The 461,373-nt window shown below is 61.4% G+C and carries 377 protein-coding genes, 5 tRNA genes, 4 rRNA genes and 3 pseudogenes (1 of these 389 only partly in view); 173 read left to right on the top strand and 216 right to left on the bottom strand.

Features of this window, described 5'->3' with window-relative positions:
- Positions 1-1,041, top strand: the 3' portion of a protein-coding gene (locus ACSSVH_RS01945; RefSeq protein ID WP_492634005.1) for a beta-ketoacyl-ACP synthase. The gene continues 186 nt to the left of window position 1, outside the view; 1,041 of the gene's 1,227 nt are visible here — the last part of the coding sequence; the start codon falls outside the window, past its left edge; the stop codon is at positions 1,039-1,041.
- A gap of 27 nt (positions 1,042-1,068) precedes the next feature.
- Positions 1,069-1,518 carry a hypothetical protein gene (locus tag ACSSVH_RS01940; protein ID WP_169952365.1) on the top strand — a complete coding sequence of 150 codons (450 nt, stop codon included), beginning with the start codon at positions 1,069-1,071 and terminating at the stop codon, positions 1,516-1,518.
- Positions 1,519-1,786: 268 nt separating this feature from the next.
- Here the strand turns inward: ACSSVH_RS01940 and ACSSVH_RS01935 are convergent, their stop codons facing one another.
- Complete coding sequence (locus ACSSVH_RS01935; RefSeq protein ID WP_169952367.1) at positions 1,787-2,680, bottom strand: LysR family transcriptional regulator; 894 nt, start codon at positions 2,678-2,680, stop codon at positions 1,787-1,789.
- Between the two features lie 172 nt (positions 2,681-2,852).
- Here ACSSVH_RS01935 and ACSSVH_RS01930 point away from each other — a divergent pair, with 172 nt between their 5' ends.
- Positions 2,853-4,070, top strand: a complete 1,218-nt coding sequence (locus ACSSVH_RS01930; RefSeq protein ID WP_262376990.1) for an MFS transporter — start codon at positions 2,853-2,855, stop codon at positions 4,068-4,070.
- 133 nt (positions 4,071-4,203) lie between these two features.
- On the opposite strand, the gene hemE is transcribed toward ACSSVH_RS01930, so the two are convergent.
- The 12 genes and pseudogenes from hemE to ACSSVH_RS01870 all read right to left on the bottom strand — a co-directional run bounded on the left by hemE (position 4,204) and on the right by ACSSVH_RS01870 (position 19,036).
- Positions 4,204-5,271, bottom strand: coding sequence for a uroporphyrinogen decarboxylase (gene hemE, locus ACSSVH_RS01925; protein ID WP_057437235.1), 1,068 nt, complete (start codon positions 5,269-5,271; stop codon positions 4,204-4,206).
- A 253-nt stretch (positions 5,272-5,524) separates the two neighbouring features.
- Positions 5,525-6,943, bottom strand: a complete 1,419-nt coding sequence (locus ACSSVH_RS01920; protein ID WP_010213750.1) for an FAD-dependent oxidoreductase — start codon at positions 6,941-6,943, stop codon at positions 5,525-5,527.
- Positions 6,944-6,975: 32 nt separating this feature from the next.
- Complete coding sequence (gltB, locus tag ACSSVH_RS01915) at positions 6,976-11,421, bottom strand: glutamate synthase large subunit (protein WP_169952374.1); 4,446 nt, start codon at positions 11,419-11,421, stop codon at positions 6,976-6,978.
- A gap of 349 nt (positions 11,422-11,770) precedes the next feature.
- Positions 11,771-13,345 carry an SPOR domain-containing protein gene (locus tag ACSSVH_RS01910; protein ID WP_169952376.1) on the bottom strand — a complete coding sequence of 525 codons (1,575 nt, stop codon included), beginning with the start codon at positions 13,343-13,345 and terminating at the stop codon, positions 11,771-11,773.
- Between the two features lie 10 nt (positions 13,346-13,355).
- Entirely contained in the window at positions 13,356-14,456 is a 1,101-nt protein-coding gene (gene aroB / locus ACSSVH_RS01905) for a 3-dehydroquinate synthase (protein WP_492634004.1), read from the bottom strand.
- A gap of 147 nt (positions 14,457-14,603) precedes the next feature.
- Entirely contained in the window at positions 14,604-15,122 is a 519-nt protein-coding gene (aroK, locus tag ACSSVH_RS01900; RefSeq protein ID WP_169952380.1) for a shikimate kinase AroK, read from the bottom strand.
- A 4-nt stretch (positions 15,123-15,126) separates the two neighbouring features.
- A complete protein-coding gene (locus tag ACSSVH_RS01895; RefSeq protein ID WP_492634690.1) occupies positions 15,127-16,458 on the bottom strand; it encodes a type IV pilus secretin PilQ in 1,332 nt (443 codons plus the stop codon).
- Between the two features lie 69 nt (positions 16,459-16,527).
- Positions 16,528-16,929, bottom strand: a pseudogene (locus tag ACSSVH_RS01890) (pilus assembly protein PilP); the annotation flags it as partial.
- 116 nt (positions 16,930-17,045) lie between these two features.
- Complete coding sequence (locus ACSSVH_RS01885; protein ID WP_169952385.1) at positions 17,046-17,666, bottom strand: type 4a pilus biogenesis protein PilO; 621 nt, start codon at positions 17,664-17,666, stop codon at positions 17,046-17,048.
- Positions 17,663-18,214 carry a PilN domain-containing protein gene (locus tag ACSSVH_RS01880; RefSeq protein ID WP_169952387.1) on the bottom strand — a complete coding sequence of 184 codons (552 nt, stop codon included), beginning with the start codon at positions 18,212-18,214 and terminating at the stop codon, positions 17,663-17,665. The genes ACSSVH_RS01885 and ACSSVH_RS01880 overlap by 4 nt, the downstream gene beginning before the upstream one ends.
- Positions 18,214-18,867, bottom strand: a complete 654-nt coding sequence (gene pilM, locus ACSSVH_RS01875) for a type IV pilus biogenesis protein PilM (RefSeq protein ID WP_169952390.1) — start codon at positions 18,865-18,867, stop codon at positions 18,214-18,216. The genes ACSSVH_RS01880 and pilM overlap by 1 nt, the downstream gene beginning before the upstream one ends.
- A gap of 25 nt (positions 18,868-18,892) precedes the next feature.
- Positions 18,893-19,036, bottom strand: a complete 144-nt coding sequence (locus ACSSVH_RS01870) for a hypothetical protein (protein WP_169952392.1) — start codon at positions 19,034-19,036, stop codon at positions 18,893-18,895.
- A 51-nt stretch (positions 19,037-19,087) separates the two neighbouring features.
- Here ACSSVH_RS01870 and ACSSVH_RS01865 point away from each other — a divergent pair, with 51 nt between their 5' ends.
- A complete protein-coding gene (locus ACSSVH_RS01865; RefSeq protein WP_407073411.1) occupies positions 19,088-21,529 on the top strand; it encodes a penicillin-binding protein 1A in 2,442 nt (813 codons plus the stop codon).
- A 131-nt stretch (positions 21,530-21,660) separates the two neighbouring features.
- On the opposite strand, the gene ACSSVH_RS01860 is transcribed toward ACSSVH_RS01865, so the two are convergent.
- The 3 genes from ACSSVH_RS01860 to rpmE all read right to left on the bottom strand — a co-directional run bounded on the left by ACSSVH_RS01860 (position 21,661) and on the right by rpmE (position 24,164).
- On the bottom strand, positions 21,661-22,929 hold the full coding sequence (locus tag ACSSVH_RS01860; RefSeq protein ID WP_057958076.1) for a malic enzyme-like NAD(P)-binding protein: 1,269 nt from the start codon (positions 22,927-22,929) through the stop codon (positions 21,661-21,663).
- Positions 22,930-23,112: 183 nt separating this feature from the next.
- Positions 23,113-23,919 (bottom strand): thermonuclease family protein, encoded by an 807-nt coding sequence (locus ACSSVH_RS01855; RefSeq protein WP_492634003.1) that lies wholly within the window; start codon positions 23,917-23,919, stop codon positions 23,113-23,115.
- A gap of 14 nt (positions 23,920-23,933) precedes the next feature.
- A complete protein-coding gene (gene rpmE, locus ACSSVH_RS01850) occupies positions 23,934-24,164 on the bottom strand; it encodes a 50S ribosomal protein L31 (RefSeq protein WP_029296053.1) in 231 nt (76 codons plus the stop codon).
- A gap of 202 nt (positions 24,165-24,366) precedes the next feature.
- Between rpmE and ACSSVH_RS01845 the strand changes: the two genes are divergently transcribed.
- The 10 genes from ACSSVH_RS01845 to ACSSVH_RS01800 all read left to right on the top strand — a co-directional run bounded on the left by ACSSVH_RS01845 (position 24,367) and on the right by ACSSVH_RS01800 (position 37,347).
- Positions 24,367-26,586, top strand: a complete 2,220-nt coding sequence (locus ACSSVH_RS01845) for a primosomal protein N' (RefSeq protein WP_169952397.1) — start codon at positions 24,367-24,369, stop codon at positions 26,584-26,586.
- 204 nt (positions 26,587-26,790) lie between these two features.
- Positions 26,791-28,527, top strand: coding sequence for an arginine--tRNA ligase (argS, locus tag ACSSVH_RS01840; protein ID WP_169952399.1), 1,737 nt, complete (start codon positions 26,791-26,793; stop codon positions 28,525-28,527).
- 1 nt (position 28,528) lies between these two features.
- Positions 28,529-29,230: an SPOR domain-containing protein gene (locus tag ACSSVH_RS01835; protein WP_029296044.1), complete on the top strand. Its 702-nt coding sequence runs from the start codon at positions 28,529-28,531 to the stop codon at positions 29,228-29,230.
- A gap of 255 nt (positions 29,231-29,485) precedes the next feature.
- A complete protein-coding gene (hslV, locus tag ACSSVH_RS01830; RefSeq protein WP_017738857.1) occupies positions 29,486-30,016 on the top strand; it encodes an ATP-dependent protease subunit HslV in 531 nt (176 codons plus the stop codon).
- Between the two features lie 38 nt (positions 30,017-30,054).
- Positions 30,055-31,392, top strand: coding sequence for an ATP-dependent protease ATPase subunit HslU (gene hslU, locus ACSSVH_RS01825; RefSeq protein ID WP_492634002.1), 1,338 nt, complete (start codon positions 30,055-30,057; stop codon positions 31,390-31,392).
- A gap of 162 nt (positions 31,393-31,554) precedes the next feature.
- Positions 31,555-31,932, top strand: a complete 378-nt coding sequence (locus ACSSVH_RS01820) for a gamma-butyrobetaine hydroxylase family protein (RefSeq protein WP_169952404.1) — start codon at positions 31,555-31,557, stop codon at positions 31,930-31,932.
- 250 nt (positions 31,933-32,182) lie between these two features.
- Positions 32,183-33,862 (top strand): class II poly(R)-hydroxyalkanoic acid synthase, encoded by a 1,680-nt coding sequence (gene phaC / locus ACSSVH_RS01815; protein WP_169952406.1) that lies wholly within the window; start codon positions 32,183-32,185, stop codon positions 33,860-33,862.
- A 194-nt stretch (positions 33,863-34,056) separates the two neighbouring features.
- The gene (gene phaZ / locus ACSSVH_RS01810) at positions 34,057-34,914 is read left to right on the top strand and encodes a poly(3-hydroxyalkanoate) depolymerase (RefSeq protein ID WP_029296035.1); all 858 of its coding nucleotides are present in this window, start codon (positions 34,057-34,059) and stop codon (positions 34,912-34,914) included.
- Between the two features lie 102 nt (positions 34,915-35,016).
- On the top strand, positions 35,017-36,699 hold the full coding sequence (phaC, locus tag ACSSVH_RS01805; RefSeq protein ID WP_169952408.1) for a class II poly(R)-hydroxyalkanoic acid synthase: 1,683 nt from the start codon (positions 35,017-35,019) through the stop codon (positions 36,697-36,699).
- A gap of 27 nt (positions 36,700-36,726) precedes the next feature.
- On the top strand, positions 36,727-37,347 hold the full coding sequence (locus ACSSVH_RS01800; RefSeq protein WP_432754928.1) for a TetR/AcrR family transcriptional regulator: 621 nt from the start codon (positions 36,727-36,729) through the stop codon (positions 37,345-37,347).
- Between the two features lie 82 nt (positions 37,348-37,429).
- Here ACSSVH_RS01800 and ACSSVH_RS01795 read toward each other — a convergent pair whose 3' ends face one another.
- The 3 genes from ACSSVH_RS01795 to ACSSVH_RS01785 all read right to left on the bottom strand — a co-directional run bounded on the left by ACSSVH_RS01795 (position 37,430) and on the right by ACSSVH_RS01785 (position 39,252).
- Positions 37,430-38,404 (bottom strand): phasin family protein, encoded by a 975-nt coding sequence (locus ACSSVH_RS01795; protein ID WP_492634001.1) that lies wholly within the window; start codon positions 38,402-38,404, stop codon positions 37,430-37,432.
- Between the two features lie 11 nt (positions 38,405-38,415).
- Entirely contained in the window at positions 38,416-38,838 is a 423-nt protein-coding gene (locus ACSSVH_RS01790) for a phasin family protein (protein WP_076961706.1), read from the bottom strand.
- 138 nt (positions 38,839-38,976) lie between these two features.
- Positions 38,977-39,252 carry a polyhydroxyalkanoic acid system family protein gene (locus tag ACSSVH_RS01785; protein WP_032862236.1) on the bottom strand — a complete coding sequence of 92 codons (276 nt, stop codon included), beginning with the start codon at positions 39,250-39,252 and terminating at the stop codon, positions 38,977-38,979.
- Positions 39,253-39,407: 155 nt separating this feature from the next.
- On the opposite strand from ACSSVH_RS01785, the gene ubiE reads away from it, so the two are divergent.
- From ubiE to ACSSVH_RS01725, 12 genes and pseudogenes are all read left to right on the top strand, one after another.
- Positions 39,408-40,178, top strand: coding sequence for a bifunctional demethylmenaquinone methyltransferase/2-methoxy-6-polyprenyl-1,4-benzoquinol methylase UbiE (ubiE, locus tag ACSSVH_RS01780; protein ID WP_003209306.1), 771 nt, complete (start codon positions 39,408-39,410; stop codon positions 40,176-40,178).
- Entirely contained in the window at positions 40,178-40,801 is a 624-nt protein-coding gene (locus ACSSVH_RS01775; RefSeq protein ID WP_492634000.1) for a ubiquinone biosynthesis accessory factor UbiJ, read from the top strand. The genes ubiE and ACSSVH_RS01775 overlap by 1 nt, the downstream gene beginning before the upstream one ends.
- A complete protein-coding gene (gene ubiB / locus ACSSVH_RS01770; RefSeq protein WP_169952416.1) occupies positions 40,798-42,402 on the top strand; it encodes a ubiquinone biosynthesis regulatory protein kinase UbiB in 1,605 nt (534 codons plus the stop codon). Before ACSSVH_RS01775 ends, ubiB begins: the two co-directional genes overlap by 4 nt.
- A 64-nt stretch (positions 42,403-42,466) precedes the next feature.
- Positions 42,467-42,859: a phosphoribosyl-AMP cyclohydrolase gene (gene hisI, locus ACSSVH_RS01765; protein WP_169952418.1), complete on the top strand. Its 393-nt coding sequence runs from the start codon at positions 42,467-42,469 to the stop codon at positions 42,857-42,859.
- Between the two features lie 2 nt (positions 42,860-42,861).
- Complete coding sequence (locus ACSSVH_RS01760) at positions 42,862-43,194, top strand: phosphoribosyl-ATP diphosphatase (RefSeq protein ID WP_029295998.1); 333 nt, start codon at positions 42,862-42,864, stop codon at positions 43,192-43,194.
- Between the two features lie 27 nt (positions 43,195-43,221).
- Positions 43,222-43,500: a twin-arginine translocase TatA/TatE family subunit gene (locus ACSSVH_RS01755; protein ID WP_170042383.1), complete on the top strand. Its 279-nt coding sequence runs from the start codon at positions 43,222-43,224 to the stop codon at positions 43,498-43,500.
- Between the two features lie 10 nt (positions 43,501-43,510).
- Positions 43,511-43,918, top strand: a complete 408-nt coding sequence (gene tatB, locus ACSSVH_RS01750) for a Sec-independent protein translocase protein TatB (RefSeq protein ID WP_492633999.1) — start codon at positions 43,511-43,513, stop codon at positions 43,916-43,918.
- Complete coding sequence (gene tatC / locus ACSSVH_RS01745; RefSeq protein ID WP_170058129.1) at positions 43,915-44,706, top strand: twin-arginine translocase subunit TatC; 792 nt, start codon at positions 43,915-43,917, stop codon at positions 44,704-44,706. The genes tatB and tatC overlap by 4 nt, the downstream gene beginning before the upstream one ends.
- The gene (locus ACSSVH_RS01740) at positions 44,703-45,410 is read left to right on the top strand and encodes a 16S rRNA (uracil(1498)-N(3))-methyltransferase (RefSeq protein ID WP_492633998.1); all 708 of its coding nucleotides are present in this window, start codon (positions 44,703-44,705) and stop codon (positions 45,408-45,410) included. The genes tatC and ACSSVH_RS01740 overlap by 4 nt, the downstream gene beginning before the upstream one ends.
- A gap of 104 nt (positions 45,411-45,514) precedes the next feature.
- Positions 45,515-46,528 (top strand): annotated as a pseudogene (locus ACSSVH_RS01735) (methyl-accepting chemotaxis protein); the annotation flags it as partial.
- Between the two features lie 30 nt (positions 46,529-46,558).
- The gene (locus tag ACSSVH_RS01730; RefSeq protein WP_492634689.1) at positions 46,559-47,431 is read left to right on the top strand and encodes a methyl-accepting chemotaxis protein; all 873 of its coding nucleotides are present in this window, start codon (positions 46,559-46,561) and stop codon (positions 47,429-47,431) included.
- Between the two features lie 187 nt (positions 47,432-47,618).
- Positions 47,619-49,526, top strand: a complete 1,908-nt coding sequence (locus tag ACSSVH_RS01725; protein WP_492633997.1) for a methyl-accepting chemotaxis protein — start codon at positions 47,619-47,621, stop codon at positions 49,524-49,526.
- A gap of 15 nt (positions 49,527-49,541) precedes the next feature.
- Here the strand turns inward: ACSSVH_RS01725 and ACSSVH_RS01720 are convergent, their stop codons facing one another.
- From ACSSVH_RS01720 to hutC, 20 genes and pseudogenes are all read right to left on the bottom strand, one after another.
- Positions 49,542-50,276, bottom strand: a complete 735-nt coding sequence (locus ACSSVH_RS01720; RefSeq protein ID WP_492633996.1) for an amino acid ABC transporter ATP-binding protein — start codon at positions 50,274-50,276, stop codon at positions 49,542-49,544.
- Complete coding sequence (locus ACSSVH_RS01715; protein ID WP_170058134.1) at positions 50,269-51,228, bottom strand: amino acid ABC transporter permease; 960 nt, start codon at positions 51,226-51,228, stop codon at positions 50,269-50,271. Before ACSSVH_RS01715 ends, ACSSVH_RS01720 begins: the two co-directional genes overlap by 8 nt.
- A 123-nt stretch (positions 51,229-51,351) precedes the next feature.
- On the bottom strand, positions 51,352-52,149 hold the full coding sequence (locus tag ACSSVH_RS01710; protein WP_492633995.1) for a transporter substrate-binding domain-containing protein: 798 nt from the start codon (positions 52,147-52,149) through the stop codon (positions 51,352-51,354).
- Between the two features lie 222 nt (positions 52,150-52,371).
- Entirely contained in the window at positions 52,372-53,169 is a 798-nt protein-coding gene (locus ACSSVH_RS01705) for a transporter substrate-binding domain-containing protein (protein ID WP_169955673.1), read from the bottom strand.
- A gap of 155 nt (positions 53,170-53,324) precedes the next feature.
- A pseudogene (gene mdoH / locus ACSSVH_RS01700) lies at positions 53,325-55,969 on the bottom strand (glucans biosynthesis glucosyltransferase MdoH).
- The gene (locus tag ACSSVH_RS01695) at positions 55,962-57,698 is read right to left on the bottom strand and encodes a glucan biosynthesis protein G (RefSeq protein ID WP_346266507.1); all 1,737 of its coding nucleotides are present in this window, start codon (positions 57,696-57,698) and stop codon (positions 55,962-55,964) included. Before ACSSVH_RS01695 ends, mdoH begins: the two are co-directional and overlap by 8 nt.
- 267 nt (positions 57,699-57,965) lie before the next feature.
- Positions 57,966-58,403 carry a D-aminoacyl-tRNA deacylase gene (gene dtd / locus ACSSVH_RS01690; RefSeq protein WP_170058138.1) on the bottom strand — a complete coding sequence of 146 codons (438 nt, stop codon included), beginning with the start codon at positions 58,401-58,403 and terminating at the stop codon, positions 57,966-57,968.
- Positions 58,400-59,371: a prolyl aminopeptidase gene (gene pip / locus ACSSVH_RS01685; RefSeq protein ID WP_159906186.1), complete on the bottom strand. Its 972-nt coding sequence runs from the start codon at positions 59,369-59,371 to the stop codon at positions 58,400-58,402. The genes dtd and pip overlap by 4 nt, the downstream gene beginning before the upstream one ends.
- Before the next feature lie 255 nt (positions 59,372-59,626).
- Entirely contained in the window at positions 59,627-60,427 is an 801-nt protein-coding gene (gene hutG, locus ACSSVH_RS01680) for an N-formylglutamate deformylase (protein ID WP_492633994.1), read from the bottom strand.
- A 29-nt stretch (positions 60,428-60,456) separates the two neighbouring features.
- A complete protein-coding gene (gene hutI, locus ACSSVH_RS01675; protein ID WP_492633993.1) occupies positions 60,457-61,662 on the bottom strand; it encodes an imidazolonepropionase in 1,206 nt (401 codons plus the stop codon).
- 15 nt (positions 61,663-61,677) lie between these two features.
- Positions 61,678-63,087 (bottom strand): amino acid permease, encoded by a 1,410-nt coding sequence (locus ACSSVH_RS01670; protein WP_169955666.1) that lies wholly within the window; start codon positions 63,085-63,087, stop codon positions 61,678-61,680.
- A gap of 181 nt (positions 63,088-63,268) precedes the next feature.
- Positions 63,269-64,807 carry a histidine ammonia-lyase gene (hutH, locus tag ACSSVH_RS01665; protein ID WP_170042374.1) on the bottom strand — a complete coding sequence of 513 codons (1,539 nt, stop codon included), beginning with the start codon at positions 64,805-64,807 and terminating at the stop codon, positions 63,269-63,271.
- 19 nt (positions 64,808-64,826) lie between these two features.
- The gene (locus ACSSVH_RS01660) at positions 64,827-66,350 is read right to left on the bottom strand and encodes an HAL/PAL/TAL family ammonia-lyase (protein WP_169955664.1); all 1,524 of its coding nucleotides are present in this window, start codon (positions 66,348-66,350) and stop codon (positions 64,827-64,829) included.
- A 142-nt stretch (positions 66,351-66,492) separates the two neighbouring features.
- On the bottom strand, positions 66,493-67,317 hold the full coding sequence (locus ACSSVH_RS01655; RefSeq protein ID WP_169955663.1) for a quaternary amine ABC transporter ATP-binding protein: 825 nt from the start codon (positions 67,315-67,317) through the stop codon (positions 66,493-66,495).
- Positions 67,314-68,165, bottom strand: a complete 852-nt coding sequence (locus ACSSVH_RS01650) for an ABC transporter permease (protein WP_076961686.1) — start codon at positions 68,163-68,165, stop codon at positions 67,314-67,316. Before ACSSVH_RS01650 ends, ACSSVH_RS01655 begins: the two co-directional genes overlap by 4 nt.
- 72 nt (positions 68,166-68,237) lie before the next feature.
- The gene (locus ACSSVH_RS01645) at positions 68,238-69,206 is read right to left on the bottom strand and encodes an ABC transporter substrate-binding protein (protein WP_492633992.1); all 969 of its coding nucleotides are present in this window, start codon (positions 69,204-69,206) and stop codon (positions 68,238-68,240) included.
- Between the two features lie 68 nt (positions 69,207-69,274).
- Positions 69,275-70,744, bottom strand: coding sequence for a purine-cytosine permease family protein (locus ACSSVH_RS01640; RefSeq protein ID WP_492633991.1), 1,470 nt, complete (start codon positions 70,742-70,744; stop codon positions 69,275-69,277).
- 164 nt (positions 70,745-70,908) lie between these two features.
- Complete coding sequence (hutU, locus tag ACSSVH_RS01635; RefSeq protein WP_492633990.1) at positions 70,909-72,594, bottom strand: urocanate hydratase; 1,686 nt, start codon at positions 72,592-72,594, stop codon at positions 70,909-70,911.
- A gap of 392 nt (positions 72,595-72,986) precedes the next feature.
- A complete protein-coding gene (locus tag ACSSVH_RS01630) occupies positions 72,987-73,547 on the bottom strand; it encodes a HutD/Ves family protein (RefSeq protein ID WP_432754919.1) in 561 nt (186 codons plus the stop codon).
- Complete coding sequence (gene hutC / locus ACSSVH_RS01625; RefSeq protein WP_169955658.1) at positions 73,544-74,323, bottom strand: histidine utilization transcriptional repressor HutC; 780 nt, start codon at positions 74,321-74,323, stop codon at positions 73,544-73,546. Before hutC ends, ACSSVH_RS01630 begins: the two co-directional genes overlap by 4 nt.
- A gap of 78 nt (positions 74,324-74,401) precedes the next feature.
- Between hutC and ACSSVH_RS01620 the strand changes: the two genes are divergently transcribed.
- On the top strand, positions 74,402-75,766 hold the full coding sequence (locus ACSSVH_RS01620) for a formimidoylglutamate deiminase (protein ID WP_492633989.1): 1,365 nt from the start codon (positions 74,402-74,404) through the stop codon (positions 75,764-75,766).
- Between the two features lie 206 nt (positions 75,767-75,972).
- On the opposite strand, the gene ACSSVH_RS01615 is transcribed toward ACSSVH_RS01620, so the two are convergent.
- The 6 genes from ACSSVH_RS01615 to ACSSVH_RS01590 form a co-directional block, all read right to left on the bottom strand.
- On the bottom strand, positions 75,973-76,542 hold the full coding sequence (locus tag ACSSVH_RS01615) for a lipocalin family protein (RefSeq protein WP_032862264.1): 570 nt from the start codon (positions 76,540-76,542) through the stop codon (positions 75,973-75,975).
- Positions 76,543-76,572: 30 nt separating this feature from the next.
- Positions 76,573-76,827, bottom strand: coding sequence for a lipoprotein (locus tag ACSSVH_RS01610; RefSeq protein WP_038445326.1), 255 nt, complete (start codon positions 76,825-76,827; stop codon positions 76,573-76,575).
- A gap of 239 nt (positions 76,828-77,066) precedes the next feature.
- Positions 77,067-78,080 carry a class 1 fructose-bisphosphatase gene (locus ACSSVH_RS01605; protein ID WP_032862268.1) on the bottom strand — a complete coding sequence of 338 codons (1,014 nt, stop codon included), beginning with the start codon at positions 78,078-78,080 and terminating at the stop codon, positions 77,067-77,069.
- Positions 78,081-78,192: 112 nt separating this feature from the next.
- The gene (locus ACSSVH_RS01600) at positions 78,193-79,530 is read right to left on the bottom strand and encodes a DUF3999 domain-containing protein (protein ID WP_492634688.1); all 1,338 of its coding nucleotides are present in this window, start codon (positions 79,528-79,530) and stop codon (positions 78,193-78,195) included.
- The gene (locus tag ACSSVH_RS01595) at positions 79,530-82,601 is read right to left on the bottom strand and encodes a DUF2339 domain-containing protein (protein ID WP_492633988.1); all 3,072 of its coding nucleotides are present in this window, start codon (positions 82,599-82,601) and stop codon (positions 79,530-79,532) included. The genes ACSSVH_RS01600 and ACSSVH_RS01595 overlap by 1 nt, the downstream gene beginning before the upstream one ends.
- A gap of 156 nt (positions 82,602-82,757) precedes the next feature.
- Positions 82,758-85,208, bottom strand: a complete 2,451-nt coding sequence (locus ACSSVH_RS01590; RefSeq protein ID WP_169955653.1) for a glycogen/starch/alpha-glucan phosphorylase — start codon at positions 85,206-85,208, stop codon at positions 82,758-82,760.
- Between the two features lie 240 nt (positions 85,209-85,448).
- Here ACSSVH_RS01590 and ACSSVH_RS01585 point away from each other — a divergent pair, with 240 nt between their 5' ends.
- Positions 85,449-85,883 (top strand): YkgJ family cysteine cluster protein, encoded by a 435-nt coding sequence (locus ACSSVH_RS01585; RefSeq protein ID WP_032862271.1) that lies wholly within the window; start codon positions 85,449-85,451, stop codon positions 85,881-85,883.
- Positions 85,884-86,082: 199 nt separating this feature from the next.
- Here the strand turns inward: ACSSVH_RS01585 and typA are convergent, their stop codons facing one another.
- Both typA and thiI read right to left on the bottom strand, forming a co-directional pair.
- Complete coding sequence (typA, locus tag ACSSVH_RS01580; RefSeq protein ID WP_053140412.1) at positions 86,083-87,903, bottom strand: translational GTPase TypA; 1,821 nt, start codon at positions 87,901-87,903, stop codon at positions 86,083-86,085.
- 139 nt (positions 87,904-88,042) lie between these two features.
- Positions 88,043-89,497, bottom strand: a complete 1,455-nt coding sequence (thiI, locus tag ACSSVH_RS01575) for a tRNA uracil 4-sulfurtransferase ThiI (protein ID WP_169955652.1) — start codon at positions 89,495-89,497, stop codon at positions 88,043-88,045.
- A 333-nt stretch (positions 89,498-89,830) separates the two neighbouring features.
- Here thiI and glnA point away from each other — a divergent pair, with 333 nt between their 5' ends.
- The 3 genes from glnA to ntrC all read left to right on the top strand — a co-directional run bounded on the left by glnA (position 89,831) and on the right by ntrC (position 94,216).
- Entirely contained in the window at positions 89,831-91,237 is a 1,407-nt protein-coding gene (gene glnA, locus ACSSVH_RS01570) for a glutamate--ammonia ligase (protein WP_029295916.1), read from the top strand.
- Between the two features lie 460 nt (positions 91,238-91,697).
- Complete coding sequence (glnL, locus tag ACSSVH_RS01565; protein WP_003218001.1) at positions 91,698-92,783, top strand: nitrogen regulation protein NR(II); 1,086 nt, start codon at positions 91,698-91,700, stop codon at positions 92,781-92,783.
- On the top strand, positions 92,780-94,216 hold the full coding sequence (ntrC, locus tag ACSSVH_RS01560; protein WP_169955651.1) for a nitrogen regulation protein NR(I): 1,437 nt from the start codon (positions 92,780-92,782) through the stop codon (positions 94,214-94,216). Before glnL ends, ntrC begins: the two co-directional genes overlap by 4 nt.
- A gap of 409 nt (positions 94,217-94,625) precedes the next feature.
- Here the strand turns inward: ntrC and ACSSVH_RS01555 are convergent, their stop codons facing one another.
- Positions 94,626-95,066 (bottom strand): hypothetical protein, encoded by a 441-nt coding sequence (locus ACSSVH_RS01555; RefSeq protein ID WP_170058147.1) that lies wholly within the window; start codon positions 95,064-95,066, stop codon positions 94,626-94,628.
- Between ACSSVH_RS01555 and ACSSVH_RS01550 the strand changes: the two genes are divergently transcribed.
- Positions 95,065-95,520 (top strand): tRNA (cytidine(34)-2'-O)-methyltransferase, encoded by a 456-nt coding sequence (locus ACSSVH_RS01550; protein ID WP_492633987.1) that lies wholly within the window; start codon positions 95,065-95,067, stop codon positions 95,518-95,520. The genes ACSSVH_RS01555 and ACSSVH_RS01550 overlap by 2 nt on opposite strands.
- Positions 95,521-95,677: 157 nt before the next feature.
- On the opposite strand, the gene secB is transcribed toward ACSSVH_RS01550, so the two are convergent.
- Genes secB through ACSSVH_RS01535 form a run of 3 tightly spaced genes read right to left on the bottom strand, consistent with a single transcriptional unit; the run spans position 95,678 to position 96,877 of the window.
- Positions 95,678-96,163, bottom strand: a complete 486-nt coding sequence (secB, locus tag ACSSVH_RS01545; protein WP_057437139.1) for a protein-export chaperone SecB — start codon at positions 96,161-96,163, stop codon at positions 95,678-95,680.
- A gap of 44 nt (positions 96,164-96,207) precedes the next feature.
- On the bottom strand, positions 96,208-96,462 hold the full coding sequence (gene grxC, locus ACSSVH_RS01540) for a glutaredoxin 3 (RefSeq protein ID WP_170042367.1): 255 nt from the start codon (positions 96,460-96,462) through the stop codon (positions 96,208-96,210).
- Position 96,463: 1 nt separating this feature from the next.
- Positions 96,464-96,877, bottom strand: coding sequence for a rhodanese-like domain-containing protein (locus ACSSVH_RS01535; protein WP_029295907.1), 414 nt, complete (start codon positions 96,875-96,877; stop codon positions 96,464-96,466).
- Positions 96,878-97,028: 151 nt separating this feature from the next.
- Here ACSSVH_RS01535 and gpmI point away from each other — a divergent pair, with 151 nt between their 5' ends.
- The 6 genes from gpmI (at position 97,029) to ACSSVH_RS01505 (ending at position 104,211) form a co-directional block, all read left to right on the top strand.
- Complete coding sequence (gene gpmI, locus ACSSVH_RS01530) at positions 97,029-98,555, top strand: 2,3-bisphosphoglycerate-independent phosphoglycerate mutase (RefSeq protein ID WP_169955648.1); 1,527 nt, start codon at positions 97,029-97,031, stop codon at positions 98,553-98,555.
- A gap of 232 nt (positions 98,556-98,787) precedes the next feature.
- A complete protein-coding gene (locus ACSSVH_RS01525; protein WP_432754913.1) occupies positions 98,788-100,074 on the top strand; it encodes a murein hydrolase activator EnvC family protein in 1,287 nt (428 codons plus the stop codon).
- Between the two features lie 29 nt (positions 100,075-100,103).
- Positions 100,104-101,411 (top strand): S41 family peptidase, encoded by a 1,308-nt coding sequence (locus tag ACSSVH_RS01520; protein ID WP_169955646.1) that lies wholly within the window; start codon positions 100,104-100,106, stop codon positions 101,409-101,411.
- A 1-nt stretch (position 101,412) separates the two neighbouring features.
- Positions 101,413-102,186: a divergent polysaccharide deacetylase family protein gene (locus tag ACSSVH_RS01515; protein WP_172312488.1), complete on the top strand. Its 774-nt coding sequence runs from the start codon at positions 101,413-101,415 to the stop codon at positions 102,184-102,186.
- Between the two features lie 63 nt (positions 102,187-102,249).
- Positions 102,250-102,798, top strand: a complete 549-nt coding sequence (locus ACSSVH_RS01510; protein WP_492633986.1) for a hypothetical protein — start codon at positions 102,250-102,252, stop codon at positions 102,796-102,798.
- Between the two features lie 153 nt (positions 102,799-102,951).
- Positions 102,952-104,211, top strand: a complete 1,260-nt coding sequence (locus ACSSVH_RS01505) for a Vps62-related protein (RefSeq protein ID WP_492633985.1) — start codon at positions 102,952-102,954, stop codon at positions 104,209-104,211.
- 4 nt (positions 104,212-104,215) lie between these two features.
- Here the strand turns inward: ACSSVH_RS01505 and ACSSVH_RS01500 are convergent, their stop codons facing one another.
- The 7 genes from ACSSVH_RS01500 to ACSSVH_RS01470 all read right to left on the bottom strand — a co-directional run bounded on the left by ACSSVH_RS01500 (position 104,216) and on the right by ACSSVH_RS01470 (position 109,983).
- Positions 104,216-104,971 carry a substrate-binding periplasmic protein gene (locus ACSSVH_RS01500; RefSeq protein WP_169955643.1) on the bottom strand — a complete coding sequence of 252 codons (756 nt, stop codon included), beginning with the start codon at positions 104,969-104,971 and terminating at the stop codon, positions 104,216-104,218.
- 66 nt (positions 104,972-105,037) lie between these two features.
- Positions 105,038-105,808 carry an imidazole glycerol phosphate synthase subunit HisF gene (gene hisF, locus ACSSVH_RS01495; RefSeq protein ID WP_003171107.1) on the bottom strand — a complete coding sequence of 257 codons (771 nt, stop codon included), beginning with the start codon at positions 105,806-105,808 and terminating at the stop codon, positions 105,038-105,040.
- A 9-nt stretch (positions 105,809-105,817) separates the two neighbouring features.
- On the bottom strand, positions 105,818-106,555 hold the full coding sequence (gene hisA, locus ACSSVH_RS01490) for a 1-(5-phosphoribosyl)-5-[(5-phosphoribosylamino)methylideneamino]imidazole-4-carboxamide isomerase (protein ID WP_038445290.1): 738 nt from the start codon (positions 106,553-106,555) through the stop codon (positions 105,818-105,820).
- A gap of 39 nt (positions 106,556-106,594) precedes the next feature.
- Positions 106,595-106,852, bottom strand: coding sequence for a DUF2164 domain-containing protein (locus tag ACSSVH_RS01485; protein ID WP_169955642.1), 258 nt, complete (start codon positions 106,850-106,852; stop codon positions 106,595-106,597).
- On the bottom strand, positions 106,852-107,490 hold the full coding sequence (hisH, locus tag ACSSVH_RS01480) for an imidazole glycerol phosphate synthase subunit HisH (RefSeq protein WP_492633984.1): 639 nt from the start codon (positions 107,488-107,490) through the stop codon (positions 106,852-106,854). The genes ACSSVH_RS01485 and hisH overlap by 1 nt, the downstream gene beginning before the upstream one ends.
- The gene (hisB, locus tag ACSSVH_RS01475) at positions 107,490-108,083 is read right to left on the bottom strand and encodes an imidazoleglycerol-phosphate dehydratase HisB (protein ID WP_003218037.1); all 594 of its coding nucleotides are present in this window, start codon (positions 108,081-108,083) and stop codon (positions 107,490-107,492) included. Before hisB ends, hisH begins: the two co-directional genes overlap by 1 nt.
- Positions 108,084-108,321: 238 nt before the next feature.
- Positions 108,322-109,983 (bottom strand): OFA family MFS transporter, encoded by a 1,662-nt coding sequence (locus ACSSVH_RS01470; RefSeq protein WP_169955640.1) that lies wholly within the window; start codon positions 109,981-109,983, stop codon positions 108,322-108,324.
- Positions 109,984-110,279: 296 nt separating this feature from the next.
- Between ACSSVH_RS01470 and ACSSVH_RS01465 the strand changes: the two genes are divergently transcribed.
- The 6 genes from ACSSVH_RS01465 to ACSSVH_RS01440 all read left to right on the top strand — a co-directional run bounded on the left by ACSSVH_RS01465 (position 110,280) and on the right by ACSSVH_RS01440 (position 117,269).
- Positions 110,280-112,499, top strand: coding sequence for an AsmA family protein (locus ACSSVH_RS01465; RefSeq protein WP_170042365.1), 2,220 nt, complete (start codon positions 110,280-110,282; stop codon positions 112,497-112,499).
- Complete coding sequence (mutY, locus tag ACSSVH_RS01460; RefSeq protein ID WP_492633983.1) at positions 112,496-113,563, top strand: A/G-specific adenine glycosylase; 1,068 nt, start codon at positions 112,496-112,498, stop codon at positions 113,561-113,563. Before ACSSVH_RS01465 ends, mutY begins: the two co-directional genes overlap by 4 nt.
- A complete protein-coding gene (locus ACSSVH_RS01455) occupies positions 113,560-113,832 on the top strand; it encodes an oxidative damage protection protein (RefSeq protein ID WP_038445278.1) in 273 nt (90 codons plus the stop codon). Before mutY ends, ACSSVH_RS01455 begins: the two co-directional genes overlap by 4 nt.
- A gap of 103 nt (positions 113,833-113,935) precedes the next feature.
- A tRNA-Phe gene (locus tag ACSSVH_RS01450) sits at positions 113,936-114,011 on the top strand.
- 206 nt (positions 114,012-114,217) lie between these two features.
- On the top strand, positions 114,218-114,886 hold the full coding sequence (locus ACSSVH_RS01445; protein WP_169955637.1) for a YajG family lipoprotein: 669 nt from the start codon (positions 114,218-114,220) through the stop codon (positions 114,884-114,886).
- Between the two features lie 307 nt (positions 114,887-115,193).
- On the top strand, positions 115,194-117,269 hold the full coding sequence (locus ACSSVH_RS01440) for a TonB-dependent siderophore receptor (protein ID WP_432754909.1): 2,076 nt from the start codon (positions 115,194-115,196) through the stop codon (positions 117,267-117,269).
- Between the two features lie 34 nt (positions 117,270-117,303).
- On the opposite strand, the gene ACSSVH_RS01435 is transcribed toward ACSSVH_RS01440, so the two are convergent.
- Positions 117,304-118,944 carry an ArnT family glycosyltransferase gene (locus ACSSVH_RS01435; protein ID WP_172312480.1) on the bottom strand — a complete coding sequence of 547 codons (1,641 nt, stop codon included), beginning with the start codon at positions 118,942-118,944 and terminating at the stop codon, positions 117,304-117,306.
- A 200-nt stretch (positions 118,945-119,144) separates the two neighbouring features.
- Here ACSSVH_RS01435 and ACSSVH_RS01430 point away from each other — a divergent pair, with 200 nt between their 5' ends.
- Together ACSSVH_RS01430 and ACSSVH_RS01425 are read left to right on the top strand one after the other, a co-directional pair.
- Positions 119,145-120,053: an alpha/beta hydrolase family protein gene (locus ACSSVH_RS01430; protein WP_169955634.1), complete on the top strand. Its 909-nt coding sequence runs from the start codon at positions 119,145-119,147 to the stop codon at positions 120,051-120,053.
- A 71-nt stretch (positions 120,054-120,124) separates the two neighbouring features.
- Positions 120,125-120,538, top strand: a complete 414-nt coding sequence (locus ACSSVH_RS01425; protein ID WP_170042360.1) for a hypothetical protein — start codon at positions 120,125-120,127, stop codon at positions 120,536-120,538.
- Positions 120,539-120,738: 200 nt separating this feature from the next.
- Here ACSSVH_RS01425 and gabP read toward each other — a convergent pair whose 3' ends face one another.
- On the bottom strand, positions 120,739-122,130 hold the full coding sequence (gene gabP, locus ACSSVH_RS01420; RefSeq protein WP_492633982.1) for a GABA permease: 1,392 nt from the start codon (positions 122,128-122,130) through the stop codon (positions 120,739-120,741).
- A 553-nt stretch (positions 122,131-122,683) separates the two neighbouring features.
- On the opposite strand from gabP, the gene ACSSVH_RS01415 reads away from it, so the two are divergent.
- The 5 genes from ACSSVH_RS01415 to ACSSVH_RS01395 all read left to right on the top strand — a co-directional run bounded on the left by ACSSVH_RS01415 (position 122,684) and on the right by ACSSVH_RS01395 (position 126,970).
- Positions 122,684-123,457 carry an ABC transporter ATP-binding protein gene (locus ACSSVH_RS01415; RefSeq protein WP_057437115.1) on the top strand — a complete coding sequence of 258 codons (774 nt, stop codon included), beginning with the start codon at positions 122,684-122,686 and terminating at the stop codon, positions 123,455-123,457.
- 13 nt (positions 123,458-123,470) lie between these two features.
- Entirely contained in the window at positions 123,471-124,223 is a 753-nt protein-coding gene (locus ACSSVH_RS01410; protein WP_057437113.1) for an ABC transporter substrate-binding protein, read from the top strand.
- A 74-nt stretch (positions 124,224-124,297) separates the two neighbouring features.
- Entirely contained in the window at positions 124,298-124,993 is a 696-nt protein-coding gene (locus ACSSVH_RS01405; RefSeq protein ID WP_076961640.1) for an ABC transporter permease, read from the top strand.
- A 38-nt stretch (positions 124,994-125,031) separates the two neighbouring features.
- A complete protein-coding gene (locus ACSSVH_RS01400; protein WP_029295855.1) occupies positions 125,032-125,721 on the top strand; it encodes an ABC transporter permease in 690 nt (229 codons plus the stop codon).
- Complete coding sequence (locus ACSSVH_RS01395; protein ID WP_492633981.1) at positions 125,702-126,970, top strand: methyltransferase; 1,269 nt, start codon at positions 125,702-125,704, stop codon at positions 126,968-126,970. The genes ACSSVH_RS01400 and ACSSVH_RS01395 overlap by 20 nt, the downstream gene beginning before the upstream one ends.
- A gap of 185 nt (positions 126,971-127,155) precedes the next feature.
- Here ACSSVH_RS01395 and bcsQ read toward each other — a convergent pair whose 3' ends face one another.
- Together bcsQ and ACSSVH_RS01385 are read right to left on the bottom strand one after the other, a co-directional pair.
- Entirely contained in the window at positions 127,156-128,061 is a 906-nt protein-coding gene (gene bcsQ / locus ACSSVH_RS01390; RefSeq protein ID WP_492633980.1) for a cellulose biosynthesis protein BcsQ, read from the bottom strand.
- A gap of 140 nt (positions 128,062-128,201) precedes the next feature.
- Positions 128,202-129,050: an SDR family NAD(P)-dependent oxidoreductase gene (locus ACSSVH_RS01385; protein ID WP_492633979.1), complete on the bottom strand. Its 849-nt coding sequence runs from the start codon at positions 129,048-129,050 to the stop codon at positions 128,202-128,204.
- 242 nt (positions 129,051-129,292) lie between these two features.
- Between ACSSVH_RS01385 and ACSSVH_RS01380 the strand changes: the two genes are divergently transcribed.
- The 4 genes from ACSSVH_RS01380 (at position 129,293) to ACSSVH_RS01365 (ending at position 133,513) form a co-directional block, all read left to right on the top strand.
- Positions 129,293-129,368 (top strand) — tRNA-Thr (locus tag ACSSVH_RS01380).
- Positions 129,369-129,544: 176 nt separating this feature from the next.
- Positions 129,545-130,045, top strand: a complete 501-nt coding sequence (locus tag ACSSVH_RS01375; RefSeq protein WP_169953863.1) for a sigma-70 family RNA polymerase sigma factor — start codon at positions 129,545-129,547, stop codon at positions 130,043-130,045.
- Positions 130,045-130,992, top strand: coding sequence for a FecR domain-containing protein (locus tag ACSSVH_RS01370; protein ID WP_262381090.1), 948 nt, complete (start codon positions 130,045-130,047; stop codon positions 130,990-130,992). Before ACSSVH_RS01375 ends, ACSSVH_RS01370 begins: the two co-directional genes overlap by 1 nt.
- A 112-nt stretch (positions 130,993-131,104) precedes the next feature.
- On the top strand, positions 131,105-133,513 hold the full coding sequence (locus ACSSVH_RS01365) for a TonB-dependent siderophore receptor (protein ID WP_492633978.1): 2,409 nt from the start codon (positions 131,105-131,107) through the stop codon (positions 133,511-133,513).
- A gap of 69 nt (positions 133,514-133,582) precedes the next feature.
- Here the strand turns inward: ACSSVH_RS01365 and ACSSVH_RS01360 are convergent, their stop codons facing one another.
- Positions 133,583-134,365, bottom strand: a complete 783-nt coding sequence (locus ACSSVH_RS01360) for an AraC family transcriptional regulator (RefSeq protein ID WP_492633977.1) — start codon at positions 134,363-134,365, stop codon at positions 133,583-133,585.
- A 100-nt stretch (positions 134,366-134,465) separates the two neighbouring features.
- On the opposite strand from ACSSVH_RS01360, the gene ACSSVH_RS01355 reads away from it, so the two are divergent.
- The 4 genes from ACSSVH_RS01355 to ACSSVH_RS01340 all read left to right on the top strand — a co-directional run bounded on the left by ACSSVH_RS01355 (position 134,466) and on the right by ACSSVH_RS01340 (position 138,810).
- Complete coding sequence (locus ACSSVH_RS01355; protein ID WP_170042354.1) at positions 134,466-135,344, top strand: EamA family transporter; 879 nt, start codon at positions 134,466-134,468, stop codon at positions 135,342-135,344.
- A gap of 137 nt (positions 135,345-135,481) precedes the next feature.
- Positions 135,482-136,828, top strand: a complete 1,347-nt coding sequence (locus tag ACSSVH_RS01350; RefSeq protein ID WP_492633976.1) for a CHASE2 domain-containing protein — start codon at positions 135,482-135,484, stop codon at positions 136,826-136,828.
- 38 nt (positions 136,829-136,866) lie between these two features.
- Positions 136,867-137,232: a hypothetical protein gene (locus tag ACSSVH_RS01345; RefSeq protein WP_029299836.1), complete on the top strand. Its 366-nt coding sequence runs from the start codon at positions 136,867-136,869 to the stop codon at positions 137,230-137,232.
- A gap of 12 nt (positions 137,233-137,244) precedes the next feature.
- Positions 137,245-138,810, top strand: a complete 1,566-nt coding sequence (locus ACSSVH_RS01340; RefSeq protein WP_169953868.1) for a M48 family metalloprotease — start codon at positions 137,245-137,247, stop codon at positions 138,808-138,810.
- Between the two features lie 74 nt (positions 138,811-138,884).
- Here the strand turns inward: ACSSVH_RS01340 and ACSSVH_RS01335 are convergent, their stop codons facing one another.
- Positions 138,885-140,180: an OprD family porin gene (locus ACSSVH_RS01335; RefSeq protein WP_169863984.1), complete on the bottom strand. Its 1,296-nt coding sequence runs from the start codon at positions 140,178-140,180 to the stop codon at positions 138,885-138,887.
- 460 nt (positions 140,181-140,640) lie between these two features.
- Here ACSSVH_RS01335 and ACSSVH_RS01330 point away from each other — a divergent pair, with 460 nt between their 5' ends.
- Positions 140,641-142,713 (top strand): TonB-dependent receptor, encoded by a 2,073-nt coding sequence (locus tag ACSSVH_RS01330; RefSeq protein ID WP_492633975.1) that lies wholly within the window; start codon positions 140,641-140,643, stop codon positions 142,711-142,713.
- 122 nt (positions 142,714-142,835) lie between these two features.
- Here the strand turns inward: ACSSVH_RS01330 and ACSSVH_RS01325 are convergent, their stop codons facing one another.
- From ACSSVH_RS01325 to ACSSVH_RS01310, 4 genes are all read right to left on the bottom strand, one after another.
- The gene (locus ACSSVH_RS01325) at positions 142,836-143,048 is read right to left on the bottom strand and encodes a hypothetical protein (RefSeq protein WP_432754892.1); all 213 of its coding nucleotides are present in this window, start codon (positions 143,046-143,048) and stop codon (positions 142,836-142,838) included.
- A gap of 243 nt (positions 143,049-143,291) precedes the next feature.
- Positions 143,292-144,398, bottom strand: coding sequence for an agmatine deiminase (gene aguA, locus ACSSVH_RS01320; RefSeq protein ID WP_170042352.1), 1,107 nt, complete (start codon positions 144,396-144,398; stop codon positions 143,292-143,294).
- A 5-nt stretch (positions 144,399-144,403) separates the two neighbouring features.
- The gene (gene aguB / locus ACSSVH_RS01315; protein WP_170042351.1) at positions 144,404-145,282 is read right to left on the bottom strand and encodes an N-carbamoylputrescine amidase; all 879 of its coding nucleotides are present in this window, start codon (positions 145,280-145,282) and stop codon (positions 144,404-144,406) included.
- 304 nt (positions 145,283-145,586) lie between these two features.
- Complete coding sequence (locus ACSSVH_RS01310) at positions 145,587-148,496, bottom strand: aminotransferase (protein WP_492633974.1); 2,910 nt, start codon at positions 148,494-148,496, stop codon at positions 145,587-145,589.
- 199 nt (positions 148,497-148,695) lie between these two features.
- On the opposite strand from ACSSVH_RS01310, the gene rfbB reads away from it, so the two are divergent.
- Genes rfbB through ACSSVH_RS01280 form a run of 6 tightly spaced genes read left to right on the top strand, consistent with a single transcriptional unit; the run spans position 148,696 to position 155,242 of the window.
- Complete coding sequence (rfbB, locus tag ACSSVH_RS01305; RefSeq protein WP_169953874.1) at positions 148,696-149,778, top strand: dTDP-glucose 4,6-dehydratase; 1,083 nt, start codon at positions 148,696-148,698, stop codon at positions 149,776-149,778.
- The gene (gene rfbA / locus ACSSVH_RS01300) at positions 149,775-150,650 is read left to right on the top strand and encodes a glucose-1-phosphate thymidylyltransferase RfbA (RefSeq protein WP_169953875.1); all 876 of its coding nucleotides are present in this window, start codon (positions 149,775-149,777) and stop codon (positions 150,648-150,650) included. Before rfbB ends, rfbA begins: the two co-directional genes overlap by 4 nt.
- Entirely contained in the window at positions 150,647-151,537 is an 891-nt protein-coding gene (gene rfbD, locus ACSSVH_RS01295) for a dTDP-4-dehydrorhamnose reductase (RefSeq protein ID WP_169953876.1), read from the top strand. Before rfbA ends, rfbD begins: the two co-directional genes overlap by 4 nt.
- A gap of 35 nt (positions 151,538-151,572) precedes the next feature.
- Complete coding sequence (locus tag ACSSVH_RS01290; protein ID WP_169953877.1) at positions 151,573-153,381, top strand: sensor histidine kinase; 1,809 nt, start codon at positions 151,573-151,575, stop codon at positions 153,379-153,381.
- Positions 153,378-154,760, top strand: a complete 1,383-nt coding sequence (locus ACSSVH_RS01285) for a sigma-54-dependent transcriptional regulator (RefSeq protein WP_169953878.1) — start codon at positions 153,378-153,380, stop codon at positions 154,758-154,760. The genes ACSSVH_RS01290 and ACSSVH_RS01285 overlap by 4 nt, the downstream gene beginning before the upstream one ends.
- A 26-nt stretch (positions 154,761-154,786) precedes the next feature.
- The gene (locus ACSSVH_RS01280) at positions 154,787-155,242 is read left to right on the top strand and encodes a thioesterase domain-containing protein (RefSeq protein ID WP_169953879.1); all 456 of its coding nucleotides are present in this window, start codon (positions 154,787-154,789) and stop codon (positions 155,240-155,242) included.
- A 143-nt stretch (positions 155,243-155,385) separates the two neighbouring features.
- Here the strand turns inward: ACSSVH_RS01280 and cysQ are convergent, their stop codons facing one another.
- Together cysQ and nudE are read right to left on the bottom strand one after the other, a co-directional pair.
- The gene (gene cysQ, locus ACSSVH_RS01275; RefSeq protein WP_170042348.1) at positions 155,386-156,222 is read right to left on the bottom strand and encodes a 3'(2'),5'-bisphosphate nucleotidase CysQ; all 837 of its coding nucleotides are present in this window, start codon (positions 156,220-156,222) and stop codon (positions 155,386-155,388) included.
- Positions 156,219-156,785 carry an ADP compounds hydrolase NudE gene (nudE, locus tag ACSSVH_RS01270; RefSeq protein ID WP_169953881.1) on the bottom strand — a complete coding sequence of 189 codons (567 nt, stop codon included), beginning with the start codon at positions 156,783-156,785 and terminating at the stop codon, positions 156,219-156,221. The genes cysQ and nudE overlap by 4 nt, the downstream gene beginning before the upstream one ends.
- Positions 156,786-156,876: 91 nt before the next feature.
- Between nudE and yrfG the strand changes: the two genes are divergently transcribed.
- On the top strand, positions 156,877-157,539 hold the full coding sequence (gene yrfG, locus ACSSVH_RS01265; RefSeq protein ID WP_170042346.1) for a GMP/IMP nucleotidase: 663 nt from the start codon (positions 156,877-156,879) through the stop codon (positions 157,537-157,539).
- Between the two features lie 127 nt (positions 157,540-157,666).
- Here yrfG and lysM read toward each other — a convergent pair whose 3' ends face one another.
- Positions 157,667-158,107, bottom strand: a complete 441-nt coding sequence (lysM, locus tag ACSSVH_RS01260) for a peptidoglycan-binding protein LysM (protein ID WP_170042345.1) — start codon at positions 158,105-158,107, stop codon at positions 157,667-157,669.
- 134 nt (positions 158,108-158,241) lie between these two features.
- Here lysM and ACSSVH_RS01255 point away from each other — a divergent pair, with 134 nt between their 5' ends.
- The 4 genes from ACSSVH_RS01255 (at position 158,242) to ACSSVH_RS01240 (ending at position 163,114) form a co-directional block, all read left to right on the top strand.
- The gene (locus tag ACSSVH_RS01255; RefSeq protein WP_169953884.1) at positions 158,242-159,111 is read left to right on the top strand and encodes a LysR family transcriptional regulator; all 870 of its coding nucleotides are present in this window, start codon (positions 158,242-158,244) and stop codon (positions 159,109-159,111) included.
- Between the two features lie 115 nt (positions 159,112-159,226).
- On the top strand, positions 159,227-160,066 hold the full coding sequence (fdhD, locus tag ACSSVH_RS01250) for a formate dehydrogenase accessory sulfurtransferase FdhD (RefSeq protein WP_169953885.1): 840 nt from the start codon (positions 159,227-159,229) through the stop codon (positions 160,064-160,066).
- Complete coding sequence (locus ACSSVH_RS01245; protein WP_169953886.1) at positions 160,063-162,411, top strand: FdhF/YdeP family oxidoreductase; 2,349 nt, start codon at positions 160,063-160,065, stop codon at positions 162,409-162,411. The genes fdhD and ACSSVH_RS01245 overlap by 4 nt, the downstream gene beginning before the upstream one ends.
- A 223-nt stretch (positions 162,412-162,634) precedes the next feature.
- Positions 162,635-163,114 carry a glycine zipper domain-containing protein gene (locus tag ACSSVH_RS01240; RefSeq protein ID WP_169953887.1) on the top strand — a complete coding sequence of 160 codons (480 nt, stop codon included), beginning with the start codon at positions 162,635-162,637 and terminating at the stop codon, positions 163,112-163,114.
- Between the two features lie 134 nt (positions 163,115-163,248).
- On the opposite strand, the gene ACSSVH_RS01235 is transcribed toward ACSSVH_RS01240, so the two are convergent.
- The 3 genes from ACSSVH_RS01235 to ACSSVH_RS01225 all read right to left on the bottom strand — a co-directional run bounded on the left by ACSSVH_RS01235 (position 163,249) and on the right by ACSSVH_RS01225 (position 167,079).
- On the bottom strand, positions 163,249-163,680 hold the full coding sequence (locus ACSSVH_RS01235) for an acyl-CoA thioesterase (protein WP_170058168.1): 432 nt from the start codon (positions 163,678-163,680) through the stop codon (positions 163,249-163,251).
- Positions 163,681-163,703: 23 nt separating this feature from the next.
- Positions 163,704-165,641 (bottom strand): RecQ family ATP-dependent DNA helicase, encoded by a 1,938-nt coding sequence (locus tag ACSSVH_RS01230; RefSeq protein WP_492633973.1) that lies wholly within the window; start codon positions 165,639-165,641, stop codon positions 163,704-163,706.
- 262 nt (positions 165,642-165,903) lie between these two features.
- A complete protein-coding gene (locus tag ACSSVH_RS01225) occupies positions 165,904-167,079 on the bottom strand; it encodes a tetratricopeptide repeat protein (RefSeq protein WP_169953890.1) in 1,176 nt (391 codons plus the stop codon).
- Positions 167,080-167,557: 478 nt separating this feature from the next.
- On the opposite strand from ACSSVH_RS01225, the gene ACSSVH_RS01220 reads away from it, so the two are divergent.
- A complete protein-coding gene (locus ACSSVH_RS01220; protein WP_169954007.1) occupies positions 167,558-167,914 on the top strand; it encodes a DUF1493 family protein in 357 nt (118 codons plus the stop codon).
- A 141-nt stretch (positions 167,915-168,055) separates the two neighbouring features.
- Here the strand turns inward: ACSSVH_RS01220 and ACSSVH_RS01215 are convergent, their stop codons facing one another.
- Together ACSSVH_RS01215 and hslO are read right to left on the bottom strand one after the other, a co-directional pair.
- The gene (locus ACSSVH_RS01215; RefSeq protein ID WP_057437065.1) at positions 168,056-169,597 is read right to left on the bottom strand and encodes a phosphoenolpyruvate carboxykinase; all 1,542 of its coding nucleotides are present in this window, start codon (positions 169,595-169,597) and stop codon (positions 168,056-168,058) included.
- 179 nt (positions 169,598-169,776) lie between these two features.
- The gene (hslO, locus tag ACSSVH_RS01210) at positions 169,777-170,679 is read right to left on the bottom strand and encodes an Hsp33 family molecular chaperone HslO (RefSeq protein ID WP_492633972.1); all 903 of its coding nucleotides are present in this window, start codon (positions 170,677-170,679) and stop codon (positions 169,777-169,779) included.
- 126 nt (positions 170,680-170,805) lie between these two features.
- Here hslO and ACSSVH_RS01205 point away from each other — a divergent pair, with 126 nt between their 5' ends.
- Positions 170,806-171,606 (top strand): phosphatase PAP2 family protein, encoded by an 801-nt coding sequence (locus tag ACSSVH_RS01205; RefSeq protein WP_170042340.1) that lies wholly within the window; start codon positions 170,806-170,808, stop codon positions 171,604-171,606.
- A gap of 101 nt (positions 171,607-171,707) precedes the next feature.
- On the opposite strand, the gene ACSSVH_RS01200 is transcribed toward ACSSVH_RS01205, so the two are convergent.
- Positions 171,708-172,115: a S4 domain-containing protein gene (locus ACSSVH_RS01200; protein WP_169953893.1), complete on the bottom strand. Its 408-nt coding sequence runs from the start codon at positions 172,113-172,115 to the stop codon at positions 171,708-171,710.
- 282 nt (positions 172,116-172,397) lie between these two features.
- Between ACSSVH_RS01200 and rimB the strand changes: the two genes are divergently transcribed.
- Together rimB and rimK are read left to right on the top strand one after the other, a co-directional pair.
- Positions 172,398-172,880, top strand: coding sequence for a retropepsin-like aspartic endopeptidase RimB (gene rimB / locus ACSSVH_RS01195; protein WP_492633971.1), 483 nt, complete (start codon positions 172,398-172,400; stop codon positions 172,878-172,880).
- The gene (rimK, locus tag ACSSVH_RS01190) at positions 172,877-173,782 is read left to right on the top strand and encodes a 30S ribosomal protein S6--L-glutamate ligase (protein ID WP_038445187.1); all 906 of its coding nucleotides are present in this window, start codon (positions 172,877-172,879) and stop codon (positions 173,780-173,782) included. The genes rimB and rimK overlap by 4 nt, the downstream gene beginning before the upstream one ends.
- 137 nt (positions 173,783-173,919) lie before the next feature.
- Here the strand turns inward: rimK and ACSSVH_RS01185 are convergent, their stop codons facing one another.
- The gene (locus ACSSVH_RS01185; RefSeq protein ID WP_169953894.1) at positions 173,920-175,233 is read right to left on the bottom strand and encodes an ATP-binding protein; all 1,314 of its coding nucleotides are present in this window, start codon (positions 175,231-175,233) and stop codon (positions 173,920-173,922) included.
- A gap of 116 nt (positions 175,234-175,349) precedes the next feature.
- On the bottom strand, positions 175,350-176,090 hold the full coding sequence (ompR, locus tag ACSSVH_RS01180; RefSeq protein ID WP_032856582.1) for an osmolarity response regulator transcription factor OmpR: 741 nt from the start codon (positions 176,088-176,090) through the stop codon (positions 175,350-175,352).
- 335 nt (positions 176,091-176,425) lie between these two features.
- On the opposite strand from ompR, the gene ACSSVH_RS01175 reads away from it, so the two are divergent.
- The 7 genes from ACSSVH_RS01175 to tauD all read left to right on the top strand — a co-directional run bounded on the left by ACSSVH_RS01175 (position 176,426) and on the right by tauD (position 184,594).
- A complete protein-coding gene (locus ACSSVH_RS01175) occupies positions 176,426-178,762 on the top strand; it encodes a Tex family protein (RefSeq protein ID WP_492633970.1) in 2,337 nt (778 codons plus the stop codon).
- Positions 178,762-179,145: a PaaI family thioesterase gene (locus ACSSVH_RS01170; RefSeq protein ID WP_169953896.1), complete on the top strand. Its 384-nt coding sequence runs from the start codon at positions 178,762-178,764 to the stop codon at positions 179,143-179,145. The genes ACSSVH_RS01175 and ACSSVH_RS01170 overlap by 1 nt, the downstream gene beginning before the upstream one ends.
- Before the next feature lie 215 nt (positions 179,146-179,360).
- Positions 179,361-180,944: a glutamate--cysteine ligase gene (gene gshA / locus ACSSVH_RS01165; protein WP_492633969.1), complete on the top strand. Its 1,584-nt coding sequence runs from the start codon at positions 179,361-179,363 to the stop codon at positions 180,942-180,944.
- Positions 180,945-181,147: 203 nt separating this feature from the next.
- A complete protein-coding gene (gene tauA, locus ACSSVH_RS01160) occupies positions 181,148-182,125 on the top strand; it encodes a taurine ABC transporter substrate-binding protein (RefSeq protein WP_170042337.1) in 978 nt (325 codons plus the stop codon).
- 16 nt (positions 182,126-182,141) lie between these two features.
- Positions 182,142-182,921, top strand: a complete 780-nt coding sequence (gene tauB, locus ACSSVH_RS01155) for a taurine ABC transporter ATP-binding subunit (protein WP_432754878.1) — start codon at positions 182,142-182,144, stop codon at positions 182,919-182,921.
- A complete protein-coding gene (tauC, locus tag ACSSVH_RS01150) occupies positions 182,918-183,745 on the top strand; it encodes a taurine ABC transporter permease TauC (RefSeq protein ID WP_169953900.1) in 828 nt (275 codons plus the stop codon). Before tauB ends, tauC begins: the two co-directional genes overlap by 4 nt.
- Before the next feature lie 12 nt (positions 183,746-183,757).
- Positions 183,758-184,594 carry a taurine dioxygenase gene (tauD, locus tag ACSSVH_RS01145; RefSeq protein WP_170042335.1) on the top strand — a complete coding sequence of 279 codons (837 nt, stop codon included), beginning with the start codon at positions 183,758-183,760 and terminating at the stop codon, positions 184,592-184,594.
- A 114-nt stretch (positions 184,595-184,708) separates the two neighbouring features.
- On the opposite strand, the gene betT is transcribed toward tauD, so the two are convergent.
- Both betT and epsC read right to left on the bottom strand, forming a co-directional pair.
- Positions 184,709-186,670 (bottom strand): choline transporter BetT, encoded by a 1,962-nt coding sequence (gene betT, locus ACSSVH_RS01140; protein ID WP_170042557.1) that lies wholly within the window; start codon positions 186,668-186,670, stop codon positions 184,709-184,711.
- Between the two features lie 392 nt (positions 186,671-187,062).
- The gene (epsC, locus tag ACSSVH_RS01135; protein ID WP_170042334.1) at positions 187,063-187,989 is read right to left on the bottom strand and encodes a serine O-acetyltransferase EpsC; all 927 of its coding nucleotides are present in this window, start codon (positions 187,987-187,989) and stop codon (positions 187,063-187,065) included.
- A 167-nt stretch (positions 187,990-188,156) separates the two neighbouring features.
- Here epsC and ACSSVH_RS01130 point away from each other — a divergent pair, with 167 nt between their 5' ends.
- The 12 genes from ACSSVH_RS01130 to ACSSVH_RS01075 all read left to right on the top strand — a co-directional run bounded on the left by ACSSVH_RS01130 (position 188,157) and on the right by ACSSVH_RS01075 (position 199,995).
- Positions 188,157-189,149, top strand: a complete 993-nt coding sequence (locus ACSSVH_RS01130; protein ID WP_492633968.1) for a D-cysteine desulfhydrase — start codon at positions 188,157-188,159, stop codon at positions 189,147-189,149.
- A gap of 177 nt (positions 189,150-189,326) precedes the next feature.
- The gene (tcyJ, locus tag ACSSVH_RS01125; protein WP_169953904.1) at positions 189,327-190,121 is read left to right on the top strand and encodes a cystine ABC transporter substrate-binding protein; all 795 of its coding nucleotides are present in this window, start codon (positions 189,327-189,329) and stop codon (positions 190,119-190,121) included.
- A complete protein-coding gene (tcyL, locus tag ACSSVH_RS01120) occupies positions 190,121-190,786 on the top strand; it encodes a cystine ABC transporter permease (protein WP_169953905.1) in 666 nt (221 codons plus the stop codon). Before tcyJ ends, tcyL begins: the two co-directional genes overlap by 1 nt.
- Positions 190,787-190,789: 3 nt before the next feature.
- Entirely contained in the window at positions 190,790-191,536 is a 747-nt protein-coding gene (tcyN, locus tag ACSSVH_RS01115; protein WP_169953906.1) for an L-cystine ABC transporter ATP-binding protein TcyN, read from the top strand.
- Between the two features lie 304 nt (positions 191,537-191,840).
- The gene (locus ACSSVH_RS01110; protein ID WP_169953907.1) at positions 191,841-192,617 is read left to right on the top strand and encodes a hypothetical protein; all 777 of its coding nucleotides are present in this window, start codon (positions 191,841-191,843) and stop codon (positions 192,615-192,617) included.
- A 185-nt stretch (positions 192,618-192,802) separates the two neighbouring features.
- Positions 192,803-194,044: an SfnB family sulfur acquisition oxidoreductase gene (locus tag ACSSVH_RS01105; RefSeq protein WP_492633967.1), complete on the top strand. Its 1,242-nt coding sequence runs from the start codon at positions 192,803-192,805 to the stop codon at positions 194,042-194,044.
- A gap of 23 nt (positions 194,045-194,067) precedes the next feature.
- Positions 194,068-195,261 carry an SfnB family sulfur acquisition oxidoreductase gene (locus ACSSVH_RS01100; protein ID WP_169953909.1) on the top strand — a complete coding sequence of 398 codons (1,194 nt, stop codon included), beginning with the start codon at positions 194,068-194,070 and terminating at the stop codon, positions 195,259-195,261.
- On the top strand, positions 195,261-196,613 hold the full coding sequence (locus ACSSVH_RS01095) for an LLM class flavin-dependent oxidoreductase (RefSeq protein WP_492633966.1): 1,353 nt from the start codon (positions 195,261-195,263) through the stop codon (positions 196,611-196,613). The genes ACSSVH_RS01100 and ACSSVH_RS01095 overlap by 1 nt, the downstream gene beginning before the upstream one ends.
- Positions 196,614-196,757: 144 nt before the next feature.
- Entirely contained in the window at positions 196,758-197,567 is an 810-nt protein-coding gene (locus ACSSVH_RS01090; protein ID WP_169953911.1) for a MetQ/NlpA family ABC transporter substrate-binding protein, read from the top strand.
- Between the two features lie 2 nt (positions 197,568-197,569).
- Entirely contained in the window at positions 197,570-198,685 is a 1,116-nt protein-coding gene (locus tag ACSSVH_RS01085) for a methionine ABC transporter ATP-binding protein (RefSeq protein ID WP_169953912.1), read from the top strand.
- On the top strand, positions 198,675-199,319 hold the full coding sequence (locus ACSSVH_RS01080; RefSeq protein WP_169953913.1) for a methionine ABC transporter permease: 645 nt from the start codon (positions 198,675-198,677) through the stop codon (positions 199,317-199,319). The genes ACSSVH_RS01085 and ACSSVH_RS01080 overlap by 11 nt, the downstream gene beginning before the upstream one ends.
- Positions 199,320-199,359: 40 nt before the next feature.
- Positions 199,360-199,995, top strand: a complete 636-nt coding sequence (locus ACSSVH_RS01075) for a class I SAM-dependent methyltransferase (protein ID WP_492633965.1) — start codon at positions 199,360-199,362, stop codon at positions 199,993-199,995.
- Positions 199,996-200,527: 532 nt separating this feature from the next.
- Here the strand turns inward: ACSSVH_RS01075 and ACSSVH_RS01070 are convergent.
- The 4 genes from ACSSVH_RS01070 to ACSSVH_RS01055 form a co-directional block, all read right to left on the bottom strand.
- Positions 200,528-202,765, bottom strand: a complete 2,238-nt coding sequence (locus ACSSVH_RS01070; RefSeq protein WP_492633964.1) for a glycoside hydrolase — start codon at positions 202,763-202,765, stop codon at positions 200,528-200,530.
- Between the two features lie 127 nt (positions 202,766-202,892).
- Positions 202,893-205,934, bottom strand: a complete 3,042-nt coding sequence (locus ACSSVH_RS01065; RefSeq protein WP_169953916.1) for an efflux RND transporter permease subunit — start codon at positions 205,932-205,934, stop codon at positions 202,893-202,895.
- Positions 205,931-207,001, bottom strand: a complete 1,071-nt coding sequence (locus ACSSVH_RS01060) for an efflux RND transporter periplasmic adaptor subunit (RefSeq protein ID WP_169953917.1) — start codon at positions 206,999-207,001, stop codon at positions 205,931-205,933. The genes ACSSVH_RS01065 and ACSSVH_RS01060 overlap by 4 nt, the downstream gene beginning before the upstream one ends.
- Positions 206,998-208,101 carry an efflux RND transporter periplasmic adaptor subunit gene (locus tag ACSSVH_RS01055; RefSeq protein ID WP_170058180.1) on the bottom strand — a complete coding sequence of 368 codons (1,104 nt, stop codon included), beginning with the start codon at positions 208,099-208,101 and terminating at the stop codon, positions 206,998-207,000. The genes ACSSVH_RS01060 and ACSSVH_RS01055 overlap by 4 nt, the downstream gene beginning before the upstream one ends.
- Positions 208,102-208,265: 164 nt before the next feature.
- On the opposite strand from ACSSVH_RS01055, the gene ACSSVH_RS01050 reads away from it, so the two are divergent.
- From ACSSVH_RS01050 to ACSSVH_RS01035, 4 genes are all read left to right on the top strand, one after another.
- Positions 208,266-209,426, top strand: coding sequence for an AAA family ATPase (locus ACSSVH_RS01050; RefSeq protein ID WP_492633963.1), 1,161 nt, complete (start codon positions 208,266-208,268; stop codon positions 209,424-209,426).
- Between the two features lie 277 nt (positions 209,427-209,703).
- Positions 209,704-210,183, top strand: coding sequence for a hypothetical protein (locus ACSSVH_RS01045; protein WP_169953920.1), 480 nt, complete (start codon positions 209,704-209,706; stop codon positions 210,181-210,183).
- A 128-nt stretch (positions 210,184-210,311) separates the two neighbouring features.
- Positions 210,312-211,727: a PAAR domain-containing protein gene (locus tag ACSSVH_RS01040; protein ID WP_432754868.1), complete on the top strand. Its 1,416-nt coding sequence runs from the start codon at positions 210,312-210,314 to the stop codon at positions 211,725-211,727.
- On the top strand, positions 211,724-212,113 hold the full coding sequence (locus ACSSVH_RS01035; RefSeq protein ID WP_172312426.1) for a hypothetical protein: 390 nt from the start codon (positions 211,724-211,726) through the stop codon (positions 212,111-212,113). Before ACSSVH_RS01040 ends, ACSSVH_RS01035 begins: the two co-directional genes overlap by 4 nt.
- A gap of 35 nt (positions 212,114-212,148) precedes the next feature.
- Here ACSSVH_RS01035 and ACSSVH_RS01030 read toward each other — a convergent pair whose 3' ends face one another.
- The 11 genes from ACSSVH_RS01030 to ACSSVH_RS00980 all read right to left on the bottom strand — a co-directional run bounded on the left by ACSSVH_RS01030 (position 212,149) and on the right by ACSSVH_RS00980 (position 221,428).
- On the bottom strand, positions 212,149-213,015 hold the full coding sequence (locus ACSSVH_RS01030; RefSeq protein WP_169953925.1) for a transporter substrate-binding domain-containing protein: 867 nt from the start codon (positions 213,013-213,015) through the stop codon (positions 212,149-212,151).
- Positions 213,012-213,788, bottom strand: a complete 777-nt coding sequence (locus tag ACSSVH_RS01025) for an amino acid ABC transporter ATP-binding protein (RefSeq protein WP_169953926.1) — start codon at positions 213,786-213,788, stop codon at positions 213,012-213,014. Before ACSSVH_RS01025 ends, ACSSVH_RS01030 begins: the two co-directional genes overlap by 4 nt.
- Positions 213,785-214,444, bottom strand: a complete 660-nt coding sequence (locus ACSSVH_RS01020; RefSeq protein WP_076962043.1) for an amino acid ABC transporter permease — start codon at positions 214,442-214,444, stop codon at positions 213,785-213,787. The genes ACSSVH_RS01025 and ACSSVH_RS01020 overlap by 4 nt, the downstream gene beginning before the upstream one ends.
- On the bottom strand, positions 214,425-215,090 hold the full coding sequence (locus ACSSVH_RS01015; RefSeq protein WP_169953927.1) for an amino acid ABC transporter permease: 666 nt from the start codon (positions 215,088-215,090) through the stop codon (positions 214,425-214,427). Before ACSSVH_RS01015 ends, ACSSVH_RS01020 begins: the two co-directional genes overlap by 20 nt.
- Before the next feature lie 473 nt (positions 215,091-215,563).
- Complete coding sequence (locus ACSSVH_RS01010; RefSeq protein ID WP_492633962.1) at positions 215,564-216,346, bottom strand: MetQ/NlpA family ABC transporter substrate-binding protein; 783 nt, start codon at positions 216,344-216,346, stop codon at positions 215,564-215,566.
- Positions 216,347-216,495: 149 nt separating this feature from the next.
- The gene (locus ACSSVH_RS01005) at positions 216,496-217,422 is read right to left on the bottom strand and encodes a sigma 54-interacting transcriptional regulator (RefSeq protein ID WP_492633961.1); all 927 of its coding nucleotides are present in this window, start codon (positions 217,420-217,422) and stop codon (positions 216,496-216,498) included.
- Between the two features lie 49 nt (positions 217,423-217,471).
- On the bottom strand, positions 217,472-218,053 hold the full coding sequence (locus ACSSVH_RS01000) for an alpha/beta hydrolase (protein WP_032856553.1): 582 nt from the start codon (positions 218,051-218,053) through the stop codon (positions 217,472-217,474).
- A gap of 298 nt (positions 218,054-218,351) precedes the next feature.
- Positions 218,352-218,753 (bottom strand): ExbD/TolR family protein, encoded by a 402-nt coding sequence (locus ACSSVH_RS00995; RefSeq protein ID WP_029299521.1) that lies wholly within the window; start codon positions 218,751-218,753, stop codon positions 218,352-218,354.
- A gap of 1 nt (position 218,754) precedes the next feature.
- Entirely contained in the window at positions 218,755-219,480 is a 726-nt protein-coding gene (locus ACSSVH_RS00990) for a MotA/TolQ/ExbB proton channel family protein (RefSeq protein WP_169953930.1), read from the bottom strand.
- A gap of 42 nt (positions 219,481-219,522) precedes the next feature.
- Entirely contained in the window at positions 219,523-220,338 is an 816-nt protein-coding gene (locus ACSSVH_RS00985) for an energy transducer TonB (protein WP_492633960.1), read from the bottom strand.
- Positions 220,339-220,576: 238 nt separating this feature from the next.
- Positions 220,577-221,428, bottom strand: a complete 852-nt coding sequence (locus tag ACSSVH_RS00980; RefSeq protein WP_057437668.1) for a LysR family transcriptional regulator — start codon at positions 221,426-221,428, stop codon at positions 220,577-220,579.
- Positions 221,429-221,532: 104 nt separating this feature from the next.
- Between ACSSVH_RS00980 and ACSSVH_RS00975 the strand changes: the two genes are divergently transcribed.
- Both ACSSVH_RS00975 and ACSSVH_RS00970 read left to right on the top strand, forming a co-directional pair.
- Positions 221,533-221,994, top strand: a complete 462-nt coding sequence (locus tag ACSSVH_RS00975) for a nucleoside deaminase (RefSeq protein ID WP_170058187.1) — start codon at positions 221,533-221,535, stop codon at positions 221,992-221,994.
- Entirely contained in the window at positions 221,981-223,165 is a 1,185-nt protein-coding gene (locus tag ACSSVH_RS00970; protein WP_172312424.1) for a CynX/NimT family MFS transporter, read from the top strand. Before ACSSVH_RS00975 ends, ACSSVH_RS00970 begins: the two co-directional genes overlap by 14 nt.
- A 93-nt stretch (positions 223,166-223,258) precedes the next feature.
- On the opposite strand, the gene ACSSVH_RS00965 is transcribed toward ACSSVH_RS00970, so the two are convergent.
- Positions 223,259-225,607: a TonB-dependent receptor gene (locus tag ACSSVH_RS00965; RefSeq protein ID WP_492633959.1), complete on the bottom strand. Its 2,349-nt coding sequence runs from the start codon at positions 225,605-225,607 to the stop codon at positions 223,259-223,261.
- A gap of 155 nt (positions 225,608-225,762) precedes the next feature.
- On the opposite strand from ACSSVH_RS00965, the gene ACSSVH_RS00960 reads away from it, so the two are divergent.
- Positions 225,763-226,707 carry a LysR family transcriptional regulator gene (locus tag ACSSVH_RS00960; RefSeq protein ID WP_492633958.1) on the top strand — a complete coding sequence of 315 codons (945 nt, stop codon included), beginning with the start codon at positions 225,763-225,765 and terminating at the stop codon, positions 226,705-226,707.
- Positions 226,708-226,866: 159 nt separating this feature from the next.
- Positions 226,867-228,471, top strand: coding sequence for an alkaline phosphatase family protein (locus ACSSVH_RS00955; RefSeq protein WP_169953936.1), 1,605 nt, complete (start codon positions 226,867-226,869; stop codon positions 228,469-228,471).
- 137 nt (positions 228,472-228,608) lie between these two features.
- Here ACSSVH_RS00955 and ACSSVH_RS00950 read toward each other — a convergent pair whose 3' ends face one another.
- Positions 228,609-229,514, bottom strand: a complete 906-nt coding sequence (locus ACSSVH_RS00950; RefSeq protein ID WP_170042315.1) for a TauD/TfdA dioxygenase family protein — start codon at positions 229,512-229,514, stop codon at positions 228,609-228,611.
- Positions 229,515-229,695: 181 nt separating this feature from the next.
- Between ACSSVH_RS00950 and ACSSVH_RS00945 the strand changes: the two genes are divergently transcribed.
- Positions 229,696-230,616: a LysR family transcriptional regulator gene (locus tag ACSSVH_RS00945; RefSeq protein ID WP_169953938.1), complete on the top strand. Its 921-nt coding sequence runs from the start codon at positions 229,696-229,698 to the stop codon at positions 230,614-230,616.
- A gap of 198 nt (positions 230,617-230,814) precedes the next feature.
- Here ACSSVH_RS00945 and ACSSVH_RS00940 read toward each other — a convergent pair whose 3' ends face one another.
- On the bottom strand, positions 230,815-231,816 hold the full coding sequence (locus tag ACSSVH_RS00940) for an ABC transporter substrate-binding protein (RefSeq protein WP_170042314.1): 1,002 nt from the start codon (positions 231,814-231,816) through the stop codon (positions 230,815-230,817).
- A gap of 286 nt (positions 231,817-232,102) precedes the next feature.
- Between ACSSVH_RS00940 and ACSSVH_RS00935 the strand changes: the two genes are divergently transcribed.
- From ACSSVH_RS00935 to ACSSVH_RS00925, 3 genes are read left to right on the top strand one after another with little or no spacing between them, the layout of a single operon-like run.
- Positions 232,103-233,701, top strand: a complete 1,599-nt coding sequence (locus ACSSVH_RS00935; RefSeq protein WP_492633957.1) for an ABC transporter permease — start codon at positions 232,103-232,105, stop codon at positions 233,699-233,701.
- Positions 233,698-234,513, top strand: coding sequence for an ABC transporter ATP-binding protein (locus ACSSVH_RS00930; protein WP_169953941.1), 816 nt, complete (start codon positions 233,698-233,700; stop codon positions 234,511-234,513). Before ACSSVH_RS00935 ends, ACSSVH_RS00930 begins: the two co-directional genes overlap by 4 nt.
- A gap of 15 nt (positions 234,514-234,528) precedes the next feature.
- The gene (locus ACSSVH_RS00925) at positions 234,529-236,139 is read left to right on the top strand and encodes an arylsulfatase (protein WP_172312420.1); all 1,611 of its coding nucleotides are present in this window, start codon (positions 234,529-234,531) and stop codon (positions 236,137-236,139) included.
- A 121-nt stretch (positions 236,140-236,260) separates the two neighbouring features.
- On the opposite strand, the gene ACSSVH_RS00920 is transcribed toward ACSSVH_RS00925, so the two are convergent.
- The gene (locus ACSSVH_RS00920; protein WP_170058191.1) at positions 236,261-236,947 is read right to left on the bottom strand and encodes a Crp/Fnr family transcriptional regulator; all 687 of its coding nucleotides are present in this window, start codon (positions 236,945-236,947) and stop codon (positions 236,261-236,263) included.
- A gap of 83 nt (positions 236,948-237,030) precedes the next feature.
- Here ACSSVH_RS00920 and ACSSVH_RS00915 point away from each other — a divergent pair, with 83 nt between their 5' ends.
- A complete protein-coding gene (locus tag ACSSVH_RS00915) occupies positions 237,031-237,555 on the top strand; it encodes an Mpo1 family 2-hydroxy fatty acid dioxygenase (RefSeq protein ID WP_169953944.1) in 525 nt (174 codons plus the stop codon).
- Positions 237,556-237,660: 105 nt separating this feature from the next.
- On the opposite strand, the gene ACSSVH_RS00910 is transcribed toward ACSSVH_RS00915, so the two are convergent.
- From ACSSVH_RS00910 to dibA, 6 genes are all read right to left on the bottom strand, one after another.
- The gene (locus tag ACSSVH_RS00910) at positions 237,661-238,641 is read right to left on the bottom strand and encodes a sulfate/molybdate ABC transporter ATP-binding protein (protein ID WP_169953945.1); all 981 of its coding nucleotides are present in this window, start codon (positions 238,639-238,641) and stop codon (positions 237,661-237,663) included.
- Between the two features lie 3 nt (positions 238,642-238,644).
- Entirely contained in the window at positions 238,645-239,517 is an 873-nt protein-coding gene (cysW, locus tag ACSSVH_RS00905; RefSeq protein ID WP_029299486.1) for a sulfate ABC transporter permease subunit CysW, read from the bottom strand.
- Positions 239,518-239,530: 13 nt separating this feature from the next.
- On the bottom strand, positions 239,531-240,349 hold the full coding sequence (cysT, locus tag ACSSVH_RS00900; protein WP_029299485.1) for a sulfate ABC transporter permease subunit CysT: 819 nt from the start codon (positions 240,347-240,349) through the stop codon (positions 239,531-239,533).
- A 163-nt stretch (positions 240,350-240,512) separates the two neighbouring features.
- Positions 240,513-241,523: a sulfate ABC transporter substrate-binding protein gene (locus tag ACSSVH_RS00895; RefSeq protein WP_170058192.1), complete on the bottom strand. Its 1,011-nt coding sequence runs from the start codon at positions 241,521-241,523 to the stop codon at positions 240,513-240,515.
- Between the two features lie 75 nt (positions 241,524-241,598).
- Entirely contained in the window at positions 241,599-241,781 is a 183-nt protein-coding gene (gene oscA, locus ACSSVH_RS00890; protein ID WP_029299482.1) for a sulfur starvation response protein OscA, read from the bottom strand.
- 284 nt (positions 241,782-242,065) lie between these two features.
- Positions 242,066-243,976, bottom strand: coding sequence for a phosphodiesterase DibA (gene dibA, locus ACSSVH_RS00885; protein ID WP_492633956.1), 1,911 nt, complete (start codon positions 243,974-243,976; stop codon positions 242,066-242,068).
- A 165-nt stretch (positions 243,977-244,141) separates the two neighbouring features.
- Between dibA and desA the strand changes: the two genes are divergently transcribed.
- Both desA and ACSSVH_RS00875 read left to right on the top strand, forming a co-directional pair.
- Positions 244,142-245,323, top strand: a complete 1,182-nt coding sequence (desA, locus tag ACSSVH_RS00880; RefSeq protein WP_492633955.1) for a delta-9 fatty acid desaturase DesA — start codon at positions 244,142-244,144, stop codon at positions 245,321-245,323.
- A gap of 267 nt (positions 245,324-245,590) precedes the next feature.
- A complete protein-coding gene (locus tag ACSSVH_RS00875; protein ID WP_169953949.1) occupies positions 245,591-246,598 on the top strand; it encodes a sensor domain-containing diguanylate cyclase in 1,008 nt (335 codons plus the stop codon).
- Positions 246,599-246,836: 238 nt separating this feature from the next.
- On the opposite strand, the gene ACSSVH_RS00870 is transcribed toward ACSSVH_RS00875, so the two are convergent.
- The 3 genes from ACSSVH_RS00870 to gabD all read right to left on the bottom strand — a co-directional run bounded on the left by ACSSVH_RS00870 (position 246,837) and on the right by gabD (position 251,090).
- A complete protein-coding gene (locus ACSSVH_RS00870; RefSeq protein ID WP_492633954.1) occupies positions 246,837-248,048 on the bottom strand; it encodes an HDOD domain-containing protein in 1,212 nt (403 codons plus the stop codon).
- A gap of 138 nt (positions 248,049-248,186) precedes the next feature.
- Positions 248,187-249,467, bottom strand: a complete 1,281-nt coding sequence (gabT, locus tag ACSSVH_RS00865; RefSeq protein ID WP_169953951.1) for a 4-aminobutyrate--2-oxoglutarate transaminase — start codon at positions 249,465-249,467, stop codon at positions 248,187-248,189.
- A gap of 180 nt (positions 249,468-249,647) precedes the next feature.
- On the bottom strand, positions 249,648-251,090 hold the full coding sequence (gabD, locus tag ACSSVH_RS00860; protein ID WP_099170293.1) for an NADP-dependent succinate-semialdehyde dehydrogenase: 1,443 nt from the start codon (positions 251,088-251,090) through the stop codon (positions 249,648-249,650).
- 369 nt (positions 251,091-251,459) lie between these two features.
- Here gabD and ACSSVH_RS00855 point away from each other — a divergent pair.
- Positions 251,460-251,536: transfer RNA gene (locus ACSSVH_RS00855), tRNA-Arg, on the top strand.
- 53 nt (positions 251,537-251,589) lie between these two features.
- Here the strand turns inward: ACSSVH_RS00855 and ACSSVH_RS00850 are convergent.
- The 25 genes from ACSSVH_RS00850 to ACSSVH_RS00730 all read right to left on the bottom strand — a co-directional run bounded on the left by ACSSVH_RS00850 (position 251,590) and on the right by ACSSVH_RS00730 (position 287,508).
- Complete coding sequence (locus tag ACSSVH_RS00850; protein WP_492633953.1) at positions 251,590-252,210, bottom strand: hypothetical protein; 621 nt, start codon at positions 252,208-252,210, stop codon at positions 251,590-251,592.
- Positions 252,207-252,779, bottom strand: a complete 573-nt coding sequence (locus tag ACSSVH_RS00845; RefSeq protein ID WP_432754859.1) for an RNA polymerase sigma factor — start codon at positions 252,777-252,779, stop codon at positions 252,207-252,209. The genes ACSSVH_RS00850 and ACSSVH_RS00845 overlap by 4 nt, the downstream gene beginning before the upstream one ends.
- A 155-nt stretch (positions 252,780-252,934) precedes the next feature.
- A complete protein-coding gene (locus ACSSVH_RS00840; protein WP_170058195.1) occupies positions 252,935-254,566 on the bottom strand; it encodes a VWA domain-containing protein in 1,632 nt (543 codons plus the stop codon).
- Positions 254,567-254,768: 202 nt separating this feature from the next.
- Positions 254,769-255,419: a DUF799 domain-containing protein gene (locus ACSSVH_RS00835; protein WP_169953968.1), complete on the bottom strand. Its 651-nt coding sequence runs from the start codon at positions 255,417-255,419 to the stop codon at positions 254,769-254,771.
- Positions 255,416-255,778 (bottom strand): DUF4810 domain-containing protein, encoded by a 363-nt coding sequence (locus ACSSVH_RS00830; protein WP_169953969.1) that lies wholly within the window; start codon positions 255,776-255,778, stop codon positions 255,416-255,418. Before ACSSVH_RS00830 ends, ACSSVH_RS00835 begins: the two co-directional genes overlap by 4 nt.
- 29 nt (positions 255,779-255,807) lie before the next feature.
- Positions 255,808-256,491, bottom strand: a complete 684-nt coding sequence (locus tag ACSSVH_RS00825; protein ID WP_169953970.1) for a CsgG/HfaB family protein — start codon at positions 256,489-256,491, stop codon at positions 255,808-255,810.
- 30 nt (positions 256,492-256,521) lie between these two features.
- Positions 256,522-257,103: a hypothetical protein gene (locus tag ACSSVH_RS00820; protein WP_169953971.1), complete on the bottom strand. Its 582-nt coding sequence runs from the start codon at positions 257,101-257,103 to the stop codon at positions 256,522-256,524.
- A gap of 216 nt (positions 257,104-257,319) precedes the next feature.
- Positions 257,320-259,890 (bottom strand): autotransporter family protein, encoded by a 2,571-nt coding sequence (locus tag ACSSVH_RS00815; protein ID WP_492633952.1) that lies wholly within the window; start codon positions 259,888-259,890, stop codon positions 257,320-257,322.
- 61 nt (positions 259,891-259,951) lie between these two features.
- On the bottom strand, positions 259,952-260,518 hold the full coding sequence (locus ACSSVH_RS00810; RefSeq protein ID WP_492633951.1) for a hypothetical protein: 567 nt from the start codon (positions 260,516-260,518) through the stop codon (positions 259,952-259,954).
- Between the two features lie 46 nt (positions 260,519-260,564).
- The gene (locus ACSSVH_RS00805; protein ID WP_492633950.1) at positions 260,565-260,846 is read right to left on the bottom strand and encodes a hypothetical protein; all 282 of its coding nucleotides are present in this window, start codon (positions 260,844-260,846) and stop codon (positions 260,565-260,567) included.
- Positions 260,843-261,709: a PoNi-like cognate immunity protein gene (locus ACSSVH_RS00800; RefSeq protein WP_492633949.1), complete on the bottom strand. Its 867-nt coding sequence runs from the start codon at positions 261,707-261,709 to the stop codon at positions 260,843-260,845. The genes ACSSVH_RS00805 and ACSSVH_RS00800 overlap by 4 nt, the downstream gene beginning before the upstream one ends.
- Positions 261,706-270,738 carry a hemagglutinin repeat-containing protein gene (locus tag ACSSVH_RS00795; RefSeq protein WP_492633948.1) on the bottom strand — a complete coding sequence of 3,011 codons (9,033 nt, stop codon included), beginning with the start codon at positions 270,736-270,738 and terminating at the stop codon, positions 261,706-261,708. Before ACSSVH_RS00795 ends, ACSSVH_RS00800 begins: the two co-directional genes overlap by 4 nt.
- Before the next feature lie 30 nt (positions 270,739-270,768).
- On the bottom strand, positions 270,769-272,487 hold the full coding sequence (locus ACSSVH_RS00790) for a ShlB/FhaC/HecB family hemolysin secretion/activation protein (RefSeq protein ID WP_492633947.1): 1,719 nt from the start codon (positions 272,485-272,487) through the stop codon (positions 270,769-270,771).
- A 432-nt stretch (positions 272,488-272,919) separates the two neighbouring features.
- Positions 272,920-273,369 carry a poly-beta-1,6-N-acetyl-D-glucosamine biosynthesis protein PgaD gene (pgaD, locus tag ACSSVH_RS00785; protein WP_169953978.1) on the bottom strand — a complete coding sequence of 150 codons (450 nt, stop codon included), beginning with the start codon at positions 273,367-273,369 and terminating at the stop codon, positions 272,920-272,922.
- Positions 273,366-274,712 (bottom strand): poly-beta-1,6-N-acetyl-D-glucosamine synthase, encoded by a 1,347-nt coding sequence (gene pgaC / locus ACSSVH_RS00780; RefSeq protein WP_169953979.1) that lies wholly within the window; start codon positions 274,710-274,712, stop codon positions 273,366-273,368. The genes pgaD and pgaC overlap by 4 nt, the downstream gene beginning before the upstream one ends.
- 3 nt (positions 274,713-274,715) lie before the next feature.
- Positions 274,716-276,716 (bottom strand): poly-beta-1,6-N-acetyl-D-glucosamine N-deacetylase PgaB, encoded by a 2,001-nt coding sequence (gene pgaB / locus ACSSVH_RS00775; protein WP_170042295.1) that lies wholly within the window; start codon positions 276,714-276,716, stop codon positions 274,716-274,718.
- A gap of 12 nt (positions 276,717-276,728) precedes the next feature.
- Positions 276,729-279,179, bottom strand: coding sequence for a poly-beta-1,6 N-acetyl-D-glucosamine export porin PgaA (gene pgaA / locus ACSSVH_RS00770; protein WP_492633946.1), 2,451 nt, complete (start codon positions 279,177-279,179; stop codon positions 276,729-276,731).
- A 311-nt stretch (positions 279,180-279,490) separates the two neighbouring features.
- The gene (locus ACSSVH_RS00765) at positions 279,491-280,987 is read right to left on the bottom strand and encodes a YdgA family protein (RefSeq protein WP_169953981.1); all 1,497 of its coding nucleotides are present in this window, start codon (positions 280,985-280,987) and stop codon (positions 279,491-279,493) included.
- Between the two features lie 231 nt (positions 280,988-281,218).
- Complete coding sequence (locus tag ACSSVH_RS00760) at positions 281,219-281,851, bottom strand: NADH:ubiquinone oxidoreductase subunit N (protein WP_169953982.1); 633 nt, start codon at positions 281,849-281,851, stop codon at positions 281,219-281,221.
- An 81-nt stretch (positions 281,852-281,932) separates the two neighbouring features.
- Complete coding sequence (locus tag ACSSVH_RS00755) at positions 281,933-283,381, bottom strand: efflux transporter outer membrane subunit (RefSeq protein WP_170058204.1); 1,449 nt, start codon at positions 283,379-283,381, stop codon at positions 281,933-281,935.
- Entirely contained in the window at positions 283,378-284,268 is an 891-nt protein-coding gene (locus ACSSVH_RS00750; protein ID WP_169953984.1) for an efflux RND transporter periplasmic adaptor subunit, read from the bottom strand. Before ACSSVH_RS00750 ends, ACSSVH_RS00755 begins: the two co-directional genes overlap by 4 nt.
- Complete coding sequence (locus ACSSVH_RS00745) at positions 284,265-284,474, bottom strand: DUF1656 domain-containing protein (RefSeq protein WP_029298814.1); 210 nt, start codon at positions 284,472-284,474, stop codon at positions 284,265-284,267. The genes ACSSVH_RS00750 and ACSSVH_RS00745 overlap by 4 nt, the downstream gene beginning before the upstream one ends.
- Positions 284,471-286,549: an FUSC family protein gene (locus ACSSVH_RS00740; protein ID WP_170042292.1), complete on the bottom strand. Its 2,079-nt coding sequence runs from the start codon at positions 286,547-286,549 to the stop codon at positions 284,471-284,473. Before ACSSVH_RS00740 ends, ACSSVH_RS00745 begins: the two co-directional genes overlap by 4 nt.
- Positions 286,546-286,977: a MarR family winged helix-turn-helix transcriptional regulator gene (locus tag ACSSVH_RS00735; RefSeq protein ID WP_492633945.1), complete on the bottom strand. Its 432-nt coding sequence runs from the start codon at positions 286,975-286,977 to the stop codon at positions 286,546-286,548. Before ACSSVH_RS00735 ends, ACSSVH_RS00740 begins: the two co-directional genes overlap by 4 nt.
- A gap of 288 nt (positions 286,978-287,265) precedes the next feature.
- Complete coding sequence (locus tag ACSSVH_RS00730; RefSeq protein WP_172312408.1) at positions 287,266-287,508, bottom strand: DUF2789 domain-containing protein; 243 nt, start codon at positions 287,506-287,508, stop codon at positions 287,266-287,268.
- Between the two features lie 149 nt (positions 287,509-287,657).
- Here ACSSVH_RS00730 and ACSSVH_RS00725 point away from each other — a divergent pair, with 149 nt between their 5' ends.
- Positions 287,658-289,814, top strand: coding sequence for a PA5441 family protein (locus ACSSVH_RS00725; protein ID WP_492633944.1), 2,157 nt, complete (start codon positions 287,658-287,660; stop codon positions 289,812-289,814).
- A 4-nt stretch (positions 289,815-289,818) separates the two neighbouring features.
- Positions 289,819-290,526 carry a DUF3142 domain-containing protein gene (locus tag ACSSVH_RS00720; protein ID WP_170058208.1) on the top strand — a complete coding sequence of 236 codons (708 nt, stop codon included), beginning with the start codon at positions 289,819-289,821 and terminating at the stop codon, positions 290,524-290,526.
- A gap of 44 nt (positions 290,527-290,570) precedes the next feature.
- Here the strand turns inward: ACSSVH_RS00720 and ACSSVH_RS00715 are convergent, their stop codons facing one another.
- The 15 genes from ACSSVH_RS00715 to ACSSVH_RS00645 form a co-directional block, all read right to left on the bottom strand.
- Entirely contained in the window at positions 290,571-293,024 is a 2,454-nt protein-coding gene (locus ACSSVH_RS00715) for a TonB-dependent siderophore receptor (RefSeq protein WP_492633943.1), read from the bottom strand.
- 226 nt (positions 293,025-293,250) lie between these two features.
- Positions 293,251-294,207: a FecR domain-containing protein gene (locus ACSSVH_RS00710; RefSeq protein WP_492633942.1), complete on the bottom strand. Its 957-nt coding sequence runs from the start codon at positions 294,205-294,207 to the stop codon at positions 293,251-293,253.
- Positions 294,204-294,713 carry a sigma-70 family RNA polymerase sigma factor gene (locus ACSSVH_RS00705; protein WP_170042286.1) on the bottom strand — a complete coding sequence of 170 codons (510 nt, stop codon included), beginning with the start codon at positions 294,711-294,713 and terminating at the stop codon, positions 294,204-294,206. The genes ACSSVH_RS00710 and ACSSVH_RS00705 overlap by 4 nt, the downstream gene beginning before the upstream one ends.
- 73 nt (positions 294,714-294,786) lie before the next feature.
- The gene (locus ACSSVH_RS00700; RefSeq protein WP_172312398.1) at positions 294,787-296,232 is read right to left on the bottom strand and encodes an efflux transporter outer membrane subunit; all 1,446 of its coding nucleotides are present in this window, start codon (positions 296,230-296,232) and stop codon (positions 294,787-294,789) included.
- Complete coding sequence (locus ACSSVH_RS00695; RefSeq protein WP_169953994.1) at positions 296,229-297,287, bottom strand: HlyD family secretion protein; 1,059 nt, start codon at positions 297,285-297,287, stop codon at positions 296,229-296,231. The genes ACSSVH_RS00700 and ACSSVH_RS00695 overlap by 4 nt, the downstream gene beginning before the upstream one ends.
- A gap of 25 nt (positions 297,288-297,312) precedes the next feature.
- Positions 297,313-298,848 carry an MFS transporter gene (locus ACSSVH_RS00690; RefSeq protein WP_492633941.1) on the bottom strand — a complete coding sequence of 512 codons (1,536 nt, stop codon included), beginning with the start codon at positions 298,846-298,848 and terminating at the stop codon, positions 297,313-297,315.
- Between the two features lie 209 nt (positions 298,849-299,057).
- Complete coding sequence (locus ACSSVH_RS00685; RefSeq protein ID WP_169953996.1) at positions 299,058-299,978, bottom strand: LysR family transcriptional regulator; 921 nt, start codon at positions 299,976-299,978, stop codon at positions 299,058-299,060.
- A gap of 52 nt (positions 299,979-300,030) precedes the next feature.
- Positions 300,031-300,657 carry an energy transducer TonB gene (locus tag ACSSVH_RS00680; RefSeq protein WP_169953997.1) on the bottom strand — a complete coding sequence of 209 codons (627 nt, stop codon included), beginning with the start codon at positions 300,655-300,657 and terminating at the stop codon, positions 300,031-300,033.
- Between the two features lie 99 nt (positions 300,658-300,756).
- Positions 300,757-301,605 carry an ABC transporter permease gene (locus ACSSVH_RS00675; protein ID WP_057438937.1) on the bottom strand — a complete coding sequence of 283 codons (849 nt, stop codon included), beginning with the start codon at positions 301,603-301,605 and terminating at the stop codon, positions 300,757-300,759.
- Between the two features lie 12 nt (positions 301,606-301,617).
- A complete protein-coding gene (locus ACSSVH_RS00670; RefSeq protein WP_169953998.1) occupies positions 301,618-302,469 on the bottom strand; it encodes an ABC transporter ATP-binding protein in 852 nt (283 codons plus the stop codon).
- A gap of 1 nt (position 302,470) precedes the next feature.
- Positions 302,471-303,496, bottom strand: a complete 1,026-nt coding sequence (locus ACSSVH_RS00665) for an ABC transporter substrate-binding protein (protein ID WP_169953999.1) — start codon at positions 303,494-303,496, stop codon at positions 302,471-302,473.
- Positions 303,497-303,510: 14 nt separating this feature from the next.
- Positions 303,511-304,395, bottom strand: coding sequence for a TauD/TfdA dioxygenase family protein (locus ACSSVH_RS00660; protein WP_432754846.1), 885 nt, complete (start codon positions 304,393-304,395; stop codon positions 303,511-303,513).
- A gap of 234 nt (positions 304,396-304,629) precedes the next feature.
- The gene (locus ACSSVH_RS00655) at positions 304,630-305,991 is read right to left on the bottom strand and encodes an HlyD family type I secretion periplasmic adaptor subunit (protein WP_029298775.1); all 1,362 of its coding nucleotides are present in this window, start codon (positions 305,989-305,991) and stop codon (positions 304,630-304,632) included.
- The gene (locus ACSSVH_RS00650; protein WP_170042281.1) at positions 305,981-308,137 is read right to left on the bottom strand and encodes a type I secretion system permease/ATPase; all 2,157 of its coding nucleotides are present in this window, start codon (positions 308,135-308,137) and stop codon (positions 305,981-305,983) included. The genes ACSSVH_RS00655 and ACSSVH_RS00650 overlap by 11 nt, the downstream gene beginning before the upstream one ends.
- A gap of 41 nt (positions 308,138-308,178) precedes the next feature.
- The gene (locus ACSSVH_RS00645) at positions 308,179-309,525 is read right to left on the bottom strand and encodes a TolC family outer membrane protein (protein ID WP_029298771.1); all 1,347 of its coding nucleotides are present in this window, start codon (positions 309,523-309,525) and stop codon (positions 308,179-308,181) included.
- A gap of 340 nt (positions 309,526-309,865) precedes the next feature.
- Between ACSSVH_RS00645 and ACSSVH_RS00640 the strand changes: the two genes are divergently transcribed.
- Together ACSSVH_RS00640 and ACSSVH_RS00635 are read left to right on the top strand one after the other, a co-directional pair.
- On the top strand, positions 309,866-325,705 hold the full coding sequence (locus tag ACSSVH_RS00640) for a LapA family giant adhesin (RefSeq protein WP_492633940.1): 15,840 nt from the start codon (positions 309,866-309,868) through the stop codon (positions 325,703-325,705).
- A 160-nt stretch (positions 325,706-325,865) separates the two neighbouring features.
- Entirely contained in the window at positions 325,866-326,204 is a 339-nt protein-coding gene (locus tag ACSSVH_RS00635) for a hypothetical protein (RefSeq protein WP_029300706.1), read from the top strand.
- A 14-nt stretch (positions 326,205-326,218) separates the two neighbouring features.
- On the opposite strand, the gene lapD is transcribed toward ACSSVH_RS00635, so the two are convergent.
- Positions 326,219-328,165 carry a cyclic di-GMP receptor LapD gene (gene lapD / locus ACSSVH_RS00630; protein ID WP_169957168.1) on the bottom strand — a complete coding sequence of 649 codons (1,947 nt, stop codon included), beginning with the start codon at positions 328,163-328,165 and terminating at the stop codon, positions 326,219-326,221.
- A 14-nt stretch (positions 328,166-328,179) separates the two neighbouring features.
- Positions 328,180-328,872: a cysteine protease LapG gene (gene lapG / locus ACSSVH_RS00625; protein WP_169957166.1), complete on the bottom strand. Its 693-nt coding sequence runs from the start codon at positions 328,870-328,872 to the stop codon at positions 328,180-328,182.
- A 266-nt stretch (positions 328,873-329,138) separates the two neighbouring features.
- Here lapG and ACSSVH_RS00620 point away from each other — a divergent pair, with 266 nt between their 5' ends.
- The 5 genes from ACSSVH_RS00620 (at position 329,139) to ACSSVH_RS00600 (ending at position 335,978) form a co-directional block, all read left to right on the top strand.
- A complete protein-coding gene (locus ACSSVH_RS00620) occupies positions 329,139-329,849 on the top strand; it encodes a GntR family transcriptional regulator (RefSeq protein WP_492633939.1) in 711 nt (236 codons plus the stop codon).
- 544 nt (positions 329,850-330,393) lie between these two features.
- Positions 330,394-331,164: a DUF3050 domain-containing protein gene (locus ACSSVH_RS00615; protein WP_492633938.1), complete on the top strand. Its 771-nt coding sequence runs from the start codon at positions 330,394-330,396 to the stop codon at positions 331,162-331,164.
- The gene (locus ACSSVH_RS00610) at positions 331,161-332,108 is read left to right on the top strand and encodes a diiron oxygenase (protein WP_492633937.1); all 948 of its coding nucleotides are present in this window, start codon (positions 331,161-331,163) and stop codon (positions 332,106-332,108) included. Before ACSSVH_RS00615 ends, ACSSVH_RS00610 begins: the two co-directional genes overlap by 4 nt.
- Positions 332,105-335,494 (top strand): amino acid adenylation domain-containing protein, encoded by a 3,390-nt coding sequence (locus ACSSVH_RS00605; RefSeq protein WP_492633936.1) that lies wholly within the window; start codon positions 332,105-332,107, stop codon positions 335,492-335,494. Before ACSSVH_RS00610 ends, ACSSVH_RS00605 begins: the two co-directional genes overlap by 4 nt.
- 22 nt (positions 335,495-335,516) lie before the next feature.
- On the top strand, positions 335,517-335,978 hold the full coding sequence (locus tag ACSSVH_RS00600; protein ID WP_432754842.1) for an SRPBCC family protein: 462 nt from the start codon (positions 335,517-335,519) through the stop codon (positions 335,976-335,978).
- Between the two features lie 52 nt (positions 335,979-336,030).
- On the opposite strand, the gene ACSSVH_RS00595 is transcribed toward ACSSVH_RS00600, so the two are convergent.
- From ACSSVH_RS00595 to ACSSVH_RS00555, 9 genes are all read right to left on the bottom strand, one after another.
- Entirely contained in the window at positions 336,031-337,911 is a 1,881-nt protein-coding gene (locus ACSSVH_RS00595; RefSeq protein ID WP_169957157.1) for a methyl-accepting chemotaxis protein, read from the bottom strand.
- A 263-nt stretch (positions 337,912-338,174) separates the two neighbouring features.
- Positions 338,175-338,290 (bottom strand): 5S ribosomal RNA (rrf, locus tag ACSSVH_RS00590).
- Positions 338,291-338,399: 109 nt separating this feature from the next.
- Positions 338,400-338,515: ribosomal RNA gene (gene rrf, locus ACSSVH_RS00585) — 5S ribosomal RNA — on the bottom strand.
- Between the two features lie 154 nt (positions 338,516-338,669).
- Positions 338,670-341,563: ribosomal RNA gene (locus ACSSVH_RS00580) — 23S ribosomal RNA — on the bottom strand.
- Between the two features lie 248 nt (positions 341,564-341,811).
- A tRNA-Ala gene (locus ACSSVH_RS00575) sits at positions 341,812-341,887 on the bottom strand.
- Between the two features lie 30 nt (positions 341,888-341,917).
- Positions 341,918-341,994: transfer RNA gene (locus ACSSVH_RS00570), tRNA-Ile, on the bottom strand.
- 82 nt (positions 341,995-342,076) lie between these two features.
- Positions 342,077-343,613 (bottom strand): 16S ribosomal RNA (locus ACSSVH_RS00565).
- Together the 16S, 23S and 5S rRNA genes with 2 tRNA genes alongside form the textbook arrangement of a ribosomal RNA operon.
- A gap of 573 nt (positions 343,614-344,186) precedes the next feature.
- Positions 344,187-345,407 carry a CaiB/BaiF CoA transferase family protein gene (locus ACSSVH_RS00560; protein ID WP_169954147.1) on the bottom strand — a complete coding sequence of 407 codons (1,221 nt, stop codon included), beginning with the start codon at positions 345,405-345,407 and terminating at the stop codon, positions 344,187-344,189.
- Between the two features lie 13 nt (positions 345,408-345,420).
- Positions 345,421-346,602 carry an acyl-CoA dehydrogenase gene (locus ACSSVH_RS00555; protein ID WP_029290432.1) on the bottom strand — a complete coding sequence of 394 codons (1,182 nt, stop codon included), beginning with the start codon at positions 346,600-346,602 and terminating at the stop codon, positions 345,421-345,423.
- Between the two features lie 157 nt (positions 346,603-346,759).
- Between ACSSVH_RS00555 and ACSSVH_RS00550 the strand changes: the two genes are divergently transcribed.
- From ACSSVH_RS00550 to ACSSVH_RS00460, 19 genes are all read left to right on the top strand, one after another.
- Positions 346,760-347,659, top strand: a complete 900-nt coding sequence (locus ACSSVH_RS00550; RefSeq protein ID WP_432754840.1) for a LysR family transcriptional regulator — start codon at positions 346,760-346,762, stop codon at positions 347,657-347,659.
- Positions 347,660-348,108: 449 nt separating this feature from the next.
- Positions 348,109-349,230 carry a Re/Si-specific NAD(P)(+) transhydrogenase subunit alpha gene (locus ACSSVH_RS00545; RefSeq protein WP_065942441.1) on the top strand — a complete coding sequence of 374 codons (1,122 nt, stop codon included), beginning with the start codon at positions 348,109-348,111 and terminating at the stop codon, positions 349,228-349,230.
- 15 nt (positions 349,231-349,245) lie between these two features.
- Entirely contained in the window at positions 349,246-349,566 is a 321-nt protein-coding gene (locus ACSSVH_RS00540) for an NAD(P) transhydrogenase subunit alpha part 2 (protein ID WP_003233786.1), read from the top strand.
- Positions 349,566-351,002, top strand: coding sequence for an NAD(P)(+) transhydrogenase (Re/Si-specific) subunit beta (locus ACSSVH_RS00535; RefSeq protein ID WP_038444899.1), 1,437 nt, complete (start codon positions 349,566-349,568; stop codon positions 351,000-351,002). Before ACSSVH_RS00540 ends, ACSSVH_RS00535 begins: the two co-directional genes overlap by 1 nt.
- A 180-nt stretch (positions 351,003-351,182) precedes the next feature.
- Positions 351,183-352,676: a succinyl-CoA:acetate CoA-transferase ScpC gene (gene scpC, locus ACSSVH_RS00530; protein WP_170041964.1), complete on the top strand. Its 1,494-nt coding sequence runs from the start codon at positions 351,183-351,185 to the stop codon at positions 352,674-352,676.
- A 317-nt stretch (positions 352,677-352,993) separates the two neighbouring features.
- Positions 352,994-353,209: a DUF1127 domain-containing protein gene (locus ACSSVH_RS00525; RefSeq protein WP_007911656.1), complete on the top strand. Its 216-nt coding sequence runs from the start codon at positions 352,994-352,996 to the stop codon at positions 353,207-353,209.
- Between the two features lie 316 nt (positions 353,210-353,525).
- Positions 353,526-353,846, top strand: a complete 321-nt coding sequence (locus ACSSVH_RS00520; protein WP_057442142.1) for a DUF2388 domain-containing protein — start codon at positions 353,526-353,528, stop codon at positions 353,844-353,846.
- A gap of 113 nt (positions 353,847-353,959) precedes the next feature.
- Complete coding sequence (locus ACSSVH_RS00515) at positions 353,960-354,268, top strand: DUF2388 domain-containing protein (RefSeq protein ID WP_169954141.1); 309 nt, start codon at positions 353,960-353,962, stop codon at positions 354,266-354,268.
- A 26-nt stretch (positions 354,269-354,294) separates the two neighbouring features.
- The gene (locus ACSSVH_RS00510; RefSeq protein WP_029290409.1) at positions 354,295-354,615 is read left to right on the top strand and encodes a DUF2388 domain-containing protein; all 321 of its coding nucleotides are present in this window, start codon (positions 354,295-354,297) and stop codon (positions 354,613-354,615) included.
- Positions 354,612-356,573, top strand: a complete 1,962-nt coding sequence (locus ACSSVH_RS00505) for a DUF7844 domain-containing protein (protein WP_169954140.1) — start codon at positions 354,612-354,614, stop codon at positions 356,571-356,573. The genes ACSSVH_RS00510 and ACSSVH_RS00505 overlap by 4 nt, the downstream gene beginning before the upstream one ends.
- 459 nt (positions 356,574-357,032) lie before the next feature.
- Positions 357,033-358,340 (top strand): CitMHS family transporter, encoded by a 1,308-nt coding sequence (locus ACSSVH_RS00500; RefSeq protein WP_492633935.1) that lies wholly within the window; start codon positions 357,033-357,035, stop codon positions 358,338-358,340.
- 64 nt (positions 358,341-358,404) lie between these two features.
- The gene (locus ACSSVH_RS00495) at positions 358,405-359,172 is read left to right on the top strand and encodes a TerC family protein (RefSeq protein ID WP_492633934.1); all 768 of its coding nucleotides are present in this window, start codon (positions 358,405-358,407) and stop codon (positions 359,170-359,172) included.
- A 208-nt stretch (positions 359,173-359,380) separates the two neighbouring features.
- Positions 359,381-361,039, top strand: coding sequence for a Na/Pi cotransporter family protein (locus ACSSVH_RS00490; RefSeq protein ID WP_492633933.1), 1,659 nt, complete (start codon positions 359,381-359,383; stop codon positions 361,037-361,039).
- A 145-nt stretch (positions 361,040-361,184) separates the two neighbouring features.
- Complete coding sequence (locus tag ACSSVH_RS00485; protein ID WP_492633932.1) at positions 361,185-362,567, top strand: M16 family metallopeptidase; 1,383 nt, start codon at positions 361,185-361,187, stop codon at positions 362,565-362,567.
- A gap of 72 nt (positions 362,568-362,639) precedes the next feature.
- Complete coding sequence (locus ACSSVH_RS00480) at positions 362,640-363,671, top strand: DUF5924 family protein (RefSeq protein WP_169954135.1); 1,032 nt, start codon at positions 362,640-362,642, stop codon at positions 363,669-363,671.
- Positions 363,672-363,726: 55 nt separating this feature from the next.
- Positions 363,727-364,875 carry an ABC transporter permease gene (locus ACSSVH_RS00475; protein WP_169954134.1) on the top strand — a complete coding sequence of 383 codons (1,149 nt, stop codon included), beginning with the start codon at positions 363,727-363,729 and terminating at the stop codon, positions 364,873-364,875.
- On the top strand, positions 364,872-365,675 hold the full coding sequence (locus ACSSVH_RS00470; protein WP_169954133.1) for an ATP-binding cassette domain-containing protein: 804 nt from the start codon (positions 364,872-364,874) through the stop codon (positions 365,673-365,675). Before ACSSVH_RS00475 ends, ACSSVH_RS00470 begins: the two co-directional genes overlap by 4 nt.
- A gap of 1 nt (position 365,676) precedes the next feature.
- A complete protein-coding gene (locus ACSSVH_RS00465) occupies positions 365,677-366,615 on the top strand; it encodes an MlaD family protein (protein ID WP_170041969.1) in 939 nt (312 codons plus the stop codon).
- On the top strand, positions 366,612-367,229 hold the full coding sequence (locus ACSSVH_RS00460; protein ID WP_170057441.1) for an ABC-type transport auxiliary lipoprotein family protein: 618 nt from the start codon (positions 366,612-366,614) through the stop codon (positions 367,227-367,229). Before ACSSVH_RS00465 ends, ACSSVH_RS00460 begins: the two co-directional genes overlap by 4 nt.
- 92 nt (positions 367,230-367,321) lie before the next feature.
- On the opposite strand, the gene ACSSVH_RS00455 is transcribed toward ACSSVH_RS00460, so the two are convergent.
- The 5 genes from ACSSVH_RS00455 to ACSSVH_RS00435 all read right to left on the bottom strand — a co-directional run bounded on the left by ACSSVH_RS00455 (position 367,322) and on the right by ACSSVH_RS00435 (position 371,683).
- Positions 367,322-368,551: a nucleoside recognition domain-containing protein gene (locus ACSSVH_RS00455; RefSeq protein WP_170057442.1), complete on the bottom strand. Its 1,230-nt coding sequence runs from the start codon at positions 368,549-368,551 to the stop codon at positions 367,322-367,324.
- A gap of 95 nt (positions 368,552-368,646) precedes the next feature.
- Positions 368,647-369,978: a glutamate/aspartate:proton symporter GltP gene (gene gltP / locus ACSSVH_RS00450; protein ID WP_057444842.1), complete on the bottom strand. Its 1,332-nt coding sequence runs from the start codon at positions 369,976-369,978 to the stop codon at positions 368,647-368,649.
- A gap of 706 nt (positions 369,979-370,684) precedes the next feature.
- A complete protein-coding gene (locus ACSSVH_RS00445) occupies positions 370,685-371,152 on the bottom strand; it encodes an inhibitor of vertebrate lysozyme family protein (protein WP_169954129.1) in 468 nt (155 codons plus the stop codon).
- Positions 371,153-371,154: 2 nt separating this feature from the next.
- A complete protein-coding gene (locus ACSSVH_RS00440; RefSeq protein ID WP_003170804.1) occupies positions 371,155-371,319 on the bottom strand; it encodes a DUF1328 domain-containing protein in 165 nt (54 codons plus the stop codon).
- Positions 371,320-371,398: 79 nt separating this feature from the next.
- A complete protein-coding gene (locus tag ACSSVH_RS00435) occupies positions 371,399-371,683 on the bottom strand; it encodes a hypothetical protein (protein WP_492633931.1) in 285 nt (94 codons plus the stop codon).
- 396 nt (positions 371,684-372,079) lie between these two features.
- Here ACSSVH_RS00435 and algB point away from each other — a divergent pair, with 396 nt between their 5' ends.
- Both algB and ACSSVH_RS00425 read left to right on the top strand, forming a co-directional pair.
- A complete protein-coding gene (algB, locus tag ACSSVH_RS00430; protein WP_169954127.1) occupies positions 372,080-373,426 on the top strand; it encodes a sigma-54-dependent response regulator transcription factor AlgB in 1,347 nt (448 codons plus the stop codon).
- A gap of 10 nt (positions 373,427-373,436) precedes the next feature.
- Positions 373,437-375,224 (top strand): KinB sensor domain-containing domain, encoded by a 1,788-nt coding sequence (locus ACSSVH_RS00425; protein WP_169954126.1) that lies wholly within the window; start codon positions 373,437-373,439, stop codon positions 375,222-375,224.
- A 101-nt stretch (positions 375,225-375,325) separates the two neighbouring features.
- On the opposite strand, the gene ACSSVH_RS00420 is transcribed toward ACSSVH_RS00425, so the two are convergent.
- The 6 genes from ACSSVH_RS00420 to ACSSVH_RS00395 all read right to left on the bottom strand — a co-directional run bounded on the left by ACSSVH_RS00420 (position 375,326) and on the right by ACSSVH_RS00395 (position 380,939).
- On the bottom strand, positions 375,326-376,102 hold the full coding sequence (locus ACSSVH_RS00420; protein WP_492633930.1) for an N-acetylmuramoyl-L-alanine amidase: 777 nt from the start codon (positions 376,100-376,102) through the stop codon (positions 375,326-375,328).
- A 90-nt stretch (positions 376,103-376,192) separates the two neighbouring features.
- Positions 376,193-378,277, bottom strand: coding sequence for a GGDEF domain-containing protein (locus tag ACSSVH_RS00415; protein WP_492633929.1), 2,085 nt, complete (start codon positions 378,275-378,277; stop codon positions 376,193-376,195).
- On the bottom strand, positions 378,274-379,152 hold the full coding sequence (locus ACSSVH_RS00410) for an endonuclease/exonuclease/phosphatase family protein (RefSeq protein ID WP_169954123.1): 879 nt from the start codon (positions 379,150-379,152) through the stop codon (positions 378,274-378,276). Before ACSSVH_RS00410 ends, ACSSVH_RS00415 begins: the two co-directional genes overlap by 4 nt.
- 10 nt (positions 379,153-379,162) lie before the next feature.
- Entirely contained in the window at positions 379,163-379,798 is a 636-nt protein-coding gene (dsbA, locus tag ACSSVH_RS00405) for a thiol:disulfide interchange protein DsbA (protein ID WP_170041976.1), read from the bottom strand.
- Positions 379,799-379,987: 189 nt separating this feature from the next.
- A complete protein-coding gene (locus ACSSVH_RS00400) occupies positions 379,988-380,602 on the bottom strand; it encodes a c-type cytochrome (RefSeq protein WP_169954121.1) in 615 nt (204 codons plus the stop codon).
- A 46-nt stretch (positions 380,603-380,648) separates the two neighbouring features.
- The gene (locus ACSSVH_RS00395; RefSeq protein ID WP_169954120.1) at positions 380,649-380,939 is read right to left on the bottom strand and encodes a c-type cytochrome; all 291 of its coding nucleotides are present in this window, start codon (positions 380,937-380,939) and stop codon (positions 380,649-380,651) included.
- 192 nt (positions 380,940-381,131) lie between these two features.
- Here ACSSVH_RS00395 and yihA point away from each other — a divergent pair, with 192 nt between their 5' ends.
- On the top strand, positions 381,132-381,773 hold the full coding sequence (gene yihA, locus ACSSVH_RS00390) for a ribosome biogenesis GTP-binding protein YihA/YsxC (RefSeq protein ID WP_076963373.1): 642 nt from the start codon (positions 381,132-381,134) through the stop codon (positions 381,771-381,773).
- A gap of 268 nt (positions 381,774-382,041) precedes the next feature.
- Here yihA and polA read toward each other — a convergent pair whose 3' ends face one another.
- A complete protein-coding gene (polA, locus tag ACSSVH_RS00385; RefSeq protein WP_169954119.1) occupies positions 382,042-384,837 on the bottom strand; it encodes a DNA polymerase I in 2,796 nt (931 codons plus the stop codon).
- Positions 384,838-384,911: 74 nt separating this feature from the next.
- On the opposite strand from polA, the gene ACSSVH_RS00380 reads away from it, so the two are divergent.
- Positions 384,912-385,202 (top strand): DUF2782 domain-containing protein, encoded by a 291-nt coding sequence (locus ACSSVH_RS00380; RefSeq protein WP_104911281.1) that lies wholly within the window; start codon positions 384,912-384,914, stop codon positions 385,200-385,202.
- Positions 385,203-385,258: 56 nt separating this feature from the next.
- Positions 385,259-386,212, top strand: a complete 954-nt coding sequence (locus ACSSVH_RS00375; protein WP_169954118.1) for a homoserine kinase — start codon at positions 385,259-385,261, stop codon at positions 386,210-386,212.
- A 108-nt stretch (positions 386,213-386,320) separates the two neighbouring features.
- Here ACSSVH_RS00375 and ACSSVH_RS00370 read toward each other — a convergent pair whose 3' ends face one another.
- Positions 386,321-387,250: a metal ABC transporter solute-binding protein, Zn/Mn family gene (locus tag ACSSVH_RS00370; protein WP_169954117.1), complete on the bottom strand. Its 930-nt coding sequence runs from the start codon at positions 387,248-387,250 to the stop codon at positions 386,321-386,323.
- A 58-nt stretch (positions 387,251-387,308) separates the two neighbouring features.
- Between ACSSVH_RS00370 and zur the strand changes: the two genes are divergently transcribed.
- Genes zur through ACSSVH_RS00350 form a run of 4 tightly spaced genes read left to right on the top strand, consistent with a single transcriptional unit; the run spans position 387,309 to position 390,114 of the window.
- Complete coding sequence (zur, locus tag ACSSVH_RS00365; RefSeq protein WP_029290345.1) at positions 387,309-387,791, top strand: zinc uptake transcriptional repressor Zur; 483 nt, start codon at positions 387,309-387,311, stop codon at positions 387,789-387,791.
- Positions 387,791-388,576 (top strand): zinc ABC transporter ATP-binding protein ZnuC, encoded by a 786-nt coding sequence (gene znuC, locus ACSSVH_RS00360; protein WP_169954116.1) that lies wholly within the window; start codon positions 387,791-387,793, stop codon positions 388,574-388,576. Before zur ends, znuC begins: the two co-directional genes overlap by 1 nt.
- Complete coding sequence (gene znuB / locus ACSSVH_RS00355; RefSeq protein WP_029290341.1) at positions 388,569-389,357, top strand: zinc ABC transporter permease subunit ZnuB; 789 nt, start codon at positions 388,569-388,571, stop codon at positions 389,355-389,357. The genes znuC and znuB overlap by 8 nt, the downstream gene beginning before the upstream one ends.
- A 37-nt stretch (positions 389,358-389,394) precedes the next feature.
- Positions 389,395-390,114, top strand: coding sequence for a PA5502 family lipoprotein (locus ACSSVH_RS00350; RefSeq protein WP_172313877.1), 720 nt, complete (start codon positions 389,395-389,397; stop codon positions 390,112-390,114).
- Positions 390,115-390,208: 94 nt separating this feature from the next.
- Here ACSSVH_RS00350 and katE read toward each other — a convergent pair whose 3' ends face one another.
- Entirely contained in the window at positions 390,209-392,380 is a 2,172-nt protein-coding gene (gene katE / locus ACSSVH_RS00345) for a catalase HPII (protein ID WP_492634738.1), read from the bottom strand.
- 235 nt (positions 392,381-392,615) lie between these two features.
- Between katE and ACSSVH_RS00340 the strand changes: the two genes are divergently transcribed.
- Genes ACSSVH_RS00340 through ACSSVH_RS00330 form a run of 3 tightly spaced genes read left to right on the top strand, consistent with a single transcriptional unit; the run spans position 392,616 to position 395,119 of the window.
- Complete coding sequence (locus tag ACSSVH_RS00340; RefSeq protein ID WP_169954114.1) at positions 392,616-393,623, top strand: ATP-binding cassette domain-containing protein; 1,008 nt, start codon at positions 392,616-392,618, stop codon at positions 393,621-393,623.
- Entirely contained in the window at positions 393,623-394,297 is a 675-nt protein-coding gene (locus ACSSVH_RS00335) for a methionine ABC transporter permease (RefSeq protein WP_492633928.1), read from the top strand. Before ACSSVH_RS00340 ends, ACSSVH_RS00335 begins: the two co-directional genes overlap by 1 nt.
- 48 nt (positions 394,298-394,345) lie before the next feature.
- Positions 394,346-395,119, top strand: a complete 774-nt coding sequence (locus tag ACSSVH_RS00330) for a MetQ/NlpA family ABC transporter substrate-binding protein (protein ID WP_492633927.1) — start codon at positions 394,346-394,348, stop codon at positions 395,117-395,119.
- Between the two features lie 144 nt (positions 395,120-395,263).
- Here the strand turns inward: ACSSVH_RS00330 and ACSSVH_RS00325 are convergent, their stop codons facing one another.
- From ACSSVH_RS00325 to ACSSVH_RS00305, 5 genes are read right to left on the bottom strand one after another with little or no spacing between them, the layout of a single operon-like run.
- The gene (locus ACSSVH_RS00325; protein ID WP_492633926.1) at positions 395,264-395,899 is read right to left on the bottom strand and encodes an SCO family protein; all 636 of its coding nucleotides are present in this window, start codon (positions 395,897-395,899) and stop codon (positions 395,264-395,266) included.
- Positions 395,896-396,795 carry a heme o synthase gene (cyoE, locus tag ACSSVH_RS00320; RefSeq protein ID WP_169954110.1) on the bottom strand — a complete coding sequence of 300 codons (900 nt, stop codon included), beginning with the start codon at positions 396,793-396,795 and terminating at the stop codon, positions 395,896-395,898. The genes ACSSVH_RS00325 and cyoE overlap by 4 nt, the downstream gene beginning before the upstream one ends.
- On the bottom strand, positions 396,783-397,862 hold the full coding sequence (locus tag ACSSVH_RS00315) for a COX15/CtaA family protein (RefSeq protein WP_172313875.1): 1,080 nt from the start codon (positions 397,860-397,862) through the stop codon (positions 396,783-396,785). The genes cyoE and ACSSVH_RS00315 overlap by 13 nt, the downstream gene beginning before the upstream one ends.
- 10 nt (positions 397,863-397,872) lie before the next feature.
- Complete coding sequence (locus tag ACSSVH_RS00310; RefSeq protein WP_169954108.1) at positions 397,873-398,466, bottom strand: PA_0111/PP_0108 family redox-active disulfide protein; 594 nt, start codon at positions 398,464-398,466, stop codon at positions 397,873-397,875.
- The gene (locus ACSSVH_RS00305) at positions 398,432-399,172 is read right to left on the bottom strand and encodes an SURF1 family protein (protein ID WP_170057446.1); all 741 of its coding nucleotides are present in this window, start codon (positions 399,170-399,172) and stop codon (positions 398,432-398,434) included. The genes ACSSVH_RS00310 and ACSSVH_RS00305 overlap by 35 nt, the downstream gene beginning before the upstream one ends.
- 84 nt (positions 399,173-399,256) lie before the next feature.
- Here ACSSVH_RS00305 and ACSSVH_RS00300 point away from each other — a divergent pair, with 84 nt between their 5' ends.
- A complete protein-coding gene (locus ACSSVH_RS00300) occupies positions 399,257-399,460 on the top strand; it encodes a twin transmembrane helix small protein (RefSeq protein WP_017528731.1) in 204 nt (67 codons plus the stop codon).
- 4 nt (positions 399,461-399,464) lie between these two features.
- Here ACSSVH_RS00300 and ACSSVH_RS00295 read toward each other — a convergent pair whose 3' ends face one another.
- The 4 genes from ACSSVH_RS00295 to coxB form a co-directional block, all read right to left on the bottom strand.
- Positions 399,465-400,352 carry a cytochrome c oxidase subunit 3 gene (locus ACSSVH_RS00295; protein WP_169954106.1) on the bottom strand — a complete coding sequence of 296 codons (888 nt, stop codon included), beginning with the start codon at positions 400,350-400,352 and terminating at the stop codon, positions 399,465-399,467.
- Positions 400,353-400,386: 34 nt separating this feature from the next.
- Positions 400,387-400,938, bottom strand: coding sequence for a cytochrome c oxidase assembly protein (locus ACSSVH_RS00290; RefSeq protein WP_057439257.1), 552 nt, complete (start codon positions 400,936-400,938; stop codon positions 400,387-400,389).
- Positions 400,939-401,058: 120 nt separating this feature from the next.
- Positions 401,059-402,648 (bottom strand): cytochrome c oxidase subunit I, encoded by a 1,590-nt coding sequence (ctaD, locus tag ACSSVH_RS00285; protein ID WP_038444815.1) that lies wholly within the window; start codon positions 402,646-402,648, stop codon positions 401,059-401,061.
- A 58-nt stretch (positions 402,649-402,706) separates the two neighbouring features.
- On the bottom strand, positions 402,707-403,834 hold the full coding sequence (gene coxB, locus ACSSVH_RS00280; RefSeq protein ID WP_169954105.1) for a cytochrome c oxidase subunit II: 1,128 nt from the start codon (positions 403,832-403,834) through the stop codon (positions 402,707-402,709).
- A 367-nt stretch (positions 403,835-404,201) separates the two neighbouring features.
- On the opposite strand from coxB, the gene ACSSVH_RS00275 reads away from it, so the two are divergent.
- Positions 404,202-404,849 carry a hypothetical protein gene (locus ACSSVH_RS00275; RefSeq protein ID WP_169954104.1) on the top strand — a complete coding sequence of 216 codons (648 nt, stop codon included), beginning with the start codon at positions 404,202-404,204 and terminating at the stop codon, positions 404,847-404,849.
- Between the two features lie 86 nt (positions 404,850-404,935).
- Here the strand turns inward: ACSSVH_RS00275 and ACSSVH_RS00270 are convergent, their stop codons facing one another.
- The 8 genes from ACSSVH_RS00270 to prlC form a co-directional block, all read right to left on the bottom strand.
- Positions 404,936-406,483: a SulP family inorganic anion transporter gene (locus ACSSVH_RS00270; RefSeq protein ID WP_492633925.1), complete on the bottom strand. Its 1,548-nt coding sequence runs from the start codon at positions 406,481-406,483 to the stop codon at positions 404,936-404,938.
- 86 nt (positions 406,484-406,569) lie between these two features.
- On the bottom strand, positions 406,570-407,301 hold the full coding sequence (locus tag ACSSVH_RS00265) for a carbonic anhydrase (RefSeq protein WP_492633924.1): 732 nt from the start codon (positions 407,299-407,301) through the stop codon (positions 406,570-406,572).
- A gap of 231 nt (positions 407,302-407,532) precedes the next feature.
- The gene (locus tag ACSSVH_RS00260; protein ID WP_169954102.1) at positions 407,533-408,591 is read right to left on the bottom strand and encodes a PA0069 family radical SAM protein; all 1,059 of its coding nucleotides are present in this window, start codon (positions 408,589-408,591) and stop codon (positions 407,533-407,535) included.
- A gap of 81 nt (positions 408,592-408,672) precedes the next feature.
- On the bottom strand, positions 408,673-409,968 hold the full coding sequence (locus ACSSVH_RS00255; RefSeq protein WP_169954101.1) for a c-type cytochrome: 1,296 nt from the start codon (positions 409,966-409,968) through the stop codon (positions 408,673-408,675).
- 12 nt (positions 409,969-409,980) lie between these two features.
- The gene (locus ACSSVH_RS00250) at positions 409,981-411,765 is read right to left on the bottom strand and encodes a GMC oxidoreductase (RefSeq protein WP_169954100.1); all 1,785 of its coding nucleotides are present in this window, start codon (positions 411,763-411,765) and stop codon (positions 409,981-409,983) included.
- Positions 411,766-411,767: 2 nt separating this feature from the next.
- Positions 411,768-412,520, bottom strand: coding sequence for a gluconate 2-dehydrogenase subunit 3 family protein (locus tag ACSSVH_RS00245; protein ID WP_169954099.1), 753 nt, complete (start codon positions 412,518-412,520; stop codon positions 411,768-411,770).
- Positions 412,521-412,810: 290 nt separating this feature from the next.
- Positions 412,811-413,086, bottom strand: a complete 276-nt coding sequence (locus tag ACSSVH_RS00240; RefSeq protein WP_029290288.1) for a YheV family putative zinc ribbon protein — start codon at positions 413,084-413,086, stop codon at positions 412,811-412,813.
- Entirely contained in the window at positions 413,083-415,134 is a 2,052-nt protein-coding gene (gene prlC / locus ACSSVH_RS00235; RefSeq protein ID WP_492633923.1) for an oligopeptidase A, read from the bottom strand. The genes ACSSVH_RS00240 and prlC overlap by 4 nt, the downstream gene beginning before the upstream one ends.
- Before the next feature lie 101 nt (positions 415,135-415,235).
- Here prlC and ACSSVH_RS00230 point away from each other — a divergent pair, with 101 nt between their 5' ends.
- On the top strand, positions 415,236-415,778 hold the full coding sequence (locus ACSSVH_RS00230; protein ID WP_492633922.1) for a gamma carbonic anhydrase family protein: 543 nt from the start codon (positions 415,236-415,238) through the stop codon (positions 415,776-415,778).
- Positions 415,775-416,434 carry an HAD family hydrolase gene (locus ACSSVH_RS00225; RefSeq protein WP_492633921.1) on the top strand — a complete coding sequence of 220 codons (660 nt, stop codon included), beginning with the start codon at positions 415,775-415,777 and terminating at the stop codon, positions 416,432-416,434. Before ACSSVH_RS00230 ends, ACSSVH_RS00225 begins: the two co-directional genes overlap by 4 nt.
- Before the next feature lie 85 nt (positions 416,435-416,519).
- Here ACSSVH_RS00225 and ACSSVH_RS00220 read toward each other — a convergent pair whose 3' ends face one another.
- Complete coding sequence (locus ACSSVH_RS00220; RefSeq protein WP_169954095.1) at positions 416,520-417,563, bottom strand: aminopeptidase; 1,044 nt, start codon at positions 417,561-417,563, stop codon at positions 416,520-416,522.
- 87 nt (positions 417,564-417,650) lie between these two features.
- On the opposite strand from ACSSVH_RS00220, the gene ACSSVH_RS00215 reads away from it, so the two are divergent.
- The gene (locus ACSSVH_RS00215) at positions 417,651-418,079 is read left to right on the top strand and encodes a PA0061/PA0062 family lipoprotein (protein WP_172313867.1); all 429 of its coding nucleotides are present in this window, start codon (positions 417,651-417,653) and stop codon (positions 418,077-418,079) included.
- On the opposite strand, the gene ACSSVH_RS00210 is transcribed toward ACSSVH_RS00215, so the two are convergent.
- Both ACSSVH_RS00210 and ACSSVH_RS00205 read right to left on the bottom strand, forming a co-directional pair.
- Positions 418,080-418,319, bottom strand: coding sequence for a DUF1161 domain-containing protein (locus ACSSVH_RS00210; protein WP_057439267.1), 240 nt, complete (start codon positions 418,317-418,319; stop codon positions 418,080-418,082).
- A 147-nt stretch (positions 418,320-418,466) separates the two neighbouring features.
- On the bottom strand, positions 418,467-418,898 hold the full coding sequence (locus tag ACSSVH_RS00205) for an OsmC family protein (RefSeq protein ID WP_003170750.1): 432 nt from the start codon (positions 418,896-418,898) through the stop codon (positions 418,467-418,469).
- 212 nt (positions 418,899-419,110) lie between these two features.
- Here ACSSVH_RS00205 and ACSSVH_RS00200 point away from each other — a divergent pair, with 212 nt between their 5' ends.
- On the top strand, positions 419,111-420,112 hold the full coding sequence (locus tag ACSSVH_RS00200) for an LLM class flavin-dependent oxidoreductase (protein WP_029290274.1): 1,002 nt from the start codon (positions 419,111-419,113) through the stop codon (positions 420,110-420,112).
- A gap of 58 nt (positions 420,113-420,170) precedes the next feature.
- Here the strand turns inward: ACSSVH_RS00200 and ACSSVH_RS00195 are convergent, their stop codons facing one another.
- Positions 420,171-420,395, bottom strand: coding sequence for a DUF1161 domain-containing protein (locus ACSSVH_RS00195; protein WP_169954092.1), 225 nt, complete (start codon positions 420,393-420,395; stop codon positions 420,171-420,173).
- Positions 420,396-420,510: 115 nt separating this feature from the next.
- A complete protein-coding gene (locus tag ACSSVH_RS00190; protein WP_029290270.1) occupies positions 420,511-420,726 on the bottom strand; it encodes a dodecin in 216 nt (71 codons plus the stop codon).
- Between the two features lie 155 nt (positions 420,727-420,881).
- Between ACSSVH_RS00190 and ACSSVH_RS00185 the strand changes: the two genes are divergently transcribed.
- Positions 420,882-421,208, top strand: a complete 327-nt coding sequence (locus ACSSVH_RS00185) for an ElaB/YgaM/YqjD family protein (protein WP_016969656.1) — start codon at positions 420,882-420,884, stop codon at positions 421,206-421,208.
- On the opposite strand, the gene ACSSVH_RS00180 is transcribed toward ACSSVH_RS00185, so the two are convergent.
- Complete coding sequence (locus ACSSVH_RS00180) at positions 421,205-422,101, bottom strand: LysR family transcriptional regulator (protein ID WP_492633920.1); 897 nt, start codon at positions 422,099-422,101, stop codon at positions 421,205-421,207. The genes ACSSVH_RS00185 and ACSSVH_RS00180 overlap by 4 nt on opposite strands.
- Positions 422,102-422,209: 108 nt before the next feature.
- Between ACSSVH_RS00180 and trpB the strand changes: the two genes are divergently transcribed.
- Together trpB and trpA are read left to right on the top strand one after the other, a co-directional pair.
- Positions 422,210-423,436, top strand: coding sequence for a tryptophan synthase subunit beta (trpB, locus tag ACSSVH_RS00175; RefSeq protein WP_169954090.1), 1,227 nt, complete (start codon positions 422,210-422,212; stop codon positions 423,434-423,436).
- Positions 423,437-424,246 carry a tryptophan synthase subunit alpha gene (gene trpA / locus ACSSVH_RS00170; RefSeq protein WP_172313863.1) on the top strand — a complete coding sequence of 270 codons (810 nt, stop codon included), beginning with the start codon at positions 423,437-423,439 and terminating at the stop codon, positions 424,244-424,246.
- Positions 424,247-424,291: 45 nt separating this feature from the next.
- Here the strand turns inward: trpA and ACSSVH_RS00165 are convergent, their stop codons facing one another.
- The 6 genes from ACSSVH_RS00165 to ACSSVH_RS00140 form a co-directional block, all read right to left on the bottom strand.
- Positions 424,292-425,608, bottom strand: coding sequence for an MFS transporter (locus ACSSVH_RS00165; RefSeq protein WP_492633919.1), 1,317 nt, complete (start codon positions 425,606-425,608; stop codon positions 424,292-424,294).
- 151 nt (positions 425,609-425,759) lie between these two features.
- Positions 425,760-426,908 (bottom strand): galactonate dehydratase, encoded by a 1,149-nt coding sequence (dgoD, locus tag ACSSVH_RS00160; protein WP_032857121.1) that lies wholly within the window; start codon positions 426,906-426,908, stop codon positions 425,760-425,762.
- A gap of 47 nt (positions 426,909-426,955) precedes the next feature.
- Positions 426,956-427,576: a 2-dehydro-3-deoxy-6-phosphogalactonate aldolase gene (locus tag ACSSVH_RS00155; protein WP_169954088.1), complete on the bottom strand. Its 621-nt coding sequence runs from the start codon at positions 427,574-427,576 to the stop codon at positions 426,956-426,958.
- Between the two features lies 1 nt (position 427,577).
- On the bottom strand, positions 427,578-428,543 hold the full coding sequence (locus ACSSVH_RS00150) for a 2-dehydro-3-deoxygalactonokinase (RefSeq protein ID WP_492633918.1): 966 nt from the start codon (positions 428,541-428,543) through the stop codon (positions 427,578-427,580).
- A 163-nt stretch (positions 428,544-428,706) separates the two neighbouring features.
- Positions 428,707-429,033, bottom strand: coding sequence for a DOPA 4,5-dioxygenase family protein (locus tag ACSSVH_RS00145; RefSeq protein WP_169954086.1), 327 nt, complete (start codon positions 429,031-429,033; stop codon positions 428,707-428,709).
- Positions 429,034-429,064: 31 nt separating this feature from the next.
- Positions 429,065-430,012, bottom strand: coding sequence for a choline sulfate utilization transcriptional regulator (locus ACSSVH_RS00140; protein ID WP_170057457.1), 948 nt, complete (start codon positions 430,010-430,012; stop codon positions 429,065-429,067).
- 103 nt (positions 430,013-430,115) lie between these two features.
- Here ACSSVH_RS00140 and betC point away from each other — a divergent pair, with 103 nt between their 5' ends.
- The 3 genes from betC (at position 430,116) to ACSSVH_RS00125 (ending at position 434,281) form a co-directional block, all read left to right on the top strand.
- Entirely contained in the window at positions 430,116-431,630 is a 1,515-nt protein-coding gene (gene betC, locus ACSSVH_RS00135) for a choline-sulfatase (protein WP_172313857.1), read from the top strand.
- 18 nt (positions 431,631-431,648) lie between these two features.
- On the top strand, positions 431,649-432,566 hold the full coding sequence (gene choX, locus ACSSVH_RS00130; protein WP_432754819.1) for a choline ABC transporter substrate-binding protein: 918 nt from the start codon (positions 431,649-431,651) through the stop codon (positions 432,564-432,566).
- A 152-nt stretch (positions 432,567-432,718) separates the two neighbouring features.
- Positions 432,719-434,281, top strand: coding sequence for a SulP family inorganic anion transporter (locus ACSSVH_RS00125; RefSeq protein WP_492633917.1), 1,563 nt, complete (start codon positions 432,719-432,721; stop codon positions 434,279-434,281).
- 109 nt (positions 434,282-434,390) lie between these two features.
- Here ACSSVH_RS00125 and aroE read toward each other — a convergent pair whose 3' ends face one another.
- Together aroE and hemF are read right to left on the bottom strand one after the other, a co-directional pair.
- A complete protein-coding gene (aroE, locus tag ACSSVH_RS00120; protein WP_169954081.1) occupies positions 434,391-435,215 on the bottom strand; it encodes a shikimate dehydrogenase in 825 nt (274 codons plus the stop codon).
- Positions 435,215-436,147 (bottom strand): oxygen-dependent coproporphyrinogen oxidase, encoded by a 933-nt coding sequence (gene hemF / locus ACSSVH_RS00115; RefSeq protein ID WP_170042002.1) that lies wholly within the window; start codon positions 436,145-436,147, stop codon positions 435,215-435,217. The genes aroE and hemF overlap by 1 nt, the downstream gene beginning before the upstream one ends.
- Before the next feature lie 160 nt (positions 436,148-436,307).
- Here hemF and ACSSVH_RS00110 point away from each other — a divergent pair, with 160 nt between their 5' ends.
- On the top strand, positions 436,308-437,285 hold the full coding sequence (locus ACSSVH_RS00110; RefSeq protein ID WP_492633916.1) for an NADPH:quinone reductase: 978 nt from the start codon (positions 436,308-436,310) through the stop codon (positions 437,283-437,285).
- 122 nt (positions 437,286-437,407) lie between these two features.
- Here the strand turns inward: ACSSVH_RS00110 and tsaC are convergent, their stop codons facing one another.
- Together tsaC and dprA are read right to left on the bottom strand one after the other, a co-directional pair.
- Complete coding sequence (tsaC, locus tag ACSSVH_RS00105) at positions 437,408-437,965, bottom strand: L-threonylcarbamoyladenylate synthase type 1 TsaC (RefSeq protein ID WP_169954078.1); 558 nt, start codon at positions 437,963-437,965, stop codon at positions 437,408-437,410.
- Positions 437,966-438,019: 54 nt separating this feature from the next.
- Positions 438,020-439,114, bottom strand: coding sequence for a DNA-processing protein DprA (gene dprA / locus ACSSVH_RS00100; protein WP_492633915.1), 1,095 nt, complete (start codon positions 439,112-439,114; stop codon positions 438,020-438,022).
- 265 nt (positions 439,115-439,379) lie between these two features.
- Between dprA and def the strand changes: the two genes are divergently transcribed.
- Genes def through ACSSVH_RS00075 form a run of 5 tightly spaced genes read left to right on the top strand, consistent with a single transcriptional unit; the run spans position 439,380 to position 443,931 of the window.
- Positions 439,380-439,886 carry a peptide deformylase gene (def, locus tag ACSSVH_RS00095; protein WP_029290229.1) on the top strand — a complete coding sequence of 169 codons (507 nt, stop codon included), beginning with the start codon at positions 439,380-439,382 and terminating at the stop codon, positions 439,884-439,886.
- 57 nt (positions 439,887-439,943) lie between these two features.
- A complete protein-coding gene (fmt, locus tag ACSSVH_RS00090; protein ID WP_170042004.1) occupies positions 439,944-440,894 on the top strand; it encodes a methionyl-tRNA formyltransferase in 951 nt (316 codons plus the stop codon).
- Positions 440,894-442,204 (top strand): 16S rRNA (cytosine(967)-C(5))-methyltransferase RsmB, encoded by a 1,311-nt coding sequence (gene rsmB, locus ACSSVH_RS00085; RefSeq protein WP_169954075.1) that lies wholly within the window; start codon positions 440,894-440,896, stop codon positions 442,202-442,204. Before fmt ends, rsmB begins: the two co-directional genes overlap by 1 nt.
- A 23-nt stretch (positions 442,205-442,227) precedes the next feature.
- Positions 442,228-443,601 carry a Trk system potassium transporter TrkA gene (trkA, locus tag ACSSVH_RS00080; RefSeq protein ID WP_057957876.1) on the top strand — a complete coding sequence of 458 codons (1,374 nt, stop codon included), beginning with the start codon at positions 442,228-442,230 and terminating at the stop codon, positions 443,599-443,601.
- An 18-nt stretch (positions 443,602-443,619) separates the two neighbouring features.
- A complete protein-coding gene (locus tag ACSSVH_RS00075) occupies positions 443,620-443,931 on the top strand; it encodes a tetratricopeptide repeat protein (RefSeq protein WP_492633914.1) in 312 nt (103 codons plus the stop codon).
- 127 nt (positions 443,932-444,058) lie between these two features.
- Here the strand turns inward: ACSSVH_RS00075 and ACSSVH_RS00070 are convergent, their stop codons facing one another.
- Together ACSSVH_RS00070 and ACSSVH_RS00065 are read right to left on the bottom strand one after the other, a co-directional pair.
- On the bottom strand, positions 444,059-444,946 hold the full coding sequence (locus tag ACSSVH_RS00070; protein ID WP_057439284.1) for a lysophospholipid acyltransferase: 888 nt from the start codon (positions 444,944-444,946) through the stop codon (positions 444,059-444,061).
- Positions 444,947-444,986: 40 nt separating this feature from the next.
- Entirely contained in the window at positions 444,987-445,544 is a 558-nt protein-coding gene (locus ACSSVH_RS00065; RefSeq protein ID WP_169954072.1) for a DNA-3-methyladenine glycosylase I, read from the bottom strand.
- An 81-nt stretch (positions 445,545-445,625) separates the two neighbouring features.
- On the opposite strand from ACSSVH_RS00065, the gene glyQ reads away from it, so the two are divergent.
- The 4 genes from glyQ (at position 445,626) to ACSSVH_RS00045 (ending at position 450,022) form a co-directional block, all read left to right on the top strand.
- Complete coding sequence (glyQ, locus tag ACSSVH_RS00060; RefSeq protein ID WP_003213601.1) at positions 445,626-446,579, top strand: glycine--tRNA ligase subunit alpha; 954 nt, start codon at positions 445,626-445,628, stop codon at positions 446,577-446,579.
- Positions 446,576-448,630, top strand: coding sequence for a glycine--tRNA ligase subunit beta (glyS, locus tag ACSSVH_RS00055; protein WP_170042006.1), 2,055 nt, complete (start codon positions 446,576-446,578; stop codon positions 448,628-448,630). Before glyQ ends, glyS begins: the two co-directional genes overlap by 4 nt.
- Positions 448,630-449,169: a D-glycero-beta-D-manno-heptose 1,7-bisphosphate 7-phosphatase gene (gmhB, locus tag ACSSVH_RS00050; RefSeq protein ID WP_169954151.1), complete on the top strand. Its 540-nt coding sequence runs from the start codon at positions 448,630-448,632 to the stop codon at positions 449,167-449,169. Before glyS ends, gmhB begins: the two co-directional genes overlap by 1 nt.
- 82 nt (positions 449,170-449,251) lie before the next feature.
- Positions 449,252-450,022, top strand: coding sequence for a lysophospholipid acyltransferase family protein (locus tag ACSSVH_RS00045; RefSeq protein WP_170057467.1), 771 nt, complete (start codon positions 449,252-449,254; stop codon positions 450,020-450,022).
- 169 nt (positions 450,023-450,191) lie between these two features.
- Here ACSSVH_RS00045 and ACSSVH_RS00040 read toward each other — a convergent pair whose 3' ends face one another.
- The 3 genes from ACSSVH_RS00040 to ACSSVH_RS00030 all read right to left on the bottom strand — a co-directional run bounded on the left by ACSSVH_RS00040 (position 450,192) and on the right by ACSSVH_RS00030 (position 454,145).
- Positions 450,192-452,495 carry a CHASE2 domain-containing protein gene (locus tag ACSSVH_RS00040; RefSeq protein ID WP_492633913.1) on the bottom strand — a complete coding sequence of 768 codons (2,304 nt, stop codon included), beginning with the start codon at positions 452,493-452,495 and terminating at the stop codon, positions 450,192-450,194.
- Between the two features lie 18 nt (positions 452,496-452,513).
- Positions 452,514-453,503 carry a FecR family protein gene (locus ACSSVH_RS00035; protein WP_169954068.1) on the bottom strand — a complete coding sequence of 330 codons (990 nt, stop codon included), beginning with the start codon at positions 453,501-453,503 and terminating at the stop codon, positions 452,514-452,516.
- A 369-nt stretch (positions 453,504-453,872) separates the two neighbouring features.
- Positions 453,873-454,145, bottom strand: coding sequence for a hypothetical protein (locus tag ACSSVH_RS00030; RefSeq protein ID WP_170042009.1), 273 nt, complete (start codon positions 454,143-454,145; stop codon positions 453,873-453,875).
- A 199-nt stretch (positions 454,146-454,344) separates the two neighbouring features.
- Between ACSSVH_RS00030 and ACSSVH_RS00025 the strand changes: the two genes are divergently transcribed.
- A complete protein-coding gene (locus tag ACSSVH_RS00025) occupies positions 454,345-455,064 on the top strand; it encodes a response regulator transcription factor (protein ID WP_170057470.1) in 720 nt (239 codons plus the stop codon).
- 99 nt (positions 455,065-455,163) lie between these two features.
- On the opposite strand, the gene gyrB is transcribed toward ACSSVH_RS00025, so the two are convergent.
- Genes gyrB through dnaA form a run of 4 tightly spaced genes read right to left on the bottom strand, consistent with a single transcriptional unit; the run spans position 455,164 to position 461,373 of the window.
- Positions 455,164-457,581, bottom strand: coding sequence for a DNA topoisomerase (ATP-hydrolyzing) subunit B (gene gyrB, locus ACSSVH_RS00020; RefSeq protein WP_032857164.1), 2,418 nt, complete (start codon positions 457,579-457,581; stop codon positions 455,164-455,166).
- A gap of 4 nt (positions 457,582-457,585) precedes the next feature.
- Complete coding sequence (gene recF, locus ACSSVH_RS00015; protein ID WP_492633912.1) at positions 457,586-458,689, bottom strand: DNA replication/repair protein RecF; 1,104 nt, start codon at positions 458,687-458,689, stop codon at positions 457,586-457,588.
- Positions 458,690-458,709: 20 nt separating this feature from the next.
- Positions 458,710-459,813 carry a DNA polymerase III subunit beta gene (gene dnaN / locus ACSSVH_RS00010; protein ID WP_057439291.1) on the bottom strand — a complete coding sequence of 368 codons (1,104 nt, stop codon included), beginning with the start codon at positions 459,811-459,813 and terminating at the stop codon, positions 458,710-458,712.
- A gap of 39 nt (positions 459,814-459,852) precedes the next feature.
- Entirely contained in the window at positions 459,853-461,373 is a 1,521-nt protein-coding gene (gene dnaA / locus ACSSVH_RS00005; RefSeq protein WP_169954065.1) for a chromosomal replication initiator protein DnaA, read from the bottom strand.

Raw genomic sequence — 461,373 nt, 5'->3', positions numbered from 1 at the left:
ACCCGCAAGCAACTGCGCAGCATGGGCCGGGTTTCGCGCCTGGCGGTGTGGGCTGCCGAACAGGCGTTGCACGACGCCGGCCTGCTGGGCGATGCGTCGATCAAGGATGGACGCATGGGTGTGGCCTGCGGCTCATCCACCGGCAGCACCGATGAGATCAAGGCGTTCGGCAATATGCTGCTCAACTCGGTGGCCGAGGGCCTGAACGCCAACTCCTATGTGCGCATGATGCCGCACACCACGGCGGCCAATATCAGCATCTTCTTTGGCCTCACCGGGCGCCTGATCCCCACGTCCAGCGCGTGCACCAGCGGCAGCCAGGGCATCGGCTACGCCTATGAAGCGATCAAGTTCGGCCGCCTGCCGCTGATGCTCGCCGGCGGCGCCGAAGAGCTATGCCCCACCGAAGCCATGGTGTTTGACGCGCTCTACGCCACCAGCCTGAAAAACGACGCCCCGCAGACCAGCCCACGGCCCTACGACAGCGGTCGCGACGGCCTGGTGATTGGTGAGGGCGGCGGCATGCTGGTGCTTGAGGAGCTGGAGCATGCCCTGGCCCGTGGCGCGCATATCCATGCCGAGATCGTCGGTTTTGGCAGCAACGCCGACGGCCAGCACACCACGCGCCCCGAGCAGGCCACCATGCGCCGGGCCATGGAGCTGGCCCTGGAAGATGCCGGCCTGGCGCCGGATGCCATCGGCTATGTCAACGGCCACGGCACGGCCACCGAACAAGGCGACATTGCCGAAACCCTGGCCACCAGCAGCCTGTTCGGCAGCCGCATGCCCATCAGCTCGCAAAAGAGTTTCCTGGGCCATACCCTGGGCGCCTGCGGGGCGCTGGAGTCGTGGTTCAGCATCGAGATGATGAACCGCGACCAATACGTGCCGACGTTCAACCTCGATCAAGTCGACCCACGCTGCGGCCAACTGGATTACCTGCGCGGCGAGTTCCGCCAGATGCACAACGATTACGTGATGAACAACAACTTTGCCTTTGGCGGCGTCAACACGTCGCTGATCTTTCGCCGCTGGCAGTAAGCCTTTTATCTGATTGGAGAGAACGCAATGTCTTCGTTGCTACGCGCCACCCTTATCGCCCTGACCCTGCTGACCGCTGCCGGCTGTACCAGCAAGCCGGTGCTCAACACCCAGCACGCACTCGCCGCCAACGAGCAGGTCAGCGAAGCGAAAATGAAACAGAGCATCCTCACCGCGCTGGACAAGCGCAACTGGACCGTACAACGCGCCGACCCACGCCTGATCCAGGCCCAGATCAACGTGCGCAACCGCTACTACGCCGAAATCGACATCCGCTACACCGGCACCAGCTACGCCATCACCTACCGCGACAGCCAGGAACTGGGCTACAAGGACGGCAAGATCCATCGCAACTACAACCGCTGGGTGAGCATGCTCGACCGCGACATCATGGCCGGGCTGCGCTCCAATGGCGCAGCTGAAGCGGGCACGGCGGCGCAGTTGTTCAAGGAGACGGGGACGTCGAAGCAGAACTGATCGGCGCCCGAAAAACCGGCACCTACCTAGCACCAGAAACGACAAAGGGCGCCTTTCGGCGCCCTCTTCACAAGCAGGCTGGCTTGTCATCGCCTTGACAGCCAAAAACTGCTCACTGGAAAGTTCAGCGATTTTGTCAAATCAACACGCTGCCTTCTTTGGGCTGATAGAGAAGTGTCATCCATGTCACTCAGCGAAAAAGAAACGATTCTGCGCAACGCCAAGGTAAATCACTAAATCGGTTCCGTTACCTGATATGTGACCGCGGTTACACCAACGCCTTACGCGTCAGCAGCTCGACAAACGCCTTGGCCATGGGTGACTGCTGGTCCTTGCGCTGCACCAGCCACACCGCCGTTACCGCCTCCGGGTCGAGCAAGGTGCGGTAGACCACGCCATCGATGCGGATGCGCTGGTACGACGCCGGCAACACCGACACTCCCAACCCCGCCGCCACCAGGCCGATGATGGTCATGGCCTCGCCGGCCTCCTGGGCGAAGTGCGGGCTGAAGCCGGCGTCGCGGGCCAGGCTGAGTAACTGGGCGTACAAACCGCTGCCATAGGCCCGTGGGAAAAACACAAAAGGTTCGTCGGCCAACTGCGTCAGATGCAAACCCCGCTCACTACCCTGCGCCAACGGATGGCCGGCACTGAGCACCGCCACCAGGGGCTCACGCATCAACTCCACGACACTCAGTGAGTCCGGCAACGGCAACGGGCGCATCAAGCCGACCTGGATCGACTCATCCACCAGCGCACCCGCCACTTCGGTACTGCTCATTTCCTGCAGGTTCAGGTGCACCGCCGGGAAGGCCTGGCGAAAAGCAAAAATCGCTTGTGGGATGCTGGAGTTGAACGGCGCCGAAGAGGTGAAGCCAATCTTCAGTTCACCCAGTTCCCCCAACTGCGCACGGCGCGCCACATCCGCAGCCTTGTCGACCTGCGCCAGCACCAGGCGGGCTTCCACGAGGAACAGGCGCCCAGCCTCGCTCAGCTCGACCCGACGATTGGTGCGCTCGAACAGCCGCGCGCCGACCTGCTGTTCCAGCGCCTGGATCTGCTGGCTCAAGGGCGGCTGGGAGATCCCCAAAACCTGGGCGGCCCGGCCGAAATGCAGCTCTTCAGCCACGGCGATGAAGTAGCGCAAGTGGCGCAATTCCATGAAAACCTCATTAGGTCGTAAAAGCTATCAAACAGGTCGAACAATATATTGGAAAGAATCATTAGCCAGCTATATTCTTTTTTGCATGGCCAGTCCTGGCTGCCTTTGCTTGCCGAGGTCCCGCGTGAAAGCTGCTGTCGCTCCACTTGTCCAAGAACGTCCGCCCACTGCCCTGGATGAGGTGGTGGCGCAGCTCAACGACGTGTACATCGAAAAAGGTACGCCGATGTTTATGCGTACAGTGCTGGCGCTGTTTTCCGGCGGTTTTGCCACCTTTGCCCTGCTGTATTGCGTACAACCGATGATGCCGGCGCTGTCCCACGAGTTTTCCATCAATGCCGCGCAGAGCAGCCTGATCCTTTCTGTCTCCACCGCGATGCTCGCCTTTGGCCTACTGATCACCGGGCCAGTTTCCGATCGCCTGGGGCGCAAGCCGGTGATGGTCACCTCGCTGTTCTGCGCTGCGGTGTGCACCATCGCCAGCGGCCTGATGCCGACCTGGGAAGGGATCCTGTGGATGCGCGCGCTGCTGGGCCTGTCCCTCAGTGGCCTGGCTGCCGTGGCCATGACCTACCTCAGCGAAGAGATCCACCCGCAGCACATCGGCCTGGCCATGGGCCTGTATATCGGCGGCAATGCGATTGGGGGCATGAGCGGGCGCCTGATCACTGGCGTGTTGATCGACTTTGTCAGCTGGCATACCGCAATGCTGGTCATCGGCGCGCTGGCGCTGATTGCGGCGACGGTGTTCTGGAAAATCCTGCCGCCCTCGCGCAACTTCCGCGCCAGCAGCCTCAAGCCGCGCAATTTGCTCAATGGTTTCGTCATGCACTTCAAGGATGCCGGCCTGCCCTGGTTGTTCCTCGAAGCCTTCTTGCTGATGGGCGCCTTTGTCACGCTGTTCAACTACATCGGCTACCGCTTGCTGGCCGATCCCTATGACCTGAGCCAGGCGGTGGTGGGCTTGCTGTCGGTGGTGTACCTGTCGGGCATCTACAGCTCGGCGAAGATTGGCTCGCTGGCCGACCGCCTGGGCCGCCGCCGCGTGCTGTGGGCCACCATCGTGCTGATGCTCGCCGGCATCACCCTGACCTTGTTCGGCCCGCTGGCACTGATCATCATCGGCATGCTGATCTTCACCTTCGGCTTCTTCGGCGCCCACTCGGTGGCCAGCAGCTGGATTGGCCGCCGCGCAGTCAAAGCCAAGGGCCAGGCTTCGTCGCTGTACCTGTTCAGCTATTACGCGGGGTCGAGCATTGCCGGGACGGCCGGTGGGTTTTTCTGGCACTACGCCGGCTGGAACGGGATTGGCGGGTTTATCGTCGCGCTGCTGATCGTTGCGCTGCTGGTGGCGTTGAAGCTGGCCAAGTTGCCACCGCTCAAACTGTAGGAGCTGGCTTGCCAGCGATGTGGCCCGAAGAATCACCGCAGGGCTCAAGCATGTCATCGCCGGCAAGCCGGCTCCTACAACAATCGTCAGCTAATAAAAAACCGGCCTGAGCCGGTTTTTTATTAGCTGATGCTTACTCGTGATACTGCGCCGACAACTCATGCACCGCCCGCAGGAACGCGCCCGCATGCTCCGGGTTCACTTCCGGGGTGATGCCGTGGCCGAGGTTGAACACGTGGCCGCTGCCCTTGCCGTAGCTGGCGAGGATGCGGCCCACTTCGGCGCGGATCGCTTCCGGCTTGGCGTATAGCACGGTCGGGTCCATGTTGCCTTGCAGGGCCACCTGGTTGCCGACGCGGCGACGGGCTTCGCCCAGGTCGCAGGTCCAGTCCAGGCCCAGTGCATCGGCGCCCGCATCGGCGATGCTTTCCAGCCACAGGCCGCCGCCCTTGGTGAACAGGATCACCGGCACTTTGCGGCCTTCGTGTTCGCGGATCAGGCCGCTGACGATTTTGCGCATGTAGGCCAGGGAGAACTCCTGGTACGCCGCCGCCGACAGGTTGCCACCCCAGGTGTCGAAGATCTGCACCGCTTGCGCGCCGGCCATGATCTGGCCGTTGAGGTAGGACACGACCGACTGCGCCAACTTGTCCAGCAGCAAGTGCATGGCTTGTGGGTTGTCGTAGAGCATGGCCTTGGTCTTGCGAAAGTCTTTCGACGAGCCGCCTTCGACCATGTAGGTGGCCAGGGTCCACGGGCTGCCGGAGAAGCCGATCAGCGGTACGCGGCCGTTGAGTTCGCGGCGGATGGTGCTGACGGCGTCCATCACGTAGCCGAGGTCTTTGTGCGGATCGGGGATCGGCAGGGCTTCGATATCGGCCAGGGTGCTGATCACTTTCTTGAAACGTGGACCTTCGCCGGTTTCAAAGTACAGGCCTTGGCCCATGGCATCGGGGATGGTCAGGATATCGGAGAAGAGGATGGCCGCATCCAACTGTGGATAGCGGTCCAGCGGCTGCATCGTGACTTCACAGGCGAACTCCGGGTTCATGCACAGGCTCATGAAATCGCCCGCGTTGGCGCGGCTGGCGCGGTATTCCGGCAGGTAGCGACCGGCTTGACGCATCATCCACACGGGGGTGACGTCTACGGGTTGCTTGAGCAGGGCACGAAGGAAACGGTCGTTCTTGAGGGCAGTCATGTCGGCATCCGCAAAAAAAGTGCGGGCATTTTCTCAGAGCCGGACGCAAAAGGCACGGTTACAGGTCAGCCTTTTGTCTATCGGGTCAATTTGTCGCAATGGCTGGCAGCACAAACCTCAATAGGCAATGGGGTTTGTGTAGGAGCTGGCTTGCCTGCGATGGCATCAACTGGGTCTGGCTGACAGACCGAGTTGCCTGCATCGCAGGCAAGCCAGCTCCCACATTTTGATCCCGTTTCAACTCGGGACCAGATCAGACCTGCAAGTAGTCCAGGATGCCTTCGGCGGCGTTGCGGCCTTCGAAGATCGCCGTCACCACCAGGTCAGAGCCGCGCACCATATCGCCACCGGCGAAGATTTTCGGGTTGCTGGTCTGGTGCTTGTACTGGCCCTGTTCCGGGGCCACGACGCGGCCCTGGCTGTCAGTCTGGATCTGGAACTGCTCGAACCACGGCGCCGGGCTTGGGCGGAAGCCGAAAGCGATGACCACGGCGTCGGCCGGGATGATCTCTTCGGAACCCGGGATCGGCTCGGGGCTGCGGCGGCCACGGGCGTCCGGTTCGCCGAGACGGGTCTCGACTACCTTCACGCCTTCGACACGGTCTTCACCGACGATAGCGATCGGCTGGCGGTTGTAGAGGAACTTCACGCCTTCTTCCTTGGCGTTCTTCACCTCTTTGCGCGAGCCGGGCATGTTGGCTTCGTCGCGGCGATAGGCACAGGTCACCGACTTGGCACCCTGGCGAATCGAGGTGCGGTTGCAGTCCATCGCGGTGTCACCACCGCCGAGCACCACGACCTTCTTGCCTTTCATGTCGACGAAATCTTCCGGCGACTTTTCAAAGCCCAGGTTGCGGTTGACGTTGGCGATCAGGAAGTCGAGCGCGTCGTACACGCCCGGCAGATCCTCACCGGCAAAGCCGCCCTTCATGTAGGTGTAGGTGCCCATGCCCATGAATACCGCATCGTATTCTTCGAGCAGTTGCTCCATGGTCACGTCTTTGCCGATCTCGGTGTTCAGGCGAAACTCGATGCCCATGCCGGTGAAGACTTCGCGGCGATTGCTCAGCACGGTCTTTTCCAGCTTGAACTCGGGGATGCCGAAGGTCAGCAGGCCCCCGATTTCCGGGTTCTTGTCGAACACCACCGGGGTCACGCCGCCACGTACCAGCACGTCAGCACAACCCAGGCCCGCCGGGCCCGCGCCGATAATCGCGACGCGCTTGCCGGTGGGCTTGACCTTGGACATGTCCGGGCGCCAGCCCATGGCGAATGCGGTGTCGGTGATGTACTTCTCCACCGAACCGATGGTCACCGCGCCGAAACCGTCGTTGAGGGTGCACGCACCCTCGCACAGACGGTCCTGGGGACAAACCCTGCCGCAGACTTCCGGCAGGGTGTTGGTCTGGTGCGACAGTTCGGCGGCGGCGAGGATGTTGCCCTCGGCCACCAGCTTGAGCCAGTTGGGAATGAAGTTGTGCACCGGGCACTTCCATTCGCAATACGGGTTACCGCACCCCAGGCAGCGGTGGGCCTGGTCGGCCGAGTGCTGGGGTTTGAAGGGCTCGTAGATTTCCACGAACTCTTTCTTGCGTTGACGCAACAGTTTCTTCTTCGGATCTTTGCGCCCGACATCGATGAACTGGAAGTCGTTATTCAGACGTTCAGCCATGTTAAAACCTCATCAAACTCTTCAGGCGCATATCACTGCGGGTTGGCACGGATGCTGGAAAGCAACGATTTCAAGTTGGCAGCCTTGGGCTTGACCAGCCAGAAACGACGCAGGTAATCATCGAGGTTCTCGGCGAGGTTACGGCCCCATTCGCTGCCGGTTTCCTCGACGTACTCGTCCAGCACGTGCTGCAAGTGGTTCCGGTAGGACTCCATGGCTTCGCCGCTGATCCGCTGGATCTCGACCAACTCGTGGTTGACCTTGTCGACGAAGGTGTTGTCCTGGTCCAGCACGTAGGCGAAACCGCCAGTCATGCCCGAACCAAAGTTGTAACCGGTCTTGCCCAACACGCAGACAAAACCACCGGTCATGTACTCGCAGCAGTGATCGCCAGTGCCTTCGACCACGGTGTGGGCACCGGAGTTACGCACGGCGAAACGCTCACCGGCGGTCCCTGCGGCGAACAGCTTGCCACCGGTGGCGCCGTACAAGCAGGTGTTGCCGATGATGGCACTGTCCTGGGTCTTGTAGATGCTACCCACGGGCGGGACGATCACCAGCTTGCCGCCGGTCATGCCCTTGCCCACGTAGTCGTTGGCGTCGCCTTCAAGGTACATGTGCAGGCCGCCGGCGTTCCACACGCCAAAGCTCTGGCCCGCGGTGCCCTTGAAGCGGAAGGTGATCGGCGCCTTGGCCATGCCCTGGTTGCCGTGCTTGCGCGCGATTTCGCCGGAGATCCGCGCGCCGATGGAGCGGTCGCAGTTGCAGATATCCAGGGTGAATTCGCCACCGCTGGCGTCGTTGATCGAGGAGCCGGCCATGTCGACCATTTTCTCGGCCAACAGGCCTTTGTCGAACGGTGGGTTGCGGTCGACCTGGCAGAATTGTGGCTTGTCTGCCGGGATGTGATCGCTGCCCAACAGCGGCGTCAGGTCCAGATGGTGCTGCTTGGCGGTCTGGCCCTGGAGGATGTCCAGCAGATCGGTACGCCCGATCAGCTCTTGCAGGGAGCGCACGCCCAGCTTGGCCAGCCACTCACGGGTTTCTTCGGCGACGTAGGTGAAGAAATTCACCACCATGTCGACGGTGCCGATGTAGTGATCCTTGCGCAGCTTCTCGTTCTGCGTGGCCACGCCGGTGGCGCAGTTGTTCAGGTGGCAGATGCGCAGGTATTTGCAGCCCAGGGCAATCATCGGCGCGGTGCCGAAGCCGAAGCTTTCGGCGCCGAGTATCGCGGCCTTGATCACGTCGAGGCCGGTTTTCAGGCCGCCGTCGGTCTGCACCCGGACCTTGCCGCGCAGGTCGTTGCCGCGCAGGGTCTGGTGGGTCTCGGCCAGGCCCAGCTCCCACGGTGCGCCGGCGTACTTGATCGAGGTCAGCGGCGAAGCGCCGGTGCCGCCGTCGTAGCCGGAGATGGTGATCAGGTCGGCATAGGCCTTGGCCACGCCAGCGGCGATGGTGCCGACGCCGGCTTCAGCAACCAGTTTCACCGAGACCAGGGCCTGCGGGTTGACTTGCTTGAGGTCGAAAATCAGCTGCGACAAGTCTTCAATCGAGTAGATGTCGTGGTGCGGCGGTGGCGAGATCAGGGTCACGCCCGGCACGGCATAACGCAGCTTGGCGATCAGGCCGTTGACCTTGCCGCCCGGCAGTTGCCCGCCTTCACCGGGCTTGGCGCCCTGGGCCACCTTGATCTGCAGCACTTCGGCGTTGACCAGGTATTCCGGGGTCACCCCGAAACGGCCAGTAGCCACCTGCTTGATTTTCGAGCTCTTGATGGTGCCGTAGCGCGCCGGATCTTCGCCGCCTTCGCCGGAGTTGGAACGCGCACCCAGGCGGTTCATGGCTTCGGCCAGGGCTTCGTGGGCCTCGGGCGACAAGGCGCCCAGGGAGATACCGGCGGAGTCGAAGCGCTTGAGGATCGACTCCAGCGGTTCGATTTCGCTGATAGCCAACGGCGTGTCCAGGGTTTTCACCTGGAACAGGTCGCGGATCATCGACACCGGGCGGTTATCCACCAGCGCGGTGTATTCCTTGAACTTGGCGTAGTCGCCCTGCTGCACAGCGGCTTGCAGGGTGCTGACCACATCCGGGTTGTAGGCGTGGTATTCGCCACCGTGCACGAACTTGAGCAGGCCACCTTGCTGGATCGGCTTGCGCGCGCTCCAGGCCTCCAAAGCCAGGGCTTTCTGTTCGGCTTCGATATCGACGAAACGCGCGCCCTTGATGCGGCTTGGCACACCACGGAAGCTCAGCTCGCAGACTTCTTCCGACAGGCCGATAGCCTCGAACAACTGCGCACCACGGTACGAGGTGACGGTGGAGATGCCCATCTTCGACAGGATCTTCAACAGGCCCTTGGTGATGCCTTTGCGGTAGTTCTTGAACACTTCGTACAGGTCGCCCAGCACTTCGCCGGTGCGGATCAGGTCGCCCAGCACTTCGTAGGCCAGGAACGGATACACCGCCGAAGCGCCAAAGCCGATCAGCACCGCAAAGTGGTGCGGGTCGCGGGCGGTGGCGGTTTCGACGAGGATGTTGGAGTCGCAGCGCAGGCCTTTTTCGGTCAGGCGGTGGTGGACCGCGCCGGTGGCCAGCGAAGCGTGGATCGGCAGCTTGCCAGGGGCGATATGGCGGTCGGTCAGCACGATCTGGGTACGACCGGCGCGCACGGCTTCCTCAGCCTGATCGGCGACGTTGCGCACAGCAGCTTCCAGGCCGAGGCTCTCGTCGTAGTTCAGGTCGATGATCTGCCGCTCGAAGCCTGGACGCTCCAGGGTCATCAACGAGCGCCACTTGGCCGGCGAAATCACCGGCGAGCTGAGGATCACGCGCGAAGCGTGCTCTGGCGATTCCTGGAAGATGTTGCGCTCGGCACCGAGGCACACTTCCAGGGACATGACGATGGCTTCACGCAGCGGGTCGATCGGTGGGTTGGTCACCTGGGCGAACTGCTGGCGGAAATAGTCGTACGGCGTGCGCACGCGCTGGGACAGCACGGCCATCGGCGTGTCATCGCCCATGGAGCCGACGGCCTCGTAGCCTTGCTCGCCGAGTGGGCGCAGCACCTGGTCGCGCTCCTCGAACGTGACCTGGTACATCTTCATGTACTGCTTGAGCTGGTCGACGTCATAGAAAGCCGAACCGTGGTCGTTGTCTTCCATGGTCGCCTGGATGCGCAGGGCGTTCTTGCGCAGCCATTGCTTGTACGGGTGACGCGACTTCAAGCGGTTATCGATGGCATCGGTGTCGAGGATCTGCCCGGTTTCGGTGTCCACGGCAAGGATCTGGCCAGGGCCGACGCGGCCTTTGGCAATCACGTCCTGCGGCTGGTAGTTCCACACGCCGACTTCCGACGCCAGGGTGATGAAGCCGTTGGTGGTGGTCACCCAACGCGCCGGGCGCAGGCCGTTACGGTCGAGCAGGCACACCGCGTAGCGACCATCGGTCATGACCACGCCGGCCGGGCCGTCCCACGGTTCCATGTGCATCGAGTTGTACTCATAGAACGCCCGCAGATCGGGGTCCATGGTCTCGACGTTCTGCCACGCTGGCGGAATGATCATGCGCACGCCACGGAACAGGTCGATGCCGCCGGTGACCATCAGTTCCAGCATGTTGTCCATGCTCGAGGAGTCGGAACCCACGCGGTTGACCAGCGGGCCGAGCTCTTCGAGGTCCATCAGGTCGTTGGCGAACTTGGTGCGACGGGCCACGGCCCAGTTGCGGTTGCCGGTGATGGTGTTGATCTCGCCGTTGTGGGCGAGGAAGCGGAATGGCTGGGCCAGCGGCCATTTCGGCAGGGTGTTGGTGGAGAAGCGCTGGTGGAACACGCAGATCGCGGTTTGCAGGCGCTCATCGCTCAGGTCTGGATAGAAGGCGGTCAAATCCGCCGGCATCATCAGGCCTTTATAAATGATGGTCTTGTGGGAAAAGCTGCAGATGTAGTGGTCGGTGTCCAGGGCGTTGGCCACGGACGAGCGGCGACGCGAGGTGAACAGCTTGATCGCCATGTCCTGGTCGCTCAGGCCGTCGCCTGCGATAAACACTTGTTCGATCTGCGGCAGGCGCTCATGGGCCAGGCGGCCGAGCACGCTGGTGTCGATCGGCACTTTGCGCCAGCCGACGAGTTGCAGGCCGGCGGCGAGGATCTCGCGGTTCATGTTCTCGCGAGCGGCCTGGGCTTTGACCGGGTCCTGATTGAAGAACACCATGCCCACCGCGTATTGCTTGGGCAAATCGGCGCCGAAGGTTTCCTTGGCGACAGCGCGCAGGAACAGGTCGGGCTTTTGAATCAGCAAGCCACAACCGTCACCGGTCTTGCCGTCGGCGTTGATCCCACCGCGGTGGGTCATGCAGGTCAGGGCCTCGATGGCCGTTTGCAGAAGGGTATGACTGGGTTCGCCCTGCATATGGGCTATCAGGCCGAAACCACAGTTATCCTTGAATTCATCGGGTTGGTACAGACCTGCTTTCATAGACACTTTCTCACCAGGCTACCTCTTATTTCGAGGCAAATTTCTTTTCAATTCAACCGGTTACCTTCCACGCCGAACGTACGCCGGCTTAGCGGGGGCAAAAGGGAGGTCATTGTACACACCGACACAGACGCCCACAAATTTGGCGACGAACTGTCGCAAATCTATGTCGCATTTATGAAAGGTTTAAAGCGATATGCTGTGCTAGTCAAAACTTTTTTAATTCTGACTGCTACTACTCAAAAGCTACTGTGAGGCAGACACCACAAAGCGCGCGGCCTTCAGGGCTGCACGCTTTGTTGTTTTTTTTGAGGTGCTGGGAGGGCGACCTGGGTAAGGTCGCCGGACTTCAGCGAGTTGTTGCGAGTTCTTGTTGAACGCTGGCAACAGTGCGAGGCCAAGGTTTACCAGCCTGAACCTTCGCTGGCAAGGCCTTGATCGCGGAATCGGCTGCCGCGCGGCTCGGGAAACTGCCGTAGGTGATCACGTAGAGAGGCTTGCCGTTGAGCACTTTCTTGAAATAACGGTACTCGCCGCCCTGCTCTTTGACGAACGCCTGGGCGTTGGCTTCGGAGCTGGTGCCGAGGATCTGCACCACGTAGTTCTTCGCCGGTTGGCTGCCGTACCAGCCGCTGCCGGCAGCGGCCTTGGCCACGGTCACCGGTTTTTCAGCAGGCTTGGCGACGGGTGCAGGCTTGGCCGCCGGGGCTGGCGTCGGCTTGACCACGGGTGCCGGGGTTGGCTTGGCGGTGGCAACCTGGGTCGGCGCAGGCGTCGGCTTGGCCGCAGGCACCGGTGCCGGGCTGGCTGTCGCGCCAGGCGGCGGAGCCACGGTGGTGACGGTCGGTGGCGTGGCACTGGAGCCTTCTACCGGCACGCCGTCGTCGCCTTCGGAAATGGCACCGGCCTCTTCTGCCAACGGGCCACGCATGACCGGCTGGCCGACCATCGGCAGGTTGGTAGGCTGGCCAGAGCCGGCAAACTCAACGGCTGGTGCGCCATTGGTAGTGGGCTTGCCCAGTGGCAGCTGCGCCTGCTCGGTCGGTGCACCTGGAGCAGTCGGGGCCTTGCTACGGCCGGGAATCAGCCAGGCGGCGGCAACGGCAACCACGACAACAGCAGAAATCGCCAGTACGTGTTTCTTCGGCATGGTGAACCCCATCTTTGGACGCTTAACCGCAGAGCGGCTGGCAATCATTGCTTCGATCATCGCATCCCGGGCCACCTGGTTGATGGTGCCAGGCCAGCCGTCGGAGCTTTCGTGAATATCAGAGATCTGCTGGGCAGAGAAAAGTTCGATGCCCTGGCCGGCACCTTCAAGGCGCTGGGCCAGGTACTCGCGGGTTTCTTCTTCTTCGTAGGGCTGCAATTCGATGACGTGAAACAGCTCTTGCTCGCCACTGAGCTGCTCCAGGTCGGCAATCAGCGAAGCCTCACCGAACAGGAATACATGCGGGCGCCCTTCCGGCGTACCCGCCGCCAGGGCGAGCAACGCTTCCAGGGCGGACTCGTCGAGCTGCTCGGCATCGTCCACCAGCAGGTAGACTTCCTGGCCGGTCAGGCCCAGTTGCACCACTTGCTTGAGAATTGCAGTCGGCTCGGCATTGGCCACGTCCAGCGCCTGGGCGACCTGGCGCAACACGCCTGCCGCATCGCCGGCACCACGGGCGGAAACCACCACGCTCTGCACCGATTGCTTGTTGGTGCTGGCCACCAGGGCCTGGCGCAGCAGGGTCTTGCCGCTGCCCAAGGGGCCAGTGACCACCAACAGCAACTGGCTGTAGCGAGCCAGGTGGTGCAACTGCCCCAGCACCGGCTTGCGCTGTGCAGGGAAAAACTTGAAACCGGGGACCCGTGGCGCAAAAGGGTCATGGCTCAACTGGTAATGGCCGAGGAAAGCCTCGTCGGCATGCAAACTAGTCATCGGGATCTGGTTAACCTTTCAGCTGGGCCAGGGCGCGGTAATCCGCTCCCAGCGTGGCCTGTAGAATCTCTTTCGGATAATCGTCGGTCACTACCGCTTCGCCCATTCGGCGCAACAGCACCAGACGCAAACGACCATCGATCACTTTCTTGTCTATCGCCATATGTTCAAGGAAATCGGCTTCAGTCATCTCCTCGGGAGGAATGACCGGCAACCCGGCGCGCTGGAACAGGCGGATACCACGATCACGCTCTTGGACACTGATCCAGCCCAGGCGTTGCGACATCTCCAACGCCATCACTGTGCCAGCCGCCACGGCCTCACCATGCAGCCAGACACCATAGCCCATGTGGGTTTCAATCGCATGGCCGAAGGTGTGGCCCAGGTTCAGGGTGGCGCGCACGCCAGACTCACGCTCGTCGGCATTGACCACCAGCGCCTTGGCCGCACAGGAGCGGGAGATAGCCTCGGTCAGCGCCACCTGGTCCAGGTTGCGCAAGGCATCGACGTGCTCTTCAAGCCAGGTCAGGAAAGGCTCATCGCAGATCAACCCGTACTTGATGACTTCCGCCAGCCCCGCCGACAGCTCGCGGTGCGGCAGGGTATTGAGGGTGGCGGTGTCGATCAGCACGGCATTGGGCTGGTAGAACGCGCCGACCATGTTCTTGCCCAGGGGATGGTTGATCCCGGTCTTGCCGCCCACCGACGAATCGACCTGGGACAGCAGGGTGGTCGGCACCTGGATAAAGTCCACGCCACGCTGGTAACAGGCCGCGGCAAAACCGGCCATGTCGCCGATCACGCCGCCGCCAAGGGCCACCACCGTGGTACGCCGGTCATGGCGCGCGGTGAGCAGCCCGTCAAAGATCAATTGCAGGGTTTCCCAGTTCTTGAAGGCTTCGCCGTCGGGCAGAATCACCGAGATCACCGAATACGCCGCAAGGCTGCGACTCAGACGCTCAAGGTAGAGCGGCGCGACGGTCTCGTTGGAGATGATTGCCACTTGTCGCCCGGCAATATGCGGCGCGAGCAACTCGGGCTGGTCCAACAAGCCTTCGCCAATATGGATCGGGTAGCTACGCTCGCCAAGATCGACCTTAAGTGTCTGCATGTGTCCCCGCGCTGAAGATGGAAGCAGGCGTCCTGCCCTGTATTAACGTTGTCGGCACCGTCGAGATCGGACGCTGCCTGATGGCTCTACGCCACACCTCGGACGGTTGCAACGCGCTGCCGAGGATAGCGCATTTCGGCCCTGGCTTTAACGGGGTGGCAACTGCTGCAAGCGTTCGAGAATGTCGATTACGACCATGCGCGGTGGCCGTTCATCGGTTTCCACCACCAGATCGGCGATTTCCCGATAAAGCGGATCGCGTAGGGTCAGCAAGTCCCGCAGGGTTTTCTCGGGGTTGGCGGTACGCAACAATGGCCGGTTGCGATCACGTGCGGTGCGCCCTACCTGCTGCTCGACCGACGCATGCAAATAGACCACCCGACCGCCATCCCGCAGCGCCCGTCGGTTTTCCTCGCGCATCACCGCACCGCCGCCGGTGGCCAATACCACGCCATCGCAGCCGCACAACTCGGCAATCATCGCCTGTTCGCGGTCACGAAAGCCCAGTTCGCCTTCCTTATCGAAGATCCACGGGATATTGGCGCCCGTGCGCAATTCAATTTCCTTATCGGAGTCTTTGAATGGCAGGCGCAGCTCTTTGGCCAGCAAACGGCCGATGGTGCTTTTTCCAGCCCCCATCGGCCCTACAAGAATCAAATTTCGCACAGAATCAACGACTCACAGCAATCGCCTGGTTATTCATAATACGCGGAGTCAGGAATACCAGCAGCTCGGATTTTCTTTGGGCAACGACATCACGCCGGAAAAGGCGGCCAAGATACGGCACATCGCCCAAAAATGGCACTTTATCTACCACCTTGCTCTGGTTTTTGGAGAAAACCCCGCCAAGGACGATGGTCTCGCCGTCCCTGACCAGCACCTTGGCGTTGACCTCGTTCTTCTTGATCGGCGGCACATCGTTGAGTTTGTTCAGGTAGTCCGGTTCATCCTTGGTCACCCGAACCTCCATGATTACCTGGTCGTCCGGAGTGATTTGCGGCGTCACCTCCAAAGAAAGCGAGGCTTCCTTGAACGAGACCGAGGTCGCCCCCTCGGACGTAGCTTCCTGGTAAGGAATCTCGGTACCCTTGAGAATCCGTGCGGTTTCCTTGTTGGACGTGACCACCTTGGGCTGGGAAATCACCTCGCCATTGCCGCCCTTCTCCATGGCGGTGAGCTCCAGGTCCAGCAGCACGTTATCGGTGATAAACGCGATGCCAAGGCCGGAGCTTGCATTGACGACGCCCAAGTCCACGAAGGGCGAGCTATCGGGAGACTCGCCATCCCCTGTCGGGCTTTTATCCACCCCGCCACCACTCCAATTACCTTTGTTACGCAGCAACCCGCCCCAGCGCACCCCCACACTTTTGTCATAATCGACATTGGCTTCGACTATCCGCGCCTCGATCATCACCTGGCGCACCGGGATATCCAATTGATTGACGATGCGCCGCAGCTCCTCCAGACGCTCTCCCGTCTGGTAGGCAATGATGTTGTTGGTGCGATCGTCTACCGTCACCGAGCCACGCTCATCGGCCACCCCCTCAGGCCCGCTTACCGACTGGAACAGCTTGGCCAGCTCAGACGCCTTGGCGTAATTGACTTGCAGCAGCTCCCGGCGCAGGGGCGCCAGCTCGGTCATCAATTTGCGCGATTCCAGGGCCAGTAGCTCGCGGGCAGCCAGCTCTTCGGCCGGCGCCACCAGCAGCACATTGGCCGTCACACGCTTGTCGAGGCCCTTGGCTTGCAGCACCAGGTCCAGGGCCTGATCCCACGGCACGTCCTTGAGGCGCAGGGTAATCGAGCCGTGCACATCATCACCGGCCACCAGGTTAAGCCCGGCCACGTCGGCAATCTGCTGCAGTACTGCGCGGACCTCGATATCCTGGAAGTTGAGGGAGAGCTTGTCGCCGCTAAACGGGCGACGCCCGCTACCCTGGGGCGAAGCACCGGGTGGTGGCAGGTGAATCAGGTCGATCCGATTGGGCACAGCCTCAGTCATCGGTGCCGTGAATGCTATCCATAGCGCCACACCGAAGGACGAAATAATCCTTTTCATTTTTTGCTTCCGTTATGAGTTCACGTTCAACACCAAGGTGCGCGGGCGCTCAAGCCAAGCGCCCTCGCCATCGGGGAAAAGTTCGACCAGCTCCAACTGACCTTCATGGATCTTCACGACGCGCCCATGATCGGCACCCAGGTAATCCCCCACCGCCAGGCGATGAACCCCTGCTGCGCCGCGCAGCAGGGCAAAAGTCTGCGCGCCCAGGGACAAGGTGCCGACCATCTGGAAGTGGTCCACGGCAAACCCTTCGAGAAACTGCCGGGGGCGGTCTAGGTCCGGGGCAGGCCCAGGCTTGCCGGTGGGACGACTGGCGGGTTGGTCCGGTGGCTGGAAAGGGTCACGCAAGGGAGTCGGGCTGGAGACAAAGCGTAGTCCCGCCAGTGTTGCAGGCGTTTCGTCAGCCAGCGGCACTGCCTGCTGGCGAATAGCTTGCAACTCGGCGTTCAGCGCCTGCAATTGCGGATCACTGTCGCATCCAGCAAGCAAGACCAGGCTAAGGCCCAGGCCCGCAACCTTGAAGCGGCTCATGGTAATGCTCCCTGGTTGCCGTACCGGTAGGTCTTGGCGAGCATCGTCAGGCTCAGCAATGCGCCAGCCTGGGAATCCACAGGGCGAATGACAAAGTCATGCAGGGTCACGATCTGCGGCAACCCGGCCACGCCACTGATGAAGGCCAGCAGGTCGTGATAGGTGCCCACCAGCTTGAGCTGCATCGGCCGCTCGACGAACACCGGTTGCACCTGTTCGTCCAGCACACTGAGCTGTTCGACCAGCACCCCGCTGACCTGACCCAGCCGGGCGAAGTCTTCCAGTAGGCCGGGCATTTGCGTAAGTGTCGGCATTTGGCGCAACTGCTCGGCAAAGGCAGTGCGCAGGGTTTCAAGCTCACGTACCACGCCCTCATGCTCGGCGGCTTGCCGGGCTTTGGCAGCAAACTGCTGGCGCAGCGTTATTTCTCCCGCCTCCTGGCGCTGCAAGACCTCACGGGCACCGCCCAGGTAGATAGCATCCCCCGCCGCCAGCACTAGCAAGGCAAGTACCGCGCCCAGCAGAATCCTGCCAGCCAAGGGCCAGTGGGCGATGTTGCGGTACAGCGTGGACAGTTGCAGGAGTGCCAGCCCTGACGGGCTGGACACAAGGCTCACCGCTGCGTCTCCTGGTGCTCCCCATGGTCCACCATCAACTGGAAGGCACTGCCGGCTGCGCCCTCCTCGGCCCTCACATGACGCAGATTGGGCGCCCGCAGGCTGTTGGAAGCCTCAAGGCTACGCATCAACCGCGCGACATCATCGTTGGACACCGCCGTGCCGGTGACTTGCACCGATGTGCCGCTGACGCTGACCTCGCTCAGTTGGATACCATCGGGCATCGCGCGGGCCAACTGCTCGAACAATTCCTGGCCCGATGCACGATGACCCTGGAGATCTTCGACCACCTTCATCCGCTCCATCAGTTGCTGGCGCTGTTCGCGCAGCTCGTCGATGGTCTTGATGCGCGAGTCCAACACCGTGACTTGCTTGCTCAAGTGGTTGTTGCGGGCCACTTGTCGATCAATCGCCCGGTCAATGACCCGGTCGGCCAGCCATACGGCGGCCAATGCAATAGTGGTGATCACCAACAGGAAAATCAGGAAAAACTTGCGACGGCGCTCAGCGCGTTCTTCACGCCAGGGTAAAAGGTTGATTCTTGTCATCAATCGAAACTCCTGAGGGCCAAACCGCAGGCGACCCGCAATCCCTGGGCATCGGCAGCCCATTGTGCACTATTGATCCCACTCCCCGGCGCTATCCGGGCAACCACCTGGTCGGTCATCCGCGCCAGGGCAAACGCCTCTACATCCACCACTCGCGCAACCAGGCCGGCCAGGGCCAACACTGCTTCGCGCGCCTCCACCTGCTCCTTGAGGCACGCCACAAGCAGTACATCAACATAACCGGGTTCACGACCCGATGGGCCCTGGACCTGAAAATCAATTGCAACCTCATCTAACGGATAAGGAATGTACTGGTCGGCTTCACAGCGCAGGCGCTGCTCCATCTCGTCGGCCTCAAGCCCCGCCTCCAGCGCCACCACCCGGCTGATCACCGATGGCCCCGCCACGGCAACTGCCGCATGGGTGACCTGGGTCCGGGCCCGGAACAATGCCTTGGAAAGGGTCTGCGCGACAACCTCCAGATCAACGATATTACTGTCGAGCACCGCATGGCCAGGCAGAGGCTGGCTCGCATACGCGCGCACCGCATAGCCATCGCCGGCGCGGGCCAGCTCCAATATCTTCACGTTGCTGTCCTGGATGTCCACGCCCAGTACGGTATCGGCTTTTCGCTTGAAAAATCCCTTTTTCATAAAACTCCCTAAAGCTTTGCCTGTCTCAGGGCTGGTCAGTTCCGGGTTTGATGCATTCGGTCGGCTCGGTTGAGCGGCGCCCATGACGCTCCGAGGCGAAAAATGCTTTAATGCCCAGCGTTTTTTCCCGCTTTTTATCTGCAGGTCGGGTCGATACATCTTTAGTCATGCCTATCCCGACACCTAACTCATTCTTTTCTCTGGAAATCCAAAAGCCTTGATTCGTCTGCTGAAGTTTTTCGGGTACTCCTTCGTCGCTATCGTTTGCGGGCTGCTGCTCGTGTTCAGCGGCGCCTATCTCTACCTTAGTCCGGGATTGCCCTCGGTAGAGGCCCTGAGAAGTATCCAGTTGCAGATTCCTTTGCGGGTCTACAGCAGCGATGAAAAACTGATCGCGGAGTTCGGCGAAATGCGCCGCACCCCGATCCGTTTCGCCGACATTCCACCCAATTTCATCAATGCCCTGCTGTCGGCTGAAGACGATAATTTTGCCAACCACTATGGCGTGGACCCCAGCAGCCTGGTGCGCGCAGCCACGCAGCTGGTAAAAAGCGGACACATTCAATCGGGCGGCAGCACCATCACCATGCAGGTGGCGAAGAACTTCTTCCTCACCAGCGAGCGCAGCTTCTCGCGCAAGGCCACGGAAATCCTCCTGGCGCTGCAGATCGAACGCCAACTGACCAAGGACGAAATCCTTGAGCTGTACGTCAACAAGATCTACCTGGGCAACCGCGCCTATGGGATCGAAGCGGCGTCCCAGGTGTACTACGGCAAGTCGATTCGCGACGCCAGCCTGGCACAAATGGCCATGATTGCCGGCCTACCCAAGGCCCCGTCGCGCTTCAACCCGCTGGCCAACCCGGCCCGCAGCAAGGAGCGTCGCGACTGGATCCTGGGGCGCATGTACAAGCTGGGCAAGATCGACCAGAACGCCTATGAGACGGCGGTGGCCGAGCCGCTGAACGCCAGCTACCACGTGCCGACGCCAGAAGTCAGCGCACCGTACATCGCCGAGATGGCCCGCGCCGAAATGGTTGGCCGCTATGGCAGCGATGCCTACACCGAAGGTTTCCGCGTTACCACGACCATTCCGAGCAACTTGCAGGAAATCGCCAACCACGCGGTGCATGAAGGCCTGATCACCTATGACCAGCGCCACGGCTACCGTGGACCGGAATCGCGCCTGCCGGGCAAGACCCTGAGCGCCTGGACCGTCGAACTGGGCAAGCAGCGCTCCATCAGCGGCCTGGATCCAGCCATCGTCACCCAGGTAAAAAAGGATGGCGTGCAGGTCCTGACCCGCAGCGGCGAAGAACATGTGGCGTGGGACAGCATGAAGTGGGCGCGCCCCTTCCTGAACACCAACAGCATGGGGCCGATGCCCAAGCAGCCATCTGATGTGGCCCAGGTCGGTGACCTGATCCGCGTGCAGCGCCAGAAGGACGACAGCCTGAAATTCAGCCAAGTCCCGGTCGCCCAGGGCGCACTGGTCTCCCTGGACCCGCAGAACGGTGCAATCCGCGCCCTGGTCGGGGGCTTCGCCTTCGAGCAGAGCAACTACAACCGCGCCACCCAGGCCAAGCGCCAGCCGGGCTCCAGTTTCAAGCCATTTGTCTACAGTGCCGCGCTGGATAACGGCTACACCGCCGCCAGCCTGGTCAACGACGCGCCTATCGTGTTTGTCGACGAGTACCTGGACAAGGTCTGGCGCCCGAAGAACGACACCAACACTTTCCTCGGCCCGATCCGCGTGCGCGAGGCGCTGTACAAGTCGCGCAACCTGGTATCGATCCGCCTGCTGCAAGCGATGGGCGTGGGCAAGACCATCGACTACATGACCCGCTTCGGCTTCAACAAGCAGGACCTGCCGCCCAACCTGTCCCTGGCCCTGGGCACTGCGACCCTCACGCCAATGGAGATCGCCACCGGCTGGAGCGTATTCGCCAACGGCGGCTACAAGGTCACGCCGTACCTGATCGACAAGATCGAAAGCCGCAACGGCGACACGCTGTTTGTCGCCAACCCGCCGAGCGTGCCCAACGGCGTTGCCGCCAGCGATGGCCTGGCCGCGCCCGCCAATGGTGGCATCACCGTCGAGCCTGCGCCTGGCACGGCACCTACCGATGCCGCTTCTGCCCCGCAGGCACCGGCGGTGGCAGAGCGCGTGGTTGATGGGCGGACCACCTACATTCTTACCAGCATGCTGCAGGACGTGATCAAGCGCGGCACCGGCCGTCGCGCCCTGGCCCTCGGCCGCACGGACCTGGCAGGCAAGACCGGTACCACCAACGAATCCAAGGATGCGTGGTTCTCCGGCTACAACGCCGATTACATCACCACCGTCTGGACGGGTTACGACCAGCCAGAAAGCCTCGGTCGCCGCGAATACGGCGGCACCGTCGCCTTGCCGATCTGGATGAGCTACATGGGCGCCGCCCTCAAGGACAAGCCGGCTCACACCCAGGCCGAGCCGGAAGGCATCCTCAGCCTGCGCATCGACCCGATCAGCGGCCGCGCTGCAGCACCGGGCACGCCGAATGCGTACTTTGAACTGTTCAAGAGCGAAGACACGCCGCCGTCGATGAATGAACTGGGCAATGGCGTGGCACCGGGCAGCCCGCTGCCAGCGGATGAGTCGGCGCCAATCGATCTGTTCTGACAAACACAGATCCAATTGTGGCAGCGGGCCCGCTCCCACATTTGACGGTGTACCCTCCCACCGTTTTGCACAGCCACAAAAAAGCCCCGACTCGCAAGAGCCGGGGCTTTTTGTTGGTGCGCTACAACGGCTTAGCCGTTGAACACATCATCCACGCTTTGCAGCGGGTAGTTCTTCGGATACGGCAGGGTTGCCACACCTGTCTCGATGGCGGCCTTGGCCACGGCATCGGAGATCACGGTGATCAGGCGTTTGTCCATTGGCTTGGGAATGATGTACTCACGGCCAAATTCCAGCTTGGCGCCACCGTAGGCGTCGCATACGTCCTGAGGTACCGGCAGTTTGGCCAGTTCACGCAGGGCGTTGGCGGCAGCTACTTTCATCTCTTCGTTGATGCGCTTGGCGCGAACGTCCAGGGCGCCACGGAAGATGAACGGGAAGCCCAGTACGTTGTTGACCTGGTTCGGGTAGTCCGAACGGCCAGTGGCCATGATCACGTCGTTACGGGTGGCGTGCGCCAGTTCCGGGGCAATTTCCGGATCAGGGTTCGAGCAGGCGAACACGATCGGGTTGGCCGCCATGGACTTCAGGCCTTCGGCGCTCAGCAGGTTCGGGCCGGACAGGCCGACGAACACGTCAGCACCATCCAGTGCGTCAGCCAGGGTGCGCTTGGAGGACGGGTGGGCAAACATCGCCTTGTACTGGTTCAGGTCGGTACGCTCGGACTGGATCACGCCCTTGCTGTCGACCATGTAGATGTTTTCAAGGCGGGCACCCATGCTCACGATCAGCTTCATGCACGAGATGGCCGCGGCACCGGCGCCCAGGCAGACGATTTTCGCGTCGGACAGGGTTTTGCCAGCGATTTCCAGGGCGTTGATCATGCCGGCCGCAGTAACGATCGCGGTGCCGTGCTGGTCATCGTGGAATACCGGGATGTCGCACTGTTCGATCAGGGCCTTTTCGATCTCGAAGCACTCAGGTGCCTTGATGTCTTCCAGGTTGATGCCACCGAAGGTGATGGAGATGCGCTTGACGGTGTCGATGAAGGCTTGCGGGCTTTCGGAGTCGACTTCGATGTCGAATACGTCGATGCCGGCAAAGCGCTTGAACAGCACGCCCTTGCCTTCCATCACTGGCTTGGAAGCCAATGGGCCGAGGTTACCCAGGCCGAGAATCGCGGTGCCATCAGAAATCACTGCAACCAGATTGCCCTTGCCGGTGTATTTGTAGGCCAGTTCAGGATCTCGGGCGATTTCACGCACGGGCTCGGCTACACCGGGGCTGTACGCCAGCGACAGGTCGCGTGCGGTAGCAGTGGCTTTGGTGAGCTCGACACTCAGCTTTCCTGGACGAGGATGGGCATGATATTCGAGAGCGGCAGTTTTCAAATCAGACATATCGGCATTCCGCTTTTTACTGTTGGACGACGGACCGCCGAGGATACTCGTGTCGCAAAGTCCCTACAAGACTGGGCAGTCACCGGTGTCAAGGGCCCTGCCCTACGACTTTCGGCCAAGAGCCACGGGATACAAGGCCTACAACTGTTCACAATCGACTGAAAAAATGTCTACAATTTTTTCTTATTGTGCCAATTGCAGCATGCCGGGATCGGTCAAGGGGAGCAGCCAGCGTGCCTGGCCACTTTTCAGGCCACCACGTCGGGAACGGTCCAGCACCCAGCCACGAGCCTCGACCTCCTGGCCTTGCAGGCGCTTGAGCAGGGCGTTATCAAATTGCCCGACCAGATTGGGTGCAACCCGTAATACCAGTGAGTCCTGCAATTCGATCCAGATCCCGCCGCGATTGCGTTCGACCTTGCTCACGCGCCCGCTGACCACGGCGAAGCCCGACTGCTGGATTTGCCCGGCTTTCTGCACAGGCGACTGGCGCCACAGACCCAACCTGGCCGCCCGCGCACTGCGCTCGGCGGCTTGCTGGCAGGCGACCAGATCGACATTGGGCGCCACCGCCACCAGGAACCCGAGGCCCTCGGCGAGCAGTTGCGCCTCCAGATTCGCACCGCTGGCCCCATAAAGGTGCGCCAGGGTTCGCCCATAACGGTCCTTGCCCTCACGACCCGACACCAAGCCGACCCGGCCACCACTGGCATCCACCAGCCCTTGCAGGCGTTGGCGCGCGGCCACGGCGAATGGCTCGTCCGGGCGGCCTTTCTTGCCGGTCTCCGGGGCGTTGACGCCGATCATGCGCACACTGCGCCCGTCCTTGAGACGGACGGTGTCGCCATCCACCACGCGCTGCACCTCGACGGCGCTGACCGAGGCCGGCGCTGGGCAAAACACCTCGGCCTGGGCGGCCGACAGCCAAATCGCGGGCACAAAAAAGGCGCCCACAAGGGACGCCTTCTTCATAAGCAGGTAAAAGCCCATCAGGCTTTCGAACCTTACTCTGCAGCAGCTGGAGCTTTCTTGCCGAAAGCACCGAAACGGTCGGCGAAGCGCTGTACACGGCCGCCAGTATCCAGAGTCTTCTGCTTACCGGTGTAGAACGGGTGGCACTCGTTGCATACGTCAGTACCCAGTGGCTTGCACAGGTTCGAACGAGTTTCGAACTTGTTGCCGCAGCTGCAAGTAACTTGGATGGTTTCGTACGCTGGATGGATATCGGCTTTCATGGTGTCTTCCTCAGGCTAGCGTGCCGCCACTCGACACTATTGTCGAATACCGCACGTAATTAGGCCGCGGATTCTACCAGAGCTTTTTAATCACGCAAGCGCCGCCATGCCCCCTTTCATCAGAAACTGTGGCAGGACACTCCCCTGCGGGTCTGCTAGGCTCGCGCCCTTCTTCACCGTCTGCCATATGAGAACCTCCCGCGTGCCCGACGCCATTTTGCGCCTCGCCCTGCCCTCGCCCCTGCGCCGCCTCTTCGATTATCGGGCGCCTGCGGGTGTCGTAAGGTCGCAGTTGCAGCCGGGGATGCGCGTGCGCGTACCGTTTGGCCGGCGGGAGATGATCGGGATTCTGATCGAAGTGGCGGACCACAGCGAAGTGCCGGCAGAAAAGCTCAAGCCGGCCCTGGCCATCCTGGACGCCACGCCGCCACTGCCGGCGTCGCTGTTCAAGCTGTGCCTGTGGACTTCCCAGTATTACCAGCACAGCCTGGGCGACACCTTGAGCTGGGCGTTGCCAGTGCTGTTGCGCCAGGGCGAGCTGGCCGAGACCCGCCAGGAGCGCTTCTGGTCGATAACGCCCGGCGCGCGCCTGGACGACCCGCGCATCGCCCGCGCCCCGCGCCAGCGCGAGGCCCTGGCCACCCTGGCGCAGCATCCACATGGCGTGGCGCACCAATTGCTGAGCAAACTGATGCTGAGCAAGGACAGCCTCGACCTGTTGCTGGCCAAGGACCTGGTGCAGGTGGAAATCCGCCGCCACGCCCCCGGCGAGCGCCACGAGCACTGGCTGGCACAACCGGAACTGCCACTGAACCCGGAACAACGCGCCGCGTTTGAGGCCATCAGCGCCGGCGCCGACAGCTTCCACGCGTTCCTGCTGGCCGGCGTCACCGGCAGCGGCAAGACCGAAGTCTATTTGCAACTGATCCGCGAAACCCTGGAGGCCGGCAAGCAGGCCCTGGTGCTGATCCCCGAGATCAACCTCGGCCCCCAGACCCTGGCGCGCTTCGAGCAGCGTTTCAATGCGCGGATCGCCCTGGTGCACTCGGCCGTCAACGACCGCGAACGCCTGGAATCCTGGCTGGCCGCCCGGGACGGAGAGGCCGACATTATTATCGGCACCCGTTCGGCGCTGTTCACGCCGATGAAAAATCCCGGCCTGATCATCATCGACGAAGAACACGACGGCTCTTATAAACAGCAGGAAGGCCTGCGCTACCACGCCCGCGACCTGGCCCTGGTGCGCGCCCGCCAGGAAAACATCCCGATTGTGCTCGGCTCGGCCACGCCCTCCCTGGAGAGCCTGCACAACGCCTACACCGGGCGCTACGGCCTGCTGCGCCTCAACGAGCGCGCGGGCGGCGCCAAGCAACCGCGCTTCCTGCGCCTGGATGTGAAAAGCCGGCCACTGGACAGCGGCATCTCCGGGCCGATGCAGCAAGCCATCGGCCAGACCCTGGCGGCCGGCCAGCAAGTGCTGGTGTTCCTCAATCGCCGGGGCTTTGCGCCGACCCTGCTGTGCCACGACTGCGGCTGGATGTCCGAGTGCAACCGCTGCGATGCGCGCATGACCGTGCACCAGCGCTCCGGCGAGCTGCGCTGCCATCACTGCGGCCATGTGGAGCGGGTCCCGCGCCACTGCCCGCAATGCGGAAAAGTCGACCTGCGGCCCGTGGGCGCAGGCACCGAGCGCGCCGAGGAACGCCTGGGGATTCTGTTTCCGGACTTCCCGGTACTGCGGGTGGACCGCGACAGTACGTCGCGCAAGGATGCGATGAACCAGCTGTTCGCCACCATCCAGAAAGGCCAGCCGTGCATCCTGGTCGGCACGCAGATGCTTGCTAAAGGCCATCACTTCCCACGGGTGACCCTGGTCTCGATCCTGGATGCCGACGGCGGGCTGTTCTCCGGGGACTTCCGCGCCAGCGAACGCATGGCGCAACTGATCGTGCAGGTCGCAGGCCGCGCCGGGCGCGCCGAAGAGCCTGGCAAAGTGATCATCCAGACCCACCTGGCCGACCACCCCCTGCTGATTCAACTGACAGAACAAGGCTATTTCGCCTTCGCCGAGCAGGCGTTGAGCGAGCGTCGCTCCGCCGGCTTGCCGCCCTTTGCGCACCTTGCGCTGTTGCGCGCCGAGGCCCATAAACCGGGGCAGGCCGAAGGTTTCCTGGACGAGGCATGCAGCGCCGCTGAACGTTTGCTCGGTGAGCTGGGTCTGAGCGGCATCGAGTTGCTGGGCCCTGTGCCAGCACCGATGGAGCGCCGCGCCGGACGTTATCGCGCCCAGCTCCTGTTGCAAGCCACCGCCCGCGCACCGCTGCATCGGCTATTAAGTAGCTGGTTACTTGCGCTGGAGCAAATGCCCAGCGGGCGACAGGTGCGATGGTCGTTGGATGTCGATCCGGTGGATTTGTACTGATAGATAAATTGCTATCGCAGGCAGGCCAGCTCCCACATTTGACGGTATTCACACATCAAAAGGTGGGAACGGGCTTGCCCGCGATGAGGCCCGCAGGTCCAGTAACGGACCTTGAAGGTTGGCAAGCCCGCCCGCGCACCGGATAATGTCCAGTTTTTCCACCTGCGCATCGCGCACCGCCGCTTGCGGTCGAAAGAGAACACCATGAAAGACACAATTCGCCAGTTGATCCAACAAGCCCTCACCCAACTCGTCAACGAAGGTGTGTTGCCTGAAGGCCTGACGCCGGCGATCCAGGTGGAAAACTCTCGAGACAAGACCCACGGCGACTTCGCCAGCAACATCGCAATGATGCTGGCCAAGCCTGCGGGCATGAAACCGCGCGACCTCGCGGAAAAAATCATTGCCGCACTGCCGGCCGACCCACAGGTCAGCAAGGCCGAAATCGCCGGCCCAGGCTTTATCAATATTTTCCAGAACACCCAGGCCCTGGCTTCACGCCTGGACGCCGCCCTGGCCGACGCCAAGATCGGCGTGCGCAAGGCCGGCCCCCTGCAGCGCGTGGCCATCGACCTGTCGGCCCCCAACCTGGCCAAGGAAATGCACGTCGGCCACCTGCGTTCGACCATCATTGGCGACGGCGTGGCGCGGGTCCTGGAGTTTCTTGGCGACACCGTGATCCGCCAGAACCACGTGGGCGACTGGGGCACCCAGTTCGGCATGCTGATGGCGTACCTGCAAGAGAACCCCATCACCAGCAACGAGCTGTCGGACCTGGAAAACTTCTACCGCGCCGCCAAGAAGCGCTTTGACGAATCCGAAGAGTTCGCCAACCGCGCCCGTGGCCTGGTGGTCAAGCTGCAGGCCGGCGACCCGGAATGCCTGGAGCTGTGGGCACGTTTCCGCGATATTTCCCTGTCCCACTGCCAGAAAATCTACGAACTGCTGAACGTCAAGCTGACCATGGCCGACGTGATGGGCGAAAGTGCCTACAACGACGACCTGATCAATGTGGTCAACGACCTCAAGGCCAAGGGCCTGCTGGTCGAGAGCAACGGCGCCCAATGTGTGTTCCTCGACGAATTCAAGACCGCCGACGGCGAGCCGCTGCCGGTGATCATCGTCAAGGCCGACGGCGGCTATCTGTACGCCACCACCGACCTGGCGGCCGTGCGCTACCGCAGCGGTGTGCTCAAGGCCGACCGTGCGCTGTATTTCGTCGACCAGCGCCAGGCCCTGCACTTCCAGCAAGTGTTCGAAGTGGCGCGCCGCGCCGGTTTCGTCACCCACCCGATGCACATGGAACACATGGGCTTTGGCACCATGAACGGCGCCGATGGCCGCCCGTTCAAGACCCGCGACGGCGGCACCGTGAAGCTGATCGACCTGCTGAACGAAGCCCAGGAGCGTGCCTACAACCTGGTGAAGGAAAAGAACCCGGAACTGGCGGAAGCCGAGCTGCGCAATATCGCGCGGGTAGTGGGTATCGGCGCGGTGAAATACGCCGACCTGTCCAAGCATCGCACCAGCGACTACAGCTTCAACTTCGAGCTGATGCTCAACTTCGAAGGCAACACCGCGCCGTACCTGCTGTATGCCTACACCCGTGTGGCGGGCGTGTTCCGCAAGCTGGGCAAGGATTTCAGCGAAGTCGACGGCCAGATCATCCTGCAAGCGCCGCAAGAGCACGACCTGGCCGCCAAGCTGGCGCAGTTCGGCGAAGTGCTCAACAGCGTGGGCGAGAAAGGTACGCCGCACATTTTGTGCACCTACCTGTATGAAGTCGCCGGGTTGTTCTCCAGCTTCTACGAGAACTGCCCGATCCTGAGCGCCGACGACGAAACGCAAAAGCAAAGCCGCCTGCGCCTCGCCGCACTGGCTGGACGGACCCTCAAGCAAGGCCTGGAACTGTTGGGCCTGGAAACTCTGGAGCGTATGTAAGTTGGCAGCCAAGAAAAAACCTGCACCCAAGCGCGGCGCCAGCCGCTACCAGGCACCGGCCAAACAACCGATCCCGGGCTGGATGTGGCTGGCCATCGGCCTGTCGGTCGGTGCGTTTATCGTGTTCCTGATGAAACTGGAGCCGGGCCAGGGCGAAGACGTCAAGCGGGTCAAGCAGGAGCAGCAGAAGGCCAGCAAGATCGCCGAAGCGAACAAGACACCGCCGAGCCCAACCGCGCCTGTGAAGCCGAAATACGACTTCTATACGCTGCTGCCGGAATCGGAAGTGATCGTGCCGCAAGACGCCGTGCCGGAGAAAACCCTGCCGACGCCGCAAGTGCCGACCACCCCGGTAACCCCGGCGGAAGCAGCCAAGATCGACACCGCACGAGCCCAGGCGGCGTTAGCCGGGATTACCCCGCCGCCGGCACCACCGGTTGCCACTACCAAGGCGGCGCCGGTCACCAAGTTCTTCCTGCAGGCGGGCTCGTTCCCCAAGCAGGCGGATGCGGACCGGGTGCGGGCGCAGATTATCCTGCTCGGGCAGACGGTGACGGTGGAATCCGGGACGGTCAAGGAAGCGACCTGGTATCGCGTGCTGGTGGGGCCGTTCAGCAATCGTGAACAGCTGACCGTGGCCCAGAAGCAGCTGGCGGGTGCGGGCTTTAGCAACCTGTTGTTACAACAACGCCAGAGCCGTTGAGCCACAGGCAACACGGATCAGATGTGGGAGCTGGCTTGCCTGCGATGACGGTGTATCAGTCAATATTTTCAGTGACGGGTGCACCGCGATCGCAGGCAAGCCAGCTCCCACATTGGTTTTATAGTGCTCTTGAGCTTGTGCCGGCCCGCTAGACACCACTCGTCCGCGCACCCTTCCTACGGTTGAAATCTCCCCCGCCACCCCCATATGAGTTCCATCAGGGCATTTTCGCCCCGCAGCGTGGAGACTCTCCCCTTGACCACCATCGTTTCAGTTCGTCGCCACGGCAAAGTCGTCATGGGCGGCGACGGCCAGGTTTCCCTTGGTAATACCGTGATGAAAGGCAACGCCAAAAAAGTGCGCCGCCTGTACCACGGCCAGGTCCTCGCCGGTTTTGCAGGTGCCACCGCTGACGCCTTTACCTTATTCGAACGCTTTGAAGGCCAACTGGAAAAACACCAGGGCCATCTGGTGCGTGCCGCCGTCGAACTGGCCAAGGAGTGGCGCACCGATCGTTCCCTCAGCCGCCTCGAAGCCATGCTCGCCGTCGCCAACAAAGACGCCTCCTTGATCATCACCGGCAACGGTGACGTGGTGGAGCCCGAGAACGGCCTGATCGCCATGGGTTCCGGCGGTGGCTATGCCCAGGCCGCAGCCAGCGCCCTGCTGAAAAAAACCGACCTGTCGGCCCGGGAAATCGTCGAGACCGCCCTCGGTATCGCCGGCGATATCTGCGTGTTCACCAACCACAACCTGACCATTGAGGAGCAGGACCTCGCGGAATAAGCCGTCGGCTTGTTCCTGCTTGAGGACCACACACCACTATGTCCATGACTCCCCGCGAAATCGTCCACGAACTCAATCGCCATATCATCGGCCAGGACGATGCCAAGCGCGCCGTTGCCATCGCCCTGCGTAACCGCTGGCGCCGGATGCAACTGCCCGAAGAATTGCGCGTTGAAGTAACCCCCAAGAACATCCTGATGATCGGCCCGACCGGTGTCGGCAAGACCGAGATCGCCCGGCGCCTGTCCAAGCTGGCCAACGCACCGTTCATCAAGGTCGAAGCGACCAAGTTCACCGAAGTCGGCTATGTGGGCCGCGACGTCGAGTCGATCATCCGTGACCTGGCCGACGCCGCCCTGAAACTTTTGCGCGAACAGGAAATGACCAAGGTCAGCCACCGCGCCGAAGACGCCGCCGAAGAACGCATCCTCGACGCCCTGCTGCCACCGGCACGCACGGGCTTCAATGAAGACGCCGCCCCCGCCTCGGATTCCAACACGCGCCAGCTGTTCCGCAAGCGCCTGCGTGAAGGCCAGTTGGACGACAAGGAAATCGAGATCGAAGTCGCCGAAAGCGCCGGCGTCGACATCTCTGCACCGCCCGGCATGGAAGAAATGACCAGCCAGCTGCAAAACCTGTTCGCCAACATGGGCAAGGGCAAGAAGAAAAACCGCAAGCTCAAGGTCAAGGACGCGCTCAAGCTGGTGCGTGACGAAGAAGCCGGGCGCCTGGTCAACGAGGAAGAGCTCAAGGCCAAGGCCCTGGAAGCGGTCGAGCAGCACGGCATCGTGTTTATCGACGAGATCGACAAGGTGGCCAAGCGCGGCAATTCCGGTGGCGTCGATGTATCCCGCGAAGGCGTGCAGCGCGACCTGCTGCCGCTGATCGAAGGCTGCACGGTCAATACCAAGCTGGGCATGGTCAAGACTGACCACATCCTGTTTATCGCTTCCGGTGCGTTCCACCTGAGCAAGCCCAGCGACCTGGTGCCCGAGCTGCAAGGCCGCCTGCCGATTCGCGTGGAGCTCAAGGCCCTGACGCCGGGCGACTTCGAACGCATCCTCAGCGAACCGCATGCTTCGCTGACCGAGCAATACCGCGAGCTGCTCAAAACCGAAGGCCTGGGGATCGAGTTCCTGCCGGATGGCATCAAGCGCCTGGCGGAAATTGCCTGGCAGGTCAACGAGAAGACCGAGAACATCGGTGCCCGTCGCCTGCACACCCTGCTTGAGCGCCTGCTTGAGGAAGTGTCCTTCAGCGCCGGCGACATGGCGGGCGCGCAGAATGGCGTAGCAATCAGGATCGACGCCGACTACGTCAACAGCCACCTGGGCGAATTGGCGCAGAACGAAGACCTGTCTCGTTATATCCTGTAAGCCTTACGCAGGAACCGCTCTGCTTTAAAGTGGGAGCGGGCTTGCTCGCGAATGCAGTGGGTCAGTTTATGCAACGGTGACTGACCCACCGCATTCGCGAGCAAGCCCGCTCCCACATTTTAAAGCCGGTTCCTTCAGGATCATCTCTGAGCGGTTCCCCAAATGACCAAACTGCCTACCGCCATCAACCTGCACAAAGCCTCCAAGACCCTCTCGCTGACCTACGGCCCCGACGAGGTCTATCACCTGAGCGCCGAACTGCTGCGGGTCCACTCGCCTTCCGCCGAGGTCCAGGGCCACGGCAAACCGATCCTGCAATTTGGCAAGCTGAATGTCGGCCTGACCAAGATCGAACCTGCCGGGCAGTACGCACTGAAATTGACCTTCGACGACGGCCATGACAGCGGACTGTTCACTTGGGACTACCTCTACCAACTCGCCGTACGTCAGGACGAGCTGTGGGCCGATTATCTTGCCGAGCTCAAGGCGGCCGGAAAAACCCGCGACCCGAGCCAGTCCGTCGTCAAGCTGATGCTCTAACTCAAGCCTCTTGCTCATTAGTGGGCATTTTCTAATTTCATCTGCTTGAATGCCCCTCCGTGTGGCCAAAGATTGGCCCGCTTGCGAAAAAAATTAAACTCGGGTAACCAATGGAATTGGCAAGTTCCCTGCATTTGACGATGCGGTATTTACGGTCACCCGAGCAGCAGTACCAGGCTTGTGTTGTGCCTCGATAATTGGGAGCACAGCGGTACCCGGTACTCGTCTTTCGGACAATGGAGCGTCGTAGATGAGTAACAAGAATAACGATGACTTGAAACGCCAGGCCTCGGAAAACACCCTGGGGCTCAACCCGATCATCGCATTACGGAAAAAGGATTTACTGGCTTCTGCGCGCATGGTGCTGACCCAGGCCATCAAGCAACCGCTGCACAGCGTCAAGCACGTCGCCCACTTTGGCGTCGAATTGAAGAATGTGGTGTTCGGCAAGTCCGAGCTTGCCCCCGAGAGCGATGACCGTCGCTTCAATGACCCGGCGTGGAGCCAGAACCCGCTCTACAAACGCTACCTGCAAACCTATCTGGCGTGGCGCAAGGAGCTGCACGACTGGATCGGCGACAGCAACCTGTCGGAGCAGGACATCAGCCGCGGCCACTTCGTCATCAACCTGATGACCGAGGCCATGGCACCGACCAACAGCGCCGCTAACCCGGCCGCCGTCAAACGCTTCTTTGAAACCGGTGGCAAGAGCCTGCTCGATGGCCTCTCGCACCTGGCCAAGGACCTGGTGCACAACGGCGGCATGCCGAGCCAGGTGAACATGGGCGCCTTTGAAGTGGGCAAGAGCCTGGGCACCAGCGAAGGCGCGGTGGTGTTTCGCAATGACGTGCTGGAGCTGATCCAGTACAAGCCGATCACCGAACAGGTGTACGAGCGCCCGCTGCTGGTGGTGCCGCCGCAGATCAACAAGTTTTATGTGTTCGACCTGAGCCCGGACAAGAGCCTGGCGCGTTTCTGCCTGCGCAATAACCAGCAAACCTTTATCGTCAGTTGGCGCAATCCCACCAAGGCCCAGCGCGAATGGGGCCTGTCGACCTATATCGAAGCGCTGAAAGAGGCGGTCGATGTGGTCACGGCGATTACCGGCAGCAAGGACATCAACATGCTCGGCGCCTGTTCGGGTGGCATCACCTGCACCGCGCTGCTGGGCCACTACGCGGCGCTGGGCGAGAAGAAGGTCAACGCCCTGACCTTGCTGGTGAGCGTGCTGGACACCACCCTCGACACCCAGGTGGCCCTGTTCGTCGACGAACAGACCCTGGAAGCGGCCAAGCGCCATTCGTATCAGGCCGGCGTGCTGGAAGGCCGGGACATGGCCAAGGTATTTGCCTGGATGCGCCCCAATGACCTGATCTGGAACTACTGGGTCAACAACTACCTGCTGGGCAATGAGCCGCCGGTGTTCGACATCCTGTTCTGGAACAACGACACCACGCGCCTGCCGGCAGCCTTCCACGGCGACCTGATCGAACTGTTCAAAAACAACCCGCTGGTGCGGGCCAACGCCCTGGAAGTGTGCGGCACCCCGATTGACCTCAAGCAGGTGACAGCCGACATCTACTCGCTGGCGGGCACCAACGACCACATCACGCCGTGGCAGTCCTGCTACAAGTCGGCGCAGTTGTTTGGCGGCAAGGTCGAGTTCGTGCTGTCCAGCAGCGGGCATATCCAGAGCATCCTCAACCCGCCCGGCAACCCCAAGGCGCGCTACCAGACCAGCGAGAGCATGGGCGAGAAGGCATTGGACTGGCAGGAAAATGCCACCAAGCATACCGACTCGTGGTGGCTGCACTGGCAGGGCTGGGTGGGTGAGCGTTCAGGCAAGCTCAAGAAGTCCCCTACGATTTTGGGTAACAAGACCTACGCAGCAGCAGAGGCTGCGCCAGGCACATACGTTCACGAGCGCTAAGGCCACACTTTTGTGTGATTGCAATGAGATCAAATGTGGGAACTCGGTCAGGGTGGGAGCGGGCTTGCTCGCGATGCAGGCAACACGGTGTATCTGTCAGGCCGAGTTGATGCCATCGCGGGCAAGCCCGCTCCCACACACACCTGCTCCCGCATGGGCCGCATTCCAGCAGTAACACTTCACAGGGCTTGAGCATGCCGCAACCGTTCATCTTCCGTACCATCGACCTGGATGGCCAGACCATCCGCACGGCGGTACGACCGGGCAAGTCTCACTTGACGCCATTGCTGATTTTCAACGGCATCGGCGCCAACCTTGAGCTGGTGTTTCCGTTCGTCCAGGCTCTTGACCCGGACCTGGAAGTGATTGCCTTCGACGTACCCGGCGTCGGCGGGTCGTCGACACCCAGCCGCCCCTATCGTTTTCCCGGCCTGGCCAAACTCACCGCGCGCATGCTCGATTACCTGGACTATGGCCAGGTCAATGCCGTGGGGGTTTCCTGGGGCGGCGCCCTCGCGCAGCAGTTTGCCTACGACTACCCGGAACGCTGCAAAAAGCTGATCCTCGCCGCCACCGCCGCCGGCGCCTTTATGGTACCCGGCAAGCCGAAAGTGCTATGGCTGATGGCCAGCCCGCGGCGCTACATCCAACCGTCCCATGTGGTGCGTATCGCACCGATGATTTATGGCGGCTCGTTCCGCCGCGACTCGAAACTGGCCGCCGAACACGCGAGCAAGGTGCGCTCGGCCGGCAAGCTGGGCTACTACTGGCAACTGTTTGCGGGCCTGGGCTGGACCAGCATTCACTGGCTGCACAAGATCAAGCAACCGACCCTGGTACTGGCCGGCGACGACGACCCGCTGATCCCGCTGGTCAACATGCGCATGCTGGCCTGGCGCATTCCCAATGCCCAACTGCACATCATCGACGATGGCCATCTGTTCCTGATCACCCGGGCCGAAGCCGTGGCACCGATCATCATGAAGTTTCTCCAGGAGGAACGCCTGCGTGCGGTGATCCATCCGCAGCCGGCGCCTTATAGCAACACCTGAGCGGTATCGGGTCAGGACGACCCCTACGCGCAACTTGGCCAGAACCGACTATGGTTCTGAATTGGCGTGCTTGTTGGCGAATTGACGAAGGAGTGTTGACCCATGCGTGACCGACCCGTAAACGTCCCGGCGCCTACACCCGCCGCGTTCATCAATGCACAAAGTGCGATCACCGGGCTGCGCGGCCGGGATCTGCTGTCGACCCTGCGCAGTGTCGCCGCCCATGGCTTGCGCAACCCGCTGCACAGCGCGCGGCATGCGTTGGCATTGGGTGGGCAATTGGGCCGGGTACTACTGGGTGAAACCGTGCACGAACCCAACCCCCACGACAGCCGCTTCGCCGACCCCACCTGGACCCTCAACCCCCTGTACCGGCGCAGCCTGCAAGCTTATTTGAGCTGGCAGAAACAGACCCGGCATTGGATCGACGACAGCAGCCTGAGCGAAGACGACCGCGCGCGGGCGCATTTTGCCTTCTCGTTGCTCAACGATGCGGTGTCGCCGTCCAACACCCTGCTCAACCCGCTGGCGATCAAGGAGTTGCTCAACTCCGGCGGCAACAGCGTGGTGCGTGGCATGAGCAACCTGTTCGATGACTTGCTGCACAACAACGGCCTGCCGCGCCAGGTCACCAAGCAGGCTTTCGAGGTCGGCAAGACGGTGGCCACCACGCCTGGCTCGGTGGTGTTTCGCAATGAACTGCTGGAGCTGATCCAGTACAAGCCCATGAGCGAAAAACAGTACGCCAAGCCGCTGCTGGTGGTGCCGCCGCAAATCAACAAGTACTACATTTTCGATTTGAGCCCAGCCAACAGCTTCGTGCAGTACGCCCTGAAAAACGGCCTGCAGGTGTTTATGGTCAGTTGGCGCAACCCGGACGTGCGCCATCGCGAGTGGGGCCTGTCGACCTACGTGGCTGCCCTGGAAGAAGCCCTGAACATCTGCCGGGCGATCAGCGGCGCCCGTGAAGTGAACCTGATGGGCGCCTGCGCCGGGGGCCTGACCATCGCCGCCCTGCAAGGCCATCTGCAAGCCAAGCGCCAACAACGGCGGGTCGCCAGTGCCACCTACCTGGTAAGCCTGCTGGACAGCCAGATCGACAGCCCCGCCATGCTGTTTGCCGACGAACAGACCCTGGAAGCGGCCAAGCGCCGCTCCTATCAACAGGGCGTGCTGGATGGCCGCGACATGGCCAAGGTCTTCGCCTGGATGCGCCCCAACGATCTGATTTGGAATTACTGGATCAACAACTACCTGCTCGGCAAGGAGCCACCGGCGTTCGACATCCTGTACTGGAACAACGACAACACCCGCCTGCCGGCAGCCTTGCACGGCGATCTGCTGGATTTTTTCAAGCACAACCCACTGAGCCACCCCGGTGGCCTGGAAGTCTGCGGCACGCCCATCGACTTGCAGAAAGTCACGGTGGACAGCTTTAGCGTGGCAGGGATCAACGATCACATCACGCCCTGGGACGCGGTCTACCGCTCGACCTTGCTGCTGGGCGGCGACAAGCGCTTCGTGCTCTCCAACAGCGGGCATATCCAGAGCATCCTCAACCCGCCGGGCAATCCCAAGGCGAATTTTGTCGAGAACCTCAAGCTGAGCAGCGACCCCCGCGCCTGGTACTACGACGCCAGCCACATCGAGGGCAGTTGGTGGCCGCAGTGGCTTGAGTGGATCCAGCAACGCTCCGGGGTGCAGCGCGAAACCCTGACGGCCCTGGGCAACCAGAACTACCCACCGATGGAAGCGGCGCCGGGCACTTATGTGCGAGTGCGCTGAGCTCAACGATCAGATTAAGAAGACTGGATGAAAACCCGCGACCGGATCCTGGAATGTGCCCTGCAGTTGTTCAACCATAAGGGCGAGCCAAATGTGTCAACCATGGAGGTGGCCAATGAAATGGGGATCAGCCCCGGCAACCTCTATTACCACTTCCATGGCAAGGAGCCCCTGGTACTGGGGCTGTTCGAGCGTTTTCAGGGGGAGTTGGCGCCGCTGCTCGACCCGCCGGCCGATGTGCAGCTGGCACCGGAGGATTACTGGCTGTTCCTGCACTTGATCGTCGAGCGCATGGCGCACTATCGGTTCCTGTTCCAGGACCTGTCGAACCTGGCCGGACGCTTGCCGAAGCTAGCCAAGGGCATTCGCAACCTGCTGACCGCGCTCAAGCGCACCCTGGCTTCGCTGCTGGCGCGGCTCAAGGCCGAGGGGCAGTTGGTCAGCGATACCCAGGCACTGGGGCAGTTGGTGGAGCAGATCACCATGACCCTGCTGTTTTCCCTGGATTACCAACGCATCCTCGATCGCGAGGCCGAGGTGCGGGTGGCGGTGTATCAAGTGATGATGCTGGTGGCGCCGCATCTGTTGATGCCGGCGCGGTTGGCTACCGAGCGTTTTGCACTCAAATACCTGGATGACACCGATTAACAATGTGGGGTGTGCTGTTGCAAGCGCCCAGTAAAAACGCCCGACCTTTGCAGGCCGGGCGCTTTTATTTGTCCCGTGTAAATCAGGACTGACTGGATGGCGTCGGGGTGGCCGGCGTTACAGTCGGGGTCGCTGCGGCGGGCGTCGGCGCGGTGGCCGAGTTGGTCGCAGGTGCCGGGGTTGCAGGCTTGGCCGCTACAGCAGGCTTGGGCGTTGCAGGTTTCTTGGCTACGGCCGGCTTTTTCGCTGCTGGCTTTGCCGCAGGTTTTGCCGCTGCTGGCTTGGCTGCAGGCTTCGCGGCGGCCGGTTTGGCAGCGGGTTTTGCTGCCACTGGCTTGGCAGCCGGCTTGGCCGCAGCCGGCTTGGCCGCAGCCGTTTTTGCCACAGGCTTGGCAGCAGGTTTCGCTGCCGGCTTGGCCGCTGGTTTTGCAGCAGCTTTAGCCGCTACTGGCTTCTTGGCAGCAGGCTTGGCGGCAGGTTTGGCTGCTGCCGTTTTCGCCGCTGGCTTGGCTGCAGGTTTAGCGGCTGGCTTGGCCGCGGCCTTGACCAGTGGCTTGGCCGCGGTTTTCGCCGCAGGTTTGGCCGCAGCCGTTTTCGCGGCCGGCTTGGCAGCAGGCTTGGCCGCTGCTTTGACGGGAGCGACTTTAGCACCGGTCAGCTTTTCGATTTGCTTGGTCAGGGTATCGACCTTGCTGTGCAGCGCCTTCACTTCATTGCGGCTCGGCACGCCCAGGCGCGAAATAGCACTGTTCAGGCGCTTGTCGAGTGCACCTTCAAGTTCGCCCCAAGTACCCAGTACCTGCTTTTTCGCATCACTGATACGGGACTTGGCCGAACTCGCGCTCGCCTTGGCCGCATCTACTTGTTTACCGACTGTGCTCTTGGTCAACTTCTCGGCCTTCTCGCCGTCTTTAACCAAAGTCTCGAAGAGTTTGCTGCCGTCACTGTCGATCTTCGAGTACACGCCTAAACCAGCCAGCCAGATCTTGCGGGAGTATTCTTCAACTTTCCCGACCCAAGAGCTGCCTTCTTTCTGAGTAGTCTTTTTAACAGCCATCCGATGTCTCCTTAGTGTTTACGCGCGACACGTTCGAGCAATGCCGTTAGCTCATCGAGCTTAGCAGAGAGTGTCTCCACGTCATGTTTAGACGCAATGCCGATTCGATTCAAGGCACTTGCAACACGCGCGTCAAAAGCCTTCTCGACTTTATCCAGTTGCACTTCCACGCGACCTTTGACGCTGGAGACATTGCTCTTAACGTAATCAATCTGACTGTTGGCAGCATCAAGTTGTTCATTCACAACTTTTTTGCCTTTGCTTTCAACATGTTGACCGGTCTTAACGAGCTCCTTGAAGTACTCGCTGCCTTCGCTGCCGACCTTCGCGTAAGCCCCCAAACCCGCCAGCCAGATCTTGCGAGCATAGGTTTTAACGTCGCTCAGAGCGCTGATTTGGGTGTCGATTTTTTTCTTCAAAATAACTTTGGCCATGGTGCACCTCACGCATAAAAGGGTGGAGGAACTGCCCACAGGAGTTGAGGGCTGAGTACAAAGTAGGGAGAAAAATTAGAATCGGCACCCTAAGAACAGCACAATGAGCCTCCAGCCAATGCGGCGCGCAGTCGCAGATCAGGCCAGGGCTTTATCCAGGGCCTTCTCGATTTCGGACTTGATGGTGCCACTCATGGCCGACATCAACAGGCCCAGTTCCACTTCAATCCTTAACGAATCCTCGGCCACTTTCAGCGTGCCTTTGACGCCGGAACGCTTGAGGTTCAACGTGTCGCCAGACCAAGATGGCTCCAGGCCATATTGTTCCTTGAGTTTATGCGCCAACTTCTCGGCTTTCGCCCTGGCAGCTTCCTTACCCAGTGCGTGGGCACGTTCAATCTGTATGCGGGCCATTTGAATGACTCCTCGTTATAAAGACGTATTGAGCACCCTGCTCACCCGCCATGCGGCAAAAGGTCTCGGCGGCCACCTATCTTACCTTCAGCCTTGCCAAGACAAAGCATGCCTTGGGGATTAGAATGCCCCCATTCTCTTTTGGTGACAGCGATATGACTGATCAGCGCAAAGGCAGCGATGCCGAACCCACCACTCACTTCGGCTTCAAGAACGTCCCGGAAAGCCAGAAAGCGGAAAAAGTCGCTGAAGTGTTCCACTCCGTGGCCGCCAAGTACGACCTGATGAACGACGTGCTGTCGGGCGGCATGCACCGCCTGTGGAAACGTTTCACCATCGAGTTGTCCGGCGTGCGCACCGGCAACCGCGTGCTGGACATCGCCGGTGGCACCGGCGACCTGGCCGCCAAGTTCTCCAAGCTCGTTGGCCCCACCGGCCAGGTGGTATTGGCCGACATCAACGGCTCGATGCTCAAGGTGGGCCGCGATCGCCTACTGGACAAGGGCGTGGCCGGCAATATCGAGTTCGTCCAGGCCGACGCTGAAAAGCTGCCGTTCCCCGACAACCATTTCGACTGCGTGACCATCGCCTTCGGCCTGCGCAACGTGACCCACAAGGAAGACGCCCTGCGCTCGATGCTGCGGGTGCTCAAGCCCGGTGGTCGCCTGCTGGTGCTGGAGTTCTCCAAGCCGACCAACGCGCTGATGTCCAAGGTCTACGACACCTACTCGTTCGCCTTCATGCCGTTGATGGGCAAGCTGATCACCAATGATGCCGAGAGCTATCGCTACCTGGCCGAGTCGATCCGCATGCACCCCAACCAGGAAACCCTGAAGTCGATGATGGTCGAGGCCGGCTTCGACCGCGTGACCTATCACAACATGACCTCCGGTATCGTCGCCCTGCATCGCGGCATCAAGCCCTGATGTTGTTCACGGGCCTTCTCGCCAGTGTCGAACACGGCCTCAACCGTGTCCTACGCCTGGACAGCACCGCCCTGGCACGGCTGGCGCACCTGAACGGCAAGATCATTGCCGTCGATTGCACCAGCCCGGCCTTGCAGCTGTTTATCCTGCCCAGCGATGAAGGCCTGATGCTCGCCGCGCACTGGGCCGCCGATGCCGACTGCACCCTGCGTGCACCGGCGGCGAGCCTGCTGCGCCTGGCCTTGAGCCGTGACAAGACCGCGATCCTGCACGGCCCCGAGGTGACCCTTGAAGGCGACAGCGCGGTGCTGATGGACCTCGCCGCCGTGCTGCAAGACCTGGAGCTGGACTGGGAATACGAGCTGTCGCGCTGGCTCGGCCCGGTGGCCACCCAGTTGATCAGCGGGCACCTGCGCAGCCGTTCGCGCTGGTACCAGCAGGGTTTCGCCAGTCTCAATCAGAACCTCGCCGAATACCTGAGCGAAGAATCGCGCACCCTCGTCGGACAACGGGAAGCCGAAGCGCGCTTTCGTGAACTCGACCAGGCCAAACTCGACCTGGAACGGCTTGAGGCGCGCTTCGAGCGCCTGAGCCGCTCCCTTGATCCAAGCGATAACGCATGAAGCTGCTCGCCGTCCGCCGTCTGTTCCGAATCCAACGCGTCGTCATTCGCTACCGCCTCGATGACCTGCTGTTCGCCCTGCCGCTGCCGTGGTTGTTGCTGGCAGTGCGCTACGTGCTGCCGTGGCGCTGGTTCCCGCGCAAGACCCTGGACCTGAGCCGTGGCGCACGCCTGCGCCTGGCCTTGCAGGACCTGGGGCCGATCTTCATCAAGTTCGGGCAGATCCTGTCGACCCGTCGCGACCTGCTGCCCGAGGATATCGCCGACGAGCTGATGCTGTTGCAGGACCGCGTGCCGCCGTTCGACTCACAGCAGTCGATGAAGCTGATCGAAGAACAGCTGGGCAAGAAAATCAGCGAAGTGTTCAGCCGTTTCGACGTCGAGCCCCTGGCCTCGGCCTCGGTTGCCCAGGTGCACGCCGCGCAGCTTAAAACCGGCGAAGAGGTGGTGGTCAAGGTGATCCGCCCCGGCCTCAAGCCGATCATCGGCCAGGACCTGGCGTGGCTGTTCATTCTGGCCCGCGCCGCCGAGCGCTTCTCTGCCGATGCGCGCCTGCTGCACCCGGTGGATGTGGTCGCCGACTACGAAAAAACCATCTACGACGAACTCGACCTGTTGCGTGAAGCAGCCAACGCCAGCCAGCTCAAGCGCAACTTCGAAGGCTCGCCACTGCTGTACGTGCCGCAGGTCTATTGGGACTGGTGCCGGCCAAAGGTGCTGGTGATGGAGCGCATCTACGGCGTGCAGGTCACGGACCTGGCGACCCTGGCCGACCAGCGCACCGACATGAAGATGCTCGCCGAGCGTGGTGTGGAGATTTTCTTCACCCAGGTGTTTCGCGACAGCTTCTTCCACGCCGACATGCACCCCGGCAATATCTTCGTCAGCACGGTAAATCCATGGAGCCCGCAGTACATCGCGATCGACTGCGGCATCGTCGGCAGCCTCACCCCCGAGGACCAGGACTACCTGGCGCGCAACCTGTTTGCCTTCTTCAAGCGTGACTACCGGCGCGTGGCGCAATTGCACATCGATTCGGGCTGGGTGCCGGCCGAAACCAAGCTCAATGAGTTCGAGGCAGCAATCCGCACCGTGTGCGAGCCGATCTTCGAAAAACCGTTAAAAGATATTTCATTCGGCCAGGTACTGATGCGCCTGTTCCAGACCGCGCGACGCTTCAATATGGAAGTGCAGCCGCAACTGGTGCTGCTGCAAAAGACCCTGCTCAATATCGAAGGCCTGGGCCGCCAGCTGTACCCGGACCTGGACCTGTGGAACACCGCGCAACCGTTCCTCGAACGCTGGATGCGCGAGCGCGTCAGCCCGAAAACCCTGCTGGGCAACCTGCAAAGCCAGGTCGAGCAGCTACCGCACTTGGCCAACATGACCCGCGACCTGCTCGAGCGCATGTCCCAGCCCCACGCCAAGGACCCGGCGCCGCCGTGGCACCAGCGCAAGGACGACTGGTTCCTGCGCCTGCTGGGCGCGGCGCACCTGGGCGGTGGCGCGGTGCTCGCAGCCGGTGGGCCGTTGAACGAGCTGGGCCATTGGCCGGCCGGGATCATGGTCGCCGTGGGCCTTTATCTGGTCGTGCGTCGATAGGCCGACCGGTTATACACTGTTGCACATTGCCGGGGCGGGTCGCGCACGGCTGTCGGAGTCGAAGATGAAAGACTGGCTGGACGAGATCAAATGGGACAGTGACGGCCTGGTGCCAGCCATTGCCCAGGACCACAAGACCGGGCGCATCCTGATGATGGCCTGGATGAACCGCGAGGCCCTGAGCCTGACTGCCGCCGAGCAGCGTGCCATCTACTGGTCACGTTCCCGTGGCAAACTGTGGCGCAAGGGCGAAGAGTCCGGGCATGTACAAAAGCTGCACGAAATGCGCCTGGACTGCGACGCCGACGTGATCGTGCTGATGGTCGAGCAAGTCGGCGACATCGCCTGTCATACCGGCCGCCACAGCTGCTTCTACCGAGTGTTCGAGAACGGCGCGTGGAAAACCGTCGAGCCGGTGCTCAAAGACCCGCACGCCATTTACTCGGCAGGACATTGAACATGAGCGATACCCTGAACCGTGTGGCCCAGGTGCTGGAGGACCGCAAAGGTGCGGACGCCGACAGCTCCTATGTCGCCAGCCTGTACCACAAGGGCCTGAACAAGATTCTGGAAAAACTCGGCGAAGAATCCGTCGAGACCATCATCGCCGCCAAGGATGCCGAAATCAGCGGCGATTACAGCGATGTCATCTATGAGACCGCTGACTTGTGGTTCCATAGCCTGGTCATGCTCGCCCAACTGGGGCAGCACCCACAGGCCGTGCTGGATGAACTGGACCGTCGCTTCGGCTTGTCCGGGCACGCCGAAAAGGCCTCGCGCCCGTCCGCCTGAATAACTTTCTGACTGAGGAATTGCAGCATGGGCATTTTTGACTGGAAACACTGGATCGTCATTCTCGTAGTGGTCGTCCTGGTGTTCGGTACCAAGAAACTGAAGAACCTGGGCACTGATGTCGGCGAATCCATCAAGGGCTTTCGCAAGGCCATGAACGACGACGAAAAACCGGCCGATACCGGCGCCACCCCGGTTCCACCGGCGCAACCTGTACACCCCCAGGCGGCACAGCCGATCACCGAGCGTCGCACCTTCGACGTACAGGCCGAGAAAGTCGAAGAGCCGTCCCGCAAAGACTCGTGAGCACTGACTAATGTTTGGTATCAGCTTCTCTGAACTGCTGCTCGTCGGCCTCGTTGCCCTGCTGGTGCTGGGGCCTGAACGCCTGCCCGGCGCCGCGCGCACGGCCGGCCTGTGGGTCGGGCGCCTGAAACGCAGTTTCAACGCCATCAAACAGGAAGTTGAACGGGAAATCGGCGCCGACGAGATTCGCCGGCAACTGCACAACGAACACATTCTGTCCCTGGAGCAGGAAGCGCGCAAAATCCTCGCGCCCCAGCAACAGGCGCCGACACCGGTTGAGCCGGTGCCCGAGCAGAGCATTGCGCCGGTGGCCGAGACGCCCCCGATCGCCACGCCCGCTCCCCCAGCAGAGCCTGCGCCGACGCCCGCCGCGTCGCCCGCTCCCCACGACCCTACATTGCCGCCGCGAGCCCCATGAGCGCTGATAAACCGGAAAACGACCAGCATATGCCGCTGGTCTCGCACCTCACCGAGTTGCGCACCCGCCTGCTGCGGTGTGTCGCGGCGATCTTCGTGATCTTTGCCGGGCTGTTTGCCTTTACCCAGCAGATCTACACCTTCGTCTCCACGCCGCTGCGCGAGTACCTGCCGGTGGGCGCGACGATGATCGCCACCGACGTGTCCTCGCCGTTCCTCACGCCGCTCAAGTTGACGATGATGGTGTCGCTGTTCTTGGCGATCCCGGTGATCCTGCACCAGATCTGGGGCTTTATCGCACCGGGCCTGTACAAGCATGAAAAACGCATCGCGGTGCCGCTGTTGGTGTCGAGCATCATGCTGTTCTACACCGGCATGGCGTTCGCCTACTTCCTGGTGTTCCCACTGATCTTCAAGTTCTTCGCCGCCGCCACCCCGGCCGGTGTGGAAATGATGACCGACATCACCAGTTACCTCGACTTCGTGATGACGCTGTTCTTCGCCTTCGGCGTGGCCTTCGAGATCCCGGTGGCGGTGGTGCTGCTGGTGTGGATCGGCGTGGTCGACGTGAAGTACCTGCGCAAGATCCGCCCGTACGTGATCATCGGCTGCTTCGTGGTCGGCATGATCCTGACCCCACCGGATATCTTCTCGCAAACCTTGCTGGCCGTGCCGATGTGGATGCTGTTTGAAATCGGCATCTTGTTTGGCAGCCTGATAAGCAAGCGCGGCGAACACCCGGATGACCAACCCGCCGATGACGACCAGCCGCCAGCGACCCAACCGTGAACCTGCTGCTGCTTGAAGAGGCCGACTTTATCGCGGCCGACCGGGTCGTGCTGCGTGACCGGCGCCTGGTGCACATGCAAGAAGTGCATCGCGCCGCGGTCGGCGACAGCCTGCGCGTGGGGCGCATTGGCGGCTTGATGGGCAATGCACAGTTGCTGCGCCTGGAAGCGGGCGAGGCCGAGCTGCAAATCAGCCTCGACCAGCCGCCACCGGCCAAGTTGCCACTGACCCTGCTGCTGGCCCTGCCACGCCCGAAAATGCTCCGTCGGGTGTTGCAGACCGTAGCGTCCATGGGTGTGCCACGGGTGGTGCTGGTCAACAGTTATCGGGTCGAGAAAAGTTTCTGGCAGACCCCGTTCCTGGAGCCCGAAGCCATCCGCGAGCAACTGATCCTCGGCCTGGAACAGGCGCGGGATACGGTGCTGCCCGAGATCGTCATCGAAAAACGTTTCAAGCCCTTCGTTGAAGACCGCCTGCCGACCCTGGCCCAGGACACCCTAGGCCTGGTCGGGCATCCCGGCGATTACCCGGCCTGCCCACGCGGCCTGGATGAACCGGTGACCCTGGCCATCGGCCCCGAAGGTGGCTGGATTCCCTATGAAGTGGACTTGCTGGCCAAGGCCGGCTTGCAGCCGGTGCAACTGGGCGCGCGGATCCTGCGCGTAGAAACTGCCGTGACCGCCCTGCTCGCCCGCCTCTTCTAACCCCGCCCCTCCAAACACCACGGGGCTTTGTGCCGCTACAGAATCCCGCTCGCATGCCGATACCCTCAGGATAAGTCCAAGCCTTGTTCAGGGGAGTTCACCGCATGTACCGTTGGCTAGCTGAAAAACTGGGGAATGTGAGCGTCAATCGCAAGCTGAGCGTGGGCTTTGGCCTGGTCTTGGTCCTCACGCTGCTGATCACCTTCACCGGCTGGACGGGCCTGAGTGGCGTGATCAGCCGTGGCGATAAACTGGGTTTTATTTCCAGCCTCAACGAACTCACCAAAGACCTGCGCCAGGCCCGGCTGGACTATGAAATGCGCCGTGGCGAACAAGGCCCGGGGCTGGTCAACGAGCTGATGGATAAACTCGACAGCGGCCTGAAGACCGCGCGCAGCCAGATCGAGCAACCGGCCGATGTCGCCATCATCGATGAGCAGTTGGCCGCCGTCGCCAAGTATCGACAGGCCTTTGGCGCCATGGTCCAGGCCGGTGCCCACCGCGAAGATGCACGCAGCAAGCTTGGCGCTACCGCCGACAACGCCGTCGGGCGCGTCGCGGAAATCGAAAAAGTCCTGCTGCAAGGTGACAGCGTCCCCCAGTTCAACAGCGCGGTCGAACTGAGCAAGTTGATCCAGCAGGCGCGTTTCCAGGTGCGCGGCTATACCTACAGCGCCAAGGTCGAAGCTGAGCAACCGGCGCTGGATGCCATTGCCAACGCCCTGAAGAGCGCCGACAGCCTGCGCAGCCAACTGCCGGATCAATACAGCGCCAACCTGCAGGAGGCCAGCGACTCCCTCAAGGCCTACCTCGCCGCCGTCAGTCAGTTCCGCGACTCCCAGGTGGCCAGCGCCGCGGCCCTCAAGGCCATGGCCGAGCAAGGTGACCTGCTGTTCGAGCGCAGCAAAAAACTCACCGCCTCCCAAACCATCATCCGCGACGCCGACGCCGCACAGGCCAAGTTCCTGTTGATGCTGGCCACCGCCCTGGCGCTGGTCTTTGGCATGGTGGCGGCCTGGGCGATTACCCGGCAAATCGTGATTCCACTGAGCCAGACCCTCAAGGTCGCCGAGCGCGTCGCCGCCGGTGACCTGACCCATGATCTGGTTTCGCAACGCCAGGACGAACTGGGCCAACTGCAACGCGCCATGCAAAGCATGACCATGGGCCTGCGCGACCTGATCGGCGGGATCAGCGACGGCGTGACGCAAATTGCCAGCGCCGCCGAAGAGTTGTCGGCGGTTACCGAGCAGACCAGCGCCGGGGTCAACAGCCAGAAGGTGGACACCGACCAGGTCGCCACCGCGATGAACGAAATGGCCGCCACCGTGCAGGAAGTGGCGCGCAATGCCGAGGAGGCCTCGGAAGCCGCCGTCGCCGCCGACCAACAAGCCCGCGAAGGCGACAGGGTGGTCGGCGAAGCCATCGCCCAGATCGAGCGCCTGGCCGGCGAAGTCGGCAATTCCACCGAGGCCATGGGCCATCTCAAGCGCGAAAGCGACAAGATCGGCAGCGTGCTGGACGTGATCAAGTCCGTGGCCCAGCAAACCAACCTGCTGGCACTCAACGCCGCCATTGAAGCGGCACGCGCCGGGGAAGCCGGCCGTGGCTTCGCGGTGGTGGCCGATGAGGTGCGCAGCCTGGCGCAGCGCACGCAAAAATCCACCGAAGAGATCGAAGAGCTGATCGTTGGCCTGCAAAGCGGCACCCAGCAGGTGGCGACCATCATGGACAACAGCCGTGGCCTCACCGACAGCAGCGTCGAGCTGACCCGTCGCGCCGGCAATGCCCTGGGGAACATCACCCGCACGGTCTCGGCCATCCAGGCGATGAACCAGCAGATCGCCACCGCCGCCGAGCAACAGAGCGCCGTGGCCGAAGAGATCAACCGCAGCGTGCTGAACGTACGCGATGTGTCCGAGCAGACCGCAGCAGCCAGCGAAGAGACTGCCGCCTCCAGTACCGAACTGGCGCGCCTGGGCACCCATCTGCAATCACTGGTCGGCCGCTTCCGGGTCTGACCCCTGCCCTTCGCGGCGATCCGTCCGGGTCGCCGCTCGTAGCTTGTGAAATTTCCTACACGTTTTTCAGGCCATGATCGGTACACCTGGCTCCTACGCCGACTAGCGTTCAAATGGATTCAATGTGTCCGCGCCCGTCGGCGCCCCGGCACGTTGAACGCCTTTGTTCACTTGCCGGAGGTTGGCCATGCTTCGTCGAATGACTCAACTGCTGGGTAACACCAGCGTCACTCTCAAACTGGTCCTGGGTTTTGCCTTGGTGCTGGCCCTGAGCCTTGTAATCGCCCTGACTGGCTGGCAGTCCCTCGCCGCCTCGCTCTACCGCTCACAAACCCTGACCGTGCTGGCGCAACTGGCAGTGACCGGTGAACAAGTGCGGGCCGACCGCATCGTGTACCGCACCCTGGACGACGCAACCAGCCTCAATAAATTGAGCGTCTCCATCGACAAGGTCGACGGGTACATGAGCGAGCTGTCAAACCGTCTCAAGGCGCCAAAAGCCCTGCAATACCTGCAGAGCATGGCCAGTATTTCAGGCAAGTTCAAAACCACGCTCAAGGATGTGCCCTCACTGGTCAAGCAGCGGGAAACTGCCCGCGAACAGCTGAAACAGAGCTCCATCCGTACCAGCGACAGCCTGGCGCAACTGGCCAGCGACCTGCCCGACCAGGACGACGAAAAAGCCCTCGATGCCATCGAAAGCCTGCGCCTGGCCATTGAACAAGCCGAAGACCGCGCCCTGAGCCCGGCCTGGGCGGCCAGCAGCCTGGATACCTATGCCCAGGCCGTCAGCGACGCCGAGCGCAGCCTCGAACTCGCCCAGGCGGCCGTGGAGAAACTGCCCGTGGACAACAGCGCATTGAAAAATGCCGTGCTCAGCCTGCGCACCCATCTGGCACGCCTGCGCGATACCCAGCTCACCACCGAAACGGCGCAAAACGAGTTGGAGCAGCAGCTGGATCAACTGCTGGTGCAGAGTGACCTGTTGAGCCAGGACCAGACCCAGCGCCGCAATCGGGAAGCCGAACAGGCCCGCACCCAGACGCTCGCCATTACCGCTGCGGCTGTGCTCTTTGGCGCCCTGGCCGCCTGGATAATCGCCGGGCAGATCGTCAAGCCACTGCGCAGGGCCCTGGCCGTGGCCAATCGCATTGCCGACGGCGACCTCAGCCACGATGTGCAGACCCGGCGCCGCGATGAGCTGGGCCAGTTGCAATGCAGCATGGCGCAAATGACCCTGAACCTGCGGGGGCTGATTGGCAGCATCAGCGACAATGCCCGGCAGATCGCCAGCGCCGCCGAGGAGTTGTCGGCCGTCACCGAGCAAACCCGGGCGGGCGTGAATAATCAGCGTGACGAAACCGAGCAGGTGGCGACCGCCATGAACCAGATGCTCGCCACCGCCCAGGAAGTCGCGCGGCATGCCGAACAGGCCTCGATTGCCGCCAGCCAGGCCAACCAGCAGACCGAACTGGGCGACCAGGTGGTGACGGACGCGGTGGCGCACATTGAACACCTGGCCCACGAGATGGCGCGCTCCAGCCAGGCGATGCTGGGCCTGCAACGGGAAAGCCAGAAGATCGGCAGCGTGCTGGAGGTGATCAAGTCGGTGTCCCAGCAGACCAACCTGCTGGCGCTCAATGCGGCGATCGAGGCCGCACGCGCAGGTGAAGCCGGCCAGGGATTTGCCGTGGTGGCCGACGAAGTCCGCAGCCTTGCCCAGCGCACCCAACAGTCCGCCGAGGAAATCGAAGAACTGATCGGCGGGTTGCACAGCGGCACGCAACAGGTCGCCGACATCATGGACAACAGCCGCGCCCTGACCGACCGCAGCGTCGGCCTGACGCGCAATGCCGGCGACGCCCTGACGGAAATCGCGCGCACCGTGCTGGTCATCCAGGAAATGAACCCACAGATCGCCGCCGCCGCCGAACAGCAAAGTGCGGTGGCCGAGGAGATCAATCGCAGCGTGTTGAAGGTCAGGGATGTGTCGGAGCAAACCGCCGCTGCCAGCGAACAGACGGCGGCGGCGAGTATTGAATTGGCACGGCTGGGCACGAATCTTCAGCAGTGCGTAGGCAAGTTCAAGGTATGAACCTGCCCCCGTGGGTTACAGAACCTGGCGCAGGAACGCCTGTGCCCGTGGGTCCTTCGGTGCATCGAAGAACTGCGCGGGTGCAGAGTCTTCCAACAGTTTGCCGTGATCGAAGAACAGCACCCGGTCTGCCACTTCACGGGCAAAGCCCATTTCGTGGGTCACGCAGACCATGGTCATGCCTTCCAGGGCCAGGGTCTTCATGACGTCCAGCACTTCGCCGACCATTTCCGGGTCCAGTGCCGAGGTGGGCTCGTCAAACAACATGACCTTGGGTTCCATGGCCAGCGCCCGGGCAATCGCCACGCGCTGTTGCTGGCCACCCGAGAGCCGCGAGGGGAACTCGTTGGCTTTTTGGGCGATGCCGACCTTTTCCAGCAATGCCAGGGCCTTGGCCTCGCGCTCCTTCTTGCCGCGCTTGCGCACGACTTTCTGCGCCAGGCACAGGTTTTCCAGCACGGTCATGTGCGGGAACAGGTTGAAATGCTGGAACACCATGCCGACTTCCCGGCGATAGGCGTTCACGTCGGTCTTGGGGTCGGCCAGTTGCAGGCCATCAATGCTCACCGAGCCCGAATCGAACTCTTCCAGGCCGTTGAGGCAGCGCAGGAACGTCGATTTGCCGGAGCCGGACGGGCCGATCACCACCAGCACCTCGCCCTTGGCTACCTGGGTGGTGACGTGATCCACCGCGCGCACCACGTGCCCACGGGTGTCGAAGACTTTTACCAGATCGCGCACTTCAATCACTTTGGGCGAGCCTCCGCTCAAGCCGGCTGGCCATTTTCGACAGCGGCAGGTTGATCAGCAGGTACAGGCCTGCGACACAGAACAGGATTTCAAACGGCGAGAACGAGGTGGTGATGACCTCGCGACCGCTCTTGAGCAGCTCGGTAATGGCGATCACCGACACCAACGAGGTGTCCTTGACCAGACTGATAAATTGCCCGGCCAACGGCGGCAGCACGCGCTTGAAGGCCTGCGGCAGCACCACATGGCGCATCGACTGGCTGGCGCTCAAGCCCAGGGAGCGGGCAGCTTCGCCTTGGCCACGGGCAATCGACTGCACGCCGGCACGCACGATTTCGGCCACGTAGGCGCCGGTAAACAGCGACAGCGCGGCGATGCCGGCGAACTCGCGCGACAGGTTCAGCACCGTGCCGATGAAGAAGTAGAAAATGAAGATCTGTACCAATAGCGGCGTACCGCGTACCAGTTCGACATAGATCGTCGACAGATCGCGCAAGGTCGGATTATTCGACAAACGACACAGGCCGGTTGCCAGGCCGATGAACAAGCCCAATACCCCCGAGACCAGCGACAGCCACAGGGTGGTCCACAACCCCCACATCAACGGCCCCAGCGCCCAGTGCCGGGTCACGCCGATCACGTCGCCCTCGGCCACATCGTCGCCACGGGCCACTTGCAGGCTGTTTTCGGCCACCGTCAGGTGCTGTTCGGCGCCGGCGTCGTTGCGCAGGGTGACTTGCGCCACGTCGCCCTTGCGCACCAACTCGACCACCGTGGAAATATCCGCCGCCCGCTTGGACTCTTCAGCCTGGTAGGCGAAGTATTGCGGCACGCGGTTCCAGCGCCATTCGTAGGACATCAGCGAGGTGGCGTAGTACAACGCGCCGGCCATGCCGACCAGCACCAGCACGGTCAGCAGGTGCCAGGGCCATTGGGCTTTTTTCTGTTTCATTGCGGGTTCCGGGATGTGTATCGGCTGTCAGGCCGCCATCGCGGGCAAGCCCGCTCCCACACTGGAATGCATTCCAAATGTGGGAGCGGGCTTGCCCGCGATGGGCGCGACGCGGTTTCTAGCTTATTCCATGTCCTTGAGCCACTCGGAGCTCTTGAACCACTTGTCATGGATGCGATCGTAGGTGCCGTCGTTGCGGATCTGGTGCAGGAAGTTATTGATGAAGTTGATGCTGTCGTAGTCGCCCTTCTTCAAACCGAATGCCAACGGCTCGTAGGTGAAGGGTTCTTCGAGGTACACCAGCTTGCCATTGCCGACTTTTTTCTCGGCAACCACGTTGTACGGCGCGTCGTAGACAAAGGCGTCGGCCTTGCCGTTGACCACGTCGAGCACACCTTCCTGCTCGTTGTCGTAGCCGTGGTACTTGGCCTTGGAGATCAGCTTCTTGGCCACCATCTCACCCGTAGTGCCGAGTTTGGAGGTCAGCCGGTACTTCTCGTCATTCAGGTCTTTGTAGGACCTGATGGTGCCTTCCAGTTCCTTGCGGATCAGCAGGGTCTGGCCAACCACGATGAAGGGTTCGCTGAAGTTCAGGCGCAGGTTGCGTTCCTGGGTCAGGGTCATGCCGCTGCCGATCATGTCGAACTTGCCGGTGAGGAAGGCTGGGATGATGCCGTCGTAACCGGTGGAGACCAGTTCCAGCTTGACCCCCATGGACTTGGCCATCGCCTTGAGCAGGTCGACTTCAAAACCAATGATTTCGCCACGCTTGTTGGTCATCTCAAACGGCATGTAGGTCGGATCCATGCCGACTTTCAAGGTGCCGCGCTTGACCGCTTCGTCAATCGCACCGGCCTGGGCCGTATTGACTGCCAGCAGGGCCGTAACGCCGAGCATCAGCATCGAAAGATACTTTTTCATCACCAAGTCCCCTGACTCATTTTATTTTGATGCAGGCCTTCACAGGGCTGCACTATTTCTTCGGGGAGCGATGCTAACCCACTCGCCCACCGGCACAAAGGTCTAGCCGGGATTTGTTGGCGGATATGACAGAAAAACCCCACAAAACCCCGGAGAAAAGCGCAGTTAGACGGCTTGACCTGACGGGTAAGCCCCCAGGAGTTATGTAAGCAGTTGTGACCATCATTCGATCTCCGACAACCAGTCCGTGTCCCGAAACCACTTGTCATGCAGCCGATCGTAGGTGCCGTCCTGGGCTATCTGATTAAGGAAGTGATTGATCCAGTTCAGGCTATCGTAATCGCCCTTTGGCAATCCAAACGCCAGGGGTTCGTAGGTGAAGGGCTGCTCCAGGGCCAGCAGTTCGCGGTTTTGCGGCTTGGCCAGGGCAATCAGGTTATAGGGCGCATCATGGATAAAGGCATCAACCCTCCCGTCGACCAACTGGCGCACGCCTTCCTCCGCCGTGGCAAAGCTGCGCAGTTGCGCAGCCCCCAGGAAGCGCCGCGCCGCCGCTTCGCCGGTGGTGCCGTCTGCGGCAGCAATCCGATAGCCGGCTTCGTTCAGGTCTTCAATGCTGCTGACTTTGCCGGCCAGGCGCGGGTGCAGCAGTACGGTCTGGCCAACGATGATGAACGAGTCGCTGAAGTTGAGCTTGAGGTTGCGCTCCTGGGTTACGGTCATACCGCTGCCGATCATGTCGAAGCGGCCGCCCAGCAGGCCCGGGATCAGCTCGGTATAGGCCACCGGCACCCATTCCAGCGCCACCCCCAGGGCATTGCTCATTTCTTCGAGCAGGTCAGCTTCAAAGCCGATAACACGCCCCTGTTTGTCGGTCATTTCAAAGGGCACGTAGTTGGGGTCGGTCCCCACTTTCAAGACCCCGCGCCGCACGGCCTCATCAATAGCGCCCGCGTGCGCCATCTGTACCTGTAGCAACGCGACAATACCCAGCAGTATCGACCAGTAACCCTTGATCATGAAAAGCCCCTTTTTCATTAAGCAGCCGCGTACCGTGCGTTGCGGGTCTAGCGCAAGCCACAGGCGGTCGAGTCAGATTTGGGGGGCGATCCTAACCCACTGGCAGGCACGGCAATACGCCTTGAACCAGGGTCTTTTGTATCGAAGTTAGAAGGCTAAGGCAGAAGCGAAAAACGCTGTAGGAAGGGCGTTTCAAGCGCCCCCGAGACGAATCCCGGGGGCGTCTGAATCAGGCTGGCTGAGCCTGGGATGACAGCGGCTTGAGCGGTAGCAACGGCGCATGCGGGTCGGCCTTGACCGATTCGCGCCAGGCGCCAAGCCATTCGGCATGCCCCTCGCTCCAGACTTGCTCATGCAGGCGCCCCAGGGCCACCGGGTCGCTGAGCAAGGCCACGCGTTCGTTGTTGTTCAGGCCCGCGGGGCCGACTTTCAGGGCATGTCGCACGCGATCGGCGCGCAGCCACTCAATCGGCTCCGCATGGCCATGGCGGGAGGTCGCCAGGGCACAGGCCAGGGCGTTCTGCTGCGGATCGACCACTGCCCGGATAAAACCGTCATTCAGTGCATGCCAACGGTTTTCGTGGGTGTAGCGGTCGGTCGACAGCAGCGCCTGCGGCGGATTGTATTCCTCGGGGATCAGGAACAGGCTTTCGTCGCGCGACTTGAGGCCCAGCTTGACCCGGCTGGAGATCACCGAGACCGGGATCGACAACATCAGCGAACCGACAATCGGCACCAGCCACCACAGGAAGCTTGGGTTCAACCACACCACCAGCAGCGCCCAGAAGAAGCCCAGCAAGGTCTGCGGGCCGTGGCGCTTGACTGCCTCGCTCCATGGCGTGGAGTCATCGTCACGTTGCGGCGAGTTCCAGGTCGCAGCCCAGCCGAGGAACGCGGCGAGCACGAAGCGGGTGTGGAAAATCATCCGCACCGGCGCCAGCAGCATGGAGAACAGCATCTCCAGCAGCATCGACAAGGTCACCTTGAACTTGCCACCGAACTCTTTCGCACCCTTGGCCCAGATCAGGATGATGCTCAGCAATTTAGGCAGGAACAGCAGCACGATGGTGGTGGAGAACAGGGCCACCGCCTTGTCCGGATGCCATTGCGGCCACAGCGGGTACAACTGGCGCGGTGCCATGAAGTACTGCGGCTCCATCAGGGTGTTGACCGCCAGCAGGGCCGTGGACAGCACCAGGAACAGGAACCACAACGGCGCCGACAGGTACGACATCACGCCAGTGAGGAACACCGCACGGTGTACCGGGTGCATGCCCTTGACCAGGAACAGGCGGAAGTTCATCAGGTTACCGTGGCACCAGCGACGGTCACGCTTGAGTTCATCCAGCAGGTTGGGCGGCAGTTCTTCGTAGCTGCCCGGCAAGTCGTAGGCAATCCACACGCCCCAGCCGGCACGGCGCATCAGCGCAGCTTCAACGAAGTCGTGGGAAAGAATCGAGCCGGCAAACGCACCTTTGCCGGGCAACGGCGCCAGGGCGCAGTGCTCGATAAACGGCTTCATGCGGATGATCGCGTTGTGGCCCCAGTAGTGGGATTCGCCCAACTGCCAGAAGTGCAGGCCCGCGGTGAACAGCGGGCCGTAGACGCGGGTGGCGAACTGCTGCATGCGCGCATACAGGGTGTCCATGCCCGAGGCACGTGGCGCGGTCTGGATGATCCCGGCGTCCGGCGTGGCTTCCATCAGGCGCACCAGGCTGGTCAGGCATTCGCCGCTCATCACGCTGTCGGCGTCGAGGACCACCATGTACTTGTAGTCACCGCCCCAGCGACGGCAGAAGTCGTCAAGGTTGCCGCTCTTGCGTTTGACGCGACGACGACGGCGGCGATAGAAAATCTTGCCAAAGCCACCGGCCTCGCGGCAGACGTCGAGCCAGGCTTGCTGTTCGGCAATGCAGATGTCGGCGTCGTTACTGTCGCTGAGCACGAAGAAGTCGAAACGATCCAGATCGCCAGTGGCAGCGACCGACTCGAAGGTCGCGCGCAGGCCGGCAAACACCCGGGGCACGTCTTCGTTGCAGATCGGCATGACCAGCGCGGTACGGGCCTCCTTCGGGATTGGCTCGTCGCCGGCGCTTTTCCCGGAGATCCGGTACTTGTCGTGACCGGTAAGCAACTCAAGGAAGCCCATCAGCGCAGTCCAGAAACCCGCCGAAACCCAGCAGAACAGAATGCCGAACATGATCAGGATGCTGGTTTGCAGGGCGTAGGGCAGGACCTGGGTGGCAGTTTGCAGCAGGGTCTGGTTGCGCACCTCGTCAAAGTCGACGAAGGACCAGCCCTGGTACGGCATGATGCCTTTCATGTACCAGCCGGCCACGATCGTCTGGCCGAGCATCAGCACCAGCAGGATATAGCGGCGGATCGAACCCACGGTGCGCCAACGCGCAGCCGGCAGCACGCGCTCGTCTTTGGGCGGCGCAGGCGGGTTGCTACGGCCGGTCAGCCGGCGCCAGCCACGCACCAGGATATTGGTGCGCCAAGGCTCGGGCACCACTTTGGTACGCCGGATCGGCGGCGTGGCCTTGAGGCAAACCCGACCGCTGGCGTCGAGCACCAGCATTTCGGCTTCCTCTAGCTCCTCGGCCGTGTTGAGGGTCAGCCTTCGGCCAACCGAGGCCTGCGCCGCGTCCACCGGGGCGTCAAAGGTCGACGACGACAGGCGCTCATGCAGTTCGGAGAAGGACTTGCAGCCCGCCAGTTCGGCGCGCTGCTCGTCGGTCATCGGAAGATGCGCCAGGTACTCGGCAAGAGTCTCTGGCTGGACTTGGGAGTTACTCATCGGCAGGCAACTGATTGCTCCAGGTTTCGGTCAGGACTTGTTCTGTCTTGACTGGCTCCGGGGTGGCTGGGGCAGCTTCTGGCTGCTTGTCTTGCTTGTCCTTGGCGTCTTTCTTGGCGTGTTTCTCGTGTTGCTTGGCCAGGACTTTGTCAGCCTTCAGGACTTGGGTGGAAACCTGCTCTGGCTCAGGCTTGACGATGTCCTGGACCAGGGCCGCACGCATTTCGGTCGGTTTGCCCGCATCCTTGATCTTCAAGCGCAGGGTCAGGCGCCAGCCTTTGGTGTGCGGGTTGTAGCGCACGCTGTTTTCCACGACTTCGCCGTTTTCACCGACGCTGACCTGGCTGCGCACTGCCGCATCTGGCTTCAGGGCCTTGAGGGACGGGCCCTCGAAGTCCACCAGATAGGCCACGCTGCCGTCTGGCTGGCGGATCAGGTTGGACTGTTTCACATCACCAGTAGAACGCAGGGTCTGCTTGACCCAGGCACTGTCCGGCGAGTGGAACGGTGCATCGTTGAGAGTCCAGTGCAGGCGGTAGGCGATATCCAGCGGTTCGCCGGGCTTGGGCAGTTCGGCCGGGCTCCAGAAGGCAACGATGTTGTCGTTGGTCTCATCGGCGGTCGGAATCTCTACCAGATCCACGGAACCCTTGCCCCAGTCGCCTTCAGGCTCGATCCAGGCGCTTGGGCGCTTGTCGTAGTTGTCGTCGAGGTCTTCGTACTGGCTGAAGTTGCGACCACGCTGCAACAGGCCGAAACCACGCGGGTTTTCTACCGAGAAGTTGCTGACCGACAGGTGTTTTGGGTTGTTCAGCGGGCGCCAGATCCACTCGCCGTTGCCGGCATGGATCGACAGGCCGCTGGAGTCGTGCAGTTCGCGACGGTAGTTGAGCACTTTGGACGGCTGGTTGGCGCCGAACAGGAACATGCTGGTCAACGGGGCAACGCCCAGCTTGCTGACCTTGTCGCGCAGGAACATCTGCGACTTGACGTCGACAATGGTGTCGGTGCCCGGGCGCAGGATCAGGCGATAGGCGCCGGTGGCCCGTGGCGAGTCCAACAGGGCAAAGATCACCAGGTGCTTGTCACCCGGCTTTGGACGCTCGATCCAGAATTCGGTGAACCGCGGGAACTCTTCGCCGGACGGCAGCGCGGTATCAATCGCCATGCCACGGGCGGACAGGCCGTAGACCTGGTCCTTGCCCACGACGCGGAAATAGCTGGCGCCGAGCATGGTCATGATTTCGTCTTGCTTGTCGTCCTTGTTGATCGGGTACAGCACGCGAAAGCCGGCATAACCCAGCTGGTCGGTGGCTTTTGGATCAAACTTGACGTCGCCGAAATCGAAACGAGTCGGGTCGTACTTGATTTCCTGGACGTCGGTCGCGGTGATTTCGTTGATCTTCACCGGCGTGTCGAAGTGCATGCCCTGGTGATAGAAGGACAACTTGAACGGGGTTTTCTGATCGGCCCACTCGGCTTTTTCATTGCGGAAACGAATTTTCTGGTAGTCAGCGAACTTCATTTCGCGGAATTCGTTCGGCAGATTGCTGCGCGGGGCTTCGTATTTCTGCCCGGCCAGCTCTTTTGCCTTGGCCGACACATCGTCCAGACTGAATGCCCACAGTTGACCCGCGCCGAACAGGCAAAACAGGGCAGAGCCCGTCACCAGTGCGTTTCGTAACCGTTTGGCAGACAATTTTGGTGCATTACAGGGACTAACAATCACGAGCAACCCTCGCCGAAAACAGATCAAAAAACCAACGGCCAGCTATCTATATGCCAGGTTGGCGAGCATTGTTCCGACTCCGATGGGGCTAAATGATTCCCCACGGGCGAGCGGACAAGTCTCTACCTAAGTCAAAAATGGATCAATTTACGCTGATCCCCGTAGCGCGCGATTATCTAGTAGCCGGTGAGATAACGCAGCAGGGGCAGCGAAGTATTTGTAGCGAAAACTTGCGTTTTTGCGCATTAAAAGTCGTTTTTCATACAATCAGGTCTGTAAAAGGAAGGTGACCGGCCCGTCATTGACCAAATGCACCTGCATATCCGCGCCAAAACGCCCCGACGCCACAGTGCCATGCAATTGTTGCGCTTGTAGCAACAAGTGCTCGAAAAGTGCCTCGCCCACTTCCGGAGGCGCCGCTGTGGAGAAGCTGGGCCGCAGGCCGCTCTTGGTATCGGCCGCCAGCGTGAACTGCGACACCAGCAGCAAACCGCCGCCAACGTCCTTCAACGACAGGTTCATCTTGCCCTCGTCGTCACTGAACACCCGATAGTTAAGCAGCTTATGCAACAGCTTGTCGGCACTGGCCGCTGTATCTGAAGGCTCGACGGCCACCAGTACCAGCAAACCCTGGTCTATCGCCCCCACCACTTCGCCTGCCACTTCGACCCGGGCGCCGCGCACCCGTTGTAAAAGCCCCTTCATGCTTCTTCTGGCGGCAGATCAAGCAGGCGCCGTGCCATCTCGTTCGTGGCTCGCACCAGCGCATCGGTGATTCCAGGCTCGGCGGCAGAATGACCCGCCTCGCGGATCACCTGCAATTCGCTGTTCGGCCAGGCTTGATGCAATTCCCAGGCATTGTCCAGCGGGCAGATCATATCGTAGCGGCCATGCACGATGACGCCCGGCAGATGAGCGATCTTGTGCATGTCGCGAATCAGCTGGTCGGGCTCCAGGAAGGAGTTATGGGTGAAGTAGTGGCACTCGATACGCGCAATCGACAAGGCGCGCTGGGGCTCGGAAAAACGCTCGATCAACTGCGGGTTGGGGCACAGGCCCAACATGCGGCCTTCCCAGGTGGACCAGGCCTTGGCGGCATGCATCTGGGCGATCTGGTCGTTGCCGGTCAGGCGCTTGTGGTAGGCGCTGATCATGTCGTGGCGTTCTTCCACAGGGATTGGCGCAATGTAGTCCTGCCAGTAATCGGGGAACAGACGGCTCGCGCCGGCCTGGTAGAACCACTGGATATCCTGGGGGCGGGCCAGGAAGATGCCGCGCACGATCAGGCCAAGCACACGCTCGGGGTGGGTTTGCGCATAGGCCAGGGCCAGGGTCGAGCCCCAGGAGCCGCCGAACAGCACCCACTTTTCAATGCCCAGGTGCTCGCGAATGCGCTCAAGGTCAGCGACCAGATCCCAGGTGGTGTTGTTTTCCAGGTTGGCCCGTGGCGTGGAGCGCCCGCAACCACGCTGGTCAAAGGTGACGATGCGGTACAGGTTGGGATCGAAATAGCAGCGGCTGTTGGCATCACAACCGGCGCCGGGGCCACCGTGGATGAAGACCACGGGCAAACCTTGCGGGGAACCACTTTCGTCGACATACAGCGTGTGGGTTTCATCGACGGCCAGATCGTGCCGGGCGTAGGGTTTGATCTGCGGGTACAAAGTCTGCATTGCGCACTCCGTAAGGGGTCGGTTCCATCCCTGGGGGGACGTCTATTATTTTGCCGTCTGGCATCATAAACCCGAATTGTGCAATGAGCATGTCCTTGAAGGCCTGGACCTGGGTCAGCGATCAGCCAGGAAGGTTCACGCAACCACGTGTGGGAGCGGGCTTGCTCGCGATAGCGGCGTATCAGTCGACATATTCGTGAACTGACAGACCGCCGTCGCGCGCAAGCCCGCTCCCACCGTTTGATCTTCGTTGCCTCAGGTGTAGTGCTTCTGGCCCCAGGCCAATAGCCCTTGCAGCAACTGCCTCAACACCACCCGCGTCGGTTCGGCCAGATCCTGCCGATACCTGAACGGCTCAAACTCCTCCATATACGTGCACTGCCCCAACTCCAGCTGCACCGCATGAATATCCTGCGCCGGGTTGCCGTAGTGCCGGGTGATATGCCCGCCCTTGAAGCGTCCGTTCAGCACATGGCTGTACTGCGGATGCGCCGCACAGATGGCTTGCAGCTGGCTGGCCAACTCGGGGTCGCAGGCGGCGCCATTGAAGGTGCCGAGGTTGAAGTCCGGCAACTTGCCGTCGAACAGGTGGGGGATCACCGAGCGGATCGAGTGGGCGTCGAACAGCAACGCGTAGCCAAATTCAGCCTTGAGCCGTGCCAGTTCCTGTTGCAGGGTCTGGTGATAAGGCGTCCAGATCTGCTCCAGGTAGGTCGCCCGCTCCGCCTTCGACGGCTCCTTGCCTTCGATAAACAACGGCATGCCATCAAACAGCGTCGCGGGAAACAGGCCGGTGGTCGCGCCGACATACAACGGCTTATCGTCAGACGGCCGGTTCAGGTCGATGACAAACCGCGAATACTCGGCCGCCAGGGTGCTGGCCCCCAGTTCCTGGGCAAAGTCGTACAGCGTGGGGATATGCCAGTCGGTATCCGGCAGGCTTTGCGCCTCGGGGATCAGGCCCGCGGCAACCGCAGGCGTCAGGCGCAGGCCGGCATGGGGCATGCTGATCAGCAGCGGCACACGGCCTTGTTTGAAGTTCAGAACCTTATCCACAGCAGTACTCCTTACTCACAAAGGCAGCCTTACACATCGACGTCGACGCCATGGCGCACGACGCGTTTATCCAGCTCGCCGCCCAGCCAGTAGGCCAGGTCGGCGGGGCGATCGATCTGCCAGGCGACAAAATCCGCGACCTTGCCCACTTCCAGCGAGCCGTGGGTGTCGCCCATGCCCAGTGCCGTGGCGGCATGTCGGGTGGCGCCGGCCAGGGCTTCTTCCGGGGTCATACGAAACAGGGTGCAGGCCATGTTCAGCATCAGCCGCACGGACAAGGCCGGCGAGGTGCCGGGGTTGAGGTCGCTGGCGATGGCGATCTTCACCCCGTGCTTGCGCAAGGCATCCATCGGCGGCAACTGGGTTTCGCGCAAAAAGTAGAACGCCCCCGGCAGCAACACGGCGACGGTGCCGGCAGCGGCCATGGCGATGGCGTCTTCTTCGGTCATGAACTCCAGGTGGTCCGCCGACAGCGCCTGATACCGCGCCGCCAGGCTGGAGCCGTGCAGCGACGACAGTTGCTCGGCATGCAGTTTTACCGGCAAGCCCAAGCGCTGCGCGACTTTGAACACGCGCTCTACCTGCTCGGTGGAAAACGCCAGGTATTCACAGAACGCATCCACCGCATCCACCAACCCTTCTGCCGCCAGGGCCGGCAGCATCTCGTTGCAGATGTGCTCGATGTAGTCGTCGGCGCGATCCTTGTACTCCGGCGGCAACGCATGGGCCGCCAGGCACGTGGCGCGTACGCTGACCGGCAACTCCTGCCCCAGGCGCCGGGCCACCCGCAGCATCTTGCGCTCGTTGGCCAGGTCCAGGCCGTAGCCGGACTTGATCTCTACCGTGGTCACGCCGTCACGCAGCAAACTGCGCAGGCGCTTGCGGCTGCTGTCGAACAGCTCGTCTTCCGTCGCCGCACGCGTGGCGCGCACGGTGCTGGCGATACCGCCGCCGGCCGCCGCGATCTCGGCGTAGCTCACGCCTTGCAGGCGCTGCTCGAATTCGCCGCTGCGGTTGCCGCCAAATACCGTGTGGGTATGGCAGTCGATCAGCCCTGGCGTGACCCACGCCCCTTGCAAGTCATGGGTCTGCCCGTAGTCGCCAGGCGGCAGCTCGGCACGGGGGCCGATCCACTCGATCAGCGAACCGGCCGTGACCATGGCGCCATCCTCGATGATCGAGTACTCGCCCCGAGCCATGGTTGCGATGTGGCAGTGTTGCCAAAGCGTTTTCATCAACGCCTCCCTAAGTTATCGGTGAGACAAAGCCGGGTCGTAATTGACCTTGGCCGCTTGCCCGGCTGCGGGCTTGACCCACAGCAGGTAGGCGAGGACCAGCAACACGATCCATACGGCGCCTACCAGCAGCGCGGCCTGGGTGTCCGGGAAGTAGCCCAGCACGCCAAAAATAAACAGCATGAACACAATGGCCGCCGCCGGCGCATAGGGCCAGAACGGTACCGGGAATTTCAGTTCGGCGATCTGCTCCCGGGTCATCGAGCGGCGCATTGCCACCTGCGTGACCAGGATCATCAGCCATACCCACACGGTAGCGAAGGTGGCAATAGAGGCAATCACCAGGAACACGTTTTCCGGGATCAGGTAGTTCAACACCACACCGCCCAGCAGCGCCGCGCCCATCACCACCACGGTCATCCATGGCACACCGTGGCGCGACAGTTGCGCAAAGCCCTTGGGCGCCTGCCCTTGCTGGGCCAGGCCGTACATCATGCGGCCGGCGCCGAAGATGTCACTGTTGATGGCCGAGACGGCCGCCGAGATCACCACGATATTGAGGATGGTCGCCGCCGAGCCAATCCCCAGGTTGCTGAAGATCTGCACGAATGGGCTGCCCTGGCTGCCGATCTGCGGCCATGGGTAGATGGCCATCAGCACAAACAGGGTCAGCACGTAGAACAGCAGGATGCGCAGCGGCACCGCGTTGATCGCCTTGGGGATCACCCGCTGCGGGTCCTTGGCTTCACCGGCAGTGATGCCGATGATTTCGATGCCGCCAAAGGCAAACATCACCACCGCAAACGAGGCGATCAGCCCGCCCACGCCATTGGGCATGAAGCCACCATGGGCCCAGAGGTTGCTCAACCCGGTGGCCGGGGCTTCGCCGGCCGAATGCACGCCGAACAGCATGATGCCGAACCCGCCGAGGATCATTGCGACAATCGCGCCGACCTTGAGCAGTGACAGCCAGAACTCCATTTCGCCAAATACCTTGACGTTGCACAGGTTCAGCCCGCCGATCAGCAGGACGATGCCGAGCACCCAGACCCAGCGTGCGACTTCGGGAAACCAGAAGCCCATGTAGATGCCAAAGGCGGTGACGTCTGCCAGGCAGACGATGATCATCTCGAAGGCGTAGGTCCAGCCGAGGATAAAACCGGCCATCGGGCCCAGGTAAGTGCTGGCGTATTGGCCGAACGAGCCGGACACCGGATTGTGCACGGCCATTTCCCCGAGGGCGCGCATCACCATGAACACGGCAGCGCCACCGATCAGGTAGGCCAGCAACACCGCCGGGCCAGCCATCTGGATGGCCGAGGCAGAGCCGTAGAACAGCCCGGTGCCGATCGCCGACCCCAGTGCCATGAAGCGAATATGGCGGGCGGTCAGCCCGCGTTTGAGACCTTGTGCTTGCTGGTGCATTTCTCGTCCCTAATTATTGTTATCCAGAGAGAATCCGAACCTATGGGCGATCACCTGTGAGAGCTGTCGAGCCTTGGCGAGGCTGCGATGGCGGCGGCACCGGCAACATTTATGTTGCCTGGCCCACCGCTATCGCAGCCTCGCGGGGCGAGACAGCTCCCACACGGGATCGGGGTGGTGCTTAGAGACTTGGCAGCAGCTTGGCCGGCACCAATTCGTTCAGGCAGCGGCTGGCCAACAGCTCGCTGGCAGCGTTGATGTCCGGGGCGAAGAAGCGGTCCTTGTCGTAGAAGCCCACTTTGGCGCGCAGGATCCCACGGGCCTTTTCCAGCTTGGGCGAGGTTTTCAGGCCATCGCGCAGGTCCAGGCCCTGGCAGGCGGCCAGCCATTCCACTGCGAGAACCCCACGGGTGTTTTCGGCCATTTCCCACAGGCGCTTGCCGGCAGCCGGCGCCATCGACACGTGGTCCTCCTGGTTGGCCGACGTCGGCAGGCTGTCGACGCTATGGGGATGGGACAACGCCTTGTTCTCGCTGGCCAACGCCGCCGCCGTCACCTGAGCGATCATGAAGCCGGAGTTGACCCCGCCATTGCCCACCAGGAACGGCGGCAATTGCGACATGTGCTTGTCCATCATCAACGAGATGCGGCGCTCGCTCAGGGAGCCGATTTCAGCGATGGCCAGGGCCATGTTGTCGGCGGCCATCGCCACCGGTTCGGCGTGGAAGTTACCGCCGGAGATCACATCGCCTTCGGCGGCGAACACCAGCGGGTTATCGGATACGGCGTTGGCTTCGACCACCAACACCTCTGCCGCCTGGCGGAACTGGGTCAGGCAGGCGCCCATGACTTGCGGCTGGCAACGCAGGGAGTACGGGTCTTGCACCTTGTCGCAATTCTGGTGGGACTGGGACACCTGGCTGCTGTCGCCGAGCAGGTCGCGATAAGCGGCGGCCGAGTCAATCTGCCCACGCTGGCCACGGGCCGCATGAATGCGCGCGTCGAACGGCGAGCGCGAGCCCAGCACCGCTTCCACGGTCAGGCCGCCACAGGCGATAGCGGCGGCGAACAGGTCTTCGCCTTCAAACAAACCGCGCAAGGCGTAAGCGGTGGAGACCTGGGTGCCGTTGAGCAGCGCCAGGCCTTCCTTGGCGGCCAGGGTCAGGGGCGCAAGGCCGGCGACTTTCAGCGCTTCGGTCGCCTCCAGCCACTCACCTTTGTAACGGGCCTTGCCTTCGCCCAGCAGCACCAGGGACATATGGGCCAGCGGCGCCAAGTCTCCGGAAGCACCGACCGAGCCCTTGAGCGGGATATGGGGGTAGACCTCGGCGTTGATCAGGGCGATCAGCGCATCGATTACCTGGCGGCGAATCCCGGAAAAACCCCGGCTCAGGCTGTTGACCTTGAGCACCATCACCAAACGCACCAGCGCATCGCTGATCGGCTCGCCAACGCCGGCCGCGTGGGACAACACCAGGGAACGCTGGAGGTTTTCCAGGTCTTCGCTGGCGATACGGGTCGAGGCCAGCAGGCCGAAACCGGTGTTGATGCCATAGGCGGTGCGGTTCTCGGCGAGAATCTGCTCGACACAGGCCACACTGGCTTCGATCTGCGCCGAGGCGCTGTCATCCAGGCTGAGGGTTACCGGCTGCTGGTAGATGGCCCGCAGTTGGGCAAGGGTCAGTTGGCCTGGAATCAGATTTAGCGCAGTCACATTCATGCTCCTTTTGAAATAGGGTTCAGTGCAAATTCGGTAAAACGTGGTTCAGCAAATCAGGGGTGTTGAGCAGCTTTGCGGTGGTCGCGATATCCGGTGCCAACCAGCGGTCCTGCTCATAGGCCGGGACGTGCTCGCGCAGCAGGCGCCAAGCCACGTGGGTGCCGGCGCCGAAGCCTTGGTGTTTGAGGAACTCAAAGGCCTGGGCCGCCAGCAGGTATTCGATGGCGAGGATCTGGGTGACGTTTGCCAGCACCGAATGCAGCTTGAGCGCAGCGTTGGTGCCCATGCTCAGGTGGTCTTCCTGCAGGCCCGAGGTGACGAAATTGTCGAGCACCGCCGGCTGCGCCAGTTGACGATTCTGCCCACAGAGGGAAGCGGCGACGTACTGCACGATCATCATCCCCGAGTTGACCCCAGGGTTGCTCACCAGGAACGCCGGCAAGCCGCTGACGTGAGGGTTGATCAGGCGGTCCAGGCGGCGCTCGGCGATGGAACCGATCTCGGCCATGGCGATAGCCAGCATATCCGCCGCCAGTGCCACGGACTGCCCGTGGGGGTTGGCCTGGGACACCACGCGGTAGTTGTCTGGCGTGCCGAGCAGTAACGGGTTGTCGGTGGCGCCGTTGAGTTCGGTTTCAATCTGGCGGGTGGCGTGCTCCAGTTGATCGCGGGCGGCGCCGTGGACCTGGGGGATCGAACGGATGCTCAGCGCGTCCTGGGTACGAATGCCCCGGCTGGCGGCAATCACCTCGCTGCCCGCGAGCAAAGCCCGCAGGTTGCTGCCGACCTGCTGCATGCCAGGGTGTGGCTTGAGGGCAATGATCTGCTCGTCGAACGCATCGATCTGCCCGCGCTGTGCTTCAAAGCTCATGGCGCCGATCACATCGGCCCATTGCAGCAAATGGTGGGCATCGGCCAGGGCCAGGCAGCTCAGGCCGCTCATGCACGGCGTGCCATTGACCAGGCACAGGCCGTCCTTGGCACCGAGCACCACCGGCTGCAGGCCTTCGGCGGCCAAGGCGGCCTGGGCGGTAACGATCTGGCCGCGATAGCTGACATTTCCCACACCCAGCAAGGCAATGCCGATATGGGCCATGTGTGTCAGGTAGCCCACCGAACCCTGGGACGGTACCTGCGGGGTAATGCCATGGTTGAGCAGCGCCAGCAACGAATGCACCACCTGCGGATGCAGGCCGGACTTGCCCTGGCTGTAGTTGAGGATAGCGGCGCAGATGATGGCGCGAGTCTGCTCATCGGTAAGCGGCGCACCGACACCGCAGGCGTGGCTGAGCAAAGTATTGCGCGACAGCTGGCTCAGTTGCTCGCCCTTGAGCGACACATTGCACAACGCGCCCAGGCCGGTGTTGACACCATAGGCGCGCTCGCCGCCGGTGACGATGCGTTGCACGATGGACTGGGCATTGTCGATGCGCGCCCAGGCCTGGCCCGACAGCGCAAGCTCGGCGCCGAAGCGCGCGACGGCGACCACGTCCTGCCAGTGCAGGGGGGTGTCGGCGATGACGATTTTTTTAGCCTGGGACATCTTCATACCTTCTTCAAATTTTTGCGGCCTTGCCGGCCTCTTCGCGAGCAAGCCCGCTCCCACATTTTGATTTGTGAATGCATTCAAATGTGGGAGCTGGCTTGCCTGCGATGAGGCCGGCCAATTCACCACAAGGCTCGGTTCAGACCACCGCCGCCCGCCGCTGAACAAACCGGTCCACGTACTCATCGGCCGGCGAATGCAAGATCTCCCGCGGCGTGCCGACCTGGATCAGCTTGCCGTCCTTGAGGATCGCGATGCGATTGCCGATGCGCACGGCCTCGTCCAGGTCGTGGGTGATAAACACGATGGTCTTGTGCAGGGTCTTTTGCAGTTCCAGCAACTGGTCCTGCATCTCGGCACGGATCAGCGGGTCGAGGGCACTGAACGCTTCGTCCATCAGGATGATGTCGGTGTCAGCCGCCAGGGCCCGGGCCAGGCCCACCCGTTGGCGCATGCCGCCCGACAACTGGTGCGGGTATTTGTTTTCATACCCCTTCAAACCCACGGTTGCGATCCAGTGCAAGGCACGCTCGGTGCACACTTGCTTGGTTTCGCCGCGCACTTTCAGGCCATAGGCCACGTTGTCCAGCACGCTCTTGTGCGGCAGCAGGCCGAAGCTCTGGAACACCATGCTGATCTTGTGCCGACGGAACTGGCGCAAGGCGTCCATATCCAGTTGCAGAATGTCTTCGCCGTCCACCAGGATCGCGCCGCTGGTGGGGTCGATCAGGCGGTTGAAGTGGCGCACCAGGGTGGACTTACCGGAACCCGACAGGCCCATGATCACAAAGATCTCGCCGGTGCCGATGCTCAGGGACAGGTCATTGACCCCCACCACGCAACCGGTCTGCGCCAGCACCTGGTCCTTGGTCTGGCCCTGGCCAATCAGCGCCAGGGCTTCCTTGTCACGGGCGCCGAAAATCTTGAATACGTTTTTAACTTCGATCTTGCTGACAATAGTCATTTGCTCGCCTCATGCCGTGGACGACCATAGGCCTGGGTAATGCGGTCGATGACCACTGCGAGAATCACAATCGCCAGGCCAGCCTCCAGGCCGCGCCCGACGTTAAGGGTCTGGATGCCCACCAGCACGTCTTCACCCAGGCCACGGGCGCCGATCATCGAGGCGATCACCACCATCGACAGGGCCATCATGGTGGTCTGGTTGATCCCGGCCATGATGCTCGGCAGGGCCAGCGGCAGTTGCACGCCAAACAGCTGCTGCCAGCGGTTGGCGCCAAAGGCATTGATGGCTTCCATCACTTCCCGATCCACCTGGCGAATGCCCAGGTCGGTCAGGCGAATCAATGGCGGCGCGGCGTAGATCACCGTGGCGAAAATCGCCGGCACCTTGCCCAGGCCAAACAGCATCAATACCGGGATCAGGTACACGAAGCTGGGCATGGTCTGCATGATATCCAGCAGCGGCATCAGCACCGAGCGCAGGCGATTGCTGCGCGCCGAGAGGATGCCCAGGGGAATGCCGATCAGCACCGAGATCACCGTGGCCACCATCATCAGCGCCAGGGTTTGCATCAGCTTGTCCCACAGGCCGACCGCGCCCACCAGGAACAGCAGGCCGACGATCACCGCCGTGGTCAGCACCTTGCGGGTGGCGTGCCAGGCAACGCCGCCGACTATCGCCAGCATCAGCCACCAGGGCGCCGCGCGCAGCAGGCCTTCCAGGTTGACGATGGCCCACAGCAAGGTGTCGGAAATCTGCCGGAACACATCGCCGTAGTTGGTCACCAACCCATCGACCCAACCGTTGACCCAGTCGGCGATGGAAAACGTAAAACTCTCAGGAAACATAACGTGCTCTCGATCCAGTGGAGTGTGGCCGGGTGTCCGGCTGCCTGTTCAGGGTAGCCGGGAGCACTGTGCCTACAAGGCCGCGTCTATTTTCTTGGCTGCGTCTTCACTGACCCAGGCGTGCCAGACCTCTGGATGCTCCTTGAGGAAAATCTTCGCCAGCTTCGACGAATCAATCCGCTCTTTGCTCATGCGCGCCAGGTTCTGGTTGAGCAGGTCGATCGGCAGGTTGACCTTCTCCAGCACCGCCACCAGTTCCGGGGCCTGCTCGTGGAACGTTTTGGACAGGCCGACCTTGATGGTCACGCTTTTATCCACGCCGGGTTTTTCGTCGAGCTTGACCAGGTCCACCTGGCCCATCAGTGGCGTCGGCGACCAGTAGTAGAACAGGATCGGTTCGCCACGCTTGTAGCTCGACAGCACCGCTGCATCCAGCGCCGGGCCGGTGCCTGGGCGGAAGTTTGTGTAGGAATTTTCCAGGCCGTAGCTCTTGAGCATTTCGCTGTTGTCCAGCTCGCAGGTCCAGCCGGCCGGGCAGTTGTAGAAACGGCCTTTGGCGGGCTCTTCCTGGTCCTTGAACACTGCGGAATACTTGGCCAGGTCGGCGATGCTTTTCAGGTCCGGGGCCTTGGCTTCGAGCTTGCGGTTGGCGTCGCCTTCGATCACGTAGCGCGGCACGTACCAGCCTTCAACCGCGCCGACCACGGGCGCACCGACACCCACGACCTTGCCGGCCTTCTCGGCCTTTTTCCACACTTCACTGCGGCCAACCCACTCTTCGGCGAAGATCTGGATATCGTTACTGCCCAGGGCGTTTTCCATGGTGATGGAATTGCCCGGCAGGCTATCGGTTTTACAGTCGTAGCCTTTTTCCAGGACCACTTGCAGGACGTCAGTCAGCAACATGCCGCTTTCCCAGTTCAGGCCGGCGAACTTCACCGGCTTGCCCGACTCGCACCAGCCGGCCGCCTGGGTGGCGCCAGCGCTGGCCAGCAGGCCGGCGGCGAGCAATGGGGTCAGCAGGGTCTTATGCATTCTCATTATGTGACGCTCCCAATCATGAAATGGATTACGGCAGTCAAAAGGCATCCTGCCTTGTCCACGTCCCATCAGGCTTGTGCACTCAGCCCGTTGTTTTTAGGGGTAACTTGGGGTGCAGCGCCCTGCTCTACCGGCAGGATCAGCCGCTTAGGAATCGCACCGTGCCATTTTTTCGCACACAGGTAATACAGGGCGGCGGGCAGTACCAGGCCGATGATCCAGGAAATATCCACCCCCCCCAGGCTGGCCACCAGGGGACCGGTGTAGAACTTGGTGGCGATGAACGGCAACTGCACCAGCACCCCGAACACATAGACGCTGATCCCCAGCGGGTTCCAGCGGCCGTAGCGGCCATTTGGATCGGCCAGCGCCGGCACGTCATAGCGATCGCGGGTGATGCAGTAGTAGTCCACCAGGTTGATCGCGCTCCAGGGCGTAAAGAACGCCAGCAAAAACAGGATGAAGGACTTGAACGCACTGAGGAACGAGTGCTGCCCGAGCAACGCGATCAGAGTCGCCGCGCCGACGATGGCCAGCACGAAAACCAGGCGCTGCATGCGCGAAACCTCCATGCGCCCGCGAAAACCGCTGACGATGGTCGCAATGCACATGAAGCTGCCGTAGGAGTTCAGCGTGGAAATGGTGACCTTGCCGAACGCGATGCTGAAATACAGCAGTGCCGCCGTAGCCCCCGTGCCGCCCAGGCCCACGATGTAGGCCACTTCGTTACCGGCAAATTTGCCGTTGGACATCGCAGCGGCAAACACACCGAGGATCATCGCCACCTGGGCGCCAATGACCGAGCCTGCGCCTGCGGCCAGGAAGGTTTTCACCGAGGACGTGTTGCGCGGCAGGTAGCGGGAATAGTCCGCCACATAGGGCCCGAAGGCGATCTGCCAGGAGGCCGCGAGCGATACCGCGAGTAGGAAGCTGCTCCAGCTGAAGTGACGGATTTGCAGGAGTGCGCCAACGTCGGTCTGGCTCATCAGGCGGCTGAACAGGTAGACAAAGGCAATCACGCCAATGACGCTGGCGACACGGCCGATGAAATGGATCACCCGGTAACCGAGCACCGTGACCAGCACGATGACACTGGCGAAAATCAGAATGCCAACACTGTCGCTGACCCCAAACAACTGGCCCAGCGCCTGGCCGGACAGCACGGTCCCGGTGGCGGTGAAACCGAGGTACATCAAGCACACCAGCACAATCGGGATGGCTGCGCCATACACACCGAACTGCACCCGGCTGGAAATCATCTGCGGCAGGCCAAGCCTGGGCCCTTGCGCCGCATGCAACGCCATCACGCCGCCGCCCAGCAGTTGACCGACCAACAGACCGATCAACGACCAGAACACATCACCGCCCAGCACCACGGCCAGGGCCCCGGTGACAATCGCGGTGATTTGCAGGTTGGCACCCATCCACAGGGTGAACTGGCTCAATAGACGACCGTGTCTTTCCGCTTCCGGGATGTAGTCGATCGAACGCCTTTCGATCAACGGGGTGGAGCTTGCACGCGCGTCTTTTGCAGCCATGGGTATTCAACCTCTAATGGATTGTTTTCGGTGGTGCGGCTCAAACATGTTTCAAATACACAGCAGGTCAAATGTGGGAGCTGGCTTGCCTGCGATGCGGGCGACTGGGTCTGTCAGGCAGACCGGGCTGATGCCATCGCAGGCAAGCCAGCTCCCACAAGGCGTTACTTGATCATTGGCAGGTTCAGGCCCTGCTCCTTGGCGCAATCGATAGCGATCTGGTAACCCGCATCGGCATGACGCATCACCCCGGTGGCCGGGTCGTTATGCAGCACGCGGGCAATGCGCTCGGCGGCTTCGTCGGTACCGTCGCAGACGATGACCATGCCGGAGTGCTGGGAGAAGCCCATGCCCACGCCACCGCCGTGGTGCAGCGAAACCCAGGTCGCACCGCTGGCGGTGTTGAGCAGGGCGTTGAGCAGTGGCCAGTCGGACACGGCGTCGGAACCGTCCTGCATGGATTCGGTTTCGCGGTTGGGGCTTGATACCGAGCCGGAGTCCAGGTGGTCACGGCCGATCACCACCGGTGCCGACAGTTCGCCGCTGCGCACCATTTCGTTGAATGCCAGGCCGAGCTTGGCGCGCTGGCCCAGGCCAACCCAGCAGATGCGCGCCGGCAGGCCCTGGAAGCTGATGCGCTCGCGCGCCATGTCCAGCCAGTTGTGCAGGTGGGCGTCGTCGGGGATCAGTTCTTTGACTTTGGCGTCGGTTTTGTAGATGTCCTGCGGGTCGCCCGACAGTGCCGCCCAACGGAACGGGCCGATGCCACGGCAGAACAGCGGGCGGATGTAGGCCGGTACAAAGCCTGGGAAGTCGAATGCGTTTTCCACGCCTTCTTCCTGCGCCATCTGACGAATGTTGTTGCCGTAGTCGAAGGTCGGTACGCCCATTTTCTGGAAGTCCAGCATCGCCTTGACGTGTACGGCCATCGACTGCTTGGCGGCCTTGATCACGGCGGCCGGTTCGGTCTTGGCGCGGGCGCGGTATTGGTCCCAGGTCCAACCGGCGGGCAGGTAGCCATTGAGTGGGTCGTGGGCGCTGGTCTGGTCAGTGACCATGTCTGGGCGCACGCCGCGCTTGACCAGTTCAGGGAGGATTTCGGCAGCGTTGCCCAGCAGGGCGATGGAGATGGCCTTGCCTTCCTTGGTGTACTTGGCGATGCGCGCCAGGGCGTCGTCGAGGTCGCTGGCTTGTTCGTCGACATAACGGCTGTTCAAGCGGAAGTCGATACTGACCTGCTGGCATTCAATGTTCAGCGAGCACGCGCCGGCCAGGGTCGCGGCCAGAGGCTGGGCGCCGCCCATGCCGCCGAGGCCGGCAGTGAGCACCCAACGGCCCTTGAGGTTTGAATCGTAATGCTGGCGACCGGCCTCGACGAAGGTTTCGTAGGTGCCCTGAACGATGCCCTGGCTGCCGATGTAGATCCAGCTGCCGGCGGTCATCTGGCCGTACATGGCCAGGCCCTTGGCATCCAGTTCGTTGAAATGCTCCCAACTGGCCCAGTGCGGCACCAGGTTGGAGTTGGCGATCAACACACGCGGGGCATTGCTGTGGGTCTTGAACACGCCGACCGGCTTGCCCGATTGCACCAGCAGGGTTTCGTCGTCGTTCAGGTTGGTCAGGCTTTCGACGATCTGGTCGTAGCACTCCCAGTTACGCGCCGCACGGCCGATACCGCCGTACACCACCAACTCTTTAGGGTTCTCGGCCACTTGCGGGTCGAGGTTGTTCATCAGCATGCGCAGCGGCGCTTCAGTCAGCCAGCTTTTGGCGGTGAGCGTGTTGCCACGGGCGGCGCGGATTTCAACGTCGCGGTACTTGGTAGGCTTGTTCTGGGAAAAGTCAGTCACAAAAAACTCCTCAGCAATCGATGCGCGAACACGATGGTGCGAAGAGGATGTTTAGCGACTCTTATGCACACACCTTTACTTGTACATACAAGCATATGCAATCGAGCGGCCAACTTGATGAGAGAGAGCTTAAGATTTTTTTGTGGTGGGCGTGCAGGCCTCGGAAATCAAGGCTTCGAGGCTTGATGAAATTTCTTAAAGCACTGGTTTGGACAGTTGGGGAGTTGTTACAAAAGCAGGGTATTGCGCCATGCTGGGGCATTCGGTAACAACTTGGTGCGGGACTGGAAACAGATTGTGCAGCCTATACATAACCCATGTGGGAGCTGGACTGCCTGCGATAGCCATTTGTCTGACACACCGCAATCGCAGGCAAGCCAGCTCCCACAGGTTTAATCGCGTGCGGTCAGTTCGATCAGGCAGCAGCGACCTGTCACGCCGATATCCAGCAAGTCACTGTTACCGTCCACCTGCAAACAATCATGATGGCCCAGCACTTCGCCCAGCACCTTCACCTCATCGGCCACACTGAACACCAGCACGGTGTGAGCGGTACTGAAAAACTGCTGCACCCCGTCCACCCATTGCAAACGTGCGTGGTAACGCTGGGGCGAATAGATCAGGTTGAAGTCGCGAATCGGCCCGGTGATCAGGCGGCACGCCACCTGGCTTTCACCCTTGAAGGCAAACGGCTGCAGAGGCAGCAGGCCGCGCTGCTCTTCGCCGTCCACCGTCAGCACCATGCCGGCACCCTGGATCACGGTGATGATCCGCTGATACCCGGCAAACGTGGAAAAACCACCCGACTCGCCGATGTCGGCAATCGACAGGCGCCAGCCAAAACCGTCGAGGCCAAAGCCTGCATCACGGGTGATTTCTTCGGTGCTGCCACCGCCGTTTTTCCACGGCATGCGGACGTAATCGGCGGCGCGCCAGACCTTGACTGCACTCATTTGCTGAAGCGTCCTTCGAGGCTATGCCGCGAACCTGGGTGGATCAGCCGCGCAGCGGTCACCGGCTGGCGCCCGGACCAGGTGCGCCGGCGAATCAGCAGGCACGGCTCGCCCGCCTCGATCTGCAGCAGCTTGCATTCCTGTGGGTCGGCCAGGATCGCTTCCACCACATGCTCACCCTCGGTCAGCGGCGCCACCTGGTTGAGATAGGCGTAGGGGGTTTGCTGGGTGAAATCCTGTTGCAGGTACTGGGGGGCGACCAGGGCGTTGACGAAACGGTCTTCGATTTGCACCGGGATATCGTTTTCGTAGTGCACGATCAGCGAGTGGAACACCCGCCCGCCTTCACGCATTTCCAGGGCCACGGCGCGCTCGGAACCAGCAGCCTCCTCGCCCAGGGTAATCACCTTGCAGGTGTGGCGATGGCCGCGGGAGGCGATCTCATCGGCGATGTTATGCACCTCGAACAGCGCCGACTGGCTCTTGGGCTCGGCAACGAAGGTGCCGACGCCTTGCATGCGCACCAGCAGACCTTCGGCGGTCAGCTCCCGCAGGGCGCGGTTGATGGTCATGCGGCTGAAGCCCAACTGGTTGACCAACTCGCTTTCCGACGGCACACGATAGTGCGGCGGCCAGTTGCCGTTGAGAATCTGCTGGCTGATCATCTGCTTGACGCGGGCATACAAGGGCGCCGGACTTTCGTCCATGTGGGCAGCCAGCGGGGACTTGGCGGGCGGAGTCGGCACGGGGAATCCTTGCAGGAGGAAAAGATGCATAGATTGCCGGAGTTTACCGAGCAGGCAAACGTCTGTATATGTATATACAAATAAACACACGACCGGGGTGCCTTGATCATGTCCGCTTTCTTTGCCGAACGCGCGCTGCTGCCTAATGGATGGGCCACTGATGTACGCCTTGAAGTCAGCGCCGATGGCCTGCTGACCAACGTGACGGCCAATGCCAGCGCAGACGGCGCCGAACGACTGAGAGGCCCAGTGTTGCCGGGCATGCCGAACCTGCACTCCCATGCGTTCCAACGGGCCATGGCGGGGCTAGCGGAAGTCGCCGGCAACCCCAATGACAGCTTCTGGACCTGGCGTGACCTGATGTACCGCATGGTCGGCCAGATCAGCCCCGAGCAATTGCAGGTCATCGCGCGCCAGCTGTATATCGAGATGCTCAAGGCTGGCTACACCTCGGTCGCCGAGTTCCACTATGTGCACCACGATATCAGCGGCCAGCCTTACAGCGACCCCACCGAACTGTCGCGCCAGATCAGCCTGGCCGCGGCCAGCAGCGGGATCGGCCTGACCTTGCTGCCAGTGCTCTACAGCCACTCGGGCTTTGGCGGCCAGGCGCCGAACGACGGCCAGCGCCGCTTTATCAACAGCACCGATAACTACCTGGAGCTGCAAGCGCGCCTGCAACCGATCCTGGCGGCACAACCGGCCCAGCAACTGGGCCTGTGTTTCCACTCATTGCGCGCGGTAACGCCGCAACAGATCAGCGCAGTGCTGGCCGCCAGCGACCAGGCCTGCCCGGTGCATATCCACATCGCCGAACAGCAAAAGGAAGTCGATGACTGCCTGGCCTGGAGCGGCAAGCGCCCGCTGCAATGGCTGTATGACAATGTGCACGTCGACCAGCGCTGGTGCCTGGTGCACGCCACCCACGCCAACCCCGACGAAGTGACATTGATGGCCAACAGCCGGGCGATCGCCGGGCTGTGCCTGACCACCGAGGCCAACCTGGGCGACGGGATCTTCCCGGCGGTGGACTTCCTGGCCCAGGGTGGGCGCATGGGGATTGGGTCGGACAGCCATGTGTCCTTGAGCGTGGTCGAAGAACTGCGCTGGCTGGAATACGGCCAGCGCCTGCGCGACCAGCGGCGAAACCGGCTGTATCGCAGCGATCAACCGATGGTCGGCCGCACCCTGTATGACGCAGCCCTGGACGGCGGCGCGCAGGCGCTGGGGCAACCGATTGGCCGCCTGGAAGTCGGCAAGCGTGCGGACTGGCTGGTGCTCGATGGCAATGATCCGTACCTGGCGACGGCCCATGAGGATGGCATTCTTAATCGCTGGTTGTTTGCTGGAGGGGACCGGCAGGTGCGCGATGTGCTGGTCAACGGCCAGTGGGTGGTGCGCGATGGGCATCATGCGGGCGAGGAAGAGAGCAGCCGGGCCTTCACGCAAGTCCTCAAAGACCTACTGTCTTAAGAACAACACATAACCCCTGTGGGAGCGGGCTTGCCCGCGATAGCCGTGTTTCAGTCGAAATCGTCATCGACTGGCCCGCCGCCATCGCAGGCAAGCCAGCTCCCACATTGGGTAATGTGATGCCCTTCTGGTTTTGCAAAAAACCAGCAAAAAAAAGAGCGGGCTTTATGGCATGCCCGCCCTTCTTTACTCGACCTTGTTTCGGGTTACTGCGAGGTCTTGGCCATCTGTTTGTCCGACGTACGCCAGATCAACCGTGTGGTGTCGTAACCCTGCTGGCGCGCCCGGCTCAGCAGGTCTTCACGGGTGTCGGCGCTGACGGTCGGCGTGCGTGACAGCAGCCACATATAACGCCGGCTCGGGCTGCCGACGATCGCGGTCTTGTAGTCATCGCTGACATACAACACCCAGTAATCGCCCTTGGCCACGCCCGGTAGCAACGCGGTGAACCAGTTATTGAATTCGACCCACAGCTTGTCGGTCTTGCCCGGTACCTGCGGCGTGGCCGTGCCCTTGGCTTCTTCCCACTTCCACTCGGTGGTCAGGCAACGGTTGAACACTGACATGTCGCCATCGGGCAACAGGGAGTAGCGGGCCTCGGATTGCGCGCAGTTGCGCTGGAAATACATGGGCAAGCGGGCCAGTTCGTACCAGGTGCCCTGGTAACGCTTGAGGTTGACGCTGCCGACAGTCTTGGGTTGCAGATCATCGCCAGAATGGCTGGCGCAGCCTGCCAAAAACAGGCTGGCGCAAAGGTATAAAACGAAACGCATCATTCTTCTTCTCCCGCAGGCTTGCGCCCCGGTTTACTTCAGGCCTTGCCCGGAAAACATCAGAACTTTGTCACCGGCGTACTGCACGCTGATAAAGCTGTTTTTATCGCCCCAGGTGCAACTGGACATGCCCAGTGCGCCAGAACAATCGGTGGGCTTGCCCAGCAACGACTCCACTTCAGCCTTGGCCATGCCAGCCGAGAGCTTCTGGTAATTTTCCTGGGTGACCTTGCTGCAAGCGGCCAACAGCACGCAAAAGCACAAGAGGGCGAGACGGCGTAACGACATGGTAGAGCTCCTGGAGGGACACGCAGCAGTGGGGGTCTGCCAGAAGCTTAGAAGGGAAAAGGGGGGTCTGGTTCCCGCAAGGCAAAAACAAAAAAAGCCCCGAATCGCTGAAACGTTTCGGGGCTTGATCTGACGTGCAAGGTTCACTGTAGGAGCGAGCTTGCTCGCGAAAAAGGTACAGCCAACGCAGCAATGCGCCTGGAATACTTTCGCGAGCAAGCTCGCTCCTACAGAAGGCGTTAAGCCTTCTTGTGGTAACCGGTCACACGCGCCACTTCTTCCTTGGACCCCAGGAACACCGCCACACGCTGGTGCAGGCCTTCAGGCTGGATGTCGAGGATGCGCTGGTGGCCGTCAGTCGAGGCACCGCCCGCCTGCTCAACCAGGAACGACATCGGGTTGGCTTCGTACATCAGGCGCAGTTTGCCCGGCTTGGACGGCTCGCGGCTGTCGCGTGGGTACATGAACAGGCCACCACGGGTCAGGATGCGGTGTACGTCGGCAACCATCGCGGCCACCCAGCGCATGTTGAAGTTTTTCTTCAGCGGGCCTTCTTCGCCTTCCATCAGCTCGTTGACGTAGCGCTTGACCGGTTCTTCCCAGTGGCGCTGGTTGGACATGTTGATCGCGAATTCCTGGGTCGAGGCAGGAATGGAGATGTCTTCGTGAGTCAGCACAAAGCTGCCCATTTCGCGGTCCAGGGTGAAGCCCTTGACGCCATCACCCAGGGTCAGCACCAGCATGGTCTGCGGGCCGTAGATCGCGTAGCCAGCGGCAACCTGTTCGGTGCCTGGCTGCAGGAAGGCCTTTTCGTTCAGCGCTTCGTTCTGGCTCAGGTATTCGTTAGGGCAACGCAGCACCGAGAAGATGGTGCCGACTGGCGCGTTGATGTCGATGTTCGACGAGCCGTCCAGTGGGTCGAATACCAGCAGGTACGCGCCTTTAGGGTATTTGCCCGGGATCTGGTAGGCATTGTCCATTTCTTCGGACGCCATGCCGGCCAGGTGACCGCCCCATTCGTTGGCTTCGAGCAGGATTTCGTTGGAAATCACGTCGAGTTTCTTCTGCACTTCGCCTTGCACGTTTTCAGTGCCCATGCTGCCCAGGACACCGCCCAGCGCGCCCTTGGACACGGCGTGGCTGATTTCCTTGCAAGCACGCGCCACCACTTCGATCAGGAAGCGCAGATCGGCAGGGGTGTTGTTGCTGCGGGTCTGCTCAATCAAATAGCGACTCAGGGTAACGCGGGACATGGACGGCTCCGGAGAATGGGGGGGCTAAAAACCCGCGCAGTTTAGCGCGAGTCGGGGCGCATTTCCTCCTATCAGACGAGATAAGCCTGACAGAGTTCATGTAAGCCCCGGCTCAGGGCCTGGCCGGCGGCTTGCGCAGCAGACTGTAGGCCATCGCCCCAAGTGCCGCGACGCCCAGTAACAGCACGGCCCACAGGCCGATTGTCTTCCAGTGGGTACCTGCGGCATTTGGCGCAGGCGGTGTACTGGCGCGCCACGCGCCATCGACCCGGGCCTGGCCCAGATTCGCGAGGCGCTGCGGGGTGTAGCCGGGAATCAAGGTGGTCAGTGCCAGGTTCGCGGCCTTGGCCGACGGGTTGCCCAGCGCCAGGGTAAATGGTGGTTCGCCCCGCGCCAGGAACACCACTTGCGTGGCCCGCACGGCAAAACTCAACGCCGGCGCCTGCGCCCCCAGGCCACCGCCCCGTTCGTCCACCTCCAGCTTGAGCTGCCGCACCGGATAGCCCGGCAGTTGCAGTTGATCCTGGGTGACTTCTTGCCCGCCTTGCGCCAAGCGATAGAGCAAACCACGGCTCAACGGCTGCCATGCCTGCTTGCTGTCCTGACGCCCTTGCAGCCCCACCGGCGCCAGGCTGTTGGGCTGGCGCAACTCAACGCGCACCCGCTCGATATTCAACACCCCAGGCAGCTGCCAGCTGTACTGCCCAGGCTCCAGGGTGCTGCCGGCCAAAGGCTCGGACCACACCAGCGACAGCGGCAGGCTGCTGGTGCTTTGCACTTCAATGGAGGTCAACTCGGGCGCGGCCTGGCCTTGCCATAGCAGGCGCAGGTAGCGCGCCGACTGCCCTGGCAAGGCGACTTCACGCTGCTCCACCCGATCCTCGGCAAATGCCAGGCGCGCCACCTGCCCGTCGCCCCAGGAGCGCCACTGCTGCAAATCGTCACTGGCTTCGATGCTGAAACGCTGGAAACCCTCGTGCTCGGCGGGCCAGTCGAGGATCAGCTTTTGCAACGGCGCCTTGACTGCACTGGCATCGAGCAACCAGCCACGGCGCACCTGCGCACCGGTCGGCACCTCGCTGGACGGCTGCACCTGCACCAGGGTGCCCGTGGCGCTGGATTGCACGCGCACGCTGGGCACACTGTCGCTGGCATTGTCGGCGGCATAGAGCGGGAAGCCCTTCAGCCGGGCCCGGTTGTTTGCGCTTGCGGCCGACTGCCGCACTAATGCATATGCCTGGGGTTCGCCCGCCGCGTTGAACACCCGCAGGTCACCGAGATCCGCCTGGCTGGCGCTCAATTGCACCGCCAGCGGCAACTCCAGGCGATACCAGGGGCCGTCGCCGCTGACGGTCAGCGGCACTTGGGTGGTGAAGTCGGCGAGGCCTTCTGCGGCCGACGCCGATAACGCGGCGCACAGGCCCACCAGTGCAATACTCAGTTTGCCGATCAAGAGGACGCTCCTTGGGTTTGAACCTCGGGTTCACTGCGTTTGGGCGGCAGCGGAGCAAAATAGCCCACCACCAGCAACAGCCCGCCCACGCCGATAAACGACACGATCCGCTCCAGCCCGCCACGGTTGCTCAGCTCCACGAGGAACAACTTGGCGACCACTACGCCGATCAGCACCGCGCCGACCAGCCACACTTCCCGGCGATTGCGCAGGTGCCCGCCGATCATCAGGCCCAGGGCAATCAGGGTCCAGACAATCGACAGGCCGGCCTGGACCAACATTGAGTCGAGCAACGCATCCAGATGAAACGGCACGCCGCCCCAATGGTGCGCCGCGCGCATCACCAATGCGGTGAAAAAGGCGAACAGCGAGACCCCGGCAACGCCCTGGGCAATCCACGGGGTGCGGCTGCCCAGTTGCGGCGCCGCGCTGCGCGCCCACAGGTACACGCCCAGCAGCGCAAACAGCAGGCCCAGGTCCAAGGGGTTGAGCAACGGCACATAGGGCAATGGCCTGGCCGTGCCGTCGCTGAAAATATTGGCCAGCCAGAACCACACCAGCATCAGCGCGGCCAGCGGCAGCGCGGCCAGCAGGCGGTATTCACGCGCATAAGCAGATATCGGCCATGGCCACTGACGCGGCGTAGCGACGGCTATCAGGTACAGGCTGGGGAAAACCGCCCAGCCCAGCCAGCGCCAGGCGTTGTAGTGCACCGAAAGCACCAACAGGCCATAGCGCAGCTCCAGGGCGAGCATGCCGATCAGCATCCAGCAGCCCAGCACATGGGCGACGCTCAGGGCCTTTGCCGCCGCCAGGTCGGCCAAATAACGCAGCGCGATGAAATGCACGGCGAACACCGCCAGCCAGGCCAACCAGCCCAATTCGGCCGCCGGGTGGTAATAGCGATGCAACGACACCAGCACCACCAGCGCCGCCGCTGGCATCAGCAACAGGCAGAGGGTACCCAGCGCGGCCCAGCGCAGGCGCAACGCCAGCAACATCCACAACGCCGCGCTGGCCGAAGCCGCCGCCAACAGGAACGCGGCTTGCAACTCTGGCGGGGTGAAGCGCAGCACTTCATGGTTCAGCGCCAATACCCACCACGCCGCGCCCCAGGCCAGCAGGCCGTTGGAAAGATGGGGCAACTTGAGCCGTCGATCACTGCCCTGCAAGCGCCAGGCGCCGACAAATGCGGCCAACCCCACCAGCATCGGCGCCCAGAAACCGATATGCCGGAACGCCGGCAGTTCTTCGCCGCCCCATGACGTGAGCATGAGCAACGCCCCCGCCAGCACTTGCACGCCAAGCGCGCAGAACAGGAAGGTGCGCGAAGCGATCTGCCAGCCGACAAACACCGTCACCAGCCCGGCCAGCGCCCAACTGATCGCGGTGCCCTGCTCGGCCACCAGCAACGGTGCCAATAGATACACAAAGCCCAGGCCAAGGCCGGCCAGGACCGGCAAGCCCTGACGCTCCCACTTCGAGGTCTGCTCCAGCGCGGCCGTGCGCAGTTGCTGGAAGCTGAACAGCAACGCCACGCCGAGCAACAAGGCGCCCAGCGCCGCGCCGTCCAGCAGCGTGTGTTCGCCCACGTCCAGTTCGCTGAGAAACGCCAGCGCCGAGCCCAGTTGCAACAGCAAGCCGAACCCGCGCGCCAACGCTCGCTGCTGACGCAGGCCAAGCCAGAGGATGCCAGCGCCTTCCACCGCCCAGGCTGCGGCGGTCCAGCGCGCATCCAGGCCCAGGGGGATCGCCAGGCTGGCGAAGATCACGCCCAGGGCCAGGCAGGTTTCTGCCAGCAACACGGTGCGCCCACCGCTGAGCACACGCGCCAGGACCATATAGATGATCCCCAACGCCAGTGCGCTGAATGCCGGAGCGAAGGCCAGGTGTTGCACCAAGGTGAACTGCAAACCAAACGCCACCAGCGGCGGGCCGAACAGCAGGCCGCCATCCACATAATCACCCTTGGCCGCCGACCAGCGCAGCAGCGCGCCACGGCTGTCATCGGCCGGGGCGTCGGGGGTTTCCAGGAGTTTGCGCCGCGCAAACAGCAGGCCGATGGCCAGGTACATCAGGAAGAACAGGATCAGGAACGGCTCGGTACTCCACAGCAGTTCCGGGGTGTAGGAACGAATCCCCCAGGCGAAGCCAATGCCGAAGGTGCCGGCAAAGCCAATCACATTGAGCAGGCGCCAGGCCTTGAACCAGGCGATGGCGAGGATCCCGGCGTTGAGCAGGGCGAAGTAACTGAACAGCGCCACATGGCTGCCTTCGCCAGTGGACGCCAGGATCGGCGCGGCAAACCCGCCGAGGGCTGCGGCGCAGGCCAGGCCGATGGCGTCCTGGGTAATCGCCAGGATCGCCGAAAACACCGTTACCGCCACCAGCAGGCCCAGCGCCGCACCCGGATCGAGCAGCGGGTGCAGGCGCATGGCGGCGAACACCGTCAGGTACAACACGGCAATGCCCGTGCCTTGCAGGATCAGCGCGTAACTGCCCCGGCGCAGGCGCAGCCACCAACCCAAGCCCAGCAAGCCCAGGGCGCAGGCGGCGACACCGGCGTAGCGCATCTCGATCGGCACCACCATGCCTTCGGTGGCATAACGCAGCAAAAATGCCAGGCCCAAGAACAGCAACACCACGCCGACCCGCAGCACGGTATTGCCACCCAGCAGCCAGTTGCGCGCGGCGCCGATGGCACGTTCGATCAGGTTGGGGCTACGGGGGATTTCGGGTTCAGCTTCGCGGGCAACGGCGGCCGGTTTCCACAGGTCGTCCGGCAGCGGTTGGCTCGGTTCGGGAGCAGGGGTGGATTGCAGTTCGGCGGGCAGCTCCCAGACCAGCTCTGGGGCGGGCGCGGGTTCGGCCCTGGACGGTTCGACCTGAGGCGGCTTTTCCAGCACCGCGAGGCGTTGTTCCAGCGCCTTTACGGCACTGCCCAGGTTCGACAGGCGAATGGCCTGGCCAACCCCCAAACCCAGTAGTGCACCGAAGCCTGCATCACTAAACGATTCATCCAGCGCCCAGCCGAGCACCAGGCCAATGAGCATGAACATCCATTGCATGGTCCAAATCCCTAAGCAAACCGAGGCCCAGTATATAGACGCATAACCAATGTGGGAGCGGGCTTGCTCGCGATAGCGGTGCATCAGTCACCTATTTGCTAACTGACGCAGCGCTATCGCGAGCAAGCCCGCTCCCACATTTTGCTCCTGCGGCGTTTAGTCCAGGGCTTTCCAGATTTCGGTCGCATACTCGCGGATGGTACGGTCCGACGAGAACCACCCGGTACGCGCGGTGTTGAGCACCGCTGAACGCCACCATTCCTTGGAGTCATGCCAATGGGCCTCGACCCGCGCCTGGGCGTCCCAGTAGGCATCAAAATCGGCACACACCAGGAAGCGATCATAGGCGATCAACGAGTCGATCAACCCCACATAGCGCCCCGGATCGTCCGGCGAGAACACCCCGCCACGAATCGCCTGCAGCACGTCGTTCAAGCGATGGGAGGCCGCGATATCCGGGCCGGCATTGAATTCACCCGCCTGTTTGCGCGCTTCAACCTGCTCGGCGCTGAGGCCGAAGATAAACATGTGCTCGCCGCCGATGCGCTCGTGCATCTCGACATTGGCGCCATCCATGGTGCCGATGGTCAGCGCGCCATTGAGGCCGAACTTCATGTTGCTGGTGCCCGAGGCCTCGAACCCGGCGGTGGAGATCTGCTCTGACAGGTCCGCCGCCGGAATGATGTTTTCCGCCAGGCTGACGTTGTAGTTGGGCAGGAACACCACCTTGAGCAGGCCGCGCACGGTCGGGTCGTTATTGACCGTACGCGCGATGTCGTTGGTCAGCTTGATGATCAGCTTGGCCTGGTGATAACTGGCCGCCGCCTTGCCGGCGAAGATTTTCACCCGCGGCACCCAATCCACCTCAGGCTCGGCACGAATCGCCTGGTACAAGGCGACGGTGTGCAGCAGGTTCAGCAACTGGCGCTTGTACTCGTGGATGCGCTTGACCTGCACATCGAACATCGCCGCCGGGTTGACCGAGATCCCCAGGCGCTCATGGATGATATCGGCCAGTACGCGCTTGCTGTGCAGGCGCTGCTCGGCGAAGGCCTTGCGGAACGCCTGCTTCTCGGCAAAGGTTTCCAGCTCCACCAGGCGCTGTTCCATGTTGTCGAGAATGTCCGGGCCCAGGGCTTCTACCAGCATCGCGGTGAGCTTGGGGTTGGCCTGGAACAGCCAGCGGCGGAAGGTGATGCCGTTGGTCTTGTTGTTGATACGGTCGGGGTAGAGCTTGTGCAGTTCGGAAAACACCGTGCTGCGCATCAACTGGGTGTGCAGCCCGGACACGCCGTTGACGCTGTGGGAGCCAAGGAACGCCAGGTTGCCCATGCGCACGCGGCGACCGTTGTCTTCTTCGATCAGCGACACTGCGCGCAGCACGTCGAAATCGTGGATGCCCTTGGCCCGCAGCGAATCGATGTGCTGGGCGTTGATCAGGTAGATGATCTGCATATGCCGGGGCAGCATGCGTTCCATCAGGCCTACGGGCCAGGTTTCCAGAGCCTCGGGAAGCAGCGTGTGGTTGGTGTAGGAAAGCGTCTCCACCGTAACCTGCCAGGCCGCATCCCAGGCGATGTCGTGCAGGTCGACCAATTGGCGCATCAACTCGGCCACGGCGATGGACGGGTGGGTGTCGTTGAGCTGGATGGCCGCGTGTTCGCCCAGGCTCAGCACCGAGCCGTGCATGTTTTTGTGGCGCCGCAGCAGGTCTTGCAGGGAAGCCGAGACGAAGAAGTATTCCTGGCGCAGGCGCAATTCCTGCCCTGCTTCGGTGCTGTCGGCCGGGTAAAGCACCCTGGAGATGCTTTCGGCACGGGCCACTTCGGCAACGGCGCCCAAATGGTCACCGGCGTTGAAGCGCTCCAGGTGCAGGTCTTCGACAGCTCGCGCACGCCACAGGCGCAAGGTGTTCACACTGGCACCGCGCCAGCCGACTACCGGGGTGTCGTAGGCCACCGCGCGCACGGTTTCATTGGGCGACCAGACCTGGATCGACTTGCCGGACGCATCCAGCACGGTCTCGACGCTGCCGCCGAAGCCGATCGGGTAGATCACTTCGGCGCGCTCGAACTCCCAGGGGTTGCCGAAATCCAGCCAGCGCTCGGTCTGCTCCTGCTGCCAGCCATCGACAATCGCTTGGCGAAACAGCCCGTGTTCATAACGAATGCCATAGCCATGGCCGGCAATGCCCAGGGTCGACATGCTTTCCATAAAGCACGCGGCCAGGCGGCCCAGGCCACCGTTGCCCAGGGCCGCATCGGGCTCCAGCAGGCGGATGCGCTCCAGGTCCACACCCAGCTCGCCGAGGGCTTCGCGCGCCACCTCCAGCAGGCCGAGGTTGCTCAGGCTGTCAAACAGCAAACGGCCGATCAAGAACTCCAGGGACAGGTAATACACCCGCTTCTGCCCACGCCGGTAGATGTGCCGGGTGTGGTCCATCCAGTGGTCGACCATGTGGTCGCGCGCCGCCAGGGCAATGGCTTCGAACCAGTCATGGTCGAAGGCGTGATCGGGATCCTTGCCCACCGCATAAGTGAGTTTGGTCAAGACAGCATCGCGAAACGCGGCTACCTCTGCTTCTCGTACAAGCGGTTCCTGAGACATCGGTGCGACCTCGGGCGAGATAGAAGAAGGGAAATCCTAGAGCCTAGACGGTCTGACCCATGGCATGGCTGACGGTTCGGCAGTTTTTTCACTCATTCACGCATGCAGGTTTTAGATGCAGGGGCCGTGCCCGTTTACGCCACCAAGCAGCCTTTGAGCCGAAACCCGCAAAATATTGTTCAAAAAATCACCAATCCCGGTATGATCGCGCGCCCGGACAAAGCCCCTCTTGGAAACCTGATGAAGCCTCAACTGATCGCCGCCGCGGAACTCGACCGTCTCGAAACGTGGCAGAAATACTCCAGCCACATGTGCGGCGGCTGCACGTCCAACTGCTGCACCCTGCCGGTTGAGGTGAAGATCAAGGATTTGATCCGTATTGGCATCGTCGATGAATTCGAGCGTGGCGACCCGCCAAAGAACATCGCCAAGCGCTTGCAGAAGGAAGGCATCGTCGAGCGCTTCAACTCCAAGTCCGAGATCTTTACCCTGCAGCGCATGAGCAACAACGATTGCCTGTACCTGGATCGTAAGACGCGCTTCTGCACTATTTATGACAAGCGCCCGGATACCTGCCGCAATCACCCCAAGATCGGGCCGCGCCCAGGGTATTGCGCGTACAAGCCCAAGGAAGTGGTGCGCGAGACCAAGTTGCGCACGCTCGACAAGTTCTAAATGTTGGTTACCTGACAGATCGCCATCGCAGGCAAGCCAGCTCCCACAGTTGATCGCGTTCATCCTCAATAAACTCGGTCAATGTGGGAGCCGGGCTTGCCCGCGATGAGGCCAGGCCAGACACCACACAATCTGCAGGCATAAAAAAACGCCCCCGGCCAACAGGCCGGGGGCGTTTTTATTCAGCTGGAACTAAGTATCAGTTCTTAGCCTTTTTGGCAGCGCGGGTACGCTCGCCTTCGTCCAGGATCTTCTTACGAAGACGGATGGACTTAGGCGTCACTTCGCACAGCTCGTCGTCCTGGATGAATTCCAGGGCCTGTTCCAGGGTGAAGCGAACAGGTGGAACCAGGGCGATGGTTTCGTCTTTACCCGAAGCACGCATGTTGTCGAGCTTCTTGCCTTTGGTTGGGTTGACGCCCATGTCGTTGTCACGGCTGTTCAAGCCAACGATCTGACCGTTGTAGATCTCTTGACCGTGTTCAACGAACAGCTTGCCACGCGCCTGGAGAGTTTCCAGGGAGTAGGTCAGCGCCTTGCCGGTTTCTACCGATACCAGAACACCGTTCTGACGGCCGGACATGTCGCCGGACTTCATGGTGTCGTAGCGATCGAAGATCGAGGTCAGGATGCCAGCACCGTTGGTCAGGGTCAGGAACTGGTTACGGAAACCGATCAGACCACGAGCAGGGATGTTGTATTCCAGACGCACACGGCCTTTGCCATCCGGCACCATGTTGGTCAGGTCGCCCTTACGCAGGCCCATCTCTTCCATGACCTTGCCCTGGGATTCTTCAGGGGTGTCGATGGTGACGTTTTCGAACGGTTCCTGCTTCACGCCGTCAACGGTACGGATGATCACTTCCGGACGACCAACGCCCATTTCGAAGCCTTCGCGACGCATGGTTTCGATCAGTACCGAGAGGTGCAGCTCACCACGGCCGGAAACCTTGAACTTGTCAGCCGAGTCGCCTTCTTCAACGCGCAGTGCAACGTTGTACAGCAGCTCTTTGTCCAGACGTTCCTTGATGTTACGGGAAGTCACGAACTTGCCTTCTTTACCGCAGAAAGGCGAGTCGTTTACCTGGAAGGTCATGGAAACGGTTGGCTCGTCGACGGTCAGAGGCTTCATCGCCTCGACAGTGTCCGGCTGGCACAGGGTGTCGGAGATGAACAGCGAGTCCATACCGCTCACGCACACGATGTCGCCGGCGAAAGCTTCTTCAACGTCGATGCGGTGCAGGCCGTGGTGACCCATCAGCTTGAGGATACGACCGTTGCGCTTCTTGCCGTCGGCGCCGATAGCCACAACCGGGGTGTTCGGCTTGACGCTACCGCGAGCGATACGGCCAACACCGATAACACCCAGGAAGCTGTTGTAGTCCAGTGCCGAGATTTGCATCTGGAACGGGCCTTCACGGTCAACCTTCGGCGGTGGAACGTGGTCAACGATCGCCTGGTACAGCGGGGTCATGTCTTCCGCCATGGCGGTGTGTTCCAGACCGGCAATACCGTTCAGGGCAGAGGCGTAGATCACTTGGAAATCAAGTTGCTCTTCGGTAGCACCCAGGTTGTCGAACAGGTCGAAGATCTGGTCCAGAACCCAGTCCGGACGCGCGCCTGGACGGTCAACCTTGTTGATGCACACGATCGGACGCAGGCCGGCTTCGAAAGCCTTCTTGGTCACGAAACGGGTTTGCGGCATAGGGCCGTCTTGAGCGTCAACCAGCAGCAGAACGGAGTCAACCATCGACATTACGCGTTCTACTTCGCCGCCGAAGTCGGCGTGGCCCGGGGTGTCCACGATGTTGATGTGGTATCCGTTCCAGTTGATGGCGGTGTTTTTCGCCAGGATGGTAATACCGCGCTCTTTTTCCTGGTCGTTGGAGTCCATCACGCGCTCGTCGTTGAGCTCGTTGCGCTCCAGGGTGCCGGATTGACGCAGGAGTTTGTCTACCAGGGTGGTTTTACCATGGTCAACGTGGGCAATGATGGCGATGTTACGTAGATTTTCGATCACTTGTGTATCTCGATCAGAGGATTCGGTGTGCTGACAGGTCGTGGCAGCGATTAACAGTAGAGTCAGGCCTTGCCGTTACAGCTTGACGGCAGAGTCGGGGGGCCGGTGACGCAGGCCACAGGCAAACAGCCCCGGGCTCTTAGCTCGGTCGATAAACGCGCACATTGGCATGCCCCTCACTGAGCAAATGGTGGGCATGCAGGCGACTCATCACGCCTTTGTCGCAATACAGCAGGTACTGACGGCTGTTATCCAGTTCCTTGAAACGCGCGTTCAGTGCATAGAACGGCAGCGTTTGCACGTCGATGCCAGCGACTTCCAGCGGCTCGTCGCAAGCGGCATCCGGGTGACGGATGTCGATGACGATCTGGCCGGCCAGTGCTTCGCTGACTTCTTCGATCTGCACATCCTGGCCCAGTTCGTCGATTACCCGATCGATCGGCACCAGTTTGGCGTTCTCGAGCGCTCGCTCCAGAATCGCCATGTCGAATTCTTTCTCTTCATGCTCCACGCGGTAGCGCTTGGCATGGGTCTTGGGGTTCACCGAAATGACCCCGCAATACTCTGGCATGTGCTTGGCGAAATCAGCGGTGCCGATTTCGTTGGCCAGGTCGATGATGTCTTGCTTGTGGCTGGCGATCAGCGGGCGCAATACCAACTTGTCGGTCACGCAGTCGATCACAGACAGGTTCGGCAGGGTCTGGCTGGAGACCTGGGAAATCGCCTCGCCGGTGACCAGCGCTTCGATTTGCAGGCGGTCGGCGATTTTCGACGCTGCGCGCAACATCATACGCTTCAATACGACGCCCATATGACCGTTATCGACTTTTCCGAGAATTTCTCCCAGGACTTCCTCGAACGGCACGCTGACAAACAGCACGCGCTGGGAGCTGCCGTACTTCTTCCAGATATAGTGCGCGACTTCCATCACGCCCAATTCGTGTGCACGCCCGCCCAGGTTAAAGAAGCAGAAGTGGCTCATCAGGCCGCGGCGCATGATCTGGTAGGCCGCCACGGTGGAGTCGAAACCGCCGGACATCAGCACCAGGGTCTGCTCAAGCGCGCCCAGCGGGTAGCCGCCGATGCTGTTGTGCTGGCTGTGGATCACAAACAACCGTTGGTCGCGAATTTCGATGCGCACTTCGATTTGCGGCTCTTTCAGCGAGATTCCAGCCGCGCCGCACTCACGACGCAGCTTGCTGCCGACGTATTTCTCGACGTCCATGGAGCTGAACGGGTGCTTGCCCGCGCGCTTGCAACGCACCGAAAAAATCTTGCCCGCAAGGCTGTTGCCAAAGTGCAGTTTGCATTTTTCAGTGATGTCGTCGAAGTCGCCCAGCGGGTACTCGTCAACCTGCAGGAAATGCGCGATGCCCGGCATGCAGCTCAGGCGCTCGGTCATATCTTTCAAGGCTTTAGGGTCGCTGACGCGGGTTTCCAGCTCGAGATTGTCCCACACACCGTTCACCACCACGGCCGGGTCCAGGTCACGGAGCACAGCGCGGATGTTCTTGGCCAATTGACGGATGAAACGCATCCGTACCGGTCGGCTCTTGATGGTGATCTCGGGGAAGACTTTAACGATTAATTTCATGGAAACAGCGCGCGCAGGGCCAGCCGAAAAAGGGGGGCGCGGATTATAGCGGAAATCGCTCAAGGTTTAACCAGTTAATATACAAACGGCATGCGGCGCACCAAAGAGGTGCATTTAAGACTGTTTGCGCTACATTGCAGTGCGCGATTTTTGCCGTTTTGACGATTTGCACCTTTATAGGGGCCATTTTGAGGCAAAAAACCCATGTCGGGGCACTGGCATGCAATTTGCTCTCTTGTGAGGCAGGTTGCCATGGCGGACTATCCGCGCCGGCATCACCCACATTCTAAGGGCTACTCCACTACCCAAGCCCGAAGCCACCCGGAGGACACTATGTCGAAGTCGGTTCAACTCATCAAAGATCATGACGTTAAATGGATTGATCTGCGCTTCACGGACACCAAAGGCACTCAGCACCACGTGACCATGCCGGCTCGCGACGCGCTGGATGACGCCTTCTTCGAAGAAGGCAAAATGTTCGACGGCTCCTCCATCGCTGGCTGGAAAGGCATCGAAGCCTCCGACATGATCCTGATGCCGGACGATTCCACCGCCGTACTCGACCCGTTCACCGAAGAGCCGACGCTGATCATCGTCTGCGACGTGATCGAGCCTTCGACCATGCAGGGCTACGACCGCGACCCACGTGCGATCGCCAAGCGTGCCGAGGAATACCTCAAGTCCACCGGTATCGGTGACACCGTATTCGTGGGCCCGGAGCCTGAGTTCTTCATCTTTGACCAAGTGAAGTTCAAGTCCGACATCTCCGGCTCCATGTTCAAAATCTTCTCCGACCAAGGTTCGTGGATGTCCGACCAGGACGTGGAAGGCGGCAACCATGGCCACCGTCCAGGCGTCAAAGGCGGCTACTTCCCGGTTCCACCGTTCGACCACGACCACGAAATCCGTACCTCCATGTGCAACGCCATGGAAGACATGGGCCTGGTCATCGAAGTTCACCACCACGAAGTGGCAACTGCCGGCCAGAACGAAATCGGTGTGAAGTTCAACACCCTGGTGGCCAAGGCTGACGAAGTACAGACCCTCAAGTACTGCGTACACAACGTGGCTGTGGCCTACGGCCGTACCGCTACCTTCATGCCTAAGCCTCTGTACGGCGATAACGGTTCGGGTATGCACGTTCACCTGTCCATCGCCAAAGATGGCAAGAACACCTTCGCTGGCGAAGGTTATGCCGGCCTGTCCGACACTGCCCTGTACTTCATCGGCGGCATCATCAAGCACGGTAAGGCCCTGAACGGCTTCACCAACCCGTCGACCAACTCCTACAAGCGTCTGGTCCCAGGTTTCGAAGCGCCAGTGATGCTGGCCTACTCGGCGCGCAACCGTTCCGCTTCGATCCGTATTCCTTACGTGTCCAGCCCTCGCGCTCGCCGTATCGAAGCACGTTTCCCGGATCCAGCAGCCAACCCGTACCTGGGCTTCGCTGCCCTGCTGATGGCTGGCCTGGACGGCATCCAGAACAAGATCCACCCAGGCGACGCCGCCGACAAGAACTTGTACGACCTGCCGCCTGAAGAGGCCAAAGAGATCCCACAAGTGTGCGGCAGCCTGAAAGAAGCCCTGGAAGAGCTGGACAAGGGCCGTGCGTTCCTGACCAAAGGCGGCGTGTTCAGCGACGACTTTATCGATGCCTACATCGCCCTGAAAAGCGAAGAAGAAATCAAGGTCCGCACCTTCGTACACCCACTGGAATACGAGCTGTACTACAGCTGCTGATCCGGTAGCGCCGCTTAGTGGCGTGACAAAAAGGCCTCCTTCGGGAGGTCTTTTTTTTGCCCGAAACAATGACTATCCACCTTTGCAAACCCCATCAAAACTGTAGGAGCTGGCTTGCCTGCGATGGCGGTGGTTCAGTCAGTCGTGATGTGACAGATACACCGCTATCGCAGGCAAGCCAGCTCCTACAGTTTGATGGGGTGCTTCCAGGAAATATTTGATCGCTGAACAGAATGTGGGGATTCGCACTATATTGGTGCGATAGGTTGCACCCATGCCCACGGACCAGCCCATTTTGGGTCGAAATCTCCCGAGCAGGCTGGCAGAGCGCCATAGTTTCGCGCCTCAAGCCCCCATTTCAGGGCTTTTACGCTTCTTTTCGGAGCCTTGGTTTGGTTTTTGCATTTTCCTGGTATCAGCGTGTGCCTCAAGCCCACGCCTTGCTCCAAAAGAGGTCCTAATGACCATCAGCGACGCACTGCACCGCTTGCTACTCGACAACCTGACCACCGCGACCATCCTGCTCAATGACGAACTGCGCCTTGAGTACATGAACCCCGCGGCGGAGATGCTCCTGGCCATCAGCGGCCAGCGCAGCCATGGGCAATTTATCAGCGAGCTGTTCACCGAGTCCGCCGAGGCCTTGAGTTCCTTGCGCCAGGCCGTGGAGCAGGCCCACCCGTTCACCAAGCGTGAAGCGATGCTCACGGCCCTCACCGGCCAGACCCTGACCGTCGACTACGCGGTAACACCGATCCTGAGCCACGGCGCCACCTTGCTGCTGCTGGAGGTGCATCCCCGTGATCGCCTGCTGCGCATCACCAAGGAAGAGGCCCAGCTGTCCAAACAGGAAACCAGCAAGATGCTGGTGCGTGGCCTGGCCCATGAGATCAAGAACCCGCTGGGCGGGATTCGCGGCGCCGCGCAGCTGCTGGCCCGCGAGTTGCCGGATGAAAACCTCAAGGACTACACCAACGTCATCATCGAAGAGGCGGACCGCCTGCGCAACCTGGTGGACCGCATGCTCGGCTCCAACAAGCTGCCGTCGCTGGCGATGACCAATGTGCATGAAGTGCTGGAGCGCGTCTGCCAATTGGTGGAGGCCGAAAGCCAGGGCTGCATCACCCTGGTGCGCGACTACGACCCGAGCATTCCCGACGTGTTGATCGACCGCGAGCAGATGATCCAGGCGGTGCTCAATATCGTACGTAACGCCATGCAGGCCATCAGCAGCCAGAACGAGCTGCGCCTGGGCCGCATCAGCCTGCGTACCCGCGCCTTGCGCCAGTTCACCATCGGCCATGTGCGCCATCGCCTGGTGACCAAGGTCGAGATCATCGACAACGGCCCGGGCATCCCGGCCGAACTGCAAGAAACCATTTTCTTCCCAATGGTCAGCGGTCGCCCGGACGGTACCGGGTTGGGCCTGGCCATTACCCAGAACATCATCAGCCAGCACCAGGGCCTGATCGAATGTGAAAGCCATCCCGGCCACACGACCTTTTCGATCTTTCTGCCACTGGAACAAGGAGCCCCATCGACATGAGCCGTAGTGAAACTGTCTGGATCGTCGATGACGACCGTTCCATCCGCTGGGTCCTGGAGAAAGCCTTGCAACAGGAAGGCATGACCACCCAAAGCTTCGACAGCGCCGATGGGGTGATGAGCCGCCTGGCGCGCCAGCAGCCCGACGTGATCATCTCTGATATTCGCATGCCCGGCGCCAGCGGCCTGGACTTGCTGGCGCGGATCCGCGAGCAGCACCCGCGCTTGCCGGTGATTATCATGACCGCGCACTCGGACCTGGACAGCGCTGTCGCGTCGTATCAGGGCGGCGCCTTCGAGTACCTGCCCAAGCCGTTCGACGTTGATGAGGCGGTGGCGCTGGTCAAGCGCGCCAACCAGCACGCCCAGGAACAGCAAGGCCAGGCCGTGGAACCGACCCTGACCCGCACCCCGGAAATCATCGGTGAAGCACCGGCGATGCAGGAAGTGTTTCGCGCCATCGGGCGCCTGAGCCACTCCAACATCACCGTGCTGATCAACGGTGAGTCCGGGACCGGTAAAGAGCTGGTGGCCCATGCCCTGCACCGTCACAGCCCGCGGGCGGCCTCGCCGTTCATCGCGTTGAACATGGCGGCGATCCCCAAGGACTTGATGGAGTCCGAGCTGTTCGGCCATGAAAAAGGCGCGTTCACCGGCGCGGCCAACCTGCGTCGCGGGCGCTTTGAACAGGCGGACGGCGGCACGCTGTTTCTCGATGAAATCGGTGATATGCCCGCCGACACCCAGACTCGGCTGCTGCGAGTGCTGGCCGATGGGGAGTTCTATCGTGTCGGCGGTCATACGCCGGTCAAGGTCGACGTACGGATCATCGCCGCGACCCACCAGAACCTGGAAACCCTGGTGCACGCCGGCAAGTTTCGCGAGGATTTGTTCCACCGCCTGAATGTGATCCGCATCCACATCCCGCGCATGTCGGACCGTCGCGAAGATATCCCGACCCTGGCCCGCCACTTCCTCAGCCGCGCCGCCCAGGAGCTGGCGGTAGAGCCCAAGCTGCTGAAGACGGAAACCGAGGAGTACCTGAAGAACCTGCCGTGGCCGGGCAACGTGCGCCAGCTGGAGAATACCTGCCGCTGGATCACGGTGATGGCGTCCGGGCGCGAGGTGCATATCAGCGACCTGCCGCCGGAGTTGTTGAACCTGCCGCAGGATTCGGCGCCGGTGACCAACTGGGAACAGGCGCTGCGCCAGTGGGCCGACCAGGCCCTGGCCCGTGGCCAGTCGAGCCTGCTGGACAGCGCCGTGCCGACCTTTGAGCGGATCATGATCGAAACCGCCCTCAAGCACACCGCCGGCAGGCGTCGTGATGCCGCCGTGCTGTTGGGCTGGGGCCGCAACACCTTGACCCGCAAGATCAAGGAGTTGGGGATGAAGGTCGATGGTGGGGATGATGATGAGGGCGAAGAGGGCTGAGCACAGCTTTCCTTTGTAGGAGCTGGCTTGCCAGCGATGCATGCACCTCGGTTTTTCAGTGAGACCGCGGTGATGCTATCGCTGGCAAGCCAGCTCCTACATTGTTTTGTGCAATCGCAAAAAACCATGCACCGCTTCAACGCACCATGAACCGCTATCGCGCACAAACTCCAGGCCGCTTTCAAAAAACTCTGAACCCTGAAAACGCCAAAACCCCGTAATCCGGGGCTTTGCGCTTTATAAAAGAATTTCCTCAGACAAATTCGCCATTCTGGCACGCCCCCTGCAATACCTCTGGTACTACCCAGTTTCGGGGACCTTGGTACAGGCAGGCCGAGAATCCCCTCTTTAATTCGAGCTTCAAACCGTTTTGGGAGCCCTGGTACAGGCAGGCCGGGAACTCCCTCTTTTATTGCTCCAGGAGATGGATCTCCAGTCGCCAGCGGTCATCGACCGCCTTGCCCGACCATTCCCCGCGCAGCGGCCGTGCCGCCACCAGGTTCAACAGCAAGCCGCCATCGGTCTTGCGCACGCGCCAGTTCACATCCTTGTCACTGACCTTCAATTGCCCCGCCTGGGCCTGGCCCTGGGCGTCGAACAGCAGCGCCACGGTGCCGTCGATATGCTCGCCGTGCAGCTTCGGCTCGCTGTTGAACCACACCACCAGGCCATCGCTGCCAGGCTCTACCTGCAGCAAGGCGGTTGGGTCCGAGGTGGTCAGGCGACCGATCATCAAGCCCACCATCAGCCCGACAATCGCCAGCGAACCCAGGACGCGGGGCAATAGCTGCGGCCTGGGGTCGTCTTCAGGGGTAGAATGCGCTGCATCTTTATCTTCGGAGCCGTGCATGTTTCACGTCATCCTTTTTCAACCAGAAATTCCGCCGAATACCGGCAACGTTATCAGGCTGTGCGCCAACAGTGGCTGCCACCTGCATTTGATCGAGCCGCTGGGCTTCGAGATGGACGACAAGCGCCTGCGCCGCGCGGGCCTGGACTATCACGAGTACGCCACCCTGCAGCGTCACGCCGACCTCGCCAGTTGCCTGGAGAGCCTGGGGCAGCCGCGCCTGTTTGCGTTCACCACCAAGGGCTCGCGGCCGTTTCACGATGCCAGCTTTGCCGAGGGCGATGCCTTCCTGTTCGGCCCCGAAAGCCGTGGCCTGCCGGCAGAAGTGCTCGACGCCCTGCCCGACGGCCAGCGCCTGCGCCTGCCGATGCGCGAAGGCTGCCGCAGCCTGAACCTGTCCAACACCGTGGCCGTCGCCGTCTACGAAGGCTGGCGCCAGCTCGGTTTCAAATAACCTGCCTAAACAAATGTGGGAGCGGGCTTGTGTGGGAGCCGGACTTGCCCGCGATGCAGGCACCTCGGTGTGTCAGTCACACAGAGGTGATGCTATCGCTGGCAAGCCAGCTACCACACACGCCCGCTCCCACATTCAGAGCGGCGTCGGGTTCAGCTTACTGAACCGTCGGTGCGCCTTCCTGTTGCATGCGCTGCAGCTCTTGCGCATACAGGGCATCGAAGTTCACCGGGGCCAGCATCAGGGCCGGGAACGAACCACGGGTAACCAGGCTGTCCAGGGTCTCGCGGGCATACGGGAACAGGATGTTCGGGCAGAACGCGCCCAGGGTGTGGCTCATGGACGCATCGTCCAGGCCCTGGATCAGGAAGATACCGGCCTGTTGCACTTCAGCGATGAATGCCACTTCTTCACCGTTCTTCACTGTGACCGACAGGGTCAGTACCACTTCGTGGAAGTCGCCTTCGAGCTGCTTCTGACGGGTGTTCAGATCCAGGCCGACGCTTGGGGTCCACTCCTGGCGGAAGATCGCCGGGCTTTTCGGCGCTTCGAACGACAGGTCACGCACGTAGATACGCTGCAGGGAAAATTGTGGGCCTTGAGCCTCTTCTGCTGCCGCTTCGATGTTCGGTTGGTCAGTCATCTCGCAGATCCTTCTTGATCTTGGGGTCTTTTAGGTTTTTGGAGTCAGACGTGAAGCAGCGCGTCGAGTTTACCGGCGCGCTCCAGGGCGTACAGGTCGTCGCATCCACCGATGTGCTTGTCACCGATCCAGATCTGCGGAACGGATGAACGCCCTGCCTTCTTGGTCATTTCGGCACGCACCGAGGGTTTGCCATCGACCTTGATCTCTTCGAATGCAACGCCCTTCTTCTGCAGCAACGCCTTGGCATCCCGGCAAAAAGGGCAATAATCGCTGGAATAAACGACAACCTGGCTCATATCACTTCACCAACGGCAGGTTATCGGCGCGCCAGCTGGAGATACCACCCGACAGCTTGGCGGCGGTGAAACCGCTCTTCATCATTTCGCGGGCATGGCCACCGGAGTGCTGGCCCTGGGCGTCGACCAGGATAATGGTCTTGGCCTTGTGCTTTTCCAGCTCGGCGATGCGGGCGATCAGCTTGTCCTGGGGGATATTCAGCGCGCCAACGATATGGCCGGCGGCAAAGTCCTTGGCCGGACGGATGTCGACGACAACGGCCTGGTCCTTGTTGACCAGCGCGGTCAGCTCGGCGGTGCTGAGGCTACGGCCGCCACGGCTCACTTCATGAGCAATCAGCAGCGCCAGCAGTACAACGAAGGCACCGACCAGCAGATAGTGAGAGGTAGCAAATGCAATCAGGTGATCAACCATCAAGGAGGTTCCAGGGCGTTAAAATGGCGGTAAGTATACACAGCCGCCATGGGGGGCCAACCCCCGTAAAGCGGTGACGGCATCGGAACTTCGCTTTAAACTGCCACTCCCTTTTCAATCGCCTTCCTTTAATACCGCCGCGAGAGGATCTATGACTACCACGCCTAAACCTTTGGTCCTGATGATTCTCGATGGCTTCGGTCACAGTGAAAACCACCACGACAACGCCGTATTCGCGGCGAACAAGCCCGTACTGGACCGCCTGTGCGCCAGCGTACCCAATGGCCTGATCTCCGGATCAGGCATGGACGTCGGCCTGCCGGACGGCCAGATGGGCAACTCTGAAGTCGGCCATATGAACCTGGGCGCCGGACGAGTGGTATATCAGGACTTCACCCGCGTGACCAAAGCCATCCGCGATGGCGAGTTCTTCGAGAACCCGACCATCTGCGCCGCGGTGGATAAAGCCGTCGCCGCCGGCAAGGCTGTGCATTTCATGGGCCTGCTGTCCGACGGTGGCGTGCACAGCCACCAGGACCACCTGGTGGCCATGGCCGAACTGGCCTACAAGCGCGGCGCCGAGAAGATCTACCTGCACGCCTTCCTCGATGGCCGCGACACCCCGCCCAAAAGCGCGCAATCGTCTATCGAACTGCTGGACGCGACCTTCGCCGCCCTCGGCAAGGGCCGCATCGCCAGCCTGGTTGGCCGCTACTTTGCCATGGACCGCGACAACCGCTGGGACCGTGTGTCCCAGGCCTACAACCTGATCGTCGACGGTAACGCCGAATTCAACGCAGCCACCGCCCAGCAAGGCCTGGAAGCCGCCTACGCCCGTGGCGAGAGCGATGAGTTCGTCAAGGCCACCACCATCGGCGAGCCGGTGAAGGTCGAAGATGGCGACGCCGTGGTGTTCATGAACTTTCGCGCCGACCGTGCCCGCGAACTGAGCCATGTGTTCGTCGATGAGGGTTTCAAAGACTTCGAGCGCGCGCGCCAGCCGAAAGTCGAGTTCGTGATGCTGACCCAATACGCCGCCAACATCCCGGCCCCATCGGCCTTCGCCCCGGGCAGCCTGGAAAACGTGCTGGGTGATTACCTGGCGAAAAACGGCAAGACCCAGTTGCGTATCGCCGAAACCGAGAAGTACGCCCACGTCACCTTCTTCTTCTCCGGCGGGCGTGAAGAACCGTTCCCCGGCGAAGAGCGCATCCTGATCCCATCGCCGAAAGTCGCCACCTACGACCTGCAACCGGAAATGAGCGCACCGGAAGTTACCGACAAGATCGTCGACGCCATCGAACACCAGCGTTATGACGTGATCGTGGTCAACTACGCCAACGGCGACATGGTCGGCCACAGTGGCAACCTGCAAGCCGCAGTCAAGGCCGTGGAATGCCTGGACCTGTGCGTAGGCCGGATCGTCGACGCCCTGGAAAAGGTCGGCGGCGAAGCACTGATCACCGCCGACCACGGCAACTGCGAGCAGATGTCCGACGAGTCCACCGGCCAGGCCCACACCGCCCACACCACCGAGCCGGTGCCGTTCATTTATGTCGGCAAGCGCGACTTCAAAGTGCGCGAAGGCGGCGTGCTGGCAGACGTGGCGCCGACCATGCTCATGCTGATGGGGCTCAAGAAGCCTGCCGAGATGACCGGCACCTCGATTCTGGTCTAAACCAAAACACCCTGTAGGAGCCGGTTTGCCGGCGATGGCGCCTGATTGAGCACCACAAGGTTCAAGGCCTCCATCGCTGGCAAGCCAGCTCCTACAGTGAGTTAGAGGTGTTTTTGAGGGTGGCGTTTAGCCATACCCTGCCGTATGGCAGCTAACTTACCCATTGGGCGTTTTTTTTGCAGCGTGGGGCGGGCATACTAGGCCGTCCCTTTCCCTGGTGTCGCCCGCCTCTATGCTTCGCGCCTTGATTACCCTTGCTCTTGTCTGCGTGCTCCAACCGGCCTTGGCCGACGAGCGTGCGCAAACCCAACAACAGTTGGACGCTACGCGTCAGGACATTACCGAGCTGAAGAAACTGCTCGGCAAGCTCCAGGAAGAAAAATCCGGGGTGCAGAAAGACCTGCGCGGCACGGAAACCGAAATGGGCAAGCTGGAGAAGCAGGTCCAGGAGCTGCAAAAAGAACTAAAGAAGAGCGAGTCGGAACTGGAGCGACTCGACGGTGAGAAAAAAAAACTCCAGAGCGCGCGCGTTGAACAGCAACGCCTGATCGCAATCCAGGCCCGTGCCGCCTACCAGAACGGCCGCCAGGAGTACCTCAAGCTGCTGCTCAACCAGCAGAACCCGGAAAAATTCGCCCGCACCCTGACCTACTACGACTACCTGAGCACCGCGCGCCTGGAGCAACTCAAGAGCTTCAACGAGACCCTGCGCCAGTTGGCCAACGTCGAGCAGGAAATCGCCGATCAGCAAAGCCAGTTACTGGCCCAGAAAAGCAGCCTCGACACCCAGCGCGACGAGCTGGACAAGGTGCGCAAGGAACGCCAACAGGCCCTGGCCAAGCTCAACAGTGACGTAAAAGCCCGTGATGCCAAGTTGCAGGCGCGCCAGCAGGACCAGGCCGACCTGGCCAAAGTACTGAAAACCATCGAGGAAACCCTGGCACGCCAGGCCCGCGAAGCCGAACAAGCGCGGCAGAAAGCGCTGATCGCCCAGCAGGAAGCAGAAAAACAGCGCCAGCGTGAAGCCGAGGCGCTCGCCAGCGACGCCCCGCGTAAACCGGCGCGTGCAGCCCCCGGCCCACTGGTTTCCAGCGCCGGTGAATCGTTTGGCGGGCCTTTTGCTACTGCCCGAGGCAAACTTCCATGGCCAGTTGATGGTCGACTACTGGCACGCTTTGGTGAAACCCGTGGCGATGACACCCGCACCAAGTGGGATGGCGTGATGATCAGCGCCTCTGCGGGCAGCCAGGTGCATGCCGTGCACGGCGGGCGCGTGGTGTTCGCCGATTGGCTGCGCGGCGCCGGTTTGCTGGTGATTCTTGACCACGGCAATGGCTATTTGAGCCTTTACGGCCACAATCAGACGTTACTCAAGGCCGCAGGTGATGTTGTAAAAGCCGGTGAATCCATCTCCACTGTCGGTAACAGTGGCGGCCAGGACACCCCGGCGCTGTACTTCGCTATTCGTCAGCAGGGCCGCCCGAGCGACCCTGCACAATGGTGTCGCGCCCAAGGATAGGCCGCACCTACATTAGGAGTTCGTTCGACATGCTGCATTTGTCCCGCCTCACTTCGCTGGCCCTGACGATCGCCCTGGTGATCGGCGCGCCTATGGCATTCGCCGACCAGACCGCCCCGTCAGCCACGGCCGCGACCACCAAGGCACCGCTGCCGCTGGACGAATTGCGCACCTTTGCCGAGGTCATGGACCGGATCAAGGCAGCCTATGTCGAACCTGTGGACGACAAGACCCTGCTGGAAAATGCCATCAAAGGCATGCTCAGCAACCTCGACCCGCACTCTGCCTACCTGGGTCCGGAAGATTTCGCCGAGCTGCAGGAAAGCACCAGCGGCGAATTCGGTGGCCTGGGCATCGAGGTCGGCGCCGAGGACGGCATCATCAAGGTGGTGTCGCCAATCGATGACACCCCGGCGTCCAAGGCCGGCATCCAGGCCGGCGACCTGATCGTCAAGATCAATGGCCAGCCGACCCGTGGCCAGACCATGACCGAAGCCGTCGACAAGATGCGCGGCAAGGTCGGCCAGAAAATCACCCTGACCTTGGTGCGTGACGGCGGCAGCCCGTTTGACGTGACCCTGACCCGCGCCACCATCGTGGTCAAGAGCGTGAAGAGCCAGTTGCTGGAATCGGGTTACGGCTACATCCGCATCACCCAGTTCCAGGTCAAGACCGGCGACGAAGTGGCCAAGGCCCTGGCCAAGCTGCGCAAGGACAACGGCAAGAAGCTCAACGGCATTGTCCTGGACCTGCGCAACAACCCCGGCGGCGTGCTGCAATCGGCAGTGGAAGTGGTCGACCACTTCATCACCAAAGGCTTGATCGTCTACACCAAGGGCCGCATCGCCAACTCCGAACTGCGCTTCTCGGCCACCGGCAAGGACCTCAGCGAAAACGTCCCGCTGGCGGTGCTGATCAACGGCGGCAGCGCCTCGGCCTCGGAAATCGTCGCCGGCGCCCTGCAAGACCAGAAACGCGGTGTACTGATGGGCACCACCAGCTTCGGCAAGGGCTCGGTGCAAACCGTGCTGCCGCTGAACAACGAGCGTGCGCTGAAGATCACCACGGCGCTGTACTACACGCCTAATGGTCGTTCGATCCAGGCCCAGGGCATCGTGCCGGATATCGAGGTGCGTCGGGCCAAGATCACCAACGAGAGCGACAACGAATACTTCAAGGAAGCCGACCTGCAAGGTCACCTGGGCAATGGCAACGGCGGCGCCGACCAGCCAAGCGGCAGCGGCCCGAAAGCCAAGCCCATGCCACAGGACGACGACTACCAACTGGCCCAGGCGTTGAGCCTGCTCAAGGGCCTGAGCATTACGCGCAGCCGTTGATATGCGTTTTGCGCTCATCCTCGCACTGTTGTGCAGCCTGGCAGGAGTCGCCCAAGCGACTCCTGCCGACCAGCCCCGCAAAGCCTACCTGACCCTGATCATCGACGACCTTGGGCAAAACCTGCCCAGGGATCGTCGCGTGCTGGCCCTGCCCGGCCCGGTGACGGCGGCGATCATGCCCGATACCCCGCACGCCGCCGAGTTCGCCCGCGAAGCCCATCGCGCCGGCAAGATCGTGATCCTGCACATGCCCATGGACCCGGCCACCGGCCCGTTCGCCTGGCACCCCGAGCTGCCTGTCGAAGAACTGGGCAAGCGCCTGGATGCAGCGTTCAAGGCCGTGCCCTACACCGCCGGCATCAACAACCATATGGGCAGCCGCATGACCGCTGAGCCAGGCGCCATGGCGTGGTTGATGGGCGAGTTGCAGCGCCGGCACAAGTTTTTCGTCGACAGCCGCACCAGCGCCAAGACCGTGGCCGCCGCCGAGGCACAGAAGATCAACCTGGCCCACGTCTCGCGGGATGTATTTCTGGATGACGAACGCACCGAAGCGGCCATCACCACGCAGTTGCAGACGGCTATCAAGCTGGCGCACAAACAGGGTTCGGCAGTGATGATCGGCCACCCATACCCACAGACCCTGGCGGTGCTGGAGCGCGAGCTGCCCAAGCTCAAGGCCCAGGGCGTCGAGTGGATTGATATCAAGCTGATGATCAGTGTGCGCAGCAACCAGGCCATGAGCGGCCACGGCAAAAATGGCATCTACCGCTAGATAGCTACCGCACCGCCGCACGTGAACACCTGAATAGTGAGCGGACAACACTCAACTATCAGGATGATCATGACCCCCTCTCGACACCTTCTCTCTGGGCTGTTGCCCAGTACCCTTTACACAGCCCTCATCGCCGCGCCCAGGTTTCTGCACAATAACCGGCAACAGCACCAAAGCCAGGCCCTGTGTACCGCCAGCCTGCTGGATACGCGCAATGCGCACGGAAAATCCGGTCCGGCCTATGTGGTGAGCAGCAGCCATTGTCTGCATCGTCTCGGCGGTCTGGTGCATGAGGATCTGCCGATCACGGGCAGCGTCAACTTCAACTATTTCGACGACACCCTGGAAACCATCAAGGCTTATCCACTCAAAACCCTCAAGTGGAGCAGCAGCCAAGGGGTGGACCTGGCCATCGTCGAGCTGCACACCTCGCTGGCAAGCCTGATTGACGATGGGATCACGCCCTTGAAACTGGCTGAGGCCGCGCCCGCCGATGGCGCTGACATTCTGGCCCTGACAGCGCGCCTATCGACGCCCGCAACGCCTATATCAACGACCCTATTGGCCCGCAAACCGCCCAGAACCCATCGCTCTGTTTCGCCCACTCGATGACGCGGTCAGCGGGCCAGAGGACCACCTCACCAAGATCCTTTTTGTAAATAACAAGCCTGTCAAAGTCTGCACCTATGCCTGTGATCAGGCCGACCAACCCTCAACCCTGCGGGTTGACTTCATAAAGCCTCGCTAACAACCGGAGCCCCACGAATGGAATCGATAAAATTTGGCAATCTGCTCATTAATTTCACAACGGAGTTCAGTCGACTCTGGGACAACAAGGGTTCACCCAACGCATCACCCGTCAGTTTTTGGCGCCCGGTACCGTCCGCCGACTTCCTCACCGACTATTTTCCGCTCGGCGACCATGCGGTTGCCGGACACGACGGTATCAACCATAAAGCCACGGTCGCTGTGGTATCGGAGGCCCCTGCACTAACCGAAGAAGAGCGCAGTAAAGGCAACGCACTCATGCCACCCATCGAGTTCGAAAAAGTGTGGGATGACAAAGGCTCCAGTGCCCATTCGAACGGGGCCATCTGGCGCCCGCTTCCACCCACCGGCTATGTAGCAATGGGACTGGTGGCCACTGACGGCTACGAAAAGCCCTCACTCAACACAATCCGGTGCGTTCGAGCGGATCTGGTGATTGCCTCATACATCAGCGACCCGATCTGGAACAACAAGCGCAGCCCCGCCCGTCTGGACTTCAGCGCCTGGGGCATCAGCCCTCCAGGGGCGGCGGCAGGCGAGGTGTACCTGTCGGCAGGAACCTTTGTCGGAGTCGCCAGCTATACCAAACCCTCGGTACACATTGCGGCTTATTCATTGCGCATGCAGATCCCCCTGCAGGCCAAGGCCCCGCCTCCGGCGCCAGCACTTGCAAGCGAGCGACAGCCGTCGCCTTTCGAAAAGGCCGAAGTGACCTATATCGCAAAACTGGCCTGGTTTACCGTCACGGACCCCAATCTGTCGCCCCTCCAACAACTGCGTACGTCCCCCACTTACCGACTGGAACGATCGGACAAATACATATTGGTCGGGTTTGGTCATAACAACAGCTCGCTGAACCAGACCTTCAAATGGACCGCTACGCGAGGGCAGAACGGCAGTAGCCTCAAGACACTGACCGACACCACGGCCATCGAAATTGGCACTGAATGGGGTTTCAACGTGTGGGGCGCTTCGGGCAAGGTCTCGGCAAAACTCAGCGGCAGCCTCACGCACACGCAAACGTCCTCCGAAGGGTGGACCAGCTCGACCACTTTTGAAGTCAACGCCACAGTTCCCGCGCACAAGGCGGTAGCCGTCTATCTGGTGCAAAGCAATTACAAGCTGCTGCGGGAAAACGGTACGCAAGTGTCAACTAGCATCAGCTACACAGACGGTGACAGTGTGTATTGGAGCGAATACCCACCGGCCCGTGAATGCGCGGTCACTTGCAAGCCGTTGCCAGCGCCTGCCTCATGAACCGCTAGAGATAGCGCGCCATAATCTGATCGACCACGCCTTCCTTACGTAGCTGGTCCAGCGCCGCCTGCAGTTTGGCCACCACCTCATCCGGCACGTCCTTGTTCAGTGCCAGATACAGCTGGGCACTGTTGAAGCGCAGCACCGTCTTGAGCCCGGAAACACCGACCTGGCGCGCCAGATACCGCCCGGCGGGGTCGCCGGTGGCCCAGAGGTCGATCTGCCCCTCCATGAGCTTTTGCGCATTGTCCTGGTCGCGCAGCACGATAATCGGCTTGAGCCCGCGTTTTTCCAGGGTCTGGGCAATGGCATCGCCTTTATAGGCACCGATCTTGTAGGTGCGGGCGTGCTCAAGGTCGGTCAGTTGGATGCTGCTGTCGGCCCTGGCCAGCAGCACCCAGTCATCCGGGCCGATGGGTCCGACCCACTTGAACAACGCTTCGCGGTCCGGCAGGCGCGCCATCACGAATACGCCGTAGCCTGGCTGTTCCAGGGCGAGTTTATAGATCCGCTCCCAGGGGAAGCGCAACGTGAGGTTGTAGGAAATGCCGGCCTGCTTGAAGGTCTCGCGGACAATGTCCACCGCAATGCCTTCGATGTTCTCGTCCTTGGCAAAATTCTTGCCGTTTTTCGCCATGTTGTAAGGCGGAAAGTTTTCCGTCAGCAGCACCAGGGAGGTGCCGGAAGGCTCGGCGGCGTTGGCCGAGCCCGCCAACAGAATGGAAGAACTGGCGAGGGCAAGCAGCAGGTCTTTGAACATGTAGGGTTACCGGAATCCATGGCAGGCCCCAGAGTGCCGCGAGCCTGTCATGGTGTCCAGTGGCGTTTAGCGTACGACGATGCCGCGTGCAGCCATGTAGGCCTTGGCCTCGGGAACGGTGTATTCGCCAAAGTGGAAAATGCTCGCCGCCAACACCGCACTGGCGTGGCCTTCGATGACGCCATCGGCCAGGTGTTGCAGGTTACCCACACCACCGGAAGCGATCACCGGAATGCCCAGCGCATCGCTGATGGCGCGGGTCACGCCCAGGTCGAAGCCATTTTTCATGCCGTCCTGGTCCATGCTGGTCAGCAAAATCTCACCGGCGCCCAGGCCTTCCATCTTCATCGCCCACTCCACCGCATCCAGGCCGGTAGGCTTGCGCCCGCCGTGGGTGAATATCTCCCAACGCGGGGTTTCACCGGGGCCTGAGACTTTCTTGGCGTCGATGGCGACGACGATGCATTGTGAACCGAAATGCTGCGCGGCCTCGCCGACAAACTCCGGGTTGAACACCGCCGCAGTGTTGATCGAAACCTTGTCTGCACCCGCGTTAAGCAGGTTGCGGATATCTTGCACGGTGCGCACGCCACCGCCCACGGTCAGCGGGATAAACACCTGGCTGGCCATGCGCTCCACGGTATGGAGCGTGGTGTCGCGGCCGTCGACGCTGGCGGTGATGTCGAGAAAGGTAATCTCGTCGGCACCCTGCTCGTCGTAGCGACGGGCAATTTCCACCGGGTCGCCGGCGTCACGGATGTTCTCGAACTTGACGCCCTTGACCACCCGACCGTTGTCGACGTCCAGGCAAGGGATGATGCGTTTGGCCAGCGCCATGGTCAGTCCTCAGCCTTTGTAGGCATCGCAGTAAGCCTGGGCTTCGGCGACGTCCAGGGTGCCTTCGTAGATCGCGCGGCCCGTGATGGCGCCAATGATCCCCGGCGCCTTGGCGTCCAGCAGCGACTTGATATCGCCCAGGTTGTGGATACCACCGGAAGCGATCACCGGGATTTTGGTGGCAGCCGCCAGCGCCGCGGTAAACGGTACGTTGCAGCCCTGCATCATGCCGTCTTTGGCGATGTCGGTATAAACGATGGCGGACACACCATCGGCTTCGAACTGCTTGGCCAGGTCGATTACCTGCACGGTGCTGATTTGCGCCCAGCCGTCTGTAGCGACGAAACCATCCTTGGCGTCCAGGCCCACGATGACCTTGCCCGGGAACGCGCGGCAGGCCTCGGCGACGAAGGCCGGGTCTTTCACGGCCTTGGTGCCGATGATCACGTAGCTCACGCCCGCCTTGACGTAGTGCTCGATGGTTTCCAGGGAGCGGATACCGCCACCGATCTGGATCGGCAGGTTCGGGTAGCGCTTGGCGATGGCCGTCACCACTTCGCCATTGACCGGCTGGCCTTCGAAGGCGCCGTTCAAGTCCACCAGATGCAGGCGACGGCAGCCGCCCTCCACCCACTTGGCAGCCATGCTCACCGGGTCATCGGAGAACACCGTGGAATCTTCCATGCGGCCCTGGCGCAGACGTACGCAAGCGCCGTCCTTGAGATCGATAGCGGGGATAATCAGCATCTGGCAAACCTTATTCGATATTCAGCATTGCTCGGAAAATCAGGGTTTTTCGAGCGCCCACAAGTCGCTTTCGATGCTCTCGAACCTTTCTTTAAGGTGCGTCTGGGCATCGAAAATCGCCCTGTTGTAATAGTGCGGAGCAATTTCAGTGGTGAACAGTTCGAGGATCTCAGCCACCTCGAACGACCCGAGACGGAGCTCGAAGCGGTCTTCCATGAAACGCTTGATCTTGTCGGTCGCCTCACTCTCCTGCTGGGGAGTGAGGTTGAGGATAGGCGGCTTGATCTTCTTGGCCATTACCAGCGCCCGTCCCAGCTGGCGAAGTTCTGCAGCAACTGCAGGCCATGGGTATGGCTTTTCTCCGGGTGGAACTGCACGGCAAAGCGCGAGCCTTCGGCCAGGGCTGCGGCGAAATCGACGCCGTAGTGCCCGCCACCCACCACCTGGCGCGGGTTACCGGCGGCGATGTAGTAGCTGTGCACGAAGTAGAAACGCGCCATGTCCGGGATGTCGTGCCACAACGGGTGATCGATGGTGCGGCGCACTTCGTTCCAGCCCATGTGCGGGACTTTCAGGTGTTCGCCGTCTTCGTGCAGGTCCTTGCCGAAGAACTTCACATCCCCCGGGAACAGGCCGATGCAGTCGACGCCGCCGTTCTCTTCACTGCGGTCGAGCAAGGCTTGCATGCCCACGCAGATCCCGAGGAACGGCCGGTCCTGGCTGACTTCGCGCACCAGGCTGTCAAAGCCCAGGCGGCGGATTTCGGCCATGCAATCGCGAATCGCGCCCACACCGGGGAACACCACACGGTCGGCTTCGCGGATCACCTGCGCATCGCTGGTGATCAGCACCTTGCCGGCACCGACGTGTTCGAGGGCCTTGGCCACCGAATGCAGGTTGCCCATGCCGTAGTCGATAACCGCGACCGTCTGCATTACAGAACGCCCTTGGTCGACGGCATTTGCCCGGCCATGCGGTCATCCAGCTCCACCGCCATGCGCAGGGCGCGGCCGAAAGCCTTGAACACGGTTTCGATCTGGTGGTGGGTGTTGGTGCCGCGCAGGTTGTCGATGTGCAGGCTGACCAGGGCGTGGTTGACGAAGCCCTGGAAGAACTCCTGGAACAGGTCCACATCAAAGCCGCCCACGGTGGCGCGGGTGTAGGGCACGTGCATCTGCAGGCCTGGGCGGCCCGAGAAGTCGATGACCACACGCGACAGCGCCTCATCCAGCGGGACATAGGCGTGGCCGTAACGGCGGATGCCTTTTTTGTCGCCGATGGCCTTGGCAAACGCCTGGCCGAGGGTGATGCCGACATCCTCCACGGTGTGGTGGTCGTCGATATGCAGGTCGCCCTTGCTGACGATATCCAGGTCGATCAGCCCATGACGGGCGATTTGATCCAGCATGTGCTCAAGAAAAGGGACACCGATATCAAATCGGGCCTTTCCGGTGCCATCCAGGTTGATCGAGGCTTTGATCTGGGTTTCCAGAGTGTCGCGCTCGACGGACGCCTTACGTTCGGCCATCACCAGCTCCGCAAAATCATTGGGCGAAAAAGGTGGCCATTATAGGGGCTGCGGGCGCTAAACAGAAACATCGAAGGGGATAAGACTGACGGCCTGTCGGGGATAGACATGTGCATACAACCCCCGACAAGCACGCAACAACCCTTGTAGGAGCCGGCTTGCCGGCGAAGCATTCGCAAGATCAGCATCGACCTCACTGACGCCATCGCCGGCAAGCCGGCTCCTACAGGTTTTTACATCAGTGGAATAGCACTGCAGTCTTCTGCAAGGTCACCCACACGCCCCACGCCAGCGGGATACCTACAACCAGCCAGGCAGCAATGGCCAATGGCACGGTGCCAGAGGCTGCTTTCCACTCCAGGGAAGTGCTGGCATCGGCGCCCTTGTCATGGCCCAGGGCCTGTTCGGCAGCCAGTTCGGCGTCGGTCATGAAGTACTTGTCGGCCACCGGGCGTACCAGCAGGTTGCAGATAAAGCCCAGCACCAGCAGGCCGGCGAGGATGTACAAGGTGATGTCATAGGCCGCGGCGCGTTCGACGCCGATGCTCAACTGATACTCACGCAAGTAGTTCACCAACACCGGGCCCAGCACGCCGGCCGCCGCCCAGGCGGTGAGCAGGCGACCGTGGATCGCGCCGACCATTTGCGTGCCGAACAGGTCCGCCAGGTAGGCCGGTACGGTCGCGAAGCCGCCGCCGTACATCGACAGGATGATGCAGAACGCCGCCACGAACAGCGAGACGTTGCCCAGGTGGCCGAGGTTCGGGATCAGCGCATACAGGGCAAAGCCCAGGGCGAAGAACACGAAATAGGTGTTCTTGCGGCCCAGGTAGTCGGAAAACGACGCCCAGAAGAACCGCCCACCAATGTTGAACAGGCTCAGCAGCCCGGTGAAACCGGCCGCGATGGCTGCGATGGAGGCCAGTTGCCCGGCATCCAATTGACCAAATGGCACGTCCACGCCCAGCAGCTTGCCGCCAAACACTTCCTGCAACAGCGGCGACGCCATGCCGAGGATGCCGATACCGGCCGATACGTTCAGGCACAGCACCAGCCAGACCAGGCGAAATTGCGGGGTTTTCCAGGCCACGTTCACGTGCACGTGACGGTGGGTGATCATCGCGTTGCTGGCTTTTTTCGCCGGCGCGGTCCAGCCCTCAGGCTTCCAGCCGGTCGGTGGCACGCGGTAGGACAAGGCACCGCCGATCATGAACACGAAGTAGATCGCGGCCATTACCAAAAAGCTCTGCCACACGCCCACGCCGGTCGGCGAGGCAAAGTGGCCCATCAGCGCTGCCGCCAGCGGCGCACCGACCATCGCCCCGCCGCCAAAGCCCATGATCGCCATGCCGGTGGCCATGCCGCGCTTGTCCGGGAACCACTTGATCAGGGTCGAGACCGGCGAGATATAGCCCAGGCCCAGGCCGATACCGCCAATGACCCCGGAGCCGAGCCACATCAGCCAGATCTGGTGGGTATAGATCCCCAGCGCCGAGATCAGCAGGCCACCACACCAGCACAGTGCCGAGACCACACCGGCCTTGCGCGGCCCGGCGTGTTCCAGCCAGCCGCCCCAGATCGCTGCCGAGCAGCCCAGGAAGATGAAGAACAGGGTGTAGATCCAGCCCAGCATGGAAATCGGCCAGTCGCAGGACGACGAGAAGATCTGCGCGATAAAACTCATGTCCGGCGCACAAGCCACCGGCGCGGTCACACCCAGCGCCTTGGACAGTGGCAGCCAGAACACCGAGAAGCCGTAGGCCATGCCGATGCACAAGTGGATGGCCAGGGCGGCCGGCGGAACCAGCCAGCGGTTGAAACCGGGCTTGGCGATGATGCGCTCCTTGGACAGGAACGCAGGCTGCGCAGCAGTAACGCCGGCCGCAGTGCTAGTGTTCATTGGTGTTTCCCCCAGTTATTGGTCTGTGTTCGCCAGGCGCTCTCCTCCTCGGCCTTTGCACGCAATGCGTGGCCGTTTTGTCGAGTGAAGCTCCTTGTAAGCGCGACGTTTCGTCGCAGAAGGCGGGCGAACGCGCAAAGATTAGCATCTGGCGCAGCGAGAGAAACCAAACTGACACTACCTTTTTCGGTTCATCTGTTTTGTTTGACACTATGTAACGATGCGTAAACAGCCGTGGACCTCGCGGCGTTATACTCTGCGGCTAAATTTTAAAATCGACACACAAGGACTCGCCCATGAAAGCGTTCGGCAAAATCCTGGGTCTGGTACTTCTCGGGCTGTTGCTGATCATTGTGGCTCTGGGCTTTGCCCTGACCCACCTCTTCGATCCCAACGACTATAAAGACGAGATTCGCCAGATTGCCCGCGACAAGGCCCACATCGAGCTGACGCTCAATGGCGATATCGGCTGGAGCCTGTTCCCCTGGCTGGGCCTGGAGTTGCATGAAGCCAGCGTGGCTACCCTGAGCAATCCTGCCCAACCGTTTGCCGACCTGCAGATGCTCGGCCTGTCGGTACGCGTGCTGCCGCTGCTGCGCCGCGAAGTGCAGATGAGCGATGTGCGCGTCGAGGGCCTGAACCTGCGCCTGACCCGCGACAAGCAAGGCCATGGCAACTGGGAAGATATCGGCAAGGCACCGCCCGTCGTGGCTACCGGTACCGCCGATGCACCCGCGACGACTGCGCCAACCACGGCGCCAGCGCCGGAGAAACCGGCCCAGCCGATCCGCCTGGACATCGACAGCCTGACTGTCAACAACGCCCGCATCGAGTACAACGACGAGCAGACCGGCAAGCAGTTCAGCGCCGAAAGCATCCAACTGAGCACCGGTGCCGTGCATGAAGGCGCAAGCATTCCGGTCAAGCTCACCGCGTTCTTCGGCAGCAACCAGCCGGTAATGCGGGTCAAGAGCGAGCTCAACGGCGAGCTGCGTTTTGATCGTGCCCTCAAGCGCTATCAGTTCGAAGACATGAAAATCGCAGGCGAAGCCACTGGCGAGCCGCTGCAAGGCAAGACCGTGACGTTTGCCACCCAGGGCCAGTTGCTGGTGGACCTGTCGGCAAACATTGCCGAGTGGACCGGCCTCAAGCTCTCGCTCAACCAACTGCGGGCACTGGGCGAACTGAAGGTCAACGACCTGGATAAAACCCCGCAGATCAGCGGCGCCCTGTCGATTGCCCAGTTTGACCTGGCCAAGTTCCTCGACAGCGTCGGCCAGCCGCTACCGGCCATGGCCCCAGAGAGCCTGAGCAAGGTCGAACTGGTCAGCCGCCTGCAAGGCACGCCGTCGAGCATGGCCCTGGAAGACCTCAACCTCAAAGTCGATGGCAGCACCTTCACCGGGCGCCTGGCGGTGGAGGACTTTGCCAAGCAAGCCCTGCGCGTGCAGTTGAAGGCCGACACGTTCAATGCCGACCACTACCTGCCCGCCAAGTCCGAAGCCGCCAACAGCGCCGCCGTTGCGCGCAAGGCCGAAGTGCAGAGCAGCGAAGCCGGGGCCATGGCCGCCGGTGGCACCACGCCGTTGCCGGACGCGCCGACCAAAGGCGCCTGGAGCACCGACAAGCTGCTCCCGCTGGCGCGCCTGCGCAGCCTGGACGTGATTGCCGACCTGTCCTTCGGCCAACTGACCCTGAGCCAGTTGCCCATCGAGAATGCAGCACTCAAGGCCTCCGGCCAGGGTGGCCAGCTCAAGCTCGACACCTTGAGCGGCGGTCTCTACAACGGCACGTTCCAGGCCAGCGGCAGCCTCGATGCACGGGAGGATGTGCCGGTGCTGGCGCTACAAACCAAAATCAAGCAAGTGCCGGTCGAGCGGATCCTGCAGGCCCAGGGGCAAACCCCGCCGGTCAAGGGCCAGATCACCCTCGACAGCAACCTGAGCGGGCGTGGCAACAGCCAGAAAGCGCTGATCGACAGCCTCAACGGCACCGCCAGCTTCGTCATCAACAATGGTGTGCTGCTCAATGCCAACCTTGAGCAACAACTGTGCACCGGCATTGCCCTGCTCAACCGCAAGACCCTGGCCGCCACACCGCGCAGCAAGGACACCCCGTTCCAGGAACTCAAGGGCAACCTGACCTTGCGTAACGGCGTGGCCAGCAACCCGGACCTGAAAGTGCGCATCCCCGGCCTGACCGTCAACGGCAATGGCGACGTGGACCTGCGCGTACTGGGCATGGACTACCGCGTGGGCATCATCGTCGAAGGCGACAAGCGCGACATGCCGGACCCGGCCTGCCAGGTCGGCTCGAACTTCCAGGGCATCGAAGTACCGCTGCGCTGCCGTGGCCCGTTGGAGCTAGGTGCCAAGGCCTGCCGCCTGGACAAGGACGGCCTGGGCCAGGTGGCCGCTAAAATGGCGGGCAACAAGCTCAGCGAGAAGATTGAAGAGAAGCTCGACAAGGTCAATCCCAAGCTCAAAGACGCCCTCAAAGGTTTGTTCAACCGATGAGAAACGAGCAATTTTCAGCGGCCGTGCTCGACTGGTACGACCGTCACGGCCGCCATGACCTGCCCTGGCAACAGGGCATCACCCCGTATCGGGTGTGGGTCTCGGAAATCATGCTGCAACAGACCCAGGTCAGCACCGTGCTCAATTACTTCGATCGCTTCATGGCTTCGCTGCCAACGGTCGAAGCCCTGGCGGCCGCGCCGGAAGATGAAGTGCTGCACCTGTGGACCGGGCTGGGCTACTACACCCGGGCACGCAACCTGCAAAAGACCGCGAAGATTGTCGTCGCCGAATACGGCGGCGAGTTTCCCCGCGATGTAGAGAAACTCACCGAGCTGCCGGGCATCGGCCTGTCCACCGCCGGCGCCATCGCCAGCCTGAGCATGGGCCTGCGCGCGCCGATCCTCGACGGTAACGTCAAGCGCGTGCTGGCACGCTTTACCGCCCAGGAAGGCTACCCGGGCGAGCCCAAGGTGGCCAAGCAGCTGTGGGCCACTGCCGAGCGCTTTACCCCCCACGACCGCGTCAACGCCTACACCCAGGCCATGATGGACATGGGCGCCACCCTCTGCACCCGCAGCAAACCCAGTTGCCTGCTGTGCCCCCTGGAAAAGGGCTGCGAGGCGCACATGCTGGGCCTGGAAACCCGCTACCCGATCCCCAAGCCACGCAAGACCATCCCGCAAAAGCGCACGCTGATGCCGATGCTGGCCAACCAGGAGGGCGCGATCCTGCTTTACCGTCGCCCCTCTACAGGGCTGTGGGGCGGGCTGTGGAGCTTGCCGGAACTGGACGACCTGAACGACCTGGAACACCTGGCCAACCAGCACTCACTGGCGCTGGGCAAACATCAGGAACTACCCGGGCTGGTGCACACCTTCAGCCACTTCCAGTTGGCTATCGAACCCTGGCTGGTGCAGGTCGAGGAATCGGCCCATCACGTGGCCGAGGCCGACTGGCTCTGGTATAACCTCGCCACCCCGCCGCGCCTGGGCCTTGCCGCCCCGGTGAAAAAACTGCTGAAGCGCGCGGCCGACGTATTGAACGCAGGAGTTTCGTCATGACCCGCACCATCATCTGCCGCAAGTATCACGAAGAACTGCCCGCCCTTGAGCGCGCCCCATTCCCCGGCGCCAAGGGCCAGGACATTTTCGACCACGTCTCCGCCAAGGCCTGGGCCGACTGGCAGAAGCACCAGACCCTGCTGATCAACGAAAAACGCCTGAACATGATGAACGCCGAAGACCGCAAATATCTGCAGGGCGAGATGGACAAGTACTTTTCCGGCGAGGATTACGCCAAGGCCGACGGCTACGTGCCGCCTGCTCAATAATTGAGCAAAAACCGGGGTTGGCACGTAAGCGACGGTAATAATTAAATATTTTTTGAAAACTTGCTTGACGACCCCCTGAAAAACCCGTTTAATGCGCCCCGTTGCCCAGATAGCTCAGTCGGTAGAGCAGGGGATTGAAAATCCCCGTGTCGGCGGTTCGATTCCGTCTCTGGGCACCACTTATTAGTTTCAGGTGGTGCAAACATCATCTGAAACACACAAGAAACCCGCCTAGTGCGGGTTTTTTGTTGCCTGCGATTTAGTGCGCCAGCGCCCCTCTGGTTACTTTTAGGTTAACGCCAAGCCTCACGGGCATCCGATGTGTTATTTATCGCGCTGCTCAACCGTCTAGCCTTAATCCACTCTTCAGCAAGGTAGTTACTTCATGACCCGGTATTTGTTCTGCACGCTGTTAATGCTGACAGCGCTGCTCAGCGGATGCGCCACGACGATGGACGTCGCGATCAATGCAACCCCTGATCCGGACTATCACTTTGACCGACAGGCGCCCGTGCTGGTGACATCGGTCGGCGGCAATAGCGAGAATGCGCTCAATGCCCGCTACTACCTGCGCGACATGGTCAGCGCCATGAAGGACCAGGGGTTTCGCGAGGTCTATACCGACGTGACCCTGCCCAAGAATCGCACGCCAAAAATCACCATCACCCTCGATATCGACAGCCACCAGGTGACCTACCGCTATACCGCCACCGAGTATGGGCAGGTGCCAACCAGCACCTCTACCGTGTGCAAGAACAGCAAGAAAAAAAGCGACCAGATGATCTGCACCAGCACGCCGAACACCACCTATGGCCCGGTAGGCAGCTCGGAACGCACCGGCTACACCACCCTCACCACCTTCACCGCCACGGCTCGGGATGAAGCGAGCAAACGCGCGGTGTACCTGCTGCGGGTAACGTCCTACAACGAGGACTGCCAAGCGGCCAAGGTCGAGGCCTTCCTGGTACAGCAGGGCCTGCAGAACCTGAACTTCCAGGACCGTGTGCAGCGCAACTACAGCGTCACGATGCCCGAGGGGTATCGCTGCAAATAGTTCGTCGCCCCATTCCAGGTAGTTCAGGAAGAATGTCACTTCGCAGTCCTGCCTGACTGCCAGCCTTGATTGCCCCTCCCCGCACAGGGCGACCCCACCCGGTCGCCCGCATCAAACACCCCCCCCCGCCAAAAAGCCAGGCTCGACTGAAGCCCATAGTTGCTAATAGCAATTATTATCATTTAAGCTGGCGCGCAAAATCCCCCCCTGCACCACTAAAAATAATCAAGGAGCTGCGATGCCTTCTGCACGCGAGCCAGGTTCATGGTTGAAGGCACTTGGCCTTGCCCCCTTAGGATTCGCTTCGATGCTTGCCCCCGCCGCCTTCGCGGCCGAGGAAAAAGGCCAGCTCGAACTGCCCAGCCAAAGCATTACGGCAACCGCCTCAGAAGAAACGGCCGACGGCCCGGTCAAAGGCTATGTTGCCAAGCGCAGTGCAACGGGGGTCAAGACTGACACCCCAATCACTGAGATCCCCCAGTCGATCTCCGTCATCAGCGCCGACCGCATGCGCGATCAGGGCGCACTGACCGTGCAAGACGCATTGCGGTATGTTTCCGGGGTGCGGGCCGAGACCTTCGGGCTCGATAGCCGGGGAGACTGGTCGAAAGTGCGAGGCAGCTCGCCGGCCCTGTTCCTGGATGGTTTACAGCAGAGCTTCGGTACTTACACCAACGTGCGCACCGACCCCTTCACCCTGGAGCGCCTTGAAGTGCTCAAGGGCCCCGCATCGATGCTGTATGGGCAAAGCCCGGTGGGGGGACTGATCAACCAAGTCAGCAAACGCCCCAAAGCCGAACAGCACACCGAAGTGCAACTGCAGTACGGCAATTACAACCGCAAGCAGGTCGCCGTGGACACCACCGGCTCCCTGAACCCACAAGGCACGCTGCTGTACCGGCTGGTGGCGATCCAGCGCGACAGTGACACTCAGGTTGATCATGTCAAAGACAACCGCCAGGTCCTGATGCCATCGCTGACCTGGCGCCCCAACGACGATATCGACTGGACCCTCCTGGCCAACATCCAGCGCGATGACAGTGGCTCCACCACGCAGTTCTTCCCACACAAAGGTACCGTCTGGAACGCGCCATATGGCCGGATCCACAGCAACCGGTTCGCCAGCGAGCCAGGCTTTGACGAATACGACAGTGACCAGACAGCGCTGACGTCGCAATTTTCGTGGCATCTGAACGATACGTGGACCCTGCGCCAAAACCTGCGCTGGCAAAAAAGCAAAGTCAGCTACCAATCGATTTACTCGGTATTTGCCAAAAACCCACCGTTCAAGCCCGATAACCAGACCCTCGACCGCGTCTATTACGTTTCCAAACCCGAGGTCAAAGTGTGGGTCGCCGACCAAAACGCCGAGGCTCGATTTGACACCGGCCCGCTCCAACACACCCTGTTGCTGGGAGGCGATTACCAGCATGCCGTCTCCAACCGGGACGGCGCCAGCGGCCCGGCAACACCACTGAATGTGTACGACCCGGTGTATGGCACCTTTGACCCCTCTGTCATTCGCCTCACCGCAGACCCGGAGCAACGGGTCATGCAAAAAGGGCTTTATGCCCAGGACCAGATCAAATACGAGCAGTGGTTGTTGACCCTGGGCCTGCGCAAGGACTGGTCCGCCAGCCAGACCCAAGGCAGCGCCCGACAAAAGGACGACAAGCTGACCGGCCGCGCGGGCCTGACCTATCTGTTCGACAACGGCATAGCGCCCTACTTGAGCTACAGCGAATCATTCCAGCCCCAAATCGGCCTCAACCGGCGAACGCTCGAACCCTACGTACCGCTCAAGGGCAAACAGTGGGAGCTGGGCGTGAAGTATCAGCCGGTTGGCAGCAACAGTCTCTACACCGCTGCGGTGTATGACATTCGCGAGCAGAACCGCCGCATGCCCGACCCCCTGGATGCGATGAACACCCTGCAAAGTGGTGAAACCCGTGCCCGTGGCCTGGAGCTCGAAGCCCTGGTGACAGTCACGCCCGCCTGGGACCTGATTGGCACCTACAGCTACACCGACACCACCGTCATCAAGGGTTCGCCCGCCGAGCAAGGCAAACGCCTGGCCAGCGTTCCAGAGAACATGGCGTCGGTATGGAGCCAGCATCGATTCAGCATCGGCGACATTTCCGGGTTCAGCGTCGGTGCAGGCATTCGCTATGTAGGAACCAGCTGGGATGGGGCCGACCGGCTGAAAACACCGTCTTCCACCCTGGTGGACGCGATGCTCGGGTATCGCTACCAGAACTGGAACCTGAGCCTCAACGCGACCAACCTGGAAGACAAGACCTACTACACCACATGCCTGGCACGAGGTGACTGCTTCATCGGTAACCGTCGTACGCTCGTCGGTACACTGGCCTACAACTTTTGATCGAGCTGTAAGACCACGACACTGCGGCGGCTGATCACGGCACCCGGAACACCAACAACGGGTTGTCATTGAGTCGCCCATTGAACGCTGGGGCCAGGTGCTCCAGCGGCGTGGCCTGCAGCAGTTCGGTTTCCTTGCGCGCGACGATGACCCAGGACGAACGCGGCAGCGCGTTCAGTTGCGCAAGGTCGTCACGCCCGACAAACAGCGGCTGCTCGTCATGGCCCAGGTTCATGATGTAGCGAATGGCCCAGGTGTCCTTGCCGAGGTTGAGAAACACCAACGGTCCGGGGTGCTCGGCCCGCAGGTTTTCCACCGCACCCACAAAGTTTTTGGTGTCGAATTGCAGATCCTTGGCCGGCTCCACGACCGTCACCAGTACCAGCCATTGAGTGGCCAGCGCGATCAGGCTGAGCGTCACCAGTCGCGGCCCCACACGGCCGTGCAAACGACGCCAGGCAGCCACCGCCGCCAGTTGCAGGACGACCAGCAGCGCAATCAATCCCGGCACTGAAACATCAGGCCAGTAACCGTGCTTGCTCCACAGCTGCCGGCAGACCAGGACCACGACAAGCCCCAGCAGCGGCAGGACCGCCACCAGCCACTCATAACCCCGACGCACCCCAAGCAACCAGCCCCGGGCCTGTAGCAGCCCGTAGGCCGCCACCGCGGCAAACATCGGGACCATCGGCAGGATGTAGTAGGCGCGCTTGAAGTTCGGCACCGATAACCCCAGCAGGATCATCAGGCCACAGCCGCCCAGGCGCAGCATCAGCCGCACATCGGCATCTTCATTGCGCGCCGACCAGGTGTGGCGCAGGGCAATCAACGTCGCCAGCGCCAGCGGGATCACCGGGAAGTAGCGATACAGGCTCAGCTTGAAGTAGAAGTAGAACGGTTCGCCGCTTTCATCCAGGCGGCCGGCCACCTGCATCTTCATCACCTCATCGGCAAAAGCATCACCCCCGGTGATCCGCGCCAGCTTCAGCAACACCCACCAACAGGCAAGGAGTAGGACCAGGCCGATCACGCCGTGGGCAATCACCTTTTTCAGCAAGCCAATCTTCTCTTCCCGCGAACGGGCAGGCCCCAGCGCCCAATACACGCAGGCAACACCACAGACCTCGATCAACCCCAAAGGGCCACGAATGGCAAAGGCCGCCACAAACAGGGGAAAGATTGCGTATTGGCGCAGCCGCGAGCCCAGGCGCTCGCCGGTGTGCAGCAGGTAGAAACAGCCCAGGCACAGCAGGGAGACCATCTGGTCCAGGCAGACTGAACGCGACTTCTCCAGCAATTGCGCGGTCAAGGCCGTCAGCACTACCGTCAGCAACGCCCAGGCCCGCCCGGAGGGCACCAGCAAACGGTAGACCAGGGCCATGACCCCGGCCGACGCCAGGGCGGTGGGCAGCACGTTAGCCAGGTCGTTAGGCGCACCGAACAACCGGGCAAAGAGCAGGCTGAAATAAGTCGCCGTCCCTGGGTAATCCGGGTAAGGCTCACCGTAGGTGGTAGGGAAAAGACTCGCGCCGTGGCGGAACATCTCCTGCATGAACACCGCCCAACGCCCGTCAAACCCTTGCGGCTGTTGATCCCAGATGCCCAGGGTAAATAACAACAAGGCCACCAGGAAAACACCCAGGGCCTCCACACGAAAACGGTTGCGGTGTTCCATGGTTTAACCTGCCAGGGCCGGGGGAGATGCTGGCGTATATTGCCGGCAGCACGCCTGAATCGCGCCTGAACCAAACGCAACATTGCGATGGCACAGACAACAACTCACTGTAGGCGCTGGCTTGCCAGCAAAAAGTCGTCAACGATCACAAGAATGCTGGCTCACTCCCCCTATCCACAGCGCATGGATCAAGGCCTTTCATGAACCTGCCCACCCGCCCTCACCCCGAGACATTCCGCGAGCCCGCCGCCGACCACTACCCCATCGGCGGTTTCACCTGGCGCCATATCCGCCGCGACATCGAGCGCCCAGTGGTGATCATCAACGCCGCCACCTCGGTACGCTGCCGTCACTATTCGCGCTTTGCCGCGTACTTGTTTGCCAATGGCATGGACGTCATCACCTACGACTATCGCGGTATCGGCGAGTCGCGTAGTGGCTCATTGCGCGGGTTCAAGGCCTCGTGGTCAGACTGGGGCCGGCTGGATTTCGAGGCCATCGTGCAACGGGCGCAGCGCGAGTTTGCCGGGCAGCCCATTGATGTGGTCGGCCACAGCTTTGGCGGCTGCGCGGCCGGGCTCGGGGCGTCGGGGGCGGCGATCAGGCGCTTGGTCACCGTAGGGGCGCAGTTCGCCTACTGGCGCGACTATCAAGCGGACGGGCGCTGGCGGATGTTTGCCAAATGGCACCTGGTGATGCCACTGGTCACCGCCGTGTGCGGATATTTCCCGGGCAAGCGCCTGGGCTGGCTGGAAGACACGCCCGCCGGGGTGGTGCGCGACTGGAGCACGCCCACGCCTACCTACGAGACACGCCCCAGCGGGCGGGCCTTGGGCGTGTTGCCCTTTGCCCGGGTGCAGGCACAGATCCTGGCGATCAGCATCAGCGACGACCCGTTTGGCACGGTGCCCGCCATCGAGCGTCTGCTGAACTACTTCCAGGCCAGCGAGCGCACGCACCTGCGTATCGCGCCCATGGATATTGGCGAAAAGGCCGTCGGGCATTTCGCGTTTTTCCGTAGCGAATATCAGGATCGGTTGTGGCCGATTGCACTGGCCTGGTTGCAGCATGGCCAGTTGCCGGCCGACACACCGGGGTCACGGCTGTAGAAACCCTTGGGATTTCGCCAGACCTGCGCTTCAATACGCCACCCCAGATCCTGAACCAAGGACGTGAGCCCATGGCTTCGCCAGACAAGCAGCAAAAACGTGCCCAGCGGGCAAAAGCCAAGGCCAAGCAGAACCGCACCCAGCGCGCCAATGCGCCCAAGCAGGATGCGTTTGCAGGTGACGACGAGCGTATTGACCTTGAGTCGGTGGATTTGACCGAACTGTTCGTGCAAATGCGCGCGGCCGGCGAGACCAGCCAGCAGGCGCTGTGTGCGGCATTCCTGGCGCACCCGTTGCTGGCGCTGGTACTGGAGCAGGAAGGCGAAGAAAACGCCACGGACTTTATCCTGGCGGCACTGATCGAGTATCGGCAGTGGTCCACCGACAGCGATGATGAAGCGGCGGCGTTGGCGTGGATTGAATCGCCAGAGTTCCAGGCGGACTACGTGGCGGCATCCCAGGCGCTGACCAGCGCGCAGGATTGATACCACACAAGCGGGCTTGCCCTAATGCCGATCAGTTAAGCGAGCGCAATGCTCAAAGCAGTGAAGATCAAATGTGGGAGCGGGCTTGCCCGCGATGACGGTGGGCCAGTCAATATCGTAGTCGACTGAACCACCGCCATCGCGGGCAAGCCCGGCTCCCACAGTGCTTTGTGGCGCTAGGCAACACGCATTTCAACTCATCAGTTGAGCACCGCAGTCCCCAACTTCTGAGCCCGGCGCCGACTTGCCACCAGCAACCCCGCCAACACCACCAGCAGGCTCAACACACCGGTCGCGATAATCTCCACCCGATGCGCTTCCTGGAACAACATGATGGTCAACGCGCCGACGATAAACACGATCACCGTGTAAGTCAGGCCGGGGAACAACCACATCTTGAAGGCAATCTTCTCGCCCGCCGCAGTACGTTTCTGCCGCATGCGCAGTTGCGACACGGCAATCACCAGGTACACCAGCAGCGCAATCGCGCCGGAGCTGGCCAGCAGGAATTCAAACACCGCCGCCGGCGCCACGTAGTTGGCAAATACCGCGAGGAACGCCGCGCCGGTAGACAGCATCACCGCCCAGTAAGGCGTGCCGCTCTTGTTGGTGCGCTTGGCCACCGCCGGCGCATCTCCACGACGCCCCAGGGAAAACAGCATGCGCGACGCGGTGTACAGCGCCGAGTTCAAGCAACTGGTCACGGCGACCAACACCACCAGGTCGACGATCAGCTTGGCATTCGGGATGCCCATGCGTTCCAGCACCGTCTGGTAGGAACCGACGGCAGCCAGGGTCGGATCGTTCCACGGCACCAGGGCCACAACGATGAAGATCGACACCAGGTAGAACAAGCCGATCCGCCAGATCACCGAGTTGGTGGCCTTGGTGATCTGCTGGCCAGGGTTCTTCGATTCTGCAGCCGCGATGGTCACGATCTCGGTGCCCATGAACGAGAACATGGTGGTCAAAATCGCCGCCAGCACCGCGCCCATGCCGTTGGGCAAAAAGCCTTGGGTGTCGAACAGGTGCGAGACGCCGCTGACCTGGCTGCCCGGCAGCAAGCCGAAGATCGCCAGCACGCCGAGGATCACAAAACCGATGATCGCCACCACCTTGATCAGGGCAAACCAGAACTCGAACTCGCCGTAGTTCTTCACGCTGAACAGGTTGGTCGCGGTCAGCAGCAAGGTGATGACCAGGGTGAAAGCCCAGATCGCCACGTCGGGGAACCAGGCATGCAGGATGGTTGCGGCGGCGTTGGCTTCCAGGGGAATCACCAGCACCCAGAACCACCAATACAGCCAGCCGATGGTAAAGCCGGCCCAATGGCCGATAGCCCGGTCGGCGTAAGTGGAAAATGAGCCAGTGTCTGGCGAGGCAACGGCCATCTCGGCCAGCATGCGCATCACCAGCACCACCAACGTACCGGCTGCGGCATAAGCCAACAGCACGGCGGGCCCGGCTGCCGCAATCGCGTGGCCGGAGCCGACAAACAAACCAGCGCCGATCACACCGGCAATCGACAACATGGTGACATGCCGCGGTTTGAGCCCCTGTTCGAGGTCATTGGAGCTTTGCGTACTACTCATTGACACACCTTTGCGAGGAATTGCGTATACGGTCCACCCGGCCTGCCGCCTCTTCGTGAAAAGAAACAAACGGGGCGTTCTTTATTTTTTACGCAAGATTTGCGCCAAAATGTTACAAAGCCAAGGTTGACGCGGCCTGTAGGACAATCCCTAAGCGCTCGCAAGCCATTGAGATTACTGGCAATCCGCCACAGCGTTACCGCTCGACTCACTTCAAGAACGAATGAGCGCACCAAAAACACACACAAAAAGTAAGTGACGCCCAATTAAAGGGCCGATAGGCACCGTTTACCCGTTTAACCCTTCCAACACCCGGCCAAAGCTGGCACCATCGCGCCCTTTTTTACGCGACTGCCACGGGTTTATCGGTTAAAACGGCTGTTCGGTTGTTGATGGCGCGACACGCTACTGTGCCGATGCGACAACCTGTCACACACCGTCTGTTTAACGCCCGTGGCGCTGTTGGCTGTCATCCGGACGCTATGCTAGCTTGGCGCCACGCCAGGAAGGCGACCCAACAGCAGGAACGCAATGAACACAATGAGGACCGCACATGGCTTTGGCCGCGCCCGCGCTTGAAATCCGCAACTTGCATAAACGCTATGGTGAGCTGGAGGTGCTTAAAGGCATCTCGCTGACCGCTCGCGACGGCGATGTGATCTCGATCCTGGGTTCGTCCGGTTCCGGCAAGTCCACCTTCCTGCGCTGCATCAACCTGCTGGAAAACCCGCACCAGGGCCAGATCCTGGTGGCCGGCGAAGAGCTCAAGCTCAAGGCCGCGAAAAACGGCGAGCTGATGGCCGCCGACGGCAAGCAGATCAATCGCCTGCGCAGCGAAATCGGTTTTGTCTTCCAGAACTTCAACCTCTGGCCGCACATGAGCATCCTCGACAACATCATCGAGGCCCCACGCCGCGTGCTCGGCCAGAGCAAGGCCGAAGCCATCGAAGTGGCCGAGGCGCTGCTGGCCAAGGTCGGCATTGGCGACAAGCGCCACGCCTACCCGGCGCAATTGTCTGGCGGCCAGCAGCAACGCGCCGCCATCGCCCGCACCCTGGCGATGCAGCCTAAAGTCATTCTGTTCGATGAGCCCACTTCGGCACTTGACCCGGAAATGGTTCAGGAAGTACTTAATGTGATCCGCGCGCTGGCCGAAGAAGGCCGCACCATGCTGCTGGTCACCCACGAAATGGGCTTTGCCCGCCAAGTGTCCAGCGAAGTGGTGTTCCTCCACCAGGGTCTGGTCGAAGAGCAAGGATCGCCACAGCAGGTGTTTGACAACCCGCTTTCGGCGCGCTGCAAACAATTCATGTCCAGCAACCGCTAACGGAGCAACATGCATGCAGAACTATAAAAAATTCCTCCTGGCCGCCGCCGTTTCCATGGCGTTCAGCGCCACGGCCATGGCCGAGACTTTGAAAATGGGGATCGAGGCGGCCTACCCGCCCTTCAACAATAAAGACGCCAGTGGCAACGTTGTCGGCTTCGACAAAGACATCGGCGACGCCCTGTGCGCCAAGATGAAAGTCGAGAAGTGCGAAGTGTATGTCTCGGACTGGGACGGCATCATCCCGGCCCTGAACGCCAAGAAGTTCGACTTCCTGGTGTCGTCGCTGTCGATCACCGACGAGCGCAAGCAAGCCGTTGACTTCACCGACCCGTACTACTCCAACAAGCTGCAATTCATCGCGGCCAAGTCCATCAAGGACTTCAAGACCGACGCCGACTACCTCAAGGGCAAGATCATCGGTGCCCAGCGTGCGACATTGGCCGGTACCTACCTGGAAGACAAACTGCCAGACACCACCGCCAAGCTCTATGACACCCAGGAAAACGCCTACCTCGACCTGACGTCCGGCCGCCTGGACGGGATGCTCGCCGACAAGTACGTGCAATACGAGTGGCTCAAGAGCAAAGACGGTTCGGCCTACGAGTTCAAGGGCGATCCGGTTGTAGAAAGCGACAAGATCGGCATCGCCGTGCGTAAAGGCGACCCACTGCGCGAGCGCCTAAACAAGGCCCTGGCGGAAATCAAGGCCGACGGCACCTACAAGAAGATCAACGACAAGTACTTCCCTTTCAGCATCGAATGATCCTGATTGGCCAGACCGGCGCGCTCCGTTGAGCGCGCCGGTTTTTCGCAAGCCTTGCGCGATATGAAAAAACCATGAATTTCGATCTCTACGGATTCGGCCCCGCACTCGCTGCCGGCGCGCTGATGACCGTCAAACTGGCACTCACGGCGTTATGCCTGGGGCTGGTGCTCGGCCTGGCCGGCGCCCTGGCCAAGACTTCCCCGTACAAGTTCCTGCAATGGCTTGGCGGCGCTTACTCGACCATTGTCCGGGGCATTCCCGAACTGCTGTGGGTGCTGCTGATTTATTTCGGCACGGTCAATATGATGCGGGCCCTCGGGGAGTTTTTCGGTAACCCCGACCTGTCGCTCAGCGCCTTCGCTGCCGGCGTGATTGCCCTGGGCCTGTGCTTTGGCGCCTATGCCACCGAAGTGTTCCGTGGCGCGATCCTGGCGATCCCCAAGGGCCACCGTGAAGCGGGCATTGCCCTGGGCCTGTCGAAGCTGCGTATCTTCACCCGGTTGATCATGCCGCAGATGTGGCGCATCGCCCTGCCGGGCCTGGGCAACCTGTTCATGATCCTGATGAAGGACACCGCACTGGTCTCGGTGATCGGCCTGGAAGAAATCATGCGCCACGCGCAAATCGGCGTGACCGTCACCAAGCAGCCGTTCACCTTCTTCATGGTCGCAGCCTTCATGTACCTGGGCCTTACCGTCCTGGCCATGGCCGGCATGTACTTCCTGGAAAAACGCGCCGCTCGCGGCTTTGCGAGGAGCACGCAATGAACGGCGACTATAGCTGGCTGGCGCATTTCGACCTGGGCCTGAACTGGGCCGTGATCATCAAGTGGCTGCCACGACTGGCCCAGGGCGCGACCCTGACCCTGGAACTGGTGGCCATCGCGGTGATCGCCGGGCTGTTGCTGGCGATCCCCCTGGGCATCGCCCGTTCTTCGCGCCTGTGGTACGTGCGCACCCTGCCTTACTGCTACATCTTCTTCTTCCGTGGCACGCCGCTGCTGGTGCAGCTGTTTTTGGTCTACTACGGCCTGGCGCAGTTCGACGCCGTGCGCGAGAGCGCCCTGTGGCCCTACCTGCGGGACCCGTTCTGGTGCGCCACCGTCACCATGACCCTGCACACCGCCGCCTACATCGCCGAGATCCTGCGCGGCGCGATCCAGGCCATCCCGCCCGGTGAAATCGAAGCGGCGCGGGCGCTGGGCATGTCCAAGCCCAAGGCGCTGTTCTACATCATCCTGCCGCGCGCCGCGCGCATCGGCCTGCCGGCCTACAGCAACGAAGTGATCCTGATGCTCAAGGCCAGCGCCCTGGCCAGTACCGTGACCTTGCTGGAGTTGACCGGCATGGCCCGCACCATCATTGCCCGCACCTACCTGCCGGTGGAGATCTTCTTTGCCGCCGGCATGTTCTACCTGCTGATGGCCTATGTGCTGGTGCGCGGCTTCAAGCTGCTGGAACGCTGGTTGCGGGTCGATGCCTGCCAAGGACGCTGACAGCGGGTTGACGGGCGAGCGACTGCTAGCCCGTTTTCTCGCACTGGATGCGTTCCTCACCGAACATCAAGGGCTGTGGCGACCACGGCCCTTCACCCATCTGCAGTTGCCTTGGGAAGCCCAGCATCCAGCGCTGGCCCAATGGCTGCGCCAGCGCTCGCTGGCAGAGGCCGAAAGCAGCCATAACCTGCCCACCGAACTACAAGCCCCGGCGCCGTTTCCCCAATGGGCGCAGCTGGCGGCGCGTCTCAGTGCTGTGGATAAGTTACCGTCGAGCGCGCTGCATGCGCCGTCGTCGCGCCTGAATGTGGATGTACCGGGGCGTAAATGGCAGCAGATCGAGGCGTTTGGCGCCGCCTTGCAGTTTGCCGGGCGCCCCACCCATTGGCTCGATTGGTGCGCCGGCAAAGGCCACCTTGGCCGGCGGCTGCTGCAGCCGGGGCAACACCTGACCTGCCTGGAGTACGATCCGGCGCTGATCGCCGCAGGCCAGGCCCTCAGTGACCATCATCAAATGCCCGCCCGCCACCACCCGCAAGACGTGATGGCCGAGGACGCCGTGCAACAACTGCGCGGCGAACACACCCCCGTCGCCCTGCACGCCTGTGGCGATCTGCACGTACGCCTGCTGCAACTGGCCAGCGCCGCCGGCTGCCAGCAACTGGCCGTGGCGCCCTGCTGCTACAACCGCATCAGTAGCGAGCAGTACCAGGCGCTGTCGGCCCCGGCTCGTGCTTCGGCGCTGCGTTTGTCGCGCGAAGACCTCGGCCTGCCCCTGAGCGAAACCGTCACCGCAGGCTTGCGGGTGCGCCTGCAACGCGACACCTCCATGGCCCGGCGCCTGGGTTTCGATCAGTTGCAGCGGCAACTGCGCGGGTGTGACGAGTACCTGCCCACGCCTTCATTGCCCAGCGAATGGCTGCACCGGCCTTTCGCTGATTACTGCCAACACCTGGCGGCGCTCAAGGGTTTATCCGCAGGGCAGCAGGACTGGGCAACCCTGGAACAGCACGGCTGGCAACGCCTGGCCCATGTACGAAACCTGGAACTGGTACGTGGCCTATTTCGCCGCCCGCTGGAATTGTGGCTGGTGCTGGATCGGGCATTGTTCCTGCAAGAAAACGGCTACAAGGCTCTAGTCGGTCGCTTCTGCGAATCGTGCCTGACACCGCGCAACCTGATGGTGCTCGCCGAGCGCGATCAAAGGGCAGCAAGCCCTGTGGATAACTCTGTTGATGAAATTCTGTAGGACGCCGTAAAAGCGGGCGCCATAGGCAAAAATCCTGACTGATCATTTTTTGTTCATAAAATAAAACGCACGCAAAACAGGCAGTTGCAGCGTAATGAGAACAGCTCCACAAAATGACTGTTTCAACACCTGTCCGACCAACAGATTGTGCATAAGCATCTGCGGTTAACCGTATAAGGCGTGGGTCAGGGCACGTTTGGCGGGCTATCCAGCAACTGGCACAGCCCATGGATATCGTCACAGGCCAGGCTCACCGCCTCGTTATCCAGGGGGTCCTCGCCAAAGGCCAGCGCCTCGCTGATCTGCGGGTCGCGATGGATCACCTCCAGGCCATCCTCCCCAAGGCGCTGCTTGAATACGTCCAGCATATCCAGGCTGAAGGCACTGCCCTCATCCAACTGGTTGACGAACACATGGCAACGCGGTGCCGACGGGCGCGCAAGATACGGCGCCAGCAACCGCTGCATCTGCTCCAGCGCACCCAGTGACGCCGCGTCTGCCAGGGCAACCACCACCACCCTGTCGGCGACGTGCAATGCCTGGTGCAGGTAGACGTTATTGCCGGCGGGGGTGTCGATGATGACCGTGGCCTGCTCACTCAAGCCCAGGCGCGACAAGTGCTGCGCCAGCCACTGCGGATCCTGCTTGAGCCAGCGTTGCAGGTCTTCCTGCTGTTGCAGGTCGGTCTCGCCAAAGACCACTACCCGACAGCCACAAAAGCCGGGTTGGGCGATCGGCCCCCAGGGTTGCTTGCACAGGCTGGCACGCCCGATTCCCAGGGTGTCGTGGGGCAGGCCAAAGTGCAGGTGCAGGGCGTTTTGTGGGTCCAGTTCCAGCACCGTCACTGCGCGCCCCAGGCGTTGCAAACCACTGCCCAATGCCGTCGCCAGGGTGCTGCGCCCTACGCCGCCATTGCCCGACACCAACGCCACAACCTGCGCGCGACAGGCCGGCATGGCGGTTGGTTGGGGTTGCTCAATGGAGGAAGGCGCATCGTCGATGGGGGTATCTTCGAAGAACTGCAGCGTCGACGTCACCGGGTGATCATGACTGGCAAGATTCTTGGCAAAACGTTCGTCGGCATGGCTCACAGACCACCCTCCTTTGTCACGGCACCTCTTTTAGGACATGGGTGCACTTGTTGTTCAAGCAGTGTGTGACAGGAGTAGGTGAGTGTCATTATTTTGGTGTTTTTTAGCGCAGCAATTTCGACGAGCGGTTAAAAGTCAATTTAATGACAATCCTTTATCCGCTCCCACCGCTGCGCAACCTGCTCGGCACTGGAAGCCCCGACCCGCGCCAGGTCAACGGGATAATCCACCCCCGGATTCTCGACAAACCGCGTCGCGGTAAATTGACCATTGCTGGCGCGCAGAATATAGCCGGTGTCCTGGCAGCGCTCCGACGCCAGGAACACCACCCCCGGCGCTACCCACTCTGGCTTGAGATTGCCCGGCTCACCTTCAACGCCCCACATGCGCGTCTTGGCCACCGGCGACACCGCATTCACCAGAATCCCGGCGTTTGCGCCTTCCATACTCAACGCATTCATGATGCCCAACTGCGCCATCTTCCCCGCCGCATAGGCCACCAGCCCGGGCTGGGCATATTGCTGGTACATCGCCCGATCAGACGACGTCAGCACCACCCGCGCGGCAGTGGATAGCTTGAGGTATTGCCAGGCATGTTTGCATAGCCAGATGGGCGTATAGAGATTGATATCCAGCGCACGCCCGATAAACGCCGCGTCCGCCTCCTCAATGGATTGATAACCCACCCAGCCGGCGTTATGAATCAGGATGTCGAGCTGCCCAAACGCCGCGATGGCCGTCTCGACCAACTGCCGACAGCCTTGCTCGCTGGACAAGTCCCCCTGATGAGCAACCGCGCTCAAACCCTCGGCCTCAAGGCGGCGTGCCGCGTCCAGGGCGATGGAGGCATCGCTTCCCGAACCGAGGTTATCGGCGCCGATATCACTGATCACCACATTGGCCCCGCGCTGGGCCAGCGCTTGTGCGTAGACAAAACCCAAACCACGGCCAGCGCCGGTGATAACGGCGGTTTTTCCTGCGAAATTCATTGGCTTTTCCTCATTGAGTGCCACCTCAACTTAGCAATGAACAACGGCGTTGTTTAATACTGATCAAGGGGCGGTTTGATACCTTCTGCGTATCAAGCCTCAGGCCTCGCCATCGGCCCTCATCACCCTTTGTGAAACCGCTGGAGCGTGCGACTGCCAGCGAAAAAACCATGCACTGAAAAATAGTCAGAATTCAGGGGTTTACAGAACCTTTCCAATCGCTATAATCGTCGCCCTAACACGCCGGTATAGCTCAGTTGGTAGAGCAACTGACTTGTAATCAGTAGGTCCCGGGTTCGACTCCTGGTGCCGGCACCATACAAAACAAAGCCCCCACAGATATGTGGGGGCTTTGTTGTTTCTGGGGTTCGGGTTTGTGCCCCCCCACAAAATGTCCACACCTTTCCCTCCCTGGCGCAGAAAAGTCTCTTGCATAAAAATCATGCCATCACGACAATGAGAGCGATTACCATTTACGCATCGGTGGCACGCTCATGTCAGCGCTTGATCAATCAGCTCTTCATCAGCTGTATAGCGAACACAACAGCTGGCTGAAAGGCTGGTTGCGAGTCCGCCTGGGCAATGCCGCCGATGCTTCGGATTTGGCTCAGGACACGTTTGTGCGGGTCATGACGGCCCGCAATGACGCGCCGATCCGCGAGCCTCGAGGTTATCTCAGTGCCATTGCGCGTTCTCTTCTGATCGATAAGGCCCGCCGCCGCACTATTGAGCAGGCTTATCTGCACGCGCTGGCTCAAAGGCCAGAACCTGTGGATGTCTCACCAGAGATACGGTTGTCGATCATCGAAATGCTGGTTGCCGTCGATAGCCTGCTCGATGAGTTGGGCACCAGGACTCGGGAGATTTTTCTCGCCGTGCAACTGGAAGGGCTGAGTTATGTTGCAGCAGCTGAGCGATTCGAGGTGTCAGTGACGACGGTCAAAAATCACTTGATTCGTGCCATGACCCGTTGCCTGTTGCTGGTCGACAGTTGATGACCTCCTCTCTGGATCTCAAGACGCTCGAGGCTGCGGCTACCTGGTACGTGCAACTCAATGACGGTACGGTCAATGAAGCCAGAACCCAGGCCTGGCAGGCTTGGATAACGTCCGACCCACTGCACTCGCAAGCCTGGGAAAGGGTCGAAACGCTTCAACGCCAATGGGCGTTGATGCCCAGGCGAGCCGCCCTCTCCAGCCTGGACGCAGCGAAGACACAGCGCCGTGATGTTCTGAAACTGCTTGGCATGCTGGTGGCCGCTGGCGGCTGTACTTGGATGGCGGCGGACCAGATACCGTACCGCTCGATGCTCGCTCAACAACGCACCGGGACCCGTGAGCGTCGCACGCTGCAGCTTGACGATGGCTCGCAGTTGGAACTGAATGCCGGCACCGCCCTGGATGTCCGCTTTGACTCAAAACAGCGCGTGATCCAGCTATACAGTGGTGAGATTGAGGTTCAGACCGCCAAAGACCCCGCCCTGCGTCCGTTTATCGTTCAAACCGGCGAGGGCAGCGTACGCGCGCTGGGTACCCGGTTCAGCGTCCGTCAATTGCCTGAGCAAACACTCGTCGGCGTACTGCAATCGGCTGTGCAGGTATGCCCAAGTCAGCATGTCGAGCGGACGCTGCGCCTGGAAGCCGGGCAGCAAGTGGCTTTCAGTCGCGATGAAGTCCACAAGGTGCGCCCATTACCCGCGGGCTCAACTGCGTGGGTCCAGGGGATGTTGAGTGTGGATGACTGGCGCCTGGGAGACTTTATCGAAGAGCTGGGTCGCTATCGTCCAGGCGTATTGCGCTGTGCCGCGTCTGTACGGGGCATGAGTATCTCGGGCGCGTTCCGTATCGATGACACCGATACGGTGTTGGAAAACTTGAGCAAAACCCTACCCGTTAAGGTGAGCTATCTGACCCGGTATTGGGTCAGCATCGAGCCGGCATAATCCCCTGGTGCTGATTCTTGCCCAACGACCTTGCTGATTTTGATTCTCATCCGTCAATGACATAAGCCGCGATAACAGCGGGTTTCTGCCATGACAACGCAAGGATCAACGAATGCTCCCGCTCCCCCTCAATGTCACTCCCAAGATAACGCGCGCCATACGCTTTGCAGTATTTGGCATGTCCCTCGCCGGGTTGCCGGGTTTGGCACTGATGCCGCTGCCGGTGCTGGCCCAGAGCCTAAAGGCTTACCAGATTCCTGCAGGCCCGCTGGGTAGCGCCCTGACCCGGTTTGGGGTGCAAGCGGGGGTCACTATTTCATTCGACACCGAGCAAACACGCCGCCTTTCTACCGCGGGCCTTACTGGCACCTACAGCATCGAGGAAGGGCTATCGCGCTTGTTGGCAAACAGCGGATTACTGGCGCAACGCCAAGGCAACGGGGGCTTTGTGTTAATTGCTGGCAATAACGAATCAGCGGTGCTACTCGGCACAACCAGCATCTCAGGGCAGAGCCTGGACGCAACGACCGAAGGTACCGGTTCCTACACCACAGGTTCCATGAGCACCGCGACCAAACTGGCCACCTCGATGCGCGAGACGCCGCAGTCAGTAACGGTCATCACCCGCCAGCGCATGGATGATCAGAACATGCAGTCCCTGGAGGACATTTCGACCTACACCCCGGGCCTGACCATGCGCAAGACCGGCGGCGAACGCCCGCAGTTCTACTCGCGTGGCTCGGCCATCGACAACATCATGATCGATGGCCTACCCGTGGCATATGACACCGACACTCTCGGCACCTCGACAATGGCGATGTTCGACCGGGTCGAGGTGGTGCGCGGTGCGTCGGGCCTGATGATCGGTGCCGGCAACCCGTCCGGCACGCTCAACCTGATCCGCAAACGCCCGACCGTCGAGCCACAAGTATCGGTGACCGTAGGTGCCGGTTCGTGGGACAACTACCGCACCGAACTCGATGCCAGCAGCGCACTCAATTCCAGCGGCTCGATCAGGGGGCGTGTGGTCGGCGCCTTTCAGGACAAAGACAGCTTTACCGATGGCTACAGCAGCAAGCGCCAGTTGCTGTACGGCATCACTGAATTTGACCTGAGCGAAGCCACTACCCTGACCCTGGGCGCGTACTACAACCGCGAAGACAACCCAGGGGCCGACTGGTCGGGCATACCAACCAAAGCCAATGGCACGTTCCTGCCCATCTCCCGCTCGACGCGCATGAGCCCGAAGTGGACCTACTGGAACAAGAAAAACACCAGTGCCTTTGCCGAACTCGAACACCGTTTTGACAACGACTGGAAACTGCGCCTGAACACCACCTGGTTGCGAGGCGACCTGGACATGCTCGGCACCAGTTTCTACCGACTGGACCCCGCAGCCGACCAACTGAACCTGAACGTGGGCCGATACACCTACCAACACACGCAAAAAAGCGTCGACGGCTACGTTTCCGGGCCCTTCATCCTCTTCGGCGCCACCCACGAACTGGTGCTTGGCGCCAGCTATCGCACCGATAACACCGACGATGGTCCCGGCGGCGGCTTCCTCAACGACCCGAACGTCGTGCTCGACCCGTCCAATTTCGACTATCACGGCGTGGATAAACCCACCATCAACTACAACTGGTCGCGCAAAGGCCAGGTCGATCAGTACAGCACCTACGCCACCACGCGCTTGCACCTGCGCGATGACTTGAAACTGATCCTCGGCTCACGCCTGGATTGGTACGAGTACGAACAGAACACTATTTCCGGTGAATACACGTTCGGCGCCGACTACAAGGCTACGCGCGAATACACCCCCTATGCCGGCCTGATCTACGACATCAACGACACCTACTCGGTGTACACCAGTTGGACAAAAATCTTCCAGCCCCAGGCCAACGTGAATTACTACGGCAGCCTGCTGCCGCCAGTCACGGGCACCAACCGTGAGGTCGGGATCAAAGGCGAATACTTCGAGGGTGCCTTGAACGCCAGCGTGGCCTATTTCCAGCTGACTCAGGAGAACCGCGCCCAAAGCCTGGACACGTGCTTGCCGGGGGTCGCGTCTTGCTCAGTAGCGTCCGGTGAAGTGCAGACCAAAGGTGTCGACATGGAGCTGCAGGGCATGCTCGCTCGTGGCTGGCAGGCCTCGGCCGGCTACACCTATGCCGCCGCCAAGAACGTCAAGGGCGGCAGCGGCCGCTTCGACAGCGACACGCCGTACAACTTGCTCAAACTGTCTACCACTTACCAACTGCCGGGCGACCTGGAAAAATGGTCCATTGGCGGTTCATTGCGCAGCCAGAGCAGCACCTATACCTCGTTCGGCGTTACTCAGGGCGGCTACAGCATCTTCGACCTGATGACTGGCTACAACGTGAACAAAAACCTCAAGGTACAAGCCAACCTCAACAACGTGTTCGACAAGCGCTACTACCAAAGCATCAGTAACCCTGCCGGCGCGAACCTCTTTGGCGACCCACGTAACGTGGCGGTGACCATGAGGTGGAGCATGTAAGGCGCAGCCGTTGAAAACGACAATACCCTGCTTGCGCACGGTATTGTCGCGCTTGACAGGCGTGATACCTCAAGGCACGTTCTTCGCAAAATACCGACTCGGCACCTCCCCCAACACCCGCCTGAAGACACTCGTAAACGCACTCGAGCTGCTATACCCCAAATCAATCGCCACCCGTGTCACCGACTCCCCATTCCCCAATCTGACCACCGCCGCCAACAGGCACGCTTGCTGGCGCCATTCCACAAAGCTGATGCCCGTCTGCTGGCGAAACAAGCGGGTGAAGGTGCGGCGGCTCATGCCGAGGCGTTGGGTCATGTCGTCGATGCTGGTTTCCAGTGATGGCTGTTCCAGCAGGTGGCGGCAGATGTCGGCCAGCCGGGGGTCGTTGGGAAGTGGGGCGTTGAGTGACAGGGGGCGCATGTCGGCTATTTCGTCGAGCAGCAGGGTCATCAGGCGGCCGTGCAGATGGTCCTTTTCGTACAGCGCCGGTACATCGATGGCGCGTCTCAGCAGTTCGCGCAGCAGCGTTGATACGCCGAACACCTGGCACTGCGCGGGCAGGTTGAGGCGGGTTGCGGCGTGGGTGCGGATGTAGGTGTTGAGCATGGTCACCGGGCCGCTCATGCTCATTTCGTGGGGCACGCCCGCCGGGACCCAGATGGCACGGTGGGGTGGCACCACCCAGTTGCCCTGTTGGGTGAAGACGGTGATCACGCCGCAGGCGGCGTAGGCGAATTGCCCGCGCCGATGGGTATGCAACGCAAAGTGCTGGCCGTCGGCATAGTCGTTGGCCGTGACCACGGCGTCGCGGGGGGTGTTTTCGTAAGGGTCGATGTCAGTTTCGCGCATGGCCCGAATTTAATGATTTATGACCTGATAGTGCAAGCGAGCCAGCTCACCTATTGCGCATAGTTGCGCCTTGGCTGACGCACACAGGAATCAGAACACTATGCAAAAGAAACACTTGGCCCTGGCCGTGTTGGTGACGGCTGTCTGGGGGCTGAATTTTCCGATTACCAAGCTGGGGCTGGCGGGGATCGATCCGCTGTTGCTGACCGCCCTGCGCTTTACGCTGGCGGCGTTGCCGTGGGTGTTTTTTGTGCGGCGTCCGGCGGTGGCGATGAAGTGGCTGGTGGCCTATGGCTTGATCTTCGGGGTGGCGATGTGGGCCTTGATCAACCTGGGGATTGAATGGGGTGTGCCGCCAGGTACGGCAGCCTTGTTGATCCAGTTCAGTGCCTTTTTTACCCTGGGTTGGGGAGTGTTGTTGTTTCGCGAGCAACTGAGCGTCGGCCAGATCCTCGGAGTGGGGCTGGCGGCTGTAGGACTGATCGGCATTATCGCCGGCAGTCCGGGCGAGGCGACAACCCTGGGTTACGGCCTGCTGCTGGTAAGTGCGTTCAGTTGGAGTGTGGGCAACGTCATCATCAAGCAATCAAAAGTGCGCGAGATGTTTGCCTTTGTGGTGTGGGCCAGCCTGTTCCCGCCGCTTCCGTTGCTGCTGCTGACGTGGCTGGCCCATGGATCGGCGCCGTTCACTGCGCTGGTCACCCATATGGAGTGGCTGACGGTGTTCTCGCTGTTGTTCCAGGTGTACGCGGCCACGCACTTTTGTTACTGGGGCTGGAACCTGCTGCTGCGCGAGTACCCGGTCTCCAAGGTGGCGCCGTTGTCGTTGCTGATCCCGGTGTTTGGCGTCACAGGTTCCATGCTGTTGCTGGGGCATCGGGTCGATCTCAACGAGGGGATCTCGATTGCGCTGATTTTGTCTGCATTGGCCGTGGGGCTGGTGAAATCGCGCCCGGCGGGGACGTCATCTGCCGCTTGATGCCGAGGGCGGCGGGCGCCAGATGGCACTTAGCCATATTTCTAATTGACACCCCCCTCCCCGTCCTTTAAAACCCCATGCATTCGCTGCGGGAAACCTGCCCCCAACAGCACCCGCCGTTTTTTATCGAGACATGGATGTCGAAGAACCCCCCGCTTTTTAATCGTCGTCGCTATTTGCTCGCGTTTTTTATCGTGTTGCTAGCGGTGCTCGACCCCTTCGGCCTGGCCAGTTCCAGTGACAAGGCATCCGCCCAGTGGCTCAACCGGATGTTCTCCAGCAATTACCCCGGCGCCGGCCAGCAACATATCACCGTGGTGTTGATCGACGACGCCTACCTGATGCGCAACAACACCTCGTGGCCGATGCCGTATAGCGAGCAGAGCAAGTTGTTCAAACGCTTGCTGGCCTACAAACCCAAGGCGGTGTTTGTGGACTTGCTGTACAGCCACGATCACTCCCTGGGCGATCCGACGCGCGGCAGCCAGTTGTTGGCGAATGTGTTCGAGCGCTATCAGCGCCGGGGCATTCCCCTGCTGCTGGCCAATACCGGGGTGACGCGGGGCGAGAATGGGCAGGCCAATACCCTCGAGCAGTTTGCCGCGTTCAGCCAGCCGGGGCTGGTGGTGTGGGACGGTGTGGACGACAAGTACCCGCTGGCGATGCCGACCGCACTGGGGGTGATGGAAACCCCGGCCCTGGCCCTGTACCGCCAGTTCTGCAAGGGCCAGCCGTGTGCCAGCCAACTGCCCCGGGATGCTGAAGCCGCGGCGCAGCTACAGCCAATCGCCGTGCAGTGGGGCTTGAAGCTGGCGCCCGAGCAGGCACAGATCGCCGATATTCGCCACTGCGCAGCGCCGCGCAACTTTGTACTGGATTGGGTGGCGCAGTTGCTCCAGGCGGTGTTCTGGAAACTGGACGACTCAGCCCAGGCCCGCTGCCCTTATAGCCTGACCTTGTCGGCCAGCGACCTGGAGGTCAGTTCGCCGGAGGATCAGGCGCTGGTGGCCGGGTTGCTGCGCGATCGGCTGGTGATGGTCGGGGCCAGCATCACCTCAACCGGCGACGTGGTGCAATCACCCGTGCATGGCCTGATTCCTGGGGTTTACCTGCATGCCATGGCCTTGGACAACCTGATCAACAAGGGCATGGATTACGAGCGCGAGCCGGCCAATTTCCCCGGTTGGAACCTGCACTGGGTGGACGTGCTGGAGCTTGGGCTGCTGGCGCTGATTATCGTGCTCAAGGCCCTGCATGCCCGGCGTCTGGCCGGCCTGCATACCTGGACTCGCTGGCGCAGGCAGGAGATCCGCTTCTTCACCTCGCCCTATCCGTCGTGGGGTTTGGTGATGCTGATGCTGCTGGTGGTGTGCGGGGTGCTGTATCTGAACCACATCACCCTGGTCAACGTACTGGGGATTGTTTTGTTGTCATTGGCGCTGTTCAGCGAGCGGATCGAAGCCTTCTTCGACCGTGGCCGCTGAAGGGTGCCGCCATGTCGTCTCACTCAAGGAAACCAAGGATGAACAAGATCCTCATCGTGTTACTCGCCGCGCTTTACAGCCAGGGCGTGCTGGCCGAAACCCATCTCATCAAGGAGTTCCTGGCCGACCCGGTGGAGGTGGTGGACGAGCAAGGCAAAGTGCAGCGGGAAATCGCGCGCAAAGACGCACCCAAGCAACCTCTTCCGGTGTTGCAGCTCAACCAGGCGCTGGAGCTGATCCAGGTGGAATTGGCAGGGCAGAAAGTCTGGCTGGACACCGGCGACGTGCGTATCGAGCCGCCATTTCACAAAACCGCACTGCCGTGCCAGCTAATGCCCCAAAGCCTGGCCAAGGACACACACAACAATTCCACGCTCAGCTACGGCGCCGGCTGCAATCAATAAGGGAGTACCGCGGTGAAGGGATATCTATTGCTGGCCAGTGCATTGCTCAGCGGCTGCGCCACCTTGAAGGGTGCAGACCAGGCGTTTCTGAACCTGGTGGGGCCGTCGACCCAGTCGCGCGTCGAAGGCCACTATGTGGACAACGCTGACGTGCGCCAGTACTACAAGCTCGACCCGCAGCGCGCGGGCCAGCAGCGCTTGAGTTACGACGGGCGCACCGTGCCTGCGGCCGAGGCGCGCCAGCAGAACCTGGTGGATATCCCGATGTTGCAGGTGTACTTGCAGGGCATCGTCACGCGCCTGTCCAAGGGCTGGCCGGGGCAGTTGCCGCTGTTGCAGGTGAAGATCACCGACAGCTACAGCTTCGGACCGTCGGCGGACCCGTACGGCAATATCTTCGTGCCCCTGGGCATGCTGGAGAACGTCGGCAGCGAAGACGAAATCGCCGCCATGCTCGGCCACGAAATGAGCCACGTGCTGCTGCACCACCATGATCGTGCCGCTGCCTTCCAGCAACAGAAGGACATGTTCACCACCGTGGCCTCCACCGTGGCCCTGGCAACCGTGGCGGCCAATACCGGGGTGGACCGCAGTTCGGGCACCATGAAACTGTTCAGCAAGGACCCGGCCGGCACGCAAAAAACCATCGGCAATACCGTGTTGTATACCTCGCTGGCCAACAGTTTTTCCGACAACGTGTGGAGCACTGCCTGGGGCCGCAGCCAGGAGGACCAGGCAGATTTGCTCGGCACCGACCTGATGATCCGGGCCGGCTACGCGCCCCGTGCGGCCACCCACAGCCTGGAGCGCCTGAATGATTTCCAGGGCAAGCAAAAGCCGCTGCTGACGGGCTTTCTCACCGCCCGCAAGGACGCGATGCAAGATTCATTGCAGCAGTTCAACCTCGACCGCTTTACCAAGGAGCTGGACGTGCTGGTCAAGGACGGCCTGACCAATACCATCACCGCCACCACCGATTACTTCAACCGCTCCCACATGTCCGCCATCGACCGGGACACCGAGCTGCGCCAATACCTGCAACGCGAGTACCGCAAGGAGCGCCGCGCCCGGGTCAACACCACGAGCTGGCCGAAGGTGCGTGACGCCGCGCCTGTGGCCAAGGCCATGCAGGGTTACAAGGACGCCTACGCCGCCACCGCCGCCCTGGCCAAAAACAAGGTGCCCGAGGCCGATGCGTTTATCCGGCGCGCCTTGAGCTCGCCGGTCAAGGACCAGCCGAACATCCGCCGCACCGCCTACGCCGTGCGCCTGGCCCAGGGTAGAAATGCCGATGCCCTCAAAGAATTGCAGGCGATCAAGGACTGGTCCCTGGCCGGGCCTTCGACCTATGACTTGATGATCAGCTACTACCTCAAGCGCGGCGACGGCAAGGCCGCCCTGGCCATGATCGACACGGCCGAGCGTCACCTGGGTTCGGAGGAGCTGTTTATCACCGAGAAGCTCTTGGCCAACCAGCAACTGCAGAACACCCAGCAGGTGCAAAGCGTGTTGCGCAAATGCGGGCAGTACCCGGCGCGCAAGGCCAACTGCCAGAAGTTGGCGCAGGTCAAGGCGTAGGGTTTAGGCAGCCATAAAAAAACCCCGACAAGTCGGGGTTTTTTATTGCCTGGTATCAGGCACGACGCACGATCTTAGAACACGTTGATCGGGTAGTCGGCGAACAGGCGGATTTCGTTACCACCAACGTTGTAGTTGTTGGCGTTGGTCGAAACACGCAACCAGGAGGCACGGGCACGCAGGCTCAGGTCTTTAGCCGGGCCGCTCTGTACTACGTACTTGAACTGGTTGAAGATTTCACGCTCGGTGCCATCGCCACGGTTGCTACCGTCGTCGATGTTGGTGCCACGCACGTAAGCGATGTTGTAGGTCAGGCCCGGTACGCCGAAGGTGCTGAAGTCAATGCCGTAGCCGACCTGCCAGGAGCGCTCGTCTTTACCGTTGAAGTCAGACCAGTAGGAGTTGGCCAGCAGGATGGTGTTACCACCGTCGCCGATACCACTACCCTTGGTGTTGTTACGGTAGCCGCCGTACATGTAGCCGGTGTCACCGGTGCTGCGCTGGTGAGCCAGGGTCAGGCTGTGCGGACCGAAGGCCCAAGTGGCGCCCAGGCTCCAGATTTTGTTGTCGCGGGCGTCAGCATCACCTTGGGTCAGCTGGGCGAAGCTCTTGTCCAGCTTGGTCTTGTAGCCGTTGAAGTCAAAAGTCAGCGACTGCTCTTGTGGCAGGGCCAGCACGTAGTTGACGTTGACGTATTGCTTCTTCAGCACGTCTTCCATGTCGGATGCGTACAGCGCGGCCGACAGGCTTTCGGTGAATTTGTAGCTACCGCCCAGGTAGGCGATGTTTTTCAGGTTGCCGCTGTCGGTGCCTTCGGCGCCTTTTTGGGCTTCCTTGGTGAAGTAACCACCTTGCAGCTCCAGACCCTTGATCTCTTTGGAGACGATCGAGGTACCGGTGTAGGTTTCCGACAACAGACGGGAGTTGTCGTACTGCAGGACCGGCACGGCTGGCATCTGGTCACCGTACTTCAGCACAGTGTTGGAGATGCGTGCCTTGACGGCTGCGCCGCCCTTGGCCAGGTCGTGTGGTGCTGCGCCGCTGTCGCCTTGCTTGAAGAAGTTGATGCCGCCAGCGCCGCTGCGACCTTTACCACCGTCCAGACGGATGGCGTATTGGCCGATCACGTCCACACCCACACCAACGGTGCCTTGGGTGAAGCCGGACTCGAACTTACCGATGAAGCCTTGGCCCCACTCGGCTTTATCTTTACCACCGTCTTTGTAGTCGCGGCTGATATACGCATTACGCGCCGCGATGTTCAAGTGGCTGTCTTCCACGAAGCCTTTGGATTGCTCCTGGTCGTTTGCCATTGCCTGAGTAGCGCTCAAAATCCCCAGAGCAATCAGACCCATCCGTTTATTCAACATTTTTTTATTCCTTATTACTGGTTGAGTACGCGCTGTGACACCTGGCTCCATTTGGCTTTTTTGGTATCGACTTTCCCCGGATAAAAAAAGGCCCGCGGACGACCGAATATGCCGCGGGCCTTTTTTATAGAGAAGTCATGGCGGTTAGCCACAGGCGTTGAGGCGAATCCTATCCGCGCCCTGAACCGCGTGTCAATTTAGTGAATCGTCTGTATTTAGGCAAAAAAAGTCTAAGCGATATTATTTAGCCATTATTTACGCGATATATACGCTCGGCCAATTCATCGTGTGAATAAGCCGCTGGTGGGTAACGCATTTTCCATTGATGCGTAAAATTCCCTCGAAAACACATTTTGTAACAAATACCCAAGCGAGCAGCGTAAGAATAAATCACGCGCGCAAATAGCAAGCATTATCATTCGCGCATTATTTACCCTCCCTCTTACGGATGCGCCCCTAGATGCCTGCCTCTCGCCTGACGCCCATGACCCTTGGGCTTTCTGCACTGCTGTGTGCCGGATTTGCCTGCGCCGCGACCACCCTGCCCGCCACCGCCATCAGCGCCGAAGCGGACGAAGACGACCCACGCGTCAAAGACACCAACACCGCCACGCGCACAAGTACGCCGGTGCGCTACGTGCCCCAGGCGATCGACTCGGTAAAGACCGAGAACCTGCGCGCCTACGGCACCAACGACCTGGGCCAGGCGTTGAGTGGCATCCCCAACGTCAGCAGCGGCGCCGACACACGCTTCGACAGCTTGCGCATCCGCGGCTTCGAGGCCAGCAGCGACTTCTACCTCGATGGCATCCGCGACGACAGCCAATACGTGCGCGACCTGCACAACATCGAGCGCATCGATGTGCTCAAGGGCCCCGCCGCGGTGTTGTACGGCCGTGGTGGCCAGGGCGGGATAGTCAACCGCGTCAGCAAGCTGCCCCAGGCCGGGCGCGCCTCCAGCCTCGAGGCCCAGGGCGGCACGAACGGGCTGCGCAGCCTGTACACCGACTTGAGCGCCGACCCGACCGAAAACATCAGCCTGCGCCTGAACATGGGTAACGAAGACACCGATAGCTTTCGCGATGGCATCAGCGGCAACCGTAAATTATTCGCCCCGTCAATGAGCTGGCAACTGACCCCGCAACTGAACTGGCTGGTGCAATACGAATACAGCCGCTACGACCGCACCCCGGACCGGGGCATCCCTGGCGTGCGCGGGCGCCCGGCCGATGTGAGCCGCGACACTACCTACGGCGACCCACGGGACTATATCGACGACACCACCCAGTCCCTGCGCTCCAAACTCGCCTATGAACTCAACGACAGCTGGCAACTGCGTCACACCCTGGGTGTGTTCAAGCTCGACAGTGATTTCGACAACACCTACCTGACCGGCTACGACCCCAAGACCAACACCGTCGGGCGCCAGCGCTGGCAGCAGGACCTGACGACGCGCAACGTATTCAATAACGTCGAGCTCGAAGGGGGCTTCAATACCTTTGGCCTGGAACACCGCCTGCTGACCGGCGTGGAGCTGGGCAGCCAGCGCCGTGATCCGAAGTTGTACAGCGCGGTAACGGCAACAGTGCCCGGCCTCGATCTGAACCACCCCAACCGGCACCTGAGCCATACCGGGCCGATGAGGATCTCCAGCAACAACCACACCGAAGTCGAAAGCCAGGGGCTGTATGTGCAGGACCAACTGCGCCTGAACGATCAGTGGCAAGTACTCGCCGGTTTGCGCTACGACCGTTTTGAAGTAGAAACCACCAATAAGATCACCAATATCCGGCAACCCGTCGACAGCCACAACACCAGCCCACGGCTGGGCGTGGTGTGGACGCCGGTGGAGAACCATTCGTTCTACGCGTCGTGGAGCAAGACGTTTTCCCCCACCGGCGGTGGCCTGATCGGCATCACCCCGAATGCAACGGGCAATGCCAATGACCTGAGCCCCGAGCTGACCAAGCAAAAGGAAATCGGGGTCAAGAGCGACTGGCTCGACGACCGCTTGAGCACCACCCTCGCCGTGTATGAACTGGAACTGTACAACCGCCGCACCCGCGACCCGGAGAACCCGCTGATCACCCTGCTCAGCGGAATCCAGCGCTCCCGTGGTATCGAGCTGACCACCACCGGCAAAATCGTCGGCAACTGGTATGTGCGCGGTGGCGTCGGCGTGCAGGATGCCAAGGTGGTGAAGGACAACAATGGCTTTGAAGGCAAGCGTATCAGCGACGTGGCCAAGCGCAACGCCAGCCTGTTCGTCACCTGGAAACCGGAAATGGGCTGGTACGCCGAAACCGGCCTGACCCTGGTGGGCGAGCGTTATGCCGATAACGCCAACACCGTGGTGTTGCCGGGCTATGGCCGCTGGGACGCCCTGGCCGGGTTCCGGCACAAGGACTGGGATGTGAGGGCGGCGCTGAACAACATCAGCGACAAGACGTACTACGCGTCGGCGACCAGCGCCAACCAGATCCAGTTTGGCGACCCGCGCAGCCTGGTGGTGACGGGGACGTACAACTTCTAAGCCACATGCAGTTCCTGTGGGAGCGGGCTTGCCCGCGATAGCGGTGTATCAGTCACATATGCATCAACTGACACACTGCTATCGCGGGCAAGCCCTCTCCCACATTTGGATATCAGCGTCCGTCAGTCCTGGATCAATTCGCACAGCACCTGCACCTCATCCTCACTGAACAACCCCAGCGGGTAGCGCTCACTCATCACCCTGCGTGGATCCGCCTGCCGGATCCGGCGCGAGCCGTTTGCCTTCAACCAAAGTGCCAGCGTGTGAATCGCGTCACCTCGCACGACCGAAGGATGGGGCGCGCGTTTATAGACCAGGTTGATATCGGCGTTCATTTCAGCGCTCTCTCCTACTGCTTGAGCGGCTAACTTACTCAAGGTTTATGACAGAACTGCGCAGTCACAAACCCCGATCACTGTCACAACGCCGATACAAGAGCTGTGCCAAAGCGTCCGGTTTATAGGCCTGCGGACACAAAAAAGCCCACGACCCCGACGGGCCATGGGCTTGCTGTTATTACCCGGCGCACTTGCCGGCAATCAGCCGAGGTGCAGCGAAATTGCCTGTTACAACTGCACTCAGTTTTTGTGCGGCGCGGGCTGTTGTTGAGTCAGGCAATGGATATTGCCGCCACCCAGTAACAGTTCACGGCCCGGCACCATCACCACTTCATGCTGCGGGAACAGGCCCTGGAGGATTTCCTGGGCGCGGCTGTCCAGCGGGTCATCAAAACTCGGCGCGATAATGCCGCCGTTGACGATCAGAAAGTTGACGTAGGAACCGGCCAGACGCACGGTCGGATTACGCTCCTGGGAACCGTCCACCGGGTCGACACCGGCGCATTCTTCCTCAGTGGCGTACAACGGCCCCGGGATCGGCATTTTATGCACGGTAAACGCGCGGCCCTTGGCGTCGGTGCTGTTTTGCAGCACGTCCATGGCAGCATGGCAGCGTGCATAGTTCGGGTCTTGCGGATCGTCCGTCCAGGCCAGCAACACTTCACCCGGGCGCACGTAGCAGCAGAAGTTATCCACATGGCCGTCGGTTTCGTCGTTGAACAGACCGTCGGGCAGCCAGATGATCTTATCCACAGCCAGGTTGGCGCTCAGGACCGCTTCGATCTCTTCGCGGCCCAGATGGGGGTTGCGATTGCGATTGAGCAGGCATTCCTCGGTAGTGATCAGGGTGCCTTCACCGTCGACGTGAATCGAACCGCCTTCGAGCACAAAACCCTCGGTGCGATAACGCGGGCTGCGCTCGATCTCGAGGATCTTGCCGCCCACCTGGGAGTCGCGGTTCCACGGCGCATACAGGCCACCGTCAAACCCGCCCCAGGCATTGAAGTCCCAATTCACGCCACGGACTTCGCCGTGGTCATTGATCACGAAGGTCGGCCCGCTGTCGCGTACCCACGCATCGTCGCTGGACATCTCCACCACACGGATATTCGGCACATCCAGGCGCGCCCGGGCGTTTTCGTACTGACCGGCGGAAACCGCAACCGTCACCGGCTCAAAACGCGCAATGGCCTTGGCCACTGCCACGTGGGCCGCCTGCGCCGGTTTGCCGCCCAGGCGCCAGTTGTCCGGGCGCTCGGGCCAGATCATCCAGGTCTGGGTCTGGGGTGCCCACTCGGCTGGCATATAGAAGCCGTCAGCGCGAGGCGTGCTGTGCAAAGTGGTCATGGCGATCAGGACTCCAGGGAACCGTCGAGGGTCTTGAGCGCGCCGTACAGGTTCGGCCGGCGGTCACGGAACGAGCCCCACGCGCTGCGGATGTGCTCCAGCTCATCGAGGTCGAAGCTGTGCACCAGGATGCCTTCTTCGGTTTCGTTGAGCTCTTCGACTTTTTCGCCGAACTGGTTGGCAATGAACGACGAGCCGTAGAAGTCGATGTCGTAGCCGTCCTGCTCTTCGTTGCCGATGCGGTTGCTGGCGATCAGCGGCATCAGGTTGGCGCCGGCATGGCCTTGTTGCACGCGCTGCCAGTGGTCACGGGACGAGATGGTCTTGTCGTGTGGCTCGCTGCCGATGGCGGTCGGGTAGAACAGGATCTCCGCGCCTTGCAACGCCATGCTGCGGGCGCATTCCGGGAACCACTGGTCCCAGCAGATGCCCACGCCGATTTTCGCGTAGCGGGTGTTCCACACTTTGAAGCCGGTATCGCCCGGGTTGAAGTAGTACTTTTCGTGGTAGCCAGGGCCGTCCGGGATGTGGCTTTTACGATAAATCCCGAGGTTGGAGCCGTCGGCGTCGATGATCGCGATGCTGTTGAACCGCGCACGGCCGGCCAGCTCGAAGAAGCTGATCGGCAGCACCACTTGCAGTTCCTTGGCGATTTTCTGGAAGTGCTTGATGGCCACGTTTTCTGCAACCGGGGTTGCCAGTTGCAGATAGTCCGGGTTTGGCTTCTGGCAGAAGTACGGGCTTTCGAACAGTTCCTGGATCAGGATGATCTGCGCGCCTTTGGCTGCGGCCTCACGGACCAGCTTTTCAGCGGTCTCGATATTGGCTTCGAGGTCCCAGGAACAAGCCATCTGGGTAGCGGCGACGGTAACGATACGGCTCATGAATCATCTCCTGGGCGGTGGTCAGCGGCCAGGATAACCGGGGCCGATGACAGAAAGGGGAATGCTGGAGGACTTTATAGCGGATAAAAATCGGCTTTTAAAGCTTGCAAACATCCAAGCGTCTAAAAAACTCAAAATATTCCCGATAACAATCGGGTTAACATCTGAAACCCCATCCCCCTTGTGGGAGCGGGCTTGCTCGCGAAAGCGGTGTGTCTGTCTACAAATCTGTCACTGATACACCGCTTTCGCGAGCAAGCCCGCTCCCACAGGGGTGATCTCATTTCAACTCATAGAAAGGTGTTTACAACCCTTCATCCAACACCTTCGACAACATGTCGACAAAGAAATCCACACTGCGTTTAGACGTGACCATCGGCGGCTTGATCTTGAGGATGTTCAGATAGTCCCCGGTCGGCTGCATGAAAATCCCCAACTCACGCAAGCGATCACACAGCTGGGCGGTTTCTTGCGTCGCCGGCTCCAGGGTCTGGCGGTCGCGCACCAACTCCAGCCCCAGATAGAAGCCCGAGCCATGCACCGCCCCCACCAGGGGATGGCGCTCGATCAACGCCTCGAGCCGCGCCTTGAAGTGCCCGCCGACCACCTGGGCGTTTTCCCAAAGCTTTTCTTGCTCCATCACATCCAGCACCGCCATGCCAATCCGGCAACTCACCGGGCTGCCGCCGGAGGACGAGAAGAAATACCCTTCGGCCTCCAGCGCTTCGGCGATTTCCCGGCGGGTAATCACGGCGCCGAGGGGCTGGCCGTTACCCATGCCCTTGGCCATGGTGATGATGTCCGGCACCACGCCCTGTTCTTCAAAACCCCAGAAGAAGTGGCCCATGCGGCCGTAGCCGACCTGCACTTCATCGGCGATGCACACCCCACCCTGGGCACGCACCAGGGCATACACCTGCTGCAAATAGCCCGGCGGCAGGGAGATGCCACCGGCATTGCCATACACCGGCTCGCAGATAAAACCCGCCAACTGGCGCTGGCTGGCGGCGATCTTCGCCAGGTTGTGCTCCACGCTGCGCACATAATCCGGCGCACTGTGCGGGCCACGGAATTCGCCGCGATAGGTATTGGGTGCGGTCACCGGGTGCACCCAATCCGGCCGGCTGCTCAAGGCCTGAGGGTTGTCGGCGATCGAGGTGGACACCGCATCGGCGGCCACCGACCAGCCGTGATAGGCCTCCAGCACACTGAGCATGTCGCGCCCGCCGCTGTAGGCCCAGGCCAGGCGGATCGCCAGGTCGTTGGCTTCGGTGCCACTGTTGACCAGGAACACCCGGTCCATGGACTCGGGCGCCAGCGCCAGCAGCCGCTCGGAGAACTCGGCAATCGCGGCGTAATGAAAGCGCGAGTTGGTATTGAGCAGCGACCACTGCCGCGCCGCCACCTGGGCCATGCGTGGATGGCCGTGGCCCAGCACCGCGACATTGTTGAGCATGTCCAGATACGAGCGGCCCTGCATGTCGATCAGATGGTTGCGCCAGCCGCGTTCGATGCGCGGCGGGTCGACGTAATAGTGCTTTTGCGAGCGCGCAAAGCTGGCGTCGCGTCGGGCCAGCAAGGCTTCTGGATCCAGCTCCGGCTCGGCGTCACAGGCAAGGCCCAGCAGTGTCGCCGGCGAGGGGCACAACGCCTGCCAGGCCGCAGCGCGGGACGGTGTGCAAAACAGTGGCGGATCAAGGTCAACCCGGCACAGTTGCACGGTCAATGCCCCGCCCGCCTCCCCCAGGACCTGGCCCTTGAGCACCGCGGCGCCGGGTTGCAACGCATTTTTCAGGCCCAGCAGCCGTACATTCAGTTGCGCGCTATGCAGACTTAATACGCCATCGGCAGTGCTGCGCAGGATGCCGGCGAACGGCGCCTCTACGACACTGCCCTGGGGCACATACAGTTCAACGTGCAGGGCGAACGTTTGCGGTTCGCTCGCGCAGTCGGGACGCGTGCGGGACAAGCGATACTGACCATAACGACTGGCCGCCAAGCCATGGACCGTTGCTGCCTGCTGCAATAAATGTTGGTCGATGCCAGGGGTTTCCCAGTTTCCGGCTTCGAAATGCTCACTGAGCACACCCAGGTCAATCAGCGCGAACTCGCGCCCCACCAGGCCCGGCAGCAGCGGGGCAAAGCCTTCGCTGGCCACTGGTTTGGGGGTTGCACCGACGCACGCCTGGATCGCCGCCTCCATCAACTCAAACGGCACCGAAGTGGCAACCTGGAAGATTTCCCACTCGTGCTCGGCATTCTTCAACAGGTAGGTGTTATCCGGGTCCAGGCGCTGCTGCTGTTCACTGCTCAGCACCAGGACCGCCGCACGGGCCACGATCAGCGGCCACAGCGCCTGCAATTCCTGGGGTTGCAAAGGGGTCAACGCGTGACAGGCCCGGATCGCCGGCAGGATCGCAAACGGGTCGCCCTCGGCGTGGTGCAGCAGAGCGGCACAGGTCACCGACAAGTCCGCAATCCGCCAGGTGTGCACCAGGTCGCCGAAATCAATGACACCCTGCACTTGCCAATGCCGCTCGGCATCGCGCTGCCACACCACATTGTCGTCGGTGATATCCATATGCACGGCCTGCCAGGGCAACTGATCGACCAAGGGCCGCAGGCGCTGCTCGACCTCTACCGCGACCCGCTCCAGGGCCGCGCGCTGCGGCAGGTTGTCGAGCGTCGACAATAAATGGCTGATCAGCTCCCGGGCATGGCGCGGGTCCCATTGCAGGGTGCGCTCCAGGCCCGCGTGCGCAAAACCGGCCAATGCCTGGCTCATCTGCCCGCACAGCCGGCCAAAACCTGTGATCAACGCGCGGCCCAGATGCGGCAGGTGGGTCAGCGGCTGGCCTTCGATATAGTCCAGCAACCGCAGGTGCAAGGCCTGCCCGGCCAGCGTCACGCTCAGTAGTTGCTCGCCGCCGAGGGTGCTGATGACCTTGGGCACGCGGACGCCGGCGTGTGCCTGCAAGTGCGCAAGAGCGGCGTGCTGGGCGTGCAGCTCAACGGCGGCGTACTCGCCCCGGCAGATTTTCAGGACGAAGCGGCCACGATCGCTGTCAACGCGGTAATTGAGGTCTTGCTGGCTGCCCAGGGACTGCAGGGTGCCGCTGAGGCCGTAATGCTGCTCAAGCAACTGCAAGGCTTGCTCCGCGCTGACCTGCGGGCACGGCAAACGGGTGCGGTGGATCAATGTATCGAGCAGCATGTGACGGTCCCTGGTTTTTTGTTGGGCGCTTATATCGCCATTGTTAATAGGTCAGATGCAACCCCGACCCCATTGAGATTGTCTTCTTTAAAGCACGCAAGCTGGGCCAATCTGACCACCGCCCCTTGCACGCCCCATCGCAAGCCCGCAAGCTATGCCCCATTCGCTCAATGTCCGTCTAAGGAAAAGGCCTCTCGACATGCGTATTCTTGTTACCGGTGGCGCCGGTTTTATCGGTTCCGCACTGATCCGCCATTTGATTCAAAACACTGAACATGAAGTTCTCAACCTCGACAAACTGACCTACGCCGGCAATCTTGAGTCGCTGACCAGCATCGCGACCAACACCCGCTATGAGTTCGTCCAGGCCGATATCATCGACCAGGCCACCGTCAGCGCAGTGCTGGCGCGTTTCCAGCCCCAGGCCATCATGCACCTGGCGGCCGAGTCCCATGTCGACCGCTCCATCGACGGGCCGTCGGACTTTATCCAGACCAACATCGTCGGCACCTACAGCCTGCTTGAAGCCACTCGTGCCTACTGGCAACAGCTGGCAGAGCCGGCCAAGAGCGCCTTCCGCTTCCATCACATCTCCACCGACGAAGTGTATGGCGACCTGCATGGCGTGGATGACCTGTTCACCGAAACCACGCCTTACGCGCCAAGTTCGCCTTATTCCGCGAGCAAGGCGGCGTCCGACCACCTGGTCCGCGCCTGGCAGCGTACCTATGGCTTGCCGGTACTGCTGACCAACTGCTCGAACAACTACGGGCCGTTCCACTTCCCCGAGAAATTGATCCCGCTGGTGATCCTCAATGCCTTGGCAGGCAAGCCGCTGCCGGTATATGGCGATGGCCTGCAAGTGCGCGACTGGCTGTATGTCGAAGACCACGCCCGTGCGCTGCTCAAAGTGGTCACCGAAGGTGTGGTAGGCGAGACCTACAACATCGGCGGGCACAACGAGCAGAAGAACATCGACGTGGTGCGTGGTATCTGTGCGCTGCTCGAAGAGCTGGCGCCACAGCGTCCGGCCGGCGTTGCCCAGTTCAGCGACCTGATCACCTTCGTCAAGGATCGCCCAGGCCATGACCAGCGCTACGCCATCGATGCCAGCAAGATCGAACGCGAGCTGGGTTGGGTCCCGGAAGAAACCTTCGAGACCGGCCTGCGCAAGACCGTGCAGTGGTACCTCGATAACCTGCAATGGTGCCGCCGGGTCCAGGACGGCAGTTATCAGGGCGAGCGCCTCGGCAACACCGATGCGAAGGACCTGATTGCATGATGAAGGGAATCGTACTGGCCGGTGGCTCCGGGACGCGCCTGCACCCCATTACCCTGGGGGTTTCCAAGCAGTTGCTGCCGGTGTACGACAAACCGATGATCTACTACCCGATTTCCGTGCTGATGCTCGCCGGAATCAAGGAGATCCTCGTGATCTCCACGCCCGTGGACTTGCCGCAATACCGCAACCTGCTGGGCGACGGCAGCCAGTTCGGCGTGCAGATCAGCTACGCAGAGCAGCCTTCGCCAGACGGCTTGGCGCAAGCCTTCCTGATTGGCGAAGCGTTCATCGGCAATGACCCGGTATGCCTGATCCTGGGTGACAACATTTTCCACGGCCAACACTTCAGCGAGCAACTGCGCACCGCTGCCAAACGCCCAACCGGCGCCACAGTGTTCGGCTACTGGGTCAAGGATCCGGAGCGCTTCGGGGTGATTGATTTCGATGGTGAAGGCCGCGCCCTTTCCATCGAGGAAAAACCCGCCAAGCCCAAGTCCAGCTATGCCGTGACCGGCCTGTACTTCTATGACAACGATGTGGTCAAGATCGCCAAGGCCGTCCAGCCATCGCCACGCGGCGAACTTGAAATCACCGACGTCAACAATGCCTACCTCAAGCGTGGCGACCTGCATGTCGAGCGTTTCGGCCGTGGTTTTGCCTGGCTCGATACCGGCACCCATGACAGCCTGCTGGAAGCCTCGATCTATGTTCAGACCATTGAGCATCGGCAGGGCCTGAAAGTGGCTTGCCTCGAAGAAATCGCCTACGAGAACGGTTGGATCGATCGCGACCATTTGCTTGAGCGGGCCAAATACTTTGGCAAGACAGGCTACGGCCAGTACCTGTTCACCCTCGCCGGGGAAACCAAATGACTGGGAGCGGGACACCGTTGAAAATCCTCATCACCGGCCAGCACGGCCAGGTTTCCCGTGAACTGCAACAGCGGCTCCAGGGCTTGGGTGAACTGGTCGTGCTCGGTCGCGACCAGCTCGACCTGGCCAACCCCGAGCAGATCCGCCAACAGGTACGCAGCCATCGCCCGGGGCTGATCATCAACGCGGCGGCGCATACCGCTGTCGACCAGGCCGAGAACGAGCCCGATGTGGCCTTCGCGATCAATGCCACGGCGCCCGGCATCCTGGCCGAAGAAGCCAAGGCCCTGGGCATTCCGTTGATCCACTACTCCACCGACTATGTGTTCGACGGCAGCAAGCCCGCGCCCTACACCGAAGACGATGTGCCCAACCCCTTGGGTGTCTACGGCCAGAGCAAGCTGGCGGGCGAGCAGGCCATTGCGGCGGTGGGCGGTCAGTACCTGATCCTGCGTACCAGCTGGGTGTATTCGAGCCACGGCAAGAACTTCCTGCTGACCATGCAGCGCCTACTCCAGGAAAAGCCGCAGATGCGCATCGTCGCCGACCAGATCGGCGCGCCGACCTGGGCCGGGACCATCGCCAACAGCACCCGTGCCCTGATCGAGCGCTGGCAGGCCGGCCAGGCCGCAGACTGGGGTGTCTATCACCTGACGGCCCAGGGCGAGACCTCATGGTTCGGCTTTGCCCAGGCCATTGGCGAGCACCTGCTGGCCGAAGGCAAGGCGTGCGCCGAGCTGGAAGGGATTCCCGCCAGTGACTACCCAACGCCCGCCAAGCGCCCGTTGAACTCGCGCCTGGATTGCAGCCGCCTGCAACAACAATGGCAAGTCGGCCAACCGCAGTGGCGCGAAGCATTGCGCGAGTGTCTTGCACAGCAGCACTAGGCATAATGCGCCTGTACCCTCAGGCGCAGACCTACATGACTCCACCTCTTCCACGAAGACCCCGCTGGCGCAGCCTGGCCTTGCTGGCACTGTGCCTGGCGCCGTTGCTGTGGCCGCTGGAGCATCTGGCCGAGCGCTACTATCGCAGCGAACTGGCCGGGCAGAACCGCCAGACCCTCGACCTGTACGTCGCCAACCTGCTGGGCACCCTGCATCGCTACGAAGTACTGCCGCAGATCCTTGGCGACTTGCCGGCCCTGCGTACCGCCCTGGCAGCGCCCCACGTCAGCACCAACCTGGTCGCGGCCAACCAGTTGCTCAAGGAGGTGGCAGCCCAGGCGGGCGTGGAAGTGATGTACCTGATGGACACCCGTGGCAAGACCCTGGCCGCCTCGAACTGGGACAAACAGGACAGCTTCGTCGGCCGCAACTTTTCCTTTCGACCTTATTTCAGCGAAGCCATGGCCGGGCGCCTGGGGCGCTTCTTCGGCCTGGGCACCACCTCGGCCAAGCGCGGGTATTTCTTCGCCGCTGCGGTGCGTGAAGATGAACATGTGATCGGTGTGCTGGTGGTCAAGGTCGACCTGGACCACACCGAAAGCCTCTGGGGCCAGACTCCCGAGCAATTGCTGGTCACCGACCACAACGGCGTGGTGATCCTGACCTCGCGCCCACAATGGCGTTTTCGTGCGACCCGGCCCCTGACCGAGGCCGAGCGCCAGGCGATCATCGCGATTCAGCCCTATCCGACCCGCGATCCGCAGCCGCTGGTTTTCAGCTCCAGCGCCTGGCTGCGCCAATCCACCGAAATTGCCGAAACCGGCTGGAATGTGGAGATCCTTGCCCCGCGTACCTTGATCGACCGCCCGGTGCGCACAGTGGTCGCCGTCGGCGGCGCGACCTTGCTGGTGCTGATGCTGCTGCTCGGCCTGATGATGCAGCGCCGTCGTCATTACCTGGAACGCATCGCCTTTGAAGCCAAGGCCCGGCGCGAACTGGAAATGCGCGTGGCCGAACGGACCAGCGACCTCGAAGGCCTCAACCGCCGCCTGCGCCAGGAAGTGCTGGAACGCGAAAATGCCCAGCAGGAACTGGTGCGCGCCCAGGATGACCTGGTGCAGGCGGGCAAGCTGTCGGCGCTGGGCACCATGTCGGCCAGCATCAGCCATGAGCTCAACCAGCCCCTGGCCGCCATCCGCAGTTACGCAGAAAACGCCGAGATTCTCCTCGACCACCAGCGTACCGACGACGCCCGCGGCAACCTCAAGCTGATCAGCGAATTGACCGGGCGCATGGCCTCGATCATAGCCCACTTGCGCGCCTTTGCCCGCCGCGACCGGCATGCCCCGGAAAGCGTGGCCCTGCAGCCGGCCCTGGACGACGCGCTGGCATTGCTGGCCAAGCGCCGGCGGGCCATGGAAGTGGAACTGATCCGCGACTTGCCAGAGGCATCCCTGTGGGTAGAGGCCGGCGAAACCCGCCTGCGCCAGGTGCTGGGCAACCTGTTGGCCAATGCCCTGGACGCCCTGACCGAAAAAGGCCCGCCGCGCAAACTGTGGCTGAGTGCCGAATCCACCGAGCAGGGCGTCAACCTGTACATCCGCGACAACGGGCCTGGGTTCTGCATGGAAGCCCTGGGTCGCGCCGGCGAGCCTTTCTACACCACCAAGACCCGCACCCAGGGCCTGGGGTTGGGCCTGGCCATCTGTGACACCCTGATGCGCGCCTTTGGCGGTGAACTGTTGTTTGCCAACCACAAGGAAGGTGGCGCACTGATAACCTTGAAACTGCGCGCCGGCGCCCCCGGCGTCAGTCTGCAACCGTCCGAGGACCGCAGTGTATGAGTATCGATAACCAGATTCAGGTGGTGTTGATCGACGATGATCCACACCTGCGTCAGGCCCTGTGCCAGACCCTGGACCTGGCCGGGCTGAAAGTCCTGCCCCTTGGCGAAGCCACCGGCCTTACGGCGCGCCTGTCGCGGGACTGGCCGGGGGTGGTGGTCAGCGACATCCGCATGCCCGGCATGGACGGCCTGGAGCTGCTCACTGAACTTCACAGCCAGGACCCGGAGCTGCCGGTGCTGCTGATCACCGGCCACGGCGATGTGCCACTGGCGGTGCAGGCCATGCGCGCCGGCGCCTATGACTTCCTCGAAAAGCCCTTCGCCAGCGACGCCCTGCTCGACAGCGTGCGCCGCGCCCTGGCCCTGCGCCGGCTGGTGCTGGACAACCGCAGCCTGCGCCTGGCCTTGAGTGATCGCCAGCAACTGAGCACGCGCCTGGTGGGGCAATCGGCGCCAATGCTGCGCCTGCGCGAGCAGATTGGCGCGCTGGCGGCGACCCGCGCCGATGTGCTGATCCTTGGTGAAACCGGCGCCGGCAAGGAAGTGGTGGCACGCGCTCTGCACGACCTGTCGAACCGTCGCACGGGGCCGTTTGTCGCCATCAACGCGGGCGCCCTGGCCGAGTCCGTGGTCGAAAGCGAGCTGTTCGGCCATGAACCGGGGGCCTTTACCGGTGCGCAGAAGCGGCGGATCGGCAAGTTCGAATTTGCCAACGGCGGCACGTTGTTCCTCGATGAAATCGAAAGCATGAGCCTGGATGTACAGGTCAAGTTGCTGCGCCTGTTGCAGGAGCGCGTGGTCGAGCGCCTGGGGGGCAATCAGCAGATCCCCCTGGATATCCGCATCATCGCCGCGACCAAGGAAGACCTGCGCCAGTCCGCCGACCAGGGCCGCTTTCGCGCAGACTTGTACTACCGCCTGAACGTTGCGCCGCTGCGCATTCCGCCCCTGCGCGAGCGTGGCGAAGATGCCTTGATGCTGTTCCAGCACTTCGCCGACGAGGCCAGCAGCCGCCACGGCCTGCCGCTGCACGAGTTGCAGCCTGGCCAACGGGCAATGCTGTTGCGCCATAACTGGCCGGGCAACGTGCGGGAGTTGCAAAACGTCGCCGAACGCTTCGCCCTCGGCCTGGAACTGGCCCTGGACAGCACACCGGACGGCCCGGCGCCGGGTGTGCCGATGTCTACCGGGGGCTTGAGCGAGCAAGTCGAGCACTTTGAAAAAGCCCTGATCGCCGCCGAGCTTGGCCGCCCCCACAGCTCCGTGCGTAGCCTGGCCGAAGCCCTCGGGGTGCCGCGCAAGACCCTGCATGACAAGTTGCGCAAGCATGGGCTGAACTTTGCCGACAGCGGCAACGCTCACACCGATGACGAGTGACCCTTTCCACCTGCCAAGAGACCACCATGAGCCGCGATAGCCGTTACCTGGAATCCATTCTGCACCATGACATCCCCCTGACCCGGGAGATGGGCCTCAAGGTGCTCGACTGGCAGGACCGGCAATTGCGCCTGCACTTACCGTTGCAGGCCAATATCAACCACAAGAGCACTATGTTTGGCGGCAGCCTGTATTGCGGCGCGGTCTTGGCCGGCTGGGGCTGGCTGCACCTACAACTGCGCGAGGAAGGGATTGAAGACGGGCACATCGTGATTCAGGAAGGGCAGATCAGCTATCCACTGCCTGTCACCCAGGACGCCACCGCGATTTGCCAGGCGCCGGAGGACAAGGTGTGGAAGCGGTTTTTGGCGACCTACCGGCGCCATGGCCGGGCACGGCTGGCCCTGCAGACGTGGATTGTGAATGAGGGCAGTGAAGAGCAGGCGGTGGCGTTTACCGGGCAGTACGTGTTGCACCGCTAAACCTGCAACACATAAACAATGTGGGCACAGGGCTTATGTGGGAGCGGGCTTGCTCGCGAAAGCGGTGTATCAGTCAGCACTTGTATTGGCTGATACACCGCTTTCGCGAGCAAGCCCGCTCCCACATTTTTGATCGCGGCGGTTTATGACCTTGCCAGCGCCAGCAAACGCTCGCGCCAGGCGGCCTTGGCCGGCAAAGCCAGGAAGAACGGGTTCAGCAGCGACTCGCGCGCCGGGTAGCTGAACGGCTGGCCATTCAACTCCAGCACTTCGCCACCCGCACCTTCCAGCACGCCCTGGGCCGCAGCGGTGTCCCACTGCGACGTCGGCGCCAGGCGCGGATAGCAATCAGCGCTGCCTTCGGCCAGCAGGCAAAACTTCAACGAGCTGCCGATATTGGCCAGCTTCAACTCCCCCAGCCCTTGGCTCAACCCGTCGAGCAAGCGCTCCTGTTCGGGGCTGGTATGGCGACGGCTGGCGACCACGGTGAACGCTTCGCCTGCGACTGGCTTCTGGCGCACCTGGATCGGCCGGGGCGCGGCATTCACGTCGGAGCGCCACGCCCCAAGGCCCGCGCCGCCGAAGTAGCAGCGGCCACTGGTGGGCATCGACACCACGCCGAACACCACCCGTCCCTGTTCGATCAAGGCGATGTTGACGGTGAATTCTTCACTGCCGCTGATAAATTCCTTGGTGCCATCCAGCGGGTCCACCAGCCACCAGCGCTGCCAACGGGCACGCACGCTCTGGTCAATGTCGGCATCTTCTTCCGACAGCACCGGGATGCTGGGGTCCAGCGCGGTGAGGCCGGCGAGAATCAGGTGGTGGGCGGCCAGGTCGGCGGCGGTGACTGGCGAATCATCGGCCTTGGCTGTCACGGCCACATCGGCGCGCCAATACGGCAGGATGACCTCGCCAGCCTGGCGGGCCAGTTCAATCACGGGGGCGATGTAGGCGTGGCCGAGGAACAATTCGCTCATGGCTGGTAGGCCCCGCGCTGGGTCAGCAGGTCCCGCACCAGGTACAGCGCGGCGAGGGCACGGCCTTCGCTGAACTGCGGGTTCTGCGCCAGTTGCGCCAGTTCGCGCAGGTTGACCCGGTCCACGCGCATCGGCTCGGGCTCGTCGCCCTCCAGGCGTTCTTCGTACAGCTCGGTGGCCAGCACCACCTGGATTTTCTGGCTCATATAGCCGGGGGATAGGGACAGCTCGGTCAAGTGCTCCAACTGCCGTGCGCCGTAGCCTGCTTCTTCCTTGAGTTCACGGTCTGCCGCCGCCAGCACATCTTCGCCCGGTTCGATCAGGCCCTTGGGCAAGGACAGTTCATACTCATCCGTGCCACCGCAGTATTCTTCCACCAGCAGCGCGTGGTCAGCGTCGATCATCGCCACGATCATCACCGCGCCATACCCTGCACCCCGGCCCACCAGGCGCTCGTAGGTCCGTTCAACGCCATTGGAAAAGCGCAACTGCACTTGCTCCACGCGGAACAAACGACTACTGGCGACAATTTCGCGGGCGAGGACGGTGGGTTTCTGGCGCATAAAGGGCTCCTTGGCGTGATCGGGTTACTATACCGTGGCTTTTCCGATTGTCTGTGTTGGATGTATTTACTTACCTGCTTGAGAGCCCACCGTGCCGCCACTGCCCTGGTCTGATATCGATACCGTCTTGCTGGACATGGACGGCACCTTGCTCGACCTGCATTTCGACAACCACTTCTGGATGGAACACCTGCCCCGGCGCTATGCCGAACTGCACGGGGTGAGCCAGGCCATGGCCGAGATGGAGTTGCAGCCGCTGTTCGAGCGTAACGCTGGCCAGTTGCAATGGTATTGCCTGGATTTCTGGAGCGCCGAACTGCAGATCCCGGTGCGCGAACTCAAGCTGGAAACCGCCCACCTGATCGCCCTGCGACCGGACGCCGATACCTTTCTGGCGGCGATCAAACAGGCTGGCAAGCGCGTGATCCTGATCACCAACGCCCACCGCGACTCGCTGTCGCTGAAGCTGGAACGCATTGAGCTGGCGCCGTATTTCGAGCGGCTGATCAGCTCCCACGACTATGGCTTTGCCAAGGAAAACCCGCAGTTCTGGGACGCCCTGCAAGCGGATATCGATTTTGACCCGGCGCGCAGCCTGTTTATCGACGACACCTTGCCGATTCTGCGCAGTGCGCGGGATTTCGGGGTGGGGCATTTGCTGGCGGTCAAACAGCCGGACAGCCGCAAAGGGCCCAAGGATACGGCGGAGTTCGATGCGGTCGGGGATTACCGGGAATTGATCAGCGGGCTCTAAAACTATGTGTAACACCCCTGTGGGAGCGGGCTTACCCGCGATTGCGGTGGGTCAGAGCTAGATCTGCTGACTGACACACCGCAATCGCGGGCAAGCCCGCTCCCACATTATTTAGTTGCCTTGGGTATTACTCAGGAATACGCAGCGTCTGCCCTGGGTAGATTTTGTCCGGGTGCGACAACAGCGGCTTGTTGGCCTCGAAGATTTTGTTGTACTTGTTGGCGTCGCCGTACTCAATTTTGGCGATCGCGCTCAAAGTGTCGCCCTTTTTCACCACGACAAAGCGGGCAGCCGCAACAACAGGGCCCGACACAGTGATTTTATCTTCCACGGTAGCCACGCCAGCAATATTGCCCAGCGCCAGCAGAATCTTCTCTTTCTCCTCCTGGGTGGCGACTTCACCGGTCACCGTCACCTTGTCGCCATCCACCGTGGTCTGCACATTCGGGTTACCCAGGCCGACCTTGGCAACATGATCCTTCAACTGTTCACTCGCGTTCGCATTACCCGGCGTCAACAGATCAACGATTTTCTCGCCGGCTTCTTTGATAAAGCTAAAAAGACTCATAGTGCGCTCTCCTTGGGATTAGGTTTCCAGATGCCAAAGACTAGACCAGTCTTACAGACCTTGGTTCCAGCCCGACCAATGACGCAAACGCGCTAGAATCCCCCCGCTATTGGAATAAGAGCCCCGGAGCGAAGATGGACATCAAACAGCTGAAATTCCTCATCGCCCTCGACGAAACCCGTCACTTCGGCCAGGCAGCCGCGCGCTGCCACATTACCCAGCCGACCCTGTCGATGCGCCTGCGCAGCCTGGAAGAAGAGCTGGAGCTGCCGCTGGTCAACCGCGGCCAGCGTTTCGAGGGCTTTACCGCCCCCGGCGAGCGGGTGCTGGCCTGGGCGCGGACGGTGCTGGCAGCCTACGACGGCCTGCAGGCCGAAGCCGCCGCCTGCCGGGGCAACCTGGTGGGGACACTGCGCCTGGGCGTGGTGCCGCTGTCGAGCTTTGATCCGCTGGCCTTGATGCAACAACTGCACAAGCAACACCCCAGCCTGCGATTTGAGTTATCAGCGTTGAGTTCCGAACAGATCCTCGAACAACTGGCGAGCAATCGCCTGGACCTGGGCGTGTCCTACCTCGAGCGCCTGGACGCCGAGCGCTTTGACTCCCTGGCCCTGGAAGAAACCCGCATGGGCCTGCTGTACGACCAACGTTTCTTCAGCTTCGGCGAAAAGCCCCTGAGCTGGGAGGCGCTGATCGAACTGCCCCTGGGCATGCTCACCAGTGGCATGCACTTTCGCCAGTCCATCGACCATAACTTCCACAGCCGGGGCCTGACGCCGCAACCTCTGCTGCAAACCGATGCCGTCCATCAGTTGCTGCAGGCCGTGCACGGCGGCCTGTGTTGTGCGGTGATGCCGCTGGATGGCGGCCTCGACGCGCTGACCGAACACCTGCGCCTGCAACCCATCGAAAACGCGCAAACCCTGGCCAAGCTGGGGCTGATCATGCGCCGCAGCGCGCCGCGCTCGGCGTTGGCCGAGGCGTGTTTCGCGCTTTATCAGTAATCGCTGGCAAAGCCTTGATCGACGTCATCTATCGGTAGATCAGTACTGACGATTAGACGCGACCCTTTGTCGCGCCTAGTCTTCACTCTGAACACTTCGCCGGTGACTAGACTTGATGAACGCCCAGCGCCCAGCATGCGCGGCGCCCGCCCTGACAACGCCCGCGCCTGCCGCCAGCCAGAGTTATCAATACTGCAACCTCGACCATACGGAATCGGCCAGCACCGCGCTGGCCGAGGAAGTCGCGTTGGCGATTGCCTATAACGACATCAACCAGGCGGTAATGCTGGTGACGCCCACCGATCTTGAAGACTTTATCGTCGGCTTCAGCCTGGGCAGCGGCATCATCAGCGACATCAGCGATATCTATGACCTGCAACTGAGCGGCGCAGGCTCGGCCCAGTACGCCCAGGTGCAGATCTGCAGCCGCGCCTTCTGGAACCTCAAGCAACAGCGCCGGCAACTGGCCGGCACCAGCGGCTGCGGCCTGTGTGGCGTGCAAGCCCTGGAGCAGGCGCTGCCGGACCTTCAGGTGCTGTCGGGCGCACCGCTGCCGCCTGCTGCCTGGCTGGAGGGCTTGCGCCAGCGCATCAGTGCCTTTCAGCCGCTGGGCCAGTACAGCGGCGCGGTGCATGCGGCGGTGTTCATGGATAACCAGGGCGAACTGCTGCTGGGCCGCGAAGATATCGGCCGCCATAACGCCCTCGACAAACTGATCGGCGCCCTGGTCCGCCAGCGCATCCCGACCGCAGGCGGCGTGGCAATTGTCACCAGCCGTTGCAGTCTCGAATTGATCCAGAAAGTCCTGCGCGCAGGCATCCAGACCCTGGTCAGCCTGTCGTCGCCCACCGGCCTGGCCCTGCAATGGGCGCGCCGGCACAACCTCAATCTCATCCACCTGCCGCAAAAAAGCGCGCCGCGGGTCTACAGCCCTGCGATGGAGTACCAGCCATGAGCAATCATCACCAAGCCGACCAAACCCCGACCCCGCGCTACAAGCCCTATAAAGGCCCGGCTGGCGGCTGGGGCGCGCTGATCAGCGTGGCGCAGGCGTGGCTGACCAGCGATAACGCGCTGAAAAATATCCGCATGATGCTCAAGACTAACCAGAACGGCGGCTTCGACTGCCCAGGTTGCGCCTGGGGTGACTCGCCGGAAAGCGGCATGGTCAAGTTCTGCGAGAACGGCGCCAAGGCGGTCAACTGGGAAGCCACCAAGCGCCGGGTAGATGCGGCGTTCTTCGCCAAACACAGTGTCAGCGCACTGCTGGAGCAGAGCGACTATTGGCTGGAATACCAGGGCCGCCTGACCGAGCCGATGAGCTATGACGCCCAGACCGACCGCTACAAACCCATCAGTTGGGAGTCGGCCTTCGACCTGATCGGCCAGCACTTGCGAGCCCTGCCAAGCCCGGACATGGCCGAGTTCTATACCTCGGGCCGCGCCAGCAATGAAGCGGCGTACCTGTATCAGTTGTTCGTGCGCGCCTACGGCACCAACAACTTCCCGGACTGCTCGAACATGTGCCACGAAGCCAGCGGCGTGGCCCTGGCGCAAAGCGTGGGTGTCGGCAAAGGCACTGTGACGTTTGATGATTTCGAGCACGCCGACGCGATTTTCGTCTGGGGCCAGAACCCCGGCACCAACCACCCGCGCATGCTCGAACCGCTGCGCGAAGCGGTGAAGCGCGGCGCCCAGGTGGTGTGTATCAACCCGCTCAAGGAGCGTGGCCTGGAACGTTTCCAGCACCCGCAGCACCCGCTGGAAATGCTCACCAACGGCGACAAACCGACCAACACCGCGTATTTCCGCCCGGCGCTGGGGGGCGACATGGCGATCCTGCGCGGCATGGCCAAGTTCCTGCTGCTGTGGGAGCGCCAGGCCCAGGCCGAAGGCAAGGAGGCAGTGTTCGACCACGACTTCCTCAATGAACACACGATCAATGTGCTGGATTACCTGGCCAAGATCGACGACACCTCCTGGGATGAAATCGTCGAGCAATCCGGCCTGAGCCTGGTGGAGATCGAGCAAGCGGCGCGCATGTACGCCAAAGGCAAGAACGTGATCATGTGCTGGGCGATGGGCATCACCCAGCATCGGCACTCGGTGCCGACCATCCAGGAAATCGCCAACCTGATGCTGCTGCGCGGCAACATTGGCCGTCCCGGTGCCGGCCTGTGTCCGGTGCGTGGCCACAGTAACGTGCAGGGCGACCGCACTATGGGGATCAACGAACGGCCACCCGTGGCCTTCCTGGATGCCCTGGAGCGTCGCTTCCAGTTCAAGGTACCCCGGGACAACGGGCATAACGTGGTCGAAGCGATCCACGCCATGCTCGAAGGCCGCGCCAAGGTGTTTATCGGCCTGGGTGGCAACTTCGCCCAAGCGACGCCCGACAGCCCTCGCACCTTCCAGGCCTTGAGCAACTGCGACCTGACGGTGCAGATCAGCACCAAGCTCAATCGCAGCCACCTGGCCCACGGCAAGCAGGCCTTGATCCTGCCGTGCCTGGGCCGCACCGACATCGATATCCAGGCCGATGGCCCTCAAGCGGTGACGGTAGAAGACTCGTTCAGCATGGTGCATGCCTCCAATGGCCAGTTGCAGCCGCTGTCGAAACTGATGAAGTCGGAACCGGCCATTCTCGCCGGCATCGCCGCCGCCACCCTGGGTAGCAAGCCGGTGGACTGGAACTGGCTGGTGGCCGATTACCGCCGCATCCGCGACTTGATCGCCGACACCATCCCCGGCTTCAAGGACTTCAACGAGCGTGTGCAGCACCCAGGCGGTTTCTACCTGGGCAACAGCGCCGGCGCCCGCCGCTGGAATACCCCGTCAGGCCGGGCGAATTTCCGCGCCAACATCCTGCCCAAGGACCTGGTGCATGAACGCACCCGTGCCACTGGCCAGTTGCCCGACCTGATCATGCAATCCATGCGTTCCCACGATCAGTACAACACCACCATCTACGGCCTGGATGACCGTTATCGTGGGGTCAAGGGCCAGCGCGACGTGCTGTTCGTCAACGAAGCCGACATCATCCGCCTGGGCTTCAAGCCGGGGCAGAAGGCCGATATCGTGTCGATCTGGGATGATGGCCGTGAACGCCGGGTCAAGGGTTTTACCTTGCTGGCGTTCGATATTCCGGCGGGGCAGGCAGCGGCCTATTACCCGGAGGTCAACCCGCTGGTGCCGTTGGAAAGCACCGGGGATGGTAGCCATACGCCTACCTCCAAGTTCGTGGCGATTCGCCTGGAAGCGGCCAGCGACAAGGGTTTGATCATGGCCCGAACTGCCTGATCGTCTCCATGGCTGGGAACGATCTTCACGGGCACAAAAAAGGCCGCTTTTGTATAAAAGCGGCCGTTGCGAAGTAACTAAAGACCGGCAAAAACGACTTAAGTTCCCTAGATAAAACAGCAACTTAGCTAATTGTATACAACCTGCACCACTGGTCGGAATTCGATTGTAAGAATATTCCGACAACCTCAGGATCGCGCCGTCATCCCCTTGAGGTTCACCTATGAAGTTCTCCTCGATTCTCTTGTTGTCCCTTGGCCTGGTCAGTGGCGCAGCCATGGCCGGTGGCACCACCGAAGCCGGTGTAGGCGGCGCATTGGGCGGGGTTTTAGGTTCTGTCGTCGGCCAGCAGATCGGCGGCAATACCGGTTCGGCCATTGGTGCAGCCCTGGGCGGCGCTGGCGGTAGCGCAGTAGGCGCAGACAAACGCAGCCGTGGCGAAGCAGCCATTGGCGGTGCACTGGGCGCAGCGGGCGGCAACGTGGTCGGGCGCAGTGTCGGCGGTAGCACCGGCAGCTTGATCGGCGCAGCAGCAGGCGGTGGCGCCGGCGGCGCACTGGGTAACTATATGGGCAACAAGAGCGATGACGACGACCGCCGCGATCGCGGGCGTGATAACCGTCGCTATGACCGTGATGATCATCGTGGCCGTGGGCATGCTTATGGCCATCGCAAGAACAAGCATCACTACCGTCACCGGTGAACACAGCAAACTCAATGTGGGAGCTGGCTTGCCGGCGATAGCGCAATGCCAGCAACCAATAGGTGGCCTGACACTGCGCTATCGCGGGCAAGCCCGGCTCCCACATTAGTTCTTCATTGTTTCGCAGGCCGCAGTCAGACCGCCAGGTGTTGCAGTGCTTCGCGCAGTACCTGTGGAATCGTCACCGGCTGGTTCGTCGCCCGGTCCACAAACACATGCACAAACCGCCCCGCCGCACAGGCCTCATCCTCGCCGGCCTTGAACACCGCCAACTCGTACTGCACTGAACTGTTGCCCAACTTGCCCACCCGCAGGCCGATATCGATACGGTCGGGAAAGGCAATCGAGGCAAAGTAGTCGCACGCCGAACTCACCACAAACCCCACCACTTCGCCGTCATGGATATCCAGCCCGCCCTGTTCGATCAGGTAGGTGTTCACCGCCGTGTCGAAAAAGCTGTAGTAGGTGACGTTATTCACATGCCCATACACGTCATTGTCGTGCCAGCGCGTAATGATCGGCTGGAAGTGACGGTAATCGGCACGCTGCGGCATTGAGTCAGGCATGGACAAGTCTCATTGAAGTGAATTTACAGGTCGCTCAGATGGGTCTCGGCCCAATCCCGCACCTGGGCATACGGATATTCTTCCAGCACGCCAGATCCTGGAATCCCCCGGGCCTTGAGCTTGGTAAACAGCGGCACGCTGATCCCGCATAGAAACCGCGTCAGGCGTTCCGCCCCTGGCAGGCTGCCGGTGTGCTGATGATGCCTGTGGATAAAATCCCCGCACAGCCCCTGGAAATTTTTATCCACAAGCGGTGCCAGCCCCGGTGGTGCCGGCAGATGGGCGACTTGGCCATGACACACCGAACAATGCCCGCACTGGCGCGGCGCCTCGGCATCGCCAAAGTACTCCGCCAACCGATAGCCCAGGCAGCGTTCGCTGGCAAACAACGCCAGCATCCCATGGATGCGCGCCACTTCCGTGGCTTCGTGCTGCTTGAAGCCTGTGTATAACTCTTCGCTCAAGGCCTGGGGGTCAAACCCGCTATCGAGCAGGCTGTAGACTTCGGTCATCTGCTTGCTTTCCAGCTCGATCAGGCCCTGTTCCTGGAAATAGTCCAGCGCCTTGACCACCCGGCCACGCTCGGCCTGGTGCTGTTGATAAAGCGCGTCGAAATCCACGGTAGCCCAGCTCCTGGCCCGTTTGCACACCTGGATGATCGCGGCGACAAACTGCTGCCGCTCCCCGGAAAAACGCGCCAGCAACACCTCCGGCTCCACCAGGTACTTGAAGCGATACTCGGCATAAAACGCATAGCGCGGTGCAATGACCCCCTTGAGTTCCAATTGCACCAGCAAGGTCTTGAGCGGTAGCTCGCGGATGTTGCTCAGCTCTGCCAATGACCTCAGCAGAAACTCCCATTGCCCGTCATCAGCGGCCGCCAGCAGTTCTTCCAGCACCAACCGAATGCCTTCCTGCTCCGGCGTATCGCCGTACACAAAGTTCTCCAGCACATTAAGGCTGTCGCGGTTGGCCAGCACCAGGCACTCGGAAGGCTGGCCATCGCGCCCGGCCCGGCCGATTTCCTGGCTGTAGTTCTCGATGGATTTGGGCAGGTCGAAATGCACAACGTTGCGGATATCGCTCTTGTCGATACCCATGCCAAAGGCAATGGTGGCGACGATGCAATTGGACTGGCCGCCCATGAACCGATGCTGGATGCCCTCGCGCTTATCGTGGGGCAAACCTGCGTGATAGGCCTCGGCCTGGATGCCATGGCGATTCAGATGCTCGGCGATCTGCTCGGCGGTTTTCTGCAAGGTGACGTAGACGATGCTCGGCTGGTTGGCCCGCTCGCCCATCCACTCCACCAGGCGCCGGCGTTTGTCTGCGCCGCTGACCGGTTCCACCAGCAGGTTGAGGTTGGGTCGATAGAAACCGGTGGTGATCACGTCTGCGGGGGCGATGGCGAACTTGGCCTGCATGTCCACAATCACCTTGGGTGTGGCGGTGGCGGTCAACAGCAGCGCCTGGGGAATCTTGAACTGGCGCTGGTAGTCGGGGAGCTTGAGGTAGTCCGGGCGGAAATTATGGCCCCATTCGGAAATACAGTGCGCCTCGTCCACCACCAATAATGAAATCGAAACGCTTTGCAAAAAGTTGCGAAAGCGCTCGTTCTTCAGGCGCTCTACGGAAATCATCAGGATCTTCAGCTCGCCGGAGCGAGCGCGGGCCATTACGTCATTGGCCTGATCACGACTTTGCGTCGAATCGATGCTGCCGGCCGAAATACCATGACGCTGCAAAAAGCCCAGTTGGTCCTGCATCAACGCCAACAGTGGCGACACCACCAGTGTCAGGTGCGGCAGCAGCACGGCTGAGAGCTGGTAACAGAGGGATTTGCCAGAACCTGTGGGAAAGATCGCCGCCGCCGAACGACCGGCCAGCACGGCGCTGACAGCCGCCTCCTGGCCAGGGCGAAACTGTGGATAACCAAAGACCTGTTGGAGGGTGTCGTGCATGAGCTGTCACTCCATTGACCGCTGAACAGGCCTAAAACATAGCCCGGTATTTTCAGCGGATCGAAAAAGGTCGCGAGGAAAAGAGAGACAGGATGATACACAGGCTGCGAGGGTGAACCGACAATCTACAGAACACCGCAAAACACATGTGGGAGCGGGCTTGCCCGCGATGGCGGTGCCCCAGTCGATACCTCTGTTGACTGTTACACCGCTATCGCGGGCAAGCCCGCTCCCACATTTTCAGACCTTTGCTACCGCTCGATCAGCGGTTTTGCACACGCTCAATGGCTTTGTCATACACCGGGTTGGCCTTCTGTTCCTTGGCCAATTGGTAGTGACGCAACGCATCGGCAAACTGCCCGGCCGCTTCGTAGATCCGCGCGATGTTGTAGTAGGACCCGGCACGCACGGTGGCGGCTGTCGGGCCGCTGGCCAGGGCAATCGCCTTGCGGTTGGCCCAGATCGACTCGGCGGTGTTTCCGGCTTTCTGATAGGCCAGGCCGAGATTGCCGTAGGCTTTACCGAAGGAATTATCCAGCTCGATGGCCTGGCGGAAGTAGTCGATCGCCTGGTCCAGGTTACCGGCCTGGTAGGCCGCTTCGCCTTTGAGGTTCAGCTTTTTCGCATCACCCTGTACCGCTGAACTGACCACCACGGCATCCACGGCAACGCTGTCGTTGAGCAGGGGTTTGACTTCGTTGAGCACATCCTTGGCCTCGACCAGCACGCCGGTGAAGGTATTGATGTCCTGGAAGTCACCGCTGCCGGTCATGCGGAACACAGTCCACAAGTTACCGGTGCGATTGGTCGGCACGTAGTAAGTGCGGACCAGGGACTGGCCCATGTACACAAACACCTTGGCCTGGCTTTCGGACAGCGCCGTGGAACCGGTATCGGTGCGGTTGGAGAAGTCATGCACGGCGTACACGTAGCTTTCGCCGTAGTGTTTTTTCTGCAGGGTGATGGTTTCCGGGCCGTAGCTGTCGGTGTCATCCACATCCAGCTCGGCATCGGTGCCGGTCTTGCTGTTGAAGTAGATGTTGTTGCCGGGGAAGATCATGTGGGAGTCGAGGTCCGAAGGCGATTGCCCCCAGGTCAGTACCACACGCAGGCCGTCGAGGTTTTCCATCACCGGGCTGATGGCATAGGTCATGCCTTTGCACGGGCACTTGACCACCAGGTTGGAGTAGCCGGGCTTCTTGATGATCAGCAGGTTGTCGGCACCATCGGCAACTTCGCTGGTGAGAGTGACTTGGCCCTGGGCATTGGTGCGCCCCACCACATTCTGTGCGCCGTTGCGTTGCAGCAAGACTTCGGCGTCGGCGATTTTCTGGTCCTTGACCACCGCACTGAGCACCTCGATCGGCAACTGCTCGGCCTGGACCGAAAACGCCACCGCACACAATGACATCGCCGAGGCGACACGAAGCAAACCCATGCTTAACTCCCTTTAAGTAGTGGGCGGAATCGCCCTACAAGATTTTGCGGTGAAACATACGCTGAATTCAGGGGTTTTGCCGGGATTTTATACAGAATGTGACGTGGTTTTTATCCCACCTGCGCCAGGGTGCCTCGCAGCCAAATCGCAAACTTCGGAAGCCTCCGTAGGAAATCGCCAAGCCGGGACCCATACGCTTCCCAAACTTCCTCCAACCTACACTTGACCCTCTACAGAATCAGCCAACCCTGACCGAAACTAGCGCCTTCGCCATCTGCTCGGTAAAAGTCCGTGAGCGATGCTCAGCCATCAAGCCTCTCAATGCATGTGTACACACATGAGTCATAGTCCGATGCTCTTCTTACAGTCGGCGATCTTCTTTGCCCTGATCTTGATAGGCTTGGCGCTCTTCATCAGCCGAAACAAACTGCGCCAGCAAGGCGACCATCCCTCTGACCCACTCCCGCGTGCCCCCACCATGAACCTGGCCCCCAACTTCCCCCAAGACCCTGTCATGCAGCAGCTCCTGCAATTGCTGCACGAAGAAATCGGCCTGCCCAAGCACAAGACCATCCGCCTTAAAACCTCGCTCAACTTTGACCTCGGTTGCGACGGCGCAGAAGCCAGGCAGTTTATGGAGACTCTGGAGCAGGCATTTGATCTCGACCTGGGTGACTATGATGCTTATCGTTACTTCAATCCGCCGGTGTTCGATGTATTCCTGAAACACCGCGCCAAGGGCCGTGGCGAGAAGACGCCGCTCACCATCGGCATGCTCTACCTGGCTATCAAGACCCATAGCTGGGATACGCAGACGCTGGAAAACCTGAGCTGAAGAGCGCTGGGGAATTAATGTGGGATGCCTGGTGCCCCGCTTTGTTCTCAGGCTCTTCGCCCGCAAGCCGGGTTCCTACAAAACTGTTTCGCGCACAAAAAAGCCGCCCACTAGGGGCGGCTTTTTAACAGCTACCGAATCTTACAACTTCGGACCCGCTGCCTTGATCGCGTCGCTGACTTCAAACTTCTTGAAGTTCTCGACGAACAGGCCGGCCAGGGCCTTGGCTGCTTCGTCGTAGGCAGCCTTGTCAGCCCAGGTGTTGCGTGGGTTCAACAGGCCGGTCTCAACGCCCGGTACGGCCAGTGGCACGTCGAGGTTGATGGTGTCCAGGTGCTCGGTTTGCGCACCGATCAACGCGCCGCTCTGGATCGCGGCGATCACCGCACGGGTGGTCGGGATGTTGAAGCGTTTGCCAACACCGTAGCCGCCGCCGGTCCAGCCGGTGTTGACCAGGTAGACCTTGGAGCCGAAGCCACGGATGCGCTTGATCAGCAGCTCTGCGTATTCGCCAGCCGGGCGCGGGAAGAACGGCGCGCCGAAGCAGGTGGAGAAGGTCGACTTGATGCCGCTGCCCGAACCCATTTCAGTCGAGCCCACCAATGCGGTGTAGCCGGACAGGAAGTGGTAGGCCGCCTGTTCTTCGTTGAGGATCGACACCGGTGGCAGCACGCCAGTCAGGTCGCAGGTCAGGAAGATCACTGCGTTTGGCTCGCCGCCCAGGTTCTTCTCGGAACGCTTGGCAACGTGCTCCAGCGGGTAGGCCGCACGGCTGTTCTGGGTCAGGCTGACATTGGTGTAATCGGCGTGCTTGGCATCGTCGATCACCACGTTTTCCAGGACGGCGCCGTGCTTGATGGCTTTCCAGATGACCGGCTCGTTTTTCTCGGACAGGTCGATGCACTTGGCATAGCAACCGCCTTCGATATTGAACACCACGCCCTCGCCCCAGCCGTGTTCGTCGTCACCGATCAGGTAACGGCTTTCGTCGGCGGACAGGGTGGTCTTGCCAGTGCCCGACAGACCGAAGAACAAGGTCACATCGCCTTCTTCGCCGATGTTGGCAGCGCAGTGCATTGGCAGCACGTCAGCGGCCGGCAGCAGGAAGTTCTGCACCGAGAACATGGCTTTTTTCATCTCGCCGGCGTAACGCATGCCAGCAATCAGGACTTTTTTCTGGGCGAAGTTGAGGATCACGCAACCATCGGAGTTGGTGCCGTCACGCTCAGGGACGCATTCAAAGTTGGCAACGTTGAGCACTTGCCACTCTTCACGCCCGGCCGGGTTGTACTGGGCCGGGTTGATGAACAGGCAACGACCGAACAGGTTCTGCCAGGCAGTCTGGGTGGTCATTTTCACGGCCAGGTAATGCTCTTCGGCAGAACCTACATGCACGTGGGAAACGAAATGCTCTTGCGCGTTGTTGAAAGCCTCGACGCGAGCCCACAGGGCATCGAACTTGTCGGCCGGGAACTTGCGGTTGATCGGGCCCCAGGCGATGGCAGCCTGGGTGGACGGCTCTTCAACGATGAAACGATCGACCGGCGAACGACCGGTACGGTGACCGGTTTCTACGACCAGCGCGCCAGTATCGGCAAGCACGCCTTCACCGCGCTGCAGGGCTTCTTTGACCAGATCGTCAACACTCAGATCGGTGTATACGGCGTTATTGGCTTGCGTCATGAGGTTCCCCGTCGGCCTATGGCCGAGTGCTCCAAACGTTTTGTAGTAGAAAGTTGCGCACTACTACCGCGAAAAAAGTGGGCCGGATTATGCCAGAAAAGCCCAAAAAGAGTAGGGCCCTCCCGTCAGAACACCTCTAATCCGGCGTTTGTCAGGTGATTTACCTGTGCTTAAACGTTTTAGTGGTGGGTGCCCGAAGGGGTGTCAACGCCAGCGCCAGCGAACAATTGGCCGATATCGGCAGCGTCGAACAGGTAGCGCTGGTTGCAGAACTGGCAATCGATCTCGATTCTGCCGCCGTGCTCCACCGCCAGGTTTTGCGCATCTTCCAGGCCCAGGCTCACCAGGGCATTGCCCGAACGCTCGCGGGAACAGCTGCAGTGGAAACGCAACGATTGCGCATCGAACAGGCGCACTTCTTCTTCGTGGTAAAGGCGGTGCAGGATGGTTTCGTTGTCCAGGCCCAGCAGCTCTTCAGCGGTCAGGGTACCGGCCAGGGCGGTCAGACCGCGCCAGCTCTCTTCGCGCTCATCCTCATCCTTGATACGGTCCGCCGGCAGCTGTTGCAACAGCAGGCCACGGGCACGCTTGCCGTCCGCGTTGAGCCAGAAGCGGGTGCCCACTTGCTGGGACATGACGAAATAGTTGGTGAAGCAGTCGGAGAGGGTTTCACCGTCCAGGTCGACAATGCCCTGGTAACGCTGGCCAACGGTCGGGTCGATGGTCAACGCCAGCACGCCGTCGGGCATCAGGTCGGCCAGGGTCGCGTGCGCCGGGATCCGGTCTGCGTCATACCGGGCCAGGCCACGGATTTCGCGGTTGCTGGAGCACTCGATCATCAGCATGGGCACCGGGCCTTCGGAACGGGCCTGGAGAATCAGCAAGCCATCGAACTTCATGGTGCCCACCAGCAGCGACGCGGCGGCCATCAGTTCGCCGAGCAACTGCGCGACCGGCTCCGGATAGGGGTGCTTGGCAAGGACTTCGGCATAGCTGCGCTCCAGGGCAACCAGTTCGCCACGCGCGTCGTTGTCGTCAAAGAGGAAACGTTGGGTGAAGTCGGTATCCGGTAGATCAGTCATAGGTCTGGGTATCTGAATTGATGACAAAGTGATGACAATGTTTCTAAAATTATGCGCTTTAGCACCAATTTGGTGCGATTTTCTTCTGATAGGTGAAGAGAGTTTAGAGCGAAGAGGAAACAGTTTATGAACAATCCGGGTTTGTTCCAAGCCAAGTGGAACCTCGGGCGATTGGCCCTGTGCAATTTACTCGCTCTGGGGCTGCTGTGTTTTTGGCTATGGCCCGCGGGCCAGATGCTTTGCGTGATATTCGACGAATGGCTGTTTCATCTGCTCAACGACCCGCTGGCCAGCAACCCGGCCTGGCTGCATGTATGGGCGATCGCCAGCCTGCGCCCCTTTGATGCGGTGGTCGGGGTGATTCTGCTGATGCTGCTGATTCGCGGCGAATGGGTATTCAAGGCGATTGAAGTGCGCCAGGCGTTTTTCGGCTTCCTCGCGATTCTGCTGTTGCTGCTGTTTATCCGCATGCTGTTTTCCAAGCTCGCGGCGCAGATGGGCTGGCAGCACAACAGCCCGTCAATGGTGATCAGCGGGGCGATCCACATGAGCGATTACTTCCCTGACCTGGAAAAAACCTGGGAATTGAAGGATCGCTCCAGCCAGAGCTTCCCCGGTGATCATGCTTCGGTGCTGCTGATCTGGGGGATGTTCATGAGCGTGTTTGCCAAGCGCGTTGGCCAGGTTGTGCTGATCTGGGCCCTGGCGCTGCTGTTCATGATGCCGCGCCTGGTGGCGGGTGCGCACTGGGGGCAGGACGACTATATCGGCGGTGTGCTGCTGGCGTTGTTGGCACTGGGCTGGGGTTATTACACGCCGTTTGCGGCGAAGGTGTCGGGTTGGCTGCTGCGCGTGACCGCACCGTTATTCGGGTTGTTGCAACGAGTACCTGTGATCAATCGCTTGAGCGTGATCCGCAACGCCTGACCTGTAGGAGCCGGCTTGCCGGCGAAGAGGCCCTCGACGGCACTGCAACTGTTGCAACCGCCATTGCTGGCAAGCCAGTTCCTACAGCAGATAACCGATATTCAGTCGTCATTGCCGCTGCCGCGAAACTTGAACAGGTCGCGGCGCTGTTTCTTGCTGGGCTTGCCATCGGTGCTCATGCCCAAGGCTCCGGCCTTGCGCATGGCCGCCGCATTCTCGCGCTTGGCAATACTGGCAGGTGTCTCGGTGTACAGTGCCTGGGCTTCGGGTGCGCCACGGCGAACGACGGAAAGCGCCTCGACCAACACCGTTTTTTCATCAAACCCGACGCGGATCTGCAACTCATCACCCACACGCGGCTCCTTGCCTGGCTTGCAGCGCTCGCCACGGCAATGCACCTTGCCGCTCTCGATGGCGGCCTTGGCCAAGGCCCGGGTCTTGTAGAAACGTGCAGCCCACAGCCACTTGTCCAAACGGACTTTTTCGTCCTCTTCCTGCTTTTGAGCCACTTGAATTCCTCGCTCTGAAAAATGTCGCAACTTAACAGTCGAAGCCCTTCGACGCACAAACGCCAAGGCTCACCTAAGATACGCCAGCTGTCAGGCAGTTTCCCCTCAGCCGTGGTTTTTTGTGGCGTGAAGATATCTGTCGCCATTTGGTGAATATTCTGCGTGAATACCGCGAATTCGGCGCCAAGCGCTCGTCAACGTTCCTGGGTTGTCACAATCTGTGAGCAGTTGGACGCTAGTGTCGTGTGACGTCGAAACATTTCTGATTGCCGGTTGTTCATATTGAAGACATTTGACCATTTGACCGTTGTCGGTCTGCGTGAATGGGTGGCACTGCCCGATCTGGGAGTGGCGGGCCTGCGCGCGAAGATCGACACCGGGGCCAGTACCTCCAGCCTGCATGCCACCGAGATCGAGCCTTTTGAGCGTGACGGTGAAAGGTGGGTGCGTTTCACCGCCCACCTGGGCAGCGTGGTGCAGCTGCGTCACCGGCGCTGCGAAGCGCCGCTGGTGGCGATGAAAACCATTAAAAGCTCCAACGGCCAGGCGCAGGTGCGCTACGTCATCAGCACCACCCTGGCCCTGGGTGATCGGGTATGGCGGGTGGAGTTTACCCTGGCTTGCCGCAAGACCATGCGTTACCGCCTGTTGCTAGGTTCCAAAGCCCTGATCGACGGCCAGTTGGTGGTCAACCCGGGGCTCAAGTACGTTCAAGACAAGCCGGTGTTCCCGGTCTCTACTATTGCTGCCACAGGTGTTGCATGAAGATCGCTGTGCTGTCGCGTAACCCGCGTCTGTATTCCACCCGTCGTCTGGTCGAGGCCGGCACCGAACGGGGCCATGAGATGGTGGTGATCGATACGTTGCGCGCCTATATGAACATTGCCAGTCATAAGCCGCAGATCCACTACCGGGGCAAACCACTGGAAGGCTTCGACGCGGTGATCCCGCGTATCGGTGCCTCGGTGACCTTCTACGGCTGCGCGGTACTGCGCCAGTTTGAAATGATGGGGGTGTTTCCACTCAACGAATCGGTGGCCATTGCCCGTTCCCGGGACAAGCTGCGCTCCCTGCAATTGCTCTCGCGCCGGGGCATCGGCTTGCCAGTGACTGGCTTTGCCCATTCCCCCGATGACATTCCCGACCTGATCGAGATGGTCAACGGTGCCCCATTGGTGATCAAAGTACTGGAAGGCACCCAGGGCATTGGCGTGGTGCTGTGTGAAACCGCCACGGCGGCAGAGTCGGTGATCGAGGCGTTCATGGGCCTGAAGCAGAACATCATGGTCCAGGAGTACATCAAGGAGGCCGGCGGTGCCGATATCCGCTGCTTCGTGGTGGGGGACAAGGTGATTGCGGCGATGAAACGCCAGGCCAAGCCGGGAGAATTTCGCTCCAACCTGCACCGAGGCGGCAGCGCCAGCCTGATCAAGATTACTCCGGAAGAACGCATGACCGCCCTGCGTGCAGCCAAGGTCATGGGCTTGAGTGTGGCGGGCGTGGATATCCTGCGCTCGAACCACGGGCCACTGGTGATGGAAGTGAACTCTTCACCGGGCCTGGAAGGGATTGAAACCACCACCAACAAGGATGTGGCGGGGATCATCATTCAGCATCTGGAGAAGAACAGCGGGCCGAACATGACCCGTACCAAAGGCAAGGGCTGAAATACTCCCTTATAGGGCAGCACAAACCAGTGTGGGAGCTGGCTTGCCTGCGATGACTGACTAACATTCAACATCAATGTCGACTGTTACATCTTCTCGCAGGCAAGCCATTTCCCACATTTGATTTTCGTCGTGGCTTAGACCGCATCTCTTGGCAGCATCAGCCCCAATGGCAAGCGCACTCGCGCTTCCAACCCGCCATCGGCACGGTTACGCAGTTCGACATTGCCACCATGCATCGAAGCAATCCGCCGCACAATCGCCAGGCCCAGGCCGGTGCCTTTGCCACCACGGGCACGATCACCGCGGGTAAAGGGGTTGAAAATGCCTTCCAGCTCTGCCGGATCGATCCCGGCGCCACGGTCCATGACACTCAGCACCACATAAGGCGCATTGGTGTCACCCGACACATAGGCGGCGACTTCCACCTCGGTGCCCGCGTGATGCAAGGCGTTGCCGATCAGGTTGTTCAGCAGGCGCTTCATCGAGACCCGGCGCAACGCAAAGGGCTGGATCGGCTCCAGGCGCATGTGCACCTGCTCGCCATTCTGGTTGTAGGGCGCCACGACCTCGCGGACCAGATCGGTCAGGTCCACCTCTTCCACCACCTCGTCACGACCATCGCGGATAAACGCCAGGAACTGGTCGAGAATCGCATCCATGTCTTCGATATCACGGACCATGTCATCGGTCAGGTCGGTATGGTTGCCCATCAACTCCAGGGACAGGCGCAAGCGTGTCAGCGGCGTGCGCAGGTCGTGTGAAACCCCGGCCAGCATCAGCTCACGCTCACGACCGGCCTGTTCGACATCCTCGGCCATCTGGTTGAACGCGCTGTAGACCTCGGTCATTTCGCTGGGAGTGTCGCTGATCGGCAGGCGCACGCTGCGACCCTGCCCCAATTGCCTGGCCGCAAATACCAGGCGCTTGAGTGGCTGGTTGAGCTGACGCACGAAGATCCAGGCCGACGCAGTGGAAAGCAAGCCAATGGCCAGGAACCAACCGAGCACGTTCCAGATCTTCTGACCCCGCAGCGGGTGGGGATACAACGGCACTTTCAGCCATCCATCCCCCAGGCTCGGGGCTCGCACCCACAAGGCTGGTGAAACATGCATGCGCAGCCGCACCTCAGTGTCTTCGCCCAATTCGGCCTGCATCTGGCGCTGGTAGATCTCGCTGTAGGGCCAATGCTGTTCGCCCTCCGGCACGCCCGCACCCACCACGCGAGTCAAGGTTGCCGCCTTGGCGATTTTTTCACGATTCTCCGGGTCGGCAGCCCAGTAGGCACGCAACGTCAGCGCAACACCGTGACTGTACTGGCGGTCTACCAACACGTCTTCGTTCATCAGCAGGTAAACGAGGGTCAGCGCCTTGGAAAACAGCACGACGATCAGCACCAGCCAAAGGGTGCGGGAGAAGAAACTTTGCGGGAACCACAGCGGGGTTTTCATAGAAGACAGCTAGACACCTGGCAAGAGCGAGCCACGCTCGCAGAATTGCAGACGCCGGGCATCCGGCCGACCCGCTGGGATCGAACTCCGGAATACCCGCATGTGCAAATCATCGGTTACTTGGTTGCCGTGCCATCCGGCACAAACACGTAACCCACGCCCCACACTGTCTGGATATAACGCGGCTTGGACGGGTCCGGCTCGATCATCCGGCGCAGACGGGAAATCTGCACATCGATGGAGCGCTCCAGGGCGTCCCATTCACGACCACGGGCCAGGTTCATCAGCTTGTCACGGGTCAGCGGTTGGCGAGCGTTCATCACCAGCGCCTTGAGTACCGCGAATTCGCCCGTGGTGAGCATGTGGACTTCTTCGCCACGCTTGAGCTCACGGGTGGCCAGCGACAGCTCGTAGTCACCAAAGGTCACGCTTTCGTCTTCGCTGCCTGGAGCGCCCGGAACCGGAGCCGCCTGGCGACGCAATACAGCCTTGACCCGCGCCATCAGCTCGTCGGGGTTGAACGGCTTGGCCAGGTAATCGTCGGCGCCCAGTTCCAGGCCTTTGATCCGGCTCAGTTCATCGCCCTTGGCGGTCAGCATGATGATCGGAATCTGGTTGTTGGTGCTGCGCAGGCGCTTGCAGGCGGTCAGGCCGTCTTCACCGGGCAACATCAGGTCGAGTACGACCAGGTTGAAGACCTCGCGCCCCAGCAGGCGGTCCATCTGCTCGGTGTTCGGCACCGCGCGGGCACGGTAGCCCTTGGAGGTGAAGAACCGCTCCAGCAGGCTGCTCAGCCCCGGATCGTCATCAACGATGAGAATTTTTTCGCCTTCAGCAGTTTGTGCAGTGCTGCTCATTGGATGCTCCTCTTATCTGGCGCGCATTATGGCTTAGCTGCCGTTATACGCACGGTACGCATTGTTAGCAGATTTTTCTCCAACCACCAGTACGCCTGCTCCTGGCGCAATCCCCCCAAGGACGGATCGCTGGTTATAATGCCGCGCCTCAGTGCCGGGCAATACCAAGGCCGGCCTGGTGTTTTTTTCATCTGCTAGTCGTGACTTTTTCGATTTCGAGGGTCAATAGGCTGCCTCTTGACCCAGGCAGCGGCGCCAGTCGGGCCGCTCAACCAGCCGCGCAGGGCCTTGTTTTGCGGGCCTGCACACTGCTTTCAAGAATTTCAGGTGGTTTTATGGACAGCATCAACAGCCGCATCGCCGAGGAACTCGGTGTACGCCCACAACAGGTCGAAGCGGCCGTCGCTCTACTGGATGAAGGCTCCACGGTGCCCTTCATCGCCCGTTACCGTAAAGAAGTGACCGGCAGCCTCGATGATATCCAGCTGCGACATCTGGAAGAACGCCTGCGCTACCTGCGAGAACTCGACGAACGGCGTGTCAGCATCCTCGCCAGCATCCAGGAGCAGGGCAAGCTGACCCCGCAACTCGAACGCGACATCAAGCTCGCCGACACCAAGACCCGCCTCGAAGACCTGTACCTGCCGTACAAGCAGAAACGCCGCACCAAGGGCCAGATCGCCCTGGAAGCCGGCCTCGGCGAACTGGCAGACGGCCTGTTCAACGACCCGTCCCTGGCCCCGGAAACCGAAGCTGCGCGCTTTGTCGATAGCGAAAAAGGCGTGGCCGACGTCAAGGCGGCCCTCGAAGGCGCCAAGTACATCCTCATGGAGCGCTTCGCCGAAGACGCCAACCTGCTGGAAAAACTGCGTAACTACCTGAAACAGGAAGCCACTCTCAGCGCCCGCGTGATTGCCGGCAAAGAGGAAGAAGGCGCCAAGTTCCGCGACTACTTCGAGCACGACGAACCGCTCAAGAGCATGCCGTCCCACCGCGCCCTCGCCATTTTCCGCGGGCGCAACGAAGGTATTCTCAGCTCCGCGCTGAAAGTCGGCGACGAACTGCCGGGCACCATGCACCCGTGCGAAGGCATGATCGGCCAACAATTCGGCATCCAGAATCAGAATCGTCCTGCGGACAAATGGCTCGGTGAAGTCGTGCGCTGGACCTGGAAGGTCAAGCTCTACACCCACCTGGAAACCGACCTGCTGGGCGAACTGCGCGACGGCGCCGAGACCGAGGCGATCAACGTATTCGCCCACAACCTGCACGACCTGCTACTCGCCGCGCCGGCCGGCCCGCGCGCGACCCTGGGCCTGGACCCGGGCCTGCGCACCGGTTGCAAGGTCGCCGTGGTCGACGCCACCGGCAAGCTGCTGGACCACGCCACCGTGTACCCGCATGTACCCCACAACAAGTGGGACCAGACCATCGCCATCCTGGCCGCCCTGTGCGCCAAGCACGCGGTAGACCTGATCGCCATCGGCAACGGCACCGCCAGCCGAGAAACCGACAAGCTGGCCCTGGAGCTGATCAAAAAATACCCAGGCATGAAAATGACCAAGGTCATGGTCTCCGAAGCGGGCGCTTCGGTGTACTCGGCGTCGGAGTTGGCCTCCAAGGAATTCCCGGACCTCGATGTGTCGATCCGTGGCGCAGTGTCCATCGCGCGCCGCCTGCAGGATCCACTGGCCGAACTGGTGAAGATCGACCCTAAATCCATCGGCGTCGGCCAGTACCAGCACGATGTGTCGCAGCTGAAACTGGCGCGCGGCCTGGATGCAGTAGTGGAAGACTGTGTGAACAAGGTCGGCGTCGACGTCAACACCGCCTCGGTCGCCTTGCTCGCGCGGATTTCCGGCCTCAACTCCACCCTGGCGCAGAATATCGTCACCCATCGTGATGAAAACGGCGCGTTCAAGACCCGTGCGGCGCTGAAAAAAGTCGCACGCCTTGGCGAAAAAACCTTCGAACAGGCCGCCGGCTTCCTGCGCGTGATGAACGGTGACAACCCGCTGGACGCCTCGGCGGTCCACCCGGAAGCCTACCCGCTGGTGCAACGCATTGCCGCTGAAACCGACCGCGATATCCGTTCGCTGATCGGTGACGCCGGGTTCCTCAAGCGCCTGGATCCAAAGAAGTACACCGACGAAACCTTCGGCGTGCCGACCATCACCGACATCCTGCAAGAGCTGGAAAAACCCGGTCGCGACCCGCGTCCCGAGTTCAAGACCGCCGAGTTCCAGGAAGGCGTCGAAGACCTCAAGGACCTGCAACTGGGAATGATCCTCGAAGGCGTGGTGACCAACGTGACCAACTTCGGTGCCTTTGTGGACATCGGCGTGCATCAGGACGGTTTGGTGCATATTTCTGCGCTTTCGGAGAAGTTCATCAAGGATCCGCGTGAGGCGGTGAAGGCCGGGGATGTGGTCAAGGTCAAGGTCATGGAAGTCGATATCCCGCGCAAACGCGTGGGTCTGTCGATGCGTATGAGCGATACCCCCGGCGAGAAAATCGACGGCGCCCGTGGCGCACGCCCAGGTTCAGCGCCGCGCCAGTCGCAAAACCGCTCTGAAAACAGTGCACCGCGCAAGGAAACCGCCACCGCAGCCCCGGCCAACAATGCCATGGCTTCGTTGTTCGCCAACGCCAAGCAACTGAAAAAACGCTGATGGAGCTGCCAGCCGGCCTGACCCACAGCGCTTTCAGCGAACTGCTCGGCTGCCGCCTGCAACGCCTGGACCAGGGCGTTGCCGAGGTTGCCCTGAGCCTTGAGCCGCAACTGCGCAACCGCGCGGGCAAGCTCCATGGCGGGGCGATTTTCAGCCTGGTGGACATTGCCATGGGGCTGGCCTGTTCCAGCGCCCATGGTTTCGACCAGCAGAGTGCGACCATCGAGTGCAAAATCAATTACATCCGTGCCGTGTCCGACGGTGACGTGCTGTGTACCGCCCGGGTCATCCACCCCGGCCGGCGCACGCTGGTGGTCGAGGCCGAGGTGTATCAGGACGAAAGACTCGTCGCAAAAGCACAAGGCACCTTCGCTGTCCTATAGCTCCCGGTCATCAATTTGGGTTAATTTCGGCGCTGCAAAAACAGCGTCGGAATTTTCTTCCTGCGCGATAGCCTAATTCAGGGAATGAAGTCGGCACTTTCAGAGCAGGTTATTCCGGCTCGAAAACCAGGCGATAACGCCAGTTTTAACTTCACCCTTGTAGACCGTCTTGCCCACCCCCATATTGGGGCGACTGACGCGTGAAGGAATCCAACTTGAGCGAACTTCTCAACCGCCGCCTGGCTCTGCTCGGCAAGCGCGAACACCTCTCTTTGCTTGAGCATTGCCTGCACGGCATCGAGCGTGAATGCCTGCGTGTCACCGGCGAAGGCCGCCTGGCTCAAACGCCGCATCCAGAGGCCCTGGGCGCGGCATTGACCCATGAATCGATCACCACCGACTATTCCGAGTCGCTGCTGGAGTTCATCACGCCGGCGCTGCCCAACCCGGCAGATACCCTGCGCAGCCTCGACAAGATTCATCGTTTTGCCTACAGCAAGCTCGGCAACGAGTACCTGTGGAGTCCATCGATGCCGTGCCCGTTGCCGGCCGAGGAAGATATTCCGATTGCCTACTACGGCACCTCCAACATCGGACAGCTCAAGTACGTGTATCGCAAGGGCCTGGCCCTGCGCTACGGCAAGACCATGCAGTGCATCGCCGGGATCCACTACAACTTTTCCCTGCCGGAAGAGCTGTGGCCGCTGCTCAAGGAAACCGAGGGTTTCGTGGGCACCGACCGTGACTACCAGTCCACGGCCTACATCGCCCTGATCCGTAACTTCCGCCGCTACAGCTGGCTGCTGATGTACCTGTTCGGTGCCTCGCCGGCCCTGGATGCGGGTTTCCTGCGCGGACGTTCCCATCAGCTTGAACAGTTCGATGCCGACACCCTTTACCTGCCGTATGCCACCAGCCTGCGCATGAGCGACCTGGGTTACCAGAGCAACGCCCAGGCGGGCCTGACCCCTTGCTACAACGATCTGGCCAGCTACACCGACAGCCTGCGCGAAGCGGTGGCAACGCCCTACGCGCCCTACGTCGAAGTCGGCACCCATAAGGATGGTGAGTGGGTCCAGCTCAACACCAACATCCTGCAGATCGAAAACGAGTACTACTCCAACATCCGCCCCAAACGCGTGACCTACACCGGCGAGCGGCCGATCCAGGCGCTGATGGCCCGTGGCATCCAGTACATCGAAGTGCGCTGCCTGGACATCAACCCGTTCCTGCCGATGGGCATCGACTTGCCGGAGTCGCGCTTCCTCGACGCGTTCCTGCTGTATTGCGCGCTGAACGACAGCCCGCTGTTCGAAAACAACGAGTGCGCCAATGCCACGTCGAACTTCCTCAGCGTGGTCAAGGAAGGCCGGCGCCCGGGCCTGCAATTGCAGCGTCGCGGCGAATCGGTGGAAATGAAGGAATGGGCCGCCGAGCTACTGGAAAAAATCGCACCGCTGGCTGCGCTGCTCGACCAGAGCCAGGGCATCAACGAACACAGCCAGGCACTGGATGCCCAGTTGGCGAAGATCAAGGACTCCTCCCTGACCCCGTCGGCCCAGGTGTTGGCGACCATGCAGGAGCGCAAGGAAAGCTTCGCGCAGTTCTCCCTGCGTCAGAGCGAAGTGCATGCCGAGTACTTCCGCAGCGAGCCGTTGCCGGCGGACGAACAAGCACGCTTTGAAGAGCTGGCGCGTACGTCGCTGGCGCAACAGACGGAGCTGGAGCAGAACGAAGTGGGGGATTTTGATGTGTTTGTCGGGTCGTACCAGGCGAGCATCCTGGCGATCAGCAACTGACACGCCCTTTGTAGGAGCGAGCTTGCTCGCGAAAAACTCAAGCACGCCGCGTTTATCCAAGCCGAACGCGTCATCGTTAAGGTTTTTCGCGAGCAAGCTCGCTCCTACATAAGCTAATTCGAAAATGTTATTTATTTTCGGATTCTTAGATCATTTAGTCTCCTCACACGCCGACCTGCGGCCGCCTGATGAGGAGCTTTTCCATGCTACGACCTTTCCCTTTACGCCTCCTGGCGGCCCTGTCCCTGGCCGGCGCCAGCCTGCTTGCCCAGGCGGCCGACGTGACCATCGCCTATCAGACCACCGTTGACCCGGCCAAAGTCGCCCAGGCCGACGGTGCTTATGAAAAAGCCACAAACGCCACTATCGACTGGCGCAAATTCGACAATGGCGCCGATATCATTGCCGCCATCGCTTCCGGCGATGTGCAGATCGGCTACCTCGGTTCCAGCCCGCTGACCGCGGCCATCACCCGCAAAGTGCCGGTGCAGACCTTCCTCGTCGCCACCCAGATCGGCGGCGCCGAAGCCCTGGTGGCGCGCAACGGTTCCGGGATCAACAGCCCGCAGGACCTGATCGGCAAGAAAATCGCCGTACCGTTTGTCTCAACCGGCCACTACAGCCTGCTGGCCGCGCTCAAGCATTGGAACATCGACCCATCGAAAGTCACCGTACTCAACCTCGCCCCGCCCGCCATCATTGCCGCCTGGAAGCGTGGCGATATCGATGCCACTTATGTCTGGGACCCGGCCCTGGGCGTGGCCAAGGAAAACGGCAAAGTGCTGATCACCTCCGGCGAACTGGCCAAGTTCGGCGCGCCGACCTTCGATGCCTGGATCGTGCGTAAGGACTTTGCCGAGAAGCACCCGGAAATTGTCAGCGCCTTCGCCAAAGTCACCCTCGATGCCTACGCCCAATACCGTAAAGACCCACAAGCCTGGCTGGCCGACAAGGGCAATGTCGACAAACTGGTGAAGCTCTCCGGCGCCAAGGCCAGCGACATTCCGCTGCTGCTGCAAGGCAACGTCTACCCGCTGGCCGCTGATCAAGTAACCCTGCTCGGCGCCCCGACCACCAAGGCCGTGACCGACACCGCCGCGTTCCTCAAGGAACAAGGCAAGGTCGAGGCCGTGCTGGCGGACTACGCCCCTTACGTCAGCGCCAAGTTCATCACTAACTGATCAGGAGTTCACCGCGATGGCCTTGCTACAGCTGGAGCGCATCAGCGCACAGTACCCAGGCGCGACCACGCCCGTGCTGGCGGACATTTCCCTGACCCTTGGCCCCCAGCAATTGCTGGTGGCCCTCGGCCCTTCCGGCAGTGGCAAGACTTCGCTGTTGAACCTGATTGCCGGCTTCGTCGAACCCAGCGCCGGGCGCATCACCCTAGACGGCGTGCCCGTCCAAGGCCCGAGTGCCGAGCGCGGCGTGGTGTTCCAGGACGATGCCTTGCTGCCCTGGCAGGATGTGCTGGCCAATGTCGGCTTCGGCCTGGAACTGGCCGGCGTGCCCAAGGCCCAGCGGCATGTCCGCGCCCGGGAAATGCTCGCCCTGGTGGACCTGGCCGGCTTTGACAGCCGGCGCATCTGGCAGCTGTCTGGCGGGCAGAAACAACGCGTCGGCCTGGCCCGCGCCCTGGCGGCCGACCCACGGGTGCTGCTGATGGACGAACCCTTCGGCGCCCTCGATGCCTTCACCCGCGAACAGATGCAGGAGCTGCTGCTGCAAGTCTGGCGGCGCACGGCCAAGCCGGTGTTCCTGATCACCCACGACATCGAAGAAGCGGTCTTCCTCGCCACTGACCTGATTTTGCTGGCACCCAACCCCGGGCAAATCGTCGAGCGCCTGAGCCTGGATTTCGGCCAGCGTTACGCGGCCGGCGAGCCGGCCCGCGCGATCAAGTCCGACCCACGGTTTATCGAAACCCGCGAACATGTGCTGGGCAAAGTGTTCTCGCAACGGCAGGTGTACGCATGAGCAGCTATGAAATCCCGGCCACCGCCGCCAACCCAATCACCCCGCCGTTGCGCCGCAGCCTGAGCACGCGCTGGATCAGCCTGCTGACCCTGGTTGCGCTGCTGGCGCTATGGTGGGCCGTGACCGCCAGCGGGCTGATCGAGCCGCTGTTCCTGCCGCCACCGTCTGCCGTGCTGCAAAAAGGCTGGCTGCTGGCGACCAGCGGCTACATGGATTCCACCCTCTGGCAGCACCTGGGCGCCAGCCTTGGGCGTATCGGCCTGGGCCTGGGCTTTGCGGTGCTAACCGCCGTGCCGATCGGCATTGCCATCGGCGCCAACCGCATCGCCCGCGGCATTCTCGACCCGCTGATCGAGTTCTACCGGCCGATCCCGCCGCTGGCCTATCTGCCGTTGATCGTGATCTGGTGCGGCATCGGCGAGCTGTCCAAGGTGTTGCTGATCTACCTGGCGATCTTCGCCCCGATTGCCATCGCCACCGCCACCGGCGTACGCACGGTCGACCCGGCCAAATTGCGCGCAGCACAGTCTTTGGGCGCCACCCGGGCGCAGTTGATTCGCCATGTGATTCTGCCCAGCGCCCTGCCCGACATTCTCACCGGTGTGCGCATCGGCCTGGGTGTGGGTTGGTCGACCCTGGTGGCCGCCGAGTTGATCGCAGCTACCAGCGGCCTGGGGTTCATGGTGCAGTCGGCGGCGCAGTTTCTGGTGACCGATGTGGTGGTGCTGGGCATCCTGGTGATCGCGCTGATCGCCTTTGCCATGGAAATGGGCCTGCGCGCCCTGCAGCGTAAATTGGTGCCGTGGCATGGCCAGGCACACTAAGAAGAGAACAACATGAGCCGCCTGACCGTTACCCCTTTAAGCACCGCCCTGGGCGCCCAGATCAGTGGCGTCGATATCAGCCAGCCGCTGAACCTCGAACAGCGCGACGCCATCGAGCAGGCGTTGCTCCAGCATTCGGTGCTGTTCTTTCGCGACCAGCCGATCACCCCGCAGCAGCAAGCGCGCTTCGCGGCGAATTTCGGTGACCTGCACATTCACCCGATCTACCCCAACGTGCCCGAGCAGCCAGAAGTGCTGGTGCTCGACACTGCCGTCACTGACGTGCGCGACAACGCCATCTGGCACACCGACGTGACATTCCTGCCCACCCCGGCCCTGGGCGCAGTACTCAGCGCCAAGCTGCTGCCAGCCTTTGGCGGTGACACGCTGTGGGCCAGCGGTATCGCGGCCTTTGATGCGTTGTCAGAACCGATGAAGGCTTTTTTGACCGGCCTGACGGCAACCCATGACTTCACCCGCTCGTTCCCTCTGGAGCGTTACGGCAACACCGCCGAAGACTTGGCCCGCTGGGAGGAGGCCCGCAGAAAGAACCCGCCACTGTCCCACCCGGTGATCCGCACCCACCCGGTCAGTGGGCGCAAATCGCTGTTTGTCAGTGAGGGCTTCACCACCCGGATCAACGAACTGGAGCCGGCCGAAAGCGAAGTCATCCTCAAGCTGCTGTTCGCCCACGCCACCCGGCCGGAATTCACTATCCGCTGGCGCTGGCAAGCCAACGACGTGGCCTTCTGGGACAACCGCGTGACCCAGCACTACGCCGTGGACGACTACCGCCCACAGCGGCGAGTGATGCACCGGGCGACGATTCTGGGTGACGTCCCCTTCTAACAAACCCTTGTAGGAGCGAGCTTGCTCGCGAAAAACCCAAAGACGCTGCGGGGCATCAGATGCCCCGCGTTTTCGTTGGCGATCTTCGCGAGCAAGCTCGCTCCTACCGTTTGTTCAGCGGACCAAATGCAGGAACTGCAAGTGCCGCTCGTACTGGTCGAGGATGTCGTTGATGATCTGCTCCTTGGTGTAGCCCACCAGATCGTAGTCCTGGCTGCCCTCGCTCAAGTGCACTTCGGCGCGGTAGTAGCGACGGTTGTTCATCTCTTTGGAACCCATGCCGCCACGGGCAAAGGACGGCGTGAAGTAGCCGCGCATCTGCACCTGGTAGACAAACGGATGCTCTTCGCCGTGGCCGATTTCCAGGCTGACGCTGTCGTTGGACGGGTCGGGCTGGGTGACCACGTTCAGGCCCTTCTCGACAAACACGGCGGTCACTTCTTCAATCGCCGGGCGGACCGTGGTTTCGAGGAAGCGGTAGACCTCGTCCCGTGAAGGGAAATGCACCGCCTGGCTCAAGCGCTGGCGCCAGCCGCCACGGCCCTTGCGTGATGCCGACACCGGGGCCAGGGAGTGCAGTTGGGCGATCTGCTTCTGGGATTCGAGGTAGAACGCCTTGTGCAGCCCCCACATCATCAACAGCAGGATCATCGAGAACGGCAGCGAAGTCAGCACCACCGCGGACTTGAGCGAGTCGATGCTACCGGCAAACAGCAAGGCGCTGGTCACCAGCGCCGTCATCGCGCCCCAGAACACCCGCAGCCACTTGGGCCCGTCTTCATCGGCGTTGCCGCCCTTGGACGACAGGGTCGACAGCACCACGGTGCCGGAGTCGGCCGAGGTCACAAAGAACACAAAGCTGATAAACACCGTGACGGCGATCACGGTCTTGCTCCACGGGTAGGTTTCCAGCAGCAGGTACAGGCTCATCGACGGGTCGTCGATGGCCGACTGCCCCAGGGCAACCATGCCGTGGTTGAGCACCTGGTCAATCGCGCTGTTGCCGAAGATCGACATCCACGCCAGGGTGAAGCCCAGCGGGATCAGCAGCACGCCAAAGACGAACTCGCGGATGGTACGACCACGGGAGATCCGTGCGATGAACAGGCCCACGAACGGCGACCAGGCGATCCACCAGGCCCAGTAGAACACCGTCCAACCGCCCAGCCAGTCGCTGGGCTTGTCGTAGGCGTACACATCAAAACTCTTGCTCGGCAACGCGCCAAGGTAGTCACCGATGTTCTGGATCAGGGTGTTGAGCAAATGCTGGGTGGGCCCGGCGAACAACACAAACAGCAGCAGCGCACAGGCCAGCAGCATGTTGATGTCGGACATGACCCGCACGCCCTTGTCGACACCGGCCACCGCAACCAGGATCGCCGCGCCCATCATCAGGGTGATCAGGCCGACCTGGATCCATTGGGTGTGGGCGATGCCAAACAGGTAGTCCAGGCCCGAGTTGAGGTGCAGCACCCCAAAGCCCATGTCAGCCCCCAGGCCGAACACCGTGGCGATAATGCCGAAGCCATCCACCGCGTAGCCGATGGGGCCATTGATGCGCTTGCCGATCAGCGGATACAGCGCCGAACGCAAGGCCAGCGGCAGGTTATGCCGGTAGGCGAAGTACGCCAGGGCCATGCCGACAAACGCAAATACACCCCAGCCATGCAGGCCCCAATGCAGGAACAGCACCTGCATGGCCTGGCGCGCCGCGTCGGCGTTCAAGGCCTCGCCCTGGGGCGGTTGCACCAGGTGGGTCAAGGGTTCCGAGACGCAGAAGAAAAACAGCGTGATGCTGATCCCGGCGGCAAACAGCATGCCGGCCCAGGACAGGTAACTGAATTCGGGCTCGTCGTGGTCGGCACCAAGTTTGATCTTGCCGTAGCCAGACAACGCGGTGACCACCACGAAGACCAGATACAGGGTCATCGCCAGCATGTAGTACCAGCCGACCGTATTGGCCGCCCAGTTTTGCGCGGCCAGCAACCAGGCGCCGGCCTGTTCGGGGATCGCGATTACGGTGACACCAAACAGCAGGATGAAGCTGGCGGCGAAGTAAAACACCGGCGCATTCATGCGCACCAGGCCGCTTGGAGGGACAGACGATGCACTCATGAACCGTGCACCTCGAGGGTGTGGGATGTGGCTGTATAAAACGGACTCAGCAAAGGTAAGCCTCCTGTTGTGAGCGGGCAGCGAACCACCGGTTTAACTTGAACGAACGTTCAAGTTAAACATGGATAGGCGGTCTGGGACTAATCGCAGGGCTGAGTGGTAGGTAATTCCTACACTAGCTCAAGGAAGGGTATGACGGACGGGAGAGGCAAAACGTTCAGCGATTGCTTACCTAAATTGAAGTGCTATCCCCTGTGGGAGCGGGCTTGCCCGCGATAGCGGAGTGTCAGGTTAGAGGTATTTGACTGGCCTACCGCCATCGCGGGCAAGCCCGCTCCCACATTAGGTCGTCACTACTTCTGCGTCCCATCATCATGCTGCAAATTCGCCTGCGTGATGTTCGCCCCCGCCGGCACGCTGCGCGTCAGCCACACGTTGCCGCCAATGGTCGAGCCCTGGCCGATGGTGATCCGCCCCAGGATCGTCGCCCCGGCGTAAATCACCACATCGTCCTCGACAATCGGGTGCCGTGGATGGCCCTTCTGCAACTGCCCGTCCTCATCCGCCGGGAAACGCTTGGCGCCCAGGGTCACCGCTTGATAAATGCGCACCCGCTCACCAATGATCGCCGTCTCGCCAATCACCACACCCGTGCCGTGGTCGATAAAGAAACTCGGGCCGATCTGCGCGCCGGGGTGAATATCGATGCCGGTGGCCGAATGGGCGATTTCCGCGCTGATCCGCGCGAGCAAAGGCAGCCCGGCGCGATACAAATGGTGGGCCAGGCGATGGTGGATCACCGCGAGGATCCCCGGATAGCACAGCAACACCTCATCCACACTGCGCGCGGCCGGGTCGCCGTGATAGGCCGCCAGCACATCGGTGTCCAACAGGCTGCGCAGCGCCGGCAAGGCCAGGGCAAAATCCTGGATCAGGCGAATGGCCAATGCATCGACTTCATTATCGGCCCGGCCGCCCTGGCGTGCGGCATAGCGCAACTCCAGGCGTGCCTGGGCGAGCAGGGCATTGAGCGCCACATCGAGGGTATGGCCGACGTAGAAATCCTCACTCTCCTCGCGCAAATCCACCGGCCCCAGGCGCATGGGGAACAGTGCGCCGCACAGCGCTTCAAGAATCTGCGCCATCGCATCACGGGAAGGTAACTCGCGACCGCCCTGCTCGCCGCTGACCCGGCCGTTGCGCGTACGCCACTGATCCCGGGCGCCGCGCAACTGGCTGACGATGGTCTGTAATTGCCAATGACTGGAACGCTCGCTCACGGTAATCCCTCCTGAGGTAATGGCCATCACTTTACGGTATGCAACCGGGCCGCTCTTAATAACCAATGGTGCGATGCTCATAACGTTCTGGCATAAGCAACTGGCGGTTGCCCGCGCAAAAAGCCCTGCCTATAGTCCCTCCCATCTTCTATTACCCGTGCGTAACCATGATCAAACAACAGCTCGAGCGTTTTAACCGTCTGGAACTACTGGGTGGCGCCACCGCCCTGGAAAAACTCGAACGACTGTCGACCTGGCTGGGCCGTGATATCTACGTCAAGCGCGACGACACCACGCCGCTGGCCATGGGCGGCAACAAACTGCGCAAGCTCGAATACCTCGCCGCCGATGCCTTGGCCCAGGGCGCCGATACGCTGATCACCGCCGGCGCTATCCAGTCCAACCATGTGCGCCAGACCGCAGCCCTCGCCGCCAAGCTGGGCCTGGGCTGTGTCGCCCTGCTGGAAAACCCCACGGGCACCGACGACCCCAACTACCTGGGCAACGGCAACCGCTTGTTGGTCGAGTTGTTCGACGCCAAGGTCGAACTGGTCGAAAACCTTGACAACGCCGACGAGCAACTCCACGCCCTGGCCGAACGCCTGCGCAGCAACGGCAAGACCCCCTATCTGGTGCCAATCGGCGGCTCCAACGCCCTGGGTGCCCTGGGCTATGTGCGGGCCGGGCTGGAATTGGCCGGGCAGATCCAGGACAGCGGCCTGCAGTTTGCGGCGGTGGTCCTGGCCTCGGGCAGCGCCGGCACCCACAGCGGCCTGGCCCTGGCGTTGAGCGAAGTGCTGCCGGACTTGCCGGTGATTGGCGTCACCGTGTCGCGCACCGACGAGGCGCAACGGCCCAAGGTCCAAGGCCTGGCCGAACGCACGGCGCAATTGCTGGGGGTGGCGGTACCCGACGCGTTCAAAGTGATTTTGTGGGATGAATACTTCGCCCCGCGCTATGGCGAACCCAACGCCGGCACCCTGGCGGCAATCAAGCTGCTGGCGAGTCAGGAAGGCCTGTTGCTGGACCCGGTCTACACCGGCAAGGCCATGGCCGGGTTGCTCGACGGCATCGGTCGCGGCGCGTTCGGGGAAGGCCCGATCATCTTCCTGCACACCGGGGGGGCGCCGGCGTTGTTTGCCTATGATTCAGTGTTCTGACTGGACACATTGAATCTGCACCTGATATGCAAAAATGGAATATAAAACTTAATTTATATTATTTTTAACGCTTTAAAACTCGCCCTATAGTCGCGCTCCCACACACCGCGTTTTTAGGGCAGGATACGACCACTGCGTCACCTGCTTCGCACACCATAAAAAGCACAGGGGCTTGTCATGACTATTTCTGTATTGCGTCGTACGTTGCTGGTTGGCACTTTGGGCCTGGCCCTTGGCGCCGGGTTGTTGGGCCAGGCGGTTGCCGGCGAACAGCTGGGCAATATCAAGAAGGCCGGCGAGATCAAGATCGGCCTGGAAGGCACCTACCCGCCGTTCAGCTTCGTCGATGAAGACGGCAAGCTCAGCGGCTTTGAAGTCGAGCTGTCCGAAGCCCTGGCCAAGGAGCTGGGCGTCAAGGTCAAGCTGCAGGCCACCCCGTGGGACGGCATCCTCGCAGCCCTGGAATCCAAGCGCCTCGACGCGGTGGTCAACCAGGTGACGATCTCCGAAGAGCGCAAGAAAAAATACGATTTCTCCAAGCCCTACACCGTCTCTGGGATCCAGGCGCTGACCCTGGCGAAAAACGTCGACACCATCAAGACCGCCGACGATCTGGCCGGCAAGAAAGTCGGGGTGGGCCTTGGCACCAACTACGAACAATGGCTCAAGGACAACCAACCCAAAGCCATCATCAAGACCTATAACGACGACCCGACCAAGTTCCAGGACCTGCGCATCGGCCGTATCGACGCGATTCTGATCGACCGCCTGGCGGCCCTGGAATATGCGAAAAAAGCCAAGGACACCGCCGCTGCCGGTGACGCCTTCTCCCGCCAGGAATCAGGGATTGCCCTGCGCAAAGGCGAGCCTGAGCTGCTTGAGGCGGTCAACCAGGCTCTCGATAAACTGCGCGCCGACGGCACTTTGAAGAAGCTGTCCGAGAAATACTTCAACGCTGACGTCACTCAATAATGGAAGCAGGTTTCCAACTCGCGCTCGACTCCGCGCCCTTTTTGCTCAAGGGCGCGTATTACACGGTGATCCTCAGCCTCGGCGGGATGTTTTTCGGCTTGCTGCTAGGCTTCGGCCTGGCCTTGATGCGCCTGTCGCGCTTCAAGCTTTTGAGCTGGACGGCCAGGGTCTATGTCTCGTTCTTTCGCGGCACGCCGTTGCTGGTGCAGCTGTTTTTGATCTACTACGGCTTGCCGCAAGTGGGTATCGAGCTGGACCCGATCCCGGCGGCGATGATCGGCTTCTCGCTGAACATGGCCGCCTACGCCTGTGAAATCCTGCGCGCGGCCATCGGCTCCATCGAGCGTGGCCAGTGGGAAGCTGCCGCCAGTATCGGCATGACCCGCGCGCAGACCCTGCGCCGGGCCATCCTGCCGCAGGCGATGCGCACGGCCCTGCCGCCCTTGGGCAATAGTTTTATTTCGCTGGTCAAGGACACGGCGCTGGCCGCCACCATCCAGGTGCCCGAGCTGTTCCGCCAGGCCCAATTGGTATCGGCGCGCACCTTCGAAATTTTCACCATGTACCTGTCTGCGGCCCTGGTCTACTGGGTCCTGGCAAGCATCCTGGCGCATTTTCAGAACCGCCTGGAAGACCGGGTCAACCGGCATGACCTGGAGTCTTGAAGCATGATCGTGGTTGAAAAACTGACCAAACAATTCAAGGGTCAGGTGGTGCTCAATGGGATCGACCTGGAGGTCAAGGAAGGCGAAGTTGTCGCCATCATTGGCCCCAGCGGCTCCGGCAAGACCACCTTCCTGCGCTGCCTGAACTTCCTCGAAGAACCCACCAGCGGCCGGATCAAGGTCGGCGACATCGAGATCGACGGCAGCCGTCCGCTCAACCAGCAACAGGCCCTGGTGCGGCGCCTGCGCCAGCATGTGGGCTTTGTGTTCCAGAACTTCAACCTGTTCCCCCATCGCACCGCCCTGGAAAACGTCATCGAAGGCCCGCTGGTGGTCAAGAAGATGCCGCGCGACGCCGCCGACCGTCTCGGGCGGGCCCTGCTGGCCAAGGTCGGCCTGGCAGGCAAGGAAGATGCTTACCCCCGGCGCCTGTCCGGTGGCCAGCAGCAACGGGTGGCCATTGCCCGGGCCTTGGCGATGGAGCCGGAAGTGATCCTGTTCGATGAGCCGACCTCGGCCCTCGACCCGGAGCTGGTGGGCGAAGTACTGGCGACCATCCGCAGCCTTGCCGAAGAGAACCGCACCATGGTCATCGTCACCCACGAAATGAGTTTTGCCCGGGACGTGGCCAACCGCGTGGTCTTTTTCGACAAGGGCGTCATCGTCGAGCAAGGCGACGCCAAGGCGTTGTTTGCCAACCCCAAAGAAGAACGCACCCGGCAGTTCCTCAGCAAATTCCTCACCCACTGACCCTGCCCTTGTAGGAGCCGGCTTGCCGGCTCCCACATGTATCCTCCCTTTCGGAAAAGTCCCCGTAATCATTGGGCAAAGCGCCTATCAACGCCCCCTTTAATAGCAGCCATCAGTAAGACCCTTCTGAATAATCCCCAACCCGCCGTTTAGCCTTTTGCCTCCATTGACGCCCCCTGGCCAACCCTCTTATCTAGGGCCCACTGGATTGGATCCTATCCTGGCTTTTCAAAAACACGTTCCTTTCGAACCCCATGCCTGAGGTTCGGAACGATCGCTGCTGGCTGCATCAAGGAGATTATTTATGAAGCACATTCCCCCCCTGGCCATGCTCGCCGCGCCGACAGTGCCCCAGGCTCTCAAACAAGGTATCAACGCGCAGGCCGCCACCTATTTGCAGGTCGATATCGCCCCCTACCCGGACATGGGCAAGGGCGACTTGATCGAGCTGTTCTGGAACAACTGCTTTGCCGCCTCCAAGCGCGTGAGCGCCGCCGATATCGGCCAGCCCAGCAGCCTGCGGGTACCGGAAAGCTTTGTGCAAAATGGTGCCGCACGGATTCACTACCGGGTCATGCAAGTGGGGCGCGGCCCGGCGCGCTCGATGATTACCCGGGTGCAGGTCAAGACCGCCTGCCCGGGCGGCCCGCCATCGGTGCTGTGTGGCGCAGAAAACCAGAACCTGGCCCCTGTGGGCCTGCCTGAAACCATCCGCCGCCATGGCGTCAACCCCAGCCAGATCCGCCGGGGCGTGCCATTGACCATCGAGCCCTACCTGAACATGGCCGCCGGAGATGCAATCACCCTGCGCTGGGGCGATGCGCGCCTGGACCTGCCCCCCATCCACCCCACCGGGGTGGGGCGGCCCGTGCAGGTTTGGGTGCCTTCGACGCTGATCCTCGAAGCGGGGGACGACGCGCGCCAGGAGGTCACCTACTGCGTGATCGACCGCGTGGGCAACAACTCGCGGTGGGCGCCCGGGCGCATCGTGAGCATCGCCCAGGCCAAAGCCCCAGGCCCGGCCGAGGCCTTGTCGGTGTACCAGCCACGGCGTCCTGGCTCACCGTGCGAGCCGGGGTGACAGACCTTCTATGCATATTCCTAAAAGTTAGTTTATTTAAAAAATAAACACGCTTAGGGTATATGCACCGGACCACCGGACATTCCTGATTTTTTAGCTTTTCCACGGATGTGAGGTAGGTATGGTCAAAATTACCCCGGTGCACAACGCCAGGGCATTACGTGTAGCCACGCAGGGGCGCACCGATGTCTAACTTGGCGCAATCGCCCCTCCAGAGCGATCTGGATATCGCCCCGCTGCTACTGCCCGCCAAGGTGCTGCGCAACGACAGTGAAGCCCTCGCCGCCGCTCACGAGCTTGCCCAGGCCGCCCGCCTGCAAGCCGGCCTGCGTGACCGCCAGCGCAAACTGCCTTGGGCGGAAATCGAACAGTTCACCCGCAGCGGCCTGGGCAGCATTTCCATCCCCCGCGAATACGGTGGCCCACAAGTGTCGTTTGTGACCCTGGCCGAAGTGTTCGCGATTATCAGCGCCGTCGACCCGGCCCTGGGGCAGATCCCGCAGAACCACTTCGGCATCCTCCACGTGCTGCAAGGCGCCGCCAGCCAGGAACAGAAAAAGCAGCTGTTCCAAAGCGTCCTCGACGGCTGGCGCATCGGCAACGGCGGGCCGGAACGCGGCACTAAAAATACCCTGGATGTGAAGGCCCGGATCAGCGCCGAGGGTGACGGCTTTGTCATCAACGGCCAGAAGTTCTACTCCACCGGCGCACTGTTTGCCCATTGGGTCGCGGTCAAGGCCCTGGACGACGAAGGCCGCCAGGTCATGGCTTTTGTACGGCGTGGCACCCCGGGATTGCGCATCGTCGATGACTGGTCGGGCTTTGGCCAACGTACCACCGCCAGCGGCACCGTGCTGCTGAACAACGTGCCGGTAGATGCCGACCTGGTGGTGCCGACCTGGCGCCTGGGGCAGGCCCCAGGCATCCAGGGCGCGGTCTCGCAATTGATCCAGGCCGCCATCGACGCCGGTATCGCCCGTGGCGCCCTCGACGACACCATCAGTTTTGTCCGCGAACGCTCGCGGCCGTGGATCGACGCCAAGGTCGAACGGGCCAGCGACGACCTCTATGTGATCGCTGACATCGGCAAGCTGAAAATCGAACTGCATGCCGCCGAAGCCCTGCTGCGCAAGGCCGGCCAGGTGCTGGACCAAGTCAGCGCCGCGCCCATCACCGAACACTCCGCCGCCCGGGCCTCGATTGCCGTGGCACAAGCCAAGGTGCTGACCACCGAAGTCTCGCTGCTGGTCAGCGAGAAGCTCTTCGAACTGGCCGGCAGCCGCGCCACCCTCGACGAATTCAACCTCGACCGCCACTGGCGCAATGCACGGGTGCACACCTTGCACGACCCGGTGCGCTGGAAATATCACGCGGTGGGCGCCTGGCACCTCAACGGAACATTGCCGGCCCGGCATTCCTGGATCTGACGACCAGACATCTGGAGAAAAACATGACGCTTTCCCATCCCGTCGCGGTCATCACCAGCGACGAGCAAGCCCTGATTGTCGCCAGCGACCTGGCCGAAGACTTTCGCCGCGACAGCGCCCTGCGCGACCGCGAACGCCGCCTGCCACACGCCGAGCTGGAAGCCTTTTCCCGCTCCGGCCTGTGGGGCATCAGCGTACCCAAGGCATACGGCGGCGCTGGCGTATCCAACGTCACCCTGGCCAAGGTCATTGCCCTGATCGCCCAGGCCGATGCCTCGTTGGGGCAGATCCCGCAAAACCATTTCTATGCCCTGGAAGTGCTGCGCGTAAATGGCAGCCCGGCGCAGCAACAACGCCTGTACGCCGAGGTGCTGGCCGGCCAGCGCTTTGGCAATGCCCTGGCGGAACTGGGCACCAAGACCGCCCATGACCGGGTGACGAAACTTGTGCGCGAGGGCGACGGATTTCGCATCAGCGGCCGCAAGTTCTACGCCACCGGCGCGATCTACGCCCAGCGCATTCCCACCTCGGTGGTGGATGAACTCGGCGTGCAGCAACTGGCCTTCGTGCCGCATGACAGCCAGGGCCTGACGGTGATCGACGACTGGAGCGGCTTTGGCCAGCGCACCACCGGCAGCGGCTCGGTGGTGTTCGACAATGTGTGGGTCGCCGCCGAAGACGTGATCCCGTTCCAGAGCGCCTTCGAGCGCCCGACCACAGTAGGCCCGCTGGCGCAGATCCTTCACGCGGCCATCGACACCGGCATCGCCCGCGCGGCCTTTGAAGACGCCCTGCATTTTGTGCGCACCAAGACCCGCCCATGGATCGACTCGGGCAATGACAAGGCCAGCGAAGACCCGCTGACCCTGAAAAGCTTCGGCCACCTGAGCGTCCGCCTGCACGCCACCGAAGCCCTGCTGGAGCGCTCCGGCGAATTCCTCGACCGCGCCCAGGCCGACAGCACCGCACACACCGTCGCTGCGGCATCGATCGCCGTGGCCGAAGCGCGCGCCCTGAGCACGGAGATTTCCCTGGCCGCCGGCAGCACCCTGTTCGAACTCGCCGGCAGCCAGGCAACCCTCGCCGAACATGGCCTGGACCGCCACTGGCGCAACGCCCGGGTGCACACCCTGCACGACCCGGTGCGCTGGAAGTACCACGCAGTCGGCAATTATTACCTCAACGATGAAAACCCGCCGCTGCGGGGGACCATCTGATGGCGAAGAAAAAGATCCTGCTCAATGCCTTCAACATGAACTGCATCGGGCATATCAACCATGGCCTGTGGACGCACCCACGGGATACCTCGACCCAGTACAAGAGCGTCGAATACTGGACCGAACTGGCGCAACTGCTGGAGCGCGGGCTATTCGACGGCTTGTTTATCGCCGACATCGTTGGCGTGTACGACGTCTATCAAGGCTCGGTCGATGTGCCACTCAAGGAGTCGATCCAGCTGCCGGTCAACGACCCGCTGCTGCTGGTCTCGGCCATGGCTGCGGTGACGAAAAACCTCGGCTTCGGCCTGACCGCCAACCTGACTTACGAGCCGCCCTATCTGTTCGCCCGGCGCATGTCCACCCTCGATCACCTGAGCCGTGGCCGGGTGGGCTGGAACATCGTCACCGGCTATCTGGACAGCGCCGCCAAGGCCATGGGCCTCACCGAGCAGGTCGAACATGACCGGCGCTACGACCAGGCCGACGAGTACCTGGAGGTGCTGTACAAGCTGTGGGAAGGCAGTTGGGAAGACGACGCGGTACTCAACGACCCGCAACAACGGATCTATGCCCAACCTGCCAAGGTGCACAAGGTCGAGCACCATGGCGAGTTCTACCAGGTGGAGGGTTATCACCTGTGCGAGCCGTCACCGCAGCGCACGCCAGTGTTGTTCCAGGCCGGCAGTTCGGAGCGCGGCCTGCTGTTCGCCGGGCGTCATGCCGAGTGCGTGTTCATCAGCGGGCAGAACAAGGCCGCGACCAAGGTGCAAGTGGACAAGGTGCGCGCCAGCGCGGTCGAGGCCGGGCGCAACCCGGACGATATCAAGGTGTTCATGGGCCTCAACGTGATTGTCGGCGCCACCGAGGCACTGGCCTGGGCCAAGCATGCCGAGTACCTGAGCTACGCCAGCGCCGAGGCCGGGGTGGCGCATTTCAGCGCCTCCACCGCCATCGACTTCTCGCAATACGAGCTGGATGAACCCATCCAGTACGTGAAGAGCAACGCGATCCAATCGGCCACCAAAGCCTTGCAGAACAACGACTGGACCCGTCGCAAGTTGTTGGAGCAACACGCGTTGGGCGGGCGCTATATCACCCTGGTGGGCTCACCCGCGCAGGTGGCTGATGAGCTGGAATCCTGGATCAGCGAGACCGGCCTGGATGGCTTCAACCTGACGCGCATTGTTACGCCGGAGAGCTATGTGGACTTCATCGAGTTGGTGATTCCGGAGTTGCAAAAACGGGGGTCGTACAAGACCGCTTATGAGAGCGGGACGCTGCGCGAGAAAGTGTTCCACCGCGATGCTCGCTTACCCGAACAACACACCGGCTCTCACTACCGCCACTAAACCAAAAATGTGGGAGCTGGCTTGCCTGCGATAGCGGTGTGCCAGTTGATGCAGTTGGCACTGACACACCGTTATCGCAGGCAAGCCAGCTCCCACATTAGATCTTCGTTGTTTTTCCCCACACCTTATGACTGGAAATCGACCATGAAAAAAACACTGCTGTCCCACCCAGTCAAAGCACTGGCCCTGGCCCTCGGCCTGTTCAGCTCGGCGGTGTTTGCCGCCGATGCGCCGCTGAAAGTCGGCACCACGGCGGCCTTCGCCATCCCCCTGGAAGCCGCCGTCGAAGAGGCCGGAAAACAGGGCCTGAAAGTCGAGCTGGTGGAGTTCACCGACTGGATCGCGCCCAACGTCAGCCTCGCCGCCGGCGATATCGACGTGAATTACTTCCAGCACATTCCGTTCCTGGAAAACGCCAAGGCCGCCGCCGGTTTTGACCTGGTGCCGTTCAAGCCGGGGATCATCAACAACGTCGGCCTGTACTCGAAAAAATACAAAAGCTTCGATGAGCTGCCCCAGGGCGCCAGCGTGGCCATCGCCAACGACCCGATCAACAGCGGGCGCGGCCTGCAACTGCTGGCCAAGGCGGGCTTGATCACCCTCAAGCCGGGCGTGGGCTACAAGGCCACCGAAGAAGACATCGTCGCCAACCCGAAAAAGCTCAAGATCCTGCAAGTCGAAGCAGTGCAGCTGGTACGCGCCTATGACGATGCCGACCTGGTGCAGGGCTACCCGGCCTACATCCGCCTGTCCAAGACTTTCAATGCCGAGTCGGCGCTGCTGTTCGACGGCCTCGACCACCCGGAATACGTGATCCAGTTCGTGACCCAGCCCAAAGGCACAACCGACCCGCGGGTGATCAAGTTCGTCGAGATCTACCAGCATTCGCCGGTGGTGCGTGCTGCCCTGGATAAATCCCTCGGCACGCTGTACCAAGTCGGTTGGGAAGGCTGAACATGAGCGCCGCCAACAGCCAACTGCGCGACCTGGGCACACCGCCCAGGGACGCCCGGCAGACCGAACTGCACCCAGACCTCAACCGCGCCCATGTGCGTTTTATCAACCTGGGCAAAACCTATGACGGCACGGTGCATGCGCTGCAAGGCATTGACCTGGCGATCCAGCACGGCGAAGTGTTCGGCATCATCGGCCGCAGTGGCGCCGGCAAGTCGTCGCTGATCCGCACCATCAACCGCCTGGAGCAACCCAGCAGCGGCCGGGTGCTGATCGACCAGGTGGATATCGGCGAGTTCGACGAAGACCGCCTGGTGGCCCTGCGCAGGCGCATCGGCATGATCTTCCAGCACTTCAACCTGATGTCGGCCAAGACCGTGTGGCAGAACGTCGAGCTGCCGCTGAAAGTTGCCGGCGTGCCCAAACCACAGCGCGCACAAAAAGTCCGCGAACTGCTGGAGCTGGTGGGCTTGCAAGACAAGCACAAGGCCTACCCGGCGCAGTTGTCCGGCGGGCAGAAGCAACGGGTAGGCATCGCCCGCTCGCTGGTGCACGACCCGCAGATCCTGCTGTGCGACGAAGCCACCTCGGCCCTGGACCCGGAAACCACCCAGTCGATCCTCGGCCTGTTGCGCGAGATCAACCGGCGCCTGGGCCTGACCATCGTGCTGATCACCCACGAGATGGCGGTGATCCGCGAAATCTGCGACCGCGTGGTGGTGCTGGAACACGGGCGGATCGTCGAGCAAGGGCCGGTGTGGGAAGTGTTTGGCAACCCCAGGCATGAGGTCAGCAAAACCCTGCTGGCGCCCCTGCAACATGGCTTGCCCGATGAGCTGCAAAAGCGTTTGCAGGCCACGCCGCCGTCGGCGCAGGCGGCCGTGGTGCTGCGCCTGCAATTTACCGGCGCCAGCGCGGATGAACCGGACCTCGCCGCACTGTTCGGCGCCCTGGGTGGGCGCGTGCGCCTGCTGCAAGGCGGGGTCGAGCGCATCCAGGGCCACGCCCTGGGGCAGTTGCTGCTGGCGGTGAGCGACTCCACCCTGGATGCCGATACATTACGCACCCGCGCCGCGCGCTGGGCACAACAGGTCGAGGTGCTGGGCTATGTGGTTTGATCGTTTATTGCAGGGCGCCATCGATACCTTGTTGATGGTCGGGGTGTCGTCGTTGATCGCGCTGTTGGTGGGCATCCCGCTGGCGGTGTTCCTGGTCACCAGCGACAAGGGCGGCATCTACCAGGCCCCCGCGTTGAACCGGGTACTGGGGGCGTTCGTCAATCTGTTCCGCTCCATCCCCTTCCTGATTCTGATGGTGGCGCTGATCCCGTTCACCCGCCTGATCGTCGGCACCACCTACGGCGTATGGGCCGCCGTGGTGCCGCTGACCATCGCCGCCACGCCATTCTTTGCGCGAATCGCCGAGGTCAGCCTGCGCGAGGTCGACCATGGCCTGATCGAAGCCGCCCAGGCCATGGGCTGCCGGCGCTGGCATATCGTCTGGCATGTGCTGTTGCCGGAAGCACTGCCGGGGATTGTCGGCGGGTTCACCATTACTCTGGTGACCATGATCAACTCGTCGGCCATGGCCGGGGCGATCGGCGCCGGTGGCCTGGGGGATATTGCCTACCGCTACGGTTACCAGCGTTTTGACAGCCAGATCATGCTCACGGTGATTGTATTGCTGGTTCTGCTGGTGGCCGCGATCCAACTGGGCGGCGATCGCCTGGCGCGCGGGCTGAACAAACGCTGAGGTATAGTCGGCACCTTTCTTTGCCCTGGTGCCGACTGCCATGAAACTCGCCCCCGACGACCTCGACCAGATCACCTCCACCACCCTAGGCCACTACAACCAGGTGGCCGAGGACTTTCGCGAAGGCACCCGCGACCATGATGTAAGCCAGAACATCGACGCACTGCTGCGGCATATCCAGGCGCCCGCACCGTTTACCGTGCTGGACTTCGGCTGCGGGCCGGGGCGGGATTTGCAGACCTTCACCCGGCTTGGGCATATCGCCGTAGGCCTGGATGGCGCCGAGCGTTTCGCGCAGATGGCGCGCCAGAACAGCGGCTGCGAGGTACTGCAGCAGGACTTCCTCAAGCTGGATCTGCCGGCCGCGCGCTTCGACGGGATTTTTGCCAATGCGGTGCTGTTCCATATCCCCAAGCAGGAGTTGCCGCGCATTCTCCAGCAACTGCATGCTGCGCTGAAACCGGGCGGGGTGTTGTTCAGCTCCAATCCCAGGGGGCAAAACCAGGAGGGCTGGAACGGGCCGCGTTATGGCTCGTATCACGACCTTGCGGCCTGGCAGGCGCTGCTGGCGGCGGCGGGGTTTGTGGAGTTGGAGCACTACTATCGCCCGGCGGGGCTGCCGCGCGAGCAGCAGCCCTGGTTGGCCAGTGTGTGGCGTAAGGTAGAGGTTGTCTGAGCGGACGCTATCGCAGCGATGCGGCGACCCGACAAGCCAGCTCCCACATTGGTTTTGTGGTGTGTCCAGAGCTCCCTGCCTGATCGAGCCCCCCTGTGGGAGCGGGCTTGCCCGCGATGGCAGTAGTACAGGCACTATCTTTGGTGGCTGACATACCGCCATCGCAGGCAAGCCAGCTCCCACATTGTTTTGTGGTGTGTCCAGAACTCCCTGCCTGATCGAGCCCCCCCCTATGGAAGCGGGCTTGCCCGCGATGGCAGTAGTACAGGCACTATCTTTGGTGGCTGACATACCGCCATCGCAGGCAGGCCAGCTCCCACATTGTTTTGTGGTGTGTCCAGAATTTCCTGCCTGGTCGAGCCCCCCCTGTGGGAGCGGGCTTGCCCGCGATGGCAGTAGTACAGGCACTATCTTTGGTGGCTGACATACCGCCATCGCAGGCAAGCCAGCTCCCACATTGGTTTTGTGGTGTGTCCAGAGCTCCCTGCCTGGTCGAGCCCCCCCTGTGGGAGCGGGCTTGCCCGCGATGGACTCAAGGGCGCTGCTGATCCACCTGATACACCACCGGACTTTCACCCACCACCCACGCCGTCACACTCCGCCCCGGATACCCGTCCCTCTGCTCCTGCGCAAAATTGGCCACCAACCGCGTGCCATCGGTAAACGTGGTCTGCTGCACCAGCCGGTCGTTGCTCAGCCAGCGAAAATCCGTCAACGCCTGGGTCGCCAGACGCTCATGCAACGGGCGGAAAAACCCATCCTGACGCTGGATCATCGGCAAGCGTTGCTTCAAGGTAGCGGCGCTCAAGTGATAGAGCGGCGGCACGTTGTAAAGCAGCTGGGTCAACTCGTTTTCCACCTGCACATTGCTCAGCTTCAGGCTGTCGAACAGCCAGTGATGGCTGGTAATGACCGAGCCATGGAACACCGCCTGATACAGCGGCAGGCGCATCGCCGGGGCAAAGTACACGCTGCGCAGCGGCTCTTTGAGCGGCACGCGCTTGAAGAACACTGCCGGTTCCTCCGGTGGATACCAGGCGCCCACGTAGTAAGGCGATTGCTTGTCCTGGGTCATCTCGCGGTCGCCCCAGCCCATGACCGGGGTTTGCATGCCATGGGCGAACAACACGCCGCGGGCGGTGGTGGCATTGCCGTCTTCGGAGCCCACCGGCAACTGGAGGTGGCTACCAATCCAGCGTGCCGCGTCGATATTGCCCTCGGCGTTCTGCGCCTGGGTCATGCCCAGTACCGAGCGATAGCTGTCAAACAGCATGCCGGTGGCGTAGGCATCGAGAAACCAGGCATTGAACCCGGCCTTGGCCTGCACCGCTGTCACCCGTGCCTGCAGCAGCGGGCGCACGCAACGCGGGTCGGTGTAGTGCCCGGACTTCTGGAAGCCGGTCTTGAGCTGGCCATTTTTCAACATGATCGCGCAGTCGCGGTACGCCCGGCTGCCCAGGTGCGCGGTGGTCCAGTCGAGGTTCTCCGTGTCCGCCAGCGCGGTTTCATAGGAATCATAAGGCGCCATCAAGTACCCGGCCTCGACACCCTTGCGTACCGCCTCAGGGTGCCAGAGCCCGCCCTCCCAGCCTTCGCCCAGGGTCAATAGCAAGCGTGGTAGGCCACTGTCTTGCAGGGTCTTTATAGTTTTGGCGGATAAGGTGCTACCCCAGGTTTCGGGGGGCGCGGTCAAGGCGCTGGCAAACTCCTGCGCCAATGCCTGACGGACCACCCCATAGCCTTCGGCGAGGGCCTGCATGTCGGGCTCGGTCTTGGCTTGCCAGCCCTGGCGCGCCTTTTTGTCGAGGGCCGCGTTGAGCCCTCTTAACAACACGGCTTGCTGGTAACGATCCAGAAACGGCTGGGTGACGTGCACCACCTGCGTCGCCTGCGGGTCAAGCAGGCCCCTGAGTTGCGCGCCCAACCCATCAGCCGCGCGCAGCAATGTGCGTAGCTGCTGCCAATCGCGTACATCACCAAGGCCCAGCAGGTCGTTGCCCCACAGGTACACATGGCTGGCACCCAGCAGTTTTTCGCCGTCAGGCAGGCGTTGCAGCTTTTGCGCCAACGGCTCGTAAAGGCCCTGCTCCACCAGCCACTGGCGATAGCGCTTGGCACCGGCCAGCAAGTCGGCTTCGCCCAGGTTCAGGCGCAGTGTCATCGGTGCGCCAGGGTCCAGGGCGGTGAACTCATGGCGCAACGTCAAGCCCAGGCGCTGGCCCTCGGCATGCCACTGCAAGCGATTGTTGTAGGGGTTGGTCAGCAGCCAGTTGAGGGTAAAGCTGGCGTGGTCGACGCCCCATAACGGCAGGCTGAGGTCTTGGGTGCTGTTCACATCGCCGTAATCGAGCAGGAAGTCTTGCCACAGGCGATTGCCGGCGGGGATGTAATGCCCCTCGGCGAGCGGCCAGATCAAACCCTTGCCCATGGCGCTGGCCGGTTGCCGGAGGATGTCCAGTTCAGCAGCCTCGCGTGCGGTGACGCTAAGGATCAGGTCGCGCTGCTCCAGGGTGGCGCTCAGGTGATAGGCCCCCTTGTCCCATTGCCAGTTGGCCTGTTGATCGGCCTGTTGCAACTGGCTGACCTCATGGGCCGCCACGCCGCTTGAGGCCAGTACCGGTTCGCCGCCAGCGGGGGTAACGCGTACAGCCAGGGTCGCCGCGTCGAGTTCGATACGCCATTGGGCGTTTTCCAGCACGGTGCCGGCAACCGCCAGCGGTGAGAGCAGTAGCATGCAAACCATTAAGGTAAGGCGCAGACAACGAGGCATGGCAAAGACCTTCACACAAGTGAAAGCCTGGAGGGTAAAACAATTGGTTACCTGAGAAACGCCCCATTAGGACTTTGAGACGTTTCCCACGACCCCTACCGCGCTGTAGGAGCCGGCTGGCCGACTCCTACGCGGGCTCGCGGATTTTGTACCAGGCCACATACAACGCCGGCAAAAACAGCAGCGTCAGCAGGGTGGCGATGATGATGCCGCCGATCATCGCGTAGGCCATCGGCCCCCAGAACACTTCCCGGGCGATGGGGATCATGCCCAGGCTGGCGGCCGCCGCCGTCAGCAGGATCGGCCGGCGCCGGTGCTCGGTGGCCTGCACCACCGCGTCCCACGGTGTGTAGCCATCCCGCTCGTAGGCGTCGATCTGGGTCACCAGGATCACCGAGTTGCGGATGATGATACCGATCAACGCCAGGATCCCCAGGATCGCCACAAAGCCCATGGGCGTGCCCGTGGGAATCAGCGCCAACACCACGCCGATCAAGCCCAGTGGGGCCACGCTGGCCACCAAGAACATTTTCTGCACGCTGTGCAACTGGATCATCAGGAAGGTCGCCATCAAGAACAGCATCAACGGCACCACACTGGCAATCGGGCCCTGGGCCTTGCCGCTTTCCTCCACGGTGCCACCGGTAGCGACCGTGTAGCCCACCGGCAAGCCGGCGCTGAATTTCTCGATTTCAGGCTTGAGCTGCTTGACCAGGTCGGTCGGCTGCATCTCGTCGCGCACGGCGGCCTTGATGGTGATGGTCGGCTTGCGATCACGGCGCCACACCAGCGGCTGCTCCAACTCGTAGCGCACGGTGGCAAAGGCCAGCAATGGGATCGAGGTGCCGCTGGGGGTGACGATCTGCAGGTTCTGCAAGGTTTCCGGGGTGCCGCGCTCGGCGTCTTCGGCGCGGCCGACCACGTTGATCAGGTAGATATCGTCGTGTACCTGGGTCACGGCCGAGCCGCTGACCACGCTGTTCATCAACTGCGCCACGTCTTCGGACGACAGCCCAAGCTGGCGCGCCTTGTCCTGGGCGATATCGACCCGCAGCACTTTGCCCGGCTCGTTCCAGTCATAGATGATCTCGCCCAGGTGCGTATTTTTATCCAGCAACGTCGCCAGTTCGATGGCGTGTTTGCGCACCTGGTCGATGTCCTTGCCAGACACCCGGTACTGGATCGGCCGCCCGACCGGCGGGCCCATTTCCAGGGGTTGGACAAAACTGCCGACGCCCACGAAGTCATCGCGCAAACGTTTTTGCAGGCGCTCGATCAACGCGCCGCGCTCCTCCAGCCCCTTGCTGACAATCACCAACTGCGCGTAGTACGGGTTCTCCAGTTGCTGGTCCAGGGGCAGGTAGAAACGGATCGCCCCTTGGCCGATGTAGGTACTCCAGCGTGCGATGTCGGGGTCGTCCTTGATGATTGCCTCAAGCCGATCCACGGCCTTGCGGGTTTCGTTGATCGAGGCGTTTTGCGGCAGGTTGAGGTCGACGAGGATTTCCGGGCGATCCGACGACGGGAAAAACTGGTTCTGCACAAACTGCATGGAAAACACCGACGCCACGAACAGCAGCACCGTCAGGCCAATCGCCCACCAGCGGTTGCGCATGGCCCACAGCATACCGGCGTTGAACACCCGCCCGATCCGCCCCGGCTCTTCACTGTGGGGTTTGACCTTGCTGCTGAGGATATGCACGCCAATCACCGGCGCAAACAACACGGCCACCACCCACGACACCAGCATCGCCACCGCAATCACCGCAAACAGGGTGAAGGTGTATTCGCCGGCCGAGCTGGCGTTGAGGCCAATCGGCACGAAGCCGGCCACGGTCACCAGGGTGCCGGTGAGCATGGGGAACGCGGTGGAGGTGTAGGCGTAGGTCGCGGCCTGCTCCAGGGTCTCGCCTTTTTCCAGGCGCGTGATCATCATTTCCACGGTGATCATCGCGTCATCCACCAGCAAGCCGAGGGCGATGATCAACGCACCCAACGATACCCGCTGCATGGTGATGCCGCTGTACTCCATAAACACAAATACCAGTGCCAGCACCAGCGGGATCGAGCACGCCACCACCAGCCCGGCACGCAGGCCCAGGCTGATAAAGCTCACCACCAGCACGATGATCACCGCTTCGAACAGCGCACTGGTGAAACCGCCGACGGCCTCTTCCACCACCTCTGCCTGGTCCGACACCTTGTGCACGCCGATGCCCACCGGCAGGTCGGCAGTCAGCTCGTCCATGCGCTGGTGCAGGGCCTTGCCGAACTCCTGGATATTGCCGCCCTTCTGCATGGCGATGGCCAGGCCAATGGCTTGCTGGCCGTTGAAACGGAACATCGGCCGCGCCGGATCCACATAGCCACGGCTGATATCCGCGATATCCGCCAGGCGGTAGAAGCGGTCATTGAGCCGCAGGTTGACGTCAGCCAAATCCTTTTCCGAGGCGAATTGCCCGGAGGTACGCACCGAAATCCGCTCCGGCCCGGCCTCGATCACCCCGGCCGGGGTTACCGCGTTCTGCGCTTGCAGGCTCTGCACCACTTGGCGCTGGTCAATCCCCAGGGCGGCCAGTTTGCGCGTGGAAAAATTCAGGTAAATCACTTCGTCCTGCTGGCCGATCATCTCGACCTTGCCCAGCCCCGGCACCGCCCGGATTTCGGCGCGCACCTGCTCGACGTAGTCGCGCAACTGGCGCATCGACATGCCATCGGCGGTAAAGGCATACACCGAGCCAAACACATCACCGAACTCGTCGTTGAACGACGGTCCCTGCAAGCCCTGGGGGAAGGTGCCGCGAATGTCGTCGATTTTCTTGCGCACCTGGTACCAGATCTCGGGGATCGCCTTGGCGCTGGTGGTGTCCTTGAGGAACACAAAAACCGTGGATTCACCGGGCCGGGTGTAGCTTTTCACATAGTCCAGGGAGTCCAGCTCTTCGAGCTTTTTCTCGATGCGGTCGGTGACCTGCTTGAGGGTTTCTTCCTGGGTCGCGCCCGGCCAGCGGGTCTGGATCACCATGGTCTTGATGGTGAAGGACGGATCCTCCTCGCGTCCCAGGTTCATGTAGGAAAACACGCCCATCAGCAGCGCAACGAACATCAGGTACCAGACGAAGGACTGATGCTTGAGTGCCCAGTCGGATAAGTTGAAGCTCCCTTTCATCGCGGGCTGTCCTCGTCGGTTTTGACTTTTTGTCCGGGTTTGAGGCTGTTGACGCCGGCGCTGACGACCCGCTCGCCAGGCTGCACGCCGCCGTTGAGCACGACACTGCTGGCATCACGGCTGACCAGGGTCACGTCGCGGGGTTGCACGGTCTGCTGCTGCATATCGATGACCCAGATGCGGGCCTTGCCCTCGACATCCTGCACCGCGCTGGCGGGCAACTCGATGCGTGGCGCGATGGCCGAACTCAAGGTCACACTGATCGCCGTGCCCAACCGGAACGCCGGGGGCGTCTGGGCCAGGGTCAGGCGCGCGCGACGGGTGCGGGTTGCGCTTTGTGCCTGGGGCTCGATCTCGCGCACGGTGGCGGTGGTGTTGATGCTGGGGTCCAACTGGCTGGCCACCAGGAACACCACATCCGGCGGCAGACGCTCGGCGAGGCCGGCGGGCAGGTCGATCACCGCTTCCTTGATATCCGGACGGGCCAGGGTCACTACTTGCTGGCCGGCGCTGACCACCTGGCCGGCCTCGGCATTCCAGGCGGTCACGATGCCACCGTGGTCAGTGCGCAACTCGGCGTAGTTGAGCTGGTCCTTGGCCTGGTCCACCGACGCCTTGGCCTGGTCGAGGGAGGCCTGGGTGGTTTTCAGGTCGGTCTGGGCAATGTCCAGTTGCGCCTGGGCGCCGACGCCACGGTTGAACAACTCCTGCTGGCGCCGCGCATTGGCCTGGGCGTTGATAAATTGTGCCTGGATCCGCGCCAGGTCGCCCTGGGCGGCGCGCAGCTGGTTCTGCTGGTCCGTGGGGTCGAGCACCGCCAGCAAGGCGCCTTTTTCGACTTCGGCCCCCACATCCACCGCGCGCCGGGCGATGCGCCCTGGCACCCGGAAACCCAGGTTACTTTCATAACGCGCCTGGATGCTGCCGGCAAAGCGCCCGAGGTGAGCCTGGTCTTCGGCCTTCACCTCGACCCAGAGCACCGGCCTTATAGGCTCCGGCGCCGGTTCTTCCTTGGAACAAGCGATCAGCAACAGGCTGCTGGCGAGGATCAGCGTCAGGTGCTTCATGGCTGCACGCCCTTGGCCTGGGCCTGGTCCGGCGCCTGGGCGATCTCCACCACCATGCCTGGATGCAACAATTGCCCACCGGCCACTACGACTTTTTCGCCGCCCTTGAGGCCATCGCTGATGATCACCTTGCCGGTCAGGTAGCGCGCGACAGTGACCTTGTGCAATTGCGCCTTGCCGTCGCCATCCACCAGCCACACGGCGGGCTCGCTGAGATCCTTGGTCAGTGCAGCCCAAGGCAGTTCGATGCTGGCCTTGGCTTGCCCGTTGGCGGTGGCGCTGACCACCGAACCCAGTTGCATGCCCTTGGGCAAGGCCTCCAGGGCGATCTTCACCTGCACCGTGCCGCTGCTGGCCGCAACGGCCGGGGTCACTTCACGCACCCGGCCCACGGCCTTGATGCTCGGGTTATCCAGCAGGCTGACGGTGATTGGCGCATCCGGCGGTGGCTCCGCCAGCAGCGATTCGTAGACGTTGAATACCGCGTCGCGCTCGCCGTCACGGGCCAGGCTGAAAATCGGCACGGTGGCCTGCACCACCTGGCCGACTTCGGCCTGGCGCGCGGTAATCACCCCCGGCGCTTCGGCGATGAGGGCGGTGTAGCCCAACTGCTCGCGGGCGTTGGCCAACTGCGCCTGCGCCGCCGCCAGGGCACTTTGGCTGCTGCGCAAGGCGGCCTGGGCCGCGTCGTACTCGCTGCGGCTGGTGTAGCCCTTGGGCAGGAGTTTCTCCTGGCGCACAAAGGCCGCCGCCGTCTGTTTGACCCGCGCCTGTTCCGCCACCACCTGGGCCTGGGCGGAATCGACGTTGGTCTGCAAATCCTTGGGATCGAGCCTGGCCAGCACTTGCCGGGCCGTCACGCGGTCGCCCACATCCACCATGCGCTGGATAATCTTGCCGCCTACGCGAAACGACAAATCGGTCTGCACCCGCGCCTGGATATCCCCGGTAAGGGTCACCGCCGCCGCGAAATCGGTCGGCTGCACGGTTTGCACAAACACCCTGGAATGGGCCTTGGGTTCAGGCTTTTGCTGGCCACAGCCGCTCAGCAATGCCAGCAGGGCAACGCCACAAATAACTGTTGAGGTGGGACCGCCCATGCAGGCTCCTTTTGCGTGATACCGACGTGCCAGTGTGTATGCGACTGTGAGCTTAGTTCAGGGTTCCGCCTTCGACTATGGGAATTACCTGGCCTCGGTTGATCGCCGGCAAGCCGACTCCTACAGGGTAAGATGGCGGTCCATACCGGCCGGGAACGCCCCTGATGCTGAAAACCTTAGCGGTGGCCAATTACCGCTCGATCAATAAATTGGTGGTACCGCTGGATCGGCTGAACCTGATCACCGGCCCCAATGGCAGCGGCAAATCCAACCTGTACCGCGCCTTGCGCCTGCTGGCGGAAACCGCCCAGGGCGGCGTGATCAATGCCCTGGCCCGTGAAGGAGGCCTGGACTCGACGTTCTGGGCCGGCCCCGAAAACATCAGCCGGCGCATGCTCAAGGGCGAAGTCGCGGTGCAGGCCAGCGTGCCCCAGGGCGTCAAGCGCTTGCGCCTGGGCTTTGCCGGCGAAGACTTCAGCTACGCGATTTCCCTGGGCTTGCCAGTACCCAGTTCGTCGTACTTTTCCCTGGACCCCGAGATCAAGAAGGAATGCATCTGGGCCGGCCACGTCTATCGCCCGGCCAGCCTGCTGGTGCAACGCTCGGGGGCGATGATCCGCGCCCGAGACGGGCGGACCTGGGATGTGCTGGCCCAGCACACGCCCGACTACCACAGCCTGTTCGACCAGGTCGGCAGCCTGCGCGGCTCGCCCGAAGTGCTGATGCTGCGCGAAAGCATTCGCGGCTGGCGCTTCTACGACCACTTTCGCAGCGACGCCGATGCGCCAGTGCGCCTGCCCCAATTGGGTACGCGCACACCGGTGTTGCACCACGATGGCCGCGACCTCGCGGCCGCGTTGCAGACCATCCGCGAAATCGGCGACCCCGAGGCCTTGCAGCGCGCAGTCAGCGATGCGTTTCCCGGCGCACGCCTGAATATCCAGCCGTTGCAGGGCGGACGTTTTGCCATTGAGTTTTATCAGGAAGGGTTGCTGAGGCCACTGTCGGCGGCGGAGTTGTCGGACGGCACCCTGCGCTACCTGCTGCTGATCGCCGCCCTGCTGACGCCACGCCCGCCTACGATGATGGTGCTCAACGAACCGGAAACCAGCCTGCACCCGGACCTGTTGCCGGCCTTGGCGCGCCTGATCATCCAGGCTTCAAGGCAATGCCAGGTGTGGGTGGTGTCCCATGCCAGCCGCTTGATCGCGGCGTTGCAGCAGGACGAGGGATGCAATTCGATTGTGCTGGAGAAGGTGATGGGCCAGACGCAGATTGTGGGGCAGCGGGTGTTGGATGAGCCGGCGTGGCATTGGCCGAGTTAGGCAGTGCGTTGGAAGCCCTTCGCCCGGTGCCGCACACCGGGCATCTGAACACTCACGGTGCAGTACCAAAGTAATCGCTGTCTATGCGCAGAATCACTCCCATCATTTAAATAGATGGAATTTTTCCTTCAGAACTTTATGAGCTTAACTTCGGAGGCATCCGACTTTACTTAAAACCTATATCTCTTCAGGCTGACGACCTGACACTTACACCTAGTTTTAATCACTGCATACACCAAGCTTAGTGCAACACACACGTCATGAACGAGAATATAAAATGAATACAGCCCAGCCTGCACGTCACACCAACGAAGCTTGCGCTGACTTTCTCCGCGACCTAGACAAGTCGAAAATCACGGAGAACATACAAGACACCTGCAACGAAGAGGTGTTGACCCTCGTCAGGCAACAGCAAGAATACAGAAAAGCCCATCCTCCTATCGCTATTTACCGAATCGCAGCGCAAGGCAGCCAAACCCGCAACGGTGGCGTTATTGAACAAGCCACTTCTCCGATGGAATTCAAACTGCCTAATGGGCAGCACGTACACGCCGCGCAGAAAGGTGATTACGCTGTATACAACGACGGCACTAAAGCACAAATTGTAACCGCCGCAGGAGCAGACTACAGCCATATTGCATTAGTGGGCAGCGTGCTCAGTAACGGTGACGAAATCATCAATACACCGCAAAGTTCTTCGTTGATCATATTACGTGCGGGAGTGTCGAAAGCTGAAGATTTTTTGCAATCTATTTGAGTGCTTAACCGCAAACCGTACACCAGTTGACTACCCGCTAATCAGATAACACTTAACCACTTCCAAATAAAAAATTAATGGACGCTCGCAACGCGTCATTACCCGACCGAAAACAATAGGAAATAACAATGAGTGAAGGTCATTTCATTGGTCGCGGTGACAAGACCACCTGCGGCGGGATCGTCCTGGATGGAGATGTGAGGGTAACTATATTCGGTCTGCTTCATGCCCGCGAAGGGGGCGAAGTCACATGCGGCATAGACAGGAAGATCTATCAGATTATCGGTGGCATATCGCACATAGAGAGTCATGGCAAACTTGTAGCGGGCACGCTGGACAGTTTCAGCAGTTGCCCCTGCCGAGCGCGGCTGATTCCCTCGGTGTACACGGCGACCTACAGCAACCAAGGCACTGCACCGCGAGTGGCCAGGCGAGCCGCCGAACCCACCGCGCCACCCGTTACCCAACGACCGGCAGCTGCGACCTCATCCAGCCTGGCGCTTTCAGCCAATCGCGCTCCAGCCGTATTCAACAGCGTTGAGCCCCAGGAACCTGGGTTCTACGTGGTCCCCAAAAGCATGACCCGCGAAGCGTTGGAGGCGGTCCTTTTCCCCGAGCACAACCCCGCCGTCATGAGCAAGTTTCAGGGGCTTAACCCCTATAAGGGCGAGGTTAAAGCCGGCTCGATCATCGTGTTGAGTGATCCGAACAACACCGCCTGCACTTACCAGGAAGCCCTGTTGATGCAGGCCGCCCAGCAAGTAGACGCAGCGCTGGAGCCCCTGACACCCGAGGAGGCCGACTTTCTGTACCGGCACGGCGCAGAAATCGCCGGGTTTATCGGCCACACCTCAACCTGGCTGGGCGTCAGCGCGGTGGTGATGGAACAGCACCTGAGCAACTTGCGTGACACCCTCCAAGCCATCGAGCGCTTGCATCAGGACAGCTATCGGCAGCACCGCCATCTCAAATCACCGCAATTCTTGTCTGATCGCCAGCGCTTGCTGAACCAACTGGATGCCCACTTGCTGAACTCCACGCGCCTGCGTGGCCAGACAACCCTTGGGGATCACCCAAAACTGAAAACGTCCCTTGGCCTATCCAGTCGCAGCCTAGTGCATCACTGGGACAAGGCGGGGGCACCGGGACAGATTCCGGGGTATGCCACGCATGTGGATGCGATCAGTCGTGCCGCCAAATACATGAAGACGGGTGGGTATATCGCCATTGGGATTGGTGGTGTTTCTTCGGTGTTGGCTATTCAGCAAGTGTGTAACGGGGGTGATGCGGCAGCTTGCGAGAAGATCAAGTTCACTGAAGGGGGGAAGTTCGCCGGCGCAACTTCTGGTGGTCTTCTAGCTGGCGTGATAGCGAGTTATACAAGTGGCTCGATCTGCTTGGCAATTGGCGTAGCTACAGGAGGTATCGGAGGTGTTGTCTGTGTCGCGGCCGTAGTGGGAACTGGCGTATGGGCGGGTACGACTGCCGCTAGCATGGGTGGCGAATACATAGGTGAAAAAATTTACGAGTCCATACAACAGTGACCAGTATTGATACCTGGCCAACTTGGATTGCCCTCATTGTTGCAGGCGGCCCAATTCTGCTTGCCGTGTTGAGTCTTTCATACAGCCTGTACCTCAGCCGTCGTCACATGGACGAAATAAAAGAAGCGTTGAAGAACAGCCGTTATATCTATATTTGGGGGACCAGCCTGGGGAAACGAGGTTTGATTTGGTCGCTCTGGGAGATATCAAAAATCGCCGGGATGGTGGTGTGGCCGAGGGCGTCTCTCATTGTCGGTGAGCTGGACTCAGTCGATCTCGAAAACTTCCCACCTCACCTGAAACGGCGTCTGATCATCAAAATGACAATGACGATTACTGCCTTCACTTGGATGGTAGCTGTAGCCATTCTGCTGAAATTCAGGTAGCGCAAGCGGGCCTCTCCCGAGGCCCTATACCGATATCAACCCTGCCACTTACCCCCTTCAACAATCACACTCTCAGGCTTGGTGTCATCGCTCAGTTCTTTACGCACGTACTGGTCATACAGCTTGAGCAAGAACTTCTCTTCACCCAACTTGGCCAACTCGGCATTCACCCAGTCGCGCAGTTCGATATTGCCCTTCTTCACCGCCGGTGCAATCGGCGCTTCGTCACCCAGTTTCTGTTCCAGCACGCGGTAGCCCGGGTTCTGTTTGGCCCAGCTGAACAGCACCAGGTTGTCCTGGGCATAGGCATCACCACGCCCAGCCGACAAGGCTTGCAGTGACTCGGAGTTTTTCTCGAACTTGAGCAGTTTCCAGTCTGGATGGTTCTTGGTCAGCCAGATATCGGCAGTGGTGCCGGTGGTGACGATGGTGGTACGGGTCGCCAGGTCGTCGAGGCTTTTGACCACGCTGTCGTTAGGCACCAGGGCCTGGACCGCGACTTTCAGGTTGGGGTTGGTGAACTCCACCGCTTCCTTGCGCTCCGGGGTCACGGTCATGTTGGCGAGGATCAGGTCGACCTTGTCGCTCTGCAAAAACGGGATGCGGCTGGCCGGCTCCACGGCCACGAACTCGACCTTGTTCTCGTCACCCAGCAGGTCCTTGGCAAACCGGCGGCCGATGTCGGTATCAAAGCCCACGTAGCGCCCGGCTTCATCGACAAAGCCAAACGGCGGCTTGTCGGTAAACACGCCGACGATCAGCTTGTCGCGGGCCTTGATCTTGTCGATGTAACTCACCGCCGCCGGCGCGGCAGCGGCGGGTTTGGCCGGTTCTTCAGTTTTATTGCAGCCGGCCAGTAAGGCGAGGCCGAGCAGCGGCAGTAACAACTTGGCAGTTTTCATGACAGCTCCAGTTCCTTGATTTTCTTGGGCAGTGTTGAAACAAACGAGAATTTCTCGAGGAACTGCTGCGCGCGTGCGGTCTGCGGGTTCGTAAAGAAGGCCTCGGGGGTGTTGTGTTCGAGGATGCGGCCAGCCTCCATAAACACCACGCGGTCGGCGACGGCGCGGGCAAAGGCCATTTCGTGGGTGACGATCAGCAGGGTCATGCCATCGCGGGCCAGGTCCTGGATCACTTCCAGCACCTCCTTGACCATTTCCGGGTCGAGGGCGGCGGTGACTTCGTCAAACAGCATGACCTGGGGGTTCATGCACAGCGAACGGACGATGGCGATACGTTGCTGCTGGCCGCCCGAGAGCTGGCGCGGGAACGCATCGCGCTTGTCGGCGAGCCCTACCCGCTCCAGCAGTTTTTGCGCCTGTTCACGGGCTTCGCGAGGCTCGCGCTTTTGCACTTTGAGTGGGCCCAGCAGGATGTTGTCGAGCACGCTCATATGGGGGAACAGGTGGTAACTCTGGAACACCATGCCTACGTCCTGGCGCACCTGGCGCCAGTCGGTGTGTTTATCCAGCAGCTCTTTGCCGGCCAGCCGCAGGCTGCCGCTGTGGGCCACTTCCAGGCCATTGAGGCAGCGCAGCAAGGTGCTTTTACCGCAGCCGCTGGGGCCGAGGATCACCACCACTTCGCCGCTTTGCACCCTCAGGTCGATGCCATTGAGCACCTGCTGTTCGCCGAAGAATTTATTGAAACCCTGGAACTCGATCAGTGCGCTCATGCTTGGGCCCAGCGCCGTTCCAGCACCTTGGAGGCGGCCGACAACGGGTAGCAGATAAAGAAGAAAAACAGGAACAGCGCGCCGTAGATCAATACCGACTCGTAAGTGCGCTCGATGATTTGCTGGCCGACCTTGATCACGTCCACCACGCCGATCAGCACCGCCAGGGAGCTGGTCTTGATGATCCGCGTGTAGACGTTGATGGTCGGCGGCGTCATGCGCTTGAGCGCCTGGGGCAACAGCACGTAGCCGTAGAGCTGCGGCGCCGACAAGCCAATCGACAGCCCCGCCTCCCGCTGCCCGCGCGGCAGCGAATGCAAGGCCCCGCGCACCACTTCGCCCACTTCACTGGCGCCCCACAGCGACAGCACCAGCACCGCGCACCAGAAACTGGGGATGCTCAGGCCGGTGAAAATCGGCAGGCCAAAAAACAGCAGATACAGCCACACCAGCACCGGAATCGCGCGGAACAATTCCAGGTAAATGCGCAGCAGCAGGTTGATCGCCCGCACATTCAAAGTGCGCAGCACCCCATACACCACCCCGCCAATGGTGCTGAAGGCGATGCTCAAAAACGAAATCGACAGGGTTTGTGCAGCGCCCTTGCCCAGTTGCGGCAACGACACCCACAACAATTCAAGACCCGAACTGGCCATGCTGGAGCCTCCTTTCCAGGCGGCTGAGCAGCAGCGACAGCGGCAAGAACAACAGCACGCAAATCAGCGTGAGCACGGCGAGCATCTCGTAAGTCTTGTAGTAGAGGGCGATATAGCTTTTGGTGGTGTAGAGAATCTCTGGCACCGCCACTGCCGACACCACGGTGGTTTCCTTGAGCAGGAAAATGAAATTGGCGAACAGCGCAGGCAGACTGAGGATCCCGGCCTGGGGCAGGATCACATGGCGCAGCAACTGCCAGTCGGACAGGCCGATGGACTTACCGGACTCGATCTGCGCCAGCGGCACCGCTTCCACACCAGCGCGCAGCACTTCGGTGAGGTAGGCGCCGCCCAAAAAGGTCATGGTGATGATCGCCGCCCAGAACCCGGAGATATTCAAACCCAGGGCCGGCAAGGCGAAGTACACGAAGAACAGCTGGATCAGCAGCGGCGTGTTGCGCGCCAGCTCCACATACAGCGCTACCAGGCGCGACAGGTAGGGCGTGCGGAACACCAGCAGGGCCGAGTTGATCAGCGCCACCAGCAGCGAGGTGCCGATGGCGATCAAGCCTACTTGCAGGGTCACCCCCACGGCCTTGAGAAACGCCGGCAGGGTGCTGAGGATAAACGCGTAGTCGAAGGTCATTTCAAGTCCTGGGCGCCGCAGGGGTAATGCGGCGTAAACGCAGTCCGGTCCAGCGTGGGTAACGCCGGGAAGCGCTGACTTTAAAGGTATAAAAACCAAAATTTAAATACCGAAATAGCATATTGATATCACCCAAAAAGCTAACCGGCGGATTCGCCGGGTTGCCGGGTGACAGCTATTGTTCTGGGGGGTGTAGGAAGGGTCTTTTTTTCAGCGCTGAACCACAGGGAAGGACAGCGCGTGCCCAGACTGAGGGCCATTTAACAGCGAGGGAATGCCAGATGAGCGAGACAAAACCGATTGACCCGCAGGACTTGGTGAAATGGCTGGTGGCGCTGCGGCGGGCGATCAACCGCCGGGATTTGTAGCGCAGTGTGGGCGCGGCTCCCACATTTTTGATCCTCGTTGCCCAACAAAAAACGCCGACGCTGTATCAGCCGTCGGCGTTCAAACCTTGAAGGGGGTTTGGCAAATCAGAACGCCGGCAACACCGCGCCGCTGTATTTCTTCTCGATGAAGGCTTTGACTTCAGGGCTGGTCAGTGCCTTGGACAGTTTCTGGATGGCGTCGCTGTCCTTGTTGTCTGGACGGGCTACCAGATAGTTCACGTACGGCGAGTCGGCGCCTTCAATGATCAACGCATCCTTGGCCGGGTTCAGGCCGGCTTCCAGCGCGTAGTTGGTGTTGATCATGTCCAGGTCAACCTGGTCCAGGACGCGCGGCAGCAGGGCCGATTCCAGTTCCTTGAACTTCAGGTTCTTCGGGTTGCTGGCGATGTCCTTTGGCGTGGACAGGGCGTTTTTTGGGTCCTTGAGGGTAATCAGGCCGGCCTTCTGCAGCAGCAACAGGGCGCGACCGCTGTTGGAGCCTTCGTTGGGAATAGCCACGGTGGCGCCGTCTTTCAGGTCTTCAAGCTTGGTGACTTTCTTCGAGTAGCCACCAAACGGTTCAACGTGCACACCAACCACGGTGACCAGGTTGGTGCCTTTACCTTTGTTGAAGTTGTCCAGGTACGGCAGGGTCTGGAAGTAGTTGGCATCCAGGCGCTTCTCGGCCACTTGCACGTTCGGTTGCACGTAGTCGGTGAAGACCTTGATTTCCAGGTCCACGCCTTCTTTGGCCAGGGTCGGCTTGATCAGCTCAAGGATCTCGGCGTGCGGCACCGGCGTGGCCGCGACCACCAGTTTTTCGTTGGCTTGAGCGATACCGGCAGTCAGGGCAGCCGCCAGGGCGGTGAACAACAGAACCTTTTTCATGCAGTGTCCTTAATCGAAAATCCGGGACGTCGGTGACGGCCGCTTCTTATGGGGGTGCCAGCGATGTGCTATCGCGGCGTGGAATGGACAATACCGATATTTTTTATTCCCGAACAATACCTTTTATTCACTTTGATATTCCATTTTGCTCATACAGAGCCCAAGCCCTGAAACAGACGCGTCAACGCTGCGCGCTCGCCTTCGCTGCCGCTGCTCAGGATCTGCCGCACCTGATGCTCAATCTGCGCCACCGACGCCACCGGCAGGTTCAGATGCTCCGGCAAGATCTCATCGCCGCTGCTGACCAGCAGCGCAAAGTGGATCACGTTCTCCAGCTCCCGCGTATTGCCCGGCCAACTGTGCTGCTCCAGCACCCGTTGCGCGTCCTCGCTGATCAACGGCACCGGCAGGTCCAGGCGCTGGCTGTAGATCCCCAGGAAGTACTCGGCCAGGGACAGGATGTCGCCTACGCGCTCGCGCAGCGCCGGCAGTTCCAGCTGGCCTTCGCTGAGGTAATGGAACAGGCGCTCATGGAATTTACCCACGGCCACCGCCTGGGCCAGGTCGATGCTGGTGGCAGCGACCAGGCGCACGTCCACCGGGCTCGGTTGATGGGCGCCGACGCGAGTGACTTCGTGGTTTTCCAGGGCGGCAAGCAGCTTGATCTGGATCGGCAGCGGCAAGTCACCGATCTCATCGAGGTACAAGGTGCCGCCGTTGGCCGAGCCGAACCAACCGGCGCGGCTGCTGGCCGCGCCGCTGTGGCTGCCGGCGGCATAGCCGAACAGTTCGGCATCGGCGTAAGTGGGGCTGATCGCACCGCAGTTGACCGACACAAACAGGCCGCTGCGGTCACTGCCGCGATGGATATGGCGCGCCAGCAGCTCTTTGCCGCTGCCGGTTTCGCCGCGAATCAGTACGGGCAAGGCACGCGGGGCCAGGCTTTGAAGGTCTTCGCGCAGTTGCCGGGAACGGGGGTCGACAAACACCAGCGCCTTGGCGCGGATGCTCAAGGGGCTTTTTTCGGCATCGGGGAAGGTCAGCAGTGGCTGGCCAAAGGTTTCATGCAGGCTCATGGCAGGCTCCCGCCCCAATTCCACTTAAGGGACGGGGCGTTGAAAAGTATTAGGCGCGGCGCCGGGAGTGATGCTCCAGACGGTTTTGCAGGCGATAGAGGTAGGCGAAACCCTGCTCCCAGCGCTGGTGGCCGGACTTCACGTTGATATGCCCGGCGCCTGCGAGAATTCCGGCTTCAGCCCCCCAGTTCCGCGCCAGCTCCAGGGCCCGAGGGGCGCTGACCGCACTGTCGTTGTCGGAGCTGACGACCTGGCTGGGAAACGGCAACAGGTCGCGCGGAATCGGTGCAAAGTTGCGCAACGCCGGCGCACACGCGGGGCGCTCGACATCCGCCGGGGCCACCAGCAAGGCCCCGCGCACCTGGCGCAGGAACTGCAATGGCGCGCTGGCCGCCCAGTGCGCCACGGTGATGCAACCCAGGCTGTGGGCGATGAGAATCACCGGAGTACTGTCGGCCGCAATGGCTTCAGCCAGGGCCGCCACCCAGTCTTCGCGGCGCGGGGTCAACCAGTCGGCCTGCTCCACGCGGGCGCTGTTGGGCAGGCTGTTCTGCCAATGGGTTTGCCAATGATCTTCTGGCGATCCTTGCCAGCCCGGCACGATCAGGTAACGGATCAACTCGCTGTGCATGGGTGTGCCCTCCTGCAGCGTTTAACGTTGCTGACCAGTATAGGGACGGGGCATATATTCGTTAAGGAATAAGAAGCTATTTATTAATAACCAAAAACACAAAACCATTTCGCTCAAAATGTAGGAGCTGGCTTGCCGGCGATTGCGCCGTGTCCGCCGAAACATTCGTCGACTGACTCACCGCTATCGCTGGCAAGCCAGCTCCTACAGGGGTTGGGCAGACGGCTTAAATCACAGGCAAAAAAAAAGGCCGCACCCTGCCAAGGAGACGGCCAAAAAATTGTCGAGGCTGTTGACACTAACGCGCAGTAATCACCGACAGCTTGGTAATTCCCGCTCGCTCAATCGACGCCATGGCCCGAGCCACTTCGCCATAGTTCACACCATCGTCAGCCTGCAGTTGTACCCGCACCTCTGGGTCCTTCGCCTTGGCGGCCTGCAGGTTGAATTCCAGCAGGTCCGGCTGGATTTCATCCTTGTTGATAAACACTTTGCCGGCGCCGTCGATGCTCACCACCAACGGGTCTTTCTGCTCCACCGGGGCCACGGCCTCGGTCTTGGGCAGGTTGATCGGGATCGCATTGGTCAACAGCGGGGCGGTGACGATAAACACCACCAGCAGTACCAGCATCACGTCCACCAGGGGCGTGACGTTGATCTCACTCAGTACCTCGTCGCTGTCTTGGGTGGAGAAGGCCATATCAGGACGCCTCCTTCACTTTTTGCGCGCTGCCCTGGGCGGCGTTTTTGTGCAGCGCCGGGTGGACCAGCACGCGGAACGAATTTTTCTGCGCCAGGCTGTAGAAGTCATGGGCGAAGTCATCCAGGTCGGCAGCTGTCAGCTTCAGGCGACGCAGAAAATAGTTGTAGACCAGTACCGCCGGTACGGCGACGGCGATCCCCACGCCGGTCGCGACCAGCGCCGCACCGATAGGCCCGGCCACGGTTTCGAGGCTGGCGGAGCCCGCGGCGCTGATCCCTTTCAACGCTTCCATGATCCCCCACACGGTGCCGAACAGCCCGATAAAGGGCGAGGTGCTGCCAATACTCGCGACCACGGCCAGGCCGGTTTCCAGGGAGCGCCGCTCACGCACGATCTGCTGGCGCAGGGCACGTTCGAGGCGGTCCTGGTGGTTGATCGCCTGGCTCAAGTCAGCGGCGTGCGGCGCATCACCGACCTGGATCGCGGCATAACCGGCCTGGGCCACACGGGCGGCGGCGCCGGGGTGGGTTTCGCTCAGTTCGGCGGCCGAATCGAGACTCGACGCTGCCCAGAACTGTTTGTGGAACTTGCGATCCTGGGCCTTGAGGCGGCCGAACTGCACGCCCTTGAGCAGGGCCAGGCCCCAGGTGGCGACGGAAAAAACCACCAGCAGCCAGATCACCGCGCTTTCGATGGATTCAAGTGGAGATGCCAGTAACGTCATGATGCGGTCCTCGGTGTAAGCGATAGAGTGTCGAGCAAAGGCTCAATGAATCTTGAAATCGATAGGTACGCTGACCCAGCCATCCTGGGCCACGTCGCCCTGCTTGGCGGGCACGAAGCTCCAGCGCTTCACGGCGCTGAGTGCGGCGTCGTCGAGTTGCTGGCGACCGCTGCTCTTTTGCACCTGGATTTCACCGGGCTTGCCGCTGGCCAATACATGCACCCGCAACAACACCGTGCCTTCCCAGCCACGGCGCTGGGCCAGTGATGGGTACTCGGGCGCCGGGTTCTTCAGGTACGCAGCGTTGGCCGAAGCAGGCGTCACCGGTGCCGGCGCAGGCGCAGCTGGCGTGGGCGCGGGGGGTGCCGGCTGGGGTGGCGCAGGCGGCTGTTCGACGGCTTTGGGCACCGGCTTGGGTTCGGGCTTGGGCACAGGTTTTGGCTTGGGCTTGGGCTTGGGAACCGGCTTGGGTGGCGCCGGCTTGGCCGCCAACTCATCCACGACCGGTGGCGGTGGTTCTACAACTGGCGGCGGTGGCGGTACAGGCGGCGGCGGTTCCACCACCGGCGGCGCCGGCTGGGAAAACTCGATGGTCATCGGTGGAATTTCCGGCGGCACAATCGGCAGCACCGGCACCGGTTTCTGGCTGACCCAGTAGATCACCGCGCCATGCAGCGCCAGCGCCAACAGGCCCAATAAAATGCCTTCACGGCGGCTCAAGATCCCCTTGGGGGTTTTCTGCAAACGCAACTGCCCCAAGGGCGCGCGATGCGGCCGGCCAAGGTCGACCAACTCACCACTCGGTGCCTGGCGCCACTGCGCCTCATGTGCACTGGCGGCGGTCTGGACATTGCCCATTGATTCACTCCCTGCTGTCTTCAGCGAAAAAACCGACGGGCCTGCGGGGCGACCGTCGAGAGCTGAATCATCGGGGGCAGACGCTTATCTCTTAAAGTAATCTTTAAAGTTATACATAGACCAAACAGGAATATGAAAAATCAGCGGTTGGCCCAAAGCCACGCCCCACGGGGCCTGGCGGCGAGAGGCAAAATCATGATGCTTTGCGGGCATGCAAAATATTCCTCAAAGGCATGGCTCAGCGCGGGTTGGCCTCGCATAAATCCCACAATTGCCCCTGCAGGCTCTGCCCCGCCGCCCCCATCCCATTGCGCCCATACAGCGCCAGCCGCACGCCCTGCACCGCGGGCAAACCACTGTCGGCGCCGAGCACCACATGCCCGGCCTGCACCACCCGCTCAGGCAGCAGGCTGATGCCCAACCCCGCCGCCACCGCCGAACACACACTGGCCAGGCTCGCGCTGGAATAGCCAATGCGCCAGCGCCAGCCACCGACTTCCAGGTGCTGGAGCATTTCATTGCGGTACAGGCCGCCCACCGGGAACGCCACCAAGGGCAATGGGTCGCGGCCCAGGGCCGGCATGTGGCGGCTGTCGACCCAGCACAACGGCTCCGGCCAGGAGGCCAGGCAGTCGTCGCTGTCGCCCATCTGCTTGACCAGCAACACATCGAACTCACCGCCGCGATACTGGCGCAACAGCGCCGGCCCCAGGCCGCTGGTGACCTCCAGGCGCACCCGTGGGTAGGCCACGACAAACGCCGACAGCAACGGCATCAAGCGCTCGGCGGCAAAATCCTCGGGCACGCCCAGGCGCAGCACACCGTCGCTCTGCTGGTTGATCAGCACATCGGCGGCTTCTTCGTTGAGTGCCAGGATGCGCCGCGCATAGGCCAGCAGGCGTTCACCCTCGACCGTTGCCACCACCCGGCGCTGATCACGGTCGAGCAAGCGGCAGCCGACACTGTCTTCCAGGCGGCGCAATTGCTGGCTGACCGTGGATTGGGTGAGGTGCAGGCGTTCGGCGGCGCGGGTGAAATTCGCACAATCGACAACGGCGACAAAACTGCGCAACAGCACGGGATCGAACATGAACACCACCATCGGGTTTGCCACTGGTTGGCATGGTTATATTTAATTTCAGAATACCCCAGGCGGTGGCCATACTTCGCGTTCACCGAGAGGGGAGATTTTCCATGACTGACGATCAGCGTCATCTGCAACGCGCCGTTGCCCTGGCGCAGGACAACGTGGCCCGTGGCGGACGGCCGTTTGGCGCCGTCCTGGTCAAGCACGGCGAGGTGTTGGTGGAAGCGGTCAACCAGATCCACCTCGACCAGGACCCCACTGCCCATGCCGAGATGCTCGCCATTCGCCGCGCCAGCGAGCAACTGGGCCCACGCCTTGAAGGCTGTGTGATCTACGCCAGCGGCCAGCCGTGCCCGATGTGCCTGGGCGCGATGTATATGTGCGGCGTATCCCGCGTGGTGTTTGCCGCGAGCAATGAAATGGCCGCGCCTTTTGGCCTGTCGACCGCAGCGATTTACCAGCAGATGGGCCTGGCACTGAGCGCACAGCCCTTGCCCCTCGAGCACTTGCCTGTGCCGGCCATGCAAGCCCTTTACCGTCAATGGAAAACCCTGCATGACCCTGAATAAATCCCTCGCCGGCTGGGGCCTGCTGGTCGTGCTGGGCCTCAACCTGCGGCCGATCCTCAGCTCTATCAGCCCGTTGCTCGGGGAAATCCGCCTGGCCACCGGCCTGAGTTTCCAGAGCAGTGCCTTGCTCACCAGCCTGCCGGTGGTGTGCATGGGTCTGGTGGCGCTAGTGGGCATCCGTGTCGAGGCGCAGCTGGGCGAACGACGCGGGATTGCCCTGGGCTTGATGATGATCCTGCTGGCGTGCCTGGCGCGCTGGCTGCTGGGCCAGGCACCGGCACTGCTGGCCACGGCGTTGCTGGGCGGCGCCGGGGTAGCGCTGATCCAGGCGCTGGTGCCGGCGATGATCAAGCGCCAGTTCCACCACCGGGTGCCACTGGCGATGGGGGTGTACTCAGCCTCGTTGATGGGTGGCGGTGGCTTGGCGGCACTGCTCAGCCCGCTGGTGGCCAGCCATTTCCAGCACTGGCAGGCCGGCCTTGGCATCTGGCTGCTGCCGGCGCTCGGCGCGTTGCTGCTGTGGGCGTGGCTGCCGTTGGGCGCGGCGAAGAACCTGCAGGTGAGCGCGCCGCTCCAGGGCCTGCGCAATCGTCGCGCCTGGTTACTGGCGCTGTATTTCGGCCTGGTGAACTGCGGGTACATGAGCATGGTGGCGTGGCTGCCGGCGTACTACCAGCAACTGGGTTGGGGCGTGCTGCCCAGTGGCTCGCTGCTGGCGTTCATGACGATTTTCCAGGTGATTGCCGCGCTGTTGATGCCGGCGCTGGCGCAACGCGGTATCGACCGCCGGCCCTTGCTGACCATCAGCCTGCTGGCCCAGACCGTGGGCTACCTCGGCCTGCTGCTGGCGCCGCTGCAATACCCGCACCTGTGGGTAGCGCTGATCGGCTTCGGCCTGGGGGCATGTTTTGCCCTGAGCCTGCTGTTGACCCTGGACCATCGCCGCGACCCACGGGAAGCCGGGCAACTGGCGGCATTCGTGCAGGGCGTGGGTTTTCTGATCAATGCCGTGTCGCCGTGGATGACCGGCTGGCTGCGCGAACTCACCGGCAGTTTTGTCAGCGCCTGGGTGGTGCTGACCGTGACGGTGATCGCAATGCTGGTGGTGACCCGGGTCTTCAGCCCGGCCACCTACCGCACAGAGCCTGCGCGCGAAGCCGCCCTGCTGTAGGAGCCGGCTTGCCGGCGATGGCGGTGGGTCAGATATCGATCCGGTGACCGATAGACCGCTATCGCCGGCAAGCCGGCTCCTACGGATGGGGGGCTAGAAGTCGTAGCGCCCGGTCACCCCCAGCGTGCGCGGGGTGCCCAGCAGCCCTTCATAGCCACCGTTGCCGCCTGTCCACAGGGTGGTGTAGTAGGTCTTGTCGAAGGCGTTTTTCAGCCATAGCGACACGTCCCACTGACCCTGCTGGAAATCGCCGCGCAGGCCGGTGGACAGGTTGACCACCGCATAACCCGGGATCTGCCCGTAATCCGAATCCTCCACCGTACCCACCGCCTTGGAGCGGTAGGCATAGCTTGCGGTGACGTAGGGCTCCAAACCGTTATCCAGGTTCCACTTGTATTCGCCGTTGGCGTTGGCAATCCACTTCGAGGCGCCCACCACCGGGTGCCCGCTGAGATCGCACGAGGCCGGTGCACCCGGGCGCAGGCTGACTTCCGGTGGGCATGGCGCATCTTTGTACGACAGGTAGCGCACATCGTTGAACGAGCCATTGATGTTCAGCGTCAGGCCACGGATCGGCACCAGGGTGCTTTCCAGCTCCACCCCACGCGAGCGCACGGAGCCGGCGTTGGTCAGGTACTGCACGCGGTTGCCATAGTCGTACGCGTTGGTCTGGTAGCCGTTGACCTGGGTCCAGAACAGGTTGGCGTTGAGTTGCAGGCGACGGTCCCACAGCGTGCTCTTAAAGCCCAACTCGGCGTTGTTGGCGCGCTCGGTGCCGATCAACAGCGAGTCTGCGCCAGCGGTCGGGGCAGAGCCCACTGCCAGGTTGACCCCGCCGGATTTCTCACCGTGGGACAAGGTCGCATAGCCGAGCAAGTCATCGCTGAAACGGTAGCTGAGGTTGAGCAGGCCAGAAGGGCTGGTGCTGTACTGGTTGAGATCGCCCGAATCGTAGGCTCCGGCACGGCCACGGCGTGCGGTCGCCGCCGCGCCCGCCACGGTTGCGCCACCTTGCGGCGCGTTGCGGCTGACCGAGGCACTTTTTTCTTCATAGGTGCCGCGCAGGCCGGCGGTGAAATCCAGGCGTTCGGTAAGGTGCCAGGTGCCCTGGGCGAACAGGGCAAAACTGTCGGTGCGGATATGCCCGTTGCCGACGCTGCTGACATTGCTCAAGGCCCCTGCTGGCGTGCCGTTCCAGATATCGGCCTGGGGCCCGTAGTAAGCGAAGGATTTGTTGTCTAGGTCGGAGCCAAAGTAGTAAGCGCCCACCACGTAATCGAAGAACCCACCGGTAGGCGAGGCCAGGCGAAACTCCTGGGACCACTGTTTATCTTCCACCGACACACCAGCGTTATACGAGGCCGGCACGTTAAGGCCGTCGTCGTTGCGCGGGGTGAAATTCCACCAGCGGTAGGCGCTGACCGAGGTCAGGGTGAAGTCGCTGGGCAGGGTCCAGTTGGCCTCAAGGGACGTGCCACCCTGGAACACTGTGACGCGCTGGTCGTTGTCCAGGTTGACCTTGCGGTGGGAGCCGTTGACCAGGGTCGCCCCGGCCGAATCGGCCCGCGATTGGTAGAGGTTGGTGCCGTTGATGGTCGGGCCGGTGCTGTACAGCACGCGGGTGCCGGCGCTGGAGTCCTCTTCGTTGTAGTCGCCGATCCAGCGCAGGTTGAACGCCTCGCTGGGTTTGTACAGCAGTTGCCCGCGAAAGCCCTGGCGTGAACCGCCGTTGAGGTCGTGGCCGTTGTATTGGTTCTGGATATCGCCGTCGCTGCGGGTGCGATAGGCCGAAAAGCGCCCGGCCAGCTCATCGTTGAGGGGCCCGGAAATCGTGCCCTTGGTCTGGAAATAACCGTCTTCGCCCACCGAGGTCTCGATGCTGCGCTCCGGGGTGAAGCTCGGCGCGCGGGTGCTGATATTGATCACCCCGGCCGTGGTGTTCTTGCCAAACAGCGTGCCTTGCGGGCCGCGCAAGACCTCAAGCTGCTCGATGTCCATAAGGTCGAATACCGCCATGCCCGGGCGCCCGAGGTACACGTTATCGATATACAGCCCGACACTGCCTTCCAGGCCATCGCTGGCCGGGTTGTTGCCCAGGCCGCGAATCGACACGCTGGACTGGCGCGCATGCATGTAGGCGACGTTGACGCTGGGCACCAGTTGCTGCAAATCCTGGATCCGATAGACCCGCTGGCTTTCCAGCGCCTGGCCACCGATCACACTCATGGGCGTGGGCACTTCCTGGGCGCTTTCGGTGCGGCGGCGAGCCGTCACGGTGACCGTTTCCAGTTGCCCGCTGGCGCTCTCGCCCTTGCGCGCGGGGGCGGGTGTTTCGGCGGCCTGGCTCGGCAACCAACTGGCACTGCCCGCCAGCAACAGCGCCAGGGGCAGGCGCTTGAGCCGCCAGGGGGAAGACGGTACAGCGGGCTTCGACACACTCATAAGCGGCTCCGGAATCGCGGAATATGCACAGTTACATATTCTATAAAGTTATTTATTTATGTTTTTACAAACATTTACTGCATAAGAGATAGCCTTTATAAGGAGTCGACCTAATGCATAGCCAATGCATTTCCCCGATATTTTTAATGTGAAAAATGCATATCGACTTGCGCCAGCTCCGTCACTTCATCGCCCTCGCCGAACAGCGCAGCTTTGTCGCGGCCGCGACCACCGTGAACCTGTCGCAATCGGCCTTCAGCCGTAGCATCCAGGCCCTGGAGCACAGTGCCGGCTGCCAACTGGTGGATCGCGGACGCAAGGACCTGGCCCCGACCAAGCAAGGCCAGGTGCTGCTGGAACATGCACGGCGCCTGGTCAGCGGCGCGCAGCAGTTGGCCAACGAGATCAGCCAGTTCAACGGCCTGGAAGCCGGCGAGCTGCGCTTTGGCTGCGGCCCGGCCCCGGCGGCCGGGTTGATCCCGCGCGCGATCGGCAGCTTTATCGGGCGCTACCCCAAGGCTCGCGTGCGGTTCCAGGTGGATGACTGGCAAAGCCTGGGCAAGCGCCTGCTCAGCGAAGAGTTCGAATTCTTCGTCGCCGACACCCGCCACTTCGAAGCCAACCCCGACTACCAGACCCACCGCCTGCGCCCGCGCAAATGGCACTTTTGCTGCCGCAGCGGGCACCCGTTGGCCCAGCGCGAAAGTGTCAGCGCCGCCGAGCTGATGAGTTATCCCCTAGCCGTGACCATCCGCCCGCCGAACCTGCGCAAGGTCATCGTCGACCTCAGCGGCCGGCCGGACTACACGCCCAATGTCGAATGCGAGAACGGCTACAGCCTGCTGGGGGTGGTGCTGCGTTCCGACGCCATCGGTATCGTCAGCGCCAACAGCGACGTGCTGCACATGGCCCGGGGCGACTTGGTGTGCTTGAAGATCGACGGCCTGGCCGAAGACCTGGAGGAGCGTTACACCCGCTATGGCATCGTCAGCCGGGCGGGGTATCGGTTGTCACCGCTGGCGGAGGCGATGATCGAGCAGATCAAGGAGGTGGATGAGCAGGATGAGCAGGTGTGTGCGCTGGAGAATCTTGCGGTCTGAACGACCGCTATCGCGGGCAAGCCCGCTCCCACAGGTTGATCGCACTCCAATGTGGGCTGACCATGCACCCACTGCATAAAACCCATTCCCCAAATGCACTTGCCTCACCCCCGCTTCACCGGCGAAAAACACCGCCTGTTCCCCGTTCGGTAAACCCTCATGTCCCCTGTGCGCAACGTGCTCTACATCATGTGCGACCAACTGCGTCGCGATTACCTTTCCTGCTACGGCCACGCCCACCTGCACACGCCCAATATCGATCGCCTGGCCGCCGCCGGCGTGCGTTTCAGTCGCGCCTACACCCAGGGCACGATCTGCGGGCCGTCGCGCATGTCGGCCTATACCGGGCGCTACGTCAGCAGCCATCAAGTGGCATGGAACGCCGTGCCGCTGCCCCTGGAAGAGCTGACCATCGGCGACTACCTGCGCCCCCACGGCATCCGCACCGCGCTGGTGGGCAAGACCCACGCCACGCCCAATCTCGACGCCTTGCAACGCCTGGAGATCGACCCCGACAGCGCGCAAGCGCAGCCACTCAACGAGGTCGGATTCGAGGCGTACTTTCGCCATGACGGGATCTTCCCCGACAGCCCGCTGTTCGAAAGCAAGCGCGAGTCAGCGCCCTACACCCACTACCTGCGCGAACAGGGTTATGCCGGCGCCAACCCCTGGCATGAATGGGCCAACGCCGCCGCCGGCGAAGACGGGGAAGTGCTGAGTGGCTGGCACATGCGCAACGCCCACTTGCCGGCGCGGGTGGACGAGGCGCATTCGGAGACGGTCTACACCACCGACCGCGCCATCGACTTTATCCACGAACAAGGCGAGCAGCCCTGGTGCCTGCACCTGTCGTACATCAAGCCGCACTGGCCCTATATCGCGCCTGCGCCGTATCACGCGTTGTATGGCGTCGATCAGGTGCAGGCGCCCATCCGCGCCGAGCCCGGGCAGGCCAGCGATCACCCGGTGTACCAGGCCTTCCGCCAACACCAGGAGAGCTTGAATTTTTCCCGCGACGAGGTACGGCTACGGGTGATTCCCACCTACATGGGCCTGATCAAGCAGGTGGATGACCAGCTCGGCCGACTGTTCGATGTGCTGCACAGCACTGGCCGCTGGGATGACACGCTGATTGTGTTCACCAGCGACCATGGCGACTTCCTCGGCGACCACCACCTGGGCGAAAAAGAGTTTTTGCTGGAGCCGGCGGTGGGGGTTCCGCTGATTGTCCGCGACCCGCGTGCCGCTGCCGATATCAGTCGGGGTACGGTGGACGCGCGCCTGGTGGAAACCATCGATGCCCTGCCCACGTTCCTTGAGGCCCTTGGCCTGCCCAACGCCGAGCATCGCCTGGAAGGCCGCTCGTTGATCGCGCTGCTGCATGGCCTGGAAACCGACTGGCGCCGCTACGCCATTGCCGAGTACGACTACGCCTTCCAGGCCCCGGCCCGCGAACGCCTGGCGCAGCCGATCGACCGTTGCCGCATGACCATGGTGCGCAGCGAACGCTGGAAATACCTGGCCTATGACGGCTTTCGCGCGCAGCTGTTCGACCTCGAAAACGATCCCCAGGAACTGCACGATTTGGGCGCTGACCCGGCGTATGCCCCGGTGCGCGAAGAGCATCAGGGCTATCTGTTCGAATGGCTGCGGGGTTTGAAGCGGCGCACCACCATCAGCCACGCGGAGATTGACCTGCGTGGCCAACGGTTTCGTTATGGGGAGCCGGAAGCGGAAAAGGTGGTGCAGATCGGGGTTTGGTGAACACCCAAACCCCCTGTAGGACGCGGGCTAGTGTGGGAGCGGGCTTGCTCGCGAAAGCGGTATGTCAGTTAACAACTGTGTTGGCTGATCCGCCGCTTTCGCGAGCAAGCCCGCTCCCACATTTGATCTGCGGTGGGTTACGCGCCTTTGGTCGTCACACTCCGCTGCCCCTGCACGCTCACCGGCACATCACCCTTGAGGGTCACGCGGCGCACGATGCGTTCCTGGGTGCCGTAGTCATCCACTGCGTAATGCTGGGTGGCGCGGTTGTCCCAGATCGCTACGTCGCCGGTGTTCCAGCGCCAGCGCACGGTGTTTTCCAGGCGGGTGACGTGGCTTTGCAGCAAGTTGAACAAGTGCGCGGAGTCGGCCTGCGAGTAGCCCTTCAGGCGCTTGACGAAATGCCCCAGCAGCAAGGTCTTCTCGCCGCTGACCGGGTGTACGCGCACCACCGGGTGCTCGGTCTCGTACACCGTCGAGGTGAAGATTTTGCGGTATTCCTCGAGCTTTTCAGGCGCCACATCCGGCTTGCGCGCGGCGTAGTCGTATTCGTTGCTGTGTACCGCCCACAGGGTGTCGGCCAGCGCGCGCACTTCGGGCGTCAAGTCGTTGTAGGCGCTGGAAGTGTTGGCCCAGACCGTGTCGCCACCCGATGGCGGCGCCAGCACCGAACGCAGGATCGAGGCCTTGGGGTACGCATCGACGAAGGTCACATCGGTGTGCCAGGAGTTGGCACGATGACCACGGGCGCCATCGAGCTCCAGCAAAAACCGCGTGCCATCGCGCACCGGCACCGTGGGGTGGGCAATCGGCTCGCCGAGCAAGTGGGCAAACGCTTCCTGGCTCTGGTCATCGAGGTGAGTCTGCTGCCGAAAGAAGATCACCTTGTACTGCACCAGCGCTTGCTGGATGGCGTCGACGGTGGCGGCGTCGAGGTCGCCGGACAGTTTGATGCCCCGGATCTCGGCGCCGATACGCCCGGCGACCGGGTGGATATCCAGCGCCAGGGCGACGGGTTGAACAGCGAGTGCGGCATTGCTCATTGGATGACCCTCATGTGTCTGCTTACGGTTGGGTGACGCTGTGCCAACGCTCTATTCATATGCAATTTAGGTCTAGCAAATGAACACATGCTTCGTTGACGGAATAAGAGCTTGCATTTAAAACCTCAGCTCCCCTGGTCGCAAATGCCTTCGACCTATTTTTAAAATGCCGGGAAAGCATATGGATCTTCGCCAACTGCGCTACTTCATCGCCCTCAACGAACACCGCAGTTTTGTGCGCGCGGCCGACGCCATGGGTATCACGCAACCGGCGTTCAGCCGCAGCATCCAGGGCCTGGAACAGGAATTTGGCTGCGTGCTGGTGGACCGTGGCCACAAGGATCTGCGCCCCACCCCGGAAGGCCAGGTGGTGCTGCAACATGCCCTGAGCCTGGTGCACGGCGCCGCGCTGCTGAGCAGTGAAGTGACGCGCATGACCAAGCTCGATGCGGGCGAACTGCGCTTCGGTTGCGGCCCGGCGCCAGCGGTGAAGCTGGTGCCGGACGCGGTGGCGCGCTTCGTCAACGCGCACCCGAAAATCCGCACGCGGTTCCAGGTGGATAACTGGGAAACCCTGAGCCGCAGCCTGAGCCGGGAAGAGATCGAATTCTTTATCGCCGACATCCGCCAGTTCGAAGCCGATCCGAATTTTCAGACCCAGGCGCTTTCGCCCAAACGCGGGGTATTTTTTTGCAGGCCTGGCCACCCACTGCTGGCCAAGGACAGCCTTTCGACCAACGACATGTTCGACTACCCGCTGGCGTCGCCGCTGATCTCCCAGGGCATTCGCAAACTGCTGGCGAACCTCAGCGGGCGCATGGACTTTTCACCGAGCATCCAGACCGAACACTTCCCGGCGCTGGTGAAGATCGTGTTGCAGTCCAACGCCATTGGCGTGGGCACCGAGGAAGCCTTTGCCGAGGACATCGCCCGCGGCGCCCTGGTGCTGCTGCACTGGCGCAACCTGCCACAGAACATGGAGACCATGAGCGCGCGGTGCGGGATCGTCAGCCGCACCGGCTCGCGCTTGTCGCCGGCGGCAAAAGCGATGATCGAGACGTTGGTGGCGGTGGATCGGCAGGAGGTGGATGTGGCGGTCTGAAGGGCGCCATCGCAGGCAAGCCAGCTCCCACATTTGACCGCATTCCCATATGGGAGCTGGCTTGCCTGCGATGAGGCCCGTTCATGCACTGTAGATTTCACTTCGCGGTCTAGCAGGCCCCTGTAGGAGCCGGCTTGCCGGCGAAAAACCTGAGCACACTGCGGGGCACCAGGCACCCCGCGTTATCGTTGAAGTCTCCTACAGTTGCGCCGCCGCCAACCCCGGCACCACCCAATCACTGACCTGGAACGACTTGCGAATCAGCCGCTCCTTCGAGGCCAGATCCACCGCGTCCTGCAGTTTGCCCAGGAACACCGGATCCAACGTCGACGGGAAAATCTCACTGAGTTTCTGATCCTTCAGATCATTGGTCAGAATCACCGGCGGATAACTCGCCAGCCCCGACACCAAATCGATATACGCCTGCTTGTTGTTGTCATCGGTCAACCACTGCACCGCCTGCTGCTGCGCCTTGAGCAGCTTGGCCACCACCTCGGGATGGGCGTCGACAAATGTGCCGCTGCCCACCAGCACCGCCTGGATGCTGCCTGCGTCGCCAAGGTCCTTGGTGGTCAGGGGGATTTCGGCCAGGCCCTTGGCCTGCAATGAACTGAGGTTCGACCCGCCCCAGGTCGCATCAATCTGCTTGGCGGCCAGGGCGGCCACGGCGGCGTTGAAATCCAGGTTGATGATCTTCAGGTCCTTTTCACTCAAGCCCTGGCTGGCCAGGGCGCCGTTGAGGGACAACTGGGTGGCCGTGCCGCGAAACACCGCCACGCGCTTGCCCTTAAGGTCCTGCAAGGTCTTGATCCCCGAGCCCGGCACCACGCCCAGGTATTGCTTCACCCCGCGAGCGGTGGCGCTCAACAGGCGGGTGTCGAGGCCATTGGAACGGCCGATGATCGCTGCCAGGTCGCCCAGGTAAGCCAGGTCCACCTGGCCGTTGGCAAAGGCTTCATTGATCACGGGGCCGGCGCCCTTGAAGTAATTCCACTGGATCTTGATGCCCTGGTCGGCGAAGGCTTTTTCAAAGATCTGCTGGCTCCTCAGCACATCCGTCAAGCCACCACCGCTGTTCTGGGTACCGGCGCTCAGGTCGGGCACGGCGATGCGGATTTCCTTGAGGTCGGCGGCATGCACCAGCCCGGCGAGCGCGGTGCCGGCGACCAGGGTGATCAAGCGTTTAAAGGGCAGTTTCATAGCGGTGCTCCTGTGGGCGACGGTGGCCTTTGGAGCAGAAAGTACGCACAACACGATCAAAACTTTAAATACTATAAATTCACAATTTAATAGCTTTTTGGACTATGCAGCCGCAGACGCCGGTTCCAGAGGGTTATGCATCAACAGCATGGAAAATATTCTCCAAATGCATTGGATGCGTGTCGGGCAGAGGCTTTAAATGGTTTTTCTTATCCCTAAATAATCTTGATTGTTTATTTATAAGATCAAAATCACATAACGCACTCGCCGACCACGGAGGTCTTCCATGGCCCGAATCTCACTGTTGAGCCTGCCGCTCGCCGCCCCTGCCAAGGCCGGGCGGGCACATTGGCCGAACCTGAGTGAACGCCTGCTGCCATGGCTGCTGCCACTCACGCTGTTTGCGCTGTGGTGGCTGGCCAGCCGTCAGCACTGGATGAGCGAGCAGATATTGCCCGCCCCCGCGCTGGTCTGGAGCAGCGCCGTGGAACTGGCCGGCGGCGAGTTGTGGAGCCATTTGGCGATCAGCCTGCAACGGCTGTTCTGGGGATTGCTCGCAGGGGTCGGCGCCGGGGCGTTGCTGGGTGCGCTGCTGGGCTTGAGTGCCCGCGCCGAGCGCCTGGTGTTCCCCACCTTCAGCGCCCTGTCGCAAGTCCCGACCCTGGCCTGGATCCCGCTGTTCATGGTGTTTTTCGGGATCGGCGAAACCCTCAAGCTGGTGGTGCTGGTCAAGGCGATTGTGGTGCCCGTGACCCTGCACACCCTGGTCGGCGTGCGCGACGCCCAGCCCGGTTTACGCGAGGCCGCGCGGGTGCTGCGCTTGCCCACGCACCTGCTGATCCGCCGGCTGATCCTGCCCGCCGCACTGCCCGCCTTCATGGCAGGTGTACGCCTGGCCCTGGCCGCCGGCTGGACCTCGTTGCTGGCCGTGGAATTGCTGGCCTCCAGCGAAGGCATCGGCTACCTGATGGTGTGGGCACGGCAGCTGTTCATGCTCGATATCGTATTTGTATGCATCGTGGTCATTGGCGTGCTGGGCGTGGCGATGGATCGCGGCATTGGCTGGCTGGATCGCAAGTGGGTGCACTGGCCCCATCCGGCGACCGCGCAGATCCGCCGTGGCCCGCACTACCAGGGCTGGCAACGCCTGCAACCGTGGTTGCTGCCCTTGAGCCTGTTGGCGCTGTGGCAGTCGGCGACAGCCCTGGACTGGGTCGATCCCAATATCCTGGTCAGCCCGTGGACCGTGTTGTACACCACCGCCAGCGGCATATTCGATGGCAGCCTGCTCAGCGCCCTGGGCAAAAGCCTGGGACGCACCTTGAGTGGCTTGCTCCTTGGCGGCGGGCTGGGTTTTGCCCTTGGCCTGCTGTTGGGCCTGTCGCGCCGCAGTGAGCGGGTATTGGGCCCGACCCTGGCGGCGCTGCGCCAGATCGCGATTTTTGCCTGGGTACCGCTGCTTACCGCCTGGTTCGGCCTGGGGGAGTTGGCCAAGTCGGTGTTTATCGCCCTTGCCGCGTTTTTCCCGCTGTTTATCGCCACCCAACGCAGCGTGCTCAACCTCTCGCCGCAGCTCAATGAAGCCGCCCAGGTGCTGCGCCTGAGCCTGGCCCTGCGCCTGCGCCGCCTGGTGCTGCCGGGGGCGGCGGCGGGAATTTTTGCCGGGCTGCGCCTGAGCCTGATCTACGCCTGGCTGGGCACCATCGGCGCGGAATATTTCATGCCGTCCAATGGCGGCATCGGCAGCCTGATGATCGGCGCCCAACAGCTGCTGCGCATGGACCTGATCATGAGCGGCATGCTCCTGGTCGGCCTCACGGGCGCGGCACTCAACCTTATCGGCCAACGCATCGAAACCCGCGCCACGCGCTGGAGACACGCATGACTGCACCTATCGTCAGCTTCAACCATGTGGGCAAGACCTTCGACGTCGATGGCTTCGAGCTGGAGGCCATCCGCGAATTCAACCTGGACATTGCCGAGGGCGAGTTCGTCGCGATCGTCGGTTCCAGCGGCTGCGGCAAATCCACCTTGCTGCGCCTGCTGATCGGCCTGGATACGCAGTTTCGCGGCGAAATCCGCGTCGATGGCAAGGCCGTGCAAGGCATCGGCGGCGAGCGCGGCATCGTGTTCCAGGAACACCGTTTGTTCCCGTGGCTGACGGTGGCAGAAAACATCGGCCTGGGCCTGGTCAACGAGCCTTTGAGCGAGGCCCAGCGCCAACAGCGCATCAGCGATTTTATCGAACTGGTGGGCCTCACCGATTTCACCCGCGCCTACCCACACCAATTGTCCGGCGGCATGGCACAACGGGTGGCAATCGCCCGTGGCCTGGTGGCCAGCCCGCGCATCCTGTTGCTGGACGAGCCCTTCGGCGCCCTCGACGCCCTGACCCGCCAGCAGATGCAGGATGAACTGCTGGCGATCCGCGCCCGCGCCAGGATCACCACGGTGCTGGTGACCCACGATGTGGAAGAAGCGATTTTTCTTGCCGACCGCGTGGTGGTGATGGAGCCCCGGCCCGGGCGGATCAAGCAGGTGGTGGACATCGCCCTGCCCCATCCGCGCCAGCGCAGCAGTTTCGACTTCCACCAATTGCGCGAAGAACTGCTGCACGAGCTGATCAGCGACGACCATTACCAGCCGCCGCTGCGTGAACAGATCCGTGACCTGCCCCTGGCGTTTATTGCCTGCTGAATGAGGAGTGTCTTGATGTCGCAACGTCCCAACTTTCTAGTGATCCTGGCCGATGACATGGGCTTCTCCGACCTTGGGGCCTTTGGCGGGGAGATCTCTACGCCGCACCTGGACGCCCTGGCGCTCAACGGCCTGCGCCTGACCGATTTTCACACCGCGCCCACCTGCTCGCCGACCCGTTCGATGCTGCTCACCGGCACCGACCACCATATCGCCGGGATCGGCACCATGGCCGAGGCGCTGACCCCGGAGCTGATCGGCAAGCCGGGCTATGAGGGCTACCTCAACGACAAGGTGGTGGCCCTGCCCGAACTGCTGCGCGACGCCGGCTACCAGACCCTGATGAGCGGCAAATGGCACCTGGGGCTGACCGCTGAGCTGGCGCCCCACGCCCGGGGTTTCGAGCGCTCGTTTTCGCTGCTGCCGGGGGCGGCCAACCACTATGGTTTCGAGCCGCCCTACGACGACACCACCCCTGGCCTGCTCAAATCCACCCCGGCGCTGTATATCGAGGACGACCGCTTCGTCGAGCAATTGCCCGAAGGTTTCTATTCCTCCGATGCCTTTGGCGACAAGCTTTTGCAGTACCTCAAGGAACGCGACCAGGCCCGGCCGTTCTTCGCCTACCTGCCGTTTTCCGCCCCGCACTGGCCGTTGCAGGCGCCGGTAGAGATCGTCGACAAATACCGTGGCCGCTACGACGCCGGCCCCGAGGTGCTGCGCCTGGAGCGCCTGGAAAAACTCAAGGCCCTGGGACTGATCGATGCCGAGGTCGAGCCCCATCCGCTGATCGAGCTGAACACCCAGTGGGCGGCCCTGAGCGATGAACAACGCCAGGTTTCGGCGCGGGCCATGGAAGTGTATGCGGCGATGGTCGAGCGCATGGACTGGAACATCGGCCGGGTGGTGGAGTACCTGCGCCAGCAGGGGCAACTGGACAATACCTTCATCCTGTTTATGTCCGACAACGGCGCCGAGGGCGCGCTGCTGGAAGCCTTCCCCAAATTCGGGCCTGAGCTGCTGACTTACCTCAACCAGCATTACGACAACAGCCTGGGCAACATCGGCCGCGCCAACTCCTATGTCTGGTATGGACCGTCCTGGGCCCAGGTGGCCACTGCGCCGTCGCGCCTGTTCAAGGCCTTCACCACCGAAGGCGGGATCCGTGTGCCGGCGCTGGTACATTACCCGCAGCTGGCACTCAAGGGTCGGATCAGCCATGGCTTTGGCACGGTGATGGATATCACCCCGACCATTCTCGACCTGGCCGGCGTGCGCCACCCCGGCAAACAGTGGCGCGGCAAGCCGATTGCGCCGCTGCGGGGCAAGTCGTGGCTGGGCTTTTTATCTGGGGAAACCGCGCAGGTGCACGACGAACATACCGTCACCGGCTGGGAGCTGTTCGGCCGCCGGGCGATTCGCCAGGGGCAGTGGAAGGCGGTGTACATCCCAGGGCCCGTGGGGCCGGCGACCTGGCAGCTGTATGACTTGGGCAGGGATCCTGGAGAGATCCATGACCTGGCGTTGAGCCAGCCGGAAAAGCTGGCGACCTTGATTGGCCATTGGCAGCAGTATGTGGAGGAGACCGGGGTGGTGCTGAGTGCTTCGCCGTTTCAGCCGGACTGAGGTTTTTCAGTGTCTGGGCTGGCCCCATCGCGGGCAAGCCCGCTCCCACATTTTTTGATTTGTGAATACATTCGAATGTGGGAGCGGGCTTGCCCGCGATGGGGCCAGTGAAGGCGCCGCATCAACCCTGCGCCATCTCCCGCAACCGCAGGGCATCAAGTATCTCAATCTCCCCATACCCCAACCGCACAACGCCCTGCTCTTGCAACGCCTTGAGCAGCGCATTGATCGTCTGGCGCGACACCCCCAGCATCGCCGCCAAATCTTCCTGCGCCAGTTGCACCACGCGCCGCGAGCCGTCGATCTCGCCATAACCCTCGGCAATCATCCACAACCGATGGGCCACCCGCACCGACGCCGGCGCAAGGCTCAACTGCTCGATATTGATAAAGGTCAGCCGCAACTTCTGGCTCATCAACAACGCCATGTCCCGCCAATAGGCCGGGCTTTGCGCAAGCAAGTGCAGGATCGCCGACTGCGGCACCTGCAACAGCGTGCAAGGCCCGACCGCACAAGCGTCATGGGTGCGTGGCAGGCCGTCGAACACGGCGATTTCGCCAAACCAGAAGGGCGCTTGCGCCAGGCTCAACAACGCCTCCTTGCCCTGGGCGCTCACTGCGCTGATCCGCAGGCTGCCATCGAGCACCGCATACAAGCCGCACGGTGGGTCACCGCGCTTGAACAGCACCTGCCCCGCCGCCAGCTGCCGCACGCGGGCGTGGGCCAGCAAGCTATGCTGCAAGGGAGCAGGCAGATGGCGGTACCAGTGACCGCTGGACAGGCGCCCATGCCAAGACTCTGCGTCCATGAGAACTCCAAAGATTGTCGCCCAGTTGACAGTTTGTCGCAGTCCTACAGGGCATGATCAAGCATCCTACAGGAGGAATAACAATGAAAAGCCTCGTCGACCACCTCAGCCAATACGCTGCCTACCACCGCGACCCGCGCAACATCGCCAGCCACTTTATCGGCATCCCCATGATAGTGGTGGCCGTCGCCGTGCTGCTGTCACGCCCCGAATGGCAGGTGGCCGGCCTGTGGCTATCACCGGCGGTGCTGCTGGCGCTGTTTTCTGCAGGGTTCTACCTGCGCCTGGAACTGGCGCTGGGGGTGTTGATGAGTGTGCTGATGGGCCTGTCGGTCTGGGCTGGGCATGTGCTGGCGGCGCAAAGCACGCTGGTGTGGCTCAGCAGCGGCATCGGCCTGTTTGTGCTGGGCTGGGTGATCCAGTTTGTCGGCCATTACTACGAGGGGCGCAAGCCGGCCTTTGTCGATGACGTGTCCGGGCTGATCGTGGGGCCGCTGTTTGTGGTGGCGGAGTTGGCGTTTTTGCTGGGGTTACGCCATGAGCTCAAGCGGCAGATTGAAGAGCGGTCGGGGCCGGTGCGCGCGCTCGCTCGACACACACCTGTGTAGGCGCTGGCTTGCCTGCGATAGCATCACTGCGGTGTGACTGATACACCGAGGTGTCTGCATCGCAGGCAAGCCAGCTCCTACAGGTGATTGGTGCAGGCCAGAGACTCAGGCTTTTTGCCAGACCTTGGGCTTGAAGAACAACGTCTCGCCCCGCTCCAGCCCGGTCAGGCTGTCGTGATCCTTCACCACTTCCGCTTCGATCAGTTCGCTCTGGCCTTCGACCTTCAGCGTGACCCGCGTGGTAGCGCCCAGCGGGCGGATGTCGCGCACTTGCGCAGCGTGGTGGTCTTCCAGTTCATGGCGTGACAACGACACTTCGTGCGGGCGGAACAGCAGGTGCTGGTCTTCGCCCAGGTGCAGGCGGTTGGAGTCGCCGAGGAAGTGATAGACGAAATCGCTGGCCGGGTTTTCGTAGACGTCGCCCGGCGAGCCGATCTGCTCGATCACGCCTTTGTTCATCACCACGATCCGGTCGGCAACTTCCATGGCTTCTTCCTGATCGTGGGTCACGAACACCGAGGTCAGGTTGATGTCCTCGTGCAGGCGGGCCAGCCAGCGGCGCAGCTCTTTACGGACCTTGGCGTCCAGGGCGCCGAAGGGTTCGTCGAGCAGCAGCACCTTGGGCTCCACCGCCAGGGCGCGGGCCAGGGCGATCCGCTGGCGCTGGCCGCCGGAGAGTTGTTCCGGGTAGCGATCCGACAACCAGTCCAGTTGCACCATGTTCAGCAGTTCGTGGACCTTGGCGGCGATCTGGGTTTCGTTCGGGCGCTGGCTCTTAGGTTTCATGCGCAGGCCGAACGCGACGTTGTCGAACACGGTCATGTGGCGGAACAGCGCGTAGTGCTGGAACACAAAACCGACGTTGCGATCACGCACATCGTGGCCGGACACGTCTTCGCCGTGGAACACGATGCTCCCGGCATCCGGGGTTTCCAGGCCGGCAATGATGCGCAGCAAGGTGGTCTTGCCGCAGCCGGAGGGGCCAAGCAATGCCACCAGCTCGCCACTCTGGATATCCAGATTGATGCTGTCCAGGGCCTTGAAGGCGTTGAAGTTCTTGCTGACGTTACGGACTTCGATCGACATGACTTATTCCTCAGCCGCACCGGCGCGCAGGCGGTTAATACGGTTCTCGCTCCACTGCTTGAGCAGCAGGATGAAGAGCGCCAGGATCAGCAACAGACTCGCCACCGCAAACGCGGCGACGTGGTTGTATTCGTTGTAGAGAATCTCGACGTGCAGCGGCAAGGTGTTGGTCACGCCGCGAATGTGGCCGGACACCACCGACACCGCGCCGAACTCACCCATTGCCCGCGCAGTACACAGCACCACGCCGTAGATCAGGCCCCACTTGATGTTGGGCACGGTGACATGCCAGAACATCTGCCAGCCATTGGCGCCCAGCAGGCGCGCGGCTTCTTCTTCCTGGGTGCCCTGCTCCTGCATCAGCGGGATCAGCTCACGGGCCACGAACGGCACGGTGACGAAGATCGTCGCCAGCACGATGCCCGGCAAGGCGAAGACGATCTGGATATCGTGATCCTGCAACCACGGCCCAAAGAAGCCCTGGGCACCGAACATCAGCACGTAGACCAGGCCGGCGATCACTGGCGAGACCGAGAACGGCAGGTCGATCAGGGTCACCAGCATGCTCTTGCCACGGAACGAGTACTTGCTCACGCACCAGGCCGCACTGACGCCGAATACCAGGTTGAGCGGCACCGAGATCAGCACGGCAATCACCGTCAGCTTCAAGGCCGACAGCGCGTCGGGCTCAAAGATCGCGGCAAAGAACGCACCCAGGCCGAGCTTGAGGCCCTGGGACACCACGATAAACAGCGGCAACAGCAAAAACAGGGCGAAGATCAGCCAGCCAAGGCCGATCAGGATGCGTCGCGAAACCGCACTGCCACGGCGGGCAGCGTTGGCCGAAGACGCGGCGGAAATAGACGATTGGGACATGTTCCGCGCCTCCTTATGGGTGTTCGATGCGCCGCTGCAACAAGTTGATCAGCAGCAGCAGGACAAAGGAAACCACCAGCATCAGCACGCCGATGGAGGTAGCGCCGGTGTAGTCGTATTGGTCGAGCTTGACCATGATCAGCAGCGGCAGGATCTCGGTTTTCATCGGCATGTTGCCGGCAATGAAAATCACCGAGCCGTACTCACCCACGCCACGGGCAAACGCCAGGGCAAACCCGGTCAGCCAGGCTGGCAGCAGCGCCGGCACGAGGATGTAGCGGAACACCTGCAAGGGCTTGGCGCCCAGGCAGGCGGCGGCTTCTTCGATTTCCCGGGGGATATCGGCCAATACCGGCTGCACGGTGCGCACCACAAAGGGCAGGGTGACGAAGGTCAGGGCCAGGGTGATGCCCAAAGGGGTGTAGGCGATCTTGAAGCCCATGTCGGTGGCGAACTGGCCGACCAGGCCGGACGGCGCATACAGCGCGGTCAGCGCAATACCGGCCACGGCGGTGGGCAGGGCGAACGGCAGGTCGATCATCGCGTCGATAATCTTGCGCCCGGGGAAGGTGTAGCGCACCAGCACCCACGCCAGCAACGTACCGATCACGCCGTTGATCAGCGCGGCGTACAGGGCGGTACTGAAGCTCAACTTCAAGGCTGCCCAGACCCGCGGCGCCGAGATGATGGCCCAGAACTGATCCCAGGTGAGTTGGGCGGCATGGACGAACATGGCCGCCAGCGGTATGAGCACAATCAGGCTGAGGTACACCAAGGTGTAGCCCAGCGTCAGCCCGAAGCCGGGTATGACGGGGGAGATACGACGCGACATAAAAGTCCTTGGTTAGCGGGTAGATACCCCTGCCGGAGCAAGCCTTTGTGGGAGCCGGGCTTGCCCGCGATGCAGGCACCTCGGTGTATCAGTTACACCGCGGTGATGCTATCGCGGGCAAGCCCGGCTCCCACACAAAGCTCGTACCTAGCAGTAGTGTGGCTTACTGCGCCGTGTAGATCTGGTCGAACACGCCACCGTCGTTGAAGAATTTCGGTTGGGCAGTTTTCCAGCCGCCGAAGTCTTTGTCGATAGTCACCAGGTCCAGTTTCGGGAACTGCTGGGCGTATTTGGCGGCCACATCCTTGTCACGCGGGCGGTAGAAGTTCTTCGCCGCGATCTCCTGGCCAGCCGGGCTGTACAGGTGGTTGAGGTACGCCGTGGCAATTTCGGTGTTGCCCTTTTTCTCGGCATTCTTGTCGACCACGGCCACGGGTGGCTCGGCGAGGATCGACAGGGACGGCACGATGATGTCGAACTTGTCAGCGCCGCCATCTTCCTTGAGGGCCAGGAACGCTTCGTTTTCCCAGGCCAGCAACACGTCACCCTGACCGTTGTTGACGAAGGTGATGGTCGAACCGCGAGCACCGGTGTCGAGGATCGGCACGTGCTTGAACAGCTCTTTCACGTATTCCTGGGCCTTGGCTTCGCTGCCACCGGCCTTGAGGCCATAAGCCCAGGCCGCGAGGAAGTTCCAGCGGGCGCCGCCGGAAGTTTTCGGGTTTGGCGTGATCACCGATACGTCCGGCTTGATCAGGTCGCCCCAGTCCTTGATGCCCTTGGGGTTGCCCTTGCGCACCAGGAACACGATGGTCGAGGTGTATGGCGTGCTGGCTTCAGGCAGGCGGGTCTGCCAGTTCTCTGGCAGGGTCTTGCCCAGCTTGGCGATTTCGTCGATGTCGCCGGCCAGGGCCAGGGTCACCACGTCGGCGCGCAGGCCGTCGATCACCGCCCGGCCTTGCTTGCCCGAACCACCGTGGGACTGCTGGATCTTCACGTTGTCGCCAGGGTGTGCCTTCTTCCAGAAAGCCGTGAATTCAGCGTTGTAGTCCTGGTACAGCTCACGGGTCGGATCGTAGGAAACGTTGAGCAGCTCGTAATCCTTGGCCACTGCGGAACCGGCAAACACGGCGCTGGCCAGGGCGGCCAGGGCATAACGGCGAATCGACGACATAGACAAGCTCCTGAAATTCTTGGGTGTTGGCTTTTCTTATTAGTACGGGTCCCGCAATCGAAGCGCCGTGTTGCCTCAGCTCGGTTTGTTGCCCGGGCTCTGCAAGCGGAATTTCTCTTTGCGTTCGATCTGCACCACTTGGGCGTTGTGTACGGTGATTTCCACTGCGCCAAAACGCAGGTCACGCAATGCGCTTTGGATCTCGCGCAAAATGGCTGCTTCGTCCTGGCCGTCAACGCTGCGTAGAGATGCGCTCATGGTCGTGCTCCTGAAATGAGAAGTGCCTGGCAGTGGCGGCACTGCTTGCGGCGTGAGAGCGATAGTAGATAAGCGCGGATATTCTTAAAAATACTATTTAAGAATGTTTATATAACCAGAAAGAATTTTCAGGCAGGACACGACGTTAAGGCGTACGCAGATGCAAATGTGGGAGCGGGCTTGCTCGCGATAGCGGTGTATCAGTGCCAGATTTACTGGCTGACACTCCGTCATCGCGGGCAAGCCCGCTCCCACATTTGTTGCATTCCAACCCCCGGTGGGGGTTAGTGGATGGCGGGTGCCCTGGCCCAATCGATGTCAGCCGCCAGCATCGGCCGGCCAAACCAGTAGCCCTGGCCAAGATCGCACTGGTGATTCAACAGGAACCGCGCCTGTTCCATCTGCTCGATGCCTTCGGCGTGTACTTGCATGCCCATGCTCTGCGCCAGGGCGATGACCACCCGTACAATCGCCGCATCGTCTTCATCCCACGGCAGGCCGGCGACGAAGCCCTGGTCGATTTTCAACTTCTGCACCGGCAACCGCTTGAGGCGCAGCAGTGACGAATAGCCCGTGCCGAAGTCATCGATCGCCAGGCTCAGGCCCAGCTCGCGCAGGCGGTGCAGTTGCTCCAGGGCTACTTCCGGGTCGTCCATCACCGCGCTTTCGGTGACTTCCAGCTCCAGTTTCGCCGGATCCAGGCCGGTTTCATGCAGCACCTTGGCCACCTGCTCGTACAGTTCGTGGCGGGCAAACAGGCGGCTGGAGATATTCACCGCCAGGAAGGACAGGCCCCGGCCCTCAGCCAGCCACCGGCACATCTGCCGGCAGGCCTGGTCCATGACCCAGGCATCGATCTCGGCGATCAGCCCGGTGCGCTCGGCAATCGGGATAAATTCTGCTGGCGGCACCAGGCCGCGCAATGGGTGCTGCCAGCGCACCAGGGCTTCCACGCCAATCATCTGGCTGGTTTGCAGGTCGTGGACCGGCTGGTAGTAGACCCGCAGCTCTTGCTGATCGAGGGCGCGGCGCAGCTCATTGCCGATCTCGATCCTGTGCTGGGCGTGGGCGGTCAGCTCCTCGGTGTACAAGGCGTAGCCTTCGCGCCCGGAGCTCTTGGCCTTGAACAACGCGGAGTCTGCGTTGCGCAGCAATTGTTCGGCACTCAAGGCGTCGCTGGGGAACAGGCTGATGCCGATACTGACGCTGACAAACAACTGGTGACCATCGAACACAAACGGCTGCTTCATGCCGTCGATGATGCGCTGGGCCAAGGCGGCCGCCTGGACCACCTGTGGACAACTTTCCGCCAGCACCGCGAATTCATCGCCGCCCAGGCGCGCCAGGGTCACGCCCGGGCCGAACAGGCCCTGCAGGCGCTCGCCCACGGCCTTGAGCAACTGGTCGCCGACATTGTGGCCAAGGCTGTCGTTGATGATCTTGAAGTGGTCCAGGTCCAGCATCAGCAGCGCGCAGCCACGCTTGTGGATCTGCGCCGAGGCCAGCGCCTGTTCGGCGCGGTCGGTGAACAGCAGGCGGTTGGGCAGGTCGGTCAACGGGTCGTGGTGGGCCAGGTGGGCCAGTTCGTGCTCGGAATGCTTGATGGCACTGATGTCGGAAAACACCGCCACGTAATGGCTGACCTGGCCCTGGTCGTCATGGATGACGCGGATGGATTGCCACTGTGGATAAATTTCCCCGCTTTTACGTCGGTTCCAGATCTCGCCGCTCCACTCCCCGTCTTGATTGAGGGTGCGAAACATCTGCTCATAAAAAGCCGGCGAATGGCGGCCGGACTTGAACAGGCTCGGCTGACGGCCCATTACGTCATCCACCTGGTAACCGGTGATTTCGATAAAGGCGCGGTTGACGTGGACAATCCGCCCGCGTGCGTCGGTGACCAACACCCCTTCGCGGGTGCAATCGAACACCGCCGCCGCCTGGCGCAGGCGTTCGCGGTTTTCCTTCAAGGGTTGCTGGATGCGATGAACGCGGGCGCTGCGGGCGCACAACAGGAAAATAAACAGGGCGCTGAGGGTCACCCACAGGTAGCCGCGCAGCATCTGCCAGTAGACCATTTCCGTCGGTTCATCGATGAAGTTGATAAATACCTGCTGGCTGAGCTGGATCCACAGGACGGAAAGCAGCAAGTACACCAGCCCTGCACGTAGGGCACCTCGGTATGAAAGCAGCATATAACTAGTAATCCTTACTAAAAAACAGAATCGCCCTACAAAGGCTGCGGATTATAGAATAAGTAACATCTCGTCACTCCTATTCAAAAGGGCGACTGGTTTTATCTGTAGGCTTAGTGATAATGCGTCAGCTGTTCTTTTCTTTATCTGAGGGCCATACAGCCTATGTGGTACAACGGTTTTCTTGACTTGTCAGCCTGGCAACTGGTGGCAGTCACTCTGTTGATGACCCACGTGACCATTATCGGCGTCACGGTCTATCTACACCGCTATTCAGCCCACCGCTCCCTGGAGCTCAATGCCGGCCTGAAACACTTCTTCCGCTTCTGGCTGTGGCTGACCACGGCGCAGAACACCCGCGAGTGGACCGCTATCCACCGCAAGCACCACGCCAAGTGCGAAACCGTCGACGACCCCCATAGCCCGGTGATCAAGGGCCTGTCCACGGTCCTGCGCAAAGGTGCCGAACTGTACCGCGCCGAGGCGGAAAACCCCGAGACCCTGCGCATCTACGGCAAGAACTGCCCGGACGACTGGATCGAACGCAGGCTCTACACTCGTTATCCGCTGCTGGGCGTGGCCCTCATGGGCGTCATCGACGTGCTGCTGTTCGGCACCATCGGCATCACCATCTGGGCGATCCAGATGATGTGGATCCCGTTCTGGGCCGCCGGCGTGATCAACGGCCTGGGCCATGCCATCGGCTATCGCAACTTCGAATGCCGCGACGCGGCGACCAACCTGGTGCCGTGGGGCATCATCGTCGGTGGCGAAGAGCTGCATAACAACCATCACACCTACCCCAACTCCGCCAAGCTGTCGGTGAAGAAGTGGGAGTTCGACCTGGGCTGGGCCTGGATCAAGGTGTTCAGCTTCCTGCGCCTGGCCAAGGTGCAACGCGTCGCACCGATTGCCCACCGGGTCGAAGGCAAGGGCCATCTGGACATGGACACTGCCATGGCGATCCTCAACAACCGTTTCCAGATCATGGCCCAGTACCGCAAGCTGGTGATCGCGCCGCTGGTCAAGCAGGAGTTGGAAAAGGTCGATCATTCGGTACGCCACCAGTTCCACCGGGCCAAGCGCCTGCTGTCACGGGAAACCAGCCTGCTGGATGAGCGCCACCATCTGCGCATCCAGGGCATGCTGGAACACAGCCAGGCCTTGAAAGTGATCTACGAAAAGCGCCTGGCGCTGCAACAGATCTGGCTCAAGACCAGCAGCAACGGGCATGACATGCTCGCCGCCATCAAGGAATGGGTGCACGAGGCCGAGGCCAGCGGGATCCAGTCCCTGCGCGACTTTGCCCACCAGTTGAAAACCTACTCCCTACGCCCCAGCGCCTGACACGGTAGGAGCCGGCTTGCCGGCGATGAGGCCTAGTTTCAAGGCCGCCATCGCTGGCAAGCCAGTTCCTATAAGGCCCAGGTACATTTCAAGCCAGCCCCACAGTTTTTTGGCGCCATTTCACAGTCACCGAACATTCCGTCTCAATCGCGACTGATAACGGAACTTAGCTGCAATTCCCCTCTCTCAAACAACACTTCGCCATCCTGGCGGGCCTTGTTTTGACTGCTGTTCAATGCTGCGGCATGTCCAGAGAGAATTGTGCCGATGGTCCACGAAACGGACTCCCCTACCTCCACCACACCTGATTCGACGGATACGTCGCGACCGGCAGCTGCCGCGACCCTACTGGCGTTGATGCACGCCCAGGGCGAAGTGGAGCGCCTGAGCGAGCGCGAACAGTTGTTGAGCTCACTGCTGGTGAGTGTCAACGCCGTGCTCTGGGCCATCGAGTGGGAAACCCGGCGCGTGCTGTACGTCAGCCCCGCCTATGAGCGCATCTTCGGGCGCTCGGCCAGCCTGCTGTTGGCCGAGCATCGCGGCTGGCGCGACAGCATCCACCCCGAAGACCAGCAGTACGCCGAGCACAGCCTGGCCCAGGTGCTGGAGCTGGGTGCAGTGGAGGATCGCCAGTACCGCATTATCACTGCAGACGGGCAGATCCGCTGGCTCAGCGACAAGTGTTTTACCAACCAGCAGGCCACGCCGGGAAAGCCGCTGATTGTGGTGGGCATCGCTGAAGACATCACCGAAAAAAAGCACCTGGAGCTCGAACTGCAACGCCTGGCCACCACCGACGTACTGACCCGCAGCAGCAACCGTCGCCACTTCTTCGAGTGCGCCCATCACGAATTCGAACGCGCTTGTGCCCAAGGCCTGCCGCTGGCCTTCCTGCTGCTCGACATCGATGATTTCAAGGCCATCAACGACACCTACGGCCACCTGGAGGGCGATCAGGTGTTGCTGCGTATCGCCGAGAGCGGTCGCGGGGTGTTGCGCCGTGGCGACCTGTTCGGGCGCATTGGCGGCGAAGAATTTGCCGCGGTACTGCCCGGATGCGCCCCGGAAAGGGCCATGCAAGTCGCCGAACGCCTGGGCCAGGAAGTGCGGCAACTGGGCTTCAGCCATGAAGGCCAACCCTATAGCGTGACCGTCAGCCAGGGCCTGGCCAGCCTCAGCGCCGAAGATGCAACCCTGGACAGCCTGTTCGCCCGGGCCGATGCAGCCATGTATGAAGCCAAGCGCCAGGGCAAGAACCGGGTGATTGCCGGCTGAGTGCCTGCCCTTTCAAGGCACTAAAAATAGCGCCTGGAACACCGCCATCGCGGGCAAGCCCGCTCCCACAGGGGCTCTCGACCAGGCGAGAATTCTGGATACCCCACAAAACCAATGTGGGATCTCGACCAGGCCGGGAGTTTTGGACGCACCACAAAACCAATGTGGGAGTTGTTGAGCTTCAGCGAGGCTACGATGGCGGCGGCACATTCAGCATTGTTGCTGCCTGACACAACGCCTACCCAGGCTTGCGGATGCGCGTGAGTTCTGAAAACCCCACCTTGAGCAACCGCGCCGTCTTGCCCTTGGCCAGCGCCTCGACCCCTTCATGCTCGGTCAGCCCCGCCAGTTGCGCCGCCATATTCATCACCAGCGCTTCGCGGGAATACACCCCGCCTTCCAGGGAGTAGATCGCCGCGACCAGTTGGCGCAGCTCCAGGGGCAAGCGCCAGCGCGTACGCAGCGCCGAGCCATAACTGGCGCCAAAGGTGGACAACGACTCGCCAATCAACTCATCGTCCAGTTCGCCACCGCCCTGGCGCCACTCCTGCAAACTGCGCAGCAGGGCCAGGTCGCCCAGGCGATGGAGAATACCGGCGCTGTAGCAGCGCTCGTGATCCAGGTCGAGCATGCGCGCCAAGGCGCGGGCGTATTGCGCAGTCTGCTGGGACAGTTGCCAATGACGTTCGGCGTACTCCATCAAGACTGCATCGCTGAGGATCACGTTGTGCTTGAGGGCCAGGCCAAGGATCAGGTTCATGCTCTGCCCGGCCGCCAGCTTATGCAGCGCCATAGACAGCGTCTGCACCGGCGTGCCGTGCTGGCCGGCGCTGTTGGCGGCGGCGATCAGCACGGCGGTGATCTGTGGATCAACCTTGACCTGTTCTTCCAGCTGCTTGAGGTCAAGCCCCTGCGGCGCAAGGCTGCGTTGCACGGCGGCTTTTACGTCAACCCGCAGCGGCGCGCCGTCCGACAGCTCGCGACGCTGCTCCAGGAACACCGGCAAGGACATGCCCGCCGCCAGGGCCGGGATTTCGCAATACACCGTCTGGCCTTCGTTGAGCAGCAAGTCCTGCAGGCGTTGCGTAAGGCCTTCCATGTTCAAAGGTTTGGTCAGGTAGGCGGTGGGCGCCAGCGGCAACGCTTCGCGCACGCTGGCGCCGTCATTGCGCGCACTCAGCAGGATAAACGGCAACGCCGGCACCCGCCGACGCTGACGCACACTGCGCAACAGGCTCAGGCCATCAACGCCCGGCAGCTCCCAATCGGCAATGATCAAATCGTAAGGTTTATCTCGCAACAACTCGGCGGCTTGCTGCCCGTCGGCGCACACATCCAGCCGCGCGTCGCAGCGCACATTCAACAACACCTGCTTGAGCAGATCCCGCGACCAGGGGTCGGTCTCGGCAATCAGCACTCGAGGTACAGCAGGTAAATCAACAGCAGTCATGCAGCACGCTCCATCGGCAATCCTTGCACATTAGACAAAGGAAGCGCCCGCGTACAATGAACAAGGCCTGAATAGCTGCACAGCCCACAAAAAAACCCGCCGAAGCGGGTTTTTTCTGTCGATCAGGTCAGCCTGCGCCTACAGCTCAGAGAAGCACTCTTCGATGATCGCCAAGCCTTTGTCCAACTGCTCATCCGGCGAGGTCAGCGGGACCAGCACGCGCAACACGTTGCCGTAGGTGCCGCACGACAGCAGGATCAGGCCCTTGTCACGCGCCTTGGCCACTACCGAGGCAACCGCCGCAGCGTTTGGCTTGTGGCTGTCGCCATCCTCGAACAGCTCGACCGCGATCATCGCGCCCAGGGCACGTACTTCACCGATCACCGGGTACTTGGCCTGGATAGCCTTGAGGCCGGTGACCAGACGCTCGCCAACCGCCTTGCAGCGGTCCAGCAGGTGCTCTTCTTCGAACACTTCCATCACGGCCAGGGCCGCGGCGCAAGCGATCGGGCTACCGGCATAGGTGCCGCCCAGGCCACCCGGGGCGATGGCGTCCATGTATTCGGCCTTGCCGCACACACCGGCCAGCGGGAAGCCGCCCGCGATGGATTTGGCGAAGGTGGTCAGGTCGGCGGCGACGCCCATCTGCTCCATGGCAAAGAAGGTCCCGGTACGGCCGGCACCGGTTTGCACTTCGTCGGCGATCAGCAGGATGCCGTGCTTGTCGCACAGTTCGCGCAGGCGCTTCATGAAGGCTTTAGGCGCGACGTAGAAACCGCCTTCGCCCTGCACCGGCTCGATGATGATGGCAGCGATGTCACGCGGCTCGGCATCGTTTTTGAAGATGCGTTCGATGCTGGCGATGGAGTCGTCGATGCTCACGCCGTGCAACTCGTTCGGGTACAGCGCACGGAAGATGCCACCGGGCATCAGGCCCATGCCAGCGGAGTACGGCACGACCTTGCCGGTCAGGCCCAGGGTCATCATGGTGCGGCCGTGGTAGGCACCGGTGAAGGCGATCACACCGGCACGGCCAGTCGCGGCACGCGCAATTTTCACGGCGTTTTCAACGGCTTCGGAACCGGTGGTGACCAGCAGGGTTTTCTTGGCGAAATCACCTGGGACCTTGGCGTTAACTTTTTCGCACAGCTCCACGTATGGCTCGTAGGCCAGGACCTGGAAGCAGGTGTGGGTCAGCTTGTTCAGCTGTTCGGTCACGGCCGCGATGATTTTCGGGTGCAGGTGACCGGTGTTCAGCACGGCGATGCCGCCGGCGAAGTCGATGAACTCGCGACCTTCAACGTCAGTCACGGTGGCGTTCTTCGCGGATTCGGCGAAGATCGGGTGAATCTGGCCAACACCGCGCGGTACAGCGGCTTCGCGGCGTTTCATCAAGGAAGCGTTGGTCTTGTTGCTCATAAAGTCCTCATTCGCCACTCATCGGGTGGCGTGGTCCAAGGATTACGTGGCGGGGAGGCAACTACGGCAGCATGCGATGATCGACTGCCACAGCTTTCCCGGCCACTTCGAATAACGGTGTGAAACACGCAAAGGGACAGCGCTCTCGTGCCCCTTGCGCTTGCAGCAATACCTTGCCGGTTAGATGCCCAGGCAGAGGTATTTGATTTCCAGGTAGTCCTCGATGCCGTACTTGGAGCCTTCACGGCCCAGGCCAGACGCCTTGATACCGCCAAACGGCGCCACTTCGTTGGAGATCAGCCCGGTGTTGACGCCGACCATACCGTATTCCAGGGCCTCGGCCACACGGAACACACGACCCAGGTCGCGGGCATAGAAGTAGGAGGCCAGGCCGAACTCGGTGTCGTTGGACATCGCGATCACTTCGGCTTCGTCTTTGAAGCGGAACAGCGGCGCCAGCGGGCCGAAGGTTTCTTCCTTGGCCACGGCAGCGTTTTTCGGCACGTTGGTGAGGATGGTCGGCTCGAAGAAGTTGCCTTGCATGACCTTGCCGCCAGCCAACAGCGTCGCGCCTTTGCTCAGGGCATCGGCGATGTGTTCCTGGACCTTGGCCACGGCTTTTTCATCAATCAGGGGACCGGTGGTGGTGCCTTCTTCCAGACCATTGCCGATCTTCAACTTGGCCACGGCCACCTTGAGTTTTTCAGCGAACGCGTCATACACCGAATCCTGGATGTACAGGCGGTTGGCGCAGACGCAGGTCTGGCCGTTGTTGCGGTACTTGGAGATGATCGCGCCTTCGACGGCCTTATCCAGGTCGGCGTCGTCAAACACGATGAACGGCGCGTTGCCGCCCAGCTCCAGGGAAACTTTCTTGATGTCCTTGGCGCATTCGGCCATCAACTGGCGGCCGATTTCGGTCGAGCCGGTGAAGGACAATTTACGCACGGTCGGGTTGCTGGTCAGCTCGCTGCCGATATCGCCAGCGCTGCCGGAGACCACGCTGAATACGCCGTTTGGAATCCCGGCACGCTGGGCCAGCTCAGCCAGGGCGAACGCCGAGAACGGGGTTTGCGACGCAGGCTTGAGGACCATGGTGCAACCGGCGGCCAGGGCCGGGCCGGCTTTACGGGTGATCATCGCGGCCGGGAAGTTCCACGGCGTGATGGCGGCGGTGACGCCGATCGGCTGCTTGATCACGATCAGGCGCTTGTCCGGCTGGTGGCCAGGGATCACGTCACCGTAGATACGCTTGGCCTCTTCGGCGAACCACTCGATGAACGAAGCGGCGTAGACAATTTCGCCCTTGGCTTCGGCCAGCGGCTTGCCCTGCTCCAGGGTCATCAGGCGCGCCAGGTCATCCTGGTTCTCGATAATCAGCTCGAACCAGCGACGCAGCTTGTTCGCACGGTCCTTGGCGGTCAGTGCGCGCCAGGCCGGCAAGGCCTTGTCGGCAGCTTCGATGGCACGACGGGTTTCGGCGGCGCCCATTTTCGGCACGGTGCCCAGGATCTCGCCAGTCGCGGGGTTGTTGACCTTGATCGTTTGACCGTTGTCCGCATCGACCCAAGCGCCATCAATAAAGGCTTGCTGGCGGAACAACTGGGTGTCTTTAAGCTGCATGTCGGCTTTCCTTAACAGCACCGCGCGCGCGCGGGGCAAATTAGAGTTGTTGAAAGGCGCCTCGAAGGCTGCCGTCAGGGAAATCAGTCACTGGGCGCAAGCTGAAACATCGCGCACGGGAGACAGAGCGTTTGAAATCTCAAACGAATCCTAGGATCAATGGGGGGGCAGGGCAATAGTCTGTTCGAAAAAAAGAACGAAAACGGCGCATTAGCCAGACTATTCTGACAGGCGTAACGGAGCCGAATTGCGCATCACCGGCACACACCGCCCGGTACAGAGCCTCGCTGCACCAGAATCCTACCGGCAGACGGCCAAAAACCAGCATGGACGCCCAAGGTCGACATGGGTATGATGGCGCCCGCACAAGCATCCGTAGCTCAGCTGGATAGAGTACTGCCCTCCGAAGGCAGGGGTCGTGGGTTCGAATCCCGCCGGGTGCACCAGATACAAAGAAAGCCCCAGGTCGCAAGACCTGGGGCTTTTTTGTGGGCGCGGTTCAACGCTTTTGCAACGCCTCCAACCGCGCCGGCAGGTTTTCCTCGGGAAAGCGCTTGTGCAAGGCCAGCAGCTTCTCATCCGCCGCCCTGCTCTGACCCGCCTGGCGCAGACGCACGATTTCCTCAAGCCCTTGCTCCAGGGACTGGGGCTTGGCGGCCATCTGTTTGCTCATTTTTGCCACGGGCTCATCGGCCATGGCGCTTGCCATCTCGGCCTGGACCGGCGTGCTGTCGGCCTGGGGCGCCATTGCCATACGCGCCATGGGCGCTGGGGCGGCGGGGGCGGCGGGGGCGGCGGGTGCAGAGAGTGCCTGCGGCGGCGGCGCGGCGGCGTATTGGCTGGCTTCGGGCAGGTTGAGGTCGGGCACTGGCGAGCGCGTCACCACGCCAATCAATAGCGCGACCCCGGCTACGCTAGCAAAGGCCATCTGCCAGCGTGGCCGTTGGCAGGCTTGCAGCCAGCGTTGCCACAGGCTCGGCGGTGGCGTGGGGGCTTCGCGGCGGGCGGCGGCGAGGATGAAGGCGTCGAGGGACGCGGGCGGCTCGCTGGCGCTGTGTTGGCGAAAGTGCTGGATCAGCCCTTCGTCAGTCGGGTCCTGGGGGTGTCGGGAGTCAGTCATACGGGTACCTCCTCGGCCAGCAGTCGACGCAGTTTCTGCTGGGCGTAACGCAAGCGGCTTTTTACCGTTTCCAGTGGGCTGCCGGTCAGGGCGGCGATTTGCGGCAGTTCCAAGTCGCCGTGCAGGCGCAGCATGAACACTTCGCGCTGGTCCTCGGGCAAGTCCTGCAACGCGGCATCGAGACGGCCCTGGTCGCGACTCAGGCTCAGTTGCTGCTCCGGGCCCGCGCTGTCGTCGGGTTGGGCGTGCTGCTGTTCGTCGTAGCTGTCGTGCAGGGGGTTGTGGATACCGTGCTTGCGCCAATGGTCGATCAGGCGGTTGCGGGCAATCTGGAACAACCAGGTACGAAAACTCGCCCGGCCTTGTGGCTGGGTGGTGCTGCGGATCAGGCTGAGCCAGGTGTCCTGGTAGATTTCCTCGGCCAGTTCGGCCTTGTTGCAAAGGCCTACCAGAAACCGGTAGAGGCCCTGGCGGTGCCGGGCATAAAGGGTCTCGAACGCAGCGGCGTCACCGCTGCGGTAGCGGGCCAGCAGCGATTCGTCGCTGGGTGGGTCATCTGATACGGCCATGTTGGGTGGCGAACTCCTTTCGATGGATCACTGCAGATTACCTGTGGGAGCCGGGCTTGCCCGCGATGGCGGCGGGCCAGGCACTATGGGCGGCACTGACCCACCGCTATCGCAGGCAAGCCAGCTCCCACATTAGAGCTATATCGTGGGCAAGATCAGTGTTTGAGGCTCTGGGCCAGTTCCAGCAACTGTACGAATTCATTACGCAGGCCGTAGGGATCATCGCCGCGCGCCGAACGGGCCAGGGTGGCGGTGTCCTTCAGGCTCATGTTGCCAGTGTAGCGGCCATCACCCTTGAGCTGTTGGGCGAAGGCGGCCACGGCGGCGGCGAAGCGCAGGTCGTCGCTGGCGGCGTGTTGAGTGCTATTGATCGGGTGCTCGATCAGGCGGCTGCTGCCACCCGCCGCCGGCTTGTAGCGTACGCGCAGCATGGCCAGTTCTGCGGCGTTGCCCTCGACAGGCGTAGCCTGGGCATAGCGCAGCGGTTCCAGCCAGCCTTTGGCACCCTTGGGTACGATTTCATACAACGCCGTCACGGTATGCCCGGCACCGATTTCGCCGGCGTCCACCTTGTCGTTACTGAAATCCTCACGCTTCAAGGCCCGGTTTTCATAGCCCAGCAGGCGATATTCGCTGACTTGGGCCGGGTTGAATTCCACCTGCAACTTCACATCCCGCGCCACCACGGCCAGGGTCGAGCTGAGTTGCTCCACCAGCACCTTGCGGGCTTCACGCAGGTTGTCGATATAGGCGTAGTTGCCATCGCCCGCGTCGGCCAGTTGTTCCATCAGGTGTTCGTTGTAGTTGCCCACGCCAAACCCCAGGGTGGTCAGGGACACGCCGCTTTTGCGCTGGTCCACGGCCATCTGCTTGAGGCTGTCGAAGTCGCTGATGCCGACGTTGAAGTCGCCGTCAGTGGCCAACAGGATGCGGTTGATACCCTTATCGATAAACCCTTCGCGGGCCATCTGATAGGCCAGCTCGATGCCCGATGCACCCGCTGTGGAGCCGCCGGCGGTCAGTTGCTCGATGGCGTTGCGGATTTTTGCCTTGTCACGCCCGGACGTGGGCTTGAGCACCACCCGCGACTCGCCGGCATACACCACCAGGGACACGCGGTCCTGATCGCGCAGCTGGTCCACCAGCAGCTTGAGGGTGCTTTTGACCAGCGGCAGGCCTTCGCGACGGTCCATGGAGCCGGAAACATCCACCAGGAACACCAGGTTGGCCGGCGCCAGTTCGGCCACGGCACGCTCGGACGCCTTGATGCCGATGCGCAGCAGACGCGTGCTGGGGTTCCAGGGGGTGGCGGCGACTTCGGTGGTCACGCCAAAAGGCGAGCCATCGGTGGGCAGCGCATAGTCGTAGGGGAAGTAATTGACCATTTCCTCAAGTCGCACGGCGCCTTCGGGCGGCAGCTGGCCTTGGTTGAGGAAACGCCTGACATTGGCGTAACTGCCCGTGTCGACATCGACGCTGAAGGTCGAGACCGGGGTTTGGGCCACGCTGTGCACCGGGTTGTCCGGCAGGTTTTGATACTGCTCACGCGGCTCGGCGCGGTACTCCATCGCCACGCCGTCATGCATGGCCATCGGTGCCGGCATCGCCATTCTTTTGAGCATGGCGGCCTGAGCCTGGACCGGCGCGCTTTGCAGTTCGGGGATAGCAACCGCTTCGGGCGCCTTGGCCTCGTCACGGGATGACAGCCCACACCCGGCGAGCGCCACCAGCAAGGTCACGGCAAAACCCTGGGCAGCGGGGCGCAGGAAGAGAAGAGGATGGGACATGGGCTGAACCTCGTGTGTGAATGATGCGTTCACAAGGTCAGACGTAGGGGCGTCGGGATTCGGGTTAGCGTCTGGTCACTCAATCCATGTGGGAGCGGGCTTGCCTGCGATAGCGGTGGGCGAGTCAATACATACGGTGACTGACCTACCGCTATCGCGGGCAAGCCCGCTCCCACATTGGATCGGCAGTGACTGGTCCAGATCAGTCCGAGCCGTACTTGGGCGAACGCGGGCCGTAGAGGATCCCGGTGCGTTGCCCGGCCGACAACAGGCGCGCGCTGGTGATACCGGCGATCGGGTGCGCCGCGTCGGTAGAGCTGTTGATCACCTGCTTGACCGCCGCCGTGATCAGCATGCCCACCAGGCCGCCACCGTTGTTGTTGCCTTCCTCGCTGGAGGCCCGTGCCGAGCCGGTCCACAGGGTGGTGCCGGTACGCAGGTCGACCAGTTTGGCCGAGGCCGTCACGGAAGTGTCGCTGGTGACCAGCATGTACTTGGTGCCGTACTCGCTGACGGTGATGTACAACGCCGCGTCTGCACCGAAGATCTCATGCAGCTTGCCCGGCGCCACGCCCTGGATATCGTTGGCGGTGGTCAGGCCGTTCTGGCGGAAGGTTTCGTCCACCAGGGCAATCGGCATCACGTAGTAGCCAGCTTCCGCCAATGGGTAGGTCACCTGCGATACCAGGCTGTAGGAGGCCTGCACTTCAGGGGACTCGTTGATCGGTGGCAGCACCAGGATCGACTTCGGCCGCGCCTGCTTGTACGCCGAGTAATCGACGGTCTTGGGCGCCGCGCAACCGCCCAGCAAGGCCAGGGCGAGCAAGGCGCCGGTGAGTTTCAAAAAGCTCATTGCTTCACCTCTGGGGCCTTGGCGTTCTTGAGCAAAAAGTCCATGTAGGCCGCAGACTCGGGGAACAGCGCCTTCTCGGTGCGCAACTGCTGCACCATCTGGTCATCCTTGCCCATGCTCAGGTACAGCAAGCCCAGGTGGGCGTGGTAGCCCGGCGGGGCCTGGCGGCCACTGGCGTTGATCTTTTGCAGGTCGCGTTCCAGCGCTTCGACCTGGGCTTCCTTGGGCTCACCCTTGAAGTACTCGTAAACCTGTGGCTGGTAGCTTTCCCATTGATACAGGGGCTTGGGTGCCGTCTGGCACCCTGCAACCAGCGCGGTTGCTGTCAGCATCAGCGCCAACTTAACTGCCTTGCTCATCCGTGTACTGCTCCTTGAAAACGCTTGAATCAGTTGCGCGGGTTCCAGGCGCCGGCGTTGATGCCGTCGACCAGGCGATTGATCGCTTCGCGCATGGCCAGGTCCAGGACCTTGCCATTGAGGGTGGAGTCATAGCTGGCGGTACCGCCAAAGCCCACGACTTCGCGGTTCGACAGCGCGTACTCACCGGCGCCCTGGGTGGAATACACCACTTCGGAGGTGCTGATGTTGACGATATTCAGGTTGATCTTGGCGTAGGCCACCTGGGTCTTGCCACGGCCGAGGATGCCGAACAATTGGCGATCGCCGGTCTCTTTGCGGCCGAACTCGGTCACATCGCCGGTCACCACGTAGTCAGCACCCTTGAGGTTCTGGGCGGTGCCCTTGATCTTCGCTTCCTGGGAGATCTCGCCCATGTTGTCGCGGTCCAGCACGCTGAAGCGGTTGGTCTGCTGCAAGTGGGTGATCAGGATGGTCTTGGCCTGGCCACCGAGGCGGTCCACGCCATCGGAGAAGATCCCGCGCATGTAGCTGGAGCGGTTATCGAACTTGCCCACGGCAATCGGCACGCGTACGCCGGAGTAGGCAACGTTGGCGCTGGCGACTTTTTCGATCGGCAGTGCGCGGGAGGTTTCGGTCGCCGCACAACCGGCTAGCGCCAGCAGCGCTGCGCCGGCAAAGCCTGACAGCAGGATGTTTGAGAGTGCTTTCACAGGGTGCTCCTAAGTGAAGAAATCCGGGGGTTAGCGTGCAGGTATGGCACGCAGGTCACGCACGATGTAGTTGCTCAAACCACCGGTAAAATGGCGCTCGATGTTGGCGTTGCCTTCATTGGTCAGGATCCCGCCAATGGTCTTCCATTGCTGCACCTGGCCGCCCCAGTTGTTGGGCACCAGGCCATCCCGGTCCTGGGCAAAATGCAGCACCTCGGCCTCGGCTTTCCTGACCTTGACCTTGTAGCCAAAATCGATGCTTTGCAGGATCGTGTTGTCGTCGACCACCAGGCTGGTGATGCCGCCCTTGGAGTCGAGGATATGGCGCACGTAGACGATATCCACGTCCAGCAGGTAGTCAGCGGTCTGCTTGCTGCTGGCGTAGCGCTTGGCCTTGAGCAGGCGGTCCACCAGGTCGACGCCCAGCTGCTCGCGGACTTTGGCGTCCGACATGAAAATCCGGCCCTGCCCCACCACTTTGACGTCGAAGGTATCGACCCAGAAGGTGGCGGTCTTGGGAATGGTCACAGGGGCTGGAGAGATGTAGTACGGGGGTTTGGAAGCACAGCCGGCCAGGAAGGACAGAGCCAGCAGTAAAGCAAAAATGCGCATCTTCGAATTCGTCCCTGATTAAGTGCTGCGGCATTTTACGGGGTTGAGAGCGGTTCTCAAGTTGTTTCGCACTTGTGGGGCCTGGCTTGTGTAGGAGCTGGCTTGTGTGGGAGCTGGCTTGCCTGCGATAGCATCCCTGCGGTGTGATTGAAACACCGCAGTGTCTACATCGCAGGCAAGCCAGCTCCTACACCAGCTCGCTCCTACCAGGACGGTTTAGAAGGCGTAGCGGGCCTTGAGCATGACGCCATCGGCATCAAACCCGCTGCGGGCCTGGCGGGTGTAGCTGGCGCCGACGCTGAACGCCGAAACCTGGTAGTTCACGCCCACGCTGGCTTCATAGCTGTCACGCGCGACCGATGCACCGGTCACGCTGAACGTCGAACCACCGTTCACAAAGCTGGAAGTCTGCGCCACGCGATCACCCATCAGGTCGTGATAGGCCATCAAGGTCGCTTCCGGTTGCAGGGTGCCGGCGCCCAGCGCCAGGTTGCCCGCCACGCGCAGGCCGGCGCCCAGTTCACCGACTTCGTAACGCTGGGAACCGGTGTTCAGCGCCGCCGAAGAGCCCTTCTCATGCAGGCTGTCCATGTGCACGCTGGAGTAACGCGCCGCGACACGCGGTTCGATCAGCACGCTGTCCGACGCTTTGAAGCTGTAGCCGCCGATCACGCTGGCCGACAACGCCTGGCTGTCGTAGCTGCCCTTGGCCGTGGTGCCGGCGATGTGGCGCTTGCTGTCGTTGTCGTTGACGCCGTAGCTCAGGCTGCCATCGACAAACCAGTTCTGCAGCGACCAGTTGCCATACAGCGACAGCGCATTGCCCTGCGCTTCGGTCTTGTTGCCCAGGTCCGAGTGGATGTTGGAGTTGAGGTAGCTGTACGCCACACCCACCCGCGTGCTGTCGTTCAAGCGCCCGTCCACGCCGACTGCCACGCCACTGCTGTTGGCCGAGTAACCGTTGTCGCCACCGCGACCGTCCTGGTCCATGTTGCTGCTCAAGCCCTGCACCCACACACCGCCGCGTTCGCTGCCATCGCGCTGGCCGGCCAGGCGGTTGAGGATCGCGCCGTTGATCACGGTCTGCCCGGACAAGGCCACGTCCAGCGCGCCACGGTTCACGTCTGGCTTGAGCTGTTCGCCAAGCTGCGCCAGTTGCTGGGCGCTGCCAGCGTTGGCCACGGCCTGGAACACCGCGTCGTCCTGGCTCAGTTGGCCCAGCACTTCGTTTTTCAACAGGTTCACGGCAGTGACCGCCGAGGTCGTTGCCCCAACGCCGCCGAGGTCGGTTTGTACCTGCTCGTCTGGCTTCAGACCCACCACGGCCTTGACCGTCTGCGCATCGGCCGAGTAGCTGAGCACATCGAGCAGCGACGAGCTGCTGGCGACCGTCAGGCCGTTGTTCTGCACGCTGCCGGCTTGCAGCAGGGTGTATTCGGTGCCGCTGGGCGCTGCGGTGAAATCACCGGGCTTGGCGCTCAAGGTCACGTTGGAACCCTGGGCGAAATTCGCGGCGCCGCTGACCGTCAGGTACGGGGTGGTCGGCACCACGCTGTTGGACAGGCGCATATCAACCCCGGCGCCGCTGGCCACATTCAAGTCGCCAGTGATCGTGGTGCCGGCGCCAGACAGGTTCAACGAACCCGCGTTGACCGATACCGGGCTGCCAATGCGCGCACCGGTAAAATCGGCCTGGCCGTTGATGTTCACTGCCGTGACACCCAGCACATCACCGACGATTTTGCCGCCGCTCCAGTTCAGGCTCGCCAGGTTGCCCCCGTCGATGGCCGTGCCGGAGTTGCTGCGGATTTCCCCGGCTTGCTGGTTGATCTCCAAGGGCGTCAATTGGAACCGCGGGTTGACCTTGATCGCGGTCGCGTCGGCGCTGATCACGCCACGGTTGATCAAGCCGCGCTCACCGCTCGGCGAGGTGGTGTTGAAGGTCGCGCCTTGCACGTTGAAGGCCATGGCGTTGCTGCCGCTGGCTTCGATGGTGCCGGTGTTGAGCAGGTAATCGTAGGTGCCCGCATCGAGCTGCACGGCGATCGCCTGCCCGCCGTTGACGGAAACCAGGCCGCTGTTTTCGATACGCAGGGGGTTGGTATCGGTTTCGATCTCGATCCCCAGGGCCTCTTCACCGGTCACGCGAATGGTCCCGGAATTGAGCAGCTTGCCGCCGATGGTCACTGGCATGTTGTTGTGGGTATCGAGAATCAGGCCGTAGCCGTAGTAGGACGTGATATCCACCACACCGCTGTTGACCACGTCGCCCGCCACGGTGGTGCCGTTGAGGTAGATACCCTCGGCGTCGGATTCATCGCCCGAACCTGGGACCTCGACCAGGGTGATGTTGCCCGAGTTGATGATGCTGCCGCCCACGTTGCTGGCGCCCACTTCAAAGCCTTCGGCCCAGATGGTGTTGCTCAGGTGGATATTGCCAGCCTGGACGATATCGCCGCTGATTTGGCTGCCGGTGGTGGTGAGCATTTGATCCAGCGCCCCATCGACGATCAGGCCACGCACGGCCTGGCCGCCGGCATTCAGGGTGAGGTTGGCGTTGTTACGCAGCGTGCCCTGGATATTGGTCAGGGACACATTCACACCATCGGCACTGGGCTGGGTCGATACGACATTGCGCGCGCCCACCAGGGTCACAGGCTCGTTGAACGTCTGGGAGGCCCAGACGTTCTGCCCTGTGCTGACGTCAAACTCCACCGCACTGGCTTGTGCGGCAACGGCGCTGACCATCATGGCCAACAGGGTTTTCTGGAACTGCTTGCGCTTCATTTGAAACTCCATTTACTACGACAACACCGCCAATGTGCCCGGCGGTTGTAGGGTGCATGATTCAGGACGCGGGGACGGGAACGCGTTGTGCGGGGTCGGTGATGTCATAGGCATGCTGCTCACAGCCGGCGCCGACAATCACGAATTCCACCAGGTAAACCTTTTGCTTTTGCGGCTTGAACGCCGAGGTCATCGGCCCGCAGGCGTAGACAATTTTTTCGGCGTAGCGGTAGTAGTTCGAGTCATACACTCGCGACTCGCCCAATACCTCGATCGTCTGCCCCGGATCGGCCAGCACTTCCAACTGTGGGAAGCGCTTGACCGCGGCGCTGTTGGCCACCTCGCTCATCTTGGCGATCCAGCCGAACACCTTGCCTCGGCCCGAATCCACCACCGTGCCGAGGATCTCCGGGCGCTGATCGGCATCGCCGCCACGACGCACGGAGAACTGCACCGGGTAGGTAAAACCGGTGGCGCGCATGATCACCTTGGCGTGTTCGGCGTCCGCCACGACCTTGTTCTGCTGCAACTGCACACCATCTTTCAACAGGCTGGGCGACGAGTCGCGGGCAGTAGAGTGGCAGCCCGCGAGGGCCAGGGCCGCGAGGATAAAGGCAACTTTTTTCATAAAGGGTCTTCCGTGGCAATAAAGGGCTGGGGTTGCCCTGCAAGAGTCAAAAACTCAAAAAGAACACGCCCCCATATAAAAACAGGGCGAAGCCAGCCAAGGCCGCGCGCCACTCTGGGTCGGCATCCTTGCTCATGCCACCCGGCGCGATGGCTACCCGGGCGCCACGCGCATAGTTGTAGACCGCCTGGCCAAACCACAGCTGCACCAACACCATGATGAAAAAACGCTGCCAGCTGCCGTCAAATCGCAAGAAACCGTTCAATAACGCTGCCAGCAATAAAGCCACGCCAATGCCATGCCGGTACTTGTACAAGTGACGGCTCATTCATCTGAGCGCCCAAACAACCGCGCCAGCCAGCCGGTTTTTTCTACGCGGGCAGGGGCAGGGGCGGGAACAACGTCTTCACTGGGATGGAGCAAGTCGCCGGGGTAATGCTCATGCCCCAGACAAGCGCTGTCATCCAGCCCGAATGCCTTGACTGCGGCAACCGCCTCAAAGCACCAGCGGCCAAAGTAGCTACCCATTTCAAGGGGATGCTTTACCGGGTCGCCATAGACATACCACCAGGGTTGCTGTTTACCGCGTCGGTTCAGCTCCGGGTACCAATGTTCCACGAACGCCCGCAACAGCGAGGCCTGCTGGTCCTGGGGCGCATCGATGGCCTTGAGCAGCCTTGCATAAGGTTTGGCGTGCAGTAGCTGTTCACCGATCACACGCCCTGGCTGGCGGGATGCAATGATTCGATCCAGCAGAACGTCCTGCCCACCTTCGCCGATCAAGGCGACGAGGCGACGCCACTGGTCGTCGGGAATTTCCAGCGCCAGCGCCAGGCTTACCAACCAGAAACACCAGATGTAGTGGTTCAGGTTCGCCAACTCGAAAGTCCAGTCACGGCAAGTCTGGAGATTATTCTCAGCACACACGCTGTCGGACTCTCGATTTGAAAGCTCCCATGCGTCTATCGCGGCGGGAAGGTAGGTAGCCATCTCTGCAACATTGCCACCACTTGAATAGACCCGAATGGCCGCACGCACATTATCTTTGGCAAAGTCGAACGTAAATTGCGCTCTGTACAGGGGGTTGGCCGAAGGTTGCGAGAGAATTTCACTGACGCGCTCAACCCATTGCCGATCCTTGGCTTCGCGATCGTCCCAATACGGCTTATCCCCCAGGGGTGCACGAATCATGGATAACCCTCATCGAAGTTTTTCTTGGGCGGGAGAATTTTCGACGTATCAACATTTTTGGCTTTGCCACGCGCATCAAGCACTTCAATTTCCGTGTCGCCATCTGGCCGGGTTCTCACCACCCACGTTTCAGTACGGTTCGCGTCCACCGCGAGCCGCACATCCCGGCTCTGATCTGCGCCAACCGAACGCTCCAGGCGATCGCCTCCGAGTATCCACGAGGCGGAACCTTGCTTGCCATCTGTAGGCTTGCCCAGCGCCGAGGAACCGGACTTCCTGTTATCACTCAAAAACTTGTATTCAATGACAAGGAAGTCGACATCCGGACGATCGACCTTGTACAGATCGTCAATACCCGTTTCACCGGTCCCCGGTACTCGCGCCAGCTTCTGCCCGTCAGGAACAATTTGCTGCACCGAGCGACCTCCAAGTAAATCGCCCATGACACTTTTCTGCTCACGGGTCAGCACCGACAGATCCATCAGCGGCTTGCCATCAGGTCCGAATCTACCGCCACTCTTGAGCAATGCCTGCTCGGCCGCTTCGTTGATGATACCGGTGAAGCGCTTGCCCACAGCCCCGGCCAGCTCGCCGGTCAGGCGGGTGGTCATCGCGCCAGCACTACCGACACCCGCACCACCCAGGCCGAGGCCCACGCCGGTAGAGGTGGCGATCATCTCGTTCTGGCGCAGCACGTCGGCGCCATAGCCCTGCATGATATGCAGGGTGTCCAGGTAGCCCTTGAGCCTCAGCTCTTCGGGCAAGCTCTGCACCGCCTCTACCGCCGCGATAAACTGCCGACCGCCACAGCTTGGGCAATTGACGGTGCTCATCGCCCAAAGCGCCGTCTTGGAACCGAAACTGGCCAGATCCTCTACGGCATTGGCAATACCCTCGGCACTGCCCTGCCCTTTGGCATTGAGAATTTCGGCCATGTTTTTCGGATCGTGCAGGTACTTGTAGGGGTCGACCAGTTCGATGTACTTGACCAGGTTCTCAACCGAGTTCCGGTCTTTCATCAGGCGCGACAGGCCCAAACGCTCATTGTTGTAATCGGCCAGGCTGACCTGGAACAGGTCGGCGCTTTTGGACTGCGAAAGCTCGCTGCGCAGGAAACTGGCCGCCGTCGTGGTGTTGCCATCCTCGACACCCAGCACGGTGTTCCAGCCGCGATCGACCATCGCCGCCGCCGTTCGCAGCAGCTCTATGCGTGCTTGCTCTTCGGTGATGCCCTGCGCTTGTGCATAGCGATCGACGCGCTCCTTGTCGGAGGCGAACTTGATCTCGTCCGGGTGCAACTGGCGGTTGTACCGATCCACGCTGGCCGCAGTGCCACCGGCAACAATGGCGCCGCCGGTGCCATGCCCGGAACCGACCGCCGTACCCACGCCGGAGGCAATCAGCGTAGCCACGGCCTTACGGTCGGCCTCTTTCATGCCACTGTCTTCCAGCGCTTGCAGAATCGAGGGCATCAGCGCCGCCGAGGCCCCTGCACCCAATGCGCCGCTCTGCACATTGCCGCTGGAAAGCCCCAACGCGGCTCCCGCCAATGCGTGCAACATAACGCGCGCGGCGCCGCCTTCGGCCCAGGCAGCCTTGGTCGCGCTGTCGATGTCTTTGCGGTTTTTCTGCTCGTCGGCAAAACTGCCGATTTTATTGAAGATATCGCTGGCCGATGTATTAGCCACGATCCCTACCGCCGTGCCGCCGGTAGCGCCGCCCAGCCCGGCCGCAATCAGCCCGGATGCAATATCGGCCATCAGTTTCTTGTCGCCACCCACCTGCCAGCGCAGCGCCTCGGCATTCGCCGCCTCGTACGCCTGGGCCGCGGCACCCGCCGTTGGCAAGCCCGCGCTGGCCTGGTCTTTTGCCTCTTGCCCAAGCTTCTTGGCTTCATCGGCCTTGGCTTTGGCCACCGTACTGATCACCCCACTGGCCAATTGCGCCGAGCTTTGGATCAGGTCGATGCGCTCCCGCATGGCCTTTTCGTCTGGACGGTCGAGCCTCTGGTTGGCGTTGGCAGTGTCGCGATTGAGCCCCACCAGGTCATTGGCGCCCTCAGGGTTGCGGACCACAATCGTGCCGTCGCTGACCGCACTGCGGGTGTGGCTGCGCTCGTCTTCCTTGAGCGCCACCGGAATGCTGCCACCCGGCGAGGTGCCACCGCTGCTGCTGAACGAAGCGGAGAGCCCCGCCGACTGGCTCTGGATCTCGCTGGTGTTCTTGATATCGCTGACGATCAGGCGATCGGTGCTCAAGCGGTTCTTCACTGCCGCCGCTTCGCTGGCAATCACCCCGCCCTGCAAGGTGGTGGTCTTGCCGACATTGATGTCGTAGCCACCGGTGCCCGCAAACAGGCCGGTCTGGTCGGTCACCGCCTGGTAGTCGCTGTTCATCTTGGCCGCCGCAATACTGGCCGAACCGGCCACAGTGGAGCCGTAGCAGAACGGTGGGATGCAGATACTGGCGCCAAAGCCTGCGCTGCTCTGCTTGCTGCGCGACGATTCGCTGTCCTGGCGCGAGAGGATGTTGAGGTTGCCGCCGATGTCGGCCTGGATGCGGTCAGCACGCACCTGGGCGCCGGCGAGGGTGGTGTCGCCCCCGCTTTTGAGCAGCAGCGAGCCGGTGTCCAGGGTGGTGTTGACCTGGGTTACCGAGTTGCCATTGCCCTTGTTCTTCGCGCCCTGTGCACCGAGGTCGAGGGTGAAGCCGTTCTGCTCGCCGATATTGAAGCTGGCGCCAATTGCAGTCCTGTTGGTCGAGCCATCGTTCTTGCGATCGACGGTGTCCTGGGCGCTTTGCAGCAACACGTTGTTCTTGGCCAGCAACAAGGTGTTGGCGGCTTTCAGGCTGCTGCCGGTGATCTCGATATTGCCCTGGGTGCCGGGCGCTTCGCCGGTGGCGACAATCGACAGATCCTGCCCGGCATTGAGCGTGCTCTGGCGCGCCGTCAGGCTGTTGTACTCACTGCTGGCCTTGCTGCGGGTATTGGCCAGTTCGGTGCCGATCTTGATCAACGAACCGTTGCTGGGTGAGCCGCCCTGCTTGTTCTTGAAGCCGGCGCTCTGGCCGTTGGCGTCCGAGGCCTGGCCACCCAGGTTGTAGGCCGCCAGGGCTGCCTGGGCGATTTTCACCGCCTTGAGGCGCGGGTCATCGGCGTTCTTCGCCGCCTCGGTGGCATCGTGAATGCTGCGCGCGGTGTCGATCACCGCACCGCCAATCACCCGGCCCACGGCCAGGCTCTTGGAGCTGTCTTGCGTGGTTTGCCGCGCGGTTTCAGCGCCGGCGGTGATGGTCACGTTGGCGCCACTGAGGTCCATGTTCTTGGTGCTCACCAGGTCACTGGCGACCACATTCAACTCACGCCCGGCAATCAACGCAACGTTGCCTTCGCTGGAGCCAATGGTGCTGCCGGTCAGGGTGGTTTCCTGGGCGGTGCCGTTGTGTTTGCTGCTGCTGATCGACAGGTGCTGATTGCCGGTGATGTCGTCCAGGCCCAGCTTATTGCCGGTCAACACGCCGGTCAGGTCGCGATTTTTTTCCTTGTGCATATCGGTGCGCGAGAAGGTGTTCTGCGCCGCATCAATCGTCAGGTCGCGCCCCGCCTGCACAGCCAGATCGCCGGTGCTGACCAGTGCCGAGCCGGTCACTGTCGCATCCTGCCCCGCTACCACGCTGACCGTCTCGCCCGAAACCATGCTGCCCACGGCCATGGTGCGTTTCTCGTCAACCTTGTCCTGGACCTTGCTCGACTTCAGCCCGCCCCAGCTGCTTTTGCTTTCCTTGCGCTCATGCCGGGCACTTTCGGCGTCGGTGACCGCGACGATTTGCACATCCTTGCCCGCCACCAGTTTTGCCGCGCCTTTGTCGGCGGCCACGCTGCTGCCCGCCAGCAGCAGGTTCTCACCGGCTACCAGGGTGCTGTTGCCCCCGGAATTGACGCTGCTGCCCACGTTGTTGACGGTGTCGGTCTCATCGAGGCGGAATTTTTTCCCCGAGGAGCTTTTCTTGGTCTTGCTGTAGAAGCTGTAGTCCTGATCTTCGGCAGCCTTTAGGGCCAGGTTCTTGCCGGCCACCAGGTACGCTTCGTTGCCGGCGCTGACGTTACTGGCCAGCAACAGCAAATCTTCGCCCGCATTCAAGGTCACGTTGCCACCGGCCTTGAGCACGGTGGAGACCTGGCTCACATGGTCCTCGATGCTCTTGACCTTTTTCGAGTTGTACGCCGAATGTTGCTCGTTGGCCGCCGCCGCCAGGTTCACATTGCGCACGCCGCCCACGCTCAGGTCGCGCTTGGCTTCGATCTGGCTGCCCACCGCGCTCACATCCCGCCCGGCGACCACATGGAAGTCCCGCCCGGCTTCAACCACCGAGCCTTGCTGGGTGATGATCTCGTGGCGCGAACGGCTGCCAATGGCGCCGTTGTCCAGGGTTTGCGCCGCGACGATATTCACGTCGCGCACCGCCTGGGCGGTGGTGTCGCCGCCACTCTTGAGCGCGCCGCCGACACTGTTGATATCGCGCCCGGCCTGCATCGCCAGGGTGCTGGCCGACTCGATGCGCGCAGCGTTGTCGATAAAGTCGCTGCGCTCGATGCGGTAGTCGCTGGCGCTCTGGTGGGTGGTGACGCTGCGCTCGTTGAGCAGGTCGGCACCGGCCACCAGGTTGACCTGCTGCCCGGCGATAATGCCGCCGGCGCGGTTGTTGAGGTTTTTGCCGGTCAGCAGGTCGAGACGGTTGCCGGCCTCCATCAGCCCGCTATTGTTCAGGTCGCCGCCCACATTGGCGCCCAGGTTGCTGGTGGCGCGCAGCGTGCCGACGTTATTGAGGTTGGCGCCGGTCATCAGGTTCAGGTCGCTGCCGGAAATCAGCGCGCCATTGGGGGCCAGGCGATTGCTGGCCTGGGCCAGGTACAACACGGGCACCAGCACTTGCTGGCCGGCGACGGTGGCGTTTTCCAGCCACACGATATCGTGGGTCAGGGCCGCGACCTGTTCGGCGGTGAGGCTCACGCCCACGGCCAGGTTCAGTTGCTGGCGGGCGCCGACCGCATTGTCCATCAGGTACTTGAACACCCCGGCGTCGCTGGTCTGGCCGTCGATAAAGCGCTGGCCGGTACGGGCGACCACGGCTTGCTGGATCAGGCGCTGCTCGTAGAAACCGTCGCCCAGGCGCTTCTGGCTGGCGTCGGGGTCGTAGCCCAGCTTGGCCAGCATGTAATCCGAGCTCATGAACTCAGCCATATTGGTCAGCTGCGCGTTGGTCTCGATCAGGTACTTTTGCGGCTTATCGGCAAACTGGCTGTTGGGCAGGCCCTGCACGCCACTGCCATCGCTGAAGTGGAACAGGCCGTTCTGCCCGGTGGGCAAGCTGAAGCCCGGCAGGCCCAGCGGGTTGACTTGTTGCTGGGCGACATCCGGTGGCAATTGCCCGTTGAGCTTCACTTGGGTGGAGAAGCCGGGAGCGTTGGTGTCGGTCTTCGCGCCGCTGCCCACGTAGGTGTAGCCGCCGCGCACCACGCTGTTATCGATACCGGCCTGGGCCTGGATGTTCACCGCGCCGCCAGCCTGGATCACCGCTGCGTAGCGCTGGTCCGCAGCCGTCAACTGAGTGGTTTTGGTCTCGCCCCACTGGCGCTCCATAGCGCCGATAAAGAACGCCATGGCCGCTTCCAGGCCGCCCAGGTTGTTGGGGTTGTAGGCCGCGCCACCGATGGAATAGCGCTGGGTAAATTGCGCGGCGGTCTGGTTGTAGCCCGACGGATCACGGGTGCGCTCGGAAGAAAACACGCGCTCGGTCAGGGTGTCGTGGGTTTCCAGGCCAAGGTTGGTCAACTGGTTGACCCGCGCCGTCAGGCTGCCGGCTGCAGCGATGCTACTGCTGCTGTTGAGCACATCACCGCCGACCAGCAGCAGGTTGGCGCCGGAGGTAATGCTGGAAGCCGCACTGGCGTCGGTAACCCTCAGGCGCTCCCGCTGGGCAATCAGGAACGGACGGTTTTCCTTGCCGCCTTCGCAGTCACCGCCGTTGACGTTTTCAATGCACTGCACCGGGCTGATCGACGCGCTATAGATCCCCGATTCGCTGGTCAGCACCGTGCGGATATTCTGGATGGTGCCGGCGGCCAGGCTCAGGTTGCCGTCACTCTGGATGCTCGACGAGCTGTTGATGATGCTGGTGGCGAACGCGCCCTTGCCGTCGCGGTCGATGCTCAGGTTGCCCATGGCGTAGATATCGGCGCCGAGGTTTTTCAGGCGCTCGACCCGCAGGCTCATATCACCGCCGCTGAACAGCAGGCCGTTCTGGTTGAGCAGGCTGCCAGTGGTCAGGGTCATGGCGCGGCCGCTGCCCAGGGTACCGAGGTTGTTCAGCGCGGCACTGGCCAGGCTGAAATCCGTGGCGCCGGTCAGGCGGCCGGTGTTGTTGAGGGTCCCACCCAGGTTCAGCTCAAGGCTGCCGTTACTGGCGATCACGCCCTGGGTGGACCAGTTCTGGCCCGTGCCCTTGATGCGGTTGGCCGCGAGCAGTTGGCCGCTGCTGGTTTGCTCAAGATTATCGACATTGACCGTGAGATTGCCGGCCTGGATCAGGCTGCTGTTGGTCCAGTTGGTTTTGTCCAGGCTCAGGTCGCCCTGGGTCACCAGGCTGCCGCCGACGTTATCGAGGTTGATCCCGGCGATATCAAACACCCCGGTACCCACATGCAACACGCTGCCGCCCTGGTTCTGGAAAGTGCCGGCGGCCAGGCTCAAGTCGGCATTGGCCGCTTCCAGCTTGCCGCCGCTGTTATCCAGCACACCGCCAATCGCCACGCGGCTTTTGCCGCTGGTACCCAGGGCACGCAATTGCCCGCCCTGGTTGCTCAGGCTGGCGGCGGTGATGTCCAGGGTGCTGGCGCTTTCGATCAGGCCACGGTTGTTGAGGGCGCCCAGCAGGCTGAGGTCGACTTGCTGACCGGCGATCTGCCCGGCGTTATCGACGCTGCCGCCACTGAGGCGCACGCGCTGGCCGGCAAACACACCGCCGTTGCCGTTGTTGAAAACACCGGCGTTGATCAGCGCATCGCCCGCCTTGGCCGAGAGTTTGCCCCCGGCGTTGTTCAGGCTGCCGACGGTGAGGTTGAGGCCGGCGTTTTCGCTGTGGATCAGGCCATCGTTGTCGTTTTGCAGCAGGCCGCTGGCGTTCAGGGTCAGCCCGGCGTTTGCCGCCAGGGTGCCGCTGTTGCGGTTGTCCACGCTGGCCGCCAATACCGTCAGCAGGGTTTGGCTGGTGAGTTTGCCGCCCTGGTTGTCGAGGGCGGCCACCCGCTCGATCGACAGCGGGCCGGCGCTGGCCAGCTTGCCGTTGCGGTTGATCAGATCGGCCAGCAGGTCGAGGGTCAGCGCACCGTTGCCGGTCAGGCTGCCGGCGCTGTTGTCCAGGCTGTTGCCGCGCAGGGTGAATGCGCCGGCGCTGTCGATGGTGCCGCCCTGGCTGTTATTGAGTGCGCCGCTGAGGGTCAGGGTTTGCGCTGCGGCGCTGGAGATCACGCCTTTGTTGCTGTTATCCAGGCTGTCGCCGGTCACGCTAAGGGTGTCGTGGCTGACCACCACGCCGCCCTGGTTATTGACCTGCGCGACATTGGCCTGCAACGCGCCATCGCTGATGATTTCGCCCTGGCTGTTGTACAGCGCAGCGGCGGTCAACTGGGTGCTGCCGCTGGTCAGCAGGCGGCCTTTGTTGCGGTTATCCACAGTGCTGGCAGTGACGTCCAGGGCCTTTCTGGCACTGATGACGCCGCCCTGGTTATCCAGGGTCTGGCTGGCCTTGACGGTGGCGCTGCGGCTGGCAACCACACTGGCGTTGTTGCGGATATCGCGGGCCTCGAGACTGACGTCGCCGGTGGTGGTGCGGGTGTTATCAGCATTCACGCCGGCTTCGATAACGCCGTTGTTGGTCAACTTGCCGCCGCTGCTCAGGCGCACCGTGTCGCGGGCCGCGAGGCTTTTCTGGGTGTTCAGGTCGCCGCTGGTTTTCACCGTCAGGGCGGTGCCGGCGTAGGCCGGGCCCTGGGCATCGAGGCTCGCCGCCTTGACGTCGATCGCGCCACTGGCCGCCGCCTGCGCCATGCTCAGGTGCCCGTTGGCATCGAGCTGGATATCGCCGGCGCTGGCCGCCAATGTGCCGTCCAGTTTTACCCCGACACCGGCCTCGGTGCCCACCAGCTTGATCGCGCCGGCGTACATGCCGCCCAGGGCCGAGGAGTCAATCGCAAGCTCCGGCTTGGCGCTGCCATCGTCGGCGCGTGCGGTGGCATTCAAGGTCTGTGCATTGACGTCGTTGCGCCCGGCAATCACGGTCAGGTTGCGCGCATTGATCTGCGCGTTGATCTTGGCCGTGCGGGTGATGATTTCGAAGCGGTCGACATTGCTCGCGTTCAAGCCCTGGCCGTCGATGGTCACCGCGCCGCCATCGACCTGGTAGCGGTCCAGGCGGCCGTTATCGAGGATCGGTTTGCCGGTGGTCAGAGTCACGTTGGGGGTGTTGATAAAGCCGCAGCCGTTGCAGGTCACGCCATAGGGGTTGGCGACGATGACCTTGGCCGACTGCCCCGCCACTTCGGTGTAGCCGCGCAACTGGCTGGCGCTGCCGCCGTTGACTTCGTTGAGGATGACATTCGCCGAGCCGCCCTTGAGGTTGGGGTTGCCGACAATAATCCCGCCCAGTTGGGTGGACTGCAACGGGCCGCCGGCGTTGTTGAGGATCACGCCATTGGGGCCGACGTTGTAGTCCTTGAACTGGTTGTGGGACAGGCCGCTGCCGTTGGGCGTGGCGATGTTCACCACCGGTACGCCATTGCCCGCCGCGCCCACCGTCGTGCCGGGGCCGCTGACCACAATGCCGTCGGCCTGGGCCAGCAGCGGCTGCCAGAACAGCGCGTTGGCCAGGATCAGCACCAGGCCGCGCTTGGGCAGGCCGCAGAACGCATCACGGCGCTTCATGGCTGAAGAAGGCAGGCGGGCAAGGAAGGCAAACTGGCGGACATCCATGTCAAATTCTCGATGCGGCTAGGCGTTGAATTACAGGTAGAAATCCATCCGGAAGTAGATCGGCGCTTCGCGCTCGCTCATCACTGCCGGACGTTCCAAAGAGTGGGCAAAGGTCACGCTGGTGCTGACGTTTTTGCCACGGGCGAACAGCTCCACGGAGTTGCTGGAAACCCGGCCGTGGACGATGTCGTTGTAGCGGTCATTGCGGATCACGCCCTGGTCGTAGCCCAGGCTCACGCCGTATTCGCCGAAGGCCGGGCGCAACCAATCCACTAGCACCGGCCGCGCCCAGCGCAGGTCGTTGCGCCAGTAGCCGCCACTGTCACCGTTGAGTTGCTGGTCCTTGAAGCCGCGCACCGAGGACGAGCCACCGAGGCTCATGCGCTGCGGGCTGAAGAGTATGTCTTCACTGCGTTGGCCGGTGGCAAGGCTGGTGAAACTGAACGACTCGCCCCACAACGTGAACGGCTGCAGGTAGCTGACGGTGGCGGTGTATTTGCGGTAGCGCGAATCGGGCTGGCGATTGCCGAACCTGTCGCGATCATCCTGGGACTGGGCATCGAGCAGACCGATACCGTTCTGCATGCCCAGGTCCATGTTGACGTAGGCACTGCCGACCCGCCGGCCGTGGTTGATGCCCACTTGCATCTCGCTCAGGCGAGTGCTGCTGTCCAGGCGGGTATCGAGCACGTAGTTATTGGTGCGCAAGTGGGCCAGGCCGACGTTGACCGAGGTCTTGCTCACGTCATCACGATGCACCACACGCTCGGCGCGCAGTTGGTGGTTCTGGCTGTCACCCGATTGCTTGAAGCTGAACGTGTCGGCCTGGCCCAGCGCGCGGTAATCGCTCTCGCTGTAGGTGTAGCTGAAGTTCCACCAGCCCCACGGCACGTTGTAATAGAACATGCCGTTCTTCGAAGTTTTCTGGTGATCGCTGATCGCATCATGGCCGCCGCGCAACACCAACTGGTCCGCCAGGCCCAGGGGGCTGTCCCACTCAAGGCCGGCGCCCCACTGCTGTTCGCCGGTGCTTTTCTGCCCGTCGTTATTGCGTGACAGGCTGGCGCGCCAGGGCTTTTGCGGAGTGTTTTTCACCAGCACCGAACTGCCACCAACGGCTTCGCCGGGGGCCAGCTCCATTTGTGCCTGGTTGGATGGCAAGCGGTTGAGCTGATCGATGGCCTGCTCGATTTCCCGCAGGTTGAGCAGGTCGCCGTTTTTGCCGGGGAAGGCCATGGCCAACTCGCGCGCCGAGATCTTGCTGTCGGCGGCGCTATTCAAGCCTTCGAGCTTGCCTTCGACCACCAACACTTGCAGATGCCCTTTGGACAAATCCTGCTGCGGCAAGTAGGCACGGCTGGTGACCATGCCCTTGTCGATGTAGTGATCGGTGACGGCCTTGAGCAGTTGGTTGAGCTGGGCCACGCCCAGGCACTGGTCGATGTAAGGCTTGATCAAGCGCTCACGCTCGGGGGCGGACAGGCTGTCGGCGCCTTTGAGTTCAATGGTCTTGATCGCGAAGCAACGGGTTTCCACCGGGGCGGTGGGCGTTGCGGGTTTGACTTCCTTGCCGGGCAATTCCTTGAGCTCTTCGAGGCGCCGGCGCTGCTCTTCAAGCAAGCGGTTTTGCCGCTCGCGGATCAGGTCCTGATCGCCAGGCGAAGTCGCGGCCACTGCGCTGTTTGACCCACAGAGGGCGAACAGGGCAATACACAGGGAATACCGAATCCGTGGCAATAACGAAGGCATGTTCGATCCATCGAATAACAAGGGGCGGCAAACTAACATCGAACTTCCACACAGCCTAAATTCCCGGCTAGTTGAAGCTAAAAATTAAATCACCAATAAGTTGCTGATTAATAACGATAAAAACTATCAGCAACAATTAAATGCTTGTATTCGGAATTTTTATTCCGACAAGCGGTATCAGTTTTGATACAGCTTTCGGCGCAACTTGAAAGTTGCCACTAGTTAGCCATCAATGTTGTGCCGAGATGGTTTAGTAGCCAAATAAGCGGAAAAGTTCGCGGTTATTTTGTGAATTGGATCCCATTTCTGACGATAGGTACCGCAGATCCCTCCCTGTAAGAGCTGGCTTGCCAGCGATGACGGCCGCGAGACCGCCGCAGAGTGTCAGATACCCAACGTCATCGTTGACGACCATCGCCGGCAAGCCGGCTCCTACCCAACGCGTTCCGCCACCAGCTTCAGCTCCCGCCGTTGTGCCGTCACCGCCTGCACCCCGCCCTCCTGGTCGTTATGAATCACCAACACCCCCGGCCGGCGCAGTTGCTCAAGCTCCCCCGCCGCCAACCGGAAGCTCTCGCTCAGGCCGTGATCACTCAAGGCCTTGCCCGCAGCCCGGCGCTGGGCGAAGCGCTTGCCGCGCCGCTGCTGGTAGCGCGCCCAACTGATCAGCAGTACCGCATTGAACAGGGCGATCCACAGGTAGATCTGCAAGGTGTTCAGCGCAGCAAAGATCGGGGCGTCGATGCGTGGGCCGCCGTGGCTGTCGAGCATCGGCACCAGCCCGCGCACCAGCAGGATCACCAGCCCGGCCCAGGCCAGCAGGGTCAGGAAAATATCGATGGCCTGCATCACAGGCCGCTGTGGGGTACGGATCAGGTTCATGGCTTCACTTCCTTGGCAGGTGCCTTGATGCCGCGATCCGGGCTGACCCAGCGCGCGCGTTTTTGATGTTGGCGGAACAGGACTTTGGGAAAGCTGACCAGGGTGGTGAACAGGCTCACCAGCCAGAACACCAGCGGGTACCAGACGGTCCAGAACAGGGTTTTCCACAGGCCGCGCTCGTAGCGCCGGTCAATCATGATGCTCACGGCGAACTGCACCAGGCACACCACCGCCAGCAGCAAGCCGGTGAAGGCCGGTGGCATCAGCGAGCTGACGGCAATCGCCTCAGGCAACGGCACCACTTTGCCCACGCCCCAGAAGATCACCGACAGCAGGAAGGTGAAGGCCCAGCCGGTGGACAGGCAGTATTCGAACAGCAGCGGCCACAGGTAGCGGTGGCGCCATTGCCAGATCCCGCGAATGTTCTTGAACAGCACCTCGGCACCACCCTGGGCCCAGCGCAGGCGCTGCTTCCACAGGCCACCGAGGGTTTCCGGCATGAGGATCCAGCACAGCGCGCGCGGCTCGTAGAAGATGCTCCAGTGGTCCAGTTGCAGCTTCCAGCTCACGTCGATGTCTTCGGTGATCATGTCGGTGCTCCAGTAGTCGACCCGGTCCAGGGCCGCCCGCCGAAACGCCACCACTACGCCGGACACAGTGAAAATCCGCCCGAAGACCCGCTGGGTGCGCTTGATCAGACCAATGATCGAAGAGAACTCGCCCACCTGTACCCGACCGATCAAGGTCGAGCGCGTGCGGATGCGCGGGTTGCCGGTGACCGCGCCAAGCCGTGGGTTGTCGAGCATCGGCGCCACCAGGTAGGCGGCGGCATTGCGGTCGAGCAAGGCGTCGCCGTCGATGCATACCAAGTATTCGCTGCGCGCCGCCACGGCGCCCATGCGCAAGGCCACGGCCTTGCCCTGGTTTTGCGCCAGGTGCAACACGCGCAGGCGCGGCTCTTGCAGCGCCAGGGCATCGAGTACTTCGGCGGTGTTGTCGCTGGAGCCGTCGTTGATCGCAATCACTTCCAGGTTGCGATAACGCTGGGCCAACGCCGCGCCGATGGTCTCGGCGGCGTTGTCGCCTTCGTTGTAGCAAGGGATCAGGATCGAGATCAGCGGCTCGCCCTTGAGCGCCGGCGCCGGGGTGTCATCGGACCACGGCCAGTGGCGCTCCCAGTGCAGCCAGAAATACACGCCACCGGCGATCCACAGCCCGGACATAAACAACGGGTAGAAAAACACGAACTCCATCAGGAACTGCCCGGTGACCAGGAACATCAGGCCCAGGGGCACCCCCAACACCAATGCCAACACGAGAAGAGCAAGGATTCTGTCGAACATGAGTCAAGGATTCCATTTGTTGGAAAGGGCCGGACGCACGGTGTTCAGATCCGGCGAATTCTCCAGGAAGTTGTCGGGGTAGTAGCCAAAACTGCTGGCACCCTGGCGCTTGAGCACACCCATCCACTCCGCCATTTGCACGCCGGAAATGTCCGGGGCGGCTGGAGTGCGCCAATCCTTGGCCTGTAGCTCGAAGACCGTGCGTTGCATCGCACCGGGCCGGGCCTTGACCGTGGCCACGAGCTTTTCCAACCAGGCGTTGGAGTTTTTCAGCGACTGGCCTTCCATCAAGGGCATCGCCATCGGCGCGGTCCAGTCGTAGTGCTTGAGGAAGTCGTCGAGGTTCTGCGCAAACCAGGCTTCGCTGGCCGGGTTGAGCATCGGCTCGGCGAAGATATTGCGCGCGGTGAGCACTTCCGGGCCGCGCAGGGTGCGGACCTTGGCGGTCAGTTCATGGGTGAAGTCGATCAGGTAGCGACTCTTGAAACGGGTCCAGCGCTGCATCGCCTCAGGGTCGGCACGCAGCGCCTGGATGCTGCCCGGCAGGCCGTTGGCGGCGTAGGTTTTCAGGGCTTGGGGGCTGGCGTCTTCAAAGTCCGAGAGCACGGCGTCGTCGTGGAACAACACGCCGTGGATAGCGCTGGTACGGGCCAGGTCTTCGTAGATCTCACCGATGACTTTGCGCACTTGGGGATCGAATGGCGACAGGCGCTGGTACTGTTTCGGGTCGACGGCTACCTTGCCGGTGGCCGGGTCCCAACGGCTGACGCGGGGCAGCTTGGGGTCCAGGGCAAAGCTGAGCACGGGCATCCAGGCGTAGACCTTGACCAGGCCGCCACGGGTGTGCAGCTGCCAACTGACGCGGTTGAACAGGTCGGCACGCATCGGCAGATGGCGGTTGGGGAAGTACAGCGAACGCGCCAGGCCATCACCCTTGGGGTCGGCGAAGGCCTGGAGGAACACGGTGTCGACGCCCATGTCCAGCACACGCTGGACCAGCGCATCGAGGTTGCGCGCTTCCTGCGCCTTGTCCGGGTCGTAGACATGATCGAGGTCCACATGCAGCACGCGCATCGGCGCTTTGACCTGCGCCGAGACCATGCTGTTGGCGAAGTCCTCGCCGTACGGGTCGTTGTCCACCAGAAAGCGCGGGCTGCTCATCAAGTTGCCGAGGTTATCGAGGCCGTCCTCCAGGGTCAGGGCCATCTGGTAGCCCTGCTCACCCACCACCGCCAGGGAGGTGCCATCCGCCGCCCCATACGGCCATACCCATACACGCGGGGCCTTGCCGGTAACGGCGCGGATCTTGTTGGAAATCGCCGCGACGTCGGCGCGCATCCGTGCCTGGAACTGCGCTTCGGATTCATAACTGCCGGTGACCGGGTCATAGCGCCGGGTGGCGGCGGCCGGTTGCAGGTTGCCCTGGGGGTTGGCCAGCACGCCCTTGTGGTTGGCGTCGGTGTGGGCAGCGATTTCCACCAGGCCCGATTGCGCCACTTCGCGCACTTGTTGCCAGGTCAGAAACTCCGCGCGGTCACGCGGCACGCCGGCAAAATCCACCGGTTGGTTCAACGGCGTGTCGACCCAACTGCCCACCGGCGCCAGCACGGCCGGCCACTGGTAGGCACGCAGGATCGGCATGACACGGGTGTAGAAGCTCGAATAGCCGTCGTCGAAGCTGAGCATGACGGCTTTGGCCGGCAGCTCTGGCCCACCGGCGCGGGCGGCGAGGACCTGGTCGACGCTGACCGCCTGGTAGCCGTTCTCGCGCAGCCAGGACAACTGTTCGATCAGGCGTTCGGTGCGCACCGCCACCACTCTCTGGTCGGGGTCACGGTCGTTGACATCGTGGTAGGCAATGCCCAGGAAATGGTTTTTCGGCCACGGCGCTTCGTTGACCGGTTTGAGTCGTTCAGCAGGTGGCGTAAAAGGCGCGGGCGACTGGGCACAGGCACTGCTCAGCAGAAAGCCCAGGGCCAGCAGGCAACGGGAAACAAGGGTCATGATCGGACTCTTCTAGAAACGGTAAGTGAGGTCGACGATCAGGCGCACATCGCTTTCGCGCTCACCGTCATAAGGTCGGTTGATCCAGCTCAGGTTGGCGCCGGTCTCCAGTACGTCGTTCCAGCGATAACGCTGGCCGTAACTGAGCAAACCAATGGCGCCGGTGGCGTAATCGCGCTGGCTGTAGGTGCCCGCACCGGCCTGGAACTGCTGACTCCACTGGGTTTCGTAGCGGTGATAAAGCACATGGTTGACGCTCACCGTGGGCAGCACGCTGAAGTCTGAACGCGGGTTGAAATACGCCGCTTCTTCCTTGCTGTTGCGGCTGGTGGCGACTTCCAGGCCAAGGTCCACTTGCACGCCCGGCGAGCGGTAGACGCCCTCACGGCCGATGAGCGACGCTTCGACACGGTCGTTACCGTCACTGAAGTGGGACGGGCTCAGCGCCAGTTTCCACTCACGGCTCTCGTTGGCGCTCCAGCGGATAAACCCGCTACCGCCGTTGGCGGTGACGTTGGCATTGAGCGCGCGCAACGGCGTGCTGGCGGCCAGGTAGTCAAGGCTGCCCCCGTACTGCCAGTGGTCGTTGATGTCCCGGGCAATCGCCAGGCGCGCGCCTTGCTTGGTGCCTTTGCCGTAGGAGTGATTGGAGACTTCGGCCTCCAGGGTCATATCACGGGTACGCCGCTCCACCCCCAGGCGCTGCCAGCGGTGGTGGCCGGTGCCTTCTTCAAAGTCGGCGGTGGCGTAGCCGATACCGCCGAATATCCGCCAGTCTTCATCGATGGGCGGGCTGTAGAGCAGGGTTTCGATCCCCCAGTCGCGACTGCCGGAGACCGCCCCGCCGCCATGGCTTTTGCCGGTTTCGGCCTCGATGCGCAGCTCGGCCATCTCATGCACCTTGCGCAGGCGCTGCAGGCGTTGGACCTGGCGATTGTCCGGGGCGCGGGCGACCACGTCATCGGCGAGCACATCGAGCTGGCGCCACTCCTGCAGATCCAGCGCGTTGTAGCCTTGGGAGACTTCCAGGTCGATATGGCGCGGGTTCTGGTTTTCGGCGTTCTTGAGGGCAACTTCGGCACGCCGCGGCCAGGCGCGGGCGCGGAACATGTCCGCCTGGGCCACACGCATGCCGACATTGCCAGGCGAGGTGCGCACCAGGGTTTCCAGGCTTTTTTCACTGGTCGGCAGATCGGCGCCGTAGGTCGCGGCCTGGGCCGCCAGTTGCTGGGCGGCCAACCATGCATCGTTGGGGTTACCGAGGGGCAGGCCCTTGAGTTCAACCCGAGGTTTTTGCGTGCTCGCCAGGTCGTTGGCGACGGCGCGGGCTTCGCGGGTCTGGTCGTTTTCCAGCAAGGAGTAGTACAGCGCGGTGCTGTCGACCACTTGGTTGCTGGGGTCGGCGTCCGGCGCAATCACCGCCTGGCGATACAGCGGCGCAGCCTTTTCCGGCAGGCGTTGATCGAGGTAGGCGGCGGCCACCCAGCGCAGGGCGTAGTTGGGCAGTTGCACGCCTTGAGCTTGCAAGGCTTCGTAGTCGTGGAGCACCTCGGCGGTACGTGCGCGGGCCTTGAGCGCGCCCAGGCGGTCGATGCGCCAGCGCACCACATCGTCATGGGCACTGGCGTCCGGGGTCCAGGTGGCGAGCAGTTGGTCGTAATCCTTGAGGGCACGGTCGGCGATCACAAAGCGTTCGCTTTCACTGCGCGTCGGGAATTCAGCCAGGCGCACGCGTTCGGCAGCCAGGTCACCTTCCAGGCGGCGCTGGGTCACCGGGTCCAGCAGGCCGGGGTGGCGGGCGCTCAGGCGCAGGGCCGGTTCCGGCATACGTGCACGTTGCAGGGCGATCAGGTATTCGCGCACCACCTCGGGCTGGTTGCCGGCGCGGATAAACGCCTGGTCGAATTCGAACAGCGAATCATAGGGCTGCCCGGCACGGGACAACGCGTAGCCCAGGGCCATGCGACGCTGGACATCCTCAGGCTTGGCCGCCACCAGGGTGCGCGCACGCTGTACGGCCTCGGCGGTTTTGCCGCCGTCGGCCAGGGTCATGGCCAGGCCCAGTTGCAGGTCCGGGTTGTTCGGTTCGCGCAGCAAGGCCTGGCGATACACCGCCTCGGCGGGCGCCCAACGCTGTTGATTGCGGTAGGTGCGGGCCACGGTGGTCAGCGCTTGGGTGGTCAGTTGGCGCTGGCGCCCCTGGGTCTCATAGACCTTGAGCACTTCGTCATCCTGGCGCGCCCAACTGGCAATCAGCAGGTGATCGCTGACCTGGCCAGAGGTCTGGCGCTCGGCAGGCAATTGGCGCAGCAGGTTGAGCGCCGGCGTGTAGTTGCCGGTACGGGCCTGGCGAATCAGGGAATCATAGGCAGGATCGGCCACGGCCAGAGTCGGCAGCAACAAGGCAGCGCCGATCAATAGACGCAGGCGGCCAGGGCCAGTGGGAGAGAAATTACGCAACATGTCGTCAGCTTCCTTACTTGGAAAGCTGTAGCGATAGGTTCGCCTGTACAACACGCATCAGGCCGCCGGTGTCTGATGACCCGGCCAAGCTTTCCTGGGGCGCAATATCCCTGAGAAGGATGTGGAATAGGGCAAATCAGGACAATTGTTCAGAATCGTCCTACAAACCAGTGGAGATCAAATGTGGGGCTTGTGTAGGAGCTGGCTTGCCGGCGATGGCATCACCTCGGTGTTTCAGTGAAACAGAGGTGATGCCATCGCCGGCAAGCCAGCTCCTACACAGACCGTATTTCTACAGGGAGCGGGCGGCCTTACTGCGCGCCGCTGACCGCACCCAGTTTGCCCAGTACGCCGCCGATAAACTGCTCGACGGTCATTTTCTGGCCATTGAAGGTCACTTCATTGTTGGCGTAGTGCAGCTTGGCCAGGATGTCGTTGCCTTCCAGGGTCGCCAACTGCGTGCCAACAGCCATGCCGCTGACCATCTCGCTGGCCATCTGCGATTGCTGCTCGATGGCTTTCGGGTCGGTCACGCCACCGATCTGCGCTTGCAGGGCAGCCACATCAGAGATCATCGGCTTGGACAGGGTCAGGTTGGCATCCAGCAGGGTGATCATCTGCTTGGCCAGTTCAACCGGCGGCAGCTCCATGGTGGACGGCTTGGTCAGGTCCACCACCAGGTTGAAGCGGCTTTCGCCATTGGCGGTCTTCAGGGACAGGTTTTCCAGAGCCACTTGCGGCTTGGCGGCCAGCAGCAGGTCAACGTTGGCCTGGGCCAGCACCTGCTCGGCTTCGCTCAGTTGCAGTTCTGGGATCGGTTGGCCGGCAGCCTGGGCAGCCTGCACCGGTTGCATCTTGTCCTGATAGAGCTTGGTCAGCACCATGGTCGATGGCACGTCGATGTTCTTAACGCTCACGGCCATGGCCGCCGAACCCACGGGTTTGCCCTGGTATCCGATCTCGGTGATTTTGTAGTCGACGCGACCGCTGAGGTTGTTGTCCTTGGTATCGCTGCTGTCTTTCTGCTCAAAACCTTTGACGGTCAGCACGGCTTGTTCCGGGCCAAAGGTGAACGTGCTGTTGCTCAACACGACGGTATTCTGGCCGACATAAAAGCCGAAGTTGCTCTTGGTCAAGTTACTGGCGAGGGTCAAGCCATTGAGCTCTGCCTGGAACGGTGCCCCCTTGGGGTCGACCAGGGAGACCTTGAGGGCGTCCATGTAACCGTCGACCTTGATCTCTGTCGCCTTTTCGGTGTTGAAGTAGTCCATGTTCAGGCCGGAGAAGGTGACACTGGTGGTGCCGTCCTTGTACTCCAGGGGCAGCAGCTCCAGGTTGCCGTTGACCGAACGGTTGAAGCCGATGTTGGCCACGCCCTTGACCGGCGAAACGTCCTTGGTGGCGGCGAACCATTTTTCGGTGGTCGGGTTCTTCTCAAGCGCCAAATGGCTGGTAGCCAGCACCGGCCACCACTTCAGGGTTACCAGGCGCGAGAAGGGCAGCGGGCCGTGTTCGATACGGTCGACAAACAGCAGTTCGCTGTCTTTGAACTGTTCACCGAATGCCGCACCTTCAGCCTTGAGACGGAAGTGGCCGGTGCTGCTGAACCAGCCGCGGTCCAGGGAGACCATCTCCAGGGTCATGCGGCCATCGACACCGGCCAGGGAGCGTTCCATCTCCTTGTTGGCGTCTTCGATCGTGGTTTTCAGCACCCCTTCCAACTGGCTGCCGGTGTACCAGGCACCGCCAGCACTGACCACGCCGACGGCGGCAACAAAACCCAAGAGTACAACGGCTGATTTATTCATGAAGTGTCCTGATCCAATCCTGTGCGAAGTGGGCTGTCTTCCCTGAACCCCGAAGTGGGGCGTCGGCTCAAGCCCGCCGAAAATCGGGGCAAGGTTAGCACTGGCAAGGGGGCTTGTCGCAAGGCCCGCCATACACACGCCCCCGGCTTGCCGGCGATGGCGGCCGAATGGGCGGCGCAGGGCTCAAGGTCGTCTCGCCGGCAAGCCGGCGCCTACCGGGGGCGGTGGGGGTCAGGAGTATTCCATCTCGATCTCGTCGAGCTGGTGATCGAAGCTCTTCAGCCGTGCGGTCCAGGTGTACACCAGCACTTCAAACTCGCGATGAATCACCGCATTGCCCGGTGTGTCGGCCTTGGGGTCGTAGAAGTCCAGCTGGTAACGCTCGCGGGCCATGGCGGTGGCAACGTCTGACAGCTCCCGGGCGTTGTTCAGCCAATGCCGTCCTTCAGCCACTTGCCGGTCGAGTACCACGCATTGTTTCTTCAAGGCTTCGAGGCTTTTTTCCAGGGGGGTGCCGGTCAGTTCGCCCATGACTTCCTGGAACGTACGCCCCGGCTGCCAGTAGCTACCCCAAAAATAGCGGTCGAACACGGTTTCGACCCGGCGCAGGGCAACCTTGGTGTCCCAGATCGCCACCCGCGTCTTGCCTTGCTCGAGGATTTTCTTCTGGGTCCGCTGGCCCTGGTACGACGCCCAGGCCACCACGCCCACGGACAATGCGGCGATCAACGCGCAGGCGCTGTCGAGGAACACCATGGCCTTATCCAGTTGATGGGCCAGCATGACACCGTAGAAGTAAGTCGCCGATAACAACACCAGTGCGAAGAGCACGCACCAGAAAGCGGGAGCATAAGGGTTTTTCATTATTGGAATCCCCATGAGCAACGCAGGCAGTGATCAGCGGGCCATCACGCAAGCCCGTCTGATCAAAGCATAGCAACCGCCTCAGGGTTTGCCGGGTTCCGTACCTTGCGTTCGTCCGCTTTCCCAGCCGCCGCCCAGGGCCAGGAACAGGTCGATCTGGCTCATTGCCACCTGGCTATTGGCCTGGGCCAGTTGCGCGCGCATATCGGTGTAGGTGCGCGTGGCCTGCAGGTCGGCGAGAAACGACTCGCGGCCGGCCTGGAAGAAGCGGTGCGTCTGGTCTGCGGCCTGTTGCGCCGACTGCTCGGCCTCGGCCAGGGCATCGCGGCGCTGCAATTGGGCGGTGTATTGCGCAAGCCCGGTCTGGGTCTCGCGGATGGCATTGAGTACCACCCCGTCAAAGTGCGCCAGGGCGCCCTGGGTCGCGGCTTCGGCTTCGTGGATGCGCGCACGCGAGCCGTTGGATGGCACCGTCCAGCTCAACAAGGGGCCGAAACCCCAGCGGTTGGTGGCCGGTTTGCCGAGGTTGTCGATAATGCCCACGGTGCCAATGGAGGCGCCGATGCTGATATCCGGGTACAGCTCGCCAGTGGCCACGCCAATGCCCGCCGTCGCCGCCGCCAACCGGCGTTCGGCCTGGCGCACGTCGGGGCGGCGCTTGAGCAGGGTTGCGCCGTCGCCCACCGGTAGCAGTTGGGCAATCTGCGGCAACTGAGCGCAATCGCGGGTGCCGGTCGGCAATTGGTCCAGGGGCTTGGCCAGGAGCATCGACAGGCGGAACAACCCCGCCTGGCGCGCCGCCTCAAAGCGCGGCAGTTCGGCGCGCAGAGACTTGAATTGGGTTTGCGAGCGGGTGACCTGGGTTTCATCGCCACGCCCGGCATCGCGCAGGCGCTGGGTCAGGCGCGTGCTCTGGGCTTGCAGATCGAGGGACTGTTGGGCGATGTGCAGCTCTTCGTTGGCCGCGCACACCTGTGTGTAGGAGCGCACCACGTCCGCCACCAAGGTGATGCGCGCGGTATCGACGGCAGCCTGGGTCGCGTCGGCATTGGCCTGGGCGCCTTCGATGCCGCGCTGCAGGGTGCCGAACAGGTCGAACTGATAGGAGGTGGTGATGCCGATATCACCGACATTCGCCACCGGCACTTTATTGGCCTGCAAAAAGGCCTCGCCGGACTCCTGCAAACGCTGGGCGCCAAGCTTGACCCCACCGCTCCAGCCGCCCGCCGATTGCGCTTCCTGCACCTGGAAACGCGCCCGTTGCAGGTTGGCTGCCGCCACGCGCAGGTCGGTGTTGGAGGCCATGGCCTGGCGCACCAGTTCATCCAGACGCGGGTCCTGGTACAGCTTCCACCAGTCGGCGGGCACCGGGGCCGAGACCACATGACTGCCCTGCCCGGCCAATTGGCCTTGCAGGTCGCCACGGTTGATCGCCGCTTGGTCCGGCAACTGGTAATCCGGGCCTACCACCTGGCAGGCCGACAGCAGCAGCCCCAGCCCCAGCCCTGCGGTCGCCAGCAGTTGCTTCATGGCTGGTCTCCGGCCTTGGGCTGGTCATCGATGATCGAGACGGTGGCCGTGCGCCCGGCGATCATGCGGAAATCCGCCGGCACATCATCAAAGGCAATACGCACCGGAATCCGCTGGGCCAGGCGCACCCAACTGAACGCCGGGTTGACGTTGGGCAGCAGGTTGGAGCCGCTGGTGCGGTCGCGGTCTTCAATACCGGCGACGATGCTTTGCACATGCCCGCGCAAGCGCGCGTTGTCGCCAATTACGCGGATATCCACGCGTTGGCCGACATGGATGCCGTCCAGTTTGGTCTCTTCAAAGTAGCCGTCGATGTGGAAGGAGTTGCTGTCCACCACCGACAACACCGGGCGCCCGGCGGTCACGAACTCCTGGGCCCGAGGCGCACGGTCGTTGACGTAGCCGTCCACCGGGCTGCGGATCACCGAGCGGTCGAGGTTGAGCTGGGCGCTGTCCACCGTTACCTGCGCTTCGGCCAGGGCCGACTGGGCGCGGGCCACGCGGGACTGGCTTTCTTCCAGTTGCTCGCTGGCCACCAGGTTGCCCAGGCCACGGTTGCGCTTGGCTTCGCGCTGGGCCTGGGCCAGGGTTTCCTGGCGGTCGGCCACGGCCGCCTGGGCCTGGCGCAGGGCGAGCTTGAAGCGGTCCTGGTCCACCGAAAACAGCACCTGGCCACGGGTTACCAACTGGTTGTCGCGCACGTCCACTTGCTGGATCAGCCCGGACACGTCCGGGGCGATCTGCACGATGTCGGCGCGGATATGCCCGTCGCGGGTCCAGGGCGCGAACATGTAGTACATCACCATGCGCCAGACCACGACGCAGGCGAAGGTCACTACCAGTAATGTCAGGACCACACGGCCAATCGTCAAAAAAGGTTTTTTCATGTCATCAGGTATCGACTGAGTGAGTCCACAGCGCCCAGCAACAGCGCGTAGAGAGCCACATTGAATAATGCCCGGTGCCAGACCAGGCGATAGAAGTGGACGCGGTTCAACAGCCCGTGCACCACCAGGTAAAAGCCATACGTAATGCCCATCAGCACCAGCAGCGTGGGCAGGAATACCCCGCTGATATCCAGGTCACCGATCATAGAGGCGCTCCATCGGGTAACGGCGCGTCCATCTCGCCTGTGCTGACAAACTCCACACCCGGCAACAACGCCAGGCGCAGGCCGCTGAGGGCATGCAGCAGGTGCAGGCGGGTTTCGCCCTCGCCTTGCAGGCCCTGGCCATTGAGGGCGCGGCGGGTGCGGTCCAGGGTCATCAGCAGACCGCTGGGAGCCGGCAGGCGTTCACCGGCCTTCAGGCACGCCTTGAAGTACTCGCCAACCTCGGCCACCACCTGGTCGAGCAACACCCGTGGCACGCCGAGGATGCGGGGTGCGTAGGCCAGCAGGTCGAGCAGGTTCAGCGCCACGCGCAGCTCGCGCAGGGCGACGCCGGTGTCCTGGCCGGTCATGGCCAGGCGCGGCAGGTGCTGCATCAGGCGGTCGAGCATTTGCACGCCCAGGCGCCGGTGCTCGGCGAGGGTCGCCGGCTGCGTGAGCCCGACGATATCGCGCCAGCTGAAACGGGTCAGGCGCTTGGCCGCCAGTTCGGCGCCAAAGGGCCGCGCAATCAGAGTCCAGACAAAGGCAAACAGCAAGCCCACGGGGCCGGCGAGGTTGGAGTTAGCGAAGCTCAGAAAATCCGCGTCATAGGCGCCCTGGATGCTGATAAAGGACGAGGTGTTGACGATGGTCAGCAGCATGCCCAGGTAGAAGCGCGGTTGCACCGTCAGGGTGCCGACCCAGATAAAGGGCACCGCGAACGCCAGCACCAGCATCGGGAAATCATGCAGGTTGGGCAGGATCAGGAATAGGTAGAGGCTGGCGAACAGCACCGACATCGCGGTCCAGAAAAAGAACCGGTAGATCTGGGGCGCCGGGTCGTCCATCGAGGCGAAGAAACTGCACGCTACCGCCGCGAGGATCACAGCGCTGCCGCCGTCGGTCCAGCCCAGCAGAATCCACAGCACCGAGGCGACGATGATCGCGCTGACCGTGGAAAACGCCGAGTAGAACATCAGGCCACGGTCAAGAAACGGCGTCAGCCGGCCCAGGCGCCAATGGCGGTAGACCGCGCGCCACGGGGCCTGGCTTTCGCTGTGGATGGCAGCTTGCAGGCTGCGGCAGTCTTGCCACAGGTCGATCCACTCGCCAAGGCGATACAGCGCGTTGGAAAACAGCAACTGATGGCGATCGTCCAGGGCCTCGGCGTCGGGTTGCAGGGCTTCGAGCTGGTCACGCAGGGCGCGCCAGCGTTCCACCGACGCCTCACTGGCGGTGCTTTGCAGCCACTCGGTGGTGGCCGCCAGCAGCGGCGCAAACTTGCTGACCAACTCCGGGGTGCGGCGCTCCAGGGCATACAGCGCGTCATCCAGGGCATCCACCACCGGCAACAGATGGATCATGCGCCCGCGCAGTTCCTTGGTGTTGCGCACCGTTTGCGGCCGCGCGCCTTCGTGGGGCAGTTGGCCGATCATCAATTCCAGGGTGTTGAAGGTCGCGACCATGCCGCCGCGCAAGCTGCTGACTTCTTCGGGCTGCACATTGCGCGTGAGGAAGCGCTGGCTGTAGACCGTCGCGTCGGCAAACCATTTGCGCACCGAATCATCGAACACCGGCGCCAGGCGCCGTGGCCAGAACATCGCGCCGACCACCGCCGCCACGGCGATGCCAAGGAAGATCTCTTCGGTGCGCGCCTCGGCCACATCCCACACCGCCAGGGGGTTATCCACCACCGGCAGGGCGATCAACGGCAAGGTGTAACCCGCCAGCATCAACGCGTAGCTGTTGGCGGTGCGCAAATGCAGGGACAGAAACAGCAGAATGCCAGTCCACAGTGCAATCACCACCACCAGCAGGAACGGCGTCTGCACAAACATCGGCACGAAAAACACCGCCGCCATCGCCCCCAGAAAGGTGCCGATCGCACGGTACAAGGCCTTGGAGCTGGTGGGCCCGACAAACGGGCTGGAAACGATATACACCGTGGCCATCGCCCAATACGGACGCGGCATTTGCATGAGCATGGCGATGTACAGGGCAATCATCGAGGCGGCGAAAGTGCGCACGCCGTAGAACCAATCCCGGGCCGGCGGCATGCCGGTAAAAAATCCGTTCAAGAAGCCACGACCACAGGCGGCTGGCTGGCGTCTTCGAAAGCGCGCAGTACCCGCAACGCTGCCTCCAGGTCGGCAGGGGCAATATCTGCCAGCACTTCACGGCGCAGGCGCACCAATTGTGCTTCAACGGCCTGCACCAACTCCCGGCCCCGTTCGGTCAGGCTCAAGGCCTTGGCGCGGCGGTCGTGGATATCTTCGGTGCGGCACACATAACCTGCGCTGCACAGTTGGTCCAGCAGGCGCACCAGGGATGGGCTTTCCATCCCCGAGGCCTGGGCCACCTTGACTTGATGCACGCCGTCGCCAAGACGGCCGATCATCAGTAAAGGCACCGCACAGGCTTCGGAAATACCGTAGCTCACCAGCGTGGTCTGGCAGATTTTGCGCCAGTGACGGGCGCCTGCGACCATGCTGCTGCTGAGGCTCATATGTAGGGTTTCGAGGGTTTGGGGCACAAGATCATTCGCATACAGTTAGTTTGCTAACTATCAATATGATCAAGGAATGGAATCTCGTCAAGTTTTGATACAAATTCACAGATAGGCGGTGGGACACCCACATACCGCGTCACCCTGTGGGAGCTGTCGAACCTTGGCGAGGCTGCGATGGCAGTGGCACTGCGTGCATGGATGGTGGCTCACCCACCGCTATCGCAGCCTCGCTGGGGCTCGACAGCTCCCACATTCGATTGCCGTTGTCTCGCACAGTGCGTTCGCTTACGCACGACCGCTGCGCAGCAGCACATTCAACTCATCCACCACTTCCGCCCAATCCGCGTCCTCCAGGATTTCTTCGCGCAAAAACGCCTTCTGGCTCGGCGTCCAAAAAAACGCATCTTCGAGTTTCAACTCCGGCTTGAGTGGTGAATGCACGGCGACAAAACGCTCAATGCTGATGGCGTCATCGGCCAGGCCGAGCTGTTTGAACAACGACGGCAGGCTGTGAACAGGCGATTCCATGACAACTCCAAGACGAGGTAATTGCCCACAGTCTAGACCGATAAAACCCACAGATTGGCGGCCATACGTGCAACATTTTGCAATGTTCACGTTATCATCTTCACCTTCCGCCCAGCGGCATCCACGGACTCCCGGAATAAGGACAATTCATGCGCATCGGTCTTCTGTCATCCCTGACCCTGGCACTGTGTGCCGGCGTATCCCTGCAGGCCCAGGCCAGTGGCGACGACTCGTGCTACCCCGACTGGCGCGTGTCCCAGGATTCGCTGACCGCTTGCAGCAACATGCCGTTCCTGAGCCCTGGCAACGACAGCCGGACCAACCTGCGCCTGTTGCTCGCGGCAAAAAAGAACGCGCCCCTGACCCCCAATCCGCTGGGTGAAGATGACCTGGCCCAGGGCTTCGGCCCGGTGCCGTTCCCGGTGTATCGCCTGGTGCCCCGCCCGCCCGAGGGGCAGACGCCCGCAGAACAAGGCACGGAGCTTGCGCAGTTGTTGGCCGCGCTGGGCATCCAGCACGAGGCCACGGCGGCGGCGGGCGACCAGTTTTTGTGGGGCGAAGGCAGCCGTTGCCGCAGTAACAATGTGCAGAGCGCCACCGACTTTGTGCGCCAAGTGACCAACGCCGATGTGCCGGCGAATGAGCGTGTGCTGCTGGCCAATGCCCGCCTGAAACTGCTCGGCACCTGCGACTGGCAGGGCGAGGTGCTGCTGGAGCCGCAGTTGATCACTTCCACCCAGGGTCGCGAACTGACCACCTACCTGCTCGCCGCCTCCGACTTTTACAGCGGGCGCTTTGTGTATGCCGAGCGTGGATTTGCCGCAGTCACCCTGACCACGTTGCCGTGGCTGAAGGAAACGGCGGTGTACATGATCGCCCGCGCGTCCCTCAACCATGCCCAGGAAAATGCGTTTGACGAGTACGGCTTGCCCCAGCGCCAGGCTGTGGATAAGTCTGCGCTGGACGAAGCCGAGCACAGTTTCCTCAGCTACCTGAACACTTATCCACAGGGTGAATACGCCCCTTCCGCTCGTGGCCTGCTGCGCCGGGTGCATTGGCTGGCGGGCGATGCGACCAAACTGGCCGACGACTACGCCTGGCAACTGACCGCGGCCAGCGATGCCGAGCGCAATGGCTCCATCGATGAGCTGGTGGAAGAAACCGACAACAAGCTGCTGACCAGCTACGCCGAGACCATCCGCAACCCCTTGTTGCTGGCGATCAACGACCTGATGTGGATGCGCGCCAACAACCCGCCCAAGCTGACCCGCGCCACCCTCGACGGACAAAAGGCCGCGTTTGCCAACGAGCCTGCGCTGTACGACTACTTGCAGGCGGCGTTCGCCCTGTATGTCGAGCACCAGCCAGACCAGGCGTTGAAGCATCTGCCACAGGAGCTGCCAGCGAGCCTGGATTACCTGGCATTCAGCCAGCAAACCCTGCGCGGCCTGGCCCTGCAAGCCAAGCAGGACTGGAAAGGCGCCGAGGCACTGTGGCTGCAACTGCTGCCACTGGCCAAGCAGCCCTTGCAGCGCGATCAAGTGGAGCTGGCCCTGGCGATGAACTACGAACGCAGCGGCCAATTGGCCAAGGTGTTCGCTGCCGACTCGCCGATCCAGACCCAGCAAGTGCGCTATATCCTGTTGCGCAGCGTGGCCGGGCCCGAGTTGCTGCGCCAGCAGATCAGCCAGGCCAGCGACCCGCTGGAGCGCAGTACCGCGCAATTCGTGTTGCTCTACAAAGACCTGCTGCGGGGCCAGTTCGCGACCTTTGCCCAAGACTTGCAGCAACTGCCGGCCGCCCCTGCCGCAGACAAGCTCGGCACCAGCCTGGGCTATGTGTACGACGGTGGCCAGGCACTGACCCTGTTCCGCTGGAGCGGCGACAAGGCCGCCTCCGGCTACACCTGCCCGACCATCGCGCAAACCGCCAGCACCTTGCAGGACGACCCGAAAAACCCACACGGCCTCAACTGCCTGGGTGAGTTCATCCTGCGCAACGGCCTGGACGGCATGCCCCTGGAACAGGCCCGCTCGGCCGGCAGCCTGGGCAGCACTGCATCGGGCTTCACCGGGGAAACCTTCTCGCGGCTCGAGGGCTACCAACAAGTGATCGCCAACCCCAAGGCGCCCCGTGACGACAAGGCCTATGCACTGTTCCGGGCGATCAACTGCTATGCGCCTTCGGGCTATAACAGCTGCGGTGGCGAAGATGTGGACAAGGCCGTGCGCAAGGGCTGGTTCCGCCAGTTGAAAACCGGGTTTGCCGACACCCAGTGGGGCAAATCGCTGCAGTACTACTGGTAAGCCGGTGAAAGGCTTGTGGCTGGCGCTGCTGCTCCTGGCGAGCCCGGCCTTCGGCGCAGTCGACGCCCGTGACTATGAAGCCTTCTGGCTGTGGAGCGGCGTCGCGCCACAGCCGGTGCTCAAGCAGGCCAAGACCCTGTACATCCTCCAGGGCCAGATCAACTCGACCCGCCGCCAGCCCGAACGCGGCGTGCAGTTCATCGCCCAGGGCATGAGCGTGCCGCGCCTCCGTCAGGGCGAAGTGTGGATCGTCTACCGCGCCCATACCTTGCGCTGGCCAGAGCCGGTCTACACAAAAATGCTCGGGCAGGTGCAACGCTGGCGCGCAGCGGGCAACCCGGTGGTCGGGATCCAGATCGACTTCGACGCCCGCACCCAATACCTGCACGAATACGCCACCTTCCTCAAAGACCTGCGCCAGCGCTTGCCGAAGGAGTTGCGCCTGAGCATCACCGGCCTGATGGACTGGAGCAGCAACGCCGACCCGGCCGCCATCGCCCAGCTTAAGGGCGTAGTGGATGAAGTGGTGGTGCAGACCTATCAGGGCCGCCACAGCATCCCCGATTACGCGGCGTACCTGCCCCGGATGAACCGACTGGGAATGCCGTTCAAGATCGGCTTGATCCAGGGCGGGGAATGGCAGGAGCCGGGGTATTTGCAGGGGAGCGAGTGGTTTCGGGGGTATGTGGTGTTTTTGCAGAATCCAGGTTGATCCCTGTAGGAGCCGGCTTGCCGGCTCCTACAGGGGATAGCGTCTTACCAGTCGTAAGTCAGGCTCGACACCACCGTACGCCCTTCGCCGTAGTAGCAATCCAGGTCGCTGGTGCACTGCGATACGTAGGTCTTGTTGGCAAGGTTCTGCACGTTCATCGCCAGCTTCACGCCTTTGAGTTTCAGGGGCGAGGCGCCCAGGTCGTAGCTCAGGCTGGCATCGTAGACGGTGTAGGACGGCACGGTGAACGCGCCGGCAAAGTAGTCACCCATGCTGCTGCGCGAGTAGCGGGCGCCCAGGCCTGCGCCGAGGCCGGCCAGGGGGGTGTCGCCGATCACGGTGTAGTTGACCCACAGCGCCGCCGTCAGGGGTGAGATACCGGCCGGGTGGCGGCCTTCGCGACCTTCGTTGTCCTTGGTGTACTTGATGTCGTTGCGCGCCGCCGAAGCGACCACATCCCAGGAATCGTTCAACACGGCCTTGGCTTCGAACTCGACGCCGCGCGAGCGCATGGCGCCGCTCTGGCTGCTGACGTTGCTCGGCGGATTGGCCGTCAGGATGTTTTCCTGGTCCAGTTGATAGACCGAGACCTGCACAAAACTTTCCTGGCCCGGGGGCTGGTACTTCACGCCGACTTCGTACTGGTTGCCGGTGGACGGGTCGAAGGGTTTCTGGTTGGCATCGGTGCCGGACAGCGGCAGGAAGGACTCCGAGTAGCTGATAAACGGCGCCAGGCCGTTATCGAACAGGTACACCAGGCCCGCGCGGCCGGTGAAGGCCTGGTCCTTGCTGCTGGTGCGGTCGTCGCTCAGCGGCGCCTTGTTGACCACATTGGCCCAGTCATAGCGCCCACCCAGCACCAGTGCCCATTTGTCCCACTTGATCTGGTCCTGCACATACAGGCCGGTCTGGGTGATGGTGTTGTCCCAGCGATAGGGCTGGCCGAAGTTCAGCGGCTGGCCATACACCGGGTTGAACAGATCGATGATCGGCGGGTTGCGGTCATAAAGGCCGAGGAACCTGGAGTTGGAGTGGTAGTAATCCAGGCCCACGATCAGGGTGTGGGAGAACTCGCCAGTGGTGAATTCGGCCTGGGCGATGTTATCCACGCCAATCACTTTGTTGTTCTGCCTCCAGTCCACGCCGAAACGTTGCAGGTAGCGTTGATCCATCGCGCCAGTGGCCGGGTTGGCGACAAAACGGTAGCCGTGCAACGGCGCCCTATAGCGGTCGTCCACTTCGGCATAGCGCGCGTTTTGCTTGAGGGTCCAGGTGTCGTTCAGCCGATGGGCCAACTCGTAGCCGAAGGCGAATTGTTCGCGGTTGTACTTGTTGACGCCCGGCTCGCCGATAAACACATCGCGGTCGATCTTGCCGTTGGGGTTGCGCCAGATCGTGCCGGACGCCGGCAGGCCCTGGGCCTCGGGCACGCCCTTGTCTTTCTGGTACTGGGCGAACAGGGTCAGGCTGGTGTCGTCATTGGGCCGCCAGATCAGGCTCGGCGCAATGAATTGGCGGCGGTTTTCGAAGTAGTCGATCTCGCCCTGCTCGTCCTTGAGGCGCCCGGTGAGGCGATAGAAGAATTGCCCTTGATCATCCAGCGGGCCGCTAAGGTCAATGGCCGCGCTTTTGTGTTCGTAGGTGCCGGCTTCGAGCACCACCTGGCGCACCGGGGTCTCGCTGGGGCGCTTGCTGACCATATTGACGATGCCGCCAGGCTGGTTGTGCCCGTACAGCACCGATGCCGGACCCTTGAGCACTTCGATGCGCTCCAGGGAATAGGGCTCGATCTGCAACGCACCGCCGGTACTGCCGCCGCCGTAAGGCAGGTGCAGGCCGTCGAGGTACAAGGGGGTGGGCGAGAAGCCACGGGATGTCGGCTCGTCGAACAGCTTGACCCGGTCGGAGAACCCCCCGGCGCTCATGCCGGGGGTGTACAGCAGCGCCTGGGTCACGCTTTGCGCGCCGCGCGCCTTGATTTCGGCAGCGGTGATCACGTTGATGGTCTGGGGGATTTCCACCAGCGCCGCATCGGTCTTGCTGCCCGTGGCACTGCGGGTGGCGACGATGCCGTCGACCGGGCCCCAGGCGTTTTCCTGGGCCTGCTGGGCGCTGATCTGGGTTGCGCCCAACTGCACCGAACCGTCCCCCGACAGCGCCTGCACCGACCAGCCGCCGCCCGACTGCAGCGCCACGAGGCCGCTGCCGGCCAACAAGCGCTCCAAGCCCGGCCCGGTGGCATAGCGGCCCTGCAAGCCAGGACTGCGTTTGCCGGCAGTCAGTGATGCATCCACCGAGAGCAAAATCCCCGAAGCGCTGGCGAAACGGTTCAACGCCTGGTCCAGGCTGCCGGCAGGGATGTTGTATTGGCGCAAGGCTTCGCCAGCGCTCTCCTGGGCCTGGACCAGGGTCGGGACGAGCGGCACAGTCGCCAGCACACTGACAAATAGGCCACGGCGCAGGGCGCGGGCCAGGGGTTGGATTGGGTGGTGCGGCATTGCAGGACTCCCCGTGAGAACGCTTCTTGATTGGCTTTCAAGAGGTATCCCGGACGGGATTGAAAAACCGACAAAAGAAAATCAAAAAAAATGCGGCCACTGACTTTCCACACCAAAACACCATCAATGTGGGAGCTGGCTTGCCTGCGATAGAGGTGGGTCGGTTAGCCCATCTGTCACTGATACACCGCTATCGCAGGCAAGCCCGCTCCCACCGTTGATCGAGTCAAACCCTGGCTTTTAGGGTGACCCAATAGCGCGTCACCGCATGCACCCGTACCGGCAATGAGCGCTCAAGGGCGGTGAGGATCGCATCGGTGTCATTGAGTGGAAACACCCCGGTCAGCAACAGCCCGGACACGGCCTCGTCACAGCGCAACACCCCCGGCCGATAACGGCTCAGTTCAGCCACAAAACGCCCCAGCGGCTGGCGCTCGGCAATCAGGCGGTGCTGGGCCCAACTGCTGGCGTTGGCATCCAGCGCAGTCACTGCCGAGGTCTGCGCTGCACTGAACCACAGGCTGTCACCCGCGTTCATCAGCACCGGCACACCCTGTACCGGGCGGACCTGCAGGCGCCCTTCATACAGGTCGACGCGGCTGCCGTCGTCCAGTTCGCGCACGGCAAAGCGGGTGCCCAGGGCCTGGATATCGCCCGCAGCGGTTTCGACGATCAGCGGGCGGGACGGGTCGTGGCCGCTGGTCAGCAGGATCTCGCCACGAATCAGGCGGATACGCCGCTCAGTGGCACTGAAGCGCAGGTCGATGGCGCTGTCGCTGTTGAGGTCCAAGTGGGTGCCGTCGCTCAAGGTCAGGTGGCGAATTTCGCCGGTGGCGGTGCGGTGCTCGGCAAACGCCGCCCGCCACGGCTGGCTACCCTGCACCAGGTAGCCGCTGCCACCGGCTACCAGCAACAGCCCGAGCAGTTTCAACGCAGCCCGACGCTGTGGGTCCGGCGCGTCGCGCAACACCGCGCGGGCGCTGTCTGCGGGTACGCCGCCCAAGGTCTGCTGCAACTGCTGCAACCGCTGCCAGGCGCGACGATGCTCCGAGTCAGCGGCCTGCCAATGGGCAAAGGCCTGGCGCTGGGCCCCGTCGAATTCGCCACCCCATTGCAGCATCAACCATTCGCTGGCCTGTTCGACCACGGCCTGGGCAATCGGCGCGTCATGGCGGGCTCTCATTCTTCGTAAGCCACCTGGTAGCAGGCGATGATCGCGCGGGTCATGTACTTCTGCACCGAGCTGATCGTTACCCCCAGGCGCTCGGCGATCTGCGCGTACGTCAGGCCTTCGAACTGCGATAACAGGAACGCCCGGCGCACGTTCTCGGGCATGCGGTCGAGCATGGCATCGATCTGCATCAGGGTTTCGAGGATCAATGCGCGGGTTTCCAGGGACGGCGACTCGGGCTCCGGCAGGTGGGCAATGCTTTGCAGATAGGCGCGCTCGATGCGCAGGCGCCGCCATTGATCGATCACCAGGTTGCGGGCGATCTGCGTCAGGTAGCTGCGGCTCTCCTTGGCCCCGGGAAAACGCCCCGACACCAGCAGGCGCAGGAAGGTGTCCTGCGCCACGTCGGCGGCGTGCTCACGGTCGCCCAGGCGCTTGCGCAGCCAGCCTTGCAGCCAGCCATGATGGTCGCGGTACAGGAGATGAAGCTGTTGCTGGCCGTCAGTCGCGGTGTCCATGAATCGCCCGGATACACTATTGAGAGCAATTATCATTACAGCTTGTATCGCGACTGGCAAAAAACTTTATCAGTTACCGCCCGGCGGTCTGCAACGGATACACCGACTCCCAGCCCCCGCCCAATGCCTTGTACAAGCCGACCATGGCCAGGGACACGCCGGTGGAACTTTCCACCCATTGCTCCTGGGTCGCCAGCAAGGCGCTCTGCACCGTGAGCACGTTGACGAAATCCACCACCCCTTCGACGTACTGGTGCTGGGCGGTGTCCAGGGCAATCTGGTTCTGGCGCACGGCTTCGGCGAGGCTGTCGCGGCGCAATTGGCTGGCGTTGTAGCGGGTCAACTGGTCGTCGATTTCATGCCAGGCGCGCAACACGGTCTGCTGGTACGCCAGGGCCGCTTCCTGCTGCTGGGCTTCGCGCAGATCGAGCATGCCTTGCAGGCGGCCGCCGTTGAACAGCGGCAGGCTCAGCGATGGGCCGAAAGCAAAGGTGCGTGAGCCCCAGGAGCCCAGATCCGACAATTGCATGGCCTGGGAACCGAGGCTGCCCGACAGGGTGATCCGTGGGTAGAAGTCGCCCTTGGCCACGCCGATGCTCGCGGTCGCCGCATGCAGGCGCGCCTCGGCCTGGCGGATATCCGGGCGGCGCTGTGCCAGTTGCGACGGCAGGCCAATCGCAACCTGGCGCTGGGTCTGGGGCACCGCCGCGTCCGGCGACAGTTGCGCATGCAAGGCTTGCGGGGCCTGGCCCATCAGCAGGCTCAGGGCGTTGATCAACTGGTCCTGGCGCTGCTGCAAATCCGGCAGGCGCGCTTCGATGGCGGCCACTTGCGCCGCAGCTTCAGCGACATCCAGGTGGGTGGCCACGCCATCGGCCAAGCGCAGTTGCGAGAGCTTCAGGCTGCGCCGTGCGACGTCGAGGTTTTGCTCGGTGACCGCACGGGTACTTTGCACGCCGCGTAGCTGGATGTAGTCCTGGGCAGTCTCGGCCAAGACCGACAGCAGCACACTGCGGCGGTCGTTTTCGGCCACTTGCAGGGTGGCGTCGGCGGCTTCGGTTTCGCGCCGTACCCGGCCCCAGAAGTCCAGTTCCCAGGAGGCCGCAAAGCCCGCGTCCCACAGGTTGAAGGCCGAACGGCCGTTATTGCCGGAGGGATCGCTCAGGCCGTTGGCGCTATTGCGTTTGCGGCCATAGTTGCCGTCGGCGCTGACCTGCGGGTAGCGCTCGGCAGTCGTCACCTGGCGCACCGCGCGGCTCTGTTGCAGGCGGCTGCTGGCCAGTTTCAGGTCGAGGTTGTCACTCAGTGCCCGGCGCACCAGGGCCGACAGTTGCGGGTCGTGGAACACGTCCCACCACTGCTCTTCCAATGGGTCGCTGACCGCACGGCTGGCGGCCTGGCGCCCCTGGGGCTCGGTCCAGTGCGCCGCTGGCTGCGCGTCGGGGCGCTTAAAATCCGGGCCGACGGTGCAAGCGCCCAGGCTGATCAGGCTGAGAGTAAGCAGCGCGAGTTTTCTCATTGCTGCGCCACCTCACGTTGCTGCGCACTGGGCTGTGTGTTGACGCTGGCCTCCACCGACATCCCGACCCGCAGGCGATGAACCTGCGCCTGGCCCGGCTCCAGGATGATTTTCACCGGGATGCGCTGCACCACCTTGGTGAAATTGCCGGTGGCGTTGTCGGGCTTGACCGAAGCGAAGGTCACGCCCGTGGCCGGTGCCAGGCTTTCCAGGTGGCCGTTGAGGACTTCACCGTCAAGGCTGTCGACCCGCACTTCAACCGCCTGGCCGGCGTGCATGTGGGACAGTTGGTTTTCCTGGAAATTGGCCACCACATACGCGTCGGCCAACGGCACCACGGCGAGGATCTTGCTACCCGGGGTGACAAAGGCACCGACCCGCACCGCCCGCTCGCCGACCATGCCATCCACCGGCGCGACAATGCGCGTGTACGACAGTTGATAGCTGGCCATTTCCAGCGCGGCCTGGGCACGCTTCAAGCCACCTTCGGCGGCATCGCGCTGGGCGCTGAGGATTTCCACCTGCTTGCGTTCGGCGGCCAATACCGCCGTAGCGTTGGCCAGGCGCGCGGTGGCCTGGTCGATACGGGTCCTGGCTTGCTGGGCGTTCTGCACGGTACCTGCGCCAACTCCGGCAAGGTGGTTGTAGCGGTTCAATTCGTGCTCGGCAAAGGCCACTTCGGCGCGGTCGGCGGCCACCGTGGCCTGGGCCTGGGCGATCACCGAGCTTTGCCGCTCAAGGGTGGCCACTGCGTTTTTCAGCTGGGCCTGGGCCATCAGGGTTTCGGCATCGGCGGCCTGGGCGGCGGCGCGCAAGTCGCGGTCATCGATCAGCGCCAGCAACTGCCCGGCCTTGACCTGCTGGTTGTCTTCCACCAACACCTCTTTGATAAACCCGGCGACCCGTGGTGCCACCAAGGTGTAGTCGGCGGCGACGAAGGCGTCGTTGGTGGTCTGGCGCTTGCTGCCAAACACACCCGGCGCCAGCAGGTACACCAGCGCGCCCACGGCGAATACGCTGATAACAGTCACGGCAATCTGGTCTTTGCGTTTCATAAAAATCCTTTGTTTCAGTCAACAATCAAGCGGGTGCGCGCGGTGGGAAAATCCGCGTCGGCATCCAGAAAATCAGGAGGATCAACGCCACCGCGACACCGGCCATGACGTAATAAAGATCCGCAGAAGTCAGCACCACGGCCTGCTGGTGCAGGCGGTGGGCAAGGCCCGTGGCATCGCTGTCAGCCAGGGGTGAGTTACCCAGGGCGTCCACCAGCATGGTCGAGTGGAAATGCAGGCGGTGGGTGGTCAGCACCTCGATCACCCCGGTGGCGACCACCGCCGCCAGGCCCTTGACCGTGTTGAACCAGGCCGAGGCAAACGGCCCGTCGGTGGGCACGATACTGCCGGTGGACAGCATCAACAGCGGCAACACCGCCATCGGCTGCCCGAAGATTTGCAGCAGTTGCAGCACGTAGAACTCATCCCGGATCCACGCCGAGGTCAGTTGCGCGCCGCCAAGGCAGGACAAGGTCAGCATGCCCAGGCCAATCCCCAGCACCCAGCGGCAATCCACCCAGCGCAAGTTGCACAGGGCGGCCACCAGGGGCAGCGCGAGCAACTGCGGCAGCGCCATGATCAGCATCACCGGCGCGGTTTGCAGCGGCCGGTAACCCTGCACCTGCGCCAGGTAGCTGGACGGCAGGATGATCACCGCCTGCAACACCACCAGCACCCCGGCCAACACGATCAGGGCGAAGGCCAGGTTGCGCAGGCCGAGCATCTGCAACTTGAAGAACGGCATCGGGTGTGACCATTCATTGAGCATGAACAGCACCAGCAACAGCACCCCGCCAATCAGCAGCGTGGTGATCAGCGGCGACTCGAACCAGTCCAGGCGATTGCCCTGCAAGATGCCGATCACCAGCATGCAGATCGCCGGGAAGCCCAGCAGCAGGCCGCGCCAGTTGAACTGCTTGAGGCGCTCCAGGCGCAGCGGGTCCTGGGGCAAGCCGTAGGCCACGGCGGCCATGGCCAGCAGGCACGGTGCGACGATCTGCCAGAACGCCCACTGCCAGCCGACGTATTCGGTCCAGAGTGCCGCCAACGGTGTGCCGAGGCTGGGGCCGAAAGTGGCGGTCAGGGCATAGCCGGCCAGGCCGTAGAGCTTGACGTGGGCCGGCAAGAAACGCAGGGCCACGGTCATCAGCATCGGCGGCAAGGCTCCACCGGCCAGGCCTTGCAGGGTGCGCAGTACCAGCAGGCTTTCATAATTCGGCGCCAGCGGGCAAAGCACCCCCAGCAGGGTAAACAGGCCGATGGCCCACAGGGTGAAGCGGCGCAGCGAAAACGTCACCGAACACCACGGCGCAAAGGCCATGGCCGAGACGGAAGTGGCGGTGTAGGCAGCAACCAGCCAGGTACCTTCGTCAAACCCGATGTACAGCGCACCGCGGATATCGGCGAGGGCGACCTTGGTCACCATTTCGTTCAGGCCCGAGACCAGTACCGCCAGCAGCACGCCAACCAGGCCGATGATGATCCGTGGGCCGAACACAGGGGGGCTGACGGCGGCGGGTTTGGCGGCGGCCAAGGGCGCGGGGGCAGCGAGGGAAGTCATGAAGGTACAACTCGGCAATAGAATACCCGAGCAGTTTAATAAGGCTTAGACATGACGAAAACTGACTTGTGGGAAGGTTATAACTGCATCAGACGCAATGATTGAACGTAGGAGCTGGCTTGCCTGCGATAGCGGTGTATCAGTTACAGATGCGTTAGCTGACACACCGCTATCGCAGGCAAGCCAGCTCCTACATTTGATCGGGGTCATCAGACCGGCTGGGCTTCGCGCCAGGTCGCCGCGCAGCTTTCGCGCATGGTTTCGCGCAGCCATCGGTGCGCCGGGTCTTTGTCGAAGCGCGGGTGCCAGGCCTGGGTCAGGACCAGGGTCGGCAGGGAAATCGGCAGGGTGAATGCGCGCAGTGGCAGTTTCAGGCGATTGGCGCTGTACAGCGCTTCCTTGGGCACCGGCAGGATCAGGTCGGAGTCGGGCAGCATGAACATCGCACCGTGAAACCCCGGCGCGATCATCGCCACCCGGCGCTCCAGGCCCTGGGCACTGAGGGCAGTGTCGATCGGCCCACGGGCGATACCGCGCCGGGAGATGCTGATATGGGAGTAGCTGGCAAAGCGCGCCGCAGTGATTTCTTCGTCGAACAGCGGGTGGCCTTCACGGGCCAGGCCGACGAAGGTGGTGGAGAACAGGTTCTGCACCTTCACTTCCGGGGTGATCGGCATGGTGTTGCCGACGCGCAGGTCCAGGCGCCCTTCGCGCAAGGCTTCATCGTCACTGTCGCCTTCCGGCACAAAACGCAGCTCGCAGTGGGGCGCCACCCGTTCCATGGCATCGAACAAACGACCGCCATACACGCCGACAAAAAAGTCATTGGCACGCACGCTGAACCGCCGGCGCAAAGTGCTCAGGTCGACCTCGTCCGCCGAGCGGAACAGCAACGCCGCCTGCTCCACCACGTTGCGCACCTGGCCTTGCAACTCCAGGGCCTTGGGCGTGGGCACCAGGCCGCGCCCGGCGCGCACCAGGATCGGATCGCCGACAGCCTCGCGGATGCGCGTCAGGGTGCGGCTCATGGCCGCCGGGCTGAGGTTCATCCGCCGTGCGGCGCCCACCACACTGCCCTCGTCGAGCAAGGCGTCGAGGGCCACCAGCAGGTTCATGTCCGGTAATTGCATGCCAAGCACTCGTGATGAATGTGGAGTACAGCGCACGCAATCGTAGCAGGCTTTATCGGTACTGTTTCAGGCTATGCGGCAGGTAATCGGCGTAGGTGGCGGTGGGATTGGCCTGACACTGGCGGACGATTTCCGGCAATAAGTTTTCCAGCTGATCGGCCAGGACCAGGCCGTCGGCATAGGTAGTTTTGCCACTGAACGCCGGCAGCATCACCGCAACGCGGGTGATGGCGAAGCTCTTCATGGCACTCAAAGGGCGGGTGGGATGCTCGCGGCGGAACTGGCTGACCTCCTCGCTCAAGTCACGGCAGGATTGAAACTTCACCTCGGTAAAGTTCAGTTGCACCCCTTCACGGCTGATGGGCTCGGGCGAAAACAGCATATCGTTGCGCGCCTCGACCACCGCAGGCCGCTCGGCGCTCACTGTCCACGGCTTGAAGCGCCATTGCTTGGCCGCACCGACAGCCGCTTCGCCAAAGGCGGGCTTGGTGGCATTGAGCGCTTTTACATCGCTGACCGATCCGTCGTTGTGGATCTTGAGGCTGATCCGCGCATGCCCCTGGGTGGTTGTCAGGGTCTTGGGGTACACCGGCTTGACCGTGAACACCACTTCAGGCTCAAACCCGGCAAAAACCGCTGTCGACGCGAGTAAGGCTGCAGCCAAGACAAGAAACCGCATGTTCGTAAATCCTTTTACCGGCCAGGCCTGACGCCAGGGCGGCGTCAGGTTCGGGCGGCATTATCGGACTCATAGCGGCCAAAGAGCAATAATTCCTATTTAGCGCTGCATGCCCCAGCGCTTCACGGTGACGCGCTCGAGGGTGTCGAACACCAGGTTTTCCACGAGCAGGCCGATCAGGATCACTACCGCCAGCCCGGCGAATACCTTGTCGGTGTACAACTCGTTGCGGTTCTGGAAGATGTACCAGCCCAGGCCGCCCTTGCCGCTGGTGGCGCCGAACACCAGTTCGGCGGCGATCAGCGTGCGCCAGGCAAAGGCCCAGCCGATCTTCAGGCCAGCGAGGATCGATGGCAGCGCCGCCGGGATCAGGATAAACAGCACAAAGCGCATGCCCTTGAGGCCGTAGTTGCGCCCGGCCATGCGCAGGGTTTCCGACACCCCCATAAACCCCGAGTAGGTGTTGAGCGCCAAGGCCCACAGCACCGAGTGCACCAGCACAAAAATCAGGCTGTTCTGCCCCAGGCCAAACCACAACAGCGCCAGGGGCAGCAGGGCAATCGCCGGCAGCGGGTTGAACATCGAGGTCAGGGTGCTCAGCAGGTCGCGGCCCATCTGGGTCGAGACCGCCAGGGTGGTCAGGGCAAATGCCAGGACGATGCCGATCAGGTAGCCCTTGAGCAGCACCACCAGCGAGATGCTGACCTTGCCCAGCAACTCGCCGCTGGCAATGCCGTCGTAGAAGGCGTGGAAGGTCTGCAAGAAGCTGGGCAGCAGCAGGTCGTTGTTCTGATAGCGCGCCGCCGCTTCCCAGAGGATCGCCAGCACGATCAGGATCAGGCCCTTGCGCAGCCAGCCTTGTTGCCACAGGCGTTGGCGCAGGGGTAAGGCGCGTTCCACGGGCACGCCGGGCAGCGGTTGCAGGGTGATTTCATATTCCTGGCGCATGGGCACAGTCCTTCAATAAGCGATGCGGATGTCGGCGAAATCCAGTTCGGTTTCTGCCTCGGGCGACTCATCGAACAACAGGCGATGAATACGCCGTGCTGACGCCTGGAACGCCACACCGCCGAGGCTGTGCAGGTCGTATTGATGGCTGTGGATTTCGGCGCGCACCCGCCCTGGATGGGGCGACAGCAACAGGATGCGATTGCCCACCACCAGGGCTTCTTCGATGGAGTGGGTGACAAACAGCAGGGTGAAGCGCACCTCTTCCCACAGCAGCAGCAACTCCTCCTGCATCTTGCGCCGGGTCAGGGCATCGAGGGCGGCGAAGGGCTCGTCCATCAGCAGGATTTTCGGCTGCATGGCCAACGCCCGGGCAATCGCCACCCGCGCCTTCATGCCACCGGACAGGGTGTGCGGATAGGCGTCGGCAAAGGCGCTCAGGCCGACCTTGTCGAGGTAGTACAACGCCCGCTCCTCAGCTTCGCGGCGCTTGAGGGTCCGGGACGCCAGCAACGGGAACATCACGTTCTGCTTGACGGTTTTCCAGGGCGGCAGTTGGTCGAACTCCTGGAACACCACGATGCGATCCGGGCCCGGTTGCTCGACCTTTTGCCCCAGCAGGCGGATCTCGCCTTCGCAGGGCTTGATAAAGCCGGCCACCGCCTTGAGCAGCGTGGATTTGCCGCAGCCCGAAGGCCCCAGCAGTACAAAGCGATCAGCCGGATCGATCTCGAAGCTGACCTGGTGAGTGGCCCGCACCACCCGTTCGGGGGTGCGGTATTCCAGGCTGACTTGATCCACCGCGAGCAAGGCTTGGGCGGGACTCAGGTTGCTGGCCGTGTGGCCTTGCAAAGGCGCGTTCATCTCAGCTCCCTTGCAGCGGCTTGGCATCCTGGAAGAAGTAATCCTTCCACGACTCGGGTTTGTTCTTGATCGCGCCCACGCGGTAGAGGAATTCAGCCAGTGGGTAGGTGTTTTTCGGCGTGACGCTGAACTCAAATTGCGGGTTGTCGATGATTTTCAGCAACTCGGCCCGGTCGATCTTGGCCTTGGTCACCCGGATATAGGTGTCGGCGGCGGCGCCCTTGTCGTTCTGGGCGAACTGCGCGGCCTCGGTCAGGGCATCGATGAAGGCCTTGTAGGTTTTCGGGTTGTCGTTGCGAAACTTCTCGGTGGCGAACAACACGGTCGGCGAGTTCGGCCCCAGCAGGTCATAGGTGTTGAGCACCACATGCACGTTCGGGTTGGCCAGGGCCTGATCCTGGAACGGCGGGTTGGAGAAGTGCCCGGTCAGCTCGGTGCCGCCGGCGATCAGCGCGGCCGTGGCGTCGGGGTGCGGCACGGCGATGGTGTATTTATCCAGGCGATTGAATTCCTTGTCGCCCCATTGCTTGGCCGCAGCGTATTGCAAGAACCGCGACTGCACGGAAACCCCCACGGCCGGCACGGCGATGCGGTCTTTCTCGGTGAAGTCTGCAATGGTCTTGACCTTGGGATTGTTGCTGACCAGGTAGTACGGGAAGTTGCCCAGGGAGGCCACGGCCTTGACGTTCTGCTTGCCGTGGGTGCGGTCCCAGATGGTCAGCAGCGGGCCGACACCGGCGCCAGCAATGTCGATGGAGCCGGAAAGCAGCGCGTCATTGACCGCCGCGCCGCCGGACAACTGGGTCCAGTCGACCTTGATGTCGATACCTTCCTGCTTGCCGTATTTCTCGATCAGGTTCTGGTCGCGCACCACGTTGAGCAGCAGGTAAACGATGCCGAACTGCTCGGCAATGCGAATCTGGCCTTCGGCCTGGGCGACAGTCGGGGCAACCAGACTGCCGGCCAACAGGCTGATGCCAAGGCCCACGGTCGCGGCCAATCGTGCAAAGGGGGTTTTGCTGGACATGGTCATGCTCCGAATCAGAAGGGGGCGTCGCCCTGGATGGTGGTGCGAAACAGCTTGCGGCGCAGGTGGCTGGGGCAACCGGCGGCCAGGTGGATCAGCGAGCGGTTATCCCAGAACACCAGGTCGTGGGGCTGCCAGCTATGGCGGTAGATGTTGTGCGGGTGGACGCTGTGGGCGTAGAGCTGGGCCAGCAGGTCGCGGCTTTCGTCTTCGGGCAGGCCGACGATACGGGTGGTGAATCCTTCACTGACGAACAGTGCCTTGCGCCCGTTTTCCGGGTGGGTGCGCACCACCGGGTGCACCACCTCGGCGACCTGGGCCAGTTGTTCGGGGGTCAGGGTCGGGCGCCAGTTGCCTTCGAATTTGGTTTCGCTGTAGCGCGCGGTGTAGGAGTGCGCGGCGCTGCGGCCCTGCACGGCTTTGCGCAGATGCTCGGGCAGTTGGTCCCAGGCTTTGTGCATGTCGGCAAACAGCGTGTCGCCGCCTTCGGACGGCAACTCCTGGGCGTGGAGCATCGAACCCAGGCTCGGCAGTTCCTTGTACGACAGGTCCGAGTGCCAGAACTTGCCAGCGTCGCCCAGGCCGACGGATTGACCGTTTTCGATGATGTTGGAGACGATGAGGATTTCCGGGTGGTTGGCCAGCAGGAACTGTTTGAGCACATGGATCTGCAACACGCCGAAACGGCGGCTGAAGGCGATCTGTTGCTCAGGGGTGATGCGCTGGTCGCGGAACACCACCACATGGTGGTCCAGGTGCGCGCGGTGGATGCGGGCGAAATCCTGGTCGTTGACCGGACGCGACAGATCCAGGCCGATGATCTCGGCGCCTACGCTGCCGGGGAATGGGCGGATGTCGAAGGTTTGGGCGGTGGGCAAGGCGGCTGTGGCGGTGGACATGAGATCACTCCCTGGCAGTCAGGAGAGTGACTTTATAGATATAAGAACTGGAATTTAAATACCGTTAGAGAATAACGATATGGCCTTTTTGCGGTAGAGGCTGGGGGATGGGGTGAGGTTGAGGGCCCCTTCGCGGGCAAGCCCGCTCCCACATTCGACCGATTTCCAACATAGGAATGCGGTTGAATGTGGGAGCGGGCTTGCTCGCGAAGGGGACCGCCCAGACACTGAAGATCAACGCTCCTGCAACGACTCCGCCCGGGCCTTGATGATGGGCTTGAGCAGGTAGCTGAGGATGGTTTTCTTGCCGGTGATGATATCGACCGAGGCGACCATGCCGGGGATGATGATCAACGGCTTCTCATCGGTGCCCAGGTGGCTGCGATCGGTGCGCAAGGTGATCATGTAGTAGGTGGTTTTCTTGTCTTCGTCGGTGATGGTATCGGCACCGATGCGCTCCAGCTTGGCCTTGAGGCCGCCGTAGATGGTGTAGTCATAGGCGGTGAACTTGACCACGGCCTCTTGCCCCGGGTGCAGGAAAGCAATGTCTTGCGGGCGGATCTTGGCTTCCACCAGCAGGGTGTCGTCCAACGGCACGATTTCCACCATGTCGCTGCCCGGCTGGATCACCCCGCCGATGGTGTTGACCAGCAGTTGCTTGACGATCCCGCGCACCGGCGAGGTGACCAGGGTCCGGCTCACCCGGTCTTCGAGGGCTTTGCCGGTGGCCTGGGCCTTGTTCAAGTCGGTGCGTGCTTCGTTGAGTTCGGTCAGGGCTTCGCTGCGGTATTTACCGCGGGTCTCGTCGATCTTGCGCTGCACTTCCTTGATCGCCGAATCGGCGCGGGGGATGGCCAGGGTGGTGGCGTCCAGCTGGCCACGGGTTTCCATTTCTGCGCGCTTGAGACGCAGCACTTCCACCGGCGACACCGCCCCCTGGGCGACCAGGGGTTCGGACATGTTGATTTCCTGGCGCTGCAACGACAGCTGGTTACGGTACTGGCCCTGCTTGGAGGTGTATTCGCGCATCTCCTGCTGGCGCTGGGTCAGTTGCTCCTGCAAGCCGCCGATTTCGTCCTTGAACTGCTGGCGCCGGCTTTCGTACAGCGACTGCTCGTTGATCGCCTGGGTGGGCGCAGCAGCCCGCACATCTTCAGGGATATTCAACGGCCGGTCTTCGACCTGGGCGTTCAAGCGTTCGATGCGCAACAGCAGGGACAGGCGCTGGGCCTCGGTTTCCCCGGCGTTGGAGACAAAACGTGTGTCGTCCAGGCGAATCAGCGGCGCGCCGGCTTCGACGATCTGCCCTTCCTTGACGTACAGCTCGGCGACAATGCCGCCTTCCAGGTTCTGGATCTTCTGCAGCTTGGAGGATGGGATGGCCTTGCCATCGCCACGCGTGACTTCGTCGACCTTGGCAAAGCCGGCCCACAGCAGCATGCACAGGAAAAACCCGATGATCCCCCAGATGGTCAGCCGCACGACGCGCGGGGCATCTTCGATCAGGGCCTTCTTGACCTCTGGCAGTGGCTGGCCGTCCAGCGAATCGGAACCAATGAAGTAACGACGGACCGCGTCCTTGAATTTACGCAACACTGATCTGCCCCTTCTTCAACGCTTCCATCACTACGGCTTTCGGGCCATCCGCGAGGATCTGCCCACGGTCGATGACCAGCAAACGGTCCACCAAAGACAGCAACGACGCCCGGTGTGTCACCAGCACCACGGTCTTGTTTGCCACAACGGCTTGCAGGCGCTGTTTGAGGCGTTCCTCACCGGTGTTGTCCATGGCGCTGGTCGGTTCGTCCAGCAGCAGGATAGGCGGGTTGAGCAACAGGGCACGCGCCAGGGCGACGTTTTGTCGCTGGCCGCCAGAAAGGTTCTGGCCCCGCTCGCCTACTTGCAGTTCGTAGCCTTGCGGATGCAGGCGGGCAAATTCGTGGACGCCCGCCAGTTCGGCGGCTTGCAGCACCACTTCGTCTTCAACGTAGCGGGCGCCGGAGACCAGGTTGTCGCGCAGGGTACCGGCCAGCAGTTGGATGTCCTGGGGCACATAGCCGACGTTGTGGCGCAGTTCGCTGACGTCGATCTGGCGAATGTCCACGCCGTCTACCAGCAAGGCGCCAGAGTCGGGCTGATAGAGCCCCACGATCAGCTTGGCCAGGGAACTCTTGCCCGAACCGCTACGCCCGATGATGCCGATTTTCTCGCCGGGCTTGATCACCAGGTTGATGTTCTTGAGCGCCATGTTCTGCTGGTTGGGGTAGGTAAAGTTCAGGCCCCGGCACTCGATGGCGCCTTGCAGGGTGCGGCGGCTCAGGGGGCGCTCTTCGAAGTTGCGCTCCTGGGGCAGCTCCATCATCTGGTCGGTGGAGACCATGGTGACTTTGGCCTGCTGGTAGCGGGTCATCAGGCCCGACAGCGACGCCAGGGGGCTGAGGGCGCGGCCACTGAGCATGTAGCAGGCAATCAGGCCGCCCATGCTGAGGTTGCCGGCGATGATCTGGTAGACCCCGAAGACAATCATGATCACACCCGCCAGTTGCTGGATCAGCAGGGTGATGTTCATCGACAGCCCGGAGAGCATTTTGACCCGCAGCTCAAGGCGGCTGAGGGTGCCAATGGTCTGTTCCCACTGGTACTGGCGCTCGCTTTCGGCGTTGTTGACCTTGACCGCGTCCAGCCCGGCCAGGGTTTCGATCAGGCTCGACTGGCGCTCGGAAGCCAGGGCCATGGTGCGCTCCATGGTGGCGACCAACGGCTTTTGCAGCAGGTAGCCGATGCCCAGGGCAATCGGGAAGGCCAGCATGGGGATCCACACCAGATGCCCGCCGAGGATGGCGATCACCATGAAGATCAGCAGGGTGAACGGCAGGTCGATCAGGCTGGTGAGGGTCAGGGACGCGAGAAAATCGCGCAGGCTCTGAAACTCGTGGATGTTCTGGGCGAAACTGCCGACCCGCGCCGGGCGGTACTTCATTGACATGCCGACGATCCGCTCGAACAGCGTGGCCGAGATGATCAGGTCGGTTTTCTTGCCGGCCAGGTCCAGGCACAGGCTACGCAGGCTCTTGAGGACCAGGTCGAAGACGTAGGCGATGAAAATACCGGTGGCCAGCACCCACAGGGTGGCGGTGGCCTGGTTCGGCACCACGCGGTCGTAGACATTCATCACGAACAGCGGCGCGGCCATGGCAATCAGGTTGATCAGGAAACTGGCGGCGATGGCATCGGCGTAGAGCCAGCGCGAACGCTTGAGGGTATCGCGAAACCACGAGCGGGCCCGAGGGATCAGGGTGCCGTGGCTGACATCGAATTTGTGCTGGGGCTGGGCAAAGAACACTTTACCGATGTAGTCATCGGCCAAGGCTTCACGCTTGACGATGGTTTCACCGCCATCGCTTTCGCTGAGCAGCACCTGGGCTTCGTCTTCACCCTGCCAGCCGAGCAGCACGGCGCTGCGACCGTCCTTGAGCAACAACAACGCCGGCATGGCAATCGCGGGGATCGAATCGAGCTTGCGTTGCAGCAGGCGCCCTTGCAAACCGGCGCGGGCCGCGGCCCGGGCCAGCAAATCGGCAGTCAGCTGCTGTGCCGGCAATGGCAGACCGGTGGTCAGCATCGCCGCACTGGCGGGCTTCTGGTGCAGGGCGCAGAGAGCCAACAACCCGTCGAGTAACGGGTCGTCGTGCAATGTGCGTGGATCATGACTGAGATGGACTCGACTGACTTCTGATTCCACGCGGGCTCTCTCAACTAACAGATGGGACTATAAGGAATAGCTCAATTCATCCCAGGCAGTTGAACTTTCGGCTTCACATCGTTCTGTACGACGGAGGCCATCGGTGCGACCACTCCCTGGCTCTTGAGCAACTCGCCCATGGTCGCCTTGATTCGGTACTGAGTAAATAACTGAACGTTTTTTATCTCTTCCAGACGACGCGAAGCGGTGAACAGTTCGTTCTCGCTGTCGAGCAAGTCGAGCAGAGTCCGCTCGCCCAGGCTGAATTGCTTTTGGTACGCGCCGCGCACCTTGCTGCTGTGGTCGACGTATTGCTGGGCAATCGGCACCTGGGCATTGGCGTTGTTCATGGCGTTCCAGGCCAGGCCCAGTTCTTCGTTCAATTGACGCAGGGCGTTGTTGCGAATATCCAGGGCCTGGTTGGACTGGTAGGACTTGGACTCCAGCTCAGCCTTGTTGCTGCCACCGGCATACAGGTTAAAGCGCATGCGCAGCATGGCTTCCCAGCCATTGTTGTGGCTGGCGTCGCCGTCGATGTTGTTGTCGGCGTTGCGGCCCAACTCGGCGTCGAAGCGTGGGTAGAAGGAAGACTTGGCGGCTTCGTATTGTTTTTCGGCGGCGGCGATGTCGGATTCGGCCGAACGCAGGATCGGGCTGTTATCCAGCATCTGGCGGCGCGCTTCGTTCAGGTCTGCTGGCAGCAGCGCCATGAAGCTTGGCGGACGCTCCAACTGATCGGCTTCCTGGCCAACAGCGCTCAGGTAGTTGGTCTGGGCATCGGCCAGGTTGGTCTGCTCGGTGATCACGTTGTTGCGGGCCTGGGCCAGACGGGCTTCGGCCTGGTCCAGGTCAGCCCCGCTGCCGACGCCGCGCTGGGTGCGCAACTTGATCTGGTCGTAGATGCGCTCGTGATTGCGCAGGTTGTCTTCAGCCAGGCGCACGAACTCACGACGGGTCAGGACGTCCAGGTAAACCTGGGCTACCGTCAATGCTGTGCGCTCGGAAGTGCCAAGCAACGAGAAAGCGCGGGAGTTAACGGTGGCTTGTTGACGCCCAACTTCACTGGAGGTGGCAAAACCGTCAAAAACCATTTGCTGCAGGCGCAGGCTCGATTCACCGCGATTAAGGGTGTCCCAGTGGCCGCCACGGGCCCGGGTGGAAGAACTGTCAGTGCCTTCACGGCCGTAACCGGCGTTCAGGTCGACACGGGGCAGGTAACCGCCCTTGGCCGCACGTAACTGATAGTCGGCAGCAATACGAGCGTTGACACCTGCCTGAATCTCCGGGTGCACATCCAGCGCTTGCTGCATGGCCTGGGGCAGGGTTTGGGCTTGTACAAAACTGGCGGCGAGAACGAACGGTATTGCCTTAAGCAGGTGCAAACGCATTTAAAAATTCCCCAGGACTTCTTGTCTCAAGTCACAGCAACTTGGCGTGCTGCGTTAGAAAATGGCTACCGTAATGACCGTACGTCGGAAAGTTCAAAAGCGGAACTGGTTCACACATGTAGGACGGTTCGCCGCGTGAATATCAATGTGACATTAGCGAGGCGATTGTTTAGGATGGCGCCAATAAGGTCAATAGTTTGGCATAAAGTAAATCGCCAAAAAATATAGCCAATTATTTGACGTCACCCGTTTTATAAACTACGCACTTCCCAGGTTGATGAATCCCATAGGGTCTCAGCCACAGGAACACCCACAGAATGGATCGCCGGAGAAATCTTCAATGAGCAGTGTTGTTGCAATCGTCAAAAGCATTGTTGGCCAAGTTTTCGTCATTTCTCCGGAAGGCGCCCGTCGGGTGCTTGTTGAGGGTGATCGCCTGTTCGCCGGCGACCAGATAGACACCGGCATGTCGGGCGCCGTCAGCCTGGAGCTGGCCGATGGCCGCACCCTGGACCTGGGCCGTGATACCCAGTGGAGCGCCAACGCGCCCGACTCCAGCACCGACTTGAGCCAAGCCACCGCACAGGCCGCGCCTTCGGTTGCCGAACTGCAGCAGGCCATTGCCGCCGGCGCTGACCCGACCACCGACCTGGAAGCCACTGCCGCAGGCGCGACAGCTTCTGGCACGGGCGCTGCCGGTGGCGGCCACAGCTTTGTGATGCTCAATGAGACGGCTGGCTCGGTTGATCCGTCCATTGGTTTCCCGACGGCAGGCCTGGGGTTCGGTACTAGTGCGTTGACCAACGAACTCGGCGGGCAGCCGACCGATCCCCTCACGGCAGCACCTTTGCCGTCAACCCTGTCGCTGAGCGCCACCCCGACCATCACCGAAGCCGGCGGCGTGCTGACCTACACCGCCACGGTGACCCAGCCGTCCACCAGCAATCTGACCGTCACCCTGTCCAACGGCGCGGTGATCACCATCCCGGCCGGCCAGGTGACTGGCTCCGTGAATGTGCCCCTGGCGCCCAACGACAGCCCGTACATCGATCCAGGCCAGATCAGCGTCACCGTCACCGGCACCACTGGCGGTAACAACCTGATCGTGACCGTCGACCCGACGCCGGCAGTTACCCAGATCACCGACACCATCGACACCACCACCGTGACCCTGACAGCAGGCGAAACGGTGACCGAAGGCGGTCAGATCACCTACACCGCGACGCTGACCAACCCGGCGCAGACGCCTGTCACCATTACCTTGAGCAACGGCTCGGTCATCACCATCGAGGCGGGTAAGTCCACCGGTACGGTGGTGGTCGACACGCCTGCCAACGATGTCTACACCAATGGCAGTACGGTCAGCACCACCATTACCGGGGCAACCGGTGGCAACTTCGAAAACCTGGTGCCCAACACCACACCAGCCGTCACGACGATTACCGACTCGATCGACGACACCGGCGTAACCCTGACCGCGACCAACACGGTCACCGAAGGCGGCCAGATCACCTACACCGCGACGCTGACCAACCCGGCGCAAACCCCGGTGACCGTGACCTTGTCCAACGGTTCGGTGATCACCATCAAGGCCGGCGAGTCCGTCGGTACCGTAGTGGTCGACACCCCGGCGAACGACGTCTACGTCAACGGCAGCACCGTCACGACGACCATCACCGGCACAACCGGTGGCAACTTTGAAAACCTGGTGCCCAACACCACGCCAGCCGTCACCACCATCACCGATTCGGTCGACACCACCACGGTGACGCTGACTGCGCCTGGCGATGTCAGCGAAGGCGGCCAGATCACCTACATCGCCACGCTGTCCAATAAAGCGGACACCGACGTTACCCTGAAGCTGGACAACGGTTCGACCATCGTCATCAAGGCAGGTGAAACCGTTGGCTCCGTCACCGTCGATGCTCCGGGCGATGATGTGTTTGTCGACAAAAGCACGCAAACGGTAAAGATCGTCGAGACTAATGGCGGTAACTTCGAAAAACTGGAAGTGGCAGGCGATGGCGCGACCACCACCGTCAACGACACCATCGACAAGGTCGATGTGGTCCTGACCGCCACAACCACCGTGGGCGAAGGCGGTCAGATCGTCTACACCGCATCGCTGGTGGACAAGGCAGGTAACCCGGTCACCAACACCACCAATCCGTTGACCGTGACGCTGGACAATGGCCAGACCATCACCATTGGCGTCGGCCAATCCGCGGGCACTGCCAGCACTGTTGCGCCAAACGATGTGTATGAGGGCAACCAGACCGTCACCACCGCTATCACCAATGTGACCGGCGGCGCGCATTTCGAGAACCTGGTGCCTGGCACCACGCCGGTCAACACCACCGTGACCGACACACCCGGCACCACCGACACCACCACCGTCACCCTGACTGCGCCAGGCGAGGCCGACGAAGGTGGCAACATCACCTACACCGCGACCTTGAGCAACAAGGCCGGCAGCGACCTGACCCTGACCTTGAGCAATGGTGACGTCATCACTATCGCCAAGGGCGAGACGACCGGCCAGGTGACGTCCAAGGCACCGAGCGACGACGTATTCAAAGATGCAGGCCCGATCAACGTCACGATCAATCCGGACGTCGTGGGTGGCGGTTTCGAGAAGCTTGATATCGCACCGGGTGGGGCGACAACGCAGATCAACGACACCATCGACAAGGTTGATGTGGTGCTGACCGCGACCAAAACTGTGGGTGAAGGCGGCGAGATTGTTTACACCGCGACCTTGGTGGATAAGAACGGCGCGCCGGTGACTAACATCACCAGCCCTGTGACTGTGACTCTGGATAACAACCAGGTCATCACCATTGGTGTGAACCAGTCGAGCGGGACTGTCTCGGTTGTGGCTCCAGATGACGTGTACAAAGGCGACCAGACTGTCACTACCGGCATTAAAGAAGTCGCCGGTGGCGATCACTTTGAAAATCTGGTTCCGGGCACTGATAAAGTCACCACCGTCGTGACCGACACACCGGGCACTGATAACACCACGACAGTGACCCTGACGGCTCCGTCGGAAGTGAGTGAAGGTGGAAAAATCACCTACACCGCCACCTTGAGCAACAAGGCTGACACTGACGTCACCTTGACCCTCGACAACAAGCAAACCATCACCATCAAGGCCGGTGAAACCGTCGGTACTGTGACGGTGGACGCTCCAGGCGATGACGTGTTCATCGATAAGAGCACCCAAACAGTCCAGATCACCGGCACTGACGGCGGCAACTTCGAGAAACTCGTGGTTGCAGGCGATGGCGCGACTACCACCATCAACGACACCATCGACAAGGTCGATGTGGTGCTGACCGCGACCAAAACCGTGGGTGAAGGCGGCGAGATTGTTTACACCGCTACCTTGGTGGATAAGAACGGCGCGCCGGTAACCAACATCACCAGCCCTGTGACTGTGACTCTGGATAACAACCAGGTCATCACCATTGGTGTGAACCAGTCGAGCGGGACTGTCTCGGTTGTGGCTCCAGATGACGTGTACAAAGGCGACCAGACTGTCACTACCGGCATTAAAGAAGTCGCCGGTGGCGATCACTTTGAAAATCTGGTTCCGGGCACTGATAAAGTCACCACCGTCGTGACCGACACACCGGGCACTGATAACACCACGACAGTGACCCTGACGGCTCCGTCGGAAGTGAGTGAAGGTGGAAAAATCACCTACACCGCCACCTTGAGCAACAAGGCTGACACTGACGTCACCTTGACCCTCGACAACAAGCAAACCATCACCATCAAGGCCGGTGAAACCGTCGGTACTGTGACGGTGGACGCTCCAGGCGATGACGTGTTCATCGATAAGAGCACCCAAACAGTCCAGATCACCGGCACTGACGGCGGCAACTTCGAGAAACTCGTGGTTGCAGGCGATGGCGCGACTACCACCATCAACGACACCATCGACAAGGTCGATGTGGTGCTGACCGCGACCAAAACCGTGGGTGAAGGCGGCGAGATTGTTTACACCGCTACCTTGGTGGATAAGAACGGCGCGCCGGTAACCAACATCACCAGCCCTGTGACTGTGACTCTGGATAACAACCAGGTCATCACCATTGGTGTGAACCAGTCGAGCGGGACTGTCTCGGTTGTGGCTCCAGATGACGTGTACAAAGGCGACCAGACTGTCACTACCGGCATTAAAGAAGTCGCCGGTGGCGATCACTTTGAAAATCTGGTTCCGGGCACTGATAAAGTCACCACCGTCGTGACCGACACACCGGGCACTGATAACACCACGACAGTGACCCTGACGGCTCCGTCGGAAGTGAGTGAAGGTGGAAAAATCACCTACACCGCCACCTTGAGCAACAAGGCTGACACTGACGTCACCTTGACCCTCGACAACAAGCAAACCATCACCATCAAGGCCGGTGAAACCGTCGGTACTGTGACGGTGGACGCTCCAGGCGATGACGTGTTCATCGATAAGAGCACCCAAACAGTCCAGATCACCGGCACTGACGGCGGCAACTTCGAGAAACTCGTGGTTGCAGGCGATGGCGCGACTACCACCATCAACGACACCATCGACAAGGTCGATGTGGTGCTGACCGCGACCAAAACCGTGGGTGAAGGCGGCGAGATTGTTTACACCGCTACCTTGGTGGATAAGAACGGCGCGCCGGTAACCAACATCACCAGCCCTGTGACTGTGACTCTGGATAACAACCAGGTCATCACCATCGGTGTGAACCAGTCGAGCGGGACTGTCTCGGTTGTGGCTCCAGATGACGTGTACAAAGGCGATCAAACCGTTACTACCGGCATTAAAGAAGTCGCCGGTGGCGAGCACTTTGAAAATCTGGTTCCAGGTACCGATAAAGTCACCACCGTCGTGACTGATACCCCAGGTACCGATAACACCACGACAGTGACGCTGACGGCTCCTTCGGAAGTGAGTGAGGGTGGAAAAATCACCTACACCGCCACGCTTTCTAATAAAGCGGATACCGACGTCACCCTGACCCTCGATAACAAACAAACCATCACCATCAAGGCTGGCGAAACCGTCGGTACTGTGACGGTGGACGCTCCAGGCGATGACGTGTTCATCGATAAGAGCACCCAAACAGTCCAGATCACCGGCACTGACGGCGGCAACTTCGAGAAACTCGTGGTTGCAGGCGATGGCGCGACTACCACCATCAACGACACCATCGACAAGGTCGATGTGGTGCTGACCGCGACCAAAACCGTGGGTGAAGGCGGCGAGATTGTTTACACCGCTACCTTGGTGGATAAGAACGGCGCGCCGGTAACCAACATCACCAGCCCTGTGACTGTGACTCTGGATAACAACCAGGTCATCACCATCGGTGTGAACCAGTCGAGCGGGACTGTCTCGGTTGTGGCTCCAGATGACGTGTACAAAGGCGACCAGACTGTCACTACCGGCATTAAAGAAGTCGCCGGTGGCGAGCACTTCGAGAACCTGGTTCCGGGGACTGACAAGGTCACCACGACTGTTACTGATACCCCAGGTACCGATAACACCACGACAGTGACCCTGACTGCTCCTTCGGAAGTGAGTGAAGGTGGAAAAATCACCTACACCGCCACCTTGAGCAACAAGGCTGACACTGACGTCACCTTGACCCTCGATAACAAACAAACCATCACCATCAAGGCCGGAGAAACTGTCGGCACCGTGACAGTGGATGCTCCAGGCGATGACGTGTTCATCGATAAGAGCACCCAAACAGTCCAGATCACCGGCACTGACGGCGGCAACTTCGAGAAACTCGTGGTTGCAGGCGATGGCGCGACTACCACCATCAACGACACCATCGACAAGGTCGATGTGGTGCTGACCGCGACCAAAACCGTGGGTGAAGGCGGCGAGATTGTTTACACCGCTACCTTGGTGGATAAGAACGGCGCGCCGGTAACCAACATCACCAGCCCTGTGACTGTGACTCTGGATAACAACCAGGTCATCACCATCGGTGTGAACCAGTCGAGCGGGACTGTCTCGGTTGTGGCTCCGGACGACGTGTACAAAGGCGACCAGACTGTCACTACCGGCATTAAAGAAGTCGCCGGTGGCGAGCATTTTGAAAATCTGGTTCCGGGGACTGACAAGGTCACCACGACTGTTACTGATACCCCAGGTACCGATAACACCACGACAGTGACCCTGACGGCTCCGTCGGAAGTGAGTGAAGGCGGGAAGATCACTTACACCGCCACGCTTTCTAATAAAGCGGATACCGACGTCACCCTGACGCTCGATAACAAGCAAACCATCACCATCAAGGCTGGCGAAACCGTCGGCACCGTGACAGTGGACGCTCCAGGCGATGACGTGTTCATCGACAAGAGCACCCAGACCGTCAAGATCACCGGGACTGACGGTGGCAACTTCGAGAAGCTCGTGGTTGCAGGCGATGGCGCGACTACCACCATCAACGACACCATCGACAAGGTCGATGTGGTGCTGACCGCGACCAAAACCGTGGGTGAAGGCGGCCAGATCGTCTACACCGCCAGCCTTGTGGATAAAAACGGCGCACCCGTCACTAACACCACTGGTCCGCTGACCATCACCTTGGATAACAACCAGGTCATCACCATCGGTGTGGACAAGTCGAGCGGTACCGTTTCGGTTGTAGCGCCGGACGACGTGTACAAAGGCGACCAGACTGTCACTACCGGCATTAAAGAAGTCGCCGGTGGCGATCACTTTGAAAATCTGGTTCCGGGCACTGATAAAGTCACCACCGTCGTGACCGACACACCGGGCACTGATAACACCACGACAGTGACCCTGACGGCGCCGTCGGAAGTGAGTGAAGGTGGAAAAATCACCTACACCGCCACTTTGAGCAACAAGGCTGACACCGACGTCACCCTGACACTCGACAACAAGCAAACCATCACCATCAAGGCCGGTGAAACCGTCGGCACCGTGACAGTGGACGCTCCAGGCGATGACGTGTTTATCGACAAGAGCACCCAGACCGTCCAGATCACCGGCACTGACGGCGGTAACTTCGAAAAACTCGTGGTTGCAGGCGATGGCGCGACTACCACCATCAACGACACCATCGACAAGGTCGATGTGGTGCTGACTGCAACCAAAACTGTCGGTGAAGGCGGCCAGATCGTCTACACCGCCACCCTTGTGGATAAAAACGGCGCACCCGTCACTAACACCACTGGTCCGCTGACCATCACCTTGGATAACAACCAGGTCATCACCATCGGTGTGGACAAGTCGAGCGGTACTGTCTCGGTTGTGGCTCCGGACGACGTGTACAAAGGCGACCAGACTGTCACTACCGGCATTAAAGAAGTCGCCGGTGGCGCTCACTTCGAGAACCTGGTTCCAGGTACCGATAAAGTCACCACCATCGTGACGGACACACCGGGCACTGATAACACCACCACCGTCACCCTGACCGCGCCAAGCGCCGTCAACGAAGGCGGCAAGATCACCTACACCGCCACCTTGAGCAACAAGGCTGACACTGACGTCACCCTGACCCTCGACAACAAACAAACCATCACCATCAAGGCCGGTGAAACCGTCGGCACCGTGACGGTGGATGCCCCAGGCGATGACGTGTTCATCGATAAGAGCACCCAAACAGTCCAGATCACCGGCACTGACGGTGGCAACTTCGAGAAGCTCGTGGTTGCAGGCGATGGCGCGACTACCACCATCAACGACACCATCGACAAGGTCGATGTGGTGCTGACCGCAACCAAAACCGTGGGTGAAGGCGGCCAGATCGTCTACACCGCCACCCTTGTGGATAAAAACGGCGCACCCGTCACTAACACCACTGGTCCGCTGACCATCACCTTGGATAACAACCAGGTCATCACCATCGGTGTGGACAAGTCGAGCGGTACTGTCTCGGTTGTGGCTCCAGATGACGTGTACAAAGGCGATCAAACCGTTACTACCGGCATTAAAGAAGTCGCCGGTGGCGAGCACTTTGAAAATCTGGTTCCAGGTACCGATAAAGTCACCACCGTCGTGACTGATACCCCAGGTACCGATAACACCACGACAGTGACGCTGACGGCTCCTTCGGAAGTGAGTGAGGGTGGAAAAATCACCTACACCGCCACGCTTTCTAATAAAGCGGATACCGACGTCACCCTGACCCTCGATAACAAACAAACCATCACCATCAAGGCTGGCGAAACCGTCGGTACTGTGACGGTGGACGCTCCAGGCGATGACGTGTTCATCGATAAGAGCACCCAAACAGTCCAGATCACCGGCACTGACGGCGGCAACTTCGAGAAACTCGTGGTTGCAGGCGATGGCGCGACTACCACCATCAACGACACCATCGACAAGGTCGATGTGGTGCTGACCGCGACCAAAACCGTGGGTGAAGGCGGCGAGATTGTTTACACCGCTACCTTGGTGGATAAGAACGGCGCGCCGGTAACCAACATCACCAGCCCTGTGACTGTGACTCTGGATAACAACCAGGTCATCACCATCGGTGTGAACCAGTCGAGCGGGACTGTCTCGGTTGTGGCTCCAGATGACGTGTACAAAGGCGACCAGACTGTCACTACCGGCATTAAAGAAGTCGCCGGTGGCGAGCACTTCGAGAACCTGGTTCCGGGGACTGACAAGGTCACCACGACTGTTACTGATACCCCAGGTACCGATAACACCACGACAGTGACCCTGACTGCTCCTTCGGAAGTGAGTGAAGGTGGAAAAATCACCTACACCGCCACGCTTTCTAATAAAGCGGATACCGACGTCACCCTGACACTCGACAACAAGCAAACCATCACCATCAAAGCTGGCGAAACCGTCGGCACCGTGACAGTGGATGCTCCAGGCGATGACGTGTTCATCGATAAGAGCACCCAAACAGTCCAGATCACCGGCACTGACGGCGGCAACTTCGAGAAACTCGTGGTTGCAGGCGATGGCGCGACTACCACCATCAACGACACCATCGACAAGGTCGATGTGGTGCTGACCGCGACCAAAACCGTGGGTGAAGGCGGCGAGATTGTTTACACCGCTACCTTGGTGGATAAGAACGGCGCGCCGGTAACCAACATCACCAGCCCTGTGACTGTGACTCTGGATAACAACCAGGTCATCACCATCGGTGTGAACCAGTCGAGCGGGACTGTCTCGGTTGTGGCTCCGGACGACGTGTACAAAGGCGACCAGACTGTCACTACCGGCATTAAAGAAGTCGCCGGTGGCGAGCATTTTGAAAATCTGGTTCCGGGGACTGACAAGGTCACCACGACTGTTACTGATACCCCAGGTACCGATAACACCACGACAGTGACCCTGACGGCTCCGTCGGAAGTGAGTGAAGGCGGGAAGATCACTTACACCGCCACGCTTTCTAATAAAGCGGATACCGACGTCACCCTGACGCTCGATAACAAGCAAACCATCACCATCAAGGCTGGCGAAACCGTCGGCACCGTGACAGTGGACGCTCCAGGCGATGACGTGTTCATCGACAAGAGCACCCAGACCGTCAAGATCACCGGGACTGACGGTGGCAACTTCGAGAAGCTCGTGGTTGCAGGCGATGGCGCGACTACCACCATCAACGACACCATCGACAAGGTCGATGTGGTGCTGACCGCGACCAAAACCGTGGGTGAAGGCGGCCAGATCGTCTACACCGCCAGCCTTGTGGATAAAAACGGCGCACCCGTCACTAACACCACTGGTCCGCTGACCATCACCTTGGATAACAACCAGGTCATCACCATCGGTGTGGACAAGTCGAGCGGTACCGTTTCGGTTGTAGCGCCGGACGACGTCTACAAAGGCGACCAAACCGTTACTACCGGCATCAAGGAAGTCACCGGTGGCGCGCACTTCGAGAACCTGGTTCCAGGTACCGATAAAGTCACCACCATCGTGACCGACACACCGGGCACTGATAACACCACCACCGTCACCCTGACCGCGCCAAGCGCCGTCAACGAAGGCGGCAAGATCACCTACACCGCCACCTTGAGCAACAAGGCTGACACCGACGTCACCTTGACCCTCGACAACAAACAAACCATCACCATCAAGGCCGGCGAAACTGTCGGCACCGTGACAGTGGATGCTCCAGGCGATGACGTGTTCATCGACAAGAGCACCCAGACCGTCAAGATCACCGGCACTGACGGCGGCAACTTCGAAAAACTCGTGGTTGCGGGCAACGGTGCAACGACGCAGATCAACGACACCATCGACAAAGTCGATGTGATCCTGACCGCGACCAAAACTGTCGGTGAAGGCGGCCAGATCGTCTACACCGCCACCCTTGTGGATAAAAACGGCGCACCCGTCACTAACACCACTGGTCCGCTGACCATCACCTTGGATAACAACCAGGTCATCACCATCGGTGTGGACAAGTCGAGCGGTACTGTTTCGGTTGTAGCGCCGGACGACGTGTACAAAGGCGACCAGACTGTCACTACCGGCATTAAAGAAGTCGCCGGTGGCGAGCACTTTGAAAATCTGGTCCCGGGGACTGACAAGGTCACCACGACTGTTACTGATACCCCAGGTACCGATAACACCACGACTGTGACCCTGACGGCTCCGTCGGAAGTGAGTGAGGGTGGCAAGATCACCTACACCGCCACGCTTTCTAATAAAGCGGATACCGACGTCACCCTGACACTCGATAACAAGCAAACCATCACCATCAAGGCCGGTGAAACCGTCGGCACCGTGACGGTGGATGCCCCTGGTGATGACGTGTTCATCGACAAGAGCACCCAGACCGTCCAGATCACCGGCACTGACGGCGGCAACTTCGAAAAACTCGTGGTTGCGGGCAACGGTGCAACGACGCAGATCAACGACACCATCGACAAAGTCGATGTGATCCTGACCGCGACCAAAACTGTCGGTGAAGGCGGCCAGATCGTCTACACCGCCACCCTTGTGGATAAGAACGGTGCACCCGTCACTAACACCACTGGTCCACTGACCATCACCCTGGATAACAACCAGGTCATCACCATCGGTGTGGACAAGTCGAGCGGTACCGTTTCGGTTGTAGCGCCGGACGACGTCTACAAAGGCGACCAAACCGTTACTACCGGCATCAAGGAAGTCACCGGTGGCGCGCACTTCGAGAACCTGGTTCCAGGTACCGATAAAGTCACCACCATCGTGACCGACACACCGGGCACTGATAACACCACCACCGTCACCCTGACCGCGCCAAGCGCCGTCAACGAAGGCGGCAAGATCACCTACACCGCCACCTTGAGCAACAAGGCTGACACCGACGTCACCTTGACCCTCGACAACAAACAAACCATCACCATCAAGGCCGGCGAAACTGTCGGCACCGTGACAGTGGATGCTCCAGGCGATGACGTGTTCATCGACAAGAGCACCCAGACCGTCAAGATCACCGGCACTGACGGCGGCAACTTCGAAAAACTCGTGGTTGCGGGCAACGGTGCAACGACGCAGATCAACGACACCATCGACAAAGTCGATGTGATCCTGACCGCGACCAAAACTGTCGGTGAAGGCGGCCAGATCGTCTACACCGCCACCTTGGTGGATAAGAACGGTGCGCCGGTAACCAACATCACCAGCCCTGTGACTGTGACTCTGGATAACAACCAGGTCATCACCATCGGTGTGGACAAGTCGAGCGGTACCGTTTCGGTTGTAGCGCCGGACGACGTCTACAAAGGCGACCAAACCGTTACTACCGGCATCAAGGAAGTCACCGGTGGCGCGCACTTCGAAAACCTGGTTCCAAATACCGACAAGGTCACCACGACTGTCACTGATACCCCAGGCACCGATAACACCACCACCGTCACCCTGACCGCGCCAAGCGCCGTCAACGAAGGCGGCAAGATCACCTACACCGCTACCTTGAGCAACAAGGCTGACACTGACGTCACCTTGACCCTCGACAACAAGCAAACCATCACCATCAAGGCCGGCGAAACCGTCGGCACCGTGACAGTGGACGCTCCAGGCGATGACGTGTTCATCGACAAGAGCACCCAGACCGTCAAGATCACCGGTACCGACGGTGGCAACTTCGAAAAACTCGTAGTAGCAGGCGATGGCGCAACGACGCAGATCAACGACACGATCGACGATGTGAAGGTTGTGCTGACAGCCACCACCAGCGTCGCCGAGGGCGGCCAGATCGTCTACACCGCAAGTTTGGTAGACAAGAACGGCGTGGCCGTGACCAACGTGGGTTCCGACCTGGTGATCAAGCTGGACAACAACTTGATCATTACCATCGGTAATGGCAAGACCAGCAGCACTGCCAACTTCACCGCGCCGAATGATTTCTACATCGGCGCCAAGGACATTTCCGCCAAGATCACTAGTGTGGTCAGCGGTGGCGACAAGTATGAAAACCTGATCCCGGTCGGCACGCCAGTGGTTACCAAGGTAACGGACGTGACGAACGACACCGTGATCACCATCGCGGGCGATACCTCGGTTACCGAAGGCCAGACCGCTCACTACACGCTGAACCTGACCCAGCCGGCAGCCACCGAAGTCACGGTGACGCTCTCGTATAAAGGCGTGGCCCAGGACGGTTCGGACTTCAACGGCGTGTACACCGTGAAGATTCCGGCCGGCCAAAGCAGCGCGACGTTCGATATCAAGACCATCGACGACAAGCTGACCGAGCCTACGGAGAAGTTCGAGATCAGTATCTCCGGGACCTCCGGCGGCAATTTCGAGAACCTGGCTATCAGCACCACCAACGGTAAAATCGAAACGTCGATCATCGACAACGACGCACCACCGGCCATCGACCTGGACGCCAACAACTCCAGCGGCGCCACCGGTAACGACTTCAAGACCACGTTCACCGAAGGCGGCACTGGCGTGTCGATTGCTGACACCGACATCCGCATCACCGACCCGGACAGCACCCAGCTGACGGGCGCCACGGTGGTGCTGACCAATACTCAACCGAACGATTCGTTGAGCTACACCAGCGTCCCTGGCATTACCGTGACCCCGGTCACGGACCCTGTCACCGGCAAGATCACCCTGACCCTCACCGGTACGGCGTCGCTGGCTGACTACATGTTGCAGATCAAGAACATCACGTTCAGCAACAGCAGCGAAGACCCAAGCACCACGCCACGGACCATCACCGTGACCGTGACCGATGGCGGCAACTACTCGAACGTGGCGACTACCACGGTCAACGTAGTGGCGGTCAACGACGCACCGGTTGCCACTGGCAGTGCCGTCACCGGCACCGAAGACACGCCGCTGAAGCTGACCTGGGCCAACTTTGGGGTCACCGATGTGGATTCCCCGCAGGCCAGCCTCGGGGTGAAAATCACCGAGCTGCCGGTGGCCGGCAAGCTGCAGTACCTGGCAGCGGACGGCACGACCTGGACCAACGTGACCGCCGGCCAGACCTTCACCAAGGCGCAGATCGACGGCGGCCAGTTGCGCTTCACGCCAAACGCCAACGAATCCGGAGCCGACGGCTACGGCGGCACGGGTGTGGGCAACAAGCAGGCGGACTACGCACAGTTCAAGTTCCAGCCAACCGATGGCAAGGACCTGGGCACCAGCACCACCGTGAAAGTCGACATCACCCCGGTTGCAGATGCGCCGACCTTGAGCGTTGCCGATAACAACATTGCGTCGGTCGGCCTGACCAAGCAGAGCTGGAACAGCATTGCGAACCTGGGCACCAACGGCAACGGCGCCTCGCCGACCGTGTTGAAAAACGCCATCGATAACGCCGGCACGCCAACCAGCACGACGGTTTCGACCACCGTCCTACCTACTGCCGATGTGCCTGGCGGTGCCGGCTCGAAGACCTCCGGCCTGATCTACCTGGAAGCCGGCAAGTCGTACACCTTCAGCGGCTACGGCGATGACAGCATCCTGGTCAATATCGGCGGCAAAGATGTGGCCAGCGGTACCTGGGGCTCCAACTCCGGCCAGTTCAACGGGACGTTCACCCCGACCAGCAACGGCTACTACAGCATTGATATCTACCATGCCAACCAATCAGGTCCGGGCAGCTTTGATCTCAAGCTGTCGGTCAACGGTGGCACCGCAACCAACCTGAGCAACACCACGATGCCGATCTACACCGGCATCAACGACCTGATCAGCGCCGGCGCGCAGGTATCTGACCTGCACGGCACCAACGGCCAGGGCTACTACGACGCGTACAAGCTCAACGAAGGGCTGGAAAACGGCACGGTCAAACTGACCAAGGTCACCACCGGCCTGACCGATACCGACGGTTCGGAAACCCTGAGCGTGAAGATTGGCAGCATCCCGGTGGGCGCAGTGCTCAGCGATGGTGCCGGGCATACCTTCACGGCCACCAATGGCCAGACCGAAGTCAATGTCACCGGTTGGGACCTCAATAATTTGAGCCTCAAGCCACTGCCTTACACCAGCGGCCAGTACAACTTGACCGTGACCTCGACCTCCACCGAAAGCCTCGGCGGCTCGGCCCAAACCGTGGCTAATCTGCCGGTCAAGGTGTACCCGGCAACCTACAGCGGGAGCACGGCGACTTCGGGCGATGACAACGTCAGCGGTACCAGTGGCAACGACATCATTGTGGCGGACGTTTCGGGCCTGAACGTGGTCCAGGGCAAGAACTACAACATCGCGTTCATGATCGATACGTCGGGCAGTATGGGCGACGACTCGGTGGCGGCGGCGAAAGCCTCGCTGACCACCGTGTTCAACTCACTGAAAAACAGTATCGGCTCCAGCACCTCTGGCACCGTGAACATCTTCCTTGCCGACTTCGATTCCCAAGTCAACCAGACCGTTACGGTCAACCTGAAAGACCCAGGCGCCCTGGCTGCCCTGCAGAAAGTCCTGGACTCGATGGTGTCTGAAGGCGGGACCAACTACGAAGACGTGTTCAAGGCCGCATCCAACTTCTTCAACAGTGCCAAGGCGACCAGTAATACTGGCGCAATCAACACAACGTACTTCATCACCGATGGCCAGCCGACGTTTTACCAACGCAGCGAGCAGGGCAACCCGACCTTGTACGGCAACGTCAAGCTGGATGATGTCGTCAACATGAACAACTACACCTTAGGCACCGCCACCAGGATCACTATCGACTCGACTCACCTGATTGATATTGATGCTGTCGGGAAAATGACGCTCTGGATCAACAACGGGGGCTGGTCGCAGTACAACCCGGGAGTCATCCACGCCCAAGGGGATGGCACTTTTGAGCTGTCGGTGCGCGACGGTTATGGCAACTATACCGACACCGCCACCACCGCCAACTCCAATAGCGCATTTGCACTGCTCAAGGGCCTGTCCACCGGCGGTGTCGAAGCCATCGGCCTCAACAGTGGCGTCAGCCTGGATCAGTTGAAACCGTACGACAGCGATAACAAGCCACAAGCCAACATCGATCCCAAGGATCTGGCCAACGCCATCCTCGGTAGCAGCGAGGCCACCCTGCCGGGTGCCGACCGTGTCGATGGGGGTGACGGCAACGACATCCTGTTTGGCGACCTGGTGAGCTTCCCGGGCATTACCGGCGAGGGCTACAACGCTATCCAGTCCTACGTGGCAGGGAAAAACGGCGTGGCGGTTGCTGCCGTCACCGGCCAGGATGTGCATAAGTACATCACCGAGCACTACAACGAGTTCAACACCTCGGGTGCCAAGGACGGTAATGACACCCTGCTGGGTGGCTCGGGTGATGACATCCTGTTCGGCCAGGGCGGCAACGACTACCTGGACGGGGGCAAGGGCAACGACATCCTGCTGGGCGGCACGGGTAACGACACGCTGATCGGCGGCCAGGGCAATGACATCCTGATCGGCGGTACCGGTGCCGATACCTTCGTCTGGAGATCCGGTGACGTCGGCAACGACGTGATCAAGGACTTCAAGGCCTCGGAAGGCGACCGTATCGACCTGCGCGACCTGCTCAAAGGTGAAACCGACAGCACCATCGACAACTTCCTGAAGTTGACCACGGTGGATAACGTGACCACGCTGCAGATCAGTTCCGAAGGCAAGCTCAACGCTGCCGGCGGCCTGGCCAACGCGGATGTGACGATCAAGCTGGAAGGTAACAACTGGTCCGGGCAGACGATCAATTCGTTGATCAGTGGTGCTGACCCGACCATCAAGGTCGATCACACCTAATGAACCAATGACCCGGCCGCCTCTTGAGGCGGCCGATTCATTTGCGGCCACCGTTCACTGGCATGGGGCAACGATTGCACGGCATACTCACGCCCAATCGCGCTCCGTTGGCCTATGCTGCTGACAGGCTGTCGTCAGTTCTCCTCATGAGGGATGTTCAATGTTCTACGTGCAACGTGATGCACAGGGTGAGCTGATTCGCGCCGAAGCGGTTGCCTTCGCCGAATCGACCGGCACCCTGCCCGCGGATCATCATGAGATCCAGGCCTGGTTTGCCAATGAAGAAGCGGAGCTGAGCCTCAAGCAGCTCAAGCACAGTGACTCGGAGATGATCCGGGTGCTGGAAGACTTGATTCAGGTGCTGATCCAAAAAGGCGTGATCAACCTCACGGACCTGCCGGTGGCTGCCCAAGCCAAGCTCAAGGACCGTAGCAACGCACGGGAATCACTGGGTGGCCTGAGCCACCTGATCAATGATGATGAGACCGGCCTGATCTGAGGCCGGCCACGGCCTCAGCGCCAGGGCGCCGGCTCGCCAAACAGCTGGCCCTGCACGCCAAAAATCCCCATCTCGCGAATCACCTGCAACTCACCTTCGGTTTCGACCCGCTCGGCAATCAGCGGCAAGTCGATGCTGTGGGCTGCGCGCTGGATGGCTTCGATAAACAGGCGCTTGTCGCTTTCCTGGTCGATGTCGCGGATGTAGCTGCCATCGATCTTCAGGTAGGCCAGGCCCAGGCGCGCCAGGTTGCCGATCATGCTGAAGCGCCCGCCAAAGCGTTGCAGGCTGAGGGAAAAATTCAGTTCCCGCAGACGCTGGGTCAACTGCTCCAGCACGGCCTGTTCAGGCAGTTGCTCTTCACCGATTTCCAGGGTCAGGCGCGGGCCCAGGTTGGAATGCTGACGCAGCAGGTCGAACACGCGGTTCAGCGCTTGCGGGTCGGCCAGCGTGGCCGCAGACAGGTTCAGGGCCAGCGACTGCTCGTGGCTGGCCATCTGTTTGAGCACCAGTTCCAGCATCACCCGGTCTAGGCGCGCCGACCAGCCAAAGCGCTCAAGCCAAGGCAGGAAGCGCCCGGCGGGGATGGTATGACCCTGGTCGTCGACCAGCCGCGAGAGGACTTTGTAATGCAGGATCAGTTGCGGATCCTGAGTGGCCACTACCGGCTGGAAGTACAGCTCGAAGCGTTGTTGGGTCAGCGCCTGGTCCAGCAGTGTGTGCCAGGCATGGTGATCGTCGCCGACGCTGGCGGCCGCGCTGTGGTCCAGGCACACCCAGCTGACATCCCCCAGGGTCTCGGCCTGGGCCAGCGCCTGGTCGGCCAGGGTCAGCAGGGCTTGCGGCGAATCACCGTGATTGAAAGGCGCCAGGCCAATACAAGCGACCGGCGACACATCACTGGCACCGGTGGCTTGCAGGCTTTGCAAGGTGCTTTCCAGGTTCTGCGCCAGCTGCAACGCCTCTTCACGCATCAGCCCCGGCGCCAGCACGGCGAATTCGCCACCGCGGATTCGGGTGACCAGGTTGTGGGTTTCCGGGTACGGCTCGCACTGGCGCAGCAGTTGCTCGCCAACCGCCTGCAGCAGTTGGTCGGTACGCTGGCCGCCGAGGCGCTGGTTGAGGCCGGCCAGGTCCTTGACCCGCAGCACCAGCAAGTAGCCTGAACTGGTCTCTTCGGGGTTGCTGACCCGCGCGTTGAGTTGCATCTCGAAATAGCGACGGTTGGCCAGGCCTGTGAGGTTGTCCTGATAGGACTCCACCCGCAGCTTTTCGCTGCGCTCGGCCTGTTCCTGGAATAGCGCCTTGAGCTTTTCCACCATCTGGTTCATCGCCTGCACCACGCGGCGCAGTTCCGGGGTGCGCGGCAGATCCGGCAGGCTCAGGAACTCGCGGCGGGCAATGGCGTGGGACTGCTTGACCATATAGTCCAAAGGCTTGAGCTGGCGGCGCAGCAACAACGCGCCCAGCACCGCACTGACGGCGCCGCACAACAGCAGCCAGCCGAGGCTGCCCAGGGCGCTCTGCCACAGCTTGGCCAGGGCGAACATCGGATGGCTGACCACCTCGACCCGCGCCGCCTGCTCCCAGCCACGGCTGACCAGGGCGTCGCCACCGGCCGGCTCCAGGCCGATCATCTTGACGAACCAGTTGGGCACGCCGTTATTGTCGGGGATGCCGCTGCGCTCGACGATGACCTGGTCATTGGTCACGTCGATCACGCGGATGCTGGCGTAATAACCGCTGTCGAAGATCGAGCTGACCAGCAGCTCGACCATCGCCGGGTCGTCGATATTGGGCGTCAGGGACAGCGCCAGGGCGGTCGCCGCATCCTGCGCGTGGGAGCGCAACTGGTTCACGTATTGGGTACGCGAGCTTTCCAGGCTGACCATGAAGCTGCCGCTGAAAGCGACCACCAGGAACAGACAGATAGCGATCAACAGCTGTTTGAACAGTGACATCTGAACAGTTACTCCTAGTTGGCCGGCTCGGCTGGGAAGCCTTCCGCACGCATTTTTTTCAGCACATCCTGCCAGCGCGACAGGCGCTTGGTGTCGCCGACCTTTTTGTTGCCCTTGGCGCCCGGCAGGTACAAACCTTCGGCGTTGAAGGAGTAGACCGGCAGCAAGTCGGTCCGTTGGCTGGCAGGCTGGATTTCGTCGATCAGGCTGTCGAGCACCAGCGGCATGGCCTCTGGCGTCGAATAATAGGTCAAGACCATATGGGCGCGATTCTGCCGCAATGCCTTGACGTAGGTAATGCGCAATTTGTCGCTGGAGACACCCAGGTGCCGTAGGCTGAAATATTTGGCGATGGCATAGTCTTCACAGTCGCCGGCGCCCTTCCACAGGGCTTCGATGGGCGTTTCCCAGTAATCGACCTGGTTCCACAGGTCGATGTCTTCGACATAGCGCACCCGTTTGTTGAAGAACAGGTTGACCACCTTGAGCTGCTCCAGCTCGCTGCCTTGTTTTTGCGTGGCCAGCAGCCGCTGCCAGTCATCGATACGCTGCTGGCCCGCGCCCAGTGGCCCATAGAGCGTGGTGGCACGCCGGCTGATCTGGGAGAAATCCCAATCGGCATGCAGCCCGCCAGGCAACAAGCCAGCCAGCAGCAGCGCTGAAAACAACCAGCACAGGATCCGCGAGGGAGTAAAACGTACCGCCAATGGCTTCAGTCCGTAGAAAGAGACGGAGAATCAATCGATGGTGAAGGGTCGGTCGGCAAAAGACAATGGCACGGTGCAATCACTGAGCTTAAGCAATCGCGCCTTGTAAGACGCCAGCAAGCCATAATGTGCGATGAAAAACCGCGCTGTTGAGTCGCTTACAAAGGGAAACCTTGCCTGTTTGACAAGCCTGCATGCAATCTCTAGTGTTCTTTGGATCCAATTAGCCAAAACCCATTCCAACAAGAAAGGAGGATAGCGTAGTCGTGACGCACAAGCCGAACCCTTTGAGCAGCATCAAGATCAGTGGGCCCATTCCCGCTCACCTCGCCCGCTCCGTTATTGAAGAAACATTGCGCAACGCCATACTGGATGGCCGCCTGCCTTGCGGCACCGCCATGCGCCAGCAAGAGCTGGCCAGCCTGTTCGGAGTCAGCCGTATGCCGGTGCGCGAGGCCCTGCGCCAGCTGGAAGCCCAGTCGCTGCTGCATGTTGTCACCCATAAAGGCGCCGTGGTCGCCCCGCTGATTGAAGATAACTCGGCGGAAACCTACGCCCTGCGAATTCTCCTGGAGTCGGAGGCGCTGCGCTTGTCGATCCCATTGCTGGGCACAAGTGATATCGAGCAGGCGGGTGCCTTGATCGACACCCTTGAGCACGAAACCGACTACAACGAAATCGGCCGGCTCAACCGCCTGTTTCACATGGCATTGTATGGCAAGGCTCCCAACCAGCGGTTGTTGAGCCTGGTAGAGCACGGGCTGAACGAGGAGGAGCGGTTCCTGCGTTTCAACCTCGAAGCCATGGGGCTGGGCGAAACTTCCCAAGAGGACCATCGCGAGTTGCTCACCCTGGTCGCGCAGAAAAAGGTCGAGGAAAGTGTACTGACCCTGCGCAATCACCTCATGCGCGGGATGGAAGTGATCACTCACTACCTGAACGGCCTTGAGCAGGAGAACGACAAAGGGTCGCGTTGATTTCTCCCGGCTTTAGCCGCTACGTGCGCGACCTGGATTGCCAGGCGCCGCACACGTCCAAAGCCGGCCTCTGCTGCCGTCACCCCTTGGCCGCTCCGGCAACCGACTCGACATTGACCGTCAGGAAACATCCAGCATTGCAAATGCAAAAGCGGATTTAAGCCTGGTCATTAAGTCCAATAATTTAAAACCTGCAAACAAGAAGGAAAGTTCTCACATCGAACAGTAAGCTCGACTACGAAACATTCCTTCCTGCAAAAAAACCTTATACAACTCTTAAAGTATTTGAATACTTAACCAAGTGATTATCCTTTAATTGGTCTTGGCACTTCAGTCGAAAGCGTAGGCACAGGCTTAGGCACGACTGTGGACGACAAACTATCCAATAAGTCTAAGTTGCTTTGTCACTACTTGTTGCTTGCCGGATAACCAAGCCAGCCGTGCCATTCCCATGACTGCGCGACGCAACACTTACCTGTAATGCACACTTGGTTCTAAACAACCTTTTTATTTGAGTCGGCATAACGACTTATAGGCATTAAGCATGTTTCAACTCCAAGAACTACTCAGACAAAAAAAACTGCAACTACATGAACATCCGATTTTCCTGGAAATCAACTCTTTCCCGCAGTTACAGCACTTTATGCAGAACCATATTTTCGCCGTCTGGGACTTCATGACCCTGACCAAACGCCTGCAACAGGACCTGACCTGCGTGCGCCTGCCCTGGCTCCCGCCGGCGGACCCGCAGGCCGCGCGGCTGATCAACGAAATTGTCCTCGACGAGGAATCGGACCTGCGCCTGGGCGACGGGCATAGCAGTCACTTCGAACTGTACCTGGAGGCAATGCGCGAGGTAGGGGCCTGCACCACCACCATCGAACGCTTCATCGCGTTGCAGCGAGAGGGTGCAAGCCTCGACAGTGCCTTGGCGCAGATCACGCTTGATCCTGCGGTAGAGCGCTTTGTGCGGCACACCCTGGACGTCGCCCTGAACGCCCCGACCCACTGTGTAGCCGCGACCTTCCTGCATGGCCGGGAAAGCGTCATCCCGGCGATGTTCAAGCGCATCCTGCAGGGCAGCAACGTCGCCCACCGGCAGGCCCCCAGCTTGTGCTACTACCTCCAGCGCCACATCGAGCTGGACGCTGAGGGCCATGAGCCGGCCGCAGAGCGCCTGCTCCGACGCCTGACACTGGCGGACCCGGTGCTCGAACAACAGGCCTGGAACGCCGCCCTCAGCGCCGTAGAGAGCCGCATTGCCTTGTGGGACGGCCTGCGCCAGCACGCAGGCCACCAGGAGGTGAGCCTGTGAACGCCCTCGACTATCGCTCGTTCGCAGCCGACTGGGAGCATCAGGCGACTATCCGCACTCGCCCGCGACGCCTGCTGGAAGATGACGACAAGTTGATCTACCCCCTGTGTCGCCAACCGCTGGTACTCAGTGCGGGTTTTCTCGAGCACTGCCCGCAGTGGCGCGATTTTGTACTGGTGCAGACGCTCTACAAATTCCTCAACGACGTGGTGATCTTTGAGACCGAGATCGTCGATAGAACCGCACGGAGCATCGCCAAGAATCGTTTTTCAATCCCCTTCCCTACCGCGTGCCGCTACGACGCCATGACCGTGGTGGTCGATGAGGATTATCACGCCCTCGTTGCCCTGGACTTCATGCAGCAAACGCAGGAAAAGACAGGTATCGCGCCGCTGCCGCTACCGGCCGCCATCGAGTTGAGCCGTGCCATCCCCATCGCTCAGGCCCAGGCACCGGCGCATCTGCGTGATGCGGTGGAGCTGGTGTGCGTGGCGATTGCCGAGAACACGGTCACCCATGACGTGGCGGCGTTTGCCAAGGATGACAGCGTCAAGCAGTCGGTCCGGGGCCTGATGGCCGACCACCTGGCTGACGAGGGCCGCCACGCCAGCTTCTGGACCTGCCTGGTAAGGCTCTACTGGCAAACGGCAAGCGAAGAGGATCGCGACGGCATCGCCCGAACCCTGCCGGTGTTCCTGCAACACTATTTGACCAATGACCTGCAAAGGGACTTCGACCGACTGTTGATCGAACATCTGGATGTGCCGGCGCGCACTCGCCAGGCGCTGCGGGTCGAGGTACAGACCCCAGCCTTTCCCATCACCCGCCAGCACCCGCTGATCGGCAACATCATGGGGTTCCTGCGCCGCAGCGGGTTGCTGCAAACCTCGTGTGTCGCCCATGCGTTGAGTGCCTACCTGCCGGCAGCCGGGGGCCAGTCATGAGACGCCTTGGGATTAGCCTGGTCGGTAGCAGTGCGGCCTTGCATGAGCTGGGGCAGGCACTGCAACCCTATGGGCATGACCTTGCCGCGCAGGCGCCGGCAATCGACTTGCTGATTGAAGATGGCACCCAGCCCCTCGCCCAGGAACTGGCCGGCGTGACCAGGATGAGCCTGCGCCTGTGCATCGGCCCGATGAGTGAGTGTGGCCTGCCAGCCCTGCAAATACGCTGCTATGACCGCTCACGCCAGCTGCTGGCCGCGCTGGATCTGACACCGCCAGCCTGTGGCAACGGCCAACGACTGCGACGCCAGGCAGTGACGCGCCTGGTCGAGTGGGTCGCGCTGCAGGTCAGCGGCTTTTCGCGCAACCCCGGGCACTTCACACAACGTGCTAGCGCCGCCACGTTTGCCGAGCAGAGCCTGCAGGGCCTGGAAGGACTGGCCTACCTGCATCGCCTCAACCGGACCGCTGACCCAGCGCTCCTGCAAAAAGCCCGGACGCCGCTGATCAAACAGTTGGAGCAGAGCTTGCGGGTTTTCGCCGATCGGCCGGCCCTGGAGATTGCCGGGCTTAGCCTGAGCTATCGACAGCTGTTGCGACACAGCCTGGCCATCCAGCAGGTTCTACAACCCTTGCTCGGGCCGGGGCCGGCGCCCGTGGTCGGGATCTGCCTGGGCAAGTCGATCGAGTTGTACGCCAGCATTCTGGCGACCCTGGGTTGCGGCGCGGTGTATCTGCCGCTCGAGCCGGGCCACCCGCTGCCGCGCCAACGAGCCATGCTGGAAAACGCCGGGGCCGTGGTGTTGCTCGATGATGGCCAACATCCCTTGCGCAAGCATTTCATGGCTGTGGACGTCAGCCGCATGGACAGCCAGCACGTGGACGACAATTGCCCCTTGGCGCTCACCTCGCCCACGGCTGATAGCGCCAGCATGGTGCTTTACACCTCGGGCACTACCGGCCAGCCCAAGGGGGTGTTGCTCAGCCAGCAAAACCTGGCGCATTTTTCGGCGTGGTACAGCCAGCATGTCGAACTCAGCGAGCACAGCCGTGTACTGCAATTTTCGTCCGTGAGTTTCGACTCTTCGCTGGTCGATCTCTTTCCAGCCCTGAGCCAGGGCGCGACCTTGATTGTTCCCAGTGAAGAACAGCGTCGTGACCCACTCCAGTTGGTTGAACTGATCCAGCAACAGCGCGTCACCCATGCCTTCCTGCCGCCGGCGCTGTTGAGCCTGCTGCCAATGGACCGACCGCTGGGCCTGCAGCACCTGCTGACCGGCGGTGATATCTGTGAGCCCCATGTCATCCGGCAGATGGCCGGGCAATGCGCCTTGCACAACCTCTATGGCCCGACGGAAGCCACAGTGCTGGTCAGCAGCCGTCGGATGCAGGCTGACGACAGCAACCTCAACCTCGGCATACCCATCGCCAACAGCCAGGTGCTGATCCTCGACGAGCAGCGCCAGCCGGTCGAGGACCAGGTAGTTGGCGAGGTGTACATCGTCGGCCCCGGGGTGAGCCTTGGGTATCTGAACCAGCCACGCCAGACCGCCGAGCACTTTGTGCGCCTTGGGCTGCCTGACGGCCAGGCCTTGCACGCGTACCGCACGGGCGACATGGCGAAATGGACGGCCGAGGGTATCGCGCTGGTCGGGCGCCAGGACCAGCAGGTGAAGATCCGTGGTTTTCGGGTCGAGCCCCAAGAGATCGAGCAGTGCTTGCGCGCCAGCCAACTGTTTCGCCAGGTCGCGGTGGTGATTGACCGTGATCGACGGGTCCTGGCGTTTGTGGCACAGCCTGATCCCAATGGTTCGGGCGCAGCCCTGGCCGCGCTCAAGCAACATGCCAGGCAAATGCTGCCGGACTATATGCAGCCGACCGTGTGCACAGAGCTGACGAGCCTGCCCTCTGGCAGCAATGGCAAGGTTGACCGCCAGGCCTTACTGGCGCTGACGGTTCAAGCCGTCTCGGAAAACCCTCAACGCCACCCCCAAACACCGCTGGAAGGGCAATTGCTGGGCCTGTGGAGTGAACTGCTGGGGTTGCCGGTCGACGAGATGTCGACTGACGACAGCTTTTTCCATCTCGGCGGTCACTCCATTCTGCTTTCAACCATGCTCCTGCGGATTCGCGAGTTGTACGGGCGCAGCCTGCCCCTCAACCGGTTTATCGAAGCGCCAACGGTGCAGACCCTCGCCGCGTTGATGAGCGACAGCCTGCCAGGTGCTGCCCCCAGCGACCGGGCGATCAGCGACGCGCTACGCGCGCTGGACATAAGCCTGTTGCCAGGAGCGCGCGCGGGCAATCGCCACAAGGCGATCGTGACCGGCGCCAACAGCTTTTTGGGTGTGCACATCGTCGAAGCCTTGCTGATGGCCGGAGCGACAGAAGTCGCCTGCCTGGTGCGCGAAAACCCAGGGCAATCAGCCGCTACACGGTTTGCCGAGGCGTTGCGTGAATACCGCCTGGAACACCTGGACCTGAGCCGCGTGCGGGTGTACGCCACCGACCTGCGCCGACCTCGCCTGGGGCTTGAGGCCCATGTCTATGAACACCTCGCCCGCCAGTACGGGGTGCTGATACACAGCGCGGCCCACGTCAATCACGTCATGGACTACGCATCGCTGGCCAAGGACAACGTGGAACCGGTGCTTGAGTGCCTGCGACTGTGCGAAACCCACTGTAAGAAGGTGCTCAATTTCGTCTCCACATTATCCGCGTCAAGCAGCGTCGGAGCCGACGGGCAGGTGCTTGAAGCGCCTGCGGCAAGCACCCCGCCGCTCTACATCAAGAACGGCTACAACCTTTCCAAATGGGTGGCTGAACGCCTCTTGGGGCGCGCTGCGGGGCAAGGCGCCTGGATCAACATCTATCGCCCCGGGAACATCAGTTTCAATAGTCGCAACGGCGTCTGCCAACCGCACAAAAACCGCCTGATGCTGATGCTCAAGGGCTCGCTGCAGTTGGGCCGGGTGCCACGCCTGGGCTTGAACTTCGACCTGATGCCGGTGGATTTCCTGGCGCAGTTCATTGCCTTCCACAGTGGCAACTGCGTTGCCGAGCGCAGCGTGTTCAACCTGCACAATCCGCAGCCACTGCGGTGGGAAACCTACGTGGAGTCGTTCCGCCAGGCAGGTCATGCGTTCGAATTGGTAAGCGTGGCGGATTGGCAACACCAGCTAGGTGAAGTGGGTCGCGAGAATGCCCTGTTTGGCGTGCTCGGATTTTACCTCAATGGGCTGGGAGAAGACATTGGCGATATCTCGATGATTCGCCACGAGAACGCACGCTATGGCGTCGAGCAGATGGGCATGCAATACCCCGAAAAAGCACCCGCGCTGTTACGCAGAGGGTGCCAGTACCTCAATGCCATCGGCTTTCTGTGACACCGCCACCAGGGAAAAACTTATGAGACAGCTGCAACCCGATACGTTGATCCAAAACCCCGTGGGCAGGCCTGTGGTGTCATCTGTGGCGATTGCCTGCAGCGCCGTCAACCTGTGGGGGGTCGTGGGTCGCTTCGCAGGCTTTGACGCGTTCATCCCTGCCCTGGCAGGTATCACGATGATCGGCAGCGGTGTGGGATCGCTGCGCAAGAAATGCTTCCACGACGGCAATGTGGTCGTGGAACAGCTCAATAGCCACGATGCGCAGGCGATGCACATGACCTGGACGACGATCTATAACACCTTGGGCGTGGCCCGGCTGTGGGCCGCAATGAGCGTTGAGTCGCTGGGGGAGAATCAGGCGCGGGCGACCTGGACCATCATCGCCGAACCCGTTGATGCCAGCGACAAAGAGGGATTTGAACAATTCATCCAGGCCTTCGCCGACAGTGCACTGGATAACGTGCGCCGACTGCTTGGCTGAAAAAAATGGCGCAGTGCATTGCTGCACTGCGCCACATTGACTGGCAGGGTGATCAGATCTTGAAACTGTCGACCAGTTGCTTCAAGCGATTGGCTTGTTGTGACAGCGCGTCACAGTCTTTCAAGGTCTCGTTGAGGTTGGCCACACCTTGTTGGTTCAGCAGGTTGATCTGGTTGATATCAACATTGAGCGTCTCCACCACAGCGGTCTGCTCCTCGGTGGCAGCGGCCACCGACTGGTTCATGCCGTCGATCTCGACGATACGCTGGGTCACGCTGATCAAGCGTTCACCGGCCTGGTTGGCAACCTCGACGCTTTCTTCGCTGGACACCTGGCTGGCATTCATCGTGGTCACGGCTTCGCGTGAGCCGATCTGCAACGAGGTGATCATCTTGTGGATCTCCTCTGCCGACTCCTGGGTACGGTGGGCCAGGTTGCGCACTTCGTCAGCCACCACGGCAAAACCACGGCCGGCTTCACCAGCACGGGCGGCTTCAATAGCGGCGTTGAGGGCCAGCAGGTTGGTTTGCTGGGAGATGCCTTTGATCACATCGAGGATATGGCCAATGTTGTCGGTACTGGCATTCAAGGTTTCGATCTGCGTGCAGGACAGGCTGATCTTCTGCGACAACTCGGACATCGCCAGGATGGTTTTCTCTACGACCTGGCGACCGTCATCGGCTTGCTCGCTGGCGCCACTGGCGTGTTGCGAGGCGTCAGCGGCGTTACGGGCGATTTCCTGGGTGGCGGCACCCAGTTCGTTAATGGCCGCGGCAACGCTGTTGGTACGGGCGCTCTGCTCGTCAGAACCGATGATCGAAGCGTTGGACGATGCCATCACGCGCTGGGAAAGATCGTGTACATGCCTGGTCGCCGAGGACACTTCGCTGATCGAGGCATGGATACGCTCGACAAACTGGTTGAACGCACTACCCAGCTCCCCGAATTCATCTTTGCTTTCCACGACCAGGCGGCGGGTCAGGTCGCCCTCGCCCTGGGCAATGTCTTGCATGGCGCGACCCATGGTGGTCAGCGGGCGCATCAGCACCTGGATCAACAGGCTCAGCAATACGGCAATTGCAGTGACGGCAATGAACATTGCGATCAAGGCGGAGGTGCGGAACTTACTTAGGGGGGCGTAGGCTTTGTCTTTATCGATCGACAGCCCTATGTACCAGTCCGCACCAGGCAAGCCGCTGATCGGGGTGAAGGACAGGATGCGGTCCTGGCCATTGAGGACCACATCCTGGTTGATCTTCTCAATACGGACGGTGCTGCCCGGATAGATATCCTTGAGGTTTTTCATTACCTGTTCTTGGTCAGGACTGACAATCACCTGCCCATCGCCGCTGACCAGGAACGCGTGGCCAATCCCGCCGAAGTCCACCGAGTTGATGATCTTCACCAAGGTTTGCAGGCTCAAGTCGCCACCCACTACACCCAACAGCTCACCATTTTTCTTGACCGGCATCGCGATGGTGACGATCAAACCACCGACGGCGGCCATATAAGGCGGGGTCAGCATGGGTTTGTCGGCAGCGACCGCTTGCTTGTACCAAGGGCGCTGACGCGGATCGTAGCCATCAGGCATTTTCGCGTCAGGACGCTGGGTGAAGACACCGTTGGTGGAACCGACGTAGGTGAACTGGAAGTTCGAGGTGAACGCCGGTTGATCAACCAGGCCGGGGAGGTCGGCATTGCTGCCTTGGTGAGCAACGTTCTGCGCAAGGTTCTCCAGGACCAGCACCCGGCCACTGAGCCAGTTCTGCACACTGCTGGCAGTCAGGTCACCCGACTGCTGGATAGATGACTCCAGGTTTTGCCTGATGGTATTGCGCTGCAGGTAGTCGTTGTACAACGTAAACAGCGCGAAGGCCAAAACCACGACGCCTGACGCGGCCAACAGAATTTTATGACTGAACTTGAGATTCATTTCATCGACTTCTTTTTGCCAAAAGGGGGTGAGCGTGCCGAATGCAACGTTCCATGTACGGTATAGGCGGACTCTACGACCGCTCTATTTCGGTGCACGCATGGCTCATCAGGCTTTCGGCCAAGGCTGGATAAATCTTAGGAATTTGTGGGATACATCTTCTTTTTATGTAAGAAGCCGACAGGCGGTCAGGATTGGACACTTAGGTCCCCAGAACGACAAAACCCCCGTCTGCGCTAGCAGACGGGGGTTTCGGAATTCAATCTTGACGATGACCTACTCTCACATGGGGAAACCCCACACTACCATCGGCGATGCATCGTTTCACTGCTGAGTTCGGGATGGGATCAGGTGGTTCCAATGCTCTATGGTCGTCAAGAAATTCTGTGTACCAGAGCGTTGCGCTAGCAACGGTCCGGTGAAATTCATGGACTTCTACATAAACAAAACCCCTGTCTGCGTTAGCAAACAGGGGTTTTGGAATTTAATCTTGACGATGACCTACTCTCACATGGGGAAACCCCACACTACCATCGGCGATGCATCGTTTCACTGCTGAGTTCGGGATGGGATCAGGTGGTTCCAATGCTCTATGGTCGTCAAGAAATTCGGGTACTGAGTCGTGGCAAGTGCCTCGCTTCAGCAAATTGGGTATGTGACAGCTTTCGGTGTTTTGTGAGATTCGAACTTTCGGTTCATTTCGTCTTCACACACCGCAATCTGATGCTCTTTCGAGAAACAAATTGCTTGGGTGTTATATGGTCAAGCCTCACGGGCAATTAGTATTGGTTAGCTCAACGCCTCACAGCGCTTACACACCCAACCTATCAACGTCGTAGTCTTCGACGGCCCTTCAGGGAACTCAAGGTTCCAGTGAGATCTCATCTTGAGGCTAGTTTCCCGCTTAGATGCTTTCAGCGGTTATCTATTCCGAACATAGCTACCCGGCAATGCCACTGGCGTGACAACCGGAACACCAGAGGTTCGTCCACTCCGGTCCTCTCGTACTAGGAGCAGCCCCTCTCAAATCTCAAACGTCCACGGCAGATAGGGACCGAACTGTCTCACGACGTTCTAAACCCAGCTCGCGTACCACTTTAAATGGCGAACAGCCATACCCTTGGGACCGGCTTCAGCCCCAGGATGTGATGAGCCGACATCGAGGTGCCAAACACCGCCGTCGATATGAACTCTTGGGCGGTATCAGCCTGTTATCCCCGGAGTACCTTTTATCCGTTGAGCGATGGCCCTTCCATACAGAACCACCGGATCACTAAGACCTACTTTCGTACCTGCTCGACGTGTCTGTCTCGCAGTCAAGCGCGCTTTTGCCTTTATACTCTACGACCGATTTCCGACCGGTCTGAGCGCACCTTCGTACTCCTCCGTTACTCTTTAGGAGGAGACCGCCCCAGTCAAACTACCCACCATACACTGTCCTCGATCCGGATAACGGACCTGAGTTAGAACCTCAAAGTTGCCAGGGTGGTATTTCAAGGTTGGCTCCACGCGAACTGGCGTCCACGCTTCAAAGCCTCCCACCTATCCTACACAAGCAAATTCAAAGTCCAGTGCAAAGCTATAGTAAAGGTTCACGGGGTCTTTCCGTCTAGCCGCGGATACACTGCATCTTCACAGCGATTTCAATTTCACTGAGTCTCGGGTGGAGACAGCGCCGCCATCGTTACGCCATTCGTGCAGGTCGGAACTTACCCGACAAGGAATTTCGCTACCTTAGGACCGTTATAGTTACGGCCGCCGTTTACCGGGGCTTCGATCAAGAGCTTCGCGTTAGCTAACCCCATCAATTAACCTTCCGGCACCGGGCAGGCGTCACACCCTATACGTCCACTTTCGTGTTTGCAGAGTGCTGTGTTTTTAATAAACAGTCGCAGCGGCCTGGTATCTTCGACCGGCATGAGCTTACGGAGCAAGTCCTTCACCCTCACCGGCGCACCTTCTCCCGAAGTTACGGTGCCATTTTGCCTAGTTCCTTCACCCGAGTTCTCTCAAGCGCCTTGGTATTCTCTACCCAACCACCTGTGTCGGTTTGGGGTACGGTTCCTGGTTACCTGAAGCTTAGAAGCTTTTCTTGGAAGCATGGCATCAACCACTTCGTCACCCAAAGGGTAACTCGTCATCAGCTCTCGGCCTTAGAATCCCGGATTTACCTAAGATTCCAGCCTACCACCTTAAACTTGGACAACCAACGCCAAGCTGGCCTAGCCTTCTCCGTCCCTCCATCGCAATAACCAGAAGTACAGGAATATTAACCTGTTTTCCATCGACTACGCTTTTCAGCCTCGCCTTAGGGACCGACTAACCCTGCGTCGATTAACGTTGCGCAGGAAACCTTGGTCTTTCGGCGTGGGTGTTTTTCACACCCATTGTCGTTACTCATGTCAGCATTCGCACTTCTGATACCTCCAGCAAGCTTCTCAACTCACCTTCACAGGCTTACAGAACGCTCCTCTACCGCATCACCCGAAGGTGATACCCGTAGCTTCGGTGTATGGTTTGAGCCCCGTTACATCTTCCGCGCAGGCCGACTCGACTAGTGAGCTATTACGCTTTCTTTAAAGGGTGGCTGCTTCTAAGCCAACCTCCTAGCTGTCTAAGCCTTCCCACATCGTTTCCCACTTAACCATAACTTTGGGACCTTAGCTGACGGTCTGGGTTGTTTCCCTTTTCACGACGGACGTTAGCACCCGCCGTGTGTCTCCCATGCTCGGCACTTGTAGGTATTCGGAGTTTGCATCGGTTTGGTAAGTCGGGATGACCCCCTAGCCGAAACAGTGCTCTACCCCCTACAGTGATACATGAGGCGCTACCTAAATAGCTTTCGAGGAGAACCAGCTATCTCCGAGCTTGATTAGCCTTTCACTCCGATCCACAGGTCATCCGCTAACTTTTCAACGGTAGTCGGTTCGGTCCTCCAGTTAGTGTTACCCAACCTTCAACCTGCCCATGGATAGATCGCCCGGTTTCGGGTCTATTCCCAGCGACTAGACGCCCTATTAAGACTCGCTTTCGCTACGCCTCCCCTATTCGGTTAAGCTCGCCACTGAAAATAAGTCGCTGACCCATTATACAAAAGGTACGCAGTCACCCAACAAAGTGGGCTCCCACTGCTTGTACGCATACGGTTTCAGGATCTATTTCACTCCCCTCTCCGGGGTTCTTTTCGCCTTTCCCTCACGGTACTAGTTCACTATCGGTCAGTCAGTAGTATTTAGCCTTGGAGGATGGTCCCCCCATATTCAGACAAAGTTTCTCGTGCTCCGTCCTACTCGATTTCATGACTAAGAGATTTTCGCGTACAGGGCTATCACCCACTATGGCCGCACTTTCCAGAGCGTTCCGCTAATCTCAAAGCCACTTAAGGGCTAGTCCCCGTTCGCTCGCCACTACTAAGGGAATCTCGGTTGATTTCTTTTCCTCAGGGTACTTAGATGTTTCAGTTCCCCTGGTTCGCCTCTTAAGCCTATGTATTCAGCTTAAGATAACCATCTTATGATGGCTGGGTTCCCCCATTCAGACATCTCCGGATCAAAGTCTGTTTGCCGACTCCCCGAAGCTTTTCGCAGGCTACCACGTCTTTCATCGCCTCTGACTGCCAAGGCATCCACCGTATGCGCTTCTTCACTTGACCATATAACCCCAAGCAATCTGGTTATACTGTGAAGACGACATTCGCCGAAAATTCGATAATACTCAATTTGAGTAACTCACAAATTTTACCTTAGCCTGATCCGTTACCAGTGAAAGTAACGTTCAGTCTATCTTTCTATCACATACCCAAATTTTTAAAGAACGAACTAGTCAAAGACTAGAAATCAACATTCACCATCACAATGATGGAATGCTCATTTCTAAGCTTTATACAAACAGAAGCAGTAGTGGTGGAGCCAAACGGGATCGAACCGTTGACCTCCTGCGTGCAAGGCAGGCGCTCTCCCAGCTGAGCTATGGCCCCGTATTTCTACAGGCGTTTCCCACACAAAATTGGTGGGTCTGGGCAGATTCGAACTGCCGACCTCACCCTTATCAGGGGTGCGCTCTAACCAACTGAGCTACAGACCCAATTTCGGGCTGCTTCTTTTCGTCTTCTTCAATGAATCAAGCAATTCGTGTGGGAACTTATGGAGCAGCTGATGTCGTCGATTAAGGAGGTGATCCAGCCGCAGGTTCCCCTACGGCTACCTTGTTACGACTTCACCCCAGTCATGAATCACACCGTGGTAACCGTCCTCCCGAAGGTTAGACTAGCTACTTCTGGTGCAACCCACTCCCATGGTGTGACGGGCGGTGTGTACAAGGCCCGGGAACGTATTCACCGCGACATTCTGATTCGCGATTACTAGCGATTCCGACTTCACGCAGTCGAGTTGCAGACTGCGATCCGGACTACGATCGGTTTTGTGGGATTAGCTCCACCTCGCGGCTTGGCAACCCTCTGTACCGACCATTGTAGCACGTGTGTAGCCCAGGCCGTAAGGGCCATGATGACTTGACGTCATCCCCACCTTCCTCCGGTTTGTCACCGGCAGTCTCCTTAGAGTGCCCACCATTACGTGCTGGTAACTAAGGACAAGGGTTGCGCTCGTTACGGGACTTAACCCAACATCTCACGACACGAGCTGACGACAGCCATGCAGCACCTGTCTCAATGTTCCCGAAGGCACCAATCTATCTCTAGAAAGTTCATTGGATGTCAAGGCCTGGTAAGGTTCTTCGCGTTGCTTCGAATTAAACCACATGCTCCACCGCTTGTGCGGGCCCCCGTCAATTCATTTGAGTTTTAACCTTGCGGCCGTACTCCCCAGGCGGTCAACTTAATGCGTTAGCTGCGCCACTAAGAGCTCAAGGCTCCCAACGGCTAGTTGACATCGTTTACGGCGTGGACTACCAGGGTATCTAATCCTGTTTGCTCCCCACGCTTTCGCACCTCAGTGTCAGTATCAGTCCAGGTGGTCGCCTTCGCCACTGGTGTTCCTTCCTATATCTACGCATTTCACCGCTACACAGGAAATTCCACCACCCTCTACCATACTCTAGTCAGTCAGTTTTGAATGCAGTTCCCAGGTTGAGCCCGGGGATTTCACATCCAACTTAACTAACCACCTACGCGCGCTTTACGCCCAGTAATTCCGATTAACGCTTGCACCCTCTGTATTACCGCGGCTGCTGGCACAGAGTTAGCCGGTGCTTATTCTGTCGGTAACGTCAAAATTGCAGAGTATTAATCTACAACCCTTCCTCCCAACTTAAAGTGCTTTACAATCCGAAGACCTTCTTCACACACGCGGCATGGCTGGATCAGGCTTTCGCCCATTGTCCAATATTCCCCACTGCTGCCTCCCGTAGGAGTCTGGACCGTGTCTCAGTTCCAGTGTGACTGATCATCCTCTCAGACCAGTTACGGATCGTCGCCTTGGTGAGCCATTACCCCACCAACTAGCTAATCCGACCTAGGCTCATCTGATAGCGCAAGGCCCGAAGGTCCCCTGCTTTCTCCCGTAGGACGTATGCGGTATTAGCGTCCGTTTCCGAACGTTATCCCCCACTACCAGGCAGATTCCTAGGCATTACTCACCCGTCCGCCGCTCTCAAGAGAAGCAAGCTTCTCTCTACCGCTCGACTTGCATGTGTTAGGCCTGCCGCCAGCGTTCAATCTGAGCCATGATCAAACTCTTCAGTTCAAACATCTTTGGGTTTTTAAGAAACCCTAAACTTGGCTCAGCAATCGTTGGTTACATCTTTGATTTCTCGCGGAGTAACTTGTGATGCTGATAATCTTGTTGACTATCAGTCTGACTCCACAAGCACCCACACGAATTGCTTGATTCAGTTGTTAAAGAGCGGTTGGTTAAGATCTTTCGTCTCAACCGAGGCGCGCATTCTACAGCAGCCTCATTTGCTGTCAAGTGATTATTTTCAGAAGTTTCGAGGTTTTCCTCAACAACTTCAACCACTTGCGCCTTCGATCTCTCGTCAGCGGGAGGCGAATTCTACAGCGTTACACGCTGCTGTCAACACCTCTTTTTCAACTTCCTTTTGGCTTCGATGTACTGAAGCAACCTGCTGCCGAAAACTACATAACTCATTGTTTACCAAAGAGTTTTCCGTTTCGACTGCGCCGGAAGTGGGGCGAATTATAGACTTCCAGGATCTGCCGTCAACCCTTGATTTTGCTTTTCTATCAATTAGTTACGATCGATTAAAAAACAACCAACTCCTGCCATGCAGAACCCCTTCTATATAGAAGACACACCTCATATAACTCCCGCCGCCTTTAAAGCCGCCACATGAGCCGCTCCCAACCCCAGCACCTGGCTGAGTACTTGAGCCGTATGCTCGCCCAGGAGCGGTGGCGCACTGCGATACTCCACGGGCGTCTTGGACAGCCTAATAGGGCTCCCCACCTGCGGCACCTTGCCCGCCAACGGGTGCGGCAACTCTATAGCCAACCCACGCGCCTGCACCTGCGGATCGGCAAACACCTGCGCCAGGTCATTGATCGGCCCACACGGCACACCCACCTGCTCCAGCTGGGCCACCCACTCGGCCGTGGTCTTGAACACCGTTGCCTGGCGAATCAATGGAATGAGCACCGCCCGATTGGCCACCCGCAGCTTATTAGTAGCAAACCGTGGATCATCAGCCCACTGCGGCTGCCCGGCGACCTGGGCAAACTTGCGGAACTGGCCGTCATTACCCACGGTCAGGATGAAATCGCCATCTGCCGTGGGAAAGTCCTGATACGGCACGATATTCGGATGCGCATTACCCAGCCGCTTGGGCGCTACCCCCGTCGTCAGGTAATTCATCGCCTGGTTGGCCAGGCAGGCAACCTGGACATCCAGCAACGCCATATCAATATGCTGGCCGCCGCCATCATGGTCGCGGTGCGCCATGGCCGCCAGAATCGCCACGGCTGAGTAAAGTCCGGTCAAAATATCGGTCAGGGCCACACCTACCTTGACCGGGCCTTCGCCCTCATCACCCTCGGGACGCCCCGTCAGGCTCATCAGACCGCCCAGGCCCTGAATCATGAAGTCATAGCCAGCGCGCGCCGCATACGGCCCAGTCTGGCCAAACCCCGTGATAGAGCAATAGATCAGCTGCGGATTGAGTTCCTTGAGCGACTCATAGTCCAGGCCATACGCCGCCAAGCCGCCCACCTTGAAGTTCTCGATCAAGATATCCGACTTCGCCGCCAGGTCCCGGACCAGCTTCTGCCCCTCCGGCCGCGTGAAGTCGATAGTCACCGACTCCTTATTACGATTGGCCGATAAGTAGTAGGACGCCTCACTGGTGTTTTCACCATAGGCATCCTTGAGGAAGGGCGGGCCCCAGGCGCGGGTATCGTCACCACTGCCAGGTCGTTCGACCTTGATCACCTCAGCGCCGAGATCAGCAAGAATCTGCCCGGCCCAAGGCCCCGCCAGCACCCGTGACAAATCCAGCACCCGCAGATGCGATAGCGCGCCCATGGTCACACTCCTATTAATAGAACGCCTGGATACCGGTCTGGGCGCGCCCGAGGATGAGCGCATGGACGTCATGCGTGCCTTCGTAGGTATTCACCACTTCCAGGTTGACCAGGTGCCGGGCAATCCCGAACTCATCGGAGATGCCATTGCCACCGAGCATGTCGCGAGCCATGCGGGCGATATCCAGGGACTTGCCGCAGGAGTTGCGCTTCATGATCGAAGTGATCTCCACCGCGGCCGTTCCCTCATCCTTCATCCGCCCCAGGCGCAGACAGCCTTGCAAGGCGAGGGTGATCTCGGTCTGCATATCAGCGAGTTTTTTCTGGATCAACTGCGTGGCAGCCAGTGGGCGCCCGAACTGTTGGCGATCCAGGGTGTACTGGCGCGCCGTGTGCCAGCAGAACTCCGCAGCCCCCAAGGCCCCCCATGAAATGCCGTAGCGGGCCGAGTTCAAGCAGGTGAAAGGGCCTTTCAAGCCACGCACATCGGGAAAGATGTTTTCTTCAGGAACGAAGACGTTGTCCATGACGATTTCACCGGTGATAGACGCACGCAGGCCGACCTTGCCGTGAATCGCCGGCGCACTCAGGCCTTTCCAGCCCTTCTCCAGGACAAAACCACGGATGTCGCCGGCGTCGTCCTTGCCCCAGACCACAAACACATCGGCAATCGGGCTGTTGGTGATCCACATCTTGCTGCCGGTAAGGCTGTAGCCGCCATCCACCTTGCGTGCGCGGGTAATCATCGCGCCCGGGTCCGAACCATGGTTGGGCTCGGTCAGGCCAAAGCAACCAATCCACTCACCCGAGGCCAGCTTGGGCAGGTACTTCTGCTTTTGCGCTTCAGTGCCGAACTCATTGATCGGCACCATCACCAGTGAAGACTGCACGCTCATCATCGAGCGATAGCCGGAATCGACACGCTCCACTTCCCGGGCAATCAAGCCGTAGCTGACATAGTTCAAGCCACTGCCACCGTACTGCTCAGGAATCATGGCGCCGAGCAGGCCGGTCTCGCCCATTTCACGGAAAATCGCAGGGTCGGTCTTTTCATGACGGAAGGCTTCAAGCACACGCGGCGCCAGCTTGTCCTGGGCAAATTGCTCGGCGCTGTCGCGCACCATGCGCTCTTCTTCAGTGAGCTGTTGATCCAGCAGCAGTGGATCGATCCAGTTGAAGCTTGCCTTACCGCCCATGAGTGAGTCCTCGCGAAGTAAATCAAAAGTCGTGCATGCAGCCTAGGCCGGGTAGGCGAGGAGGGCAAACGAGGTTTTTGCATAGCCTTGTGCTAATTTCTCACTCCGTAACGATTGAGAAAGGCGCAACAGCCTTTTATTAGTGAGAGTACGGTACATGCGCAGAAAGATCCCCAGCACCACGGCCCTGGTCAGCTTTGAAGCAGCAGCCCGCCACGAAAGCTTCACCAAGGCCGCGCAAGAACTTTCCATCACCCAGGGCGCGATCTGCCGACAGATCGCCAGCCTTGAGGAGTTTTTGAGTGTCGAGCTGTTTCGGCGCTCGCGACGCGGGGTAAAGCTCACCGAAGCCGGGCTTTCCTATAGCCGGCGAGTGGCGACGCAATTGGATGCCGTGGAGCGTGACACCCTGTCAGTGATGGGCCAGCAGGGCACCAATGTGATTGAGCTGGCGGTAGTGCCCACGTTCGGCACGCAGTGGCTGATCCCGCGCCTGAAGGATTTCCAGCAGCAACACCCCGAAGTCACAGTGAACCTGACCAACCGCACCCGCCCGTTCCTGTTTGCCGATACCGAGTTCGATGCCGCTGTGTATTTCGGCGATGCCGACTGGTCGGGCACCGAATCTCATCGGCTGATGGGCGAAAATCCAGTCCCCGTCTGCAGCCCGCGCTTGCTGCAAAACCGCACGCACTTTCGCGCAGAGGAAATCGCCGAACTGCCACTGCTGCAGCAAACCACGCGACCCTACGCCTGGCGCCAGTGGTTCAACGCCCAACAACTGAATATCCCCCGGGACATGACAGGCCCGCGCTACGAGCTATTCTCCATGCTGTCCCAGGCGGCCATGCATGACATGGGGATTGCCTTGATCCCACCGTTCCTTATTCAGCGGGAACTGAGCGAGAAACAACTGGTGATTGCCAACCCGCAGGCGCTGACCAGCAGCAAAGCCTATTACCTGATGATTCCCGAAAGAAAGGTCGAATCTGCATCACTGCACGCCTTTCGAGACTGGCTGATTGATCAGGCACAGCGCTACAGCCATCAATTCTAGAGGCCCAGGCAAGTTGTTGACCTTGTAGTCAGGTAATTTTGAGACCTACAGATATACGTATATGTCGCCTTTTGACAGACTGTACCGTTCGACCGTAAAACCCTCTGCAAGCCAATAGCTGCAAGCCCTACAGCGGGTATTCGGGGGCAATGATCGGTTATTCATGTCGACAATTGGGTAAATCGACTTTTCCCGCGATAACCCTTTAAACACCTGTATTCCAAGAGGTTATTCCGGCACATTGCGACAATCAGTCACAGGGTGACTTGTAGTTAATTTTTCGTCACCCGTCATAATCCCTTGAAGGCCGTAAAGTTCGCCTGCAAAATGCCGCGCCCTGCTGTCATTTCAGCGGGGTCGTGCTGATCGGCCGCCCCAGTTGCGCCACTCGCGGTGCACTGGCCTTTTTACAAAAATCAAAAGCAAAAAGATCATGCAGGAGATTTGACGTGCACATTGGTGTTCCTCTCGAAACCCAGACCGGTGAAACGCGGGTTGCTGCAACCCCGGAAACCATCAAGAAGCTGATCGGCCAGGGCCATAAGGTCACTGTACAAAGCGGTGCAGGTATCAAAGCCAGCGTCGTCGACAGTGCCTATGAAACGGCAGGCGCAACCATTGGCAGTGCCAGCGATGCGTTTGGCGCCGAGCTGATTCTCAAGGTGGTCGCCCCCAGCGACAGCGAACTGACGCTGATTAAAAGCGGCACCGTGTTGGTGGGCATGCTCAATCCGTTCAGCAACGAAACCATCACCCAACTGGCCGAACATGGCATCACTGCCTTCGCCCTGGAGGCCGCGCCGCGTACCTCCCGTGCGCAGAGCCTGGATGTGCTGTCGTCCCAGGCCAACATTGCCGGCTACAAGGCAGTGTTGCTGGCGGCCCATCACTACCCGCGCTTCATGCCAATGCTGATGACCGCCGCCGGTACGGTGAAAGCCGCTCGCGTGCTGATCCTCGGCGCCGGTGTTGCCGGCCTGCAAGCCATCGCTACGGCGAAACGCCTGGGTGCCGTCATCGAAGCGTCCGACGTACGCCCGGCCGTGAAGGAGCAGATCGAGTCCCTCGGTGCCAAGTTCGTCGACGTGCCCTACGAGACCGATGAAGAGCGCGAATGCGCCGTCGGTGTCGGCGGCTACGCCCGCCCAATGCCCACCAGCTGGATGCAGCGCCAGGCCCTGGCCGTGCATGAGCGCGCCAAGCAAGCCGATATCGTCATCACCACCGCCCTGATTCCGGGTCGCAAGGCCCCGACGCTGCTGAGCGCCGAAACCGTCGCCCAGATGAAGCCAGGCTCCGTGGTGATCGACCTGGCCGCCGCCCAGGGTGGCAACTGCCCACTGACCGTCGCCGACCAGGTGGTGGTGGAAAACGGCGTGACCATCTGTGGCCCGACCAACCTTGCCGGCGCGGTCGCTGCCGATGCTTCGGCCCTGTATGCGCGCAACCTGCTGGACTTCCTGAAGCTGGTCTTCACCAAGGAAGGGCAGTTTGAAATCAACCTCGAAGACGACATCGTCGCCGCGTGCCTGATGTGCCGCGACGGCCAAGTCATCCGCAAAAACGCCTAAGCAGGGATTCAGACGATGGAAGAGCTTATCTCCCCCGGTATCTACAACCTGATCATCTTCGTGCTGGCGATTTATGTCGGTTACCACGTGGTCTGGAACGTCACCCCCGCGCTGCACACGCCGCTGATGGCCGTGACCAACGCAATCTCGGCGATTGTGATCGTTGGCGCCATGCTCGCCGCCGCACTCACCGTTACCCCGCTGGGCAAGACCATGGGCACCCTGGCCGTGGCCCTGGCTGCCGTCAACGTGTTCGGCGGTTTCCTGGTTACCCGTAGGATGCTTGAGATGTTCAAGAAGAAAGCGCCCAAGGCTAAAGAAGAGGTGCAGAAGTAATGAGCATGAACCTCGTGACGACGCTCTACCTGATCGCGTCGATCTGCTTCATCCAGGCCCTCAAGGGCCTGTCGCACCCCACCACGTCCCGACGCGGCAACCTGTTCGGCATGCTCGGCATGGCGCTGGCGGTACTCACCACCGTGGGCCTCATCTATAAGCTCGGTGCGGAGCTGGCCACTGCCGGTATCGGCTACGTGATTGTCGGCCTGCTGATCGGCGGCACCGCCGGTTCGATCATGGCCAAGCGCGTAGAAATGACCAAGATGCCCGAACTGGTAGCCTTCATGCACAGCATGATCGGCCTGGCGGCGGTGTTTATCGCCATCGCGGCGGTGGTCGAGCCGCAATCCCTGGGGATCGTCAAGCAATTGGGTGACGCGATTCCTGCGGGCAACCGCCTGGAGCTGTTCCTCGGCGCAGCCATTGGTGCCATTACCTTCTCCGGTTCGGTCATTGCCTTCGGCAAGCTGTCGGGCAAGTACAAGTTCCGCCTGTTCCAGGGCGCACCGGTACAGTTTGGCGGCCAGCACAAGTTGAACCTGGTGCTGGGCCTGGCCACCCTGGGCCTGGGCCTGGTGTTTATGTTCACCGGCAACCTCAGTGCCTTCGCCCTGATGCTAGCCCTGGCCTTCGTGCTGGGCGTGCTGATCATCATCCCGATTGGCGGCGCCGACATGCCGGTGGTTGTCTCGATGCTCAACAGCTACTCCGGCTGGGCAGCGGCGGGCATCGGCTTCTCGCTGAACAACTCGATGCTGATCATTGCCGGCTCCCTGGTGGGGTCGAGCGGTGCGATCCTCTCGTACATCATGTGCAAGGCGATGAACCGCTCCTTCTTCAACGTGCTGCTCGGCGGTTTCGGCAATACGCCGGATGCGGCAGGGCCGGCCGGTTCGAAAGAAGCGCGCCCGGTGAAGTCCGGTTCGGCCGACGACGCCACTTTCCTGCTGACCAACGCCGACACCGTGATCATCGTCCCAGGCTATGGCCTGGCGGTCGCGCGGGCGCAACACGCCCTTAAAGAGCTGACCGAGAAGCTGACCCATCGCGGCGTCACCGTGAAATACGCGATCCACCCGGTCGCCGGCCGCATGCCTGGCCACATGAACGTGCTGCTGGCCGAGGCCGAGGTGCCTTACGACCAGGTGTTCGAGATGGAAGACATCAACTCCGAGTTCGGCCAGGCCGACGTGGTGCTGGTGCTGGGCGCCAACGACGTGGTCAACCCGGCCGCCAAGAACGATCCGAAATCGCCGATCGCCGGCATGCCGATTCTCGAAGCCTTCAAGGCCAAGACGATCATCGTCAACAAGCGCTCGATGGCCAGCGGTTACGCCGGCCTGGATAACGAATTGTTCTACCTGGACAAGACCATGATGGTCTTCGGCGACGCGAAGAAGGTCATCGAAGACATGGTCAAGGCCGTCGAATAAACACTGCTCCAGCGCAATACCCCAAACCCCGGCCTCCCGTAGGCTGGGGTTTTTTATTAACGGGAAAAACCCGACCAAAGGCTCTAAATCGCCACCTGGCATTCGACCATGGTAGCGGGACGAACGCCTTTGAAATCACTAGACTGCCCACCTTGCCTCCGTTGCCCGAGATAACAATCCATGTACCGTGATCGTATCCGCTTGCCTTCGCTGTTGAACAAGGTCATGAGCGCCGCCGATGCTGCCGCCCTGATCGAGGACGGCATGACCGTCGGCATGAGCGGCTTTACCCGCGCCGGTGAAGCCAAGGCCGTGCCCCACGCCCTGGCCGAACGTGCCAAGACCTCGCCCCTGAAAATCACCCTGATGACCGGCGCCAGCCTGGGCAACGACTTGGACAAGCAACTGACCGAAGCCGGCGTGCTGTCGCGCCGCATGCCATTTCAGGTCGATAGCACCCTGCGCAAGGCGATCAATGCCGGCGAAGTGATGTTTATCGACCAGCATCTATCGGAAACCGTCGAACAGCTGCGCAACAACCAGCTCAAGCTGCCGGACATCGCGGTGATTGAAGCTGTGGCCATCACCGAGCAAGGCCACATCGTGCCCACCACCTCCGTGGGCAACTCGGCCAGCTTCGCGATTTTTGCCAAGCAGGTGATCATCGAGATCAACCTGGCGCACAATCCGAATCTGGAAGGCCTGCACGACATCTATATCCCGACCTACCGCCCGACCCGCACCCCGATCCCACTGGTCAAGGTGGATGACCGCATCGGCAGCACCGCGATCCCGATCCCGCCCGAGAAGATCGTCGCCATCGTCATCACCAACCAGGCCGACTCCGCCTCCACCGTGACCCCGCCCGACAGCGACACCCAGGGAATCGCCAATCACCTGATCAACTTCCTCAAACAGGAAGTGGACGCCGGGCGCATGACCAACAAGCTCGGCCCGTTGCAGGCCGGCATCGGCAATATCGCCAACGCGGTGATGTGCGGGTTGATCGAGTCGCCGTTCGAAGACCTGACCATGTACTCCGAAGTCCTCCAGGACTCGACCTTCGACCTGATCGACGCCGGCAAGCTGAGCTTTGCCTCCGGCAGTTCGATTACCTTGTCAGAGCGGCGCAATGCCGACGTGTTCGGCAACCTGGAGCGCTACAAAGACAAGCTGGTGCTGCGCCCGCAGGAAATCTCCAACCACCCGGAAGTGGTGCGCCGCCTGGGCATCATCGGCATCAATACCGCGCTGGAGTTCGATATCTACGGCAACGTCAACTCCACCCACGTGTGTGGTACGCGGATGATGAACGGCATTGGCGGCTCGGGCGATTTCGCCCGCAACGCGCACCTGGCGATCTTTGTCACCAAGTCCATTGCCAAGGGCGGGGCGATTTCCAGCGTGGTGCCGATGGTGAGCCATGTCGACCATACCGAGCATGACGTCGACATCCTCGTGACCGAGATCGGCCTGGCTGACCTGCGCGGCCTGGCGCCACGGGAGCGGGCACGGGTGATCATCGATAACTGCGTGCACCCGGACTACCGTGACGCCCTCAACAACTACTACACCGCCGCCTGCGCCATCGGCGGGCACACCCCGCACATCCTGCGCGAAGCCTTGAGCTGGCACATCAACCTGGAAGAAACCGGGCACATGCTCAAAGGCTGATCAATACAGACCCGGGTGGGTGCAAGCACAGTTGCATTCACCCGGAACTGAGCGCGGTACTTTTGAAAAAACTGTACTGCTGTACCGGTCATTTCCTACCGCAAAAACCTACAAATCCCTTCCAAAACGCCTAAAACGCACCAAATAAGTGCTGACAGGTACAGTTGCCCCATTTCCGTACAGTACAGCCGCTATAAACAGTTAACTGGCCCCTCACAATACAGGTGAACTGTATCTAGAGAGTCTTGCGCCGGAGGAGGATCATTGGCATCAGTTAAACCACTACCTAATCCCGCCACAAGCGGAAGGATGTCATCATGGAACGTACACTCAGTTCCGAACTGTTCTTCGAAGATAAAGCTGTCAACACCCAGGCTTCCCTGCCTCTGCGCGTTATCGCCAACCTAATGTTGTGGCAGCGCCGCATCTCCAGCCGCCATCAACTGGCTCGTTTGGATTCGCGTCTGCTGGCCGATGCCGGGATCAGCGAAGCTCAACGCTACGAAGAGCTGAGCAAGCCGTTCTGGCGCTGATTTAGCGCCCGCTGGCCCTGACCTACCGGGTCCACCGCCAGCACCCCAAATTGTTGTAGCAAAGCCCGCCCCGGGTAACCGGCGGCGGGTTTTGTTGTTTCTGGGAGTACGAAAAAATAGCGTAGAAGCCATCCTCGATGCCTGGACAGGTACAGTTTAAAAAACATAACAATTAACCAGTACAATTACGCATTGGCTGATTTGTACCGGTCAAATAACCTCCGTGAGCCACCACTTCCAACTGCGCACTACCCGAACAGATAGGCGCCAGCTACTATCGCGTCATTAGTTCGTCTCATACACAGGAGTCACCCCCATGTCCCGTCTTCGTTTGCTGAGCGCTGCAGCCCTGCTTGCCGTCGCCGCCAATGCCAGCGCCACCAGCCTGATCGTGACCACCGACTCGATTGTGGGCGCTCTCAAAGCCACTTCCGACGCCAGCTCCGATGCCACATCTTCGCTGCGCGACAACAAAGTCGTGCGCGCAGCCCGTGACGATGCTGCCAGCTTCGTCGCCAGCGAAGGCGCGATCCGTGGCGTGAAGCTGGAAAGCGCCCTGGCGCAGATCCGCCAACAGGCGCCACAACTCAATGCCGCTACCGATGTGCAACTGGCCCAGGCAATCCTGGCCATCTGAGCCAGGCCTGTTTTGCAGGAGCCGACTTGCCGGCTCCTGCATAGAAGTACCCGCGCTGGCTCTCGCCCGGGCATTACGCTAGCCTTGGCGCTCGTTTTCAGTTGTCGAGTCCCATGGCTTTTTCATACCGTTTGTTGATTGTTCCCACAGTGCTTGCAGTGTGCGGGGCCGGGCCGGTCCAGGCCTTTGATCTGTCCACACAAGGCCTCGTCGCCAGCGCCTATGCCACCAGCAAAGTGACCTCGGCGCCGTTCGATCGTAAATTGATACTGGCAGCCCAGGATGACGCTGCTGCGTTTATTGCCACTGACGGCCAATGGCGGGGCGCCCGGCTGGAAAGTGCACTGGATTACCTGCGTCGCACCCAGCCAAAACTTAAGTCCAGTGACCTTGAACTGGCCCAGGCAATTCTCGTCCAATAATCATCTTTACCCTTTGGAGTCATTCCATGCGTCGCCCGTTGATCGCAGCTGCTCTCGGCCTGTTCTTGCTGGCAGATATCGCCCAGGCACAAACTCTCGTGGCCACCAGTAACATCATTGTTCGTGCCTTTGGCCGCACCATTGATTTCACCTCGGACACCACCACCTCTATCCGTGACTCCAAAGTCGTGCGTGCAGCCCACGATGACGCCGCCAGCTTTGTCGCCAGCAATGGCGATATCCGTGGCGCGCAACTGGAAGCCGCCTTCGACACCCTGCGAACTCGCGTGCCCGAAGCCCGCGACGCCAGCGACCAGGTCCTCGCCGAAGCCATCCTCGCATTGTGAGGCGTCTCACCGCCTGGCTATTGGCTGCGACGGTGCTGCTGGCCGGCAACGCCGCCCAGGCCAGCCTGCAACTACGGCTCAAGACCGACGGCTTGAGCCCAGCCCAGCAGCAGGCCAGCCAGGCATTGCTTGATGAAGCGATGCAGGCGCTGCCGCCGCGCTTCATCGAGCAACTGGACCGGCGCATCGACGTTGGCTGGACCGACGACATGCCCGCCAACGCTTATGGCCAGGCGTCGCTGGTGTCCGAACTGGACCTCAACCGCAGGCTACTGGCCAGCCTCACCGACGGTACCGCCGCCACCCAGCAGACCCAGCGACCCCACGGCACCGTGCGCCGGGAGCTGCTCGCCACCGTCTTGCATGAACTGACCCACATCTACGACCGCGCGCGCCTGTGGCCCAAGGACCAGCGCTCGTTGATCCAACGCTGCAGCCGCCAGAACAACATCACCGGCCTGATCGGCCTGCCCGATCAATGCCGTGGCCAGAATGACCGGCGCTTCACCCTCAGCGACGACCCGCGCTTGCTCGACCTGGCCGGCTGGCCGCAATACGTCGGCCGCCGTGGCGAGCGCGAGCAACACAACCGGCAAGTGGCGCGCAGTCCGGACCTGTACGAAATCACCAACCCCAAGGAGTTCGTCGCGGTCAACATGGAGTACTTCCTCCTCGACCCGAGCTACGCCTGCCGCCGGCCCGCGCTGTACCGTTACTACCAGCAACACTTCGGCTGGGCCCCGCCCGCCAAGGACGCTTGCGCCAACACCTTCGCCTTCCTCAACGCCGGCAACGACTTTGCCAAGACGCCCCTGGGCCAGGTCGATCCCGAGCGCGTGTACGCCATCGACTATCTGCTGGCCGAAGCCAACCAGAACCTGGTGAGCCGCTGGGGCCACAGCATGCTGCGCCTGGTGATCTGCGCGCCAGGCCGCCCCCGTGGCCCGGATTGCCGCCTGGACCTGGACCAGCACCTGGTGTTGTCCTACCGCGCATTCGTGGGCGACGTGCAGCTATCGAGCTGGGACGGGCTGGTGGGCAAGTACCCTTCACGCCTGTTTGTCCTGCCCCTGGCCCAGGTCATCGACGAGTACACCAAGACCGAACTGCGTGGCCTGGCGTCCGTGCCCTTGATCCTCACGCGCCAAGAGATCAACGACACCGTCGAACACGCCGCCGAAATGCACTGGAGCTACGACGGCAATTACTACTTCCTCTCCAACAACTGCGCGGTCGAAGGCCTGAAACTGCTGCGCAGCGGCAGCGCCAACCCGCAACTGACCACCCTGGACAACATCACCCCCAACGGTTTGCTCGAAGTGCTCAAGGCCCGCGGGCTGGCCGACACCAGTGTGCTGGATGACCGCCGCGAAGCCTTGCGCCTGGGTTATCACTTCGACTCCTTCCGCGAGCGCTACCAGGCGATGTTCGAGGTGCTGAAAAAACACCTGCCGATCCCCCAGACCCAGGTCGAAGACTGGCTGGCCTTGAGCGCCGAGCAACGCAGGACCTGGTTCGACCAGGCTGACCTGCGCACCAGCGCCGCTTTGCTGCTGCTGGAACAGGCGAGCTTTCGCAAACAACTGATGCTCGCCCAGGACGAGGTCAAGCAACGCTACCTCGGTGCCCGCGAGCTGAAGAACGGCGGCATGGCCAAGGCCGATGCGACGTTGCAGCAGATCCTCGCTAACAGCGGCTTCCTCAGCCGCCCGGCGGAGCTGCTCGGCAGCAGCGGTTATGGATTGCCCCAGCCCAAGGAATGGCAGCGCCTGGAATCAGAAAGCGCATCGCGCCAGAAGCAGCTGCAATCGCTGACCGGCGACCTGGATAAAGAGGTGAGGGCGCTGCTGGAGCCTTCGCGGGCTGCGGAGATTGCCGCCTGCGAGGCCAATCTCAAGCAGGTGGGCGAGCATCTGCGGGCCTTGCACAAGGCGGCCGGCGGCCTGCAACTGCCTTAAGATCAGAAGCATCGCGGGCTTGTCGGATCGCCGCATCGCCGCGAAGACGTCGGCCCAGCAAACATTGAGGTTGACTGACCCACTGCTTTCGCGAGCAAGCCCGCTCCCACAGGGATCTGCGCTTAACTGACGGGTATTAGGGCTTGCCCGCGATAGCGCCCTTACAGACATCAAAACCAGACCAATCCTACGAAACATCTGTTCATCACCTGTTTACCCAGCGAAAGCTGGCTGAAAGCTTTCGCGATTAGGATCGCCCTCACTACCGGCAATAGACCGGTTGGCCAACCTGAGCGTTTTTATGCCCAGGGGCCCAATTAACAACAACAATGGTGATTCTGATGTCCGCTCGTACCCGCCTGTTTTTCCCCACTCCCCCCGTACGCCTCGCGCTTTTCGTTCTGCGCTGACCCCACCCGGTTCGCCATTCCCTAGCCGCGCTACGCCTGGAGTATTCCTATGCTGACTTTCCTTGGCTTTGCCATGGTCATCACGTTCATGTTCCTGATCATGACCAAGCGCCTTTCGGCGCTGATCGCCCTGATCATCGTGCCGATCCTGTTCGCGCTGTTCGGTGGCTTTGCGCCGAAGATCGGCCCGATGATGCTCGAAGGCATCACCAAGCTGGCGCCCACCGGCGTGATGCTGATGTTTGCCATCCTCTACTTTGCCTTGATGATCGACTCCGGCCTTTTCGACCCGGCCGTGCGCAAAATCCTCAAGCTGGTCAAGGGCGACCCGCTGAAAGTCTCGGTCGGTACGGCCGTGCTGGCGCTGGTGGTGTCCCTGGACGGTGACGGCGCCACTACCTATATGATCTGCGTGGCCGCCATGCTGCCTTTGTACAATCGCATTGGCATGAGCCCACGGATCATGGCCGGCCTGATCATCCTCGCCGGCGGCGTGATGAACATGACGCCCTGGGGCGGCCCGACCGCCCGCGCCGCCAGTGCGCTGCACGTGGATCCCTCGGACATCTTCGTACCGATGATCCCGGCCATGGCCGCCGGCGTAGTGGCCATCCTGGTGATTGCCTATATGTACGGCCTGCGTGAACGCGCTCGCCTGGGCGTGTTGCACCTGCAAGGCGATGAAATCGACCATAGCGAAATCAGCGTCTCGCAGTTCCCGGATGCCCGTCGCCCGAAACTGATCTGGTTCAACGGCGCCCTGACCCTGATCCTGATGTGCACCCTGATTGCAGGCCTGCTCCCGCTGCCGGTGCTGTTCATGGTGGCCTTCAGTATCGCGATGATCGTCAACTACCCGTGCCTGCAACAGCAGAAAGACCGCGTTGCGGCCCACTCGGGCAGCGTGCTGGCAGTGGTTGGCCTGATTTTCGCCGCCGGTATCTTCACCGGGATCCTATCGGGCACCGGCATGGTCGATGCCATGTCCAAGAGCCTGCTGGCGGTCATCCCGGAAGCCCTGGGCCCGTACCTGGCGGTGATCACCGCGCTGGTGAGCATGCCGTTCACGTTCTTCATGTCCAACGATGCGTTCTACTACGGCGTGCTGCCAGTATTGGCCGAAGCCGCCAGCCATTACGGCATCACCGCCGCAGAAATGGGCCGCGCCTCGATTGTTGGCCAACCGGTACACTTGCTCAGCCCGCTGGTACCTTCGACTTACCTGCTGGTAGCCCTGGCCGGTATCGAATTTGGCGACCACCAGCGCTTCACCCTGAAGTGGGCAGTATTGGTATGCCTGTGCATAATGATCGCCGCATTGTTGTTGGGCACATTCCCGCTGTTCAGCACTCTATAATCGTAACAACCCACTGCGCCGGCCTTACCCCGGCGCGGTCTAACACTCGCACAAAGGAACACATATGGAATGGCTGACCAATCCGGAGATCTGGATTGCCTTCTTCACCTTGACGGCACTCGAGATCGTCCTGGGCATCGATAACATCATCATGATTTCGATCCTGGTCAGCCGCATGCCCAAGCATATGCAGGCGCGCACCCGGATCTTCGGCCTGGCCCTGGCCATGGTCACGCGGATCCTGCTGCTGCTGTCGATCACCTGGGTGATGCAACTGACCGCCGACCTGTTCGTGGTATTCGGCCAGGGTATTTCCGGTCGTGACCTGATCCTGTTCTTCGGTGGCCTGTTCCTGCTATGGAAAAGCTCCCAGGAGATGTACCACGCCCTGGAAGGTGAAGACGAAACCCACGAAGAGCCGAAAGGCAAGGGTGGCAAGTTCATCTACACCATCATCCAGATCGCGATCATCGATATCGTGTTCTCCCTGGACTCGGTGATTACCGCCGTGGGTATGGTTTCCCACGTTCCGGTCATGGTCGCCGCGATCGTCGTTGCCGTACTGGTGATGATGCTGGCCGCCGGCACCATCAGCGAGTTCATCGACAAGCACCCGTCGCTGAAAATGCTCGCGCTGTCGTTCCTGTTGATCGTGGGTACCGTGTTGATCGCCGAATCCTTCGATGTGCATGTGCCAAAAGGCTACGTGTACTTCGCCATGGCGTTCTCCCTCGCGGTCGAGGCCATCAACATCAAGATGCGTACCGCCATCGCGAAGAAGAAAAAGCAGCAGGATCCAGTGAAACTGCGCAAGGACATTCCGGGTCAATAACCCGAGATGAGCAAAATGGGGGCCCTTGCGGGCCCCTTTTTTTCGCCCGCAAAAAGCTGATTTCATGACAGTTTTGTTTCAATGCCGACTTTAGCTATGCGATGCTGGCGCACAGGCCGTTCGCCAACTACAGCTTAAGTACACAATACAAAACGGCACGCGGCACTTTTTGCTCCATTGGAGCACGACTCAATACAGGGGGCCGAGCATGCTGACCCTGCTCAATCTTCTTTCTGCGGTGACCCTGTTGATCTGGGGCACGCATATCGTCCGTACCGGCATCCTGCGGGTCTACGGTTCCAACCTGCGCCAGGTCATCGGGCAGAACATGGCCAGGCGCTGGCTGGCGTTCATTGCCGGGATCCTGGTGACCGCCATGGTGCAGAGCAGCAACGCCACGGCGATGCTGGTGACCTCGTTTGTCGGCCAGGGCCTGATGGGCCTAACGCCCGCCCTGGCGACCATGCTCGGCGCCGATGTCGGTACGGCGCTGATGGCGCGGGTGCTGACCCTGGATCTGTCATGGCTGTCGCCGCTGTTGATCTTTCTCGGGGTGATCTTCTTCCTGTCGCGCAAACAGACGCGCGCCGGGCAGATGGGCCGGGTGGGGATCGGCCTGGGCCTGATCATTCTCGCCCTGCAACTGATCGTCGAAGCCGCCGGGCCGATTACCCATGCCCAGGGCGTCAAGGTGCTGTTCGCCTCGCTGACCGGCGACATCCTGCTCGATGCCTTGGTGGGCGCGTTGTTTGCGATGATTTCCTACTCCAGCCTGGCCGCCGTGCTGCTGACCGCAACCCTGGCCGGCGCCGGGGTGATTGGCCTGCATGTGGCCATTGGCCTGGTGATCGGCGCCAATATCGGCAGCGGCGTACTGGCCTTCCTCAGCACCAGCATGCAAAACGCCGCCGGGCGCCAGGTGGCCCTGGGCAGCCTGCTGTACAAGCTGATTGGCCTGCTGCTGATCATCCCCGTCCTTGACACGCTGGTGCTGTGGATGGACACCCTGGACTACAGCGCCCAGGGCATGGTCATCACCTTTCACCTGCTCTACAACGTCACCCGCTGCCTGATCCTGCTGCCCACCATCGGCCCCATGGCGCGCCTGTGTGCCTGGCTGCTGCCGGAGCGCCCGGAGGCCAATGGCCTGGCCAAACCCCGCCATCTTGACCCCACGGCGCTGACCACCCCAAGCCTGGCCCTGGCCAATGCCGCGCGGGAAACCCTGCGCCTGGGCGACCTGATCGACAACATGCTGACCGCCATGCTGGAAGTGCTGCGCGGCAAACAGACCGCGATCACCCAGGAAATGCGCAGCCTCAGCGATGATGTCGAAGCGCTCTACAGCGCGATCAAACTGTACTTGGCGCAAATGCCCCGGGAAGACCTGAGTGAGCACGACAGCCGGCGCTGGGCCGAGATCATCGAGCTGTCGATCAACCTGAAGCTGGCCGGCGACTTGATCGAGCGCATGCTGCGCAAGGTCCAGCAGCAGAAAACCTCCCAGCGCCGCTCGTTTTCCGAAGTCGGGCTGGAAGAACTGGCCGGTCTGCACAGCCAGTTGATCGCCAACCTGCGCCTGGGCCTGTCGGTGTTCCTCAGCGCCGACCCGGAAAGCGCCCGCCAATTGCTGCGCGAGAAGCGCCGCTTCCGCGCCCAGGAACGGCGCCTGGCCCACGCCCATGTCAGCCGCCTGCAACGCAAGATCGTGCAAAGCATCGAGACCAGTTCCCTGCACCTGGAGCTGATTGCCGACATGAAACGCCTGAACTCGTTGTTTTGCAGCAGTGCTTATGTAGTGTTGGAAACCTCCGAGACCGGCGCGCTGGCCGCGGACAATATTGCCGACATCACCCATTCGCCCTGAACGACCACACGCCTGGGGAGTCAGTTAAAAACACCGCCCAACCAATGTGGGAGCGGGCTTGCCCGCGATAGCGGTGTGTCAGCAGACGAATACGTGCCTGACACACTGGCTGCTCCCACAGTCATCACCCGCCAGGAACCCCGTTATGCGTCGCCTGTTATTCGCCTGCCTGCTCATAGGCTCGGCCCACGCCTTTGCCTTTGATCGCTTGCAGGTCGAAGGCTATATGTTGCCCAACGGCCTGCAATTGCTGCTCAAGCCGGGCACCGAGCGCGGGCACGTGGCGATCCGCCTGGTGGTCGGCGTAGGCCTGGACGACTTCAGCTGCGCCGACAAGGAACTGCCGCACCTGCTCGAACACCTGCTGTTCAGCGGCATCAATGGCGGCGGCGAAGGTGTACTGGAAGAACAGATGCAGGCCCTGGGCGGGGAGTGGAACGCCTACACCAGCAATGCCGACACCACCTTCGTCATCGAGGCCCCGGCACGTAACCAGCGCAAGGTGCTGGACCTGCTGAAGGCGATCCTGACCCGTACCGAACTGAGCGACGCGGCGATCAACGCCGCCAAGCAAGTGGTCGAGCGCGAAGACGGTGGCCACTATTCGCACCTGCAACGCCTGCTGGATCGCCAGGACTTGGGGCACAACGCCAGCAATCAACTGGCGGTGGAGCTGGGCCTCAAATGCGCCGAGCGCGCCGAGGTCGAGCACCTGACCCGCGCCCAGTTGGAAAAGGTACGCCAGGACTGGTACGCCCCCAACAACATGACCCTGATCATCGTCGGCGACCTCGATAAACTGCTACCGGCCTACCTGGAACGCACCTATGGCCAGCTCGAACCGGTGGACCCCAGCGAACACCGGGCCTTGCCGCAAACCCTTGGCGCCGCAGCGATCCATCGTGACCTGATCCGGGGCTGGGTCGGCGATGGCGCCAAGCTGCACTGGCTGTTCCCCGAGCCGATGCTGGACGACCAGCACGATGCCACCTACGACCTGCTCAAGGATTACCTGGATTGGGCGTTGTATCGCCAGCTGCGCCTGCAGCATGGCCTGTCCTACGGCCCCTGGAGCGAGCGCGAAGTGCTGGGCGGCGTGGGTTTCATGAGCCTGAATGCCGACCTCGACCGCGAGAGCCTGCCCGAGGCCGAACACGTCCTAGAGAACCTCAAGGCCAGGCTGCTTGAGGATGGCCTCGACCCGGCCACCTTTCGCCGCCTGCAACAAGCCGCCATCGACCGCCAGGCCTGGGCCGTGCAAGGCAATAGCGCGCTGGCCGACTACTATTGGAGCGCCTTGGCCGACTACGCCGACGGGCGCTTCAGCGACCCGGCCAAGCGCATCAAGGCCGTGAGCCTGACGCAAACCAACCAGGCCATGCGCCAGCTGTTCAACCAACAAGGCTACTGGCGCATTGAAAAGCCGCTGCTCAGTTACGACGCCCTGGGCTGGGGCGCCGCAGGCATGCTGGGGCTGATCGCCATTGGGCTGATCGGGCTGCGCCGTTATCGCAAAGCAATTGTGTAATGACACGCCTATCAACGGGCTAAGACGTTATTCTGTCTGGGATTTTTTCCTACAAAGACTGCGAACCGCCGAATGCCATACCTGACCCATTTCATACAGCGCATCCTCGAACTGATGAAGCGCTACCCAGGGGTGATCGCACTCGGCGGTTTTATCTCGGGGGTGGGCAGCTTTATCCTGGTGGACCGCCAGCAAGGCATGGCCAGCTGGATCGCAATCATCATGCTGGTGAGCTGGCTGTGGCTGATGCTCGAAAACAGCTTCACCCAGCTGTTCAGCAAGGTCTTCAAGCGGGAAATCCCCGAACCGCTGCTGCGCTACGCCACACAGATGATCCACCAGGAAAGCCTGTTCTTTGTCCTGCCGTTCTTTTTCGTCACCACCACCTGGAACAGCAGCCAGGCGATTTTCACCGGTTTGCTGGGCGCCGCCGCGCTCGTCTCGATCACCGACCCGCTGTACTACAAATGGCTGGCGCCCAAGCGCTCGCTGTTTCTGGCGCTGCACACCCTGACCCTGTTTGCCGCCTTGCTCACCGCGCTGCCGATCATCCTGCACCTGACCACCGCCGAGAGTTACAAACTGGCGCTGGGGGTGGCGATGGCCCTGTCGATCCCCAGCTTGGCCGTGAGCCTGCCGCTGCGCAGCGTCAAGGGTTGGCTGATGCTGCTGGGCGTGACGGCGGCGATTGGTTGCGCAGGCTGGTTCCTACGCAGCTGGGTACCGCCGGCCACGCTGTGGATGACCGAAGTGGCGATCAGTACCCAATTGCAGGACCGCACCCCCGGCGATGACCTCAAGGAAGTCAGCGCCAGCCAACTGCGCAGCAGCGGCCTGTACGCCTACACCGCGATCAACGCACCGCGCGGGCTGGACGAGCGCATCTACCATGTGTGGCAGTTCAACGGCAAAGAAGTCGACCGCATCGCCCTGGATATCCACGGCGGGCGCAAGGAAGGCTACCGGGCCTGGACCCACAAGCAGAACTTCCCGGCGAATGCCGTGGGCCGCTGGCAAGTACGGGTGCTGACCGAAGACGGCCAGGTGATCGGCGTGTTGCGCTTTAAAGTCACTGACACAGCGCAAACGGACACGCCAAAGTAGGACGGATCGTGCTATTACATAGCAATTGTGGAATAGCCAAACAAGCTCGGAGCTTATGACCAGTAGCACAACGGCAGGCAATGCCCACCTGGACGCATCCACCCAGCCGCCCCAACTGCGGGTCACCGGGGACTGGACGCTGGCCCATTACAGCGCCCTGAAGAAGTTGTCGACAAGCCTCGACGGCCAGTACGACGCCAGCACCCGCGTCGACCTCAACGGCCTGGGTGCGCTCGACACCGCCGGCGCCTCGCTGCTGGTAGAGCTGCTGGGCCCGGAGCGCATCGAACACTCCGCCGAACAAACCGACTGCCGTCTGCCCGCCGCCGACCGCGCACTGCTCAAGACCGTCTACCGCTCCCTGAATGATTTCTGTGTGCCGGTCAAGGAGCCGCAGGAAAGCGCCGGCATCCAGCTGTTGGCCCGCATCGGCCGCGCGGTGGATACGGTCTGGCAAGACGCCATGACCCTGCTGGGCTTTATCGGCCTGATCCTCGCAACCTTTGCCCGCGGCGTGTTCCGGCCCAAGCGCTGGCGCCTGACGCCGATGGTGGCGCATATCGAACAGACCGGGCTCGATGCCGCACCCATCGTCGCCTTGCTGACCTTTTTGGTGGGCGCCGTGGTCGCGTTTCTCGGCGCCACGGTGCTGGAAAGTTTCGGCGCGAGTATTTTTACCGTGGACCTCGTGGCGTTTTCCTTCCTGCGGGAGTTCGGTGTCCTACTCACCGCGATCCTGATGGCCGGCCGCACCGCCAGCGCCTTCACCGCACAGATCGGCTCGATGAAGGCCAACGAAGAAATCGACGCCATCCGCACCATGGGCCTCGACCCCATGGAGTTGCTGGTACTGCCGCGCGTCCTCGCGCTGCTGGTAGCGCTGCCGATGCTGACCTTTCTCGCCATGATTTCGGGGATTATCGGCGGCGGCGTAGTGTGCGCCGTGGCCCTGGATATCTCGCCGGCGATGTTCCTCTCGCTGCTGCAATCGGACATTGGCGTCCAGCATTTGCTGGTGGGCCTGGTCAAAGCGCCGTTCTTTGCCTTCCTGATCGCCGCCATTGGCTGCCTGGAAGGCTTCAAGGTCAGCGGCAGCGCCGAGTCGGTCGGCGCCCACACCACCTCTGCGGTGGTGCAGTCGATTTTCGTGGTGATCGTGCTCGACGCAGTCGCCGCACTGTTCTTTATGGAGATGGGCTGGTGAGCCGTTTACAGCGAGCGCCCAGCGAGGCGGTGATCGAAGTCCGTGGCCTGTGCAACCGCTTTGGCCCGCAGAGCGTGCATGAAAACCTCGACCTGGACCTGTACAAAGGCGAGATCCTCGCCGTGGTCGGCGGCTCGGGCAGCGGCAAGTCGGTGCTGCTGCGCAGCATCATCGGCCTGCGTCAGCCCAGCGAAGGGCAGGTGCGGGTGTTCGGGCAGAACCTGCCGAGCCTGTCGGAGCAGGAGCGCTCCCTGGTGGAACGACGTTTCGGCGTGCTGTTCCAGAAGGGCGCGCTGTTTTCCTCGCTGACGGTCACGGAGAACGTCGCCCTGCCATTGATCGAACACGCCGGCCTCAGCCGCGCCGATGCCGAGCACCTGGCGGCGGTGAAGCTGGCCCTGGCCGGGCTGCCGTTGTCGGCGGCCGACAAATACCCGTCGTCGCTCTCCGGCGGGATGATCAAGCGTGCGGCCCTGGCCCGCGCCCTGGCCCTGGACCCGGACATTCTGTTTCTCGATGAACCCACCGCCGGCCTCGACCCCATCGGTGCAGCGGCATTCGACCAACTGATCCTGACCCTGCGCGATGCCTTGGGCCTGAGTGTGCTGCTGATCACCCATGACCTGGACACGCTCTACACCATCACCGACCGCGTGGCGGTGCTGGCGCAGAAAAAGGTATTGGTGGCCGGAGCCATAGATGTTGTTTCGCAAACGAACGACGCCTGGATTCACGAATACTTTCATGGCCCCCGGGGCCGCGCGGCATTGGATGCCGCTCAACAGCTCAACGAGGTATGACATGGAAACCCGAGCCCATCATGTGATGATCGGTCTGTTCAGCGTGATAGTCGTGGTCGGCGCTATGCTCTTCGGCCTGTGGCTGGCCAAGTCCAGCGTCGACAGCGCGTTCCAGGATTACGAAGTGATCTTCAACGAAGCGGTCAGCGGCCTGTCCCAGGGCAGCGCGGTGCAGTACAGCGGGATCAAGGTCGGTGATGTCACCAGCCTGCGCCTGGATCCCAAGGACCCGCGCCGCGTACTGGCGCGCATCCGCCTGGCCGGGCAGACACCGATCAAGGAAGACACCCAGGCCAAGCTGGCGCTGACCGGCATCACCGGCACCTCGATCATCCAGCTCAGCGGCGGCACCCCACAAAGCGCCGAGCTCAAGGGCAAGAACGGCGAGCTGCCGCAGATCATCGCCTCGCCATCGCCCATTGCCCGGCTGTTGAACAACAGCAACGACCTGATGACCAGCATCAACCTGTTGCTGCATAACGCCAACCGCATGTTCTCGCCGGCTAACGTCGACCGCCTGAGCGGCACCCTGGCGCACCTGGAGCAGACCACCGGGGCCATCGCCGAGCAACGGGGCGATATCAAGGTGGTGATGCAGCAATTGGCCCAGGTCAGCAAACAGGCCGGCGGCGCCCTGGAGCAGACCACCGCGCTGATGCGCAACGCCAACGGGCTGCTCAACGACCAGGGCAAACAGATGTTCGGCAGCGCCGAAGGGGCCATGCGCTCCCTGGAGCAAAGCACCGCCACCATCAACAGTTTGTTGGACAGCAACAAGGACTCCCTGAACAGCGGCATGCAGGGCCTCAACGAACTGGCGCCCGCCGTGCGCGAGCTGCGCGATACCCTCGGCTCCCTGCGCGCCATCACCCGTCGCCTGGAAGCCAACCCCAGCGGGTATCTGCTGGGCAGTGACAAGAACAAGGAGTTCACGCCATGAAGCGTGCTTACCAAATGATCCTCCCGGTAGCCCTGGCCCTGGTCAGCGCCTGCTCGATCCTGCCCAAGGCCGATCCGTCCAATGTCTACCGGCTGCCGGCGGCCCAGGCGCCAGCACCTGCCCATGGCAGCGCGGGCACCTGGTCATTGCGCCTGGCCAAGCCGCAGGCCAGTGAATTCCTCGACAGCCCGCGCATTGCCGTGGTGCCCCAGGGCGACTTGATCAGCAGCTACGCCCAGTCGCGCTGGAGCGATCCGGCGCCGGTGCTGCTGCGCAACCGTCTGCTGGACGGTTTTCAGCGTGATGGCCGGGTGGCGTTCCTGAGCACCGATGACACCAACCTGCAGGCGGATTTCGAGCTGGGCGGGCAGTTGCAGGCCTTCCAGAGCGAGTACCGGGGCGCGGCGGTGGAGGTGGTGATCCGGCTGGATGCGCGATTGGTGCGCGGCAGTGACCAGCGGATCGTAGCGGCCAAGCGCTTTGAAGTGCGCCAGCCGGTGAGTGATACCCAGGTGCCGGCGGTAGTGGCCGGGTTTGGGTTGGCGGGAGATCAGTTGAACAAGCAGGTGGTGGATTGGGTGGTGGCGCAGGGCAACTCAGCACCTAAACGCTGAGGGCCTCATCGCAGGCAAGCCAGCTCCCACATTTGACGGTGTTCACACATCAAAATGTGGGAGCTGGCTTGCCTGCGATAGCGATCTAAAGCTTAGCCAAAGAACCAGTAGCAGACAGCAATCGCCGCCACCACACCGGCCAATTCCGCCAGCAGCGCACACCCCACCGCATGCCGCGCCCGCTGGATACCCACCGAGCCAAAGTACACCGCCAGCACGTAGAAGGTGGTCTCGGTACTGCCCTGGATCGTCGCCGCCACCAGCGCCGGGAAGCTGTCCACACCCTGGGTCTGCATGGTCTCGATCAGCATCGCCCGCGCCGCGCTGCCGGAGAAGGGCTTGACCATCGCCGTGGGCAAGGCATCGACAAAACGCGTGTCCAGGCCCGTCCAGGCCACCAGATGGCGAATCCCTTCGAGGCCAAACTCCAGCGCCCCGGAAGCGCGCAGTACGCCAACCGCACACAGCATCGCCACCAGGTACGGCAGCAGGTTCTTCGCGACGTCAAAGCCCTCTTTGGCGCCTTCGACAAACGCTTCATAGACCTTGACCTTGCGCAGCGCACCGATCAGCAAAAACAGCATGATCAGGCCAAACAACGTGAGGTTGCCGAGGATCGAAGACAAGCCCGCCAGGGCCGTGGCCGACATCGTCGCCAGCAAGGCCATGAAGCCGCCCAGCACCAGCGCACCGGGGATCAGGTACGCCAGCACCACCGGGTCCCACAGGCGCAGGCGCTGCATCAGCGCCACCGACAGCAGGCCCACCAGGGTCGAGGCGCTGGTGGCTAGCAGGATCGGCAGGAACACCAGGGTCGGGTCGGGCGCGCCTTGCTGGGCGCGGTACATGAAGATCGTCACCGGCAGCAAGGTCAGGGAAGACGCGTTGAGCACCAGGAACAGGATCTGCGCGTTGGTCGCGGTGTTGGGGATCGGATTGAGTTCTTGCAGCGCCTTCATGGCCTTGAGGCCGATCGGCGTCGCCGCGTTATCCAGGCCCAGGCCGTTGGCGGCAAAGTTGAGGGTGATCAAGCCGATGGCCGGGTGACCGGCCGGTACTTCCGGCATCAGCCGCAAGAATAGCGGGCCCAGGGCCTTGGCCAGCCACTCGACGATCCCGGCCTTCTCGGCGATGCGCAAAAAGCCCAGCCACAGGGTCAAGGTGCCGAACAGCAGCACCATCACTTCCACAGACAGCTTGGCCATGGCGAAAATACTCTCCACCATCGCCGCAAAGATCCCGGCGTTACCGCCCACCAGCCATTGCACCAGCGCCGATACCATCGCCACGACAAAGAAGCCAAGCCACAGGCCATTGAGCATCAGTCACACCCCTTTAAATATGTGGCGAATGATAGCGGGGCTGACAGAAACGACAAACCCCGGATTTACCGGGGTTTGTGCGTATCAAGCAGGGATCAGCCCTGGCTGGTCTCGCCAGCCGGCAGCGCGGTCTTGGTCCGCCAGTGTGGCAGGGAGTTCCAGTAGCGCTCGCCCTTGGCATCGTCGTACATGCCTTCCCAACGCGCGATGACCAGCACGGCCAGGGCGTTGCCGATCACGTTCAGGGCGGTACGCGCCATGTCCATGATGCGGTCGACACCGGCGATGAACGCCAGGCCTTCCAATGGGATACCCACGCTGCCCAGGGTGGCCAGCAGCACCACGAAGGACACGCCCGGCACGCCGGCGATACCTTTGGAGGTGACCATCAGGGTCAGTACCAGCATCAGTTGCTGGCCAACCGACAGGTCGATGCCATACAGCTGGGCAATGAAGATCGCCGCGATGCTCTGGTACAGGGTCGAACCGTCGAGGTTGAACGAGTAACCGGTCGGCACCACGAAGCTGCAAATGGCTTTCGGCGCACCGTAGGCTTCCATCTTCTCGATCACGCGCGGCAGCACGGTCTCGGAGCTGGCGGTGGAGTAGGCCAGTACCAGCTCATCCTTGAAGATGCGCATCAGCTTGATCACCGAGAAGCCAAACAGGCGGGCGATCAGGCCGAGAATCACAAAGGCGAAGAACAGGATGGCAACGTAGACCAGGATTACCAGCTTGGCCAATGGCAGCAGCGAGGCGAAGCCGAAGTTGGCCACGGTCACGGCGATCAGGGCGAATACACCGATAGGGGCGTATTTCATGATCATGTGGGTGACTTTGAACATGCTCTCGGACACGCCCTGGAACATGGTGACCAGGGGTTCGCGCAGGTCTGGCTTGAGGCTCGACAAGCCCAGGCCGAACAACACGGAGAAGAAGATGATCGGCAGCATCTCGCCACGGGCCACGGCGGCAAAGATGTTCGATGGGATCAGGTTGAGGATGGTCTCGATGAACGCATGTTCATGCTGCACCTCGGCGGCGGTCGCCTGGTACTTGGAGATATCCACGGTACCCAGGGTACTCATGTCGATCCCGGCACCGGGGTGGAACAGGTTGGCCAACAGCAGACCGACCACAATCGCAATGGTAGTGACCACTTCGAAGTAAACGATGGTCTTCACGCCGATCCGACCGAGTTTTTTCGCATCCCCCACACCGGCGATTCCGACAATCAGCGACGAAATCACGATCGGGATCACGATCATCTTGATCAGGCGGATAAAGATATCGCCCGCCGGTTGCAACACGTTGCTGATCCACCAGGCTTTTTCGGCACTGAAGTGGTTGAGTACAGCACCGATTGCAATCCCTAGCACCAGACCGATGAGGATCTGCCAGGCGAGGCTTAGTTTTGCCTTCTTCATGTCATTACCCTTGTTTCAAGTGGACTCAGGCAGATGCGCCAGCTGGAACGCCCGGGAGCGAAAAAGTGTGAGCATCAACCTCCGTAGAAGGTCACCGCAGATGGCCGATATGGCTTACTGGCAAGCGAAAAAAGGCGCAACTATTCCGATGCGCGGGGGCAGAGTCTAATGCCGTAAACGCCTACCCTATGCCGAATCGGCATGGGTTTTTGCAAATAAATCTGTCTATTTGGTCAGTTCGAATGCGACATTTTGTCAGGCATACCTGCCGTGAACCGGTCATTTCAGGCTTGCCCAGGGATTTTCGGTTTTTTTGCGGGGAGGGAAAAACTCTTGAAATTTCCTACGCATACCGTCAAGAAACAGGTCTGGCCGTAGACAAACTTTCTCGATAGATGGTCACGTAGCAACACCGTGAAACGGTTGTGATGATGCAGAAAGGAAATTTGCAGCTAAGTACAGCATAAGTGCCACGGGATGCTGAGCAAGCCCGTCGCAAGTCCGTCAGGCCATAACTGCCTGCGGACCTGCGTCGCAGCTTTTCTCCTGACCCGGCCCTTGCGCAGGCACTCCCTGTACCCGTAGGTCACGCCGATCCACTTTGATCAGAGCAACCCGGCCCCCTGGTCATGCACCGCCGCCAGGCAGGTGCAAACGGAAACAGGCAGTTGGCCGGTTTCCATGTGGGTAAGGCCCGCAGACGGGCCTAGTACCAATTCGGATCTTTCTTCAGTTGCTCCATGAGCAACTTCTGCATGCCTTCATCAGGCTTGCCGATGAAGCGATAGTCCGCATGCCTAGTTGGCGACTTGTCCGCCGGAAGCCCGGCTGGGACTTCGACCAGCATCGCGTAGGCATCTTCCTTATCAAGGCTGAAGGCAACGATCAGGCGTTTATTCAGGCAGGTGTCAGCCGTTTCACACAGCGGCCCTACCAGATACCCATCACCGTCCTCCGTCACGGCATTCATCTGCTCAGAGGTGCCCGACAGGTTGATCACCCATTCCGGCAGGCGCTCTTCCTTCTTGACCACGCCCTGCCAGGTTTCCCGATACTGCGGGTCGGCATTGAGCAGTTCATTGGCCCGCGCCTGGCCGTCATTGGCGGCCATGGCCAAGCCACTGCCGCCCAACAGCAGGGCGGCAGCCAGGGTTTTGAAAGACAAGTTGGCCATGTTCAACCTCGACCGCGACGGCCAAAGAAGAAGGAAGCGATGAACATCACCAGGAAGACGACAAAGAGAATCTTGGCGATACCCGTAGCGGTGCCCGCGATACCACCGAAGCCCAGGACTGCAGCCACAATGGCAATGATCAGGAATGTGATTGCCCAACTCAACATGGTGATTCTCCTTTTGCGTCTATAGAAGTGACTGCTGTGTAGCCATCCTGTCGCACCCAACGGGGCGGCAGGTTCATGCCTAGAACACCCAGCGTTCCTGGACGGGTTCGTCGTACAGGGCAATGTCCTGTTCAACCGCCATCATGCGTGGGGCTGTCACGTCAGCGCTGGTGCTGCCAACGGAACGGAAATGGGTCTGTGTCATCGGTGCGCGCTCGAACTGCGGGGTGGACTGCTGGCTCTGCTGCCAATGTTGCAATTGCTGGCCACCGATCAAGGTCACCATCAAGGCGAGGCTGGCAAACAGCCCCTGTTGAAGGCGCAGTGGCGATATACGCAATGGCTTGAGGCTTTGGCGAGTCATCCTGAATCTCTCCCGCATGTTGTTTTGTTCGTTGATCACGCTTGTAGGAGAGGTATTGCAGAGTGCATGCCAGTTTTTAACCCAAATAAAAACCAATAAAATCAGCCACTTAAAAGATAGGTGCGTTTCTTGTCAGCAGCATCCTGCACGATGCGCCTATCCTCACCGTGCGAAATGCACGATGGCCAATGGTCGGATCAAGGGATCAGAGAGGGCTGTAGGACTGCCGAAGGGTCAACAAGGGTTAAAAACCCGCTGCCCAGGCATATAAGTAGGAATGGTCTCAGATAGCTGCGCGATAGGGCTTTGAATCAATCAGAATAAACCATGCAACTTGCCCGATTATTCCGGGACTAACCAAGATCAATCATTCTTATTTTAAGGAGCGCGGGACAGATGGAATCCGCCAAGGAACTTCAAGGCCGCATTCTTTTAGTGGACGACGAGTCAGCAATCCTGCGCACCTTCCGCTACTGCCTGGAAGATGAAGGCTATACCGTAGCCACCGCCAACAGCGCGGCCCAGGCCGATGCCCTGTTGCAACGCCAGGTGTTCGACCTGTGTTTCCTGGACCTGCGCCTGGGCGAAGACAATGGCCTGGACGTGCTGGCGCAGATGCGCATTCAGGCACCGTGGATGCGTGTGGTGATCGTCACCGCTCATTCGGCCGTCGATACGGCAGTGGATGCGATCCAGGCAGGCGCGGCCGATTACCTGGTCAAACCATGCAGCCCCGACCAACTGCGCCTGGCCACCGCCAAGCAACTGGAAGTGCGCCAGCTATCGGCGCGCCTGGAAGCGCTGGAAGGCGAGGTGCGCCAACCCAAGGATGGCCTCGACTCCCATAGCCCGGCGATGATGGTAGTGCTGGAGACCGCCCGCCAAGTGGCCGGCACCGATGCCAATATCCTGATCCTCGGCGAATCCGGCACAGGTAAAGGTGAGTTGGCCCGGGCGATTCACGGCTGGAGCAAAAGGGCGAAAAAATCCTGCGTCACCATCAACTGCCCGTCCCTGACCGCCGAACTGATGGAAAGCGAACTGTTCGGCCACAGCCGCGGGGCCTTTACCGGCGCCAGCGAAAGCACCTTGGGCCGAGTCAACCAAGCGGATGGTGGCACGCTTTTTCTTGACGAGATCGGCGATTTTCCCCTGACATTGCAACCCAAGTTGCTGCGTTTTATTCAGGACAAGGAATATGAACGGGTCGGTGACCCTGTCACCCGGCGCGCCGATGTGCGCATCCTGGCGGCGACCAACCTGAACCTGGAAGACATGGTGCGCGACGGACGCTTTCGCGAGGACTTGTTGTATCGCCTGAATGTCATCACCTTGCACCTGCCGCCCCTGCGCGAACGCAGCGAAGATATCCTGGCCCTTGCCGACCGCTTCCTCGCGCGCTTCGTCAAAGAGTACGCACGACCGGCTCGCGGCTTCAGCGATGACGCCCGGGAAGCGCTGCTCAACTACCGTTGGCCGGGCAATATCCGTGAGCTACGCAACGTCGTGGAACGCGCGAGCATCATCTGCGCCCAGGAGAAAGTCGAAATCAGCCATCTGGGGATGGCCGAGCAACCGACCAACAACTCGCCGCGTATCGGCGCGGCGTTGAGCCTGGATGAACTGGAAAAGGCCCATATCGGCGCCGTCCTGGCCACCAGCGACACCCTGGACCAGGCGGCCAAGACCCTGGGCATCGATGCGTCGACCCTGTATCGCAAACGCAAGCAATACAACCTGTGAGCTGCACCTTATGAAGCTGGCGATGAAACTGCGCACGCGGCTGTTCCTGAGCATTTCTGCGCTGATCACCGTGGCGCTGCTCGGGTTGCTGCTGGGGCTGGTGAGCGTCATGCAAATGGCCAAGACCCAGGAAGCCCTGATCCGCAGCAACTTCATTACCCTGGACCTGGGGCTCAAGCTGCGCCAGACCCTGGGCGACCAGCTGATTTTGATGCTCAACGACACTCCGGACCCGGTCGCGCTGAACACGTCCAAGCAACAGTATTTCAAGCTGCTGGACGAGGGCATCGCCCACGAAATGAGTGTCGCCAGAGTGGGAGGTTTCTCTCAGGCCAAGGCCGATTACCTGACATTCCTCGAAGCGTTCGAAGAAAATGAAAATAGGCCGCCGTCCCTGCGCAATAACGAACAACTCACCACCAGCTTCAACGTCTTGCGCAATGGGCTGATCAGCGAACACAAAAGAGCGCTGGAAAACATCAATGCCACCGAAAGCCAGTCTCGCGAACGCGCCCTGTGGATCGCCGGCCTGCTCGGGCTGGTGGGCCTGGCGGTGCTGATCATCGGCTTCATCACCGCCCACGGCATCGCCCGACGCTTTGGCGGGCCGATCGAAGCCCTGGCCAAGGCAGCCGACAAAATCGGCCAAGGCAACTTTGATGTCACCCTGCCGATTTCTTCGGCGGCGGAAATGAACCAACTGACCCGGCGCTTTGGCATCATGGCCGAAGCGCTGCGCCAGCATCAGGCGACCAATGTCGACGAATTGCTCGCCGGCCAGCAACGCTTGCAAGCGGTGCTCGACAGCATCGACGACGGCTTGCTGATGATCGACCGCCAAGGGCACCTGGAACACCTCAACCCGGTCGCCCAGCGCCAACTGGGCTGGGACGAGAGCCGCCTGGGGCAGGGCCTGGGCGACGCGCTGCAACGCCCCGAACTGGATGAGCAACTGCACCTGGTGCTGCGCGGCGGCAACCTGGAGCGCGCACCCGACGACCTGGAAGTGGAAGTCGAAGGCGAATCGCGCCTGCTGACCTACAGCATGACGCCGGTCAGCCACCACCAGGGGCATATTCTCGGCGCGGTGATGGTGTTGCATGACGTTACCGAGCAGCGCGCCTTCGAGCGCGTGCGTAGCGAATTCGTGCTGCGTGCCTCCCATGAACTGCGTACGCCGGTCACCGGCATGCACATGGCATTCGGCCTGTTCCAGGAGCGGGCGAAATTCCCTCCTGAATCCCGCGAAGCCGACCTGCTGAACACGGTCAACGAAGAAATGCAGCGCTTGATGCAACTGATCAACGACCTGCTCAACTTTTCCCGCTACCAGAACGGCCTGCAAAAACTCACCCTGGCGCCGTGCGACATCAACGATCTGCTTGAACATGCCCGCGCACGTTTTGCCGAGCTGGCGAATGCGCAACACATCGACCTGCTGGTAGAGGCGCAGGCGCAACTGCCCAGGTTGCATGCCGACCAGGCGCAATTGGAGCGGGTCCTGGACAATCTGCTCGGCAATGCCCTGCGCCACACCAGCGAGGGCGGGCAGATTCGCCTGCAGGCGCGGCGCCATGGCGAACGGCTGATCATCAGCGTCGAGGACAATGGCGAAGGCATCGCCTACGGCCAGCAGGGCAGGATTTTCGAGCCATTTGTCCAGGTAGGCCGCAAGAAAGGCGGCGCCGGCCTGGGGCTGGCGCTGTGCAAGGAGATCGTGCAATTGCACGGTGGCCGCATGGGGGTCTATTCCCGGCCGGGGCAGGGCACGCAGTTCTATATGGCGTTGCCGCTGTAACTACACACGGTGACCACTCAAGGGGTGCAAGATCAAAGGTGGGGGCTGTCGAGTCCCCACAGGTATTGCTCGCAGCCCTTTACTTGCCTGAATCAAAGACCTTAGCGGTGATTCAATACCCGCAGGATCGCGGCGCTTTGCGCATCGGGCGTACCGTCGAACAACGCCGGCCTAAAGCGCATCTGGAACGCAGCTAGCACCCGCCGCGTCGCCACATCCAGCTCGCCGGTCTGCGGCGTGGAATAGCCCACGCGGGCTAACTCTTCCTGGAACCAGGTAATGCTCGGCAACTGCCCGGCGTACTCGGCCTGATACCGCGCGACCGCCTGGGCCTCGGGCCAGATCCCCAGGCCTTGATCCGCCAGGCGCTTCCACGGGAACAACGGGCCCGGATCGAGTTTGCGCCCGGGAGCGATATCACTGTGGCCGATAATGAACTTAGGGTTGATCCGATTGCGCTGGCTGATGTCCTTGAGCAAGGTCACCAGGGACTGGACCTGCGCTTCGGAGTACGGATACCAGACACGCCCGGTGGGTGTGTCGCGGTAGCCAGGATTGACGATCTCGATACCAATGGAGCTGGAATTGAGCCAGGTACGGCCCATCCACTCACTTTCCCCGGCGTGCCAGGAGCGCTTGTCTTCGTCCACCAGCTTATAGATGGTTGCACGGGCATCATCGCCAATCAGGTAGTGGCTGCTGACTTGGCCTTTGGTCAATAGCGCCAGCGAGCCTTGCAGGTTGGTCGCGGTGTAGTGCAGGACGACGAACTGGATACGATTATCGAAGTTCACCGACGGGTGGCTGGTATCCAGGCGCGGGCCACTCGCACAGCCGGCGAGTGTGAAGGATAGAAGAGCAGCAACGAGAAATTTCATGGCAACAGACGGTACGCTAAAGACGATAATGCAACAGTGTAACGTACCGTTTGCCGGTCAGCGGCCCGCTATACAAAATGGAACAACTTTTCAGCCCGCCTGTACCTGATTGCGCCCCGCCGCCTTGGCCCGATACAAGGCTTCGTCTGCGCGCTTGAGTGTGAGGTCGCTGCGCTCGCCGGGCTGGAACTGCGCCATGCCGATGGACATGGTGATGGTCACGCGCTCGCCCTTGAAGTGAAACGGGCACGCCTCGATGGCTGCCCGCAGGCGCTCACCGAGTTGCAGCGCATCGCCCAGCGCCGAATCCGGCATCAGCAAGACAAACTCCTCACCGCCAAACCGCGCGATAAAGTCCGTCGGCCGCAGGCGTTTGCCCAACACATTGGCGATGATCTTCAGCACCTTGTCGCCCGCCAGGTGGCCGTAGCTGTCATTGATGCGCTTGAAGTGATCGAGGTCCAGCATCGCCAGCGACAGGCTGTTGCCCTGCTGATGCCAGATGTTGACCTCGGACTCCAGGCGCTCGCTCCAGGCGGCACGGTTGGGCAAGCCGGTGAGCGGATCGATCAGGGCTTTCTGGCGCTGGACCTCAAGGTGCTCACGATAGCCCTGGGCCTCCTGCTCCATGCTTGCTACCCGCTCCGCCAGCCCCTGCAACCGTGCGGCGACTTCATGTTCACGCTGGTCGCGCTGCTTTTGATGCTCGTCCATGGCCCCCAACAGCCCCTCAAGATGGCTTTCCAGCACTTGCTTGAGGTCATCGAGGTCGGCCGCTTCCTGGACGCTGCTTTGCAAGCCGTCCATCTGTTCACGGATCTGCGTATCCATCTCGCGCGCAGCGCTGCGGCTGTCGGCATGCCCGTCGCTGGCCGCCTGCAAGTTAGCCTGGAAGGCTTCCAGTCGCTCGTTGAGGCGCTTGAGGTAGGCTTCGAACTCATGCTGGCCGCTATCAGTGATGGCCAGCATCAATACCGCCAGGTCATCAAGGATCGGCAGCAACTCGTACCAATTGAGCCCGTGGGCCAGGCGCTCGCGCATGGCTTCGGCCTGGGGCCGGTGATGCTCGGGCAGGTCGAGGTCGCCCAGCAGGCCGAGCAGGGTGTCTTCGATGTGCTTGGCGACTGAGCTGTAGGAAGGCTCGGGCGAGTCGGGCAGGGCGTACAACGCCTCGGAATCGGTTTCAGCCGATTCGTCATCCAGCACCGGCGGCAATGACAGGCTGCCGATTGCCGTCGGCTGCGGCGCCTCTGGCAGGAGCTGCGGCGCTGCGACCGTACTTTCACGCTGCGGCACAACGCTCACGTCGGCAGGCTGGACAGATTCCGGGGCCTGGACCACGGCAGCAGGCATTTCGACCGGCGTTATACGGGCAACCTGCGGCTGCGGCTGCGGCTGCGGCTGCGGCTGCGGCTGCGGCTGCGGGGCCACAAGCTCATCCACTTCGACCCTGGGCGCAACAGGCACCGGCGCAGGTGCGCTCTCAGTGACCTGCGGCTGCGGGGCCTGGGCTTGTGGCGCAAAAGCCCGCAGGGCCTGGGCCAGCTCGGGCGCATCCTCAACCGCCGGGGCGGCCGGGCTTGCCTGAGCAGCAGGGCTTTGCCGGGAGGCCGTGGCAGCGGGCTCAACCGGCGCAACCTCGGTACCCGCCTCCTTGCCCCCGAACAGACGTTGCAACAAACCCGGGCGAGCCGGTTCGTCATCCGACTCGAGGTTGCTCAGGGCCTGCCCTTGAAGGCCGCTCAATTCACTGAGCAGCAGAGGGATTTCCCGCGCCTGGCCGACGCGGCTGTCCAACTGCTTGGCAAAACTCTTGAGCGGGCGACTGACTTCCCGGGGCAAGGGCAGCGCCTGCAATTGCGTGACCAGGGAGGTCATAGCGGTGCTGATCTGATCAACCCGCGTTTCACGGCGTTGCTCGGAATCCAGCACGGCCTTTTCCAGGCGCGGCAGCAGGGCCGCGAGGGCGGCGTCCATGTCATCGCTGCGCACCACATCGCGCATCTCTTTCATGCACTGGTCGACGGCCCGGTCCGTGCCCTCGGCGGCCAGGGTGCTGCGCACCAGGCCACGGCGCAGCAAGTCGAGGCGCGCGGCCCAACGGCGTTCGAGCTTTTCTTGTTGCTCGATGCTTAACAGGTATTTTTCTTTCCAGCGCTGGGCTTCATCGCTCATGCAAGGGGTCCGCGAGGGCCGGGGCTCAACGCGGGTAATGCATCAACCGTGAGCGAACCCGGCAGACGAATCTCTACCGCGACCGGCAGGTGATCGGAAATGGGTTGCGCCAGCACCTGCACGCTTTCCAGCGTCAGGGTCGGGCTTAACAGGATGTGATCAAGACAGCGTTGCGGGCGCCAGCTGGGGAAAGTGGCTTCGACCTGGGGCGCCAGCAGCCCGAGGTCGCGCAACGGGGAATTCTCCAACAGGTCACTGGCGTGGGTGTTCATGTCCCCCATCAGCACCTGGTGTTTGTAATCGCCAATCAGCTCACGGATGTAGGCCAACTGCATGGTGCGGGTACGCGCGCCCAGCGCCAGGTGCATCATGACGACTACCAGCGCCTCGGGCCCCTCGCCAAACCGCACGAGAATCGCCCCGCGCCCTTTCGGGCCTGGCAGTGGATGGTCTTCGATCGCCCAGGGCTTAAGGCGGCTGAGTACACCATTGCTGTGCTGGCCGAGTTTGCCGAGGTTGCGATTGAGTTGTTGATACCAGTAGGGAAACGCACCGAGCTGGGCCAGGTGCTCGACCTGGTTGACGTAGCCCGAACGCAGGCTGCCACCATCGGCCTCCTGCAGGGCCACCAGGTCGAAGTCTCCCAGCAGGTCGCCAATCTTCTGCAGATTGCCCGCCCGGCCATTGTGGGGCAACAGATGCTGCCAGCCACGGGTCAGGTAGTGCCGGTACTTTTCGGTACTGATGCCGACCTGGATATTGAAGCTCAGCAAGCGCAGCCGGCTGTCCGCCGGCAGGCCGGTGGACGCGAGATGATGCTCGTTGACCTGCGGATCATGCAGGCCAACCACTCGTTCTGTACCCCAGCGGCGCATGGCGGGCCCCTTACTTGGCTGCGCGCTCTTTGGCGATCAGCTGGTCGGCAACGTTCAGGGTCGCTTCAGGGCCGCCGGTGGAGCCGAGGTCAAAGCGGTACTTGCCGTTGACGATCAGGGTTGGAACGCCTTGCACGCCGTATTTCTGTGCCAGCTCCTTGGCCTGCTTGATCTGGCCCTGGATGGCGAAGGAGTTGAAGGTTGCGAGGAACTTGTCCTTGTCCACGCCTTGGGTGGCGAGGAAGTCAGCCATTTGATCAGGCTTGGTCAGCGGCTTGCGATCCTTCTGGATAGCTTCGAACACTGCATTGTGGACCTTATGCTCCACACCCATGGCTTCCAGGGTCAGGAACATCTGGCCGTGGGCATCCCAAGGGCCGCCGAACATGGCCGGGATGCGCTTGAAGTTCACGTCCGAAGGCAGCTTTTCGGCCCAAGGGTTGATGGTCGGTTCAAAAGAGTAGCAATGCGGGCAGCCATACCAGAACAGCTCTACGACTTCGATCTTGCCCGGCACGGAAACCGGTACAGGATTGGCCAGTTCAACATAGGTCTTGCCCGCTTCAAGTGGCACATCGGCGGCTTGGGCGGTCATGCCGAACAGGCTGGCAGTGACGAGAGCGGCGCTGAGGATCAATTTACGCATGCTTAACTCCTGGACAAATAAAGTCGCCTCGCGCGACCTTTTTTATGACAGGCCTGCACGGGCATGAGTTCGTTAGTGTAACGGTAGCGGCCACAAAAAAGGGCGGCCCGCGCCACCCTTTTTATGCTTGCATCGACGGATTAATCGAGCGTTAACGTTACCACTGGTGTACGCCCGGCCTTGCGCGCCTTACTTGTGCAGGCCCTGGATATAGCTGGCCACCGCTGCAATGTCTTCATCGCTCAATTTGCGCGCGATGGTGCGCATGGTCATGGCGTCGCCATCGTTGGCGCGACCGGCTTCTTCCTTGCGGAAATCGGTCAGTTGCTTGGCGATGTACTGGGCGTGCTGGCCGCCCAGGTGCGGGAAACCTGCTGCGGCGTTACCCGAGCCATCCGGGGAGTGGCAGCCGGTACAGGCCGGCAGGCCTTTGTCGAGGTCGCCGCCACGGAACAGCTTTTCACCACGCTCGACCAGTTTTGGATCCGCCGCCCCCACGCTGCCTGCCTGGCTGGCGAAATACGCCGCGATATCCGCCAGGTCCTGATCGTTGAGATTGGTCAGCATGCCGGTCATTTCCAGGACCGTTCGCTTGCCGTCCTTGATGTCGTGCATCTGCTTGGTCAGGTATTTCTCGCCCTGGCCCGCCAGTTTTGGAAAGTTGGGTGCCGGGCTGTTGCCGTCCGGTCCATGGCAGGCGCCACATACAGCGGCCTTTGTCTGGCCAGCAGTAGCGTCACCTGCAGCATGGGCAACACCAGTGATGCCCAAGGTCAACAGCAGACTCACGATCAATTTGTTCATCAGCTAATCCAATTACGGCTAAAGGTTATAGAGTTATGAACCGGGTCTACTCGCTCATCAAAAGGATGATGGCCTGGTAATCCTCGGCACGGCATTCCATGCACAAACCACGCGGCGGCATCGCCTTGAAACCCTGGGTCACGTGCTGCACCAGCGTATCCATGCCTTGCGCCAGTCTCGGCGCCCAGGCTGCCTGGTCACCCCGCTTGGGGGCCGTTGGCAACTGCCCGGCATGGCAAGCCGCGCAAACGCGGTTGTACACAGCTTCCGGATCCTGTGTAGCCTGCGCACTGTAAAGTGGTATCAGGACACCGACAGCTAGCAGCCACTTGGTCATACGTCGACCTTTTCAGGGTTTGGAAGCGTTTTGCGTTCTAATGCGCAATAAAGGTCTATCGCTCCCGTGAACTTCATCCTTCGCTGGGACAAAGCACACACAAAATCTGCGGCATTATATACTGGCGCTACTGAAACGGGAACGACACTACTTGCCGCACCCATTCCCGGCACCGCCCACATCGGAAATCCCATGCAACTCAAGAACCCCATCCTCGGTCTGTGCCAACAGTCCACGTTCATGCTCAGCGCCGCCAAAGTCGACCAATGCCCCGACGACGAAGGCTTTGAAGTGGCCTTCGCCGGGCGCTCCAACGCCGGCAAGTCCAGCGCGCTCAACACCCTGACCCATGCCAGCCTGGCTCGCACCTCGAAAACCCCAGGCCGCACGCAACTGCTCAACTTCTTCAAGCTAGACGATGATCGGCGTCTGGTCGACCTGCCGGGCTACGGTTACGCAAAAGTACCTATCCCATTGAAGCTGCACTGGCAGCGTCACCTGGAAGCGTATCTGGGTGGCCGCGAGAGTTTGAAAGGGCTGATCCTGATGATGGATATCCGTCATCCAATGACCGATTTCGACCTGCTGATGCTCGATTGGGCAGTCGCCAGCGGCATGCCAATGCACATCCTGCTGACCAAGGCCGACAAGCTGACCTACGGCGCCGCCAAGGGCACCTTGCTCAAAGTGCAGGCACAAATCCGTAAAGGTTGGGGTGATGCCATCACCATCCAGCTGTTCTCGGCGCCCAAGCGCATGGGCCTGGAAGATGCCTATACCGTGCTGGCAGGCTGGATGGAACTGGCGGACAAGGGCGCAGAACTGGCCGAATAACTTTTCTGCGGGCAAAAAAAACCCCGGACTTCGTATGGGGAGGGGAAGTTCGGGGTCCAAGTTCCGGACCGCTAGGGCGGGGTCCAGATATCTGCCAACACTTAACACAACATAGGAGCATTGAAGGGCTTCACCACCCATTCAGTAACTCTGAGTGACTTTTCATGGGTTAAGTTCCGGCGCCCCGGAAAAACTATTGGAAATAACCCTCGGATATTTCCGATCTATAGGCAACGCTGCGACCTCATGCCGCAGCGCTGCCGGATAATCAGTGCGCCTGGTCCCAGTTATCGCCCACGCCGACCTCCACCAGCAGCGGCACATCCAGTTGCGCGGCACTGCTCATGTGCTCGCGAATCTTCTCGCTGACTTCAGCCACCAGGTCCTCACGGACCTCGACCACCAATTCATCGTGCACCTGCAGGATGACCTTGGCGTCGAGCCCCGACTCCGTCAGCCAGTTGTCGACCTTGACCATGGCCTTCTTGATGATATCGGCGGCAGTCCCCTGCATCGGCGCGTTGATCGCGGTGCGTTCTGCGCCTGCGCGCTCCTGCGGCTTGTTGGAGTGAATATCCGGCAAGTACAGGCGACGCCCGAACAGGGTTTCCACATAGCCCTGGTCGGAAGCCTGGGCGCGGGTGCGCTCCATGTACTCGCGCACCCCTGGGTAGCGGGCGAAGTACACATCTATATAGGCCTTGGCCGTCTTGGTATCGACGCCAATGTCCTTGCCCAGCTTCTGCGCGCCCATGCCGTAGATCAGGCCGAAGTTGATCGCCTTGGCGCTGCGGCGCTGATCGGACGTGACCTCGTCCAGTTCGACCTTGAACACCTCGGCCGCCGTGGCCGTGTGCACATCCAGGTTGTCGCGAAAGGCGTTGAGCAAGCCTTCGTCCTTGGACAGGTGCGCCATGATCCGCAGCTCGATTTGCGAGTAGTCCGCCGCCAGCAGCTTGTAGCCCTTGGGTGCGACGAACGCCTGGCGGATCCGCCGGCCTTCGGCCGTGCGCACCGGGATGTTCTGCAGGTTCGGATCACTGGACGACAAGCGCCCGGTGGCCGCCACCGCCTGGTGATAAGAGGTATGGATACGCCCGGTACGGGGGTTGATCTGCTCAGGCAAACGATCGGTGTAGGTGCTTTTGAGCTTGCTCATGCTGCGGTACTGCATCAGCACCTTGGGCAATGGATAGTCATCTTCGGCCAGTTTGGCCAGTACTTCCTCGGCGGTAGAGGCCTGGCCCTTGCCAGTCTTCTTCAATACCGGCAGCCCGAGCTTTTCGTAGAGGATAGCCCCCAACTGCTTGGGTGAACCCAGGTTGAACTCCTCGCCGGCGATCTCGTACGCCTGGCGCTCCAGCTCCACCATCTTGTTGCCCAGCTCGATGCTCTGCACGCCAAGCAACGCGGCATCCACCAGGGCACCTTGGCGCTCGATCCGTGCCAGCACCGGCACCAATGGCATCTCGATATCCGTCAGCACGCTGGCCAGGCTCGGCAGGGCGCAGAGCTGCTCATACAGCGCCAGGTGCAGGCGCAGGGTCACATCGGCGTCTTCGGCGGCGTAGGGGCCGGCCTGCTCCAGGGCAATCTGGTCGAAGGTCAGTTGCTTGGCGCCTTTGCCGGCGATGTCCTGGAAGCTGACGGTGTCATGTTCCAGGTACTTCTTCGCCAGGCTGTCCATGTCGTGACGGGTCGCGGTGGAGTTCAGCACGTAGGATTCGAGCATGGTGTCGAAGGCGATGCCGCGCACGGTGATGCCGTGCGCCGGGTCGCCGCCGATGGCGCAATTGGCCAGGATATTCATGTCGAACTTGGCGTGCTGGCCGACCTTGAGCTTGTTCGGGTCCTCCAGCAGCGGCTTGAGGGCCAACAACACCGTATCGCGATCCAATTGCTCGGGCACGCCGATGTAGGAATGGGTCAGCGGGATGTAGGCCGCTTCGTTGGCCTGCACGGCAAACGAAACCCCCACCAGTTGCGCCTGCTGCGCGTCGACACCGGTGGTTTCGGTATCGAAGGCAAACAACTTGGCGTCATTGAGTTTTTTCAGCCAGACGTCAAAGCGGGCCTGGTCGAGGATGGTCTCGTACTGCGCCTGGACCGGGGCCACAGGCGCCTGGGCCTCAACTGCAACCTGAGCCGGTGCAACGTCCGCGGCGGCCTTGAGCTCGACGCGCTTGGCATCGCGCTGAATCTCGTCGATCCAGCTCTTGAACTCCAGCAGGGTGTACAGCTCCAGCAGCTTCTCGCGATCCGGCTCGATCAGGTGCAAGTCTTCCAGGCCAACATCCAGGGGCACGTCGACCTTGATGGTCGCCAACTGGTAGGACAGGAATGCCATCTCTTTATGCTCTTCCAGCTTGGCCGGCAGGGTCTTGGCCCCACGGATCGGCAAGGTCGGGACAATATCCAGTTGCTCGTACAGCTCTTTCAGGCCGCCGTTCACACCGACCAGCAGCCCTGAAGCGGTCTTAGGACCGATACCAGGAACGCCTGGGATGTTGTCGGAGGAATCGCCCATCAATGCCAGATAGTCGATGATCTGCTCGGGAGCGACCCCAAATTTCTCCTTAACGCCGTCGATGTCCATGGCGCTACCGGTCATGGTGTTGACCAAGGTAATGTGCCCATCGACCAGCTGTGCCATGTCCTTGTCACCCGTGGAGATCACCACCGGGCGGTTGGCGGCAGCACTGCTGCGGGCCAGGGTGCCGATCACGTCATCCGCTTCGACGCCTTCGACGCACAGCAGTGGGAAGCCCAGGGCGATCACGCTCTGGTGCAGCGGCTCGATCTGCACGCGCATGTCATCGGGCATGCTCGGACGGTTGGCCTTGTATTCGGCGTACATGTCATCGCGAAATGTCCCGCCCTTGGCGTCGAACACGACCGCGAACGGGCTGTCCGGGTACTGCTTACGCAGGCTTTTGAGCATGTTCAACACGCCCTTGACCGCACCGGTCGGCAGGCCTTTGGACGTGGTCAACGGCGGCAGCGCGTGGAAGGCGCGGTACAGATATGAAGAACCGTCCACCAGGACGAGGGGGGCTTGGCTCATGAGCAGGATCAACCTTTTCGGCGGGTCTGGCGCTAGAATAGCCGGACCAATGACAACAAAGGGACAAGGTTATCATGCGTACATTCAATCGCCTGCTGTTGACCGGCTTGATTGCACTCGCTCCGATGGCTGCCATGGCGGCAGACGACGCTCCCTCGGGAGACCCGCAAGTCACCATTCGCACGGAAGGCGACAAGACCATCCAGGAATACCGCCAAAACGGTTTCCTGTATGCCATCAAGGTAACGCCCAAGGGCGCACCCCCGTACTTTTTGGTGCGCGCGGACGGAACCGATGCGAACTTCATCCGCTCGGACCAGCCGGATATGCTGATCCCGTCATGGAAGATCTTCGAATGGAAATGATTTCTTAACTTTAATCGGCGCCGCGGCCTGCGGCGCCCGTACTGGCAGTTTTAACCATGTCTGTGTTCACCCCCCTGGCTCGGCCCGAGCTGGAAACCTTTCTCGCCCCTTATGGGCTCGGCCGCCTGCTCGATTTCCAGGGGATTGCCGCTGGTAGCGAAAACACCAACTTCTTTATCAGCCTGGAACAGGGCGAATTTGTCCTGACCCTGGTTGAACGCGGCCCCGTGGACGAAATGCCGTTCTTCATCGAACTGCTGGACGTACTCCACGACGCCGACCTGCCCGTGCCTTACGCCCTGCGCACCACCGACGGCGTGGCCCTGCGCGAATTGGCAGGCAAGCCGGCGCTGCTGCAACCGCGCCTGGCGGGCAAGCACATCAAGGAGGCCAATGCCCAGCATTGCGTGCAAGTGGGTGAACTACTCGCTCACCTGCACCTGGCCACCCAGGGCGACAAGGTGCTGGAGCGCAAGACCGATCGCGGGCTGGATTGGATGCTCGACGAGGGCACGCAACTGATCTCGCACCTCGACGCCCACCAACAGCAACTGTTGCAAATGGCGCTGGATGAAATCCAGCAGCTCAAAGGGCAGATCCTCACGCTGCCACGGGCCAATATCCACGCCGACCTGTTTCGCGACAACGCGATGTTCGAAGGCACCCACCTGACCGGGTTGATCGACTTCTATAACGCCTGCTCCGGGCCAATGCTGTACGACGTGGCGATTGCCCTCAATGACTGGTGCTCGGACGCCGCCGGGGTGATCGACGGCCACCGCGCCCGCGCACTGCTGGGCGCCTATGCGGCACTGCGGCCGTTCAGCACCAGGGAAGCCGAGCTGTGGCCGACGATGCTGCGCGTGGCGTGTGTGCGGTTCTGGCTGTCCCGCCTGATTGCAGCAGAGACGTTTGCGGGGCAGGACGTGCTGATTCACGATCCGGTTGAGCTTCAACAGCTGCTGGAACAACGCCAGCAGGTCACCCTCCAGCTGCCGCTCGCCCTCTAACGCTGTGGAAGCGGGCTTGCCCGCGATGAGGCGTGTCAGTCACCTAATGAGCGCCTGATACACCGCCATCGCGGGCAAGCCCGCTCCCACATTGGTTTGGCGGTGTGCCTACAGTGACTCCAGGCACCCTGCCAAATCATTGCCCAGCTTCTCCAGCAACTGCTCGTACCCCTGGCCCGTGGCCGGGGTGTAGCCGCCCAGGGCATCCAATTCCGCCAGCTTCACCGGCAGGCCAGCCACCAGGGTCTCGGCCAGGCGCGGGCGCAAGGGTGGCTCGCTGAACACGCAGGTCTTGCCCACCTCCTGCAAGCGCGTGCGCATCGCCGCCACATGCTGGGCGCCGGGCTGCACTTCGGCGGCCACGCTGAACACACCGGTGTGCTTGAGGCCGTAGGCATCTTCAAAGTAGTCGAAGGCTTCGTGGAACACGAAGTAAGGCTTGCCGGCGATACCCGCCAGACGCGCTTTCAAACGCAGGTCCAAGGCATCCAGGCGCCCGTTGAACGCTTGCAGGTTGCTCTGGTAGCGCTCTGCGTTGGCGGGGTCAGCCGCGCTCAAGTCCGCCGCCATTCTGGCCGCAATCACCCGCGCATTCACCGGCGACAACCACAAGTGGGCATCCAGGCTGCCAGGGCGATGATCGTGGTCATGGTCGTCGGCTTCTTCGCCATGGGAGTGATTATCTTCGGCGAAATGCCGCAGCTTCAGGCCCGGCAGTTCCTGCACGGCCACCGTGGGCAAGTTGCGACCCTTGAGGACCCGTGGCAGGAAGCCTTCCATGTCCGGACCGATCCAATACAGCAGATCCACCGATTGCACACGCCGTACGTCGGATGGGCGCAATGCATAGTTATGCGGCGAGGCTCCGGGTGGCAATAACACCTCTGGAACCGCCACGCCGTCCTGCACAGCGGCGGCAATCAGTTGTAAGGGTTTGATGCTGGTGAGCACCCGAACCTCGGCCTGGGCAGCCCCGGCAATCAATAAACTGGTGACAAATACGACAAAAACGGCAAAAAGTCGGGACACGATGAGCACTCAAGTCAGCAGGAACGGGTAACATAATAACGTCTCTCACAAATATCTGTCGCCGCTCATGCCTAAAACACCGCTTGCCAGCCGTCCCCACGACCACTCTCACTGCGTGCACAACGCACTGTCGGAGGCCGACGCCCTGTGCGCACGCCAAGGCCTGCGCCTGACCGCCCTGCGCCGGCGAGTGCTGGAACTGGTGTGGCAGAGCCACAAGCCGCTGGGTGCCTACGACATTCTCGGCGTGCTCAGCGAGCAGGACGGTCGCCGCGCCGCGCCGCCCACGGTGTACCGTGCGCTGGACTTCCTGCTGGAAAACGGCCTGGTGCACCGCATCGCCTCGTTGAACGCCTTTGTCGGCTGCAACCACCCGGAGCACGCGCACCAGGGCCAGTTCCTGATCTGCCGCGAGTGCCACGCCGCCATCGAGCTTGAACAAAAAAGCATCAGCGACGCGATTATCAAGAGTGCCGGCGATGTCGGCTTCCGAGTCGAAGGGCAGACCGTCGAAGTGGTTGGCATCTGCTCGGGCTGCCAGGGGGCTTGATGAGCACTGCGCTAATCCGCCTGGAACAGGTCGGCGTCACATTCGCCGACCAGAACGTGTTGGACAACATTGACCTGAGCGTCGAGCCGGGGCAGATCGTCACCCTGATCGGCCCCAACGGCGCCGGCAAGACCACCCTGGTGCGCGCCGTGCTAGGCCTGCTCAAGCCCGACAGCGGCAGTGTCTGGCGCAAGCCCAAGCTGCGCATCGGCTATATGCCGCAGAAACTGCACGTCGACCCAACCCTGCCGCTGTCGGTGCTGCGCTTCCTGCGCCTGGTGCCCGGCGTGGACCGCACCCGCGCCCTGGCCGCGCTCAAGGAAGTGGGGGCCGAGCAGGTCATCGACAGCCCGGTGCAAAGTATCTCCGGTGGCGAGATGCAGCGCGTGCTGCTAGCCCGGGCCCTGCTGCGCGAGCCCGAATTGCTGGTGCTCGATGAACCGGTGCAAGGCGTCGACGTTGCCGGCCAGGCCGAGCTCTACAGCCTGATCACCCGCCTGCGCGACCGGCATGGCTGCGGCGTGCTGATGGTGTCCCACGATCTGCACCTGGTGATGAGCACTACCGACCAGGTGGTGTGCCTCAACCGCCACGTCTGCTGCTCCGGCCACCCGGAACAGGTCAGCGGCGACCCGGCCTTCGTCGAACTGTTCGGCAAGAATGCGCAGAGCCTGGCGATTTACCACCACCGTCACGATCATGCCCATGACCTGCATGGCGCGGTGGTTGCCGATCCGATCGCCCCTCATACCCACGTCCACGGAGATGGCTGCAAGCATGGCTGATTTTCTGCTCTACGCCCTGCTTGCAGGCTTGGCTTTGGCGCTGGTGGCGGGCCCGTTGGGCTCCTTCGTGGTCTGGCGGCGCATGGCCTACTTTGGCGACACCTTGTCCCACGCGGCCCTGCTCGGCGTGGCCCTGGGCTTTTTGCTGGACGTCAGCCCGACCATCGCGGTAACCGTCGGCTGCCTGCTGCTGGCAGTGCTGCTGGTGACCCTGCAACAGCGCCAGCCCCTGGCCTCGGACACGCTACTGGGGATCCTCGCGCCGAGTACCCTGTCCCTGGGCCTGGTGGTGCTGAGTTTTATGCACGAAGTACGTATCGACCTGATGGCCTACCTGTTCGGCGACCTGCTGGCGATCAGCCCCACGGACCTGGCCTGGATTCTCGGCGGCAGCGCGGCAGTATTGATCCTGCTCGTGGCCCTGTGGCGCCCGCTGCTGGCAATTACCGTCCACGAACAACTGGCCACCGTCGAAGGCTTGCCAGTACCCGCACTGCGCATGACCCTGATGTTGCTGATCGCCGTGGTGATCGCTGTCGCAATGAAGATTGTCGGCGTATTGTTGATCACGTCGCTGTTGATCATCCCCGCCGCAGCCGCCCAGCGTCATGCACGTTCGCCGGAACAGATGGCGGTCGGCGCCAGTTTGCTGGGGATGCTTGCCGTGTGTGGTGGCCTGGCGCTGTCCTGGTTCAAGGACACCCCGGCCGGGCCGTCGATTGTGGTCACGGCCGCCGCACTGTTTCTGCTGAGTTTTGTCCTGCCCCGTCGAGGGGTGTAGACTTGCTCGCTTTTTGCGCAATTAGAGAGTCGCAGGAATGAAGCCGTTCACCTCCCGTTATCTGCTCCTTGCCGCATTTTCCCTGCTGCTGGGCGCCTGCCAAAGCACCCCGCCCGTCGCCCCCGAGGCGCCGGACGCGCGCGCTGCGGCCATTGCACAGCTGGAACAAAACCTGGCCAGCAGTGAGCTGGCTACCGCCGAAGACCAACTGGCGGCCTTGCAGGCCCAATCGCCCGACGATCCGGCGCTGGAGCCTTATCAGCGCCAACTGGCCGAAGCCTATTTGCAGCGCAGCCAGATCGTCCTGCAAAAAGGTGATGTCAACGCCGCCGCCACTGCCTTGAGCCGCGCCCGGGCCTTGATGCCCAAGGCTCCGGCACTGACTGGCGGGGTCAACAGCGCCATCGCCCACGCCCGCAAAGCCGAGCTGGATAAAGCCGAAGCCGCCCTTAAAGCCGCCGAAGCCAAGCCACCGGCCAAGGTCATCGACCCCACCGCCGAGAGCACCACGGTTGCGCTGAACCTCACGGATATCCAGCAATTGCGCCATCAACTGGATGCCATCGCCACCGATGTGGTGAATTACCAGTGTGACGTGAGCATCCAGGTGCCGCGCACCGAGGATTACCCGTGGCTGAACACGCTGTTGACTAAACGAGTGAAGCGGATTGACTCAGGGTATGACCTGAAGATCCACCGGCAGATTCTCAAACACATACCGGCCCAGGTGGTGCTGATTCCGCGTAAGGCGGACTGACGCCCATCGCCGGCAAGCCGGCCCCCACAGTGCAATACATTTCAACGTGGGAGCCGGCTTGCCGGCGATGAGGCCCTGTCAAACAACCAGAAACTTAAGCCGGAACCGCCTTGGCCCTAGGCTCGCGCTCCCACACCCGATGCTGGGCAATCGCCGCAATAAACGCCTTCAACGCCTTGGCATCACCGCCCACAGTCAACCCCGCATCCACCTCCAGCTTCAACACCGCCAGCAACTGCTTCGCCTCACCGGCCAAGGCAATCGCCTTCAAGTGCTTGTAGGCCTCCAGCAGGTAATGCAACGCCACGCCATCGCCGCTCAATGCCTGGATCGACTTCGCCCCGCCCGGCACAAACACCGCATCGAATGCCACCGACGGCAAGCCTTCCATCGACGCGTCCACCGCCAGGCTCTTGCCATCGGCCGTGGTGACCGGCGCCGAGGTCGGCCCGAGCAACTTGGCATGGGCACCTTCTGCGGCCAGCGCCTTTTTCAGCGCGGCAATCGCGGCACCATCCACACCATTGGCGGCCAGGATCGCCACCTTGCGCGTCTTGATATTGCCCGCCAGCAAGTTGGCCTGGCTCAAGGCCGGCGAGCGCTCTGGCGCGGTCTTGCGCACCGGCACGGTGCCTTTTTTCGGTGCCGGCAGGCCCAGGTTCTGCGCTACACGCTTGGCCAGCCCGAGGTCGATATTGGCCAGGATCTCATTGACCTGGCGCGCCCGGATAAACTCACGCTCGACCTTGCCCAGCTCAAAGCTATAGGCCGCGATGATGTGTTCCTGCTCGTGCTTGCTCATGCTGTTGAAAAACAGGCGCGCCTGGGAAAAGTGATCGCCAAAGGACTCACTGCGCTCGCGGATCTTGTGCGCGTCGATACGCTCCGGGTAGGACTCGAAACCACCGTCCTGCGCTGCCGGCGCAGTTTCTTTCGGCCAGCCGCCGTCGATGGAGTTCGGCTCGTACGCGGCACGGCCTTTGTCGATGGTGCTGCGGTGCATGGCATCGCGCTGGTTGTTATGCAGCGGCGTCAGCGGCTGATTGATCGGCAACTGGTGAAAGTTCGGGCCACCTAGTCGGCTGATCTGCGTATCGGTGTAGGAAAACAGGCGACCTTGCAGCAGCGGGTCATTGGAGAAATCGATACCCGGCACGATATGCCCCGGGCAGAACGCGACCTGTTCGACTTCGGCGAAGAAGTTGTCCGGGTTGCGATTGAGCACCATCTTGCCCAGCGGGGTGATGGGCACCAACTCTTCGGGAATCAGCTTGGTCGGGTCGAGAATATCGAAGTCGAACGCGTGCTCCTTATCTTCCGGAATCACCTGTACGCCCAATTCCCACTCCGGGTAATCGCCCATCTCGATCGCATCCCACAGGTCGCGACGATGGTAATCGGTATCTTTACCGGCCAGCTTTTGCGCCTCATCCCACACCAGGGAGCAGGTGCCCGCCGTCGGACGCCAGTGGAATTTGACGAAGTTGGATTGACCCTCGGCATTCACCAGGCGGAACGTGTGCACCCCAAAACCCTGCATGCTGCGTAGGCTTTTTGGAATGGCGCGGTCGGACATCGCCCAGATCACCATGTGCGCCGATTCCGGCTGCAGCGAGACAAAATCCCAGAAAGTATCGTGGGCCGAGCCGCCGGTAGGAATTTCGTTGTGCGGCTCAGGTTTTACCGCATGCACGAAATCAGGAAACTTGATCGCGTCCTGAATGAAAAATACCGGCATGTTGTTGCCCACCAGGTCGAAGTTGCCTTCGTCGGTGAAGAACTTCACGGCAAAGCCGCGCACGTCACGCACCGTATCGCCTGAACCACGTGGGCCCTGCACCGTGGAAAAGCGCGTGAACACCGGGGTTTTACGGCCAGGGTCACGCAAAAAACCCGCCTTGGTCAGCGCCGAATGGTTTTCATAGGTCTGGAAGTAGCCATGGGCGCCAGTGCCGCGGGCGTGCACGATGCGCTCCGGGATACGCTCGTGGTCAAAGTGCGTGATTTTTTCACGCATGATGAAATCTTCCAGCAGCGAAGGCCCGCGCGCGCCGACTTTCAACGTGTTCTGGTTATCGGAGATTTTCACCCCCTGATTAGTGCGCAGCGCCTGGCCGGTGGCGTCGGAGCGAGACTTCTCCAGGCTTTGCAGCTTGGCATTGGTGTTGCCACGGTCCAGGGTATCGGTGCCTGCAAGCTCGCTCTTGGGCGGCGTAGCGGGTTTTTTGGTACTCATCAGACAAAACTCCTCGTTTGCGTAGGCCAGAGCGGTCCCTGGCTCGTTTGAGCAAAACCCCGGGCACGGCACCCGGGAAATCGAGTTGCTTAAGTAGTGACTGACGGGATTTTTTACCGTTCCTTTTTTATGACCTTTGATCGCGTTATTGCCAAATCGCTGGTTGAATACGAAATAAATGCTAAGAAACGCTATACGGACAGGCTAAAATGCGCGCCCGGCTAACCGCTGATCCCTTTTCAATGCGCCCCACAAGGTTCGCTACGTGATCGAGTTTCATAACGTCCATAAAACCTACCGGGTCGCCGGCAAGGATATCCCCGCACTGCATCCCACCAGCCTGCGCGTCGAGAACGGCCAGGTGTTTGGCCTGATCGGCCATTCCGGCGCGGGAAAAAGTACTCTGCTGCGCCTGATCAATCGCCTCGAAGAGCCTTCGGGCGGCCAGATCCAGGTGGATGGCGAAGAAGTCACCGCCCTGGATGCCAACGGCCTGCGCCGTTTCCGGCAGCAGGTCGGGATGATCTTCCAGCACTTCAACCTGCTGGCCTCCAAGACCGTCGCCGACAACGTCGCGCTGCCGCTGACCCTGGCGGGCGAACTGTCGCGCCGCGAGATCGATGCGCGCGTGGCCGAACTGCTGGACCGGGTCGGCCTCGCCGACCACGCCAAAAAGTACCCGGCGCAACTGTCCGGCGGCCAGAAGCAGCGCGTCGGCATCGCCCGCGCCCTGGCCACCAAGCCGAAAATCCTGCTGTGCGACGAAGCCACCAGCGCCCTCGACCCACAGACCACCGCCTCGGTCCTGCAATTGCTGGCCGAGATCAACCGCGAGCTGAAGCTGACCATCGTGCTGATCACCCATGAAATGGACGTGATCCGCCGTGTCTGCGACCAGGTCGCGGTGATGGATGCCGGGGTGATTGTCGAGCAAGGCCCGGTGGCCCAGGTGTTCCTGCACCCCACGCACCCGACCACCAAGCGCTTTGTGCAAGAAGCCGAGCAGGTCGATGAAGGTGAGCAGCGCGATGTGTTCGCCCATGTGCCGGGCCGCATCGTGCGCCTGACGTTCCAGGGCGAAGCGACCTACGCGCCACTGCTGGGTACCGTCGCCCGCGAAACGGGTGTGGACTACAGCATCCTTGCCGGTCGCATCGACCACATCAAAGATACCCCTTACGGGCAACTGACCCTGGCCATCACCGGCGGTGACATGGAAGCGGCGTTCGCGCGCTTTACCGCCGCCGATGTGCACATGGAGGTCCTGCGTTAATGGACGTGCTACTGCATTACTTCGACAACGTCGACTGGGCTGATATCTGGGTGGCCACCAACGACACCCTGCTGATGCTCGGCACCTCGCTGTTTTTCACCGTGCTGGTGGGCCTGCCATTGGGCATCCTGCTGTTTCTGTTCAGCCCACGGCAGTTGCTGGAGCAGAAAATCACCTATGCCGCCCTGGCCTTCGTGGTCAACGCCATACGTTCGCTGCCGTTTATCATTCTGCTGATTGTGATGATCCCCACCACGGTGTTCCTCACCGGCACTTCGCTGGGCGTGGCCGGCGCGATTCCACCGCTGGTGGTAGGCGCTTCGACGTTCTTCGCGCGGCTGGTGGAAACCGCCCTGCGCGAGGTCGATCGCGGCATCATCGAGGCGACCCAGGCCATGGGCGCGACCACCCGGCAGATCATCACCAAGGCGCTGCTGCCCGAGGCAAAGCCGGGCATCATTGCTGCAATCACCGTGACCGCCATTGCCCTGGTGGGCTACACCGCCATGGCGGGTGTGGTGGGTGCCGGTGGGCTGGGCGACCTGGCGATCCGCTATGGCTACCAGCGTTTCCAGGATGACGTCATGGTCGTGACCGTGGTGATGTTGATTGTGCTGGTGCAGATTCTGCAAACCATCGGCGATAAGCTGGTGACCCACTATTCTCGAAAATAACGGCCATTGCCGGCCCCCGCCGGCATGCCCGAACAAGGAGCTTGTTGGATGAAAAAACTACTGGTTGCTTTCGCCGCGGTTGCCGCATTTTCCGCCCACGCCGCCGAGACCCTGACGGTCGCCGCGACCCCGGTGCCGCACGCTGAGATCCTTGAGTTCGTGAAGCCGGCCCTGGCCGCGCAAGGCGTGGACCTGAAGGTCAAGGTGTTCACCGACTACGTGCAGCCGAACGTACAAGTGGCCGAAAAACGCCTGGACGCCAACTTCTTCCAGCACCAGCCGTACCTGGATGAGTTCAACAAGGCCAAGGGCACCCACCTGGTGAGCGTCGCCGGCGTGCACCTGGAGCCGCTGGGCGCGTACTCCAGCAAGTACAAGAGCCTGGCCGAGCTGCCGAACGGCGCCAACGTGGTGATCCCCAACGACGCCACCAACGGCGGCCGCGCGCTATTGCTGCTGGCCAGCAAGGGCCTGATCACCTTGAAGAACCCGACCGATATCCTGTCGACCATCAAGGACATCACCGGCAACGAAAAAGGCCTGAAATTCCGCGAACTGGAAGCCGCCACCCTGCCGCGCGTGCTGACCCAGGTCGACCTGGCCCTGATCAACACCAACTACGCCCTGGAAGCCAAGCTGGACCCGTCCAAGGATGCCCTGGCGATCGAAGGCAACGACTCGCCTTACGTCAATATCCTGGTGACCCGCGAGGACAACAAGGATTCGGACGCGGTGCAAAAACTGGTCAAAGCCCTGCACACTCCTGAGGTGAAGGAATTCATCAACGAGAAGTACAAAGGCGCGATTCTGCCGGCGTTCTGATCTGAAATACGATCTCTGAAGCCGAGCAAAGCAAAATGTGGGAGCTGGCTTGCCTGCGATCGCGGTGGGTCAGCAACCAAGAGGCTGGCTGACCTGACGCTATCGCAGGCAAGCCAGCTCCCACACTTGATCTGTGTTGTCAGCTCAGTTGCGCTGCAACAACCCCGGCAACTGCGCCACCAGCTTCTGGTTATTCAACGGCGCACGGATAAACCCGCGCTGGCTGCCATCCGGGCCGATCAATGCCAGGTTGCCGCTGTGGTCGACGGTGTAGTTCGGCTTGCTGGTGTCGGCCGGAATGAACGGAATGCTCACCGCATTCGAGACCTTCTGCACATCCTCCACATTCGCCCCGGTCAACCCTGCAAATTGCGGATCGAAGTAGCTCAAGTACTGCTTGACCTGGGTCGGGGTATCGCGATGCGGGTCAACGCTGACCAGGATCACCTGCAGCTTATCCACCACGTCCTTGGGCAGCTCGCTCTTGATCTGCCGCAGTTGGGCCAGGGTGGTCGGGCAGATGTCCGGGCAGAAGGTGTAGCCAAAGAACAGCACGCTCCACTTGCCCTTCAACTCATTGACCAGCACCGGCTGGCCGTCCTGGTTGGTCATGGTCACGGGCGGCAGCTGGCGGCTTTGCGGCAGCAGGATAATGCCCGCGTCGATCAATGCCGTAGGGTCGCCCTGGCCCTTGCCAGACAGCACTTTGTTGACGGTCAGGCCCATGATCAACGCCACGACGGCCACCAGGATAAAGACAGTTTTTTGAGTTCGAGTCATAGGTTCAACAATAAGTAGTGGTCTACGAGCAGGGCGATAAATAGCAAAAACAGGTACCAGATAGAGTACTTGAAGGTATTGATCGCCGCGTGCGGCCGACTGCCACGGTACAGCACCCAGGCCCATTGCAGAAAGCGCGCACCCAGAACCAGCGCACAACCGAGGTACAACAGCCCGCTCATGTGGATCACATAGGGCATCAGGCTCACCGCCAGCAGCGCGAAGGTGTACAGCAGGATATGCACCTTGGTGTAGTGCTCGCCGTGGGTCACCGGCAGCATCGGGATATCGGCCTTGGCGTACTCCTCCTTGCGATGGATGGCCAGGGCCCAGAAGTGCGGCGGGGTCCAGGCGAAGATGATCAGCACCAGCAGCAACGGCTCGGCGCTCACATGGCCGGTGACCGCCACCCAGCCGAGCAATGGTGGCGCCGCGCCGGCCAGGCCGCCGATCACGATGTTCTGCGGTGTCGCGCGCTTGAGAAAGCCGGTGTAGATCACCGCATAGCCCAGCAGCGAGGCCAGGGTCAGCCAGGCCGCCAACGGGTTGGTAAACGCCAGCAGCAACGCCAGCCCGGCCACCGCCAGCGCCAGGGCAAACGTCAGCGCGGCAGCCGGGGAAACCCGGCCTTCAGCCAACGGCCGCTTGTGGGTGCGCGCCATCAGCGCGTCGATGCGCCGGTCCACCACATGGTTGACCGCCGCCGCGCCACCGGCACACAGGGCAATCCCCAGGTTGCCGAAGATCAGCACCGGCCACGGCACCCCGGCGCGGGTGGCGAGAAACATGCCCACCAGCGAGGTAATCAGCATCAGCACCACCACCTTGGGCTTGGTCAGCTCCAGGTAGTCACGCCAGATAGCCTGGCCGGGACGCTCGCCAATCAAGGTCGCCATGGCATCTCTCCTTTAAGGGTGATCAGACCCGACACGTGCTTGCGCGGGCTGAAGCGCCAACCGAACGGCACTTGGTGGCGGACCCGCACCAGGCTGGTACGGGCGTGGTAATTGACCAGCACCAGGGTCAGCAACAACGCTGCGCCGCCGGCGTTATGGGCGACCGCCACCGGCAGCGGCAAATGAAAGTACACATTGCTCAGGCCCAGGCCGATCTGCACGGCCAGGGCAACCAGCAGCAGGCCCGCCAGGCGGGTCATGCCCACCGCCTTGAGCTGCCAGGCCAGGCCCAGCAGCGCCACAGTCACCACCAGCGCGCCCAGGCGATGGGTCAGGTGAATCGCCGTGCGTGCATCACTGTCCAGTTGCCCGCCCAGGTAGTTGGGCCCGATATGCTGGGTCAGGTGAAAGCCATTGGCAAAGTCCGCTGCCGGCCACCACTCACCATGACAGGTCGGCAAATCGATACAGGCCACCGCCGCATAGTTGGAGCTGACCCAGCCACCGAGGGCGATCTGCCCGATCACCAGCACCAGGCCGGCCGTGGCCCAATACTGCAGGCGCCGGGGCACGATCAGCGCCGGCAACACCCCGGACAAACGCAGGGTCAGCAGAAACAACAGGCTCAAGGTCGCGAAGCCACCCAGTAAATGCCCGGTGACGACCTGCGGCCACAGCTTGAGCGTCACCGTCCACATGCCAAAGGCCGCCTGGGCAAACACCACCGCCAGCAGGAACAACGGTAGCTTCAAGGGCTGCCCCGGATGCCGGCGATGGGTCCAGGCGCGGGTGGCCAACAGCGCGATCAGCAGCCCCAGGGTGCCTGCTGCATAGCGATGGATCATCTCGTTCCAGCCCTTGTCGGCCTCCACCGGCGTGTCCGGGAAGTGCAACTCGGCATGGGCCAACTGGGCCTCGCTTTTCGGCACGCTGATAAAGCCATAGCAACCCGGCCAGTCCGGGCAACCGAGACCGGCATGGGTCAGGCGCGTGTAGGCGCCCAAAAGCACCACAATCAGCGCCAGCAGGGTGGCAAACAGCGCGAGGCGAAATCCAGGTTTGGCCATGACGATGCCCTTATCCGATATTCGACAGTTTCAGCAGGTGGCGCAGATCGTTGAGCAGATCCTTGCCCTTGACCCGCGCGTCGTAGCGCAGCACCAGGTTGCCGTGGGGGTCGACGATCCACAGTTGCGCATCGCCCGGCGCGGCAGCGTTTTGCTTGAAAGTCGGCAGGTCCAGGGGCAAACGCTGCAACTGCGGATACTCGGCCTTCAACTTGGCCTCATACTCGGCGCCGACCGGCTGCGCACTGGCCAGGGCATGGCTGGCACGGGACGCATCGCGCCCCAGGCCGATCTGCAGCTGGCGCGCGAGGTAGACCAGTTGCTGGCAATCGGCGGCGCAGGCCGCGGGCGCGGTGACCAGCAATTGCCAGCGATCCTCGTCGGCCTGCACGCCGATATCGCTGCGGGTCTGGCCATTGCCGATCATTTCGCCATGATCGCTGCGGTTGTCCGGCACCCAGAACTGCCACTTGTACATCAGGGTCGCCAGCACCATCGGGCCGATCACCATCAGCAGGATCAGGATCAGTTGCCAGCGCCCTTTGCTGCGGTTGGGCGCCGCTGGCGTGTCAGACATGTTGAGTGGATTCATGGCCGCTCCCATGGTGCTTCTCCCTTGCGTTGTGCCAGCCGAGGTAGAGGTAAAGGCCCAGCAGCGCCAGCGCCATGGCGAACCACTGCACGGCATACCCCAGGTGTTTTTCCGGGCCCATGGCCACAACTGGCCACTGGGTTTCATAGGTCGCCGGGCCCGCTTCGGCCCGTAGCTCAAAGGCAAAGCCGCTGCGCTCCAACTCGGCCCACAGCGCCTGCGGGTGCAGCGCCGTCAGCAGGCGTGGCCATTTGGCGGCGGCTGGGTCGGCGTGTAGCTGGAACGTCTCGCCGGGGGCGACATACACCCAGGCGTTGATATTCAAAGGCTGGTCGGGGGTGGTGAAAGCTGGCGGCGTGCGCCGGTCCGGCCAAGGCAGCCAGCCGCGATTGAGCAACAGCCACTGGCCGCTGGTCTGGTCATGAAAGGGTTGCAGCAACTCGACGCCGGCCTTGCCGTCGCGCATGCGGTTATCCAGCAGCACGCTGTGCGCGGCGTCGAACTGCCCGCGCAACTGCACGCGGCGAAAGGCCGGATCCGCCACCGTCTCCAGTTGCGCAACGCTGATGGGCTGCGCCGCCCGGCGTTCGGCATAACTCTGGAGCAGTGCCTGTTTTTCCTGACCACGGGACAACTGCCAAAAGCCCAGGAACACCATCAGCGGTAGCAGCACCAGCACCACCAGGGTCGGGGCAATCCCGGGGCGAAAGCGTTTCATGGCGTTACCGCGAAGGTCGATGCTGTGCTGGCTATACTGAATCTCATTGCCCGCCCCTCAAAATAAGAGCCCTGGAGCCTGACCATGCTCAAAGCCGCTATCGCCCTGATGCTGATCGCTACCGTTGTGAGCCTGTTCAGTGGCTTGTTCTTCCTGGTCAAGGACGAGGGCCACTCCAATCGCCTCGTCACCGCCTTGACCGTGCGTGTTGTACTGGCCGTGATCACCCTGGCGCTGATCACCTGGGGGTTCTTCAGCGGCCAGCTGGTTTCCCACGCCCCCTGGTAAGTCGCTACAGCACGTAGACGAAGAAAAACAGACCGATCCACACCACGTCGACAAAGTGCCAATACCAACTGGCCGCCTCGAAACCGAACTGGTGCTCGGCATTGAAATGCCCCTTGAGGATGCGCATCAGCATCACGAACAAAATGATCGTGCCGATGGTCACGTGGGCACCGTGAAAGCCGGTCAGCATGAAGAACGTCGCGCCATACACCCCCGAGCCCAGCGTCAGGCCCAGCTCTTTATAGGCGTGGATATATTCCTCGGCCTGGAACCCGAGAAACGCCAACCCCAGCAACACGGTGATCGCCAGCCAGATCTTCAGCGCGCCGCGATGCCCCTTGCGCAGGGCATGGTGGGCGATGGTGATGGTCACGCTGGAACTCACCAGCAAGATGGTGTTGACCAATGGCAGGCCCCACGGGCTGATGGTGCCTTCCGGCGCCGGGAACAGCTTGGGGTCCGGGTTGTTGAGCAGCGGCCAGGCAAACTCGAAATTGGGCCACAGCATATGGGCAATGCCCTTGGAGCCCTCACCGGCCAGCCACGGCGCCGACATATGCCGCACATAGAACAGCGCGCCAAAGAACGCGATAAAAAACATCACCTCGGAAAAGATGAACCAGGTCATGCCCCAGCGGAATGAGCGGTCCATCTGCGCACTGTACAACCCGGCGCGGCTTTCTTTGATCACCGCGCCAAACCAGCCAAACATCATGTACGCCAGCAGCAGGCTGCCGACGAAAAAGATCAGCGGGCCGTGGGATTCCGGGCGGGCCGCCTTGAGGTCGTTGAACCACACACCCAGGCCATACACGGTGATCAACAGCCCAAACGTGGCAATTATTGGCCATTTGCTTTGCGCTGGTACGTAGTACGTATCATGAGTCGACATGTATCCGTTCTCCTAATCGAGCCCGCAGGCACGCCTAGCCGCCGGTATGGACAGCCACGGGCGGTTGGCGCGCAGTGATATCGAACAGCGTGTACGCCAGGGTCAAATGCTTCACATCCTTGGGCATGTCGCGATCGACAATGAAGCGCACCGGCATCTCGATGCGCTCTCCCGGCTGCAGCACTTGCTGGGTGAAGCAAAAGCACTCGGTCTTGTGGAAGTACATCGCCGCTTCGGCCGGGGAAATACTCGGGATCGCCTGGGCGGTCATCGGCTTGTCGGTGGGGTTGAAGGCCACGAACACCATCTCGTTGACCGCACCGGGGTGGACCACGATTTCGTCGGCCCTGGAGTGAAATTCCCAGACCATATCGATGGCATTGGTCGACAGGAATTGCACCCGTATCTGACGTGACGGATCGACCACCTGCGAGCCTTCGTACTGCCCCGCGGTCTTGCCGTTGATGCCGAACGCCTTGCACATCACGTCGTAGATCGGCACCAGGGCAAAACCGAAGGCGAACATCGCCAGCACCAGGATCAGCAGGCGCGTGACCAGGCGGTTGAGAGGGACGGAGTCAGCCATGGCGCCCACCCGGGCGAGCTGGCTTCGCGATGAGGCCCTCAAGCTCTGCAGGGGTCTTGAGGCCGCCATCGCGGGCAAGCCCGCTCCCACAGGGGATCGGGAGTGTTTTCATGACCGGGCTCATTTGACCTCCGGCGGCGTGGTGAAGGTGTGATACGGCGCCGGCGAAGGAATGCTCCACTCCAGCCCTTCGGCGCCATCCCACGGCTTGGCCGGCGCCGGCTTACCGCCCCGGATGCACTTGATCACGATAAACAGGAAGAAGATCTGCGTGGCGCCGAACATAAAGGCGCCAATCGACGACACCATGTTGAAGTCGGCGAACTGCAGGTTGTAGTCCGGCACCCGCCGTGGCATGCCGGCCAGCCCCACGAAGTGCATCGGGAAGAACGCCATGTTCATCCCCACGAACGACAGCCAGAAGTGCAGCTTGCCCAGGGTTTCGTCGTACATATGGCCGGTCCATTTCGGCAGCCAGTAGTAAGCCGAGGCGAAGATCCCGAAGATCGCTCCAGGCACCAGTACGTAATGGAAATGCGCCACCACAAAGTAGGTGTCGTGGTACTGGAAGTCCGCTGGGGCAATCGCCAGCATCAGCCCGGAAAAGCCGCCGATGGTGAACAGGATCACAAAGGCCACGGCAAACAGCATGGGCGTCTCGAACGTCAGCGAGCCTTGCCACATGGTGCTGACCCAGTTGAACACCTTGACCCCGGTGGGCACCGCGATCAGCAGGGTGGCGTACATGAAGAACAGCTCGCCCACCAGCGGAATACCCACCACGAACATGTGGTGCGCCCACACGATAAACGACAGGAACGCGATGCTCGCCGTGGCGTAGACCATCGAGGTGTAGCCAAACAGCGGCTTGCGCGAAAAGGTCGGGATGATCGAGCTGACGGCACCGAAGGCCGGCAGGATCATGATGTACACCTCAGGATGGCCGAAGAACCAGAACACATGCTGGAACAACACCGGGTCACCACCGCCGGCAGCGCTGAAGAAGCTGGTGCCGAAGTGGATATCCATCAGCATCATCGTCACGCAACCGGCCAGCACCGGCATCACCGCAATCAGCAGGAAGGCGGTGATCAGCCAGGTCCAGACGAACAGCGGCATCTTCATCAGGGTCATGCCCGGTGCGCGCAGGTTGAGGATGGTGGCGACCACGTTGATCGCACCCATGATCGAGCTGATACCCATCAGGTGGATGGCAAAGATAAAGAACGTCACGCTTTCCGGGGCGTAGGTGGTGGAAAGCGGGGCGTAGAAGGTCCAGCCAAAATTCGGCCCGCCACCGGGGGTGAACAGGGTCGAGACCAGCAGCAGGAACGCCGCCGGCAGCAGCCAGAAGCTGAAGTTGTTCATGCGCGGCAAGGCCATGTCCGGCGCGCCGATCATCAGTGGGATCATCCAGTTGGCCAGGCCGACAAATGCCGGCATCACCGCGCCAAACACCATGATCAAGCCATGCATGGTGGTCATCTGGTTGAAGAACGCCGGCTCGACGATCTGCAAGCCCGGCTGGAACAGCTCGGCACGGATCACCATGGCGAACGAGCCGCCGAGCAGGAACATGGCGAAGCTGAACCACAGGTACATGGTCCCGATGTCTTTGTGGTTGGTGGTCAGCACCCAGCGCATCAGGCCCTTGGCGGGACCGTGGGCGTGGTCAGCGGCATGACCGTGGTCATCGATCACAGTGCTCATGGCCGTTCTCCTGCAAGCGGATGGGCGGGGCGGTTCAGGGCATACGCAATGAAGAGGTTCATTTGCTTTCCGCCTGTTTGATGGCCAGCACGTCTTTGGGCGTGACCATGTCGCCTTTGTTGTTGCCCCAGGCGTTACGCTCGTAGGTCACGACCGCCGCAATATCGACTTCCGACAGTTGTTTGCCAAAGGCCGCCATCGCCGTGCCGGGCTTACCGTGGTAGACGATGCTCAGGTGGTCTGCCGCCGGTCCAGTGGCGATTTTCGAGCCTTTGAGCGCCGGGAACATCGGCGGTAGGCCCTGGCCTTCGGCTTGGTGACAGGCCACGCAGGTGGTGTGATAGACCTTGTCGCCACGGGCCACCAGCTCTTCACGCGTCCACTCTTTGGAGGTCAGCTCCTTGAGCTTGGCGGCCTCCTCCTTGCGCTCGCCGAGCCAGGTTTCGTAGTCGGCCTTGGACTTGACCTCGACGACGATGGGCATGAAGCCGTGATCCTTGCCGCACAGCTCCGCGCACTGGCCACGGTAGATGCCGGGCTTCTCGACCCGGGTCCAGGCCTCGTTGACGAAGCCTGGGATCGCATCGCGCTTGACCGCAAACGCCGGCACCCACCACGAATGGATCACGTCGGCGGCCGTCACCAAAAAGCGCACCTTGGCGCCCACCGGCAGCACCAGCGGTTGGTCGACTTCCAGCAGATAGTGTTCGCCCTTGGTGGCCTGGTTATGGATCTGCTCGGCGGGAGTGGCCAGGTTGCTGAAGAACTCGACGTCCTGGCCCAGGTACTTGTAGTGCCACTTCCACTGGTAGCCGGTGACCTGGATATCGATATCCGATTCACTGCTGTCGTAGATGTTGATCAGGGTCTTGGTCGCCGGAATGGCCATGGCGACGAGGATCAGCAAGGGCACCACCGTCCAGAGAATCTCGACCGTCGTGCTTTCGTGGAACTTGGCCGCCACCTGGCCCGTGGAGCGTCGATGCACAATCATCGACCAGAACATGGCGCCAAACACGATGATGCCGATCACCACACAGATCCAGAAAATGGTCATGTGCAGGTCGAACACGGCGTGACTGACTTCAGTGGCCCCTGGTGCCATATTCACCGTCCAGGCGGCTTGCGCCTGGCTGAATACTGACCACAAGAGTAAGCCCATCCAAACATGTGGATGTCGCGTCATTGCGGGTTCCCCTTATCGTTCTTGTTATCCCGCCGGTTTGCACCTGCGGCCAAGGGGGCGGCTTCCAAACTGCTTACATCCGCCAAGCCTTGCCTGCCTAATGCAGTCGGGCGTCATCAGCTAATTGCGTACAAACCCGAGTATAGACAGCGACTGCGACCCCGCAATGTGTGGGGACAAATCAGTAAAAAGAGACGAACGGCATTGGCCGGCCAGCAGATTCAGGGCCTATCCGACGAACGATGGCATTTCGATATAACAGCGGCGCATAACCATGAAATAATTATGACAAATGCGTCTTAGGGGCTCGTATAAACGAGCTACCTTATGCAATCCCCTTTCCTACGCCCGTATTCCTGGAGCTTTCATGAACACCGCCGCATTGCGCGAGCAGATTTCCCGTGCCCATCAACACGAAGCGTCCACCGGCCAATTGGCTAAACAACTGGACGCACAGTTGCCACACCTGCACTCGGCCATTTCCCTGGCCGACGGTGATCGCAATGCCGTGATGACGCGTTTCGTCACCGCCTACATCGACCAGGTCCCGGACCTGCTGGACGCCGCCAACGACGTGGCCCGGGAAGCCGGGATTGAAAGCCAGATCAAGCCGGTGCTGAAAATCGCCGAGCATTTTTTTCTACAGCCGCCGGCGATCCTGACGGCCCATGAAGGCCTCAACGGCCTGTTGGACGAGGCCTACCTGGCCCACCGACTGGTGGAAGAAGTAAACGATCTGTATATCAAGCATTTCGGCCAGCCGTTGATTCCGGCAGACACCACCGTTGCCAACGTGATTGCCCACCAACTGATCGGCGAAGATTTCGCCAATCAGCTGGACGAAGCCGTGCACCTGGCGGTGGATGAAATGCTCAATGAAGAGAGCTTCGCCCTGGAGTCCGTCGAGGCCTATCGCGAACAGCTCAAGAGCCCGGCAACGGAAGCGGCGTGGAAGCGCTGGCCGTGCCTGTCGCGCCAATTGGGCGTGGAGTTGGAGCTGGATCAGCCAGCCTGAATTTCCGGCCTGGCGTAGAACAAAGTGTGGGAGCGGGCAAGTCGAATCGTCGCAGCGCCGCTCCCACATTTTTTTATCCGGTTTCGTCAGCCCACTGACGGGGCCGAACCAATCCGCGTCGTGGTACGTATCCGCCCTTCCAACCTGCGCTTCAACCCGCGCGCCTCGATCACCAACTTCGAGCCCTTGGCCGCATTGGCCCGCCCCCATTCCTCCAGCAACTCCAGGCACGAGTGATCCACGTAGCTCAGGTTATTGAGCGGCACATGCACCGTGGTCCCCGCCGGCACAGTCGCCAGCACCTGGGTCAATGCGGGCACCTTGAGAAAGGTCGCCGCACCGGTCAATCGCAACTCCATCTCACCGTCCTGGGGCAGGTCGATCAGGCTGACTTTCAACCGTGAAGCCTTCCACGCCAGTTTCACCAGGGTCAGGCCGAAGCCCACCAGCACTCCCGTCAGCAAATCGGTGAAGATGATCGCCAGGGCCGTGGCGGCGTAGGTGAACATCGGCATCCGGCCATAACGCGCCAGGCCACGGAACGCCTTGAGGTCCACCAGCTTGATGCCGGTGTACACCAGCACCCCCGCCAGGCTCGCCACCGGAATGCTTTGCAGCACGCTCGACAACAGCAATACGAAGGCCAGTAGCCAAAGGCCGTGGAACATCGCCGACAAGCGCGTGGTTGCCCCCGCCTGGACGTTGGCCGAGCTGCGCACGATCACCCCGGTTATGGGCAATGCGCCTACCAGGCCGCATAGCATGTTGCCTACACCCTGGGCGGACAATTCCTTGTCGAAGTCCGAACGCTGGCCGTTGTGCATACGGTCCACAGCCGCCGCCGAGAGCAACGTTTCGGCACTGGCGATAAAGGCTACCGCGAAGGCCGCGATCAACAGGTTGGGGTCGGCCAGGTTCAGCAGGTCGCTGGGGCGCAACCAATCAATGGCATCGGCGAGGTTTTCCGGCACCTCCACGCGCTTGACCTGCAAGGCCAGCGCCAGGCTGGCCACAGTCGCCAGGCCCACGCCAAGCAATGCGCCGGGGACAAAACGCAGCTTTTGCGGGCGAAACCGGTCCCACAACCACATCACCAGCATGGTCGCCAAGCCCAGCAGGCCGGCTTGCCAACCGAGCCCGCCACCCAGGCTGGGAATGGCCTGGGCCACTGCGGCGGGGAAGCCCGCGAGGTTATCCAGCCCCGAAGGCTTGGGCGCCCCATCGAGCATCACATGCACTTGCGACAGGACGATCAACACCCCGATCCCCGCCAGCATGCCGTAGACCACCGCCGGCGCCGTCACCCGGAACCAGCAGCCCAGGCGCAGGCGCCCGGCCACCAGTTGCAGGAAACCCGCCAACAGCAGGATCGGCCCGAGCATCAGCATGCCGTGCTGGCGCACCAACTCGAACACCAACACCGCCAGGCCCGCCGCCGGGCCGCTGACTTGCAGGGGCGAACCGGCCAGCCAGCCCACCACCAGGCCACCGATAATCCCGGTGATCAGGCCCTTGGCCGGTGGCATTCCGGATGCAATGGCGATCCCCATGCACAGGGGCAGGGCCACCAGAAACACCACCACCGAAGCCAACAGCTCCCGTGGCAGCACTGTTTTTAATTGAGCTGCACGCATGATGACTCTCCCGAGGCATTCGCCGGGCGTGGCAAGGCCTGGCTGCATCCATGGCAGCCATCGCATTACCCGGCAGGGGGATTGTTTTAGAAGCGCGCTTTGGGCGTCGCCGAAGGGATCGGTCCGGACCCGCTCAGCGGCCGGAACGTGGCCTGGTCCGCATCGTAGGCTTTGATCTCGCTGGTCTCGATGTTGTAGATCCAGCCGTGGATGAACAAATGGCCGTTGGCCATGCGCGAAGCCACAGAGGGGTGGGTGCGCAAGTGTTGCAACTGGGCGATGACGTTTTCTTCGGTCAGCACCTGCATGCTTTCGCCTTCATTGGCGCAATCACAGTTGTCCTGGACCATAGTCTTGGCGACCTCGGCGTGGCGCAGCCAGGCTTTGACCGTGGGCATTTTTTCCAGGCTCTGGGGGTTGAGCACGGCCCGCATGGCGCCACAATCGGAGTGGCCGCAAACGATGATGTGCTGCACGCCAAGCGCCAGCACCGCGTACTCGATGGCCGTGGACACACCGCCGTTCATCTGCCCGTAAGGCGGCACGACGTTACCCACGTTACGGGTGACGAACAAATCGCCCGGGGAGCTCTGGGTGATCAGTTCCGGAACAATGCGCGAGTCGGCACAGGTGATAAACATCGCCCGTGGGCTCTGGGCCGTGGCGAGTTTCTTGAAGAGCTCTTCCTGCTGGGGAAAGACCTCGTTATGGAAATGCAAAAAGCCATCAACGATGTGCTGCAGCGCTGCATCGGCGGACTCCGCCTCGTGAGGGGCTGAAGCCGACGCAGCCAACGAATGTTTATCCTTGTCACTCATGATTCATCCTCGTGGTTGGGGCAGGAGAGTCTTGCAGTTGAGGTCGACGCGCGATCACTGGGAAACAACACATGCAGACCACCCAGCCAGCGCCGACGACCCATCAGTCACTCAGTGAACAAGGTACCTGCCGAAACTTAACTCAAACTGAATCAACCGCTCTATCTCGCGGGTTTCAGTGATATCAAAACGCGACCACCCTGGCCGGAAAACCCGCGCATTTGTATCAGTCTACAACAAAGCCAGCTGCCTGCCGGGTGGACAGAATGCACTGCAATCGAGATTGAAGCCCTCCCGCCGGTCAAGCCCCAAGCGCTTGATCGCTTTGGCAAATCGTTGTGCCAACAGGTCAGCAAACGGTCCTTCACCGCGCATACGCACACCGAAGCGGCTGTCATAGACTTCGCCACCGCGCACCTGGCGTACCAGGCTCATCACATGGGCCGCCCGTTGCGGGTAATGGGCCGCCAACCACTCCTCGAACAGCGGCGCCACCTCAAGGGGCAGGCGCAGCATCATATAGGCGGCGCTCTGCGCCCCGGCGGCATGGGCCTCGGCGAGCAGGCTTTCCAGTTCGCTGTCGTTGATCATCGGAATCATCGGCGAGCACAGCACGCCTACCGGGATCCCTGCCTCGCGCATCACCCGGATCGCCCGCAGCCGCGCCTTGGGCGCCGCTGCACGAGGTTCCAGGATGCGCTTGAGTTCATCGTCCAGGCTGGTAAGGCTGATCATCACCGCCACCAGCCGCTGGCGGGCCAGTTCGGTGAGCAGGTCAAGGTCACGCAGGATCAACGAACCCTTGGTCACGATAGTCACCGGGTGGCGATAGCGCAGCAGCACTTGCAGGGTTTGCCGGGTGATCTGGTACTCGCGCTCGATGGGCTGGTACGGGTCCGTGTTGGAGCCCAGGTTGATCGGCGCGCACACATAACCGGGCTTGGACAATTGTTGCTCCAGCACCTGGGCGGCGTTGCTCTTGGCGATCAGCTTGGTTTCAAAATCCAGGCCCGGGGACATGTCCCAATAGGCATGGCTGGGCCGCGCATAACAATAAATGCAACCGTGCTCACACCCCCGGTAAGGGTTGATGGAGCGGTCGAACGGCAGGTCCGGCGAGGTGTTGCGGGTGATGATGGTCTTTGCCGTCTCGATGCGCACTTCGGTGCCCTGGGTCGGCGGCACTTCCTGATACCAGCCGTCATCCTCGGCCACACTCACCGTGGGCGCGAAGCGATTGTGCAGGTTGGTGGCGGTGCCTCGCCCGCGCGGCGGCAGAGGAGTGGACATGAAAGCGCCTCGACACTGTTTTTATATACAGTATCGAGGCGCAGCGTATCTGACCAGTGCCGTTGGGCGGCAAAGGCAAAATCAGTGACTCGTCACTTGCCCCAGATCGTCGCCCGAGGTGGTGTGTTTATCGCTTTTGCGCAGGTCGGCCACGTCACCAGCCTTCACCGGCGCGCCCTGGTTACCCCAGCTGCCCCGAATAAAGCTGACCACATCCGCCACTTCCTGATCCGACAAGCGCCAGGCAAAGGCCGGCATGGTGAATGTAGAAGGCGCTGCGTGTGTGGCCGGCAGGGTTCCACCATTCAACACAATGTTGATCAACGATGTGGCATCCGCCGTCTGCAACACCGGGTTGCCCGCCAGCGCCGGGAACACCCGGGTGTAGCCATGGCCATCGGTGCGATGGCAGGCCGCGCAGTTGTCGATGTACACCGCAGCGCCCGGCTGGCTGTCATCGCCTTTCCATAAAGCCTCGGCCACCTGCTTGTCGTACTGGTGCGGCTGATCCTTGGGATCGACTGCCGGCAGGCTCTTGAGGTAACGGGCGATAGCGGTCAGGTCGTCTTCAGACATGTACTGCATGCTGTGGACTACAACGTCGCTCATGCCGCCAAACACCGCGCTGCGATCACTGCGACCGGTCTTGAGAAACTGCACCAGTTGCTCTTCGCTCCAACTGCCCAGGCCGTCCTTGTGGTCGCCGCGCAGGCTTTTGGCGATCCAGCCTTCCAGGGGCGCACTGCCGGACAGGAACGCCGCACCTTGCGACGCGCTTAGGGCCTTTTCCTGCATGGTCAGGGCCCGCGGGGTATGGCAGGCGCCACAGTGGCCGAGGCCTTCCACCAGGTAGGCGCCACGGCTGATCACCGGGTCGGCATCGGCCGGAGCCTGATAGCCCGCCACCTCGGGCGCAAACATCCAACGCCATGCCGCCAGGGGCCAGCGCATGCTCAAGGGCCAGGGAATATCACTGTCCTGGTTCGCCTGGGCGACCGGTTCCACGCCTTTCATAAAGTACGCATACAGCGCCTGCATGTCGGTTTCGCTGACACGTGCATAAGACGGGTAAGGCATCGCCGGGTAAAGGGTACTACCGCTTTTGGCGACACCATGGCGCACGGCTTTGTCGAAATCTTCAAAGCTGTAGTCCCCCAGGCCGGTTTTGTCCGGGGTGATGTTGGTTGAGTAGATCACGCCGATCGGGGTTTCCATCGCCAGGCCACCGGCAAACGGCTTGCCGCCCTTGGCGGTATGGCAGGCCACGCAGTCACCGGCGCGAGCCAGGTATTCGCCCTGTTTGACCAGATCAGTTTCAGCGGCGCTCACCGAGCAACTGCTGAACAGGGCCAGGGTTGCGATAACAAATGCTTTCATAGTCGTCGCTCCTTATGCCTGAACCAGCGGGCCGGGATTTTTCAGGTACTGCTCGCGTATCGCCCGGGCGGACCAATAGGTCAGCGCCGCCACCAGGCCCGTAGGGTTGTAGCCCAAGCCTTGTGGGAAAGCGGATGCGCCTGGGACAAACACGTTGTGCACATCCCAGCACTGCAGGTAGCGGTTCAACGCGCTGGTCTTCGGGTCGGTACCCATGATCGCGCCACCGTTGAGGTGCGTGGTCTGGTAAGACGCGGTGTTGAAGTGCTCGCCGACCTTCTTGCCGAGTACGGCAATCGCCTTGGGGTTCATCGCTTCGGCGATCTTGCCCATTTTCTCGACCATGAAGCGGTTCATCTTGATGTCGTTTTCCTGCCAGTCGAAGGTCATGCGCAGCAACGGCAGGCCGTAGGCATCACGGTAAACCGGGTCCAGATCGAGGTAGTTGCCCCGGTAGGATTGATGAGCGCCATGGGCGTCCATCGACACTTGGTGGGTGTAGTAATCGGCCGTGGCGCGCTTCCACGCACTGCCCCAGGCCGGCGTGCCCGGTGGGTTGGAGGTACCGGCAATCGGCCGGCTGCCCGCCTGGTTGACCCACATCGGCGAACCGCCGACGAAACCATGGGGGCCATGATCGAAGTTATCGGCGTTGAAGTCGTCCACCGCCACGCCATTGCCGCCAGCGCCGATGAAGTTGTTGGTGTGCACGTCTTTGTCGAAGTAGGCCTTGATGGTGGCCATGTTCTGGTAGGCGAAGTTCTTGCCCACCACCCCTTCGCCCGTGATCGGGTCGTAGGGCTTGCCGATGCCCGAGAGCAGCATCAGGCGCACGTTGTGGAACTGGAAGGCGCCAAGAATCACCAGGTCCGCCGGTTGCTCGATCTCCCGGCCCTGGGCGTCGATATAGGTCACGCCAGTGGCCTTGCGCTTGGTGCTGTCGAGATTGACTTTGAGCACGTGGGAATTTGGCCGCAGTTCAAAGTTCGGCACCTGGCGCAGGGCCGGCAGGATGTTCACGTTGGGCGATGCCTTGGAGTACATGTAGCAGACATACCCGCTGCAAAAACCACAGAAGTTGCACGGCCCCATCTGCGCGCCATAGGGGTTGGTGTAAGGCCCCGAGGTATTGGCCGAAGGCAGGTTGTAGGGCTTGTAGCCCACGGCAGTGGCGGCCTGCTGAAACAGCTGTGCCGAGTAGGTATTTTTCTGCGATTCCAGTGGGAAATGGCTGGAACGATCCGGCGCGTAAGGGTTGCCGCCCTTGCCTTCACCCACCAGTTGGCCCTTCACGGTCCAGGCCTGGCCGGAGGTGCCGAAGACCTTTTCGGCGTAGTCAAAGAACGGTTCCAGTTCTTCGTAGCTGACGCCGAAGTCCTGGATGGTCATGTCCTTGGGAATGAAGTTTTTGCCGTAGCGTTCTTCGTAGTGGCTGCGCATGCGCAGTTCGATAGGGTCCACCCGAAAATGCACGCCCGACCAGTGCAGGCCCGCGCCGCCTACGCCGTTGCCCGGCAGGAAGGCGCCCAACTGACGGTTGGGCAGGGCGATGTCATTCACGCTATGGCGAATGGTCACGGTTTCCTTGGAAATGTCCTGGAACAGCTTTTTGCGCACGCTGTAGGTCAGTTCGTCGATCACTTGTGGGTAATTGCCGTCCGGGTAGGTGTCCTGCATCGGGCCGCGCTCCAGCGCTACCACGTGCAAGCCGGCTTCCGTCAGCTCCTTGGCCATGATCGCGCCAGTCCAGCCAAAGCCGACGATGACTGCATCCACTTTCTTCATGATGGTCGCCACGTTTATGCCCTCTCGCCACGGATGGAAACAGCCGGGAAGGGGTATTGCTCGTTGCGTTCAACCCAATCCATGAAATCGGCGCGGGCGCCGGGGAAGCCGATCATGGTCCAGCCGACCATGCCTTTGTTGCCGCCGTGGATCGGGTCGCAGAAGAACCCTTCCTTGGTGTTTTGCAGCAACAAGTTGAAGAAAATCTTCGGCGGGACCGCAGCGAAATGCTCGCCGGTTTCGGCACCTCCCGCCTCCAGGCGGCGCAGCAAATCATCCTGGGTAGCGCTGTCTTGCCCAGCAAATGTTTTACCGTTGAACGCTTTCGACCAGGCATCCGTGGCAGCAATACCCAGGCGATAGATCTCCTTGGGCACCAGTTTGCTCTGCCAGCCCATCTCGGGCGGTGCGTCGGCGTTGAACGGACCTTGCATGAACCACAGGGCGCCGCTGGCGTAGGGCGTGTTCATCTGCCGGTCGATGTATTCCGGTGCACCGGCTTCCAGGGCACCTGGGCCTTGGGCATCTGCGGGGATCAGGCGCGCGACGGCCGCGTTGATGAAGGCCCATTCCTCAGCGGTGAAGTAACTGGGCTCGTAGGCCTTTTCGCTGGTAGGTGCCTTGGCCGGGCTGGCCTGGACAGGCTCGGGCGTGGCCATCAGCATCGAGCCGCCAAGGCCGGTGCTGGCAACCGTGACCACCGGGATCAAGGTCAAGGATTTGCGCAAAAAGTCACGCCGGGGGTTGTCTCGATCTTGATCAGACATGGTGGCACCTCATCATGTGGTCACGGGTTTGAGCAGTCGCTTCATGGAGCGGCTTGTCGTTGTGGATGTAATCAATGGTTACAAATGATAGCAGGCTAAGGAATGAGAGAACCGTTTCAGCCAGGAAAATCGAGAAATGCGCGCAAAAAAAGTGGGAGCAGGCTTGTGTAGGAGCTGGCTTGCCTGCGATGCAGACACCTCGGTGTATCAGTGACACCGAGGTGATGCTATCGCTGGCAAGCCAGCTCCTACATGAGCCTGTTCCCACAGGTTGGACGGAGTAAGGTCCGTCAGTCTTTTTTCAGCTTGGGATTAGGGAAGAACTGCACCGCCTGCACCTTGGGGTCCGCCGGCGCTTTCAACGCCGAGGTGTTGACCCGCGTGCCCAATTCCTTGGGCACCGACAAACCCTGGTCGTTGAGCGTGTCGGTATAGCCACAGGCCACGCATTCGCGATGGGGCACGCTGTCTTCGGTCCACATCTTCAACTTGTCCGGCTCGCTGCACGCCGGGCACACGGCGCCGGCGATAAATTGCTTTTTGGTGATCACAGGCCCGTCACTCATGCTGCCGCGTCCTCACTCAGGCCGCTGTGGCGCAAGAGTGCGTCAATCGACGGTGCGCGTCCGCGGAAGTCGACGAACAGCACCATCGGCGCCTGGGAACCGCCACGGGCCAGGATCGCCTCGCGGAACGCCCGGCCAGTTTCGGCATTGAGCACGCCGTCTTCTTCGAACTTGGAGAACGCGTCCGCCGACAATACTTCGGCCCACTTGTAGCTGTAGTACCCCGCCGCGTAACCGCCGGCGAAGATATGCGCGAAGCTGTTGGGGAAGCGGTTATAGGCCGGCGGACGCATCACCGACACCTCGTCGCGCACGCCTTCGAGCACCTGCGCCACGCTGCGGCCATCACCGTGGGTGGCATGCAGTTCAAAGTCGAACAGCGAGAATTCCAGCTGGCGCACCATCATCAGGCCAGACTGGAAGTTCTTCGCCGCGAGCATTTTTTGCAGCAGGTCCTGGGGCAGGGCTTCGCCGCTTTCGTAATGACCGGAAATAAGCGCCAGGCCTTCCGGCTCCCAGCACCAGTTCTCCATGAACTGGCTCGGCAACTCCACCGCATCCCAGGCCACGCCGTTGATGCCGGACACGCCCGCGTGTTCGACGCGGGTCAGCAGGTGGTGCAGGCCGTGACCGAATTCGTGGAACAGGGTGGTGACTTCATCGTGGGTCAGCAGGGCAGGCTTGCCGCTGTCGGCCGGGGTGAAGTTGCACACAAGGTTAGCCACCGGGCTTTGCAGCACACCCTCGGCGGTGCGCCGACGATCCCGCGCGCCGTCCATCCAGGCACCGCCACGCTTGTTGGCGCGGGCATACAGGTCGAAGAAGAAGCGGCCGACGTGCTGGCCGTTTTCCTTGATTTCGAACAGGCGAACATCCGGGTGCCAGGTGTCGAAGCCTTTCTGCTCGGCGATCTCGATGCCATACAGGCGCTGGACGATGGCAAACAGCCCGCCCAGCACTTTGTCGATCGGGAAGTAGGCACGCAGGGCTTCCTGGGACACGCTGTAGCGCTGTTCACGCAGCTTTTCGCCGTAGAAACCGCTGTCCCAGCTTTGCAGGTCGTTGCAGCCTTGTTCGGCGGCGTAGGCCTTGAGCTGTTGCAGGTCCTGGGTGGCGAATGGCTTGCTGCGTTTGGCCAGGTCGCGTAGGAAACTCAGTACCTGGTCGCTGGATTCGGCCATTTTGGTGGCCAGGCTCAGTTCGGAGAAAGAGGCGAAACCGAGCAGTTGGGCCAGTTCCTGACGCAAGTCGAGGATCTGTTCCATCACCGGGCCGTTATCGTTCTGACCGGCATTCGGGCCTTGGTCCGACGCACGGGTGCAGTAGGCCGCGTAGATTTCTTCGCGCAGGGCGCGGTCGTGGGCGTAGGTCATCACCGCGTAGTAGCTGGGGAACTCCAGGCTGATCAGCCAGCCGTCGAGGCCTTTGGCCTGGGCCGCAGCCGCCATTTGCGCCTTGGCCGAATCGGTCAGGCCGGCGAGGGTGGCTTCGTCGGTGACGTGCTTGGTCCAGGCCTGGGTGGCGTCGAGCAATTGGTTGGAGAACTTGCTGCCCAACTCGGAGAGTTTGCTCTGCACCTCGGCGTAGCGCTTCTGCTGCTCAGGCGGCAGGTCGATACCCGACAGGCGGAAGTCGCGCAGTGCGTGCTCCAGAATGGTTTTTTGCGCCACGTCGAAACCGGCCGCTTGCGGGCTGTTGGCCAGGGCTTCGAAGGCCTGGAACAGTTCGCGGTTCTGGCCCATCTCGGTGGAATAGGCGCTCAATGCCGGCAGGCAGGCCTCATAGGCCTCACGCAGTTCAGCGCTGTTGCACACGGCATTGAGATGGCTGACCGGGCTCCAGGCGGCGCCCAGGCGGTCGTTGAGTTCATCCATGGCCAGGACCAGGCCGGCCCAGGTCGGATTTTTCCCCTGGCTTTGCAGGATGCCTTCGATGGCGACGCGGTTGTCGGCCAGGATCTGTTCGATGGCCGGTTGGACGTGCTCGGCACGGATCGCCGAGAACGGCGGCAGGTCGTAGGACTGCAAAAGAGGGTTGTTCGCGCTCACGGTTGGCACCTTGGCTGAAGAAACAGGTAAGACAAAGATGGGGCCATCTTAATTACAATCAACGTCCACCGCAGCTATCAACCAAACAGAGAGAGGCTATCGTGACCCTTCGCACCTATCAGAATCACACGCCAACCCTCGGCGCCGGGGCTTTCGTCGATGCTTCGGCGGTGGTGATCGGCGATGTTCAAATCGGCGCCGACAGCTCGGTCTGGCCGCTGACGGTGATTCGCGGCGACATGCACCGCATCCGCATCGGCGCGCGCACCAGCGTGCAGGACGGCTGCGTGCTGCACATTACCCACGCCGGGCCCTTCAATCCTGACGGTTTCCCGCTGCTGATCGGCGACGATGTGACCATCGCCCACAAGGTCATGCTCCATGGCTGCACCGTCGGCAGTCGTATCCTGATCGGCATGGGCAGCATTGTGATGGACGGCGCGGTGGTTGAAGACGATGTGATCATCGGCGCCGGCAGCCTGGTGCCGCCGGGCAAGAAACTTGAAAGCGGTTTTTTGTATGTGGGCAGCCCGGTTAAACAAGTCCGCGCGCTTTCTGACAAGGACCGCGCTTTTTTCACCTACAGCGCAGCGAACTACGTGAAGCTCAAGGACCTGCACCTGGCAGAAGGATTCGACCGATGACCCTGGATTACCAAACCGTCCTGTTTGACCTGGACGGCACCCTGACCGATCCACGGGAAGGCATCACCCGCTCGATCCAGTACGCCTTGGCCAAGCTGGGCATCGATGAGCCGGACCTGACCAAGCTCGAACACTTTATCGGCCCGCCGCTGCTGCAAGCCTTTATGCAGTTCTACGATTTCGACGAGGCGCGGGCCTGGGAGGCGGTGAATTTCTATCGCGAGCGCTTCAAAGTCACCGGGCTCTATGAAAACCGGGTGTTCGATGGGGTCATGCCGTTGCTGGAGGAGCTCAATGCCCAGGGTCGCCAACTGTATGTGGCCACCTCCAAACCGTGGGAATTTGCCCGGGAGATCGCCCGGCATTTCGATTTCGCCAAGCACTTCAAGGTGATTTACGGCAGTGAATTGGACGGTACCCGCACCAACAAGGTCGAGCTGATCGCCCATTTGATGCGCGAGGAAGGCCTGGATCCGGCCAGTACCTTGATGATCGGCGACCGTAAGCACGACCTGATCGGCGCACGTAGCAATGGCCTGGATGCTGCGGCGGTGGGGTATGGGTTTGGTAGTTTTGCCGAGTTGAGTGCCGAAGCGCCGCGCTGGCATTTTGAGACGCTGGAGGAGATGCATCAGGCGTTTTTGCGGCGGGCTTGAGACCGCTATCGCGGGCAGGCCCGCTCCCACATTGGACGGTGTTCACACATCAACATGTGGGAGCTGGCTTGCCTGCGATGAGGCCCTAAACGTCACCGCTTACCAACTGCCGCAACGCTAATTTGCGCTGTTCCACCGGCAAGCGCCCCAACTGCTCCACGGCGCCGTAGAACCTCAGCCAATCCCCGCCCTCCCGGCGAAACAACGCCGCAAACGCCGGTACCCACTGGTCATACAGCCCAAACGGCAACAACCGCGCATTGTTCATCGGCTGATTGACCCAGGCGTCATAACGCGGGTCGCCGCCCCACTGGCTGTCGCGCATCTGCCGATACTCACGGCGCAAGCGCTCGAACTCGGCCGCCTTGGCCTGGCGCATCGCAACTGCGGCCAACGGCTGCGCATACAGGCGCTCCAGGCGACTGCGGGTGTCGAGGATCAGTTGGATAAACTGGTCGCGCTGCTTCAGCGTCGATTCGCTCGCAGGCGCCAGGCCACGGGCCGCGCGCCATTGCCGGGTGCCTTCCTGCTCGACGAAGGTGGCAAACGACTCATTGAACTCCGTGTCGTCCTTCACATAAAAACGCTGGTGCGCCAGCTCGTGAAAAATCACCGTGGCCAGGCGCTCATCACCCCAACGCATCATCGAACTCATGATCGGGTCATTGAACCAGCCGAGGGTGGAATAGGCCTCGACGCCGCCAATCGACACATCCATGCCACGCAGTTGCAACAACGCAGCCTCGCCCCGGGCCGCGCCCTGAGTGTAATAACCGCGATAGGCCACGCAGCCGGCAATCGGGAAGCAATGGGTCTGGGGTAACAAAGAAAACTCTGATGTAGCAAAGACATTCCAGACTACGTACGGCCGGCCGATATCGGCGTAAAGGCGGTAGCTCTGGTTGTCGGGCAAATGCAACTGTTGGCTGGCAAAGGTGCGTGCCTTCTGGGATTGCGCCAAATGCTCACGCAACACTTGCGGGCGCGTCGGATCGGCGATCACCTTGGCCACCGGCTCCCGCGCCTGCAGCAGTTGCCATTGGCCGCTGGCCAACTGGCTGTAATAGCTGACACTGGAACAGCCACCGAGCAATAGGCACGTCAGCCCCGCCAATAAATGCCGCACCATCTCAAACCGCTCCACAATCTTTGGCCCGCCAGACTAACTGGCTGGCAGGGGTTATGCTCATACCATTCCTACGGTTGAGTGCCCACTATGCGTCAGCTCTTGCTTCCCTTGGCGGCGATTTTTCTCAGCGCCTGCGCCTCCACCCCGATCCCGCCAGCCGACCCGCAACAGGCCTGGGTCGATTTTGCCACCCCGACACCCGGCGCCAAGCTGGTCATGGCGCAACGCCTGGACGGCAAGGCCCTGGACGATGGGCGCTACTTCCAGGTGCCACCGGGCAGCCACGAGTTGATGGTGCGTTTTGATTTTGAAGTGTATGCCGGCGCAGGCCTGGGTGGCGGGCTGAACCAGCCCCAGGAGCGCACCTGTTTTATCACCCTGCAATACGACCAGTTCCAGGCCGGCCAGCGCTACCGCCTGGAAGGGCGCTCGCTGGGCTTCACCCCGAATATCCGGCTGTATGACGCCCAGCGTCAGTTGCTGGCCGAAGAACGCAGCATCAACTGCATTCCCTGATCAGTCATCGTTGCGCTGGTAGATGATGCGCTTGGTGCCGTTTTCGCAGGAGCCGACGATCATGGCTTCGTCATGATTCTTGGCTTCTTCGGCGGTGATGATTTCCAGGGTGTAGGACGGGATTGCCTTGGCCTGTAGGCCGACTTCAATCTCTTTCCTGAGCTCTTCACAGTCTTTGGGCGCGGCCATTGCCGATGTGGCCAAAACACCGCAGATAATCGCCAAGGCAAAACGTTTCATGTGTGAAGCTCCCTAAATGCGCTGCGCACGGGTGTGCGCCAAAGGCTGCATGGGTATGAGACCACATTTGCGAAACGCGAGTTCTGATTTAACGCAGAACAAAATGTGGGGGCGAGCAAGCCCGCTCCCACATTGGACCTGCGCAGATCAGTTGACGAGGGTGCCATCCAGGGTGATGGTGGCGTTCAGCACCTTGGATACCGGGCATCCTTCCTTGGCCTTCTTGCTCAGTTCATCGAACTGCGCCTGGCTCGCGCCGGGGATCTTGGCCTTGAGGATCAGGTGGACTGCGGTGATCGCAAAACCACCGTCCACCTGGTCCAGGGTCACTTCGGCCTGGGTGTCGATACTGTCAGCCTTGAGGCCGGCATCGCCAAGAATCATGGAAAAGGCCATGGAGAAGCAGCCAGCATGGGCCGCGCCGATCAGTTCTTCAGGGTTGGTACCCTTGCCACCTTCGAAACGTGCCTTGAAGCCGTAGGGGGCTTCGCGCAATACGCCGGTTTCGGTCGAGATCGAGCCCAGACCGGTTTTCAGGTCGCCTTCCCAGTGTGCGGAGGCTTTTTTCACGATACTCATAGCGTTCTCCCAAGCAGTGGTTGTGCATCAGTAAGGTTCTGAGGATAGAACCTCTGGCAAAGTTCACCCTGTCGGAAAAACCAAGCGGGCAAGTAGGAAATTTCATGTCCGCTATTGAATCTCGGGTATATGCCCTCATTGCATAGGGCATGCACATGAAGCGGCAGGTTTTGGTTCGTCACAAGCCTGCGCCCCTATGGAGAAGCAGGCTTATGAAACCACTGTCCGATGTGAAGTTCTCGACCCTCGACCTGGTACCGGTGCGCGCCAATGGCAGCCCGGCGCAGTCGTTGCGCAATTCCCTGGACCTGGCCCAGCACGTGGAAAAGCTCGGCTACACCCGCTTCTGGGTGGCCGAGCACCACAATATGGATGGCATCGCCAGCTCCGCGACCTCGGTGCTGCTCGGCTACCTGGCCGGTGGCACTTCGACTATCCGGGTCGGCGCAGGCGGCGTGATGCTGCCCAACCATGCGCCACTGGTGATCGCTGAACAGTTCGGCACCCTGGAAAGCCTGTACCCCGGCCGGATCGACCTGGGCCTGGGCCGCGCACCCGGCTCCGACCAGATGACCGCCCGCGCCCTGCGCCGCGAACGCTCCGGCAGCGCCGATGACTTCCCGGAAGATGTGGCCGAGTTGATGGCCTACCTGGGCCCGCGCACCCCCGACCAACGGGTGATCGCCGTACCGGGCACCGGCACCAACGTCCCGGTGTGGCTGCTCGGTTCCAGCCTGTTCAGCGCCCAACTGGCCGGCGAGCGCGGTTTGCCCTACGCCTTCGCCTCCCATTTCGCACCGCGCATGATGCATGAGGCGATTCGCGTCTATCGCAATCACTTCAAGCCTTCGGCAGTGCTCGACAAGCCCTATGTGATGCTCGGTGTGCCGCTGGTGGCCGCTGATACCGATGAGCAGGCCAATTACCTGGCCACCTCGGTCTACCAGCGAATTCTCGCGCTGATGCGTGGGCAAAGCCTGGTGCAACGCCCGCCGGTCGACAGCATGGACGGCCTGTGGCTGCCCCATGAGAAGGACGCGGTAGGCAGTTTCCTAGGCCTGGCGATGGTAGGCAGCCCGGCGAAGATTCGCGCCAAACTGGAGGTGTTGATCGAGCAGACGGGCGCCGATGAGCTGATCTTTACCTGCGACCTGTACGAACATGCTGATCGGATTCATTCCTATGAGCTACTGGCCCAGGTGATGAAAGGCTGATCGGCAGGGATAAAAAAACCGACGCTCTGGCGTCGGTTTTTATGTCTGCCGCACGGGATCACCTGCGGTTGTAGACGATTTCCTTGGTACCACCTTCGCAACTGCCGACCACTTCGCCGTTGGTTGCGCTGCCTTTTTCGACAATTTCCAGGGTGTACCCGGACGCACCATTGGCCTGGATCTTGGCGTCGATTTCGCTTTTCAGCTCGCCACAATCCTTACCAGCCGCCAGGGCTGTACCTGCCAGGCTCAACAAACCTACCGCTAACAGAAACTTTTTCATCCGTTACTTTCCTTGCGCTGATCAAAAAATGTACGCCGACGCATAGGGTATCGGCGCCCAAAGGGTGTAGCGCAGGTTATGGCAATCGGCCAGCGTGCAAGTTCAACCAACCCCGTCAACTATTGGCAATACGAAAGCCCACCTTGAGTGTCACCTGGAAGTGCGCGGCCTTGCCGTCCTTGATGTGGCCACGGGTTTCGGTGACCTCAAACCACTCCAGGTGCTTGATGCTCTTGCTGGCCTCGGCCAGCGCATTGTTGATGGCGTCCTCGATACTGGTTGGGGACGAGCCCACCAGTTCGACTTTCTTGTAGGTGTGATGATCAGTCATGAGTGTTCTCCTGGGTCGATGAATGAAGCCTAGCAGTGATTCTTCGTACTGCTTCTGGCGACTCTTCTCACTTGAAAGTTCAGATTTACTGCACTTTCTGAAACCCCCGCAGTCGGAATCAACACACGTTACTCATTCACTCCAGGAGAGCCCACATGGCCAACACCTCTTTACGCAAAGCGTCATTGGAAAGCATGGAAGCCGAGATTTCGAGCCTGCTCAAATCCCTTGAGAGCCTCAAGGACGATGCGTCTGACGAGTCGCGCAAAACCCTGAAGGCCCTCAAAAGCAATGCCGAGAATGCCCTCAAGCACTCCCGCCACTTGATCAGCGACGCCTACGAAGAAAGCAAAGTGAAAATCCGCGAAACCGGGGCTGCCACCCGTGACTACGCACAGGAGCACCCTTGGACCACCGCCGGCGTTGCCGTTGGCGCACTGGGCCTGCTGGCGGCTTACCTGCTGTGCAAACGCGGTGACTAAACCGGCTGGCGCGCAAGCTCAGCCTTGAGCCATTGCGCCAGCTGCCGGGCGCGCCCATCCGCGGCGCGCTTGGGTAGCCACAACGCCAGTTGCGCCGGGGTTTGACTAAAACCCCATGGCGCAACCAGGCGACCGGCGCGCACGTCCTCCGCCACCAGCGGTTGCGGTGCGATCGCCACCCCAAGGCCAGCCACGGCCGCCTCCAGCAAATAATACAAATGCTCAAACCCCTGGCCGTACTTCAATGCGCCGGGCTCGATGCCATGGTGCTGTGCCCAATTGGGCCAGGCTTGCGGGCGCGAAGTGGTGTGCAACAGGGCCTCGCCCAGCAGAGCCTGGGCGGGTGCCTGGCACAGGGCTTGGTAGTGGGCAAAGTGCGGGCTCATCACCGGGCCAATCCGCTCGCTCGCCAGCTCGTAGACCTGCATATCCGCAGGCCACGGCGGCTCGGCAAACAGCAGCAGGGCGTCCAGGCCCGGGCGCCTTGGATCAAGGTCGCCTTCGCCCGCCGATAGATGCAGGCGCAAATCCGGCAAGTCGGCATTCAAGCGCCCCAGGCGCGGAATAAACCAACGCGCCAGCAGACTGCCGGAGCAGCCAAGGACAAACGGCGCGTCGGCGCTGCTTTGGGTCAACTCCCCGCACACATCCCGCAGACGCTCGAACGCCTCGAAGCTGGCATCGCGCAGCCGCACGCCGGCATCTGTGAGTTTAATGCCGCGTCCATCCTTGACGAAAAGACTCACCCCAAGGTGTTCTTCCAACACTTTCAGTTGTCGGCTGACCGCACCGTGGGTCACATGCAATTGCTCGGCTGCCTGGCTGACGCTGTTGAGGCGGGCGGTGGCTTCAAATGCACGCAGGGCATTAAGCGGCGGAAGGTCTCGACTCATCTGTGAGTTTTCCTGACAGGTTGCGGCGATCTTATCGGTTTTCACGGTCCGGCGTCAGGGGTAGAGTGGCCGTCATTGCCTCTCCCAACTTTCTCCCTGGAGCGCACCATGACTCAGTCCCAGACCGATTTACGCAACGGCCCTGATGCCAACGGCCTGTTTGGCGCGTTCGGCGGCCGCTACGTGGCGGAAACCCTGATGCCGTTGATCCTCGACCTGGCCCGCGAATACGAAGCGGCCAAGATCGATCCGGCCTTCAACGAAGAACTGGCCTACTTCCAGCGCGACTATGTCGGACGCCCAAGCCCGCTGTACTTTGCCGAACGCCTGACCGAGTTCTGCGGCGGCGCCAAGATCTACCTCAAGCGCGAAGAGCTCAACCACACCGGCGCGCACAAGATCAACAACTGCATCGGCCAGATCCTGTTGGCGCGGCGCATGGGCAAGAAACGCATCATCGCCGAGACCGGCGCCGGCATGCACGGCGTGGCCACCGCCACCGTCGCCGCGCGGTTTGGCCTGCAATGTGTGATCTACATGGGCACCACTGATATCGAGCGCCAGCAGGCCAACGTGTTCCGCATGAAGCTTTTGGGCGCCGAAGTGATCCCGGTGGTGGCCGGCACCGGCACCCTCAAGGACGCGATGAACGAAGCCCTGCGCGACTGGGTGACCAACGTCGACAGCACCTTCTACCTGATCGGCACCGTGGCCGGCCCGCACCCGTACCCGGCGATGGTCCGCGACTTCCAGGCCGTGATCGGCAAGGAAACCCGTACCCAGTTACAAGCCCAGGAAGGCCGCCTGCCCGACAGCCTGGTGGCGTGCATCGGCGGTGGTTCCAACGCCATGGGCCTGTTCCACCCGTTTCTCGATGACACCAGTGTCCAGATCATTGGCGTCGAAGCCGCCGGCTACGGCATCGAGACCGGCAAGCACGCGGCCAGCCTCAATGGCGGCGTACCAGGCGTGCTGCACGGTAACCGCACCTTCCTGTTACAGGACGACGACGGCCAGATCATCGACGCCCACTCGATTTCCGCGGGCCTCGACTACCCCGGCATCGGCCCTGAGCATGCGTGGTTGCACGATATCGGCCGCGTCCAATACACCTCGGTAACTGACGACGAAGCCCTCGACGCCTTTCACAAATGCTGCCGCCTGGAAGGGATTATTCCTGCACTGGAAAGCGCCCACGCCCTGGCCGAAGTGTTCAAGCGCGCACCGAGCCTGCCCAAGGATCACCTGATGGTGGTCAACCTGTCGGGCCGTGGCGACAAGGACATGCAGACCGTGATGCACCATATGGAACAGTCTCAGCAGGAGAAACACTAAATGAGCCGCCTGCAAACCCGCTTTGCGCAACTCAAGGAACAAAACCGCGCCGCCCTGGTGACCTTCGTCACCGCCGGCGACCCGGGGTATGACACCTCCCTGGCGATCCTCAAGGGCTTGCCGGCAGCCGGCGCCGATGTGATCGAGCTGGGCATGCCCTTCACCGATCCGATGGCCGACGGTCCGGCGATCCAACTGGCCAATATCCGCGCGTTGGGCGCCAAGCAGAACCTGCTGAAAACCCTGCAGATGGTGCGCGAGTTCCGCCAGGGCAACAGCGATACGCCGCTGGTGCTGATGGGCTACTTCAACCCGATCCACATGTACGGCGTGCCGCGCTTTATCCATGACGCAAAAGAGGCCGGCGTGGACGGCCTGATCGTGGTCGACATGCCGCCGGAACATAACAGCGAACTGTGCGACCCGGCCCAGGCCGCAGGCATCGACTTTATCCGCCTGACCACGCCCACCACCGACGATGCGCGCCTGCCCACCGTGCTCAACGGCAGCTCCGGGTTTGTGTACTACGTGTCGGTGGCCGGTGTGACCGGTGCCGGTGCCGCCACCCTGGAACACGTGGAAGAGGCCGTCGGCCGCCTGCGCCGGCACACCGACCTGCCGATCAGCATCGGCTTCGGCATCCGCACCCCGGAACAGGCTGCTGCCATCGCCCGCCTGGCGGACGGTGTGGTGGTGGGGTCGGCGCTGATCGACCACATCGCCAATGCCAGCAACGACCAGCAAGCGATTGATGGGGTGTTGAGTCTGTGTGCAGCGCTGTCGGAAGGTGTGCGTAACGCCCGTAAATAGACGCCCCCCTTGTAGGAGCGAGCCAAGCTCGCTCCTACAACAGCTTTATTCCTTCAGCTCGATCCGTTCGACCTTACCCACCAGCAGTATGTAAGACAGCGCCCCCAGCAACGCCAACACCGCAATGTAGGTAATCGCCGGCGCAAACGAGTCGCCCGTGGCCAGAAAGCCAATGACGATAGGCGTGGTGATCGCCGCCAGGTTGCCGATGAAGTTGAACACCCCACCCGTCAACCCCAACAGTCGCGCCGGCGCCAGTGTCGAGACCAGCGACCAGGTGATCGACGCCAGGCCGTTGCCGAAGAACGCCACCGCCAGGAATGCAATCACCAGTGGCGTGGAATCCACGAAGTTGGCGCCGATGATCGCCGTGGAGATCAGCAGGCCACTGATGATCGGCAATTTGCGCGCAAACCCCACCGAGGTGCCACGGCGGATCAGCCAGTCGGAAAACAGCCCGGAACACAACACCCCGACAAACGCCGCGAGAAACGGCAGCGAGGCAAGCAGGCCGGACTTGATGAAGTCCATGCCGCGATATTTCACCAGGTAGGTTGGGAACCATGTCAGGAAAAACCACAGGGTCGAGTTCAGGCAGAACTGGCCCAGGTAGATGCCCCACAGCTTGCGTTTAGTCAGCACGATGCCCAGGTCGACCCAACTGAAAGGCGCCTTGCGCTTGGCGGTTTGTGCATCCAGGTCCACCAGGCCGCCGCCTGCGCGGATCAACTCGATTTCTGCGCTGTTGACCCCTTTGAAATCCCGCGGCTCGCGGTACACCGCGTACCACACCAGCGCCCAGAGGATGCCCACCGCGCCGGTGCTGATAAACACCATGTGCCAGCCAAAGTGATGCTGCAACCACGCCAGTACCGGGGTAAGGAACGCCAGCCCGACGAACTGCCCGGACGTGTAGAAACCAATGGCCGTGGCGCGCTCACGCTCGGGAAACCAACTGGTGACGACCCGACTGTTGATCGGATAAGCCGGCGCTTCCAGGGCACCCACCGCCATGCGCAACACAAACAGCGCGATAAAGCTTGCGGCAAACCCCAGCATCACCGTGGCAATCGACCACAACAGCAAGGCCACGGTGTACAAAATGCGCGGTGGCACCCGGTCCACCAGCCAGCCGCCGGGGATTTGCATGGCGGCGTAGGTCCAGCCGAACGCCGAGAAAATCAGCCCCACATGCACCGGGTCGATCCCCAGCTCGCTGGTCAGGGCCGGCGCGGCAATCGACAGGTTGCTGCGGTCCAGGTAGTTGATCACCACCGTGATAAACAGCAGGACCATGATGAAGTAACGCTTGCGGCTGGGCGTGACGAGGGACGCCTGGCCGGTGAGGGTTTCAGGGTGCATGGGGGGAGCCTCTTATTATGTTTATTGAGGTCGGTTAACGGCTACCGGGTTGAAAGTGGGAGCTGGCTTGCCTGCGATGGCGGCGGAACATTCAACATTGCTATCGCAGGCAAGCCAGCTCCCACACTGACCGCGTTCCGTCAGGTGACAATCACCACTCGGCAAAACTGCCATCGGCGTGCCGCCAGATCGGGTTGCGCCAGCGGTGACCAATGGCCGCGCGCTCGATCACGTATTCCTCGTTGATCTCAATCCCCAGCCCCGGCCCGTTGGGGATTTTCACAAAGCCCTGGTCGTAGTCGAAAACCCCCGGATCGCGCACGTAGTCGAGCAAATCGTTGCTCTCGTTGTAGTGAATGCCCAGGCTTTGCTCCTGGATAAACGCGTTGTAGCAAACCGCATCCAGTTGCAGGCACGCCGCCAGGGCAATCGGGCCCAGCGGGCAGTGCAGGGCCAGGGCCACGTCGTAGGCTTCGGCCATGTTGGCGATCTTGCGGGTTTCGGTGATGCCGCCGGCGTGGGACGCATCCGGCTGGATGATGTCGACGTAACCTTCACTGAGCACACGCTTGAAATCCCAGCGCGAGAACAGCCGCTCGCCCAGGGCAATCGGGGTGCTGGTCAAAGGCGCCAGTTCCTTGAGCGCTTCGTAGTTTTCGCTGAGTACCGGCTCTTCGATAAACATCAGCTTGTACGGGTCCAGCTCTTTCATCAGCACCTTGGCCATGGGCTTGTGGACGCGGCCATGGAAGTCCACGCCAATGCCGACATTCGGGCCGACCGCGTCGCGCACGGCGGCCACGTTGGCCAGGGCCTGGTCGACCTTGTCGAAGGTGTCGAGAAATTGCAGCTCCTCGGTGCCATTCATCTTCACCGCCGTAAACCCCCGGGCCACGGCTTCCTTGGCCGCGCGGGCGGTGTCGGCCGGGCGGTCGCCGCCGATCCACGAGTAGACGCGGATCTTGTCCCGCACCTGGCCGCCCAGCAGGTCGCTGACCGACACGCCGAGGGCCTTGCCCTTGATGTCCCACAACGCCTGGTCGATCCCGGCCAGGGCGCTCATATGAATCGCGCCGCCCCGGTAGAAGCCGCCGCGATACAGCACGGTCCAGATATCTTCGATATTGCGTGGGTCTTTGCCGATCAAGTAGTCGGACAATTCCTCGACCGCCGCCGCCACGGTGTGGGCGCGGCCTTCAACCACGGGCTCGCCCCAACCGGTTACACCCTGGTCGGTTTCCACTTTGAGGAAGCACCAGCGCGGCGGCACGATAAAGGTGGTCAGTTTGGTGATTTTCATCTGCTTATCTCTCTTGTCGGATGCGGCGCCTAGGGCGCCAGGCACACTCAGTTCAAGGCATTCCAGGCAGCGACATACGCCTGGGCACGGCTCGCCACCTGCTCGACCGTCATGCCGGGCTTGAACAGCCCGGAGCCCAGGCCAAAGCCCTTGACCCCGGCGTCGACGAACACTTGCATGTTGTCCGGGGTAATCCCGCCCACCGGCAGCAGGACCGTGCCGGCCGGTAACACCGCCAGCCAGGCCTTGACCACCGCCGGGCCCATTTGCTCGGCCGGGAACAGCTTGAGCACATCGGCCCCTTCGGCCAGGGCGGCGAAGGCTTCAGTGGGCGTCGCGACCCCGGGCGACAGGTACAGGCCCGCAGCTTTTGCGGCACGCAGCACCTTGGCATCGCTGTGGGGCATGACGATCACCTGGCCACCCGCCGCCTTCACCCGCTCCACCTGCTCGGGCGTCAGCACGGTGCCGGCGCCGATCAGGCAGTCGGCGGGCAACGTCTCACGCAGGGTGCGGATGCTGGTGTAGGGATCTGGCGAATTGAGCGGCACTTCGATCACCCGGAACCCGGCCTGGTACAGCACCTGGCCGACAGCGCCAGCCTCATCCGGGCGCAGGCCCCGCAGGATCGCGATCAAACCGTTGTGTGTGAGTGCTTGCTTGAGCATGTCAGGCCTCGATTGCAGGTTGAATGAGCCCGGCGGCCAGCGCCAGTTGCCACAGGCCGCGCTCGGTCGCTGCTTGCGCGAAGCTGACGTGGTGCAAACCACACAGGGCGAGGGCGCGTTGGTAGCGGGCGCAGAGGGCGGTGGCGCCGACCAGAATGATCGGCGTGGTGCGTGCACGGTCGGGCAGGCCGGACAGTTCATGACCGATCAGCAGGCCGGACAGGTAGTCGGGTTGCTGCTCAGGCGTCAGTTCTGCGGTCAACCCCAGGGTGCGCGCGCTGAACAGGGTCGACAGCACACCGCGCCGGCCATCCTCTGAAAGTGCCACGCGCACGCCCCGGTCAAAGGCGTCGGCCTGAAACTGCCCGACGCTCTTTTGCGTACGCCCCAGAATGCTGTGCGTGCTCAGCACTGCGAACAGTTCGCCGGTCATGAAGGTGTCGAAGTGGGTGATGCGGCCTGCGACTACCTCGACCCATTTGGAATGGCTGCCGGGCAGGCCGATCAATAATTCAGCGCTGGCTGGCTGGCTTTGCAGCACGCCGAGCACCTGGGTTTCTTCGCCGCGCATCACGTTGGGCAAGCCAACCTGCTCGATCACGCCGGGCACGATATGCACATCCACACCGCGCAAACTGCGCACCTTGTGCAGCGCCAAGCCCAGGCTGGCGACGTCGACCGGCGTATTGCGGTAGGCCGCCTCACCCCAACCCTGGGCGCTGCCGACCATGCCGCAGGCGATCACCGGCAGCTCGGGCTGGGCGTCGAGCCAGTCGCCGCACGCGGTATCAAAGGCCAGCTCAAACCCATCGCTGCAATGAACACCACCGATCAATCGCGGTGCACTGGGCAAATGCATGATCCCCGACGCCAGCGAGCGCTGTTCGAGGACCTGGCCACCTGGGCCGAGCTTATAGGCACGAAGGGAACTGGTTCCCCAATCGAGCGCGATCAATTGCGCCGGCATCGCTTCACCTGGAATGTGGCAGATGGCCGACTATAAACCTAAGGCTGAAAATATCTCAATATATAAATATCAATCCCATATAGTGGAACAATGCCGAAAAAATCCCCACGTCCCTGCGCTGTTCTTCGCACCTGAACGTGAGGACTCAACTGACAGCAACTGGTTAAAAAATCGACAAATCCAACGGCCGCATGGCGCCCATCCAGATCGCATAGTCGGTGTGATCCTTCAGGTCATCGCCGGTATCCGGGTGCAGAAACACCACCAACCCGTTGCGGTTGAGCGCCAGCCACGGCAGCGCCACGCCGATGTACTCGGGGTCGAACGCCAGCTGGCAGCTCCAGTCCGGATGCGGGCCCACCGGGCGCTCGTGCATACGCCCCATGCGCACCGGGAAGATGGCCGCCGCGTCTTCGCAGAGCTTGCGCGCCTGGTCGAGGGTGCTGGCGTCGAAGTAGATATGGGCGTGGTAGCCCTTGATACGTTGCATGACTGGCTCCGGACTCGTTGATCGGCCGATCCTAGACCGCAATCGACGGCAGGGCCAGCCCGGCCAGGGACTGCGCGCTGCTGGCCTGCTCGGCCGCCAGCCAGTCGACAAACCGTTCGATCAACTGCCCGCGCCGTTTGCGCTGGGGCAATACCACGTAATAACCAAAGCGCGAGATCACCGTGTCGCCAATCGGCCGGCACAGCCATTTCTGCTCCAGCAGATTATCCACCAGATGGCGCCAGCCGATGGCCACGCCCTGGCCGGCAATCGCCGCCTGGATCAACAGGGTGTAATTGTCGAAACGCAGCAGGCCGGGGGTCGGTGCGGCGGTGATGCCCAGTTCACGAAACACCCCGTTCCAGTCGAACCACTGGCTGTTTTCCTGGCGCAGGTGCAATAGCGGCAGCTCCTGCAGGCTTTGTAGCGACAGCGGCGTGGCGCGGCCCTTGAGCAGTTGCGGGCTGCACACCGGGAACACTTCCTCGTTGAACAACCACTGGCTGTGGCCCTGGCGAAAACGCCCATCGCCAAACAACACCGCCACATCGATGTCACTGCGCAAGGCCGCGTGGTTGCGCTCGCTGGTGACCAGGCTCACATCCACTTGCGGGTTGGCCTCATGAAAACGATGCAGTCGCGGCATCAGCCAGTAGGCGGCAAAGGCGAAGTCGGTCGCCACTTGCAACACTTCGTGCTGGTCCTGCTCCGTGATTAGCCCCAGGCCCGCATCAATGCTCTGCAATCCGGCCTGGACGTGCTCGAACAACAGCAGGCCCGCGTCAGTCAATTCGATGCCGCGGTAGATACGGTCGAACAGGCGTACTGCCAGTTGTTCTTCCAGGCGCTTGATCTGCTGGCTGACGGCCGGCTGGGTGGTGCCCAGCTCCATCGCCGCCGCTGTAAAGCTGCGATGACGGGCGGCGGCTTCAAAGGCGCGCAACAGATCCAGCGACAGGTTTCCCAGGGCTTTATACATAAGCGGTGCTTATCCTAGACATTGCTTTTCATGGGCTTTACCACGGTTTCCATGGCCTGCATGCTCAATCGCATAAACACTGACTATGGAATGCCGAGAGACCATGAAGCGCAAGAACATTCTTTTCATCATGGCCGATCAAATGGCCGCGCCGTTGCTTCCGTTCTACGGCCCTTCGCCGATCAAACTGCCCAACCTCAGCCGCCTGGCCGCACAAGGTGTGGTGTTCGACGCCGCGTACTGCAACAGCCCGCTGTGTGCGCCGTCGCGTTTTACCCTGGTCAGCGGCCAGTTGCCGAGCAAGATCGGCGCCTACGACAACGCGGCGGATTTCCCCGCCGATGTACCGACCTATGCCCACTACCTGCGCCGCCTCGGCTACCGCACGGCGCTGTCGGGCAAGATGCACTTTTGCGGGCCGGACCAGTTGCACGGCTATGAAGAGCGCCTCACCAGCGATATCTACCCCGCCGACTACGGCTGGGCGGTGAACTGGGATGAGCCCGACGTGCGCCCCACCTGGTATCACAACATGTCGTCGGTGCTGCAAGCCGGCCCGTGTGTGCGCACCAACCAGCTGGATTTCGACGAAGAGGTGGTGTTCAAGGCCCAGCAGTACCTGTTCGACCATATTCGCGAGGACGGCGACCAGCCATTCTGCCTCACGGTTTCCATGACTCACCCCCACGACCCGTACACCATTCCCAAACCGTTCTGGGATCTGTACGACGACAATGACATCCCAATGCCTACAACGCCGGCCCAGGCCGACCTGGACCCGCATTCCCAGCGCCTGCTCAAGGTCTACGACCTGTGGGACAAGCCGCTGCCTGTGGATAAGATCCGCGATGCGCGGCGCGCTTACTTCGGAGCGTGCAGCTACATTGACAGCAACGTCGGCAAACTCCTGCAAACCCTGCAGGACACAGGCCTGGCCGAGGACACCATCATCGTGTTCTCCGGCGACCACGGCGACATGCTCGGCGAGCGGGGGCTCTGGTACAAAATGCACTGGTTTGAAATGGCCGCGCGGGTGCCGCTGCTGGTCAGTGCACCGGGGCAATTCAAGGCCGGGCGGGTGAGTGCGGCGGTGTCCACCGCCGACCTTCTGCCGACCCTGGTGGAGCTGGCCGGCGGCGAGCTGGACCCCAACCTACCGCTGGACGGCCGCTCACTGGTCCCGCACTTGCAAGGGCAGGGCGGGCATGACGAGGTGTTCGGCGAGTACATGGCCGAAGGCACTATCGGCCCATTGATGATGATTCGCCGAGAGGCCTACAAATTCATCTACAGCGAGGACGATCCTTGCCTACTGTTTGATGTGCACCACGACCCGCGTGAGCAAGAAGAACTCAGTCAGTCGCCGGCCCATCGTGCGTTGTTCGAGGCGTTCCTGGCCGAAGCGCGGGCCAAGTGGGACATGCCGGCGATCCACCAGCAAGTGCTCGCCAGCCAACGCCGTCGGCGCCTGGTATGCGAGGCGCTGGCGGTGGGCAAACTCAAGAGCTGGGATCACCAGCCGCTGGTAGACGCCAGCCAGCAGTACATGCGCAACCATATCGACCTCGACGATCTGGAGCGCAAGGCCCGTTATCCACAACCCTGCCAAAACCAATAAATCAGTGAGGGGAAGGCCATGCAAAAGTTATCCACAATCGTGAGTGCAGTGTTGTTGCTCAGTGCCACCCATGCGTATGCCGACACCCGTTGCGAGACGGTAAAGATGGCCGACCCCGGCTGGAGCGACATTGCCGCCACCAATGCCATCGCCGGTGTTTTGCTCAGCGGCATGGGCTACAAGGCCAAGATCGATACCCTGGCGGTGCCGATCACGTTTGGCGGGCTCAAGGACGGCCAGGTGGATGTGTTTCTGGGCAACTGGATGCCGGCGCAGCAGGGCTTCTATGACAAGTTCGTGGCCAATGGCGATGTGGTGCAACTGGCGAAAAACCTCGAGGGCACCCAGTTCACCCTCGCGGTGCCGGACTATGTGTGGGAGGCCGGTGTGCGTGACTTTGCCGACCTGAACAAATTTGCCGACAAGTTCGACAAAAAGATCTACGGCATCGGCTCCGGCGCGCCGGCCAACCTGTCGCTGCAGGAGATCATCAAGAAAAACGACTTCGACCTCGGCCAGTGGAAGCTGATCGAATCCAGCGAACAGGCGATGCTCGCCGAAGTGTCCAGGGCGGTGAAGCGCGAGCGTTTCGTCACCTTCCTGGGCTGGACACCGCACCCGATGAACGTGCAGTTGAAGATGCGTTACCTCAAGGGCGGCGAAAAATACTTCGGCGACACCGGCAATGTGTACACCCTGACCCGCAAAGGTTATGCACAGGCCTGCCCGAATGTGGCCAGACTGCTGACCAACCTTACGTTTACCCAGGATATGGAAAACAGCATCATGGCCGAGGTGGTGAACAACAAGGTCAGCAATGCTGACGCGGCGAAGGCATGGATCAAGGCCAATCCGGCGGTTTTGGACAAGTGGCTGGAGGGGGTTGAAACCCTCGATGGCCAGGATGCATTGGCGGCGGTCAAAGCCAAACTCTAAATATTGCCCTGGTTCCTACAGGTCTTCCTATCACCCTGTAGGAGCCGGCTTGCCGGCGAAGAATTCGAAAACGCCGCGTTTTTTCAGGCAACCCGCGTTATCGTTATCCATCTTCGCGAGCAAGCTCGCTCCTACAGTATTTCGAGCGATCCATGTCCCGGCCCCACACTCTGCTCCCATTCCTGCGCTGGCTGCCACGCCAGACCCGCGCCAGCGTCGGCCGGGATGCGCTGGTCGGCCTCAGCGGCGCGGTGCTGGCCTTGCCGCAATCGATCGCCTACGCCCTGATCGCCGGCCTGCCCCCCGAATACGGCCTGTATGCGGCGATCATCCCGGTGCTGATTGCCTGCCTGTGGGGTTCGTCCTGGCATTTGATCTGCGGCCCGACGGCGGCAATTTCCATCGTGCTCTACGCCAGCATCAGCCCGCTGGCGGTGCCTGGCTCCCAGGACTACATCACCCTGATCCTGCTGCTGACCTTGCTCGCCGGCGTATTCCAATGGCTGTTGGGCATGTTGCGCTTTGGCGCGCTGGTCAATTTCGTCTCCCATTCCGTCGTCCTCGGCTTCACCCTCGGCGCGGCGGTGGTCATCGCCCTGGGCCAGTTGCCCAACCTGCTGGGGCTCGACCTGCCCAGCCAGGCCACGGCCATCAACAGCCTGCTGGCGCTGATCGACCATGGTGGCGAGTGGGATCGTCCGTCACTGGCCCTTGGCCTGGGCACCTTGCTGGTGGGCGCGCTGCTTAAATACTGCGTGCCGCGCTGGCCAAGCCTGTTGATTGCCCTGGCGGTAGGCAGCCTGGCGGCGTGGGCGTGGCCGGCGATGTTCGGGCATGTGGCGCGGGTCAGCTCATTTGTTGGCCAACTGCCGCCGTTCAGCCCGTTGCCGCTGGACCTGGACATGGTCCTGCGCCTGCTACCCAGCGCCGTGGCGGTGGGCATGCTGGGGCTGGTGACCAGCCTGTCGATTGCCCGCTCGCTGTCGGCGCGCTCGCAACAGTTGCTCGACGCCAACCAGGAAGTACGCGCCCAGGGTTTATCCAATATCGTCGGCGGATTTTTCTCCGGCTACCTGTCGGCCGGATCCTTCACCCGCTCGGGCCTGAGTTACGAGGCGGGCGCCTGTTCGCCGCTGGCGGGGGTGTTTTCGGCGTTGTGGGTCGCACTGTTTGCGCTGTTTGGCGCGGCGGTGATTGCGCACATCCCGATCCCGAGCATGGCCGCCAGCATCCTGCTGATCTGCTGGGGCCTGGTGGATCATCGGGGCATCCGCGCGCTGTGGCGGGTCAGCCGTGCAGAGTGTGTGGTGATGGGCCTGACGTGCCTGGCCACCTTGCTGCTGGAGCTGCAAACGGCAATCTATGCCGGGGTGCTGGCATCGCTGTTCTTCTACCTCAAGCGCACCTCACAGCCACGGGTGCAGCAATGGCGCGATGGGGACGACGATGTGCTGCGGGTCGGTGGCTCGATCTTCTTTGGCGCCAGCCATTACCTGCAAGTGCGCTTGCAGCGCCTGCAAGGCCAGCGGGTGGTGATCGAGGCGCAGCAGATCAACTTTATCGACTATTCCGGGGTGGAGATGCTGCACCAGGAAGCGCGGCGGTTGCAGGGGTTGGGACGCAGCCTGACGCTGCGCCGGGCGCGGCCGCAAGTGGTGGAGGAGTTGAGGAAGCTGGAAGGGGCGGACAAATGCCCGATCCTTTTCGAAGACTGACACGGTCAAAACCTGTAGGAGCTGGCTTGCCTGCGATAGCGGTGTATCAGTGGCGCATCCGGCGCTGACCCACCGCTATCGCAGGCAAGCCAGCTCCTACAGTTGATCTTCAGTGGCCTGCCAACTGCCGACGTAACTCGGCCAGCACCGGCGCCGAATCCGGCCGTACACCGCGCCACAGGTAGAAGGCTTCCGCCGCCTGCTCCACCAGCATGCCCAAGCCATCCATCGCCACCGCCGCAGCGTGTTCAGTGGCCCAGCGGCAGAAGGCGGTCGGCTCCTTGGCGTACATCATGTCGTAGCAAAAGGTCTTGCCCGGTTCAATCAGGCTGCTGGCAATCGGCGGTACATCGCCTGACAGGCTCGCGGAGGTGGCGTTGATGATCAGGTCCACCGGTTCACTCAGCCAGTCGAAACCACTGGCGGAGACCGGCCCCAGGTCATCGAACAGTTCGGCCAGCCGCTCGGCCTTTTCCACGGTGCGGTTGGCGATGATCAGCGAGGCGGGCTGTTGCGCCAGCAGTGGCTCCAGTGCACCGCGTACCGCGCCGCCGGCACCGAGCAGCAGGATGCGCTTGCCGGCCAGGCTCAGGCCGGCGTTGACGGTCAAGTCGCGCACCAGGCCGGCGCCATCGGTGTTATCGCCCAGCAGGCTGCCATCGGCCAGCTTGCTCAAGGTATTCACCGCGCCTGCGCGCTGCGCACGCTCGGTCAGGGCATCGGCCAGGCGGTAGGCCTCTTCCTTGAAGGGTACGGTGACGTTGGCACCGCGCCCATGCAGGAAAAATTCCTGAGCACAGCCGGTGAAATCCTCGAGCGGCGCCAGCAGGGTGCTGTAGTCCAGCGCCTGGCCGGTCTGCTCGGCAAACAGGCGATGGATCAGCGGCGATTTGCTGTGGCCGATGGGGTTGCCGAACACCACATAACGATCCATCAGCTGGCCACCTGGGGCGCAGCAAGGCCGAGCCAGTCACGGTCTTGCAGGAAGTAGTCGGTCAGGCGCGCTTCTTCGCTGCCGGCAGCGGCCTTCCAGTCATAGCTCCAGCGCACTTGCGGGGGCAACGACATCAGGATCGACTCGGTACGCCCGCCCGATTGCAGGCCAAACAGCGTGCCACGGTCATAAACCAGGTTGAATTCCACGTAGCGCCCACGGCGAAACTCCTGGAACTGGCGTTGCTGCTCGGTATAAGCCATTGCCTGGCGGCGCTGGACGATCGGCAGGTAAGCGTCGATGTAGGCGTCGCCAATCGCTCGGATAAAGGCGAAGCAGGTGTCGAAGTCCCACTCGTTCAAATCATCGAAGAACAGGCCGCCAATACCCCGGGGCTCGTTGCGATGCTTGATATGGAAGTAGCTGTCGCACCAGGCCTTGTAGCGCGGGTAAACGTCCGCGCCAAAGGGCGCGCAGGCCTGCTCGGCCACGCGGTGCCAGTGGATGCAGTCTTCTTCGTTGGCGTAGTAGGGCGTCAGGTCGAAGCCGCCACCGAACCACCACACCGGCTCTTCACCGTCTTTCTCGGCGATGAAAAATCGCACGTTGGCGTGGGACGTTGGCACATGGGGGTTATGCGGGTGGATCACCAGCGACACGCCGAGGGCTTCAAAACCACGACCGGCGAGCTCCGGGCGGTGGGCACTGGCGGACGGTGGGAGGCCGCTGCCAAAGACGTGGGAAAAGTTGACGCCGCCTTTCTCGATCACGGTCCCGTTCTCGATCACCCGCGTGCGGCCACCGCCACCGGCTGGGCGGGTCCAGGCGTCTTCGATAAAGCGCGTATGCGCCTCGAAGGTTTCCAGGGCACTGCAAATGCGGTCTTGCAGGTCGAGCAGGTAGGCTTTTACAGCCTCGGTGCGGGTAGTCATGGCATCACCTTGAATCGGGCAAAGCTACGCGAGGCCATTGGGCGTCGGCGGCAAAGGGGCGCACAGGATACCACCGCGCCGGGCACTGCCACAGTTGACGAAGGTCAAGCATAGGAGTCCGATAGGAGCCTTTCGCGAAACAGACTTGAGGACAGAACAGATGGCCAAACGTATCCAGTTCAGCGCCCATGGCGGCCCCGAAGTACTTGAGTATGTGGACTACACACCCGTGGAGCCCGGCCCACAGCAGGTTCGGGTGCGGAACAAGGCCATTGGCCTGAACTTCATCGACACCTATTACCGCAGCGGTCTGTATGCACCGCCAGCCTTGCCCTCGGGCCTGGGCGCGGAGGGCGCTGGCGTGGTGGATGCGGTGGGCAGCGCAGTCACTCAATTCAAGGTCGGCGACCGCGTGGCCTACGGCAGCGGCCCGCTGGGTGCCTACAGCGAACTGCATGTGTTGCCAGCGGCCAACCTGGTGCACCTGCCGGACGCGATCAGCTTCGAACAAGCGGCTGGCGCCATGCTCAAGGGCCTGACCGTGCAGTACCTGCTGCGCCAGACCTATGAGTTGCAAGGCGGTGAAACCATCCTGTTCCACGCCGCTGCAGGTGGCGTCGGTTCCCTGGCCTGCCAATGGGCCAAGGCCCTGGGCGTGAAGCTGATCGGTACGGTCAGTTCGCGGGAAAAAGCCGCCCTGGCCAAATCCCTCGGCGCCTGGGAAACCATCGACTACAGCCAGGAAAATGTCCCACAGCGGGTGCTGGAACTGACCGACGGCAAAAAATGCCCGGTGGTGTACGACGGCGTCGGCAAGGACACCTGGCTCGCCTCGCTGGACAGCGTGGCGCCCCGTGGCCTGCTGGTGAGTTTTGGCAATGCCTCGGGCGCGGTGGACGGGGTGAACCTGGGGATTCTGGCGGCGAAAGGCTCGCTGTACGTGACCCGGCCGACGCTGGCGACCTACGCCAACAATCCGCAGAACCTACAGGCCATGGCCGATGACCTGTTTGGCATGATCGCAAGCGGCAAGGTGCGCATTGATATCAACCAGCGCTTTTCGTTGGCGGATGCGGCGAAGGCGCAGGTGGAGTTGTCGGGGCGGCGGACGACGGGGTCGACCATTCTGTTGCCTTGAGATCTCGGTGGTTTGGCAGATCGCTATCGCGGGCAAGCCCGCTCCCACATTCGACCGATTTCCAGCATGGGAATGCGCTCGAATGTGGGAGCGGGCTTGCTCGCGATGGCCACGCCTGGGTCTCAGGACGGGCGCCGAACCTCGCCCGTCGCCAGGTCCCGAATCAAACTCGGGTTCTTGCGCCCACCCAGGCTACCGCCCAGCACCAAATCCACCTGCCCACGGAAATACTGCTCCACCCGGATCCGCGTGCGCGCTGCCGGCCGGCCTTGCGGGTTGGCCGAGGTGGAAATCAACGGGCCCACCAATGCACACAAATCCCGCACCAGCGGATGATCACTGACCCGCAATGCCACGGTGTCGTGCTTGCCGGTAATCCACTCAGGCAGCAGGTCCTGATGGGGCACCAGCCAGGTATTGGGTCCCGGCCAGGTACTGGCCATGCGGTCGATCCAGGTGTCCGGGAAGTCTTCGAACAGAAAATCGAACTGCCGGATATTGTCGGCGACCAGGATCAAGCCCTTGTCCACCGAGCGGCCCTTGATCGCCAGCAAGCGCTCCACCGCCTCTTCGTTCCATGGGTCGCAGCCCAGGCCCCACACCGCCTCGGTCGGATAGGCAATCACCGCGCCTGCGCGAATTTCTCGTGCGGCTTCTTGCACACGCCACCTGTTGACCATTACTCACTCTCCGGACTAAAGCTCTGCGCAGTTTACCGATCTTCGTTACAAAACCTAACTGCGCGCGAGCCAGCGGCCACTTTCGCAGATCACCCGGCCCTCCAGCTCCAGTTCGGTGAGGCTCGCCAACACCTGGGACAGGCTCTGCCCGCTGGCGATGGCCAGGCCTTCGCTGGTGTGGGGCGCCGCGTGCAGCAACGCCAGCAGCGGATGGGTCACCGCCACCGGCGCGGGCCGCGACAACGCCTGCCAGCCGCGCAGCCCCTCCAGGATGTGCTCGATGGTCTCCACCAGCACCGCCCCCTCACGGATCAGTTGGTGACAGCCCCTGGCCCCCGGGTGATGAATCGACCCCGGTATGGCGTACACCTCGCGGCCCTGCTCGGCCGCCAGCCGCGCGGTGATCAGCGAACCGCTGGCCACGCTGGCTTCCACCACCAGCACGCCCAGGGACAGGCCACTGATGATGCGGTTGCGTCGCGGGAAGTTGCCGGCCTGGGGCCCGGCGTCCAGCGGGAACTCGGAAACCACCGCGCTGCCCTGGGCAATCATCGCCTCGGCGAGCCGGCGGTGGCGCTGTGGATAAAAATTTTCCAGGCCGGTGCCCAACACCCCGATTGTCTGCCCCCCGACATCTAATGCCGCCTGGTGCGCCGCCCCATCGATGCCCAGGGCCAGGCCGCTGGTGATCACAAAACCGGCGCCCGCTAGGCTGCGGGAAAAGGCCGCCGCCGTATCCATTCCGGGTCGGGAAGCACGGCGGCTGCCGACCATGGCCAGCTGCGGTTTTTCCAGGATGGCGGGATTGCCGGCGACGAATAACAAGGGTGGCGCATCGCCCAACTCGGCCAGCAGGGCCGGGTAGTCGGGCTGGTCCCACATCAGCAAATGTTGGGCCGGATGCTCAAGCCAAGCCAATGCGACGCTGGCGCCATCACGCACCTGCACGCTGCGCCGGGCTTCGGCGCAGGCGGCCGGCAACCCCAGGGAGCGCCAGGCACTGGCCGGTGCGCCGATGGCTTTCGAGGCGCAACCAAAGGCCTCGATCAACGTCTTGAAACGCCTGGGCCCCAGCTCCGGCATGCGGTGCAAACGCAGGCGGGCTTCGAGCTCGGCAGGGGAAATATCTGCAGTAGGGATTGCTGACATATGATCATCCTTGATCAGGAACAAGCTGTGGATAACTCTGTTGGTAACTTATTTAGCAGGCTAATTATTGCAACTGGTTATTGCCGCCCAACCTGGCGCCCCGTTTTGAAGACGAGTAGCGATTTCCTCATGGGGGCAATCTCCTTTATTATGTCGGTTCGCGTGAAATGCCTTGGCCTTCGCGGCCTGCGAGCGTTTCACACCGGCCGTGCGGGGTGTCCCGAGGCCGATTTGCCTTTACCTCACATGTGCAGCAATTACGCTTATGGCTATTTTGAACATCCTCGAATTCCCGGACTCGCGCCTGCGCACTATCGCCAAACCGGTGGCCGTAGTGGACGACAAGGTTCGTCAGCTGGTCGATGACATGTTTGAAACAATGTATGAAGCCCCGGGCATCGGCCTCGCCGCCACCCAGGTCAACGTGCACCTGCGCGTGGTGGTCATGGACCTGTCCGAAGACCGCAGCGAACCGATGGTGTACATCAACCCGGAATTCGAGCCGCTGACCGACGAGATGGGCGAATACCAGGAAGGCTGCCTGTCGGTGCCGGAGTTCTACGAGAACGTCGAACGCCCGCTGCGCGTCAAGATCAAGGCCCTGGACCGCGACGGCAAGCCATTCGAGCTGATTGCCGAAGGCCTGCTGGCGGTGTGCATCCAGCACGAGTGCGACCACCTCAACGGCAAGCTGTTTGTCGATTACCTGTCCACGCTCAAACGCGACCGGATCAAGAAGAAACTGGAAAAGAAGCATCGCCAGCAAGCTTGATTCCCTTCTTTCAAAGGCTTGCTCCGGCAAGCCTTTTTCTTTTGTGAGACGTTTCCCATGACCGAGCCACTGCGCATCGTTTTTGCCGGCACCCCTGAATTTGCCGCCGAACACCTCAAGGCCCTGCTTGCCAGCCCTTATGAAATCGTCGCGGTGTACACCCAGCCGGATCGCCCGGCCGGCCGTGGGCAAAAACTGATGCCCAGCCCGGTCAAGCAACTGGCGCTGGAAAACGGCATCGTCGTGCTGCAACCGCCGACCCTGCGCAATGCCGAGGCCCAGGCTGAACTGGCAGCACTGAAGCCGGACCTGCTGGTGGTGGTGGCCTACGGCCTGATCCTCCCCCAAGCAGTGCTGGATATCCCGCGCCTGGGTTGCATCAACAGCCACGCCTCGCTGCTACCGCGCTGGCGCGGTGCGGCGCCGATCCAGCGCGCGGTGCAGGCCGGTGACGCACAAAGCGGCGTGACCGTGATGCGCATGGAAGCCGGCCTGGACACCGGGCCGATGCTGCTCAAGGTCACCACGCCCATCACCGCCCAAGACACCGGCGGCAGCCTGCACGACCGCCTGGCCGAGATGGGCCCGCCAGCGGTGGTCGAGGCGATTGCCGGCCTCGCGGCTGGCACCTTGCACGGTGAAGCGCAGGACGACAGCCTCGCCACCTACGCCCACAAGCTGAACAAGGACGAAGCGCGCATCGACTGGAGCCGCCCGGCCGTGGAACTGGAGCGCCTGATACGTGCCTTCAACCCGTGGCCGATCTGCCACAGCACACTCAATGGCGAAGCATTGAAAGTCCTCGCCGCCACCCTGGCCGACGGCAGCGGCGCCCCCGGTGAAATCATCGGCGCCAGCAAGGAAGGCCTGCTGGTGGCCTGCGGCGAACAGGCACTGTGTCTGACTCGTCTGCAATTGCCCGGCGGCAAGGCGCTGAACTTCAGCGACTTGTTCAACAGCCGTCGTGAGAAATTTGCCCCCGGCATCATCCTTGGAGTGGACGCTTGATGAACCCGCGTTTGGCCGCCGCCAAGGCCCTGGCCGCCGTGCTCAATGGCAAGGCTTCCCTGAACAGCTCGTTGCCGGTGCAACTGGATAAAGTCGAAGACCGCGATCGCGGCTTCACCCAGGACCTGGCCTTTGGCACCGCCCGCTGGCAGCCGCGTCTGTCGGCGCTGGCGGCCAAGTTGCTGCAAAAGCCGTTCAAGGCCGCCGATGCCGACGTCGAGGCGCTGCTCCTGGTGGGCCTCTACCAGTTGCTCTACAGCCGCGTGCCGGCCCACGCCGCCATCGGCGAAACCGTGGGGTGCGCCGACAAGCTGAAAAAGCCCTGGGCCAAGGCCTTGCTCAACGCCGTGCTGCGCCGTGCCCAGCGCGAAAGCGAGGGGTTGCTGGCCGAGCTCGAACACGACCCGGTAGTGCGCACCGCGCACCCGCGCTGGCTGCAAAAATCCCTCAAGGCATTCTGGCCAGAGCAGTGGGAAGCCATCTGCGCCGCCAACAATGCCCACCCGCCGATGATTCTGCGGGTCAATCGCCGCCATCACAGCCGCGATGCCTATCTCCAATTACTGGCAGAGGCCGGCATCAATGCCAGCGCCTGCGTGTACAGCCAGGACGGCATCGTGCTGGAGACCGCAGGCGATGTGCGTAGCCTGCCAGGCTTTGCCGAAGGCTGGATCAGCGTGCAGGACGAAGCCGCGCAACTGGCCGCCGACCTGCTCGACCTGGCACCGGGCCAGCGGGTGCTGGACGCCTGCTGCGCCCCAGGCGGCAAGACCTGCCACATCATGGAAGTGCAGCCGGGCCTGGCCGGTGTCGTCGCCGTCGACCTGGAAGCCAAGCGCCTGGTGCGCGTGCGCGAAAACCTCGCGCGCCTGGGCCTGGACGCCGAGCTGATTGCCGCCGATGGGCGCGACACCGCCGCCTGGTGGGATGGCAAGCCGTTCCAGCGCATCCTGCTGGACGCACCCTGTTCCGCCACCGGTGTGATCCGCCGTCACCCGGATATCAAGCTCACCCGCCAACCCGACGACATCGCCGCCCTGGCTGTGCTGCAAGGCGAGTTGCTGGACGCGCTGTGGCCGACGCTGGAGGTCGGTGGCATCCTGCTCTACGCCACCTGCTCGACCTTGCCGACCGAAAACACCGACGTGATCGAAGCCTTCCTCGCCCGCACCAGCGGCGCGCGGGAGTTGGACATTGCCACTACCGCCGGCATCAAGCAGCCCCACGGCCGCCAGTTGCTGGCGCAGGAAGGCGGGCACGATGGCTTCTATTACGCCAAGCTGATCAAGATTGCCGCTGCACGCGGTTGAATGGTTTTTAAGGGAGTGACCGGATGAAGATCATCATCCTTGGCGCAGGGCAGGTCGGCGGTACGCTGGCTGAGCATTTGGCCAGTGAAGCCAACGACATTACCGTGGTCGACACCGACGCCGAACGCCTGCGCGGCCTAGGCGATCGCCTGGATATCCGTACGGTCCAGGGCCGTGCCTCGTTCCCCACCGTGCTGCGCCAGGCCGGCGCCGACGATGCCGACATGCTGGTGGCGGTGACCAACAGTGACGAGACCAATATGGTCGCCTGCCAGGTCGCCCACACCCTGTTCCACACCCCGACCAAGATCGCCCGGGTGCGTGAAGCGGCCTACCTGACCCGCGCCGGCCTGTTCGACAACGACGCGATTCCGGTGGACGTGCTGATCAGCCCCGAGCAAGTGGTTACCCACTACATCAAGCGCCTGATCGAAATCCCCGGCGCGCTGCAGGTGATCGACTTTGCCGAAGGCAAGGCGCAACTGGTGGCGGTCAAGGCCTACTACGGCGGGCCGCTGGTGGGCCAGCAACTGCGCCAGCTGCGCGAACATATGCCGAATGTGGAAACCCGCGTGGCCGCGATTTTCCGTCGCGACCGGCCAATCCTGCCCCAGGGCGACACGGTGATCGAAGCCGACGACGAAGTCTTCTTCATCGCCGCCAAGGCCAATATTCGTGCCGTGATGAGCGAAATGCGCCGGCTCGACGAGAGCTACAAGCGCATCGTCATCGCCGGCGGCGGGCAGATCGGCGAGCGCCTGGCCGAGGCCATCGAAAGCCGCTACCAGGTGAAGATCATCGAGATGAACGCCGCGCGCTGCCGCTACTTGTCCGATACCCTCGACAGCACCGTGGTGCTGCAAGGCAGCGCTTCGGATCGCGACCTGCTGATGGAAGAGAACATCGCCGACGCCGATATCTTCCTGGCCCTGACCAACGACGACGAAGCCAATATCATGTCGTCGCTGCTGGCCAAGCGGCTGGGGGCGAAGAAGGTGATGACCATCATCAACAACCCGGCCTATGTGGACCTGATCCAGGGTGGCGACATCGACATTGCCATCAGCCCGCAATTGGCCACCATCGGTACCCTGCTGGCCCACGTGCGGCGCGGCGATATCGTCAGCGTGCACTCATTGCGCCGGGGGGCGGCGGAAGCCATCGAGGCGATCGCCCACGGTGACTCCAAGTCGAGCAAGGTGATCGGCCGGGCGATCCGCGATATCGGCTTGCCACCGGGCACAACCATTGGCGCGATCATCCGCGATGAAGAAGTGATCATCGCCCATGACGATACGGTGATCGCCACGGGCGATCATGTGATCCTGTTCCTGGTGGATAAAAAACATATCCGCGATGTGGAGAAGCTGTTCCACGTGGGGTTGAGCTTTTTCTGATCTGACGGAGAGACCGACATGCTCGAATCCCTGGAAAAAATGCTCGCCAAGGGTGTGGATAACTCGCTGCTGCGCTTTGGCTTGGGCAAGGGTTACCTGGATTTGAAGGACAACGCCAAGGCAGCCGAGCATTTAGGCAAGTGCGTCGGGTTTGACCCGAAGTATTCGGCGGCGTGGAAGCTGTTGGGCAAGGCGCATGCTGCGCTGGGCGATAAAAGCGCGGCACGCCAGGCATGGGAGAAGGGTATCGAAGCGGCCCAGGCCCATGGCGACAAGCAGGCCGAGAAAGAGATGACGGTGTTCCTGAAAAAACTCGATCGCCAAGCCTGAGGCACCCCTGTGGGAGCTGGCTTGCCTGCGATGCAGGCGACTCGGTCTCTCAGTGACACCGAGGCGATGCTATCGCAGGCAAGCCAGCTCCTACATTTGATCTTCGTTGCTTGCAGAGCCGGGTGTATCAGTACCAACGCGCCTCGCCCGGCGGGCGTTTCTTGAAGCGCTTCATGCTCCACATGTACTGGCTCGGGTAGGCGCCAACATAACGCTCCACCACCTTGCTCATCGCCGCGCAGGACGTGGCCGTGTCGGTGCTGTACATGTCTTCCGGCGCCGCTTCCAGGATCACTTTGTAGCCCGAGCCGTCCGGCAGCCGCAGGGCATGCAGGAACACGCCCACCGCCTTATGGCCGGCGAGCATATTCGGCACGAACTTGCTGGTCAGCGCCTGGGTGGCGAAGAACGGTACGAAGATCCCGGCCGATTCTGCCGGCTCCGGGTCAGCGGGAATCCCCACCTGGCCGCCCTTGCGCACTTCCTTGATGACGCTGAGGATGCCCTCTTTGGTCGACGCCGCCACCCGGTTGCCCAACTGCACGCGTTGCTTGCGCAGCAGGTCATCCACCGCCTTGAGCTTGGGCGGGCGATAGAAAATGATCGGTTTGCACTGGCTGCAATAGAAGTGGTTCAACACTTCCCAGTTGCCCAGGTGGCTGGTGATGCCGACCACGCCTTTGCCCGAGGCCAGGGCTTGCTGCAGCACTTCCAGGCCTTCGACTTCACGTACCAGGTCGATAGAACGCTGGGCCGGCCAGATCCAGGCGCACGCGCTCTCGGTCAGGGACTTGCCGATGTCCATCAGGCTCTGGCCGACCAGGCGCTCGCGCTCGGCCGGGTCCATGTCCGGGAAACACTTGGAGAGGTTGATCCGCACCGTGTCGCGGGAGCGGTTGGGGGTCTTCCACATGATCCAGCCAATCGCCGAACCCACGGCTTGCACGGCGCGCCAGGGCAGCAGGGCAAACAATCGCAGAGCGCCTACCAGCAAGGCGCCTTTTAACTTTTCCACAGGTCACTCCTGATCGTGTGTGGTGCGCAAAGCGGCCATTCTACCCGGCGTTGACCAAGTCCGCGTAACGGTCGCAGTCCTGGGTGTGGTCCATGACCATCCCTGAGGCCTGCATGAACGCGTAGCAGATGGTCGGCCCGACGAACGTGAAGCCGGCTTTCTTGAGGGCTTTGCTCATGGCTTCGGCCTCTGGCGTAATCGCCGGGACCTGGCTGCGATCCTTGAAGTGATTGACCTTGGGCACGCCGCCGACAAACGACCAGAGCAACCCCACCGGGTCCTCCAGCGCCAGCCAGGCCGCGGCATTGCGCCGGGTGGCATTGAGTTTCAAGCGGTTGCGCACAATGCCTGGGTCGAGCATCAACTGCTCGATCTGGGCATCGCTCAACTGCGCCAGGCGCTTTGGATCAAAACCGAACAAGACCTTTCGATAATGCTCGCGTTTGCGTAAAACGGTGATCCAGGACAGGCCCGCCTGGAACCCTTCGAGCAAAAGCAACTCGAACAAACCCTGCGCATCGCGCAGCGGCGTTCCCCACTCTTGATCGTGATAAGCCATGTACAGCGGATCTTCAGAACACCAAAAGCAGCGTGGCATAAGGCTCCAGGGAGTGGTGGCGGGGCCGAATCGGGTATACTCCCGCCCTTTAAATCGCAGCCCAAGTAACAGGTGAATTTTGTGAGCCAGCCTACGCCAGCCGTGCGTACCTTCCAAGACTTGATCCTCGCCCTCCAGCAATACTGGGCCGAGCAAGGTTGTGTGGTACTTCAGCCCTACGATATGGAAGTAGGCGCCGGCACTTTCCACACCGCAACATTCCTGCGGGCCATCGGCCCGGAAACCTGGAACGCCGCTTATGTGCAGCCCAGTCGTCGCCCGACTGACGGCCGCTACGGCGAAAACCCCAACCGCCTGCAGCACTACTATCAGTTCCAGGTGGTCCTCAAGCCCAACCCGGACAACTTCCAGGAGCTGTACCTGGGTTCGCTGAAACATGTCGGCCTGGACCCACTGGTCCACGACATCCGTTTCGTCGAAGACAACTGGGAATCGCCAACCCTCGGCGCCTGGGGCCTGGGCTGGGAAGTCTGGCTCAACGGCATGGAAGTCACGCAGTTCACCTACTTCCAGCAGGCGGGCGGCATCGAGTGCTACCCGGTGACCGGCGAAATCACCTACGGCCTGGAACGCCTGGCCATGTACCTGCAGGGTGTGGACTCGGTCTACGACCTGGTGTGGGCTGACGGCCCGTTCGGCAAAGTGACGTATGGCGATGTGTTCCACCAGAACGAAGTGGAGCAGTCGACCTACAACTTTGAACACGCCAACGTCGAGAAGCTGTTTGAACTGTTCGACTTCTACGAAAGCGAAGCCAAGCGCCTGATCGAACTGGATCAGCCGCTGCCGTTGCCAAGCTACGAAATGGTCCTGAAGGCATCCCACACCTTCAACCTGCTGGACGCCCGCCGTGCCATCTCGGTAACCGCGCGCCAGCAATACATCCTGCGTGTCCGCACCCTGGCGCGTTCCGTTGCGCAAGCCTACCTGCTGGCTCGCGCCAAGCTGGGCTTCCCGATGGCGACCCCGGATCTGCGTGATGAAGTGTTGGCTAAGCTGGAGGCTGCACAATGAGTGCTCAAGATTTCCTGGTTGAACTGGGTACCGAAGAGCTGCCACCCAAGGCCCTCAACACCCTGGCCGATGCATTTTTGGCCGGCATCGAGAAAGGCCTGCAGACTGCCGGCCTGAAGTTTGAAGCCAAGAAGGTCTACGCCGCGCCACGTCGCCTGGCAGTATTGCTGACCGCGCTGGAAACCCAGCAGCCGGACCGCAACATCAACCTCGACGGCCCGCCACGCCAGGCCGCCTTTGATGCTGAAGGCAACCCGACCCAGGCTGCCCTTGGTTTTGCCAAGAAGTGCGGCGTCGAGCTGAGCGAGATCGACCAGAGCGGCCCGAAACTGCGTTTCAGCCAAGTCATCAAGGGCAAGCCGACCGCCAGCCTGTTGCCGACTATCGTTGAAGATTCTCTCAATGACCTGCCGATCCCCAAGCGCATGCGCTGGGGTGCACGCAAGGAAGAGTTCGTACGTCCGACCCAATGGTTGGTGATGCTGCTCGGTGACGAAGTCATCGATTGCACCATCCTCGCCCAGAAGGCCGGTCGTGAGTCCCGTGGTCACCGCTTCCATCATCCTGAAGCCGTGCGCATCACCTCGCCGGCCAACTACGCCACTGACCTGCGTGCCGCCTACGTGCTGGCCGATGCCAACGAGCGTCGCGAGCTGATCAGCAAGCGCACCGAAGAGCTGGCCCGTTTGCAGGAAGGCACGGCCATCGTGCCGCCAAGCCTGCTCGATGAAGTGACCGCGTTGGTTGAATGGCCGGTGCCGCTGGTGTGCTCGTTCGAAGAGCGCTTCCTCGATGTGCCGCAAGAAGCCCTGATCACCACCATGCAGGACAACCAGAAGTATTTCTGCCTGCTGGATGTGGACGGCAAGTTGCTGCCGCGCTTTATCACCGTGGCCAACATCGAAAGCAAGGACCCGCAGCAGATCATCGCCGGTAACGAGAAAGTCGTACGCCCGCGCCTGACCGACGCCGAGTTCTTCTTCAAGCAAGACAAGAAGCAGAAGCTCGAAGACTTCAACCTGCGCCTGCAGAACGTGGTGTTCCAGGAGAAGCTGGGCAGCGTCTACGACAAGGCTGTGCGGGTTTCCAAGCTGGCGGCCTACATCGCCCCACGCATTGGCGGCGACGCTGCCTTGGCCGCACGCGCGGGCCTGCTGTGCAAATGCGACCTGGCCACCGAGATGGTCGGCGAGTTCCCGGAAATGCAAGGCGTGGCCGGTTACTACTACGCGCTCAATGACGGCGAGCCTGAAGACGTCGCCCTGGCCTTGAACGAGCAGTACATGCCGCGTGGCGCTGGCGCCGAGCTGCCAACCACCCTGACCGGTGCGGCCGTGGCCATCGCCGACAAGCTGGATACCCTGGTCGGTATCTTTGGCATCGGCATGTTGCCGACCGGCAGCAAAGACCCATATGCCCTGCGCCGTGCCGCCCTGGGCGTGCTGCGCATCCTGATCGACAAAAAGCTCGACCTCGACCTGACCCAGGCCGTGGTATTTGCCGTCGGCCAGTTTGGTGGCAAGGTCAAGCAAGCCGGCCTGGCCGAGCAAGTGCTGGAGTTCGTGTTCGACCGCCTGCGTGCGCGCTACGAAGACGAAGGCGTGGACGTTTCCGTCTACCTGTCGGTACGTGCCCTGCAACCGGGTTCGGCACTGGACTTCGACCAGCGTGTGCAAGCCGTACAAGCGTTCCGCAAGCTGCCGGAAGCGGACGCCCTGGCCGCCGTGAACAAGCGCGTGTCGAACCTGCTGAGCAAGGCCGAAGGCCTGGGCAATGCCGATGTCGACCCTGGCCTGTTTGCCGATGCCAAGGAGTTCTCGCTGAACTCGGCCATCGCCAAGGCAGAAAACGCAGTGAAGCCGCTGATCGCCGAGCGCAACTACGCCGAAGCCCTGGCGCGCCTGGCCACCTTGCGTGAGCCGGTGGATGCGTTCTTCGAGGCGGTGATGATCAATGCCGAAGATGCTGGCGTGCGGAAAAACCGCTACGCCATGCTGGCGCGCCTGCGCGGCTTGTTCGTCAACATCGCTGACATCTCGACGCTGAGCTGATCATGTTGAAACTGCTGATTCTCGATCGGGACGGGGTGATCAATTACGACTCCGACGCTTACATCAAGTCGGTGGAGGAGTGGATCCCGCTGCCCGGCTCGGTCGAGGCCATCGCGCAGTTGAGCAAGGCCGGCTGGACGGTAGCCATCGCTACCAACCAGTCCGGCATCGCCCGCGGCTACTACGACATCGCCACCCTGGACGCCATGCACGCGCGCCTGCGCGCATTGGTGGCCGAGCAGGGCGGTGAGGTGGGACTGGTGGTGTACTGCCCCCACGGGCCGGATGAGGGTTGCGATTGCCGCAAACCCAAGCCTGGCATGTTGAAAATCATTTCAGAACATTACAAGGTGCCCCTGGCTGGGATATGGTTCGTCGGGGACAGTCTCGGTGACCTGGAGGCGGCCAAAGCCGTCGACTCTCAGCCAGTTTTGGTAAAGACCGGGAAAGGCGAAAAGACCCAGGCGAAAAACCTGCCGGTCGGCACCTTGATTTTTGACGATCTGGCGGCGGTTGCCGCAGAACTTATCAACAACTAGTCGCCCTCGACTTCCTGACCAAGGATTGTTCGGGAGTGCACTTTTAACAGGCGGGCGTTGTCCCGCAACGGTAAATGCTGCCATGTCGATTTTGCAGGCCATCAGAACCTTCTTCTTTTACCTGCTGCTGGGCACCAGTTCGTTTCTCTGGTGCACCCTGAGCTTTTTTATCGCGCCCTTTTTGCCATTCAAGGCGCGCTATCGCTTTATCAACGTCTATTGGTGCCGCTGCGCGTTGTGGCTGACCAAGGTGTTCCTGGGCATTCGTTTCGAGGTCAAGGGTGCCGAGAATGTGCCGGACCAGCCGTGCGTGATCCTGTCGAACCACCAGAGCACCTGGGAGACCTTCTTTCTTTCCGCGTATTTCTCGCCCCTGAGCCAGGTGCTCAAGCGTGAGTTGCTGTTCGTGCCGTTCTTTGGCTGGGCGATGGCCATGCTGCGCCCGATTGCCATCGACCGCGACAACCCCAAGGCCGCGCTCAAGCATGTGGCGAAGAAGGGTGACGAGCTGCTCAAGGATGGGGTGTGGGTACTGATCTTCCCGGAGGGCACTCGCGTACCCTTTGGCACTGTAGGCAAGTTCTCCCGGGGCGGTACGGCATTGGCGGTCAACGCCAATCTTCCAGTACTGCCGATTGCCCACAATGCCGGCAAGTTCTGGCCCAAGGAAGGCTGGGCCAAGCGTAAAGGCACCATCACCGTGGTGATCGGCGAGCCGATGTATGCGCAAGGGGAAGGACCGCGTGCAATTGCCGCGCTCAATGACCGCGCTGCAGCGTGGAATGAGGCGCAGCAACGGGCCATGGGTTCGCTGCCGCCACTGCCGATTGCAGCGGACCAGGCGGTGATCTGACGTTCTGTGGATAACCTGTGCACGGTTTGTTGGCGAAATGCAGTTTTTCGCTTGTAGGCTTATGATTCTATTACATATTTCTTAAGCTAATAAAACACCGGAAAACGTGCATAAGTTTTTTCGAGCGTTGAAGACCGGCCCTTGCGGCCGGTTTTTTATGCACAGCCGTTCACTCCTCCCACAACGGCATCTGCAGGCTGAAAACCGTGCCTTGCCCCACCACACTCACACAGTCGATCCGCCCCCCATGGCGGTCCATCACCGCCTTGACCATGGTCAGGCCCAGCCCCAAGCCTTCGCTGCCCTGAGCCGAAGCAAAACGTCGGTATTGGCTGAACAGTTCAGGCAGCTCCTGGGCCGCGATGCCGGGGCCCTGGTCCTGGATATGACAAGCCAGCCATTGGCCGTTGCGTTCCAGGCGCACCGTCACCGTGGTGCCGGCTGGGCTGTACTTGATCGCATTCTCCATCAGGTTGAACAAGGCTCGGGTGAGCAGCGACTGATCCGCCAGGACCGTTTGCTCACCAGCCTCGTCCAGGTCGTGGACCAACTGGATATGTTTCAATTGGGCCAGCAGCGCGACCTGGTCAAACGCATCGAGCACCAACATGGCAAACAGGCTGGGCTCAAACTGATAACCGTCGGACTCAGCCTTGGCCAGTTGAACGAACGATTCGGTCAAATTCAATGCGCGTCGCACTTGCTGTTCGATCTGGGTAAAGACCTGCGAAACGTCTGAGGCTTCATGCCGTTGCACATCCAGCAACGCGAGGATTGCCGAGTGGGGCGCCCGCAGATCATGGGAGAGAAACCGCAGCAGGGTTTCACGTTGCTGCTGGGCGTCGCGTTCGATACTCAGGTCAGTCAGGCTCAACAGCCACCCCAACGCCACATCACCGTCGGCCGGTAACAGAGGCGCCAGTTCCAGGCGCAGGCTGCGTTGCTGGGTATCGCGGAACTCGATGATTTCCAGGGCCGATAGCGGCGTATGTACCTGGCCTTGCAAGGGCGGGTAACCCAGTGCCGCCAGTTGCTGCAGCAGGTTCTGGGCAATCAGTTCGTTGCCAAACACATCGCGGGCGATCCGATTGGCCAACAGGATCTCGCCTGTGGGATCGGTAATCAGCGTAGCGACCGGCAAGCACTCCAGGCCATCGGCCATAAAACGCCGGGTGTCGCGGGTACGACTGACCGCTTGCTCCAGGGCCACGATACGGCCCTGCAACACATCACCGTTGCTGACGGCCGCGCGACGGCGTTCCGGCAGCACCTTGGGCTCGCTGTCCAGGCGCGCCAATTCCCAGCCGAAGTAAGCGAGGATTACGCTCAGGCGGCGCCAGTTCCAGATCAGGTAGCCCAGCAGCATGCCGATCAGCGTGGCCGCTGGCGACCACCAGAGCCCCAGGCGCAACAAGCCCCAGGAAGCGAGGAGGGCGCCCGCCATGCAGCCCAGGGTCAGCCACAGCGCATAACGCGGGCGCAACAGCAGCAGGCCCAGCAACAAGGCCACCATCGCGGTAGACAGCAGGGTGGCCAGCCAGCCAGGCAACACGGTAATGCTGCGCCCTTGCAGCAGGCCGTTGAGGATATTGGCCTGGATCTCGACGCCCGGGGTGGTACCGACGCTGGCCGAAAGCGGTGTCACATAGCGATCGCCCATGCCCGGTGCAGTGGCCCCCACCAGAATGATCCGATTACGCAACAGTTGGGCAGGGACCTCACCGCGCAAGACACTGACATACGGCACGCTGGGAAAGCCGTGATCGGTGGCGATAAATGGGATGCGGATGGCATTGTCACGCTGCCAATCGGTTACTTCAGAAGACGCTGACAGCCCTGGCATATCGGTGTGCTGGCCGGTCAGCTCGAAGGCCAACCAGGCCAGTTGCGGGACCAGTTGCCCCGGCGGCCCCTCACGCAGGTACAGGCTGCGCACAATACCGTCGCTGTCCGCTTCCACGTTGATATGACCCACCCCCCTCGCACAATCGCGCAGTGGCAGCACAGGGAGGATCTGCGCGATGGGTTGCCCCAGGCGCGGCGTGCCTTCGCGAATCAACGGCAGCAGGACATTGCCGGCATTGCACATAGCCTGGGCCAGGCGTTGATCATTGGCCGGCTCGCGCGCCGGTTCGCTGAAGATCACATCGAGCAGGATCCCGGCGGGTTTGGCCGCACTCAACTGGTCAATCAGGTCGGCATGCAGGCGCCGCGACCACGGCCATTGACCGAGTTCCTTGAGGCTCATGTCATCAATGTTCACCAGCAGGATGCGCGGATCCACCGGCAACGGCGCCATGCGCCGCAGGCTGTCGTACAGCAGGTTATTCAGGGCAAGGCCGGGGCTTAGCGACAGAAAGGCCGTCATCGGCAGCAGAAGCAGACCGATCCACAGCCACTCCCTGACCAGCCCATTGAACAGGCGTTGGGCCTGGGTCGGCTGGCGCTGTTCAGCCCGGCGCCACCACTTCACCGTGCGAGCGCCGCGCTGCTACTGCACACGGGTGGCAGGTGGGTAATAGAAGATGTCATAAACGCCTGCTTCTCCTTCCAGTCCCTGGTCATCAAAGGCCGACACGCGCACGTGATAGAACGAGGCCTTGAGTCCAGTGAAGCTCAAGCGCGGCTCACTGGAGAAGTTTTCCTGCTTGATGTTCATGAAGGTTTTATCGGTAGCTACTTGCGCACGGTAGCGCTGGGCCCCCGGTTGCGGGTGCAGGATCAATGTCCATACCGGCGCATCGCCTTTCTGGCCGTCCTGGCCCATCAGGCGCGGCGCGGGCAATAGGTCGACTGTCTTCAACTCGCCCTGGGGCTTGAGCAGCACCCCTTGTCGAGCGCCGACCTTCAGTTCACCTTCCACCGGGCCCGTCTGCGGCTTGTTCTTCAGCTGTTTGCCTACCGGCTGCGGTTCGGTCCGGCTGGCGGCTACCTGGCCGTTGAGCACTTCGACCACCGATTGCTGATCGTCGTTACGCACACGAAAGTGCGTACCGCGCACGCCCAGTACGCCCACCGGGGTCACGATCTGAAAACGGTCATAGTCACTGGTGCGCTTGAGTACGTAGGCCTCGACCTGGCCTTGTTGCAGGATCACCTGGGGGATCGCCTGTTCTTCCACCAAATGCAAACGCACTTCGGAGCTGGAGGGCAGGACGATGCGTGAGCCATCGCCCAGCAACAGGCTGACAAACGCCGATGGCGAGGTTTTTACGCTTTCCTGCTCATCGATCAGCATGCCTTCTTCCAACACACTGGGGCGCCCCTTGGCGTCCAGCTTCCAGGCTTCACCGGTAAGGTTCTGCACGACTGCCGGCAGCGGCTGTGCCCGGCACATCAGGTTGTCATCAATGTAGGGCGCGCGCACAGGTGCAGGCTTGGCGAGGACTTGTGGGCTGGTGACCACCAGGGCCAGGGCCAGGCTTGAGCCAAACAAAGAGGAAAGGGAATAGCGACGAGGAAAGAGGGTCATGGCGCTCATCAAGGTTCTAGTTCTAAAGGTCCGTCAGACTGCACATTCAGAAAGCGTCTTGCGGCGGCAGGACCTTGAATCTCGCCTACGATACCCGATGACGCATCGAACTCGATAGCCGTAGTGGTAGGGATGAGGCGCCAAGAAAGGTGACACATCCCTGTGTCTGCCGGATCGACGACGTCGAACCGGATGTACATCGAAGAAATACTGTCCCTCACATCCCTCCGACAGCAGCCCATGGCGAACCGCAGACTACAGATGATACGTCCGTGTATCGAGAGCGCTTCCCGCGCACGCCCTCCATGTGTCATTCAGCGAAAGAGAATTTACCTACAAGAGTGGTGCATAGGGGAGTAGTGCAACATTTGTTCAGATTTAGAAGATCCATCGTTGATCCTGGTCCAGCAAGCTCCCGTGTTGAAACGCCTGCGGGGCATCGATTTCCCTGAGTCCTGCGTAACCGAGGCCGTCTACGGATTCGGCGTACACCGTCATTTCGTCAAGTGGGGCAGACTGTGCCGGGCTGCAGGCATCCACCATTTCTGTGCCAAAACCTGTTGCCATCACCAGCATGAACATCTTTCCCCACACTCTGACCTTCTGCACGAGACACACCTGTCCCGACAGCGCATAAAACCTGATTGGCATTGATCCTTTTCCTGAGGGGCTTGAGCCGGTATCTTTCCAGCTGGGTACGCGATGTTTAACGGCCTTAGGGCTATCTGATATCAGCGTACCGAGAGATTCAGGGAGCTTGAGAAACTGGCCACAATTGTTCAGATTCAACGGTGAACCATTACGCTCTCTTCAACCGCTGCAACATTCTTCAAGAAGAAAGGACCCTGCCATGCGTGTCGCGATACTGGATGACGAACCTGCCGAATTGCGGCGGGTGGAACAGACACTGCGACAAATCCCAAGTGCCTTGGAGCAGCCATGGACGCTGCATTGCTTCGAACGTGGCGAAGACTTGCTGCGCCAACTGCGCCGAGAAACCTTCGACTTGCTGGTACTCGACTGGCAGTTGCCGGACCTGAGCGGCATCGCGATCCTGCGCTGGACCCGTGAGCACATGGAGGCGCCACCGCCCGTGATTATGCTGACCAGCCGCGATGCCGAGAGCGATATCGTCCAGGCCCTGAACAGCGGTGCCGATGACTACGTCAGCAAACCGTTTCGCCCCAACGAACTGAAGGCACGGGTGAGTGCCGTCCTGCGTCGTCACGGCCTGCAGAAATCTGCTGCCACCGAAATGCTGGTTTTCAACGACCTGACCTTCGACGATGCCGAACTGACCGTCAGCCGCGCGGGTGATCCAATCAACCTGACCGAAAGGGAATACCGCCTGGCACGCTGCCTCTTCGCCAACCTGGCCCGGCCGCTGTCACGGGAATATCTCTATGAACGGTTCTGGACCCATGAAGAAATGGTGTCTTCGCGCCCGCTGGATACCCACATTTATCGGCTACGAAACAAGCTTGGGCTGACGCCGGAGCGGGGTTGGCAGCTGCTGACGATCTATGGGTACGGCTATCGGTTGGAGAGCGTGACCGCAGCGACGGCGTAGCCGATGTTCCACGTGGAGCATTTAAAAAGGGCTCCAAAATCTGGGCAATAAAAAAGGCCAACGTTAAACGTTGGCCTTTTTTGTTTGGCAATAGCGTTATCAGAAGTCCAGGTTGGACACTGCCAAGGCATTGCTCTCGATGAAGTCACGACGTGGCTCGACCGCATCACCCATCAGGGTGTTGAAGATCTGGTCCGCGCCAATGGCGTCTTCGATGGTCACACGCAGCATACGGCGCTGGGCTGGGTCCATGGTGGTTTCCCACAGCTGGTCCGGGTTCATTTCGCCCAGACCTTTGTATCGCTGGATGGTGTGACGCTTGGTGCTTTCTGCCATCAACCAGTCCAGGGCTTCCTTGAACTCCTTGACCTGCTTTTTGCGTTCGCCGCGCTGAATATAAGCGCCGTCGTCCAGCAGGGTGCTCAGTTGCGCGCCCAGGGTTACTACGGTCTTGTAGTCGTTACTGCCGAAGAAGTCGCGGTTGAAGGTGACGTAGTTCGACAGGCCGTGGGAGATCAGTTCGACCTCTGGCAGCCAGACGTTACGTTCACGGTCTTCACGCAGGCTGGCTTTGTACACCAGGCCAGACTTCTCGACGGTGCGCAGGCGCACTTCGTACTGGGCCAGCCAATCCTGCATCGCTGCGTGATCGCCCAACTGCTCCAGGCTGACGGCCGGCAGGTAGATGAAGTGCTCGGTCAGCTCCTGAGGGTACAGGCGCGACAAACGCTTGAGGGTCTTCATCACCATGCGGAAGTCGTTTACCAGACGCTCCAGCGCCTCACCGGAGATGCCCGGGGCTTCGTCGTTCAAGTGCAGGCTGGCATCTTCCAGGGCCGACTGCGTCATGTACTCTTCCATGGCGTCGTCGTCTTTGATGTATTGCTCTTGCTTGCCCTTTTTCACTTTGTACAACGGCGGCTGGGCGATGTAGATGTAGCCACGCTCGATCAGCTCCGGCAACTGACGGAAGAAGAAGGTCAGCAGCAGGGTACGGATGTGCGAACCGTCGACGTCAGCATCGGTCATGATGATGATGTTGTGGTAGCGCAACTTGTCGATGTTGTACTCGTCGCGACCAATGCCACAGCCCAGGGCGGTGATCAAGGTGCCGACTTCCTGGGAGGAAATCATCTTGTCGAAACGGGCCTTCTCGACGTTGAGGATCTTACCCTTCAACGGCAGGATCGCCTGGGTGCGACGGTTACGACCCTGCTTGGCGGAACCGCCAGCAGAGTCACCTTCCACTAGGTACAGTTCGGAGAGAGCAGGGTCCTTCTCCTGGCAGTCCGCCAGTTTGCCCGGCAGGCCAGCGATATCCAGCGCGCCTTTACGACGGGTCATTTCACGGGCTTTACGCGCCGCTTCACGGGCCCGTGCCGCGTCGATCATCTTGCCGACGACCAGCTTGGCTTCGTTGGGGTTTTCCAGCAGGAAGTCGGAGAAGTACTTGCCCATTTCCTGTTCGACAGCCGTCTTCACTTCAGAAGAAACCAGCTTGTCTTTGGTCTGGGAACTGAACTTCGGATCCGGGACCTTGACCGAAATAATCGCGGTCAGGCCTTCGCGGGCATCGTCACCAGTAGTGGCGACTTTATGCTTCTTCGCCAGGCCTTCGGCTTCGATGTAGGTGTTCAGGTTACGCGTCAGTGCGGAACGGAAACCCACCAGGTGAGTACCGCCATCGCGCTGTGGAATGTTGTTGGTGAAGCACAACAGGTTCTCGTTGAAGCTGTCGTTCCACTGCAAGGCGATTTCCACGCCGATGCCGTCTTCACGCTGGATGTTGAAGTGGAACACCTGGTTGACCGCAGTCTTGTTGGTGTTCAGGTATTCAACGAATGCACGCAGGCCGCCTTCGTACTTGAACAGCTCTTCCTTGCCGCTGCGCTCGTCCTTGAGGACGATACCCACACCGGAGTTGAGGAAGGACAGCTCACGAATCCGCTTGGCCAGGATGTCCCAGCTGAAGTGGATATTCTTGAAGGTGTCAGCCGAAGGCTTGAAGTGAATCTGGGTGCCTGTGGTTTCGCTGTCGCCAACGATCGCCATAGGTGCTTGAGGCACGCCGTGGACGTAGGTCTGTTCCCAGATCTTGCCGCTGCGGCGCACAGTCAGGATCAGTTCTTCCGACAGGGCGTTTACCACCGACACACCTACACCGTGCAAACCGCCGGATACTTTATAGGAGTTGTCGTCGAACTTACCGCCGGCGTGGAGCACGGTCATGATGACCTCTGCTGCCGATACGCCTTCTTCTTTATGCACATCTACCGGAATGCCGCGACCGTTGTCGCGTACGGTGATGGATTCATCCGGGTGGATGATGATGCTGATGTCGTCGCAATGGCCGGCGAGCGCTTCGTCGATGGAGTTGTCGACCACCTCGAACACCATGTGGTGCAGACCGCTACCATCATCGGTGTCGCCAATGTACATACCGGGACGTTTGCGTACGGCATCCAAACCTTTCAGCACTTTAATGCTGGTCGAGTCGTACGTGTTTTCTTCGCTCATGCCTTCACTCCCGATGGTCGTGGGTCTGGGTGATACGGCCTTGTTCCACGTGGAACAAAGCGACTGGCGTTTCCATCTGCCAGCCTTCCCTCAATAATTCGTGGTCTACACAGGTAATAAATACCTGGCAGCGTAAGTCTTCCAACAAGCGGCATAGCGCGCGGCGGTGTTGCTCGTCCAATTCGGACGGCAAGTCATCCACCAGATAAATACACTGCCCGCGCCGGGCCTGGCTAACCAAGTGCCCCTGGGCGATACGCAACGCGCAGACCACCAACTTCTGCTGGCCACGGGACAAGATATCCGCGGCGTTATGTGCACCTAATCTAAGGCGCAAATCAGCGCGTTGCGGCCCTGCCTGGGTGTGGCCAATTTGCTGATCCCGTTGCAAAGAGGTGGCGAGTACTGCACTCAAGTCACGCTCTTTGTCCCAACCACGGTAGTAGCTCAGCGTCAGTCCCTCGAGTTCCAGCAACTCACTCAAGGTCTGTTCAAAGACTGGTTTCAAGGCTTTGATGTAGGTGCGGCGGTATTCATCTATTTCGTCGCTGGCCAGGCACAGTTCACGGTCCCAGGCCGCTTGCGAAGCGGCGTCAAGTGTACCATGCCGCAGCCATGAGTTCCGCTGCCGCAGGGCCTTCTGCAGGCGCTGCCACGTGGCCATGAACCTCGGTTCCACGTGGAACACTCCCCAATCGAGGAACTGCCGGCGAATTTTTGGTGCACCCTCCAGTAAACGGAAGCTGTCAGGGTTGATCAATTGCAGGGGTAGGATTTCCGCCAACTGCGCTGCACTGCGCGCATTCTGCCCATCGATACGGATCTGGAACTCTCCCTGCCGATCACGAGATATCCCCAGGCTGCTGTGCCCGCCTTGCGCCAGTTCGACCTGGCCAAAAACGGTGCACGCCAATTGCTCGTATTGAATCACCGGTAACAGGCGGGCGCTGCGAAAGGAACGAGCCAGGCCCAGCAAGTGAATGGCTTCCAGCACGCTGGTTTTGCCACTGCCGTTGGCGCCATGGAGGATATTGATGCGGGGGGAGGGGGAGAAGGTCACCGGGTGCAGATTGCGCACCGCGGTGACCGAGACGCGACTGAGGGACATCTAGCTTCTGCTGAGCATGATTACAGGCGCATCGGCATAACAACATAAGCCGAGTCGTCGTTATCGGATTCTTGCACCAGGGCGCTGCTGTTGGAGTCCGACAGGATCAGACGCACTTGCTCGGTGGTCATCACACCCAGCACGTCCAGCAGGTAGCTCACGTTGAAGCCGATCTCCAGGGATCCACCGTTGTAGTCGACGCCAACTTCTTCTTCCGCTTCTTCCTGTTCCGGGTTGTTGGCCTGGATTTTCAGCTGGCCGTTGGCCAATTGCAGGCGAATACCACGGTACTTCTCGTTGGACAGGATCGCGGTACGGCTGAACGCTTCACGTAGCGCCTGGCGATCACCGATCACCAGCTTGTCGCCGCCTTTGGGCAGCACGCGCTCGTAGTCCGGGAATTTGCCGTCTACCAGCTTGGAGGTGAAGGTGAACTCGCCGGTGGTAGCACGGATGTGATGCTGGCCTAGGACGATGCTGACGTTACCGTCCGGCTCGGTGAGCAGGCGCGCCAGTTCAAGGATACCTTTGCGCGGCACGATGACCTGGTGGCGGTCCGGCTGACCGATATCGGCCTTCATCGAGCACATTGCCAGACGGTGACCGTCGGTGGCCACGGCACGGATGATGCCTTCGGAGACTTCCAGCAGCATGCCGTTGAGGTAGTAACGCACATCCTGCTGGGCCATGGCGAAGCTGGTGCGTTCGATCAAACGGCGCAGGCGGCTTTGCTCCAGGCTGCAAGTCAGCGAACCGGGACCTTCTTCTACCGTCGGGAAATCGTTGGCCGGCAGGGTCGACAAGGTGAAACGACTGCGCCCGGCCTTGACCACCAACTTCTGCTCATCAACCTTGATGTCGATCAGCGCATCATTGGGCAGGCTTTTGCAGATATCCATCAGCTTGCGCGCAGGCACGGTGATCTCACCGGGCTCGGCGGGTTCTTCCAGCTGTACGCGACCAACCAGTTCGACTTCCAGGTCGGTACCGGTCAACGACAACTGCTGGCCTTCGACAACCAACAATACGTTGGAAAGTACCGGCAAGGTCTGTCGGCGCTCGACGACGCCTGCGACCAGTTGCAGGGGTTTCAACAGGGCTTCGCGTTGAATGGTGAAATGCATGGTCTAGTCCCTTGCCTTAATAAGCTGCGCTGGTGTTCATCAAGTTGTCAGTGTACGCAGCAGGTTCTTGTAGTCCTCGCGAATATCCGCGTCGGATTCCTTAAGTTCATTGATCTTGCGGCACGCGTGCAAGACCGTGGTGTGGTCGCGACCACCAAACACATCGCCAATTTCCGGCAGGCTGTGGTTGGTCAGCTCCTTGGAGAGCGCCATGGCCACCTGACGGGGACGCGCTACCGAGCGCGAGCGGCGCTTGGACAGCAGGTCGGAAATCTTGATCTTGTAGTACTCGGCCACGGTGCGTTGAATGTTATCCACACTGACCAGCTTGTCTTGCAGCGCCAACAGGTCCTTCAGGGATTCGCGAATCAGCTCGATAGTGATGTCGCGGCCCATGAAGTGCGAGTGAGCGATAACGCGCTTGAGCGCACCTTCGAGCTCACGCACGTTGGAGCGAATACGCTGGGCAATGAAGAATGCCGCATCGTGAGGCAGATCGACTTTCGCCTGGTCGGCTTTCTTCATCAGGATCGCGACCCGGGTTTCCAGTTCCGGCGGCTCTACCGCAACGGTCAGGCCCCAGCCGAAGCGCGATTTGAGGCGCTCTTCCAGGCCTTCGATTTCCTTCGGGTAACGGTCGCTGGTGAGGATGACCTGCTGGCCGCCTTCAAGCAGGGCGTTGAACGTGTGGAAAAACTCTTCCTGGGAACGTTCCTTGCGCGCGAAGAATTGAATGTCATCAATCAGCAGCGCATCGACGGAGCGATAGAAGCGCTTGAATTCGTTGATCGCATTGAGTTGCAACGCCTTGACCATGTCGGCCACGAAGCGCTCCGAGTGCAGGTACACGACCTTGGCATTCGGATTCTTCTTTAATAGGTGGTTACCCACAGCGTGCATCAAGTGCGTCTTACCCAAGCCAACGCCGCCGTAAAGGAAGAGCGGGTTGTAACCGTGCTTGGGATTGTCGGCCACCTGCCAGGCGGCGGCGCGGGCCAACTGGTTGGATTTACCTTCGACGAAGTTTTCAAAGGTAAAGGTGCGGTTCAGGTAACTGGTGTGCTTGAGCGCACCTTCGACCTGGACCGTGCGCTGCTCCGCGCGCACCGGGGCCTGCTGCGAACTGGCTCCTGCCATGGGGTCGAAGCTGTCGCGGGACGGCTCTTCGCTCACTGGCGCATTTTTTTGCGCCACGGATTTGCTCGGGGCTGGCGCAGCGGTGGCTGGTGCGTGGTTAACCGGGGCTGCCGCAGCCTGGGCGTGCGAGGCAGCCGCGGCCAGCGGCGCATTCGGCGCGGCACGCGGTGCGGAGCTGCGTTTGCTGCCTATTAATAAGGAGAGCGCTGGAGCCATCCCATTGCCATGTTCGTCGAACAATTCGAGAACGCGGCTCAGGTACTTCTCGTTGACCCAGTCGAGAACAAAACGATTGGGTGCGTAGACACGCAACTCGTCGCCTTCGGCTTCGACCTGTAGTGGACGGATCCAGGTGTTGAATTGCTGGGCAGGCAGCTCATCGCGCAAAAGCTCCACGCACTGCTGCCAAAGTTCCACTGACAC

The organism is Pseudomonas sp. HC1(2025), from assembly GCF_058742075.1.
Note: the sequence above shows the minus strand (reverse complement) of the source record. Positions and strands in the feature narration are given on the sequence as shown.

Excerpts from the sequence above, each read along its gene's own strand:
- ACSSVH_RS01085 (WP_169953912.1), top strand. The coding sequence starts at position 197,570 with ATGAGCGCCGCCAACAGCCAACTGCGCGACCTGGGCACACCGCCCAGG.
- gyrB (WP_032857164.1), bottom strand. The coding sequence starts at position 457,581 with ATGAGCGAAGAAAACACGTACGACTCGACCAGCATTAAAGTGCTGAAA.
- ACSSVH_RS01215 (WP_057437065.1), bottom strand. The coding sequence starts at position 169,597 with ATGACGCAAGCCAATAACGCCGTATACACCGATCTGAGTGTTGACGAT.
- ACSSVH_RS00615 (WP_492633938.1), top strand. The coding sequence starts at position 330,394 with ATGTTTCAACTCCAAGAACTACTCAGACAAAAAAAACTGCAACTACAT.
- ACSSVH_RS00260 (WP_169954102.1), bottom strand. The coding sequence starts at position 408,591 with ATGTCCACTCCTCTGCCGCCGCGCGGGCGAGGCACCGCCACCAACCTG.
- pilM (WP_169952390.1), bottom strand. The coding sequence starts at position 18,867 with ATGAAAAAGGGATTTTTCAAGCGAAAAGCCGATACCGTACTGGGCGTG.
- ACSSVH_RS00425 (WP_169954126.1), top strand. The coding sequence starts at position 373,437 with ATGAAGCTGGCGATGAAACTGCGCACGCGGCTGTTCCTGAGCATTTCT.
- ACSSVH_RS01235 (WP_170058168.1), bottom strand. The coding sequence starts at position 163,680 with ATGCCTGACTCAATGCCGCAGCGTGCCGATTACCGTCACTTCCAGCCG.
- ACSSVH_RS01520 (WP_169955646.1), top strand. The coding sequence starts at position 100,104 with ATGCTGCATTTGTCCCGCCTCACTTCGCTGGCCCTGACGATCGCCCTG.
- choX (WP_432754819.1), top strand. The coding sequence starts at position 431,649 with ATGCAAAAGTTATCCACAATCGTGAGTGCAGTGTTGTTGCTCAGTGCC.
- ACSSVH_RS01630 (WP_432754919.1), bottom strand. The coding sequence starts at position 73,547 with ATGAGTGCAGTCAAGGTCTGGCGCGCCGCCGATTACGTCCGCATGCCG.
- ACSSVH_RS00305 (WP_170057446.1), bottom strand. The coding sequence starts at position 399,172 with ATGAAACGCTTTCGCCCCGGGATTGCCCCGACCCTGGTGGTGCTGGTG.
- ctaD (WP_038444815.1), bottom strand. The coding sequence starts at position 402,648 with ATGAGCACTGTGATCGATGACCACGGTCATGCCGCTGACCACGCCCAC.
- tcyJ (WP_169953904.1), top strand. The coding sequence starts at position 189,327 with ATGACTATTTCTGTATTGCGTCGTACGTTGCTGGTTGGCACTTTGGGC.
- ACSSVH_RS00150 (WP_492633918.1), bottom strand. The coding sequence starts at position 428,543 with ATGCCGGCGCAATTGATCGCGCTCGATTGGGGAACCAGTTCCCTTCGT.
- glnA (WP_029295916.1), top strand. The coding sequence starts at position 89,831 with ATGTCGAAGTCGGTTCAACTCATCAAAGATCATGACGTTAAATGGATT.
- ACSSVH_RS00520 (WP_057442142.1), top strand. The coding sequence starts at position 353,526 with ATGTCCCGTCTTCGTTTGCTGAGCGCTGCAGCCCTGCTTGCCGTCGCC.
- ACSSVH_RS01255 (WP_169953884.1), top strand. The coding sequence starts at position 158,242 with ATGGACATCAAACAGCTGAAATTCCTCATCGCCCTCGACGAAACCCGT.
- ACSSVH_RS00375 (WP_169954118.1), top strand. The coding sequence starts at position 385,259 with ATGTCTGTGTTCACCCCCCTGGCTCGGCCCGAGCTGGAAACCTTTCTC.
- gltP (WP_057444842.1), bottom strand. The coding sequence starts at position 369,978 with ATGAAGAAGGCAAAACTAAGCCTCGCCTGGCAGATCCTCATCGGTCTG.
- ACSSVH_RS00710 (WP_492633942.1), bottom strand. The coding sequence starts at position 294,207 with ATGAGAGCCCGCCATGACGCGCCGATTGCCCAGGCCGTGGTCGAACAG.
- hemE (WP_057437235.1), bottom strand. The coding sequence starts at position 5,271 with ATGACTGCCCTCAAGAACGACCGTTTCCTTCGTGCCCTGCTCAAGCAA.
- trpB (WP_169954090.1), top strand. The coding sequence starts at position 422,210 with ATGACTCAGTCCCAGACCGATTTACGCAACGGCCCTGATGCCAACGGC.
- betT (WP_170042557.1), bottom strand. The coding sequence starts at position 186,670 with ATGAATGCGCCGGTGTTTTACTTCGCCGCCAGCTTCATCCTGCTGTTT.
- pgaA (WP_492633946.1), bottom strand. The coding sequence starts at position 279,179 with ATGTTGCGTAATTTCTCTCCCACTGGCCCTGGCCGCCTGCGTCTATTG.
- ACSSVH_RS00550 (WP_432754840.1), top strand. The coding sequence starts at position 346,760 with ATGCGCAGAAAGATCCCCAGCACCACGGCCCTGGTCAGCTTTGAAGCA.
- ACSSVH_RS01660 (WP_169955664.1), bottom strand. The coding sequence starts at position 66,350 with ATGTCCCAGGCTAAAAAAATCGTCATCGCCGACACCCCCCTGCACTGG.
- tauC (WP_169953900.1), top strand. The coding sequence starts at position 182,918 with ATGAGCAGCTATGAAATCCCGGCCACCGCCGCCAACCCAATCACCCCG.
- ACSSVH_RS00330 (WP_492633927.1), top strand. The coding sequence starts at position 394,346 with ATGAAAAAACTACTGGTTGCTTTCGCCGCGGTTGCCGCATTTTCCGCC.
- ACSSVH_RS01130 (WP_492633968.1), top strand. The coding sequence starts at position 188,157 with ATGATCAAACAACAGCTCGAGCGTTTTAACCGTCTGGAACTACTGGGT.
- ACSSVH_RS01585 (WP_032862271.1), top strand. The coding sequence starts at position 85,449 with ATGAAGCCTCAACTGATCGCCGCCGCGGAACTCGACCGTCTCGAAACG.
- ACSSVH_RS00265 (WP_492633924.1), bottom strand. The coding sequence starts at position 407,301 with ATGAGTGACAAGGATAAACATTCGTTGGCTGCGTCGGCTTCAGCCCCT.
- dgoD (WP_032857121.1), bottom strand. The coding sequence starts at position 426,908 with ATGAAAATCACCAAACTGACCACCTTTATCGTGCCGCCGCGCTGGTGC.
- ACSSVH_RS00985 (WP_492633960.1), bottom strand. The coding sequence starts at position 220,338 with ATGGGCAATGTCCAGACCGCCGCCAGTGCACATGAGGCGCAGTGGCGC.
- ACSSVH_RS00510 (WP_029290409.1), top strand. The coding sequence starts at position 354,295 with ATGCGTCGCCCGTTGATCGCAGCTGCTCTCGGCCTGTTCTTGCTGGCA.
- ACSSVH_RS01230 (WP_492633973.1), bottom strand. The coding sequence starts at position 165,641 with ATGCACGACACCCTCCAACAGGTCTTTGGTTATCCACAGTTTCGCCCT.
- coxB (WP_169954105.1), bottom strand. The coding sequence starts at position 403,834 with ATGACGCGACATCCACATGTTTGGATGGGCTTACTCTTGTGGTCAGTA.
- tauB (WP_432754878.1), top strand. The coding sequence starts at position 182,142 with ATGGCCTTGCTACAGCTGGAGCGCATCAGCGCACAGTACCCAGGCGCG.
- ACSSVH_RS00555 (WP_029290432.1), bottom strand. The coding sequence starts at position 346,602 with ATGGGCGGTAAGGCAAGCTTCAACTGGATCGATCCACTGCTGCTGGAT.
- dtd (WP_170058138.1), bottom strand. The coding sequence starts at position 58,403 with ATGAAGGGGCTTTTACAACGGGTGCGCGGCGCCCGGGTCGAAGTGGCA.
- ACSSVH_RS00515 (WP_169954141.1), top strand. The coding sequence starts at position 353,960 with ATGGCTTTTTCATACCGTTTGTTGATTGTTCCCACAGTGCTTGCAGTG.
- glnL (WP_003218001.1), top strand. The coding sequence starts at position 91,698 with ATGACCATCAGCGACGCACTGCACCGCTTGCTACTCGACAACCTGACC.
- tatB (WP_492633999.1), top strand. The coding sequence starts at position 43,511 with ATGTTTGGTATCAGCTTCTCTGAACTGCTGCTCGTCGGCCTCGTTGCC.
- ACSSVH_RS01535 (WP_029295907.1), bottom strand. The coding sequence starts at position 96,877 with ATGGTTGATCACCTGATTGCATTTGCTACCTCTCACTATCTGCTGGTC.
- ACSSVH_RS00895 (WP_170058192.1), bottom strand. The coding sequence starts at position 241,523 with ATGTCGTCGATTCGCCGTTATGCCCTGGCCGCCCTGGCCAGCGCCGTG.
- ACSSVH_RS01335 (WP_169863984.1), bottom strand. The coding sequence starts at position 140,180 with ATGTTGAATAAACGGATGGGTCTGATTGCTCTGGGGATTTTGAGCGCT.
- dsbA (WP_170041976.1), bottom strand. The coding sequence starts at position 379,798 with ATGCGTAAATTGATCCTCAGCGCCGCTCTCGTCACTGCCAGCCTGTTC.
- ACSSVH_RS01470 (WP_169955640.1), bottom strand. The coding sequence starts at position 109,983 with ATGAACACTAGCACTGCGGCCGGCGTTACTGCTGCGCAGCCTGCGTTC.
- aguB (WP_170042351.1), bottom strand. The coding sequence starts at position 145,282 with ATGAGCCGTATCGTTACCGTCGCCGCTACCCAGATGGCTTGTTCCTGG.
- ACSSVH_RS00745 (WP_029298814.1), bottom strand. The coding sequence starts at position 284,474 with ATGATCGGTGACCTGGATATCAGCGGGGTATTCCTGCCCACGCTGCTG.
- ACSSVH_RS01015 (WP_169953927.1), bottom strand. The coding sequence starts at position 215,090 with ATGACCTTCGACTACGCGTTTATCCTCAGCACCCTGCCGGCGTTTCTC.
- ACSSVH_RS00675 (WP_057438937.1), bottom strand. The coding sequence starts at position 301,605 with ATGCGCCAGGAATATGAAATCACCCTGCAACCGCTGCCCGGCGTGCCC.
- ACSSVH_RS00835 (WP_169953968.1), bottom strand. The coding sequence starts at position 255,419 with ATGAGCTTTTTGAAACTCACCGGCGCCTTGCTCGCCCTGGCCTTGCTG.
- ACSSVH_RS01425 (WP_170042360.1), top strand. The coding sequence starts at position 120,125 with ATGGCTTCGCCAGACAAGCAGCAAAAACGTGCCCAGCGGGCAAAAGCC.
- ACSSVH_RS00940 (WP_170042314.1), bottom strand. The coding sequence starts at position 231,816 with ATGAAACTGCCCTTTAAACGCTTGATCACCCTGGTCGCCGGCACCGCG.
- ACSSVH_RS01395 (WP_492633981.1), top strand. The coding sequence starts at position 125,702 with ATGCCTGCCAAGGACGCTGACAGCGGGTTGACGGGCGAGCGACTGCTA.
- hutC (WP_169955658.1), bottom strand. The coding sequence starts at position 74,323 with ATGCATCTTTTCCTCCTGCAAGGATTCCCCGTGCCGACTCCGCCCGCC.
- ACSSVH_RS01290 (WP_169953877.1), top strand. The coding sequence starts at position 151,573 with ATGACTCCACCTCTTCCACGAAGACCCCGCTGGCGCAGCCTGGCCTTG.
- lysM (WP_170042345.1), bottom strand. The coding sequence starts at position 158,107 with ATGAGTCTTTTTAGCTTTATCAAAGAAGCCGGCGAGAAAATCGTTGAT.
- hisI (WP_169952418.1), top strand. The coding sequence starts at position 42,467 with ATGAAAGACTGGCTGGACGAGATCAAATGGGACAGTGACGGCCTGGTG.
- ACSSVH_RS00930 (WP_169953941.1), top strand. The coding sequence starts at position 233,698 with ATGACTGCACCTATCGTCAGCTTCAACCATGTGGGCAAGACCTTCGAC.
- ACSSVH_RS00760 (WP_169953982.1), bottom strand. The coding sequence starts at position 281,851 with ATGAAAAACCCTTATGCTCCCGCTTTCTGGTGCGTGCTCTTCGCACTG.
- ACSSVH_RS00495 (WP_492633934.1), top strand. The coding sequence starts at position 358,405 with ATGGAATGGCTGACCAATCCGGAGATCTGGATTGCCTTCTTCACCTTG.
- ACSSVH_RS00490 (WP_492633933.1), top strand. The coding sequence starts at position 359,381 with ATGCTGACCCTGCTCAATCTTCTTTCTGCGGTGACCCTGTTGATCTGG.
- gabT (WP_169953951.1), bottom strand. The coding sequence starts at position 249,467 with ATGAGCAACAAGACCAACGCTTCCTTGATGAAACGCCGCGAAGCCGCT.
- ACSSVH_RS00180 (WP_492633920.1), bottom strand. The coding sequence starts at position 422,101 with ATGAGTCGAGACCTTCCGCCGCTTAATGCCCTGCGTGCATTTGAAGCC.
- ACSSVH_RS00845 (WP_432754859.1), bottom strand. The coding sequence starts at position 252,779 with ATGGCCGTATCAGATGACCCACCCAGCGACGAATCGCTGCTGGCCCGC.
- ACSSVH_RS00205 (WP_003170750.1), bottom strand. The coding sequence starts at position 418,898 with ATGAGTATCGTGAAAAAAGCCTCCGCACACTGGGAAGGCGACCTGAAA.
- ACSSVH_RS00680 (WP_169953997.1), bottom strand. The coding sequence starts at position 300,657 with ATGCGGTTTCTTGTCTTGGCTGCAGCCTTACTCGCGTCGACAGCGGTT.
- nudE (WP_169953881.1), bottom strand. The coding sequence starts at position 156,785 with ATGCGCCAGAAACCCACCGTCCTCGCCCGCGAAATTGTCGCCAGTAGT.
- ACSSVH_RS01105 (WP_492633967.1), top strand. The coding sequence starts at position 192,803 with ATGTCTAACTTGGCGCAATCGCCCCTCCAGAGCGATCTGGATATCGCC.
- polA (WP_169954119.1), bottom strand. The coding sequence starts at position 384,837 with ATGAGCCAAGCCCCCCTCGTCCTGGTGGACGGTTCTTCATATCTGTAC.
- ACSSVH_RS00735 (WP_492633945.1), bottom strand. The coding sequence starts at position 286,977 with ATGAGCCTCAGCAGCAGCATGGTCGCAGGCGCCCGTCACTGGCGCAAA.
- cyoE (WP_169954110.1), bottom strand. The coding sequence starts at position 396,795 with ATGGCGACCTTGATTGGCGAGCGTCCCGGCCAGGCTATCTGGCGTGAC.
- ACSSVH_RS00725 (WP_492633944.1), top strand. The coding sequence starts at position 287,658 with ATGCGCATCGGTCTTCTGTCATCCCTGACCCTGGCACTGTGTGCCGGC.
- ACSSVH_RS00310 (WP_169954108.1), bottom strand. The coding sequence starts at position 398,466 with ATGGGAGCGGCCATGAATCCACTCAACATGTCTGACACGCCAGCGGCG.
- ACSSVH_RS01050 (WP_492633963.1), top strand. The coding sequence starts at position 208,266 with ATGCTGAAAACCTTAGCGGTGGCCAATTACCGCTCGATCAATAAATTG.
- pip (WP_159906186.1), bottom strand. The coding sequence starts at position 59,371 with ATGCAGACTTTGTACCCGCAGATCAAACCCTACGCCCGGCACGATCTG.
- ACSSVH_RS01070 (WP_492633964.1), bottom strand. The coding sequence starts at position 202,765 with ATGCCTCGTTGTCTGCGCCTTACCTTAATGGTTTGCATGCTACTGCTC.
- ACSSVH_RS01350 (WP_492633976.1), top strand. The coding sequence starts at position 135,482 with ATGTCGAAGAACCCCCCGCTTTTTAATCGTCGTCGCTATTTGCTCGCG.
- ubiE (WP_003209306.1), top strand. The coding sequence starts at position 39,408 with ATGACTGATCAGCGCAAAGGCAGCGATGCCGAACCCACCACTCACTTC.
- ACSSVH_RS01325 (WP_432754892.1), bottom strand. The coding sequence starts at position 143,048 with ATGAACGCCGATATCAACCTGGTCTATAAACGCGCGCCCCATCCTTCG.
- ACSSVH_RS01860 (WP_057958076.1), bottom strand. The coding sequence starts at position 22,929 with ATGTCTGATTTGAAAACTGCCGCTCTCGAATATCATGCCCATCCTCGT.
- ACSSVH_RS01755 (WP_170042383.1), top strand. The coding sequence starts at position 43,222 with ATGGGCATTTTTGACTGGAAACACTGGATCGTCATTCTCGTAGTGGTC.
- ACSSVH_RS00290 (WP_057439257.1), bottom strand. The coding sequence starts at position 400,938 with ATGGCTGACTCCGTCCCTCTCAACCGCCTGGTCACGCGCCTGCTGATC.
- ACSSVH_RS00965 (WP_492633959.1), bottom strand. The coding sequence starts at position 225,607 with ATGAGTGTGTCGAAGCCCGCTGTACCGTCTTCCCCCTGGCGGCTCAAG.
- ACSSVH_RS01365 (WP_492633978.1), top strand. The coding sequence starts at position 131,105 with ATGCTCCCGCTCCCCCTCAATGTCACTCCCAAGATAACGCGCGCCATA.
- ACSSVH_RS00435 (WP_492633931.1), bottom strand. The coding sequence starts at position 371,683 with ATGACTCGCCAAAGCCTCAAGCCATTGCGTATATCGCCACTGCGCCTT.
- ACSSVH_RS00195 (WP_169954092.1), bottom strand. The coding sequence starts at position 420,395 with ATGAAAAAGTTTCTGTTAGCGGTAGGTTTGTTGAGCCTGGCAGGTACA.
- ACSSVH_RS01075 (WP_492633965.1), top strand. The coding sequence starts at position 199,360 with ATGAAACTCGCCCCCGACGACCTCGACCAGATCACCTCCACCACCCTA.
- ACSSVH_RS00245 (WP_169954099.1), bottom strand. The coding sequence starts at position 412,520 with ATGTCTGATCAAGATCGAGACAACCCCCGGCGTGACTTTTTGCGCAAA.
- ACSSVH_RS01170 (WP_169953896.1), top strand. The coding sequence starts at position 178,762 with ATGGAGCTGCCAGCCGGCCTGACCCACAGCGCTTTCAGCGAACTGCTC.
- dprA (WP_492633915.1), bottom strand. The coding sequence starts at position 439,114 with ATGTCAGCAATCCCTACTGCAGATATTTCCCCTGCCGAGCTCGAAGCC.
- ACSSVH_RS00990 (WP_169953930.1), bottom strand. The coding sequence starts at position 219,480 with ATGACGTTACTGGCATCTCCACTTGAATCCATCGAAAGCGCGGTGATC.
- ACSSVH_RS01510 (WP_492633986.1), top strand. The coding sequence starts at position 102,250 with ATGATCATGACCCCCTCTCGACACCTTCTCTCTGGGCTGTTGCCCAGT.
- ACSSVH_RS00380 (WP_104911281.1), top strand. The coding sequence starts at position 384,912 with ATGCGTACATTCAATCGCCTGCTGTTGACCGGCTTGATTGCACTCGCT.
- ACSSVH_RS00600 (WP_432754842.1), top strand. The coding sequence starts at position 335,517 with ATGAGACAGCTGCAACCCGATACGTTGATCCAAAACCCCGTGGGCAGG.
- ACSSVH_RS00460 (WP_170057441.1), top strand. The coding sequence starts at position 366,612 with ATGAAGCGTGCTTACCAAATGATCCTCCCGGTAGCCCTGGCCCTGGTC.
- ACSSVH_RS00715 (WP_492633943.1), bottom strand. The coding sequence starts at position 293,024 with ATGCCGCACCACCCAATCCAACCCCTGGCCCGCGCCCTGCGCCGTGGC.
- ACSSVH_RS01185 (WP_169953894.1), bottom strand. The coding sequence starts at position 175,233 with ATGAAAACCCCGCTGTGGTTCCCGCAAAGTTTCTTCTCCCGCACCCTT.
- ACSSVH_RS00540 (WP_003233786.1), top strand. The coding sequence starts at position 349,246 with ATGGAAGAGCTTATCTCCCCCGGTATCTACAACCTGATCATCTTCGTG.
- tcyL (WP_169953905.1), top strand. The coding sequence starts at position 190,121 with ATGGAAGCAGGTTTCCAACTCGCGCTCGACTCCGCGCCCTTTTTGCTC.
- ACSSVH_RS00685 (WP_169953996.1), bottom strand. The coding sequence starts at position 299,978 with ATGCAATTACCGGACATGAACCTGCTGGTGGCCCTCGACGCCTTGCTC.
- ACSSVH_RS01205 (WP_170042340.1), top strand. The coding sequence starts at position 170,806 with ATGAACAATCCGGGTTTGTTCCAAGCCAAGTGGAACCTCGGGCGATTG.
- ACSSVH_RS01895 (WP_492634690.1), bottom strand. The coding sequence starts at position 16,458 with ATGACTGAGGCTGTGCCCAATCGGATCGACCTGATTCACCTGCCACCA.
- ACSSVH_RS00025 (WP_170057470.1), top strand. The coding sequence starts at position 454,345 with ATGCGTGTCGCGATACTGGATGACGAACCTGCCGAATTGCGGCGGGTG.
- ACSSVH_RS00165 (WP_492633919.1), bottom strand. The coding sequence starts at position 425,608 with ATGCACCCTGAAACCCTCACCGGCCAGGCGTCCCTCGTCACGCCCAGC.
- hisF (WP_003171107.1), bottom strand. The coding sequence starts at position 105,808 with ATGGCGCTGGCCAAACGCATCATCCCTTGCCTGGACGTCGACAACGGT.
- ACSSVH_RS01030 (WP_169953925.1), bottom strand. The coding sequence starts at position 213,015 with ATGAAAACTGCCAAGTTGTTACTGCCGCTGCTCGGCCTCGCCTTACTG.
- phaC (WP_169952406.1), top strand. The coding sequence starts at position 32,183 with ATGAGTAACAAGAATAACGATGACTTGAAACGCCAGGCCTCGGAAAAC.
- yihA (WP_076963373.1), top strand. The coding sequence starts at position 381,132 with ATGCAACTCAAGAACCCCATCCTCGGTCTGTGCCAACAGTCCACGTTC.
- ACSSVH_RS01360 (WP_492633977.1), bottom strand. The coding sequence starts at position 134,365 with ATGCGCGAAACTGACATCGACCCTTACGAAAACACCCCCCGCGACGCC.
- ACSSVH_RS01330 (WP_492633975.1), top strand. The coding sequence starts at position 140,641 with ATGCCTGCCTCTCGCCTGACGCCCATGACCCTTGGGCTTTCTGCACTG.
- ACSSVH_RS01445 (WP_169955637.1), top strand. The coding sequence starts at position 114,218 with ATGACCCGGTATTTGTTCTGCACGCTGTTAATGCTGACAGCGCTGCTC.
- ACSSVH_RS01040 (WP_432754868.1), top strand. The coding sequence starts at position 210,312 with ATGAGTGAAGGTCATTTCATTGGTCGCGGTGACAAGACCACCTGCGGC.
- ACSSVH_RS01910 (WP_169952376.1), bottom strand. The coding sequence starts at position 13,345 with ATGACTAGTTTGCATGCCGACGAGGCTTTCCTCGGCCATTACCAGTTG.
- hslO (WP_492633972.1), bottom strand. The coding sequence starts at position 170,679 with ATGACTGATCTACCGGATACCGACTTCACCCAACGTTTCCTCTTTGAC.
- hemF (WP_170042002.1), bottom strand. The coding sequence starts at position 436,147 with ATGACTACCCGCACCGAGGCTGTAAAAGCCTACCTGCTCGACCTGCAA.
- ACSSVH_RS01715 (WP_170058134.1), bottom strand. The coding sequence starts at position 51,228 with ATGAAACAGAAAAAAGCCCAATGGCCCTGGCACCTGCTGACCGTGCTG.
- ACSSVH_RS00485 (WP_492633932.1), top strand. The coding sequence starts at position 361,185 with ATGCGTCGCCTGTTATTCGCCTGCCTGCTCATAGGCTCGGCCCACGCC.
- ACSSVH_RS01515 (WP_172312488.1), top strand. The coding sequence starts at position 101,413 with ATGCGTTTTGCGCTCATCCTCGCACTGTTGTGCAGCCTGGCAGGAGTC.
- betC (WP_172313857.1), top strand. The coding sequence starts at position 430,116 with ATGAAGCGCAAGAACATTCTTTTCATCATGGCCGATCAAATGGCCGCG.
- ubiB (WP_169952416.1), top strand. The coding sequence starts at position 40,798 with ATGAAGCTGCTCGCCGTCCGCCGTCTGTTCCGAATCCAACGCGTCGTC.
- hisA (WP_038445290.1), bottom strand. The coding sequence starts at position 106,555 with ATGCTGATTATCCCCGCTATCGATCTCAAGGACGGCGCTTGCGTACGT.
- ACSSVH_RS00315 (WP_172313875.1), bottom strand. The coding sequence starts at position 397,862 with ATGGCCAAACCTGGATTTCGCCTCGCGCTGTTTGCCACCCTGCTGGCG.
- gpmI (WP_169955648.1), top strand. The coding sequence starts at position 97,029 with ATGACTACCACGCCTAAACCTTTGGTCCTGATGATTCTCGATGGCTTC.
- ACSSVH_RS01240 (WP_169953887.1), top strand. The coding sequence starts at position 162,635 with ATGAAGTTCTCCTCGATTCTCTTGTTGTCCCTTGGCCTGGTCAGTGGC.
- znuB (WP_029290341.1), top strand. The coding sequence starts at position 388,569 with ATGGCTGATTTTCTGCTCTACGCCCTGCTTGCAGGCTTGGCTTTGGCG.
- ACSSVH_RS01060 (WP_169953917.1), bottom strand. The coding sequence starts at position 207,001 with ATGAAGCACCTGACGCTGATCCTCGCCAGCAGCCTGTTGCTGATCGCT.
- ACSSVH_RS01245 (WP_169953886.1), top strand. The coding sequence starts at position 160,063 with ATGAGCAATCATCACCAAGCCGACCAAACCCCGACCCCGCGCTACAAG.
- cysW (WP_029299486.1), bottom strand. The coding sequence starts at position 239,517 with ATGTCCCAATCGTCTATTTCCGCCGCGTCTTCGGCCAACGCTGCCCGC.
- ACSSVH_RS00045 (WP_170057467.1), top strand. The coding sequence starts at position 449,252 with ATGTCGATTTTGCAGGCCATCAGAACCTTCTTCTTTTACCTGCTGCTG.
- ACSSVH_RS00950 (WP_170042315.1), bottom strand. The coding sequence starts at position 229,514 with ATGAGCAATGCCGCACTCGCTGTTCAACCCGTCGCCCTGGCGCTGGAT.
- ACSSVH_RS01025 (WP_169953926.1), bottom strand. The coding sequence starts at position 213,788 with ATGAGCGCACTGATCGAGTTCCAGGGTTTCAATAAATTCTTCGGCGAA.
- oscA (WP_029299482.1), bottom strand. The coding sequence starts at position 241,781 with ATGAGCGCATCTCTACGCAGCGTTGACGGCCAGGACGAAGCAGCCATT.
- ACSSVH_RS01650 (WP_076961686.1), bottom strand. The coding sequence starts at position 68,165 with ATGTTTCCTGAGAGTTTTACGTTTTCCATCGCCGACTGGGTCAACGGT.
- ACSSVH_RS01760 (WP_029295998.1), top strand. The coding sequence starts at position 42,862 with ATGAGCGATACCCTGAACCGTGTGGCCCAGGTGCTGGAGGACCGCAAA.
- znuC (WP_169954116.1), top strand. The coding sequence starts at position 387,791 with ATGAGCACTGCGCTAATCCGCCTGGAACAGGTCGGCGTCACATTCGCC.
- ACSSVH_RS01010 (WP_492633962.1), bottom strand. The coding sequence starts at position 216,346 with ATGAAAAAGGTTCTGTTGTTCACCGCCCTGGCGGCTGCCCTGACTGCC.
- ACSSVH_RS01795 (WP_492634001.1), bottom strand. The coding sequence starts at position 38,404 with ATGGCTGTTAAAAAGACTACTCAGAAAGAAGGCAGCTCTTGGGTCGGG.
- ACSSVH_RS00795 (WP_492633948.1), bottom strand. The coding sequence starts at position 270,738 with ATGGATGTCCGCCAGTTTGCCTTCCTTGCCCGCCTGCCTTCTTCAGCC.
- ACSSVH_RS01455 (WP_038445278.1), top strand. The coding sequence starts at position 113,560 with ATGACCCGCACCATCATCTGCCGCAAGTATCACGAAGAACTGCCCGCC.
- thiI (WP_169955652.1), bottom strand. The coding sequence starts at position 89,497 with ATGAAATTAATCGTTAAAGTCTTCCCCGAGATCACCATCAAGAGCCGA.
- lapD (WP_169957168.1), bottom strand. The coding sequence starts at position 328,165 with ATGTCACTGTTCAAACAGCTGTTGATCGCTATCTGTCTGTTCCTGGTG.
- ACSSVH_RS01285 (WP_169953878.1), top strand. The coding sequence starts at position 153,378 with ATGAGTATCGATAACCAGATTCAGGTGGTGTTGATCGACGATGATCCA.
- ACSSVH_RS01080 (WP_169953913.1), top strand. The coding sequence starts at position 198,675 with ATGTGGTTTGATCGTTTATTGCAGGGCGCCATCGATACCTTGTTGATG.
- ACSSVH_RS00690 (WP_492633941.1), bottom strand. The coding sequence starts at position 298,848 with ATGACTTCCCTCGCTGCCCCCGCGCCCTTGGCCGCCGCCAAACCCGCC.
- scpC (WP_170041964.1), top strand. The coding sequence starts at position 351,183 with ATGTACCGTGATCGTATCCGCTTGCCTTCGCTGTTGAACAAGGTCATG.
- pgaC (WP_169953979.1), bottom strand. The coding sequence starts at position 274,712 with ATGTTCGACAGAATCCTTGCTCTTCTCGTGTTGGCATTGGTGTTGGGG.
- ACSSVH_RS00475 (WP_169954134.1), top strand. The coding sequence starts at position 363,727 with ATGACCAGTAGCACAACGGCAGGCAATGCCCACCTGGACGCATCCACC.
- ACSSVH_RS00440 (WP_003170804.1), bottom strand. The coding sequence starts at position 371,319 with ATGTTGAGTTGGGCAATCACATTCCTGATCATTGCCATTGTGGCTGCA.
- ACSSVH_RS01310 (WP_492633974.1), bottom strand. The coding sequence starts at position 148,496 with ATGCTGCTCGATACATTGATCCACCGCACCCGTTTGCCGTGCCCGCAG.
- hslU (WP_492634002.1), top strand. The coding sequence starts at position 30,055 with ATGTCCATGACTCCCCGCGAAATCGTCCACGAACTCAATCGCCATATC.
- ACSSVH_RS01090 (WP_169953911.1), top strand. The coding sequence starts at position 196,758 with ATGAAAAAAACACTGCTGTCCCACCCAGTCAAAGCACTGGCCCTGGCC.
- ACSSVH_RS01610 (WP_038445326.1), bottom strand. The coding sequence starts at position 76,827 with ATGTCGTTACGCCGTCTCGCCCTCTTGTGCTTTTGCGTGCTGTTGGCC.
- pgaD (WP_169953978.1), bottom strand. The coding sequence starts at position 273,369 with ATGAACCTGATCCGTACCCCACAGCGGCCTGTGATGCAGGCCATCGAT.
- trpA (WP_172313863.1), top strand. The coding sequence starts at position 423,437 with ATGAGCCGCCTGCAAACCCGCTTTGCGCAACTCAAGGAACAAAACCGC.
- ACSSVH_RS00705 (WP_170042286.1), bottom strand. The coding sequence starts at position 294,713 with ATGGACACCGCGACTGACGGCCAGCAACAGCTTCATCTCCTGTACCGC.
- ACSSVH_RS00790 (WP_492633947.1), bottom strand. The coding sequence starts at position 272,487 with ATGCCTTCGTTATTGCCACGGATTCGGTATTCCCTGTGTATTGCCCTG.
- ACSSVH_RS00635 (WP_029300706.1), top strand. The coding sequence starts at position 325,866 with ATGTTCTACGTGCAACGTGATGCACAGGGTGAGCTGATTCGCGCCGAA.
- ACSSVH_RS01280 (WP_169953879.1), top strand. The coding sequence starts at position 154,787 with ATGAGCCGCGATAGCCGTTACCTGGAATCCATTCTGCACCATGACATC.
- ACSSVH_RS00395 (WP_169954120.1), bottom strand. The coding sequence starts at position 380,939 with ATGACCAAGTGGCTGCTAGCTGTCGGTGTCCTGATACCACTTTACAGT.
- ACSSVH_RS00805 (WP_492633950.1), bottom strand. The coding sequence starts at position 260,846 with ATGAGCCGTCACTTGTACAAGTACCGGCATGGCATTGGCGTGGCTTTA.
- desA (WP_492633955.1), top strand. The coding sequence starts at position 244,142 with ATGTGGTACAACGGTTTTCTTGACTTGTCAGCCTGGCAACTGGTGGCA.
- rpmE (WP_029296053.1), bottom strand. The coding sequence starts at position 24,164 with ATGAAAGCCGATATCCATCCAGCGTACGAAACCATCCAAGTTACTTGC.
- phaC (WP_169952408.1), top strand. The coding sequence starts at position 35,017 with ATGCGTGACCGACCCGTAAACGTCCCGGCGCCTACACCCGCCGCGTTC.
- ACSSVH_RS00755 (WP_170058204.1), bottom strand. The coding sequence starts at position 283,381 with ATGAAGCAACTGCTGGCGACCGCAGGGCTGGGGCTGGGGCTGCTGCTG.
- ACSSVH_RS01550 (WP_492633987.1), top strand. The coding sequence starts at position 95,065 with ATGTTTCACGTCATCCTTTTTCAACCAGAAATTCCGCCGAATACCGGC.
- ACSSVH_RS00415 (WP_492633929.1), bottom strand. The coding sequence starts at position 378,277 with ATGAGCGATGAAGCCCAGCGCTGGAAAGAAAAATACCTGTTAAGCATC.
- ACSSVH_RS01505 (WP_492633985.1), top strand. The coding sequence starts at position 102,952 with ATGGAATCGATAAAATTTGGCAATCTGCTCATTAATTTCACAACGGAG.
- ACSSVH_RS00870 (WP_492633954.1), bottom strand. The coding sequence starts at position 248,048 with ATGACTGCTGTTGATTTACCTGCTGTACCTCGAGTGCTGATTGCCGAG.
- def (WP_029290229.1), top strand. The coding sequence starts at position 439,380 with ATGGCTATTTTGAACATCCTCGAATTCCCGGACTCGCGCCTGCGCACT.
- ACSSVH_RS01670 (WP_169955666.1), bottom strand. The coding sequence starts at position 63,087 with ATGCACCAGCAAGCACAAGGTCTCAAACGCGGGCTGACCGCCCGCCAT.
- ACSSVH_RS01555 (WP_170058147.1), bottom strand. The coding sequence starts at position 95,066 with ATGCACGGCTCCGAAGATAAAGATGCAGCGCATTCTACCCCTGAAGAC.
- ACSSVH_RS00925 (WP_172312420.1), top strand. The coding sequence starts at position 234,529 with ATGTCGCAACGTCCCAACTTTCTAGTGATCCTGGCCGATGACATGGGC.
- ACSSVH_RS00995 (WP_029299521.1), bottom strand. The coding sequence starts at position 218,753 with ATGGCCTTCTCCACCCAAGACAGCGACGAGGTACTGAGTGAGATCAAC.
- ACSSVH_RS00145 (WP_169954086.1), bottom strand. The coding sequence starts at position 429,033 with ATGCAACGTATCAAGGGCTACCACGCCCATATCTACTTCGACGCCAGC.
- ACSSVH_RS00125 (WP_492633917.1), top strand. The coding sequence starts at position 432,719 with ATGTCCCGGCCCCACACTCTGCTCCCATTCCTGCGCTGGCTGCCACGC.
- ACSSVH_RS00185 (WP_016969656.1), top strand. The coding sequence starts at position 420,882 with ATGGCCAACACCTCTTTACGCAAAGCGTCATTGGAAAGCATGGAAGCC.
- ACSSVH_RS00325 (WP_492633926.1), bottom strand. The coding sequence starts at position 395,899 with ATGACTCGAACTCAAAAAACTGTCTTTATCCTGGTGGCCGTCGTGGCG.
- ACSSVH_RS01345 (WP_029299836.1), top strand. The coding sequence starts at position 136,867 with ATGAACAAGATCCTCATCGTGTTACTCGCCGCGCTTTACAGCCAGGGC.
- ACSSVH_RS00035 (WP_169954068.1), bottom strand. The coding sequence starts at position 453,503 with ATGAGCGCCATGACCCTCTTTCCTCGTCGCTATTCCCTTTCCTCTTTG.
- ACSSVH_RS01485 (WP_169955642.1), bottom strand. The coding sequence starts at position 106,852 with ATGGCCAAGAAGATCAAGCCGCCTATCCTCAACCTCACTCCCCAGCAG.
- aguA (WP_170042352.1), bottom strand. The coding sequence starts at position 144,398 with ATGACCACTTTGCACAGCACGCCTCGCGCTGACGGCTTCTATATGCCA.
- ACSSVH_RS00480 (WP_169954135.1), top strand. The coding sequence starts at position 362,640 with ATGCCATACCTGACCCATTTCATACAGCGCATCCTCGAACTGATGAAG.
- rfbB (WP_169953874.1), top strand. The coding sequence starts at position 148,696 with ATGCGTATTCTTGTTACCGGTGGCGCCGGTTTTATCGGTTCCGCACTG.
- ACSSVH_RS00920 (WP_170058191.1), bottom strand. The coding sequence starts at position 236,947 with ATGGACGCAGAGTCTTGGCATGGGCGCCTGTCCAGCGGTCACTGGTAC.
- hisB (WP_003218037.1), bottom strand. The coding sequence starts at position 108,083 with ATGGCCGAACGTAAGGCGTCCGTCGAGCGCGACACTCTGGAAACCCAG.
- ACSSVH_RS01385 (WP_492633979.1), bottom strand. The coding sequence starts at position 129,050 with ATGAATTTCGCAGGAAAAACCGCCGTTATCACCGGCGCTGGCCGTGGT.
- ACSSVH_RS00875 (WP_169953949.1), top strand. The coding sequence starts at position 245,591 with ATGGTCCACGAAACGGACTCCCCTACCTCCACCACACCTGATTCGACG.
- ACSSVH_RS01435 (WP_172312480.1), bottom strand. The coding sequence starts at position 118,944 with ATGGAACACCGCAACCGTTTTCGTGTGGAGGCCCTGGGTGTTTTCCTG.
- tcyN (WP_169953906.1), top strand. The coding sequence starts at position 190,790 with ATGATCGTGGTTGAAAAACTGACCAAACAATTCAAGGGTCAGGTGGTG.
- aroB (WP_492634004.1), bottom strand. The coding sequence starts at position 14,456 with ATGCAGACACTTAAGGTCGATCTTGGCGAGCGTAGCTACCCGATCCAT.
- ACSSVH_RS00275 (WP_169954104.1), top strand. The coding sequence starts at position 404,202 with ATGAACACCGCCGCATTGCGCGAGCAGATTTCCCGTGCCCATCAACAC.
- ACSSVH_RS00765 (WP_169953981.1), bottom strand. The coding sequence starts at position 280,987 with ATGAATAAATCAGCCGTTGTACTCTTGGGTTTTGTTGCCGCCGTCGGC.
- tsaC (WP_169954078.1), bottom strand. The coding sequence starts at position 437,965 with ATGGTCAACAGGTGGCGTGTGCAAGAAGCCGCACGAGAAATTCGCGCA.
- ACSSVH_RS01355 (WP_170042354.1), top strand. The coding sequence starts at position 134,466 with ATGCAAAAGAAACACTTGGCCCTGGCCGTGTTGGTGACGGCTGTCTGG.
- ACSSVH_RS00700 (WP_172312398.1), bottom strand. The coding sequence starts at position 296,232 with ATGAGAAAACTCGCGCTGCTTACTCTCAGCCTGATCAGCCTGGGCGCT.
- tatC (WP_170058129.1), top strand. The coding sequence starts at position 43,915 with ATGAGCGCTGATAAACCGGAAAACGACCAGCATATGCCGCTGGTCTCG.
- ACSSVH_RS00840 (WP_170058195.1), bottom strand. The coding sequence starts at position 254,566 with ATGTCCCATCCTCTTCTCTTCCTGCGCCCCGCTGCCCAGGGTTTTGCC.
- ACSSVH_RS00500 (WP_492633935.1), top strand. The coding sequence starts at position 357,033 with ATGCTGACTTTCCTTGGCTTTGCCATGGTCATCACGTTCATGTTCCTG.
- secB (WP_057437139.1), bottom strand. The coding sequence starts at position 96,163 with ATGACTGACCAACCGAACATCGAAGCGGCAGCAGAAGAGGCTCAAGGC.
- ACSSVH_RS01410 (WP_057437113.1), top strand. The coding sequence starts at position 123,471 with ATGCAGAACTATAAAAAATTCCTCCTGGCCGCCGCCGTTTCCATGGCG.
- ACSSVH_RS00400 (WP_169954121.1), bottom strand. The coding sequence starts at position 380,602 with ATGAACAAATTGATCGTGAGTCTGCTGTTGACCTTGGGCATCACTGGT.
- pgaB (WP_170042295.1), bottom strand. The coding sequence starts at position 276,716 with ATGACCCTTGTTTCCCGTTGCCTGCTGGCCCTGGGCTTTCTGCTGAGC.
- ACSSVH_RS00210 (WP_057439267.1), bottom strand. The coding sequence starts at position 418,319 with ATGAAACGTTTTGCCTTGGCGATTATCTGCGGTGTTTTGGCCACATCG.
- recF (WP_492633912.1), bottom strand. The coding sequence starts at position 458,689 with ATGTCCCTCAGTCGCGTCTCGGTCACCGCGGTGCGCAATCTGCACCCG.
- gabD (WP_099170293.1), bottom strand. The coding sequence starts at position 251,090 with ATGCAGCTTAAAGACACCCAGTTGTTCCGCCAGCAAGCCTTTATTGAT.
- ACSSVH_RS00980 (WP_057437668.1), bottom strand. The coding sequence starts at position 221,428 with ATGTTCGATCCCGTGCTGTTGCGCAGTTTTGTCGCCGTTGTCGATTGT.
- ACSSVH_RS00970 (WP_172312424.1), top strand. The coding sequence starts at position 221,981 with ATGACCCTGAATAAATCCCTCGCCGGCTGGGGCCTGCTGGTCGTGCTG.
- ACSSVH_RS00595 (WP_169957157.1), bottom strand. The coding sequence starts at position 337,911 with ATGAATCTCAAGTTCAGTCATAAAATTCTGTTGGCCGCGTCAGGCGTC.
- ACSSVH_RS01405 (WP_076961640.1), top strand. The coding sequence starts at position 124,298 with ATGAATTTCGATCTCTACGGATTCGGCCCCGCACTCGCTGCCGGCGCG.
- ACSSVH_RS01920 (WP_010213750.1), bottom strand. The coding sequence starts at position 6,943 with ATGGCTGAACGTCTGAATAACGACTTCCAGTTCATCGATGTCGGGCGC.
- hutI (WP_492633993.1), bottom strand. The coding sequence starts at position 61,662 with ATGAAAACGCTTTGGCAACACTGCCACATCGCAACCATGGCTCGGGGC.
- ACSSVH_RS00335 (WP_492633928.1), top strand. The coding sequence starts at position 393,623 with ATGGACGTGCTACTGCATTACTTCGACAACGTCGACTGGGCTGATATC.
- ACSSVH_RS01220 (WP_169954007.1), top strand. The coding sequence starts at position 167,558 with ATGAACCTGGCCCCCAACTTCCCCCAAGACCCTGTCATGCAGCAGCTC.
- ACSSVH_RS00645 (WP_029298771.1), bottom strand. The coding sequence starts at position 309,525 with ATGCGTTTGCACCTGCTTAAGGCAATACCGTTCGTTCTCGCCGCCAGT.
- ACSSVH_RS00850 (WP_492633953.1), bottom strand. The coding sequence starts at position 252,210 with ATGACTGACTCCCGACACCCCCAGGACCCGACTGACGAAGGGCTGATC.
- ACSSVH_RS00560 (WP_169954147.1), bottom strand. The coding sequence starts at position 345,407 with ATGGGCGCGCTATCGCATCTGCGGGTGCTGGATTTGTCACGGGTGCTG.
- ACSSVH_RS01110 (WP_169953907.1), top strand. The coding sequence starts at position 191,841 with ATGAAGCACATTCCCCCCCTGGCCATGCTCGCCGCGCCGACAGTGCCC.
- ACSSVH_RS01820 (WP_169952404.1), top strand. The coding sequence starts at position 31,555 with ATGACCAAACTGCCTACCGCCATCAACCTGCACAAAGCCTCCAAGACC.
- ACSSVH_RS00075 (WP_492633914.1), top strand. The coding sequence starts at position 443,620 with ATGCTCGAATCCCTGGAAAAAATGCTCGCCAAGGGTGTGGATAACTCG.
- ACSSVH_RS01655 (WP_169955663.1), bottom strand. The coding sequence starts at position 67,317 with ATGACTATTGTCAGCAAGATCGAAGTTAAAAACGTATTCAAGATTTTC.
- ACSSVH_RS01855 (WP_492634003.1), bottom strand. The coding sequence starts at position 23,919 with ATGGGCTTTTACCTGCTTATGAAGAAGGCGTCCCTTGTGGGCGCCTTT.
- ACSSVH_RS00155 (WP_169954088.1), bottom strand. The coding sequence starts at position 427,576 with ATGCTCAAGCAAGCACTCACACACAACGGTTTGATCGCGATCCTGCGG.
- ACSSVH_RS00300 (WP_017528731.1), top strand. The coding sequence starts at position 399,257 with ATGCTCAAAGCCGCTATCGCCCTGATGCTGATCGCTACCGTTGTGAGC.
- ACSSVH_RS01375 (WP_169953863.1), top strand. The coding sequence starts at position 129,545 with ATGTCAGCGCTTGATCAATCAGCTCTTCATCAGCTGTATAGCGAACAC.
- ACSSVH_RS00935 (WP_492633957.1), top strand. The coding sequence starts at position 232,103 with ATGGCCCGAATCTCACTGTTGAGCCTGCCGCTCGCCGCCCCTGCCAAG.
- ntrC (WP_169955651.1), top strand. The coding sequence starts at position 92,780 with ATGAGCCGTAGTGAAACTGTCTGGATCGTCGATGACGACCGTTCCATC.
- ACSSVH_RS01640 (WP_492633991.1), bottom strand. The coding sequence starts at position 70,744 with ATGGCTGCAAAAGACGCGCGTGCAAGCTCCACCCCGTTGATCGAAAGG.
- cysT (WP_029299485.1), bottom strand. The coding sequence starts at position 240,349 with ATGTCGCGTCGTATCTCCCCCGTCATACCCGGCTTCGGGCTGACGCTG.
- rfbD (WP_169953876.1), top strand. The coding sequence starts at position 150,647 with ATGACTGGGAGCGGGACACCGTTGAAAATCCTCATCACCGGCCAGCAC.
- ACSSVH_RS01775 (WP_492634000.1), top strand. The coding sequence starts at position 40,178 with ATGTTGTTCACGGGCCTTCTCGCCAGTGTCGAACACGGCCTCAACCGT.
- ACSSVH_RS00525 (WP_007911656.1), top strand. The coding sequence starts at position 352,994 with ATGGAACGTACACTCAGTTCCGAACTGTTCTTCGAAGATAAAGCTGTC.
- rsmB (WP_169954075.1), top strand. The coding sequence starts at position 440,894 with ATGAACCCGCGTTTGGCCGCCGCCAAGGCCCTGGCCGCCGTGCTCAAT.
- ACSSVH_RS01440 (WP_432754909.1), top strand. The coding sequence starts at position 115,194 with ATGCTTGCCCCCGCCGCCTTCGCGGCCGAGGAAAAAGGCCAGCTCGAA.
- ACSSVH_RS01045 (WP_169953920.1), top strand. The coding sequence starts at position 209,704 with ATGAATACAGCCCAGCCTGCACGTCACACCAACGAAGCTTGCGCTGAC.
- ACSSVH_RS00140 (WP_170057457.1), bottom strand. The coding sequence starts at position 430,012 with ATGTATAAAGCCCTGGGAAACCTGTCGCTGGATCTGTTGCGCGCCTTT.
- ACSSVH_RS00350 (WP_172313877.1), top strand. The coding sequence starts at position 389,395 with ATGAAGCCGTTCACCTCCCGTTATCTGCTCCTTGCCGCATTTTCCCTG.
- dnaN (WP_057439291.1), bottom strand. The coding sequence starts at position 459,813 with ATGCATTTCACCATTCAACGCGAAGCCCTGTTGAAACCCCTGCAACTG.
- grxC (WP_170042367.1), bottom strand. The coding sequence starts at position 96,462 with ATGAGCCAGGTTGTCGTTTATTCCAGCGATTATTGCCCTTTTTGCCGG.
- ACSSVH_RS00910 (WP_169953945.1), bottom strand. The coding sequence starts at position 238,641 with ATGTCGATCGAAGTCCGTAACGTCAGCAAGAACTTCAACGCCTTCAAG.
- ACSSVH_RS01525 (WP_432754913.1), top strand. The coding sequence starts at position 98,788 with ATGCTTCGCGCCTTGATTACCCTTGCTCTTGTCTGCGTGCTCCAACCG.
- trkA (WP_057957876.1), top strand. The coding sequence starts at position 442,228 with ATGAAGATCATCATCCTTGGCGCAGGGCAGGTCGGCGGTACGCTGGCT.
- ACSSVH_RS01605 (WP_032862268.1), bottom strand. The coding sequence starts at position 78,080 with ATGTCCCGCGTTACCCTGAGTCGCTATTTGATTGAGCAGACCCGCAGC.
- ACSSVH_RS00815 (WP_492633952.1), bottom strand. The coding sequence starts at position 259,890 with ATGAAGCGCAAGCAGTTCCAGAAAACCCTGTTGGCCATGATGGTCAGC.
- ACSSVH_RS01620 (WP_492633989.1), top strand. The coding sequence starts at position 74,402 with ATGTCCGCTTTCTTTGCCGAACGCGCGCTGCTGCCTAATGGATGGGCC.
- ACSSVH_RS00605 (WP_492633936.1), top strand. The coding sequence starts at position 332,105 with ATGAGACGCCTTGGGATTAGCCTGGTCGGTAGCAGTGCGGCCTTGCAT.
- ACSSVH_RS00640 (WP_492633940.1), top strand. The coding sequence starts at position 309,866 with ATGAGCAGTGTTGTTGCAATCGTCAAAAGCATTGTTGGCCAAGTTTTC.
- ACSSVH_RS01225 (WP_169953890.1), bottom strand. The coding sequence starts at position 167,079 with ATGGGTTTGCTTCGTGTCGCCTCGGCGATGTCATTGTGTGCGGTGGCG.
- ACSSVH_RS00730 (WP_172312408.1), bottom strand. The coding sequence starts at position 287,508 with ATGGAATCGCCTGTTCACAGCCTGCCGTCGTTGTTCAAACAGCTCGGC.
- cysQ (WP_170042348.1), bottom strand. The coding sequence starts at position 156,222 with ATGAGCGAATTGTTCCTCGGCCACGCCTACATCGCCCCCGTGATTGAA.
- ACSSVH_RS01415 (WP_057437115.1), top strand. The coding sequence starts at position 122,684 with ATGGCTTTGGCCGCGCCCGCGCTTGAAATCCGCAACTTGCATAAACGC.
- ACSSVH_RS01870 (WP_169952392.1), bottom strand. The coding sequence starts at position 19,036 with ATGACTAAAGATGTATCGACCCGACCTGCAGATAAAAAGCGGGAAAAA.
- ACSSVH_RS01800 (WP_432754928.1), top strand. The coding sequence starts at position 36,727 with ATGAAAACCCGCGACCGGATCCTGGAATGTGCCCTGCAGTTGTTCAAC.
- ACSSVH_RS01370 (WP_262381090.1), top strand. The coding sequence starts at position 130,045 with ATGACCTCCTCTCTGGATCTCAAGACGCTCGAGGCTGCGGCTACCTGG.
- ACSSVH_RS00830 (WP_169953969.1), bottom strand. The coding sequence starts at position 255,778 with ATGAGCAAGGCAGTTAAGTTGGCGCTGATGCTGACAGCAACCGCGCTG.
- ACSSVH_RS01935 (WP_169952367.1), bottom strand. The coding sequence starts at position 2,680 with ATGGAATTGCGCCACTTGCGCTACTTCATCGCCGTGGCTGAAGAGCTG.
- fmt (WP_170042004.1), top strand. The coding sequence starts at position 439,944 with ATGACCGAGCCACTGCGCATCGTTTTTGCCGGCACCCCTGAATTTGCC.
- ACSSVH_RS01100 (WP_169953909.1), top strand. The coding sequence starts at position 194,068 with ATGACGCTTTCCCATCCCGTCGCGGTCATCACCAGCGACGAGCAAGCC.
- ACSSVH_RS00215 (WP_172313867.1), top strand. The coding sequence starts at position 417,651 with ATGCGTCAGCTCTTGCTTCCCTTGGCGGCGATTTTTCTCAGCGCCTGC.
- ACSSVH_RS01465 (WP_170042365.1), top strand. The coding sequence starts at position 110,280 with ATGAAAGCGTTCGGCAAAATCCTGGGTCTGGTACTTCTCGGGCTGTTG.
- ACSSVH_RS00220 (WP_169954095.1), bottom strand. The coding sequence starts at position 417,563 with ATGGTGCGGCATTTATTGGCGGGGCTGACGTGCCTATTGCTCGGTGGC.
- ACSSVH_RS00455 (WP_170057442.1), bottom strand. The coding sequence starts at position 368,551 with ATGCTCAATGGCCTGTGGCTTGGCTTCTTTGTCGTGGCGATGGTATCG.
- zur (WP_029290345.1), top strand. The coding sequence starts at position 387,309 with ATGCCTAAAACACCGCTTGCCAGCCGTCCCCACGACCACTCTCACTGC.
- ACSSVH_RS00270 (WP_492633925.1), bottom strand. The coding sequence starts at position 406,483 with ATGCGTGCAGCTCAATTAAAAACAGTGCTGCCACGGGAGCTGTTGGCT.
- fdhD (WP_169953885.1), top strand. The coding sequence starts at position 159,227 with ATGAACGCCCAGCGCCCAGCATGCGCGGCGCCCGCCCTGACAACGCCC.
- ACSSVH_RS00665 (WP_169953999.1), bottom strand. The coding sequence starts at position 303,496 with ATGTCCAGCAAAACCCCCTTTGCACGATTGGCCGCGACCGTGGGCCTT.
- ACSSVH_RS00800 (WP_492633949.1), bottom strand. The coding sequence starts at position 261,709 with ATGATTCGTGCACCCCTGGGGGATAAGCCGTATTGGGACGATCGCGAA.
- algB (WP_169954127.1), top strand. The coding sequence starts at position 372,080 with ATGGAATCCGCCAAGGAACTTCAAGGCCGCATTCTTTTAGTGGACGAC.
- ACSSVH_RS01020 (WP_076962043.1), bottom strand. The coding sequence starts at position 214,444 with ATGGCCAGTTCGGGTCTTGAATTGTTGTGGGTGTCGTTGCCGCAACTG.
- ACSSVH_RS00295 (WP_169954106.1), bottom strand. The coding sequence starts at position 400,352 with ATGTCGACTCATGATACGTACTACGTACCAGCGCAAAGCAAATGGCCA.
- rfbA (WP_169953875.1), top strand. The coding sequence starts at position 149,775 with ATGATGAAGGGAATCGTACTGGCCGGTGGCTCCGGGACGCGCCTGCAC.
- ACSSVH_RS00200 (WP_029290274.1), top strand. The coding sequence starts at position 419,111 with ATGAAACCACTGTCCGATGTGAAGTTCTCGACCCTCGACCTGGTACCG.
- ACSSVH_RS00030 (WP_170042009.1), bottom strand. The coding sequence starts at position 454,145 with ATGCCAATCAGGTTTTATGCGCTGTCGGGACAGGTGTGTCTCGTGCAG.
- ACSSVH_RS00670 (WP_169953998.1), bottom strand. The coding sequence starts at position 302,469 with ATGAACGCGCCTTTGCAAGGCCACACGGCCAGCAACCTGAGTCCCGCC.
- ACSSVH_RS01500 (WP_169955643.1), bottom strand. The coding sequence starts at position 104,971 with ATGTTCAAAGACCTGCTGCTTGCCCTCGCCAGTTCTTCCATTCTGTTG.
- ACSSVH_RS01880 (WP_169952387.1), bottom strand. The coding sequence starts at position 18,214 with ATGACAAGAATCAACCTTTTACCCTGGCGTGAAGAACGCGCTGAGCGC.
- ACSSVH_RS00065 (WP_169954072.1), bottom strand. The coding sequence starts at position 445,544 with ATGCCACGCTGCTTTTGGTGTTCTGAAGATCCGCTGTACATGGCTTAT.
- argS (WP_169952399.1), top strand. The coding sequence starts at position 26,791 with ATGAAAGACACAATTCGCCAGTTGATCCAACAAGCCCTCACCCAACTC.
- ACSSVH_RS01730 (WP_492634689.1), top strand. The coding sequence starts at position 46,559 with ATGCAAAGCATGACCATGGGCCTGCGCGACCTGATCGGCGGGATCAGC.
- ACSSVH_RS00255 (WP_169954101.1), bottom strand. The coding sequence starts at position 409,968 with ATGAAAGCATTTGTTATCGCAACCCTGGCCCTGTTCAGCAGTTGCTCG.
- mutY (WP_492633983.1), top strand. The coding sequence starts at position 112,496 with ATGAGAAACGAGCAATTTTCAGCGGCCGTGCTCGACTGGTACGACCGT.
- tauD (WP_170042335.1), top strand. The coding sequence starts at position 183,758 with ATGAGCCGCCTGACCGTTACCCCTTTAAGCACCGCCCTGGGCGCCCAG.
- ACSSVH_RS01705 (WP_169955673.1), bottom strand. The coding sequence starts at position 53,169 with ATGATCAAGGGTTACTGGTCGATACTGCTGGGTATTGTCGCGTTGCTA.
- ACSSVH_RS00110 (WP_492633916.1), top strand. The coding sequence starts at position 436,308 with ATGGCCAAACGTATCCAGTTCAGCGCCCATGGCGGCCCCGAAGTACTT.
- ACSSVH_RS00535 (WP_038444899.1), top strand. The coding sequence starts at position 349,566 with ATGAGCATGAACCTCGTGACGACGCTCTACCTGATCGCGTCGATCTGC.
- ACSSVH_RS00445 (WP_169954129.1), bottom strand. The coding sequence starts at position 371,152 with ATGGCCAACTTGTCTTTCAAAACCCTGGCTGCCGCCCTGCTGTTGGGC.
- ACSSVH_RS00810 (WP_492633951.1), bottom strand. The coding sequence starts at position 260,518 with ATGAAAAAAGTTGCCTTTATCCTCGCGGCCCTGGCCCTCGCGGGCTGC.
- ACSSVH_RS01000 (WP_032856553.1), bottom strand. The coding sequence starts at position 218,053 with ATGCACAGCGAGTTGATCCGTTACCTGATCGTGCCGGGCTGGCAAGGA.
- ACSSVH_RS00945 (WP_169953938.1), top strand. The coding sequence starts at position 229,696 with ATGGATCTTCGCCAACTGCGCTACTTCATCGCCCTCAACGAACACCGC.
- hisH (WP_492633984.1), bottom strand. The coding sequence starts at position 107,490 with ATGCAGACGGTCGCGGTTATCGACTACGGCATGGGCAACCTGCATTCG.
- ACSSVH_RS01065 (WP_169953916.1), bottom strand. The coding sequence starts at position 205,934 with ATGAAAGGGAGCTTCAACTTATCCGACTGGGCACTCAAGCATCAGTCC.
- ACSSVH_RS00975 (WP_170058187.1), top strand. The coding sequence starts at position 221,533 with ATGACTGACGATCAGCGTCATCTGCAACGCGCCGTTGCCCTGGCGCAG.
- ACSSVH_RS00750 (WP_169953984.1), bottom strand. The coding sequence starts at position 284,268 with ATGAAAAAACCTTTTTTGACGATTGGCCGTGTGGTCCTGACATTACTG.
- ACSSVH_RS00695 (WP_169953994.1), bottom strand. The coding sequence starts at position 297,287 with ATGAAACGCAAAGACCAGATTGCCGTGACTGTTATCAGCGTATTCGCC.
- ompR (WP_032856582.1), bottom strand. The coding sequence starts at position 176,090 with ATGAGCAGCACTGCACAAACTGCTGAAGGCGAAAAAATTCTCATCGTT.
- tauA (WP_170042337.1), top strand. The coding sequence starts at position 181,148 with ATGCTACGACCTTTCCCTTTACGCCTCCTGGCGGCCCTGTCCCTGGCC.
- ACSSVH_RS01940 (WP_169952365.1), top strand. The coding sequence starts at position 1,069 with ATGTCTTCGTTGCTACGCGCCACCCTTATCGCCCTGACCCTGCTGACC.
- ACSSVH_RS01430 (WP_169955634.1), top strand. The coding sequence starts at position 119,145 with ATGAACCTGCCCACCCGCCCTCACCCCGAGACATTCCGCGAGCCCGCC.
- ACSSVH_RS00465 (WP_170041969.1), top strand. The coding sequence starts at position 365,677 with ATGGAAACCCGAGCCCATCATGTGATGATCGGTCTGTTCAGCGTGATA.
- ACSSVH_RS01055 (WP_170058180.1), bottom strand. The coding sequence starts at position 208,101 with ATGGGCGGTCCCACCTCAACAGTTATTTGTGGCGTTGCCCTGCTGGCA.
- gabP (WP_492633982.1), bottom strand. The coding sequence starts at position 122,130 with ATGAGTAGTACGCAAAGCTCCAATGACCTCGAACAGGGGCTCAAACCG.
- ACSSVH_RS00410 (WP_169954123.1), bottom strand. The coding sequence starts at position 379,152 with ATGCGCCGCTGGGGTACAGAACGAGTGGTTGGCCTGCATGATCCGCAG.
- ACSSVH_RS01645 (WP_492633992.1), bottom strand. The coding sequence starts at position 69,206 with ATGAGAATGCATAAGACCCTGCTGACCCCATTGCTCGCCGCCGGCCTG.
- ACSSVH_RS00955 (WP_169953936.1), top strand. The coding sequence starts at position 226,867 with ATGTCCCCTGTGCGCAACGTGCTCTACATCATGTGCGACCAACTGCGT.
- ACSSVH_RS00190 (WP_029290270.1), bottom strand. The coding sequence starts at position 420,726 with ATGACTGATCATCACACCTACAAGAAAGTCGAACTGGTGGGCTCGTCC.
- gltB (WP_169952374.1), bottom strand. The coding sequence starts at position 11,421 with ATGAAAGCAGGTCTGTACCAACCCGATGAATTCAAGGATAACTGTGGT.
- glyS (WP_170042006.1), top strand. The coding sequence starts at position 446,576 with ATGAGTGCTCAAGATTTCCTGGTTGAACTGGGTACCGAAGAGCTGCCA.
- hutH (WP_170042374.1), bottom strand. The coding sequence starts at position 64,807 with ATGAATGTGACTGCGCTAAATCTGATTCCAGGCCAACTGACCCTTGCC.
- ACSSVH_RS00820 (WP_169953971.1), bottom strand. The coding sequence starts at position 257,103 with ATGCGCATTTTTGCTTTACTGCTGGCTCTGTCCTTCCTGGCCGGCTGT.
- ACSSVH_RS00240 (WP_029290288.1), bottom strand. The coding sequence starts at position 413,086 with ATGAGTGACGGGCCTGTGATCACCAAAAAGCAATTTATCGCCGGCGCC.
- ACSSVH_RS01175 (WP_492633970.1), top strand. The coding sequence starts at position 176,426 with ATGGACAGCATCAACAGCCGCATCGCCGAGGAACTCGGTGTACGCCCA.
- dibA (WP_492633956.1), bottom strand. The coding sequence starts at position 243,976 with ATGCTGCTTTCATACCGAGGTGCCCTACGTGCAGGGCTGGTGTACTTG.
- ACSSVH_RS01095 (WP_492633966.1), top strand. The coding sequence starts at position 195,261 with ATGGCGAAGAAAAAGATCCTGCTCAATGCCTTCAACATGAACTGCATC.
- ACSSVH_RS00915 (WP_169953944.1), top strand. The coding sequence starts at position 237,031 with ATGAAAAGCCTCGTCGACCACCTCAGCCAATACGCTGCCTACCACCGC.
- rimK (WP_038445187.1), top strand. The coding sequence starts at position 172,877 with ATGAAGATCGCTGTGCTGTCGCGTAACCCGCGTCTGTATTCCACCCGT.
- ACSSVH_RS00420 (WP_492633930.1), bottom strand. The coding sequence starts at position 376,102 with ATGAAATTTCTCGTTGCTGCTCTTCTATCCTTCACACTCGCCGGCTGT.
- aroE (WP_169954081.1), bottom strand. The coding sequence starts at position 435,215 with ATGGATCGTTATGTGGTGTTCGGCAACCCCATCGGCCACAGCAAATCG.
- ACSSVH_RS01785 (WP_032862236.1), bottom strand. The coding sequence starts at position 39,252 with ATGGCCCGCATACAGATTGAACGTGCCCACGCACTGGGTAAGGAAGCT.
- ACSSVH_RS01005 (WP_492633961.1), bottom strand. The coding sequence starts at position 217,422 with ATGAGCCTGCATGAAACCTTTGGCCAGCCACTGCTGACCTTCCCCGAT.
- phaZ (WP_029296035.1), top strand. The coding sequence starts at position 34,057 with ATGCCGCAACCGTTCATCTTCCGTACCATCGACCTGGATGGCCAGACC.
- ACSSVH_RS01710 (WP_492633995.1), bottom strand. The coding sequence starts at position 52,149 with ATGAAAAAGTATCTTTCGATGCTGATGCTCGGCGTTACGGCCCTGCTG.
- ACSSVH_RS01790 (WP_076961706.1), bottom strand. The coding sequence starts at position 38,838 with ATGGCCAAAGTTATTTTGAAGAAAAAAATCGACACCCAAATCAGCGCT.
- ACSSVH_RS01725 (WP_492633997.1), top strand. The coding sequence starts at position 47,619 with ATGCTTCGTCGAATGACTCAACTGCTGGGTAACACCAGCGTCACTCTC.
- ACSSVH_RS00225 (WP_492633921.1), top strand. The coding sequence starts at position 415,775 with ATGACCCTGGATTACCAAACCGTCCTGTTTGACCTGGACGGCACCCTG.
- ACSSVH_RS01615 (WP_032862264.1), bottom strand. The coding sequence starts at position 76,542 with ATGATGCGTTTCGTTTTATACCTTTGCGCCAGCCTGTTTTTGGCAGGC.
- ACSSVH_RS01595 (WP_492633988.1), bottom strand. The coding sequence starts at position 82,601 with ATGCAATGGATGTTCATGCTCATTGGCCTGGTGCTCGGCTGGGCGCTG.
- ACSSVH_RS00960 (WP_492633958.1), top strand. The coding sequence starts at position 225,763 with ATGCATATCGACTTGCGCCAGCTCCGTCACTTCATCGCCCTCGCCGAA.
- ACSSVH_RS00660 (WP_432754846.1), bottom strand. The coding sequence starts at position 304,395 with ATGTCCACCGCCACAGCCGCCTTGCCCACCGCCCAAACCTTCGACATC.
- ACSSVH_RS01590 (WP_169955653.1), bottom strand. The coding sequence starts at position 85,208 with ATGTCTCAGGAACCGCTTGTACGAGAAGCAGAGGTAGCCGCGTTTCGC.